Source organism: Desertivibrio insolitus (assembly GCF_017355965.1).
In the GTDB taxonomy this organism is placed as follows: Bacteria; Actinomycetota; Actinomycetes; order Actinomycetales; family Microbacteriaceae; genus JAFIQW01.
Map to the genome: position 1 here is coordinate 169,551 of NZ_JAFIQW010000001.1, position 448,330 is coordinate 617,880.

418 protein-coding genes, 7 tRNA genes, 3 pseudogenes and 3 riboswitches (2 of these 431 only partly in view) are annotated in these 448,330 nt (G+C 71.0%); of the genes and pseudogenes, 195 read left to right on the forward strand and 233 right to left on the reverse strand.

The window, feature by feature from the left end; all coding sequences use genetic code 11:
* Both JUB10_RS00835 and JUB10_RS00840 read right to left on the reverse strand, forming a co-directional pair.
* A protein-coding gene (locus tag JUB10_RS00835; RefSeq protein WP_207453373.1) for a glycosyltransferase family 2 protein crosses the window boundary here: on the reverse strand, nucleotides 1-491 show its beginning. Its footprint begins 547 nt before the window's first position; only the first 491 of its 1,038 coding nucleotides appear in the window; its start codon is at nucleotides 489-491; its stop codon lies off the left edge, out of view.
* 286 nt (nucleotides 492-777) lie between these two features.
* Nucleotides 778-2,415, reverse strand: coding sequence for a S1C family serine protease (locus JUB10_RS00840; protein WP_207453374.1), 1,638 nt, complete (start codon nucleotides 2,413-2,415; stop codon nucleotides 778-780).
* 123 nt (nucleotides 2,416-2,538) lie between these two features.
* On the opposite strand from JUB10_RS00840, the gene JUB10_RS00845 reads away from it, so the two are divergent.
* Nucleotides 2,539-3,735: an aminotransferase class I/II-fold pyridoxal phosphate-dependent enzyme gene (locus tag JUB10_RS00845; protein WP_207453377.1), complete on the forward strand. Its 1,197-nt coding sequence runs from the start codon at nucleotides 2,539-2,541 to the stop codon at nucleotides 3,733-3,735.
* A 92-nt stretch (nucleotides 3,736-3,827) separates the two neighbouring features.
* Complete coding sequence (locus JUB10_RS00850) at nucleotides 3,828-4,064, forward strand: hypothetical protein (protein ID WP_207453379.1); 237 nt, start codon at nucleotides 3,828-3,830, stop codon at nucleotides 4,062-4,064.
* Nucleotides 4,065-4,067: 3 nt separating this feature from the next.
* Here JUB10_RS00850 and JUB10_RS00855 read toward each other — a convergent pair whose 3' ends face one another.
* Both JUB10_RS00855 and JUB10_RS00860 read right to left on the reverse strand, forming a co-directional pair.
* Nucleotides 4,068-4,865 carry a carbon-nitrogen hydrolase family protein gene (locus JUB10_RS00855; RefSeq protein ID WP_207453381.1) on the reverse strand — a complete coding sequence of 266 codons (798 nt, stop codon included), beginning with the start codon at nucleotides 4,863-4,865 and terminating at the stop codon, nucleotides 4,068-4,070.
* A gap of 151 nt (nucleotides 4,866-5,016) precedes the next feature.
* Nucleotides 5,017-6,336 carry a glycosyltransferase gene (locus tag JUB10_RS00860; RefSeq protein WP_207453383.1) on the reverse strand — a complete coding sequence of 440 codons (1,320 nt, stop codon included), beginning with the start codon at nucleotides 6,334-6,336 and terminating at the stop codon, nucleotides 5,017-5,019.
* A 165-nt stretch (nucleotides 6,337-6,501) separates the two neighbouring features.
* Between JUB10_RS00860 and JUB10_RS14460 the strand changes: the two genes are divergently transcribed.
* The 5 genes from JUB10_RS14460 to JUB10_RS00880 all read left to right on the forward strand — a co-directional run bounded on the left by JUB10_RS14460 (nucleotide 6,502) and on the right by JUB10_RS00880 (nucleotide 13,637).
* Nucleotides 6,502-8,640: a sensor histidine kinase gene (locus tag JUB10_RS14460; protein ID WP_242682003.1), complete on the forward strand. Its 2,139-nt coding sequence runs from the start codon at nucleotides 6,502-6,504 to the stop codon at nucleotides 8,638-8,640.
* Nucleotides 8,633-9,292, forward strand: coding sequence for a response regulator transcription factor (locus JUB10_RS14965; protein WP_307859031.1), 660 nt, complete (start codon nucleotides 8,633-8,635; stop codon nucleotides 9,290-9,292). The genes JUB10_RS14460 and JUB10_RS14965 overlap by 8 nt, the downstream gene beginning before the upstream one ends.
* Before the next feature lie 271 nt (nucleotides 9,293-9,563).
* Nucleotides 9,564-10,247 (forward strand): hypothetical protein, encoded by a 684-nt coding sequence (locus JUB10_RS00870; protein ID WP_207453386.1) that lies wholly within the window; start codon nucleotides 9,564-9,566, stop codon nucleotides 10,245-10,247.
* Nucleotides 10,248-10,389: 142 nt separating this feature from the next.
* Entirely contained in the window at nucleotides 10,390-11,145 is a 756-nt protein-coding gene (locus tag JUB10_RS00875; RefSeq protein ID WP_207453387.1) for an HAD family hydrolase, read from the forward strand.
* Nucleotides 11,145-13,637, forward strand: a complete 2,493-nt coding sequence (locus JUB10_RS00880; RefSeq protein WP_207454355.1) for a glycoside hydrolase family 65 protein — start codon at nucleotides 11,145-11,147, stop codon at nucleotides 13,635-13,637. Before JUB10_RS00875 ends, JUB10_RS00880 begins: the two co-directional genes overlap by 1 nt.
* A gap of 19 nt (nucleotides 13,638-13,656) precedes the next feature.
* On the opposite strand, the gene JUB10_RS00885 is transcribed toward JUB10_RS00880, so the two are convergent.
* Complete coding sequence (locus JUB10_RS00885; protein WP_207453388.1) at nucleotides 13,657-15,084, reverse strand: sensor histidine kinase; 1,428 nt, start codon at nucleotides 15,082-15,084, stop codon at nucleotides 13,657-13,659.
* On the reverse strand, nucleotides 15,081-15,758 hold the full coding sequence (locus JUB10_RS14970) for a response regulator transcription factor (RefSeq protein WP_207453389.1): 678 nt from the start codon (nucleotides 15,756-15,758) through the stop codon (nucleotides 15,081-15,083). The genes JUB10_RS00885 and JUB10_RS14970 overlap by 4 nt, the downstream gene beginning before the upstream one ends.
* Before the next feature lie 84 nt (nucleotides 15,759-15,842).
* On the opposite strand from JUB10_RS14970, the gene JUB10_RS00895 reads away from it, so the two are divergent.
* On the forward strand, nucleotides 15,843-16,361 hold the full coding sequence (locus JUB10_RS00895; RefSeq protein WP_207453390.1) for a hypothetical protein: 519 nt from the start codon (nucleotides 15,843-15,845) through the stop codon (nucleotides 16,359-16,361).
* 96 nt (nucleotides 16,362-16,457) lie between these two features.
* Here JUB10_RS00895 and JUB10_RS00900 read toward each other — a convergent pair whose 3' ends face one another.
* From JUB10_RS00900 to JUB10_RS00930, 7 genes are all read right to left on the reverse strand, one after another.
* Complete coding sequence (locus JUB10_RS00900) at nucleotides 16,458-17,885, reverse strand: LLM class flavin-dependent oxidoreductase (protein WP_207453391.1); 1,428 nt, start codon at nucleotides 17,883-17,885, stop codon at nucleotides 16,458-16,460.
* A gap of 14 nt (nucleotides 17,886-17,899) precedes the next feature.
* Nucleotides 17,900-19,078 carry an acyl-CoA dehydrogenase family protein gene (locus tag JUB10_RS14975; protein WP_207453393.1) on the reverse strand — a complete coding sequence of 393 codons (1,179 nt, stop codon included), beginning with the start codon at nucleotides 19,076-19,078 and terminating at the stop codon, nucleotides 17,900-17,902.
* Nucleotides 19,075-20,106 (reverse strand): aldo/keto reductase, encoded by a 1,032-nt coding sequence (locus tag JUB10_RS00910; RefSeq protein ID WP_207453395.1) that lies wholly within the window; start codon nucleotides 20,104-20,106, stop codon nucleotides 19,075-19,077. The genes JUB10_RS14975 and JUB10_RS00910 overlap by 4 nt, the downstream gene beginning before the upstream one ends.
* Nucleotides 20,103-21,332: an acyl-CoA dehydrogenase family protein gene (locus JUB10_RS00915; RefSeq protein ID WP_207453397.1), complete on the reverse strand. Its 1,230-nt coding sequence runs from the start codon at nucleotides 21,330-21,332 to the stop codon at nucleotides 20,103-20,105. Before JUB10_RS00915 ends, JUB10_RS00910 begins: the two co-directional genes overlap by 4 nt.
* The gene (locus JUB10_RS00920) at nucleotides 21,329-21,997 is read right to left on the reverse strand and encodes a methionine ABC transporter permease (protein ID WP_207453399.1); all 669 of its coding nucleotides are present in this window, start codon (nucleotides 21,995-21,997) and stop codon (nucleotides 21,329-21,331) included. Before JUB10_RS00920 ends, JUB10_RS00915 begins: the two co-directional genes overlap by 4 nt.
* The gene (locus tag JUB10_RS00925; RefSeq protein ID WP_207453406.1) at nucleotides 21,990-23,018 is read right to left on the reverse strand and encodes a methionine ABC transporter ATP-binding protein; all 1,029 of its coding nucleotides are present in this window, start codon (nucleotides 23,016-23,018) and stop codon (nucleotides 21,990-21,992) included. The genes JUB10_RS00920 and JUB10_RS00925 overlap by 8 nt, the downstream gene beginning before the upstream one ends.
* Before the next feature lie 69 nt (nucleotides 23,019-23,087).
* Entirely contained in the window at nucleotides 23,088-24,074 is a 987-nt protein-coding gene (locus JUB10_RS00930; RefSeq protein ID WP_207453407.1) for a MetQ/NlpA family ABC transporter substrate-binding protein, read from the reverse strand.
* 238 nt (nucleotides 24,075-24,312) lie between these two features.
* Here JUB10_RS00930 and JUB10_RS00935 point away from each other — a divergent pair, with 238 nt between their 5' ends.
* Entirely contained in the window at nucleotides 24,313-24,978 is a 666-nt protein-coding gene (locus JUB10_RS00935; protein WP_207453408.1) for a winged helix-turn-helix domain-containing protein, read from the forward strand.
* Between the two features lie 10 nt (nucleotides 24,979-24,988).
* Here JUB10_RS00935 and JUB10_RS14805 read toward each other — a convergent pair whose 3' ends face one another.
* A complete protein-coding gene (locus tag JUB10_RS14805) occupies nucleotides 24,989-25,396 on the reverse strand; it encodes a substrate-binding domain-containing protein (RefSeq protein ID WP_207453409.1) in 408 nt (135 codons plus the stop codon).
* On the opposite strand from JUB10_RS14805, the gene JUB10_RS00945 reads away from it, so the two are divergent.
* Nucleotides 25,375-27,552 carry a fibronectin type III domain-containing protein gene (locus tag JUB10_RS00945; RefSeq protein ID WP_207454415.1) on the forward strand — a complete coding sequence of 726 codons (2,178 nt, stop codon included), beginning with the start codon at nucleotides 25,375-25,377 and terminating at the stop codon, nucleotides 27,550-27,552. The genes JUB10_RS14805 and JUB10_RS00945 overlap by 22 nt on opposite strands.
* An 814-nt stretch (nucleotides 27,553-28,366) precedes the next feature.
* Here JUB10_RS00945 and lepB read toward each other — a convergent pair.
* From lepB to JUB10_RS00995, 10 genes are all read right to left on the reverse strand, one after another.
* On the reverse strand, nucleotides 28,367-28,882 hold the full coding sequence (gene lepB / locus JUB10_RS00950) for a signal peptidase I (protein WP_242682005.1): 516 nt from the start codon (nucleotides 28,880-28,882) through the stop codon (nucleotides 28,367-28,369).
* Nucleotides 28,869-30,500, reverse strand: coding sequence for a multicopper oxidase family protein (locus JUB10_RS00955; protein ID WP_207453410.1), 1,632 nt, complete (start codon nucleotides 30,498-30,500; stop codon nucleotides 28,869-28,871). Before JUB10_RS00955 ends, lepB begins: the two co-directional genes overlap by 14 nt.
* 81 nt (nucleotides 30,501-30,581) lie before the next feature.
* Nucleotides 30,582-31,958 (reverse strand): sensor histidine kinase, encoded by a 1,377-nt coding sequence (locus JUB10_RS00960; protein WP_207453411.1) that lies wholly within the window; start codon nucleotides 31,956-31,958, stop codon nucleotides 30,582-30,584.
* The gene (locus JUB10_RS00965; protein ID WP_207453412.1) at nucleotides 31,955-32,629 is read right to left on the reverse strand and encodes a response regulator; all 675 of its coding nucleotides are present in this window, start codon (nucleotides 32,627-32,629) and stop codon (nucleotides 31,955-31,957) included. The genes JUB10_RS00960 and JUB10_RS00965 overlap by 4 nt, the downstream gene beginning before the upstream one ends.
* 92 nt (nucleotides 32,630-32,721) lie before the next feature.
* A complete protein-coding gene (locus tag JUB10_RS00970) occupies nucleotides 32,722-33,687 on the reverse strand; it encodes an AfsR/SARP family transcriptional regulator (protein ID WP_207453414.1) in 966 nt (321 codons plus the stop codon).
* A gap of 126 nt (nucleotides 33,688-33,813) precedes the next feature.
* A complete protein-coding gene (locus tag JUB10_RS00975; RefSeq protein WP_207453416.1) occupies nucleotides 33,814-34,413 on the reverse strand; it encodes a hypothetical protein in 600 nt (199 codons plus the stop codon).
* 43 nt (nucleotides 34,414-34,456) lie between these two features.
* A complete protein-coding gene (locus JUB10_RS00980; protein WP_207453418.1) occupies nucleotides 34,457-36,838 on the reverse strand; it encodes a glycoside hydrolase family 31 protein in 2,382 nt (793 codons plus the stop codon).
* Nucleotides 36,839-36,935: 97 nt separating this feature from the next.
* Nucleotides 36,936-37,009: transfer RNA gene (locus JUB10_RS00985), tRNA-Met, on the reverse strand.
* 196 nt (nucleotides 37,010-37,205) lie between these two features.
* Entirely contained in the window at nucleotides 37,206-40,118 is a 2,913-nt protein-coding gene (locus tag JUB10_RS00990; protein ID WP_242682006.1) for a UPF0182 family membrane protein, read from the reverse strand.
* Nucleotides 40,119-40,211: 93 nt separating this feature from the next.
* Nucleotides 40,212-41,375, reverse strand: a complete 1,164-nt coding sequence (locus JUB10_RS00995) for a YlbL family protein (RefSeq protein WP_307859032.1) — start codon at nucleotides 41,373-41,375, stop codon at nucleotides 40,212-40,214.
* Between the two features lie 37 nt (nucleotides 41,376-41,412).
* Here JUB10_RS00995 and JUB10_RS01000 point away from each other — a divergent pair, with 37 nt between their 5' ends.
* Together JUB10_RS01000 and JUB10_RS14470 are read left to right on the forward strand one after the other, a co-directional pair.
* The gene (locus tag JUB10_RS01000) at nucleotides 41,413-42,744 is read left to right on the forward strand and encodes a zinc-dependent metalloprotease (protein ID WP_207453422.1); all 1,332 of its coding nucleotides are present in this window, start codon (nucleotides 41,413-41,415) and stop codon (nucleotides 42,742-42,744) included.
* A gap of 349 nt (nucleotides 42,745-43,093) precedes the next feature.
* Nucleotides 43,094-43,717: pseudogene (locus JUB10_RS14470) on the forward strand (TOMM precursor leader peptide-binding protein); the annotation flags it as partial.
* Here the strand turns inward: JUB10_RS14470 and JUB10_RS01005 are convergent.
* Nucleotides 43,704-45,455 carry an ATP-dependent helicase gene (locus tag JUB10_RS01005; protein ID WP_207453424.1) on the reverse strand — a complete coding sequence of 584 codons (1,752 nt, stop codon included), beginning with the start codon at nucleotides 45,453-45,455 and terminating at the stop codon, nucleotides 43,704-43,706. The pseudogene JUB10_RS14470 and the gene JUB10_RS01005 sit on opposite strands and share 14 nt — an antisense overlap.
* A complete protein-coding gene (gene nudC / locus JUB10_RS01010; protein WP_242682007.1) occupies nucleotides 45,452-46,474 on the reverse strand; it encodes an NAD(+) diphosphatase in 1,023 nt (340 codons plus the stop codon). The genes JUB10_RS01005 and nudC overlap by 4 nt, the downstream gene beginning before the upstream one ends.
* A 96-nt stretch (nucleotides 46,475-46,570) precedes the next feature.
* Here nudC and JUB10_RS01015 point away from each other — a divergent pair, with 96 nt between their 5' ends.
* Nucleotides 46,571-47,566: a phosphotransferase gene (locus tag JUB10_RS01015; RefSeq protein ID WP_207453428.1), complete on the forward strand. Its 996-nt coding sequence runs from the start codon at nucleotides 46,571-46,573 to the stop codon at nucleotides 47,564-47,566.
* A gap of 358 nt (nucleotides 47,567-47,924) precedes the next feature.
* Here the strand turns inward: JUB10_RS01015 and JUB10_RS01020 are convergent, their stop codons facing one another.
* Both JUB10_RS01020 and JUB10_RS01025 read right to left on the reverse strand, forming a co-directional pair.
* Nucleotides 47,925-51,104 (reverse strand): ATP-dependent helicase, encoded by a 3,180-nt coding sequence (locus JUB10_RS01020; protein WP_207453430.1) that lies wholly within the window; start codon nucleotides 51,102-51,104, stop codon nucleotides 47,925-47,927.
* The gene (locus JUB10_RS01025) at nucleotides 51,101-54,184 is read right to left on the reverse strand and encodes an ATP-dependent helicase (RefSeq protein WP_207453436.1); all 3,084 of its coding nucleotides are present in this window, start codon (nucleotides 54,182-54,184) and stop codon (nucleotides 51,101-51,103) included. Before JUB10_RS01025 ends, JUB10_RS01020 begins: the two co-directional genes overlap by 4 nt.
* A 125-nt stretch (nucleotides 54,185-54,309) precedes the next feature.
* Here JUB10_RS01025 and JUB10_RS01030 point away from each other — a divergent pair, with 125 nt between their 5' ends.
* Genes JUB10_RS01030 through JUB10_RS01040 form a run of 3 tightly spaced genes read left to right on the forward strand, consistent with a single transcriptional unit; the run spans nucleotide 54,310 to nucleotide 55,086 of the window.
* Nucleotides 54,310-54,534 carry a DUF3107 domain-containing protein gene (locus JUB10_RS01030; protein WP_207453437.1) on the forward strand — a complete coding sequence of 75 codons (225 nt, stop codon included), beginning with the start codon at nucleotides 54,310-54,312 and terminating at the stop codon, nucleotides 54,532-54,534.
* Between the two features lie 7 nt (nucleotides 54,535-54,541).
* The gene (locus JUB10_RS01035; protein ID WP_242682008.1) at nucleotides 54,542-54,826 is read left to right on the forward strand and encodes a hypothetical protein; all 285 of its coding nucleotides are present in this window, start codon (nucleotides 54,542-54,544) and stop codon (nucleotides 54,824-54,826) included.
* 59 nt (nucleotides 54,827-54,885) lie between these two features.
* The gene (locus JUB10_RS01040; protein WP_207453439.1) at nucleotides 54,886-55,086 is read left to right on the forward strand and encodes a hypothetical protein; all 201 of its coding nucleotides are present in this window, start codon (nucleotides 54,886-54,888) and stop codon (nucleotides 55,084-55,086) included.
* Between the two features lie 11 nt (nucleotides 55,087-55,097).
* On the opposite strand, the gene JUB10_RS01045 is transcribed toward JUB10_RS01040, so the two are convergent.
* Complete coding sequence (locus tag JUB10_RS01045; protein WP_242682064.1) at nucleotides 55,098-55,712, reverse strand: ferritin-like fold-containing protein; 615 nt, start codon at nucleotides 55,710-55,712, stop codon at nucleotides 55,098-55,100.
* Nucleotides 55,713-55,922: 210 nt separating this feature from the next.
* Here JUB10_RS01045 and JUB10_RS01050 point away from each other — a divergent pair, with 210 nt between their 5' ends.
* On the forward strand, nucleotides 55,923-57,383 hold the full coding sequence (locus tag JUB10_RS01050) for a DEAD/DEAH box helicase (protein ID WP_207453442.1): 1,461 nt from the start codon (nucleotides 55,923-55,925) through the stop codon (nucleotides 57,381-57,383).
* Nucleotides 57,384-57,464: 81 nt separating this feature from the next.
* On the opposite strand, the gene JUB10_RS01055 is transcribed toward JUB10_RS01050, so the two are convergent.
* Nucleotides 57,465-58,334: a PHP domain-containing protein gene (locus tag JUB10_RS01055; RefSeq protein WP_207453444.1), complete on the reverse strand. Its 870-nt coding sequence runs from the start codon at nucleotides 58,332-58,334 to the stop codon at nucleotides 57,465-57,467.
* Nucleotides 58,335-58,374: 40 nt separating this feature from the next.
* A complete protein-coding gene (locus tag JUB10_RS01060) occupies nucleotides 58,375-59,145 on the reverse strand; it encodes a cutinase family protein (RefSeq protein WP_207453446.1) in 771 nt (256 codons plus the stop codon).
* A gap of 283 nt (nucleotides 59,146-59,428) precedes the next feature.
* On the opposite strand from JUB10_RS01060, the gene JUB10_RS01065 reads away from it, so the two are divergent.
* Nucleotides 59,429-60,898 (forward strand): aminopeptidase P family protein, encoded by a 1,470-nt coding sequence (locus JUB10_RS01065; protein WP_207453448.1) that lies wholly within the window; start codon nucleotides 59,429-59,431, stop codon nucleotides 60,896-60,898.
* Between the two features lie 69 nt (nucleotides 60,899-60,967).
* On the opposite strand, the gene JUB10_RS01070 is transcribed toward JUB10_RS01065, so the two are convergent.
* Nucleotides 60,968-61,483, reverse strand: a complete 516-nt coding sequence (locus tag JUB10_RS01070; protein WP_207453450.1) for a general stress protein — start codon at nucleotides 61,481-61,483, stop codon at nucleotides 60,968-60,970.
* A gap of 36 nt (nucleotides 61,484-61,519) precedes the next feature.
* Here JUB10_RS01070 and JUB10_RS01075 point away from each other — a divergent pair, with 36 nt between their 5' ends.
* From JUB10_RS01075 to JUB10_RS01090, 4 genes are all read left to right on the forward strand, one after another.
* Nucleotides 61,520-62,833 (forward strand): magnesium transporter MgtE N-terminal domain-containing protein, encoded by a 1,314-nt coding sequence (locus JUB10_RS01075; RefSeq protein WP_207453451.1) that lies wholly within the window; start codon nucleotides 61,520-61,522, stop codon nucleotides 62,831-62,833.
* Entirely contained in the window at nucleotides 62,817-63,359 is a 543-nt protein-coding gene (locus tag JUB10_RS01080) for a DUF1003 domain-containing protein (RefSeq protein WP_207453453.1), read from the forward strand. The genes JUB10_RS01075 and JUB10_RS01080 overlap by 17 nt, the downstream gene beginning before the upstream one ends.
* Complete coding sequence (locus tag JUB10_RS01085; protein ID WP_207453455.1) at nucleotides 63,356-64,462, forward strand: Mrp/NBP35 family ATP-binding protein; 1,107 nt, start codon at nucleotides 63,356-63,358, stop codon at nucleotides 64,460-64,462. The genes JUB10_RS01080 and JUB10_RS01085 overlap by 4 nt, the downstream gene beginning before the upstream one ends.
* Before the next feature lie 310 nt (nucleotides 64,463-64,772).
* Nucleotides 64,773-65,684 carry a LysR family transcriptional regulator gene (locus tag JUB10_RS01090; protein ID WP_207453457.1) on the forward strand — a complete coding sequence of 304 codons (912 nt, stop codon included), beginning with the start codon at nucleotides 64,773-64,775 and terminating at the stop codon, nucleotides 65,682-65,684.
* A gap of 4 nt (nucleotides 65,685-65,688) precedes the next feature.
* Here the strand turns inward: JUB10_RS01090 and JUB10_RS01095 are convergent, their stop codons facing one another.
* The gene (locus tag JUB10_RS01095; RefSeq protein ID WP_207454358.1) at nucleotides 65,689-66,060 is read right to left on the reverse strand and encodes a sec-independent translocase; all 372 of its coding nucleotides are present in this window, start codon (nucleotides 66,058-66,060) and stop codon (nucleotides 65,689-65,691) included.
* A 70-nt stretch (nucleotides 66,061-66,130) separates the two neighbouring features.
* On the opposite strand from JUB10_RS01095, the gene JUB10_RS01100 reads away from it, so the two are divergent.
* A complete protein-coding gene (locus JUB10_RS01100) occupies nucleotides 66,131-66,763 on the forward strand; it encodes an O-methyltransferase (RefSeq protein WP_207453459.1) in 633 nt (210 codons plus the stop codon).
* A 299-nt stretch (nucleotides 66,764-67,062) separates the two neighbouring features.
* Here the strand turns inward: JUB10_RS01100 and JUB10_RS01105 are convergent, their stop codons facing one another.
* The 3 genes from JUB10_RS01105 to dapE all read right to left on the reverse strand — a co-directional run bounded on the left by JUB10_RS01105 (nucleotide 67,063) and on the right by dapE (nucleotide 69,626).
* Complete coding sequence (locus JUB10_RS01105) at nucleotides 67,063-67,233, reverse strand: DUF3117 domain-containing protein (RefSeq protein ID WP_207453461.1); 171 nt, start codon at nucleotides 67,231-67,233, stop codon at nucleotides 67,063-67,065.
* A gap of 66 nt (nucleotides 67,234-67,299) precedes the next feature.
* Nucleotides 67,300-68,517, reverse strand: a complete 1,218-nt coding sequence (locus JUB10_RS01110; protein ID WP_242682009.1) for a hypothetical protein — start codon at nucleotides 68,515-68,517, stop codon at nucleotides 67,300-67,302.
* A gap of 20 nt (nucleotides 68,518-68,537) precedes the next feature.
* Nucleotides 68,538-69,626, reverse strand: coding sequence for a succinyl-diaminopimelate desuccinylase (gene dapE, locus JUB10_RS01115; protein WP_207454360.1), 1,089 nt, complete (start codon nucleotides 69,624-69,626; stop codon nucleotides 68,538-68,540).
* A gap of 104 nt (nucleotides 69,627-69,730) precedes the next feature.
* Between dapE and dapD the strand changes: the two genes are divergently transcribed.
* The 3 genes from dapD (at nucleotide 69,731) to JUB10_RS01130 (ending at nucleotide 72,519) form a co-directional block, all read left to right on the forward strand.
* The gene (gene dapD / locus JUB10_RS01120; RefSeq protein ID WP_207453463.1) at nucleotides 69,731-70,672 is read left to right on the forward strand and encodes a 2,3,4,5-tetrahydropyridine-2,6-dicarboxylate N-succinyltransferase; all 942 of its coding nucleotides are present in this window, start codon (nucleotides 69,731-69,733) and stop codon (nucleotides 70,670-70,672) included.
* 8 nt (nucleotides 70,673-70,680) lie between these two features.
* Nucleotides 70,681-71,472, forward strand: coding sequence for a mismatch-specific DNA-glycosylase (locus tag JUB10_RS14980; RefSeq protein WP_307859033.1), 792 nt, complete (start codon nucleotides 70,681-70,683; stop codon nucleotides 71,470-71,472).
* 552 nt (nucleotides 71,473-72,024) lie between these two features.
* On the forward strand, nucleotides 72,025-72,519 hold the full coding sequence (locus tag JUB10_RS01130; RefSeq protein ID WP_207453465.1) for an endonuclease domain-containing protein: 495 nt from the start codon (nucleotides 72,025-72,027) through the stop codon (nucleotides 72,517-72,519).
* Between the two features lie 175 nt (nucleotides 72,520-72,694).
* Here the strand turns inward: JUB10_RS01130 and JUB10_RS01135 are convergent, their stop codons facing one another.
* The 7 genes from JUB10_RS01135 to JUB10_RS01165 form a co-directional block, all read right to left on the reverse strand.
* Nucleotides 72,695-73,981 (reverse strand): citrate synthase, encoded by a 1,287-nt coding sequence (locus JUB10_RS01135; protein WP_207453475.1) that lies wholly within the window; start codon nucleotides 73,979-73,981, stop codon nucleotides 72,695-72,697.
* A gap of 361 nt (nucleotides 73,982-74,342) precedes the next feature.
* Nucleotides 74,343-75,431 (reverse strand): succinyldiaminopimelate transaminase, encoded by a 1,089-nt coding sequence (gene dapC, locus JUB10_RS01140; protein ID WP_207453477.1) that lies wholly within the window; start codon nucleotides 75,429-75,431, stop codon nucleotides 74,343-74,345.
* A complete protein-coding gene (gene fdxA / locus JUB10_RS01145; RefSeq protein WP_207453479.1) occupies nucleotides 75,432-75,758 on the reverse strand; it encodes a ferredoxin in 327 nt (108 codons plus the stop codon).
* A 59-nt stretch (nucleotides 75,759-75,817) separates the two neighbouring features.
* Nucleotides 75,818-77,074 carry a PIG-L family deacetylase gene (locus JUB10_RS01150; protein ID WP_207453481.1) on the reverse strand — a complete coding sequence of 419 codons (1,257 nt, stop codon included), beginning with the start codon at nucleotides 77,072-77,074 and terminating at the stop codon, nucleotides 75,818-75,820.
* Nucleotides 77,074-77,565: a hypothetical protein gene (locus JUB10_RS01155; protein ID WP_207453483.1), complete on the reverse strand. Its 492-nt coding sequence runs from the start codon at nucleotides 77,563-77,565 to the stop codon at nucleotides 77,074-77,076. Before JUB10_RS01155 ends, JUB10_RS01150 begins: the two co-directional genes overlap by 1 nt.
* A gap of 99 nt (nucleotides 77,566-77,664) precedes the next feature.
* Nucleotides 77,665-79,572: a translational GTPase TypA gene (typA, locus tag JUB10_RS01160; RefSeq protein ID WP_207453491.1), complete on the reverse strand. Its 1,908-nt coding sequence runs from the start codon at nucleotides 79,570-79,572 to the stop codon at nucleotides 77,665-77,667.
* 233 nt (nucleotides 79,573-79,805) lie between these two features.
* Entirely contained in the window at nucleotides 79,806-81,485 is a 1,680-nt protein-coding gene (locus tag JUB10_RS01165; RefSeq protein ID WP_207453493.1) for an ABC transporter ATP-binding protein, read from the reverse strand.
* A 38-nt stretch (nucleotides 81,486-81,523) separates the two neighbouring features.
* On the opposite strand from JUB10_RS01165, the gene JUB10_RS01170 reads away from it, so the two are divergent.
* Nucleotides 81,524-82,138, forward strand: a complete 615-nt coding sequence (locus tag JUB10_RS01170) for a PH domain-containing protein (protein WP_207453495.1) — start codon at nucleotides 81,524-81,526, stop codon at nucleotides 82,136-82,138.
* Between the two features lie 5 nt (nucleotides 82,139-82,143).
* Here the strand turns inward: JUB10_RS01170 and JUB10_RS01175 are convergent, their stop codons facing one another.
* The 7 genes from JUB10_RS01175 to JUB10_RS01205 all read right to left on the reverse strand — a co-directional run bounded on the left by JUB10_RS01175 (nucleotide 82,144) and on the right by JUB10_RS01205 (nucleotide 92,271).
* Nucleotides 82,144-83,232: an ABC transporter permease gene (locus tag JUB10_RS01175; protein ID WP_207453497.1), complete on the reverse strand. Its 1,089-nt coding sequence runs from the start codon at nucleotides 83,230-83,232 to the stop codon at nucleotides 82,144-82,146.
* Nucleotides 83,232-84,761, reverse strand: a complete 1,530-nt coding sequence (locus tag JUB10_RS01180; protein WP_207453499.1) for an ABC transporter permease — start codon at nucleotides 84,759-84,761, stop codon at nucleotides 83,232-83,234. The genes JUB10_RS01175 and JUB10_RS01180 overlap by 1 nt, the downstream gene beginning before the upstream one ends.
* 94 nt (nucleotides 84,762-84,855) lie before the next feature.
* Nucleotides 84,856-86,664, reverse strand: a complete 1,809-nt coding sequence (locus JUB10_RS01185) for an ABC transporter family substrate-binding protein (RefSeq protein WP_242682010.1) — start codon at nucleotides 86,662-86,664, stop codon at nucleotides 84,856-84,858.
* 248 nt (nucleotides 86,665-86,912) lie between these two features.
* Complete coding sequence (locus JUB10_RS01190) at nucleotides 86,913-88,637, reverse strand: dipeptide ABC transporter ATP-binding protein (protein ID WP_207453501.1); 1,725 nt, start codon at nucleotides 88,635-88,637, stop codon at nucleotides 86,913-86,915.
* Nucleotides 88,634-89,596 carry an ABC transporter permease gene (locus tag JUB10_RS01195; RefSeq protein WP_207453503.1) on the reverse strand — a complete coding sequence of 321 codons (963 nt, stop codon included), beginning with the start codon at nucleotides 89,594-89,596 and terminating at the stop codon, nucleotides 88,634-88,636. Before JUB10_RS01195 ends, JUB10_RS01190 begins: the two co-directional genes overlap by 4 nt.
* Nucleotides 89,586-90,515, reverse strand: a complete 930-nt coding sequence (locus tag JUB10_RS01200) for an ABC transporter permease (protein ID WP_207453505.1) — start codon at nucleotides 90,513-90,515, stop codon at nucleotides 89,586-89,588. Before JUB10_RS01200 ends, JUB10_RS01195 begins: the two co-directional genes overlap by 11 nt.
* A gap of 115 nt (nucleotides 90,516-90,630) precedes the next feature.
* Entirely contained in the window at nucleotides 90,631-92,271 is a 1,641-nt protein-coding gene (locus JUB10_RS01205) for a peptide ABC transporter substrate-binding protein (RefSeq protein WP_307859034.1), read from the reverse strand.
* Nucleotides 92,272-92,478: 207 nt separating this feature from the next.
* Here JUB10_RS01205 and JUB10_RS14475 point away from each other — a divergent pair, with 207 nt between their 5' ends.
* Entirely contained in the window at nucleotides 92,479-93,018 is a 540-nt protein-coding gene (locus JUB10_RS14475; protein ID WP_207453507.1) for a PH domain-containing protein, read from the forward strand.
* Nucleotides 93,015-93,791, forward strand: coding sequence for a CPBP family intramembrane glutamic endopeptidase (locus tag JUB10_RS01215; RefSeq protein ID WP_307859035.1), 777 nt, complete (start codon nucleotides 93,015-93,017; stop codon nucleotides 93,789-93,791). The genes JUB10_RS14475 and JUB10_RS01215 overlap by 4 nt, the downstream gene beginning before the upstream one ends.
* 166 nt (nucleotides 93,792-93,957) lie before the next feature.
* On the opposite strand, the gene gcvP is transcribed toward JUB10_RS01215, so the two are convergent.
* From gcvP to JUB10_RS01235, 4 genes are all read right to left on the reverse strand, one after another.
* Nucleotides 93,958-96,753 (reverse strand): aminomethyl-transferring glycine dehydrogenase, encoded by a 2,796-nt coding sequence (gene gcvP / locus JUB10_RS01220; protein WP_242682074.1) that lies wholly within the window; start codon nucleotides 96,751-96,753, stop codon nucleotides 93,958-93,960.
* Between the two features lie 47 nt (nucleotides 96,754-96,800).
* Nucleotides 96,801-97,160, reverse strand: coding sequence for a glycine cleavage system protein GcvH (gene gcvH, locus JUB10_RS01225; protein WP_207453511.1), 360 nt, complete (start codon nucleotides 97,158-97,160; stop codon nucleotides 96,801-96,803).
* Nucleotides 97,161-97,163: 3 nt separating this feature from the next.
* Nucleotides 97,164-98,255 (reverse strand): glycine cleavage system aminomethyltransferase GcvT, encoded by a 1,092-nt coding sequence (gene gcvT, locus JUB10_RS01230; protein ID WP_207453514.1) that lies wholly within the window; start codon nucleotides 98,253-98,255, stop codon nucleotides 97,164-97,166.
* Between the two features lie 29 nt (nucleotides 98,256-98,284).
* Nucleotides 98,285-98,381, reverse strand: a riboswitch (glycine riboswitch).
* Nucleotides 98,382-98,475, reverse strand: a riboswitch (glycine riboswitch).
* A gap of 95 nt (nucleotides 98,476-98,570) precedes the next feature.
* Entirely contained in the window at nucleotides 98,571-99,233 is a 663-nt protein-coding gene (locus JUB10_RS01235; protein ID WP_207453515.1) for a copper resistance protein CopC, read from the reverse strand.
* 125 nt (nucleotides 99,234-99,358) lie between these two features.
* Between JUB10_RS01235 and JUB10_RS01240 the strand changes: the two genes are divergently transcribed.
* On the forward strand, nucleotides 99,359-99,988 hold the full coding sequence (locus tag JUB10_RS01240) for a hypothetical protein (RefSeq protein ID WP_207453517.1): 630 nt from the start codon (nucleotides 99,359-99,361) through the stop codon (nucleotides 99,986-99,988).
* On the opposite strand, the gene JUB10_RS01245 is transcribed toward JUB10_RS01240, so the two are convergent.
* Nucleotides 99,964-101,196, reverse strand: a complete 1,233-nt coding sequence (locus JUB10_RS01245) for an ROK family protein (protein ID WP_207453519.1) — start codon at nucleotides 101,194-101,196, stop codon at nucleotides 99,964-99,966. The two genes, JUB10_RS01240 and JUB10_RS01245, sit on opposite strands and share 25 nt — an antisense overlap.
* A gap of 136 nt (nucleotides 101,197-101,332) precedes the next feature.
* Between JUB10_RS01245 and JUB10_RS01250 the strand changes: the two genes are divergently transcribed.
* From JUB10_RS01250 to JUB10_RS01270, 5 genes are all read left to right on the forward strand, one after another.
* Complete coding sequence (locus tag JUB10_RS01250; RefSeq protein WP_207453527.1) at nucleotides 101,333-102,565, forward strand: ABC transporter substrate-binding protein; 1,233 nt, start codon at nucleotides 101,333-101,335, stop codon at nucleotides 102,563-102,565.
* A 26-nt stretch (nucleotides 102,566-102,591) separates the two neighbouring features.
* Nucleotides 102,592-103,545 (forward strand): carbohydrate ABC transporter permease, encoded by a 954-nt coding sequence (locus JUB10_RS01255; protein WP_207453528.1) that lies wholly within the window; start codon nucleotides 102,592-102,594, stop codon nucleotides 103,543-103,545.
* Complete coding sequence (locus JUB10_RS01260) at nucleotides 103,542-104,447, forward strand: carbohydrate ABC transporter permease (protein ID WP_207453529.1); 906 nt, start codon at nucleotides 103,542-103,544, stop codon at nucleotides 104,445-104,447. The genes JUB10_RS01255 and JUB10_RS01260 overlap by 4 nt, the downstream gene beginning before the upstream one ends.
* A gap of 46 nt (nucleotides 104,448-104,493) precedes the next feature.
* Nucleotides 104,494-106,164: a glycoside hydrolase family 13 protein gene (locus JUB10_RS01265; RefSeq protein WP_207453530.1), complete on the forward strand. Its 1,671-nt coding sequence runs from the start codon at nucleotides 104,494-104,496 to the stop codon at nucleotides 106,162-106,164.
* A gap of 203 nt (nucleotides 106,165-106,367) precedes the next feature.
* Nucleotides 106,368-107,822 carry a PP2C family protein-serine/threonine phosphatase gene (locus JUB10_RS01270; RefSeq protein ID WP_207453531.1) on the forward strand — a complete coding sequence of 485 codons (1,455 nt, stop codon included), beginning with the start codon at nucleotides 106,368-106,370 and terminating at the stop codon, nucleotides 107,820-107,822.
* 12 nt (nucleotides 107,823-107,834) lie between these two features.
* On the opposite strand, the gene JUB10_RS01275 is transcribed toward JUB10_RS01270, so the two are convergent.
* Genes JUB10_RS01275 through JUB10_RS01305 form a run of 7 tightly spaced genes read right to left on the reverse strand, consistent with a single transcriptional unit; the run spans nucleotide 107,835 to nucleotide 115,472 of the window.
* Nucleotides 107,835-108,986, reverse strand: coding sequence for a molybdopterin molybdotransferase MoeA (locus JUB10_RS01275; protein ID WP_207453532.1), 1,152 nt, complete (start codon nucleotides 108,984-108,986; stop codon nucleotides 107,835-107,837).
* Nucleotides 108,983-109,237, reverse strand: a complete 255-nt coding sequence (locus JUB10_RS01280; RefSeq protein ID WP_207453534.1) for a DUF6457 domain-containing protein — start codon at nucleotides 109,235-109,237, stop codon at nucleotides 108,983-108,985. Before JUB10_RS01280 ends, JUB10_RS01275 begins: the two co-directional genes overlap by 4 nt.
* The gene (gene mobA / locus JUB10_RS01285) at nucleotides 109,234-109,842 is read right to left on the reverse strand and encodes a molybdenum cofactor guanylyltransferase (protein WP_242682077.1); all 609 of its coding nucleotides are present in this window, start codon (nucleotides 109,840-109,842) and stop codon (nucleotides 109,234-109,236) included. Before mobA ends, JUB10_RS01280 begins: the two co-directional genes overlap by 4 nt.
* On the reverse strand, nucleotides 109,842-110,381 hold the full coding sequence (locus tag JUB10_RS01290; RefSeq protein ID WP_207453538.1) for an HPP family protein: 540 nt from the start codon (nucleotides 110,379-110,381) through the stop codon (nucleotides 109,842-109,844). The genes mobA and JUB10_RS01290 overlap by 1 nt, the downstream gene beginning before the upstream one ends.
* A complete protein-coding gene (locus tag JUB10_RS01295; protein WP_207453540.1) occupies nucleotides 110,378-110,836 on the reverse strand; it encodes a hypothetical protein in 459 nt (152 codons plus the stop codon). The genes JUB10_RS01290 and JUB10_RS01295 overlap by 4 nt, the downstream gene beginning before the upstream one ends.
* Complete coding sequence (locus JUB10_RS01300) at nucleotides 110,833-113,310, reverse strand: molybdopterin oxidoreductase family protein (RefSeq protein WP_207453542.1); 2,478 nt, start codon at nucleotides 113,308-113,310, stop codon at nucleotides 110,833-110,835. The genes JUB10_RS01295 and JUB10_RS01300 overlap by 4 nt, the downstream gene beginning before the upstream one ends.
* Nucleotides 113,311-113,366: 56 nt before the next feature.
* Nucleotides 113,367-115,472 (reverse strand): S9 family peptidase, encoded by a 2,106-nt coding sequence (locus tag JUB10_RS01305; protein ID WP_207453544.1) that lies wholly within the window; start codon nucleotides 115,470-115,472, stop codon nucleotides 113,367-113,369.
* 177 nt (nucleotides 115,473-115,649) lie between these two features.
* Between JUB10_RS01305 and JUB10_RS01310 the strand changes: the two genes are divergently transcribed.
* From JUB10_RS01310 to JUB10_RS01320, 3 genes are all read left to right on the forward strand, one after another.
* A complete protein-coding gene (locus tag JUB10_RS01310) occupies nucleotides 115,650-117,071 on the forward strand; it encodes a PP2C family protein-serine/threonine phosphatase (protein ID WP_207453546.1) in 1,422 nt (473 codons plus the stop codon).
* Nucleotides 117,072-117,095: 24 nt separating this feature from the next.
* The gene (locus tag JUB10_RS01315; RefSeq protein WP_207454365.1) at nucleotides 117,096-117,644 is read left to right on the forward strand and encodes a GNAT family N-acetyltransferase; all 549 of its coding nucleotides are present in this window, start codon (nucleotides 117,096-117,098) and stop codon (nucleotides 117,642-117,644) included.
* 81 nt (nucleotides 117,645-117,725) lie between these two features.
* Nucleotides 117,726-118,553 carry an SDR family oxidoreductase gene (locus JUB10_RS01320; RefSeq protein ID WP_207453548.1) on the forward strand — a complete coding sequence of 276 codons (828 nt, stop codon included), beginning with the start codon at nucleotides 117,726-117,728 and terminating at the stop codon, nucleotides 118,551-118,553.
* Nucleotides 118,554-118,560: 7 nt separating this feature from the next.
* Here the strand turns inward: JUB10_RS01320 and JUB10_RS01325 are convergent, their stop codons facing one another.
* Nucleotides 118,561-118,803, reverse strand: a complete 243-nt coding sequence (locus JUB10_RS01325; RefSeq protein WP_207453550.1) for a helix-turn-helix domain-containing protein — start codon at nucleotides 118,801-118,803, stop codon at nucleotides 118,561-118,563.
* A 207-nt stretch (nucleotides 118,804-119,010) separates the two neighbouring features.
* Here JUB10_RS01325 and JUB10_RS01330 point away from each other — a divergent pair, with 207 nt between their 5' ends.
* The 4 genes from JUB10_RS01330 to JUB10_RS01345 all read left to right on the forward strand — a co-directional run bounded on the left by JUB10_RS01330 (nucleotide 119,011) and on the right by JUB10_RS01345 (nucleotide 122,257).
* A complete protein-coding gene (locus tag JUB10_RS01330; RefSeq protein ID WP_207453552.1) occupies nucleotides 119,011-119,313 on the forward strand; it encodes a hypothetical protein in 303 nt (100 codons plus the stop codon).
* 2 nt (nucleotides 119,314-119,315) lie between these two features.
* Complete coding sequence (locus tag JUB10_RS01335; protein WP_207453554.1) at nucleotides 119,316-119,645, forward strand: DUF7882 family protein; 330 nt, start codon at nucleotides 119,316-119,318, stop codon at nucleotides 119,643-119,645.
* Between the two features lie 120 nt (nucleotides 119,646-119,765).
* Complete coding sequence (locus JUB10_RS01340; RefSeq protein ID WP_207453556.1) at nucleotides 119,766-121,817, forward strand: bifunctional metallophosphatase/5'-nucleotidase; 2,052 nt, start codon at nucleotides 119,766-119,768, stop codon at nucleotides 121,815-121,817.
* A gap of 140 nt (nucleotides 121,818-121,957) precedes the next feature.
* Entirely contained in the window at nucleotides 121,958-122,257 is a 300-nt protein-coding gene (locus JUB10_RS01345) for a hypothetical protein (protein WP_207453558.1), read from the forward strand.
* Between the two features lie 14 nt (nucleotides 122,258-122,271).
* Here the strand turns inward: JUB10_RS01345 and JUB10_RS01350 are convergent, their stop codons facing one another.
* From JUB10_RS01350 to JUB10_RS01385, 8 genes are all read right to left on the reverse strand, one after another.
* Nucleotides 122,272-123,096 (reverse strand): alpha/beta fold hydrolase, encoded by an 825-nt coding sequence (locus JUB10_RS01350; protein WP_207453560.1) that lies wholly within the window; start codon nucleotides 123,094-123,096, stop codon nucleotides 122,272-122,274.
* 126 nt (nucleotides 123,097-123,222) lie between these two features.
* Entirely contained in the window at nucleotides 123,223-124,425 is a 1,203-nt protein-coding gene (locus tag JUB10_RS01355) for a pyridoxal phosphate-dependent aminotransferase (RefSeq protein WP_207453562.1), read from the reverse strand.
* A 32-nt stretch (nucleotides 124,426-124,457) separates the two neighbouring features.
* A complete protein-coding gene (locus JUB10_RS01360; RefSeq protein ID WP_207453564.1) occupies nucleotides 124,458-124,616 on the reverse strand; it encodes a hypothetical protein in 159 nt (52 codons plus the stop codon).
* Nucleotides 124,617-124,724: 108 nt separating this feature from the next.
* Nucleotides 124,725-125,216, reverse strand: coding sequence for a glutathione peroxidase (locus JUB10_RS01365; RefSeq protein WP_207453566.1), 492 nt, complete (start codon nucleotides 125,214-125,216; stop codon nucleotides 124,725-124,727).
* Between the two features lie 62 nt (nucleotides 125,217-125,278).
* Complete coding sequence (locus tag JUB10_RS01370; protein ID WP_207453568.1) at nucleotides 125,279-126,637, reverse strand: D-alanyl-D-alanine carboxypeptidase family protein; 1,359 nt, start codon at nucleotides 126,635-126,637, stop codon at nucleotides 125,279-125,281.
* Nucleotides 126,638-126,775: 138 nt separating this feature from the next.
* Entirely contained in the window at nucleotides 126,776-127,450 is a 675-nt protein-coding gene (locus JUB10_RS01375; RefSeq protein WP_207453569.1) for an SDR family NAD(P)-dependent oxidoreductase, read from the reverse strand.
* A 52-nt stretch (nucleotides 127,451-127,502) separates the two neighbouring features.
* Nucleotides 127,503-128,576 (reverse strand): redox-regulated ATPase YchF, encoded by a 1,074-nt coding sequence (gene ychF, locus JUB10_RS01380; RefSeq protein WP_207453571.1) that lies wholly within the window; start codon nucleotides 128,574-128,576, stop codon nucleotides 127,503-127,505.
* A gap of 63 nt (nucleotides 128,577-128,639) precedes the next feature.
* The gene (locus JUB10_RS01385) at nucleotides 128,640-129,911 is read right to left on the reverse strand and encodes a CPBP family intramembrane glutamic endopeptidase (RefSeq protein ID WP_207453573.1); all 1,272 of its coding nucleotides are present in this window, start codon (nucleotides 129,909-129,911) and stop codon (nucleotides 128,640-128,642) included.
* Nucleotides 129,912-130,081: 170 nt separating this feature from the next.
* Between JUB10_RS01385 and JUB10_RS01390 the strand changes: the two genes are divergently transcribed.
* The gene (locus tag JUB10_RS01390) at nucleotides 130,082-130,693 is read left to right on the forward strand and encodes an exonuclease domain-containing protein (RefSeq protein ID WP_207453575.1); all 612 of its coding nucleotides are present in this window, start codon (nucleotides 130,082-130,084) and stop codon (nucleotides 130,691-130,693) included.
* Nucleotides 130,694-130,739: 46 nt separating this feature from the next.
* Nucleotides 130,740-132,077 carry a DNA recombination protein RmuC gene (gene rmuC, locus JUB10_RS01395; protein ID WP_207453577.1) on the forward strand — a complete coding sequence of 446 codons (1,338 nt, stop codon included), beginning with the start codon at nucleotides 130,740-130,742 and terminating at the stop codon, nucleotides 132,075-132,077.
* A 58-nt stretch (nucleotides 132,078-132,135) separates the two neighbouring features.
* Here the strand turns inward: rmuC and glpX are convergent, their stop codons facing one another.
* Nucleotides 132,136-133,083, reverse strand: coding sequence for a class II fructose-bisphosphatase (glpX, locus tag JUB10_RS01400; RefSeq protein ID WP_207454366.1), 948 nt, complete (start codon nucleotides 133,081-133,083; stop codon nucleotides 132,136-132,138).
* A gap of 213 nt (nucleotides 133,084-133,296) precedes the next feature.
* On the opposite strand from glpX, the gene fbaA reads away from it, so the two are divergent.
* Nucleotides 133,297-134,319 (forward strand): class II fructose-bisphosphate aldolase, encoded by a 1,023-nt coding sequence (fbaA, locus tag JUB10_RS01405; protein ID WP_207453579.1) that lies wholly within the window; start codon nucleotides 133,297-133,299, stop codon nucleotides 134,317-134,319.
* A gap of 227 nt (nucleotides 134,320-134,546) precedes the next feature.
* Here fbaA and JUB10_RS01410 read toward each other — a convergent pair whose 3' ends face one another.
* Together JUB10_RS01410 and JUB10_RS01415 are read right to left on the reverse strand one after the other, a co-directional pair.
* A complete protein-coding gene (locus JUB10_RS01410) occupies nucleotides 134,547-135,110 on the reverse strand; it encodes a DUF6264 family protein (protein ID WP_207453581.1) in 564 nt (187 codons plus the stop codon).
* Nucleotides 135,107-136,183, reverse strand: a complete 1,077-nt coding sequence (locus tag JUB10_RS01415) for a 4-hydroxy-3-methylbut-2-enyl diphosphate reductase (RefSeq protein ID WP_207453583.1) — start codon at nucleotides 136,181-136,183, stop codon at nucleotides 135,107-135,109. The genes JUB10_RS01410 and JUB10_RS01415 overlap by 4 nt, the downstream gene beginning before the upstream one ends.
* Before the next feature lie 63 nt (nucleotides 136,184-136,246).
* Here JUB10_RS01415 and xseA point away from each other — a divergent pair, with 63 nt between their 5' ends.
* The 5 genes from xseA (at nucleotide 136,247) to JUB10_RS01440 (ending at nucleotide 140,426) form a co-directional block, all read left to right on the forward strand.
* Complete coding sequence (gene xseA / locus JUB10_RS01420) at nucleotides 136,247-137,491, forward strand: exodeoxyribonuclease VII large subunit (RefSeq protein WP_207453585.1); 1,245 nt, start codon at nucleotides 136,247-136,249, stop codon at nucleotides 137,489-137,491.
* Nucleotide 137,492: 1 nt separating this feature from the next.
* The gene (locus tag JUB10_RS01425; RefSeq protein ID WP_207454367.1) at nucleotides 137,493-137,717 is read left to right on the forward strand and encodes an exodeoxyribonuclease VII small subunit; all 225 of its coding nucleotides are present in this window, start codon (nucleotides 137,493-137,495) and stop codon (nucleotides 137,715-137,717) included.
* A 3-nt stretch (nucleotides 137,718-137,720) separates the two neighbouring features.
* Nucleotides 137,721-138,353 carry a DUF4245 domain-containing protein gene (locus JUB10_RS01430; protein ID WP_207453586.1) on the forward strand — a complete coding sequence of 211 codons (633 nt, stop codon included), beginning with the start codon at nucleotides 137,721-137,723 and terminating at the stop codon, nucleotides 138,351-138,353.
* The gene (locus JUB10_RS01435; protein ID WP_207453588.1) at nucleotides 138,350-138,970 is read left to right on the forward strand and encodes a carbonic anhydrase; all 621 of its coding nucleotides are present in this window, start codon (nucleotides 138,350-138,352) and stop codon (nucleotides 138,968-138,970) included. Before JUB10_RS01430 ends, JUB10_RS01435 begins: the two co-directional genes overlap by 4 nt.
* Before the next feature lie 61 nt (nucleotides 138,971-139,031).
* Nucleotides 139,032-140,426: a class II fumarate hydratase gene (locus JUB10_RS01440; protein WP_207454368.1), complete on the forward strand. Its 1,395-nt coding sequence runs from the start codon at nucleotides 139,032-139,034 to the stop codon at nucleotides 140,424-140,426.
* An 86-nt stretch (nucleotides 140,427-140,512) separates the two neighbouring features.
* Here JUB10_RS01440 and JUB10_RS01445 read toward each other — a convergent pair whose 3' ends face one another.
* The gene (locus tag JUB10_RS01445) at nucleotides 140,513-141,070 is read right to left on the reverse strand and encodes a prepilin peptidase (protein WP_207453590.1); all 558 of its coding nucleotides are present in this window, start codon (nucleotides 141,068-141,070) and stop codon (nucleotides 140,513-140,515) included.
* Nucleotides 141,071-141,121: 51 nt separating this feature from the next.
* Entirely contained in the window at nucleotides 141,122-141,505 is a 384-nt protein-coding gene (locus JUB10_RS01450) for a VOC family protein (RefSeq protein ID WP_207453591.1), read from the reverse strand.
* 184 nt (nucleotides 141,506-141,689) lie between these two features.
* On the opposite strand from JUB10_RS01450, the gene JUB10_RS01455 reads away from it, so the two are divergent.
* Complete coding sequence (locus tag JUB10_RS01455) at nucleotides 141,690-142,796, forward strand: hypothetical protein (protein ID WP_207453593.1); 1,107 nt, start codon at nucleotides 141,690-141,692, stop codon at nucleotides 142,794-142,796.
* Between the two features lie 40 nt (nucleotides 142,797-142,836).
* On the opposite strand, the gene JUB10_RS01460 is transcribed toward JUB10_RS01455, so the two are convergent.
* On the reverse strand, nucleotides 142,837-144,180 hold the full coding sequence (locus tag JUB10_RS01460; RefSeq protein ID WP_307859036.1) for a PhoH family protein: 1,344 nt from the start codon (nucleotides 144,178-144,180) through the stop codon (nucleotides 142,837-142,839).
* Nucleotides 144,181-144,440: 260 nt separating this feature from the next.
* Here JUB10_RS01460 and JUB10_RS01465 point away from each other — a divergent pair, with 260 nt between their 5' ends.
* Entirely contained in the window at nucleotides 144,441-146,324 is a 1,884-nt protein-coding gene (locus JUB10_RS01465; RefSeq protein WP_207453595.1) for an alpha-amylase family glycosyl hydrolase, read from the forward strand.
* On the opposite strand, the gene JUB10_RS01470 is transcribed toward JUB10_RS01465, so the two are convergent.
* Both JUB10_RS01470 and JUB10_RS01475 read right to left on the reverse strand, forming a co-directional pair.
* A complete protein-coding gene (locus tag JUB10_RS01470) occupies nucleotides 146,321-147,451 on the reverse strand; it encodes an aminotransferase class V-fold PLP-dependent enzyme (RefSeq protein ID WP_307859037.1) in 1,131 nt (376 codons plus the stop codon). The two genes, JUB10_RS01465 and JUB10_RS01470, sit on opposite strands and share 4 nt — an antisense overlap.
* Nucleotides 147,452-148,231: an isoprenyl transferase gene (locus JUB10_RS01475; protein ID WP_207453597.1), complete on the reverse strand. Its 780-nt coding sequence runs from the start codon at nucleotides 148,229-148,231 to the stop codon at nucleotides 147,452-147,454.
* 164 nt (nucleotides 148,232-148,395) lie between these two features.
* On the opposite strand from JUB10_RS01475, the gene trhA reads away from it, so the two are divergent.
* Complete coding sequence (gene trhA, locus JUB10_RS01480; protein ID WP_374191673.1) at nucleotides 148,396-149,133, forward strand: PAQR family membrane homeostasis protein TrhA; 738 nt, start codon at nucleotides 148,396-148,398, stop codon at nucleotides 149,131-149,133.
* A gap of 10 nt (nucleotides 149,134-149,143) precedes the next feature.
* Here the strand turns inward: trhA and JUB10_RS01485 are convergent, their stop codons facing one another.
* Nucleotides 149,144-149,431 carry a hypothetical protein gene (locus JUB10_RS01485; protein ID WP_207453599.1) on the reverse strand — a complete coding sequence of 96 codons (288 nt, stop codon included), beginning with the start codon at nucleotides 149,429-149,431 and terminating at the stop codon, nucleotides 149,144-149,146.
* The gene (gene mca / locus JUB10_RS01490) at nucleotides 149,428-150,297 is read right to left on the reverse strand and encodes a mycothiol conjugate amidase Mca (protein ID WP_307859038.1); all 870 of its coding nucleotides are present in this window, start codon (nucleotides 150,295-150,297) and stop codon (nucleotides 149,428-149,430) included. The genes JUB10_RS01485 and mca overlap by 4 nt, the downstream gene beginning before the upstream one ends.
* Nucleotides 150,298-150,389: 92 nt before the next feature.
* On the opposite strand from mca, the gene JUB10_RS01495 reads away from it, so the two are divergent.
* Nucleotides 150,390-150,794: a DUF4307 domain-containing protein gene (locus JUB10_RS01495; RefSeq protein ID WP_242682012.1), complete on the forward strand. Its 405-nt coding sequence runs from the start codon at nucleotides 150,390-150,392 to the stop codon at nucleotides 150,792-150,794.
* 69 nt (nucleotides 150,795-150,863) lie between these two features.
* Nucleotides 150,864-151,352 (forward strand): transcription elongation factor GreA, encoded by a 489-nt coding sequence (gene greA / locus JUB10_RS01500; RefSeq protein ID WP_207453604.1) that lies wholly within the window; start codon nucleotides 150,864-150,866, stop codon nucleotides 151,350-151,352.
* Between the two features lie 79 nt (nucleotides 151,353-151,431).
* Here the strand turns inward: greA and ilvA are convergent, their stop codons facing one another.
* The 6 genes from ilvA to JUB10_RS01530 are packed head-to-tail and all read right to left on the reverse strand — an operon-like array spanning nucleotide 151,432 to nucleotide 157,737.
* On the reverse strand, nucleotides 151,432-152,676 hold the full coding sequence (gene ilvA / locus JUB10_RS01505; RefSeq protein ID WP_207453607.1) for a threonine ammonia-lyase: 1,245 nt from the start codon (nucleotides 152,674-152,676) through the stop codon (nucleotides 151,432-151,434).
* Nucleotides 152,669-153,808 carry an AI-2E family transporter gene (locus tag JUB10_RS01510; RefSeq protein WP_207453609.1) on the reverse strand — a complete coding sequence of 380 codons (1,140 nt, stop codon included), beginning with the start codon at nucleotides 153,806-153,808 and terminating at the stop codon, nucleotides 152,669-152,671. The genes ilvA and JUB10_RS01510 overlap by 8 nt, the downstream gene beginning before the upstream one ends.
* 50 nt (nucleotides 153,809-153,858) lie before the next feature.
* Nucleotides 153,859-154,890, reverse strand: coding sequence for an ABC transporter ATP-binding protein (locus JUB10_RS01515; protein WP_207453611.1), 1,032 nt, complete (start codon nucleotides 154,888-154,890; stop codon nucleotides 153,859-153,861).
* Nucleotides 154,887-155,693, reverse strand: a complete 807-nt coding sequence (locus JUB10_RS01520) for an ABC transporter permease (RefSeq protein ID WP_207453613.1) — start codon at nucleotides 155,691-155,693, stop codon at nucleotides 154,887-154,889. Before JUB10_RS01520 ends, JUB10_RS01515 begins: the two co-directional genes overlap by 4 nt.
* Complete coding sequence (locus JUB10_RS01525; RefSeq protein ID WP_207453615.1) at nucleotides 155,690-156,601, reverse strand: ABC transporter permease; 912 nt, start codon at nucleotides 156,599-156,601, stop codon at nucleotides 155,690-155,692. The genes JUB10_RS01520 and JUB10_RS01525 overlap by 4 nt, the downstream gene beginning before the upstream one ends.
* 5 nt (nucleotides 156,602-156,606) lie before the next feature.
* Nucleotides 156,607-157,737: an ABC transporter substrate-binding protein gene (locus JUB10_RS01530; protein WP_307859039.1), complete on the reverse strand. Its 1,131-nt coding sequence runs from the start codon at nucleotides 157,735-157,737 to the stop codon at nucleotides 156,607-156,609.
* Between the two features lie 195 nt (nucleotides 157,738-157,932).
* On the opposite strand from JUB10_RS01530, the gene JUB10_RS01535 reads away from it, so the two are divergent.
* Nucleotides 157,933-159,144, forward strand: coding sequence for a winged helix-turn-helix domain-containing protein (locus JUB10_RS01535; RefSeq protein WP_207453618.1), 1,212 nt, complete (start codon nucleotides 157,933-157,935; stop codon nucleotides 159,142-159,144).
* A gap of 48 nt (nucleotides 159,145-159,192) precedes the next feature.
* On the opposite strand, the gene JUB10_RS01540 is transcribed toward JUB10_RS01535, so the two are convergent.
* Both JUB10_RS01540 and JUB10_RS01545 read right to left on the reverse strand, forming a co-directional pair.
* On the reverse strand, nucleotides 159,193-160,065 hold the full coding sequence (locus JUB10_RS01540; RefSeq protein WP_207453620.1) for a M48 family metalloprotease: 873 nt from the start codon (nucleotides 160,063-160,065) through the stop codon (nucleotides 159,193-159,195).
* Between the two features lie 63 nt (nucleotides 160,066-160,128).
* Nucleotides 160,129-160,695, reverse strand: a complete 567-nt coding sequence (locus JUB10_RS01545) for a LemA family protein (RefSeq protein WP_207453622.1) — start codon at nucleotides 160,693-160,695, stop codon at nucleotides 160,129-160,131.
* A gap of 175 nt (nucleotides 160,696-160,870) precedes the next feature.
* A riboswitch (guanidine-III (ykkC-III) riboswitch) is annotated at nucleotides 160,871-160,935 on the forward strand.
* 10 nt (nucleotides 160,936-160,945) lie between these two features.
* On the opposite strand from JUB10_RS01545, the gene JUB10_RS01550 reads away from it, so the two are divergent.
* The 3 genes from JUB10_RS01550 to JUB10_RS01560 all read left to right on the forward strand — a co-directional run bounded on the left by JUB10_RS01550 (nucleotide 160,946) and on the right by JUB10_RS01560 (nucleotide 165,122).
* The gene (locus tag JUB10_RS01550; protein WP_207453624.1) at nucleotides 160,946-161,260 is read left to right on the forward strand and encodes a DMT family transporter; all 315 of its coding nucleotides are present in this window, start codon (nucleotides 160,946-160,948) and stop codon (nucleotides 161,258-161,260) included.
* 128 nt (nucleotides 161,261-161,388) lie between these two features.
* On the forward strand, nucleotides 161,389-162,198 hold the full coding sequence (locus JUB10_RS01555; protein WP_307859081.1) for an FAD binding domain-containing protein: 810 nt from the start codon (nucleotides 161,389-161,391) through the stop codon (nucleotides 162,196-162,198).
* Nucleotides 162,195-165,122, forward strand: a complete 2,928-nt coding sequence (locus tag JUB10_RS01560; protein ID WP_207453628.1) for a molybdopterin-dependent oxidoreductase — start codon at nucleotides 162,195-162,197, stop codon at nucleotides 165,120-165,122. Before JUB10_RS01555 ends, JUB10_RS01560 begins: the two co-directional genes overlap by 4 nt.
* A gap of 111 nt (nucleotides 165,123-165,233) precedes the next feature.
* Here JUB10_RS01560 and JUB10_RS01565 read toward each other — a convergent pair whose 3' ends face one another.
* Nucleotides 165,234-165,509, reverse strand: a complete 276-nt coding sequence (locus JUB10_RS01565; RefSeq protein ID WP_207453630.1) for a hypothetical protein — start codon at nucleotides 165,507-165,509, stop codon at nucleotides 165,234-165,236.
* Nucleotides 165,510-165,621: 112 nt separating this feature from the next.
* Here JUB10_RS01565 and JUB10_RS14810 point away from each other — a divergent pair, with 112 nt between their 5' ends.
* The gene (locus tag JUB10_RS14810; RefSeq protein WP_278250282.1) at nucleotides 165,622-165,744 is read left to right on the forward strand and encodes a hypothetical protein; all 123 of its coding nucleotides are present in this window, start codon (nucleotides 165,622-165,624) and stop codon (nucleotides 165,742-165,744) included.
* Nucleotides 165,745-165,748: 4 nt separating this feature from the next.
* On the opposite strand, the gene JUB10_RS01570 is transcribed toward JUB10_RS14810, so the two are convergent.
* Nucleotides 165,749-166,198 carry a hypothetical protein gene (locus JUB10_RS01570; protein WP_207453631.1) on the reverse strand — a complete coding sequence of 150 codons (450 nt, stop codon included), beginning with the start codon at nucleotides 166,196-166,198 and terminating at the stop codon, nucleotides 165,749-165,751.
* A gap of 162 nt (nucleotides 166,199-166,360) precedes the next feature.
* Nucleotides 166,361-167,380 (reverse strand): XdhC family protein, encoded by a 1,020-nt coding sequence (locus JUB10_RS01575; protein ID WP_207453632.1) that lies wholly within the window; start codon nucleotides 167,378-167,380, stop codon nucleotides 166,361-166,363.
* Nucleotides 167,381-167,461: 81 nt separating this feature from the next.
* Between JUB10_RS01575 and JUB10_RS01580 the strand changes: the two genes are divergently transcribed.
* Nucleotides 167,462-168,751 (forward strand): amidohydrolase family protein, encoded by a 1,290-nt coding sequence (locus tag JUB10_RS01580; RefSeq protein ID WP_207453635.1) that lies wholly within the window; start codon nucleotides 167,462-167,464, stop codon nucleotides 168,749-168,751.
* Nucleotides 168,752-168,810: 59 nt separating this feature from the next.
* Here the strand turns inward: JUB10_RS01580 and JUB10_RS01585 are convergent, their stop codons facing one another.
* Nucleotides 168,811-169,488, reverse strand: a complete 678-nt coding sequence (locus tag JUB10_RS01585) for a hypothetical protein (protein WP_207453637.1) — start codon at nucleotides 169,486-169,488, stop codon at nucleotides 168,811-168,813.
* Nucleotides 169,489-169,755: 267 nt separating this feature from the next.
* On the opposite strand from JUB10_RS01585, the gene JUB10_RS01590 reads away from it, so the two are divergent.
* Nucleotides 169,756-170,859, forward strand: coding sequence for a hypothetical protein (locus tag JUB10_RS01590; protein ID WP_207453639.1), 1,104 nt, complete (start codon nucleotides 169,756-169,758; stop codon nucleotides 170,857-170,859).
* Here JUB10_RS01590 and JUB10_RS01595 read toward each other — a convergent pair.
* The gene (locus tag JUB10_RS01595) at nucleotides 170,856-171,812 is read right to left on the reverse strand and encodes a PDR/VanB family oxidoreductase (protein WP_207453641.1); all 957 of its coding nucleotides are present in this window, start codon (nucleotides 171,810-171,812) and stop codon (nucleotides 170,856-170,858) included. The two genes, JUB10_RS01590 and JUB10_RS01595, sit on opposite strands and share 4 nt — an antisense overlap.
* On the reverse strand, nucleotides 171,812-172,483 hold the full coding sequence (locus JUB10_RS01600) for a helix-turn-helix domain-containing protein (protein ID WP_307859040.1): 672 nt from the start codon (nucleotides 172,481-172,483) through the stop codon (nucleotides 171,812-171,814). Before JUB10_RS01600 ends, JUB10_RS01595 begins: the two co-directional genes overlap by 1 nt.
* A 160-nt stretch (nucleotides 172,484-172,643) precedes the next feature.
* Here JUB10_RS01600 and JUB10_RS01605 point away from each other — a divergent pair, with 160 nt between their 5' ends.
* The 11 genes from JUB10_RS01605 to JUB10_RS01655 all read left to right on the forward strand — a co-directional run bounded on the left by JUB10_RS01605 (nucleotide 172,644) and on the right by JUB10_RS01655 (nucleotide 182,973).
* Nucleotides 172,644-173,885 carry an amidohydrolase family protein gene (locus JUB10_RS01605; RefSeq protein WP_307859041.1) on the forward strand — a complete coding sequence of 414 codons (1,242 nt, stop codon included), beginning with the start codon at nucleotides 172,644-172,646 and terminating at the stop codon, nucleotides 173,883-173,885.
* Nucleotides 173,886-173,890: 5 nt separating this feature from the next.
* Nucleotides 173,891-174,643 (forward strand): ABC transporter ATP-binding protein, encoded by a 753-nt coding sequence (locus JUB10_RS01610; protein WP_307859042.1) that lies wholly within the window; start codon nucleotides 173,891-173,893, stop codon nucleotides 174,641-174,643.
* Nucleotides 174,643-175,503, forward strand: a complete 861-nt coding sequence (locus JUB10_RS01615) for an ABC transporter permease (RefSeq protein WP_207453654.1) — start codon at nucleotides 174,643-174,645, stop codon at nucleotides 175,501-175,503. The genes JUB10_RS01610 and JUB10_RS01615 overlap by 1 nt, the downstream gene beginning before the upstream one ends.
* Before the next feature lie 67 nt (nucleotides 175,504-175,570).
* Nucleotides 175,571-176,740 carry an ABC transporter substrate-binding protein gene (locus tag JUB10_RS01620; RefSeq protein WP_207453656.1) on the forward strand — a complete coding sequence of 390 codons (1,170 nt, stop codon included), beginning with the start codon at nucleotides 175,571-175,573 and terminating at the stop codon, nucleotides 176,738-176,740.
* A gap of 121 nt (nucleotides 176,741-176,861) precedes the next feature.
* The gene (locus JUB10_RS01625) at nucleotides 176,862-178,208 is read left to right on the forward strand and encodes an FAD-binding oxidoreductase (protein ID WP_207453657.1); all 1,347 of its coding nucleotides are present in this window, start codon (nucleotides 176,862-176,864) and stop codon (nucleotides 178,206-178,208) included.
* Nucleotides 178,205-178,999, forward strand: coding sequence for a creatininase family protein (locus JUB10_RS01630; protein WP_207453658.1), 795 nt, complete (start codon nucleotides 178,205-178,207; stop codon nucleotides 178,997-178,999). The genes JUB10_RS01625 and JUB10_RS01630 overlap by 4 nt, the downstream gene beginning before the upstream one ends.
* A gap of 36 nt (nucleotides 179,000-179,035) precedes the next feature.
* A complete protein-coding gene (locus JUB10_RS01635; RefSeq protein WP_207453659.1) occupies nucleotides 179,036-179,611 on the forward strand; it encodes a pyridoxine/pyridoxamine 5'-phosphate oxidase in 576 nt (191 codons plus the stop codon).
* 21 nt (nucleotides 179,612-179,632) lie between these two features.
* Complete coding sequence (locus JUB10_RS01640) at nucleotides 179,633-180,091, forward strand: DUF1648 domain-containing protein (protein ID WP_207453660.1); 459 nt, start codon at nucleotides 179,633-179,635, stop codon at nucleotides 180,089-180,091.
* Between the two features lie 87 nt (nucleotides 180,092-180,178).
* Nucleotides 180,179-181,519, forward strand: a complete 1,341-nt coding sequence (gene allB / locus JUB10_RS01645) for an allantoinase AllB (RefSeq protein WP_207453661.1) — start codon at nucleotides 180,179-180,181, stop codon at nucleotides 181,517-181,519.
* 57 nt (nucleotides 181,520-181,576) lie between these two features.
* Entirely contained in the window at nucleotides 181,577-182,470 is an 894-nt protein-coding gene (gene pucL / locus JUB10_RS01650) for a factor-independent urate hydroxylase (protein WP_207453662.1), read from the forward strand.
* The gene (locus JUB10_RS01655) at nucleotides 182,467-182,973 is read left to right on the forward strand and encodes a nucleoside deaminase (RefSeq protein ID WP_207453664.1); all 507 of its coding nucleotides are present in this window, start codon (nucleotides 182,467-182,469) and stop codon (nucleotides 182,971-182,973) included. Before pucL ends, JUB10_RS01655 begins: the two co-directional genes overlap by 4 nt.
* Nucleotides 182,974-183,154: 181 nt before the next feature.
* Here JUB10_RS01655 and uraH read toward each other — a convergent pair whose 3' ends face one another.
* Both uraH and uraD read right to left on the reverse strand, forming a co-directional pair.
* Nucleotides 183,155-183,487 (reverse strand): hydroxyisourate hydrolase, encoded by a 333-nt coding sequence (gene uraH / locus JUB10_RS01660; protein WP_207453671.1) that lies wholly within the window; start codon nucleotides 183,485-183,487, stop codon nucleotides 183,155-183,157.
* The gene (gene uraD / locus JUB10_RS01665) at nucleotides 183,484-183,978 is read right to left on the reverse strand and encodes a 2-oxo-4-hydroxy-4-carboxy-5-ureidoimidazoline decarboxylase (protein WP_207453673.1); all 495 of its coding nucleotides are present in this window, start codon (nucleotides 183,976-183,978) and stop codon (nucleotides 183,484-183,486) included. Before uraD ends, uraH begins: the two co-directional genes overlap by 4 nt.
* Nucleotides 183,979-184,020: 42 nt before the next feature.
* Here uraD and JUB10_RS01670 point away from each other — a divergent pair, with 42 nt between their 5' ends.
* Nucleotides 184,021-184,560 (forward strand): nucleotidyltransferase family protein, encoded by a 540-nt coding sequence (locus JUB10_RS01670; RefSeq protein ID WP_207453675.1) that lies wholly within the window; start codon nucleotides 184,021-184,023, stop codon nucleotides 184,558-184,560.
* Here the strand turns inward: JUB10_RS01670 and sufU are convergent.
* The 5 genes from sufU to JUB10_RS01695 are packed head-to-tail and all read right to left on the reverse strand — an operon-like array spanning nucleotide 184,557 to nucleotide 189,222.
* On the reverse strand, nucleotides 184,557-184,997 hold the full coding sequence (gene sufU / locus JUB10_RS01675) for a Fe-S cluster assembly sulfur transfer protein SufU (protein ID WP_207453677.1): 441 nt from the start codon (nucleotides 184,995-184,997) through the stop codon (nucleotides 184,557-184,559). The two genes, JUB10_RS01670 and sufU, sit on opposite strands and share 4 nt — an antisense overlap.
* Nucleotides 184,990-186,222, reverse strand: coding sequence for an allantoate amidohydrolase (locus JUB10_RS01680; RefSeq protein WP_207453679.1), 1,233 nt, complete (start codon nucleotides 186,220-186,222; stop codon nucleotides 184,990-184,992). Before JUB10_RS01680 ends, sufU begins: the two co-directional genes overlap by 8 nt.
* Nucleotides 186,219-187,430 carry a pyridoxal-phosphate-dependent aminotransferase family protein gene (locus tag JUB10_RS01685; RefSeq protein ID WP_207453681.1) on the reverse strand — a complete coding sequence of 404 codons (1,212 nt, stop codon included), beginning with the start codon at nucleotides 187,428-187,430 and terminating at the stop codon, nucleotides 186,219-186,221. The genes JUB10_RS01680 and JUB10_RS01685 overlap by 4 nt, the downstream gene beginning before the upstream one ends.
* The gene (locus JUB10_RS01690) at nucleotides 187,427-188,977 is read right to left on the reverse strand and encodes an AtzH-like domain-containing protein (RefSeq protein ID WP_207453683.1); all 1,551 of its coding nucleotides are present in this window, start codon (nucleotides 188,975-188,977) and stop codon (nucleotides 187,427-187,429) included. The genes JUB10_RS01685 and JUB10_RS01690 overlap by 4 nt, the downstream gene beginning before the upstream one ends.
* Nucleotides 188,974-189,222 (reverse strand): hypothetical protein, encoded by a 249-nt coding sequence (locus JUB10_RS01695; protein WP_207453685.1) that lies wholly within the window; start codon nucleotides 189,220-189,222, stop codon nucleotides 188,974-188,976. The genes JUB10_RS01690 and JUB10_RS01695 overlap by 4 nt, the downstream gene beginning before the upstream one ends.
* Nucleotides 189,223-189,337: 115 nt before the next feature.
* On the opposite strand from JUB10_RS01695, the gene JUB10_RS01700 reads away from it, so the two are divergent.
* Nucleotides 189,338-191,422 (forward strand): Ig-like domain-containing protein, encoded by a 2,085-nt coding sequence (locus tag JUB10_RS01700; RefSeq protein WP_207453687.1) that lies wholly within the window; start codon nucleotides 189,338-189,340, stop codon nucleotides 191,420-191,422.
* A gap of 6 nt (nucleotides 191,423-191,428) precedes the next feature.
* Here the strand turns inward: JUB10_RS01700 and JUB10_RS01705 are convergent, their stop codons facing one another.
* From JUB10_RS01705 to JUB10_RS01720, 4 genes are all read right to left on the reverse strand, one after another.
* Nucleotides 191,429-191,794 (reverse strand): DUF1622 domain-containing protein, encoded by a 366-nt coding sequence (locus JUB10_RS01705; RefSeq protein ID WP_207453689.1) that lies wholly within the window; start codon nucleotides 191,792-191,794, stop codon nucleotides 191,429-191,431.
* Between the two features lie 98 nt (nucleotides 191,795-191,892).
* On the reverse strand, nucleotides 191,893-193,407 hold the full coding sequence (gene glpK, locus JUB10_RS01710) for a glycerol kinase GlpK (protein ID WP_207453691.1): 1,515 nt from the start codon (nucleotides 193,405-193,407) through the stop codon (nucleotides 191,893-191,895).
* A 113-nt stretch (nucleotides 193,408-193,520) separates the two neighbouring features.
* Nucleotides 193,521-194,204 carry an MIP/aquaporin family protein gene (locus JUB10_RS01715; protein ID WP_242682091.1) on the reverse strand — a complete coding sequence of 228 codons (684 nt, stop codon included), beginning with the start codon at nucleotides 194,202-194,204 and terminating at the stop codon, nucleotides 193,521-193,523.
* A 316-nt stretch (nucleotides 194,205-194,520) separates the two neighbouring features.
* On the reverse strand, nucleotides 194,521-195,420 hold the full coding sequence (locus JUB10_RS01720; RefSeq protein ID WP_207453695.1) for a sugar-binding transcriptional regulator: 900 nt from the start codon (nucleotides 195,418-195,420) through the stop codon (nucleotides 194,521-194,523).
* 204 nt (nucleotides 195,421-195,624) lie between these two features.
* Between JUB10_RS01720 and JUB10_RS01725 the strand changes: the two genes are divergently transcribed.
* From JUB10_RS01725 to JUB10_RS01735, 3 genes are all read left to right on the forward strand, one after another.
* Nucleotides 195,625-197,328: a glycerol-3-phosphate dehydrogenase/oxidase gene (locus JUB10_RS01725; RefSeq protein WP_207453697.1), complete on the forward strand. Its 1,704-nt coding sequence runs from the start codon at nucleotides 195,625-195,627 to the stop codon at nucleotides 197,326-197,328.
* Between the two features lie 170 nt (nucleotides 197,329-197,498).
* Nucleotides 197,499-198,395, forward strand: a complete 897-nt coding sequence (locus JUB10_RS01730; RefSeq protein WP_207453699.1) for a lipase family alpha/beta hydrolase — start codon at nucleotides 197,499-197,501, stop codon at nucleotides 198,393-198,395.
* 155 nt (nucleotides 198,396-198,550) lie between these two features.
* Nucleotides 198,551-198,928: a 4-fold beta flower protein gene (locus JUB10_RS01735; protein ID WP_207453702.1), complete on the forward strand. Its 378-nt coding sequence runs from the start codon at nucleotides 198,551-198,553 to the stop codon at nucleotides 198,926-198,928.
* Nucleotides 198,929-198,978: 50 nt separating this feature from the next.
* Here the strand turns inward: JUB10_RS01735 and JUB10_RS15150 are convergent.
* Both JUB10_RS15150 and JUB10_RS15155 read right to left on the reverse strand, forming a co-directional pair.
* Nucleotides 198,979-199,524, reverse strand: a pseudogene (locus JUB10_RS15150) (S-layer homology domain-containing protein); the annotation flags it as partial.
* 96 nt (nucleotides 199,525-199,620) lie between these two features.
* Nucleotides 199,621-199,992: pseudogene (locus tag JUB10_RS15155) on the reverse strand (M23 family metallopeptidase); the annotation flags it as partial.
* A gap of 322 nt (nucleotides 199,993-200,314) precedes the next feature.
* Between JUB10_RS15155 and JUB10_RS01745 the strand changes: the two are divergent.
* Both JUB10_RS01745 and JUB10_RS01750 read left to right on the forward strand, forming a co-directional pair.
* Nucleotides 200,315-200,533 (forward strand): hypothetical protein, encoded by a 219-nt coding sequence (locus JUB10_RS01745; protein WP_207453705.1) that lies wholly within the window; start codon nucleotides 200,315-200,317, stop codon nucleotides 200,531-200,533.
* 288 nt (nucleotides 200,534-200,821) lie between these two features.
* Nucleotides 200,822-201,295: a hypothetical protein gene (locus JUB10_RS01750; RefSeq protein ID WP_207453707.1), complete on the forward strand. Its 474-nt coding sequence runs from the start codon at nucleotides 200,822-200,824 to the stop codon at nucleotides 201,293-201,295.
* Nucleotides 201,296-201,314: 19 nt separating this feature from the next.
* Here the strand turns inward: JUB10_RS01750 and JUB10_RS01755 are convergent.
* The 8 genes from JUB10_RS01755 to hisS form a co-directional block, all read right to left on the reverse strand.
* Nucleotides 201,315-201,387 (reverse strand) — tRNA-Leu (locus tag JUB10_RS01755).
* 333 nt (nucleotides 201,388-201,720) lie between these two features.
* Complete coding sequence (locus JUB10_RS01760; RefSeq protein ID WP_207453709.1) at nucleotides 201,721-203,124, reverse strand: NAD(P)/FAD-dependent oxidoreductase; 1,404 nt, start codon at nucleotides 203,122-203,124, stop codon at nucleotides 201,721-201,723.
* A 39-nt stretch (nucleotides 203,125-203,163) separates the two neighbouring features.
* On the reverse strand, nucleotides 203,164-204,441 hold the full coding sequence (locus JUB10_RS01765) for a S8 family peptidase (protein ID WP_307859044.1): 1,278 nt from the start codon (nucleotides 204,439-204,441) through the stop codon (nucleotides 203,164-203,166).
* A complete protein-coding gene (locus tag JUB10_RS01770) occupies nucleotides 204,438-204,947 on the reverse strand; it encodes a DUF501 domain-containing protein (RefSeq protein ID WP_207453713.1) in 510 nt (169 codons plus the stop codon). Before JUB10_RS01770 ends, JUB10_RS01765 begins: the two co-directional genes overlap by 4 nt.
* Nucleotides 204,944-205,456 carry an FtsB family cell division protein gene (locus JUB10_RS14485; protein WP_307859045.1) on the reverse strand — a complete coding sequence of 171 codons (513 nt, stop codon included), beginning with the start codon at nucleotides 205,454-205,456 and terminating at the stop codon, nucleotides 204,944-204,946. The genes JUB10_RS01770 and JUB10_RS14485 overlap by 4 nt, the downstream gene beginning before the upstream one ends.
* Before the next feature lie 747 nt (nucleotides 205,457-206,203).
* A complete protein-coding gene (gene eno / locus JUB10_RS01780; protein ID WP_207453717.1) occupies nucleotides 206,204-207,484 on the reverse strand; it encodes a phosphopyruvate hydratase in 1,281 nt (426 codons plus the stop codon).
* Between the two features lie 40 nt (nucleotides 207,485-207,524).
* A complete protein-coding gene (locus tag JUB10_RS01785; RefSeq protein WP_207453719.1) occupies nucleotides 207,525-207,974 on the reverse strand; it encodes a protein-tyrosine phosphatase family protein in 450 nt (149 codons plus the stop codon).
* A gap of 53 nt (nucleotides 207,975-208,027) precedes the next feature.
* Nucleotides 208,028-209,260 carry a histidine--tRNA ligase gene (hisS, locus tag JUB10_RS01790; RefSeq protein WP_207453721.1) on the reverse strand — a complete coding sequence of 411 codons (1,233 nt, stop codon included), beginning with the start codon at nucleotides 209,258-209,260 and terminating at the stop codon, nucleotides 208,028-208,030.
* A gap of 56 nt (nucleotides 209,261-209,316) precedes the next feature.
* Here hisS and JUB10_RS01795 point away from each other — a divergent pair, with 56 nt between their 5' ends.
* From JUB10_RS01795 to JUB10_RS01805, 3 genes are all read left to right on the forward strand, one after another.
* Nucleotides 209,317-209,814, forward strand: a complete 498-nt coding sequence (locus JUB10_RS01795; RefSeq protein WP_207453723.1) for a hypothetical protein — start codon at nucleotides 209,317-209,319, stop codon at nucleotides 209,812-209,814.
* Nucleotides 209,815-209,888: 74 nt separating this feature from the next.
* Complete coding sequence (locus tag JUB10_RS01800; protein WP_307859046.1) at nucleotides 209,889-210,872, forward strand: ABC transporter ATP-binding protein; 984 nt, start codon at nucleotides 209,889-209,891, stop codon at nucleotides 210,870-210,872.
* A complete protein-coding gene (locus JUB10_RS01805; RefSeq protein WP_207453725.1) occupies nucleotides 210,869-211,921 on the forward strand; it encodes an ABC transporter permease in 1,053 nt (350 codons plus the stop codon). Before JUB10_RS01800 ends, JUB10_RS01805 begins: the two co-directional genes overlap by 4 nt.
* Nucleotide 211,922: 1 nt before the next feature.
* Here the strand turns inward: JUB10_RS01805 and JUB10_RS01810 are convergent, their stop codons facing one another.
* Nucleotides 211,923-212,573: a MazG family protein gene (locus JUB10_RS01810; RefSeq protein WP_207453727.1), complete on the reverse strand. Its 651-nt coding sequence runs from the start codon at nucleotides 212,571-212,573 to the stop codon at nucleotides 211,923-211,925.
* A 124-nt stretch (nucleotides 212,574-212,697) separates the two neighbouring features.
* Here JUB10_RS01810 and JUB10_RS01815 point away from each other — a divergent pair, with 124 nt between their 5' ends.
* Nucleotides 212,698-214,053 carry a PP2C family protein-serine/threonine phosphatase gene (locus JUB10_RS01815; protein WP_207453728.1) on the forward strand — a complete coding sequence of 452 codons (1,356 nt, stop codon included), beginning with the start codon at nucleotides 212,698-212,700 and terminating at the stop codon, nucleotides 214,051-214,053.
* 6 nt (nucleotides 214,054-214,059) lie between these two features.
* Here the strand turns inward: JUB10_RS01815 and JUB10_RS01820 are convergent, their stop codons facing one another.
* The 5 genes from JUB10_RS01820 to JUB10_RS01840 form a co-directional block, all read right to left on the reverse strand.
* Entirely contained in the window at nucleotides 214,060-215,391 is a 1,332-nt protein-coding gene (locus JUB10_RS01820) for a hypothetical protein (protein ID WP_207453736.1), read from the reverse strand.
* Nucleotides 215,392-215,481: 90 nt separating this feature from the next.
* Nucleotides 215,482-219,027, reverse strand: a complete 3,546-nt coding sequence (mfd, locus tag JUB10_RS01825; protein WP_307859047.1) for a transcription-repair coupling factor — start codon at nucleotides 219,025-219,027, stop codon at nucleotides 215,482-215,484.
* Nucleotides 219,028-219,175: 148 nt separating this feature from the next.
* Nucleotides 219,176-219,949, reverse strand: coding sequence for a DarT ssDNA thymidine ADP-ribosyltransferase family protein (locus JUB10_RS01830; protein ID WP_207453740.1), 774 nt, complete (start codon nucleotides 219,947-219,949; stop codon nucleotides 219,176-219,178).
* A gap of 56 nt (nucleotides 219,950-220,005) precedes the next feature.
* A complete protein-coding gene (pth, locus tag JUB10_RS01835) occupies nucleotides 220,006-220,581 on the reverse strand; it encodes an aminoacyl-tRNA hydrolase (RefSeq protein ID WP_207453742.1) in 576 nt (191 codons plus the stop codon).
* A 32-nt stretch (nucleotides 220,582-220,613) separates the two neighbouring features.
* Nucleotides 220,614-221,237 (reverse strand): 50S ribosomal protein L25/general stress protein Ctc, encoded by a 624-nt coding sequence (locus JUB10_RS01840; protein WP_207453744.1) that lies wholly within the window; start codon nucleotides 221,235-221,237, stop codon nucleotides 220,614-220,616.
* Between the two features lie 207 nt (nucleotides 221,238-221,444).
* On the opposite strand from JUB10_RS01840, the gene JUB10_RS01845 reads away from it, so the two are divergent.
* Nucleotides 221,445-222,149, forward strand: coding sequence for a FadR/GntR family transcriptional regulator (locus tag JUB10_RS01845; protein WP_207453746.1), 705 nt, complete (start codon nucleotides 221,445-221,447; stop codon nucleotides 222,147-222,149).
* Between the two features lie 261 nt (nucleotides 222,150-222,410).
* On the opposite strand, the gene JUB10_RS01850 is transcribed toward JUB10_RS01845, so the two are convergent.
* Genes JUB10_RS01850 through JUB10_RS01865 form a run of 4 tightly spaced genes read right to left on the reverse strand, consistent with a single transcriptional unit; the run spans nucleotide 222,411 to nucleotide 226,236 of the window.
* Nucleotides 222,411-223,433 carry an L-idonate 5-dehydrogenase gene (locus JUB10_RS01850; protein ID WP_207454375.1) on the reverse strand — a complete coding sequence of 341 codons (1,023 nt, stop codon included), beginning with the start codon at nucleotides 223,431-223,433 and terminating at the stop codon, nucleotides 222,411-222,413.
* Nucleotides 223,433-224,206 carry an SDR family oxidoreductase gene (locus JUB10_RS01855; protein ID WP_207453754.1) on the reverse strand — a complete coding sequence of 258 codons (774 nt, stop codon included), beginning with the start codon at nucleotides 224,204-224,206 and terminating at the stop codon, nucleotides 223,433-223,435. The genes JUB10_RS01850 and JUB10_RS01855 overlap by 1 nt, the downstream gene beginning before the upstream one ends.
* A gap of 55 nt (nucleotides 224,207-224,261) precedes the next feature.
* On the reverse strand, nucleotides 224,262-225,674 hold the full coding sequence (locus JUB10_RS01860; protein WP_207453756.1) for a GntP family permease: 1,413 nt from the start codon (nucleotides 225,672-225,674) through the stop codon (nucleotides 224,262-224,264).
* Nucleotides 225,675-225,714: 40 nt separating this feature from the next.
* Complete coding sequence (locus JUB10_RS01865; RefSeq protein ID WP_207453758.1) at nucleotides 225,715-226,236, reverse strand: gluconokinase; 522 nt, start codon at nucleotides 226,234-226,236, stop codon at nucleotides 225,715-225,717.
* 256 nt (nucleotides 226,237-226,492) lie between these two features.
* On the opposite strand from JUB10_RS01865, the gene gndA reads away from it, so the two are divergent.
* The gene (gene gndA / locus JUB10_RS01870) at nucleotides 226,493-227,947 is read left to right on the forward strand and encodes an NADP-dependent phosphogluconate dehydrogenase (RefSeq protein ID WP_207453759.1); all 1,455 of its coding nucleotides are present in this window, start codon (nucleotides 226,493-226,495) and stop codon (nucleotides 227,945-227,947) included.
* 315 nt (nucleotides 227,948-228,262) lie between these two features.
* On the opposite strand, the gene JUB10_RS01875 is transcribed toward gndA, so the two are convergent.
* Nucleotides 228,263-229,474 (reverse strand): APC family permease, encoded by a 1,212-nt coding sequence (locus tag JUB10_RS01875; RefSeq protein WP_207453760.1) that lies wholly within the window; start codon nucleotides 229,472-229,474, stop codon nucleotides 228,263-228,265.
* A 49-nt stretch (nucleotides 229,475-229,523) separates the two neighbouring features.
* Between JUB10_RS01875 and JUB10_RS01880 the strand changes: the two genes are divergently transcribed.
* Nucleotides 229,524-229,886 carry a hypothetical protein gene (locus JUB10_RS01880; RefSeq protein ID WP_207453761.1) on the forward strand — a complete coding sequence of 121 codons (363 nt, stop codon included), beginning with the start codon at nucleotides 229,524-229,526 and terminating at the stop codon, nucleotides 229,884-229,886.
* Nucleotides 229,887-230,340: 454 nt separating this feature from the next.
* Here the strand turns inward: JUB10_RS01880 and JUB10_RS01885 are convergent, their stop codons facing one another.
* Both JUB10_RS01885 and glmU read right to left on the reverse strand, forming a co-directional pair.
* The gene (locus tag JUB10_RS01885; RefSeq protein ID WP_207453762.1) at nucleotides 230,341-231,318 is read right to left on the reverse strand and encodes a ribose-phosphate diphosphokinase; all 978 of its coding nucleotides are present in this window, start codon (nucleotides 231,316-231,318) and stop codon (nucleotides 230,341-230,343) included.
* A 1-nt stretch (nucleotide 231,319) separates the two neighbouring features.
* Complete coding sequence (gene glmU / locus JUB10_RS01890) at nucleotides 231,320-232,741, reverse strand: bifunctional UDP-N-acetylglucosamine diphosphorylase/glucosamine-1-phosphate N-acetyltransferase GlmU (RefSeq protein ID WP_207453763.1); 1,422 nt, start codon at nucleotides 232,739-232,741, stop codon at nucleotides 231,320-231,322.
* Nucleotides 232,742-232,884: 143 nt separating this feature from the next.
* On the opposite strand from glmU, the gene JUB10_RS01895 reads away from it, so the two are divergent.
* Together JUB10_RS01895 and JUB10_RS01900 are read left to right on the forward strand one after the other, a co-directional pair.
* On the forward strand, nucleotides 232,885-233,355 hold the full coding sequence (locus tag JUB10_RS01895) for a type II toxin-antitoxin system VapC family toxin (protein WP_207453764.1): 471 nt from the start codon (nucleotides 232,885-232,887) through the stop codon (nucleotides 233,353-233,355).
* A 373-nt stretch (nucleotides 233,356-233,728) separates the two neighbouring features.
* Nucleotides 233,729-234,163: a hypothetical protein gene (locus JUB10_RS01900; protein ID WP_207453766.1), complete on the forward strand. Its 435-nt coding sequence runs from the start codon at nucleotides 233,729-233,731 to the stop codon at nucleotides 234,161-234,163.
* Between the two features lie 3 nt (nucleotides 234,164-234,166).
* On the opposite strand, the gene JUB10_RS01905 is transcribed toward JUB10_RS01900, so the two are convergent.
* Nucleotides 234,167-234,238: transfer RNA gene (locus tag JUB10_RS01905), tRNA-Gln, on the reverse strand.
* Between the two features lie 270 nt (nucleotides 234,239-234,508).
* Between JUB10_RS01905 and JUB10_RS01910 the strand changes: the two genes are divergently transcribed.
* Nucleotides 234,509-235,000, forward strand: a complete 492-nt coding sequence (locus JUB10_RS01910) for a MarR family winged helix-turn-helix transcriptional regulator (RefSeq protein ID WP_207453769.1) — start codon at nucleotides 234,509-234,511, stop codon at nucleotides 234,998-235,000.
* Nucleotides 235,001-235,028: 28 nt separating this feature from the next.
* Here the strand turns inward: JUB10_RS01910 and JUB10_RS01915 are convergent, their stop codons facing one another.
* Together JUB10_RS01915 and JUB10_RS01920 are read right to left on the reverse strand one after the other, a co-directional pair.
* Nucleotides 235,029-236,339: an FAD-dependent oxidoreductase gene (locus JUB10_RS01915; RefSeq protein ID WP_207453778.1), complete on the reverse strand. Its 1,311-nt coding sequence runs from the start codon at nucleotides 236,337-236,339 to the stop codon at nucleotides 235,029-235,031.
* Between the two features lie 2 nt (nucleotides 236,340-236,341).
* Nucleotides 236,342-236,746 carry an arsenate reductase ArsC gene (locus tag JUB10_RS01920; protein WP_207453780.1) on the reverse strand — a complete coding sequence of 135 codons (405 nt, stop codon included), beginning with the start codon at nucleotides 236,744-236,746 and terminating at the stop codon, nucleotides 236,342-236,344.
* A gap of 82 nt (nucleotides 236,747-236,828) precedes the next feature.
* Here JUB10_RS01920 and JUB10_RS01925 point away from each other — a divergent pair, with 82 nt between their 5' ends.
* A complete protein-coding gene (locus JUB10_RS01925; RefSeq protein WP_207453782.1) occupies nucleotides 236,829-237,176 on the forward strand; it encodes an ArsR/SmtB family transcription factor in 348 nt (115 codons plus the stop codon).
* 195 nt (nucleotides 237,177-237,371) lie between these two features.
* Here the strand turns inward: JUB10_RS01925 and JUB10_RS01930 are convergent, their stop codons facing one another.
* Complete coding sequence (locus JUB10_RS01930; RefSeq protein ID WP_207453784.1) at nucleotides 237,372-238,631, reverse strand: MFS transporter; 1,260 nt, start codon at nucleotides 238,629-238,631, stop codon at nucleotides 237,372-237,374.
* 60 nt (nucleotides 238,632-238,691) lie between these two features.
* Between JUB10_RS01930 and JUB10_RS01935 the strand changes: the two genes are divergently transcribed.
* The gene (locus JUB10_RS01935; protein WP_307859048.1) at nucleotides 238,692-239,222 is read left to right on the forward strand and encodes a helix-turn-helix domain-containing protein; all 531 of its coding nucleotides are present in this window, start codon (nucleotides 238,692-238,694) and stop codon (nucleotides 239,220-239,222) included.
* 88 nt (nucleotides 239,223-239,310) lie between these two features.
* On the opposite strand, the gene JUB10_RS01940 is transcribed toward JUB10_RS01935, so the two are convergent.
* The gene (locus tag JUB10_RS01940) at nucleotides 239,311-241,065 is read right to left on the reverse strand and encodes an S-layer homology domain-containing protein (RefSeq protein WP_242682013.1); all 1,755 of its coding nucleotides are present in this window, start codon (nucleotides 241,063-241,065) and stop codon (nucleotides 239,311-239,313) included.
* A 142-nt stretch (nucleotides 241,066-241,207) separates the two neighbouring features.
* On the reverse strand, nucleotides 241,208-242,986 hold the full coding sequence (locus JUB10_RS01945; RefSeq protein WP_207453786.1) for an ABC-F family ATP-binding cassette domain-containing protein: 1,779 nt from the start codon (nucleotides 242,984-242,986) through the stop codon (nucleotides 241,208-241,210).
* 234 nt (nucleotides 242,987-243,220) lie between these two features.
* Here JUB10_RS01945 and JUB10_RS01950 point away from each other — a divergent pair, with 234 nt between their 5' ends.
* From JUB10_RS01950 to JUB10_RS14490, 3 genes are all read left to right on the forward strand, one after another.
* Nucleotides 243,221-244,444, forward strand: coding sequence for a lipopolysaccharide biosynthesis protein (locus tag JUB10_RS01950; RefSeq protein ID WP_207453788.1), 1,224 nt, complete (start codon nucleotides 243,221-243,223; stop codon nucleotides 244,442-244,444).
* A gap of 367 nt (nucleotides 244,445-244,811) precedes the next feature.
* Nucleotides 244,812-245,579, forward strand: a complete 768-nt coding sequence (locus tag JUB10_RS01955; RefSeq protein ID WP_207453790.1) for a glycosyltransferase family 4 protein — start codon at nucleotides 244,812-244,814, stop codon at nucleotides 245,577-245,579.
* Nucleotides 245,566-246,153 carry a serine O-acetyltransferase gene (locus JUB10_RS14490; protein WP_242682014.1) on the forward strand — a complete coding sequence of 196 codons (588 nt, stop codon included), beginning with the start codon at nucleotides 245,566-245,568 and terminating at the stop codon, nucleotides 246,151-246,153. The genes JUB10_RS01955 and JUB10_RS14490 overlap by 14 nt, the downstream gene beginning before the upstream one ends.
* A gap of 25 nt (nucleotides 246,154-246,178) precedes the next feature.
* On the opposite strand, the gene JUB10_RS15130 is transcribed toward JUB10_RS14490, so the two are convergent.
* From JUB10_RS15130 to JUB10_RS01985, 5 genes are all read right to left on the reverse strand, one after another.
* Nucleotides 246,179-246,754 (reverse strand): serine acetyltransferase, encoded by a 576-nt coding sequence (locus JUB10_RS15130; RefSeq protein WP_374191677.1) that lies wholly within the window; start codon nucleotides 246,752-246,754, stop codon nucleotides 246,179-246,181.
* Nucleotides 246,747-247,433, reverse strand: a complete 687-nt coding sequence (locus JUB10_RS01970; RefSeq protein ID WP_207453794.1) for a glycosyltransferase family 4 protein — start codon at nucleotides 247,431-247,433, stop codon at nucleotides 246,747-246,749. The genes JUB10_RS15130 and JUB10_RS01970 overlap by 8 nt, the downstream gene beginning before the upstream one ends.
* A gap of 344 nt (nucleotides 247,434-247,777) precedes the next feature.
* Nucleotides 247,778-248,455: a glycosyltransferase gene (locus JUB10_RS01975; protein WP_207453796.1), complete on the reverse strand. Its 678-nt coding sequence runs from the start codon at nucleotides 248,453-248,455 to the stop codon at nucleotides 247,778-247,780.
* 271 nt (nucleotides 248,456-248,726) lie between these two features.
* On the reverse strand, nucleotides 248,727-250,085 hold the full coding sequence (locus JUB10_RS01980; RefSeq protein WP_207453798.1) for a hypothetical protein: 1,359 nt from the start codon (nucleotides 250,083-250,085) through the stop codon (nucleotides 248,727-248,729).
* The gene (locus JUB10_RS01985; protein ID WP_207453800.1) at nucleotides 250,082-251,050 is read right to left on the reverse strand and encodes a glycosyltransferase; all 969 of its coding nucleotides are present in this window, start codon (nucleotides 251,048-251,050) and stop codon (nucleotides 250,082-250,084) included. Before JUB10_RS01985 ends, JUB10_RS01980 begins: the two co-directional genes overlap by 4 nt.
* A gap of 491 nt (nucleotides 251,051-251,541) precedes the next feature.
* Here JUB10_RS01985 and JUB10_RS01990 point away from each other — a divergent pair, with 491 nt between their 5' ends.
* The 6 genes from JUB10_RS01990 to JUB10_RS02015 all read left to right on the forward strand — a co-directional run bounded on the left by JUB10_RS01990 (nucleotide 251,542) and on the right by JUB10_RS02015 (nucleotide 255,700).
* On the forward strand, nucleotides 251,542-252,339 hold the full coding sequence (locus tag JUB10_RS01990) for an MTAP family purine nucleoside phosphorylase (protein ID WP_207453802.1): 798 nt from the start codon (nucleotides 251,542-251,544) through the stop codon (nucleotides 252,337-252,339).
* Nucleotides 252,336-253,406, forward strand: a complete 1,071-nt coding sequence (locus tag JUB10_RS01995) for an NAD-dependent epimerase/dehydratase family protein (protein ID WP_207453803.1) — start codon at nucleotides 252,336-252,338, stop codon at nucleotides 253,404-253,406. Before JUB10_RS01990 ends, JUB10_RS01995 begins: the two co-directional genes overlap by 4 nt.
* Nucleotides 253,407-253,447: 41 nt before the next feature.
* Entirely contained in the window at nucleotides 253,448-253,660 is a 213-nt protein-coding gene (locus JUB10_RS02000) for a hypothetical protein (RefSeq protein WP_207453805.1), read from the forward strand.
* A 74-nt stretch (nucleotides 253,661-253,734) separates the two neighbouring features.
* A complete protein-coding gene (locus tag JUB10_RS02005) occupies nucleotides 253,735-254,397 on the forward strand; it encodes a glycosyltransferase family 2 protein (protein WP_207453807.1) in 663 nt (220 codons plus the stop codon).
* Nucleotides 254,394-255,029 carry a TIGR04282 family arsenosugar biosynthesis glycosyltransferase gene (locus JUB10_RS02010; protein ID WP_207453809.1) on the forward strand — a complete coding sequence of 212 codons (636 nt, stop codon included), beginning with the start codon at nucleotides 254,394-254,396 and terminating at the stop codon, nucleotides 255,027-255,029. Before JUB10_RS02005 ends, JUB10_RS02010 begins: the two co-directional genes overlap by 4 nt.
* Complete coding sequence (locus JUB10_RS02015) at nucleotides 255,026-255,700, forward strand: class I SAM-dependent methyltransferase (protein WP_242682015.1); 675 nt, start codon at nucleotides 255,026-255,028, stop codon at nucleotides 255,698-255,700. The genes JUB10_RS02010 and JUB10_RS02015 overlap by 4 nt, the downstream gene beginning before the upstream one ends.
* 61 nt (nucleotides 255,701-255,761) lie before the next feature.
* Here the strand turns inward: JUB10_RS02015 and JUB10_RS02020 are convergent, their stop codons facing one another.
* Entirely contained in the window at nucleotides 255,762-256,205 is a 444-nt protein-coding gene (locus JUB10_RS02020) for a hypothetical protein (RefSeq protein WP_207453811.1), read from the reverse strand.
* Nucleotides 256,202-257,440, reverse strand: a complete 1,239-nt coding sequence (locus tag JUB10_RS02025) for a molybdopterin-dependent oxidoreductase (RefSeq protein WP_307859049.1) — start codon at nucleotides 257,438-257,440, stop codon at nucleotides 256,202-256,204. Before JUB10_RS02025 ends, JUB10_RS02020 begins: the two co-directional genes overlap by 4 nt.
* Nucleotides 257,441-257,484: 44 nt before the next feature.
* Here JUB10_RS02025 and JUB10_RS02030 point away from each other — a divergent pair, with 44 nt between their 5' ends.
* On the forward strand, nucleotides 257,485-258,870 hold the full coding sequence (locus JUB10_RS02030; RefSeq protein WP_207453812.1) for a glycosyltransferase family 87 protein: 1,386 nt from the start codon (nucleotides 257,485-257,487) through the stop codon (nucleotides 258,868-258,870).
* 106 nt (nucleotides 258,871-258,976) lie between these two features.
* On the forward strand, nucleotides 258,977-259,675 hold the full coding sequence (locus JUB10_RS02035) for a hypothetical protein (RefSeq protein ID WP_207453819.1): 699 nt from the start codon (nucleotides 258,977-258,979) through the stop codon (nucleotides 259,673-259,675).
* 340 nt (nucleotides 259,676-260,015) lie between these two features.
* Here JUB10_RS02035 and JUB10_RS02040 read toward each other — a convergent pair whose 3' ends face one another.
* Entirely contained in the window at nucleotides 260,016-261,236 is a 1,221-nt protein-coding gene (locus tag JUB10_RS02040) for an acyltransferase family protein (protein WP_207453820.1), read from the reverse strand.
* A 49-nt stretch (nucleotides 261,237-261,285) separates the two neighbouring features.
* Here JUB10_RS02040 and JUB10_RS02045 point away from each other — a divergent pair, with 49 nt between their 5' ends.
* On the forward strand, nucleotides 261,286-262,797 hold the full coding sequence (locus tag JUB10_RS02045; protein ID WP_207453821.1) for a glycosyltransferase family 39 protein: 1,512 nt from the start codon (nucleotides 261,286-261,288) through the stop codon (nucleotides 262,795-262,797).
* A 215-nt stretch (nucleotides 262,798-263,012) separates the two neighbouring features.
* On the opposite strand, the gene JUB10_RS02050 is transcribed toward JUB10_RS02045, so the two are convergent.
* From JUB10_RS02050 to JUB10_RS02080, 7 genes are all read right to left on the reverse strand, one after another.
* A complete protein-coding gene (locus tag JUB10_RS02050) occupies nucleotides 263,013-263,945 on the reverse strand; it encodes a 4-(cytidine 5'-diphospho)-2-C-methyl-D-erythritol kinase (RefSeq protein ID WP_207453822.1) in 933 nt (310 codons plus the stop codon).
* A gap of 42 nt (nucleotides 263,946-263,987) precedes the next feature.
* Nucleotides 263,988-264,812, reverse strand: coding sequence for a 16S rRNA (adenine(1518)-N(6)/adenine(1519)-N(6))-dimethyltransferase RsmA (gene rsmA, locus JUB10_RS02055; protein ID WP_207453823.1), 825 nt, complete (start codon nucleotides 264,810-264,812; stop codon nucleotides 263,988-263,990).
* Nucleotides 264,813-265,661 (reverse strand): TatD family hydrolase, encoded by an 849-nt coding sequence (locus tag JUB10_RS02060; RefSeq protein ID WP_207454381.1) that lies wholly within the window; start codon nucleotides 265,659-265,661, stop codon nucleotides 264,813-264,815.
* A 47-nt stretch (nucleotides 265,662-265,708) separates the two neighbouring features.
* On the reverse strand, nucleotides 265,709-267,289 hold the full coding sequence (metG, locus tag JUB10_RS02065; RefSeq protein WP_207453824.1) for a methionine--tRNA ligase: 1,581 nt from the start codon (nucleotides 267,287-267,289) through the stop codon (nucleotides 265,709-265,711).
* Between the two features lie 138 nt (nucleotides 267,290-267,427).
* Entirely contained in the window at nucleotides 267,428-268,354 is a 927-nt protein-coding gene (locus JUB10_RS02070; RefSeq protein ID WP_207453826.1) for an NADP-dependent oxidoreductase, read from the reverse strand.
* Nucleotides 268,355-268,404: 50 nt separating this feature from the next.
* Complete coding sequence (rsmI, locus tag JUB10_RS02075; protein ID WP_207453828.1) at nucleotides 268,405-269,220, reverse strand: 16S rRNA (cytidine(1402)-2'-O)-methyltransferase; 816 nt, start codon at nucleotides 269,218-269,220, stop codon at nucleotides 268,405-268,407.
* Nucleotides 269,221-269,293: 73 nt separating this feature from the next.
* Complete coding sequence (locus JUB10_RS02080; protein WP_207453830.1) at nucleotides 269,294-269,713, reverse strand: GNAT family acetyltransferase; 420 nt, start codon at nucleotides 269,711-269,713, stop codon at nucleotides 269,294-269,296.
* A gap of 396 nt (nucleotides 269,714-270,109) precedes the next feature.
* Here JUB10_RS02080 and JUB10_RS02085 point away from each other — a divergent pair, with 396 nt between their 5' ends.
* The 4 genes from JUB10_RS02085 to JUB10_RS02100 all read left to right on the forward strand — a co-directional run bounded on the left by JUB10_RS02085 (nucleotide 270,110) and on the right by JUB10_RS02100 (nucleotide 274,834).
* Complete coding sequence (locus tag JUB10_RS02085; protein WP_207453832.1) at nucleotides 270,110-271,471, forward strand: HNH endonuclease signature motif containing protein; 1,362 nt, start codon at nucleotides 270,110-270,112, stop codon at nucleotides 271,469-271,471.
* Between the two features lie 377 nt (nucleotides 271,472-271,848).
* Complete coding sequence (locus tag JUB10_RS02090; protein WP_207453841.1) at nucleotides 271,849-273,435, forward strand: dolichyl-phosphate-mannose--protein mannosyltransferase; 1,587 nt, start codon at nucleotides 271,849-271,851, stop codon at nucleotides 273,433-273,435.
* A 55-nt stretch (nucleotides 273,436-273,490) separates the two neighbouring features.
* Nucleotides 273,491-273,991, forward strand: coding sequence for a CoA-binding protein (locus JUB10_RS02095; RefSeq protein WP_207453843.1), 501 nt, complete (start codon nucleotides 273,491-273,493; stop codon nucleotides 273,989-273,991).
* 87 nt (nucleotides 273,992-274,078) lie between these two features.
* Nucleotides 274,079-274,834, forward strand: coding sequence for a hypothetical protein (locus tag JUB10_RS02100; RefSeq protein WP_207453845.1), 756 nt, complete (start codon nucleotides 274,079-274,081; stop codon nucleotides 274,832-274,834).
* 1 nt (nucleotide 274,835) lies between these two features.
* On the opposite strand, the gene JUB10_RS02105 is transcribed toward JUB10_RS02100, so the two are convergent.
* Nucleotides 274,836-275,966, reverse strand: a complete 1,131-nt coding sequence (locus JUB10_RS02105; protein ID WP_207453847.1) for an NAD(P)/FAD-dependent oxidoreductase — start codon at nucleotides 275,964-275,966, stop codon at nucleotides 274,836-274,838.
* A gap of 84 nt (nucleotides 275,967-276,050) precedes the next feature.
* On the opposite strand from JUB10_RS02105, the gene JUB10_RS02110 reads away from it, so the two are divergent.
* The gene (locus JUB10_RS02110) at nucleotides 276,051-276,626 is read left to right on the forward strand and encodes a phosphoribosyltransferase family protein (RefSeq protein ID WP_207453849.1); all 576 of its coding nucleotides are present in this window, start codon (nucleotides 276,051-276,053) and stop codon (nucleotides 276,624-276,626) included.
* Between the two features lie 3 nt (nucleotides 276,627-276,629).
* Here JUB10_RS02110 and JUB10_RS02115 read toward each other — a convergent pair whose 3' ends face one another.
* The 6 genes from JUB10_RS02115 to JUB10_RS02140 form a co-directional block, all read right to left on the reverse strand.
* Complete coding sequence (locus JUB10_RS02115; protein WP_207453861.1) at nucleotides 276,630-277,055, reverse strand: hypothetical protein; 426 nt, start codon at nucleotides 277,053-277,055, stop codon at nucleotides 276,630-276,632.
* 144 nt (nucleotides 277,056-277,199) lie between these two features.
* Nucleotides 277,200-279,065, reverse strand: a complete 1,866-nt coding sequence (locus tag JUB10_RS02120; protein WP_207453863.1) for a thioredoxin domain-containing protein — start codon at nucleotides 279,063-279,065, stop codon at nucleotides 277,200-277,202.
* 156 nt (nucleotides 279,066-279,221) lie between these two features.
* Nucleotides 279,222-280,688 (reverse strand): NCS2 family permease, encoded by a 1,467-nt coding sequence (locus JUB10_RS02125; RefSeq protein ID WP_207454382.1) that lies wholly within the window; start codon nucleotides 280,686-280,688, stop codon nucleotides 279,222-279,224.
* A gap of 85 nt (nucleotides 280,689-280,773) precedes the next feature.
* Nucleotides 280,774-281,892 carry a bifunctional 2-methylcitrate synthase/citrate synthase gene (locus JUB10_RS02130; protein ID WP_207453865.1) on the reverse strand — a complete coding sequence of 373 codons (1,119 nt, stop codon included), beginning with the start codon at nucleotides 281,890-281,892 and terminating at the stop codon, nucleotides 280,774-280,776.
* Nucleotides 281,893-281,940: 48 nt separating this feature from the next.
* Nucleotides 281,941-282,834 (reverse strand): methylisocitrate lyase, encoded by an 894-nt coding sequence (gene prpB / locus JUB10_RS02135; RefSeq protein WP_207453866.1) that lies wholly within the window; start codon nucleotides 282,832-282,834, stop codon nucleotides 281,941-281,943.
* Nucleotides 282,835-284,331 (reverse strand): MmgE/PrpD family protein, encoded by a 1,497-nt coding sequence (locus JUB10_RS02140; RefSeq protein WP_374191679.1) that lies wholly within the window; start codon nucleotides 284,329-284,331, stop codon nucleotides 282,835-282,837.
* 148 nt (nucleotides 284,332-284,479) lie between these two features.
* Between JUB10_RS02140 and JUB10_RS02145 the strand changes: the two genes are divergently transcribed.
* The 9 genes from JUB10_RS02145 to arfA all read left to right on the forward strand — a co-directional run bounded on the left by JUB10_RS02145 (nucleotide 284,480) and on the right by arfA (nucleotide 297,477).
* Complete coding sequence (locus JUB10_RS02145; RefSeq protein ID WP_207453868.1) at nucleotides 284,480-285,391, forward strand: ABC transporter ATP-binding protein; 912 nt, start codon at nucleotides 284,480-284,482, stop codon at nucleotides 285,389-285,391.
* Entirely contained in the window at nucleotides 285,388-287,001 is a 1,614-nt protein-coding gene (locus JUB10_RS02150) for an ABC transporter permease (protein ID WP_207453870.1), read from the forward strand. Before JUB10_RS02145 ends, JUB10_RS02150 begins: the two co-directional genes overlap by 4 nt.
* A gap of 68 nt (nucleotides 287,002-287,069) precedes the next feature.
* Entirely contained in the window at nucleotides 287,070-290,894 is a 3,825-nt protein-coding gene (gene hrpA / locus JUB10_RS02155) for an ATP-dependent RNA helicase HrpA (protein WP_207453874.1), read from the forward strand.
* 74 nt (nucleotides 290,895-290,968) lie between these two features.
* Nucleotides 290,969-291,427, forward strand: a complete 459-nt coding sequence (locus JUB10_RS02160; protein ID WP_207453875.1) for a GNAT family N-acetyltransferase — start codon at nucleotides 290,969-290,971, stop codon at nucleotides 291,425-291,427.
* Between the two features lie 33 nt (nucleotides 291,428-291,460).
* Nucleotides 291,461-292,483: a LacI family DNA-binding transcriptional regulator gene (locus tag JUB10_RS02165; RefSeq protein ID WP_207453876.1), complete on the forward strand. Its 1,023-nt coding sequence runs from the start codon at nucleotides 291,461-291,463 to the stop codon at nucleotides 292,481-292,483.
* Nucleotides 292,484-292,653: 170 nt separating this feature from the next.
* Nucleotides 292,654-294,006, forward strand: a complete 1,353-nt coding sequence (locus JUB10_RS02170; protein WP_207453878.1) for an extracellular solute-binding protein — start codon at nucleotides 292,654-292,656, stop codon at nucleotides 294,004-294,006.
* 39 nt (nucleotides 294,007-294,045) lie between these two features.
* Nucleotides 294,046-294,999 (forward strand): carbohydrate ABC transporter permease, encoded by a 954-nt coding sequence (locus JUB10_RS02175; protein ID WP_207453880.1) that lies wholly within the window; start codon nucleotides 294,046-294,048, stop codon nucleotides 294,997-294,999.
* A 1-nt stretch (nucleotide 295,000) separates the two neighbouring features.
* A complete protein-coding gene (locus JUB10_RS02180) occupies nucleotides 295,001-295,894 on the forward strand; it encodes a carbohydrate ABC transporter permease (RefSeq protein ID WP_207453882.1) in 894 nt (297 codons plus the stop codon).
* 44 nt (nucleotides 295,895-295,938) lie between these two features.
* Nucleotides 295,939-297,477 carry an arabinosylfuranosidase ArfA gene (arfA, locus tag JUB10_RS02185; protein ID WP_207453884.1) on the forward strand — a complete coding sequence of 513 codons (1,539 nt, stop codon included), beginning with the start codon at nucleotides 295,939-295,941 and terminating at the stop codon, nucleotides 297,475-297,477.
* Nucleotides 297,478-297,569: 92 nt separating this feature from the next.
* On the opposite strand, the gene JUB10_RS14495 is transcribed toward arfA, so the two are convergent.
* Complete coding sequence (locus JUB10_RS14495; RefSeq protein ID WP_207453886.1) at nucleotides 297,570-298,355, reverse strand: DeoR/GlpR family DNA-binding transcription regulator; 786 nt, start codon at nucleotides 298,353-298,355, stop codon at nucleotides 297,570-297,572.
* A 607-nt stretch (nucleotides 298,356-298,962) separates the two neighbouring features.
* Here JUB10_RS14495 and nrdH point away from each other — a divergent pair.
* The 7 genes from nrdH (at nucleotide 298,963) to JUB10_RS02225 (ending at nucleotide 305,481) form a co-directional block, all read left to right on the forward strand.
* Nucleotides 298,963-299,196 carry a glutaredoxin-like protein NrdH gene (nrdH, locus tag JUB10_RS02195; RefSeq protein WP_207453888.1) on the forward strand — a complete coding sequence of 78 codons (234 nt, stop codon included), beginning with the start codon at nucleotides 298,963-298,965 and terminating at the stop codon, nucleotides 299,194-299,196.
* 5 nt (nucleotides 299,197-299,201) lie between these two features.
* Nucleotides 299,202-299,591, forward strand: coding sequence for a class Ib ribonucleoside-diphosphate reductase assembly flavoprotein NrdI (gene nrdI, locus JUB10_RS02200; protein WP_207453890.1), 390 nt, complete (start codon nucleotides 299,202-299,204; stop codon nucleotides 299,589-299,591).
* A complete protein-coding gene (gene nrdE / locus JUB10_RS02205; protein WP_307859050.1) occupies nucleotides 299,588-301,738 on the forward strand; it encodes a class 1b ribonucleoside-diphosphate reductase subunit alpha in 2,151 nt (716 codons plus the stop codon). Before nrdI ends, nrdE begins: the two co-directional genes overlap by 4 nt.
* 19 nt (nucleotides 301,739-301,757) lie before the next feature.
* Nucleotides 301,758-302,732 (forward strand): class 1b ribonucleoside-diphosphate reductase subunit beta, encoded by a 975-nt coding sequence (gene nrdF, locus JUB10_RS02210; RefSeq protein ID WP_207453892.1) that lies wholly within the window; start codon nucleotides 301,758-301,760, stop codon nucleotides 302,730-302,732.
* A 215-nt stretch (nucleotides 302,733-302,947) separates the two neighbouring features.
* Nucleotides 302,948-303,382 (forward strand): NUDIX hydrolase, encoded by a 435-nt coding sequence (locus tag JUB10_RS02215; RefSeq protein ID WP_307859051.1) that lies wholly within the window; start codon nucleotides 302,948-302,950, stop codon nucleotides 303,380-303,382.
* Between the two features lie 40 nt (nucleotides 303,383-303,422).
* Nucleotides 303,423-304,628, forward strand: coding sequence for an MFS transporter (locus JUB10_RS02220; protein ID WP_207453894.1), 1,206 nt, complete (start codon nucleotides 303,423-303,425; stop codon nucleotides 304,626-304,628).
* Nucleotides 304,629-304,659: 31 nt separating this feature from the next.
* Complete coding sequence (locus JUB10_RS02225; protein WP_207453897.1) at nucleotides 304,660-305,481, forward strand: aldo/keto reductase; 822 nt, start codon at nucleotides 304,660-304,662, stop codon at nucleotides 305,479-305,481.
* A gap of 222 nt (nucleotides 305,482-305,703) precedes the next feature.
* Here the strand turns inward: JUB10_RS02225 and JUB10_RS02230 are convergent, their stop codons facing one another.
* Both JUB10_RS02230 and JUB10_RS02235 read right to left on the reverse strand, forming a co-directional pair.
* On the reverse strand, nucleotides 305,704-306,690 hold the full coding sequence (locus JUB10_RS02230) for an aldo/keto reductase (protein WP_207453898.1): 987 nt from the start codon (nucleotides 306,688-306,690) through the stop codon (nucleotides 305,704-305,706).
* 45 nt (nucleotides 306,691-306,735) lie between these two features.
* The gene (locus tag JUB10_RS02235) at nucleotides 306,736-307,281 is read right to left on the reverse strand and encodes a VanZ family protein (RefSeq protein ID WP_207453899.1); all 546 of its coding nucleotides are present in this window, start codon (nucleotides 307,279-307,281) and stop codon (nucleotides 306,736-306,738) included.
* A gap of 286 nt (nucleotides 307,282-307,567) precedes the next feature.
* Here JUB10_RS02235 and JUB10_RS02240 point away from each other — a divergent pair, with 286 nt between their 5' ends.
* The gene (locus tag JUB10_RS02240) at nucleotides 307,568-308,632 is read left to right on the forward strand and encodes a baeRF11 domain-containing protein (RefSeq protein WP_207453901.1); all 1,065 of its coding nucleotides are present in this window, start codon (nucleotides 307,568-307,570) and stop codon (nucleotides 308,630-308,632) included.
* Nucleotides 308,633-308,715: 83 nt separating this feature from the next.
* Here JUB10_RS02240 and JUB10_RS02245 read toward each other — a convergent pair whose 3' ends face one another.
* The 3 genes from JUB10_RS02245 to JUB10_RS02255 are packed head-to-tail and all read right to left on the reverse strand — an operon-like array spanning nucleotide 308,716 to nucleotide 311,657.
* On the reverse strand, nucleotides 308,716-308,982 hold the full coding sequence (locus tag JUB10_RS02245) for a hypothetical protein (protein ID WP_207453903.1): 267 nt from the start codon (nucleotides 308,980-308,982) through the stop codon (nucleotides 308,716-308,718).
* Between the two features lie 52 nt (nucleotides 308,983-309,034).
* Complete coding sequence (locus JUB10_RS02250) at nucleotides 309,035-310,570, reverse strand: DUF7059 domain-containing protein (protein WP_207453905.1); 1,536 nt, start codon at nucleotides 310,568-310,570, stop codon at nucleotides 309,035-309,037.
* 10 nt (nucleotides 310,571-310,580) lie between these two features.
* Nucleotides 310,581-311,657 (reverse strand): FUSC family protein, encoded by a 1,077-nt coding sequence (locus tag JUB10_RS02255; RefSeq protein WP_207453907.1) that lies wholly within the window; start codon nucleotides 311,655-311,657, stop codon nucleotides 310,581-310,583.
* A 110-nt stretch (nucleotides 311,658-311,767) separates the two neighbouring features.
* Between JUB10_RS02255 and JUB10_RS02260 the strand changes: the two genes are divergently transcribed.
* Nucleotides 311,768-311,843 (forward strand) — tRNA-Ala (locus tag JUB10_RS02260).
* A 66-nt stretch (nucleotides 311,844-311,909) separates the two neighbouring features.
* Here JUB10_RS02260 and JUB10_RS02265 read toward each other — a convergent pair.
* Nucleotides 311,910-312,383 carry an SAM-dependent methyltransferase gene (locus JUB10_RS02265; RefSeq protein WP_207453909.1) on the reverse strand — a complete coding sequence of 158 codons (474 nt, stop codon included), beginning with the start codon at nucleotides 312,381-312,383 and terminating at the stop codon, nucleotides 311,910-311,912.
* Between the two features lie 172 nt (nucleotides 312,384-312,555).
* On the opposite strand from JUB10_RS02265, the gene JUB10_RS02270 reads away from it, so the two are divergent.
* Complete coding sequence (locus tag JUB10_RS02270) at nucleotides 312,556-313,146, forward strand: TetR/AcrR family transcriptional regulator (RefSeq protein WP_207453911.1); 591 nt, start codon at nucleotides 312,556-312,558, stop codon at nucleotides 313,144-313,146.
* A gap of 3 nt (nucleotides 313,147-313,149) precedes the next feature.
* Here JUB10_RS02270 and JUB10_RS02275 read toward each other — a convergent pair whose 3' ends face one another.
* Complete coding sequence (locus JUB10_RS02275; protein WP_207453912.1) at nucleotides 313,150-313,464, reverse strand: DUF7882 family protein; 315 nt, start codon at nucleotides 313,462-313,464, stop codon at nucleotides 313,150-313,152.
* 219 nt (nucleotides 313,465-313,683) lie between these two features.
* Here JUB10_RS02275 and JUB10_RS02280 point away from each other — a divergent pair, with 219 nt between their 5' ends.
* The gene (locus JUB10_RS02280; protein WP_207453914.1) at nucleotides 313,684-313,956 is read left to right on the forward strand and encodes a hypothetical protein; all 273 of its coding nucleotides are present in this window, start codon (nucleotides 313,684-313,686) and stop codon (nucleotides 313,954-313,956) included.
* A 36-nt stretch (nucleotides 313,957-313,992) separates the two neighbouring features.
* Here JUB10_RS02280 and JUB10_RS02285 read toward each other — a convergent pair whose 3' ends face one another.
* From JUB10_RS02285 to galU, 3 genes are all read right to left on the reverse strand, one after another.
* Entirely contained in the window at nucleotides 313,993-314,796 is an 804-nt protein-coding gene (locus JUB10_RS02285; RefSeq protein ID WP_207453916.1) for a hypothetical protein, read from the reverse strand.
* A gap of 116 nt (nucleotides 314,797-314,912) precedes the next feature.
* Nucleotides 314,913-315,551 carry a GNAT family N-acetyltransferase gene (locus JUB10_RS02290; protein ID WP_374191688.1) on the reverse strand — a complete coding sequence of 213 codons (639 nt, stop codon included), beginning with the start codon at nucleotides 315,549-315,551 and terminating at the stop codon, nucleotides 314,913-314,915.
* A 24-nt stretch (nucleotides 315,552-315,575) separates the two neighbouring features.
* Nucleotides 315,576-316,469 carry a UTP--glucose-1-phosphate uridylyltransferase GalU gene (gene galU, locus JUB10_RS02295; RefSeq protein WP_207453920.1) on the reverse strand — a complete coding sequence of 298 codons (894 nt, stop codon included), beginning with the start codon at nucleotides 316,467-316,469 and terminating at the stop codon, nucleotides 315,576-315,578.
* Nucleotides 316,470-316,640: 171 nt separating this feature from the next.
* Here galU and JUB10_RS02300 point away from each other — a divergent pair, with 171 nt between their 5' ends.
* The 4 genes from JUB10_RS02300 (at nucleotide 316,641) to JUB10_RS02315 (ending at nucleotide 318,615) form a co-directional block, all read left to right on the forward strand.
* Nucleotides 316,641-317,219 (forward strand): 5-formyltetrahydrofolate cyclo-ligase, encoded by a 579-nt coding sequence (locus JUB10_RS02300; RefSeq protein WP_207453922.1) that lies wholly within the window; start codon nucleotides 316,641-316,643, stop codon nucleotides 317,217-317,219.
* Between the two features lie 8 nt (nucleotides 317,220-317,227).
* Nucleotides 317,228-317,506 carry an FmdB family zinc ribbon protein gene (locus JUB10_RS02305; protein ID WP_207453924.1) on the forward strand — a complete coding sequence of 93 codons (279 nt, stop codon included), beginning with the start codon at nucleotides 317,228-317,230 and terminating at the stop codon, nucleotides 317,504-317,506.
* A gap of 189 nt (nucleotides 317,507-317,695) precedes the next feature.
* Nucleotides 317,696-318,178: a large conductance mechanosensitive channel protein MscL gene (mscL, locus tag JUB10_RS02310; RefSeq protein WP_207453926.1), complete on the forward strand. Its 483-nt coding sequence runs from the start codon at nucleotides 317,696-317,698 to the stop codon at nucleotides 318,176-318,178.
* A 2-nt stretch (nucleotides 318,179-318,180) separates the two neighbouring features.
* Nucleotides 318,181-318,615: a class I SAM-dependent methyltransferase gene (locus tag JUB10_RS02315; RefSeq protein WP_207453928.1), complete on the forward strand. Its 435-nt coding sequence runs from the start codon at nucleotides 318,181-318,183 to the stop codon at nucleotides 318,613-318,615.
* On the opposite strand, the gene JUB10_RS02320 is transcribed toward JUB10_RS02315, so the two are convergent.
* The 3 genes from JUB10_RS02320 to JUB10_RS02330 form a co-directional block, all read right to left on the reverse strand.
* On the reverse strand, nucleotides 318,609-318,797 hold the full coding sequence (locus tag JUB10_RS02320; protein WP_207454416.1) for a hypothetical protein: 189 nt from the start codon (nucleotides 318,795-318,797) through the stop codon (nucleotides 318,609-318,611). The two genes, JUB10_RS02315 and JUB10_RS02320, sit on opposite strands and share 7 nt — an antisense overlap.
* A gap of 2 nt (nucleotides 318,798-318,799) precedes the next feature.
* The gene (locus JUB10_RS02325) at nucleotides 318,800-322,492 is read right to left on the reverse strand and encodes an AAA family ATPase (protein ID WP_307859082.1); all 3,693 of its coding nucleotides are present in this window, start codon (nucleotides 322,490-322,492) and stop codon (nucleotides 318,800-318,802) included.
* A 149-nt stretch (nucleotides 322,493-322,641) separates the two neighbouring features.
* Nucleotides 322,642-322,827, reverse strand: coding sequence for a hypothetical protein (locus JUB10_RS02330; RefSeq protein ID WP_207453931.1), 186 nt, complete (start codon nucleotides 322,825-322,827; stop codon nucleotides 322,642-322,644).
* 134 nt (nucleotides 322,828-322,961) lie between these two features.
* Between JUB10_RS02330 and JUB10_RS02335 the strand changes: the two genes are divergently transcribed.
* From JUB10_RS02335 to JUB10_RS02360, 6 genes are all read left to right on the forward strand, one after another.
* Complete coding sequence (locus tag JUB10_RS02335) at nucleotides 322,962-324,281, forward strand: APC family permease (RefSeq protein ID WP_207453933.1); 1,320 nt, start codon at nucleotides 322,962-322,964, stop codon at nucleotides 324,279-324,281.
* Between the two features lie 121 nt (nucleotides 324,282-324,402).
* On the forward strand, nucleotides 324,403-325,233 hold the full coding sequence (locus tag JUB10_RS02340) for a DUF4397 domain-containing protein (RefSeq protein WP_207453935.1): 831 nt from the start codon (nucleotides 324,403-324,405) through the stop codon (nucleotides 325,231-325,233).
* A 37-nt stretch (nucleotides 325,234-325,270) separates the two neighbouring features.
* Nucleotides 325,271-325,879 (forward strand): class F sortase, encoded by a 609-nt coding sequence (locus JUB10_RS02345; RefSeq protein WP_207453937.1) that lies wholly within the window; start codon nucleotides 325,271-325,273, stop codon nucleotides 325,877-325,879.
* 32 nt (nucleotides 325,880-325,911) lie between these two features.
* On the forward strand, nucleotides 325,912-326,448 hold the full coding sequence (locus JUB10_RS02350; protein WP_207453939.1) for an RNA polymerase sigma factor: 537 nt from the start codon (nucleotides 325,912-325,914) through the stop codon (nucleotides 326,446-326,448).
* Nucleotides 326,435-327,157 (forward strand): anti-sigma factor, encoded by a 723-nt coding sequence (locus tag JUB10_RS02355; protein ID WP_207453942.1) that lies wholly within the window; start codon nucleotides 326,435-326,437, stop codon nucleotides 327,155-327,157. The genes JUB10_RS02350 and JUB10_RS02355 overlap by 14 nt, the downstream gene beginning before the upstream one ends.
* Nucleotides 327,158-327,274: 117 nt before the next feature.
* Nucleotides 327,275-327,565: an iron-sulfur cluster biosynthesis family protein gene (locus JUB10_RS02360; protein ID WP_307859052.1), complete on the forward strand. Its 291-nt coding sequence runs from the start codon at nucleotides 327,275-327,277 to the stop codon at nucleotides 327,563-327,565.
* Nucleotides 327,566-327,632: 67 nt separating this feature from the next.
* Here JUB10_RS02360 and JUB10_RS02365 read toward each other — a convergent pair whose 3' ends face one another.
* Nucleotides 327,633-327,860: a hypothetical protein gene (locus tag JUB10_RS02365; protein ID WP_207453944.1), complete on the reverse strand. Its 228-nt coding sequence runs from the start codon at nucleotides 327,858-327,860 to the stop codon at nucleotides 327,633-327,635.
* 74 nt (nucleotides 327,861-327,934) lie between these two features.
* On the opposite strand from JUB10_RS02365, the gene JUB10_RS02370 reads away from it, so the two are divergent.
* Together JUB10_RS02370 and JUB10_RS02375 are read left to right on the forward strand one after the other, a co-directional pair.
* Nucleotides 327,935-328,240 (forward strand): Dabb family protein, encoded by a 306-nt coding sequence (locus JUB10_RS02370; protein WP_207453946.1) that lies wholly within the window; start codon nucleotides 327,935-327,937, stop codon nucleotides 328,238-328,240.
* Nucleotides 328,241-328,351: 111 nt separating this feature from the next.
* Nucleotides 328,352-328,855 (forward strand): hypothetical protein, encoded by a 504-nt coding sequence (locus JUB10_RS02375; RefSeq protein WP_207453948.1) that lies wholly within the window; start codon nucleotides 328,352-328,354, stop codon nucleotides 328,853-328,855.
* A gap of 22 nt (nucleotides 328,856-328,877) precedes the next feature.
* Here the strand turns inward: JUB10_RS02375 and JUB10_RS02380 are convergent, their stop codons facing one another.
* The 7 genes from JUB10_RS02380 to JUB10_RS02410 form a co-directional block, all read right to left on the reverse strand.
* A complete protein-coding gene (locus JUB10_RS02380) occupies nucleotides 328,878-329,378 on the reverse strand; it encodes a hypothetical protein (protein WP_207453950.1) in 501 nt (166 codons plus the stop codon).
* Between the two features lie 101 nt (nucleotides 329,379-329,479).
* On the reverse strand, nucleotides 329,480-330,499 hold the full coding sequence (locus JUB10_RS02385) for a LacI family DNA-binding transcriptional regulator (protein ID WP_242682019.1): 1,020 nt from the start codon (nucleotides 330,497-330,499) through the stop codon (nucleotides 329,480-329,482).
* Between the two features lie 136 nt (nucleotides 330,500-330,635).
* Nucleotides 330,636-333,821, reverse strand: a complete 3,186-nt coding sequence (locus JUB10_RS02390; RefSeq protein WP_207453952.1) for an Ig-like domain-containing protein — start codon at nucleotides 333,819-333,821, stop codon at nucleotides 330,636-330,638.
* A gap of 152 nt (nucleotides 333,822-333,973) precedes the next feature.
* On the reverse strand, nucleotides 333,974-336,079 hold the full coding sequence (locus JUB10_RS02395; protein ID WP_207453954.1) for a beta-galactosidase: 2,106 nt from the start codon (nucleotides 336,077-336,079) through the stop codon (nucleotides 333,974-333,976).
* A 75-nt stretch (nucleotides 336,080-336,154) separates the two neighbouring features.
* A complete protein-coding gene (locus JUB10_RS02400) occupies nucleotides 336,155-337,456 on the reverse strand; it encodes an ABC transporter substrate-binding protein (RefSeq protein WP_207453956.1) in 1,302 nt (433 codons plus the stop codon).
* Nucleotides 337,457-337,524: 68 nt separating this feature from the next.
* Nucleotides 337,525-338,454, reverse strand: coding sequence for a carbohydrate ABC transporter permease (locus JUB10_RS02405; RefSeq protein WP_207453958.1), 930 nt, complete (start codon nucleotides 338,452-338,454; stop codon nucleotides 337,525-337,527).
* A 1-nt stretch (nucleotide 338,455) separates the two neighbouring features.
* Nucleotides 338,456-339,391: a carbohydrate ABC transporter permease gene (locus tag JUB10_RS02410; protein WP_374191685.1), complete on the reverse strand. Its 936-nt coding sequence runs from the start codon at nucleotides 339,389-339,391 to the stop codon at nucleotides 338,456-338,458.
* Between the two features lie 92 nt (nucleotides 339,392-339,483).
* On the opposite strand from JUB10_RS02410, the gene JUB10_RS02415 reads away from it, so the two are divergent.
* Together JUB10_RS02415 and JUB10_RS14990 are read left to right on the forward strand one after the other, a co-directional pair.
* Entirely contained in the window at nucleotides 339,484-340,554 is a 1,071-nt protein-coding gene (locus JUB10_RS02415) for a LacI family DNA-binding transcriptional regulator (protein WP_307859053.1), read from the forward strand.
* 41 nt (nucleotides 340,555-340,595) lie between these two features.
* On the forward strand, nucleotides 340,596-341,150 hold the full coding sequence (locus tag JUB10_RS14990) for a TetR/AcrR family transcriptional regulator (RefSeq protein WP_207453962.1): 555 nt from the start codon (nucleotides 340,596-340,598) through the stop codon (nucleotides 341,148-341,150).
* A gap of 1 nt (nucleotide 341,151) precedes the next feature.
* Here the strand turns inward: JUB10_RS14990 and JUB10_RS02425 are convergent, their stop codons facing one another.
* A complete protein-coding gene (locus JUB10_RS02425) occupies nucleotides 341,152-342,192 on the reverse strand; it encodes an SDR family NAD(P)-dependent oxidoreductase (protein ID WP_207453969.1) in 1,041 nt (346 codons plus the stop codon).
* Nucleotides 342,193-342,301: 109 nt separating this feature from the next.
* Between JUB10_RS02425 and JUB10_RS02430 the strand changes: the two genes are divergently transcribed.
* On the forward strand, nucleotides 342,302-343,093 hold the full coding sequence (locus JUB10_RS02430) for a putative protein N(5)-glutamine methyltransferase (RefSeq protein ID WP_207453970.1): 792 nt from the start codon (nucleotides 342,302-342,304) through the stop codon (nucleotides 343,091-343,093).
* On the opposite strand, the gene JUB10_RS02435 is transcribed toward JUB10_RS02430, so the two are convergent.
* The 3 genes from JUB10_RS02435 to JUB10_RS02445 form a co-directional block, all read right to left on the reverse strand.
* Nucleotides 343,083-343,940 (reverse strand): aldo/keto reductase, encoded by an 858-nt coding sequence (locus JUB10_RS02435; RefSeq protein ID WP_207453971.1) that lies wholly within the window; start codon nucleotides 343,938-343,940, stop codon nucleotides 343,083-343,085. The two genes, JUB10_RS02430 and JUB10_RS02435, sit on opposite strands and share 11 nt — an antisense overlap.
* A gap of 118 nt (nucleotides 343,941-344,058) precedes the next feature.
* Nucleotides 344,059-344,808, reverse strand: a complete 750-nt coding sequence (locus JUB10_RS02440; RefSeq protein ID WP_207453972.1) for an SDR family oxidoreductase — start codon at nucleotides 344,806-344,808, stop codon at nucleotides 344,059-344,061.
* Nucleotides 344,805-345,299 (reverse strand): tetratricopeptide repeat protein, encoded by a 495-nt coding sequence (locus JUB10_RS02445; protein WP_307859054.1) that lies wholly within the window; start codon nucleotides 345,297-345,299, stop codon nucleotides 344,805-344,807. Before JUB10_RS02445 ends, JUB10_RS02440 begins: the two co-directional genes overlap by 4 nt.
* Before the next feature lie 267 nt (nucleotides 345,300-345,566).
* Between JUB10_RS02445 and JUB10_RS02450 the strand changes: the two genes are divergently transcribed.
* Nucleotides 345,567-346,232: a DUF998 domain-containing protein gene (locus JUB10_RS02450; RefSeq protein WP_207453973.1), complete on the forward strand. Its 666-nt coding sequence runs from the start codon at nucleotides 345,567-345,569 to the stop codon at nucleotides 346,230-346,232.
* Nucleotides 346,233-346,283: 51 nt separating this feature from the next.
* Here JUB10_RS02450 and JUB10_RS02455 read toward each other — a convergent pair whose 3' ends face one another.
* Complete coding sequence (locus JUB10_RS02455; protein ID WP_242682020.1) at nucleotides 346,284-346,799, reverse strand: DUF2231 domain-containing protein; 516 nt, start codon at nucleotides 346,797-346,799, stop codon at nucleotides 346,284-346,286.
* A gap of 53 nt (nucleotides 346,800-346,852) precedes the next feature.
* Here JUB10_RS02455 and JUB10_RS02460 point away from each other — a divergent pair, with 53 nt between their 5' ends.
* From JUB10_RS02460 to JUB10_RS02485, 6 genes are all read left to right on the forward strand, one after another.
* Nucleotides 346,853-347,368 carry a sigma-70 family RNA polymerase sigma factor gene (locus JUB10_RS02460; RefSeq protein ID WP_207453974.1) on the forward strand — a complete coding sequence of 172 codons (516 nt, stop codon included), beginning with the start codon at nucleotides 346,853-346,855 and terminating at the stop codon, nucleotides 347,366-347,368.
* Nucleotides 347,365-348,063, forward strand: coding sequence for an anti-sigma factor family protein (locus JUB10_RS02465; RefSeq protein WP_207453975.1), 699 nt, complete (start codon nucleotides 347,365-347,367; stop codon nucleotides 348,061-348,063). Before JUB10_RS02460 ends, JUB10_RS02465 begins: the two co-directional genes overlap by 4 nt.
* 78 nt (nucleotides 348,064-348,141) lie before the next feature.
* The gene (locus tag JUB10_RS02470) at nucleotides 348,142-348,681 is read left to right on the forward strand and encodes a COG4315 family predicted lipoprotein (protein WP_207453976.1); all 540 of its coding nucleotides are present in this window, start codon (nucleotides 348,142-348,144) and stop codon (nucleotides 348,679-348,681) included.
* 146 nt (nucleotides 348,682-348,827) lie between these two features.
* The gene (locus JUB10_RS02475; RefSeq protein ID WP_207453977.1) at nucleotides 348,828-350,819 is read left to right on the forward strand and encodes a glycoside hydrolase family 127 protein; all 1,992 of its coding nucleotides are present in this window, start codon (nucleotides 348,828-348,830) and stop codon (nucleotides 350,817-350,819) included.
* A 5-nt stretch (nucleotides 350,820-350,824) separates the two neighbouring features.
* Nucleotides 350,825-352,135, forward strand: a complete 1,311-nt coding sequence (locus JUB10_RS02480) for a RuBisCO large subunit C-terminal-like domain-containing protein (RefSeq protein WP_207453978.1) — start codon at nucleotides 350,825-350,827, stop codon at nucleotides 352,133-352,135.
* Nucleotides 352,128-353,414: a four-carbon acid sugar kinase family protein gene (locus JUB10_RS02485; RefSeq protein ID WP_207453979.1), complete on the forward strand. Its 1,287-nt coding sequence runs from the start codon at nucleotides 352,128-352,130 to the stop codon at nucleotides 353,412-353,414. The genes JUB10_RS02480 and JUB10_RS02485 overlap by 8 nt, the downstream gene beginning before the upstream one ends.
* A gap of 18 nt (nucleotides 353,415-353,432) precedes the next feature.
* On the opposite strand, the gene JUB10_RS02490 is transcribed toward JUB10_RS02485, so the two are convergent.
* Entirely contained in the window at nucleotides 353,433-356,363 is a 2,931-nt protein-coding gene (locus tag JUB10_RS02490; protein ID WP_207453980.1) for a glycoside hydrolase family 2 TIM barrel-domain containing protein, read from the reverse strand.
* Between the two features lie 280 nt (nucleotides 356,364-356,643).
* Here JUB10_RS02490 and JUB10_RS02495 point away from each other — a divergent pair, with 280 nt between their 5' ends.
* From JUB10_RS02495 to JUB10_RS02510, 4 genes are all read left to right on the forward strand, one after another.
* Entirely contained in the window at nucleotides 356,644-357,981 is a 1,338-nt protein-coding gene (locus tag JUB10_RS02495) for an ABC transporter substrate-binding protein (RefSeq protein ID WP_207453981.1), read from the forward strand.
* 65 nt (nucleotides 357,982-358,046) lie between these two features.
* Nucleotides 358,047-358,928 carry a carbohydrate ABC transporter permease gene (locus JUB10_RS02500; RefSeq protein WP_207453982.1) on the forward strand — a complete coding sequence of 294 codons (882 nt, stop codon included), beginning with the start codon at nucleotides 358,047-358,049 and terminating at the stop codon, nucleotides 358,926-358,928.
* 1 nt (nucleotide 358,929) lies between these two features.
* Complete coding sequence (locus tag JUB10_RS02505; protein ID WP_207453984.1) at nucleotides 358,930-359,853, forward strand: carbohydrate ABC transporter permease; 924 nt, start codon at nucleotides 358,930-358,932, stop codon at nucleotides 359,851-359,853.
* 24 nt (nucleotides 359,854-359,877) lie between these two features.
* The gene (locus tag JUB10_RS02510; protein WP_207453986.1) at nucleotides 359,878-360,549 is read left to right on the forward strand and encodes an aspartate/glutamate racemase family protein; all 672 of its coding nucleotides are present in this window, start codon (nucleotides 359,878-359,880) and stop codon (nucleotides 360,547-360,549) included.
* Here JUB10_RS02510 and JUB10_RS02515 read toward each other — a convergent pair.
* Nucleotides 360,512-361,537: a sugar-binding transcriptional regulator gene (locus JUB10_RS02515; RefSeq protein ID WP_307859055.1), complete on the reverse strand. Its 1,026-nt coding sequence runs from the start codon at nucleotides 361,535-361,537 to the stop codon at nucleotides 360,512-360,514. The genes JUB10_RS02510 and JUB10_RS02515 overlap by 38 nt on opposite strands.
* Nucleotides 361,538-361,668: 131 nt before the next feature.
* Between JUB10_RS02515 and JUB10_RS02520 the strand changes: the two genes are divergently transcribed.
* Together JUB10_RS02520 and JUB10_RS02525 are read left to right on the forward strand one after the other, a co-directional pair.
* Nucleotides 361,669-364,608: an FAD-binding and (Fe-S)-binding domain-containing protein gene (locus JUB10_RS02520; protein WP_307859056.1), complete on the forward strand. Its 2,940-nt coding sequence runs from the start codon at nucleotides 361,669-361,671 to the stop codon at nucleotides 364,606-364,608.
* Nucleotides 364,605-365,483 carry an NAD-dependent epimerase/dehydratase family protein gene (locus JUB10_RS02525; RefSeq protein WP_207453988.1) on the forward strand — a complete coding sequence of 293 codons (879 nt, stop codon included), beginning with the start codon at nucleotides 364,605-364,607 and terminating at the stop codon, nucleotides 365,481-365,483. The genes JUB10_RS02520 and JUB10_RS02525 overlap by 4 nt, the downstream gene beginning before the upstream one ends.
* Before the next feature lie 45 nt (nucleotides 365,484-365,528).
* On the opposite strand, the gene JUB10_RS02530 is transcribed toward JUB10_RS02525, so the two are convergent.
* Nucleotides 365,529-368,150 carry a glycoside hydrolase family 78 protein gene (locus JUB10_RS02530; RefSeq protein ID WP_307859057.1) on the reverse strand — a complete coding sequence of 874 codons (2,622 nt, stop codon included), beginning with the start codon at nucleotides 368,148-368,150 and terminating at the stop codon, nucleotides 365,529-365,531.
* Between the two features lie 166 nt (nucleotides 368,151-368,316).
* Between JUB10_RS02530 and JUB10_RS02535 the strand changes: the two genes are divergently transcribed.
* Entirely contained in the window at nucleotides 368,317-369,834 is a 1,518-nt protein-coding gene (locus tag JUB10_RS02535) for an apiosidase-like domain-containing protein (protein ID WP_207453991.1), read from the forward strand.
* A gap of 66 nt (nucleotides 369,835-369,900) precedes the next feature.
* On the opposite strand, the gene JUB10_RS02540 is transcribed toward JUB10_RS02535, so the two are convergent.
* The 3 genes from JUB10_RS02540 to JUB10_RS02550 are packed head-to-tail and all read right to left on the reverse strand — an operon-like array spanning nucleotide 369,901 to nucleotide 372,145.
* Nucleotides 369,901-370,665, reverse strand: a complete 765-nt coding sequence (locus JUB10_RS02540) for an amino acid ABC transporter ATP-binding protein (RefSeq protein ID WP_278250285.1) — start codon at nucleotides 370,663-370,665, stop codon at nucleotides 369,901-369,903.
* The gene (locus JUB10_RS02545; RefSeq protein WP_207453993.1) at nucleotides 370,652-371,320 is read right to left on the reverse strand and encodes an amino acid ABC transporter permease; all 669 of its coding nucleotides are present in this window, start codon (nucleotides 371,318-371,320) and stop codon (nucleotides 370,652-370,654) included. The genes JUB10_RS02540 and JUB10_RS02545 overlap by 14 nt, the downstream gene beginning before the upstream one ends.
* A gap of 18 nt (nucleotides 371,321-371,338) precedes the next feature.
* Nucleotides 371,339-372,145, reverse strand: a complete 807-nt coding sequence (locus tag JUB10_RS02550) for an amino acid ABC transporter substrate-binding protein (RefSeq protein WP_307859058.1) — start codon at nucleotides 372,143-372,145, stop codon at nucleotides 371,339-371,341.
* A 785-nt stretch (nucleotides 372,146-372,930) separates the two neighbouring features.
* Here JUB10_RS02550 and JUB10_RS02555 point away from each other — a divergent pair.
* Both JUB10_RS02555 and JUB10_RS02560 read left to right on the forward strand, forming a co-directional pair.
* Nucleotides 372,931-373,638, forward strand: a complete 708-nt coding sequence (locus JUB10_RS02555) for an AAA family ATPase (RefSeq protein ID WP_207453997.1) — start codon at nucleotides 372,931-372,933, stop codon at nucleotides 373,636-373,638.
* A 186-nt stretch (nucleotides 373,639-373,824) separates the two neighbouring features.
* Nucleotides 373,825-374,259, forward strand: a complete 435-nt coding sequence (locus JUB10_RS02560) for a hypothetical protein (RefSeq protein WP_207453998.1) — start codon at nucleotides 373,825-373,827, stop codon at nucleotides 374,257-374,259.
* 48 nt (nucleotides 374,260-374,307) lie between these two features.
* Here JUB10_RS02560 and JUB10_RS02565 read toward each other — a convergent pair whose 3' ends face one another.
* Genes JUB10_RS02565 through JUB10_RS02580 form a run of 4 tightly spaced genes read right to left on the reverse strand, consistent with a single transcriptional unit; the run spans nucleotide 374,308 to nucleotide 379,162 of the window.
* Entirely contained in the window at nucleotides 374,308-375,747 is a 1,440-nt protein-coding gene (locus tag JUB10_RS02565) for an aldehyde dehydrogenase (NADP(+)) (RefSeq protein WP_207453999.1), read from the reverse strand.
* The gene (locus tag JUB10_RS02570) at nucleotides 375,744-376,862 is read right to left on the reverse strand and encodes a mandelate racemase/muconate lactonizing enzyme family protein (protein ID WP_207454000.1); all 1,119 of its coding nucleotides are present in this window, start codon (nucleotides 376,860-376,862) and stop codon (nucleotides 375,744-375,746) included. The genes JUB10_RS02565 and JUB10_RS02570 overlap by 4 nt, the downstream gene beginning before the upstream one ends.
* Complete coding sequence (locus tag JUB10_RS02575; RefSeq protein WP_207454001.1) at nucleotides 376,859-377,773, reverse strand: 5-dehydro-4-deoxyglucarate dehydratase; 915 nt, start codon at nucleotides 377,771-377,773, stop codon at nucleotides 376,859-376,861. The genes JUB10_RS02570 and JUB10_RS02575 overlap by 4 nt, the downstream gene beginning before the upstream one ends.
* Before the next feature lie 33 nt (nucleotides 377,774-377,806).
* Nucleotides 377,807-379,162, reverse strand: coding sequence for a Gfo/Idh/MocA family protein (locus tag JUB10_RS02580; RefSeq protein WP_307859059.1), 1,356 nt, complete (start codon nucleotides 379,160-379,162; stop codon nucleotides 377,807-377,809).
* Between the two features lie 149 nt (nucleotides 379,163-379,311).
* Here JUB10_RS02580 and JUB10_RS02585 point away from each other — a divergent pair, with 149 nt between their 5' ends.
* Nucleotides 379,312-380,322, forward strand: coding sequence for a LacI family DNA-binding transcriptional regulator (locus JUB10_RS02585; protein ID WP_207454002.1), 1,011 nt, complete (start codon nucleotides 379,312-379,314; stop codon nucleotides 380,320-380,322).
* 9 nt (nucleotides 380,323-380,331) lie between these two features.
* Here JUB10_RS02585 and JUB10_RS02590 read toward each other — a convergent pair whose 3' ends face one another.
* The 4 genes from JUB10_RS02590 to JUB10_RS02605 form a co-directional block, all read right to left on the reverse strand.
* Nucleotides 380,332-381,294 carry a M24 family metallopeptidase gene (locus JUB10_RS02590; protein WP_242682022.1) on the reverse strand — a complete coding sequence of 321 codons (963 nt, stop codon included), beginning with the start codon at nucleotides 381,292-381,294 and terminating at the stop codon, nucleotides 380,332-380,334.
* A gap of 225 nt (nucleotides 381,295-381,519) precedes the next feature.
* Nucleotides 381,520-382,362, reverse strand: coding sequence for an ABC transporter permease (locus JUB10_RS02595; protein ID WP_207454004.1), 843 nt, complete (start codon nucleotides 382,360-382,362; stop codon nucleotides 381,520-381,522).
* Nucleotides 382,349-383,281, reverse strand: a complete 933-nt coding sequence (locus JUB10_RS02600; RefSeq protein WP_207454008.1) for an ABC transporter ATP-binding protein — start codon at nucleotides 383,279-383,281, stop codon at nucleotides 382,349-382,351. The genes JUB10_RS02595 and JUB10_RS02600 overlap by 14 nt, the downstream gene beginning before the upstream one ends.
* 34 nt (nucleotides 383,282-383,315) lie before the next feature.
* Nucleotides 383,316-384,368 (reverse strand): LolA family protein, encoded by a 1,053-nt coding sequence (locus JUB10_RS02605; RefSeq protein WP_207454010.1) that lies wholly within the window; start codon nucleotides 384,366-384,368, stop codon nucleotides 383,316-383,318.
* A 151-nt stretch (nucleotides 384,369-384,519) separates the two neighbouring features.
* Here JUB10_RS02605 and JUB10_RS02610 point away from each other — a divergent pair, with 151 nt between their 5' ends.
* The 5 genes from JUB10_RS02610 (at nucleotide 384,520) to JUB10_RS02630 (ending at nucleotide 390,433) form a co-directional block, all read left to right on the forward strand.
* Complete coding sequence (locus JUB10_RS02610; protein ID WP_207454012.1) at nucleotides 384,520-385,635, forward strand: spore photoproduct lyase family protein; 1,116 nt, start codon at nucleotides 384,520-384,522, stop codon at nucleotides 385,633-385,635.
* 262 nt (nucleotides 385,636-385,897) lie between these two features.
* Entirely contained in the window at nucleotides 385,898-388,435 is a 2,538-nt protein-coding gene (locus JUB10_RS14995; RefSeq protein WP_207454014.1) for a LuxR C-terminal-related transcriptional regulator, read from the forward strand.
* Between the two features lie 62 nt (nucleotides 388,436-388,497).
* Nucleotides 388,498-388,734: a hypothetical protein gene (locus tag JUB10_RS02620; protein ID WP_207454015.1), complete on the forward strand. Its 237-nt coding sequence runs from the start codon at nucleotides 388,498-388,500 to the stop codon at nucleotides 388,732-388,734.
* A complete protein-coding gene (locus JUB10_RS02625) occupies nucleotides 388,731-389,465 on the forward strand; it encodes a DUF4386 domain-containing protein (protein ID WP_207454017.1) in 735 nt (244 codons plus the stop codon). The genes JUB10_RS02620 and JUB10_RS02625 overlap by 4 nt, the downstream gene beginning before the upstream one ends.
* Nucleotides 389,462-390,433, forward strand: coding sequence for an NAD(P)-dependent alcohol dehydrogenase (locus JUB10_RS02630; RefSeq protein WP_207454019.1), 972 nt, complete (start codon nucleotides 389,462-389,464; stop codon nucleotides 390,431-390,433). Before JUB10_RS02625 ends, JUB10_RS02630 begins: the two co-directional genes overlap by 4 nt.
* Before the next feature lie 9 nt (nucleotides 390,434-390,442).
* On the opposite strand, the gene JUB10_RS02635 is transcribed toward JUB10_RS02630, so the two are convergent.
* Both JUB10_RS02635 and JUB10_RS02640 read right to left on the reverse strand, forming a co-directional pair.
* Nucleotides 390,443-391,567, reverse strand: a complete 1,125-nt coding sequence (locus JUB10_RS02635) for a class I SAM-dependent methyltransferase (RefSeq protein ID WP_207454021.1) — start codon at nucleotides 391,565-391,567, stop codon at nucleotides 390,443-390,445.
* Between the two features lie 81 nt (nucleotides 391,568-391,648).
* A complete protein-coding gene (locus JUB10_RS02640; RefSeq protein ID WP_207454023.1) occupies nucleotides 391,649-392,044 on the reverse strand; it encodes a MerR family transcriptional regulator in 396 nt (131 codons plus the stop codon).
* Nucleotides 392,045-392,109: 65 nt separating this feature from the next.
* Between JUB10_RS02640 and JUB10_RS02645 the strand changes: the two genes are divergently transcribed.
* Nucleotides 392,110-392,799, forward strand: coding sequence for an SDR family oxidoreductase (locus JUB10_RS02645; protein ID WP_207454025.1), 690 nt, complete (start codon nucleotides 392,110-392,112; stop codon nucleotides 392,797-392,799).
* 46 nt (nucleotides 392,800-392,845) lie between these two features.
* Here the strand turns inward: JUB10_RS02645 and JUB10_RS02650 are convergent.
* The 6 genes from JUB10_RS02650 to aztB form a co-directional block, all read right to left on the reverse strand.
* A tRNA-Arg gene (locus JUB10_RS02650) sits at nucleotides 392,846-392,920 on the reverse strand.
* A gap of 180 nt (nucleotides 392,921-393,100) precedes the next feature.
* Nucleotides 393,101-393,463 carry a nuclear transport factor 2 family protein gene (locus JUB10_RS02655; protein ID WP_207454026.1) on the reverse strand — a complete coding sequence of 121 codons (363 nt, stop codon included), beginning with the start codon at nucleotides 393,461-393,463 and terminating at the stop codon, nucleotides 393,101-393,103.
* Between the two features lie 133 nt (nucleotides 393,464-393,596).
* Complete coding sequence (gene aztD / locus JUB10_RS02660) at nucleotides 393,597-394,826, reverse strand: zinc metallochaperone AztD (protein WP_207454027.1); 1,230 nt, start codon at nucleotides 394,824-394,826, stop codon at nucleotides 393,597-393,599.
* Nucleotides 394,827-394,870: 44 nt separating this feature from the next.
* On the reverse strand, nucleotides 394,871-395,776 hold the full coding sequence (aztC, locus tag JUB10_RS02665; RefSeq protein ID WP_207454028.1) for a zinc ABC transporter substrate-binding protein AztC: 906 nt from the start codon (nucleotides 395,774-395,776) through the stop codon (nucleotides 394,871-394,873).
* A gap of 2 nt (nucleotides 395,777-395,778) precedes the next feature.
* The gene (locus JUB10_RS02670) at nucleotides 395,779-397,011 is read right to left on the reverse strand and encodes an ABC transporter (protein WP_207454029.1); all 1,233 of its coding nucleotides are present in this window, start codon (nucleotides 397,009-397,011) and stop codon (nucleotides 395,779-395,781) included.
* Complete coding sequence (gene aztB, locus JUB10_RS02675; protein WP_207454030.1) at nucleotides 396,998-397,876, reverse strand: zinc ABC transporter permease AztB; 879 nt, start codon at nucleotides 397,874-397,876, stop codon at nucleotides 396,998-397,000. Before aztB ends, JUB10_RS02670 begins: the two co-directional genes overlap by 14 nt.
* 54 nt (nucleotides 397,877-397,930) lie before the next feature.
* Here aztB and aztA point away from each other — a divergent pair, with 54 nt between their 5' ends.
* Complete coding sequence (gene aztA / locus JUB10_RS02680; RefSeq protein WP_207454035.1) at nucleotides 397,931-398,590, forward strand: zinc ABC transporter ATP-binding protein AztA; 660 nt, start codon at nucleotides 397,931-397,933, stop codon at nucleotides 398,588-398,590.
* Here aztA and JUB10_RS02685 read toward each other — a convergent pair.
* The 4 genes from JUB10_RS02685 to JUB10_RS02700 all read right to left on the reverse strand — a co-directional run bounded on the left by JUB10_RS02685 (nucleotide 398,587) and on the right by JUB10_RS02700 (nucleotide 402,629).
* The gene (locus tag JUB10_RS02685; protein ID WP_207454036.1) at nucleotides 398,587-399,084 is read right to left on the reverse strand and encodes an HNH endonuclease; all 498 of its coding nucleotides are present in this window, start codon (nucleotides 399,082-399,084) and stop codon (nucleotides 398,587-398,589) included. The genes aztA and JUB10_RS02685 overlap by 4 nt on opposite strands.
* A 317-nt stretch (nucleotides 399,085-399,401) precedes the next feature.
* Nucleotides 399,402-400,319, reverse strand: a complete 918-nt coding sequence (locus JUB10_RS02690) for a C40 family peptidase (protein ID WP_207454037.1) — start codon at nucleotides 400,317-400,319, stop codon at nucleotides 399,402-399,404.
* A 458-nt stretch (nucleotides 400,320-400,777) separates the two neighbouring features.
* Complete coding sequence (locus JUB10_RS02695; protein ID WP_207454038.1) at nucleotides 400,778-401,719, reverse strand: M23 family metallopeptidase; 942 nt, start codon at nucleotides 401,717-401,719, stop codon at nucleotides 400,778-400,780.
* A gap of 220 nt (nucleotides 401,720-401,939) precedes the next feature.
* A complete protein-coding gene (locus JUB10_RS02700) occupies nucleotides 401,940-402,629 on the reverse strand; it encodes a metal-dependent transcriptional regulator (protein WP_207454039.1) in 690 nt (229 codons plus the stop codon).
* A 103-nt stretch (nucleotides 402,630-402,732) separates the two neighbouring features.
* Here JUB10_RS02700 and serC point away from each other — a divergent pair, with 103 nt between their 5' ends.
* Together serC and JUB10_RS02710 are read left to right on the forward strand one after the other, a co-directional pair.
* Nucleotides 402,733-403,845 (forward strand): phosphoserine transaminase, encoded by a 1,113-nt coding sequence (gene serC, locus JUB10_RS02705; RefSeq protein ID WP_207454040.1) that lies wholly within the window; start codon nucleotides 402,733-402,735, stop codon nucleotides 403,843-403,845.
* 3 nt (nucleotides 403,846-403,848) lie between these two features.
* Nucleotides 403,849-404,094, forward strand: a complete 246-nt coding sequence (locus tag JUB10_RS02710; protein WP_207454046.1) for a DUF2530 domain-containing protein — start codon at nucleotides 403,849-403,851, stop codon at nucleotides 404,092-404,094.
* On the opposite strand, the gene JUB10_RS02715 is transcribed toward JUB10_RS02710, so the two are convergent.
* Complete coding sequence (locus tag JUB10_RS02715) at nucleotides 404,091-404,714, reverse strand: DUF3027 domain-containing protein (RefSeq protein WP_207454048.1); 624 nt, start codon at nucleotides 404,712-404,714, stop codon at nucleotides 404,091-404,093. The genes JUB10_RS02710 and JUB10_RS02715 overlap by 4 nt on opposite strands.
* Nucleotides 404,707-405,087 (reverse strand): cold-shock protein, encoded by a 381-nt coding sequence (locus JUB10_RS02720; RefSeq protein ID WP_207454050.1) that lies wholly within the window; start codon nucleotides 405,085-405,087, stop codon nucleotides 404,707-404,709. The genes JUB10_RS02715 and JUB10_RS02720 overlap by 8 nt, the downstream gene beginning before the upstream one ends.
* Before the next feature lie 127 nt (nucleotides 405,088-405,214).
* Here JUB10_RS02720 and JUB10_RS02725 point away from each other — a divergent pair, with 127 nt between their 5' ends.
* Both JUB10_RS02725 and JUB10_RS02730 read left to right on the forward strand, forming a co-directional pair.
* On the forward strand, nucleotides 405,215-405,415 hold the full coding sequence (locus JUB10_RS02725) for a hypothetical protein (RefSeq protein WP_207454052.1): 201 nt from the start codon (nucleotides 405,215-405,217) through the stop codon (nucleotides 405,413-405,415).
* A 10-nt stretch (nucleotides 405,416-405,425) separates the two neighbouring features.
* A complete protein-coding gene (locus JUB10_RS02730) occupies nucleotides 405,426-407,174 on the forward strand; it encodes a helicase-associated domain-containing protein (RefSeq protein ID WP_207454054.1) in 1,749 nt (582 codons plus the stop codon).
* Nucleotides 407,175-407,237: 63 nt separating this feature from the next.
* Here the strand turns inward: JUB10_RS02730 and JUB10_RS02735 are convergent, their stop codons facing one another.
* Entirely contained in the window at nucleotides 407,238-408,104 is an 867-nt protein-coding gene (locus JUB10_RS02735) for a M23 family metallopeptidase (protein WP_207454055.1), read from the reverse strand.
* A gap of 130 nt (nucleotides 408,105-408,234) precedes the next feature.
* Between JUB10_RS02735 and JUB10_RS02740 the strand changes: the two genes are divergently transcribed.
* The 4 genes from JUB10_RS02740 (at nucleotide 408,235) to JUB10_RS02755 (ending at nucleotide 412,752) form a co-directional block, all read left to right on the forward strand.
* Nucleotides 408,235-409,881, forward strand: a complete 1,647-nt coding sequence (locus tag JUB10_RS02740) for a DNA repair helicase XPB (RefSeq protein WP_207454056.1) — start codon at nucleotides 408,235-408,237, stop codon at nucleotides 409,879-409,881.
* A gap of 150 nt (nucleotides 409,882-410,031) precedes the next feature.
* A complete protein-coding gene (locus JUB10_RS02745; RefSeq protein ID WP_207454057.1) occupies nucleotides 410,032-410,724 on the forward strand; it encodes a response regulator transcription factor in 693 nt (230 codons plus the stop codon).
* On the forward strand, nucleotides 410,721-412,418 hold the full coding sequence (locus tag JUB10_RS02750; protein ID WP_307859060.1) for a sensor histidine kinase: 1,698 nt from the start codon (nucleotides 410,721-410,723) through the stop codon (nucleotides 412,416-412,418). Before JUB10_RS02745 ends, JUB10_RS02750 begins: the two co-directional genes overlap by 4 nt.
* Nucleotides 412,419-412,464: 46 nt before the next feature.
* Complete coding sequence (locus JUB10_RS02755; protein WP_207454058.1) at nucleotides 412,465-412,752, forward strand: WXG100 family type VII secretion target; 288 nt, start codon at nucleotides 412,465-412,467, stop codon at nucleotides 412,750-412,752.
* Nucleotides 412,753-412,838: 86 nt separating this feature from the next.
* Here JUB10_RS02755 and groL read toward each other — a convergent pair whose 3' ends face one another.
* From groL to JUB10_RS02775, 4 genes are all read right to left on the reverse strand, one after another.
* The gene (groL, locus tag JUB10_RS02760; RefSeq protein WP_207454059.1) at nucleotides 412,839-414,458 is read right to left on the reverse strand and encodes a chaperonin GroEL; all 1,620 of its coding nucleotides are present in this window, start codon (nucleotides 414,456-414,458) and stop codon (nucleotides 412,839-412,841) included.
* 175 nt (nucleotides 414,459-414,633) lie between these two features.
* Entirely contained in the window at nucleotides 414,634-414,837 is a 204-nt protein-coding gene (locus tag JUB10_RS02765; protein WP_207454060.1) for a cold-shock protein, read from the reverse strand.
* 198 nt (nucleotides 414,838-415,035) lie between these two features.
* Entirely contained in the window at nucleotides 415,036-415,638 is a 603-nt protein-coding gene (locus JUB10_RS02770) for a LytR C-terminal domain-containing protein (protein WP_207454061.1), read from the reverse strand.
* A gap of 8 nt (nucleotides 415,639-415,646) precedes the next feature.
* Entirely contained in the window at nucleotides 415,647-415,940 is a 294-nt protein-coding gene (locus tag JUB10_RS02775) for a DUF3263 domain-containing protein (RefSeq protein WP_307859061.1), read from the reverse strand.
* A gap of 170 nt (nucleotides 415,941-416,110) precedes the next feature.
* Here JUB10_RS02775 and msrB point away from each other — a divergent pair, with 170 nt between their 5' ends.
* Entirely contained in the window at nucleotides 416,111-416,509 is a 399-nt protein-coding gene (gene msrB, locus JUB10_RS02780) for a peptide-methionine (R)-S-oxide reductase MsrB (RefSeq protein WP_207454062.1), read from the forward strand.
* Between the two features lie 60 nt (nucleotides 416,510-416,569).
* A tRNA-Thr gene (locus tag JUB10_RS02785) sits at nucleotides 416,570-416,642 on the forward strand.
* Between the two features lie 11 nt (nucleotides 416,643-416,653).
* On the opposite strand, the gene JUB10_RS02790 is transcribed toward JUB10_RS02785, so the two are convergent.
* Complete coding sequence (locus tag JUB10_RS02790) at nucleotides 416,654-417,238, reverse strand: TetR/AcrR family transcriptional regulator (RefSeq protein ID WP_207454064.1); 585 nt, start codon at nucleotides 417,236-417,238, stop codon at nucleotides 416,654-416,656.
* Nucleotides 417,239-417,706: 468 nt separating this feature from the next.
* Nucleotides 417,707-418,618, reverse strand: a complete 912-nt coding sequence (locus tag JUB10_RS02795; protein WP_207454066.1) for a DsbA family protein — start codon at nucleotides 418,616-418,618, stop codon at nucleotides 417,707-417,709.
* A gap of 270 nt (nucleotides 418,619-418,888) precedes the next feature.
* Here JUB10_RS02795 and JUB10_RS02800 point away from each other — a divergent pair, with 270 nt between their 5' ends.
* Nucleotides 418,889-419,989, forward strand: coding sequence for an ABC transporter ATP-binding protein (locus tag JUB10_RS02800; RefSeq protein WP_207454068.1), 1,101 nt, complete (start codon nucleotides 418,889-418,891; stop codon nucleotides 419,987-419,989).
* Nucleotides 419,990-420,058: 69 nt separating this feature from the next.
* A complete protein-coding gene (locus JUB10_RS02805) occupies nucleotides 420,059-421,336 on the forward strand; it encodes a DUF4032 domain-containing protein (protein WP_207454070.1) in 1,278 nt (425 codons plus the stop codon).
* Nucleotides 421,337-421,399: 63 nt separating this feature from the next.
* Here JUB10_RS02805 and rlmB read toward each other — a convergent pair whose 3' ends face one another.
* The 4 genes from rlmB to JUB10_RS02825 form a co-directional block, all read right to left on the reverse strand.
* Entirely contained in the window at nucleotides 421,400-422,383 is a 984-nt protein-coding gene (gene rlmB, locus JUB10_RS02810) for a 23S rRNA (guanosine(2251)-2'-O)-methyltransferase RlmB (RefSeq protein ID WP_207454072.1), read from the reverse strand.
* Nucleotides 422,376-423,794 carry a cysteine--tRNA ligase gene (gene cysS, locus JUB10_RS02815; protein WP_207454073.1) on the reverse strand — a complete coding sequence of 473 codons (1,419 nt, stop codon included), beginning with the start codon at nucleotides 423,792-423,794 and terminating at the stop codon, nucleotides 422,376-422,378. The genes rlmB and cysS overlap by 8 nt, the downstream gene beginning before the upstream one ends.
* Nucleotides 423,795-423,867: 73 nt before the next feature.
* Entirely contained in the window at nucleotides 423,868-425,034 is a 1,167-nt protein-coding gene (ispD, locus tag JUB10_RS02820) for a 2-C-methyl-D-erythritol 4-phosphate cytidylyltransferase (protein WP_207454074.1), read from the reverse strand.
* Nucleotides 425,024-425,506, reverse strand: a complete 483-nt coding sequence (locus tag JUB10_RS02825; RefSeq protein ID WP_207454075.1) for a CarD family transcriptional regulator — start codon at nucleotides 425,504-425,506, stop codon at nucleotides 425,024-425,026. Before JUB10_RS02825 ends, ispD begins: the two co-directional genes overlap by 11 nt.
* A 153-nt stretch (nucleotides 425,507-425,659) precedes the next feature.
* On the opposite strand from JUB10_RS02825, the gene JUB10_RS02830 reads away from it, so the two are divergent.
* Nucleotides 425,660-426,172: a hypothetical protein gene (locus JUB10_RS02830; RefSeq protein ID WP_207454076.1), complete on the forward strand. Its 513-nt coding sequence runs from the start codon at nucleotides 425,660-425,662 to the stop codon at nucleotides 426,170-426,172.
* Nucleotides 426,173-426,556: 384 nt separating this feature from the next.
* On the opposite strand, the gene JUB10_RS02835 is transcribed toward JUB10_RS02830, so the two are convergent.
* Together JUB10_RS02835 and JUB10_RS02840 are read right to left on the reverse strand one after the other, a co-directional pair.
* The gene (locus JUB10_RS02835) at nucleotides 426,557-427,237 is read right to left on the reverse strand and encodes a response regulator transcription factor (RefSeq protein ID WP_207454077.1); all 681 of its coding nucleotides are present in this window, start codon (nucleotides 427,235-427,237) and stop codon (nucleotides 426,557-426,559) included.
* The gene (locus JUB10_RS02840) at nucleotides 427,234-428,406 is read right to left on the reverse strand and encodes a sensor histidine kinase (RefSeq protein WP_207454078.1); all 1,173 of its coding nucleotides are present in this window, start codon (nucleotides 428,404-428,406) and stop codon (nucleotides 427,234-427,236) included. Before JUB10_RS02840 ends, JUB10_RS02835 begins: the two co-directional genes overlap by 4 nt.
* A gap of 162 nt (nucleotides 428,407-428,568) precedes the next feature.
* Between JUB10_RS02840 and phoU the strand changes: the two genes are divergently transcribed.
* Complete coding sequence (phoU, locus tag JUB10_RS02845; protein ID WP_207454080.1) at nucleotides 428,569-429,225, forward strand: phosphate signaling complex protein PhoU; 657 nt, start codon at nucleotides 428,569-428,571, stop codon at nucleotides 429,223-429,225.
* A 77-nt stretch (nucleotides 429,226-429,302) separates the two neighbouring features.
* Here the strand turns inward: phoU and JUB10_RS02850 are convergent, their stop codons facing one another.
* Nucleotides 429,303-430,046: a phosphoglyceromutase gene (locus JUB10_RS02850; RefSeq protein WP_207454082.1), complete on the reverse strand. Its 744-nt coding sequence runs from the start codon at nucleotides 430,044-430,046 to the stop codon at nucleotides 429,303-429,305.
* A 236-nt stretch (nucleotides 430,047-430,282) separates the two neighbouring features.
* Here JUB10_RS02850 and JUB10_RS02855 point away from each other — a divergent pair, with 236 nt between their 5' ends.
* The gene (locus JUB10_RS02855; RefSeq protein ID WP_207454083.1) at nucleotides 430,283-431,062 is read left to right on the forward strand and encodes a class I SAM-dependent methyltransferase; all 780 of its coding nucleotides are present in this window, start codon (nucleotides 430,283-430,285) and stop codon (nucleotides 431,060-431,062) included.
* Nucleotides 431,063-431,148: 86 nt separating this feature from the next.
* Here JUB10_RS02855 and ygfZ read toward each other — a convergent pair whose 3' ends face one another.
* The 3 genes from ygfZ to JUB10_RS02870 all read right to left on the reverse strand — a co-directional run bounded on the left by ygfZ (nucleotide 431,149) and on the right by JUB10_RS02870 (nucleotide 433,364).
* Nucleotides 431,149-432,234, reverse strand: coding sequence for a CAF17-like 4Fe-4S cluster assembly/insertion protein YgfZ (ygfZ, locus tag JUB10_RS02860; protein ID WP_207454085.1), 1,086 nt, complete (start codon nucleotides 432,232-432,234; stop codon nucleotides 431,149-431,151).
* Nucleotides 432,224-432,820: an FABP family protein gene (locus tag JUB10_RS02865; protein WP_207454087.1), complete on the reverse strand. Its 597-nt coding sequence runs from the start codon at nucleotides 432,818-432,820 to the stop codon at nucleotides 432,224-432,226. Before JUB10_RS02865 ends, ygfZ begins: the two co-directional genes overlap by 11 nt.
* 283 nt (nucleotides 432,821-433,103) lie before the next feature.
* Nucleotides 433,104-433,364, reverse strand: a complete 261-nt coding sequence (locus JUB10_RS02870) for a hypothetical protein (RefSeq protein ID WP_207454089.1) — start codon at nucleotides 433,362-433,364, stop codon at nucleotides 433,104-433,106.
* A 101-nt stretch (nucleotides 433,365-433,465) separates the two neighbouring features.
* Here JUB10_RS02870 and JUB10_RS02875 point away from each other — a divergent pair, with 101 nt between their 5' ends.
* From JUB10_RS02875 to pstB, 8 genes are all read left to right on the forward strand, one after another.
* Nucleotides 433,466-434,158, forward strand: a complete 693-nt coding sequence (locus JUB10_RS02875) for a winged helix-turn-helix domain-containing protein (RefSeq protein WP_207454091.1) — start codon at nucleotides 433,466-433,468, stop codon at nucleotides 434,156-434,158.
* Complete coding sequence (gene mshD, locus JUB10_RS02880; protein ID WP_207454093.1) at nucleotides 434,136-434,960, forward strand: mycothiol synthase; 825 nt, start codon at nucleotides 434,136-434,138, stop codon at nucleotides 434,958-434,960. The genes JUB10_RS02875 and mshD overlap by 23 nt, the downstream gene beginning before the upstream one ends.
* 52 nt (nucleotides 434,961-435,012) lie before the next feature.
* Nucleotides 435,013-437,190 carry an RNA degradosome polyphosphate kinase gene (locus JUB10_RS02885; RefSeq protein ID WP_207454095.1) on the forward strand — a complete coding sequence of 726 codons (2,178 nt, stop codon included), beginning with the start codon at nucleotides 435,013-435,015 and terminating at the stop codon, nucleotides 437,188-437,190.
* Entirely contained in the window at nucleotides 437,187-438,131 is a 945-nt protein-coding gene (locus JUB10_RS02890) for an NUDIX hydrolase (protein WP_207454097.1), read from the forward strand. Before JUB10_RS02885 ends, JUB10_RS02890 begins: the two co-directional genes overlap by 4 nt.
* Nucleotides 438,132-438,259: 128 nt before the next feature.
* Nucleotides 438,260-439,363, forward strand: a complete 1,104-nt coding sequence (gene pstS, locus JUB10_RS02895; protein WP_374191689.1) for a phosphate ABC transporter substrate-binding protein PstS — start codon at nucleotides 438,260-438,262, stop codon at nucleotides 439,361-439,363.
* Between the two features lie 143 nt (nucleotides 439,364-439,506).
* Nucleotides 439,507-440,454, forward strand: coding sequence for a phosphate ABC transporter permease subunit PstC (pstC, locus tag JUB10_RS02900; protein ID WP_207454101.1), 948 nt, complete (start codon nucleotides 439,507-439,509; stop codon nucleotides 440,452-440,454).
* Nucleotides 440,454-441,527, forward strand: coding sequence for a phosphate ABC transporter permease PstA (gene pstA, locus JUB10_RS02905; protein WP_207454103.1), 1,074 nt, complete (start codon nucleotides 440,454-440,456; stop codon nucleotides 441,525-441,527). Before pstC ends, pstA begins: the two co-directional genes overlap by 1 nt.
* 14 nt (nucleotides 441,528-441,541) lie before the next feature.
* Entirely contained in the window at nucleotides 441,542-442,321 is a 780-nt protein-coding gene (gene pstB, locus JUB10_RS02910; protein ID WP_207454104.1) for a phosphate ABC transporter ATP-binding protein PstB, read from the forward strand.
* Between the two features lie 50 nt (nucleotides 442,322-442,371).
* Here the strand turns inward: pstB and JUB10_RS02915 are convergent, their stop codons facing one another.
* Nucleotides 442,372-443,019, reverse strand: coding sequence for a TetR/AcrR family transcriptional regulator C-terminal domain-containing protein (locus tag JUB10_RS02915; protein ID WP_307859062.1), 648 nt, complete (start codon nucleotides 443,017-443,019; stop codon nucleotides 442,372-442,374).
* An 82-nt stretch (nucleotides 443,020-443,101) separates the two neighbouring features.
* On the opposite strand from JUB10_RS02915, the gene JUB10_RS02920 reads away from it, so the two are divergent.
* Nucleotides 443,102-444,124: an NAD(P)-dependent alcohol dehydrogenase gene (locus tag JUB10_RS02920; protein ID WP_207454106.1), complete on the forward strand. Its 1,023-nt coding sequence runs from the start codon at nucleotides 443,102-443,104 to the stop codon at nucleotides 444,122-444,124.
* Nucleotides 444,125-444,183: 59 nt separating this feature from the next.
* Here JUB10_RS02920 and JUB10_RS02925 read toward each other — a convergent pair whose 3' ends face one another.
* From JUB10_RS02925 to JUB10_RS02935, 3 genes are all read right to left on the reverse strand, one after another.
* Complete coding sequence (locus tag JUB10_RS02925) at nucleotides 444,184-445,002, reverse strand: anti-sigma factor (RefSeq protein ID WP_207454108.1); 819 nt, start codon at nucleotides 445,000-445,002, stop codon at nucleotides 444,184-444,186.
* Nucleotides 444,999-445,592 carry a sigma-70 family RNA polymerase sigma factor gene (locus JUB10_RS02930; RefSeq protein WP_207454110.1) on the reverse strand — a complete coding sequence of 198 codons (594 nt, stop codon included), beginning with the start codon at nucleotides 445,590-445,592 and terminating at the stop codon, nucleotides 444,999-445,001. The genes JUB10_RS02925 and JUB10_RS02930 overlap by 4 nt, the downstream gene beginning before the upstream one ends.
* 366 nt (nucleotides 445,593-445,958) lie before the next feature.
* A complete protein-coding gene (locus tag JUB10_RS02935; protein ID WP_207454111.1) occupies nucleotides 445,959-446,591 on the reverse strand; it encodes a DNA-directed RNA polymerase subunit beta in 633 nt (210 codons plus the stop codon).
* 43 nt (nucleotides 446,592-446,634) lie between these two features.
* Between JUB10_RS02935 and JUB10_RS02940 the strand changes: the two genes are divergently transcribed.
* From JUB10_RS02940 to JUB10_RS02950, 3 genes are all read left to right on the forward strand, one after another.
* Nucleotides 446,635-447,489, forward strand: coding sequence for an alpha/beta hydrolase (locus JUB10_RS02940; protein ID WP_207454112.1), 855 nt, complete (start codon nucleotides 446,635-446,637; stop codon nucleotides 447,487-447,489).
* A gap of 200 nt (nucleotides 447,490-447,689) precedes the next feature.
* Nucleotides 447,690-447,762, forward strand: a tRNA-Lys gene (locus tag JUB10_RS02945).
* Between the two features lie 134 nt (nucleotides 447,763-447,896).
* Nucleotides 447,897-448,330, forward strand: partial view of a hypothetical protein gene (locus tag JUB10_RS02950; RefSeq protein ID WP_207454113.1) — the 5' end (the start) only. 571 nt of this gene lie beyond the right edge of the window; only the first 434 of its 1,005 coding nucleotides appear in the window; the start codon lies at nucleotides 447,897-447,899; the stop codon falls past the right edge of the window.

The window sequence follows — 448,330 nt, forward strand, 5'->3', positions numbered from 1 at the left end:
AGGTACGCCGACTCCGCCGGGCCCTCTTCGCCACCGCCGTGGTAGGCCCCTCCGCCGAGGCCGAAGCGGGAGTTGTAGGCGCGGGCGACCGCCCGCTGGAACGGCGCCTTGCCGCGGGCCATCTGGATGCCGCCGACGTTGCCGGCGCCCGTGCGCTCGAGCGCCGCGACCGCGCGGCGGGTGTAGTCGGGGGCCGGCTCGGAGTGCGCGTCGATGCGCACGATGACGGGGTGCTTCGCGACCTTGAGTGCGCGGTTCATGCCGACCGGGATCGCGGCGGCCGGATTGTCGACCGTCGTGATGCGCGGGTCGGTCGCGGCGATCGCGTCGACGAGCTCCGTGGAGCCGTCCGTCGAGGGACCGAGCGCGAGCACGACCTCCTTCTCGCCCTCGTAGTCCTGCGCGAGCACGGTGCGGATGGCGTCCTCCACGTACTGGGCCTCGTTGAAGACGGGGATCACGTACGAGACGCCGGGGAGGGACGAGGCCACAGGTTTCCGCTCACGAGTTGGGGACGGGGCGCGAAGCCCTGGCCAGCGTATCAGCGGCCCTCCCCCGGTCCGGGCAGGGCCGGGCGGGCGCGGCACCACCACTGCCGCCTACGCTCCCCCGCCAGCTCTCGGGTCGCGCCGCCTCTTCGGCGTCGCGCACCGGGATTCCGCTGCGCGATGCAGATCCCGCGGCCCGACCGTGCCGGCGGTCGTCGCCGCGAGCGCGGAAACGCGGATGCCGCGAGGCCGAGGCCCCGCGGCATCCGCGTCCCGATGGTCGGAACGGCTACTCGAGCGTGCCGAGCGTGACGTCGACCTCGAACTCCTGACCGTCGCGCACGTAGGTGAGCGTCGCGTCGGCACCGCCCGCGAGCTCGCGGACGTAGGCGGTGAGGTCGCTCGGCTCGCCGACCGGCTTGCCGTTGAACGAGGTGACGATGTCGCCCTCCTCGAGCCCGGCCGCCTCAGCCGCGCCACCGCGGACCACCTCGGCGATGTAGACGCCCGCGTAGTCGGACTCGACGTCGTCGGGGATCGTGCTGACGCTCGCGCCCAGCAGACCGTGGGTGGCCGCGCCGCTCTCGATCAGCTCGGTCGCGACGCGCTGGGCGACGTTCGACGGGATCGCGAAGCCCACGCCGATGCTGCCCTCGCTCTCTCCGCTCGAGGCGATCGCCACGTTGATGCCGATCACCTGGCCCTCGCCGTCGAGCAGCGCGCCGCCGGAGTTGCCGGGGTTGATGGCCGCGTCGGTCTGCAGCACCGAGAGCGAGATCGTCTCGGTCGCCGTCGTGTTGGGCGCGCCGGGGATGTCGAAGTTGAACGGGCTGTCATCGTCGTTCTCGGTGTCGTCGCCGCCGTCCGGAGCCGCCGAGGAGGCGACCTGGATGCTGCGGTTGACCGCGCTCACGATGCCGTCGGTGACGGTGTTGTTGAGCCCGAGGGGCGAGCCGATCGCGACGGCGAAGTCGCCGACGTTGAGCTCGTCGGAGTCGGCGAACTCGGCCGGAGTGAGGTTCGCCCCCTCCTCGACCTGGATGACCGCGAGGTCGTTGAGCGGGTCGGTGCCGACGATCGTCGCGTCGAAGACGCGGCCGTCGGACGAGGTCACCTTGATCTGCGGGTCGGCGGTCGCGCCGTCGAGCGTCACGACGTGCGCGTTGGTGATGATGTGCCCCTCGTCGTCGAACACGACGCCGGAGCCGGTGCCCGCGCCCTCGTTCGCGGCGACCGCGATCGTCACGACCGACGGAGAGGCCTTCGCGGCGACCGCGGTCGTCGCGGTCGCGTTCTCGGGGTCGTTGATCTCGATGGTCGAGCCCTGCGACTCCTGCACGACGCTCGCCTGCTCGTTGGTGTTCGAGGCGAGGTACGCGGCGGTCGCGCCGGTGCCGGCGCCGAAGATCACGCCCGCGGCGATACCCGCGATGACCGGCAGGGCGACACCGCGGCCCTGGCGGCGCTCCTTCGGCTGCCCGGCGGGCTGCGAACCGCCGACCGGCGGCCAGTGCGAGCCGCCGTCGCCCGAGCCTGCGGGCGGGGTGTGGCCTGCGTGCGGCTGCTGCCCGTAGGGCGGCGGCGGCACGGATGCCGCGGGCTGGCCGAGCGGCACCGTGGGCTGAGTCTGGTCGGCGGCGTAGCCGGGGGCGTACTCGCCGTAGCGGGGGGCCGGCGTGCCGGACTGTCCGTGGCCGGGGACCGGAGCCGAGGCCGCAGCGGGGGTCGGCGCGCCGTAGCCGGGGAAGGCGGGCGCGCTCGGCGCGGCCGGGGCGCCGGGCTGCTGCGGGGCGTCGGGCTGCTGCGGAGCGCTCGGCGCCTGGTCGCGGGAGCCCTCCGGGTTCTGGGGACGAGCCGAGCCGCCGGTGCCCGCCCACTCGGGGGCGTTCTGCTGCCGGTCGTCGCGGTCGGGAGTGTTGTCAGTCATGGTTTCCTTCCGAGCGGATGCCAGCATGGGCGGCTTCTCTAGGCATTCTCTATGAACGGGCTGCGACCGACCCAAGGACTGCTGAACGCCGCGGGCGGCGGTCGGCACTACCGTTGGAGCACCATGACGATCGCCGGCCCCTGGGAGCGGGCGGCGCGAGGGGCGATGCTCCTCGGCGCCGACGCGACGCTCCGCCCCACCGTCTTCGCCGAGATGAGCGCGCTCGCGACCGCGACCGGCTCGATCAACCTCGGTCAGGGCTTCCCCGACGAGGACGGCCCCGCGGAAGTGCTCGAAGCCGCGCGGGCCGCGATCTCGTCGGGGCTCAACCAGTACCCGCCCGGCCCCGGCATGCCCGTGCTCCGCGAGGCGATCGCCGAGCACCACGAGCGCTTCCACGGCGTGGCCGTCGACGCCGCGACCGAGGTGCTCGTCACCGCCGGCGCGACCGAGGGCATCGCGGCGAGCCTGCTCGCGCTCGTCTCCCCCGGCGACGAGGTGCTCACCGTCGAGCCGTTCTACGACTCCTACGGCGCGATCATCGCGCTCGCCGGTGGCGTGCACCGCACCGTGCCCGTCGCGCCGCCGTCGTTCCTGCCCACGCCAGAGGCGCTGCGCGCCGCCGTGACCGAGCGCACGCGCGTCATCCTGCTCAACAACCCGCACAACCCGACCGGGGCGATGCTGCCGCGGGAGACCCTCGAGCTGATCGCCGAGCTCGCCGCGTCGGTCGGCGCGACGATCGTCGCCGACGAGGTCTACGAGCACCTCACGTTCGGCGACGAGCACGTGACGCTCGCGTCGATCCCCGCCACACGCGAGAACTCGATCACGATCGGCTCCGGCGGCAAGACGTTCAACACGACCGGCTGGAAGATCGGCTGGATCATCGCGCGCCCCGAGCTCGTGCAGGCGGTGCTCGCCGTGAAGCAGTTCCTGACCTTCGTCAACGGCGCGCCGTTTCAACCCGCGATCGCCGCGGGCCTGCGGCTGCCCGACTCGTTCTTCCACCAGACCGCCGCGACGCTGAGGGCGAAGCGCGACCTGCTCGCGTCCGGGCTCGAAGCCGCTGGCTTCCGGGTGCACCTGCCGCAGGCGGGCTACTTCATCGTCGCGGATGCCTCGGCGCTCGGCGTCACCGACGGCGCGGCGTTCGCGCGGGAGCTGCCGCACCGCGCCGGTGTCGTCGGCATCCCCGTGACGGCGCTCGTGTCGGAGGGGAACCGGCCGCAGTACTCGAGCCTGCTGCGCTTCGCGTTCTGCAAGCGCGTCGACGTGCTCGAGCAGGCGGCGGAGCGCCTCGCCGGGCTGAAGCTCTAGCTAGCGTCACGCCCTCCCGGCGTGCCACTCCGTCGGTCGAGTAGCGGCACGGAGTGCCGCGAATCAAGACTCTCACCCACTACCGTGACGACATGAAGCGTGAGGCCGCCCCGCCGTGGGCCTTCGCCCTCGTCGCGGGGCTCTTCGCGACGATCCTCCTCGCGCCGGTCAGGATCGAGGGCTTCTGCGCGGACTCGTCGATTCCCGAGCTCAGTTACTGCACGCAGACGCTGTTATCGACGGTCGGCATCCCGTCCACTTGGCTGCTCTGGGCGATCGCGACTCCGATCGCGGCGGCCGCGACCTGGTGGCTGACCCGCCGGCGCTGAGCCTCAGCCCTTCGGCACGACCGCGAAGCGGCGCAGCGCGAGCGCGGGGTTGACCTGCCGCACGGCGGCGATCCGCTCCGGGGTGAGCCAGGCGAGCGCGACATCCGTCTGCTCGCCGATCGTCGCGAGCTCGACGCCCATGGGGTCGACGATCATGCTGTTGCCGGCGCCGACCGGGGCGGGGTGGTCGGCCGCCGCGACGTAGACGGTGTTCTCGAGGGCGCGCGCGGTGACGAGGGTGCGCCAGTGCGCCTCCTTGAGCGGCCCGCGCACCCACTCGCTCGGCACGAGCACGAGGTCGGCGCCGGCGTCGACGAGGCGCCGGGTCACCTCCGGGAAACGCAGGTCGTAGCAGGTCTGCAGCCCGACGGTGAAGCCGTCGAACGCGAAGGTCCGCGGCTCGTCGAGGTCGCCGGCCTTGACCCAGTCGCTCTCGCGCTGCCCGAACGCGTCGTAGAGGTGCAGCTTGCGGTAGGTCGCGACGAGCTCGCCCGAGGCGTCGAGCGCGACGACGGTGTTCGAGAACCGCCGCTCCTCGGCGCGCTCGAGCATGCCGGCGACGACGACGAGGCCGAGCTCGCGGGCGATGTCGGCGAGCGCGGCGACGAACGGGCCGTCCACGGGCTGCGCGGCGGCGACGGATGCCTCGCCCATCTGCGGCTCGAAGTACGACGAGTATTCGGGGAACACCACGAGCCCCGCACCGCGCTCCGCGGCCACCTGCGACAGCCGGCGGATCTCGGCGAGGTTCGCGGCGGTGTCGGCGATCGGGGCGAACTGGGCGACGGCGACGGCAGGCATGGCACGAGCGTAGCCGCGGGACGCCGCCGCGACCGAGGCATCCGTTGCGGCAGCGGAACCGCCGCCCGCGCCCGCGGCTCCGAATACACGGGAGAGCCCCGCACTCGACCCGAAGGGGTGCGGGGCACTCGTGCGTGCGGAGGGAGCCGGGTCAGCCGAGCGGGGTGACGGCGCCGACGGTTTCGCGTGTGCCCACGGCGACCGAGGCGAGCACGGCCTCGACTCCCGACGCCCCCGGCGCGGCGGCGATCTCGGCGCCGAGCGCGGCGGCGCGCCTGGCGAACGAGTCCTCGGCGAGCAGCCGCCGCACCGCGCGGCGCAGGGCGCGCGCACTCGGGCGGGCGGTGCGCATGCCGATACCGGCGCCCGACCACTTCACCCGTGCGACGACCTCGGGCTTGTCCTCGCTCACGCCGACGGCGACGAGCGGGATGCCCCGGCCGAGCGCCTCGTGCACTCCTCCGTAGCCGCCGTTCGTCACCATGACGTCGACGTAGGGCAGCAGCGCGTCGTGCGGGATGAACCGGGCGACCCGGGCGTTCGCCGGCACGGGTCCGAGCTCCTCGACTGGGCGGCCGCCGGTCGACACGACGACGAGCACGTCCTCCGCGGCGAGCGCCTGAAGCGTCGGGCGCACGAGCTCGTCGAAGTCGGTGTTCGCGACAGTGCCCTGCGTCACGTGCACGACCCGGCGCGCGGTCGCGAGGTCGCCCCACCACTCCGGCAGCTCGGCGGCGAGCGGCTGCGTGCGGCGGAGCGGTCCGACGAAGTGCACCGTCTCGGGCAGGTCGCGGCGCGGGTACTCGAACCCGGGCACCGTGAGCTGCACGATCGCGTCGACGAGCCCCGCCGCCTCGAACGCGTTCGCCGGCAGCGGTCGCCCCTCGAGGTCGCCCATCACCTCGCGGGCGCGGCGCTCGAGGTGCGCGAAGACGACTCGGTCGGCCGCCCAGGCGAGGGTGCGGTCGCGCAGGCGCCCGACGGGTCCCGCCATGGGCGCGAAGCCGAGGCCGAACGGCGCGGTGTCGACGCTCGGCAGCGGTAGCGGGGTGACGCCGAGGTTGACGACGGCGGGCCGCTCGGCCCGGGGTCGCAGGGCGAGTGCGGCCGCGGCGACGAACATCGTCTCGGCGAGCACGGCGTCGGTGTGCTCCGCGGCGAGCGCGGCGTCGACCGCCGCGAGCTGCGCCCGCACCGGGGCGAGGAAGATCGCCTCGGCGTCGAAGCGCATGCGGTCGATGCCGGAGAGCCGGGCGCGGCCGGGGAACGCCGCGTCCAGGTCGCGGTCGTCGTAGTCGGCCTCCGCCGGCAGCCGGAGGAACTCCGCCCCGGTCGAGGCGACGGCGTCGCGGTAGCGGATGCCGGTCAGCAGGCGCACCCGGTGGCCCTCGCTCACGAGGTGGCGGGCGACGCTGAGGACGGGCGTCACGTGTCCGTGCACGGGGGTGCTGGCGAGGAGGTAGGAGCCCATCGGAGGCCTTTCTCGTGAGGTGGAGCGGAACACCTCCGAATCTCCCGATGCGCCGTCCCGGGCGGGCAGGGCGGCGAGTCATCCGCTGCATCCCGTCCGCCGCCCCGTCGCGGGCGGGACGCCTGTCCCGTGACTCCGGGACACCTTCCCTGCCACGATGTGCGCATGACACAGCCGGATGCCGCGCCCGGGAGCGACTTCGCCTCCCGCTCGTCGCGCGTGGCGACGATCGCGTTCCTCGTGATCACGGTCGTCTCGAGCGCCGGCGCGATCTGGCTCGACGCGCTCGTGCTGCCGGGGCGCGCGTGGGACGCGACCCCGCTGTCGACCGGCTGGGCGGGGGCCCTGCCGGGCATCGCGATGGCGGTGCCCGGGCTCCTGCTCCTCTGGCGGCTGCCGTGGCATCCGATCGCCGTCGTGCTGAGCGTCTTCGGCGTGCTGTGGTGCGTCGACGGGCTCGCCGCCGCCTGGGTCAACTGGGCCTGGTACTTCGACCGCTCGGCCCCGCTCGTCGAGCTCGCCTTCTGGTACTACGCCCGGCTCGGCTCGATCCTCATCATGCCGATCGTGCTGCTGCTCCTGCTCTTCCCCGACGGGCGGTTCCGCCGCGGCCGGCTCGGCGCGATCCTGTCGTGGATCTCGGTCGGGCTCGCGTCGCTCATGAGCATCGCGTTCGTGCTCTCGCCCCGCGAGGCGATGCTCGTGCGCATCGCACCGACCGACAAGATCGACGCGGCCACTCAGCTGACGCTCCTCTACGACCACCCGCCGGTCGTGCTGCCGCTGCCCCTCGAGGCGTGGCTGGTGCTGTTCGACGTCGCGTTCCCCGCGATGGCCGTCGGCGGCGTGATCGCGCTCGGGCTGTGCATCAGCCGCCGCGTCGGCGCGAGCGTCGAGGAGCGGTCGCAGCTGCGCTGGCTCGTCTGGTCGGGCACGATCTTCCTCGTCTCGCTCGTCGGCATGCGCCTGCTGCCGGTCGTGATCAGCGACGTCGTGCTCACGGCGATCATCGCGCTCGTCTGCGGCTCGGTCGTGATCGCGGTCACCCGGCACCGGCTGTACGACATCGACCGGCTGCTCAGCTGGACGCTCGTGTACGCCGCGCTCGTGGCATCCGTCGTGCTCGTCGACGTCGTGCTCGTCGTCGCGATCGGCTCGTTCATCGACGACCGCACCGTCATGGTGATCGCGGTCGTGCTCGTGACCCTCGTCTACGCGCCGCTGCGCGACCGGCTGTTCACGTTCGCGAGCCGGCTCGTCAATGGCCGCCGCTACGACCCGTACGGCGTCGTCTCCGAACTCGCGACGCGGCTCGAGGAGAGCGTCGACACGACCCAGCAGCTCACGGATGTCGCCGACGCGATCGCCCGCGCCTTCGCCTCCGGCTACGTGCGCATCGAGCTCGACCGCCCGGACGGCGGACGTCTCGCCGCCGAGCACGGCACCGCCCGGCGCGACACCGTCACGATGCCGCTGGAGTACCGCGGGCAGGCGATCGGGCGCATCCTCATGGAGCCCGGACGTCGGCCCGTGCTCTCGCCGCGCGACCAGAAGCTGCTCGGTGACCTCGTGCGACTCGCCGCCGCCGCGATGCTCAACGCGGAGCTCAGCGCCGAGCTGCAGCGCATCCGCGAGAACCTCGTCGTCGCCCGCGAGGAGGAGCGCTCCCGGCTCCGCCGCGAGCTGCACGACGGCCTCGGACCCCTGCTCGGCGGGGTGAAGCTGCGCCTCGAGACCGCCCGCAACCTCGCCGAGCGCTCGCCGTCGGCATCCCTCGACCTGCTCGACGCCGCGATCGACGACTCCGCCGAGGTCATCGTCGAGATCCGTCGGCTCGTGCACGACCTGCGGCCGCCCGCCCTCGACGACCTCGGGCTCGCGCGCGCCGTCGAGCAGCAGGCCGAGCGGTTGAACGGCGGGCCGCTGTCGATCGAGGTGCACGCCGATGTGCCGCGCGAGCTGCCCGCCGCGGCCGAGGTCGCGGCGTACCGGATCGCCTCCGAGGCGCTGACCAACGTGGTGCGGCACGCCGAGGCGAAGCGCGCGGTCGTGCGGCTCGCGCTCGACGCCGCACCGCGCTCGCTCGTCGTGGAGGTCGAGGACGACGGGCACGGGATGCCGGATGCCCCGGTGCCGGGCGTCGGGCTGCACTCGCTGCGCGACCGGGCGAGCGAGCTCGGCGGCAGCCTCGAACTGCTGCCCCGCGAAGGCGGCGGCACGCTCGTGCGCGCCCGGCTGCCGCTCGCCGACCCCGTCGTCTCCCCCGCCCCCGCCGCCGTGCAGAAGGAGCCCGCCCGTGTCTGACGAGCCCATCCGCGTCGTCCTCGTCGACGACCACCCCGTCTACCGCGAGGGCCTGTCGGCGCTGCTGTCGTCGATCGACGGGGTCGAGGTCGTCGGCACGGCCGCCGACGGCCAGGACGCGATCGACGTCGTGGCGCACCACGAGCCCGACGTCGTCGTCATGGACGTGCAGATGCCGCGGCTCGACGGCATCGCGGCCACCCGCGAGATCGTCGGCCGCAGCCCGCACATCGGGGTGCTCGTGCTCACGATGAGCGAGGACGACGAGACGGTCTTCTCCGCGATGCGCGCGGGCGCCCGCGGCTACCTGCTGAAGGGCGCGGGGCAGGACGAGATCCTCCGGTCCATCCGCTCGGTCGCGGGAGGCGAGGCTGTCTTCGGTCGCGCGCTCGCCCGGCGGGTGGCGGAGTTCTTCAGCGCCGGCCCGTCGTCGCGCCCCGTCGCCGACGTGTTCCCGCAGCTCACCGCGCGCGAGCGGGAGATCCTCGACCTGCTGGCCGCCGGCCGCTCCAACCCGCAGATCGCCCAGGCACTGTTCCTGTCGCCGAAGACCGTGCGCAACAACGTGTCGAACATCTTCGCCAAGCTGCACGTCGCCGACCGTGCCGAGGCGATCATCCGCGCCCGGGACGCGGGGCTCGGGCACCTCTGAGCCGCCGCGGATACGAGCACTGGGCCGGGCCGAGGCATCCGGCGTCGGTCGGGGATCGACAACGGAGGCGTTCCTCCGCTCCCGCGTCGGGTGTCGACGTGACGGGGACGGATCGCCTCCCGAATCGATGCTGAGGCCGCGGCCGGCGGTCCCGTCCCGACCCGGGACTCCGGATGGGGACAGCAGCGTGGCCGCGGTCCCTGGGGGCCCGGGTCGGCGCGGCGGGAGCGTGAAGGGGTCGAACGAACGACCCACACGAAAGGCCCCCGTCATGAACCTCTTCGCCCCCGCCACCGCCGCCGCCGCGTCCGCCGAAGCCCCCGCCCCGACCGGCGAGCGCATCCCGGTGCTCCCCCGCCTCGGGGGCGCCGCCCTCGTCGTCGCGCCGCTGCTGATGCTCGGCGGCATGCTGACGAGCCCGCTGCAGACCGAGCCCGGCACGGCCGGCTACATCCAGTCGCTCGCCGCGGACCCCGCGCTGAGCCTCGCCTCCGCGAACTTCCTGCACTACGCCTGGGTCGCGATGGCAGCCGGCGCACTGGCCACGATCGCGCTGCTGCGCGGGCGGCGCGGGCGCGTCTGGCTGAGCATCTCGGCCGTGCTCGTGTTCTTCGGCGCGATCCAGATGTCGGGCCTCCTGCTGTCGGACTGGTTCCTCATCTCCGCCGGCAACCTGCTGCCGATCGAGGAGGCCGTCGCGATGGACACGGCCGCGAAGGAGACGAGCGCCCTCGTCTGGCTGCTCTCGGCGCAGCTCTCCGCGATCCTCGGCATCGCCTCGCTGAGCCTCGCGCTCGCCCGGGCGAAGGTCGTCTCGTGGTGGGTCGCACCCCTCGGCATCGTGCCGTTCGTGGTGATGGCGCTGAACCTCGGCTGGGTCGGCGCCGTGGTCGGCACGATCGCCTTCGCACCGCTCGTGATCGCCGGCGTCAAGCTCCTCCGCGGCCGCCGCTGACCCCTTCTCGCCGAAGCCCGTCCGGTCCTCCCCAGGACCGGGCGGGCTTCTGTCGTCCTGTCCTGGACGCCTCCTGGGAGAACGTCGAATCGGCGCTGCTATCGTCGCGAGAGCCCACTCCTCGAGTGCCAGGAGGTCGCCCATGAGCATCCGTTCCACCGACATCGGCACCTCGCTCGCCGCAGCCGAGGCCTATCTGTTCGACCTCGACGGGGTCATCACGCCGACGGCGATGGTGCACCGGCGCGCCTGGTCGAGGCTCTTCAACGACTACTTCGACGCGCACGGCATCCAGCCGCCGTACACCGAGGACGACTACTTCGCCCACGTCGACGGCCGGCCCCGCTACGACGGGGTGCGCGACGTGCTCGCCACCAGGGGCGTCGTGCTGCCCGGCGGATCCATCGACGACCCGAGCGACGCCGAAACGGTGGCCGGTCTCGGCAACCGCAAGAACGAGCTCTTCACCGCCGAGCTGACCGAGAACGGCATCGAGGCCTATCCGGGCTCGCTGGCGTTCCTCGACGTCGCGGGCGGGCACCGCATCGCCCTCGTCTCGAGCTCCCGCAACGCCGTGCCGGTGCTCGAGAGCGCCGGCATCCTCGACCGCTTCGAGGTCATCGTCGACGGCACCGCCGTCACCGAGCACGCGCTCGCCGGCAAGCCGGCGCCCGACACCTTCCTCTTCGCGGCGCACGCGCTCGGCGTGCCGCCCGAGCGCTGCGTCGTCTTCGAGGACGCCCCGTCCGGCGTCGAGGCGGGCCACGCCGGCGGCTTCGGTCTGGTCATCGGCGTCGACCGCGGCGCCGGCGTCGACACTCTCACCGCCGCCGGCGCCCACCACGTCGTCGCCGACCTCGCCGACCTCGTCCCCCTGATGCCGGAGTCCCGAGCATGATGAACCCGATCACCTCCGAGCCCCTCGACCGCGGACTCTTCCCGCTCGACGACTGGGGCCTCGTCGAGTCCCGCTTCGAGCCCGAGCTGCAGGGCCGCATGGAGTCGCTCTTCACGGTCGGCAACGGCTACCTCGGCATGCGCGGCAACCTCGACGAGGGCCGCGACGGCGTCACCTACGGCACCTTCATCAACGGTTTCCACGAGACGTGGCCGATCCGCCATCCGGAGGAGGCGTTCGGCTTCGCCCGCGTCGGGCAGACGATCGTCAACGTCGTGGATGCCAAGGTCATCCGGCTCTACGTCGACGATCAGCCCTTCGTGCTGAGCGAGGTCGAGGTGCTCCACCACACCCGCCGCCTCGACTTCCGCGACGGCGTACTGATCCGCGAGGCCGTGTGGCGCACCCCCACCGGCAAGGTGATCACGGTGCGCACCAGGCGCATGATCCCGCTGACCGAGCGCCACCTCGCGGTCGTCGAGTACGAGGTCGAGTCGGATGCCGACGCGTCGCTGCTGATCTCGAGCCAGCTCGTCAACCGGCAGGACGGCGTCGACGAGGAGGGCACCGCCCGCAGCCTCGACGACGAGAGCTTCGACCCGCGCAAGGCCGAGACGCTGGAGAACCGCGTGCTCCAGCCGAAGCTCAAGGTGCGCGACGGCGGCCGGATCCTGCTCGGCTACCGCACGACCAACTCCGAGCTCGGGCTCGTCTGCGGCGTCGACCACCGCATCGAGACCGAGAACGACTGGGACGAGGCGCACCAGCTCGAGGACGACATCGCCAAGCAGATCTACCGGGTGCGCGCGAAGGCCGGTCAGCCGGTGCGGATCGTCAAGACCGTCGCGTACCACACGTCCGACGACGTCTCGATCCGCGAGCTGCGCGACCGCTGCAACCGCACGCTCGACCGCATCGGCCGGCTCAGGCTCGACGAGCTCTACGAGGCCCAGCACGCGTGGCTCGAGGAGTTCTGGCGCTGCTCCGACGTCGAGATCGAGGGCCAGCCCGGCATCCAGCAGGCCGTGCGCTGGAACCTGTTCCAGGTCGCCCAGGCCACGGCCCGCACCGACGGCGAGGGCATCGCCGCCAAGGGCGTATCCGGCGACGGCTACGGCGGCCACTACTTCTGGGACGCCGAGATCTACGTGCTCCCGTTCCTCACCTACACGCTCCCCCAGGTCGCGCGGAACGCCCTGCGCTTCCGGCAGAAGATGCTGGAGCCCGCCCGGCACCGCGCCGCCGAGCTCAACCAGCGCGGGGCACTGTTCCCCTGGCGCACGATCAACGGCCTCGAGTCATCCGCCTACTACGCGGCGGGCACCGCGCAGTACCACATCGACGCCGACATCACGTATGCGCTCATGCAGTACGTGCGCGCGACGGGCGACCTCGACTTCCTCGCGCGCGGCGCGATCGACATCCTCGTCGAGACCGCGCGACTCTGGGCCGACCTCGGATTCTGGCGCAGCAACGGCAGCCCCCGCTTCCACATCCACGGCGTGACCGGGCCCGACGAGTACACGACCGTCGTCAACGACAACCTGTACACGAACGTCATGGCCCGGGCGAACCTCCGCGCCGCCGCGCAGGCGGTGAGCGCCCTCGAGGACCGCGACCCCGAGGCGTACGACCGGATGCGGCAGCGCCTCGACCTCGACCCGGACGAGCTCGTCGACTGGGTCGCCGCCGCCGACGCGATGCACATCCCCTACGACGAGCGGCTCGGCATCCACCCGCAGGACGCGCAGTTCCTCGACAAGGAGCTGTGGGACCTCGAGAACACGCCGGACCTCAAGCGGCCGCTGCTCATGCACTACCACCCGCTGGTGATCTACCGGTTCCAGGTGCTCAAGCAGGCGGACGTCGTGCTCGCGTCGTTCCTGCACGGGCAGGACTTCACGCAGCAGCAGAAGCGCAACAACTTCGAGTACTACGACGCCCTCACGACGGGCGACTCGAGCCTCTCCGCGGTCGTGCAGTCGATCATCGCGGCCGAGGTCGGCTACCAGACCCTCGCGTCGCACTACTTCCTGTCGGCGCTCTACGTGGATCTCGCTGACCTGCACGGCAACACCGCCGACGGCATCCACGTCGCCTCGACCGGCGGGGTCTGGAGCGCGCTCGCGATGGGGTTCGGCGGCATGCGCGACCACGGCGGGGACATCACGTTCGACCCGCGGCTGCCCGCCGACTGGCGCTCGCTGACCTTCCGCGTCACGCTGCACGGCACCCGCGTGCGGGTGCGCCTCACCGCCGACACGATCCGCTTCGAGGTCGAGCACGGCGACAAGGCCGAGCTCGCGGTGCGCGGCGAGTACGTAGAGGTCACCGCCGGCAATCCGGTCAGCGTCGCGCTCGACGACCAGGGCCCGGTGCTGCACGGCACGCCCTCGACGCGCGACCTGCTGGGCGGCCGGCGCGCCGACGGCTCGGTCATCACCGCGTCGATCCCCACGATCTCCAACGGCGACCGGAACGAGGCCGACTAGCTCGGGCGGCGTCCTCCGGTCATTGAACGAGTTGCGCTTCGGCGACCGGATGCCGCGGCGCCGACACCGCGACGAAACGCACGACGGCATCGAGTCCGCCCCCGCGGCGCGGCAGCAATTCCACCGTGGCGCCGCTCGCGCGGGCCAGTTGCTCGACGATCGCGAGGCCGAGTCCGCTACCCGGCCGCGACCCGTCTGCCCGCCAGAAGCGCTCGAAGGCGCGAGCGCGTTGCTCCGTCGACATCCCGGGTCCCTCGTCCTCGACGTGCAGGGCGAACCGGTCCCCCTCGTGCTCCACGCGCACCGTCACGGTGCCACCGACGGGGCTCGCTCCGAGGGCGTTGTCCACGAGGTTGTCGACGATCTGCTCGACGGCGCCGGGAGCGGCGAGCACACGGAACTCCCACGGCGCGTCCACCACGACCGACAGCCCGCGCTCCTCGGCGAGCGCCGACCACTGCTCCGCGCGCTGCCGCACGGCGGCGCGGAGTTCGATCACCTGCTGGGTCGACGGCGTGCCCTCGGCCCTGCTCAGCATCAGCAGACCTTCGACCAGGTCGGAGAGCCGGTCGAGTTCGTCCTGGGCGGCTTCGAGCCTCGCCACGGCGCCGGCCGGGTCGGTCGCGGCGAGCTGCCCGGCCCGCTCGAGCCGCAGCCGCAGCGCCGTCAGCGGGGTGCGCAACTGGTGGGAGGCGTCGCCCGCGAAGGCCCGCTGCTCCTCGATGAGGGCCTCCAACCGCTCCGCCATCCCGTTGAAGGAGCGCGCGAGACTGCGGATCTCCGGCGGTCCCGCGGTCTCCTCGGCCCGGGCGGTCCGGTCGCCACCGGCCAGCCGTTCGGTCGCCTCCCGTAGCAGCCGGAGCCGCGCGGTGATCGACCTCGCCAGAAGCAGCGCGATCACGGCCGCGGAGAGCACGGTGGTGGCGCCGACGATCCCGATGACCGAGAGCTTGCGGTCGACCGCCGCGTCGACCACCGCGGCCGGGTAGGTGAGTCTGACGACGCCGAGGATGTCACTTCCGCTCAGCACCGGCACCGCGACGTACAGGAGGTCCTCCCGCAGCGAGTCGGAGTGCCGGGTGCCGACGGCGACCTCGCCGGCGAGCGCGGCGGCGATCTCCGGACGGGAGAGGTAGGAGTCCCCGACGGTCGCCGCGTCGTCGTCGCTCGTCACGATCGCCGTGCCGTCGCGGTCCACCACGACGACCCGGGCGCCGCCCGCGTTCCGGTACAGGCGCGCGACCTCGGTCACGGCGCCGTCCGCGTCCGGGTCCGTCTCGTGCAGGGCCTCTTCGCTCCGGCCGGCGAGCACGAAGGCGTCGCGCTCCAGCGAGGTCAGCAGCCGCTCGCGCTCGACCTGCCGGAGGTACCCCGCGAGCGGGATGTCCTGGACGAGGATCGCGAGCAGTGCGACGGCGACGAGGGCCGCCATGAACCGCCAGCTCATCGCTGCGGCTCGAACCGGAACCCGACGCCGCGCACCGACTCGATCCAGCCGGGGTCGCCGAGCTTCCGGCGCAGGGCGGCGATGTGCGCATCCAGGGTCTTCGTCGCGCCGTACCACTCGGTGTGCCACACGTCGCGGAGGATGTCGCTGCGCCGTTGCACCGCGCCGGGGTCGGACGAGAGGTGGGCGAGCAGCTCGAACTCGGTGGGAGTGAGGTGCAGCGCCAGTCCGTCGAGATTGACGCGCCTCGCGCGCAGGTCGATGGCGAGGGCGCCGAAGCGTCGCGTCGGCGGCTGCTCGGCGGCGTTGCCGGCACCGGAGGCGCGCCGGGCCACCGCTCGCAGCCGCGCCAGCAGCTCTCTCATCCCGAAGGGTTTGACGAGATAGTCGTCGGCGCCGAGTTCGAGCGCGAGCACCCGGTCCATCTCCTCGCCGCGCGCGCTCACCACGATGATGGGGACACCGCTGCGGCTGCGCAGGGCCCGGCAGACATCCGTGCCGTCCATGTCGGGCAGCCCGAGGTCGAGCACCACGGCGTCGGGTACGTGGAGCTCGGCCAGATCGAGCGCCGACCTGCCGTCGACGGCGCGGATGGCACCGACCGCCGCGGAGCCCAGACCGTCGGCGATGCCGTCGGCGACCGCTCCGTCGTCCTCGACGATGAGTACCTTCACACGGCCAGTGCACTCGGGGGTTCTTGGACGAATCTTGGACGAGCGTCCGCCCGGCCTTCGGATGCCCCTCCCTACCGTTGGACCATGCGAAGCAAGCTCGTCGTCACCGGCACGATCCTCGGCGTCGCCGCACTCGTCTCCACGGGTGTGGCCGTGAACGCCGCGACCCTCGCGGCCGTGCCCGTCACCGCCGTCGGAGTACCCGCCGACGCACTCGTCCCCGCACCGGCAGGGCAGGCGGCTCCCGATGTGGTCGAGACGACGGGCTCCTCGGCCGGCCGTGTCGCCGCTGCGGCCCCAGCTCCGTCGGCCTCGCCGACGAGCGAGCCGGGCGACGACGGCGGCCCGAAGTACTTCCACGACGACGACGGCGCCCGCTCGGACGACGGCGGGTCGCGGCACAACGGGCTCGATGACGGACCGGGCCACGACGTCGGGGACGACGACCAGCCCCGACACTCCGGACTCGACGACGGCCCCGAGCACGACGCGGGCGACGACCACCCGGACGAGTCCCACTCGGACTCGGACGACGCGGGTGACGACTCGGAGGACGACTCCGACGATTCAGGGGAGGGTTCGGGGCACGGTTCGGACGACTGAGCGCATCGGGTTGCTCTCGGCCGGGGCCGTGTTCCGCCCCTGGGCGCATGCCCTCCGGATGGGCGGTCCGGAGGGCATGACCGCGTCAGGAACGCCTCAGGCGGCGTCCTCCTCCGCGGCATCCCGCTCGTCGAACAGCGCCGGCACCGGCTCGTCGAAGTGCGCGCCGCCGCGGTACCGCGTCGCGATGTGGTTCGCGGGCAGGCGGTCGCCGCGACCGAACAGCCGCTGCCGCAGCGTCGTCGGCTCCCCGCCGTCCTCCGGCAGGCGGCCGCGGCGGCGCAGTTCCGGCACGACGAGCTCTGCGAAGTCCTGCGCGGTGCCGAACGAGTGGTACTGGCGCAGGTTGATGCCGTCGACCCCGTCCTCGTCGAGCCAGCGCTCGATCTCGTCCGCGACGACCTGCGGCGTGCCGGCCACGAAGAAGCGGCCCTCGCGGCCGCCGCGCAGCCCCTCGAGCGCCTCGCCGACGGTCTTGCCGAACGGCAGGAACGGCACCGACGCGGGGTCGACGCCGGCCAGGTCCACCGCCTCGGCGACGGTGATGTCCCGCGGGAACGCCGTCAGGTCGACCGGGAGACTCGAGTGGGCGAGGATGCCGTCGAGGCTCGTGTTCGCCTGGTAGGTGCGCCACTTGTCGGCGGCCTCCTCCTCGGTGCGGCCCACGACGACGCCCGCCTGCACGATGAACTTGATGTCCTCGGCGGTGCGTCCGTGCCGGAGCGCCGCGGCGCGCATCGTCGCGACGTTGCGGTGGAAGTCCGCCGATGTGCGGCCGCCCGTGAAGACGAGTTCCGCGTGCCGCCCCGCGAACTCGGTGCCCGCGGGCGACCCGGTGGCCTGGTACAGCACGGGCGTGCGCTGCGGCGAGGGCTGCGCGAGGTGCGGTCCGGCCACTTTGAAGTTCTCGCCGACGTGGTCGATGTAGCGCACCTTCGAGGCATCCGTGTAGATGCGGTTCTCGCGGTCGACGACGACCGCGTCGTCGTCCCACGAGCCCTCCCACAGCTTGTAGAGCACGTGCAGGTACTCGTCGGCGATCGCGTAGCGGCGGTCGTGCGGGATCTCCCCGTCGAGCCCGAAGTTGCGGGCGGCGTTCGGCAGGTAGGAGGTGACGATGTTCCAGCCGACGCGCCCCTTCGTGAGGTGGTCGAGCGTCGACATCCGACGGGCGAACGAGAACGGCGGCTCGTACGTCGTGGAGAAGGTCACCCCGAAGCCGAGCCGCTTCGTCACGGCGGCCATCGCGGGGATGAGCAGCAGCGGGTCGTTCGACGGGATCTGCAGACCCTCGCGGAGGGCCGTCTCCGGGCCGCCGCGGAAGACGTCGTAGGCGCCGACGACGTCGGCGAGGAAGATGCCGTCGAAGCCGCCGTTCTCGAGGATGCCGGCGAGCTCGAGCCAGTAGTCGAGGTCGTTGAACCGGTGCCGATTGTTGCCCTCGAGCGGCCAGAGGCCGTGGCTGATGTGGCTCACCGTGTTCATCTCGAACAGGTTGAGCAGGAGTCTCTTCTTCTCGGTCATGTCGTTCTTCCTGGTCAGGCCTCCCCCGTGCTCCACCAGGAGACGACGGGGGTTCCGTTGATGAGGTGGTCGCCAAGCGCCCGCGCCTTGTAGCGGGCGGGGTTGTGCGAGGCGAGGGTGCGGGCGTTGCGCCAGTGCCGGTCGAGCCCCCGGTGCGCGTCGAGGGCGCTCGCGCCGCCGACCTCGAACAGCGTCGTCGCCGCGTCGAGCACGGCGGGCAGGATGACGAGCTGCGCGCGCGCCACGGCGACCTCGGCGTCGGCGACGCGGGCGCGCTGTTCGGGCTCCGGCTCGCCGCCGAGCAGCGCCGCGCTCGAGCGCGCGAGGGCCCCGGATGCCGCGGCGAGCGCCGAGTCCGCGGCGAAGGACTTCGCCGAGAGCTCGCCGACGACCTGCTGCACGACGGGGTCGTCCTGCACCCGCGCGGCGCTGCCGTGGCTGTAGACGCGGGTGCGGGCGCGCACGAAGGCCGCGGCGTCGTCGACGACGGCGCGGGCGATGCCGACGGCGGCGGCCAGGAGGACGAGCTGCACGAAGGCTCCGCCGTGCGACACGGCATCCGCGCCGCGCAACGTCACGTCGTGCTCGGGCACGGGCACGTCGTCGAACACCGTCGTGCCGCTGCCGGTGAGCCGCTGCCCGAAGCCGGTCCAGTCGTCGAGCCGGTCGACGCCGGGCGCCGCCGCGTCGACGAGCACGCCCACGTGGCTGCCGTCGTGCTCGGCGCCGACGACGATGAGGTCGGCGTAGAGCGCCCCGGTCGAGTAGTACTTCCGGCCGTTCAGCCGGTAGCCCCCGCCGTCGCGGGTGAGCGTCGTCTGCAGGCTGCCGACGGTGGCGGGACCGCGCTCGTGACTCGCGTTGCCGACGATGCGGCCTGCCGCGACGAGGTCGAGTCGGCGGCGACGCTCGGCGGAGCCGGGCGCGTGCACGGTGCGGTCGACGAACGAGAAGTGCGACCGCAGCAGCTGGGCGAGGTTCGGGTCGCGCCGCGCGAGCTCGGCGAGCAGCTCGAAGAGCTCGGCGTGACCGGCCCCGTCGCCGCCGTGCTCGACGGGCACGGTGACGCGGGTGAAGCCGGCCTCCCGCAGTGCCGCGACCTCGGCGAAGGGCAGGCGGCGCTCGCGCTCCCGCTCGACGGCGTCGTGACCGACCTCGTCGAAGACCGGCGCGAACCTCTCAGCGAGTGTCACCGCTCCCCCTGCTCACGGCGCTCGCGCCCCTGCGAGATGCTGAGCGCGTCGCGGGCCCGGTCGCCGTCGACGAGGGCGCCGAGCACGTCGAGGGCGGCGAGCGTCCCCTCGTCGAGCCGCACGGCGAGCGCGCCGAGGTTCTCGTCGATGCGGGCGGCACGACGGGTGCTCGGGATGGGCACGACGGGCACGCCGAGCGCGCGGCCCCGGGCCGAAACCCAGGCGAGCGAGAGCTGCGCGGGGGTGATCCCGAGCCGCGCGGCGTGCCCGGCCACCGTCTCGGCGATGACCGCGTTCCGGTCGCGGCGCTCGTCGTCGAACCGGGGGAAGTTGCGGCGGGCGTCGCCCTCGGGCAGCGCCGATCCCGCGGCGGCGCCGCCGACGAGGAAGCCGCGACCGAGCGGCGAGTACGCGACGATCCCGACGCCGAGCCGCCGCGCGGTCGGCACGACGTGATCCTCGATGTCGCGGCTCCAGATCGACCACTCGCTTTGCACCGCGGCGATCGGATGCACGGCGGACGCGCGCTCGAGCTCGCCGGCCGTGGCCTCGCTGAGCCCGATGTGACGCACGAGGCCCTCGCGCACGAGCTCCGCGAGCGCCCCGACGGTCTCCTCGATCGGCACCCGGGGATCGACGCGGTGGTAGTAGTACAGGTCGACGTGGTCGGTGCCGAGCCGGGTGAGACTCGCCTCGAGCGAGGAGCGCACGTGGGCGGCGTCGCCCCTGGCGCGGTAGCCCTCGGCATCCGACTCGGGCAGGATGCCGAACTTCGTCGCGAGCAGCACCTCGTCGCGCCGCCGCTCGCGCAGCAGGCGGCCGACGAGCCGCTCGTTGCCGCCCCGCCCGTAGACGTCGGCGGTGTCGAGATGACGGATGCCGCGGTCGAGCGCGTGCCGAAGGGTGCGCAGCGACTCCTCCTCGTCCGCGGCCCCGTAGACGCCGGAGAGCGTCATTCCGCCGAAGCCGTGCGGGGAGCTCCGAAGGCCGTCGCCGAGCAGCACGTCCGAGTCGGTGGTCGTCGTCATGAGGTGGTCTCCGGGTCTCGGGCGGGCGCGCCGGGTGCGCTCCAGGCGGGGAGGGTGCCGAGCAGCTCGAACTGCCCGAGCGCGCGGGCGCGCTGCGCGGCGGGGTTGTGCGACGCGATCGTGCGGACGTTGCGCCAGTGCCGGTCGAGCGCGGTCGTGCGGCTGACGGCCGACGCGCCGCCGACCTCGAACAGCTCCGTCGTCGCGTCGAGCACGAGCGGCGGCACGACCTGCTGGATGCGGTACACGTCGAGCAGCACCGGTTGCAGGTCGTCGGGGCCGAGCCGCCCGGCCCGGAGGCCCTCGAGCGCGGCATCCGCGCGGCGGGCCACGCCGAGCACGAGCTCGCGCGCACTGAGCGCGACGCTGCTCAGCCGCCCGACGACCTGCTGCACGAGCGGGTCCTCCCTGGGCGGGGTCTCCCCCGCGAAGCCGAACGTGCGGCGGCGGGGCCGCACGTAGGCGACGGCGTCGTCGAGCGCCGTGCGCGCGATGCCGGCGATCGCGGCGAGCAGCACCAGTTGGAAGACCACCCCGAGGTGGTTCCAGGCACCGGGGGTGCCCGCGCTGCGCTCGACGTCCTCGGGATCGACGAGCGCGCCGTCGAAGGTCGTCGTGCCGCTGCCGGTGAGCAGCTGCCCGAATCCGTCCCAGTCGTCGATTGAGCGGACGCCCGGCTGCCGCGCGTCGACCGTGACCGCGACGCGCTCGTCGCCGTCGAGCGCCGCGAGGTGGATCCAGTCGGCGTAGATGCTGCCGGTCGTGTAGTACTTCGTACCGGTGAGCCGGAGCACGCCGCCGTCGGTGTCGAGCCGGGTCGACAGCACCGCGGTCTCCTGCCGCTCCGATTGGGCGTTGCCGACGAACTCGCCCCGGTTCAGGCGCGCGACCCACCGTCGCTCCCGCTCGGTGAGCGGTCGGGTGCCGAGCCCGTCGGCGAGCAGCTGCTCGACGAACGCGACGTGCCCGCGCACGAGGTGACCGAGGCTCGCGTCGGCGGCGGCGAGGTCGATGACGCGGGCGATGAGCTCCTCGAAGCCGAGGCCCGCGCCTCCGAGCTCGGGCGGCAGGCGCCAGCTCGCGAAGCCGAGGGCGCGCAGCTCCTCGATCTCGGCGTGCAGCAGGGTGCGGTTCGCCTCGCGGTCGCACGCGCCCGCCCGCAGCCTGTCGAGGAACGCGTCGAACGCCGCGCGGTCGGTGGCGGGATCGTGGATCGTGGTCGTCATCGTGCGTGCATGACCTTCCGTGCGACGAGGTTGCCGAGCAGCTGCAGCACCTGCACGAGCACGATCAGCAGCACGATCACGGTCGCCATCACGAAGAAGTCGAACCGCTGCCAGCCGTAGGTGAGTGCGAGGTTGCCGAGCCCCCCGCCGCCGACGACGCCGGCGACAGCGGTCGCGTCGACGAGCGCGACGAGGATGTAGGTGAGCCCCAGCACGAGCGGCCCGAGGGACTCGGGGATGACGATCGTCAGCAGCACCCGCAGCGGACGCGCGCCCATCGCGGCGCCGGCCTCGATCGTGCCCGGATCCACGGCGACGAGGTTCGTCTCGGCGATGCGGGCGATCGAGATCGCCGCGACGATCGTGAGCGGGAAGATCGCCGCCTCGGTGCCGATGCTCGTGCCGACGACGACCCTCGTCAGCGGCGAGATCGCGACGATGAGGATGATGAACGGGATCGGCCGCACGACGTTGATGACGGCGTTCAGCACCCCGAAGACGACGCGGTTCTCGAGGATGTTCCCCTTGCGCGTCGCGTAGAGCACGATGCCGAGCAGCACACCGAGCACGGCGGCGAGCAGGAACGAGACCGTCACCATCTGCAGGGTCTGGGCGAGGCCGGCCCAGATCTTGGGCAGCAGGGCCTCGAGGTCGAGGTCACGCATGGGTCAGCTCCGATACTCCCGTGGCCTCGCGGATGTCGCGGATCGCGGCCTCGACGTCGAGGTCGTCGCCCAGCAGCTCGACCGTGAGCGTGCCGAACAGCCGCGACTGCAGCTCGCTCACGCCGCCGTAGACGACGTTGAAGTCGACGTCGTGGCGCCGCGCGATGCGGGAGAGGAACGGGTCGTTCGACTCGCGGTTCTCGACGTGGATCTGCACGAGGCGCCCGTGGTGCACGCGCTTGATGCGCTCGAGCGCGTCGGCGCCGGGCACGTGATGCAGCACCGACGAGACGAAGCGCTGCGTCGTCGCGGCGAGCGGTGCGGAGAAGACGTCGTACACGCTGCCGGTCTCGACGACCTGACCGTCCTGCATCACGGCGACGCGGTCGGCGATCTCGCGGATGACGTCCATCTCGTGCGTGACCAGCAGGATCGTCACGCCGTACTCGGCGTTGGCCCGGCGCAACAGGTCGAGCACCTCGCCGGTCGTCTGCGGATCGAGGGCGCTCGTCGCCTCGTCGGAGAGCAGGATGTCGGGGCGCGTCGCGAGTGCGCGGGCGATGCCGACGCGCTGCTTCTGCCCGCCGGAGAGCTGCGCCGGATACGAGAGGGCCTTATCGGTGAGCCCGACGAACTCGAGCAGCTCCTCGACGCGGTCGACGATCTCCGCCTTGGGCACTCCCGCGAGCGCGAGGGGGTAGGCGACGTTCCGGTAGACGTTGCGCGACTGCAGCAGGTTGAACTGCTGGAAGATCATGCCGATGCGCTGCCGCGCGCGGCTGAGCGCGGCGCCCTGCAGCTCGGACACGACGGCCCCGTCGACGACGACGCGCCCCGCGGTGGGCCGCTCGAGTGCGTTCACCGTGCGCAGCAGGGTCGACTTGCCTGCGCCCGAGTAGCCGACGAGCCCGAAGACCGTGCCCCGCTCGACCTCGAGCTGCACGTCACGCAGGGCGTCGACGCGGCGGCCCTTCACCTCGAAGGTCTTCGAGACGCCCTCGAAGCTGATGGCGGTGCTCATGTTTCCCCGTTCCTGATCGTGTGCGGACGGATGGGCCCCCGCCGTTCCCGGCGAGGGCCCACGCCGGTGCTACTGGAGCTCGCGGGCGAGTTCCTCGAGTTCGGCGAGCTTGTCCTGCAGGGTCTCGGCGGGCACGTCGACGAGCACGGAGTTGCCGAAGGAGTCCTCCTCGAGCGCCTCGGCGACGCGGGGGTCGTCGTAGACGTCGGCGAGGATGTCCCAGGCCGGGTTGTCGACGTTGTCGGCCCGCGTCGTGATGGTGTTCACGTAGGGCAGCGACGACTCGGCGAGCGAGTCGTCGAGGAAGAGCGCGTCCTCCTTGTCGATGCCCTGCGACGGGTCGAAGTACGACGTGCCCACGACGACCGCCGAGAGCGACGGGTCGTCGAACTGGGTCGCGATCGTCGTCGCCGCGATCGGCAGGAGTTCGAGGTTCCGCGGGTTCTCCACCACGTCGTCGGTCGTCGGGTACGTGCCGGCGTCGTCGGCGATCTCGAGCAGCCCGGCCGCCTCGAGGATGTACAGCGCGCGGCCGCCGTTCGACGCGTCATCCGGGATCGCGATGCGCGCGCCGTCGCCGATCTCGTCGAGCGAGCCGACCGACGCAGAGAAGATGCCCCACTGGGTGATGACGGTCGAGAGCACGGGCGTCAGGTCGGCGTCGTTCTCGGTGTTGAACGCGCTGAGGAACGCGACGTGCTGGAACGCGTTGGCGTCCACCTCGCCGTCGACGAGCGCGGTGTTGGGCAGCACCCAGTCGTCGGTGAAGTTGACCCACTCGATCTCGAGTCCCTCCTCGGCGGCGACCTCCCTGATCGCGTCCTGCAGGGCGCTCTCGCCGCTGCCTGCGATCGTGATCGAGAGCTCGTCCTCGGCGCCCGCCGCGCTCGCGCCGGCCGGCGCGCTGAAGGCGCCGCCGACCGCCGCGCCGCCCGCGACGAGGGCGCCGGCGGCGAGCAGCCCGCCGCCGGCGAGCAGCCACCGCTTGTTGCGCCGGCTGTTCTTCTCGAGGGTCTCCCGCAGCTCGCTGCGCTGTGTGCCGTCGTTCTCGCTCATGCTGTTCCTCCTGGTGTCAGGCCCTGGGGCCGGAAGTCGTGTGGAGGCATTCCGCCACGGGCTCCCGGCGGCTGTCGAGCCGACCTCGTCATGTGCGGGAGCCCGGCGTAACCGAGTGCGACAGGACGGGCGGAATGTGACGAACCGAGACGCTCTGTTGCGCTCCTCCGCCCTCTGTTACGAGCCGCGGTTGCCGCTGCCGCCGGCACCGCGACACCCTCGGGTGCGAGGAGGACCGATGACCGACGGCGACGCCCGCACGACCCCGCGACCGGCCGCGTACGACGAAGGGGCGCCCGGCGCCCCCCGCCGGGAGCACCGCGGCTTCGCCCTGCTGATCGGCTTCGACGACGACGCGGCGGCCGCCGCCGGCACCGACGTGCGCACCGTCGCCGAGACGCTGCACGCCCTCGTCGCCCGGGTCGCGCCGGGGGCCGAGCGCGAGCTCACCCTCGTCACGGCGCCCGCCGGCATCGACGCACCCAACCTCGAACTCGTGCGGCGCCGCCTCCGCGAGGCCGAGCCGACGACGGCGACAACCACCCCCGCTGCTCCCCTCCCGGCACTGCGTCGCCCGCCGGCCGTCGTGATCGACGTCTCACGTCACCGGGTGAGCGTCGACGGGAGGGCCCTGTCGATGACCTTCGGCGAGTTCGAGCTGCTGCGGCGGCTCGTGTCGAACGAGGGGGTGGCGCTGCGTCGCGAGGACCTGCTCGGCGACGGGCAGCAGCCCGACGCGCGCGCCGCCCGCGCGGTCGACGACCTCGTACGCCGGGTGCGACAGAAGCTCGAGCCGTTCGGCGACGTCATCCGCACCGTTCGCGGCATCGGCTACCGGTTCGACCGGCACGACGACGTGCTCGTGCGGGCGGATGCCGAGGGTGACGCGTCGGACACTCGCTGACCGTCTCCGGTCAGGCGCTCTCCCGCACGACGAGCTCGGTGGGCAGCGTCACCGACTCACGCGTGCCGCCCGCGATGACGTCGAGCAGCATCGCGACCATCTCGGCGGCGATCCTGCCGAAAGGCTGCCGCATCGTCGTGAGCTGCGGTTGATGCGTGACCGTAAGCCCGCCTCCGGCCCCGACTTCTGGCCGAATGACCGGCTGATCGGCATGTTTTTTCCAAGTCCTCCGGACGAGCGTGCTCCTTGCGTGGAACCCGTCACGCAAGCAACGCCACGGAGGTGGAAATCGTGGAAACTCGTTCAGCGCCCGAAGCGGTCCCTCAGAGTAGAAGGACCCCCGCGAAGGGCGCCATCGCCATATCGACTGCACTCGCGACCCTCGTCGCGCCCTTCGTGGTCGGCATCCCAGGGGCATCCGCCGCGGTGCCCTCGTTCCCCGACAACCTCGTCGTGTTCCCCGAGCGCGACTTCATCACCGTCGAGGGATACCAGCAGCACGTCGGCAAGACAGCGCTCATCGAGGTCAACCGTCCCGGCGTCGGTGTAGTCGGCTCGGCCGAGTCCGTCGTAGCGGCCGGCGACCCCGCGTTCGAGATCAACCACCCCGGCGGCGTCTGCTGGGGAGCCGGCACCGGTTTGAACGTGACCCCCGACATCCAGACCGGCGACGTCGTCACGATCAAGTTCGGCGGCGAGAACGCCGGCGACACTCGGGTGCAGGACGCGCGAGTGAACGCGACGCCCACCCAGAACGGCACGACCGTGGTCGTCACCGGCCACATCGGCGACGGGGTCAACCCCGAGCAGGTGGAGCAGCGCATCGTCGAGCCGGCGTTCAAGGACACCGGCGTCGGACGGCGCGACGTGCGCGCGGTGCCCGGTCCCCTGACCCCGGACGAGGGCTACAGCTCCTCGCTCGAGATCAACGAGGCCGACAACACCTTCAAGGCGACCTACGTCTTCGACGAGCAGGCAGCCGCCGACATCGCCGCGAACGCCGGCAGCGGCGTGCGCATGATGTCGTGGGAGGTGCAGGACGCGGATGCCAACCGCCAGGGCCTCACGATCCGCGAGTACGGCGAGGTCGGCGGCCCCGGCATGGGCGGCTGCCCGGCCGGACCGCATGACAGTGGTCCCGTCGGTCCCACCGGCGCCGTGGCGACCAAGGTCGGCAACGACCTGAAGCTGGCGTGGACGCCCGCGAAGGCGATTCCCGGCACTCCCGCCATCGAGGGCTACCGCGTGCACGCCGTCGAGGCGCCGAGCGCCAACGGCGAGCGCGTCGAGGTCGGCAAGCGCATCGACAACCCGGCCGCGACCGGCACCACGATCTCGGGTCTGGACTTCTCCAAGCAGTACACCGTGCAGATCGTCTCGGTGAGCGACTCTGGCGAGACGTTCCCGGCGGTCAACGTGCCTCTCGAAGCCGCAGACACGACGAAACCCACGGTCAGTGCGAACACCACGGAGACCACGTTCAAGACGCCCACCGAGATCACGCTCACCGCGAGCGAGCCGGGCGCCGACATCTACTACACGACGGACGGGACGCCGGTGTTCAGTTCCGCCGATGTCATGACCGAGAACGTCATCCACTACACGGGTCCGATCACGATCGACAAGAGCATGACGCTCACGTTCGCTGCGATCGACCTGGCCGGGAACCGTTCAGCACAGACGGTCGTCGAGTACATCGTCACGAACGACCCGGTGCCCGCGGCGCCGACGTTCACCGGCACCCCCGAGGTCGCGACCGGCAGCGTCAAGCTCGCCTGGAACGCGCCCGACGCGGGCGGCGCGGGCCTGACGGTCGACGAGTACTCGGTGCAGGCGTTCAAGGACGGCGTCGCGACGGGCTCCCCCGTCACGAGCACCACGACGAGCGCGACCGTGACGGGCCTGCAGGGTGACACCTCGTACCAGTTCACCGTCAAGGCGCGGAACGTCAACGGCTACGGGGCCGAGTCGGCGAAGACCGACCCGATCTTCGTGCCGGGCGACATCGTGGCCAAGGCCGGACCCGACCAGACCGTCAACCGGGCGACCACCGCGACCACGGTGACGCTCGACGGTACTGGCTCGACCACGGCGAACGCGACCTACAAGTGGGAGCAGGTGCTGAAGAACACGACCGACCCCGACAAGGTGACGCTGAACGGCGCGGACACGCTCAAGCCGACGTTCTCGCTCCCGCTCTACAAGTACCCGATGACGAACGACCCGCTGACGTTCCGGCTGACCGTCACCGTCGGTGACGTCGTCCGCACCGACGAGGTCAAGGTGACGCCGGTCCCCGACCGCATCACCGTCGTCCGGGCGCAGTGGAAGGCACGCGACTTCCGCATCGAGGGCACCAGCACGACCGTCGGCGGCACCGTCACGATCCACGCCGGCGGCCCGACCGGTCCCGTCATCGGCACCGCGACCGTCACGGCGGCCGCGGCCCCCGAGACCGGCGGCGTGTGGAACGTCCGGCTCCGCAACAACGCGGCCGGCAACAACCCCGGGACGATCTGGGTGGAGTCGACGGTCGGCGGGACCGTCGGTCCGTTCACCGTCACGAACGGGTAGCTGACGGCAACCCGGGGAGAAGGCCCCGCAGCGTGAGCTGCGGGGCCTTTTCCTGTGCCCGGATGATTCGGGGCGAGCGTTCTCCCCGCCTGCTTCGGCCACAACTGGGACTGCCCGCCTCGAGCCCGTGGTCGTTGCAGGCATCGGCGGTGGCGGCGCGGCGATCAAGGACCGGCCGGCACCGCAGCGCCGGCAGGGCTCGCTGAGCGGTTACCGACCGGAGCGCTGGAGCGGCGGCAGGATTCGCCGCTCCAGCCGCCGTCAAGCTCGGGTCGCTCCGAGGCGGACCCGGCATCGGGCTTCCTCCGGCCCCGCGGTACTCATGAATCACGTGTCCGACGCGCCGTGGGGAGACGGCGTGTCGTCGCGGTTCTCCTGATCTGCGCTGCTTCACCCGCGCGTTCGCACCAGCAGGCGCTCGGGCGCCTAGGAAGCCGTCGCGTCAGGACTGACCCGGGACTGCGGCACGAGCTCGTCGTCGCCTGCTCTATCGTCCCGCGCACCGCTCGTGTGACCTCGGTCAGAGAACTCGAAGCGGGAGCGCGGGGCCGACGTCATCCACCCGCTCGAGGTGTGTGCCGCGAGGCTGTGGGAGCCGAGCGCAACGACTGGTCAGCGACGGACGCAGAGGCACGGCAGGGCGAGCGCTAACCGCAGACAAGTGCTCGCGCTGATCGGGAGCCGACGTGACGCGGCCCGGGGCGGCCCTTAGGGGGTGGTGAACGAGAGCCCTGCGCGAAGGCCGGCCACGGGTTCGCGGGCGCACGACGAAGCGCCGGCGGGGAGGCCACCCTCTCCCCGCCGGCGCTTCCGCTCAGCCGACCCAGGGGACCGTGCCGGTGAGCTCCTCGAGCGCGACGAAGCCGAAGTCGCGCGAGTCAATCGATGCCGCGCGGTTGTCGCCCAGCACGAAGACGTGCCCCTCGGGCACGGTGACCTGATGGAAGAACGTCCCGTCGACGTGAGCGGGATCCACGTAGGGCTCGTCCACGGGCTGCTCGTCGACGAAGAGCACTCCATCCCGGATGATCAGGGTCTGCCCACCCTCGGCGGCGACGCGTTTGATGGTGACGCCCTCGTCATCCGGATCGCGGAACGCGACGACGTCGCCGACGAGCGAGTCCTCGGGGACGATGTGGGTGAGCATGACAACGTCGCCGACCTCGATCGTCGGCGACATGCTGTCGGACATCACGGTCACGGGCTCGAACACCCACAGGCGCAGCGCGAGGACGCCGACGGCGCCCGCCAGCACCACCGCGGTGGTACCGACGGGCGCCGTCCGCGCCGCACGCGTGCGGCCTGCGGGCCGGGCCTCAGTCCTCGTCATCCCACTCGGCCGGGTGGGCCGTCATCGGGTCGTTGGGGTCGTAGGTCCCGGGAACCAGGCCGACGCCGAACTGCACCATCATGTCGTGGTCCTCGTGGGGCAGGTTGTGGCAGTGGATCATGTACTTGCCCTTGTGCGGGCCGAAGCGCATGAGCAGCCGCACGGTCTCGCCCTCGCCGACGTAAACGACGTCCTTGGGGCCGAGTTCGTGGGCCGACGGGGCACGGCCGTTACGGGCGAGGATCTGGAAGTCCACGAGGTGGATGTGCAGCGGGTGGAACCAGCCGCCCGAGCTGTTCTCGAACTCCCAGATCTCCACGGCGTCGAGGGCGGGGTCGGCGTGCACCTTCTGGAAGTTGCTCGCGATCACGTCCTGCCAGGAGCTGTCGTCGATGGAGAACAGGTTGGTGATGTCGCTCTTCTTCAGGCGGAAGCGCCGGGTCTTCGTCGCCTGCGACGACTTGAGCGCCATCGGGTCGTACGGCGAGGAGCCGAGCGGGGCGAGCGCGGTCGGGATCGTGTTCCAGGTCGGGTCGGTCGTGTCGACCGGGTCGCCGGTGACCTCGAACTGCATGACCTTGCCGGTGTAGTCGTAGTCGACGTTGTTCTTGTTCGACAGGTTGCGCAGCTCGATCTTCGTGCCCGGGGCGTAGTTGCGGAAGTCGATGAGCACCTCGTAGCGCTCGGCGCCGGAGTGCCGGAAGCTGGTCACCTGCTTGGCGACCGGCATGAGGCCGCCGTCGGTCGCCACGACCGTGAACGGGGCTCCCGTGCTGAGCGCCCACCGGTAGGAGCGGGAGATGCTCGCGTTGAGGATGCGGAAGCGGTAGACGCGCTTCTTGACCTTCATCGTCGGCCAGGGCCGGCCGTTGACGAGGATGACGTCGCCCCAGAGGCCGGAGTGGTCGTTGTCGTCGTAGCCGAGCGCCCCGTTCGAAGCGAACATCACGTCGTTGACCGTCAGCGGCACGTCGAACTCGCCCTGCGGCAGCAGCTTGCGCTCGAGAGGGTCGTGCAGGTGGTACTGCGCGGCGAGGCCCGAGTAGGCGTTGAGAGCCGTGTAGTGCACCTGGTGGTCGTGGTACCAGAGCGTGCGGGCCGGCTGGAAGTTCGGGTAGTGGTAGTCCTTGTAGAACCCGGGCAGCGTGACGTCGCTCGCGTATCCGTCGTACTGCGGCAGCGAGGCCGAGCCGTGCAGGTGCGTCGAGGTCGCGAGCTGGTGACCGCCGATCGCGTGGTGCGAGGGCAGCTGGTTGCGCACCCGCAGCACCGCCTTCGTGTGCTGGTCGAGCTTGATGGTCGGGCCGGGGAACAGACCGTCGAAACCGAGGATCGGGGTCGTCAGGCCGACTCGCGGCAGGATCTGCGCGTTCGCGGCCTTCTCGGTGACGACGTAGTGGTTCACCTTCTTGCCGTCGGTCGCATCGACGGTCGTGTACTTCGGCTGCAGCACCGGCGGAATGGTCAGCGGCGTGCGGAAGGGGCGCGGCATGTCGCTGTCTCTCAGGGCGCTCGCCGACTTGGCCTCGACGGTGCCGAAGGGCAGCGACAGCGTGGCCGCGGCGCCGGCGGCGCCCAGTCCTCCGATCAGCAGCACCTGACGGCGTGACACGGTCATGAGTTCTCTCCTAGGGATTCGGGTTATCCCCCGTTCGGGTTGACCCGAGACTCCTCGGAACTCCTTGTAAAAACCGTGCGGTTACGTCGCCCGCTCCGGAGTCGCCATGCGTGCCTCGATCACGGTGCCCTGTCCGGGGCGGGAGACCACCTCGAGCGAGCCGCCGGCGTCCTTGATCGTGTCCTTCATGAGCTGCAGGCCCAGGTGCCCGTCAGGCGGTCCGGCCTCGAGATCGAAGCCCCGCCCGTCGTCGCGGATGACGAGCACCGTGTTCTCGTCGTCGCTGTCGAGGGTGAGCTCAACGGTGTCGGCGCGGGCGTGCTTGAGGATGTTGACGAGCGCCTCCCGCGCGACGCGGTAGAACATCGCGGAGGTGTCGCGCGGCAGCGTGCCGACGTCCGTGCCGCTCACGGTGACCTGGATGCCCGCCTCGCGCAGCGGGTCGGCTAGGCGGTTGAGCGCGGCGGGCAGACCCAGCTGCTCGAGGTTCGTCGGGTAGAGCTCCCGCGTCATGGCACGGAGGGTGCGCACGTTGTCCTGCAGGATCGAGTGCGCCTGGGTGAAGAGGGGCCGCTGCTCGGGCGTAGCGCGCATCTGCTCCGCCTCCATCGCGTACGACAGCCCGGCGAGGTCCTGGATGACCTCGTCGTGCAGGTCGCGGGCGATGCGCCGGCGCTCCAGATCGGATGCCTCGATGGAGCGCTGCATCAGGGTGCGCCGCGTCTCCTCGTGGTGCTGGATCCGTTTGGCGAGTGCGACGGCCGGCACGAGTTGCGCGATCTGCAGCACGACGAGCGCGACGAGCACCGCGGGCAGGGTCTCCCACAGCACCGCGGACTGCTCGGCGCGCACGTCGTCGTCGTCGTAGTAGGCCTCGAAGATCAGGGGCTCCCCGGTCGCGGCGGTCGAGAGCACGTAGACCTCGACGAGTTCCCCGGCGTTCTCCTCGAACTCGTTCTCGATGTCCTCCTGGGGCTCGATGGTCGCCTGCCCCTCACCGCCGTCGAGCAGCTCGTTCGCCCAGCCGGGCAGCGCGAACTGTTCCCCGATCAGCTGGTCGACGTCCGAGTAGACGATGCGGCCGTTCTCGTCCCACACCTTGATCCGCAGCACCGGCCCACGATTGAGCCAGGCGTCCAGGCGCCTGTCGATGCCCTCGATCGCCTCGGCGTCGCCGGCGAAGAGCTCGTCGGTGACGAGCGGACCGACCGCGAAGTCGGCGAGGCGCTGAGTACTCGTGCGCGCGTTGTCCAGCGCGTGCCGTTCGGCGTGGAACAGGATCCACAGCGCGACCGGGATGCTCACGAAGAGGAGTGTCGCGAGACCGATCAGGAGGAAGCGCTTGACCGCCTCGCGCACCTCGGACCGGTCCTCGGTCCTGCGGTCCGGGCGCTCCGGCACGAGGGTCTGTCGCTGAGCTCGGCGTCGCCTCGTCGCGCGCCGCTCCTCCCCGATCATGTTCCATTGCCTCCGATCAGGCCGCGACGGTTGGCGAGCGCCACCGCCTCGAGCTGCGAGTGAGCGCCGAGCTTGGCGAGAATCGATTTGACGTAGCCGCGGCAGGTGCTCTCGGAGATGCCGAGGATGCGCGCGTTGGTGCGGACGTCGTTGCCGGCCGCCATCAGGTTGAGCACGCTCAGTTCTCGCGAGGTGAGCGGGACCGTGGCGCGGGAGGAGTTCGACCCGACGCTGCGCTTGGTCACGAGCTGGGCGAGCAGGGTGGGGTCGACGACCATGCTCCCCGCGCGAGCGTGGCGCAGGGAGTCCAGCACCGTCGCGAGGGATCCGTCCTTGGGGAGGAAGGCGCACACCCCGAGCTCGGCTGCGCGCTCCAGCGCCTGCTGGGTGGGATCGCCGGTGAGCATGACGACGCGGGACCGGGGATTGCGGGAGAGGATCTGCTCCGCGGCGTCGAGCCCGTCGCCGCCGGCGAGGTGGTAGTCGAGCAGCACGACATCCGGCTCGAGCTCCCGGAACTGCGCGACGGCCTCGTCCACGGTGCGGGCCGTGCCGACGCACTGGAGGTCGGCCTCGCGGTCGAGCGCGCCGGTCAGGAGTTCCGCGAAGGTCGTGTGGTCGTCGACCACGAGCACACGGATCAGTCGAGTGTCACCTGGAGCAGCGTCCATGCAAAAACCCCAAACCGTCGCCCCCGCGAGTGGAACTTATGGCCGAATGTAGCGCATTCGGACCACTGCGGGGGCGGACGGATCGGGGTTCGTCAGGCGGCTGTCAGGACACGGCGGACGAAGGCGGTGAGCACCTGGCCCGCGGCCTGCACGGCCGCGGAATCCGCCACACCGTCGGCGAGCCGGGTCGGCCCGCTCGGGCGCGACGCCGTCAGCTGCTGGCTGAGCAGGAGCAGCGCGGACACGGCCTCGGAGAGGTCGTCGTCGTCGTTCGCGGTCGCGAGCAGCAGCCGGGTGTGAGCGTCGCGCAAGGCCTGGCTGGGCTCGCAGCCGAGCTCCCGGTCGAGCACCGTGCGGCACTCGGCGTACGCCCGCAGGCCCTCCGCGTGCCGGCCGGACTCCTCGAGCCCGAGGATGCGGACGGTCCAGGCGCGCTCGTTGAGCGGATCCTCGGCGAGTGCCTCGTCGGCGTGGCGGACGGCCTTGTCCGCGCGGCCGATCGCGAGCGCCGCCTCCGCGGCCAGCACCCGGGCGTGGGTCACGGCGACCGAGTGGCGGTGCCGCTCCTCCTCCGCCCAGGCCGGCCGCAGCTCGTCGCCGAGCAGCGGACCGACGGCCAGCGAGAGGGCCTCGACGAGCAGGGCGTGGGCCTCGTGCGGGCCGACCTGCTGCGCGTCACGGACGAGCGTCTCGAACTCGGTGAGGTCGAGTTCCACGGCATCGGCGTCGATGACGTAGCCGCCCGTCGTGGTGCGCAGGGGGCCGGAGCGACCGGCACCCGGCTGCAGGTTGCGGCGAAGGACGCTCACGTAGCTCTCGAGCGAGGTGAGGGCCTCCCGGGGAGGGTTGCCTCCCCAGAGGAGGTCGATGAGCCGGTGCTTCGACACCGGCACACCGACGTGCAGGAGCAGGATCTCGAGGATCTGCCGGGGCTTGGGTCCCCCGAGCTGGCGGGCGTCCAGCAGGCGGGTTCCTCGGCGGATCATCAGCGGTCCGATGATGTTGACGTGCAGCGTCTGCTGCGGGTCTTTTTCCGTTTGGGCGGGCGGAATCTTCATTGTTGGCGGTCCCTCGGGCGGGGCGGGGATCTCGGGTGATCTCCGGTGTGTATTCATCGTCATGGAGTCCGACTCCACCGAACAGCCCCGTGTTGGGTAGCAGTACCCCCCAAAATTGGGTGGCGCTCACCTTTCGGAGTGGTGTCCGGTTCCGAGCGCGAGGCGCGCGTCGTCCGGGCCCTCGAGGGTGAGGGCGACCGCCTTGTCGGGGATCTGGAAGACGAGCATCGCGGTGAGCGCGTCGCCCTGCGCAAGCGCGAGGCTCTCGGTGCCTGCCCACAGCACATCGATGCTGTCGGCCCCGATGCCGCTGATGGCGTAGTCGTCCGCATCGAACGCGACGCCGGATGCCTCGGTGGCGGTGACCTCGAGGATGATCCGCACCCGGTGCATGCCGTCGGGCACGGCGCCCTCGAGTTCGGCGACGGGGGTCGGCGGCAGCCAGCCGTCGGTCTCGAGCGGGATGACGCCGTTGATCCTCGCGAGGCCTCCGGAGAGCTCGGCCGAGGCGCCGAGAGGGGTGCCGGGCGCCTGGGGCTTGGGCAGCGCGAGCACCGCCGCGCCGGCGGCGAGCAGCACGAGCACGAGCACCGCCAGCGCGATGAGGGGGCGGCGCGAGCGCGCCGGGGGCACGAGCGCGACACCGTCGGCGAAGACGACCCTGTCGGTCGCGCCGGCGTGCTGGAAAGCGGACTTGGGAGCGGACTCCGTGGGCAGAAGCATCATGAGCGCACGATGCGCGAGCGCTCTTGGGAAAAGCCTGCCCTGGTCAGCCGCGCGGCGTCGGGCGAGTCAGCCCGGGGCGCGCGAGCACGAGTTCGAGCAGGGCGTGCTCGAGCGCCGGGCCGAGCTCGAGTCCGGTCAGTCTCGCGGCCGCATCCGCGACGCCCGAGGCGCCCGCGACGGCCGCGTGCGTCTCGACCTTGCGCTCGTACGCCACCTGGGCCCGCCCGAGCAGCGCCTCCACCTGCGACTCGAGGTGCTCCCAGCCGCGCTCCACGAGCCGCCCGACCGTCACCGTGAGCACGTGGTCGACCGCGGCATCCGGCAGCTCGAACGACATGCCGGTGGCGACGACCCTTCCCGGCAGCGGGGCGCCGTCGACGGAGAGCTCGGTGCGCTCGCCGGCGCCCAGCAGCGTGACGGTCCAGCGGCGGCGCCGGGGCAGCATCGACAGGTCGCCGGATGCCGCGATGCGCAGCTCCTCGCGGGTCCACTCGATCGCGGTGGTCGCCCAGCGGGAGCGGTCCCGGCCGTCGCCCTCCCCCGGCTCCTCGACCAGCTCGAAGCGACCCGGAGTTCCCGGCGCGATCAGCAGTTCGAGCGACTGCGGATGCCCGAGCGCGTCGTCGTGGTCGGTCGCTAGGGGCAGGATGCCGCCGTCGCGCAGCAGCGCCGGCACGCCGTCGAGCGTGCGGTGCAGTCGCACCTCGCGCCCGCCCTCGTAGGCGGTGCCGGTGAAGACGTCCGTCCAACGGCCGGGCGGCAGCCAGGCTCGGGCGCTGCCGAGCAGCAGCTCGGCGTCCTGCGGCGTCGTGATCGGCGCGACGAGCAGCTCGGAACCGAACAGGTAGGTGTTGCGGAAGCGGTACGCCGCCCGCTCGTCGGGGTGGCTCCAGTACACGGGCTGCACGAGCGGCTCGCCCTCGAACGCGGCGCGGGCGTTCATCGTGTGCAGGTACGGAATGAGCCGGTGCCGGAAGCGCAGCGCCTGCGTCATGGCCCTCTCGGCCTCGCCGCCGAACGACCAGGGCTCCTTGCGCAGGTAGGGGTTGTTGGCGGAGTGGAGCCGGTTGATCGGTGAGAAGACGCCGAACTGCACCCAGCGGGTCGCGAGCACGTCGTCCTTCACGCCGAACACGTGGCCGCCGATGTCGTGGCTCCACCACCCGTAGCCGATGTTCGAGGCGGTCGCGGTGAAGTAGGGCTGGAAGTCGAGCGACGCCCACGACACGACGGCGTCGCCGGAGAAGCCGACCGGGTAACGGTGGCTGCCGGGTCCGGCGTAGCGCGAGAACGTGAGGGGGCGGCGCCCCTCGCGTCCACTGTCGAGGAAGTGGAAGTGGTTGAGCAGCCACAGCGGGTCGGCGCCCGGCAGCCGGGAGTGCGCACCCTGCTGCCAGTCGAGCCACCAGAAGTCGACGCCCTCCTTCTCGAGCGGATGGTGCACGAGGTCGAAGTAGGCATCGAGGAAGGCACGGTCGGTCGGCTCGAAGGGGATGGGCTCGCCGTCCTCCACCCCGAGCGCCTCGGCGACGGCCGGATAGGAGTCCTCGAACGACCGGATGCCGTCGGCGGGATGCACGTTGAGGGTGGCCCGGAGGCCGCGCTCGTGCAGCGCGGCGAGGAACGACGCCGGGTCGGGGAACAGCTCCCGGTTCCACGAGTACCCCGTCCAGCCGCTGCCGTGCACGGGGTCGACCTCGGTGTGGTGCCAGTCCATGTCGATCACCGCGACCGAGAACGGCAGCCCCGCCTCGTCGAAGCGGTCGAGCAGGTCACGGTAGGTGTCGGCCGTGTACGCGTGGTAGCGGCTCCACCAGTTGCCGAGCGCCCAGCGCGGCAGCAGCGGGGTCGGGCCGGAGACGGCGTACAGGTCGCGGATCGCGGCGCGGTAGTCGCGGCCGTGCACGAAGACGTAGAGGTCCTGCGTGCCGGGGCGCCGGCTCGCCGGCATCCCGTCGTCACCGAAGAGGAACGAGTCGGAGTCGTCGACGACCGCGAGGCCGTTCCGCGAGACGACGCCCGGTCCGAGCGGCACGGCGCCGTCGGCGTAGTCGAGGGTGCGTGCGGTGCCGCCCTCCCCCGGCACCGTCTCGCCGAAGCGCCAGACGCTGTGGTAGTTCGTGACGCCGCCGAGCGCCTGCACGACCAGGCCGGCCGGGGTGAATGGGCCCTGGTCGTAGGAGACCTGCATCCGGGCGGTGGTGACCTCGACGCGCCCCGCGCGCTCGCGCACACTGAACTCGGGCACGGGCAGCGCGCGGTTGATCGCGAACGTGCTCGCGCGGTCTTCGAAGACGCCGTCCTCCGACCACTCGAGCCGCACGACCCCGTCGGTCAGCACGGTCAGCCGGTACCGCTCGCCGGCGACCACGGCGGCGGGGTCGGCGAGGGGCGTGAACTGCGGTCGGTAGCGGTCGGTCGCCATGCTTCGACGCTACCCGCACCCCTGCTGAGCGGACCCCGAGGCATCCGCCGGGGAAAGCAGAAGGCCCGGAATCTCAGCGATTCCGGGCCTTCATCTGTTGCGGGGACAGGATTTGAACCTGCGACCTCTGGGTTATGAGCCCAGCGAGCTACCGAGCTGCTCCACCCCGCGGCACAAGAGGAAACACTAGCACGGATGCCGCGGGCCGTCGAATCGGGGCGGAGCGCGGAGCCCCTCGGGACGTGTCCATCACGCGGTGAGAGGTCTCGGCACCCGGGTTCCGCCCGGCACGCCCGACGGGTCACCCGGAACGCGGAACGCCCGCCGGCCCCCGAGGACCGACGGGCGTTCCGTCGTGGTGCTGCGCCTACTGCTGGGCCGCGATCGCCGCCTCGAGCGCCGCCTGGAGGCGCTCGTCGGCCTCGGCCGCCGCGACGAGGTCGTTCGCCGAGTACGCCGCCTCGCGGTCGGCGAGGGCGTCGGCCGCGTCGGCGAGGGCCTGCGCGAGCTCGGGGTTGTCCGCCTCGGCGCCCGGGTCGGAGCCCGCGTCCTCGGTGGGAGCCGTGGGCGCCTCCTCGCCGTCGACCGGGTCCTCGGCCTCGACGCCGGTGTCACCGGCATCCGCCCCCGAGTCGCCGCCGAACAGCGTGTCGAGCGCCTCGTCGAGCGTCGGCTCGAACGCGATCTGATCGCCGAACGCGACCAGCACGCGCTGGAGCACGGGGTAGGACGTCTCACCCGTCGAGCGGACGTACACCGGCTGCACGTAGAGCAGACCGCCGCCGACCGGGAGCGTCAGCAGGTTTCCGCTGATGACCTGGGTCTCGCCCTGGCGCAGGATGTTCAGCTGCTGCGACACGGTCGAGTCGGCGTTGAAGTTGTTCTGCGCCTGACCGGGGCCGGGCACCGTCGTCTGCCTGGGCAGCGTGAGCAGTGTCAGCTTGCCGTAGTCCTCGGAGATCTCCCCCTCGGTCGACCCCGCGTCCGCGTTCACCGCGAGATAGCCGGTGAGCACGTTGCGGGAGTCACCGCCGGCATCCGCGGGGATGAACGTCGAGTACAGGGAGAACGTCGGCTCCTCCTGCTCCGGCAGCTGCAGCGTCAGGTAGTACGGCGGCTGCAGCGGCGGGTTGGTCGACCCGGCCGTCGGCTCCGCGGGCGTGCGCCACGCGTCGTCACCGGAGTAGAAGCTGCCCGCCTGCGTCACGTGGTACTGGCCGAGCACGTACCGCTGCGCCTTGAACAGGTCGGCCGGATAGCGCACGTGGCTCAGCAGCTCGGCGCTCATCTCCGACATCGGCTCGAGCGTCGACGGGAAGATCTTCTGCCACGACTCGAGGATCGGGTCCTGGTCGTCCCACGCGTAGAGCGTCACGCTGCCGTCGTAGGCGTTCACCGTCGCCTTGACCGAGTTGCGGATGTAGTTCACGTCGTTGATCGCGAGCGCCGGCTCCGGCTGGTACGTGTCGGCGACCATCGTCTCGAGCTGGTTGGTGTCCGAGTACGGGTAGCGGTCGGTCGTCGTGTAGCCGTCGACGATCCACACCAGCTGCTCGTCGACCACGGCCGGGTAGATGTCGTTGTCGAGCGTCAGATACGGCGCGACCTTCTGCACGCGCTCGCGCGGGTTGCGGTCGTAGAGGATCTGCGACTCCTCGTTCACGCCGTCGGAGAGGAAGATCTGCTCCGACTGGAACTTGAGCGAGTAGATGAGGCGCTTGAACGCGTTGTCGAGCTTCGGGCCGCCGTCGCCCTGGAAGGTGTACTCGGCGTTCGCCGCGTTCTCGCCCTCGCCCGCCGGGTAGTCCAGCTCGACGGGCTCGGTGCCCTCGGGGGCGCCGACGATCGAGTACGCCGGCGAGTTCTCGCCGAAGTACACGCGCGGCTCGAACTCGCCGAGCGCGCCCTGGCTCGGGATGCCGGACTGGAGGAACACCGGCTGTCCGTCGGCGGAGCGCTGGTTGCCGTAGGCCGCGACGACGCCGTAGCCGTGGGTGTAGACGAGCGTGTTGTTGAACCAGCTCGGCGAGGAGATGCCGTCCTGGTTGAGCTCGCGCACGGCGAGCACGGTGTCCTGCAGCTGCCCGTCGATCTCGTAGCGGTCGACGTCGAGGTACTCCGGGAACGCGTAGTACTGACGGAACTGCTCGAGCTGACCGAACGCGTCGGTGATGAGGGCGGGGTCGATGATGCGGATGCTCGCCGTGGTCTGCGCGTCGCTCTGGAGCGCGCCGGGCTCGGCATCCGTCACCGCGGTGTAGCCCTGCTCCTCGACGTCGGAGACGCCGTACGCGGCGCGCGTCGCGTCGATGTTGCGCTGCAGGTACTCGGCCTCGAGCGACTGCTCGCTCGGCTGCACCTGGAAGCGCTGCACGACCCACGGGTAGATCGAGCCGACCACGAGCCCGCTGACGAGCAGCAGGGCCGTGCCGATGATGGGCAGGCGCCAGCGGCCGATGACCGCGCTCACGAGGAACAGCACCGCGACGAGGGCGGCGACGATCGCGAGGATCTGCCGGCCGGGGATCACGGCGTTGACGTCGGTGTAGCTGGCACCGGTGAGGAGTCCCACGTCGCTCGTGAGGCGCGCGTACTGGTCGAGCCAGAGGCTCGCGCTCTGGATCAGCAGGTACAGCGCGGCCGTCGTGGCGAGCTGGATGCGCGCGGTCTTCGAGATCCGCACCTCGCGGCCGTTGAAGCGCAGCGCGCCGTAGAGGTAGCTCGTCGCGATCGCGGCGACGCCCGAGATGAGCACGACCGCCGACGCGAAGCCGACGACCGCCTGGTAGAACGGCAGCTCGAAGACGTAGAAGCCGATGTCGAGGCCGAACTGCGGGTCGGTCTCGCCAAAGCTCGAGCGATTCAGCCAGAGCAGGGTCGTCTGCCAGCCGTTGGCCGAGGCGATGCCGGCGAAGAGGCCGAAGACGGTGGGGATGCCGTACATCGCGACGCGACGCAGCGGCTCGATGACCTGCTGGTAGCGGTCGAGCTGCGAGTTGAGCTTGGCGTAGACCGGCCGGAAGCGGAACGCCACCTCGATGCTCAGCCACACCGGCACCGCCATGGCGACGAAGCCGATCAGGAACATGACGAGGTTCGCGACCCACTGGGTCGTGAGCACGTTGAGGAACCCGAGCTGGTCGTACCAGAGCACGTCCGTGTACAGGCTCGTGAAGATGAAGAACGCCACGACGAGGGCGGCGATGATGGCCGCCGTGATCGCGAGGGTCCTCCGCGAACGGCTGATGGCCGGATTCGCGGTCGGGGAAGAGGAAGTCAAGAGGTCACTCCTGGCTGGATGCTGTGTCGACCCCTGGCAGGAGTCGCGCACATCCTACGGGCGACCGCTCCTAAACTTCCGGGCGCTGCGGGCCTAGCCGGCCTCGCAGCGGGCCAGCTCCGACACGTCGCCGTCCTCGGCGATCGTCTGCGTCACCTCGAGCGCCTCGTCGAGGGTGCCGACCGGGAACACCTCGAGCCCGTCGGGCACGTGGCCGACGACCTCGGCGCAGTTGCCCTCGGGAGCGAGGAACCACTCGACGCCCTCGCGCTCGGCCGCGAACAGCTTCTGCCGGATGCCGCCGATCCGCCCGACGGTGCCGTCGGCCGAGATCGTGCCGGTGCCGGCGATGTCCTCGCCGCCGGTGAGCGGGCCCTCGGTGAGCTTGTCGATGATCGCGAGGGTGAACATCATCCCGGCGCTCGGTCCCCCGACGCCGTCGAGGGTGATGTCGACCTGAAGAGGGAAGGTGTACTGCACGGCGGGGGCGATGCCGATGACGGTGCGCCCACCGGCATCCGCCGCGGTGACGAGCTGGTCGCTCGTCGCCCCGTCGCGCACGACGGTCAGGGAGATGTCGTCGCCGGGGGCGCGCGCCTCGATCGCGGCGCGGAGCTCGGACTCGGTGGCGACCGCCTGGCCGTCGACCGCCGTGACCTCGTCGCCCTCCTGCAGCACGCCGTCGGCGGGAGCGCCTTCGGAGACCGCCCCGACGAGCACGCGGCTCTCGAAGTCGTAGCCGAGCTCGGTCAGCGCGACGGCGACCGCGGTCTGCTGGCTGTTGCTCATCTCGACGAGGTTCTGCTCGTCGATCTCGTCGGTCGTCGTCCCGCTCGGGTAGATGCTCTCGACGGGCACGATCGCCCGCTGCGGGTCGACCCAGGCGCCGGCGACCTCGATCCAGTTCGGCCGGTCGTCGCGGTTGCCGTAGACGCTGACCGTGAGCATGTCGAGGCTGCCCTCGGTCTCGTAGGTCGTCGCGCCGCGGATCTCGACGAGGTCCTCCCCCTCGGCGCCGGGGCCGAGGGTGTCGTAGACGGGACCGGGCTGCTGGACGACGTACGGCGAGGGCAGCAGCGTCAGCGCGAGCGCGGCGAGGAGCGAGGTGAGCAGTGCGAGCCATCCGGCACGGCGGCGTCGCGGAGAGGAGGGCGGACTCGAGAGTCGGGGCGAGTCGTCTACGAACAGGGCCAGGGAAAACTCCTTGCGTGTTCGCCGTGGGCGCAGCGTCCAGGCGGGGCCAGAGGCGCGGATCACAGGTTCCGCCGAGAGGCCAGGGGCTAGCGTAGTCGCCATGCCTGACAGCCCGCGGGAGGATCCCGAAGAGGAACTCCGGGAGATGCTGCGCCGCTTCCTCTCCGGGGAAGCCGGAATGGACCCCAACCAGCTCGCGGGCGCCGCGGGACTGCCGAACGACCCGGCGATGCTCGCCCAGCTCATGGCCCAGCTGCAGGGCGCGCTGCGCACCCCCGGCGACGGCCTCAACTGGAACCTCGCCGCCGACCAGGCGAAGCAGCTCGCGCGGTCCACCTCGGTGTCGATGACGCCGCTCGATCGCTCCTCTCTCGAGCAGGCTCTCCAGCTCGCCGCGCTGTGGCTCGACGAGGTCACCTTCGTCGCCCAGCTCACCCTGCCGCCGAAGCTCATGAGCCGTGAGCAGTGGATCGACGCGACGATGCCGGTGTGGAGCCAGCTCGCCGAGCCGGTCGCCACCAGCATCGCGAACGCCCTCACCGACGTGCTCACCGAGAACGCCCCCGAGGAGATGAGCGGCATGATTGCCGGCGCGAGCCAGCTCATGCGCAACGTCGGCGGCACGCTCTTCGCGATGCAGCTCGGTCACGTCGTCGGTCAGCTCTCGAGCGAGGTCGTCTCCGGCGGCGACGTCGGCATCCCGCTGCTCGACGAGCAGCAGGCGGCCCTGCTCCCCCAGAACGTCCGCGCCTTCGGCGAGGGTCTCGACATCCCGCAGACGGAGATCGACCTCTATCTCGCGGTGCGCGAGCTCGCGCACGCCCGGCTGTTCCGCCACGCCAAGTGGCTGCGCCTGCACCTCATCACCTCGATCACGGAGTTCGCCCGGGGCATCCGCGTCGACACCGACCGCCTCGAGGAGCTTGCGGCCGACTTCGACCCGTCGAACCCCGAGGAGCTGCGCGAGGCGATGCGCTCCGGCACCCTCATCCCGCCGAAGTCCGAGGAGCAGCTCGCCGCGCTCGCCCGCCTCGAGACGATGCTCGCCCTCATCGAGGGCTGGGTCGACGTCGTGACGACGGATGCCACGCAGCGGCTTCCCCGCTCGGCCGCCGTCGCCGAGACGGTGCGCCGTCGCCGCGCGGCCGGCGGCCCCGCCGAGTCCGCGTTCGCGACCCTCGTCGGGCTCGAGCTCCGGCCGCGGCGCCTGCGCGAGGCGTCGGCGATGTGGCGCGCGGTGACGGATGCCGTCGGCGCCCGCCGCCGCGACGAGCTGTGGGCGCACCCCGACGTGCTGCCCACCGCGTTCGACCTCGACGACCCGCAGGCGCTGGTCGCGCGGCTGACGAGCACCGAGCCGGTGCGCGACGACCTCGACCGCGAGCTCGAGGACCTCCTCGGCGGCGGCAGCGGGGACGACCCGCAGCAGTAGCCGACCTGGCAGTTCCCCGGCGGTCGACACACTCGCAGGGCATGTGGTCTAGATACGCGCCCGCGGCGCTACTCGACCGAAGAGTGGTACCGGGCGTAAGTCACGAACAGTCGGCATGACACGCCGCTGTGACCGGCGCGCCGGCCGCGCCACTCATGCGTTGCGCCGATGCCCGACCTCGGGCTGTGGACAGCCCGCCCCGCGTCATCCGCACCGGGCGCATCCTGCTCTCATGGTGCTGCGACTCGACCCCGCGCTCCCCCTCGTGTGGCGCACACCCGACAGCCTCCAGCTCGGCGTCGACGCGCCGGTCGTCGTGCTCGAGCAGGTGACCGCCGCCGACGAACGGATGCTCACCGCGCTGCAGGCGGGCATCGCCGACGCCGCGCTGCCCGCGGTGGGCGAGCTCTGCGGGCTGCGTCCGCCCGAGACGACGGCGCTGGTCGCGGCTCTCTCCCCCGCGCTCGCCCGCCCGTCACCGCCCACCCCGCCGCTCGCGCTGCTCGGGGTAGGACCGACCGCGGCGGCCCTCGCCTCGGCGGCGGGCGCGGCGGGCGCGACCGTCGTCCGGCCGCAGCGGTTGGCGGACCTCGACGCGGACGTCGGCCTCGTGGTCGTCGTCGCCGGGTACGTCGTCGACGCGTTCGTGCGCGCCGCGCTCGTGCGCCGCGACATCCGGGTGCTGCCGGTGGTGCTCGGCGACAGCACGGCGCGGGTCGGCCCGCTGCTGACCGCCGGCCGCGGGCCCTGCCTCTACTGCATCGAGTTGCATCGCCGCGACGAGGATCCGGCGTGGCCGGCGATCGCGGGGCAGCTGCAGGGGCGCCCACCGAGCGCGGAGACGCCCGTCGTCGCGCTCGAGGTCGCCGGGCTCGCGGCCAGGCTCGCTCTCGACGCGGTGCGCGACCCGCGCTTCACGCTGCCGGCGGCCGTCGTGCTCGACGTCGCGACCGGCGCGCTCAGCTCCCGCGACTGGCCCCCGCACCCGGAGTGCGCCTGCCGGGCCCTGCCTCTCGAGCCAGCTCGTCCAGGAACCGGCTCGGCTCCCGCTGCTGGTGCTGGGCGAGACGCGACCACGACAGGTGCAGTCGTCTCCGTGCTCGGGTGATCGCGACGTAGAGCAGCCGCCGCTCCTCGTCGATCGCGTCGAAGCCCTTCGCGTAGAAGATCGGCACGAGCCCCTCGCTCACGCCGACGACGAACACGTGGTCCCACTCCAGGCCCTTCGCCGAGTGGATCGACGCCAGCGTCACCGCCGACATCGTCGGCTCGTGCTGCGCCTGCTGCCGGTCGATCAGCTCGCCGACGAAGTCCTTGAGCGTCGTGCCGGGTCCCGTCGCCTCGGCCATCGTCATGAGCGCGTTGAGCGACTCCCAGCGCTCGAGCGTCGCGCCGCGCGCCTCGGGCGGCTCCTGCGTCCAGCCGAGCGAGCGCAGCACGTCGCTGACGGTCTTGAACAGCGGCTCCCCGACGATCGAGATCGAGGCGCCCTTGAGCATGAGCACGGCCTGCTTGACCTCGCGCTGGTCGAAGAACCGCCCGGCGCCGTGGATGCGGTAGCTGATGCCGGCGTCCTCGAGCGCGTTCTCGAGCGCGGCCGCCTGCGCGTTCATCCGGTACAGCACCGCGATGCTCTCAGGCCGCGCGCCGCCCGAGATGAGCGCACCGATCGACGACGCGACGCCGCGGGCCTCCCCGGCCTCGGTGTCGTACTCGCTGATCGTGGGCGGCACGGGCCGCGAGGCATCCGACTTCGCCTGCGCCGGCGTGAGCCGGAGGGCACCGGGCCGCCCGCGCATGAGCCGGTTCGCGGTGTCGATGATCGCCGAGGTCGAGCGGTAGTTCTGCTCGAGCCGGATGACGCGGGCACCCGGATACCGCGAACCGAAGCCGAGCAGGTACTGCGAGCTCGCGCCCGCGAAGCTGTAGATGGTCTGGCTCGCGTCGCCGACGACGCAGAGGTCGTTGCGGTCGCCGAGCCAGAGGTCGAGCAGGTCCTGCTGCAGCGGGGAGACGTCCTGGTACTCGTCGACGACGAAGAAGCGGTACTGCTCCCGCACCTGCGTGGCGACGCGCGGCTCGGCCTCGATCATGCCGGCGGTCGCGAGCAGCACGTCCTCGAAGTCGATCTGCCGGCGCTCGTCCTTGAGGTCCTCGTACGCCTGCTGCAGGTCGGCCATCTGCTCGACGCTGAGCGACCCCGGCAGCGGACGGGTGTACGCCGCGCGGGCGTAGTCCTCCATCGTCATGCGCGACACCTTGCGCCACTCGATCTCACCGGCCGCGTCGCGGAGCGCCGGGGTGTCGAGCTTGAGGCGGATGCTCTCGGCGGCGTGCGCGATGATCCGCGCCTTGCCCTCGAGCAGCTTCGGCACGTCGCCGCCGATGACCTGCGGCCAGAAGAAGTTGAGCTGGGCGAGCGCCGCCGCGTGGAAGGTGCGGGCGGCGACCCCGCCGGCGCCGAGCGCCCGCAGCCGGGCGCGCAGTTCGCCCGCCGCACGCGAGGTGAACGTCAGCGGCATGACTCGCGACGGCGAGTACACGCCGGTCGCGACGCCGTAGGCGATGCGGTGCGTGATCGCGCGCGTCTTGCCGGTGCCGGCGCCCGCGAGCAGGCACACGGGACCGAGCAGGGCCTCGGCGGCCTGGCGCTGCTCCTGGTCGAGCGCCTCGAGCAGGCTGTCGGAGGAGACGGATGCGGGCGAGCTCATGCCGCCTCGATCGGACCGCCGTACCAGTGCTCGATGATCGCCCGCGCGATCGAGGTGACCCCGGGCAGGCGCAGCCGCTCGGCCGCGACCTCGTCGCGGATCTCGTCACGGGTGAACCAGCGCACGTCGAGGATTTCCTCGCCGTCCGGGGTGAGCCGGCCAGGGGCATCCGGGTCGACCGTCGCGGTGAAGCCGAGCATGAGGCTCGCGGGGAACGGCCAGGGCTGCGAGCCGAGATAGACGGGGTCGACGACGCGGATGCCGGACTCCTCGAAGACCTCGCGCACGACCGCGGCCTCGAGGGACTCGCCCGGCTCGACGAAGCCCGCGAGCAGCGAGTAGCGGTCGGCTGGCCACATGGCGTTCGAGCCGAGGAGCAGCCGGTCCTCGGGATCCGTGATCCCGACGATGATGGCGGGGTCGGTGCGCGGGAAGAGCTCGCCGGCGCTGTCGCTGCGCACCCAGCCGGCGCGGCCGGGCGTCGAGGGTTCGCCGGTGCGGGGCGAGAAGCCGTTGGCCTCGTGCCAGTTGATCATCGCGAGAGCCTCGGTGAAGAGGCCGGCGTCGCGGTCGGAGAGCGTCGCGCCGAGCTCGCGCAGGTTGCCCCAGCGCGCGTCGGCGGGCACGAGGGCGGCCGCCTCCTCGTCGGAGAGGGCGAGCGCGACGACGGGGACGTCGCCGTCGAGCAGGCGCCCGAGGTAGAGCGCGAGCGACGTGTCGGTGGGGCCGAGCAGCGGGTCGACCTGGTGAGCCTCGGCATCGCGCTCGGCGAGGTACTGCCGCCCGGCGACCGTGGGCGCGTCGGACGGGTCGGCGGTCTCGTCCGCGGCGGCCTCGGCGACCGCCGCGGCGCCGCCGAGCTCCGCGACCGGCACGAGCGCGAGGGCGTCGCCCTCGCCGAGCAGCGCCTGGCCGCGCCAGAGCACGACGAGGCGGGTGGCCGGGTCGGCCCAGAGGGTCGTGAAGAGGTCCTCGTGGGTGCGGGCCTGGTAGTCGCGATCGATGGCCGAGCGGGACAACGGCAGACGGGAGGTGAAGGAGGGCATGAGGTCCGATCGAGGCGTCAGCGCGTGGCGGGCCCGTCGAGAGCGGGCCTCCGACCTACCCTGAGGGGCATGGCTGGAACGCATCTCACTCTAGCCGCGCTGGCTACGGCGGCCGTGCCCGGACTGGACGTCGTGAGCGCGAGCACCTACAGCGACGGCGGCGAGGGGTCCTACGACTCCTCGCTCCTCGCCCTGCGCGACGGCAAGCACCTGCTGGTGCGGGTCCCGCGCTCCGACGAGGCGTTCTCCGACCAGTCGGCCGACCTCGTCGGCCTTCGGGCGCTGAGCACCGGCATCCGGGCCCGGCTGCCGTTCAACGTGCCGACCTACGTCGGTCAGGCGCCGTCGGCGTCGCGTCGCGCAGTCGTCTACGAGTACGTGTTCGGGCAGAAGCTGTCGCTGCACGACCTCGCGCCCGGCGCGCAGATCACGTCGTCGGTCGGCAAGGCCATCGCCGCGATCCACCAGCTGCCGACGAGCTTCATCGCCGACGCCGGGCTGCCCGTGCAGTCGGCCGTCGAGACGCTGCGCGAGAGCATCCAGATCATCGACCGCGCCGCCTCGACGGGGCTCGTGCCCGTCGCACTCGTCGACCGCTGGCGCGCCGCCACCGAGGACCCGCAGCTCTGGCAGTTCAACCCCACCGTCACCAACGGGGCGCTGACGGCAGACTCGTTCCTCGTCGACGACGGCGTCGTCACCGGCGTGATCGGCTGGCAGGAGCTCAAGGTGTCCGACCCCGCGCGCGACCTGTTCTGGGTCGTCGGCGCCGGACGCGACTCCGCGGATGCCGCGATCGACGCGTACCTCAACACCCGCGGCGCCGCGGACCGGCAGATCCGCCAGCGCGCGATCCTCTACTCCGAGCTCGAGCTCGCCCGCTGGCTGCTGCACGGCACCGACACCCGCGACGCGGAGATCGTCGACGACGCGGTCGGCATGCTGCACGGCCTGGTCGACGAGGTGGGCACGGATGTCACGAGCCAGCTCGGCGCACAGCACATGCCGGTGCTCGCGGTGGACGAGGTCGAGGAGCTGCTCGAGCGCACCGAGCGCCGGCGGTAGGGGTAGCGCGGCTGCGGCTGATCCGGTCGCCTCCGGTGATCCAGCCGCTGAACTGTGATCTCGGCCGCTGAAGCGTGATCTCAGCCGCTGAAGCATGGTCTCGGCCGTTGAAGCGCACCTAAGGGAGGAGATTCCGCCCCTTCCGGTCGATTTCCGACCGGGAACGCCGATTTCTCCTCCGTTAGCGCCCGCTCAGCACGGTCCGACGCGGGTGAAGCCCCGCGTGCGACGAGCACGAGCCCGCCGCGGGGACTTCTCCTCCGTTAGCGCCCGCTCAGCACGGTCCGACGTGCGTGAAGCACCGCGTGCGACGAGCACGAGCCCGCCGACGTGGGCCGGCCGTCGCTGCTTGAGCCGCTCAGCCGCCGACGGCAGCGCGCCACAGTTCGACGAGCTCGTCCTCGTCGAAGACCCGCTCCGGCCGGATGACCCGGTCGTCCGCGACGTAGTAGAACACCGCGTCGATGAGGTCGGGGTCGATGCCGTGGCGGCGGGCGTAGGCGAGCCGGTAGAGCGCGAGCTGCAGCTGCCGCTCCTCGAGCTCCTCCGCGCTGCGCGGCGCCTTGCCCGTCTTCCAGTCGACGATCTGGTACCGCCCGTCGCGCAGGTACACCGCGTCGATCTTGCAGACGACCACCTGGCCGTCGAGCACGAGCTGGATCTCCTGCTCGACGTCGACCGGGGCGAGGTCGGCCCACTCGGAGCGCTCGAAGATCGCCTTGAGAGCGTCGAGCCCCGCGTCATCCGTCGCCAGGTCGACGTCGAGTTCGGCGGGCGCGGCGTCGAGCAGGTCGCCGGAGCCGGCGACGCCGGAGCGCGCCTCGACCCAGGAGTGGAAGAGGGTGCCGAGCCGCGTCGCGCGGTAGGGGCGCTCCGGCATCGGACGGCGGAGCTCGCGGGCGACCCGGGCCGGGTCCGCGACGTAGTCCTTGAAGCGCGAGGCGGGCACGCGGCTCGGCAGGGTGACGCCCTCGCTGCCCTCGAGCCGGCGGCGGCGCTCGGCCAGCAGGAGGTCGAGCGACCGCTGCCAGGCGCCGGCGTGACCGGGCTCCGCGCGGCGCACGAGTTCGGCGGCCGCCTCGACCGCCGGTCGGCGCGTGCCGAGCGGGTCGCGCGGCCAGAGGAACGTCAGCGTCTCCCCCGCGAGCGGGTTCTCCTCGTGCTCGCTCGCCTCGGGCAGCGGTGCGACGACGCCGGCGTCCGCGAGCTCGACGAGGAAGCGGCTCGCGCAGCGGGCGCGGGTCTGGGTGGCCCAGAAGCTGCCCGTGACGAGCAGCCGGTGGCGGGCGCGGGTGACGGCGACGTAGGCCAGCCGGCGCTCCTCGAGCACGCTGCGCTCGGCGACGGCGGCCTTGAACCGCTTGATCGCGTCGACGACGTCCTTGCGCGTCTCGGCGGTCTCCCACGCGAGCGCCGGCAGGTCGGCGGCGTCTCCGCGGAACGCGTACGGCAAAGCGCCGAAGGAGAGCCAGCCGACGAAGCCCTCGCGGGGCTTGCCGGGGAGCTCGTCCTCGACCAGGCGCGGCACGGCGACGAAGTCCCACTCGAGGCCCTTCGACCCGTGGATCGTCAGCAGCTGCACGGTGCCCGCCTCGGGCTCCTCGGCGCGCGGGGCGATGTCGTCGCGCTTCGCCGCCTCGTCGAGCCAGGAGAGGAACCCGCCGAGCGTCGCGACGTCGGCGACGGAGAGGTAGCTCTCGAGGGCGTCGAAGAGCGCCTCGGCCGGCGCCGGGCCCTGCACGCGCGCGTCGTTCGCAAGCACCTCGACGTCGAGCAGCAGCGCCTGCTGCACCGCGGTGACGAGGTCGACGAGGTCGAGCGAGGGCAGCGCCCGGAGCGACGCGAACAGCCGTCCGGCCTCGCGCACGCGCTCGACCCCGGCCGGGCTCAGGTTCTCGAGCTGGCCGTGGTCGGCGGGGGCGGTCGCCACGAAGTCGACGGCGTCGACGATCGAGGAGTCCTCCGCGTCGTCGAAGGAGCCGCGCAGGGCGTCCTTCACGCCGTCCTCGAGGGGACGGTAGGCGTAGTCGCGCTCGCGCAGCCAGTGCGCGATCCGCTTGAGCCCGTCGAGGTCGCGCACGCCGAGCCGCCAGCGCGACCCGCCGAGCAGCCGCACGAGCTGCGAGCCCGCGGTCGGATCGTCGAGCACGGTCAGCGCGCAGACGAGGTCGGCGACCTCGGGCTCCTCGAGCAGCGCGCCGAGCCCGAGCACGTGGAAGGGCACGTCGTGCCGCCGCAGCGCGTCGATGAAGAACCGCATGGTCTTGCGGGTGCGGAAGAGGATGGCGGCGGAGGGCTGCTCGGCGGCGCCGCGATGCGGGTCGAGCCCTGCCTTGAGCCAGCGCGCGGTGGCATCCGCCTCGTCCTCGACCGTCTCGGGGAACAGCGAGTCGACCGGCAGGTCGGTCGCGACCGGCGACGGGTGCAGCTGCTCGACGGGCACGCTCGTCGTCGCGGTGAGCGGTGCGACGAGCACGTTCGCGGCCTCGAGGATGCGGTGCCCGTTGCGCCACGAGGTGCTGAGCGCGAAGGTGCGCTCGGCGCCGAACGTGCGGGCGAAGTCGTCGAGGTTCGACGCGCTCGCGCCGCGCCACCCGTAGATGGACTGGTGCGGGTCGCCGACGGCCATGACGGGCGTACCCGCGAAGAGGCGCGACAGCAGGCGGGTCTGCACGACGGAGGTGTCCTGGTACTCGTCGAGGAGCACGACGCGGTAGCGGTCGCGCAGCTCCTCCGCGACGCGCGGCGAGGCCTCGGCCACCTCGAGCGCGAGCGCCACCTGGTCGGAGTACTCGACGAAGCTTCGTTCCTGCTTCGCCTGGGCGAAGCGCTCGGCGAGATCGAGCAGCACGGGCAGTGCCGCGACGCGCGCCACCGTGTCGTCGACGTCGGCGTAGGCGCCCTTGCCGCCGTTCGGCCGCTCGGCGACGCGGGCGAAGTCCTCGGCGAAGGAGCGCACGGCCGCGGCATCCGCGACGTGCTCGCTGAGCGACGACGAGAGCGAGAGCACCGCCGCGGTCACCTGGTCGATGGACTTGCCGAGCCCGGGCAGACGCGGATCGTCGGAGCGCAGCACGATCGAGCGCGCGAGCTGCCAGGCGGATGCCTCCGACAGCACGACCCCGTCGCTCTCCCGGCCGAGCAGCACGGCGTGCTCGCCGTAGACCGAGTTCGCGAACGAGTTGTACGTCGCGACGGTCGGCACCTCGAACGGGTCGGGCTCGCCCGGCATCAGGCCCGCCTGCTCGAGCTGGAGCATGCGCTTGCGGATGCGGGTGGAGAGCTCGCTCGCGGCCTTGCGGGTGAACGTGAGCCCGAGGATCTGGCTCGGCCGTACGAGTCCGTTCGCGAGCAACCACAGCACCCGGGCTGCCATGGTCTCGGTCTTGCCGCTGCCGGCGCCGGCCACGACGAGCGCGGGCGCGAGTTCCGACTCGATCACCGCGCGCTGCTGCTCGGTGGGCGGCGGCTGCCCGAGCTTCTCGGCGATCTCGCGGGCACCGATCGTCGCCGTGGGCGGAAGAAGGAGGTCGGTCATTCGGTCACCGCCCTCACCGTGTGCAGTCGGATGCTCGAGTTCTTGAAGTCCCACACGTCCACCTCGCTCAGGCAGTCGAAGCCCGCGGCCGCCATGCTCCGCGCGGCGGTGCGGAGCCGCTCGCGGAAGCGTTCGAGCTGCTCCTCGTCGAGCGGCGCCTGCTCGCCCTTGCGGTAGCGCCTGCCGTCCTTGCCCTTCTTCACGTAGAGCAGCGCCGCCCCGCCCGGGCGGTGCTCGCCCTCGAGCCCCCCGATGAGGCCCTCCGCGTAGGCGAGCTGGTAGGCGCTCAGCTGGGCGTGCTCGTCGATCTCGGCCTGCTTCGTGATCGGCGAGCCGGTCTTGAGGTCGACGATCGTGACGGCGCCGTCGGCGGACTGTTCGACGCGGTCGATCTTGCCGCGCACCCGCACCCGGCCGACCTCGAGCTCGAACGCGCCCTCAGCCGCGACGAGGCGGGCGCCGCTCCGCTCGAAGTCGCGCAGGTACTCCCCGACCGCGCCGAGCAGCACTCGCGCGGCGTCGCGCTCGCGTTCGGCGAGCCACGGCGACTCGAAGACGAGCTCGGACCAGCGAGACTCGAGGGCTGCCTCGAGCGCGGCGTCGCTCGGGTCGGTCGCGGTCTCCATCACCCAGTGCACGATGGTGCCGAGGCTCATCGACGTCGACGACGGGGCGCCGGCGACGCGGTCGAGGAACCACGCGAACGGCGACTGCTCGAACTGCTCGAGCTTCGAGGGCGAGATCGAGACCCGCACCTCGGGGTCGTCGAGGTCGAACAGCGGCGCCTCGGTCGACACCGGCAGCAGGCCGTGCCACTCCGCCGGGTCGGCCCCTGGCACCTGCTCGGCGGCGAGCTGGGCGAGACCGGAGGCGGCCTCGGCCGCGGAGGCGGGGCCGGCGGTCGCGGCGATGCGGCGCAGGCGACCGGTCAGCCCGCGCAGGGTCAGCGGGAACTCCGAGAGCGGCTCGCGCGGGGCATCCGGGGCGAAGGAGAGGAACACGCTCGGCGCCTCGTCGTCGTTGGCGACGGACGCCAGCACGAGCTTCGAGGACGCCCGCGACACCGCGAGCGCGAACATGCGCAGCTCGTCGGAGAGCACCTGTCGCCGCTTGTCGACGACGGCCGTGTCACCGGATGCCGCGCGCACGAGCTCCTGCGGCGCGAGCAGCGAGCCGCGCAGCCGGAGGTTCGGCCACACGCCCTCCTGCAGCCCCGCGACGACGACGGTGTCGAACTCGAGGCCGATCGCCCCGGCCGGGGTGGTCAGGTAGACCGCGTCGCCGGCGGCGCGTGGCGACAGCGTGTCCTCGGGCACGTCGGCGGAGAGGACGTCGTCGAGGAAGAGGCCCGGCCCGTCGCCGGGGCGGCGCTCGGCGAAGCGGCGTGCCGCGGTGAAGAGGGCGACGACGCCGTCGAGGTTGCGGTTCGCGTCCTCGGCGGCGACGCCGGCGGAGAGCGCCTGATCGCCCCAGCTGCGGGCGAGGCCGCTGCGCTCCCATGCGTGCCAGAGCAGCTCCTCGATCGTCGCGCCGCTGTCGGCCATGCCGCGCAGGGCGTGGAGCGTCTCGGCCAGCCGCGCGGCGCGGCGCCCGATGCGGTGGTCGATCGTCGCGAACCGGCTCGGCGCGGAGAGCGCCTCGACCAGCAGGGCGCCGCTCGCGCGGCCTCCGCCGCCCGCGAGCTCCTCGGCCCGCAGCGCGAGCCGCAGTCGGCGGAGCGCGAGGCGGTCGAAGCCGCCGTAGGGAGAGGTGAGCAGCTCGACGGCGACCTCGTCGGTCAGCGGGGTGCGCCCGATGCCGACGTCGACCACGCGCAGCAGGCCGCGCACGGCGGCGTCGTCGCGCAACGGAGCGCCGGCGAGCGTGGTGCGCGTCGGCACCTCGGCGTGCGAGAGCGCGCGGGCGATCGCGGGCAGCAGGGCGCCCGACCGGGCGATGACCGCCATGCGTCCCCACGGCACGTCCTGCTCGACGTGCCGCTCGCGCAGCAGCCGCGCGATGGTCGTGTACTGCCGCCCGGCGGTCGGCGCCTCGATGACGCTCACCGACCCCGGGCGGTCGACGGCAGTCGCGGACCGCTGCAGACCGGCGGCGGCGGTGCCGATCCTGGCGGTCACGGCGGAGATGAGGGCGCGCAGCTCGGGGCCGTGCCGGTGCACGGTGGCGAGCCGCAGCGACGTCATGCGGATGCCGAGCAGGGCGGGCATCCGGCCGAGGGCGTCGCTCTCGGCCCCGCGGAACGAGTTCGCGGCGACGTCGGGGTCGCCCGCGGCGACGACGGTGACGCCCCGCGCCGCGAGCGCACGGACGAGCCCGAGGATCGACTCGGTGGCCTCCTGCGCGTCGTCGAGCACGAGCAGCCGGAACGGCGGGTCGTAGCGGCCCTCGGCGACCTCGGTCGTCGCGAAGGCGAGCAGCTCGGCGGGATCGAGGGCGGACTCGCGCACCTGGTCGACGAGCGCCGTGTACTCGGCGAGGAAGTCCGCGGCGGCGGCCCACTCGGGCCGGTCGTGGACGCGGGCGAGTCGGCGCATCTCGGGCAGCGAGACGCCGTACTCCGTGGCGCGCATCGCGAGCTCGCGGAGCTCCGTGCGGAAGGTGCGCAGCGCGCGTACGTCGGGCCCGAGGTGCTCCGGCCAGGCCGGCCCGGTGCCGTCCTCGACGTGGCCCGCGAGCAGCTCGCGCACGATCGCGTCCTGCTCGCCGCCGGTCAGGAGCTTCGGCGGCTCCACGTGCTCGGCGACGGCCGCGCGGCGGAGCACCTGGAACGCGAGCGACGAGGGGGTGCGGGCGAACGGGCCGCTCGTGGCGACACCCACGCGCAGCGCAAGCACGTCGCGCAGCCGGGTCGCCGCGGCGCGGGTCGGGGAGAGCACGAGCACCTCGTCAGGCGAGAAGCCGCGCTCGTTGACGCGGTCGGCGACGAGTTCGACGAGCGTCGTCGTCTTGCCCGTGCCGGGAGCTCCCAGCACGACCGCGCTCTCGTCGTCGGCGAGGGCGAGCACCGCCCGCTGGCTGTCGTCGAGCGCGACCGGATGCACCGCGGCATCCGCCCCCCGCTTCAGTCCCAGAACCGCCACGCGAGCACGGTAGTCGACCCCGGCGACATCGCCCGTCGGGCCCTCCGGCACGCGCCGGACGCGCCCTGTCTGCCCCTGGCGAACGACCGCCGGCGGGTGCTACCCGGTGGCCTATTCTTGCGAACGTGGACATTCGCATCGGCATCACCAACAGCCCCCGTGAGATCAGCTTCGAGTCGTCGCAGACCGCGGCCGAGGTCGAGAGCATCGTGACGGCGGCGCTCGATGCCGACAGCAAGTTCATCAAGCTGACCGACAACAAGGGCAAGCTCTACATCGTGCCCGCCACGTCGTTCGCCTACATCGAGGTCGGGTCGGAGAGCACGCGCCGCGTCGGCTTCGTCGCCTGACATGGAGATGCTCTTCGCGGTCCTCGGCGGGACCGCACTCGGGCTCCTGGTGCGCTACCTCGTACCGGGGCGTGAGACCCACGGCGTGCTCGTGCTCCCCGGCGTCGGCGCGATCGTGGCCGCCGTCGTCTGGGCCGCGCTGACCTGGCTCGGGCTGCCGTTCGACGGCGGCTGGATCTGGGTCGCGACGCTCGCCGCCGCCGGCGCCGCCGCCGTCGTGGTGGCGCTGCTGCTCCCCCGCTCCCGCCGGGTCAAGGACGAGGAGCTCTTCGAGCGCCTGCAGAAGGCCTGAGGACGGTTCCGACCCGTCACGCGCAGCTTCTCAGCAGGACCCCGCGTCACCATGAGGGTATGCAGGCCGAGCCGCGCGTGAGGATGATCGTCGTCTTCGGCGTCATCCTGTGCGTCGTCGGCGTCGTGCAGCTGGGCCTCGAGGTGCTGCGGCTGGTCGGGGTCTTCGACTCCGAGTTCCAGCTCGTGGGGGTCTTCGCCGGCCTCGCGCTCGTCATCATCGGCCTGCTCGTGCTGCTCGCGGCCGACCGCCGGCCCTGACGGGGCGGCGACTACGCGGTGAGGCCGAGGGCGTCCATGCGCCGGGTGTGGCCGGCGATGAGCTCCGTGAACACGGGCTCCAGCCGCTCCTCGCTCGGCGCGGCATCCGTCGACGTCAGCGCGGCGCGGGCGAGCAGCAGGGTGTCGCCGACCAGGCGGCGCCCCCACAGGGCGAGCCGCGACCCCAGCAGGGGGTTCTGCTCGATCGCCCGGCGGAGCTCGTCGACCACGAGCTCGAGCCCGGAGTCGAGATCCAGGATGTCGCGCACTCGCTCCAGCTCGTCACGGCCGAGCCCGACGGCGAGCTGCTCGAAGAACTCCTCCAGCAGTCCGACCGTGACGTAGTGCGTGACGAGCACCTCGTACCAGTCGTTGCCCCGGGTCTCGTAGCGGAACAGGTCCACGCCCGCGGCGAAGGGCTGCATGAGCGCGGGAGCGTCGTCGCCGCGGCGCTCGATCTCCTCGACGAAGCGGCGGTGCTTCTCGAGCGCGAGGCCCGCGACCCGCGACATCCGCTCCTTCGCATCGAGCGTCGGGGCGAAGGAAAGGGCCTGCGAGACGGATTCGAAGAACGAGAGATGCAGATATGCGGCGTGACCCAGGTACGCTGGCGGCGCCGGCGTCATCTCCGACAGGTCGACCTTGTTCAGAGGAACCAGGGGGTCGCGCCGGGGCCGCAGCCTCAAGGAGTGAGCGGGCCTGCGCCTCCACGGGAACCAGCTCACCACGGCGCCAAGTCTAGGGCGCTCTTTCCGCCGCGATTCACCTTCCGGAGCCCGCCGACGGGCCCGCCGGTAGAATGTGGGCGGCTTTCTACTACACAGACAGGCATTTCATTGACTTTCTCCGACCTCGGGATCGACCAGGACATGGTCGACGCTCTGGCGGCCAAGGGCATCATCGAGCCCTTCCCCATCCAGAGCCAGACGATCCCGCTCGCCCTCAGCGGCCAGGACATCATCGGCCAGGCCAAGACCGGCACCGGTAAGACCTTCGGCTTCGGCCTCCCCCTCGTGCAGCGTCTCGGCGCCGACCCCGAGCCCGGGGTGCAGGCGCTCGTCGTGGTCCCCACCCGCGAGCTCGCGGTGCAGGTGACCGAGGACCTCGAGCTGGCCACCCGCAACCGGCCCACCAAGATCGTCTCCATCTACGGCGGCAAGGCGTACGAGGGGCAGGTCGAGCAGCTCAAGGCCGGCGCCCAGATCGTCGTCGGCACCCCCGGTCGTCTCCTCGACCTCGCCGGGCAGCGCCTGCTCTCGCTCGCGAACGTGCGCATCATGGTGCTCGACGAGGCCGACAAGATGCTCGACCTCGGCTTCCTGCCCGACGTCGAGAAGCTGTTCGCGCAGACGCCGGCGACCCGGCACACGATGCTCTTCTCCGCGACGATGCCCGGCCCGGTCATCGCGCTGGCCCGCCGGTTCATGAACCGCCCGGTGCACATCCGCGCGAGCGACCCCGACGAGGGGCTCACGCAGGCCAACATCAAGCACCTCATCTACCGGGCGCACGCGCTCGACAAGGACGAGGTCGTCGCCCGCATCCTGCAGGCGGAGGGCCGCGGCCGCACCGTCATCTTCACGCGCACCAAGCGCGCGGCCTCGAAGCTGACCGAGGAGCTGCAGGACCGCGGCTTCAACGCCGGCGCCGTCCACGGCGACATGAGCCAGGAGGCCCGCGAGAAGTCGATGGCCCGGTTCAAGGCCGGCAAGATCGACGTGCTCGTGGCGACGGATGTCGCCGCGCGCGGCATCGACGTCACCGACGTCACCCACGTGATCAACCACACGATCCCCGAGGACGAGAAGACCTACCTGCACCGCGCCGGCCGCACCGGCCGCGCGGGCAAGACCGGCATCTCGGTGACCTTCGTCGACTGGGACGACCTGCACAAGTGGTCGCTGATCAACCGCGCGCTCGACTTCGGCCAGCCCGAGCCGACCGAGACCTACTCCTCGTCGCCGCACCTCTACGCCGACCTCGGCATCCCCGAGGGCGCGAAGGGCCGCCTCAAGGCCACGACGCGTTCGGAGCAGTCCGCGACCTCGCGCCCGCCCCGCTCGGAGAGCTCGCGTCCGCCGCGCGCCGAGAGCGAGGGCTCGTCGGACGGGCGCCGTCGTCGTCGCACCCGCTCCGGCAACGGTTCCTCGGGCGCCGACACCGAGGCGCAGACGACGGATGCCTCGCCCGAGTCGGCTCCCGTCGAGGGTGGTGGCGAGGGCGGTCAGCCGCGTCGCCGCAACCGCTCGCGTCGCCGCCGCTCCGGCTCGGCCGCGCCGGCGACGCCGTCGGAGTAACCACCAGCTGCACGAAGCGGGGCTCGTCCAAGGACGGGCCCCGCTTTTCGCGTTCCTGGGCGACGTGATCCGCCGGAGTGGCTACTCCGTCGCCGCGCGCGGCTCCGAGCGGAAGGGCGCCGTGCCCGTCGCGCGGTCGACGATGCGCTCGAGCATCTCCTGGGTTGTCGAGTTCTCGCCGAGCCGGTTCGGCTTCCCCGTGCCGTGGTAGTCGCTCGAGCCCGTCGTGATGAGCCCGTAGCGGTCGGCGAGTCGCTGCAGCCGCTCGCGCTGCTCCGGCGGGTTGTCGCGGTGGTGCAGCTCGAAGCCCGCGAGCCCGGCGTCGACGAGCTGCGACACGACGTCATCCGTCAGCACGCGTGCTGCCCCCGCCGCGCCCGGGTGCGCGATGACGGCGACTCCCCCGGCCTCGGTGATGAGCCGCACGCCGGTCAGCGGCGTCGGGGCGTAGTGCGGCCGGTAGTAGCCGCCGCGCCAGTGCAGGATCGTCGCGAACGCCGCGCTGCGGTCGGTCACGATGCCCCGTGCCACGAGCGCGTCGGCGATGTGCGGACGACCGACGGTGGTGCCGCGCGCCTGCTCGAGCACGTCGTCCCAGGCCAGGTCGTAGTCGGCCGAGATGCGGCGCACCATGCTCTCGGCGCGGGTGAGCCGCTCCTTGCGGACGCGCGCGGTCTCCTCCATGAGGGCGGCGTTCGTCGGGTCGAAGAGGTAGGCGAGCACGTGCACACTCGCGTAGTCGAGCTGGGTCGACATCTCCATGCCGGGCACGAGCGTGAGCCCGGTGCCGGATGCCGCGGTGATCGCCTCGTCCCAGCCGGCCGTGGAGTCGTGGTCGGTGATCGCGACGGCCGACAGCCCCGCGGCATCCGCGGCGGCGATCAGCTCGGCGGGCGTCTCGGTGCCGTCCGACACGCTGGAGTGCGCGTGGAGATCGATCGGACCGGGCATCGCCCCAGTCTAGGTTCGCGGGCCGCGTGCGGCCGGGACCTCAGTCCTCGTCGTCGACCGCCCAGGAGCGCAGGAAGTTCCAGACCTCGCTCGAGACCACGGTGGCGTAGGAGCCGTGGATGGCGTCGGCGTCGAAGCCCGTGCCGCTCGAGCAGAACCGGTCGCCCGTGAGGCACCAGGAGCGCACGATCGAGGCCTGGCCGCCGACGGAGCCGTTCCGCGTCCAGGAGTCGAACGCTCCGGCGGCCCTGACGAACCAGCCGCTGCGCGCCGTCGTGTCGCCGGAGGCGTTCCACGGCTCGCCCGTGCGGTACGACGGGTCGGCGAGGAGCGCGACGCCGATGATGCGCTCCCGCACGCCGTCGGGCAGCGGCTCGACGTTCGTGCCGGCCAGCAGGTCGCCGATCGCCTGAGCCCCCTGGGAGTAGCCGGCGAGCGCGATCTCCGAGAGCGGGCACTCCTCGATCGTGTCGAGGATGGTCTCGCGCAGGTTGTCGGTGCCCGTGCGGAGGCTCGTGAAGTAGGTGCCGCCGAGCGAGTAGGCGATCGCCGGGTAGTCGACGGTGCGGGTCCAGACCGAGAGCTGACGGTCGGCGCGGGCGACCGCCTGCAGGCCCGCCATGGTGGTGCCCGTCGGGGCGTTGTCCTCCGCGGTTCCGCGGAGCGTGATGAGCACGACGTCGGCGTCGCACATCGAGAACGAGCGGTACGCGTTGGCGGGCTGCACGCCCACGAGCAGCGAAAAGAGCACGCCGAGGATCGCGCTCAGTGCGCTCATCGTCGTCAGGCGCCGCGACATAGGCGTGGCCATCCTGGTCACGCTCCATCGCTCGCGCCCGAGTGCGGGTAGGCGTGACAGGATCTGCCCCTTGCTCTCGTCTGCTGGTGATGACCTTGGCAGAACCGGTGACCCCCTAACTAGTGCCATTCGGCGTGTCGCATCCGGTGTTTGGGGAAGTGAGCGTTGCTCAGAATCGCCCTCGTTCGGGGGCCGGGGAACACTCGGCCCGTGATCAGGATTTTCACGTTCCGTTGGTCCTTATTGCACTCGGTGCACGCAAGACAGGCGCCTTCGGAGCGGGCAGACTAGAGACATGGCAGAGCAGAACGCGACCGCTCCCCGGGCGACCTCGAACCGGTCCACGACCCCCGGCTCGGACCGTTTCAAGGAGTACATCTCCACTGGTTGGGCCGAGCGGCAGCAGACCGTGCCCTCACGCCGCCCGGCCGCCGACCGCGCCGCCGGCCGCCGCGCGGCGATCGCGGCACTGCACCCCGGAGCCCGCCTCATCGTGCCCGCCGGCACCGCGAAGGTGCGCTCGAACGACACGGACTACCCGTTCCGGGCGCACTCCGCGTTCTCGCACCTCACCGGCTGGGGCTCCGACGCCGTGCCCGGCAGCGTGCTCGTCATCGAGGCCGACGGCGCCTCGACCCTCTACTTCCGCGAGGCCGCCGGACGCGACTCCGACGAGTTCTACGCGAACCCCGAGATCGGCGAGTTCTGGACCGGCCCGCGCCCCTCGCTCGCGCACGTCGCGGCCGACCTCGGCCTCGACACCGCTGGCCTCGCGGCCTTCGCCGAGGTGCTCGACCGCGTCGACGCGTCGACCCTCGTCGTCCGCGACGCCGACCGCGACATCACCGACCGCATCGACGGCCGCCGCCTCGCCGCCGCCGAAGGGGTCGCGGATGTCTCGCGCGACGGCGACGCCGCCCTCGCCCGCGACCTCAGCGAGCTGCGGCTCGTGAAGGACGACTACGAGATCGGCGAGATGCGCGCCGCCGTGGATGCCACGAAGCAGGGCTTCGACGACGTGATCGCCGACCTCCCGGCGATCACCGCTCACCGCCGCGGCGAGCGCCTCGTCGAGGGCACGTTCAACCGGCGCGCCCGCGCCGAGGGCAACACCGTCGGCTACGACACGATCGCGGCATCCGGCCCGCACGCCTGCATCCTGCACTGGACCCGCAACGACGGCCCCGTCGCCGACGGCGACCTCATCCTCATCGACGCAGGCATCGAGCTCGAGAGCCTCTACACCGCCGACATCACCCGCACTCTGCCCGTGAGCGGCACCTTCACCGAGGTGCAGCGCCGCGTGTACGAGGCCGTGCTCGAGGCCGCGGATGCCGCGTTCGCCATCGTGCGTCCTGGCATCCGCTTCCGCGAGATCCACCAGACCGCGATGCGGGTCATCGCCGAGCGGACGGCCGAGTGGGGCCTGCTGCCCGTGACCGCCGAGGAGTCGCTCGACCCCGACCACCAGTACCACCGGCGGTACATGGTGCACGGCACGAGCCACCACCTCGGCCTCGACGTGCACGACTGCGCCCAGGCGCGCCGCGAGCTCTACCTCGACGGCGTGCTCGAGCCCGGCATGGTCTTCACGATCGAGCCCGGTCTGTACTTCCAGCCCGACGACCTGACCGTGCCCGAGGAGTACCGGGGCATCGGCGTGCGCATCGAGGACGACATCCTCGTGACCGCCGACGGCGCTGAGAACCTCTCGGTCGGCATCCCGCGCACGGCGGACGACGTGGAGGCGTGGCTGCGCCGCTGACGCGACGTCCGGCGCAGGTCACGACGCGTGCGGCCGTGTGTGAGCCGCCGCGGCCCTACGCGCGTCGAGTCAGGCGCGCGGCGACTGCTCCTCCGCCCCGCTCCCACCGCCGTTCAGCGCGTTCTGCGCGCGGGCGGTGAGCTGCGGGTTCACGATCACCTGGTAGTTCGACGACACGACCTGGGTCAACGACGTGAAGTCGTGCCGGCGCCGGTTCACGGCGTACGTGGCGAGCCCGAACAGCATCCCGAAGCCCGCACCGATGAGCGCGGCAGCGCCGATCAGCAGCAGGTTCGCCGTCGGCGAGAACAGCACGAGCAGGAACCCGAAGAAGAGGCCGAACCACGCGCCGCTCGCGGCGCCCGCTGCGGCCGACCGGCCGTAGGTCATCCGGCCGGTCACCCGCTCGACGGTCTTGAGGTCGTTGCCCACGATGGCGACCTGGTCCACGGGGAACTCGGCCTTGGCGAGCCGGTTCACGACCTCCTGCGCCTCCGGGTAGCTCTCGTACGTGCCGAGCACGTCTCCCCGGGGAACGACGGGCGTCTGACGGGGCCGGCGGCCGAACGGGGAGGGGCTGGTCATAAGGGGATTCTGACAGCGCGGCGGTAGGTTAGTCCTGTGAGCGCCTCCCGAGTCTTCGTAGCCAGACTGGCCGGCGTCTCGGTCTTTGACCCCGCCGGCGACCGCGTCGGACGCGTGCGCGACGTGCTCGTCGTGTACCGCAAGCGGCAGTCCCCGCAGGTCGTCGGGCTCGTCGTCGAGGTGCCCGGCAAGCGCCGCGTCTTCGTGTCGATCGGGCGCGTCACCTCCATCGGCGGCGGCCAGATCATCACGACCGGGCTCATCAACCTTCGCCGCTTCGAGCAGCGCGGCGGCGAGGTGCGCCTCATCGCCGAGATGCTCGGCCGCACCGTGACGCTCAAGGACAACCGGCAGGGCGTCATCGAGGACGTCTCCATCGCCGACACCGGCCAGGGCGAGTGGGAGGTCTCGCAGCTGTTCGTGCGGCTGCCGAAGACGAGCCCCTCCCCCTTCGCCAAGGCGCCGACCGTGCTCGTCAACTGGGGCGACGTCAAGGAGGGCGACACCGAGGAGGCGCAGTCCGCCGAGCAGGTCATCGCCGCCTACTCCGACCTCCTCCCCGCCGACCTCGCCAACACGCTCCGCGAGCTGCCGCAGGAGCGGATGATCGAGGTGCTCGGCGAGCTGCCCGACGATCGCCTCGCGGACGTGCTCGAGGAAATGCCGGAGTCCGAGAGCGTCGGCATCCTCAGCGCCCTCGACGACCACCGCGCCGCCGAGGTGCTCGACCAGATGCAGCCCGACGACGCCGCCGACCTCATCGGTCAGCTGCCCGCCGAGCGCACCGAGGCGCTGCTGCAGCTCATGCAGCCCGACGAGGCCGAGGACGTCCGCTTCCTCCTCGACTTCGCCCCCGACACCGCCGGTGGTCTCATGACGACCGAGCCGATCATCGTGTCCGCGGATGCCACGGTGGCCGAGGGTCTCGCCCTGATCCGCCGTCACGAGCTGGCGCCCGCGCTCGGGGCATCCGTCTGCGTCACGCTGCCGCCCTACGAGGCGCCGACCGGACGGTTCCTCGGGGTCGTGCACTTCCAGCGGATGCTGCGCTATCCGCCGAGCGAGCGGCTCGGCACCCTGCTCGATCAGACGCTCGAGCCGGTGCTCGTCACCGAGAGCGCCGCCGAGGTGTCCCGTCGCCTCGCGAGCTACAACCTCGTCTCGCTCCCCGTCATCGACGAGAGCCATCGTCTGGTCGGGGTGGTGACCATCGACGACGTCCTCGACTATCTGCTGCCCGACGACTGGCGAAGTAGCGACGACCACGACCAACCCGCGAGACCGCGCGCGACCGCGCGCAGACAGGCCGTGATCACAGGAAGGAGGGGCGTCAGTGGCTCGCGAACCTAAGAACGTCACATCGCTCGACGCTCCCAAGGGCATCCGCCGTCGGCGGGTGCTCCCTCTTCGTGGCAGCGACGGCGACCGCTTCGGCCGCTTCACCGAGTGGGTCGCCCGCGCGATGGGCACGCCGTGGTTCCTGCTCGGCCTCACCCTGTTCTGCATCGCGTGGATCGTCTACAACACGACCGCGCCGCTCAGCTGGCGCTTCGACTCCTCCGACAACGGCTTCACCGCGCTGACGCTCATCCTGTCGCTCCAGGCGTCGTACGCCGCCCCGCTGATCCTGCTCGCGCAGAACCGCCAGGACGACCGAGACCGCGTGCAGATCGAGCAGGACCGCCAGCGCGCCGAGCGCAACCTCGCCGACACCGAGTACCTCGCCCGCGAGGTCGTCGCCCTGCGCCTCGCGCTCACCGACGTCGCGAGCAAGGACTTCATCCGCGCCGAGCTGCGCTCGCTGCTCGAGGACCTCGATCGCGACCGGTCCGGCGACGACACCGAGAGCCGCACCGCGCCGGTCCGCCGCTCGTGAGCACCGCCGACCGCGTCCGCGGCGCGCTCAGCCGCGTGCTCGACCCGGAGATCCGCAAGCCGGTCACCGAGCTCGACATGATCGGCGACGTCGAGGTGACGGATGCCGGCGAGGCGCGCGTGCCGCTGAAGCTCACGATCGTGGGCTGCCCGGCCGCGGACGCAATCGAGCGCGGGGTGCGCGAGGCCGCGGCATCCGTGCCGGGCATCACGGCGGTCGACGTCGCGGTGTCGGTCATGACCCCGCAGGAGCGGAAGGCGCTGACCGAGAAGCTGCGGGGATCCGCGGCGAAGCGCGGCGTGCAGTTCACGGCCGACTCGCTGACCCGCGTCGTCGCCGTCACGAGCGGCAAGGGCGGCGTCGGCAAGTCCACCGTCACGGCGAATCTCGCGGTCGCGCTCGCCCGGCGCGGGCTGCGGGTCGGCCTCGTCGACGCGGACGTGCACGGGTTCTCGATCCCCGGCCTGCTCGGCATCGAGGGGGCGAAGCCGACCCAGGTCGGCGACATGATCCTGCCGCCGGTCGCGCACGACGTGAAGGTCATCTCGATCGGGATGTTCGTGGACGCCTCTTCGACGGCCGTCTCCTGGCGCGGGCCGATGCTGCACCGCACGATCGCCCAGTTCCTCACCGACGTGTACTTCGGCGACCTCGACGTGCTGCTGCTCGACCTGCCGCCCGGTACCGGCGACGTCGCCATCTCGGTCGGGCAGCTGCTCCCCCACGCCGAGGTGCTCGTCGTCACGACGCCGCAGTCGGCCGCCGCGGATGTCGCCGAGCGCAGCGCCGTCGTGGCGCGGCAGACCGGGCAGACGGTCGTCGGCGTGGTCGAGAACATGGCGGGGCTCGTGCAGCCGGACGGCTCCGTGCTCGAACTGTTCGGCTCGGGCGGCGGCGCGGAGCTCGCCCGACGGCTCAAGGTGCCGCTGCTCGCGTCGGTGCCGCTGAGCGTCGCGCTGCGCGTCGGCGGCGACGCGGGAGCCCCGGTGGTGCTCGCCGATCCCGCGGACCCGGCCGCCGTAGCGATCGACGCCGTGGCCGAGCGGCTCGTCGCGCGCGGGCGCGGGCTCGCGGGGCGGAAGCTGACGCTCTCGCCGGGCTGATCGGAGGCCGACGCGAGGGCCGCTGAGCGGCGAGCGACGGATCCACCGCACGCGGGCAAAGAAAAAGCGCCGGCCCTTCCGGGACCGGCGCGTTCCTCTGGTGCTGCTTACGCGCGGCGCGTCGGCACGGGGCCGTAGCCGTCGCGGACGGTCTCGACGACCGTCGCGCCGACACCGACGAGAGCGAGGCCGGCGATCGCGGCCAGGACGATGAACTCCATGACTCCTCCTTCAGATGCGATGCAATCTCACTATTCGTAACGCTTTAGCACAAGCGAATGTTCCTTGAGCGGGGCTGTAGAATCGCTTCATGGATGTGCGCCGCCTCGAACTGCTCCGCGAACTCGCCGAACGGGGCAGCATCACCGACGTCGCCCGCGCCACCAACCGCACGGCGTCGGCCGTGTCGCAGCAGCTGAAGGTGCTCGAGCGCGAGGCCGGGGTGCCGCTCACGGAGCGGCACGGCCGCGGCATCCGCCTCACCGGTGCTGGCAGGGCGCTCGCGACGACCGCGACCGAGGTCGCCGTCGCGATCGAGAAGGCGCAGTCCACCTGGAAGGAGTTCACCGAGCAGCCGCAGGGCACGGTGACGCTCACGGTGTTCCAGACCGCGGGCGAGATGCTGCTGCCGGGGCTGCTGTCCGAGCTCGCGGACGCCCCGGGCCTCTCCGTGCGCGTCTCGAGCGTCGACCCGGTGCTGCCGGACTTCGCCGACCTCACCCGCGACTACGACGTCGTGGTCGCGGATGCCCCCGGCATCCTGCCCTCATGGAACGAGCGCGGTCTCGTCACCGTGCCGCTCATGAAGGAGCCCCTCGACATCGCCCTGCCGGAGAATCACCGGCTCGCGGGCAAGCGCACCCTCTCCCCCTCCGACCTCGCCGACGAGACGTGGATCGGCGTGCCGATCGACTTCCCCTACGACCGCCTGCTGCGCCAGATCGAGATCGCCGGAGGCTTCAGCGCCAACATCTCCCAGCGCATCGGCGACAACGGCATCGTCGAGTCGCTCGTGTCCGCCGGGCACGGCATCGCGATCCTGCCGCGCTTCACCACGCGCGACCGGGAGAACGGTCTCGTGACCCGGCCGATCTCCGGCGTCAAGACGGAGCGTCAGCTCACCGCTCTGGTGCGGCCCGACCGCGCGGTGCGGCCGTCGGTGCGGCTCGTCGTCGACGCGCTGCAGCGGGAGTCGCAGCGGTTCGCCGCCGCTCACCGCTGAGCGGTCAGGTCGCCTCCGAGTCGAACGGCGTCGGAGCGTTCTCCTTCATCATCCGCTGCCGCTTGGCGTAGGCCGACTCCATCGGCTTGCGCACGACCCGCGGCGCGGGCTCGGCCTCCGGCTCGTCCTCGAGCAGGGCCTCGCGGATGATCCGGCGCGGGTCGTACTGGCGAGGGTCGAGCTTCTTCCAGTCGACGTCCTCGAACTCGGGGCCCATCTCCTCGCGCATGCGTGCCTTCGCGCCGTTCGCCATGTCGCGCAGCGACTTCACGAGCCGTGCGAGCTGCTGCGCGTAGTACGGCAGACGGTCCGGTCCCAGGAGGAAGACGGCGATCAGCCCGATGATGAGGAGCTTCTCGAACGTCAATCCGAACAGGGACACGGGAACAGGGTAACCCTCAGTCCTCAGGCGTACGGCCTACCCTTGGGGAGCAATGAGAGCACGTTTGTCAGACATCGACGCCAGCTGGTCCTACTCCGAGCAATTCGTGGGCGAGGACGAGCACATCGAGCAGGCCCGTCAGGCCAGCCAGGAGCTGGGCGTCGAGCCCGTCTCGAACGCCGTCGGCTCGCAGCTGTCCGTGCTCGCGGCGGCCTCCCGCGCCCGCTCGATCATCGAGATCGGCACCGGTGTCGGCGTGAGCGGCCTCTGGATGCTCAAGGGCGCTCCGGATGCCACGCTCACCTCGATCGACAACGAGCTCGAGCACCAGCAGCACGCGCGCCGCATGTTCACCGACGCCGGCATCGCGGTCACTCGCGTGCGGCTCATCACGGGCGACGCGAAGGCCGTGCTCCCCCGCATGAACGAGTCGAGCTACGACATCGTCTTCATCGACGCCGACCCCGGCTGCGCGATCGAGTACGTGGAGCACGGCCTGCGCCTCGCGCGCTCCGGTGGGCTCGTGCTCGTGGCGCACGCGATGTGGCGCGGCCGCGTCGCGAATCCCGCCGCGCGCGACGAGGAGACGGCGACCTACCGCAGCCTCCTGTCGGAGCTCGCGGGATCGCCCGCCGTGCTCACCGCCCTGTCGCCCGCCGGCGACGGACTGCTGCAGATCGTCAAGCTCGGGGTCTAGACCCGCGGTCGGGGTCGCGGCTGCGGCTGCGGCTGCCCGGGAGCGCCTCTCAGACGACACGTCCGTCCACGCGAGCGCTAGACGTCGGCACGTCATCACGCTGGCGCGTCAGGCGGGAACGACTGTCGCGCTCCACACAGGCACCTGCGAACCCAGCGAGCCGACCGCGGCGGCGCGCACGGCGTCGAACTCGCCACCGACGCGGCTGACGCGACCCCGCGTCATCCGGATTCCGGGTAGGGCGACAGGACGGAGGCCGGGTCTCTCGACCCGGCCGCCGCCACTGTCAGAAGGATCGGCTACGCGCCGACGACGGCTCCGAGCGCCTCGTGGAGCTCCTTGGCCTCGGCGTCGTTCACGGAGACCACCAGGCGTCCGCCACCCTCGAGCGGAACGCGCACGATGATGAGTCTGCCTTCCTTCACGGCCTCCATCGGTCCGTCGCCGGTCCTCGGCTTCATCGCTGCCATGGTGCCCCTTTCATGGAGATGCCCTCCTATTATCGGGCATACGGCCGCTACGCCGAAAACGGCGGGTCAGGGCGGGGTCCAGTCGACCCCGTCGATCCACCAGCAGAGGTGAAGCCAGACCGCCTGACCGGCGACTCCGGCCACCAGCAGCGCTCCCCGGTAGAGCGGATGCCGCGGCACCGCGAGCGCCCCCGCGAGCGGGAACAGGGGCATGAGCAACCGCCACAGACTCGACTGCGGGAAGAACACCGCGAGCAGATACAACCCGTAGCTGCCGACCCAGAGGCGCAGGTCGGGGCCGAGCCGGCGGGTCCAGGGCAGGAGCAGCACGACCACGCCGAGCGCCAGGAGAGCGACCAGCAGCGGCACCCCAACGGGACCGAACCACCACAGCATCCCGAGCACGAACCCCTCGAACGGCACGAGGTCGACGCGGCCGATGTAGTCGCTGCGCCAGGCGAGCTCCGTGTCGGGGTAGGCCCACAGCTCACCGGTCGCGAGGCCGGCGACGGCCATCCAGGCGAAGCCGGAGAGCACCGCGACCGCGGTCGCGACGAGGGCGTGCCGCCGCTCCCGCGCAGGGAAGCCCTCCCGCTCGCGCCACCAGCGCCAGCCGACGTGCAGCCCGAGCGCGAGGGCGAGCGCGAGCCCGGTCGGCCGCGTGAGGGCGAGCACCGGCACGACCGCCGCGAGCAGCAGATACCGCCGCGTGAGCAGCAGGTACAGGGCCACCGCGAGCAGGAACAACTGCATCGACTCCGCGTAGCCGACCTGCAGCACGGGCGACGTCGGCGCCGCGAGCACGACCGCCACGGCGAAGAGGGCCGACCCCTCGGGTAGCCGCAGCGCGAACAGGCGGTAGGCGGCCAGGGCGAAGCCCAGCCCGAACAGCACGGATGTCGCGACCGCGAGCGTCGCGAACGGCAGCCCCGTCACGGCGACGAGCCCCCGCACGAGCAGCGGGTAGGCCGGCATGAACGCCCAGGCGTTCTCCTCGACGTGGCCGTCCGTCGTGCGCGGCAGCTCGCTCGGGTACAGCCCGAACGCGATGACACTGTACCAGCGGGCGTCCCAGTAGTTGGCGAACGTGACGTAGTCCGGGCTCGCCCCGCTGTACTGGTTCGCCGGCTGCTGCGCCGCGAAGGCGAGCATGAGCGCGGTCGTCACGACGCGGCTCGCGGCGTACACGGCGGCGACCCTCACCCACCACGGCCAGCGCCGCCCAGCACGCTCCACGCCGGGGTCGGCGGCGACGGATGCCGCGGAGGCGCTCTGCTCCGACATCCGTGGCCCTCGTCGTGCCGCTAGCCGGCGAGCCAGGCGCGGAGGCCGCGCTCGACGTCGGTGATCTGAGTGAGGGGCACGCGCTCGTCGTCGGCGTGCGCGAGGGAGGGGTCGCCGGGGCCGTAGTTCACGGCGGGGACGCCGAGGGAGCTGAAGCGGGCGACGTCGGTCCAGCCGTACTTCGGGGCGGGGGTGCCGCCGACCGCGGCGATGAACTCCTGGGCGACGGGGGCGTCGAGGCCCGGGCGGGCGCCCTCCGCGAGGTCGACGATCGTGATCTCGGCGTCGGGGAACAGCTCGCGGATGTGTGCGACGGCCTCCTCGCCCGACCGGCTCGGGGCGAAGCGGTAGTTGACGTGCACCATGGCCTCGTCGGGGATGACGTTGCCGGCGATGCCGCCGGTGACGCCGACGGCGTTGAGGCCTTCGCGGTAGACGAGGCCGTCGACCTCGACTTCGCGCGCCTCGTATGCGGCGAGCGTCGTGAGGATCGGCGCGATGTCATGGATCGCGTTGTGGCCGACCCACGAGCGGGCGCTGTGCGAGCGCTTGCCGAACATCCGCAGCTCCGCGCGGAGGTTGCCGTTGCAGCCGCCCTCGATCTGCGCGCGGCTCGGCTCGCCGAGGATCGCGAAGTCGCCGTGCAGCAGCTCCGGGCGGGTGCGGGCGAGGCGGCCGAGGCCGTTGAGGTCGTCCGAGACCTCTTCGTGGTCGTACCAGACCCACGTGATGTCGACCTTGGGCTGCGTCAGCTCGGCCGCGAGCTTGAGGTGCACCGCGGCGCCGGCCTTCATGTCGACGGTGCCACGGCCCCAGAGGTACTCGACGCCACCGTCGGTCTCGAAGCGCGTGGGCAGGTTGCCGTTGAGCGGCACCGTGTCGATGTGCCCCGCGATCACGACGCGCTGGTCGCGGCCGAGGTTCGTGCGGGCGACGATCGCGTCGCCGTCGCGGATGACCTCGAGGTGGCCGTACGGCTCGAGCGCGGCCTCGATCGCGTCGGCGAGCGCGCGCTCGTTGCCCGACACCGACTCGATGTCGCAGAACTGGCGGGTCAGCTCGATCGAGCTGGCGGCGACGTCGAGCACGGGGAGGGTGGCATCGGGGATCGGCACCGGCCGAGTCTACCGAGGGCGTCCGACGGGGTGACCGGCGCCGCCGCGCGTCATCCGTCGCCCTCGGGCCCCTCCCCCGGCTCGATACCCTTGCAGGCATGACGCAGAACCTCGCGTGGGGCTACGGCCTCGCCACCGTCGCCGACCGCGGAGAGATCCTCGACACCTGGTTCCCGGAGCCGAAGCTCGGGCCCGTGCCGGAGGGACGCGAGCGCGTCATCGCCCCCGCGGAGCTCGAGCGCCACCTCGTCGCCGACGCGCGCCGCCGGGTGCGCACCGACTTCGTGACCGTCGAGATCGACCTCGACGCCGCGCCCGCCTCGACGCCCGACGCGTACCTGCGCCTGCACCTGCTCAGCCACCTGCTCGTGCAGCCGAACGCGCTGAACCTCGACGGGATCTTCGGCCACCTGCCGATCGTCGCGTGGACGACGGCGGGCCCGATGCATCCGTCGGACTACGCCGAACTCGTGCCGGCGCTCCGCCGCGACGGCATCTCGGTGCTCGGCGTCGACAAGTTCCCGCGGCTGCTCGACTACGTCGTGCCCGAGCGCGTGCGGATCGCGGATGCCTCGCGCGTGCGCCTCGGCGCACACCTCGCCCCCGGTACCACCGTCATGCACGAGGGCTTCGTCAACTTCAACGCGGGCACGCTCGGCACGTCGATGGTCGAGGGCCGCATCTCGCAGGGCGTCGTCGTCGGCGACGGCTCGGACATCGGCGGCGGCGCGTCCATCATGGGGACGCTCTCCGGCGGCGGCACCGAGCGCGTCACGATCGGCGAGCGCGCGCTGCTCGGCGCGAACTCGGGCATCGGCATCTCGATCGGCGACGACTCCGTGGTCGAGGCCGGCCTCTACGTGACCGCCGGCACCAAGGTGACCGTGCTCGGCACCGAGGGCGGACCGCGCACCGTCAAGGCCGTAGAGCTGAGCGGGGTGCCGGGGCTGCTGTTCCGCCGCAACTCCGTCTCCGGCGCGGTCGAGGTGCTCGCCCGCAGCGGCGCTGGGGTCGCGCTGAACGAGGCGCTGCACGCGTAGGGGTCCCCGTGGGGTCTGACGAGGGCGGTGTCGAGTCGGCGGATGACGCGGGCTCGGCGGCGTCCGTAGTGCCGCCCGTCGATCGTGCCGCGGGCTCAGCCGCACACGGCGTGCCGCCCGTCGACGCGGCTGCCGCCGCAGGCTCACCCGCACCCGCCGTGCCTCCCGCCGACGCGGTTGCCGCCACTCCCGGCGCGGCGACCGGCGCTGCCTCGTCCGCGGTCCCGGCCGCTCGGCGTTACACCCGCGCGGAGCTCGAGCAGTACCGCGACCTCGCCGTGCCCGACCTGGTGGGGCCGCAGACGCGGCTGCTCTTCGTGGGCATCAACCCGAGCCTCTGGACCGCAGCGACGGGCACGCACTTCTCGCATCCGGGCAACCGCTTCTACCCGGCGCTGGTGGCGGCGGGCATCATCCCGCGGCTGCCCGCCTTCGCCGGGCCGCTGCCCGACGAGGACATCCGGATGCTGCTCGACGCCGGCATCGGCAACACGAACCTCGTCAACCGGGCGACCGTGCGCGCGGACGAGCTCGCGGTGTCGGAGCTCGTCGCCGGGGCGGAGCGGCTGCGCGAGACCGTGCGCCGGGTGCGGCCCGCCGTGGTCGCCGTCGCCGGGGTGACGGCCTATCGCCAGTCGTTCGAGCGCCCGAAGGCGCGCGCGGGGCGGCAGCCGGAACTCCTCGAGGGCGCCGAACTCTGGGTGGTGCCGAATCCGAGCGGGCTGAACGCCCACGAGACGATCGCGTCCCTGGGCGAGGCGTACGCGGCGCCCGCCCGCGCCGCGGGGCTGCTCCCCTAGCCGCCCGCGCGGCGGCTACCCGCCCGCCGCTCCCCTGGCTCCTCGCGTTCCTTCAGCAGGACAAGTGCGACGACACGCCGTACAGCAGTTCGACACCGCCGCGTGTCCGCGGGAAATGTCCTGCTGAAGGACCAAGCCCGGTCCTCAACAACCGAGATCTCGCTGACGAATCCCACCGCGAGCCCGCCTCACCGCGCCCCTGCCGCCCCACTCGCACACCATCGACCCGTGCGGGCGCCACTGATGTTCACGACGGCCGAACTCATCCGGGGCGGAATGACGAAGCGGGAGCTGACGGCAGCGGTTCGGTCGGGAGAACTGCGTCGGGTGCTCCGCGGTTGGTACGTCCGCCCCGGATGCGACCAGCGTCTGGTTACCGCCATCAGGAGCGGCGCTTCGATCGGTTGTGTGACGGCTGCAGAGCTGCACGGGTTGTGGGTGATGCCTACGGACGAACTGCATCTCGCTGTCCCGCGCACCGGAAGTGGCAGGACTATGCCCCCGGCACCCGCATGCGTTCTGCACTGGCACCGCGCCACGATCGATCGCCCGGTGGTCGACACGATCACGGCGTTACGGCAGATGGCCAAATGCCGACCCGCCGATCAGACCGTCGCCGCGCTCGACAGCGCCCTCCGCGAGGGATTGCTCGATCGGAGCCGGTTGCGGGAATTGCGCGATTCGTTGCCCGCGCGACTGCACCACATCGTGGATCGCGCTGACGCGCGATCCGAGTCCATTGTCGAGTCCCTGCTGCGCTACCGGCTGCAGGAGCTCGAGCTTCACTTCGAGCTGCAGGTCACGCTGCCGGGTGTCGGCCGGGTCGACTTCCTTGTCGAGAGTCGCCTGGTCATCGAGGTGGACGGCTGGGCGTACCACGGCGACCGAGACGCCTTTGAGGAGGACCGCCGCCGGGACGCCGTCCTCGCAGCGCTCGATCGCAGGGTCCTGAGATTCACCTACCGGCAGGTGACGCAGGGGTGGATGCAGGTGCGGCGAGCCATCCTTGCCGCGCTCGATGTTCCTTCAGCAGGACGTCTGCCGTGACACGCCGCTGCATGTGCGAGCGCAGCGGCGCGTCGTTCGCGTTTGTCCTGTCGCAGGAACACGAGGCCGCCCGGTCAGCGACACAAGGGGCGCCCATGCGCGCACGTCGGACGCCTCGACGGACACAAAGGGGGACGGATGCCCCGTGGCATCCGCCCCCTCGACGTGCGTGTCCCTAGCGCTGCGGCCAGTCGCGGGCCGGCTCGCCCACGTAGAGCTGCTGCGGGCGGCCGATCTTCGTGGACGGGTCCGCGTTCATCTCGCGCCAGTGCGCGATCCAGCCCGGAAGGCGTCCGATGGCGAAGAGCACCGTGAACATCCGCACCGGGAAGCCCATCGCCTTGTAGATGACGCCCGTGTAGAAGTCGACGTTCGGGTACAGCTTGCGCTCGATGAAGTAGTCGTCGGCGAGTGCGACGGCCTCGAGCTCCTTGGCGATGTCGAGCAGGTCGTCCTGCACGCCGAGCGCGGCGAGCACCTCGTCAGCGCTCTCCTTCACGAGGCGGGCGCGCGGGTCGAAGTTCTTGTACACGCGGTGCCCGAAGCCCATGAGACGGATGCCGTCTTCCTTGTTTTTCACCCGCTGCACGAAGCGCTCGACGCTCTCGCCGGACTCCTTGATCTGCTGCAGCATCTTCAGCACGGCCTCGTTGGCGCCGCCGTGCAGCGGACCGTAGAGGGCGTTGATGCCGGCCGAGATCGACGCGAACATGTTCGCCTCGGTGGAACCGACGAGGCGCACGGTCGAGGTCGACGCGTTCTGCTCGTGGTCCTCGTGCAGGATCAGCAGGCGGTCGAGCGCCTTGGTGAGCACCGGGTTGACCTCGTACGGCTCCGCGTGCGTGCCGAAGTTGAGGCGCAGGAAGTTGTCGATGAACCCGAGCGAGTTGTCCGGGTACATGAATGCGTGGCCGAGGCTCTTCTTGTGCGCGTACGCGGCGAGCACCGGCAGCTTCGCGAGCAGCCGCACGGTCGTCAGCTCGACGGCCTCGGGGTCCTTCGGGTTGAGGGTGTCCTCGTAGTACGTCGACAGCGCCGACACGGCCGACGACAGCACCGACATCGGGTGCGCCGTGTGCGGCAGGGCGTCGAAGAAGCGGCGCAGGTCCTCGTGGATGAGGGTGTGCCGGCGGATCTTCGCGTCGAACTCCTCGAGCTGCGACGGCGTCGGCAGCTCGCCGTAGATGAGCAGCCAGGCGACCTCGAGGTAGGTCGAGTTCGCGGCGACCTGCTCGATCGGGTAGCCGCGGTAGCGCAGCACGCCCTGGTCGCCGTCGATGTAGGTGATCCGGCTCCTCGTCGCGGCGGTGTTCATGAACCCGCCGTCGAGCACCGAGTAGCCGGTCTTCTTCATGAGACCGGTGATGTCGATGCTCGACGCACCGGCGACCGAGGGGATGATCGGGAACTCCGCCGACCCACCAGGGAAGGACAGAGTGGCCTTGAGGGCGTCGTCACTCACCCCGACAGCCTACCGGCGGACGGCTGGACCCCTGTACGGGAGGACAGAACGGGGAAAACGGATACCCGAAGGAGCGGAGGGCAACGGATGCCTCGAGCGCGAGCCCGATCGGCAACCGATTCCGCACCTCGCAGCGCTGCCCTCGGGACGCGGCGCGAGCCCGATCGGCCACCGGTTCCGCACCTTGCAGCACTGCCCGGAGGACGCTGCGGGGGCGCCCGGGAACCTGGCAGCGCTGCCCCCGGGAGGCGGCGCGAGCCCAAATCGGCCACCGGTTCCGCACCTCGCAGCGCTGCCCTGGGGACGCGCCGGGAGCGCAAATGGCCAACCTCGCAGCGCTGCCTAGGGAACGGCGGAAGCGCTACGTCCCGAGCCGCTCCACCGCGGTGCCGATCGCGTCATCGGTCGCCGTGAGCGCGAAGCGCACGTGCTCGGGCGACGCGTCCCCGTAGAAGAACCCCGGACCGGCGAGGATGCCGCGCTCCGCGAGCCACTGCAGCGAGTCGCGCGCGTGCTCGCCGCGCGTGGCCCACAGGTAGAGCCCGCCCTCGCTGTGGTCGAGGCGGAAGCCGGCCCCCTCGACGGCGGGCAGCAGCCGCGCGCGCCGGTCGGCGTAGAGCGCGCGCTGCGCGGCGACGTGCTCGTGGTCGTTTAGCGCGGCGACCATGGCGGCCTGCACGGGGGCGGGCGGCATCGTGCCGGCGTGCTTGCGCACGGTCAGCAGCCCCGAGAGGAGGTCGACGTCGCCGGCGACGAAGCCGGCGCGGTACCCCGCGAGATTCGACTGCTTGCTCAGCGAGTAGACGCTGAGCACGCCGCGGAAGTCGCCGCCCGTGACATCCGGATCCAGGATGCCGGGGGCGGGCGCCTCCCCGTTCCAGACGAGCTCCGCGTAGCACTCGTCGGAGGCGAGCACCGCCCCGAGCTCACGCGCTCGCGCGACGGCGTCGCGCAGGAACGAGGCGGGCAGGATGCGCCCGTCCGGGTTGCCGGGGCTGTTCAGCCAGACGAGCTTCGTCGTGTCGGGCCAGTCGGCGGGGTCGTCGGCGGCGACGGGGGTCGCCCGCGCGATTTTCGCGCCGATCGCGTAGGTCGGGTAGGCGATCCGCGGGTGCACCACGGTGTCGCCCTCGCCGAGGCCGAGCCAGAGCGGCAGCCCCGCGATGAACTCCTTCGACCCGATGGTCGGCAGCACGTGCGCCCGGGTCAGCCCCTCGGTGCCGCGCCGCCGGGCGTACCAGTCGACGATCGCCTGCTGCAGCTCGATCGTGCCGGCGGTCGACGGGTAGCCGTGCGCGTCGGTCGCCGAGGCGAGCCCGTCCCGGACGACGGCGGGCGTCGGGTCGACCGGGGATCCGACGGACAGGTCGACGACCCCCTCGGGGTGCGAGCGCGCGAGCCGCACGAGCGGCGCGAGCGTGTCCCAGGGGTAGTCGGGAAGCGCGAGCACTTAGCTGTTCTCGCCCTGCGGAGGCAGCGCGCTGACGACCGGGTGGTCCTTGTGGATGACGCCGACCTTGGCGGCGCCACCGGGCGAGCCGATGTCCTCGAAGAACTCGACGTTGGCCTTGTAGTAGTCCGACCACTGGTCGGGCACGTCGTCCTCGTAGAAGATGGCCTCGACGGGGCAGACGGGCTCGCACGCACCGCAGTCGACGCACTCGTCGGGGTGGATGTAGAGCATCCGGTCGCCCTCGTAGATGCAGTCGACCGGGCACTCGTCGATGCAGGCGCGGTCCTTGACGTCCACGCAGGGCAGGGCGATGACGTAGGTCACAGGCGGTGCTCCCCTTCTAGATCTCCACCGATTCTAGTCAGCGGAGGCTGAGCGCCCGTTCAGCGGGCGCTGTCGGCGGATGACTCGGGGCCGGATGGCTCGGCGCCGCTCGTGCCGACGGCGGATCCGGCAGCCGATGACTCGGGCGCGTCGGCGGGGGCGGCAGCAGGGTCGACAGCGGATGCGGACGCGTCGCTCCGCCTCCTCCCCCACAGCACGACGGCCGCGGTGAGCACGATCGGCGCGATCGACCAGAGGATGCCCGCGGCGTCGAGCGGCACGAGCGCCGTCTCACCGCCGACCGACGACAGCACGACGACGGCGACGACCGCCGCGGCGCCCGCGATGAGGGGGAACAGCCGCGAGTCGAACAGCAGCCGCAGGGCGACGAGCAGGCCGCCGACGGCGAGGATCGAGAGCACCAGCCCGAGGGGCACGTCGACGCCCGCGATCGTCGTGACGATCCGATGGCTGAAAGTGCCGAGCGTGCCGAACACGATGCCGAGGAGCCCCGCGAGGAGGCCCGTGGTCACCTTGCCCGCCGGCGTCTGCTCCTCGTCCTCCTCGTCGTGGGGCCGCACGAGGCGGAAGCGCTCGACGGTCTCGAGCGGCATCTGCTGGCCGCCCGACATCGTGATGGTGTCGCCGACGAGCGTGAGCTGCGTGCGGTGCGCCTCGAGAGCCACGCGCTTGCGGTGCAGCACGGGCATGACGTCGACGGTGACGAGCTCCTCGTCCTCGCGGGCGGTGCCGGGCTCGACGATCTCGAAGAACGGCACCTCGAGCACCTCGGCGGCGTGCGCGGCGGCCTCGCGGGTCGCGATGTGGTCGGGGTGTCCGTAGCCGCCGCGGAAGTCGTAGCTGACGACGGCGGTCGCGCCGACGTCGGCGATGACGGTCGCGACATCCGCGGCCACCTCGCCGAGCTCGGCGAGGCTCAGCGAGTCGGGCTGCACGTCCTCGGCGGGCATCGCGAAGCCGTCGGGGCCCCAGCGCATGCCCGAGTCGGTGTACCGGCGCGGCGCGGCACCCGGTCGGCGCGCGTCGGCCGACCCGAGGAAGCGCTGGTCGGTCACGCCGAGCGCGGCCATCGCGCCGGCGAGTTCGCGTTCGCGTTCCGCCGCGAGGGCCGGCCCGTCGCCCTCGAGGTGCTTGAGCTCCCCCGCGACGACCTCGCCGCGCTCGCCGCGCGTGCAGGTGACGACCGTGACCTCGCTGCCCGCGTCGAGCAGCGTCGCGATCGTGCCGCCGGTGACGATCGTCTCGTCGTCGGGGTGGGCGTGGACGAAGACCACGCGTTCGTGCGCGCCGAGCATCAGGCGGGCGTCACGACGTAGGTCGCCACGACGGCGTCGCCGTCCTGCGCGACGGTGAGCACGACGCGGTAGTCCGTCGACGTGAAGATGCCGAAGCCCGCGTCGGCGTCGGCGCTGACCCCGGATGCCGTGTAGCCGGCGCCCTCGAGCAGCGACTGGGCGTCGGCGAACGCCGAAGCATCCGCGACCCGAACCTGCGCCGCCCAGCCGGCGCCGTTCGCCGCCGTCCCGCCGCGGACGACGTCGTCGGAGACGAGCGGCACGTCGGCGGGGAACCCGTCGGGCAGGGCGCCGTCGGTGGTGAAGTCGACGCCTCCGAGGGCGTCGCGCAGCTGGTCCTGAACGCCCTCGCTGAACTGGTCGATCTGGTCGCCGACGATGCCCTCGACGACGTTGTCGACGAGACCCTCCCCGCCGCTGCAGGCCGCGAGCGGCAGCACGAGGCTGGCGGAGAGCAGGGCAGCGGATGTCACGCGCAACAGGGTTCGCATGGCCGACATTCTCCCAGGACGCCGGCCCGGGCACCTGAACGCGCACAGCACGACGCCCGGCGGCCCTTGGAGAGGGCGGCCGGGCGTCGAGGGAAGGGGTTACGCGTCCTGGCGCTTGAGGCGCGAGGCGTTGCGCGCGCGGGCGTTCGCGTCGAGCTCGACCTTGCGGATGCGCACCATCTCGGGGGTGACCTCGACGCACTCGTCCTCGCGGGCGAACTCGAGGCACTCCTCGAGGGAGAGCTGACGCGACGGGGTCATCGACTCGAACGTGTCGGCCGTCGACGACCGCATGTTCGTGAGCTTCTTCTCCTTGGTGATGTTCACGTCCATGTCGTCGGCGCGGGAGTTCTCGCCGATGACCATGCCCTCGTAGACCTCCTCCGTCGGGTTGACGAAGAACGTCATGCGCTCCTGGAGGTTGATGATCGCGAACGGGGTGACGACTCCGGCGCGGTCGGCGACGATCGAGCCGTTGTTGCGGGTCGTGATCGTGCCGGCCCACTCGTCGTAGCCGTGCGAGATCGCGTTGGCGATGCCGGTGCCGCGGGTGATCGTGAGGAACTCGGTGCGGAAGCCGATGAGGCCGCGCGAGGGCACAATGAACTCCATGCGCACCCAGCCGGTGCCGTGGTTCGCCATGTTCTCCATGCGGCCCTTGCGGGCGGCCATGAGTTGCGTGATCGCGCCGAGGTACTCCTCGGGGGCGTCGATCGTGAGGTGCTCGTACGGCTCGTGCAGCTTGCCGTCGACGGTCTTGGTGACCACCTGCGGCTTGCCGACGGTGAGCTCGAAGCCCTCGCGGCGCATGTTCTCGACGAGGATCGCGAGGGCGAGCTCGCCGCGGCCCTGCACCTCCCAGGCATCCGGGCGTCCGATGTCGACGACCTTGATCGAGACGTTACCGATGAGCTCGCGGTCGAGGCGCTCCTTCACGAGGCGCGCGGTGAGCTTGTGCCCCTTGACCTTGCCGACGAGCGGCGAGGTGTTGGTGCCGATCGTCATCGAGATGGCGGGGTCGTCGACCGTGATGGCGGGCAGCGGGCGGATGTCCTCGGGGTCGGCGATGGTGTCGCCGATAGTGATGTCCTCGATGCCGGCGATCGCGACGATGTCGCCGGGGCCGCCCTTCTCGGCGGGGTAGCGCTCGAGCGCCTTGGTCATGAGCAACTCGGTGATGCGCACGTTCTGCGTCGAGCCGTCGTTCTTGACCCACGCGACGGTCTGGCCCTTGCGCAGCTCGCCGTGGAAGATGCGCAGCAGCGCGATGCGGCCGAGGAACGGCGAGGAGTCGAGGTTCGTGACGTGAGCCTGCAGCGGGTGCTCGTCGTCGTAGGTGGGAGCCGGGATGTGCTCGAGGATCGCGGCGAACAGCGGCTCGAGGTCGGCGTTGTCGGGCAGCGAGCCGTTCTCGGGCTTGTTGGTGCTCGCGGCACCGGCGCGGCCGGAGGCGTAGACGACGGGCACGTCGAGGATCGCGTCGAGGTCGAGGTCGGGCACGTCCTCGTGCAGGTCGCTCGCGAGACCGAGCAGGAGGTCCTGGCTCTCGGCGACGACCTCGTCGATGCGGGCGTCGGGGCGGTCGGTCTTGTTGACCAGCAGGATGACGGGGAGCTTGCCCTCGAGCGCCTTGCGGAGCACGAAGCGGGTCTGCGGCAGCGGGCCCTCGCTCGCGTCGACGAGCAGCACGACGCCGTCGACCATGCTGAGGCCGCGCTCGACCTCGCCGCCGAAGTCGGCGTGGCCGGGGGTGTCGATCACGTTGATCGTGATCGGGCCGTCGGTGGCGTGAGCACCCTTGTACGAGATCGCCGTGTTCTTGGCGAGGATCGTGATGCCCTTCTCACGCTCGAGGTCGTTCGAGTCCATCGCCCGGTCCTCGACGTGGGCGTGCTCGCCGAACGAGCCGGTCTGACGGAGCATGGCATCGACGAGAGTCGTCTTGCCGTGGTCGACGTGGGCGACGATCGCGACGTTGCGCAGATCGCTGCGGGTGGCGGTGGCCATGACTGTTCCTTGCTGAAGTGGGGGTCGACGCGCGGGAACCCGTGGGACACGGGCGGCGGCGGGGCTGCCGGACGCGGGCAGCACGAGAGGCGGCGACATCGACCGCCCGACGATGGTATCAACAGGCGCGGCTGAGGCCGAGGGCAGGGCCGTGCGCCCTGAGCGGACAGCACATGAAGAGAGGGCGACGGATGCCGCGGGGCGTCGCGCCCGCGGCATCCGTCGCCCTGCGATCAGGCGCGGGCGAGCCGGCGGCGGCGCTGCTCCATGGGGTCGGGCACGGGCACGGCGGCGATGAGGCGCTGCGTGTACGCCTCCTTCGGGCGGCGCAGGATCTCGTCGCGGGTGCCCTGCTCGACGATGCGGCCGCGGTGCATCACGGCGATGCGGTGCGCGAGCATGTCGACGACCGCGAGGTCGTGGCTGACGAACAGGGTCGCGAACTGCAGCTCGGCCTGCAGCTCCTGCAGCAGGTCGAGGAAGCGCGCCTGCACCGAGACGTCGAGCGCGCTCGTCGGCTCGTCGGCCACGAGCAGCTCGGGCGTCAGGGCGAGCGCACGGGCGATGCCGACGCGCTGCCGCTGACCGCCGGAGAGCTCGTGCGGGTAGCGGTTGCGGTAGCTGCGCGGCAGGGCGACCTGGTCGAGCAGTTCCTCGACGCGGGCGTTGATCTTCGCCTGGTCGTAGTCGCCGGTCAGCAGCAGCGGCTCGCCGATGCTCTGGCCGATCGGCATCCGCGGGTTGAGCGACGAGCCGGGGTCCTGGAACACGATGCCCGCCTTGCGGCGCAGCGGGCGCAGGTCCTTCTGCGTCGCGGTGGAGATGTCGATGCCGGCGACCTCGAGCCGCCCCTCCGCGATCGGCAGCAGGCCGACGGCGGCGCGGCCGAGCGTCGTCTTGCCCGAGCCGGACTCGCCGACGAGGCCGACGATCTCGCCGGGCAGCACCTGCAGGTCGATGCCCTCCACCGCACGGAACGCGGGCACACGCCCGCGCTTGGGGTACTCGATCGCCACGTTCTCGAACGAGAGGATCGGCTTCGCCTGCTCGCGCTCCGCGGCGCGGGCCCGGTCGGTCAGCTCCGTCGTCTCCGTGCCGAGGTGCGGCACCGCGGCGAGCAGCTGCTTCGTGTACGGATGCTGCGGGGCGGAGAAGATCTGCTCGATCGGCCCCTGCTCGACGATGACGCCATTCCGCATGACGGCGACGCGGTCGGCCATGTCTGCGACGACGCCCATGTCGTGCGTGATGATCAGGATCGCGCTGTCGAGCCGTTCGCGCAGGTTGCGCATGAGGTCGAGGATCTCGGCCTGCACGGTCACGTCGAGCGCCGTGGTCGGCTCGTCGGCGATGAGCAGCACGGGGTCACAGGAGATCGACTGGGCGATCATCGCGCGCTGGCGCTGGCCGCCGGAGAGCTGGTGCGGGTACTTGTTGAATGCCGCGGGCGGGTCGGGCATCTCGACGGCGGCGAGCAGCTCGATCGCGCGCTCCTTCGCCTCCTTCGGGCCCATGTCGTGGAACTGCGACCGCAGCGCCTCGACGATCTGGAAACCGATCGTGTAGACGGGGTTCAGCGCCGTCATCGGCTCCTGGAAGATCGCGGCGATCTGCCCGCCGCGCACCTTGCGGAGCTCCTCCGGCGGGAGCGAGGAGATGTCGCGGCCGAGCAGCGAGTAGCGGCCCGAGACGCGGGCGTTCGGCGGCAGCAGACCGAGCAGCGCCATCGAGCTCGTGCTCTTGCCGGAGCCGGACTCGCCGACGATCGCGAGGGTCTCGCCGCGCTTCACGTCGTACTTCAGCCCAATCGCGGCGGGGTAGAACTCGCCGTCGACCCAGAAGTCGACGTTGAGGCCCTCGACCTCGAGGACCGTCTCGGCGGTCGTCGCCTGAGGGGTGATGGTGTCGCTCATCGGGCACCCTTTCCTGCTTCTGCTGAGAAGCTTGCGTCATGAAGTTCCAGCCCGCCCGCTTCCGGCCGGCGTTCGGCCGAGTGCTGACGGTGGTGGTCGCGGCTCTCGCCGCGCTGACGGTCGCGCTGATCGTCGTCGAGGGGTCCCTCGCGGCGCTGGCGATCCAGATCTGGCCCGCTCTCCTCGTGGTGGCGATCGTGTGGGCGCTGTTCTGGCGCCCCGAGCTCGCGGTCGAGGAGCACGCGATCACGATGCGGAACGTGTTCCGCACGCATCACCTGCCCTGGGCGGCGATCCAGCGCATCGACACGAAGTGGGCTCTCGTGCTGTTCACCGAGCAGGGCGCCTACACGGCGTGGGCCGCGCCCGCCCCGTCGCGCTTCGCCGTGGGCAACGTCGATCCCAACGACCTGCGCGTGATCAGCGGCTCGGCGCTGCCTCGCGGTGAGGCCGTGCGCCCGGGCGACGTGCCCTCCACGGCATCCGGCGCCGCCGCGTTCGTCGTGCGTCGGCACCTCGTCGACCTGCAGGAGGACGACGCGTTCGCGGGTCTCTCCCCCGAGGCGCGACGCGTGCGCAGCACCTGGAACGTGCTGCCGATCGCGGTGCTCGCCGCGCTGACGCTCGCGAGCGTCGTCGCGCTCGCGCTGTAGCGGGGTCATCGGGTCCCCTGGCCGCCGTCGCGCTCGCTGAGGTCGGACGCGATCGGCGCGTTCGCCGCCGCGACGTCGCCCGTCACCGCGTTCGCACCCTTGCCCTTGGCGAGGGCGCGGGCGCTCGGCATCCGCTTCTGGCGCGGGTCGAACGCGTCGCGCAGCCCGTCGCCGATGAAGTTGATGCACAGGGCGATCGCGATGATGAACAGACCCGGCCACCAGAACAGCCACGGCCGCGTCGCGAACGCCGCCTGGTTGTCGCTGATGATCTTGCCGAGCGACGTGTCGGGGCTCTGCACGCCGAAGCCGAGGAAGCTCAGCGCCGTCTCGAGCAGGATCGCCGCCGCCATGAGCAGGGTCGAGTTGACGATGATGACGCCGACCGTGTTCGGCAGGATGTGGCGGAAGATGATGCGCCGGTCGCGGGCGCCGGCCACGCGGGCGGCGTCGACGAACTCGCGCTCGCGCAGCGACAGGAACTCGGCGCGCACGAGGCGGGCGAGGCTCGTCCACGAGAACAGGCCGATGACCACGCCGAGCACGCTCGCCCCGAGGGAGCCGAACGCGACGCCGAGCACGGCCCCGATGACGATGATCGGGATCGTGATGATCACGTCGGTGAAGCGCATGAGCACGCTGTCGATCGCCTTGCGGTAGTAGCCGCTCAGCGCGCCGATGACGACGCCGATCACGGTCGCGATGATGCCCGCGATGAACATGACCGACAGCGACTGCTGCGTGCCGCGCATGACGAGCGCGAAGATGTCGCGGCCGACCTCGTCCTGACCGAACGGGTGGGCGAGGCTCGGGCGGGTGCGGTTCTCGACCGGGGTCAGCGCGTCCCAGGTGAACGGCCACCAGCCGGGCGTGCGCCACGGGCCGATCGTCACGCCGACCGAGGTCGTGGAGAGCAGGATGATCGCGGCGAGCACGATCATCGCGATCACGGCGCCCTTGTGCCGGAAGAACCGGCGGCGCACGATCTGCCCCTGGCTGAGGCCCTCGACCTCCTTGAGCTCGAGGTTGGATGCCTCGTCGGTGACGCCCGGCTCGTTGTGGCCGGGCTCCTGCACCGGGATGTTCGTAGTCATCAGCTGATCCTGATCCGGGGGTCGAGCGCGGCGTACACGAGGTCCGCGATGAGGTTGAAGATGATCGCGAGCGTGCCCGTCACGAGGAAGAACGCCATAACGGGGTTCGGGTCGGTGCGCTCCAAACCGTTCTGGAACAGCGCGCCCATACCCGTCCAGGCGAAGACCCGCTCGGTGATGACGGCGCCGCCGACGATCGCCCCGATGTCGAAAGCGATGATCGTCGCGACCGGGATCATCGCGTTGCGGAACGCGTGCCGCACGAGCACGGTGCGCTCGGTGAGACCCTTCGCGCGGGCGGTGCGGATGTAGTCCTGGTTGAGCACCTCGAGCATGCTCGACCGGGTGTACCGGGTGTAGCTCGCGATCGAGATCAGGATGAGCGCGATCGTGGGCAGCAGCAGGTGGGTGAACGAGTCGACGCCCTGCACCCAGAAGTTGCCGCCGAGGTTCGGCGTCTCCGCGCCGATCGTCGCGATCGGACGGCCGCGGACGCGGCTCGAGTTGCTGTAGGCGTTCCAGTACGACATGAACTCGTCGAGCGCGATGACACCGGCGGTGAGGAAGCCGACGATCGCGGCGGTGCGCGCGGACTGCCAGCGGTCGTGCCCGCCCCAGAAGTAGCCGATGGCACCCGAGAGCAAGATCGTGCCGATCGCGAGCCCGAGGAACAGCGGCAGCGTCATGGAGACGAAGAGGAACTGCAGCGGGTAGTAGAGGACGATCGCGAGCACGGCGACGGTCAGCGACGCGTAGAGCGCGCGCCGGTTGCGCAGGCCCGCGGAGATCGCGGTCACCGCGAAGGCGAGACCGATCGCGGTGAGCGCGACGACGACGATGCCGAGCGACGGCGTGAGGAACCACTCGGTCGCGCTCATGTAGGCGAGCGCCGCGCCCGTGACGACGGCCGCGGTGCCGCCGGCGATCAGTCGCCGCTTGAGGTCCCCGCCCGCGATGCCCGCCGCGATCAGCCCGAGCGCGAGCGCGATCACCACGATCGCGAGGGGCGGGATCGTGGGCTGCCGCAGGAAGTCGTTGAAGCCGATGGCGATGTACTGCTTCAGCAGCACGGCGACCCAGAAGATCGGCAGCGAGAAGAAGAGGAACGTCACGAAGGTGACGGAGTAGTCGTAGGTGCTGTACTGCCGCAGCGCGGTCGTGATGCCGATGATCACGCCGATGACGACGGCCACGATCGCGGCGAAGGTCACGAGCTGCAGCGTCTGCCCGAGCGCCTGCCCGAGGATCTCGAGCACGGGCTGGCCCTGCACGTTGAAGCCGAGGTTGCACTGGCCGATGAAGCATCCGCCGACTCCGCCGAGCCAGATGAAGTAGCGGAGGTAGGGCGGCACGTCCAGGTTGAGCAGGTCGATGCGACGCTCGATCAGCTGGGCGGCGTTGGGGGCGGTGCTGGCTCGCAGGTCCTCGAGGGGGTCACCCGACAGCGCCGTCAGGATGTACATGAGGTACGTGGCTGCGAGGAAGACGAAGAAGGAGGCGACGAGCCTCCGGATCACGAAGGTGGCCAAGAGGGGTTCTTCCGGGTCGTGGGCGGGAATCCGGGGGCCGAGCCTGACGGCTCGACCCCCGGGACTGCTCTACAGAGCGATCAGGATCTCGGGATTACTCCGCGAGCTCCCACTCCCACGCGTTCCAGAAGATGGTCGGCGCGATGATCGACGGGTCGACGTTCTCGATCCGCTCGCTCACGCCGGTGACCGCCGGGAACTGGAAGATGGTGACGCCGTAGGCGTCCTCCCAGAGCAGGCGGTCGACCTCCTGCTGGAGCTCGATCTGACGGTCAGCCTCGAAGGTGCCGTTGAGCTCGTCGAGCGCAGCGGTGACCTCGGGGTTGTCGTAGTAGTTGAGGTTGTTCAGACCGCCCGGGACGTAGTTGGCACGAGCCTCGGTGACACCGAGACCGGTCGACTGCCATCCGAAGAGCGAGGCGTCGTACGCACCCGGGGTGCCGAGGAGGCCACCCCACTCCGCGCTGCCGCAGTCGGTGACGTTGAAGCCGGCCTGGTTGGCCGAAGCCTGGATCAGGGCGAACTCGTTGACACGACGCGGGTTGTTGTTCGCGTAGAGGATGCAGACCTCGGGGTTGGTGACCCCGGCCTCGGCGAGGAGCGCCTTGGCACCCTCGATGTCGACCTCGGCGTACTCGGAGGAGCCGTTGTTCTCGACCGACTCGTCGTAGCCCTCGGCACCCGGCACGAAGATCTGCGAGTTACGCACGATGGCGTCCTCGCCGATGATCGGCTTGATCAGGGTGTCGACGATCTCCTGACGCGGGATCGTCTTGAGGAACGCCTGGCGCACGCGGATGTCCTCGAAGACGCCCGGGTTGCGGCTGTTCTGGAACTGCAGGTCGACGTGCTCGTACGTGCCCTCGAGACCGGTGATGATCTCGATGCCGTCGATGCCCTCGAGACCCTCGACGACGTCGGTGGTCGCCTGGGGCGAGATGATGTCGACCTCGCCGTTCTCGAGCGCGGTGACCGCGGCGAGCGGGTCGGCGATGAAGCGGATCGTGATCTCGTCGATCGACGGCTGCTTGTCACCCTCGTAGTTCTCGTTGGCCGAGAGCGTCACGTACTGGTCGGCGACCAGATCGGTGATCACGTAGGGGCCGGTCGAGAGCACGAGCGCCGGGTCCTCCGGCATCTCGTTGAAGTTGAAGATGGTGTTCCACGCGTTCGAGATCGCCGCGAGGGCCTCGGTGTCGTTGTTCAGGATGGCGTCCTCAACAGCGGCCTTGCCCTCCTCGGGGTCCTCGATGCCGAGCGCGTAGGACGCGACGACGTGGGCCGGCAGGATCTGGCCTGCGCTACCGAAGACGAGCTCCCAGTCGACGAAGGGCGAGTCGTAGGTGAGCGTGATGCTCTTGCCGTCGTCGCTGACCTCGGGGGTCTGGGTGACGAGGTCGAGACCGGTGCCGCCACCGTCGAAGTAGACCTGACCCTCGGGGAAGTCCTCGGTGATCTCACCGGACTCGGGGTCCTGGAACGCCGACGGGTCGAAGTTCGGGTCGTTGAACGCGTTCGACTGCGACGCCCAGTTGAGCAGCAGGTCGGCGGTGTCGACCGGCTGACCGTCGGACCACGTCGCGGTGTCGGCGAGCGTGTACTCGACGACCTGCGGGTCCTCGCTGACGAGCTCGTAGGTGCCGAAGGACTCGTCCTTCACCCACTCGGGCGTGTTGTTGTAGTAGCCGAAGGCCGAGTTGGTCAGGCTAATGATGTTCTGGTTCGCGGTGGCGTTACCGAACGAGGTGTTGCCGTTGTACGCGTAGAACGCCTGGTTCCATGCGACGTTGACGCTCGATCCCTCGTCGAGGCCGCTGTCTGCCTCCGGCGCCGAGCAACCCGACAGCACCAGGGCGGTGGCCCCGAGCACTGCGGTCGCGGCCGCGAGCTTTCCGATCCTCAATGTTCCTCCTGTGCAAGTGGAAACGCGGTGGTGCATCGCAGCACCGCGCCGTACTAAATGCACCATAAGGACCACTGGAAGAGGTTCCAAAACTGAAGGCCGAAACTTTACAAACTGGTTACTCTCGCGCCTCGTCCTTGCACTAGACGCACGAATCGTGCGTGGACAGCGCTTGCATTGGAAGCATGCGCTGTGTATTAGCGCCTCGCCGAGGGGCCGGGGACCGGTACGGCCCCTCGGTCGAGGCGTCAGCTCGCCAGCAGCGAGGCCCCGGGGATCGCCTCGAGGAGGTCCCGGGTGTACTGCTCGCGGGGGTTGTCGAACACCTCGTCGGTCGCGGCCTGCTCGACGATGCGGCCCTTCTGCATGACGCACACGTTGTCGGCGATCACGCGCACCACCGCGAGGTCGTGCGTGATGAAGAGGTAGGTGAGCCCCAGCTCCTCCTGCAGCTCGGCCAGCAGCGAGAGGATCTGCGCCTGCACGAGCACGTCGAGCGCCGACACGGCCTCGTCGAGCACGACGATCTCCGGCTTGAGCGCGAGGGCGCGCGCGATCGCGATGCGCTGGCGCTGACCGCCCGAGAGCTCGTTCGGGTAGCGGCCCGCGAGCACGCGCGGCAGGGCCACCTGGTCGAGCAGCTCGAGGACGCGCTGGCGCCGCGAGGCGCGGTCGCCGACGCCGTGCACCGTGAGGGGTTCGGCGATGATGCTGCCGATGCTCATCAGCGGGTCGAGCGAACCGTACGGGTCCTGGAACACCGGCTGCATCCGGCGGCGGAGCTCGAAGCGGGCACGGCCGGTGAGGGCGTCGGTGCGGCGTCCGTCGATCGTGATCGCGCCCGACGTCGGCGTCTCGAGTCCGAGCAGCAGCTTCGCGACCGTGCTCTTGCCCGAGCCCGACTCGCCGACGAGCGCCGTGGTGGTGCCCTTGGGGATCGAGAACGAGACCTTGTCGACGGCGGTGAACTCGGTGGAGCGGAAGCCGCCCTGCCGGATCTTGAACACCTTCGTCAGCTCGTCGACGACGATCGCGTCGCCGGCCTCGCGGCGCGCGTCCTCGTGCTGAAGCCGGTGCTCGGCCGCCGACGCGAGGTCGAGCTGCTCGACCTCGAGGGCCGCCTGCTGCTCGCCGCTCGCGACGGGCGCGACCTCGCCGGCGCCGGACGCCTGGATGCGGCGGGAGGCGAGGCTCGGCGCTGCGGCGATGAGGCGCTGGGTGTAAGGATGACGCGGGTTGCGCAGGATCTCGAGCGACGGCCCTGCCTCGACGATGCGGCCCTTGTACATCACGATGAGCTTCGACGCACGCTCGGCGGCGAGGCCGAGATCGTGCGTGATGAACATTAGCGCGGTGCCCGAGTTCTCGGTGAGCGAGTCGAGGTGGTCGAGGATGCGCCGCTGCACGGTCACGTCGAGCGCGGACGTCGGCTCGTCGGCGATGAGCAGCGACGGGTTGGCCGCGAGCCCCATGCCGATGAGGACGCGCTGGCGCATACCGCCCGAGAACTGGTGCGGGTACTGGTGGAAACGCTGCTCGGCACCCGGGAGCCCGGCCTGCTGCAGCACCTCGATCGACTTGGCCTTCGCCCCGGCACGGTCGGTCGCGAGGCCGTTGGCGCGCACGGTCTCGCGCACCTGGAAGCCGACGCTCCAAACCGGGTCGAGGTTCGACATCGGATCCTGGGGCACGAAGCCGATGCGCTTGCCGCGCACCTCCTCGAGCTCGGCCGTCGACGCCTTCGCGAGGTCCTTGCCCTCGAACAGCACCTTGCCGCCGAGGATCTCGCCGCCGCCGGGGAGCAGATTGATGATCGCCGCGGCCGTGGTCGACTTGCCGGAGCCGGACTCCCCCACGATCGCGACGGACTCGCCGCGGTCGATGGTGAAGGAGACGCCGTTCAGCGCCTTGACGACGCCGTTGCCGGTGCGGAAGCCGACCTCCAGGTCGACGACTTCGAGGAGCCTGGTCATCGGCGCGCCCTCGCTCTCGGGTCGAGGGCGTTGCGGAGAGCCTCGCCCATGAGGATGAAGGACAGGACCGTGACGATCAGCGCGAGCGACGGCCAGATGAGCGGCATCGGCTCGGTGCGCAGGGTCGCCTGGGCCTGGCTGATGTCGTTGCCCCACGACATGATCGAGTTGGGCAGGCCGACCCCGAGGAACGACAGGGTCGCCTCGGCCGTGATCGCGGCCGCGAGGGAGATCGTCGAGATCACGATGACCGGCGCGATGGCGTTCGGCAGCACGTGGCGGAGCAGGATGCGGAACCGGCTGAGACCGAGCGCGATCGACGCCATCACGAAGTCGGCGTTCTTCACCCGCATCACCTCCGCGCGCATGACGCGGGCGGTGGACGGCCAGGCGAAGAGGCCGATGGCGAGCGAGATCACGAAGATGTTCCGGTGCGCCGAGAGCACCGACATGATGACGACGGCCGCGAGGATGTAGGGGATCGAGAAGAAGATGTCGCCGGCGCGCGAAAGCACCGCGTCGACCACTCCCCCGTAGTACCCGGCGAGCGAGCCGAACAGGATCCCGAGCACGCTCGTCAGGAGCACGACGATCAGGCCGACCGACAGCGACGTGCCCGTGCCGGTGACGATGCGCGCGTAGACGTCGCAGCCCTGGCGGGTGTAGCCGAGCACGTGACCGGCCTCGGGACCGGCGTTGCTCTTGGCGATGTCGCAGAAGCGGGGGTCGACCGAGGTGAACAGCCCCGGGAACAGCGCGACGACGGTGATGAACAGGATCAGCACGCCGGAGACCCAGAAGACCGGACGGCGGCGCAGGTCGCGCCAGGCGTCGATCCAGAGGTTGCTCCGCCGCTCGTCGAGCTTGACGGAGTCGATCTGCACGACGGCCTCGTCTGCGAAGTCGGAGACGTAGTGCGGGGCGTCGCTCGCCCGGCCGGTGCTCAGGTCACTTCGCATAGCGGATCCTCGGGTCGAGCGCGGCGTACAGAAGGTCGATCACGATGTTCACGATCAGGTAGATGAGCACCATCACGGTCACGAACGAGACGACGGTCGGTCGCTCTCCGCGGATGATGGCCTGGTAGAGGGTGTTGCCGACGCCGGGCACGTTGAAGATGCCCTCGGTGACGGTGGCGCCGACGATCAGCAGACCGAAGTCGGAGCCGAACTGCGTCGTCACGGGGATCAGCGAGTTGCGCAGGATGTGCACGGGCACGACACGACGGCGCGAGAGGCCCTTGCTGTAGGCGGTGCGCACGAAGTCGGAGCGCGAGGTCTCCATGACCGACGTGCGGGCCAGGCGGATCGGGGTGGCGATCACGAAGAGCGCGAGCACGATGCCGGGCAGCAGCATGTTGCCGATCGAGGTGTTCGCCCCGACGGTGGGGCTGAACCAGCCGAGCTGCACCGCGAAGAAGAACTGGGCGATGAAGCAGAGCACGAAGATCGGCATCGAGATCAGCAGCAGGCTGAAGCCGAGGCTGAAGTAGTCGACGATCCCGCCGGGACGCAGTCCGCTGATGAGGCCCAGCGCGAGGGCGACGACGATCTCGATGACGATCGCGATCGCGGCCAGCTGCAGCGTGACCGGGAAGGTGCGGGCGAGGATCTCGTTGACCGACTGACCGGAGAACGACAGGCCGAAGTTCCCCTGCAGCACGTTGCCCAGGTAGTTGAGGTACTGGACGATGAACGGCTGGTTGAACTGGTACTGCTCCTCGAGACGCTCGAGGAGCGCCGGGTTCGGCGCGCGGTCCCCGAAGAGGCCGAGGATCGGATTCCCCGGCATGGCGAAGACCATGAAGTAGATGAGGAAGGTCGTGCCGATCAGGACCGGGATGGCCTGGAGGATCCGGCGGACCAGGTAGTAGAGCACAGGTGGTCAGGGCTTTCCGGGGGCGGGGCGTCGTGGGCCCGTGTCCCCGTCGGAACGGATGGAACTCACGGGAAGCGGGGGCGGCGTGGTGCGCCGCCCCCGCCCCGTGGCGAGATCAGGACTTGGTGATCTCGTAGTAGAGCGGCACCGAGTGCCAGTCGAACTCGACGTTGTCGACACCCTCGCCGTAGCCGCCGGTGACGTTGGCGTACCAGAGCGGGATCGCGGGGAGGTCCTCGAGGAGGATCTCCTGCGCCTGCTGGTAGAGCTCGTTCGCCGCGTCGGCGTCGGTGGTGACGGCGCCCTCGTTGATCAGCGCGTCGAACTCGGGGTTCGAGTAGCCGCCGTCGTTCGAGGAGGCGTTGGTCGCGTAGAGCGGTCCGAGGAAGTTGAACAGACCCGGGTAGTCGGCCTGCCAACCGGTGCGGAAGCCGGCGGTGGTCAGCGTCTTGTCGACGATGGCCGAGCGCGACTCGGCGAACGTCGGCAGCGGGTTGCCGGAGGCGTCGATGCCGAGCGTGTTCTTGATGCTGTTCGCGACGGCGTCGACCCAGGCCTGGTGGCCTCCGTCGGCGTTGTACGTGATCTGGAAGGTGCCCGACCACGGGGAGATCGCGTCGGCCTCGGCCCACAGGCGCTTGGCCTCGTCGGCGTCGAACTGCAGCACCTCGGCGCCCTCGAGGCTGTCGGTCCAGCCGTCGATGGTGGGCGACGTGAAGTCGGATGCCGGGGTGCGCGTGCCCTCGAAGATCACGTCGGTGATCTGCTCGCGGTCGATGGCCATCGACAGCGCCTGGCGGCGGAGCTTGCCCTCCTCGCCGAGGAAGTGCTCGAAGGCGCTCGGGTCGGCCCAGCCCTCGGCGACCGAGGGAATGGTGAACGACTGGAACACGGCGGCGGGCTGGTTCACGGCCCGGTCACCGAGGTCCGACTCGAAGGTGCCGAAGTTGGCATCCGGGATCGCGTCGAGCACGTCGAGGTTGCCGGCCAGCAGGTCGGCGTAGGCCGCGTCCTGCGTGGCGTAGAAGACGATCGAGAGACCGTCGTTCTGCGGCTCGCGGCCACCTGTGTAGTCAGGGTTGGTCGCGAGGTCGATCTTGACGTCGTGCTGCCACGCGCCCTCGCCCGAGAGCATGTACGGGCCGTTGCCGATGGGGTTCTCACCGAAGGCGGTCATGTCCTCGAAGGCCACGTCCGGCAGCGGGTAGAACGCCGAGTAGCCGAGGCGCAGCGGGAAGTCCGAGCGCGGGGCGTTGAGCGTGACGGTGAAGGTGTAGTCGTCGACCTTCGCGAGACCGGTCAGCGGGCTGTCGGTCTCGTAGCTGAAGCCCTGGATGTCCTCGAAGAAGTACGAGTTCAGCTGGCCGTTGCTGAGCAGAGCGCCGTACTGCCAGGCGTTGATGAACGAGTCGGCGTCGACGGGCTCACCGTTGGTGAACTCGTGACCCTCGGCGATCGTGATCGTGAACGTCTGGTTGTCCTCGGTCTCGATCGACTCGGCCATGTCGTTGACGGGCGAGCCGTCGGCCTCGTAGTAGACGAGACCGGCGAAGATCGCGTCGAGGATCTTGCCACCCCCGACCTCGTTGGTGTTGGTCGGGATCAGCGGGTTCTGGGGCTCAGAACCGTTCGCGGTGATGACCCCGGAACCGCCGGAGCTCCCCTGCTCGCCGCCGCCCGCGGTGCAGCCGGTGAGCACGAGTGCCCCGGCCGTGGCGAGCGCAGCGAGGCCGAGCCCGATGCGTCCATTTCGCACGAATTTCTCCTCTGTGATGACAGAACGTGGCGCGCGGGATGTGTGATCCCGACGAACGCCGCGGACAACCATAAGAGAACGCATCAGATTCTGCAGAATCGGCAAACACGCGCGCGGTGCATAACAGGAGATGTAGCCAGGAGCAAATCGAGCGCCCCGGCCGGGCGCGTCTCGGCGCTCCCCGGCGAGCTCCGGCATACTTTCCCGGTGCATCAGGCGAGGTCGTTCCGCGCGGGCAGCGCTCGAACTCAGGCCCTCGTCGTCGCGATCGGCGCAGCGATAGTACTCGTGCTGCTCGCCCTGAGTGGCGATGCGTACCTGCTGCTGCACGCCGGCCCGCCGGTGCTGCTCGTCGCCGCGGGCATCTGGGCCGCGTTCTGGCTGCCGTCGCTCGAGGCCGACGAAGACGGGGTCGTCGTCCGCAACCCGCTGCGCACGCACCGGATGCCGTGGAGTGCCGTGACCGGCGTAGTCGTCGACTGGCAGCTCGCCGTTCTCGCGGGCTCGCGCAAGGTCACGGTGTGGGCCCTTCCCCGCGAGGCCCGGCCGGTCCGCTCCTACATGCGGGCGGGCGAGGACGTCACCGCGACCTCCGCGACCGCCGTCGCCGCTCGGCTGATCACCGAGGAGCTCGAGTCCCGGCGCGGAGAGCCGACGTCGGGTGAGGTGCGGACTCGGTGGAACGTGGTGGTCGTGCTCGTGCTCGCGGCGCTCGCCGTGGCATCCGTCGTGAGCCTGTTCACGTGAGCGCCGTGGAGACGCAGTCGCGGCAGCGCCTCGCATGGGAGGTCGGCATCGTGCTCGCGCTCTCGTTCGGGCTGAGCGCGCTGTACTCGATCGTCTCGATCATCGACCGGCTGACCCGCGAGGTGCGGCTGTCGCAGCAGACATCCGCCCTGAACCAGCCGCTGTCCGACCGGCAGTGGCTCGACCTGACCTACCAGCTGCTCAGCGTCTTCGCCGATCTCGCGCCGGTCGCGCTCGTGTGCTGGCTCGCTTGGTCGAGTACCCGCCCGCACCTCGGCGCACTCGGCGTGGACTTCTCCCGGGCCGGACGGGACTCGCTGCGCGGCGTCGCGCTCGTCGCGATCATCGGCATTCCGGGGCTCGGGCTGTACTTCGCCGGGCGCGCGCTCGACCTCACGACGACCGTCGTGCCGGCACCGCTCGACCAGTACTGGTGGACCGTCCCCGTGCTCCTGCTTTCCGCCGCCCGGGCGGGCATCAGCGAGGAGCTCATCGTCGTCGGCTACCTCTTCGACCGGCTGCGCCGCCTCGGCTGGTCGACCTGGACGATCATCGTCTCCACGTCGCTGCTGCGCGGCGGGTACCACCTGTACCAGGGCATCGGCGCCTTCGTCGGCAACGTCGCGATGGGCCTGCTGTTCGGTTGGCTCTACTCGCGCTGGGGCCGGGTCGTCCCGTTCCTGGTCGCGCACATCCTGATCGACGCGCTCGTGTTCGTGGGATACCCGGTGGTGGCGGGGGCGTTCCCGGCGCTGTTCGGGCTGCCGGAGTAGGCGGGCCCGTCGAATCGTCGGCGTAGATCATGAACGGCGCGGGCGACACGCTGCGTGGTGCGGCATGGCGCCCGCGCTCGTCATGTTCTGCGCCGGTCGGAGCGCGAGTGCGCAGTAACTGCTGGCCCCCACCGCGGCGGTCAGCAGTTACTGCGCACTCGGCGTCTTACGCGAAGGCCTCCAGCGGGGGGCACGCGCACATGAGGTTGCGGTCGCCGTACGCCTGGTCGATGCGGCGCACCGGGGGCCAGTACTTCGAGCGCACCAGCGAGCGCACCGGATAGACGGCGACCTCGCGCGGGTAGGCGTGCGCCCACTCCCCCGCGATGACCGACTCCGCGGTGTGCGGGGCGTTCACGAGCGGGTTGTCGTCGGCCGGCCACTCGCCGCGCGCCACGGCGTCCGCCTCCTGCCGGATCGCGATCATCGCGTCGATGAAGCGGTCGATCTCGGCGAGGTCCTCGCTCTCGGTCGGCTCGACCATGAGGGTGCCCGCGACCGGGAACGACATCGTCGGGGCGTGGAAGCCGTAGTCGATGAGCCGCTTCGCGACGTCGTCGACCGTTATGCCGGTCTCGGCCTTCAGCGGGCGCAGGTCGAGGATGCACTCGTGCGCGACGAGCCCGTTGTCGCCCGCGTAGAGCACCGGGTAGTGCTCGCGCAGCCGGGCGGCGACGTAGTTCGCGGCGAGCACGGCGGCGCCGGTCGCCTGCTTGAGACCCTCGCTGCCCATCATCCGCACGTACGCCCAGCTGATCGGCAGGATGCTCGGGCTGCCGTACGGCGCCGCCGACACCACGTTCGCGTGCGCGGGCAGCTCCTCGGCGGAGCGGCCGACGACCACGTCGCGCTGCTGCAGCGGGTGCCCCGGCAGCCACGGCGCGAGGTGCGCCTTCGCCGCGACGGGTCCGACGCCGGGGCCGCCTCCGCCGTGTGGGATGCAGAAGGTCTTGTGCAGGTTGAGGTGGCTGACGTCACCGCCGAAGTCGCCGAACCGCGCGTAGCCGAGGAGCGCGTTGAGGTTCGCGCCGTCGACGTAGACCTGCCCGCCCGCGGCGTGCACCGCGTCGCAGATCGTGCGCACCTCGTGCTCGTACACGCCGTGCGTCGACGGGTACGTGATCATGAGCGCCGCGAGCGTGTCGCCGTGCTCCGCGATCTTCGCGTGCAGGTCGTCTAGGTCGACGTTGCCGTTCTCGTCGGTCGCCACGACGACGACCCTCATGCCCGCGAGCACCGCGCTCGCGGCGTTCGTGCCGTGCGCCGACTGCGGGATCAGGCAGACCACGCGCTGCTCGTCGCCGCGCGAGCGGTGGTACCCGCGGATCGCGAGCAGCCCCGCGAGCTCCCCCTGGCTGCCGGCGTTGGGCTGCAGCGAGACGCTGTCGTACCCGGTCACCTCCGCCAGCCAGGCCGACAGCTGCTCGATGAGCTCGAGGTAGCCCTCGGTGTCGGAGGCCGGCGCAAACGGATGCAGCGACGCGAACTCGGGCCACGTCACGGCCTCCATCTCGGTGGCCGCGTTGAGCTTCATGGTGCAGCTGCCGAGCGGGATCATGCCCCGGTCGAGCGCGTAGTCCTTGTCGGCGAGGTACTTCAGGTAGCGCATCATGCTCGTCTCCGAGCGGTGCGTGTTGAAGACCGGGTGAGTGAGGTAGTCGCTCGTGCGGCGCAGGTCCTCGGGCAGCGCCGACTCGCCGCGCGGCGCCTCGCCAGGCTCCGCGCTGAACGCCTGTGCGACGGTGCGCACGTCGTCCGCGGTCGTGGTCTCGTCGAGCGCGACCGACACGGTGTCGTCGTCGACCTGCCACACCAGCACGTCGTGCTCGAGCGCGGCGGAGACCACGGCGGAAGCCCGCCCCGGCACGCGCACGGTGAGCGTGTCGAAGAACGCGGGTGACGCGAGTTCGAGCTCCGCCGACTGCAGGCCGGCGGCGAGCGCGCGGGCGTGCCCGTGCACCTGCTGCGCGATCCGCTTCAGCCCGCCGGGTCCGTGGTACACCGCGTACATCGAGGCCATCACGGCGAGCAGCACCTGCGCGGTGCAGATGTTCGACGTGGCCTTCTCGCGGCGGATGTGCTGCTCCCGCGCCTGCAGCGACAAACGGTAGGCGGGCTGCCCCGAGGCATCCTGCGACACCCCGACGAGCCGGCCGGGCAGCTGCCGCTCGAGACCCTTGCGCACGGCCATGTACCCGGCGTGCGGTCCGCCGAAGCCCATGGGCACGCCGAAGCGCTGGGTCGTGCCGACCGCGACGTCGGCGCCGAGCTCGCCCGGCGAGGCGAGCAGCGTCAGCGCGAGCAGGTCGGCCGCGACGACCGCGAGGCCGCCCGCGGCCTTGACCGCGGCGATCGCCTCGGCCGGGTTCCAGACGCGGCCGGATGCCCCGGGGTACTGCACGAACGCGCCGAACGCCTCGGGCAGGTCGCCGTCGAACGCGGTCTCGACGAGCTGGATGCCCACGGCTTCGGCGCGGTTAACGAGCAGCGCCTTGGTCTGCGGCAGCGCGTCGGCGTCGACGAGGAACACGTTCGTCTTCGCGCCTGAGGCGCGGCGCGCGAGCAGCATGCCCTCGACGACGGCGGTGCCCTCGTCGAGCATCGACGCGTTGGCGGTGGCGAGGCCGGTGAGGTCGGCGACCATCGTCTGAAAGTTGATGAGCGCTTCTAGCCGGCCCTGCGAGATCTCCGGCTGGTACGGCGTGTACGCGGTGTACCAGCTCGGGTTCTCGAGCACGTTCCGCTTGATGACGGCGGGGGTGAACGTGTCGTAGTAGCCGAGCCCGATCATCGAGCGGCGCACGTGGTTCTTCGCCGCGAGCGCGCGGAGCTCCGCGAGGGCCTCCCGCTCGCCGATCGCGGCGGGGATGGTCGACTGCTCGATCACGCCCTGCGCGATCGAGCGCGGAACCGCCGCCTCGACGAGGGCCTCGACCGAGTCGTAGCCCACTGCGTCGAGCATCGCGAGCTGCGCGACCCCGTCGGTGCCGATGTGTCGTTCGACGAAGCTCACGCGATCAGCTCCTTGTACTGCTCCTCGGTGAGCAGCTCGGGCAGCTCGGTGAACTCGACCTTGATGAGCCAGCCCTCGCCCTGCGGGTCGGAGTTCACGAGCTCGGGCGTCGACACGACGGCGTCGTTCGACTCGACGACCGTGCCGTCGACCGGCGCGAACAGCTCGCCGACCGATTTGGTCGACTCGACCTCGCCGACGACGGTGCCGGATGCCACGGCCGAGCCGGCCGCCGGCAGATCGACGTAGACGATGTCGCCGAGCTGGTCGGCGGCGAACTGGGTGATGCCGACGGTCGCGACCTGGCCGTCGATCGAGACCCACTCGTGGTCCTTGGTGTAGTGGAGCTCCGCCATGGCTCAGGCCTTTCGCTTGTAGAAGGGGAGGTCGGTGACGACGGCGGGGATGCGGGACCCGCGCACGTCGAGGAACAGGGGGGTGCCGAGCGCGGCGACCTCGGGGTCGACGAAGGCCATCGCGATCGGGTGTCCGAGCGTCGGCGACAGGGCGCCGCTCGTGATCTCGCCGACGACGGTGTCACCGGACAGTACGGGGTAGCCGACGCGGCCCGCGCGGCGGCCCTCGGCGACGAGGCCCACGAGCACGCGGGAACCGGCGGGCGGCCCGGCCTCGACGGCGGCACGACCGACGAAGTCGGCCTCCTTGCCCTTCGGCGGCGCGACGCGGGCGAGCCCGGCCTGCGCGGGCAGCACGTCGAGCGAGAGCTCGTGCCCGTAGAGCGGCATGCCCGCCTCGAGGCGCAGGGTGTCGCGCGCGGCGAGCCCGGCGGGCACGAGACCGTGCGGCTGCCCCGCGGCGACGAGCGCCGACCAGAGCGCGGATGCCTCAGCCGGTGGCACGTACAGCTCGAAGCCGTCCTCGCCGGTGTAGCCGGTCCGGGCGACGAGGGCGCCGTTCACGGCCCGGACGGAGTAGTAGCGGAGGGCCGCCGCGTCGCCGAAGCCGGCGTCGCCGAGGATCGCCTGCGCGGCGGGACCCTGCACCGCGACGATCGCGGTCCCCTCGGTCTCGTCGGTCAGCGTGGCGTCCGCGTCGCCGAGCCGCTCCTGCAGGGCGGCCACGACGGCGAAGCGGTTGCCGGCGTTGGCGACGACGTGGAAGAGGGTCTCGTCGAGGCGGTAGACGATGAGGTCGTCGATGATCCCGCCGGTCTCGGTGAGGATCAGCGCGTAGCGGGCCGCCCCGGGCAGCATCGCCGAGGCGTTGACGGTGAGCGCGGCGTCGAGGAACGCGGCGGCGCCCGCTCCCTCGACCCGGAGGTTCGCCATGTGCGAGATGTCGAAGATGCCGGCCTCGGTGCGCACGGCGTGGTGCTCGGCGAGGTCGGAGGTGTAGCGCACGGGCATCCGCCAGCCGGCGAAGTCGGTGAAGGACGCGCCCGCCGCGACATGGGTGTCGTGGAGCGGGGAGGTGCGGTCGAGATCGGTCACGAGTTCTCCGGAGCGTGAAGCGTCGGTGGAACTCCCCCTCTGTCACGAGCCTGAGAGCTTCGCCGCGCGATCGCACGGCTTTCTCCTTCGGCGGACCGCCATGGGGCGATCACTTTCCAGAGCGGCCTGGTCGACGCGGTACGCGTACCTGAGAGATTGGCGGGGAGGCTTGCTCCTTCGGTGCCCCACCTGGATCGTGGAGCTCTCCCGCGTGACGTGGGGCCCGATGTTCGTTTGTGCGGTCAGCCTAGCGGAGCCGGTGCCGCTCGGACATCCGGCCGCGGACATCAGGCCCGGGACATCAGGCCCGGGACGTCACTCCGTGCGGCGTCGACGCGTGAGGTAGAGCACGACCGCGACGGCGATGGCGAGGAGCACGAGCCCGCCGATCACGACCGGCAGCACCGGGAACTCGGATGCCTCGGTCGTCGGCAGCGCCTCGCCCGCCTCCTCGGTCGGGGTGGCGCTCGCCTCGGACCCCGCCTCGGGGCTGGGGCTCGGGCTCGCGGTCACCTGCCCAGCGCCGGCCTCGACGCGGTACTCGTCGCCGCAGGCGCGAGCGGTGTCGGAGCCGGCGTACTGGGTGGCGCCCTCCGCGGGCGCGTAGGTGAAGGGGACGGTTCCGGAGATGGGGTGGCCGTCGCTCGAGACGACCTGCCAGCGGATCTCGTACGCGCCGCCCGCGCCGAGCGCGGTCTCGACGGTCGCGGTCGCGCCCTCGACGACGGTGCAGCCGGAGTCGTAGAACAGCCCGTCGGGACCGACGACCTGCACGAGGTTCGCCCCGCCGCCGAGCAGCTCCGCGCTGTAGTCGAGCGTGACCGAGGGGAGGTCCGCGACGCTCGCGCCCGCCTCCGGAGTGCTGCCGGTCAGCTCGTCGTGCGCCTGCGCGGGAGCGGCCGTGCCGAGCACGAGGGCGGCGGGCACGAGGGCGGCGAGCACGAGGGCGGACAGGCGGGCATGTCGAGCGGATGTCACGGGCGCAGTCTGCCACGCCGACCTTGATGACGCTCCGCCCGGTCGAGGGCGCCTGGTCGGCGGCGGCCTGGTCAGCGGCGGCGCGGAGGGCTAGCGTTCCAAGCAGAACTCACGAGGGAGTCGCCATGATCGCCCGAATCATGCCCGTCGCCGTGATCGCGGTCGCGGCGCTGACCCTGACGGGGTGCTCGCTCCCCCGTGTCGACGTCGAGGCGTGGGAGGCAGCCCAGGCGCCGGTCGACCAGGAGGCCCCGCCCGAGTCGGAGGCCCCGCTCGAGCAGCCGCCGGTCGAGGAGGAGCTCGTCGAGAACGTGCCGATCGAGCTCGGCGCTCCCGCCGAGTTCTACGGCTCGGGCGGCGCGCTGCTCGCCCGCTTCTCGCTGACCGAGATCGTCGTCGATCCGGTCTGCACCGCCGCCGACGCGGGGCTCCCGGCGAACGGCCACTTCGTCGCCCTGCGCGTCGACGTCGAGACGTTCCCGGAGCTCGGCAGCGACGACGTGCCGCTGATCAGCTTCGACCCCTTCTTCTGGCAGGCGTACGACGACGCCGGCGAGCCCGCGCTCGAGGTGATCGGGCACGGGGCGCTCTGCATGGACGAGTCAGAGCTGCTGCCGCTCGCGATCGGGCCGTCCGAGCGCCTCACCGGGCTCGTCGTGCTCGACGTCGCGGCCGAGAGCGGGTCGGTCGTCTACAACCCGTTCTCCTCCGGCGGCGGCTGGGAGTGGCTCTACGGGGCCTCGGCCCCCGCCTGAACCGGTTCGGCCGGTGAGAACGACAGTGGATCCTCACGCACGAGGTCGAGCGCGCGGGTGACCGCGCCGAGACCGACGACGCTGTCGCCGAGCGTCGACGCGACGAGGTCGGGCGCCGACGGACGGGAGAAGCGCTCGAGGTAGGGCCGCGCCCGCTCGAGCAGGAGTCCCACCGACGGGGCGACGGCGCCCGCGACGATCATCCGGTCGACGTCGAGGATGCCCGCGAGGATCGCCGCGATGCGGGCGAGCCGCTCCGCGAGGCGCTCGACGATCGCGAGGGCGGCCGCGTCACCGGCATCCGCCGCGGCGAAGACCGCGGGTGCCTGCAGCTCGTCGAGGGGCAGTCGGGCGAGCACGGAGCCTGCCGGCAGCTCCCCCGCCTCCCGCGCCTCGCGCACCCACTTGCGGGCGAGCAGCCCGAGACCGTCGGCGCTGCCGACGTCGCTCACCAGCTCGAGCACGTGCATCTCGCCCGTGGCGCCGCGCGATCCCCGCACGAGCCTGTCGTTCACGACGAAGCCTGCGCCGAAACGCTCGCCGCTCAGCAGTGTCGCGAAGGAGGGCACGTTCCGCCCCTCCCCGAGCGCCCGCTCGGCGAGCGCGGCGAGGTTCGCGTCGTTCTCGACGACCACCTGCCAGCCGCGCGCGGCGAACTCCTGCGCGTACCCGGGGTTCATCGACGCCCACCAGCCGCCCCGCCCGTACGGCGACGCGCCCTCGGCATCCGTCGGCGCGGGCACCGCCACGACGCAGCTGAGCACGTCGGCGTCGACAGCGCCGGCCGCGTCGAGGGCGTCGTCGACGACGGATGCCACGAACGCGCGCCGCTCGTCGGGCGTCACCGCGTCGGGGTCGAGCCGACGCGTCACGCGCTCGACGACCGCGCCCCGCAGGTCGGCCACGATCGTCGTCACGTGGTGCGGGGCGGCGTCGACGCCGACCAGCAGGCCCGCGCGGTCGCGGAGGGTGTAGCGGCGGGCGGGGCGGCCGAGGCGGTAGTCGTCGCCGCGGGTGTCGGCGAGCTCCTCGAGCCAGCCTCGCTCGACGAGCTCGTCGCAGAGGCCGATGACGGTCGCGCGGCTGAGGCCCGTGCTGGCCATCGCGTCGCTCGCGGTGAAGACGTCCGACCCGAGGGCGTGCCGGAGCAGGGCGCTCGCGTTGAGCCGCCGCAGCGACGGCGGCGTCGATCCGATCGGCTTGCTCATCCCGAGCCCTCCTCGACTTGCTTCAGGGTCTAAATATAGGTTAGGAATGAACTCGCCAGCCCCGCTTCAACGACGAAACGACGGAGACGCCGTGCCCACACCACCTGTCCTCGGTCGGCCTTTCAGCCGACGCGCCATGCTCGGCGGCCTCGGTGCCGCCGGGGCGACGGCCCTCCTCGCCGGCTGCAGTTCGCCGGGCGCGGGCCGCACCGACATCACGTTCTACATGACGAAGACCGAGGTGCTCGAACACTTCGGCGAGCTGATCGCCGAGTTCAACTCCTCCCAGTCGAACGTGCGGGTCATCCTCGACTCGACCTCGAACATCGCGGCGAACTTCGTGCGCGGCAATCCGCCGGACATCGCCTGCTTCACCTACAACCTCGAGATGGCCCGGTTCATGGAGCGCGGCGCCCTGAGCGACCTCTCCGACGTGCGCATCGCGTCAGAGATCCGGCCGGAGGTGCAGGAGCTCGTCGACCAGTACGCCACCTACCCCGGGCGCACGAGCGTGATCCCGTGGTCGGTCACCGCGGCATCCGTCATCTACAACCAGCAGATCTTCGAGGAGCAGGGCCTCGCGGTCCCGCAGACGTGGAGCGAGTTCACCGAGGTGTGCGAGGCGCTGACCGCGGCCGGCATCACCCCGATCTACGGCACGTACCGCGACCCCTGGACCCTCGCGCAGGGGCACTTCGACTACACGACCGGCGGCAGCCTCGACGTCGCCGCGTTCTTCGACGCGATGCACGAGGAGGGCACGCAGGTCGGCATCGACTCGTCGGTGTCGTTCCAGCAGGACTTCCGCGAGCCGATGGAGCGCATGGTCCAGCTGAACGAGTGGTCGAACCAGAACGCGGCGAGCCGCGGCTACGGCGAGGGCAACTTCGCGATGGGCGAGGGCGAGGCCGCGATGTACATGCAGGGCCCGTGGGCGCTGACGGAGATCGAGAAGACGGCTCCGGATGCCCCGCTCGGCAACTTCCCGCTGCCGATGACCGAAGACCCGAACGACACCAGGGTGCGCGTGAACCTCGACCTCGCGCTGTGGATCCCCGAGGCCTCCCCCAACAAGGAGGCGGCGCGGGAGTTCCTGGACTTCCTCACGCAGCCGGAGGTGCAGGACACCTACAACCAGCAGTTTCTCGCCTTCGGCACCCGCCGCGACGCCCCGCCGCAGCAGGACGACCGCATCGCCGAACTGCAGACGTACTACGACGAGGGCCGCTTCTACCAGGGCGCCTCGAAGGCGATCCCGCTGACCATCCCCGCCGAGGGCTACATCCAGGCGATGATGACCGGCTCCAGCGTGGAGGGCACCCTCCGCACGATGGACAACGACTGGCGCCGGCTGGCGCTGCGCAGCTGACCCGAGGATTCGAAGGAGAAACCCCGATGGCTTCCACCGCCCCCGCGCCGAGCGTCGCACGCCCGGTGCCCAAGGCCGGCGCGACCGCCGCCCGGCAGGGCACGAAGACCCGCCGCAGACGGCGCCGCGTCGACCCCGTCTTCTACGCGTTCCTGCTGCCGGCGCTCGCGCTCTTCACCGTCGCGATCACGGTGCCCGCGATCACCGGGATCTTCTACAGCTTCACGAACTCGATCGGGTTCGGGGAGTTCGAGTTCATCGGCTTCCTGAACTACGTCGTGCTGTTCTCCGACCCCGCGGTGCTCAGCTCCTACGGGTTCACGATGGGCTTCGCGCTCGTCACCGTCGTGCTGGTCAACCTGATCGCGTTCTTCCTCGCCCTGGGGCTGACCTCGCGCATCCGGTTCCGGAACACGCTGCGAGCGGCGTTCGTGATCCCGATGGTCATCTCGGGCATCATCATCGCCTACGTCTTCCAATACCTGTTCTCGAACTCGCTCCCCGCGCTCGGGCAGTCGATCGGCAACCCGCTGCTGTCGCAGAGCATCCTCGCGAACGCCGATCTCGCCTGGCTCGGCATCGTCATCGTCACCACCTGGCAGGCGGTGCCGAGCGCGCTGCTGATCTACATCGCAGGCCTGCTGTCGATCCCCGGCGAGGTCTACGAGGCCGGCCAGATCGACGGCGCGACGGGCTGGCAGCGGCTGCGCTCGATCACCCTGCCGCTCGTGGCCGGGTACGTCGTGATCAACATGATCATCGGGTTCAAGAACTTCATCAACTCGTACGACATCATCGTGGGCCTCACGAACGGCGGTCCCGGCACCGCCACCCGAAGCGTCGCGATGACGATCTTCACGGGCTTCACGGGCGGCGACTACGCCTACCAGATGGCCAACGCGGCCATCTTCTTCCTCATCGCGATCGCCATCGCGGTGCTCCAGCTGCGCGTCACCCGCGGAAAGGCGGCGATCCGATGAGCACTCCCACGATCGAAACGATCGCCGAGCCGACCGTCCAGCAGCGCCGGGTGCCCCGGCAGCGCGGCCGCGGCAGGGTCGGCCAGGAGCGCACGAACGTTCCGGCGACCGTGCTGCTGATCCTCGCCGCCGTCACCGTCGTCGTGCCGCTCTACGTGACGGTCATGATGTCGCTGAAGACGGATGCCCAGGCCGTCGACGGCAACGCCTTCAGCCTGCCCCTGCCGATCGACTTCTCGACCTTCGCCCGCGCGTGGCAGCTCACCGACTTCCCGCGCGCGTTCGGGGTGAGCGTTTTCGTCAGCGCCGTCACGGTGGCCGGCACGATCATCCTGAGCGCCCTCGCCTCCTACGCGATCGTGCGCAACTGGGACCGCCGGCTCTTCCGCTGGTCGTTCTTCTACCTGCTCGCCGCGATGTTCCTGCCGTTCCCGGTGGTCGCGCTCGCGCAGATCAAGATGACCGGCCTCGTCGGCCTCGACAACCCGGTGGGCGTCGCGTTCCTGCACATCATGTTCCAGATGTCGTTCAGCATCCTGCTGTTCACCGCGTTCCTCCGCTCCATCCCGGAGGAGCTCGAGGAGAGCGCCCGCATCGACGGCGCGACGACGACGCAGGTCTTCTGGCGGCTGATCTTCCCGCTGCTCGCCCCGATGAGCGCGACGGTCGGCATCTTCGCCTTCCTCGCCTCGTGGAACGACTTCATGATGCCGTCGCTCATCACCGCGGACCCCGCCCTGCAGACCCTCCCGGTCGTGCAGAGCCTCTTCCAGGACCAGTTCACCGCCAACTACAACGTCGCGTTCGCGTCGTACCTCATGGCGATGGCCCCGGCGATCCTCGTCTACCTCTTCACCCAGCGCTGGGTGCTCTCCGGGGTGACGCAGGGCGCCATCAAGTGACCACCGACCCCTGCACGACCCACGACAGAAGGACGACCCTGCCCGCATGACCGACCTGCTCGAGTCCCCCACCCACGCCCTGCTGGCCGCCGACCCCGACTGGTGGCGCCAGGCCGCCGTGTACCAGATCTATCCGCGCAGCTTCGCCGACAGCGACGGCGACGGCATCGGCGACCTCCGCGGCATCACCGAGAAGGTGCCCTACCTCTCCTCGCTCGGCATCGACGCGGTCTGGCTGAGCCCGTTCTACCCGTCCGCGCTCGCGGACGGCGGCTACGACGTCGACGACTACCGCGACGTCGACCCCAAGCTCGGCACGCTCGCCGACTTCGACGAGATGGTCGAGGCACTGCACGGCGCCGGCATCCGCCTCATCGTCGACATCGTGCCGAACCACACGTCCGACCGGCACGAGTGGTTCCGCGAGGCGCTCGCCTCGCCCAAGGGGTCGCCCGCCCGCGCCCGCTACATCTTCCGCGACGGCAAGGGCGAGAACGGCGAGCTTCCGCCGTCGGACTGGGTGTCGACGTTCGGCGGCCCGGCCTGGGAGCCGGTCGGCGACGGTCAGTGGTACATGCACTACTTCGCCAAGGAGCAGCCCGACCTCGACTGGACGAACCAGGAGGTGCGCGACGACTTCCTGAAGACGCTGCGCTTCTGGTCCGACCGCGGTGCTGACGGGTTCCGCGTCGACGTCGCCCACGGCTGCGCCAAGGACCTGCCGGAGGAGCTGCCGAGCCAGGCCGAGCTCGACGCCCTCGAGCGCACGAGCGGCACGCACCCGCTGTGGGACCGCGACGAGGTGCACGAGATCTACGCCGAGTGGCGGAATGTGTTCAACGAGTACGACCCGCCGCGCGTCGGCGTCGCCGAGGCGTGGGTCGACCCGGAGCGGCGCTCCCGCTACGCGAGCGCCGAGGGCCTCGGTCAGGCGTTCAACTTCGACCTGCTCGAGGCCGACTTCGAGCCGCAGCAGTTCCGCGAGATCATCGCGTTCAACCTCGCCGAGGCCGCGGGCGCCGGGTCGTCGACGACGTGGGTGTTCAGCAACCACGACGTCGTGCGGCACGCGACGCGGTACGCGCTGCCGCCCCGCGGCGAGGACACGAAGAAGGCCGGAAACGCGTGGCTGCTCTCGGGCGGCACCGACCCGGTCGCCGACGTCGAGGGCGGCCTCCGCCGCGCGCGGGCCGCGACCCTGGTGATGCTCGCGCTGCCCGGATCGGCGTACGTCTACCAGGGCGAGGAGCTCGGTCTGCCCGAGGTCGCCGACATCCCCGACGAGGCCCGTCAGGATCCGACCTTCTTCCGCAGCCCCGGCGTCGACAAGGGACGCGACGGATGCCGGGTGCCGATGCCCTGGACGACGAGCGGCGACTCCTACGGCTTCGGCCCGGCGGGCGCGCACCTCCCCCAGCCCGCCGTCTACGGAGAGCTGTCGGTCGAGGCGCAGGAGGGCGTCGCGGGGTCGACGCTCGAGTTCTACCGCACCGCCCTGCGGCTGCGGCACGAGCTGCAGACCGACGAGACGCTCGACTGGATCGAGTCCGACCCGCACGTGCTGCACTTCCGCCGTCCCGGCGGCTGGCACGTCGTGACGAACTTCGGCACGGAGCCGGTCGCCCTGCCCGCGGGCGAGCTGCTGCACTCCTCCGGTCCGGTCGAGGGCGGCGCGCTGCCCGGCGAGACGACGGTCTGGTTGCGCTCGGCTGAGTGAGGGACACGGCAGGCGGCGGATGCTCCGGGGCATCCGCCGCCTCGTCGTTTTCACCCCCGCTTTGGGGCCAAGAGGCCTCGTGACCCGTCCGATGGTAGGTCGATACCGTGGATTTCGCGGCCGCCACCCACGGCCGTACCCGCGCGGGGGCTCGACCCGGCCCACGCCGCGACCCGACCCGAAAGAGGCGTCGCTTGCTGGACATGACGACGCTGCACTGGATGTGCAGCCTGGCCGCTCTGTGCCTGCTGATTCCGATCTACCTCACCTCCTACCGCCGCACCCGCTACCCGTACACGCTCTGGTGGAGCGGAACGCTGCTGCTGACCTTCCTCGCCCACTCCTTCTTCCTGCTCGACGGCCCCGTCACCGGGATGTGGGCGGTGCCGCTCGCGAACGCGTTCGTCGTCATGACCCTCGCCGCCGCCCGCTGCTCGGTGCGCGCGCTGCGCACGGGTCACTCGCGCAAGCGGCTCGTGGTCGTCACGGGCGCGCTGACGCTGATCGCCTCGGCGACGCACACCCCCGACCACCCGCTGTGGTCGGGCGAAGCGGTCGGCCTCGCCGCCCTCACCGTGGTGCTCGCGCTGACCGCTGTCGAGCTCTGGCAGCTCGAGCTGCGCCTCGGCGGGACCAAGCTCTTCGTGCTCGCGAGCGTCGGGTTCTCCCTCTTCTTCGCGGCCCGGTTCGCCGGGGTGCTGGTCGACGCGACCGACGGCGGGACCTTCACCCCTCGGCTCGACGACCCCGTCAGCACGTTCCTCGAGTTCGTGCTGCTGATCCTCGCGACGACGCACATGTTCACGGTCAGTCACGACCAGCACGCCGAGGTCGCGCAGCGCAAGCTGCTGCGGTCGGATGCCACCGAGGCCGAGGCCATCCAGCGCAAGGCCGAGCGCACCCGCGCCCAGCTCGACGAGGCCGCACGCGTGCAGACCCGGCTCATGCCGCACAAGGCGCCCGACCTGCCGGGCTACGAGGTCGCGGGCGCGTGCATCCCGAGCGGCCAGGGCAGCGGCGACTTCTTCGACTGGCAGCGCACCGGCTGCGGGCTCACCGTCACGATCGGTGACGTCATGGGCAAGGGCATGGGCGCCGCGATGATCGCCGCGACCATGCGCGCGGCCCTGCGTGCGGGCGTCGCGCAGTCGTCGACGACCTCGCTCATCCGCAGCATCGACACCGTGATCGAACCCGATCTCGCGGTCAACGACTCCTTCGTCACGCTGTTCCACGCGCAGCTCTCGCCCGAGGACGGCCGCCTCGACATCATCGACGCGGGACACGGCCTCGGCCTCGTCGTCCGCGCCGACGGCACCCGCACGCGCATCCTCGGCGGCAACCTGCCCCTCGGGGTGCTGCCCGAGCAGGACTGGATGTCGCGCGAGCAGCACCTCGACGTCGGCGACGTGCTCCTCGTCTTCAGCGACGGCTTGCTCGACCTCTTCGACGGCCGCGACGACCAGTTCGAACGCGCAGTGCACGCGGCGCTCACCGAGGGCCGCTCCCCCAACGACATCGTGAAGGCGGTGCGCCGCCTCGCCCGCGGTCGTCAGCTGACGGACGACGTGACCGTCGTCGCGGTGCGCCGCACCGCCCCGGTGCCGGCCCGTCGCGCGACGACGACGCCGGACGCGGAGCTCACCGCCGCGTCCTAGCCGAGATCCGGCTCACCAGGGCAAGGGCAGGAGGTCCACGCGGTCGCCGACTGCGGCACCGCCCGGCGGCACGACCGCGACGCCCTGCGCCATCGCGAGACCCCGCAGCATCGCGGACCCCGTCCAGGGCACAGGACGCACCTCGGGCTCGGTGTGGACGGGCAGCAGGCGCGCGGTCGGACGGTCGTTCTCGAGTCGCCCGCGCACGTCGGCCGAGCCGAGCACGGGGATCGGCTGCCCGTGCGCTCCCGCGAGCAGCGGGGGGCCGAGCACGACGAGGGCGAGCAGCGCGGCGAGCGGGTTGCCCGGCAGGGCGAGGTGCAGCCCGCCGTCCGGCCGCTCGGCGAGGAGCACGGGCCGTCCCGGATGAGCGGCGATCCCGTCGACGAGCAGCCGCCCCGCGGCCCGGATCCCCCGGCCGACCGCGTCGCCGGATCCTCTCGAGGTTCCCCCGGTCGTCACGAGCAGCGGCGCCGGGGACGTGCCGAGTGCGCCGGGATCGTCCGCGGCCAGTCGGCGGGTCACGACGCGCGCGCCCCAGGACTCGAGCACGGACGGCAGCGAGGTCGAGAACGCGTCGCGCACCTTGCCAGGGCCCGGAACCCCCGAGTCGACGACCTCGTCGCCGGTCACGACGAGCTCGACGGGAAGCGGGCGACGCACCGTCACCTCGTCGAGCCCCGCCGCGGCGAGCAGCGCGACGACCGGCGGCGTCGCCGTCGCCCCGGCCGCACAGACGACGTCGCCGCGGCCGGTCTCCTCCCCGCGGCGGCGGATGTGACGCCCCTCGGGCAACGGCTCGCCGCCGAGCTGATGCAGGGTCCGCCCGCGCTCCTCCCCGTCCTCCCGCCGCAGCACGGCGGTTGTTCCTGGGGGAACCGGCGCGCCCGTGGAGATCGCCCGCGCCTCCCCCTCCCTCAGCACCGAGCCGCTCGTGCCCGCTCCGGTCGGGATGCGCGCACCGAGTCGCCACGGGCCGGCTCCCCCGACGACCCACCCGTCCATCGCGGCGTTGTCGAACGGCGGCAGCTCGACGAGCGCCCTGACCTCCGTGGCGAGCGCCCGCCCCGGCGCCTCGGACAACGGCACGCTCTCGGTACCGACCGGGCGGGCGCGCCCGGCCTCGAAGGCCGCTCGCCGCGCCGCGGACAGCTCGGGAATCACGCTTCCCGCCGCCGCGCTACGGCGGACAGCGCCTCCTCGGTCGCCTTCTGCACGGCCGCCTCACCGCCGCCCCTCCGTCCCGCGGCGTAACCGACGAGGAAGGTCGTGAGCGGGGCCGCCGGGCGCGCGACACCGTGCGCGGCGTGCTTCGCGAGCTCGAGCACCAGCCCGACATCCACCTCGAGGTCCTCGATACCGAGCGTCGTCAACAGCTCGTCGCGCCACGCGTCCAGTTCGGCGGGGTCGGTCATCGTCGCTCCTTCGACTCGTGCAGCATCTGCAGCCCGAGGCGCTCGAGATCCTCCGGGGTGTCGACGTCCTGCGTCAGGGACGCCGGAAGGGGCACGCTCGCGAGCGCCAGCGGTGCGAGCAGGTGCTTCATCCCGGCGCCGTCGGGATCGCCCAGCGTCCGGAAGGCAGCGACGAGCGCCCGCCTTCGGTAGACGGCGAGGAGCGGCTGCCGCCGCCCCGACTCGTCGCAGGCGAGCCATCCGTCCGCACCGTCGCTCGGCTCGATCGCGGCCAGCAGAGCGGGCACGGCGGCGCGGGTCTCCGCGAGATCCGTGGCCAACAGAAGCACGTACGCGGCGGGTGAGTCGACGAGCAGCGCGAGCGCCGCGCCGAGCGCAGCCGCAGGTCCGCCCCACCGCGGGTACTCGCTCACCGCGACCAGCGTGGGCGTCGGCACCACGGCGGGTGAGCCGACGATCACGACCGTCCGCGCGTCCGCCACGGCGGCGTGGGCGTGCTCGAGCAGGGTGCCGTCTCCGTCCGTCAGCCCCCATTTGCGCATGCCGCCCAGGCGACTGCCCCGTTCACCGGCGAGCAGAACGGCGTCGAGCTCCGTCGGCAGCATCACGGGCGCTCCCGTCGGCCCAGCAGGAGTCGGTTCAGCGCCCAGCCGGCGACCACGACGAGTGCGACGGCGGCAGCCATGACGAGCACCTCCTGCGGCGCGCTGAGGATGCCGAGGCTCACGATGAGGGTGGAGGCGCCGGCAGGCGGGTGCGGCAGCTTGACGAGCGTGAGCACGAGGGTGGTGAGCGCCACCGAGAGCGCGCCGGCGGCGACGTACGCGGGCGTCAGCCCGCCGACGGGGGCGGGCGGCTGCTGCATGAGACCGAACGCGAGCACGAGGAGGAAGCCGATCGCGATGCCCACGAGATGCCCGACGAGCGCGTTCAGGGGGCGGGACGACGGCTGGCGAGGGGATTCGAAGAAGAGCATCACGGTCGGCCCGAGGCTGGGGAACAGCCATGGCTGCTTCGCCACCAGCCCGATCACACCCGCCAAAGCGAGCACCACCAGACAGCACAGCGCGGAGTAGGCGGCGAGATTCAGCGGCTTCTCCGGAGCGCCGGGCAGCACCCCGCCGTCGAAGCGGTCGAGACTCATCGGGCCACGAGCAGCGCCTGCGGTGCCGCCTGCTTGATGCGCGTCATGATCCACTCGCCCTGCAGGTTCGTCTGACGTTCGCACTCGTCGACGATCACCAACAGCTCCTCGTCGCGCAGCCCCAAGGCGGCCTGCTTCACGACCACCCACGTGGCATCGACCATCTTGGTGAGCACGTACAGGTCCTGCAGGTCGCGCAGCAGCCCCACCGCGCCCGATCGGGTCTCGGTGATCTCCTCGGCGTGGAGCCTGTCGGGAGCGTCGTCCTCGCCGCGTCCGTAGCGCTCGATCACCGAGACGAAGCGCTCGCGGTGCGCATCGCACTGCTTGGCGAGGGTGTGGCAGATGTGGAAGACGTCCGGCTCGTCGCCGTGGCCCTCCGCGATCCGGCGGAACGACGCGGCGAGCGCCGCCTCCGCACCGTCGAGCAGGCCGAGGTAGACCGGCAGCATCATCCGTGCTCCTCCTTCGTCGCGACGCGGGGAGGCTCCGCCGCCCCGACGAGCTCGAGCACCTCGGCGTCGACCCCGCGCGTCGGTGCCACGGCGTCCGCGTCCGCGGGCCGGGACGCGGTCGTCGTCGGCGCCGGAGCCGGACCGTTCCCGTCCCGGACTCTCTGCACCCGCACGGCGGCGATCTTGAACACGGGTTGCTTGGACACCGGGTCCCACTCCGTGAGGGTCAACTCGTTGGCCGCGGTCGGCTCCTCGCCGGGACCGACGGCGTCGCGTTCCCAGTAGCCGTAGTGGAACGGCGCGAACACCGTGCCCTCGATCACGTTCCCCACGCGCGCGGGCACCACGATCTCGCCGCGGGGCGAGCGCACGCTCACGACGTCGCCTTCCCGGATGCCGAGCCGCTCGGCATCCGCCGTCGACATCTCGAGCCACGCCGAAGGCGCCGCGGCGTTCAACTGCCGCGCCCGGCCCGTCTTCGTGCGGGTGTGGAAGTGGTAGGCGGTGCGCCCCGTTGTGTACCGCAGGGGGTAGTCGTCGCTCGGCTCCTCGTGCGGGGGAACGTGTTCCGCCGCTTTGAGGAACGCCCGCCCGTCGGGGCGCATCGCCCTGTACTCCTGCGGCGGCACGGAAGCCCCGGTGAGCAGGTCGTGGCCGTAGCTCTCGCAGTAGTCCGGCTCGGTCGGGAACTGCCCGTCGCGGTACAGCCGCACCGTGCCGTCCGGATGCTCGTCGTTGCACGGCCAGGGGATGCCGCTGCCGCCGCGCAGCCGCTCGTAGCTGAGCCCCGTGTAGTCGCAGGGCCGCCCGCGGCTGCATTCCTGCCAGGCCCGGAAGCCGTCCTCGGGGCCGGACCAGTCGATCAGCGGCTGGCCCTCGTCGTTGCGGAAGTCCATCCGTCGCGCGTAGTCGAGGAAGATATCGAGGTCGCTCCTGGCCTCCCCCGGCGGCTCGATCGCCTTGTCCGACAGATGCACCGTGCGGTTCACGTTGGTGTAGGTGCCTTGCTTCTCCCCCCAGCCGGCTGCGGGCAGCACGACGTCGGCGAGGCGGGCGGTCTCGGTGAGGTAGAGGTCCTGCACGACGACGAACAGCTCCTCCTTCGCGAGGATCCGCCGGATGCGCGGCGACTGCGGCATCGAGACGGCCGGGTTGGTCGCGGAGATCCAGAGCAGCTCGATGCTCCCCTGCTCCGCGTAGCGGAAGATCTGCATCGCGTGCGTCGGCGGCGCCCAGTGCGGGATCTGGTCGACGTGCACCTTCCACAGCCTCGCGAGCTCGGCGACGTGGTCCTGGTTCTCCCAGTTGCGGAAGCCGGGCAGGTCGCCGTCCGCTCCGCACTCCCGCGTGTTCTGGGCCGTCGGCTGCCCGTTCATCTGCAGGATGCCGGCGCCGCGACGGCCGAGCTTGCCCGTCAGCAGGTGCAGGTTGTTGACCTGGCACGCGGAGGCCGTCGCCTGGTGCGACTGGTAGAAGCCCTGCAGCACGGTCGAGAGCACCCGCTCCGAGGTGCCGAAGATCCGCGCCGCGCGCCGCACGTCGTTCGGGTCGATCCCGCACACCTCCGCCACGGCCTCCGGGGTCCACTGCTCCACGGTCGCCTTCAGCTCGTCCACTCCGAGCGTGTGCTCGCGCACGTACTCCTCGTCGATCCAGCCGTGCTCGAAGAGCTCGCGGACGAGCCCGTTCATCAGAGCGAGGTTCGTGCCGGGTCGCACGGCGAGATGGACGTCCGCATGCCGCGCGACCTCCGTCTCGCGCGGATCGACGCACACGACGAGAGGCCTGTCGGGCCCGGCGATCCGGTCGAGCACGCGCATCCAGAGCACCGTCTGCGTCTCGGCCATGTTGTGCCCGAACAGGAAGATGGCATCGCACTCGTCGATGTCGACGTAGCTGCCCGGCTGTCCGTCGGAGCCGAAGCTCTCCTTCATCGCCGCGGCCGCCGTCGCCGTGCACAGCCTGGTGTTGCCGTCCATGTGCGGCGTTCCGACGCCGGCTTTGCCGACGATGCCGAGGGCGTAGTACTCCTCGAGGAACAACTGACCCGACGTGTAGAACCCGTGGGTGAGCGGCCCTCGCTCGTCGAGCAGGGCTCGGCTCCGCTCGACTATCCGGGTCATCGCCGTGTCCCAGTCGGTCTCCACGAGCTCGCCGTCGACCCGGATCAGCGGCCGCGTCAGCCGGTCGCGGTTGTCGACGCCCTGCCAGCTGGCGAAGAGACCCTTCGGGCCGAGTCTGCCGTGATTGACGATGTCAGCCGCTCGGCCCCGCACCCCGACCATCCGGCCGTCCTTGACGGCGATGTCGCAGCCGCAGCCGTTGCTGCAGAGCACGCAGGCCGACTGCACCCAGCGGTCGACGTCGGCATCCGTCAGGCCGTCGGCGAGCTTCTGATCGACGCGGACGGGCCAGAGCCCCTCGCGCTCGAACGGCGTGCGGTTCCCCCAGATGTTCGCGATGCGATCGACCATGACCTCCGCCTCCCTCTCGGGACGCTACCCCCGGGGGCCGACTCCCACACCTGCGTCTAGCCGAGCAGCGACGGCCTCGTCCACTCCGCGCCGTGCACGTGCTGGTCGAGGAAGGCGAACACGGTCTCGTACCAGACGACGGCGTGCTGCGGCTTCAGCACCCAGTGGTTCTCGTCGGGGAAGTAGAGGAAGCGGTGCTTCGTCGTGCCGTCCGGCTGGGCGTGGTGCTCGGCGAGCTCCGACCAGAGGCGCAGGCTCTCGCCGATCGGCACCCGGTAGTCGCGGTCGCCGTGGATGACGAGCAGCGGCGTGACGATGTCGCGCACGAAGCGGTGCGGGGAGTTCTCGAGCATCGCCTCTGGCGTGAAGATGCTCTGCCAGTACTCGGAATTGTCGGTGGTGCCGCCGAACTGGTCCATCGCCCACAGGCTCGCGTGGGTGACGATCGCGCGGAAGCGGTCGGTGTGCCCGGCGACCCAGTTCGCCATGTAGCCGCCGAAGGAGCCGCCCATCGCGGCGGTGCGGGTCGCGTCGATGTCGTCTCGCGCCTCGGCGGCATCCGTGATCGCCATCAGATCGGTGAAGGGCTTCGCACCCCAGCTGTTCCAGCCGCGCGCGATGAAGTCGAGGCCGTATCCGGTCGACAGGGCGGGATCGGGCAGCAGCACGGCGTAGCCGCGGGCCACCGCGAGCAGCGGCGCCCACCGCCAGCTCCAGGCGTTCCAGCTGTTGAGGGGCCCGCCGTGGATCCACAGCAGCAGCGGCGCGGGCCGGTCGGCCGACGCACCCTCGGGCAGCAGCAGCCAGCCGCGCACCCGGGCGCCGTCCTCCGCGGTGGTCTCGACCTCGGTGATCGTGCCGGGCGCCGCGGGCGCGGGCGCCGGGGTCGCGAGCGGAGTGACGGATCCGTCGAGGCCGATCCGCACGGGATGGGGCGGCACGGTCCACGACGAGCGGAGCGCGACGAGGTTGCCGCTCCCCCGGTCGACGCGCACGTCGGAGTACGCGAAGTCGTCGGACGTCAGCGTCTCGACCGCGCCGCCGTCGAGCGGCACCCGGAGGATCCGGCCGCGTCCGTCGTCGTCGGCGGTCACGACGAGCGACGCGTCGTCGGCCGCGAACGCGAGGCTCGTGGGCCAGCGGTCCCAGCCGACGGCGAGCCGACGGGGGTCGGAGCCGTCGACGCCCGCGACCCAGAGCTCCTGATCCGCGGGCCCCTCGGGCGTGCTGTAGGGGGCGCGGACGTAGGCGAGGCGCGTGCCGTCGTGGCTGATCGCCGGCGCCTCAAGGTGAACGCGCTCTTCGTCGAGAAGGGTCGTGTGCTTCCCCGTCTCGACGTCGATCGCGACGAGCACGAAGCGGCCGGAGCGCTGCTCGGGCAGGCGGAGGGCCGCGACGAGGGTGCGGCCGTCGGGCGTGAGGGCGGCGCCCGCGGCATCCGCGGTCCGGCCAGGGCTCGGGGTGAGGTCGCGCGGGCGGGGCAGTTCCGCCGGGTAGCCCTTCGCGGTCTCCTCGGCGAGCGCCTGCTCCCCCTCGCCCTGGTCGGGCGCCCGGTCGAGGGCGACGGATGACACCGAGTCCTCGAGCTCGGCGAGCCCGAGCGCCAGCAGGTGCGGCTCGGCGGGGCCGAGGTCGTGGTCCCAGTACCGCACCGGGTAGCGGTCGTGCAGGATCGCGGCGACCTTCTTCTCCTTGCGCGAGGCGCGGAGGGCCGCCTCCTCCTCGAGCGTCGTCGCGGAGGGCAGCAGCTCGGCGGCGAGCACCACGGTGTCGCTCCCGGTCGCGGTCGCGGTCACGCCGGCGACGCCGCCCGCGAGGCGGGTGACGGCGCGGGCCTCGCCGCCGGCGGCGGGCAGCAGCCACAGCTGGGCGACGTCGTCCTCGGCGTCGCCCGCGGCATCCGGACGGGTGGAGACGAACAGCAGGTCGCCCGAGGCGGTGAACGCGGCCCCGCTCTCGCCCTTGGCCGAGCGGGTCAACCGGCGCGGGGTGCCGGAGCCATCCGCGGGCACCTCCCACAGCGCCCGCTCGTAGCCCGTGCCGTCGCGCTTCAGGGTCGCGACCGTGAGCACGGCACGGTTTCCGTCGGGGGACAGCGCGATCCCCTCGACGCGGGGCAGGGCGATGTACGACTCGAGCGAGGAGAACGGGGTCGGCGGCATACCACGACGCTACCCGGCGCCTCAGCCCCCGGACTGGGGGCCGCGGGCGAGCGGGCATTCCAATAGGTTCCCGGTACATTTGGGGGTCACCGGGGGACGTCCTCCCCCGGACCGGGCATCGGCCGCCCACCCCGCCCCGCCGATGGCCGACGCAGCTGAGCCCGAGAGGGAGGTCGCATGCTGGACGCGACGTCGCTCCGTTTGGCGTTCAGCATCGCCGCCTTCAGCCTGATGCTGCTGTTCTACTTCGTCACGTACAAGCGCACGAGGTCGAGCTACAGCCTGTGGTGGTGCGCGTCGCTGCTGCTGTTCCTGCTCGGCTCGTCGCTGTACCTCTTCGACGGCACGCCCTCGCAGGTGTGGGCGAACCCGCTCGGCAACGGCATCACGGTGACCGGCGCCGCGGCGGTGCTCGGCGGCTCCCGCTCGCTGAACGAGAAGCGCACGCCGGTGTGGCTCTTCGTCGCCCCCGGCTTCCTCGCCTGGGTGATCGCGATCTTCGACGATCCGCAGGTGAACGAGTGGTCGGGCGGCGCGGTCTTCCTCGCCCTGATGTCGCTCATGCTCATCCTGTCGTCGGTCGAGCTGCGCAAGCTCGAGGTCGCCTACGCCTGGTCGAAGTGGCCGATCTTCCTGTCGTGCTCGGGCCTCGGCATCTACTACGCGGCCCGCTTCGTCGCCTTCGTGCTCGACGGCCAGGACGGCGCCGTCTTCACGGCCTACTTCGGCACGGCCGTCACGACGCTCGTGACCCTCGTGCTGCTGATCGTCGCGGCGTTCACCGTGGCCGCGGTGAGCCTCGACCAGCAGGCGCAGGCGATCAAGCTCAACGCGGAGAAGACCGGCGCGCAGCTCGACGAGGCGGCGCGAGTGCAGGGGCGCCTGCTGCCGCGCGAGGCTCCCCGCATCCCCGGCTACGAGATCGCCGGCATCTGCATCCCCTCGGGCCGCGGAAGCGGCGACTTCTTCGACTGGCAGGCGACCGACCGCGGCTTCACCATCACGGTCGGCGACGTCATGGGCAAGGGCATGGGCGCCGCGATGATCGCGGCGACCGTGCGCGGGGCGCTGCGATCGGCGGTCGGGCGGGTGACCTCGTCGGAGGTGCTCGCCTCGGTGGGCACCGTCGTCGAACCCGACCTCGCCGCGAACGACTCGTTCGTCACGCTCTTCCACGCCCACCTCTCCCCCGACAAGGGGCTGCTCGACATCATCGACGCCGGTCACGGACTCGGCGTCGTCGTGCGGGCGGATGGCACGCGCAGCCGCATCTCCGCGCGCAACCTGCCGCTCGGGGTGCTGCCCGACCAGGAGTGGGCGAGCCGCGAGCAGTGGCTCGACACGGGCGACCTCCTGCTCGTGTTCAGCGACGGGATCCTCGAGCTGTTCGACGGCCGCGACGACGCGTTCGAGCGGGCCGTCTACGCCGCTCGGGCGAAGGGCCACTCGGCCGAGGACATCATCAAGGCGGTGCGCCGCCTCGCGGGCGCTCGCGACCTCGTCGACGACGTGACCGTCGTGGCCATCCGCCGCACCGCCCCCGTGCCGGCGTCCGTGCTCGACGAGGAGATCACCTCCCCGAGCACGGCGCTCCGCTGACCCCGCCCTAGGCTGACGCGCGTGATGCCCTCCCCCTTCGCCGAGAAGACCACGCTCCGCACCGAGCGGCTGACCCTCGAACCGCTCGGGCCGCAGCACGCCGAGGGCACGTGGCTGATGCTGCAGGACGAGGAGGCGATGCGCCTCACCGGCACCACGGCGGCCTTCACCCGTGACAGCGTCGACCGCTGGCTCGAGAAGCTCGCCGCGGCCGGCGACCGCGCCGACTGGGCGATCGTGCGCTCCGCAGACGGGGAGCACCTCGGCGAGATCGTGCTCAACGAGTACGACGAACTCGCCTCGTCGGTGAACTTCAGGATCGGCATGCGCACGGATGTCGCGGGCCGGGGTTACGGCACGGAGGCGACCCGCGCGGTCGTGGCGCACGCGTTCGACGTGCTGGGACTGCACCGCATCTCCCTCGACGTGTTCTCGTTCAACCCGCGGGCGCAGCGGGTCTACGAGAAGTGCGGCTTCGTGGTCGAGGGGCGCCAGCGCGAGACGTTCCGCCTGCCCGACGGCACGTGGGGCGACTCGGTGCTGATGGGGATCCTCGCGACCGACCCGCGCTGAGTCATCCGGATTCCCCGGCTCCTACCAGGGCGCCTTCCTAGCGTGCCGATGAGGAGTGCGCATCGAACAAGGAGGTCTGGCATGAGTTCATCCGCGACGGAGACGCCCCTCGGCTTCGAACCGCGACGCGTCGTCATCACCGGCGGCGACTCGGGCATCGGCAAGGCCACGGCGGTGCGCCTCGCCGCCCCCGGCCGACAGATCGCGATCACGTGGCACGAGGACGAGGACGGCGCGCAGCGCACGGCCGAGGAGGTGCGCTCGAAGGGCGCCGAGGTGCACGTGCGCCGCCTCGACCTCGGCGAGCCGCAGAACGGGTCGGCCGTCGTCGACGAGCTCGCGACGGCGATGGGCGGGATCGACGCGCTCGTGCTCGTCTCGGGCACCGGCACCTCCGAACTGCTGCTCGACATGGAGTACGAGCGGTGGCGGCACACCCTCGCGGTCGACCTCGACGGAGCGTTCTGCTGCCTCCAGGCCGGCGCCCGGCACATGGTGAAAGGCGGCACCGGCGGCCGGATCGTGGCCATCACGAGCGTGCACGAGCACCAGCCGCGCGTGGGCGCCGCGCCGTACTGTGCGTCGAAGGGCGGGCTCGGTTTGCTCGTCAAGGTGGCGGCCCTCGAGCTCGCCGAGCACGGCATCACCGTCAACGCGGTCGCGCCGGGCGAGATCGCGACGCCGATGACGGGCCAGGAGGACGAGAGCGTCATGCAGGGCAAGGAGCGCCCCGGCATCCCGGTCGCACGACCCGGCGACGCCCGGGAGATAGCGGCGACCGTCGAGTTCCTCGTCGGCCCGGATGCCGCGTACGTCAACGGCGCGTCCTGGGCGGTCGACGGAGGGATGCTGCAGATGGGCCCTCAGGCGGGATCGCACCTGCAGAGCGACGACTGGCGGCGCCCCTGACGGAGAACTAGAGGTAGTACGGCTCGATCCGCTCGGACAGCTCGTGCGGGAGCACCTGCAGCGCCTCGGCGAGCGCGATGAGATCGCCGACGAGCAGGTCGCGCTGGTGACCGCTCTCCAGCGCGACGATCGTGTCGACCGACACCCGCCAGTGGGTCGCCGCCGAGAGCTCGAGCACGGTGTACGGGATCGACTCGCGAGCGAGGCCGAGCCGGCGACCGAGGGTGGGAGGAGTGTCCACGTCGTGCATGCGCTGCCCCTCTCGCGGGTAGGTCTGCGTGTGGTCACTGTAGGGCCGTCGAGTTCCCGTTTTCGTGGTCTTGACGAATCGTCATTTCGGCCCTACTCAAAGCGATTTCTCGGCTTTCTCCTCTTGCCGTACTAGCGATCCCCCGGTAGCGCTACCCCCTCGACGCACAGCCGCCCGCCCTATGGTCCGGAGATGAAACATGTGACCATGGCCGAGAAGTCTCTGCTGATCGGGGACGCCGCCGCCGACACGCTCGTGCGCTACGCGGCCCTCCTGGCCAAGCTCGGCAGCGGCGACGCCGTCGAGTTGAGTGCCGTCGGCGTCGACGGCGAACAGGTCGAGGTGACGTTCCTTCTCAACAGCGGCACCGTGATGATCGCCGAGACGACGAACTCGACCCTCCCCGAGCCCGACAACAGCGAGCAGGTCGAGTACATGCTCGGCCGCATCGCCGCCTACGAGTCGACCGGAGCCGGATTCCACGCGCCCGCTCTCGCGGACGAGCAGTAGTCATGGGCAGCATCACCTACGACGGCACGATCGTCCGCTTCGACGACCGGGTGCTCGCGCACCTGCAGGTCGTCATCATGCAGCAGTTCCGCCGCAACGAGTCGTTCGCGATGTCGTGGCTCGACGATCTCGCGGTCGGCGACGGCCGTAGCTCCATCTGGCTGCATCCCGCCTGCTTCCTCTACTTCAAGTTCTCCGGCTCGCGCGCGCCCGCGCTGAGTGAGGAGTGGCTCAAGGCCCTGACCGCGAGCGCGCGCAGCTCACGCGGACTCATCGTCGCCGGCGAGGACGGCAAGCCCTGCCGCTCGCTGGGGGCGAACTCCACGATCTAGTTCCCGATCGGATGTGCCGGACCGGCGGTCCGGCCCTTTTGGCGTGCCCGGAAACCCCCCGTTAACGTCACACGCATAGCGTCGAGACACCTCTCGTCCACCACATCCACGAAGGAACTCATGCACGTCTCACGTACCCTCGGCGTCGCAGCGCTGGCCGCACTCGGCCTGACGCTCGCCGCGCCGACGGCCGCGACCGCCGCTCCCGGCGACTCGGTCGAACTCACCCTGATGGCGACGACCGACACGCACGGTCACGTCTACGACTGGGACTACTTCCAGAACGCGCCCTACCCCGCCGCGAGCGCCCTCGGTCTGAGCCGGGTCGGGGCGGTCGTCGACGCTGTCCGCGCCGAAAAGGGCGAGGAAGCGGTGATCACGGTCGACAACGGCGACGCGATCCAGGGCACCCCTCTCACCTACTACTACGGCTTCGGTGATGGCCGGCAGAGCGTGCTCGACGGCACCGTCGAGCATCCGATGGCCCAGGCGTTCGACGCGATCGGGTACGACGCGCAGGTCGTCGGCAACCACGAGTACAACTACGGCCTCGACATGCTCGAGGCGTACGCCGGCGACCTCGAGGCGCCGCTGCTCGGCGCCAACGTCATCGACGTGGCGACCGGGAAGCCGTACCACGAGCCCTACGAGATCCTCGAGCGCGTCATCGACGGCAAGACGGTTCAGGTCGGCGTGCTCGGGCTCGTCACCCCCGGCGTCCGCATCTGGGACAAGCAGTACGTCGAGGGCAAGCTCGAGTTCCAGGACATGGTCGAGGCCGCCGAGCGCTGGGTGCCGGAGGTGGCTACGCGGGCCGACGTCGTCGTCGTGCTGGCTCACACCGGTCAAGGCACGGTGCCGGACACCGAGTACGACCCGACCGACCTCAACGAGGACGTCGCGAACAACATCGCGACGAAGGTGCCCGGCATCGACGTGCTCGTCGCCGGACACAGCCACCAGGACAAGCCCTCGACCGTGCTCACCAACGCGGCGGGCGAGAAGGTGCTCATCACGCAGCCGAACTACTGGGCACGCAGCGTGAGCGAAGTCACGATGACTCTCGTCGAGGACGCGGCAGGCGACTTCGACGTCGACTGGACGAACGCCCCACCCGCGGTGAAGCCGCACTACGGCACCGAGAGCGCCGCCCAGAGCCAGAAGGTGCTCGACGCGCTCGCCGACGAGCACCGCACGACGGTCGACTACGTCAACACCCCGGTCGCCGACAGCGTGCAGGAGCTGCCCGCCACCGCGTCGCGCTACGAGGACACGGCGATCATCGACTTCATCAACCACGTGCAGGCCGAGACGGTGGAGCAGGGACTCGAGGGGACCGAGTACGCGGACCTGCCGGTCGTGTCGCAGGCATCGCCGTTCTCCCGCACCGCTGTCTTCCCCGAGGGCGAGGTGACCATCCGCGACATCGCCGGCCTCTACATCTACGAGAACACGCTGCGCGGCGTCGTCATGACGGGTGCGCAGTTGAAGGAGTACCTCGAGTTCTCGGCGCGGTACTTCGCCCAGGTCGAGGAGGGTGCGGCGTTCGATCCCGCGACCGGCACGAACGCGGTGTACCCGGACCGTCCGCAGGGAGTGCCGGACTACAACTACGACGCGCTGTCGGGCCTCGACTACACGATCGACATCTCGCAGCCGGTCGGCTCACGCATCGTCGGCCTCTCGCACCCGGAAGGCACCCCCGTCGAGGACGGCGAGGAGTTCGTGCTCGCGGTGAACAACTACCGGCAGAGCGGTGGAGGCGGTTTCCCCTCCGTCGCGCAGGCGCCGCTCGTGTACGACGAGCTGCAGGAGATCCGGCAGCTGCTGATCGACTGGGCGAGCGCCCGCGGCGTCATAGACCCCGCGGACTTCTTCGAGCCGAACTGGTCGCTCGTGACCGGCGGCGAGGAGGACCCCGTCCCGACGCCCGGCGAGGGGAACGGTGCGCCCGCGGAGCCCGGCGCCGAGCCGAGCGCGCCCGAGGGCACGCCGATCGCCACCCCGATCGACACCGGTGACGTCGCCACGGAGACGGCGGCCGAGCGCGAACGCCGACTCGCGAACACCGGCGCCGACGTCAGCGCGGTGCCGATCGTCGTGGCCGCGGTGCTGATGCTGCTCGGCCTGGTCGGCGTCGTCGTCGCGCGGCGGCGCCGCACCTCGCACTGACGCCGTAGGAGGGGCGGATGCGACGGCATACGCCCCTCCGTGCGTCATCCGCTTTCCGCAAACGCGTCCGTTCGTCCGGGGAACGGAGGAACGTTTGCGACACTCGGAAGATGAGCGACCTTCCGCACGAGACTCGGCGAGTGGCACGACTGCTCCTCGACACCGTCGCGGCGGTCGATTTCGACGGGGCGCACGAGGGCAACGAGCGCGCGGTCGCCACCTCGCTCGGTGAACTCCACGCCTCGACCGGTGAGTTCGGCGAGCAGGACCGTGCGCTCGTCGTCGGCGCCGTGTCGGCGGTGCACGCCGCGCTCGAGCTGCTCGCCCGGGCGGAGGGCACCGATCTGCACGGGGCGGCCGCTCTGGTGCGCGAGGCGCTGGGCGGCAGCGCAGACGACCTCGACGACGCCGCTCTCCGAGCGCCGGAGCGGATGCTCTGACGCCCTGATCCGGCTCAGACCAGGGTCGGCAGGAAGCCCGCGATCGCGGCGATGATCTCGCCCGGGGACGACAGGTTGGTGGCGTGGCCGGTGCCCGCGACCTCGACGAGGCGGCTGTTCCGAATGCGTGCGTGCAGGTACTGCGCCACCTCCGGCGGCACGACGAGGTCGTCCGCCGCCTGCACGATCAGGGTGGGCGTGCCGATGGCGGCGAGCTCCGCCCGGTAGTCCCCGAGGAAGATGGCGCGCGCGACGTGACCGGCGACGGTCCGATCGAGTGCGGCGAAGCCGGCGATCATCTCCTCGGCGATCCACCCCTGGTCCGGGTTGCCCACGATGTGCGGCGCCATGGTCCGCGCCCACCCCGAGGCATCCGTCGTGATGGCGTCGACGAGGCCCCGCACCTCGTCGAGACCGAATCCGCCGCGGTAGTCGATGTCGTCGACGTAGCGCGGCGAGGGTGACAGCAGCACGAGCCCGTCGAAGGCCGCCGGACGCCGCGCGGCGGCGAGCGCCCCGATCATCGCGCTGACCGAGTGGCCGACGTACACGACCTCCTCGAGGCCGAGCGAGTCGATCAGCTCGACGAGGTCGTCTGCGTAGCCGTGCAGCGTCGAGTAGCGGTCGACGTCGTACCTTTCGGAGTCGGTGCCGGCCGCCCCGATGTGATCGAAGAGCACCACCGTGTGCTGCGCCATGAAAGAGGGGGCGACGAGACGCCACATCTCCTGCGACCAGCCGAAACCGTGCCCGAACACGATCGTGCGTCCGCCGGGATTGCCCCAGATCCGCACGCGCTGGCTTCGCAGGAGGTCGAGCGACCGCGCTACGCCGTGCATCTCGCCGCCCTCCCTTGGTACTCGGAGACCCGAACTCCGGCAGGAACAGTCAAAGCGACAGCCCTACGGGAAAGGCAGTCCCAAAAATGGGTGACGCTCAGTTTTGTCGCGCATCACCGAATTGCGTCACGGCAGGCTCGCGAGGAATCCGCCGAGACGGCGCAGCCCCTCCCCGAGTTCCTCTCTGGAAGCCGCGTAGGAGAGGCGGACGTGGGTGTCGGCGCTGTGCTCGCCGAAGTCCTTGCCGGGAGTTAGTGCGACGTGCGCCTCCGCGAGGGCACGCTGGCAGAACTCCCACGACGACAGCCCGGTGCCGCTCACGTCGAAGTAGACGTAGAACGCACCGTCCGGCGGGACGGGCACGGGGAGGCCGAGCTCGCGCAGCCCCTCGAGCACGAGAGCGCGCCGCCCGAGGAACTCCTCGCGGCGCTCCTCGCAGACGGCCAGCGACTCCGGGGTGAAGCAGGCGAGCGCGGCGTGCTGCGCCGGCGTCGAGGCGCAGAGGAAGTAGTTCTGGGCGAGCCGCTCGAGGGCCGGCACGAGCTCCTCGGGCACGATGCACCAGCCGAGGCGCCAGCCGGTCATGCCGAAGTACTTCGAGAAGCTGTTGATGACGATGGCATCGGGATCGAAGGCGAGCACGGTCGAGGCGGGGCGCCCCTGCTCGTCGTGGTCGGCGAGGTCGAGGTAGATCTCGTCGACGATCCGCCAGCCACCCCGCTCGCGCGCCGTCGCGCAGATGCGCTCGAGCTCGTGCTTGTCGACCGAGGTGCCGGTGGGGTTCGACGGCGTCGCGATCATGACGCCGCGCGTGGCATCCGTCCAGGCCTCGGCGACGGATGCCGCGTCGAGCTGGAAGCGCGTCTCGGCGGCAGCCTTCACGAGCGACACCTGCGCGCCGAAGCTCTCCATGATCTGCCGGTTGCAGGGGTAGGACGGGTCCCCGATGAGCACCTCGTCGCCGGGATCGACGAGCGCGGCGGCGAGGAGCACGAGGGCGGCGGATGCCCCGGCGGTGACGACCACGCGGGCGGGGTCGACGGTCACACCGTGCTGGTCGCGGTAGAAGTGCGCGATCGCCTGACGCAGCGCCGGGAGCCCCAGTGCGGCGGTGTAGGCGAGCGGCCGCCCGTCGGTCGCGTCGCGAAGCGCCTGCAGCACCGCGGGCGGAGCGCCGAAGTCGGGCTCCCCCAGGCTGAGCTTCACGACGTGGTTGCCCTCGGCCTCCAGGGCGGCGGCGTTCTTGCCGAACTCCATCGCGTAGAAGGGCGCGATGCGCTGGGCGCGGTCGGAGAGCTTCATGCCGCGCCGCTCGGTTCCCGTGGTCATGCCTCCATCGTCGCAGCGCCGCGCCGCAGCGTTCAGCTGTGGTCTTCGGTGTCGGGCTTCGCCCGCAGAACGTCGGCGACCTCCTCCTCAGGACGCGGGGGCAGGGTTTCGTCGTCCTCGAGTTCCGGAATGGTCGACTCGTCCGGGCCCGGCACGTGGTCCCGCGAGGGGTGATCGTGGTGAGAGGGCACGAAGAATCCTTCCGTCGGCGGCGTTCTCAGCGTAGGCGAGTCGCTGCCGGAGATCGGAGCGCTGCGACGCTGGCTCCCGTGGTCACGCCTCCATCGTCGCAGGCAGCGCTAGCGCGGCTGCGCCGCCAGCAGGGATTCGATCGCGGCGACGATCGCCGGGTCATCCGGCTCGACCGTCGGCCGGAAGCGCTGCACGGTGCCGTCGGGCGCGACGAGGAACTTCTCGAAGTTCCAGCTGACGCGCCCCGCCTTGCCCGACCCGTCGGGCGTGCGGGTCAGCTCCTGGTAGAGCGGGTGCGCTCCCCTGCCGTTCACCTTGATCTTGTCGAACATCGGGAACGTGACGCCCCAGGTGATCGAGCAGTACTCCTGGATCTTCACCGTGTCGCCGAGCTCCTGCAGGAACTGGTTGCTCGGGAAGCCCAGCACCGTGAAGCCCTGCTCCGCGTACCGCTTCTGCAGCGCCTCGAGCTTGGCGTACTGCGGAGTCAGACCGCAGCGCGAGGCGACGTTCACGATCAGCCGCACGGGCGCGTAGTCGGCGAGCGTCGCGGGGCGACCATCGATCGTGGTCAGCGGGATCGAGTCGAGAGCGGGCATCGCGTGAACTGTAGGACAGGGATTCGAATGCCCGCCTACCGCTCCCGCGAGCCGGACCCGGGCTACTCGCCCCCGAGTTCGCCCGGATGGGTCAGCCGCCACCACTCGGTCGGCGCCGTGATGCTGCCCTCGATCACGACGGGAGCGGTCACGGTGTTCGGTCCGGCGCTCCAGGTGATCGTCCCGACGACCTCGCCGGCCTCGTAAGCCGTGGGGGTCTTGGTCTCCATCGTGACCGTGATCGGGGTGTCCGACCAGGTGAGGAGCGAGGCGTCCTCGCCGACGACGATGCGTGCCGACGAGCCCCAGGGAGTGGAGTACCCGCCGATCTCCTCGCCCCGGGTGGCGACGGGCACCTCGTGGAAGCCCGCGCGGATGCTGTCGAGCAGCGCGACCGCGCTCCTGTTGACCGACTCCCGCGATCCGCCGCCGAGCATGATGCCGGTCACGCTGAGCGGCTCGGCGATGCCGACGTCGACGCTCGCGGTGTAGAGCAGGCTGAAGGTGCCAGGGCCGAGGTTGCCGGTCTTCAGCCCGGTGATGCCGCCGCTGCCGAGCAGGCTGTTCGTGTTCACCATCCGCCCGGGCCCGGGCACCGACAGCGACGGGGTCGCCGCGATCTCGGCGATGGTCGGGTCAGCCGCCGCCAGCTTGCCCAGCGCGACGAGGTCCGTCGGGGTGCTCGTGTTGCGCGCGCTGAGCCCGGTGGGCTCGACGATCGTGGTGCTCGAGAGTCCGTTGTCGGCGAGCCAGCGCCTCGTCGCGCTGACGAACGCCCCCTGCGACCCGAAGGCCCACGTCGAGACGGCCTCGGCGTAGTTGCTCGCCGACGGGATGAGCATCGCCGACAGAGCGTCACGCAGCGACATCGAGCTGCCAGCCGGCATCGCGGCGATCGTCGCCCCGCGCACGTAGTACGCGTCGTAGAGGTCGTGATCGGCCTCGGAGAACGTGATGGTCGGCCCCTCGTCGTCGGCACCGTCGAGCGGCTTCTCGTCGAGCACCACCAGCGCGGTGACGAGCTTGGTGATGCTCGCGATGGAGCGCGGCTCGTCGGTTCCGCTCGTCAGCCACACACCGCTCGCGCCGGCACCCAGGTACTCGTCGGCGCCCGACACGCTCACCGCGGCGGCCCCGTCGAGCGGGAGGGCGAGGTCGGCGGCGGAGCCGACCGGCGCATCGGGCTGCTGCACGTCAGCTGTGGGGGCGCTCACCGGGGCGGTCAACGCCCACCAGGTGTATCCGCCGGCGCTGCCGAACATCAGGAGAACGACGACAACCGCCACGAGCCACCCGCGGCGCCGCCGAGCTCGGCGCATCCGCGGGTCGGCCGGCGGACGTCCGGGCGAAGGGTTTTGATCGTCGGAGAACCAGTCGGCGAACGCCGAGATCTCCGTGGCCGAGCGGCCCTGCGTCGTCATCCTGCCCCCAAGCGGTACGCGTCTCCGCGCACAGTGTGGCGGGGACGTGGCGCCGGGACAAGTACTTCGTTGAAGCCGCGCCTAAATGGTTAGGCGGACGAGCGGAGGTGCATCCCCTTCGTCACCGACGACCTGCCGCTACTCCCTGCCCTCTTCGAGCGGGATGAGCATGGTTCGGAACGGCCCGTCAGTCGTGTGCAGTTCCCAGATCCGGTCGGCCACGTCATCGATGCCGTTGGGCAGCTGGAGCCGGGGAATCGCTCCTGGAATCACGAGCTGCTTGACCCGCACCCCCTCGTTCTCGAGGGCGTCGTGAAGCATCTCCCCGTACGCGCTCTCCGCCGGGAAGGCGACGGAGGTTCCCGCGAAGCCGGCGCGTGCCTTCACCGAGGTCCCGCCGTTGATCAGGATGATGCTGCCGTCTCCCGACTCCTGCATCGCGGGCAGCACCGCGCGGGCGGAGTGGATGAGGCCGAGCAGGGAGAACTGCACGGCCTCCAGTGCGAGTTCAGGGGTCAGCTCGAGGACGGGCTTCAGGTAGTCGCGAGACGGAAGCGGGCTGTACTGCAGGACCGAGATCTCGCCGAGGTCTGCTGCGGCACGGCCGAGCGCGTCTTCGAGTTCAGCGGGCCTACGCACGTCTGCCGAGTAGCCCTTGGCCGTCACCCCCGCCGAGCCCAGCTCCGCCACCATGGCGTCGAGCTTCGATCGGTCGCGCGAGATCAGGGCTACCGAGAAGCCCTCGCGGCCGAAGCGACGCGCGACGGCCGCTCCGAGTCCCGGTCCGGCTCCGATGATGGCGATGACGGGCATGGCGAACTCCTTCGGGCTGTGACGTTGCGGCGACTCCGAGTAGTGACCAGGGTCACACGTTGAAGCGGAACTCCACCACGTCGCCGTCCTGCATCACGTAGTCCTTGCCCTCGATGCGGGCCTTGCCGCGCGAGCGCGCCTCGGCGATCGAGCCGGCGGCGACGAGGTCCTCGAACGAGATGACCTCGGCCTTGATGAAGCCCTTCTCGAAGTCGGTGTGGATGACGCCGGCGGCCTGCGGGGCCTTCCAGCCCTTGCCGATCGTCCAGGCGCGCGACTCCTTCGGGCCCGCCGTGAGGTAGGTCTGCAGTCCGAGGGTGTCGAAGCCGACGCGGGCGAGCTGGTCGAGGCCGCTCTCGTCCTGGCCGGTCGAGGCGAGCAGCTCCGCCGCCTCCTCGGGGTCGAGGTCGATGAGCTCCGACTCGATCTTCGCGTCGAGGAAGACGGCCTTCGCCGGGGCGACGAGCGCGGCGAGCTGCTCGCGGCGCGAGTCATCCGTCAGCACCTCCTCGTCGACGTTGAAGACGTAGATGAAGGGCTTGGCGGTGAGAAGCCCGAGCTCGCGCAGCGGGGCGATGTCGACCTTCGCGCTCGACAGCGGTGTGCCGGCGTTCAGCGCCTCGATCGCGGCCTTGGCAGCGTCGAGCACGGCGGGCTCGAGTTTCTTGCCGCGCACCTCCTTCTCGAAGCGCGGCAGCGCCTTCTCGAGGGTCTGCAGGTCGGCGAGGATCAGCTCGGTGTTGATCGTCTCCATGTCGCTCGCCGGGTTCACGGCGCCGTCGACGTGCACGACGTCGGGGTCGCTGAAGCCGCGGACGACCTGCGCGATCGCATCCGCCTCGCGGATGTTGGCGAGGAACTGGTTGCCGAGCCCCTCGCCCTCGCTTGCGCCGCGCACGATGCCGGCGATGTCGACGAAGCTGACCGTCGCCGGCACGATCCGCTCGCTGCTGAACAACTCGGCGAGCTTCGTGAGGCGCGCGTCGGGAAGGTTCACGACGCCGACGTTGGGCTCGATCGTCGCGAACGGGTAGTTGGCCGCGAGAACCGTGTTCTTCGTCAGCGCGTTGAACAGGGTCGACTTGCCGACGTTGGGGAGACCGACGATTCCGATGGTGAGAGCCACGGGCGTCAATCGTATCCGCCGGGTGGCGCCGAGCGCGCCGGGTGCGGATGCCGCAGCGCCGCGCTACCCCGCCGAGCGCTCCCCCTCGTCGCCGCGGTGGTCCTCCGGCGCGGCTGGCGGCTGCACGGGCGTCTGCCCGAACGGCGGGGCCGGCGGCTGCACCGCGTCAGGCGCGGCCGGGGCGTGCGGCACCGCGGCGGGCGGCGGCGGAACCGGGTGTGCGCCTGCGGCGGCATCCGCGACCGGCATGGTGGACCGTGCGTCCGGCTGCTGCACCGCGGCGGCCGTCCCCTGCTGCTGCGCCGTCGCGCCCGAGGTCGGCTGCGCCACCCCGGCGTACTGCGGCTGCCCCTGCGAGGCCCAGTAGTGCTGGGCTGCGAGGTCGTAGGCCTGCTGGCGGGCGCGCTCCTCGGCGACGGTGAGCGGCTGCGGCGCGACGCGCTCGACGCCCTGGCGACGAGCGAGCCAGGTCGTCACGACGGCGGCGAGCAGCACCATGAAGATGGGCACGAGCACGATCGGGCCGCCGGTTCCCGCGCTGCGGTCGATGCCCTGCTCGAGGGCGCCCGTGAAGGCGGCGCCGAGGAAGATCAGCACGTTGTTCGTCGCGTGGATCAGCACCGCCGCCTCGATGCCGCCCGAGCCCCACACCGCGATCGACATCGCCGCGCCGAAGAGCACGTAGTAGGCGATCAGCCACGGGTCGCCCGCGAAGTGCGCGAGCCCGAACAGCACGGCCGACCCCGCCGTCGACACGGCGAGCGCGAGCCGCGGCGAGGGGATCCAGCTGCTGATCGAGCGCTGGGCGATGCCGCGCATCGCGTACTCCTCCCCCGCGGCCTGCAGCGGGGTGGTGAGCAGCACGACGAACACGAGCGCGATGGCGGTGCCGTCGACGCGGAAGCTGCCCTCGGGTGCGAGCAGGAACGTCGCCCCGACGTAGAGCACCCAGAGCGGCACGATCACGGCGGCGAGTCGACCGAACCACTGCCACCGGAAGCGGCCGGTGACCGAGTGCAGGAAGCGGACGGGCACCCCGAAGAGCAGCCGCTGCAGCCCCATCGCGACGGGGATCATGAGCGCGAGCGCGACGTTGGTCGCGAGCAGCTGCACGGGCGTGATCGGGATGACGCCCGACTCGAAGTCCTCGAGGCTGATCGCGCCGGTGACGAACACGTCGAACACGATCGCGAGCCCGCCGATGACGAGCGAGAACAGGAAGAAGGCCACCACCACGACGACGAGCGCGACGGCGCCTCGCCACCAGCCGGGCACGCGGCGCAGCGCGTGGTCGTAGTGGGTGCGGTACAGCACGGGGACAGGCGACGTCGACATGTTCGGGCTCCGGGACATCGGCTTGCTCTAGGGACACCACACGCTATCGACCACGGGCGTCAACTCCCCGTAGCGACGCCCCCCGTTCGGGGGATCCGTTCAGGGAGCGTTTGCCGACCCGCCCGGGCGGCAGCGCGGCGGTGTCCGGGGCCGGTGCGACACTCGCTCCCGTGCCACTGGACTTCACCGCCATCGACTTCGAGACCGCCAACTCCTCCAGCGCCTCGGCGTGCTCGGTGGGTCTCGTGAAGGTGCGGGCGGGCAGGGTCGTCGACCGCGCGTCGTGGTTCATCCAGCCGCCGCTCGGCTTCGACACGTTCAACGAGTGGAACGTGCGCATCCACGGCATCCGGGCGACGGATGTCATCGGCGCGGCCACCTGGTCGGAGCAGCTGCCCGACCTGCTCGCGTTCGCCGACGGAGACCACATGGTCGCCCACAACGCGGGCTTCGACATGGGCGTCATCAGCGCCGCGTGCACGGCGACGATGCTCGACGTGCCCTCGCTCCGCTACCTCTGCAGCCTCCAGCTCGCCCGAAAGACCTACAACCTCGACTCCTACCGCCTGCCGGTCGCCGCGATGGCCGCCGGGTTCGAGGACTTCGACCACCACGACGCCGCGGCGGATGCCGAGGCGTGCGCGGCGATCGTCGTGCACGCGGCCAAGCGGCACGAGGCCGCCTCGATCGAGCACCTCGCCGAGATCGCCGGCTGCCGCATCCGGGCGATCGGCGCCGTCGCCGAGGAGGACCGCCCGATGGCGCTCAGCGCCACCGCCTGAGCGCGTCGCGCCGACGGATGTCGGTGGCGCGACCCACACTGACGCCATGGATCCCGTCCTCGCCGTCCTCCTCGGACTCCTCGTCGGCGCCGGCCTCGGCTGGGTCGCCGGCGTCGCCGCCACCCGCTCCCGCCGCACGGCCGCGGACTGCGGACACGACGACCCGCAGCTGGTCGAGGCGCGGCACGCCGCTCAGCTCTCGGCCGTGCGCGCGGAGGAGCAGCGGGCGCACGCCGAGTTGCGGGCGGAGCTCTCGGGGCTGGAGGCGACGGCGCAGGGGCTGCGTCAGCAGGTGGCGACCGCTCAGTTGCAGTACCGCGAGCTGTACGAACGGGTGCACGCCGACGAGCGGGCCCGTGCCGAGCGCGAGCGGGTGGAGAGCCGCGTGCTGCAGGCCCTCTCCCCCGTGCAGGAGACGCTGCGCACGATGCAGAAGAAGGTCAGCGAGCTCGAGTCGCAGCGCGAACGTCAGCACGGCGAGCTCGCCGAGCAGCTGAAGTCGGCGGCCGAGTCGGACGAGCGGCTGCGGGCGACCGCCGAGTCGCTCGCGAGCGCGCTCCGCAACAACTCCACCCGCGGCGTGTGGGGCGAGACGCAGCTGCGCAACGTCGTCGAAGCGGCCGGCCTGACGAACCGCGTGGACTTCGTGCTGCAGTCGAGCATCACGACGGATGCCGGTGCCGGACGCCCCGACATGATCGTGCGACTGCCCGGCGGCAAGGCGATCGCCGTCGACAGCAAGGTGCCCTACAACTCCTATCTCGAGGCGAGCCGCATCCCCGCCACCGCGACCGGCGAGGACGAGGCGCGCCGCCGCTCGCTGCTCGCGCAGCACGCCAAGCAGGTGAAGAGCCACATCGACGCCCTCGCCGGCAAGCGCTACTGGGAGGGTCTCGACGCGAGCCCGGAGTTCACCGTCGCGTTCATCCCGAGCGAGTCGCTGCTCGCGGCGGCACTCGAGGAGGACCCGCTGCTGCTGGAGTACGCGTTCTCGCGCCGCATCGCGCTCGCCTCTCCCGTCAACCTCTGGGCGGTGCTCAAGACCGTCGCGCTCACATGGCAGCAGGACGTGCTCACCGAGGACGCCAAGCGGCTGTTCGACCTGAGCAAGGAGCTCTACTCCCGGCTGGCGACGCTCGGCGAGCACGCCGACAAACTCCGCCGGTCGATCGACTCGACAGTGACGCACTGGAACCGCTTCGCGAGCTCGCTGGAGACGCGGGTGCTCGTCACGGCACGCAAGCTCGACGAGCTCGACCCGTCGAAGGTGCTCGGCGAGCAGCGGGCCCTCGACTCCCGCCCCACCCCGTTGTCAGCGGGCGAGCTCGACTACGCCGACGACAGCGACCTGCCCGAACTCGAGGCGACGCCCACCGCGCCCTGACTTCGCGAGGAGCCGCACGCGCGCCAGAGCGTCGTGCCGAAGCGGGAGCAGTTCGGGACTAGTCCGCGTCCTCCCCGAGCCACTTCTCGGCGAGGTGCTCGGCAACCACGCGGCGCACGGTGCCGGAGTGAGAGCGGAGCACGATGCTCTCGGTGCGGATGATCGGGCCCTTGCGGCGCACGCCCTCGACGAGACCGCCATCGGTCACACCGGTCGCGACGAAGAAGGTGTTGTCGCCGCGCACGAGCTCGTCCGCCTCGTAGACGTGGTCGAACTTGAGCCCGGCGTCGAGGCCGCGCTGGCGCTCCTCGTCGGTCTTCGGCCGCAGCACACCCTGGATGAGGCCGCCGAGGGCCTTGATCGCACAGGCGGTCGCGACGCCCTCCGGGCTGCCGCCCGTGCCGACGCACATGTCGATGCGGGTGCCGTAGCGAGCCGCGTTGATGCCGCCGGCGACGTCGCCGTCGAGCAGCAGGCGGGTGCCCGCGCCGGCGGCGCGGATGTCGGCGATGAGCTGTTCGTGCCGCGGTCGGTCGAGCACCGCGATGGACATCTCCTCGACCGGCTTGCCCTTCGCGGCGGCGAGAGCGCGGATGTTCTCGCCGATCGGCTTGCGGATGTCGACGACGCCGATGCCCTCGGGGCCGGTGACGAGCTTGTCCATGTAGAACACGCTCGAGGCGTCCAGCATCGTGCCGCGGTCGGAGACCGCGATCATCGACAGGGCGTTCTGCCGCCCCGCGGCGGTCAGCGAGGTGCCGTCGATCGGGTCGACGGCGATGTCGCACTCCGGACCGTTGCCGTTGCCGACCACCTCGCCGTTGAACAGCATCGGCGCCTGGTCCTTCTCGCCCTCGCCGATGACGACGACGCCGGCGAAGTTCACGGTGCCGAGGAACTTGCGCATCGCGTCGACGGCGGCCTTGTCGGCCCCGTTCTTGTCACCGCGGCCGATCCACGGAACCGCGCGGATGGCGGCCGCCTCCGTGGCCCGCACCAGCTCCATGGCGAGGTTGCGGTCGGGCGAGGTGTACAGGGTGCCGGGATGGGTCGTCGTCGAGCTCACGTGCCGATCCTATTGATCGACCGCGGCGCACAGAAGGAGAAAGTGAAACGTTTCAGAAACGTGCAGGGATTGCAGGATGACGGCGGGCGCCGCGCTGTGCCCGGCCCGAGTCATCCGGTCGCCGCACACCGGTCGCGTCGGTAGGGTGACCTCATGCCTATCGCTACCCCGGAGCAGTACGCCGAGATGCTCGACAAGGCGAAGAATAACGCCTTCGCCTACCCCGCCATCAACGTCTCGTCATCGCAGACGATCAACGCCGTTCTCCAGGGCCTCTCCGAGGCCGAGTCCGACGGGATCATCCAGGTGACGACCGGAGGCGCCGACTACTTCGCCGGTCACACGGTCAAGAACCGCGCCTCGGGTGCCCTCGCCTTCGCGGCGTTCGCCACCGAGGTCGCGAAGAACTACCCCGTCACGGTGGCCCTGCACACCGACCACTGCCCGAAGGACGCGCTGGACGGCTTCGTGCTGCCGCTGATCGCCGCTTCCGAGGCGGAGGTGCGCGCCGGCCGCAACCCGATCTTCCAGTCGCACATGTGGGACGGCTCCGCGGTGCCGCTCGACGAGAACCTCAAGATCGCCGAGGAGATCATCGCCCGCACGAAGGCGATCAACGCGATCCTCGAGGTCGAGATCGGCGTCGTCGGCGGCGAGGAGGACGGTGTCAGCCACGACATCAACGAGCACCTCTACACGACCCTCGACGACGCGATCGCAACCGTCGAGGCCCTCGGGCTCGGCGAGAAGGGCCGCTACATGGCGGCCCTGACCTTCGGCAACGTGCACGGCGTCTACAAGCCGGGCAACGTCAAGCTCCGCCCCGAGCTCCTCAAGGAGATCCAGGACGGCCTCGCCGAGAAGTACGGCAAGGAGAAGCCGCTCGACCTCGTCTTCCACGGCGGCTCCGGCTCCACCGACGAGGAGATCGCCGAGGCGGTGCGCAACGGCGTCGTGAAGATGAACATCGACACCGACACGCAGTACGCGTTCACCCGTTCGATCGCCGACACGATGTTCACCAACTACGCCGGCGTGCTGAAGGTCGACGGCGAGGTCGGCAACAAGAAGATCTACGACCCCCGCGCCTGGGGCAAGAAGGCGGAGTCGGCGATGGCCGCCCGCGTCGCCGAGGCGACGAAGCAGCTCGGCTCGGCCGGCTGGTCGAACAAGTAGGCGGATGCCTCGAGGGTGCCCGGCGCTTCGGCGCCGGGCACTTCCGCGTTCACGGCTCCCGCGCGTCATCCGCTGCTTCCGCGTGTCCGTCTGGACGCCGGCGTCGTCCGCGGTTCTCGAGCGCGAGTCACCCGCGGATCACGAGCGCGTCGGGCGCGGTTTCCGAACGCGCGTCATCCGCGGCTCGGACCGACGAACGTTCTTCGCGGCCCGGGACAGGACCCGCGTCAGTTCGGCGGGTTCGAGGCATACTGCAGGAACGCGGGGTCGCTGACGATCACGGCGCCCATCAGCACGGTGAGCACGATCGTCGCGAGCACACCGGCCGCGAGCGGGTAGATGAAGGCGAGCCGCCCGCGGGCGAGCGACCACAGGGCGAGGGCGATCGCGAGGATCAGCAGCCCGATCTGCACGAGGTTCGCGACGAGCCCGACGGTCGCGGCGAGCTCGAACGAGGTGAACTCCCCCGCGCCGAGCTGGTCGAACACCGCGGTGAGCACCGTGCCGAGGTTCGCGTACTGGGCGACGGAACCCGCGACCGACCAGGTGCCGAGCAGCAGCAGCCCGACGGTGAGCGCGATGTCCCACGTGCGGCGCTTGGCCTTCGCCTGCTCGGGGGCGACGGCGGGCCAGCCGGAACCCTCGCCGCCGGACGCCTGGGGCGCGGGGGCCTGGGCGGGAACCGGCACGGGTTCGGCCGGGTCGACGTGCTGCGCGGGCGACACCCAGCCGGGCGGGGCGTACTCGCCGTACATCGGGGCGGGGCGGCCTTCGGGGCGTTCGTCGGTCACGAGTTCCGCCCGCGTCCGCCGAGAGCCCGCGAGTCCTGGTTGCCGCTGATGTCCTTGCGCAGCTCCTTCGGCAGGCTGAACATGAGGTCCTCCTCCGCCGTGACGACCTCCTCGACCGTGCCGTAGCCGGCCTCGGCGAGGTCCTCGAGGAGCTCCTGCACGAGCACCTCGGGCACGGAGGCGCCGCTCGTGACGCCGACGGTGGCGACATCCGTCAGCCACTCCTGCTTGACCTCGTGCGCGTAGTCGACGCGGTACGCCGCCTTGGCGCCGTACTCGAGGGCGACCTCGACGAGGCGGACGCTGTTGGAGCTGTTCGCGGAGCCGACGACGATCACGAGATCGGCGTCCTTCGCGACCTTCTTGATGGCGACCTGGCGGTTCTGCGTGGCGTAGCAGATGTCGTCGCTCGGCGGGTCCTGCAGGTTCGGGAAGCGTTCGCGCAGGCGGCGCACGGTCTCCATCGTCTCGTCGACGGAGAGCGTGGTCTGCGAGAGCCAGACGAGGTTGTCGGGGTCCTTGACGACGACGGAGTCCACGTCCTCCGGCCCGTTGATCAGCGTGGTGCGCTCGGGGGCCTGGCCCATCGTGCCCTCGACCTCCTCGTGACCGGCGTGGCCGATCAGGAGGATCTCGCGGTCGTCGCGGGCGAAGCGGAGGGCCTCGCGGTGCACCTTCGTGACGAGGGGGCAGGTCGCGTCGATCGCCTGCAGGTTGCGGTCGGCCGCGCCCTTGACGACGGCCGGCGAGACGCCGTGCGCGCTGAAGACGACGTGCGAGCCCTGGGGTACCTCGTCGACGTCGTCGACGAAGATCGCGCCGCGCTTCTCGAGCGTCGAGACGACGTGCACGTTGTGCACGATCTGCTTGCGCACGTAGACGGGCGAGCCGTAGTGCTCGAGCGCCTTCTCGACCGCGACCACGGCGCGGTCCACTCCTGCACAGTAGCCACGGGGCGCGGCCAGCAGCACCTTCTTCGAACCGGCGACAGGGGTATCGATTAGCCTGTTCCGCACCGCGGGAACCCGCGGGGTCTCGAGGCTCACGGCGTTGCCGTTGGTGATCTGGCTCATCAGGCAGAAATCCTACCGAGGCACTGCTGACCGTCGCTTGAGGAGGCCACGCTGTCCGTCACGATGACGCCGGTCGTCGACGCCAAGCCCACTGCCGAGCAGCCGTGGCCGGTGTCGGTGCTGTCGACCAAGATCCGCGACTACATCGAGCGGCTCGGCTCGGTGTGGGTCGAGGGCGAGCTCACGCAGTGGAGCGTCTCGGGCGGCAACGTGTACGGAAAGCTCAAGGACCTCGAGGCCGACATGACGGTCTCGTTCTCGGTGTGGTCGAGCGTCAAGGCGCGTATTCCTCAGGACCTGAAGCAGGGTGACCACGTCGCCGCGCTCGTCAAGCCGAACTGGTGGGTCAAGGGCGGCACGCTCACGATGCAGGTCGTCGACATGCGTCACGTCGGCCTGGGCGACCTGCTCGAGCGGCTCGAGCGGCTGCGCCAGCAGCTGCGCGCCGAGGGGCTGTTCGACGCCTCGCGCAAGAAGGCGCTCCCGTTCCTGCCCGGCTGCATCGGCCTCATCACCGGCAAGGACTCCGACGCCGAGAAGGACGTCAAACGCAACGCCCAGCTGCGCTGGCCGGCCGTGCACTTCCGCACCGAGTACGCCTCCGTGCAGGGCGACCGCGTCGTGCCCGAGGTGCTCGCGGCGCTGCGCCGGCTCGAGGCGGATCCCGACGTGCAGGTCATCGTCATCGCCCGCGGCGGCGGCGACTTCCAGAACCTCCTCGGCTTCAGCGACGAGAAGCTCGTGCGCGCCGTCGCCGCCTGCACCACCCCCGTCGTCAGCGCCATCGGGCACGAGGCCGACCGGCCGCTGCTCGACGACGTCGCCGACCTGCGCGCGTCGACGCCCACCGACGCCGCGAAGCGTGTCGTTCCGGATGTCGCCGACGAGCTCGCCCGCGTGCGCGAGTGCCGCGCCCGGATCGCCTCCCGCGTCACCCACCACGTGACCCGGGAGATGGAGCGGGTCGAGCACCTGCGCACCCGCCCCGCCCTCGCGACGACCACGTGGATCGTCGACACCCGCGCAGAGGAGCTGGCCCGCTACGTCGCCCGCAGCACCGAGCTCGTCGAGCGGATGGTCGAGAAGTGCCACTCGAAGGTCGGCGAGCTGCGCGGTCACCTCCGCGCCCTCTCGCCGCAGCGCACCCTCGACCGCGGCTACGCGATCGCCCAGCTGCCCGACGGGCGCGCCCTGCGCGACGCGGCGGACGCCCCGGCCGGCACTTCTCTCCTCCTCACCGTCGCCGACGGCCGGGTGAAGGCCACCTCGAACGGCGCCGGCCCGGCTCTGTCCGACCCCTCCCGGTAGGATTTCGGCCGTGGATACGACGAAGACGGATGTCGCGGAGCTGAGCTACGAGCAGGCGCGCGACGAGCTCGTCCGTGTCGTGAACGAGCTCGAGCAGGGCTCGTCGAGCCTCGAGGAGTCGCTCGCCCTGTGGGAGCGCGGCGAGGCCCTTGCCAAGCGGTGCGAGGAGTGGCTGCTCGGCGCGAAGGCGCGCCTCGACGCCGCCCGCGGCGCGACGCAGGAGTAGACCGTGGCCCGCCAGAAGACGCCGCGCGTCGTGGCAGAGCTCGGTCGCCCCGAGACGCCGCAGGAGATCGCGGACCGCCGCGCCGCGGCATCCGCCAAGCGCCGCCGCAACCAGACCGCGATCAATCTCGTGTTCTCGCTCGTCGCGTCGCTCGTGGTCGTGCTCGTCGCCGTGCTGATCGTGGTGCGCCCCGACGACCGGGGCGCCGTCGACGCCGTCGACTACCGCGAGATCGCCCAGCGGTCGCAGGCGCAGGCGGGAGCGCCGCTCGCGGCTCCCGAACTGCCCGAGGGCTGGGTCGCCAACCTCGCCGAGCTGCGGGACGTCGACGACGTGAGCACCTGGTACGTCGGGTTCGTGACGCCCGAGCAGCAGTTCATCGCGCTCGAGCAGGGCATCGACGCGGATGCCGACTGGCTCGAGCAGGCGACCGACGGCCGCGCCGCCACGGGCGCCGAGCTCATCGGCGACACCGAGTGGGCCTCGTACGACTACCGCGGCGACGAGGAGGCGGGCAACCACGCCTTCGGCCTCTCCGCCGCGGAGGCCGAATCCACCTATGTGCTGCACGGCACCGCCGAACTCGCCGAGTTCGTCGAGCTCGCCGAAGCACTCGACCTGCAGGAGGCAGAGTGACCCTGGCCGGAGACGTCTGGAACGAACTCGTCGAAGGGAACCGTCGCTTCGTCGACGGCTCGCCGGAACACCCCCGACAGGACTCCGACACGCGCGCGAGCCTTGCGGGCGGGCAGTCCCCGCGGGTCGCGCTGCTCGGGTGCGCGGACTCCCGCCTAGCCGCCGAGATCATCTTCGACACCGGGCTCGGCGACCTCTTCGTCGTGCGGAACGCCGGTCAGGTCGCCGGTGAGACCACCCTCGCCTCCCTCGAGTTCGCCGTCAGCGCGTTCGAGGTGCCGCTCATCGTCGTGCTCGCGCATGACTCGTGCGGCGCGGTGAAGGCCGCTGTCGACACCGTCACGGCGGGTGCGAACACCCCGCCGCGGCTCGTGCGCGAGATCGTCGAGCGCATCGAGCCGGCCGTGCGGGCGGCTCAGCGCACCACCGAGGAGGGCTCCCCCGTCGACCCGGCGGCTGTCGGGCTGCTGCACCTCGAGTCATCCGTCGCGTCGCTCGTGGGCAACTCCGAGGTCATCGCCGAGGCCGTGGCGACGGGTAGATTGGCCATCGTCGGCGCGAACTACGATCTCGCGCGCGGAGTCGTCGCGACCCACACCGTCGTCGGCGAACTCTGACTCTTCCCCGCCGCCCTACAGGCGCGCCTCGAAAGGACAGCACAACGCCGTGACCAGCTCCCTGAACGACACCGAGTACCGCATCGAGCACGACACGATGGGCGAGGTGCGCGTGCCGAAGAGCGCGCTGTACCGCGCCCAGACGCAGCGTGCCGTGGAGAACTTCCCGATCTCCGGGACCGGTCTCGATCCGGCGCAGATCGTCGCGCTCGCCCGCATCAAGCGCGCCGCCGCGATCGTCAACAAGGAGCTCGGCATCCTCGACGGCGAGATCGCCGACGCGATCGTCGCGGCCGCGGACGAGATCGTCGCGGGGCAGCACCACGAGCACTTCCCGGTCGACACGTACCAGACGGGGTCGGGCACCTCGTCGAACATGAACATGAACGAGGTGCTCGCGACCCGCGCGAGCGACATCCTCGGCTCCGCGGTGCACCCCAACGACCACGTCAACGCGTCGCAGTCGTCGAACGACGTGTTCCCCACCTCGGTGCACGTCGCCGCGACCGGCGCGCTGCTGAACGACGTCATCCCCGCGCTCGACCACCTCGCGCTCGCGCTCGAGGAGAAGGCGGAGCTGTGGAAGGACGTCGTCAAGTCCGGCCGCACCCACCTGATGGACGCGACACCCGTCACCCTCGGGCAGGAGTTCGGCGGCTACGCGGCGCAGATCCGGCTCGGGCTCGAGCGCGTCAACGACACGATCAAGCGCGTGGCCGAGGTCCCCCTCGGCGGCACCGCCGTCGGCACGGGCATCAACACCCCGGCCGGCTTCCCGCAGAAGGTCATCTCGATCCTCGCCCAGTCGTCCGACCTGCCCATCACCGAGGCGCGCAACCACTTCGAGGCGCAGGGCGCGCGTGACGCGCTCGTCGAGGCATCCGGAGCCCTCCGCACCGTCGCCGTGAGCCTCACCAAGATCTGCAACGACCTGCGCTGGATGGGCTCGGGCCCCAACACGGGCCTCGCCGAGCTGCACATCCCCGATCTGCAGCCGGGCTCGTCGATCATGCCCGGCAAGGTGAACCCCGTTATCCCCGAGGCCGTGCTCATGGTCGGCGCCCGGGTCGTCGGCAACGACGCGACCATCGCGTGGGCCGGGGCCTCCGGCTCGTTCGAGCTCAACGTCGCGATCCCCGTCATGGGCACCGCGCTGCTGGAGTCGGCGCGTCTGCTGTCGAACTCGATGCGCCTGCTCGCCGACAAGACGGTGAAGGGCCTCGAGGCGAACGTCGAGCGCGCCCGTGCCCTCGCCGAGTCGTCGCCTTCGATCGTCACTCCGCTCAACCGGCTCATCGGCTACGAGGCCGCGGCGAAGATCGCCAAGCACTCCGTCGCCGAGGGCATCACGGTGCGCGAGGCGGTCGTCGCCCTCGGCTTCGTCGAGCGCGGCGAGGTCACCGAGGAGCAGCTCGGCAAGGCGCTCGACGTCCTGTCGATGACGCACCCGGGCTGATCCGGGGCCACTCGCCGAAAGGGCGGGGCGGATGTCAGAGGGCTTCGGCCCGCGGCATCCGTTCCGCCCTTCGTCGTGCTGCGGGCTCAGGCGACTGCGACCGCGAGCCAGAACCCGAGGAGGAGGAACGGGCCGAACGGCAGCGCGTCCTTCCCGCCCGCGCGGCGGGTCGCGAGCAGCAGGGCGCTGGCGAGGCCGCCCGTGAGGGACGCGGTGAGGACCGCCGCGACCGCGACGGGAAGCCCGAGCAGTCCGGCGGCCGCCCCGAGCACCGCGCCGAGCTTGACGTCGCCCATGCCCATGCCGCCGAGCAGGTTGAGCGCGAGCAGCAACGCGCCGTAGCCGAGCCCGCCGAGTGCTGCTCCGGCCGCGAGCGCGGGTGCTTCGACTGCGGCGAGGGCGACGGCGCCGAGAACGGGCACCGCGGCGGCGAGCACGATGCCGTTCGGCAGCCGATGCTCGGCGAGGTCGACGCGCACGAGCGACGGGGTCGCCGCGGCGACCGCGAGCAGGGCGGTGACCGCGGCGAGGTCGGCGGGCCCCCTCAGCACCGGCACCGCGGCGGCGGTGAGCAGGGCGAGGACGGCGAGCATGGCGGCGTCCTCGGTGCCGCCCGTACGGCGGGACGCGGTCGTCGCGCTCATGCCCGGGACGGTAACGCGTCCGGCGGCGCCACGGCGGACGCTGTCAACAGGTCAATTGCCGCCCTGGATGACGAGCAGCATCGTGCCCGCCGGGTCCTGCACGTAAGCGACGCGCTCGCCCCACGGCATGTCGCTCGGCTCGACCGGCACACCGACGGACTCCTCGCGCGCGGCGGTCACGACCCCGTCGAGGTCGGCCACATAGAGGCAGACGTCGACCGCGTGGCCGGTCGCCGGCAGTGGCGTCTCCCCGTATAGTGCAGGGCTCGTGCCCAGCCCGAGAGCGAGGTGCGAGTCGCCGATCGCGACCGTGACGTACACCGGGTCGCCGCCCTCCGGGAACCGGTAGATCTCGGTGGCGCCGAACACGCGCTCGTAGAAGCCGCGGAGTTGGAGCACATCGCGGCAGTTGATGATCGGGAACACGTCCGGCATGGGGCGACGGTGGCACGGGTCGCTGGAGGCGCGGAAGGGTCTTGCGTGCTCCGTCTTGCGCGGTCCCGATCGATAACGGAGGCACTTCGGTCCGCTGACGTCGACGGTCGACCTGCGAGAGCGGAATCGCCTCCGCTATCGATAAAACCCACGCGGTGGCGTCGAGCGGCCGTAGAGTCGGCCCGTGCCCCTCGACGCCGACGCCCTCCTCTCGGGACCCCGTGGGCGACGCCTGTGCCTCGAGGCGGCCACCGGTGACGGCAACGTGGCGCCGACGGCCGGCGAACTGCGCACGCTCGTGCGCCAGGCGGCGCACGAGTTCGAGCCGGACTCCGGGCAGTCCGCGCGCTACCTGACCTCGAGCAGCCGCTGGTCGTTGCACTGGGGCTCCCCGACCCTCGAACCGGCCTGGACCTTCGAGCACCTCCACGACCGCCTCGCGGCAACCCGACTGCGACTCGATCCCGCCGCGATGCTGGAGTCGCTGAGCCAGACCGTCGACCGCGCCATGTACTGGCAGCCGCCGGACGGCGAGGACGTGCTCGCGGCCTCGCCCGAGCTCGCGGATGCCCTCCGCGGCATCGCCCGGCAGGTGCTCGACCACCCCGCGGCGAGCTGGTGGGCGGATCCACTCGACAGCGACTCGCAGAGGGTGGTCCATCACACGGCGCATCAGGGGGGAGCGGCGGCTCGACCGGCGGCCGAGGCACTGAGCGTGTGGCGGGAGGAGACGCTGGCGACCGAACGGCGCGCCCAGCGGGACACGCCCCGGGACCCGGCCGCATCGTTCAGCGGCGACTGGTGGTCCGCCCCGGTGTCGGTCGTGACCTCCAGCACGCGGGATCTCGGCGAGGCCGGTCCGGTCGGGCTGCACCTCGTCGAGGACCGCTTCGGCTGGGAGCGCGCGCTCGTGCTGCCCCTCGAGGTGACGCCGACCAGCACGTACGAGCTGGACGGACCCGACGCGTGGGCCGAACTGTGCCACCGGTTCCCGCTCGAGGTCACGGCTTCACGCCGGCACGACTGGTACCGCGTCACGGGCTGGGACAGCGAGTGGGTCATCCCGGACTGGTCCGCGGTCGCGCGCGAGTACGACGCCGTGCACCTCAGCCTCGCCGGCTATCTCACGACCGCCGGACGCGGCATCCCATTGACCGAGACCCACTCCACCGTGCTCGCCGGCTGGGATCCCGACCAGACGTACTGGCTGCGAGACGTCGACCCCGACGCCTCCCGTGCGGAGCGGTGGCATCGGACTGACGAGAACGACGCCTGGCGGCGGATGCCGTGAGGAGAGGGAGCGCCGCCTTGGGGCGGCGCTCCCCCGGGCATCAGGCCAGTTCGTTGCCCTCCAGCATCTCGGTGACGAGCGCGGCGATCGCGCTGCGCTCCGACCGGGTGAGGGTGACGTGCGCGAACAGCGGGTGCCCCTTGAGCGTCTCGATCACCGAGGCGACGCCGTCGTGCCGGCCGACGCGGAGGTTGTCGCGCTGCGCGACGTCGTGGGTGAGCACGACGCGCGAGTTCTGACCGATGCGGCTGAGCACCGTGAGCAGCACGTTGCGCTCGAGTGACTGCGCCTCGTCGACGATCACGAACGCGTCGTGCAGCGAGCGTCCGCGGATGTGGGTGAGCGGCAGCACCTCGAGGATGCCCCGGTCGGTGATCTCGTCGAGCACGTTCTGCGAGACGAGCGCGCCGAGCGTGTCGTAGACCGCCTGCCCCCAGGGGTTCATCTTCTCGCCCTGGTCGCCGGGCAGGAAGCCGAGCTCCTGACCACCGACGGCGTAGAGCGGGCGGAACACCATGATCTTGCGGTGCTGCTGCTTCTCGAGCACGGCCTCGAGACCCGCGCAGAGGGCGAGGGCGCTCTTGCCGGTGCCGGCGCGGCCGCCGAGTGAGACGATGCCGACCTCGGGGTCGAGCAACAGGTCGATCGCGAGCCGCTGCTCGGCGGAGCGGCCGTGCAGGCCGAACACGTCGCGGTCGCCGCGCACGAGGCGAGCGCGCCCCCGCGCCGTGACACGGCCGAGGGCCGAGCCGCGGTCGCTGTGCAGCACGAGCCCGGTGTTGACGGGCAGGTCCTGGATGTCGCGCGACTCGATCGTCTCGGTGTCGTACAGCGACGCCATCTGCTCGCTGGAGATCGTGACGTCGGCGAGGCCCGTCCAGCCGGAGTCGACCGCGAGCTCCGCGCGGTACTCCTCGGCGGTGATGCCGAGCGACGAGGCCTTGACGCGCAGGGGCAGGTCCTTCGACACGACCGTGACGTCCAGCCCGTCGTTCGCGAGGTTCGCCGCGACGGCGAGGATCCGCGAGTCGTTGTCACCGAGCTGCATGCCGGAGGGCAGCACCGACTGGTTGGAGTGGTTCAGCTCCACCCGCAGGCTGCCGCCGTCGCCGACGGGGACGGGGAAGTCGAGACGCTCGTGCTGCACGCGCAGCTCGTCGAGGTTGCGGAGTGCCTGCCGCGCGAAGTACCCGATCTCGGGGTCGTGACGCTTCGCCTCCAGTTCGGAGATGACCACCACGGGAAGCACGACGGCGTGCTCGGCGAAGCGGAAGATCGCCTTGGGATCGCTCAGCAGCACCGACGTGTCGAGCACGTACGTGCGCTCGCGCGTCGCTGAGACATCCGCCTGGCTGGTCTTCTGCTTGGGAGAAAGCGCGGCCACAACCACTCCATCCCCGGGCGGCTGAGCGCCCGGATCCTGTATGCGAAGCGGCCACAGGCGGTTACGAAACGAACTTATGTGGCCGTCTCGACCAGGTGCCTTACCTGATGTTCCGAACGTAAGCCCCAGCACCGACATCGCGCACGCATGACACGGAGGGGACGCGTTACGGAGAGATTAACGATCCGCGTCTCGCCGTCATCGGGCGGGGGCAGGAAATCCCCGCCCGGGCCGTCGGAGAAGGGGAGCAGAATGACGACATGTCGGACCGGATTCCGCACGCCCTCACCGGTGAGGTCGGCGACCCCACGTTCCTCGCTCGCGTCGCCGCCGAAGGGCCGCGCCTGGAGCGCCTCTTCCACGAGATCTACGGCGACGACGCGAGAGCGCGAAGCGAACTCGAGGGCGTCCTCGCAGACGCGGCGGAGTCCTGGGCGTCGCGACCGGCCGCGCTCAAGCGGCGGGACGCGGAGCGACTGGCCGACCCGGACTGGTACCAGTCGAACCGGATGCTGGGCGGCGTCTGCTACGTCGACCGCTACGCCGGAGACCTCCCGGGCCTCGCCCGGCACATCCCCTACTTCCGCGAGCTCGGGCTCAGCTACCTCCACCTGATGCCCCTGTTCCTCGCGCCCGAAGGCAACTCGGACGGCGGGTACGCGGTGTCGAGCTACCGGCAGGTGGACCCCGCGCTCGGCACGATCCAGGACCTCGCCGCGGTCGCGGCCGACCTCCACGACGCGGGGATCTCGCTCGTCGTCGACTTCATCTTCAACCACACCTCGAACGAGCACGAGTGGGCGAAGCGGGCGCTCGCCGGCGAGCAGGAGTTCGAGGACTACTACTGGTTCTTCCCCGACCGCGAGATGCCCGAGCGCTACGAGCGGACCGTGCGGGAGATCTTCCCCGACGACCACCCGGGCTCATTCGTGCAACTGCCGGACGGGCGGTGGGTCTGGGCGACGTTCCACTCCTTCCAGTGGGACCTGAACTACCGCAACCCCGCCGTTTTCAGGGCGATGGCGAGGGAGATGCTCTTCCTCGCCAATCAGGGGGTCGACATCCTGCGGATGGACGCGGTGGCCTTCATCTGGAAGGAGCTCGGCACGGCCTGCGAGAGCCTCCCGCAGGCACATCTCCTGCTCCAGGCGTTCAACGCAGTGTGCCGCATCGCGGCGCCGTCGATGCTGTTCAAGTCCGAGGCGATCGTGCACCCCGACGAGGTGATCCAGTACATCTCCCCCGGCGAGTGCCAGCTGAGCTACAACCCGCTGCAGATGGCACTGCTCTGGAGCACCCTCGCGACGCGAGACGTGGGACTGCTGCAGCAGGCGCTGGACCGGCGACATGCTCTCCCGCCCGGCACCGCGTGGGTGAACTACGTACGCAGCCACGACGACATCGGCTGGACCTTCGCCGACGAGGATGCCACGGAGCTCGGCATCGACGGGTTCGACCACCGCCGCTTCCTCAACGCGTTCTACGTCGGCCGCTTCCCCGGCAGCTTCGCCGACGGCGTCCCCTTCCAGGAGAACCCACGGACCGGTGACGCCCGCGTCGCCGGGACCACGGCGTCCCTCCTCGGGCTCGAACGCGGCGATCCCGGCGCCGTGCCCCGCATCCTGCTCGCCCACTCGGTGGTGCTCAGCACCGGCGGCATCCCTCTCCTCTACCTGGGCGACGAGGTCGGACAGACCAACGACCACGCGTACGCGGAGGAGCCGGGGCACGGCGAGGACAGCCGCTGGGTCGGTCGCCCGCGGTACCCCGTCGACGCCTACGCGCAGCGGAACGACGAGAGCACCGACGCCGGACGCATCTTCGCGGGGCTCCGGCACCTCATCGCCGTCCGGCAGCGGACGCCGGAACTCGCGGGAAACACGCTCGTCCCCTTCCACACGCGCAACCCGCACGTGCTCGGATACCAGCGGCCGGGCGACTCCGGCACGGTCGTCGTGCTGGCGAACTTCGCCGACGAGGAGCAGACGGTAGACGCCGAGGTGCTCTCCGGCCTACCGGACGTCGCGCTCGACCTGGCGAGCGACGCGAGCGTTGCACTCCGCGACGGCCTCCGGCTCGCGCCGCACGGCTTCGTCTGGCTCCACGTCGACGGCGACTCCGCTCGGCGGTCGGAGCAGGCCTAGTACGTCGCCGCCGAGGCGTAGCTGACGAGGGCCGCCTTCAGCATGTCGAGGCTCTCCCTGGTCGTCGTGACGTGCGGGGAGATGCGCACGGCCCCCGACCGCACCGTCGCGGTGACCCCCTGATTGTGCAGCGACGCGACGAAGAGGTTGAGCTGGTCGACCGGCGGCTCGAGCACGACGATGCCGGCGCGCTCGGCGACGTCGCGCGTCGAGATCAGCGGCATGCCGAACTCGTCGGCCAGCCCGATGACCTGCTCGACGACGTCGGCGAGGGCGGTCTGGATCTCGGCCACCCCGACCTCGGCGATCTCCTCGAGCGCCGCGGCGAAGCGCGCCATCGCGATCGGGTCGGGGTTGCTGACGCTGTACGCGTCGACCCCGCGGGCCGGGTCCGGCACCTCGTCGAGCGGCAGCTCGTCCTGGTCCGTGCCGGTGAAGCCGCTGAAGACGGGGATGAGCTGCTCGGCGGCGCGATCGCTCATCGCCATGAAGCCCGTGCCCCAGCCCGAGCGGATCCACTTCTGCCCACCCGAGACGACGACGTCGGCGACGGTGAACGGCGCGTCGACGACCCCGAACCCCTGGATCGCGTCGACGATCAGCAGCCGGTTGCCGATGACCTGGCGGATGCCGTCGATGTCGGCGGCGTGTCCGGTGCGGAAGTCGACGAGGCTCACGGCGACCGCCGTGACCGAGTCGTCGAGCTGGTCGCGCACCACCGCGGGCGTGACGCGACCGTGGTCGGTCTCGAGCCAGCGCGGCTGGATGACCTTGAGCGCCTGCTCGGCGCGCACGGCGGCGAACGGCAGCGACGGGAACTCCCCGGCCGAGAGCAGCACCTCTCCCCCGGTCACTCCGAAGAGCGCGTGCATGAGCCCGATCGAGGTGTTCGGCTGGAACACGATCTGGTCGCGCCGGAACCCGGTGACGGATGCCACGGCGTCCCGCACCCGGTCGCGCTGGTCGCGCACCCCGTCGAGGCTGCCGAAGCGGGCGCGCGACAGCAGCGTGTTCTGCGCGAGGGCCTCGGAGAGCACGGTGTCGCCGGGCGGACCGACGGAGGCGAAGTCGAAGTAGCCGGGTTCTTCGTCGAACCGCGACCGGAAGTCGTCGAGCGGAAGGGGCACTTACGTACCGTAGCGACGATGCCGCGTCGAGTAGTCGCGGATGGCTCGGAGGAAGTCGACCTCACGGAGGTCGGGCCCCAAAGCCTCGACGAAGTAGAACTCGCTGTGCGCGCTCTGCCACAGCATGAAGTCGCTCAGCCGCTGCTCGCCGGAGGTGCGGATGACGAGGTCGGGGTCGGGCTGCCCCTGGGTATAGAGGTGCTCGCCGATGAGCTCCGGCGTGAGGTCGGCCGCGAGGGTCTCGAAGTCGCTGCCGAGCTTCTCGTGATGGGCGATGATGCTGCGCATCGCGTCGGCGATCTCGCGGCGGCCGCCGTAGCCGACGGCGAGGTTGACGTGCAGCCCGGTGTTCTCGGCGGTGCGCAGTTCGGCGGCGGCGAGCGAGGCGACGAGCGGCTCCGGCAGCCCCTCAGAGCTGCCGACGTGCTGCACCCGCCAGCCCGGCACCTGGCTGAGGTCCTCGGCCAGGTCGGCGATGATCTGGAAGAGCTGGTCGAGCTCCTCGCTGTGCCGCCCGACGAGGTTGTCGGTCGACAGCAGGTACAGCGTGACGACGCGGATGCCGAGCTCGTCGGCCCAGCCGAGGAACTCCTGCATCTTGGCGGCTCCGGCACGGTGGCCGTGGGCCGCGGTCTCGAGCGCCCGCTGACGCGCCCAGCGGCGGTTTCCGTCAAGGATCATCGCGATGTGCTTGGGCAGGCCCTCGCCGTGCAGCCCCCGGCGCAGACGCGCCTGATAGAGGCGGTACAGGATGCCGCGTCCCAGGGGCAGTCGAGGCATCCGCACTGTTCTACGGTAGTCGCTCCTCTCCCCCGAACGGGGAATGAGGCTTTGTCGGAATCCGATCCGCGCAACGGGAAGTCGCGGCTGCACGTTCGTGCGTTCCCACAGGGCTGCGAGAACGCTCGGAGTCGAGGCGGAAGGCATTCAATACGATCTCGTCCGTGGCATCAGCCGAAGACCCTCAGACCCGTCGCGTCGACAGCGAGCCCGCCAGCGATCTGCCCGGGCTGCCGCTCGTCGAGGACGCGATCGAGCACGAGCAGCCCGCCGCGGAGGTGAAGCCCACCTGGCGCGGCTGGATCCATGCCGGCACGTTCCCGCTCGCGTTCGTCGCGGGCGTCGTGCTCATCGTGTTCGCCGAGGGTGCGGCCGCGAAGTGGAGCTCGGCGGTGTTCATGACGACGTCGCTGCTGCTCTTCGGCATCTCGGCGACCTACCACCGCTTCAACTGGGGCCCGAGTGCCAAGCGCCTGCTGAAGCGGCTCGACCACGCGAACATCTTCCTGCTGATCGCCGGCACCTACACGCCGATGAGCGTGATCGCGCTGCCCGAGGAGAAGGCCGTGTTGCTGCTGAGCCTTGTCTGGGGTGGCGCGCTGCTCGGCATCGGGTTCCGCGTGTTCTGGATCACGGCGCCGCGCTGGCTCTACGTGCCCCTCTACGTGATCCTCGGCTGGGCGGCCGTCATGTATCTCGGCGATCTGCTGCAGGTGAGCGTCGCCATGATGCTGCTGATCCTCATCGGCGGGCTCATGTACACGGCCGGCGCGGTCATCTACGGCCTCAAGAAGCCGAATCCCGTGCCCGGGGTCTTCGGCTTCCACGAGATCTTCCACACCCTGACGGTGCTGGCGTTCCTCTGCCACTGGACCGCGATCTTCATCGTCGCGGTCGACTGACCCGGGCGGTTTACTCCCGCGGGCCCCGCTCGCCGGGGCCACGGTCTCCGGAGACCTCGTCGCCCGGGAACTGCTCTCCGGGCCCCCGGCCTTCGGCCCGCTCGCGCTCGAACTGCTCGCGCACCTCCGCCCGGTAGCGGGTGCGGCGCACGCGCCGCGTCATGTCGATGACGAGCAGCAGCGTCGCGAGGGCCACGAGGAACGTGATGACGAAGCCGATGACGCCCGGCGTCACGGTGTTCGGGTCGAACTCCTCCTCGGCCAGCACGGCCGTGGCGAGGGCGGTCAGGGTGATCATCGGGAAGCCTCCGCGGGGATGCCGGCGAACAGGTCGTCCTCCGGGAACGTCGTCTCGACGGCCGACTCGACGAGCTGGAAGTCCTCGAACGGCCAGGCCTGGCGCTGCACGTCGTTGGGCAGGAAGAAGAAGGTGCTGTCGGGGGCCACCTGGCTCGCGTGCGAGCGCAGCGCCTCGTCGCGCACGTCGAAGAACTCCGAGCACGGCACGTGCGTGGTCGCGAGGTCGGGCCGGTCGGCCCACCACTCGAGGATCTGCGCGACCTCCGACGCGAGCGCCGAGTGCTCCTCCGAGGTCAGCAGCTCGTAGATCTTGCGCATGCGGGTGAGGTTGAAGATGCGGTCGTAGTAGAGCTTCAGCACGCTCCACGGCTCCCCCGCGTCGGGGTACCGCGAGGCATCCGCCGCCGCGCGCATCGCGTACACGGCGACCTGGTGGGCGCGGATGTGATCGGGGTGCGGGTACCCGCCGTTCTCGTCGTACGCGACGAGGACGTGCGGTTTGAAGCGACGGATGACGCGCACGAGCGGCTCGGCGGAGTGCTCGAGCGGGATCGTGGCGAAGCTCAGCGGCGGCACGGTCTCGCCCTCGTCGGGCAGCCCGGAGTCCTGGTAGCCGAGCCAGACGTGCTGAATGCCCATCGCGGCCTGCGCCCGCTGCATCTCGAGGTGCCGCAGCCCCGCCATGTCGCGCTCGGCGTGCGCGCGTGCCTCGAGCCCCTCGTTGAGCACCGAGCCGCGCTCGCCCCCGGTGCAGCTGACCACGAGCACCTCGGCGCCCCGCGAGCGGTAGTAGGCGTAGGTCGCCGCACCCTTGCTCGACTCGTCGTCGGGATGCGCGTGCACGGCGAGCAGACGCTGCGTCACGGCACACCTCCGGCTCCAACGATTAACCTGGTCAAGACTAGCCGCGACGGGCCGAGGATCGGATGCCGCACGCCCGCGCCCGGAAGGACCGCATGACCCAGTCAGGGCTCGACCTCGACGCACGCTACGGGCGCACCGGTGCCTCGTCGCGCCGCGGTCTGTGGGTCGGCGTCGCGGTGGCATCCGTCGCCCTCGTGCTCGGCCTGCTGTGGCTCGTCTTCGTCGCGTTCAGCGGCGACAACACTCAACTGCAGTCGACCGACATCGGGCACGAGATCGTCGACGAGAACACGGTCACGGTCGACTGGGGCGTCACCGCCCCGGCGAACGCCGAGGTGTCCTGCGCGCTGCAGGCCCTCAACGCCGACCACGGCGTCGTGGGCTGGAAGATCGTCGAGCTGCCGGCCTCAAGCGACCGGGTGCGGCAGTTCAGCGAGACGCTCACGACCACCGAGCCCGCCGTGAACGGGTTGATCTACCGCTGCTGGCTCTCGTAACGTAGGGACTTCACCCGCGGGACCGGCCACTTTCGACTGGCCGGTCTCTCGTTTGTGTGAGGAGAACACATGACCGACACCAACGTCACCTGGCTGACCCAGGAGGCCTACGACCGCCTCAAGGGCGAGCTCGACCACCTGAGCGGTGAGGGCCGCGCCGACATCGCGCGGCGCATCGAGGCCGCGCGGGAAGAGGGCGACCTCAAGGAGAACGGCGGCTACCACGCCGCGAAGGACGAGCAGGGCAAGATCGAGGCGCGCATCCGTCAGCTCACCGAGCTGCTGAAGAACGCGACCGTCGGCGACGCCCCCGAGAGCCACGGCGTGGTCGAGCCCGGCACCGTCGTCACCGCGAAGATCGCCGGCGACGAGAGCCGCTTCCTGCTCGGCAGCCGCGAGATCGCGGGCGGCAGCGACCTGTCCGTCTACAGCGAGCAGAGCCCGCTCGGCGAGGCGATCGTCGGCGCCAAGATCGGCGACACGATCACCTACACCGCTCCGAACGGACGTGACATCAAGGTCGAGATCCTCGGGGTCGAGACCTTCACCGGGGCCTGATCGCCCGCGTGATCCTTCGGCCCGGAACGGGCTGACGAGGCGGGGGCCGGGAACGGCCTCCGCCTCGACTTCGAGTCCCTCAGAAGTCCACGCGCGGTTCGTAGCCCGCGTCGCGCAGCGTGCGGAGCACCAGTTCGGCGTGCTCCGGGCCACGCGTCTCGATGTGCAGCTCGAGCTCGACCTGGCTGATCTGCAGCCCGTTGCCGTGCCGGGTGTGCAGCACCTCGACGACGTTCGCGTTCGCCGACGCGACGAGCGCCGACGTCCGCGCGAGCTCGCCCGGGCGGTCGGGCAGCGGGATGCGCATCTTGAGGTAGCGCTCGGAGGCGGCGAGGCCGTGGCTGATCACGCGCTCCATGACGAGCGGGTCGATGTTGCCGCCGGAGAGGATCGCGACCGTGCGACCGAGGCCGGTGAGCTGACGACTGAGCAGCGCCGCGACGGCGACCCCGCCCGCCGGCTCGACGACGAGCTTCGCCCGCTCGAGCAGCACGAGCAGCGCCTTCGCGGTCTCGTCGTCGTCGACCGTCACGACCTCGTCGACGACCTCGCGGATGATCTCGAAGTTCAGGTCACCAGGTCGGTTGACGGCGATGCCGTCGGCGATCGTCGGCAGGATGTCGATCGTCGTCGCCACCCCGTGCTCGAGCGAGATCGGGTACGGCGCCGCGTTGGCGGCCTGCACGCCGATCACGCGGATGTCCCGGCCGGCGCGGGCCGCGTACTGCTTGACCGCGCTGCCGACGCCGGAGATGAGCCCGCCGCCCCCGATGGGCACGACGACGGTCTCGAGGTCGGGCACCTGGTCGAGCATCTCGAGCCCGAGCGTGCCCTGGCCGGCGATGACGTCGTGGTGGTCGAACGGGTGGATGAAGACGGCGCCGGTCGCGGCGGCGAAGTCCGACGCGGCGGCGAGACTCTCCGACACGGCGTGGCCGTGCAGCACGACGTTCGCGCCGTACGCCCGCGTCGCCTGCAGCTTCGGCAGCGCGACGCCGACGGGCATGTAGATGGTGGCCTGGATGCCGAGCTCGCGGGCGGCGAACGCGACGCCCTGCGCGTGGTTGCCCGCGGAAGCGGCGACGACGCCGGCGGCCTTCTGCTCGTCGGTCAGCTTCGAGAGCCGGTTGTAGGCGCCACGGATCTTGTACGACCCGGTGCGCTGCAGGTTCTCGCACTTGAGGTGCACGGGCGAGCGGACGATCTCGCTCAGCGAGCGGGACGTCTCCATCGGCGTGATCTCCGCGACGCGGGAGACGACGCCGCGCGCCCGCTCGAACTCCTCGAGGGTCGGGCCGGGGATCGTCGCGAGCGGCTCACTCATCCGAGGTGACGTCCTCGACGGTGGGCTCGGGCACGGTGCGCCACGCGCCGCTCGCGATGTAGCTGATCATGACGTTGAGGGTAGCGACTGTCGGCACGGCGAAGAGCGCGCCGGGGATGCCGGCGAGGAAGCCGCCCGCCGCGACGGCGAGCACGACGGCGAGCGGATGCACCTTGACGACCGCACCCGTGATCAGCGGGAGCAGCACGTGGCCCTCCAGCTGCTGCACGAGGAGCACCGCGCCGAGCATGATGAGCGCGACGACCGGCCCGTTGTAGACGAGCGCGACGAAGACGGCGAGCGTGCCGGTCAGCACGGCGCCGACGACGGGGATGAACGAGCCGAGGAACACCGCGACCGCGATCGGGAAGGCCAGCGGCAGTCCGAGCAGCGCGGCCGCGACGCCGATGCCGACCGCGTCGATGAACGCGACGAAGATCTGCACCCGCACGAAGTTCGACAGGGTCAGCCAGCCGGCACGGCCCGCGCCGTCGACGGCGTCACGGGCGCGGCGCGGAAACACGCGCACAACCCACGACCAGATGTTGCGGCCGTCGATGAGGAAGAACAGGGTCGCGAAGAGCACGAGCAGCGTGCCGGCGAAGACGTGCCAGGCCGTCTCCCCCACCGAGAGCGCCCCGCTCACCACGGCGGACTGCTGCGTGCTGAAAAACCCGGTGAACTCGTTCAGATAGCGGTCGAACTCGCGCTGGTCGAGCGAGAACGGCGGCGCCTCGAGCGCGCGGCGCAGCTCGTCGAACGCGGCGACGGTGCGCTGCTGAATGCTGGGGAAGCCGAGCCGGATCTGCCACACGACCAGCGAGAGCAGGCCGGCGACGGCGGCGAGCAGGCCGAGCTCCGCGGTCGTGACCGCGAGCCACTTCGGCCAGCGGTGCCGCTGCAGGAACTGCGAGAACGGCACCAGGAGCGCCGCGAGCAGGAGCGCGATGAACAGCGGCACGACGATGAGCTCGAGCCGCATGACGAGGAAGACGACGACCGCGACGACGCCGCCGATCGCGAGCAGCCGCCACGACCAGGCTCCCGCGAGCTGCACGCCGTACGGGATCGCGTCGAGCACGGGCGTCGACGGCGGCGGTGGGGGTGGGGCCTTCTTCCGGAACTCCGGCATGCGCTTAGTGTAGGAGCCGGTTCCGGCGCGTTCGCTGGCCGGCCCGCGCGTCAGAGCGCCGCCACCGCGACCGGGGCGCCGGCGAAGCGGACGTGCACGCGCTCCCCCGCGCCCGGGCGGTCGTCGACGGAGTGCTGCACCGTCATCCGCTCGCCCGACTCGAGCTCGACGACGGTGCGCCGCAGCGAGCCGAGGAAGCTCGTCGAGACGACGGTCGCCGGGATGCCGTCGGCGGCGAGCACGACGTCCTCGGGGCGCACGAACGCCTCGACGTGCCCGGATGCCGCGGCCTGATCGAGCAGCGGCAGCTCGCTGCCGAGCACGGAGACGCGGTCGCCCGCGACGACGCCGGGCAGCCGGTTGCTGAGCCCCACGAAGTCCGCGACGAACGCAGACGCGGGCCGCCCGTAGAGCTCCTCCGGCGTGCCGATCTGCTCGATCCGCCCGGCGCGCATGACGGCGACGCGGTCGGCGACGGCGAGGGCCTCCTCCTGGTCGTGGGTCACGAAGAGCGTCGTGATGCCGAGCTCTGTCTGCAGCGCGCGGATCTCGTCCCGCAGCGCGACGCGCACCTTGGCGTCCAGCGCCGACAGCGGCTCGTCGAGCAGCAGCACGCGCGGACGGGTGACGAGCGCGCGCGCCAGGGCGACGCGCTGCTGCTGTCCTCCCGAGAGCTGGTGCGCGTAACGCGCGCCGAGGTGGGCGAGGCCGACCAGCTCGAGCGACGCGGCGGCGCGCTCCCGGCGCTCGGTCGCGGGGACCCGGCGCATCCGGAGCCCGAACTCGACGTTCTCCGCGGCGGTCATGTGCGGGAACAGCGAGTACGACTGGAACACCATGCCGATGTCGCGGCGGTTCACGGGCACGGTCGAGACGTCGTCGCCGTCGACCATGATGCGACCGGATGTCACGGTCTCGAGCCCCGCGAGACTGCGCAGCGCCGTCGTCTTGCCGCAGCCGGACGGGCCGAGCAGGGCGACGAACTCGCCGCCGGTGAGCTCGAGGTCGACGCCGTCGAGGCCGCGCGTTCCGCCCGGGTACTCCTTGACGACGTTCGAGAAGCGGACGGTGGCACCGGTCATGGGGTCCTCCTCGGACGGGCGGCGGTGATCCTGCCGATGACGAGCAGGAGCGTGAAGGCGAAGGCGAGGGCGAGCAGCGAGAAGATCACCGCGGTGTACGGGTCGCTGCGGCTGACCTGCACGAGCGCGGTCTGCAGGTTGACGCGGTTGAGCAGCGAGGCGATCGTGAACTCCCCCAGCACGACCGCGACGGTGATGAACGCGGCGGCGAGGATGCCCCGGCGCAGGTTCGGGAGCAGCACCCGGAAGAGCACCGACACCCACGGTGCCCCGAGCGAGCGGGCCGCCTCGGAGAGGGTGACGACGTCGACCGCGGACAGGTTGGACTGGATCGCCCGGTAGGCGTACGGCAGCACCGTCACGCCGTAGGCGAAGGCGAGGGTCCAGACGGAGCTGCCGGCGAGGCGGGTGACCACCGAGTAGACCGGCGCGAGCCCGACGACGAGCACGATCGCCGGGATCGTGATCGGCACGATGCAGACGAACTCGACGACGCGACGCAGCCGCGGGTAGCGGATCGCGACGAGCAGCATCGTCGGCACGAGCACGGCGAGCACGATCGCGACGGTGACGACGGCGAGCAGCAGCGAGTTGCCGACGCCCTGGAAGAGGTTGCGGTAGGCGCGCGCGTTCTCGGGGTCGAGGATGGCGGTCCACCGCTCGATGGTCAGCGCGCCGTCGGCGCCGCCCCGCAGCGTGAAGCCGAGCATCGAGACGATCGGCACCGCGAAGAGCAGCCCGACAACGCCGAGGATGACCCAGCGCGCGAGCGGCGAGGGCGCGACCGACGTGCCGGCGCTCATCGCTGCCACCGCTCGGTGCGCGACTGCAGCAGCGAGTACGCGGTCATCAGCACGACCATGACGAGCACCATGCCCAGGGCGAGGGCGCCCGCGAGGTTCTCCCGGCCGAGCACCGTCTCGCTGATGAGCGCACCGCGGATCTGCAGCGGCACGATCTGCGAGCCCTGACTGATGAGGGCCGCGGCGGTCGCGTAGGAGGAGAAGGCGTTGGCGAACAGCAGCAGCACGCTGCCGAGGAACGACGGCGCGAGGATCGGCATCGCGATGCGGGTCCAGAAGACGAAACGGTTGCCGCCGAGCGTCGCCGTCGCCTCCGCCCACTGCGGCTTCAGGCCCTCGAGCGACGGCATGAACGTGATGACCATGAGCGGCACCTGGAAGTAGAGGTAGGGCAGCAGGAGACCGGGCACCTGGTAGAGCCAGACGCCGTCGGCGAAGAGGTTGATGCCGAAGACATCCGCGAGGAGCACGGTGACGACGCCCTGCAGACCGATCGTCGCGATGAACGCGAACGCGAGCATGACCCCGCCGAACTGGGCGAGCACGCTCGCGGCCGAGTCGACCACGGAGCGGACCGCGCCGTCCGGGCGGAGGCCGAGCAGGGCGTAGCAGACGAGCGCGCCGAGCACCGCTCCGGCGACGGCCGTGACGGCAGAGACCCAGAACGAGTCGAGGAAGGTGCCGAGGATGACGGGATCGCCGAGCGCCGCGAGGTTCTCGAGCGTGAACGCGCCCTCGCCGTCGACGAAGCCGGTCGCGATCGCGAGCACGGTCGGGATCGCGAGGAACAGCAGCACGTACAGCGCGAACGGGGTGAGGCCGAGCCACGCGGGCAGGCGACGCCGGGACCTCGCGGTCCCGACGTCGCCCGCCACGTGCACGGCCGCGGCGGAGGCGGTCGCGGTCATCGTGGTTACTGGATCGCGGCGGCCCAGTTGGAGGCGATCAGCGCGCTCGCCGCCTCGGTCTGCTCGCTCGTGAGCTGCACGAGCTCCTCGGGCGCGGCGCCGACGGCCTCGAGGGCGGCCTCGTCGACCGTGCCGGCCTCGATCATCGCGTCGAGACGCACCGGGTACGCGCCAGCCTCGAGGTAGAGGTTCTGCACCTCGTCGCTGTAGATCCACTCCTGCCAGAGGCGGGCCGCCGCGGGGTGCGGGGCGTCCACGTTGATGGCCTGGTTGTAGTAGCTGCCGAGCGCGGCGCCGGGGAGCAGCGCGACCTTCCAGTCGCGGGTGCCCTCGTTCGCCTCGACCTCGGCGAGGTTGTTGTAGCTCCAGTCGAAGACGACCGGGGTCTCACCGGAGGCGATCGTCGCGGGGGTCGGGTCGAGCGGGAGGAAGTTGCCCCCGTCGTTCAGCTCGGCGAAGAAGTCGATGCCCGCCTGCACGTCGTCGGCCGAGCCGCCGTTCTGCAGGGCCGCGTACTGCACCGCCGCGGCGGCCGCGCCGGCCTGGGTCGGGTCGCCGTTGATCGCGACCTTGCCCTTGTAGTCCTCGCCGAGCAGGTCGTCGAGCGACTCGGGCTCGGGCACGACGTCGGCGTCGTAGCCGATCGACATGAGGCCGGTGTAGTCATAGACCCAGAGGCCGGTCTCCTCCTTGTGCTCGGCCGGGATGTCGTCCCAGGTCTGCACCTTGTAGGGCGCGAAGTACTCGAGGCTGTCGAGGGCGACCGCGCTGCCGAGGTCGAAGACGTCGGGGGCGGTGTCCTGGCCGCGCAGGTTCTCAGCCGCCGTGATCTCCTCGGCGCTTGAGACGTCGGGGTCGGCGGAGTTGACCGTGATGCCGTACTCCTCCTCGAAGCCCGCGATGATCTCGCCGTAGTTCGCCCAGGTGTCGGGCAGGGCGATGACGTTGAGCTGTCCCTCGGCCTGGGCCGCGGCGACGAGCTCCTCGAAGCCGCCGAAGTCCTCGGCGCTGGTCGCGGTGGCGGCGTCGACGTCCGACGCGCTCGACGCGGAGGCGTCCCCGCCGGCGCAGCCGGTGAGGGTGAGGGCCACGGCGGCGAGGGCGGCGCCGCCGATGAGCACACGCTTGGTGATCACAGTTCTCCTTCTGGGGCCCGCCGGACGTCGCCTCGGGAAGGGGCGATGCTGGGAGTCCGGCGAGAGCCATCCGAACCGTAGGGAGCACCGGTTGCGGCACGTCATCCGGCCGGTGAATGGGCCGTGAACGGGCGGCGACCGCCGTCGTTCGCCTCGGGACCGCGGATGTCACGGGCTGCCGCTAGCGTCGGAGACATGCCAGCCACGCTGTCCGCCGCCCAGGCGCGCCGCGTCGCGCTCGCGGCCCAGGGGTTCGGACGGCCGCAGCCAGGCACGGTCGGCACGCGTCAGCTCGGCATCCTGTTCGACCGGCTGAAGCTCCTGCAGCTCGACTCGGTGAACGTGTTCGAGCGCAGCCACTACCTGCCCGTGTTCGCGCGGCTCGGTCCGTACGATCGCGCCCTGCTCGACCGGATGCTGTTCTCGCGCCGCGGCGGCTTCACGGAGTACTGGGCCCACGAGGCCGCCGTGATCCGCAAGGAGGACTGGCCCCTCTTCCGGTTCCGCATGGACGACCTGCACGCGCGCGATGCGCGCAGCGGCTGGGCGCTGTCGCAGCGACCGCTGCTCGACGAGCTGCTCGACCAGCTCCGCGAGCGCGGGCCGCTGCGCGCACCCGAGATCGAGCACGAGGCCAACCGCGGGTCGGGCAGCTGGTGGGGCTGGTCCGACGTCAAGCGGGGCCTCGAGCACCTGTTCCGGGTCGGCGAGGTCGTCGCGGCCGGACGCACGCGCTTCGAGCGCACCTACGCCCTGCCCGAGCAGGTGCTGCCCGCCGAGGTGCTCGAGCGGAGCGTGCCGCGTGAGGACGCGATCCGCGAACTCGTCCGGCGGGCGGCCGAGGCATCCGGAGTCGGCACCGTCGGCGACCTGGCCGACTACCACCGGCTGCGCATCGACGCGACCAAGGCGGCGATCGCCGACCTCGTGGACGCGGGCGAGCTGCAACCCGTGACGGTCGAGGGCTGGAACGCGCCCGCGTACCTGCACCGCGACGCGCGCGTGCCGCGGCGCATCGAGACCGTCGCGCTGCTCTCCCCCTTCGACCCCGTCGTCTGGGAACGCGACCGTGCCCTGCGCATGTTCGGCTTCCACTACCGGATCGAGATCTACACGCCCGCGCCCAAGCGGGTGTACGGCTACTACACGCTGCCACTGCTCGTCGACGACCGGCTGATCGGCCGCATCGACCTCAAGAGCGACCGGCAGGCGGGCGTGCTGCGCGTGCAGTCGGCCTGGCTCGAGGAGGGCGCGCAGGCGGGCCCGGATGTCACCGAGCGGGTGCTCGCGCAGCTGCACCGCACCGCGGAGTGGCAGGGCCTCGGCGAGCTCGCGTTCGCGGGTCGCGGTGACTTCTCCCCGGTGCTCGCCGCGGCGGCGGGCCAGCGGGTGCAGTCGGCGTCGTAGAGGCTCCGCGCTTCGCACCCTTCTGCCACTCCAACGCCGGCGCGGGGCTCAGAACCGGTCGCGGCTGTCGAGCAGGCGGCGGATCCGGTCCGGGATCGGCGGGTGCGTCGAGAAGATGCGGTCGATCACGCCGGGCTTCAGCGGGTCCGCAATCCACAGGTGCGACATCGACGTGTTCTGCCGGCGCATGGGGGTGCGGTACGTGCCGAGCTTGTGCAGCGCGCTCGCGAGCGCCTCGGGGTGCCGGGTGGTCAGCGCGCCCGTGGCATCCGCGAGGTACTCCCGCTCGCGCGACACCGCGGCCTGCACCGCCGCGGCCGCGATCGGAGCGACGATCATCGCGACGAGGCCGAAGATCAGCACGACGGGGTTGGCGTTGCGGTCGCGCCCGCCGAAGAAGGCCATGCGCAGCAGCAGGTCGGCGATCATGCCGACGGCGACGACGAGCCCGAAGACGATGAGCGACACCCGGATGTCGTAGTTGCGCACGTGGCCCATCTCGTGGGCCATGACGCCCTCGAGCTCGGCGTCGTCCATGATCGCGAGCAGCCCGGTGGTCGCTGCGACGATCGCGTGCTCCGGGTCGCGGCCGGTCGCGAATGCGTTGGGCGCCGGATCGTCGATGACGTAGACCTTCGGCATCGGGGTGCCGGTCGTGATCGAGAGGTTCTCGACGGTGCGCCACAGCCGCGGGTCGTCCTGGAACGAGATCTGCCGCGCGCCGCTCAGCGCGACCGCCTGACCCGCGGCGAGGAAGTACTGGACCAGCGCGTACGCCGTCGCGACCACGAGCGTGATCACGACGATCGACCAGTTGCCGTAGATGTAGCTCGCGAGCAGCCCGAGGCCGCCGATGATCACGAGGAACAGCAGCACGATGAAGACGGTGTTGCGCTTGTTGCGCGCGATCGCGCTATACATCCGTGGGTCCGCTCGGCTGCGGCATCCGTCCTTCCCGGGCGGATGATCCGGGGCGCGTCACCCTCAAAACTGCACGCGCGGCGGTTCGGCGATCGCCGCGGGCGCCTCGACCTCGAAGAAGTCGCGCTGGGAGAAGCCGAGCCGCTTCGAGAACAGGCTGTTCGGGAAGACCTGCACCTTGGTGTTGAACTCGCGCACCCCGCCGTTGTAGAAGCGGCGGGCGGCCTGCACCTTGTCCTCGGTGTCGACGAGCTCGGACTGCAGGTGCAGGAAGTTCTGGCTGGCCTGGAGTTGCGGATAGTTCTCGGCGACGGCGAACACCGACCGGAGGGCCTGCTGCACGTGCGCCTCGGCGACCGAGGCGTCCCTCGGGCTCGACGCCGACAGCGACTCGGCGCGCGCCCGCGTGACCGAGTCGAACACCTGCCGCTCGTGCTGGGCGTAGCCCTTCACGGTCTCGATGAGGTTCGGGATGAGATCGGCACGACGCTTCAGCTGGACCGTGATGTCGCTCCATGCCTCGTCGACGCGCGCGTTGAGAGTCACAAGCGAGTTGTAGGTCGCCCAGAAGTAGATGCCGATGATCGCGGCGATCAGCACGACCACGCCGACGACGATGAGCCACTCCATGGTGGGAGATGTTATAGGCGCTCTTTCCGCCCTCACTGAGCATTGGTCGCGCTTTGCCTGGGCGTCCGGGCTCCACCGCGACCCAGTTCTGGGGACACCGCGGCGGGTGCCGCTCCCCCTGGCCCCGCGCCGGGCGCTGCCCTGCCACCGTCGTGGCGATGTGAGAACCTGGGGGCGAAAGCCCGACTGAGGCTTCCGGACGAGGGGTGCCGTACCCGGTGTGCGACAAGACGGCCCGCTGGAGGCAGTCATGTCGTGGTTCGTGCTCGTGCTCTCGGGGATGCTCGAGGCCGTCTGGGCCACCGCGCTCGGCAAGTCCGACGGGCTCACCCGGCTCGTGCCGTCGATCGTGTTCGTCGTCGGACTCGCCGGCAGCATGGCGGGGCTCGCGTTCGCGATGCGCACTCTGCCGATCGGCACCGCCTACGCAGTGTGGGTCGGCATCGGCGCCGTGCTGACCGTCGGCTACGCGATGGTCACGGGCGACGAACCCGTCACGGTGCTGCGCCTGCTGTTCGTCGCGATGATCGTCGGCGGTGTCGTCGGGTTGAAGGCCGTCCACTAGGGGCTCGGCCTTTCTCCGCCTCGGCGTATGCCCGGGCGGGGTGTCTCGGGGCTCCCGCACGCCTCGGCGACGCAGCCTTCCGGGCTCTATCCCCGCGTAACGCCGCCGTCACATGCGTGCTGTTGACTGTGCCGACCATGGACCTCAACGGCATCCGCGAGGTGCGCGTCGCGCGCACGAGGAACGATCTCGCGCTCGCGCCGGGAGAGGCCGTGCTCGCCGGCGGCACCTGGCTCTACTCGGAGCAGCAGCCCGGCCTCACCGGGCTCGTCGATCTGACCGGGCTCGGCTGGACCGCGCTCGAGGCGGACGCCGACGGGCTGACCGTCGCGGCGACGTGCACACTCGCGGAGCTCACCGCGTACGAGCCACCCGCCGAATGGCGGATCCAGCCCCTGCTCGCGCAGTGCTGCCAGGCTCTGCTCGCCTCGTTCAAGGTGCAGTCGACCGCGACCGTCGGCGGCAACATCTGCACCGCGCTCCCGGCCGGCGCGATGACCTCGCTGTTCAGCGCCCTCGACGCCGACGCGATCATCTGGACGGCCGACGGTGGGGAGCGACGGATGCCCGTGGCCGAGTTCGTCACCGGGGTGCGCACCACGGCGCTCCGGCCGGGCGAGGTGCTCCGCGCCCTCCACGTGCCCGCGCACTCGCTCGAGGCGCGCTCCGCGTTCCGCAAGATCGCGCTGAGTCCCCTGGGACGCAGCGGCGCCGTCGTCGTCGGCCGGGTGGATCCGGACGGCACCGCGGTGTTCACGGTCACCGCGGCCACCCCGCGTCCGTACCAGTTGCGGTTCGAGGAGCTGCCCTCCGCGGCGGCGCTCGCCCGCGGCATCCGTTCGATCGGCGACTGGTACGACGACCCGCACGGCGCCCCCGACTGGCGCGAGGCGATGAGCGTGCTGCTCGCGGAGGAGATCAGGCAGGAGCTGGCATGAGATTCGAGGTCAACGGCTCCCCGGTCGACGCGGCGCCCGCGCCCGGGCAGGTGCTGCGCACCCTGCTGCGCGAGCACGGACACTTCGAGGTGAAGAAGGGCTGCGACGCGGGCGACTGCGGAGCCTGCAGCGTGCTGGTCGACGGCTCGCCCGTGCACTCCTGCCTCTACCCGGCGCACCGGCTCGAGGGGCGCGCGGTCACGACCGTCGCGGGGCTCGGCGACCCCGAGCATCCGCACCCCGTGCAGCAGTCGTTCGCGGATGCCGGCGGCTTCCAGTGCGGCTTCTGCACCGCGGGCTTCGTCGTCACGGCCTCGGCGCTGCCGTCCGCCGCGCCCGCCGACCTCGACCGGCAGCTCAAGGGCAACCTCTGCCGCTGCACCGGCTACCGCTCGATCCGCGACGCGATCTGCGGCACGAGCAACACCGAGCAGGCGGATGTCACGGGCGACGCCGTCGGGCGCTCGGTCAAGCCGCCCGCGGCGATGCGCGTCGTCACGGGCCGTGAGCCCTACACCCTCGACACCGCCACGACGGGGCTGCTGCACGCCGTCGTGCTGGGCAGCCCGCATGCGTCCGCCCGGATCGTGTCGATCGACGCGTCGGCCGCGCTCGCGGTGCCCGGGGTGCATGCCGTGCTCACGCACGAGGACTCCCCTGCGACGCTGTTCTCCACCGGGCGGCACGAGTCGCGGCTCGACGACCCCGACGACACGCTCGTCTTCGACCGGGTGCTGCGCTTCCAGGGGCAGCGCGTCGCAGCGGTCGTCGCGGCGTCGGTGCGGATCGCGTCCGAGGCGCTCGCGCTGATCCGGGTCGAGTACGAGGTGCTGCCCGCCGTCTTCGATCCGGAGGTCGCGCGTGACGCCGGCGCCCACCGGGTGCACGGCGACAAGGACCCGGTCGTGTCGCGGCTGACCCACCCCTCGCGCAACGTGGTCGCCGCGCTGCACGGCGAGATGGGCGACGTCGACGCGGCGCTCGCGGCGTCATCCGTCACGGTGAGCGGCGAGTGGCGCACGCAGCGGGTCGCGCACGCGTCGCTGGAGACGCACGCGACCCGGGGCTGGCTCGACTCGTCGGGGCGGCTCGTGCTGCGCACGTCGTCGCAGGTGCCCTACCTCGTGCGGGACGAGATCGCGCGGATCTTCGCCCTGCCGGCCGACGAGGTGCGCGTATTCACCGCGCGGGTCGGCGGCGGGTTCGGCGGCAAGCAGGAGCTGCTGACCGAGGACCTCGTGACGCTCGCGGTGCTGAAGACCGGGCGGCCGGTGCAGTACGAGTTCACGCGCGAGGACGAGTTCACGATCGCGCCGATGCGGCACCCGATGCGGGTGCGCGTCACCCTCGGCGCGACCGCGTCGGGCGAGCTCACGGCGATCGCGATCGACCAGCTCTCCGACACCGGCGCCTACGGCAACCACGGGCCGGGCGTGCTCTTCCACTCCTCGCACGAGTCGCTCTCGGTGTACCGCTGCGCGAACAAGCGCGTCGACGCGGAGGCCGTCTACACGAACAACCCGCCCTCGGGAGCGTTCCGCGGCTACGGGCTCGGGCAGGTGATCTTCGCGCTCGAGTCGGCGCTCGACGAGCTCGCGCTCCGCCTCGACATGGACCCGTTCGAGTTGCGGCGGCGCAACGTCGTCGTGCCCGGCGACCCGATGGTCACGATCGACGCGGATGCCGAGACCGACCTGCTCTACGGCAGCTACGGCCTCGACCAGTGCCTCGACCTCACCGAGGCGGCGCTCGCCCGCTCCACGGTCGAGGCCCCGCCAGGCTGGGCGACCGGCACGGGGATGGCCCTGTCCATGATCGCGACGCTGCCGCCGCGGGGGCACTTCGCGACCGCGACCGTCGCGCTGCTCGCAGACGGCAGCGTCGAGGCATCCGTCGGCACCGCCGAGTTCGGCAACGGCACCACGACGGTGCACGCGCAGCTCGTCGCGACCGCGCTGCGGCTGCCCGTGTCGCGGGTGCGCGTGCGCCAGTCCGACACCGACGCGGTGCGCTACGACACGGGGGCGTTCGGCTCGGCCGGGGTCGTCGTCGCCGGGAAGGCGCTGTACGAGGCGGCGGTGTCGCTGCGATCGCAGCTCGAGGCGGCGGCGGTCGAGGTCGTGGGGGCGGCGGCCTCCCCCGCGGACGGTCTCGCGCATCACCCGGCGGGTGCGCCCGCGTGGCACGCGGCGCCCGACTCTGCGGAGGGGTCCGCGCGGCATTCCGCCGGCCCGGCTGCCTCCTCTGCGGGTGGTTCCGGTCGGCACGCCGCGGGCCGGGCAGCCGCGGCCCCCGTCGCCCCGCCGTGGTCCGCGCACAGTGGGCGGCACGCCGCCCAGGACGACCCCGAGTCATCCGTCGCCCCCGTGCTCACCGACGCGGGTGTGCTCGTCGGCGAGCGTCTCGTGCCCCTCGCGAAGCTCGCCGGGCTCGGCCTCGTCGGGCACGGGTCGAACGACGGCACGCCGCGCTCGGTCGCGTTCAACGTGCACGGGTTCAAGGTCGCGGTGAACGAGGCGACGGGGGAGGTGCGCATCCTGCAGTCGGTGCAGTCGGCGGATGCCGGTTACGTGCTCAACCCGGAACAGCTCCGCGGCCAGGTTGAGGGCGGCACAGCGCAGGCCATCGGCACGGCGATGCTCGAGGAGGTGCGCGTCGAGGACGGGCACGTGACCACGCGGGCGTTCCGCAACTACCGGGTGCCGCAGATGGCGGACATCCCCGTGACCGAGGTGTACTTCGCGGACACCGCCGACGAGCTCGGCCCCTTCGGCGCGAAATCGATGAGCGAGGCGCCCTACAACCCCGTGGCGCCTGCGCTCGCGAACGCGATCCGCCGCGCGATTGGGGTGCGACCGCGCGCGCTGCCGATGACGCGCGACCGGGTGTGGCGGCTGGTGCAGGGCCGCGATGGCGCGGCCTGACCGCGACCGTGCCCGAGGGCCCGTGGCCCCGGCGGCCGCCGACCCGTTCAACTCCTGACCGATTCTGCTGTTCCAAAGCGGATCTGCTCGGGAGTTGCCGCGAAGCTGCGATCACCGCAGCCACTCGGGCTCCCGGATGCCGCGGAGCGGTAGTCCCGCCTTCAGCAACTTGGTCCGCACGCGCGTCGGCTCGCGCAGATCGCGCCAGTCGACCCGGATGACCACGTAGCCGAGGGCGCGCAGGCGGTCCTCGCGCCGCTTCTCGGCGAGCACGAGGTCCGCGGTATTTCGTCCACGGGTGTACTCCTCCCGCACGTACTTCGCGACCCCGTCGAACTCGACGACGACGCCGTGCTCGGGCCAGAAGAAGTCCGTGTAACCGATCAAGCCGTCGGCATCGTAGTGAGCGGCCTGCAACACCGGGGCCGGGAAGCCCAATTCCGCCAGCGTTAGGCGGCACGAGCTCTCGCCAGGCGAACCGGACATTCCCGTCGCCGCTGTGATCGCGAGTCGAGCCTTCACCGCGGCGCGCGGACCGGCTGATTCCAACTCCGCGAGCAACATCTCGACGGACGTCCGCACCGACGCCGGTCATCCGCCCGTCGCGGCCGACAGCGACTGATCGATCATCGCGACCGCGACATGGCGATGCGCTTGTTTCGCGACGTCGACGAGCGTCCCTCGAGGGACGTCACGCGCACACCTTCGAGGTCGCGCACCGCGACATCGCCGATCCGTTCGTGCCGTCGGAACGAGGCGCTCGAGCCCGAGTTGCGCGCGCCCGACGCGAGGGCGTGCGCTCGCTCAGGGGCGGCACCGAGCAGCGGACGCTGCCAGAGAAGCGCGGCCGTGACAGAGCAGAACACGGTCGTCGGATGAAGCAGTTGCAGCGCGCAGGCGGTCAGCCGGTGGCGCGCCTCCGACGACAGATTCCGCCAGTCCTCGGCGGGAACCGACGCCCCGGGGGCGATGCGCACGTAGTGCCCGCGCAGCACGGCGCGGTGGAGGACGCTGCGCTCGCCGGCGGTAGGGAGATCCCGGGTGAGAACGATTCGATGCTTGAAGAGCTCTTCCATCCGCGGCAGCTTCTCGTCACTGACTCGTCCGACACGGGCCGGAGCCGGAGCCGTGGACTACTGCCGCCTGCCCGCTGTTGCGGAGGACCGGACGCGTACGGCGCACCCCGGGCAGAACTGCGCAGGAGTTGCCGCAACGGTCAGGAGTTGGGCAGCGAGGCGTCAGCGCGCGTGGATCGCCCCGTCGCGGTCGCGGAGCGACCGTCCCGCGGTGCCGGTGCGCACGGCCAGCACCTCCGCGAGGATCGACACCGCCGTCTCCTCGGGCGTGGACGCGCCCACGTCGAGCCCGATGGGCGAGTGCAGCCGCGACAGGTCGGTCACCCCGAGGGCGGCGAGCCCCGCCACGCGGCGGTCGTGGGTGCGGCGAGACCCCATGGCGCCGACGTACGCGACGGGGAGTTCGAGGGCGAGGCGCAGCAGATCCACGTCGAAGCGGTCGTCGTGGCTGAGCACGCAGACGACGCTGCGCTCGTCGAGGTCGGTGCGCCCGAGGTACTCGGTCGGCCACTCGACGACGACCTCGGCGCCGGGAAAGCGCTCCGGCGTGGCGAACAGGGGGCGCGGATCGCAGACGGTGACGGCATAGCCGAGCACGGATGCCGCCGCGGCGAGCGCCGCCGAGAACTCCATCGCCCCGACGATGACGAAGCGGGCGGGCGGCACGGCCACCTCGACGAAGGCGTCGAGCCGCTCGCCGTCGCACTCGAAGGACACCGTCCCGCTGCGCCCGAGCGCCAGCCGCGCCTGGACCTCGGCGGCGAGCCGGGCGGGCAGTCGCGGCGACGACGGTAACGGGGCGAGCAGGGTGGCGTGCGCCGCCGCGCGGCCGGCGGCGGCGTCACGGAGGCGCTGCGCTGCGTCATCCGTGGGTCGCAGGACGTCGACCGCGATGGTGATGCGGCCGCCGCAACTGAGCCCGACGGCGAAGGCCTGGTCGTCGCTGATGCCGAAGGTGGCGGTCTGCGGGGAGCCGGTGGCTAGCACCTGCTCGGCGAGTTCGACGACCGCACCCTCGACGCAGCCGCCGGCGATGCTGCCAAGCACGGCGCCGTCCTCGGTGAGGGCCATCGACGTGCCGACCGTTCTCGGCGCGCTGCCCGTGATCGCGACCGCGGTGGCCACGGCGAGGCGCTCCCCGCGGTCGAGCCGCTCCAGCAGGCGCGACGCGATCTCGAACATGGGGACGAGAGTACGCGCGCCATGTTTCAGGCGATCGACGCGCGAAACAGCGGCGACACATCGCCCTGCTATCCATGAGCCATGCTGCGAGTGACCGGCGCCGAGCGCTTCCTGATCGACCCCGAGACGGAGAGGGACGGCGAGCTGTTCGTCGTCGACGGGCTCGTCGCCGAGGGGGCGCCAGATGACGCGGAGGTGCTCGACGCGTCCGGATGTGTCGTCACGCCGGGCCTCGTCAACGCGCACCACCACCTGCTGCAGACGGCGTTCCGCACGCTGCCGGGCACGCGGGGTGTCGCCATGCGCGACTGGCTGCCGACGATGGCGGCGGCCTATGCGGCGGCGGGCGTCGACGCGGAGCTCGCCGGGATCGCCGCGTCGGTCGGCGTGGCCGAGGCGCTGCTCAGCGGCGTCACGACGGTCGCCGATCACCACCTCACGTGGCCGCCCGGCGCGGACTCCGTCGCGATCGCCCACGCCACTGCCGATGCGGCCCGGGCCCTCGGCGGGCGGCTCGTGTTCGTGCGCGGTTCCGCCCGCGACGATCCGCAGGAGGCCGCGGCGAGCGCCGAGGCCATCGTGCAGTCCTTCACAGCCGATGTCCCGGGCGGGCTCTCCCCCGACGGCATGCTGCAGCTCGCGGTGGGTCCGGCCGGGGTGCACAGTGACTCGCGTGAGACGTTCGAGCTGCTCGGAGAGGTCGCCGCCCGGCACGGGCTGCGCCGCCGGACCCAGGCCAACGAGCAGGTCGACGTGGAGATCGCCCGGGAGAAGTACGGGCGGCGTCCGATCGAGCTGCTCGACGAGTGGGGCTGGCTGGCGCCGGATGTGACGCTCGCGCACCTCTGCGCGGTGACGACCGACGAGATCGCACGCCTGGCCGAGGCAGCCGTGACCGCGACGCACGCACCGGGCTGCGACCTGCCCATGGGATGGGGCATCGCGCCGGTAGCGGCGCTGCGGGACGCGGGCATCGCGGTCGGGCTCGGCACGAGCGGCGGCGGCAGCAACGATGCGGGGCACCTGCTCGCGGACGCGCGCCTCGCGTTGCAGGTCGCGCCGCTCGTCGGGCGCCCGCTGGCGGCACGCGAGGTGCTCGGCATGGCGACCGAGGGCTCGGCCCTGGGGCTAGGGCGGAGCGAGCTCGGGCACCTGCGACCGGGCGGCGCGGGCGACCTCTGCGTCTGGGACGTGTCGGGTGCCGCGGACGCCGGCGTGGCCGACCCGGTCGCCGGGCTGCTGTGGGCGAACCCCGGTCGGCGGCCGAAGCACGTCGTCGTCGCGGGTCGGGTCGTGGTGCGCGACTACGAGTTGGTGTCGGCCGACGAGCGGGAGCTCGTGGGCGCGCTTCGGCGGCGCGTCGGGCGCTGAGCTGCCGGCCTCGTCAGCTCAGCGGAACCGGGCCGCGCCGCCAAGCGGCCGCTCACGACTCACCCCTCGCCAGCGGCCGCGAGCCAGTCGCTCCAGTACTGCTTCCACAGCTCCGCCTCCTCGGGCGACGCGATCTTCTCGTGCGTGAGCACGAGCCGCGTCCTGCCCGCGGGCGTCCGGTCGAAGGTGAACGTGAGGATGCCGACCGGCTCGCCGTCGCGGGCGAGCCCGAAGCGGGGCCACTTCGACGTCGGCTTCGAGCGCAGTGTCGTCCCGAACCCGGGCAGCAGGTCGGCGCGCGACGCGTCGTCGAGGAGCAGTGCCTTGAGGGCGTCCGAGTCGATCGACACGACCCGCGAGCGGCTGACGCTGAAGGTGCCGTCCGGCATCTGCCCCGGCAGCCGCAGCCCGGCGATGCGCTCGTAGCCCACCGTGACGGCCTGGCACCACCAGAGGTCGACGGCGTGCGCCTCATGCACCCACGCGGCGATCGCGGGGTGACCGGCCTCGCGTCCGGGGCCCGCCTCGATGAGGTCGGCCCACTCGTCCCAGCCGTGGCCGGTCGCCGCGCGAACCGACTCGTCGGGCACCTGCGGCTCGGCGACCCACACGCGTCGGCGCGGGGTCGAGGGTTCGATCCGCGGGGTGAGCAGGGCGCGGCGCGCGGCGCCGTACTTCTCGCCCGTCTTGGACATGCGCTCGCGGATGCGGCGCTTGAATGCTTCCTGGGTGGTCATCGGATCCTCCGTGTCCGTCGATGCGCGACCACGGCTCGCGCCCGCCGGTTGCGCATCGGTACACGTGTCTCGATGCCTGCGTCGAGCACTCGGGGTCCCCTTTGCCTCCCTGCCGTGCGGCTCCGGCAGCGCGAGTGCCGGGTGGAGGTCGGGCGGAACGCGCCGCCCTGAAGCACGAGAGTACCGCCGTACACCGGCCCACCGGAAGCGGTCACGGTTGCGCAACGAGTCGGCCGGGTGCCTGCCGAATCGCCCTAGCCTGCGGGCATGAGGAGCTGGCCGGGCGTGCTCGCGGTGGTGCTGCTGGTCACGGGGTGCGCGCAGCAGCCGCCCGCCGAGCAACGCCCGGACGCCGAGGTCGTGCCCGCCGTCGACTGCACGGTGTTGCCCCGTGTCACGCTGCCGTCCGGCGCTCCGCCGCGTGAGGCACCGAGGGCGGGGTCGATCCCCGACGGCTTCGCGCCGGTCGCGGCGGTGCTGTGCAGCGAGTCCTGGGATGCGGAGCCGATCGAGCACGAGGGTGGCTTGTACACGGCGCTGTCGCGGCAGACCTTCACCGGCGATCTCGATGGGCTGCTCCTCGCGCTGTCTCGACCCGACGACCCGGTCGGACTCGGCCCGTGCACGGCCGACATGGAGATCGTCCCCGACCTCTGGCTCGTCGACGACCAGGGCGCCGCGATGCGCGCCGAGTGGCCGCGCGACCGGTGCGGCAAGACGAAGCAGGAGACGCACGAGGCGCTCGCCGCGCTCACCCTCAGCGACACAGCGTCGGTGCCCGATCAACCGATCGACCGGGAGGCGTACGAGACGGGCTGCGCCGAGACGGCGCCGCTGCCGACGCAACCCTTCGAGGTCGGCCTCGCGACCGAGTCGATCGAAGCGCCCGGCGCGTTCCCGGGCTCGGTCGCGCCGACCGCCGAACCTCAGCAGCTCGACGGGAGCGAGCCGTTCGTCCCCGCCGTTCCGCGGCCGGCGGAGCTTCCCCGCGCCTGCCTCTACGCCGTCGTCCCTCCCACGCCGGATGAGCCGATCACGGTGCCGGGACTCGACGAGCCGCTCGAGGCGGTACGGATCGCGCTCGACGGGCTGTTCCTGCTGGCCGTCGATCTCGACCGGTCGCAGCAGGACGCAGTGCTCGCCGCTCTTGACGCCCCTGCCACCGGCGCCGAGTGCACGGAGACGCCGACGGCCTTCGCGACCTTCCCGCCGAAGCGGACGCAGGAGGGCTTCGCGATCGATCCCGCTCTGGTGGCGGAGCTCGACGGCTGCCGGCGACTGTTCGCCGCGTTCCAGACCGTCCACGACCTACCCGCGTCGGTCGCCGACGCCCTGGCAGTCCACGCGACCCAGGAGACCCAGGCGCCCTAGAGCTCGAGCACCAGCCGCGGGCACGCCGCCCGCGACACGCAGATGTACATCATCCGGTTCTCCTCCTGCTCGTCCGGCGTGAGAATCGAGTCGCGGTGGTCGGCCTCGCCCTCGAGGATCGGCGTCTCGCACGTGCCGCAGGTGCCCTCGCGGCACGACGAGAGCACGAGCGCCCCGGCCTCCTCCGCGACGTCGAGGATGCTGCGCGACGGCGGCACGGTGACCGTGACCCCCGTCATCGCGAGCTCGACCTCGAACGGCTCGTCGAGCACCGGCTCCGTGAGGGCGCGCGCCTCGAAACGCTCCATGTGGAGGTCGCGCAGCCGGTCGGCCATGAGGTTCTCGACCGCGTCGAGCAGGCGGGTCGGGCCGCAGCAGTAGACCTGGGTGTCCAGCGGCAGCTCCCCGAGCAGCAGCGCGAGGTCTACGCGCGCGCCCTCGTCCGACGGGTGGAGCCGCACGCGGTCGCCGTAGCTTTCGGCGAGCGCGGCCGCGAAGGCCATGCTCGAGCGCGAGCGGCCGGCGTACACGAGCCTGAAGTCGCAGCCCGCGGCATCCGCGGCCCGCAGCATCGGCAACAGCGGGGTGATGCCGATGCCGCCGGCGAGGAACAGGTACGACCGGCCCGCGGTCGGCGCGAAGGCGAAGTGGTTCTGCGGCCCGCGCACGCGCAGCCTGTCACCGACGGCGACCGTGTGCAGCAGTAGCGATCCGCCCCGTCCGGCGGGCTCGCGCAGCACGGCGATGCGCCACGACGAGCGGTCGTCGGGGTCGCCGCACAGGGAGTACTGCCGCTCCTCGCCGCCGGGCAGCAGCACGTCGAGGTGCGCGCCGGGCAGCCAGCCGGGCAGCGGGTTGCCCCGCGCGTCGGCGAGGTCGAGCATCGCGACCTCGTCGGCGACGAGGGTGCGGTCGGTGACGACCACGTCGTATTCGGGGTAGAGCGGAGGCATCAGATCACCGGGTTCTGCTTGACGACGAAGAGCTTGTAGGACTCGCCGGGCACGGCCGTGCGCCAGCGGTGCGGCGTTCCGCCGCCGTAGTAGAGGGAGTCGCCGACGGCGAGCGTGAACGATCCCTCGCCCCCGAGGTCGACGACGACCGAGCCGTCGAGCACGTGCACGAACTCGTCCTCGGGGTGCGTGTAGTACTCGCCGGCGTCGATGTTCGAGGCTTCGAAGTGCATCGGCTGGAACCGTCGCTCGCCCTCGACGAGCAGCTCGGCCTCGCCGAAGCCGTACTGGCCCCGCGGGCCCGCGCCGCGACGCACGAGACTCGCGCCCGGCAGGGACGGCCGCTGCTCCGACGCCGCCATGAGCTCGAGCGGGCTCGACCCGAGCGCGCGGGCGATGCGTTCGAGCGAGACCATGCTCGGTCGCGCATGCCCGCGCTCGAGCTGCGAGAGGAACGGATGCGACAGCTCGGCCTGTTCGGCGAGCTGCACGAGCGTCATGCCGCGCGAGTGCCGCAGGGCGCGGATCTGCGCGCCGATGCGTTCGGTCTGCTCGTCGACGACCTGGTTCTGCAGTGGAACGGCCTTCTCCTTCCGGTGCGATCGGTGCCAACTATCGCCGGTGGCACACGGGTCGGAAGCGCCGCCGGCGAGGAATTCACACAGCGACACGACCCCGTTACACGGCGGAAACGAGTGCTCCCTACTGTCGGCCGTGTTGATGCAGCCAACAGCAGATGTTGGTGACACCAACATTACGGGCACCGCGACGCGAGGCCCGACGGCCCCGAGGACGCGGCGAGAACACCCCCTGACCGACGACGGAGGACCCGTGACCCAGCTGCCCCGAGACATCCGGTTGCTGCGGAACGCGACGCTCGCGAGCGGCGAGCGCGTCGACGTGCAGCTCGACGGCGACACCGTTGCCCGGGTCGCGCCGGCCGGCACCCTGCCCGTCGACGGCGAGGTGCTCGAGCTCGACGGCTTCGTGCTGCTGACCGCCCCGGCCGAGCCGCACGCCCACCTCGACAAGGCCCTCTCGTTCGACCTCATCGCCCCGCCGATGGGCGACCTCGGGCTCGCGATCCGCTCCTGGCAGCAGTACTCGGCCGTGATGACGATCGAGCAGATCGCCGACCGGGCCCGAACCGCCGCGCTCGCCCTGCTGCGCAGCGGCACGACCGCGATCCGCTGCCACGTCGACATGCTGCTCGGCGACGAGCCGCTGCGCGGCGTGCACGCCCTCGTGCAGGTGCGCGAAGAGCTGCGCGACCTGATCGACATCGAGCTCGTCGCGCTCGCCGGCTGGCAGGCGACGGATGCCACGGTCGAGGCGGCCCTCGACGCCGGCGTCGACCTCGTGGGCGGCGCCCCGCACCTCGCGCCGGAACCGCTCGCCGACATTCGCCGCCTGCTCGCGATCGCGGAGCGCCGCGGGGTCGGCGTCGACCTGCACACGGACGAGGCGCTGACGGGCGAGCCCACGATCGTCGAGTTCGCCCGCACGGTGCGCGACTGGAAGCAGAACGCGACCGCGGGCCACTGCGTCCGGCTCGGCACCCTGCCCGCCGACGAGCTCGAGACCGTGATCGACGAGGTGCTCGCGGCCGACCTCGGCATCGTGACCCTCCCGATCACGAACCTCTACCTGCAGGGCTGGGAGCACCCGGTCTCGACGCCGCGCGGCCTCACCGCCGTGCGTCGCCTGATCGACCGCGGCGCGCGACTCGGCGCCGGCGCCGACAACGTGCGCGACCCCTTCAACCCGGTCGGGCGCAGCGACGCGCTCGAGACCGCGAGCCTGCTCGTCACCGCCGGCCACCTGACCCTCGACGAGGCCTACCGGCTCGTCGGCGACGGCGCCCGCGCCGTCATGGGACTCCCCCTCGCGGGACCGATCCCCGGCGCCCGCGCCGAGCTCCTCGCCGTGCGCGGCACCGGGCTCGGCGACGTCATCGCCACCGCTCCGGCCGACCGCTACGTGATCCACCGCGGCCGGCTCGTCGCCCAGACCGAGGTGCACTCCGCGGTCGCGACGCCCGCTCCCCTGCTCGGAACTCTCGGAACGAGGTGACCGTCGTGACCGCGACGTCGATCGACACCCAACTGCTTCGCTTCTCGGACGTCGCCATGACGTTCCCGAACGGCACGACCGCCCTCGAGGGCGTCGACCTGACCGTCGACCGTGGCGAGTTCGTCACCGTCGTCGGCCCCTCCGGCTGCGGCAAGTCCACGCTGCTGCGCATCGCCTCGGGCCTCGAGAGCGCGACCGAGGGCGGCGTCGAGCTCGACACCGACCGCATCGGCTACGTCTTCCAGGACGCGACGCTCCTGCCCTGGCGCAGCGTGCAGGCCAACGTCGAGCTGCTCGCCGAGCTGCACAAGGTGCCGAAGGCGCAGCGCACCGAGGCCGCGAAGGCCGCGATCGACCTGGTCGGCCTCACCGGCTTCGAGAAGAACCTGCCGCGGGAGCTCTCGGGCGGCATGCGCATGCGCACCTCGCTCGCCCGCTCGCTGACCCTCGACCCCGAGCTGTTCCTCTTCGACGAGCCCTTCGGCGCGCTCGACGAGATCACCCGCGAGCGCCTGCAGGACGAGCTGCTGCGCATCTTCGTCGAGAAGCGCTTCGCCGGCCTCTTCATCACGCACTCCGTGTCGGAGGCGGTCTACATCTCGACCAAGGTCGTCGTGATGTCGGGCCGCCCCGGGCACATCGTCGACACGTTCGACATCCCGTTCCCCATGCCGCGCGACCCGGAGGTGCGCTTCACCGCCGAGTTCGCCGAGCTCACCGGAAAGATCTCCCACGCTCTGCGAGAGGGGCACCGCTGATGGCCACCACGACTCCGACGACGACGGTCCGGGCGGATGTCTCCGCCGCCGGCACCCGCTCGATCTCGACTTTCCGGCTCGGCCGGGGCCTGAAGACGCTGTGGCCGCCGCTCGCGGTGCTCGCCGCGATCATCCTCGGCTGGTACGTGCTGAGCCTCGTCGTGCTCGCCGAGCGCAACTTCCTGCTGCCCCCGCCGCACGAGATCTTCACCGAGGCGCTGTTCAACCCCGGCACCGCGGCCGACATCTTCCTCGCCCTGTGGCGCACGGCGCTCGTGGCCGTCACCGGACTCGCCATCGCGATCGTGCTCGGCATCGTCTGGGCCGTCGCAATGTCGCAGGCGCGCTGGGTGGAGCGCTCGCTCTTCCCCTACGCGGTGATCCTGCAGTGCATCCCGATCCTCGCGCTCGTGCCGCTCATCGGCTTCTGGTTCGGATTCAACTTCGAGGCCCGCACGATCGTCTGCGTGCTGATCGCGCTGTTCCCGATGGTCTCCAACACGCTCTTCGGCCTGCAGTCGGTCGAGAAGTCGCAGCGGGAGCTCTTCCAGCTGCAGGGCGCCAGCCGGTGGACCGTGCTGACGAAGCTGCAGCTGCCCGCCGCGCTGCCGGCGATCTTCGCCGGGATGCGCATCTCGGCCGGTCTCGCGGTCGTCGGCGCGATCGTCGGCGACTTCTTCTTCCGCCGCGGCACCCCGGGCATCGGTTCGCTGCTCAGCGACTACACCTCGCGCATCCAGTCCGCCGAGCTGTTCGCCGCCATCATCGTCGCCTGCCTCTTCGGCGTCGCGGTCTTCGTGCTGTTCGGCTGGATCGGCCGCCGCGCCGTCGGCCGCTGGTACGAGTCCAACCGCGGCTGACCCCACCTACCCCTTCCCCGCACCACCGGCTCCACCTGCACACATCCCCCGCACACAAGGAGAACCCATGCACCTCCCCCGCCGCCGCGCCCTCACAGCAGGCGCCGTCGTGCTCGCGAGCGTCACCGCCCTCGCGGGCTGCGCCTCGACCTCGAGCACCGCCGGCCCCGACACGAGCGACCTCGAGATCGGCTCCATCGACCTCGCGGCCGCGGGCTGCCCCGACACGATCACGATCCAGACCGACTGGAACCCCGAGTCCGAGCACGGCCACCTCTACGAGATGGTCGGCGACGACCCCGAGATCGACGCCGAGAACGCCCGCGTCACCGGCCCGCTCATGGCGGGCGGCGAGTACACCGGCGTCAACATCCAGGTGCGCTCGGGCGGCCCCGCGATCGGCTTCCAGACCGTCACGAGCCAGCTCTACACCGACCCCGAGATCACGATGGGCTACTCCAGCACCGACGAGGCGATCCAGCTCTCGGCCGAGCTGCCCACGGTCGGCGTCTTCGCGCCGCTCGAGATCAACCCGCAGATGATCATGTGGGACCCGGAGACCTACCCCGAGGTCGAGACGATCGAGCAGCTCGCCGACGAGGGCGCCGTCATCCGCTACTTCGGCGGCGCGGCCTACATGGAGTACCTGATGGGCGCCGGCATCGTGCCCGCCGAGCAGGCGGACGGCAGCTACGACGGCACCCCGGCGACCTTCGTCGCCTCCGGCGGCGCCGACGGCCAGCAGGGCTTCGCGAGCGCCGAGCCCTACATCTACGAGAACGAGGTGAGCGAGTGGGGCAAGCCCGTCGCCTTCCAGCTCATCCACGACGCGGGCTTCCCCATCTACGCCGCCGCCGTCTCGGTGCGCGCCGATGACCTCGAGTCGATGAGCGGATGCCTCGAGGAGTTCGTCCCCGTGCTGCAGCAGGCCGAGGTCGACTACTTCGCCGACCCCTCGGAGACCAACGACCTCATCCAGACGCTCGTCGAGGAGTTCGACACCGGCTGGGTCTACTCGCCCGGCGTCGCCGAGTACTCCGTCGAGACGATGCAGGAGCTCGGACTCGTGGGCAACGGCTCGAACGACACGATCGGCGACTTCGACCTCGACCGCGTGCAGGAGGTCATCGACCTCGTGACGCCGATCTTCGCCGGGCTCGACACCCCGCCGGCCGACGGCATCACCCCCGACACCCTGTACACGAACGAGTTCATCGACGAGTCGATCGGCTTCTGATCGACCAGGTGCGGGGGCGCCGACTACCGGCGTCCCCGCACCGACCCCGCGCCTCCCGCTCCGCCGCTCCGCCGCTCCGCACGCTCCGCACGCTCCGCACGCTCCGCATGAAAGACCGGTCATGACCCTCGTCTCCTCCCCCGCCTCCGCGCTCGCCGCCCTCGAGGCCGAGCTCGTCGAGCTGCTCGGTGCCCGCTCGGTCTCGAGCGACCCCCGCATCCGCGAGCGCGCCTCGGTCGACGGCGCCCGGATGTCCCCGATCCTCACCGAGCGGCTGCCGCTCGGCCTGGCCGACCTCGTCGCCTACCCCGCCTCCGCCGAGGAGATCGCCGCCGCCGTCGCGGCCGCGGTGCGCCACGGCATCCCCGTCACCCCGCGCGGCAAGGGCACCGGCAACTACGGCCAGGCCATTCCGATGCGCGGCGGGCTCGTGCTCGACCTCTCGCGCGCCAAGGCCGTCGTCGCGATCGAGGAGGGCGTCATCACCGCCGAGGCCGGCGCGACGATGATGCAGCTCGAGCAGGCCGCCCGCGAGACGGGCCAGCAGATCTGGATGTATCCCTCGACCGTGCAGTCGTCGATCGGCGGCTTCCTCTCCGGCGGCTCCGGCGGCACGGGGTCGATCGCGCACGGCCGCAACCACGAGGGCTTCGTCGTCGCGCTCGACGTCGTGCACGCGACGGATGACGCACGGCTCGTGCACGTCGAGGGCGACGCGGCCCAGGAGTACGTGCACAACTACGGCACCGCGGGCATCATCGCCCGCGCGAGCGTGCGGCTCGAGCCGCTGCAGGAGTGGACCGGCTTGTACGCGAGCTTCGACACGTTCGAGCAGGCGCTCTCGGTCATCCGCGAATTCGGACAGCTCGAGCCGACGCCCCGGCTCGCCTCGGCCGACCCGGCCGAGATCGCCGACACCCTGCCCGCCGACCCCGCGATCCCGACCGGCCGCGCGAGCCTGCGCGCCATCGTCGCGGCCGAGGGCGTTCCCGCCGCGACCGCGCTCGTCGAGAGCGTCGGGGGCCGGGTGGAGGACGTGCGCCCCGGGCCGCAGCAGAGCGTCAAGCTGAGCATGCTCTCCTACAACCACCCCATCGAGTGGCTGCAGAAGAGCGCCCCCGGCAAGTACTTCCACCTCGAGGTGGGCGGCGACGCCCTCGTCGAGCGCATCGACGACGTCTGCGCCGTGTATCCGGGCGGCCTCCTGCACATCGAGGCGCAGGGCGGGCGGCCGATCGGCATGCTCGCCGGCGAGTACGAGTCGGCCGAGGCGGTGCTCGCGGGCTTCGACGTGCTCGCGGCGCTCGGCGTCGGCGTGCACAGCCCGCACCAGTGGTTCGTCGACTTCGAGGTCGAGCGCACCCGCCGGCTCGCCGCCGAGACCGACCCGCACGGTCTGCTCAACCCCGGCAAGCTCGCCGACCCCGACGACCCGCGCGCCGCGCGCAACCCGGGCAAGCTCGCGTGAACCGCGACCTCAGCACTCTCGCCGGGCCGACCCTCGCGAGCGCCCTCACCGAGAGCTCCGTCGTCGTGCTGCCGACCGGCGCGATCGAGCACCACGGTCCGCACCTGCCGCTCGCGACCGACTACGTCACCGCGACGACCGTGGCCGCCGCCGCCGTCGACCGCGCCGTCGGCCAGGGGGTCGACGCCTGGCTCCTCCCGGGCCTCGCCTACACGAAGAGCGACGAGCACCACTGGGCGCCGGGCACGGTCTGGCTCAGCTGGGACACGCTCATGCGCACCCTCGTCGACATCGGCCGCTCGGTCGCGATGACGCCCGCGCGCAAGCTGCTCTTCGTCAACGGCCACGGCGGCAACACGGCGCTGCTCTCCGTCGCCCTCCGCGAACTGCGGGTGCGCTTCGGGCTGCAGACGTTCCTCACCGGCACGTCGTCCCCCGCGGGCGACGGGGTGAACGGGCCCGACGAACTCGGCTTCGGCATCCACGGCGGGCACGCCGAGACGTCGATGATGCTGCACCTTCGCCCCGAACTCGTCGACATGACGCTCGCGGAGCGCAACGTGCCCGAGCAGCTCGCCGGGTTCACCCGGCTCGGCTTCCACGGGTCCGCGGTGTTCGGCTGGCAGAGCGACGACTTCACGGCGTCCGGCGTCATCGGCGACCCCACCGGCGCGACCGCCGAGTGGGGCGTCGAGCTCTTCGAGCGCTCCGTCGCGTCGGTCACCGAGGTGCTCGGCGAGGTCGCCCGGTTCGAGCGGCGCCCGGATGCCGCGCGCCCGCCGATCGGGTGATGCCGTGATCCAGCCACCCCGTGTCATCCTGAGCAGGTGACCGCCATCACCGGAATCCCGCTCAACCTGCTGCGCACCTGGCTGCCGGGGAACAACGAGCGGGAGCGCCCCCAGATCGTGCTCTCGACCGTGCACGACGGCCGCCCCGACGCCCGCACCGTGCTGCTGAGCGAGTGGGACGCCGAGGGCTTCTTCTTCCACACCGACTCCCGGTCGCGCAAGGTCGCCGACATCCGCGAGAACCCCAACGTCTCACTCGTCGTGCTGTGGCCGGGCTTCACCCGGCAGCTCACGGTGCAGGGCGTCGCGGAGATCGCCCCCGCCGACGAGCAGGTCGCCGCGTACGAGCGGCGCTCCCCGTATCTGAAGGCGCTCGCCTGGCTCAACGACGACGAGCTGGCGCAGCTGCCGCGTTCGGAGCGAGTCGCCCGCTGGGAGGCGTTCCTCGAGCAGACGGATGTCTCGGCGGTCGAGCCGCCCGCGACGTGGATCGGCTTCCGGGTGCGTCCGACCCGGCTCACGTTCTGGGAGAGCGACCCCGACACGGCGAGCCGCCGCACCGAGTTCACGCACACGGATCAGGGCTGGGAACAGCGCTTCCTCCCCGGCTGAACCGGTGCCATGCTGGGCGCCATGAAGCTGCTCACCGTCGCGCGCATCGCCTCCGTCGCCGCGCCCGTGCTCGCGGCGGTGATCGTCGCCGTGCGGTACCCGACCCTGCCGGAGACGGTGCCCATCCACTTCGACATCACGGGTGGGGCCGACCTCTTCGGCCCGCGCTGGTTGGTCTTCGTGCTCGTCGGCCTGTGGCTCGCGATCGCGGTGCTGCTCGTCGCGCTCTCGACTCGGCCGGAGAAGCTGAACTACCCCTCCGCGCCGCCCGCCGGCGCGGCCGAGCGGCTGTACCGCACGGGCACCTGGCTGCTCGTCGGCACCGCCCTCGCCGTCGCGGTGCTCTTCGCCGGGGCGCTCGCGCTCGTGGTCGGGCTGCCCGCGGCGCCGCTGCTCTGGCTCGGCGGGCTCGCCCTGGCGGCGATCCTCGTGGTCGGCTTCGTGCGGATGAGCCGCGTCACGAAGACCCGCTCCGCCTGAGCCCGGTTCCTGACCCGGGCCCTGCTGGGCCCCGTCGCGCCGGGCCGCGAAATCTCCCCGTCACAGCCCGTCGGTAGCATCCGGCGCATGAACGAGTACGGCGACGAGTACGACATCGTGTTCCGCGCGTCATCCGCCCTGCTCGACGGCGGCTTCCGCCCCGCGGAACTCGGCGTCGTCGACGGGCGCATCGCCCGGATCGCCGACGCGGGCGCGATGCTGAAGGGCCGCGAGGAGGTCGACGTCGCCGACGGCGTGCTGCTGCCGGGGCTCGTCGACACGCACGTGCACGTCAACGAGCCCGGGCGCACCGAGTGGGAGGGCTTCGCCTCGGCCACCGCCGCCGCGGCCGCGGGCGGGGTGACGACCCTCGTCGACATGCCCCTCAACAGCATCCCGCCGACGACGAGCGTCGAGGCGCTCGAGACGAAGCGGGCGGTCGCGGCCGCGAAGGCCCGCATCGACGTCGGCTTCTGGGGCGGCGCCGTGCCCGAGAACCTCGGCTCCCTGCGGCCCCTGCACGACGCCGGCGTCTTCGGCTTCAAGGCGTTCCTCGCCCCCTCCGGGGTCGACGAGTTCGGACACCTCGACACCGGGCAGCTGAACCGCGCGCTCGACGAGCTCGCGGGCTTCGGCGGTCTCCTGCTCGTCCACGCGGAGGACCCGAGTGTGCTCGAGGCCTCCGGCAACGACGGCGGCCGCGACTACGCGGCGTTCGTCGCGTCGCGGCCGGATGCCGCGGAGCAGACGGCCATCGAGCACGTCATCGACGGCGTGCGGCGCACCGGCGCGCGGGCGCACATCCTGCACCTCTCGAGCGCGGCCGCCCTGCCGGCGATCCGCGCGGCCAAGGCGGAGGGGCTGCCGCTCACCGTCGAGACGTGCCCGCACTACCTGACCCTCGCCGAGGAGCGGATCCCCGACGGTGCGACGCAGTTCAAGTGCTGCCCGCCGATCCGCGACGACGCGAACCGCGACGCGCTGTGGGACGCCCTCCTCGACGGCACGATCGACCTCGTCGTGACCGACCACTCCCCCTCGACCGCCGACCTGAAGTTCGCGGGCGACGGCGACTTCGGCGTCGCTTGGGGCGGCATCGCCGGGCTCCAGCTCGGCCTGCCCGCCGTGTGGACCGAGGCGCGCGCCCGCGGCATCCGGCTCGAGCGGGTGGTCGGGTGGATGAGCTCGGCGCCCGCCCGCTTCGCCGGGTTCGACGGCAAGGGCGGCATCCGCGTCGGCGGCGACGCCGACCTCGTGCACTTCGACCCCGAGGCCGTGTTCACGGTCGACGCGGCCTCCCTGCTGCACCGCAACCCGGTCAGCGCCTACGACGGGCGCGAGCTCGCCGGGGTCGTGCGGGCGACGTGGCTGCGGGGCAGCGCGGTGAGCGGCGACGGGGCGCCGCAGGGGCGGCTGCTGACGCGGTAACACCGCGCTCCCCCGACGGAAACACCCCGGTCACATGAGGGTGCGAGACTCCGGCGCATGGCAGTGATCCTCGGCGACGACACGTACGGCAAGGCGGAGAACCGCGTCGTGCGTATCGTGCGCGACACCCCGCGGCACGAGATCCGCGACCTCAACGTCTCGACCAACCTGCGCGGCGACTTCTCCGCCGCCTACCTCGAGGGCGACCAGGGCGCGGTGCTCCCCACCGACAGCCAGAAGAACACGGCGTTCGCCTATGCGAAAAGCGTCGGGGTCGACTGCATCGAGCAGTACGGCCTCGCGCTCGCGCGGCACTTCGTCGCGGACGTCGCGCCCGTGGCATCCGCCCGCGTCGAGGTCGAGGAGTACGCCTGGACCCGGGTCGAGGTCGACGGCGCCGAGCACGACCACACGTTCGTGCGCTCCGGGCAGGAGGTGCGCACCGCGGCGATCACCGTCGACGCCGAGGGCGAGTGGGTGGTCGGCGGGCTGAAGGACCTCACGATCCTCAAGTCGACCGGCAGCGAGTTCCGCGGCTTCCTCACCGACGAGTACACGACCCTCCCCGAGACCGACGACCGCATCATGGCGACCTCGCTCGTCGCCCGCTGGCGCTTCGGCACCACGGACGTCGCGTGGAACGACGTCTACGCCTCGGTCAGGCGGATCCTCGTCCGCGAGTTCGCCACGCTGCACTCGCTCGCGCTGCAGCAGACGCTGTGGCACATGGGCCGCGCCGTGATCGAGGCGCACCCCGAGATCGTCGAGGTGCGGCTCGCCGCGCCGAACAAGCACCACTTCCTCGTCGACCTCTCCCCGTTCGGGCTCGAGAACCCGGGCGAGGTGTTCATCGCCGCCGACCGGCCCTACGGGCTCATCCAGGCGACCGTGACGACGGATGACGCGCCGCCCGCCGGCTCCGCCTGGCTCGAGGGATCGGGGCGCGCATGACCGCGCCGATCTCCCGCAGCGGCGGCGTCGCGCACGACGGCGACGCACTCTGGCTCGAGCGCGCCGTCGAGCTCGCCACCGCGAACGTCGCCGACGGCGGCGGACCGTTCGGCGCCGTCATCGTGCGCGACGGCGGACTCGTCGCCGTCGGGCAGAACCGGGTCACCCGCGACCTGGACCCCACCGCCCACGCCGAGGTGCAGGCCATCCGCGCCGCGTGCCAGGCGCTCGGCACGTTCTCGCTCGAGGGCTGCACGCTCTACACGTCGTGCGAGCCGTGCCCGCTCTGCGTCTCCGCCTCGCTGTGGTCTCGGCTCGACCGGGTCGTGTTCGCCGCCGACCGCACGGATGCCGCGCGCGGCGGCTTCGACGACAGCGCGTTCTACGACCTGCTCGCCCAGGAGCGGTCGACGTGGCCGATGCCCGTCGAGGCGCTCCGCATCGACGGCTCGCCCGCCCCGTTCGACGCGTGGCTCGCCCGGGAGGGGCGGACGCACTACTGAGCACTCGGCGCCCCCGGCATCCGTGTAGCTAACGGAGGAGAAATCGGCGTTCCCGGTCGGAAAGCGACCGATTGGGCCGGAATCTCCTCCGTTAGCGACCGCGGACTCGCTGGAGCGGACGCGGGCCGGTCGCGAACCGCAGGCATCGGCCGCCCGGCCTACGTGGCGACCGACGGAGCTTTCAGCTCCCCCGGTACGTCGAGTACCCGAAGGGCGACAGCAGGAGCGGCACGTGGTGGTGCGATCCGTCGCTCACCTCGAAGACGACGTGCACCTCGGGAAAGAACGTGGGCTGCAGGCTCGACGTGAAGTACGCCGCCGTGTCGAAGGCGAGCCGGTAGCGGCCGTGGGTCACGTGCTCGGCGGTGAGGTCGGCGATGCGTCCGTCGCGGTCGGTGGTGCCGGTGGCGACGTCGACCCACGCGCCGTCCTCGAGCCGCGACAGCAGCACGGGCACGCCGGCGGCGGGGGCTCCCTGGGCCGTGTCGAGCACGTGGGTCGTGATCGCGCTCACGACGCGTACTCGGCGAAGGTCGACCGCAGGCGCATGAGTGCGATCTCGCGCAGCTGGTCGGCGACCGTGCGCAGCTCCGTGTCGTCGTCGAGTTCGAGGCGCCGCTCGAGCTCCTTGACGATCGCCTCACGGGTTCGTCCGGCGGCCGCGATGATGAAGACGCGGCCGAAGCGCTCCTCGTAGCGGCGGTTGCCCTCGGCGAGGCGGCGGTCGAGCTCGGGCGTTCCGGATGCCGCGACGGCCTGCTCGCGGCGCGAGAACTCGCTCGCGGCGTCGTCGCCCGTCGGGCGCTCACCGATGCGCGGGTGGGCCGCGACGGCCTCGTCGACCTCCTCGGGGCTGAGCGGCGTCGCCGCGTTGCTCGCGGCGATCAGGAGTTCGTCGAGGGTGTCGAAGGGCGCCTCTCGTTCGACGTCCTCGACCCAGCGCCGCACGTGCAGCGCCGTCTCGAGTGCCTCGTGGAGCCGTTCTGGATCGACGTCGCGCAACATCCGGCATCTCCGTTCCGCTGAGTGGTCGCTATAACAGTACCCATGGGCCTCAGCGGCATCCTCCTCGCCGCCGGCGCGGGCTCCCGCTACGGAACGCCGAAGGCGCTCGTGCCGGGTTGGCTCGAGCGCGGCGTGGCGGTCCTCACCGACGCCGGATGCGATCCGGTCGTGGTGGTGCTCGGCGCCGAGGCGGAGGTGGCGAGGAAACTGCTGCCCGACGATCCCCGCGTGCGGGTGGTCGTCGCGGCGGACTGGGCGGCGGGGCTCTCCGCGTCGCTGCGCGCGGGGCTCGCGGCGGCCACCGGCGACGCGGCCCTGGTCACCCTCGTGGATCTGCCGGAGATGCCCGCGACGGTCACGCGGCGCCTGGCCCGCGACGCCGACTCCTGGTCGCTGCGGCAGGCGGCGTACCGGGGCAGCCCGGGGCATCCGGTGCTGCTCGGCGCTCAGCACTGGAAGCCGCTGGCGTCGAACGTCGACGGCGACCGGGGCGCGCGACCGTACCTCGTGCGGCACGGGGCCGACGAGATCGAGTGCGGCGACCTCTGGCACGGGCGCGACGTCGACCGGCCCGAGGTCTAGGGCGCCGAGGCGGTCTGCAGCGCGTCGTCGAGCGCGAACCACGCGAGGCCCGCGCAGCGCGCCCGCAGCGGATAGCGGCCGACGCCCGCGAACGCGACGGCGTCGCCGAGCTCCGGGTCCTCCTGCGCGCTGCCGCCCGGCCGCACGAGGGCGGTGAAGCGGCCGACCAGGGCGCGGGCGGATGCCACGGGCAGCCCGGCCACGACGTCCGTGAGCACCGACGCCGACGCCATCGACACGGTGCAGCCGTGCCCCTCCCAGGACACGCCGGCGACCCGCTCGTCGTCGACGAGCACGCGCAGTGTGACCTCGTCGCCGCAGGTGGGGCTGCGCTGGAACGACTCCGCCGTGAACGGCTCGGCGAGCCCGAAGCCGTGCCGCGCATCGGCGTGCTCGGCGATGAGCGCCTGGCGCAGGGGTTCGGGCAGCTCAGCCACGGTGGGCGTCGGCGACGGCGAGCACCGCCATCTCGAGGGCGTCGATCGCGACCGCGACGTCCGCCTCGGTGACGGCCTCGTCGCGGTGGTGGCTGATGCCGTCCTCGCAGCGCACGAAGAGCATGGCGACGTCGGTGAGGGCGGCGACGGCCATCGCGTCGTGGCCCGCGACGCTGAAGAGCTCCATAGGGGCGCCGTCGGCGGTCGAGCGGATGCCCCGGCCGACGGCGTCGCGCAGCGCGGGCGCGCAGTGCACGGCGGGCGCGGCATGCGTCTCCCGCAGCTCGAGCGTGAGCCCGCGCGTCGCGCAGATCAGTTCGAGCTCGGAGCGGATCGCGTCGAGGGTCGCGTCGCGCGCCTCGTCGGTCGCGTCGCGCAGGTCGAGGCTGAACTCGGCGAAGCCCGGGACGACGTTGACGGCGTCGGGCTCGACCCGGATGCGCCCGACCGTCGCGAAGCTGCGCGCGGCCCGCGCGATCCTCTCGATCGCGGTGATCGCGGCGCTCGCGCCGAGCAGCGCGTCGCGGCGCCGGTCATAGGGCGTGGCGCAGTGCCGCGCCTCGCCCGTGATCGAGACGAAGAGCCGCCGGGCGCCCGCGATCGAGGTCACGACGCCGAGGGCGCGGTCCGCCTCTTCGAGCAGCGGTCCCTGCTCGATGTGGGCCTCCAGGTAGCCGACGAGCGAGCCGGGCGCGCGGGCGGCCTCGCCGACGCGGTCGACGTCGAGCCCGAAGTCGCTCATCGCCTCGCGGAGCGTCAGCCCCGAGGCATCCGTCAGCTCGGCCCACTCCGGCTGCCAGGTGCCCGCGAGCGCGCGGGAGCCGAGCAGCGTGGTGCCGAAGCGCGTGCCCTCCTCGTCGCCGAACGCGACGACCTCGAGCGCGAACGGCAGCTCGGTGTGCCGCAGCCGGCGGGCGACGACGATCGCGACGAGCACGCCGAGGATGCCGTCGTAGCGGCCGGCCCCGGGCACGGTGTCGAGGTGCGAGCCGAGCAGCAGGGCGGGCAGGTGCGGCTCACCGCGGCGGCCGCACTGGTTGGCGGCGGCGTCCTGCCAGGTGTCGAGGTCGGCCTCGGCCATCCACTCCGCGGCGAGGGCGTTCACGTGCCTGTGCTCGTGCGAGAGGTAGACGCGCTCGATCCCGTCGGGGCGGGAGGAGTGGGTGGCGAGTTCGTCGCAGCGGGCCATGACCCACGCGGCATCCGTCTGCTGCTCGATCGTCATGCGTACACCTCGTATGCGGCCGTGACCCCACCGCCCGGGGCGACCTTCGCGCCGGCCCGGTGCAGCACCGCCTCGAGCGCGGCGAGGGTCGTGAGAACGGTGTCCTTCCGAGCGTTGTAGCCCATGGTGCCGACACGCCAGATGCGGCCGTGAAGTGGTCCGAACGAGGTGCCGATCTCGATGGCGAAGTCCTCGAGCAGCGTGCGCCGCACCGCCTCCCCGTCGAGCCCCTCGGGGATGAACACGCCGACGACGTTGTTCATGCGGTGCTCCTGGTCGCCGAAGAGCGTGAGGCCGAGGCCCTGCAGTCCGGCGGCCAAGGCGCGGCCGTGCAGCTCGTGCCGGGCGACGGCGACGTCGAGCCCCTCCTCGACGAGGATGCGGGCGCACTCCCGGGCGCCGTAGAGCGCGCTCGTCGCCTCGGTGTGGTGGTTGAGCCGCGACGGCCCCCAGTAGTCGAGGATCATCCCGAGGTCGAAGTAGTTCGAGCGGATGCGGCGGGGCGAGCGCGGCGCGCCCTCCGCCGCGATGCCGGCCTCGATGCTCTTGCGCGACTCGACCACCTCGACGGCGGCGGGCGAGAGGCTGATCGGCGCGGTGCCGCTCGGGCCTGCGAGGCACTTCTGCAGGCCGGCGGTGACGACGTCGACGCCCCAGTCATCGGCCGCGAACTCGTTGCCGCCGAGCGACGCTGTCGCGTCGGTGTAGAGCAGCGCGCCGTGCTCGCGGCAGATCGCGCCGAGCTCGTCGAGCGGCTGCGCGAGCGTCGTCGAGGTGTCGCCGTGCACGACGGCGACGAGCTTCGGCTTGACCCGACGGATGGCGGCCTCGAGCTCGGAGACCGGGAAGACCGTGCCCCACTCCCGCTCGATCGAGTGCACCTCGGCGCCGCAGCGCTCGGCGACCTCCTGCAGCAGGTAGCCGAAGCGGCCGAAGATCGGCACGAGCACCCGGTCGCCGGGCTCGAGGAGCGACACGAGGGCCGCCTCGATGCCGGCGCGGCTCGTGCCGTCGACGAGCAGGGTGGCGTCGTTGCGGGTGCGGAACACCTGCCGGTACAGCTCCTGCGTCTCGGCCATGTACCCGGTCATCACGGGGTCGTACTGTCCGACGAGCGCGGCCGACATGGCGCGGAGCACGCGCGGGTCGGCGTTGATGGGCCCGGGGCCCATGAGGAGTCGGTTGGGCGGGTTGATCTGCCCCGTCATACGTCGACGGTCTCCGCGTACGACTCCGAGGGGATGCCCTCGATGTCGACGTCCTCGCCGGCGAGCGTCATGCCGCGCTCGATGAGGGCGAGGTCGCTGCCGCGGGGGCCGACGAGGGAGAGGCCGACTGGCGCGCCGTCCACGGTCATCAGCGGCACCGAGATCGCCGGGCGGCCGAGCAGCCCCGCGATGCAGGTGAGCCGCAGCGTGCCTGCGCGCACCTGCTCGATGCGGGCGTCGTCGGCGTCGACCGGCGGCGCGATGGTCGACGCGGAGGGCAGCAGCAGCACCCGGTCGCCGAGCACGCTCTCGAGCCGCAGCACGGCGAGGTCGCGGGTCAGTCGCGCGGCGGCCTCGACCTCGGCGGAGAGGCTCCGCGCGAACGCGAAGCGCGCGGCGACGTCGCCGCCGAGCGTGCCGGGGTGAGCCTCGATCCAGGCGCCGTGCGTGTGCCAGGCCTCGATGGCCTGGATGGTGCGGAACGTCTCGAAGAGGCCGTCGAGGTCGGGCAGGGTGACCTCGACCGGGTTCAGGGGGGCGACGGTCGCGAGGAACGCGTCGCGCACGCCGGGGTCGAGCAGGTCGAGCATCTGCGGCGCGATCGCGTACGAGGCGGGCAGGTCCTCGGGGGCCGAGAGGGAGACGGATGCCGCGGCGAGCAGCTCCCGCCCGGTGCGCGTCAGCCAGCCGATCGTGTCGAACGAGGGCGCGAGCGGGAGGAGCCCCGCGGTGTGCACGGCACCGTGCGTCGGCCGGAGGCCCCACAGCCCCTGGTACGAGGCGGGGACGCGGATCGAGCCGCCGGTGTCGGTGCCGAGGCCGATGTCCGCCTGGCCGAGCGCGACGGCGCTCGCGGGGCCGCTCGAGGAGCCGCCCGGGAGGGCGCCGCGCACGGCGGCGTTCGCGGGGGCGCCGTAGTGGCTGTTGCGCCCGGCGATCGAGTACGCGAACTCGTCCGTGGTCGCGATGCCCTGCACCGACGCGCCGGCCTGCAGCAGGGCGGTGACCGCGGGCGCGGTGCGGGTCGCGGGTTCCTGCTCGGCGAGGAAGGCGGGGACGCCGCCGCCGGTGGCGAAGCCCTCGACCGCGAACAGGTCCTTCACCGCGACGCGGTGACCCGCGAGCGGGCCGGAGTCGGTCGGCGCGGGCACGAGCGGGGCGCCGACGACCCGCCAGACGGACGGCGTGATCGCGGGCGCGGGGGCGCTGACGTGGGCGACCTCGATGACCCACCCGTCGTCGGTGCGCCGCCACAGCTGCGTCTGCAGCCCACGGCCGCCCGTCTCGGGCGCGGTCTCGGCGACGAGCACCGCGTAGCCGTCGCCGGCCTCGCGCACGTGGACGCCGAGGATGCGGCGCTTGGGGGCGCCGCCGCGGGTGCCGCGGAACCGGGAGATCGCCTCATGACCGACGAGCAGGCCGGCCGCGTCGCCGCGGAGGGTGCGGTCACCCGGCGCGAAGAATCGGTCGAGCGCGTCGAGGTCGTTCGCCATGAGGGCGTGCTCGTACTGCCAGAAGCTCGCGAGCACGTCGTCGTAGCTGCTCATGCCACTTCCTTTCGGTCGGTCGCGGCGGCGAGGTCGCCGGCGCGGGGGCGGGCGCGGACGCCCTTCACCAGGTCTACGGCCTGGGCGTCGTCGACGTCGGTCGCCGCGCTGAAGATGTCGCGCGCGGAACGCGGGAGAGCCCCGCCGCGAAGTCGTGAGTCCCAGGCATCCGGAGCGGAGAGCAGGGTGGAGAACGCCGACGGCAGTGCGACCGTCGACGGGGACTCGGCCAACTGCTCTCCCATCGCTGCGAGCCTAGCGGCGGGCCGATGTGACTGACCCCCTGTGTCATGAGCGTTTGACACAATGGCCGCGGTGGTGGGGACCAGGACTTCTACTCCTCCGCGTCGAATCGGGGGCGTGGGGGCCGTTCCGGCAGCCCTGATGATGCCGGTCGTCGTACTCACGGCCCTGCTTCTCGCTCCGCTTCCGGCCCTGTTCGTGGCGGCCCCCGCGGCCGCTGTCGTGGACTCCCCCGACCCTGGATCGCCGGACGCCCCGCCGGCGGATGACGGAGACGCGGCACGGGCGGCACAGCCGGCCCCCAGCGCGACCCCGAGCCCCTCGCCGAGCTCCTCCCCGGGCGAGCAGAATCCCAGCCCTGCCCCCGTCGCGGTGCGGATCGACAGCCCCTCGTCCGGCGACTTCGTCCGCTCGGGGTCGGTGGCCGTCCGCGGTACGGCGACGCCGGGCAGCACGGTCGACGTGCGCGTCGCGGGCGCGACCGTCTGCGGGGTGACGGTGCCGGCCGACGGCGGCTGGGCCTGCGACGCCCGCGTGCCGGATGGCACGGGCGTCCCCGTCTCGGTCACGGCGACTCTCGCCGGCGGCGAGGCCACGGCCGCCACGAGTGTCGAGGCGCTCGGCCCGCCGACGATCGACGACCCGGGCACCCGCCCGAGCACGGGCCTCGTCCGCGGCACCGCCTATCCGGGCGCGGCGATGCGCGTCTCGGTCGGCGGAGGCGAACCGCGCTTCTGCCCGCCCGCGGACCAGAGCGGCTTCTGGTCGTGCGCGATCACCGCGCCCGACGGCACCACGACGATCACCGCTACCCAGCAGGTGCCCTCGATCGCCGGCGGGCAGTCCTCCTCGCCGTCCGCGTCGCGCACCCTGCTCGTCGACCGCACCGCGCCCGCCTCCCCTACCGTCACGAGCCCCACCGACGGCGCCGAGCTCGAGGGCGGCCGGCTCGTCGTGTCCGGCCGCGGCGAGAGCGGCGGCCTCATCGACGTCTACTTCGACGGCGACCTCGTGTGCTCGAGCCGCGTGCTCGCCGACGGCACCTGGCGCTGCACGGCGAACGGGTTCGACTCGAGCGGGTGGCTCATCCAGGTGATCCAGCGCGACGAGGCCGGCAACTTCTCGGCCCCCAGCCCCGGCGTACGCGTCACGGTCCCGCAGCCTGAGGCGCCGTCACCCTCGCCGTCATCCGCCGCAACCTTCCCCACTCAGTCGCCGTCGCCGTCCGGTGTGCCGGATGCCTCGGGCCCGCCGGATCCCGGGGCCTCGCCCGTCCCAGGGGCCGCTCCGCCGTCCGGTGGCGCCGGCGGGGACGGGGCACGGCTCAGCGCCGTGCTGCCCGGGATCGCGCAGGTCGCCACGACCGGCACCTGGGCCTTCACGCTCGCCGTCGCCGCGGCGTTCGTCGCCCTGGTCGCCCTGCCGCTCGGCCTCCTGCTCGCCCAACGACGAGGCGTCGGCCGGTCGCCCGAGGAGGGACCGCTCCTCACCCCGCAGACGGGGCGCTGGGTCGGCATCGCAGGCGCCGTCGCGGTCGTCACGATCGCCGCCGGAAGTGTGACGGGACGCCCCGACACCGGGCTCCTGCTCTCCGTCGCGCTGGGAGTCGCCGCCCTCGCCGCGCTGCCGGCGCTCGCGGCCTGGACGGTCGCCCAGCTGCTCGACATCCGGATCTCCGTGCGGCTGCTGCCGACGGTGCTGCTCGCCGCGATGATCTGCGCCGTGCTCAGCCGCATCGCCGCCCTCGATCCGCCCCTGCTCATCGCGGCGGTGCTCGGCGCGGTCGTGCTCGGCGGCGAGCGGCGCGACGGCGGACTCGTCGCGCTCGCACAGCTCGCGACGCTCGGCATCGTCGGGCTGGTCGCCTGGCTGTTCCACCAGGTGACCGCGCCGCTGGCCGGCTCGCTCGCGTCGGTGGCGAACGACGCCCTGGCGGTCACCGCGATCGGTGGGCTCGTCGCCCTGCCGCTGCTCGCGCTGCCGGTGCCGGGTCTGCCCGGGCGCGCCCTCTTCGACTGGTCGCGCAGCGGCTGGCTCGCCCTCGCCCTCGCCGCCGTCTTCCTCGCGGGTGCGGTGCTGACGCGGCCCGTCGAGCAGGCGCCGCCGGTCGCGCTGCTCGTGGCCGCCGGAGTGGCTGCCGCCCTCGTCGCCTGCTCGGCGCTGCTGGTCCGGCGGATGCCGCGCGCGGCCGACCCTCGCTGAGCGGGACTACGCCTCCTCCTCCGCGGGCGCTCGGCCCTCGGCCTTCTGCCACGGCCAACGGCCCGTGATCTCGAGCTCGAGCGACCAGCTGAGGAAGGTGCGGATGAGCACGATCGCCGCGAGCACCGCGACGCTCTCGAACGTCGGGGTGACGGCGACCGTGCGGATGATGTCGCCCGCGACCAGCAGCTCCAGCCCGAGCAGGATCGAGCGGCCGAGGAAGCGGCGGAACCGCGAGTAGACATTGCTCTCGCGTCTGGCGAGCCGCGTGACCGCGAACCCGATCGCGAGCAGCGCCCCGACGACGACCGCCACGACTCCGGCCGCGTCGACTACCTGCCCCGCCAGCTCGATCCACCCCTGGAAGTCCATCGCGCCCCTCTCGTCCTCCCGCACCAGTGCCCCGAGGAGGAGCCGGGGAAACGGCGGAGGGGCCGCGAGCGATGCTCGCGGCCCCTCCGGAACGGGTCCTACTGGACGTCTTCGTCGACCCAGTCGAAGGTCTTGGTGACGGCCTTCTTCCAGAGTCGGAGTTGGCGTTCGCGTTCGGTGTCGTCCATCTGGGGTTCCCAGCGGCGGTCTTCCTGCCAGTTGGCGCGGAGTTCGTCGAGGTTGGACCAGAAGCCGGTGGCGAGGCCGGCGGCGTAGGCGGCGCCGAGGGCGGTGGTCTCGGCGACGACGGGGCGGACGACGGGGACGCCGAGGATGTCGGCCTGGAACTGCATGAGGGTGTTGTTGGCGATCATGCCGCCGTCGACCTTCAGCTCGGTGAGGGGGACGCCGGAGTCGGCGTTGACGGCGTCGAGGACCTCGCGGGTCTGGAACGCGGTGGCCTCCAGCACGGCGCGGGCGATGTGCCCCTTGTTGACGTACCGGGTGAGGCCGACGAGGGCGCCGCGGGCCTCGGCCCGCCAGTAGGGGGCGAACAGGCCGGAGAACGCGGGCACGAAGTACGCGCCACCGTTGTCCTCGACCGTGGCGGCGAGCTGCTCGATCTCCGGGGCGCTGTTGATGATGCCGAGGTTGTCGCGCAACCACTGCACCAGCGATCCCGTCACCGCGATCGATCCCTCCAGCGCGTAGTGCGCGGGAGCGTCGCCGAGCTTGTACCCGAGGGTGGTGAGCAGCCCGTTCTCGGAGCGGACGATCTCCTCGCCGGTGTTGAAGATGAGGAAGTTGCCGGTGCCGTACGTGTTCTTCGCCTCACCGGGATCGAAGGCGGCCTGGCCGAAGGTCGCCGCCTGCTGGTCGCCGAGGATGCCCGCGATCGGCACCTCGCGCAGCAGCGAGGACGACTCCACCGTGCCGTAGACCTCGGAGGAGGAACGGATCTCGGGCAGCATCGACGCCGGAACGTCGAACACCCGCAGGATCTCCTCGTCCCACTGCAGGGTCTCCAGGTCCATGAAGAGGGTGCGGCTCGCGTTCGTGACATCCGTCGCGTGCACACCGCCCTCGGTACCGCCGGTGAGGTTCCACAGCACCCAGGTGTCGGTGGTGCCGAAGAGCAGGTCGCCGGCCTCGGCCTTCTCGCGGGCGCCGTCGACGTTCTCGAGGATCCAGACGATCTTCGTGCCGGCGAAGTAGGTGCTGAGCGGCAGCCCCACCTTGGACTTGAAGCGCTCGACCCCACCGTCGGCGGCGAAGCGCTCGACGATCGCCTGGGTGCGGGTGTCCTGCCAGACGATCGCGTTGTAGACGGGCTCGCCGGTGTTCTTGTCCCACACCACCGTCGTCTCGCGCTGGTTGGTGATGCCGACCGCGGCGACGTCGTGGCGGGTGATGTCCGCGCGGGAGAGCGCCTGTCCGATCACCTCGCGGGTGTTGTCCCAGATCTCCTTCGGGTCGTGCTCGACCCACCCGGCCTTCGGGAAGATCTGCTCGTGCTCCTTCTGGCCCACGGACACGATCGAGCCGGCGTGGTCGAACACGATCGCGCGGGTCGAGGTGGTGCCCTGATCGATCGCCAGGATGTAGTCAGCCATGTGGTCTGTCTTTCTGTGCTGCGCGGGCGGCGACGACGTCGCCCGCTCGGGTGAGGGGTGAGGCGTGGCGGAGGCGAGGAGGGCCGGCGCGATGCATCCGGCCCTCCCCCGCGTCACATGGGGAGCAGCGGAACCGAGGCGAGGCCGCCGAGCAGTCCGCCGATGAGCGGGCCGACGACGGGCACCCAGGAGTAACCCCAGTCGCTCGAGCCCTTGCCGCGGATCGGCAGCACCGCGTGCGCGATGCGCGGACCGAGGTCACGGGCGGGGTTGATGGCGTAGCCCGTCGGGCCACCGAGCGAGGCGCCGATGCCGACCACCAGCAGCGCCACCGGCAGCGCACCCAGCGCCGCGAGGCCCGCGGGTTCGGCACGGCCGAAGCCGATCACGACGAAGACGAGCACGAACGTGCCGAAGATCTCGGTGACGAGGTTCCAGCCGTAGTTGCGGATGCCGGGGCCGGTCGAGAACACACCGAGCTTCGCCGCGGGCTCCGGCTCCTCGTCGAAGTGCTGCTTGTACGCCAGCCACGCGAGCGTCGCGCCGATGAACGCACCGAGCAGCTGCGCGACGACGTACACGAGCGCCGCGACGATGCCGCCGTCGATCTGCCCGGTGACGAGCAGGCCGAGGGTGACCGCGGGGTTGAGGTGCGCGCCGGAGGCGTACGACACCGTCACACCGGCGAAGACCGCGAGTCCCCAGCCGAAGTTGACGAGGAGGAAGCCGCCGCCGAAGCCCTTGCTCTGTGCGAGGGCAACGTTCGCCACGACGCCGCAACCCAGCAGGAGCAGCATCGCGGTGCCGACGACCTCGGAGAGGAAGATCGTGCCGAGCTCGTTCACCGCGCTCCCCCGATCGAGACGGAGGCCGACGAGGCGCAGTGGACCCGCGGTGCAGGCGGGAAGGACCATTCGAACTGCATGAACATCTCCTTTGATGGCCCCGCTACTTCGCTGGGGCGTCAGGTGATCCGAACGCTATCGATCCCTGAGCGAGTGCTGAGCGCAGTCCCGAAGAAGCTGAACGAACGTGCAACGCGAGTGGCCGGCGGAGGCGCCGAAGCCGCCTGAGACGGCCTGCGGAACCGCCCAAGTGAGAGAACGTGCAGCGTCAGCGCACGTTCACCAGGCGCTTGGCGAGGTCCTCGTCGACCACCAGATCCGTCATGACCTTCGCCGCGAGCGCGCCCCGCAGGCTCGCGAGCTTCTGGTTGCCGGATACGACGCAGACCCGCCGGGCGACCTTGCGCAGCCGGTGGAAGTCCGGCCCGGTCCCCCGGGCGTTGAGCTCGACGTCGTCGCTGCCGTCGAGGCGGTAGAACATGGTCGCGACGTCCCCCGCGACCCGGTCCTCGCTGAGGGAGCGGTAGTCCTCGGCATTGAGGTAGCCGCCGATGTACACGCGGCTCGGGACATCCGCGAAGGGGCTGCCGAGTCCGAAGAGGGCGATGTCCATGCGCGACTGGATGTCGAGGATGCGCCTGGTGCTCCGCTCGCGCCACATCGCCTCCTTCGTGCGCGGGTCGTCGAAGAACGCGGGCACCGGGAACTGATGCACCTGGGCGCCGTACGCCGCGCCGAAGCGGCGCAGGATCTCGCTCGCGTAGTCGATGCCCGAGTCCTCGTCGTTGACCGCGCCGTTGAGCTGCACGACGTGCGAGTTGTGCGCGGCCTTCGCGACGAGCTGTCGGCTGACCGCGCTCATCGTCGATCCCCACGCGACCCCGAGCGTCATGCCCGAGTCGAAGAACCGGTTGAGCAGGCGCGCGGCGGTCATGGCGACGCGGTCGAGCCGCTCGACGTTGCTGATGCCGGCGGGCACGGGCACGACGTGGGCGTTGATCTGGAACCGCTCGGCGAGCTGCGCCTCGAGGCCGCCGGAGCGCTCCAGCGGGGAGTGGATCTGGATCTCGACGAGGCCGCTCGCCCGCGCCTCTGAGAGCAGCCGGGAGACCGACGAACGGGAGGTCATGAGCTCGCGCGCGATGGCATCCATCGTCATGTCCTGCATGTAGTAGAGCTAGGCGGCTTTGAGCGCGGCGCTCAACTTCTGCTCGGTTCGATCGGCCACGGGCCCTCCCCACTGCACGTCTGTTCAGGTACTTTGCGCAGGTTTTCACGCAGGCGTCAAATAGAGGGGTCGGATGCCTCCGAGCGTCCGTCCCGACGAGGAAGTCCGGCGGAGCCCAGCCGCACCGCCGAGGAAGGCAAGGCCATGAGCAGCAACGGCGACAGCACTGGCACCACGCGCGCGGACGTGCGGGCACTGCAGGAGCGCCCGACCGCGGACGTCGTCATCATCGGCGGCGGCATCAACGGCATCTCGACGTTCCGCGAACTCGCGATGCAGGGACTCGACGTCGTGCTCGTCGAGCGCAACGACTTCGCCTCGGGCGCGAGCGCCGCTTCGAGCCACATGATCCACGGCGGGATCCGCTACCTCGAGAACGGCGAGTTCCGGCTCGTCAAGGAGGGCGTGCAGGAGCGCAACGCGCTGCTCCGCTCGGCGCCGCACTTCGTGAAGCCGCTCGAGACGACCATCCCGATCAACTCGACGTTCTCCGGCATCCTCGCCGCCCCGCTGCGTTTCCTCACGCACAAGCAGGGCAAGCCGAAGGAGCGCGGCGCGCTGCTGATCAAGGTCGGCCTCACGCTGTACGACACGTTCTCCCGCTCCGGCGGCGTCGTGCCGCGTCACCGCTTCCACGGGCGCCGCAAGTCGCTCGCGGCCCTGCCGAAGCTCGACCCGCACTTCCGCTACACCGCGACCTACTTCGACGCGTCGATGCACGACCCGGAGCGGCTCGCCCTCGACGTGCTGCGCGACGGGCTCGAGGCGAACCCGAAGGCCCGCGCCGTCAACTACGTCGAGGCCGTCGGGCTGGATGCCGAGGGCGTGCGCCTGCGCGACCGTGAGTCCGGCGTCGAGTTCACGGTGCGCGGTCGTGCCGTCGTGAACACCTCCGGCCCCTGGACCGACCTCACCAACACCGCGCTCGGCAACCCGACGAAGTACATGGGCGGCACCAAGGGCTCCCACATCGTGCTCGACAACCCCGAGCTGCTGCGCGCGACCGCCGGCCGCGAGATCTTCTTCGAGCACGACGACGGACGCATCGTGCTGATCTACCCGTTCAAGGGCCGCGTGCTCGTCGGCACGACCGACATCGACGCCGACCCGCGCGAGCCCGCCCGCTGCACGCCCGAGGAGGTGCAGTACTTCTTCGAGCTCATCGAGCACGTGTTCCCGACGGTGCCCGTGAGCGAGGACCAGATCGTGTTCCGCTTCTCCGGCATCCGCCCGCTGCCCACCCACGAGGACACCCAGCCCGGCTTCGTCTCCCGCGACTACCGCATCGAGCGCGCCGAGCTCGCCGGCACCCCCGTGTTCAGCCTCGTGGGCGGCAAGTGGACCACCTTCCGCGCGCTCGGCGAGCACCTCGCCGACAAGGTGCTCGCGCAGCTCGGCGTGCAGCGCACGGTGTCCACGCGTCGCGCGGCCATCGGCGGCGGCAAGGACTACCCCACGGATGCCAAGGCGTGGCAGGACCGCGAACTCGCGGCCGTCGCGCCCGAGCGGCGCGCCGTGCTGTTCGCGCGGTACGGCACGCGCGCGGCATCCGTCGCCCGCCGCCTCACCGACGAGACCCCGCTGCTCGGCGGTGCGATCTCCGAGGCGGAGCTGCGCTACATGGTCGACGAGGAGCACGTCACCCGCCTGACCGACGTGCTGCTGCGCCGCACGGACCTCGCCTTCACCGGACGCGTCGACCACGACGCGCTCGAGACCCTCGGCCGCGCGCTCGCGAACGCGGCCGGCTGGGACGAGTTCCGGCTCGACCGCGAGATCGAGGAGGCCGCGCAGGTGCTCGAGCTCGAGCACGGCGTGACCGGCCTGCGGATGCTCGCGTCGCACTAGCCGACGCGCTGACGCGCCCGTCCTGCACCTGGTGTGCGGGGCGGGCGCTTCGCGTTTCCGGGGGCTGCGCTGCACGTTCGTGCGGGTGGGTCCCCCTCGCCGAGCACCTCGCTTACCGTCGAAGGAGGAGCAACTGCTCCTCGTCCCAGCCAGTGTTGTTTGGAGTACGGATGCGACGCACCAGAACCATCGCCAGCCTCCTCGCCGCCGCGGCCTGTCTCGCCACGGGACTCGTCGCCTCTCCCGCCGCCGCCGACACGACCGACATCGCACCACCGGGTGCGAACGACTGGAACTGCTCCCCCACCGCGGAGCATCCGAATCCCATCGTGCTCGTGCCGGGCACCTTCGAGAGCATGCTCAAGAACTGGGCCGTGATGTCGCCGGCACTGAAGGATGCGGGCTACTGCGTTTTCTCGCTCAACTACGGGGTCACCAACGGCGTGCCCGCGACCGGACCCATCGAGGACTCCGCGGCGGAGCTCGCGTCGTTCGTCGACGCCGTGCTCGCGGCGACCGGCGCCAAGAAGGTCGACCTCGTCGGGCACAGCCAGGGCGGCATGATGCCGCGCTACTACCTGAAGTTCCTCGGCGGCACGAAGAAGGTCGACACCCTCATCGGCATCGCCCCCTCGAACCACGGCACCGACCTGAGCGACACCTCGTTCCTCGGTCTGTACGACCCGCTCGACCCGGGGCTGCCCGCCTCGTCATCCGGAACCGCGCCCTCGCCCGGCGCCGCGCTCGAGCTCTGCACCGCCTGCGATCAGCAGGCGGCGGGGTCGGCGTTCCTGCAGAACCTCAACGCCGGCGGCGACCTCGTGGGCAAAGTGAAGTACACCGTGATCATGACGCGCTACGACGAGATCGTGCGGCCGTACCAGACACAGGCGCTCGCCGGCCCGAGCGACCGCGTGACGAACGTCGTCGTGCAGGACCTGTGCCGGCTCGACGTGTTCGAGCACGACCAGCTGCCGAACGACCCCAACGTGCTGCAGCTCGTGCTCGCCGACCTCGCCGACGAGGGCCGCCCGCTCGACCCGGCGTACCGTCCGGCCTGTCTCTGACCCGGTCTAAACGGAGGGGCCGGAGCGGCGTGTGCTCCGGCCCCTCCGTGTCGGCCGGCACGCCGCTCCAGCCTCTCCCTATTGGCTCACCGAACCTGAAGCGCCCGATATCCAGCCCCTTCAGTTCGGGCTCGCGGCGGGGCTAAGGTGCGGAAATGGACGCGATCTACGGCCGCACGGGAGCGGTCGTCGGGTGGCTGTCCGAGTTCGACCGGGTCTACGGCCTCTCAGGCAACGTGACCGGCTGGATCGGCGGATCCCTCGACGACGAAGCCCGCCCCGTCTACGGCCTCCACGGCACCCACGTCGGCTGGCTCACCCACGGGCTCTTCTGGGACCACGAGGGACTCGCGGTGGCGTTCCTCGTCGGTTCCTCTGGCGGCCCGCCGCGACCCGTCCGCCAGGCGCACCCCGTGCAGCCCGTGCGGCACACCGCCCCACCCCGGCCCGAGCCGGAGCAGCCGCGTCCACCGGCGCCGCGACGGCCGGAGTGGTCGCAGAAGGGACTCGCGCAGCTGATGCTGCATGGATGACGCGACGCGCGCACGGTCGTCCGCTCGCCGTCGTCGGTTCGGGAGTCGGCTCAAACGCCTCCGTTCAGCAAGCGGTACATGAAGGCCGCCATCGCGTCTCGCGCCACGGGCTCTAGAGGGCGATAGGTCCTGGCCCCGTCGCTCTCGACCCAACCGGAGGAGATCCCCTCCTCCGCCAACCAACTGATTTCTTTGAAGTACTCGGTCTGTACGGCCACGTCGACGAACGGCGAGGACTGCGGTACCTCGTAGGGCGGTGCCTTACGGAACCGGTACATGAAAGCCGCCATGGCGTCGCGGTTGACGGGCTCCAGCGGTCGGAACGTACGAGTGCCGTCTCCCTCATCCCACCCCATCGACACGCCCGTCTGCGCCAGCCAGGCGATCTCCTTGTAGAACTGGTTGGTGACGGGAACGTCGACGAATGGCGACGTGTCCGGAGCGATGAAAGCAGGACTATTCGCGAGCCGGAAGAGGAAGGCAGCCATCGCGTCTCGATTGACCGGATCCAGTGGCCGGTACGTCCGAGTTCCGTCGGCTTCGAGCCAGCCGGTGGAAACACCTCGATCCGCGAGCCACGTGATTTCGCGATAAAAGGGGTTCCCAACTGTCACGTCCGTGAAACGGAGGCCGCCACTCGTCCTCGCGTCGATGTAGGGCCTGGGGTCGAAACTGTTCGCCTGGCTGCTGGTCGTACTCAACTCGAGATGCACATGCACGCCGGTGGCGTTCCCGCTCCTGCCCATCGGGCCGATGTACTCACCACGGGCGATGCGCTGACCGACCGACAGCTCGGAAGGCTCGTTCAGATGGGCATACCAGGCCCAGATCCCGTCGTCGTGCTGAATCTTCACGTAGTAGCCGAAGTCCGAGTCATCGACTCTGTCCACGACTCGAACCACCCCAGAGGCGCAGGCGACGACAGGGGTGTTGTAGGTACCGACCAGGTCGAGTCCGCGGTGACTGGGGCGGTCAGGGGCGGCGAAGGTGTGGCGCCGCGGATCGATACGGGGCAAGGGCTCGACGGGGAACTGCCACCGAATGGTGGCGGCTGACGCTGACATCGGCGCCGAGAGCCCGCCCCAGGCAGCACCCGCAGCTGTCGCCCCGAGAAGTGTCAGAAAACAGCGTCGGGAGAGCGGCGAAGCTCCCCCGCTTCCGTCTCCGCTTCCGACCACAGGTAGCACCTTATGCAGCGAGCTCCGCGTACCCGCTCCCCCAGTTGGTGGGGTTCATCAGCTCGAAGTACTGCCGAATCGCTCGCAGGGGCGGCTGGGACGGCAGATCTGGCGAACCGCGGAGGCTTCGTCCGAGCCGACCCGTGGAGCCGCTCGGCGAGCAGATTCTCCTTGCCCAACTCACAGATAGGCACGCGATAGTCGGGCTGTGCCCGAACACGAGAACGCCACCATCACTGGCTCGATCCCTATCCAGCGCCGCGCCGCCATCCTCGAGGACGCGCTTCCGGACTACGAGCGGCGAGGTTGGGAACTGATCGACAATGCCGGGAACTCCGCGGTGCTCACGAAGAGGAACCTCTTCGGCAAGCGCAAGCGACTGGTGATCGAGGTCACTCCTCGTGGGATCGTCCGCGAGCTCCGATAGTCGGGCGAGCGTAGTCGAGGCGGCAGCTCCGGAACTGCGCCGCTCGCCTTCCACGTCCCGTGCCCGACGGCCATCAGAGCGTTAGTAGCGCCTATCGGCACAGTCCCTGCCACACATCACCTGCTCGCTCGAGCCGGAGGAGGCACGTGGCCGCGACGGCCGGAGTGGTCGCAGGAGGGCCTCGCGCAGCTGATGCTGCACGGATGACGCGACGCGCGCACGGCCGCGGTCCCCGAAGGGTCGCGCCTGCCTAGGCTGAATGTCCGTCGATTCGTCCGGAGGGCGACCGTGATCACCAACTGGTACCGAACGATCCTCGGCATCTTCGCCGCGGTCGCCCTCCTGTCCGCCGCGGCGCTGTTCATCGCCGTCTACGCAGGGAACAACGCCTCCCTCCTGACCTCGGCCTTCGTCGTGCTGTGGCTGGGGCTCGGCGTCGGGAGCGTCTGGTACCTGATCGCCGCGATCACGCGCAGCACCGAGGCATCCGCCCGCGCCGTCATCCGCGCGATCCGGCAGGAGGGCGCGAAGACCCGCCGCGAGACCTACACGACCGGCGCGATCGACACGGCGACGGGGTCCACGGGCTCGATGACCGGGGTGACGAGCACTGCGACGGCACGCCCCGCAGGTGCCGCCGGCGCAACGGCTGCGCCGACGGGAATCACCGGTACGACGGATGCTGCGCAGACCGCCACGGGTGCCGGCGCGACCCCCGGGGCAGGGTCCGCGACCGGTTCGACCGGTACCTCGCGCCGCTGAGCCTTCGGCGCCCCTGCGGTACCCCCGGTGAGATTCGAACTCACGCTGAAGCGATTTTAAGTCGCCTGCCTCTGCCGCTGGGCTACGGGGGCGTGCTCCGAGACTAGTCGCCGCAGGCACGAGGCATCCTCGGAGATGCTCTAGGACACGGACGACGCGAGGGCGCGGAACAGCGGCGCCGCGTGAGGAGGCCCGTTTCTCGTGCGGCCTCCGGCGTGGATCATGAACTGCGCAGCAACACGCCGCGGTCGCCGGGCGCGTCGAGGCCGGGGCTCATGATCTACGCCGCACCGGCCGCTCGATGCGAGGGGTGGGCGAACCACCACGCCCGGGCACAGACGGCGCGGCGACCTCAACCGGCGAGGAACCCGCACCAATGGAAACGGCCCCCGCGTCGGAACGCGGGGGCCGTGACATCCGTTCGCCTACTGCTTGGGGTTGGCGTAGACGGGGGCCGGGTCCTGCTTGGGAGTCGGGTGCGACTCGGGGGCGGGAGCGGCGTCGGTCTTGGGCTTCGGACGCGAGGCGTAGGTCTCGAAGGACTCGCGCGGACGCTCCCGAGCCGGGATCGAGACGATGTCGCGGCCGAGCACCAGGTTGAACGCCCAGTTGCCGAAAACGCGGATCTTGCGCTCCCACATCGGGATCGCGAGGCCGTGGTAGCCGCGGTGCATGCCCCAGGCGATCAGACCCTTGAATACGATCTTGTTGCTCTGGAACACGCCGTCGTAGAGACCGAGGGTCGCGACGACGCCGAGGCTGTCGTGCTTGTAGTCGACGGGCAGCTCGCCGCGGAGCACCGCGACGATGTTCTTGCCCATGCGCTTGCCCTGACGCACCGCGTGCTGGGCGTTCGGCACGCAGAAGCCGCCGACACCCTTGCCCGTGAGGTCGGGCACGGCGCAGACGTCGCCGGCGCCCCAGGCGTTCGGCACGACCTCGCCGCTCTCGGTGACGACCTGCAGCGACGCGTTGACGCGGACGCGGCCGCGCTCCTCGACGGGGAGGTCGGTGTTCTTGACCATGGGCACGGCCATGACACCGGCGGTCCAGACGATGAGGTCGGACTCGAAGCTCTCGCCGTTCGACATCTCGACGACACCGTCGACCGCGCTCGAGAGCTGCGTCTCGAGGTGGATCTCGGCGCCGCGCTGGGCGAGGTCCTTGATGACCCACTTGCTCGTCTCGAGCGAGACCTCGGGCATGATGCGCGGGGCGGCCTCGATGAGGTGGAAGCGGGTGTCGTCGAAGGTCAGCTGCGGGAAGCGCTTGAGCAGCGCGCTCGCGAGCGAGCGCATCTCGCCGAAGACCTCGATGCCGGCGAAGCCGCCGCCGACGACGGTGAAGGTGAGCAGGCGGTCGCGCTCCGGCCCGGCGGGCAGGTTGGCGGCGCGCTCGAAGTTCTGGTGGATGCGGTCGCGGATCGCGGTCGCCTCCTCGATCGTCTTCAGACCGATCGCGTTGTCGGCGACGCCCGGGATCGGGAAGGTGCGCGAGACCGATCCGGCGGTGACGACGATGTCGTCGTACTCGAACTCCCACGGCTCACCGATCTCCGGCGTGATCGTCGCGGTGCGGGCGGCGTGGTTGATGCCGGTGACGCGAGCCGTGATGACCGTGGTCTTGTCGAGGTGACGGCGGTGCGCGACGAGCGCGTGACGCGGCTCGACCGCCCCGGCGACGACCTCGGGGAGGAAGGGCTGGTACGTCATGTACGGCAGCGGGTCGACCACGGTGACTTCCGCCTCGCCCCGGCGGAGCTGCCGCTGCAGGGTCAGAGCCGTGTAGAAGCCGGCGTAACCGCCACCGACGATGAGGATTTTGCGCACGAGTCAGGAACTCCTTGAGGGGGATGGGCCTAGGACAATCTACTCCCTTGCGCGGCGGCCCCTCGCACCGGTGGCCGTCGTGCGCGGCCGTAGTCCGGCCACGATGATCCACAGCGCCCCGCCGAGGAACGCCACGACGACGCCGAGCGGCAGCCCGAGCGTGCGCAGTTGCTCGACGCCCGGATACAGCACCCCGATCGGGTCCGCCGCTGCCTGCGGGTCTTCCGCGTCGGTTCGCTCCTCGGGCGGCAACGGCGCGGTGCTCGTCTCGGGAACCGAGGGCACGTTCGCCCGCCGGTACAGCCGCACCCACTCCGCGAGATCGCCCATCGGGTTCGCGTCGACCCGGGCCACGTCGGCGGTGACCGCCGCGGCCGCATCGACGATGCCGTAGCCGTAGATGGGCCCGGGCACGGGTTCGCCGACCGGATGCGCCGTGGCGAGCACCCGCTGGATGACGTTCGCCGCGTCGAGTTCCGGATGCGCCGCCCGCACGAGCGCGACGACCCCGGAGACCAGCGGCGCGGCGCCGCTCGTGCCCTCCCAGCGCGCGTACCCGCCGCCGGGCAGGGCGCCGACCAGCTCTTCGCTCGGCGCGGCGACGGAGATCGTGATGCCCTGGCTCGACGCGTCGAAGCTCGCCTGCTCGTCGCGGTCGACGCCCGCGACGGTCAGCACGCCCGGCATCGTCGCGGGCGCGCCGACCGTGGTGGTGCCGCTCCCGCGGTTGCCGGCGGCGGCGACCACGACGACGTCGTTCTCCATCGCGTAGAGGAAGGCGTCGTCCCAGCTCTCGGGCCAGTCGAGGGTGTTGCGAGTCAGCGACATGTTGATGACGTCGGCCCCGTTGTCGACCGACCAGCGCACGGCCTGGGCGATCTGGTCGTCGCTCGGCACGTCGCCGAGCCCGAACCCGACCGAGACCGACAGCAGCGAGGCGGCCGGCGCGACGCCGATCACCCCGTCCCCCGGCGCGTGGCCCCGGCCCGCCACGAGGCTCGCGACGAGGGTGCCGTGACTGTCCTCGCCGGGCTCGCCGATCGGCCTGAGCCCGTCGGGGCTGCCGAGCCCCGAGACATCCGTGCCCCCGACGACGGCACCCGCCAGGTCGGGGTGGCTCGCGTCGATCCCAGTGTCGATCACCGCGACCGTCACGCCCGCGCCGCGGGTCGTCTGCCAGGCCTCGGAGATGCCGTACTCGTCGAGCCAGTACTGCAGGTCACGCACGGGGTCGGCCGCGGCCGGCGCCGCGGGGACGAGCACCGAGATCGCGACGGATGCCGCTGCGCAGAGCGCCACGGCGCCCCGGCGTCTCACCAGGCGTCCTCGCCACAGGCGCACACGTCCGGCGACCAGCTCGCGGCCGCGAGTGCCCTGTCGCCGATGGGATTGACGCCCTCCCCCGCGGCCAGCGAGTGACCGACGAGCGCGTGCAGGCACTTGACGCGGGTCGGCATCCCGCCGGCGGAGATGCCGTCGATCTCGTCGACGTGCTCGATGCTTTCGCGGTCGGCCAGGTACGACTCGTGGGCGGCGCGGTACGCGGCGGCGAGGTCGGCGTCGGCCTCGAGCTCGGCGGCGTACTCGACCATGAGCCCGGTCGCCTCGAGCGTGGAGACCGTGGCGGTCGCGGCCGGGTGGCTCAGGTAGTACAGGGTCGGGAACGGCGTTCCGTCGGCGAGGCGCGGCTTCGTCGCGACGACCGTCGGGGCGCCGCACACGCAGCGCGCGGCGATGCCGAGCACGTTGCGCGCCGGGCGGCCGAGCTGCTTGGACACGGCAGCGACATCCGCCTCGGTCGGCGGATCGAACGGGGGTCTCACTGCTCGTCCTCCACGGGCGGTTCCACGAGGTCGGGGGCGGGGGCCGTCGTCAGGCCCGCCGTCACGAGCGACTGCAGGGAGGCGTGGAGCCAGTCCACCTGCGCCGTCTGGATCTGGTCGTCGAAGACGCTGAGGTCCTCGGCGACGGGGGTCTGGCCGTCGTCACGCACGAGGTAGTTGTACTCCCCCGGGTAGACGTAGTTCAGCCGGTTGCGGGCCTGCGCCTCGATGTAGGCGGGGTCGTCCCAGCGGGCGACCTCGTCGCTCAGTTCGTCGACCTGCGACTGCTGCTCCTGCACCGACTGCTGGAGTTGCGCGATCTCCTGCCGCTGCTCGATGAGCACCTTGAGGTTCGGCGCGAGCACGAGCACGAGCAGCACGACGAGGCCGAGCATCACGAGCGTGAACCCGGAGAAGCGGATGCCGCGGAGCCACGCCCGCAGCGCGGACTCCTCGGGAATCGCCGGCGCGACCCGCTCGGTGCGCCGCTCGGCGGTCGGTGCTCTCACGGGGACGAGCCTAAACCGGGGCGGGTGGATGCATCCGGAGGCGGGCCGGATGCTGCCGGGCGCCCGGTTCAGCGTCGAGCCCGCCCCGGCCGTGGCGTCTGTAGGAACGGGGCCCGCGACGCGCCGCTTCCGCGCGAACGTCGGCGGCGTGTCATCCGCGGGGCTCCTACAAACGCCACCAGGGCCCATCGAAGCGGTTAGGCGGCGGATGTCTCGGAGCCGCGTGCCGCCAGCAGGACGAACCGCGACGACGCGCCGCGCAGCGCGGCCACGGAGCCGCGCGGCGCACGCGTTAGTCCTGCTGAAGGGACGCAAGCAGGCGGACGCATGCTGGCGCCGCGTCCGGTCCGGCTGTGGAGCCTGTAGGAACGCAGCCGCGTCGCAGCCGGTCCGCCTGTGGCGTCTGTAGGAACGGGCGCCGCGACACGCCGCGTCCGCGGGAGCGCCCGGGGCGTGTCATCCGCGGGGCTCCTACAGACGCCACCAGGGCTCGAACTCCGTCGGAGTGGTGAGGCAGGCGGGTGCCTCGCCGCCGGATGCCGTCAGCAGCACGAACGCTGGGCGACCGGATGCCTCGACGCCGCGTGCCGCAAACAGGACAAACCGTGACGACACACCGCACGGAACAGCTGCAGGGCGGCGCGTCGCTCGCGCTTGTCCTGCTGAAGGAACGGAAACGACCCGGCCGCACAGACGCCGAAGGGCGGCGAGCGGAAGCCCGCCGCCCTCCGTGAACCGCGTGAGGGACTAGCCCTGGAAGCGCGGGAACGCGCTGCGGCCGGCGTAGACCGCGGCGTCGCCGAGCTCCTCCTCGATGCGGAGCAGCTGGTTGTACTTCGCGACGCGCTCGCTGCGGGCGGGCGCACCGGTCTTGATCTGGCCGGCGTTCGTGGCGACCGCGAGGTCGGCGATCGTCGTGTCCTCGGTCTCACCCGAGCGGTGCGACAGGATCGCGGTGTAGCCCGAGCGCTGCGCGAGCGAGACGGCGTCGAGGGTCTCGGTCAGGGTTCCGATCTGGTTGACCTTGACGAGGATCGAGTTGCCGACGCCGCGCTTGATGCCGTCCGCGAGGCGGGCCGGGTTGGTGACGAACAGGTCGTCGCCGACGAGCTGCACCTTCTGGCCGAGGTCGGCGGTGAGCTGGGCCCAGCCCTCCCAGTCGTCCTCGGCGAGCGGGTCCTCGATCGTGACGAGCGGGTAGTCGCGCACGATCTCGGCGTAGAACTCCGCGAGCTGCGCCGACGTGTGCGCCGAGCCCTCGAACGTGTAGGTGCCGTTCTCGAAGAACTCGGTGCTCGCGACGTCGAGGCCGAGGGCGATCTGCGAGCCCGGCGTGTAGCCGGCGGACTCGATCGCCTGGATCAGGAAGTCGAGCGCGGCGCGGCTCGAGGAGAGGTTCGGCGCGAAGCCGCCCTCGTCGCCGAGGCCGGTCGACAGGCCCGCCTTCTTCAGCTCGCTCTTGAGCGCGTGGTAGGTCTCAACGCCCCAGCGCAGACCCTCGCTGAAGGTCTCGGCGCCGATCGGCAGGATCATGAACTCCTGGATGTCGACGTTCGAGTCGGCGTGCGCGCCGCCGTTGATGACGTTGAGCATCGGCACCGGCAGGGTGTGTGCGTTCGGTCCGCCGAGGTAGCGGAACAGCGGCAGGTCGGCCGAGTCGGCAGCGGCGCGGGCGACGGCGAGCGAGACGCCGAGGATGGCGTTCGCGCCGAGGCGCTTCTTGTTGTCGGTGCCGTCGAGCGCGATGAGCGCCGCGTCGATCAGGCGCTGATCGGTGGCGTCGACGCCCTCGATCTCGGGGCCGATCTCGTCGACCACGGCGGAGATGGCCTGCTGCACACCCTTGCCGAGGTAGCGGCCCTTGTCGCCGTCACGGAGTTCGTACGCCTCGAAGGCACCGGTCGACGCACCGGACGGGACGGCGGCGCGGCTGACCGTGCCGTCTTCGAGCAGAACCTCGACCTCGACGGTCGGGTTGCCACGGGAGTCGAGGATTTCGCGAGCGCCGACGGCCTCGATAGCTGACACGGTGTCTCCTTGATCGTTCTTCGGATGTCCGCGAACAACCCTACTCACCGTGAGAGGCCGCCCGGGAGGCTCCCAGGCGACGCACGAACGAACGTTGCCACGGCGTCTCGACCGCGCGGCGGTCGTAGCGCTCGCGCACCCACCCCACCGCGTCGTCCGGCGGCACCCCGTCGAGCACCGCCAGGCACGCGAGCGCGGTGCCGGTGCGGCCCACTCCCCCGCCGCACGCGAGCTCGACCCGTTGGTGCGCCGCCCGCTCGAGCGCGTCGAGCAGCACGGATGTCAGGGCGTCCGCGTCCCGCGGCAGCCCGAAGTCGCGCCACGGCACCCACCGGTGCTCCCACGGCACGTCGACCGCCCGGCCGACGAGGTAGACCCCGAACTCGGGCGTCGAGCCCGGCGGCAGCGGATGCCTCAGGGCGCGACCTCGCACGACCGCGCCGCAGGGCAGGGCGACGAGCCGCCCCTCCCCCGCCTGCCACGTGCTCACGCACGGGAGGGTACGCCGCACCGCGGTCAGGGGGAACGCCCGCCCTCCAGCCCTCAGCTCAGCTCGCGGAACTCCAGCTGCGCGGCATCCGTCACCTCGTCGCCGACCTGGGCGAAGCGCGTGAAGCCCTCGCCGGCGAGCCGCTCGAGCAGCGGCTTGAGGTTCTTGGCGCGCTTCTCGAGCCGCACCCGCAGCCCCTGGCCGACGAGCTGCTCCTTGAGCCGGGCGAGCCGGGCGTGGTCGCGGCCCTGGTGCAGCAGCACGACGGCTTCGGCGACGTCCTCGTCGGGCAGCGACACCAGGTCGACGATGCGCTCGAAGCCGAGCGAGAAGCCGATGGCGGGCACGTCGGTGCCGAGGAAGCGGCCGATCATGCCGTCGTAGCGCCCGCCGCCGCCGAGGGAATAGCCGAGGTCGGGGTGCGCGATCTCGAAGATCGTGCCGGTGTAGTAGCCCATGCCGCGCACGAGCGTCGGGTCGAAGACGAGGTCGGCCTGCGGCAGCGCCCCGCGCAGCGCCTGCAGGTGCTCGTACGCCTCGGGGTCGAGCCAGTCGGCGGCATCCGCGTCCCAGCCGACGGCGGGCAGCAGCGCGAGCGTCTCGGCGATGCCGGGGTGCTCGATGCCGAGCGTCGCGAGCTCGTCGGCGACGCCCTCGACGCCGATCTTGTCGAGCTTGTCGATCGTGATGAGCGCCCGCTCCGCGGAGTCGCCGGTGACGCCCCACGAGGCGAGCAGCGAGGTGAGGATGCGGCGATCGTTGATCCGGATGCTGCAGCCCGCGAGCCCCAGCGCCTCGAGCACGTCCTGCGTGGCGGCGATCAGCTCGACCTCGGCGAGCGGGCCGGCCTCGCCCAGGATGTCGATGTCGCACTGCACGAACTGCCGGTAGCGGCCCTTCTGCGGGCGCTCGGCGCGCCACACCGGTGCGATCTGGATCGCCCGGAACACGCTCGGCAGCTCGGCCCGGTGCGAGGCGTAGAAACGCGCGAGCGGCACCGTCAGATCGAAGCGGAGCCCGAGGTCGACGAGCTCGAGCGGCTCGATCGCCGCGTGCAGGTCCTCGGTCGTGAGCCCGCGCTTGAGCACACCGAAGGCGAGCTTCTCGTTGTCGCCGCCGAGGCCCGCGTGCAGGCGGGAGGAGTCCTCCATGACCGGCGTCTCGATCTCGTCGAAGCCGTGGGCGCGGTAGACCTGCCGGATGACTCGGAGCACGCGCTCGCGGCGTGCCTTCTCCGCGGGCAGGAAGTCGCGCATGCCGCGGGGCGGATTCACGGGTGAGGGCATGGCCTCAATGTTCTCAGCATCTCGCGGGCCCGGAGCGCAGACCCTAGCCTGAGCCCATGAAGCGGCTCGCCCTGACGGCGCTCGTGCTGACCGCCCTCGTCTCCGGCTGCGCGGGCGCGGGCCCGGCCGCCGCACCGGAGACCCCGAGTCCGACCGCCGCGTGTCCCTTCGTCGAGGACGCGCCGCAGGACCCGGGATGCGCGTACTACGACCCCGATCAGGCGATGGCGCAGAACGACGCCTACCGCGAGGAGCTGCCGACGGAGCCGCAGGCGCTCGCGGATGCCGAGGGCCTGCTGCCCTCCGCCCGGGCAGCCCTCGAACCACTCGGACCCGACGCGAGCGAGGCAGAGGTCTCCGCGGTGCTGCAGGAGCTCGGGTTCTCTCCTGAGGACATTCAGATCTCCTCGCGGGACGGGCTCGGGGGCTACCCGTTCGGCGTCTTCACGGGCGGTGCCTGCATCACCGGCTGGTGGACCTCGACGCCAGAGCTGATGCTCGAGGCCGGCGGGCTCATCGCCGACGGCGGATGCCTGACGGCGCCCGGTCACTGAATACCCCGTCCGACCGACACACCTCCCTCTCCGGGATGACGCCGTAGCGCGAGTACAACCAATACGCTCGCGCCGTGACCGACGAGAGCCTGCCCATCCCCGACGGCGGCGTGGTGGTGACGGGTGTCGCGAGGTCGTTCGGCAGCGTGCACGCCGTCCGCGACGTCAGCCTGCACGCGCGGCCCGGCCGCGTGACCGCGCTCGTCGGTCCGAACGGGTCGGGCAAGACGACGCTGCTGCTGATGCTCGCGACCCTCCTGGCGCCCGATCGCGGCAGCATCCGCGTCGCCGGCGCCGATCCGGTGGCCGACCCCGTCGCCGTGCGCCGGGTGATGGGCTGGATGCCGGACGTGCTCGGCTCGTGGGGGTCGCTCTCGGTGCGCACCTCGCTCGAGCTCACCGGCCGGCTGTACCGCCTCGACCGCGACGAGGCCAAGGCCCGCGCCGAGGAGCTCATCGACCTCGTCGACCTGCGTCCGCTCGCCGGTCAGCCCAGCCGCGTGCTCTCCCGCGGGCAGAAGCAGCGGCTGAGCCTCGCCCGCGCCCTCGTGCACGATCCCCGCGTGCTGCTGCTCGACGAACCGGCCTCGGGCCTCGATCCCGCAGCCCGGCACTCGCTGCGGGTGCTCGTGCGCCGGCTCGCCGACGAGGGACGCACGGTCATCGTGTCGAGTCACGTGCTCGCGGAGCTGGAGGAGATGGCCGACGACGCCGTGTTCCTCGACGCCGGCGTCACCGTGAGCGCGGAGCGCATCGCCGCCACGCGCAGCGTCCGGCGCGAGTGGCGCATCCGGTCGCTCGCCCCCGACGCCCTGGGGGCGTGGCTGCGGCACGTGGGGGTAGAGCCCGGTGACATCCGCGCCGATGGCCCCGGCCTGCTGGTCGCCGTCGACGGCGACGAGGCCGCGCGCGACCTGCTCGCCCGCCTCGTCACGGCCGGCGTGCCCGTGATCTCGTTCGCGCCTGCCGTGGGCGACCTCGAGCACACGTTCCTCGACCTCAACGGTCGCGCCGCCGAGCCGCAGCCGCACATCTCGACCGAAGGGGGCACGGCATGACCGGATGGCTCGCCGGCATCGGCACCGTCGTCTCGCTCGAACTCCGCCAGCGCGTGCGCGGGGTCGCCTGGTACGTGCTGCTCGGTGTCTTCGTCGCGCTCGTCGCGATCGTCTCGCTCGTGCTCGCGGCGTCGCTCGGCTCGTGGACGGATGACGCGGGCGCCGCGATCTACTCCACGGTCGTGTACTTCGTGCTGCTGCTCGCCACGCTCGTGAGCCCGGCGCTCAGCGGCAACGCGATCAACGGCGACCGCGAGTCGGGCACGCTCGCGACGACGCAGGTCACGCTGATCTCGACTCCGCAGCTCGTGCTCGGGAAGTGCCTCGCCGCGTGGGTCTCGTCGCTCGCGTTCCTCGTGGCCGCGGTGCCGTTCCTGGTCTTCGCCGGGTTCTTCGGCGGGGTGCGGGCCGAGGTCGTGCTCGTCTCGATCGTCGTGCTGCTCGTCGAACTCGGCGTCGTCTCGGCCCTCGGCGTCGGCCTCAGCGGACTGCTCCGCCGCCCGCTCTTCTCGATCGTGGTGACCTACCTGACGGTCGCGATGCTGAGCGTCGGCACGCTCATCGCCTTCGGCATCGCGGGGCTCGCGATCCAGACGACCGCGACGCAGCGGTACGAGAGCTTCGGAGGGCCGACGTTCGAGGACTGGGACAACACGGAATCGTGCACGGTGCAGGAGCAGGAGATCACCCTGCCGCGCTTCGACACGGCGTGGTGGGTGCTCGCCTCGAACCCGTACGTCGTGCTCGCCGACGCGGTGCCGACGACGTTCGACCGCCACGGCTCGCCGACCGACCTGTTCGGCGTCGTAAAGACGGGCGTGCGCTCGGCGCAGCTGCCCGTCGGCGAGCAGGACCCGCGCGAGTACGACTGCGATCCCTCCACCTGGGGCTCCTACCCCACGCCGGAGCAGATCGTCGCGACGACGGTGCCGACCTGGTTCGTCGGCCTCGCGATCCACGTCGGGCTCGGCGTCGCCGCCCTCGCCGGCGCGGTCGCGACGACCCGCACCCCGTCCCGCCGGCTCGCCGCCGGCAGCCGGGTCGCCTAGCTCACTCCATCGCCCCCGCGGCGGCCGCCTCCGCCGCGCGGATGTCGTCCTCGAGCCGGCGCAGCCTCGCCCGCAGCGCCCGCTCGGGGTCGAGCCCCTTCTCGCGCGCGCCGGCGACCACCGAGAGCAGCACGTCGCCGAGGGCGTCCTCGTCGTCCGGGACATCCGCCCCTTCGACCTCGACGGAGGTCTTCGCGCCCTTGCCGAGCATCTTGTCGGCGAGCGCGAGGGCGGGCATCGCCTTCGGGACACCGTCGAGCACGCTCGTGCGCGCCGGCTTCTCGATGCTCTTGAGGTCCTCCCAGCGCGCGGCGACCGCGTCGGCGGTGTCGGCCGTCGCGTCGCCGAAGACGTGCGGATGCCGCCCGACCATCTTTTTCGCCATGTGGGCCGCGACGTCCTCGATGTCGAACTCCTCCCCCGGCGTGTGGGCCGCGATGTCGGAGTGGAAGAGCACCTGGTAGAGCACGTCGCCGAGCTCTTCGAGAAGCTCCTCCCGCGAGCCGCTCTCGATCGCGTCGACCAACTCGTATGTTTCCTCCACGAGGTAGCGCACGAGCGACTCATGGGTCTGCTCGCGGTCCCACGCACAGCCGCCGGGAGCCCGCAATCTCGCCAGCAACTGCACCAGGTTCTCGAGCTCGCTCGTCATGCGGCCAGTCTCGCATCGTCGGAGAGCCGGGACCTGTACCTCGTTTTTGTACCCCTACCCCCGTCCTGGGGCTGCCGATGGAGGACATTTCGGGGGACATTTGAGTCTCGGGAGGGGGAACCACATGACGCAGGAGAGCCTCGTCCGGCTGCAGCAGCCGGTGGCACCGACGGCTGACGCGCGCGAACCGGAGTCTCCCCGCCCCTCGCTCAAGACGTCGCGGGTGTCGGAGTGGCTGCTGCGCCGGGAGTTCGCCGGCCCCCTGCTCAAGCAGACGCCGGTCGCCGGGATGTTCGTCATCGCGATCGCGCTGACGGAACTCGTGCCGAGCATCTACATCACCGACGACCCGGTCTACCTGTGGTCGATCGCGTTGATGATCGTCGCCACCGTGCTCGCCGCGGTGCTCTCGAGCCGCGAACGGTTCTGGCGCTTCGAGCACGTCGTGCCGGCCATGGACTTCGCCGCGATCGGGCTGCTCCGGCTCGCGACCGGCGACAGCCTCTCGCTCTTCACGATCCTCGTCGTGTTCCCCGTGATCTGGTTCGCCTCGTCGCTCGGCCGCCGCAACATCCTGTACGCCTTCGGCGGGGCGCTCCTGGTCTTCCTCATTCCCGTCTTCCTCGAGCCCGAGCCGCTCGTGCTCGAGCGCCGCGTGCTGCGCGCCGTCTTCGCGTCGACCGTGCTCGGCGCGGCGGCCGTCGTCGTCAACGAGCTGTCGCTGCTCGCGCGCCGACTCGTCGACGCCGCTCGGGATAGCGAGCGGCAGGCCCAGGAGGAGCTCGAGCGCGCGGCCGAGGTGCAGCGCGCCCTGCAGCCCTCGAGCAACGAACTCGTCGGCGGCTGGCAGATCGCCGGGGCGTGCCTCACCTCCCGCGTCGTCAGCGGCGACTTCTACGACTGGTACCGGATCGAGGGCGGCTTCGCGGTGACGCTCGGCGACGTCATGGGCAAGGGCGCCGGCGCGGGGATGATCGCCGCGACCGCTCGCGCCGTCGTGCGCAGCAAGCACCGCGCCGACGACCCGGTCGAGGCGGTGAGCCGCGCCTCGCGGAGCCTCGCGACCGACCTCGAGGACACCACGACGTTCGCGACGATGTTCCACGCCCGCATCCGCACGAGCGACGGACGGATGCGCTGGGTCGACGCCGGTCACGGGCTCACGATCGTCGTGCACCCCGACGGCAGCTTCACCAGGCTCGCGTCCTTCGACCTCCCGCTCGGTCTCGCGACGAGCGACGAGGAGTGGACGTCGCGCGAGCTCCAGCTCGAGCCCGGCGAGCTGCTCGTCACCGTGAGCGACGGCATCCTCGACCTCTACTCCGGCGGCGTCGACTCGCTCGAGCGGGTCGCGGAACTCACCCGTACGGCGGAGACCGCGGAGGCGGCGGTCGAGCGCGTCCGCGACCTCGCGGAGGCGGGCAGCCTTGACGACGACATCACGGTCGTCGTCGTGCGCCGCGCGGCACTCGACGCGTAGCCGCCGCTACTGGTCCGACGGCGGAGCCGTCTCGGTGGGCTCAGTCCACTGCTGCAGCTGGCGCTTCAGCTCGTCCGCGATCGTGTCGTCGGCCGGCACCTCGACCTCCGGTACCGGCACGGCGGGCACGGTCGGGACGGGCAAGGCCGGCTCGGGGGTGGGCGTCGTCGGCGTCGAACTCGGCGCGGGAGCCGGCGACGGGGTGGAGGGCTGCGGGGCAGGGCTGCTCGGCTGCTGCGGCGCGACGGACGGCACGGGCGACTGGCCGCGCTGCTCCGCGCCGCTGTTGCCGCCCTCGCGGGTGCTCGTCGTGGGCTCGTCCTGCGCGGGCTCGGTGGCCTCGTCGCTCGGCGTCGGGCTCGACTGGGGCTCGCTCGGCAGCGGCGTCGGCTCGGCGGATGCCGGACCGGAGGGCGTCGGCGTCGTGCGCACGACCCCTTCGGTCACTCCCCCGCCGCCCTGCGGCCCGATGGGCACGGTGCTCTGCTCGTCCTCGATCGCCTCACGGCCGACGACGTAGTCGAAGGCGTCCTGCACAGGTGCCGGCAGGAAGCCTGCGGTGCCGACGGTGACGCCGACGACGGCGGCCGCGGCGACGCTCAGCCCTGCGCTGACGCCGAGCCGACGGAGCGCGCGCGGCGGACGAGGCACGGCGACGGATGACGGGAGCGCGAGCGCCGATGCCGGCTCCACGTCGGTGGCGGACTCATTCGCGACGGCGGCGACGGGCACCGTCGCGGCGGCCGCGGCCGCCACCGGCACCGGCGTCCAGCTCTCGCCGACCGCGTCACCCTCGCCGTCGAGCTCGTCGAGCACGTCGTCGGGCAGGTCCAGGCCGTCGCCCGGCAGATCGAGACCGTCGCCGACAAGCGCGAAGCCCTCGTGCTCGGCCTCGCCGTCGAGGAAGTCCTCGTCGTCGGAGAAGTCGTCGACCTCCGAGAAGTCGTCGTCCACGTGATCGTCGCCCGTGGAGCCGCCCCCGAGCCTGTCGTTGTCACCGTGAGAGTCGTCGAGGTCATCGCGGGAGTCGTCGACCAAGGCGTCGCTGAGCGCGTCCTCGCCAGCACCAGCCGCGGATGCGGCGTCCGGCGAGGAGACCTCCGACTCGGCAGCGGAGGCAGCAGTCGCCGCGGTCACCTCCGACCCGGGAGCGAACGCAGCGGTCGCCGCGGCATCCGGGATCACGGCGGTGGGGGCCGTGGGGGTACGGCGCACGATCGGGAGCGTGCCGGTGCGCACCGCCTCGACGACGTCGGCGAGGATCGGCAGGTCCTCGTCGCCCGCGGGCACGTGGCCGTGCAGCAGGGCGTCGATGTCGTCGTCGGTGTGCTTGCTCATGACCGCAACACCGTATCCCCCGGCCATGCGAACGGGGTACGGATTCGCTAGCGGCGAAGCCTGACCACGAGAAAGTCTCGAGTTCCGAGGCTAGGCGCTGACGGTCTCTGTCTGCGGAACGAACACGGCGTTCAGCAGCGAGGAGACCCAGGCGATGAGCTCGTCGTCGGGCAGCGACTCCCCGTGCTTCCTCGGCAGCGGCACGCTGACCGACTTCGTCTGGGCGAAGTAGCGCGCACCCGGGTACATCCGCTGCAGCCGCACCTGCATCGAATCCGGCAGGTCCGCCGGGGCGATGCGCAGGTTGGAGCCCATCGCCACGACCTCGCTCAGCGAGCCCTTCTGCGCGGCGCGGCGCAGTCGCGATACGGCGATGAGGGTGTGCACCGGCTGCGGCGGCTCCCCGTAGCGGTCGGTGAGCTCCTCGAGCACGCGGTCGATCGAGTCCTCCGACGACGTCGGCGCCGATGCCGTCGACAGCTTCTGATAGGCCTCCAGCCGCAGTCGCTCGGACTCGACGTACTCCTCGGGGATGTGCGCGTCGACGGGCAGCTCGAGCCGCAATTCGGTCTGGCCCTCGGCGACGTCGCCGCGGAACGCGTTGACGGCCTCGCCGATCATCCGCAGGTACAGGTCGAACCCGACGCCCGCGATGTGGCCGGACTGCTCGCCGCCGAGCAGGTTGCCCGCACCGCGGATCTCGAGGTCCTTGAGGGCGACCTGCATGCCGGAGCCGAGCTCGTTGTTCGCGGCGATCGTCGCGAGACGGTCGTTCGCGGTCTCGCTGAGCGGCTTGTTCTCGTCGTAGAGGAAGTACGCGTAGGCGCGCTCGCGGCCACGGCCGACGCGTCCACGCAGCTGGTGCAGCTGCGACAGGCCGTACTTGTCGGCCTGGTCGATGATCAGGGTGTTGGCGTTGGCGATGTCGAGACCGGTCTCGATGATCGTCGTCGACACGAGCACGTCGAACTTGCGCTCCCAGAAGTCGACGATGACCTGCTCGAGCACGTGTTCGGGCAGCTGACCGTGCGCGACGGCGACGCGGGCCTCGGGCACGAGCTCGGCGATCTGTGCGGCGACGCGGCCGATGCTCTTCACCCGGTTGTGCACGTAGAAGATCTGACCCTCGCGCAGCAGCTCGCGGCGGATCGCCGCGGCGACCTGCTTGTCGGAGCGCGGCCCGACGTAGGTGAGGATCGGGTGCCGGTCCTCGGGCGGGGTCGCGAGGGTCGACATCTCGCGGATGCCGGTGACGGCCATCTCCAGCGTGCGCGGGATCGGCGTCGCGGACATCGACAGCACGTCGACGTTCGTCTTGAGCTTCTTCAGCTGGTCCTTGTGCTCGACACCGAAGCGCTGCTCCTCGTCGACGATGACGAGACCCAGGTCCTTGAACTTGACGCTCTCGGAGAGGATGCGGTGCGTGCCGATGACGACGTCGACCGTGCCGTCGGCGAGGCCGGCGAGGGTCTCGCGCACCTCCTTGTCGGTCTGGAACCGGCTGAGCGAGCGCAGGTGCACGGGGAACCCGGCGAAGCGCTCGGCGAAGGTCTCGGTGTGCTGGCGCACGAGCAGCGTCGTGGGCACGAGCACGGCGACCTGCTTGCCGTCCTGCACGGCCTTGAACGCGGCGCGCACGGCGACCTCGGTCTTGCCGTAGCCGACGTCGCCGGAGAGCAGGCGGTCCATCGGGATCGGCCGTTCCATGTCGGCCTTGACCTCTTCGATCGTCGTGAGCTGGTCGGGCGTCTCGGCGAACGGGAACGCCTCCTCCAGCTCGCGCTGCCAGGGAGTGTCCGGGCCGAACGCGTGCCCCTTCGACGCCATGCGCGCGGAGTAGAGCTTGACGAGCTCGACCGCGATGTCGCGCACCGCGCGCCGGGCCTTGCTCTTGGCCTGCGCCCAGTCGCTGCCGCCCATCTTCGACAGGCTGGGCGCCTCTCCCCCGACGTAGCGAGTGAGCAGGTCGAGCTGATCGGTGGGCACGAAGAGCTTGTCGCCGGGGTAGCCGCGCTTGGAGGGCGCGTATTCGAGCACGAGGTACTCGCGGGTGGTCTTGACCGCGTTGCGGCCGCCAGAGGAGACCTCGCGCTGCACGAGCTCGACGAACTTGCCGATGCCGTGGGTCTCGTGCACGACGTAGTCGCCGGGCTTGAGCGCGAGCGGGTCGACGACGTTGCGCCGGCGGCTCGCGAGCTTCTTGACCTGCCGGTTGCCGTAGCTCGCGGCCCGGCCGTAGAACTCGGCCTCGCTGAACACGGCGAGCCTGGGGTCGGCCAGGGCGAAGCCGGCCTCGATCGTCGCGCAGACGACGTGCACGACGCCGGGCTCGAGCTCGGCGGGCAGCTCCTCGACGATGCGGGCGGCGACCTCGCGCTCGCCCAGCACGTCGCGCGCGCGCTCGACGAGGCCGTGGCCGGCGGCGGCGACCACGACGCTCCAGCCGTCGCGGGCGAGCGTCGCGACGTGATCGATCGCGCCGTCGGACTGCCCGGCGAAGCTCGGGATGGGGGCGGCGTCGACGCGGACGTAGTCGTCCTCGTCGTCGGCGCCGGAGTCGAAGGCGCTGAAGGTCCACCAGGTGCGGTCGCCGGCGGCGGCGTGCAGGTCGCCGAGGGTCATGAACTCGCCGGAGGCGAGGTCGATCGGGGCCTCGGCGCCGGCGGTGGCGGCGTTCCACGCCGCGGAGAGGAATTCGCGGTTGGTCTCGGCGAGGCTCGCGGCGCGCGTGGAGACGCGCTCGGGCGAGAACACCGCGACGGCGGCATCCGCGGGCAGGTAGTGCGTGAGCGGAACGAGGCGGTCGGCGAGGGCGGGAGCGAGCGACTCCATGCCGTCGACGGGGATGCCCTCGGAGATCTTGGCGAGCATCTGGGCGAGGCTCGGGAACTCGTGCTGCATCTCGCGGGCGCGCTGGCGCACGTTCTCCGACAGCAGCAGTTCACGGCTCGGCGCGAGCTCGATGCGGGTGACGGGCGCGTCGAGCGAGCGCTGGTCGGCGACGGAGAACAGCCGCACCTCGTCGACCTCGTCGCCGAAGAACTCGACGCGGGCCGGGTGCTCGGCGACGGGCGGGAAGACGTCGAGGATGCCGCCGCGCACGGCGAACTCGCCGCGCCGCGTGACCATGTCGACGCGCGTGTAGGCGAGGTCCACGAGGTCGGTGGCGATCCTGGCGAGGTCGTGCCCGCGTCCGCCGACCTCCAGCACGATCGGCTCGTGCGCGGTGAGGTTGTCGGCGACGGGCTGCAGCGCGGCGCGGACGCTCGCGACGAGCACGATCGGGGACTTGCCGTCCCACGCGGCGAGGCGGCGGAGCGCGTCGATGCGCTTGCCGACGGTCTCGGCGCTCGGGCTCAACCGCTCGTGCGGCAGGGTCTCCCAGGCCGGGAACTCGAGCACGGTGGCATCCGGGAGCCAGGAGGGCAGCGCGTCGCGAACGGCCTCGGACTCGCGCCCGGTCGCCGTGACGGCGAGCACCGCGCGGGGCTTGTCGGCGCGCTTCAGCAGCCCCGCAAGGAGCGGCACCCGCAGCCCGTCGATGACGGAGAAGTCGGCGTCACGAGCGGATGCCTCGAGCGCGCGCGCAACGGTGTCGGCACGGCCGAGAACGGAGAGGGAACCCGCGAGACTCACTCGGTCGATTCTACGGTCGGCACACGACATCCCGCCTTGGTTCCGCCACAGGCGGACGCGCCCCGCGAGTGCGGTGCCGACCGCCGAGAGCGCAGCGGGCACACTCCGCTGTCGGCGTCACGCGCCGCACTCGCGCCGCAGCGCCGGATCAGCCGTGCGCCTCCGGGCGGAACCACGGCGGGAAGACCGCGACCCGGGGCGCCGGGCGGTCGATCTCGCTGAGCATCTGGCGCACGCGCTCCTTGACGGGCTCGCTCGGCACGGCGATGAGGGCGAGCTGCTCCGTCGGGTACTCGCCGCGGGCGAGGATCTCGGGCTCGAGCAGGTCGGGGTCGCGCTCGGTGATCCGGCGCAGGGCGATCGACGCCGCGTCGCGGCCGATCGTGAAGTGGGTCAGCGCCTCGGAGGGGTCGGCGTCGGCGAGCACGACCTCGGGGCCGATGGACCCGACGGTGCCGACGAGGATCGCGAACTGAGTGGGCGACGCGGCGCGCACGGCGCCGGACCACCGGGCCTCCTTGGCGCCGCTGCGCACCTCCTGCCACCACGTGGCATCCGGCGACAACGAGAACGGCACGAACTCGGAGACGTGGGTGCCGGGCACGACCTCGACGGCGGCGCGGCGCTCGCGCACGGCAGGGGCCATGACGTCGACGGCCGGGTTCACGCCGGCACGGATGGCGCCGTCGATGAGGATGGACTCGAGGTTGCGCAGGTGCGTGGCGTGGTAGATCCGGCGCTCGGCGAGCGGCACGGTCTTGCGCTCTGGCTGCTTCGCCTCACCCGGCGCGCGCCGGCGGCTCGGGCGCGCGATGTCGCCGACGCGGCGGGTGGTGGCGGGCTTCGCGGTCGCCTCGGGAACGGGGCGCGGGTAGCACGTGTCGCACAGGCCCTCGTCGAATCCGTGGATGCATTCGGCCATCTGTGGCTACTCCGATCGTCTTGGTCTTCGGGTCGCGATCGTGCTGCGCGGCCGGTTCAGCGGCTGTGGTACTTCAGTTGCGCCGCGGGGAGGCCCTCGGCGACGACGAGTTCGACCGCGTCGGCGGCATCCGCCAGCAGCACGGGCAGTTGGGTCTTCTCGGCTCCGGCGAAGTCGCGGAGCACGTAGTCGGCGGGATCCTGCCGCCCGGGCGGGCGACCGATCCCGACGCGCACCCGCACGAAGTCGGGGGTGCCGAGCGCCTTGATGATGTCGCGCACGCCGTTCTGGCCGCCGTGCCCGCCACCCGTTTTGAGCTTGATCGAATCGAACGGGATGTCGAGGTCGTCGTGGACGACGATGACGCGCTCGACGGGCAGCGAGAAGTACTTGACGAGGTTCGCGACCGGCCCGCCGGAGGTGTTCATGTACGAGTTCGGCTTCGCGAGCACGAGCTTCGGCCCGCCGGGGAGGGGACGTCCCTCGGCGACCTGCGCGTTCGCCTTGTGCGACTTGAACGGAGCGCTCAGCCGCTGCGCGAGCTCGGTGACGACCATCGCGCCGACGTTGTGACGGTTGGCGGCGTAGCCGGGCCCGGGGTTACCGAGCCCGACCACGAGCCATGAGTCCATGTCGGCGGGAGGTCGACGGGAGAAGAGCCTGATTACTCGGCCGAGTCGGTGGTCTCGGGGACCACGTCGCCGTCGCCCTCGGCGGCACCCTCGGCCTCGCCGACGGGCTCGTCCGCGACCTGCTCGCCGACCACGCCGACCACGAGGGTCGTGGGCTCGGTGAGGAGGGTCGAGCCGGCGGGCAGCGTGACCTCGGCGGCGGTGATCTGCGCACCGGCCTCGAGGCCCTCGACGCTGACCGTGACGTTCTCCGGGATGTGCGTGGCCTCGGCCTCGACCGAGATCGTGTTCGCGTCCTGGTTGATGGTGGTGCCGGCGGCCGGCTCGCCCTCGACGATCACGGGGATGTCGACGGTGACCTTCTCGCCGCGCTTCACGATGACGAGGTCGACGTGCTCGATGATCTGCTTCACCGGGTCGCGCTGAACGTCCTTGACGAGCGCGAGCTCGGTCTCGCCGGCGATGTCGAGCTCGAGCACCTGGTTCGACTTGCGGACGAGCAGCATGAGCTCGTGGCCGGGGAGCGTCAGGTGGCGGGGGTCGGTGCCGTGGCCGTAAAGCACGGCGGGGATCTTGTTGACCGCACGGATCTTGCGCGCGGCGCCCTTACCGAAGTTGGTGCGCACCTCGGCGGAAAGCTTGTTGTCGTCAGCCATGGCTGTTACTCCTTCGCGGGCATCGCCCACTGTCGTCTGTGTCGTGTTTCAACTCGAACGCATCAAGCGTGAGGAAAGACCGTGAAGCCCGCTCACCGCGTCGATTACGGAACCAGAGGTTCCCTCGCCGAAGTCCGGGGATAGATCGTAGCGCACCCCGCGGGGAGAGCGGAAAGCGGGCACCTCCACCGCCCCTATCGTTGAGGGATGCCCAGCCTCCACGACCACGTCGTCGACTCGCTCGGCGAGCGGCTGGTGGGCGGCGGGCTGACCGCGGGTCAGGTGATCCTGTCGGAGTCGCTGGAGCGGGAGTTCGGGGTCAGCCGGTCGGTCGTGCGCGAGGCGGTGCGGGTGCTCCGCTCCCTCGGCATGGTGACGTCGATCAAGAGCGTCGGCATCCGGGTGCTGCCGCGGGCGCAGTGGGACATGCTCGATCCGCTCGTCATCCGCTGGCGCCTCGCCGGCGCCGATCGCGGCGCCCAGCTGCGGTCGCTCAGCGAACTCCGCATGGCGGTCGAGCCGCTCGCCGCGGAGCTCGCGGCCGTGCGCGCGGACGAGGACGCGGCGGCGAGGCTCGTCGGCATGACCGAGCGGATGACGGAGCTCGGCCGTGCCGGGGACGTCGACGGCTTCCTCTCGCTCGACGTCGCCTTCCACCGCTCGGTGCTCGTGGTGAGCGGCAACGAGCTCTTCTCGGGCATGGGCGACATCATCGAGGCGGTGCTGCGCGGCAGGACCGAGCACGGACTGCAACCCGTGCACCCGCACGAGGAGGCGCTCGGGTGGCACCGCGACGTCGCGCACGGCATCGCCGCGGGCGAGCGCGAGGCGGCCGGCGCGGCGATGCAGGCGATCATGCGGCGGACGATCGCCGAGGTGGAGCACCTTTGGCGGGGCGTCCCGCACCCTTAGGGCCACGCCGGTCACACATCCCGGCGGCACGGCGACCACTCCCGACCAGGCCTCCAAACCGCGATCCCGCAACCGAACGGCGACCCCGCCAACGGTCGATGGCGGGGTCGCCGACTCATGGCGGGGCCGCAGCGGCATCCGGACCGAAGGAGCGTCCCGGATGCCGAATCACGAAACCACGCACCCGATCGCGGAACCGGCACCCGATCGAGTGCAAGTTTCGCGATCGGGTGCCGGATGCGTCGGCGCGGACGGTGCTCGCTAGAAGCGGAGCAGCACCTTCCCGCTGGTCGACGCGTCGAGCGCCGTCTCGAACGCCTCGAGCGTGTCATCGACCGGGAACTCGTGCGTGACGACGGGCGCGACGTCGAGGGAGCCGTCGGCGAACGCCTCGAGCACCTCGTCGATCTCGTCGACGAAGCGGAAGGAGCCGACGAGCTCGAGCTCGCGGGTGATCGCGAGACTCATCAGCGCGGGCTGCTCGCCCGACGGCTGCAGCCCGACCATCACGACACGGGCCCCGCGGGCGGCGCCGCGGATGGCGGACATGAGGCCGCGGGGGCTGCCGGAGGACTCGATCACGACGTCGGCCTGCACGGCCGCGATCGCGTCGGCGTCCGTCGCCTTGATGGTCTCGGTCGCCCCGACGGCTCGCGCGATCTCGAGCGGCTTGTCGTGCATGTCGACCGCGACGATCTCGCTCGCACCGAAGCGCTTGAGCACCGCGACGACGAGCGCGCCGATCGGGCCGGTGCCGATGACGAGGGCGCGCTTGCCCGCGACATCCTTCGCCTGCTTGACGGCGTGCCAGGCGACGGCCGCCGGCTCGGCGAGCGCGGCGTCGCGCAGCGACAGTCCGTCGGGCAGCGGGCGGAGCATGCGCGTCGGCAGTGCGACGAGCTCCGCGAAGGCGCCCTCCGTGTGCGGACGGCGGGCGGCGCTGCCGAGGTAGGTCGTGCCGGGAGCCAGGTTCGGCCGGTCCTCGGGGTACCGCACCCCCTCGACGGGCTTCGGCGTGGCCGGATGCACGGCGACATCCGTTCCCTCGGCCGGACCGCTGCCGTCGGCGGCCGCGCGCTCCACCGTGCCGACGATCTCGTGACCGAGCACCATCGGGTCGACGAGCAGGGACTCCCCCGCCGCGCCGTGCGTCCAGTAGTGCAGGTCGGACCCGCAGACCCCGCCGTAGGCGATGCGCACGAGCGCCTCGTCGGCGGCGGGGGTGGGAGCCGGTCGCTCCTCGACCCGGAGGTCGCCCTTCGAATGAACCACCACTGCGCGCATCACACCACCACCGTCATCCCGCCGTCGATGAAGACGACCTGTCCGTTCACGAAGTCCGACGCGTCGGACGCGAGCCACACCGCCGGGCCCTTGAGGTCGGCCGTGCGGCCCCAGCGCCGGGCCGGCGTGCGGCCGACGATCCACGAGTTGAACTCCTCGTCGTCGACGAGGCGCTGCGTCATCTCCGTGTGGATGTAGCCGGGCGCGATCGCGTTGATCTGGATGTCGTGCTCGGCCCACTCGACCGTCATGGCGCGGGTGAGGTTGCGGATGCCGCCCTTCGCCGCCGTGTACGCACCGATCGATGCCCGGGCGAGGTCGGTCTGCACCGAGGCGATGTTGATGATCTTGCCGCGACCGCGCTCGATCATGCCGCGCGCGACCGCGCGGCCGACGAGGAAGGCGCTCGTGAGGTCGGTGTCGATCACGCGCTGCCAGTCGGCGAGCTCGAGGTCGAGCAGCGGCACGCGGTGCTGCACGCCCGCGTTGTTGACGAGGATCGCGATCGGTCCGGCGACGCGCTCGGCCTCGGCGACGCCGGCGGACACCTGGTCGGGATCGGTGACGTCGAAGGCGACGGCGCTGATGCGGTCCTCGCCGAAGTCCGCCGCGAACTGCGCGCGGGTCGCCTCGAGCCGGTCGCGGTCACGGCCGTGCAGCACGAGCGTCGCGCCGGCCTCGGCGAGCCCGGCCGCGATCTCGCGGCCGATGCCGCGGCTCGAGCCGGTGACGAGGGCGACCCGCCCGGTCAGATCGAACAGGGGGTGGGACATGAGGTGCTCCCTGGGTCGAGGGGGTGGTGGCGGTGACCCGCCACCACCCGGTGGATCAGAAGGCGCTGCCGACGAGGTAGATCGCGAAGGCGAACACGAAGCCGACGACGCCGACGAGCGCCTGCCCGACGGTCCACGTGCGGAGCGTCAGCGTGGTGCTCATGCCGAAGAAGCGGCTGATGAGCCAGAAGCCCGAGTCGTTGACGTGACCGGCGAACACCGAACCCGCGGCGAGGGCGAGCACGATCGCGGCGAGCTCGACCTGATTGAGCGAGGTGTCGGCCGCGACGACGGCGGCGACGAGCGCAGCGGCGGTCGTCAGCGCGACCGTGGCGGAGCCCTGGGCGACGCGCACGATGGCCGCGATGATGAAGCCCGCGATGATGACGGGCAGCCCGAGCTGGTTCAGCGAGTCGGCGATCGCGGTGCCGATGCCGCTCGTGCGCAGGATGTAGCCGAACATGCCGCCCGCACCGGTGATGAGGATGAGCGAGCAGACGGGGCCGAGCGCGCTGTCGGTGATCGTCTCGATGAGGTTGCCGCGCTTCTTCGGCTTCCAGCCGAGCAGCAGGATCGCCGCGATGACGGTGATCGTGAGCGCGATCGGGGTCTCGCCGAGCATCCGGAGCACCTGCACGGTGCCGTTCTCGAGGGAGACGATGCCGGCGCCGGCGAGGGCGTTGAGGCCGGTGTTCATGAGGATGAGCACGAGCGGCAGCGCGAGCAGGAACACGGTGGTGCCGAAGCCGGGGTTCGAGCGGAACTCGTCGGCGGCGTCGTCCTTCGCCTGGCCGCCGGAGAGGATCGCGGGGATCGGGACGTCGTAGCGCTTGCCAAGCCAGGTGCCGTAGAGGTAGCCCGTGATGTACCAGGTCGGGATCGCGATGATGAGACCGAAGAGCAGCACGAGGCCGAGGTCCGCGCCGATGATGCCGGTCGCGGTGACGGGGCCGGGGTGCGGCGGCACGTAGATGTGCATGACCGAGAAGGCGACGGCGGCGGGGAACGCGTAGCGCAGCAGGGAGCCGCCGATGCGGCGACCGACCGCGAAGATGATCGGCAGCATGACCACGAGGCCCGCGTCGAAGAAGATCGGGAAGCCCATGAGCAGCGACGCGACCGAGAGCGCGAGCGGAGCGCGCTTCTCACCGAACCGGGCCACGAGGCGGTCGGTCAGCACCTGAGCGCCGCCGCTCGTCTCGATGAGCCGACCGAGCATCGCGCCGAGACCGACGAGCAGGGCCACCGTCGCCAGGGTGTTGCCGAAGCCCGTGGTCATCTGCCCGACGATCTGTCCGGGCGAGATACCCGTGGCGACGGCCGTGAAGAAGCTGACGATGATCAGCGCCAGGAACGCGTGCAGCTTGAACTTGATGATGAGCAGGAGCAGCACGCCGATCGCGGCGACCGCCACGGTCAGCAGGCCCCACGTGGGCAGCTGCCACGAGAACACGATTTCGGGGGTCATGGAACTCTTTCGTCGTTGAAGTGGTGGACGGGAAAAAGGGTCAGGCGTCGAGCGCGCGGACGAGGGCGACCGCCTGGGTCACCATCTCCTCCGGCGTCTGGTTCAGGTCGACGAGCACACCGCGCTCGTCGGCCTGGATGGGTTCGAGGGTCTGGAACTGCGAGTCGAGCAGCGTCGTCGGCATGTACTCGTGGCTGCGCTTGGCGAGACGCGAGGCGATGAGCTCCCGCGACCCGTTCAGGTGCACGAACACCAGGGACGGCGCGTACGTCTTCAGCGCGTCGCGGTACTTGCGCTTGAGCGCCGAGCACGCGACGACGATGGGGTTGCCCTCGGCGAGCTCCGCGCCGATGCGGTCGGCGATGATCTCGAGCCAGGGCGCCCTGTCCTCGTCGTTCAGGGGCTCGCCGCGGCGCATCTTCTCCTTGTTCGCGCTGGGGTGCAGGTCGTCGGCGTCGACGAACTCCATCCCGAGGCGCTCGGCGAGCAGGGAGCCGATCGTCGATTTCCCGGAGCCGGAGACTCCCATGACGATCAGCGGCGGGGTCGAGGGCGCGGCCATGAATTCCTCCGTCGGTAGCGAACGCATCGTCACGTCCGACCTCCCGGCGGGCGGGTAAATCAGACTTAGTCGGCAACCGTAGCAGGTGCGGAAAGCGGTTGGCGACGGTCTGGACGAGGCGGCTGAGTGCCGGAAGGATGCTGTGCCGCGAGGCATCCGGAGCCGCTCTTCCGCTCACGCCGTCCGGCGTAACGAGCGTCCTCCGCGTCGGGCGGAAGGGCTAGCCTGACGACGACTCGACGAACGAAGGAGTGACGTGGCCGAAGCGCAGGCGAACATCGGCGTGGTGGGACTGGCTGTCATGGGCAGCAATCTCGCGCGCAATCTGGCGAGCCGGGAGGGGAACACCGTCGCGGTGTACAACCGCACCTGGGAGCGCACCGAAACGCTCATCACCGAGCACCCCGAGGCCGGCTTCATCGCCAGCGAGACGATCGAGGACTTCGTCGCGTCGCTGCAGAAGCCGCGCACCGCGATCATCATGGTGCAGGCCGGCCGCGGCACCGACGCCGTGATCGACCAGCTCGCGAACCTCATGGAGCCCGGCGACATCATCGTCGACGGCGGCAACGCGCTGTTCACCGACACCATCCGCCGCGAGGAGGCCATCCGCGCGAAGGGGCTGCACTTCGTCGGCACCGGCATCTCCGGTGGCGAGGAGGGCGCGCTCAACGGCCCGAGCATCATGCCCGGCGGCACGAAGGAGTCGTACGAGACCCTCGGCCCGATCCTCGCCTCGATCGCGGCGCGCGCCGACGACGGCGAGCCCTGCGTCACGCACATCGGCGAGAACGGCGCGGGCCACTTCGTCAAGATGATCCACAACGGCATCGAGTACGCCGACATGCAGCTCATCGCCGAGGCGTACGACCTGCTGCGCAACGCGGCCGGCTACGAGCCCGCCGAGATCGCCGACATCTTCGACGACTGGAACAAGGGCGACCTCGACTCCTACCTGATCGAGATCACCGCGCAGGTGCTCCGTCAGGTCGACGCGAAGACGGGCAAGCCCTTCGTCGACATCGTGCTCGACCAGGCGGGGTCGAAGGGCACCGGCGTCTGGACCGTGCAGAACGCCCTCGACCTCGGCATCCCCGTGTCGGGCATCGGCGAGGCGGTCTTCGCCCGCGCGCTGTCGTCGAAGCCGGCGCAGCGCGCCGCGGCATCCGACCTGCCCGGTCCCGAGTCGCCGCTCACGGTCGAGGACCGCGAGCAGTTCGTCGAGGACGTGCGCCGTGCGCTCTACGCCTCGAAGATCGTCGCCTACTCGCAGGGCTTCGACGCGATCGTCGCCGGCGCCGAGAAGTACGGCTGGGAGATCGACCTCGGCGCCGTCGCCAAGATCTGGCGCGCGGGCTGCATCATCCGCGCCCGCTTCCTCGGTCAGATCACCGAGGCGTACACGCAGACCCCCGACCTCGTCGCGCTCGTGACCGCGCCCTACTTCCGCGAGGCCGTCACCGGCGCGCAGCAGTCGTGGCGCCGGGTCGTCGCGGATGCCACGTGGGCCGGCGTCCCCGTACCGGGCTTCGCGTCGGCGCTGTCGTACTACGACGGCCTCCGCGCCGCCCGCCTGCCCGCGGCGCTGATCCAGGGTCAGCGCGACTTCTTCGGCGCGCACACCTACAAGCGCGTCGATGAGGAGGGCTCGTTCCACACCCTGTGGTCGGGCGACCGCAGCGAGGTGGCGCAGGAGGGCTCCTCGCACTGAGGCGTTCCGCTTGTCGGAGGGGTCGGGCCTGCGGGCTCGGCCCCTTCCGCGTTTCCGGGGTGTGCCGCGGCATCCGGCGTCGTCGATGCTCCCCTGTGGCGTCTGTAGGAACGGTGGCCGCGACGCGCCGCCATGAGTGCCGTCTCACCGGCGAGTCGCGGCCACCGTTCCTACACTCGCCACGGTCGTGAGCACCGGGGCGAGGCGGCCGAAGACTCATCCGTTCTTCCAGCAGGACATGCGCGACCGGCACGCCGGAGGGCGGCCGCCGAAGTCGGCGCGTCGCGGCGGATGTCCTGCTGGAGGAACCGCGACCTAGGCGCGCCGGTGCAGCAGCTCCCGCGCGCCGAGCGCGACCGCGAGCAGCAGCACCGCGCCGAGCACGGCCTGCCACGGCAGGGTCACAGCGAGCACGAGGCATCCGGTGAGCCCGACGACGTGCACCCAGCGCGGCAGCCAGCGGTGCTCCCCCGACTGCGCGAGCGCCGAGAAGTGCGCGATCGCGTAGTAGCCGAGCACCGCGCAGCTCGAGAACCCGATGAGCGCGCCCGCCGGCAGCACGAGCACCCCGATGATCGCGACGGCCGCCACGACGAGTTCGGCGACCACCGGCGTGCTCCGCCGCGAGATGTGGGCGAGCCCCCCGGGCAGGTCACGGTTGCGGGCCATCGCCAGCGAGGTGCGGCTGAGCCCCGCGAGGATGTTGAGCAGCGACCCCACGCACGCGATGCCGGCGAGCAGACGGATGACGGGATCCCAGCCTCCGCCGAGCAGGTCGGCCAGGGGCGACGCGCTCGCGGCGAGGCGGTCGGGCCCGAGCACGACGAGCAGCACGGTCGCGATCGTGGCGTAGAGCACGAGCGCGATGCCGAGCGCCGCGAGGATCGCCCGGGGCAGGGTGCGGCGCGGGTCGCGCACCTCCTCCCCCAGGGTGGCCAGGCGCGCGTATCCCGCGAAGCTGAAGAACATGAGGCCCGCCGCCTGCAGCACGCCGTAGACGCCCGCGCCGCCGAGCTGGAACGGTTCCGGCTCCGGCGCCGCCACCGCGACCGCGACGAGGGCGACGACGAGCCCCGCGAGCACGACCGTGACGATGGCCGCGCTGACGCCCGCGGTCGAGCGGATGCCGCTGGCGTTGACCGCCGCGAGCGCCACCACGACCACGACAGCGACGGCCCGCGCCTGGTCCGGCCACAGGTACTGCCCGGCCACGACGGCGATCGCCGCGGCCGACGCGGTCTTGCCGGCGAGGAAGAGCGTGCCGGCGGTGAATCCCGTGCGTTCACCGCGGAGGGCGCGCCCGTAGGCGTAGGAGCCGCCCGACACCGGCAGCTGCATCGCGAGCTGCGCGGTGCTGAGCGCGTTGAGGGTCGCGACGACCCCGGCGATCACGAGCCCGACGAGCAGCGCGCCGCCTGCGGCATCCGCCGCCGGGGCCCACACGAAGAACACGCCGGCGCCGATCATCGAGGCGAGCCCGATCACGACCGCCGACCCCGCGCCGAGGCGCCGCTCCAGTACTGCCATGAGCGAACCGTAGCGGTCGGCGGTGAACCGTCCGTGGCACCATGGCTGCGTGCACGATGACGACGAGCCGGAGCTCGCCGGGTACGACCCGGGCGACGGCCGCCCGCTCCACAGCAGACGCAAGCTCATGGTCATGCGCGTCGTGGTCGTGCTCGGCCTGATCGGGCTCGTGCTGCCCGGCATCGTCACGACCGTGTCGGTCGGCCGGGCCACCGCCCAGCGCGCGTGCGACTTCTGGGGCGTGCAGACCGCGCCGGGCGCCACCTCGTACTCGGCCCGCTTCGAGGTGTTCGGCCCGAGCGGCATCGGCTGGGAGTGCTACACGGTCGGCTCCTTCGGCGGCGAGCGGCACGTCGCGTCGCTCGGGCTCATCCCGGATGGGCGACGCGTGCCGGTGGGCGAGCCGTCGTGACGCTGCCCGCTTCCGCGTAGGAGGCGGACGAGCCGCCGCGTCACTGCGCCGCGAGCGCAACCCGGCACGTCAGCGCCGATCCGGCATGCGATGGCAGGCCGGATACGCGATCGGATGCCGGTTGGTGGCGGGTCGACCGGTCTCGATACACCCGCCGCGCGGACTACTCGACCGACCGGTAGGGGCGGCCAAGCCGCTGGGGTGACTGCGGCAGGAGCGCAACCGGGCACGTCAGCGCCGATCCGGCATGCGATAGCAGACCGGCTACGCGATGGGATGCCGGTTCGTGACGATTCGACGGGTCGCAATGCCCGCTGCACGGAGCCGAGCGTGCCGGTGGAAGCAGGTCTCGATGCGCCCGCTCCGCGGGCTACCCGAGCGACGCGTGCGGACAGGTCTCGATACGCCCGCTGCGCGGGCTACGCGACCGACGGGTGAGGCCGACGGGTGGGCGCTACGCGGCCCCGTCGAACATCGCCGTGACCGAGGCGTCGTCGAAGACGGCCTGGATCGCCTGGGCGATGAGCGGCGCGATCGGCAGGATCTCGAGCTTGTCGAAGCGCTTCTCGGGCGGCAGCGGGAGCGTGTCGGTGACGACGACCGAGTCGATGAACTCGTTCGAAAGCAGCTCGACGGCGGGGTCGGAGAACACCGCGTGCGTGGCCCCGACGACGACCTTCGTGGCGCCGTTCTTCTTCAGCGCCTCGGCGGCCTTCGCGATCGTGCGGCCGGTGTCGATCAGGTCGTCGACCAGCAGGCAGACGCGGCCCTCGACCTCTCCGACGATCTCGCGCACCTCGACCTGGTTCGCGACGCGGGGGTCGCGGCGCTTGTGGATGATCGCGAGCGGCACGCCGAGCTTGTCGCTCCAGATGTCGGCCACGCGCACGCGGCCCATGTCGGGCGAGACGACCGTGAGGGTCGCCGGGTCGAGCTTCGCGCGGAAGTGCTCCATGAGCACGGGCATCGCGAACAGGTGGTCGACGGGACCGTCGAAGAAGCCCTGGATCTGAGCGGCGTGCAGGTCGACGCTCATGATGCGGTTGGCGCCGGCGGCCTTGAACAGGTCCGCGACGAGGCGGGCCGAGATGGGCTCGCGGCCCCGGCCCTTCTTGTCCTGGCGGGCGTACGGGTAGAACGGCGCGACGACCGTGATGCGCTTGGCGGATGCCCGCTTGAGCGCGTCGACCATGATGAGCTGCTCCATGAGCCACTCGTTGATCGGGGCCGTGTGCGACTGGATGACGAAGACATCCGAGCCACGGACGCTCTCGTCGAAGCGGGCGTAGATCTCCCCGTTCGCGAAGGTGCGGGTCTCGCACGGGAGCAGCTCGCTGCCGAGCTCGGAGGCGATGGCCTCCGCGAGCTCCGGATGCGAACGGCCCGTGACGAGGACGAGTCGCTTCTCGCCGGAGCTCGTGATTCCCGTCAAGTCAGCTCCCGCTCTCCGCCGCCTCCGCGGCCTTGGTGCCCGGCCGGTTCTTGGAGACCCAGCCGTCCATGTTGCGTTGCGGAGCCACGTTGATCGCGAGTGCGCCTGCGGGAACGTCCTTGCGGACGACCGTGCCGGCGCCCGTATAGGCTCCGTCCCCGATTCTAACGGGGGCCACGAACACGTTGTGCGAGCCGGTGCGCACGTGGGAGCCGACGACGGTGCGGTGCTTGTTGACGCCGTCGTAGTTCGCGGTGATCGTTCCCGCCCCGACGTTCGCGCCGACACCGACCTCGGTGTCGCCGATGTAGCTGAGGTGCGGCACCTTGCTGCCCTCGCCGATCGTCGCGTTCTTCGTCTCGACGAAGGTGCCGATCTTGCCGTCGGCGGCGAGCTTCGTGTTCGGCCGCAGGTAGGCCCACGGCCCGACCGTCGCGCCCTCGCCGATCACCGAGAGCGTGGCATCCGTGCGCTTCACGACGGCATTCGCGCCGACCTCGGTGTCGACGAGCGTCGTGTCGGGGCCCACGACCGCACCAGACGCGATCGTCGTCGCACCCTTGAGCTGGGTGTTGGGCAGGATCTCGACGTCGGGCTCGAGCTTGACCTTCAGGTCGATCCAGGTCGACGCGGGATCGAGGATCGTGACGCCCGCGAGCTGCCAGCCGCGCACGATCATCGCGTTGAGGCGCCCGGCGGTGTCGGCGAGCTGAGCGCGGTCGTTGATGCCGTTGACGAGCCAGCTCTCGGCGACAGGCACCGCGTCGATCGGCACCTGCGCCTGCCGCAGCAAGCCCAGGACATCCGTGAGGTACTTCTCGGCCTGCGCGTTGTCGGTGCCGACCTTGGCGAGCTGCTCGCGCAGGTCGGGGGCGCGGAAGACGTAGGTGCCGGAGTTGATCTCGGTGATCGCACGCTCGTCATCCGTCGCGTCCTTGTGCTCGACGATGCGGTCGAGGGAGCCATCGGTGCCGCGGACGATGCGTCCGTAGCCGGTGGCGTCGTCGAGGATCGCGCTCAGCACAGTGGCGCCGGCGCCGCTCCCCCGGTGCGCGGCGATCAGTCCGGCGAGGGTCTGCGCGTCGAGCAGCGGCACGTCACCGGACACGACGACGACCTCGCCGTCGAAGCCCTCGGGCAGCGCGTGCAGCGCGACCTCGACGGCGCGTCCGGTGCCGGGGATCTCGTCCTGGTCGACGATCGTCGCCTCGGGCAGCAGGTCGGAGATGGCGGATGCCACGGCGTCGCGCTCGTGCCGCACGACGGTGAGCACGTGGGCGGGGTCGAGCTCCCGCGCCGTCGCGAGCACGTGCCCGAGGATCGGCAGGCCGGCGAGCTCGTGCAGCACCTTCGGCTTGGCGGACTTCATGCGCGTGCCGGCTCCGGCGGCGAGCACGACGACGGCGAGACGGGAATCGACCATGGCTCGATTCTGTCAGTGCCCGCCTGCGCGTCGGACGGGGCACGAATTGCGGGGTCCGCAACAGTGCGTGGCACGGGGCGCGCCTACCCCCACTCAGGTGGCGTCACCCCTAGCGTCTGCGGTGCCGGAAGGAGCCATCCCCCATGACCCGCTTCGTCGTCGACGCCACCGCCCTGCTTCACCTCGCGGCCGAGAATCTCGCCGTCGCCCCCGAGCACGAGCTGCTCGCCCCGACCCTGCTGCGCTCGCACACCCTCTCCGCCATGCACGAGGCGGTCTGGCACGGCGAGCTCGACGAGGCGACCGCGCTCGCCCGCCTCGAGCAGGCCAACCGCATCAAGGTGCGCCTGCTCGGCGACGCCGTGCTGCGTCGCACCGCCTGGAAGATGGCGACCGAGCTGAACTGGGCCGCGACCTACGGCACCGAGTACCTCGCGCTGACCCGCCTGCAGGCCGACGCCTTCGTGACCCTCGACGAGCAGCTGATCCGCACGAGCAACGGCATCGTGCCGATCGTCGGCATCGAGGCGCTCACGACGGGGCCCGAAGAGCCGGTGGCGCTGCCCGCCGTGCCGAAGGCGGCCCCGAAGCGCAAGCGCGCTGCCGCGTCCTGAGCTGCCACCGACCCTCGGTCGAGCAGCCGCGACAGCGGCGTAGCGAGACCGGGGCGCCAGGGTGCCGCCGCACGCGCTGCCGATCGAGCGCCACAACGCATGGCGGCCGGCGCATGGCCGCGACCGCGCGGTGCAGCACGACGATCAGCAGCGATAGTCACCTCCAGCCGCAATCGTTCGCGGCTGGTTGTGACAAGCGCGGCTAGTCCTCCAGGTTCCAGACAGGCGGGCAAGTGCGTGAGCGCCTGGCCGAGAGGCGAGGCGCGACGGGTCCATCAAGTGCTGCCACTCCCAACGAGCCGCAGGCAGCAGAAGAGCCGCCCCATCGGCGGATGCCTCTAGGCTCGCGTTCCTACGCGGGAAGGGGCAGCGCATGGCACGCCGGGCGGACAGCGACGAGCACTACGTGATTGACCTCTGCGACGCGATCCTCGGGCTCACCGCCAGCCGCCAGCACCGCTTCGACTGGCTGCGCGGCGACCCGTCCCCGTCGCGCCCGAGCGGCACCACGCTGCCGGTCGACGCGTTCTACGAGGAGCTCGGGCTCGTCGTCGAATACGCGGAGCGGCAGCATGACGAGGCCGTCGTGTTCTTCGACAAGCCCGACCGGATGACGGTGTCCGGCGTGCACCGCGGACTTCAGCGCGCCCTCTACGACCAGCGGCGCCGCGACCTCATCCCCGAGCACGGCCTGCGCCTGCTCACGATCGCCGCCGCCGACCTCGACCACGACACCCGCGGACGCCTGCGCCGGAACACCGAGGCCGACCGCTTCGTGATCGAGGCGATGCTCGCGAGCGGGAAGTAGGAGCTCCGCCCCCAGGATTCGAACCTGGTCCTAACAGCTCCAAAGGCTGTCGTGCTGCCGTTACACCAGGGCGGACCACGCCCCGCGGGACGCGCGGTCAAGTCTGCCAGAGGGCGGCCGCGGCATCCGTCGCCGTCGGCGTCCGCCTGGTGAGCACCAGCGGGCGAGATCACACCAGACCGACCAGATCGCCCCATTGCACGATGTGACTTCGTCGCTTCGGCGTGACCTCGTCCGGCAGCGCGGGCGGCGCACCCCCGAGCGTCCGCGGCAGGGCGGGGCAGCCCGAGGGCGCTGGCGCTGGCGGCTCAGCCCGAGTGTCCGCCGCCCCGCCATAATGAGCGGATGCACGCAGCCGACGAGGTCGACCGCATCGTCGACGCCTGGAGCCGCGAGCGGAGCGACCTCGACTTCGCCCCGCTGCAGGTACTGAGCCGGGTTGACCGGCTGTCGAAGCACCTCGACCGGCAGCGCAAGACCGCGTTTCAGGCGACCGAGCTCGAGTCGTGGGAGTTCGACGTGCTGAGCGCCCTGCGCCGCGCGGGGTCGCCGTATCAGCTGAGCCCGAAGTCGCTGCTGCACGAGACCCTCGTCTCGAGCGGCACGATGACCAACCGCATCGATCGGCTCGTGTCCCGCGGTCTCGTCGAGCGACGCACCGATCCGCGCGACGGACGCGGCGTGCTCGTGACGATGACGGATGCCGGGCGCGAGCGCGTCGACGCCGCGATCAGCCTCCTGCTCGCCGCCGAGCGCACGATGCTCGAGGGCCTCAGCCACGGCGACCAGGACAAGCTCGCCGCGCTGCTGCGCAAGCTCAGCCTCGACTTCGACTGAGGCCCCCGAGAAGGGCGTACGACCGGCGTCAGGCGCAGCAGCCCCCGGCCGTCGCAGCCGCCGGAACGTCGCAGCTCGCGCCGGCCCCAGACGAGCACACCCCGGTCTCCGGCAGCACGAGCTGCACGTCGCGCGCCGCGGCGCGGTCGCCCGCGAGCTCGGCCGCGATCGACCGCACCTGCTCGTAGCCGGTGAGCAGCAGGAAGGTGGGCGCGCGGCCGTAGCTCTTCATGCCGGCGACGTAGAAGTCGGGCTCCGGATGCGTCAGCTCGGCGACCCCGTGCGGGCGCACCGTTCCGCAGCTGTGCTCGTTCGGGTCGATGAGGGGCGCGAGCGCGCGCGGCGCCTCGACCACCTCGTCGAGCCCCAGCCGGATCTCGCGCAGCATCTCGAGGTCCGGCCGGAAGCCGGTCGCGTTCACCACGACGTCGGCGTCGAGGGTCGTGTCCTCTCCCCCGCGGCGCCCGACCACCCGGAACCCGGGCAGCACGTCGTCGATCTCGAACCGGTCGATCAACGCGATCGTGCCTGCGCGCACGCGGTCGTGCACGGCGGAACCGAGCCGTCCGCGGGCGGCGAGCTCGTCGGCATCCGACCCGAACACACGCACGGGCGAGGCGTTGCGGATCGCCCAGCTGATGGTCGTGCCGGGCACCTCGGATGCCAGCGCCGCGAGCTTCAGCAGCGTGTTCGCGGCCGAGTGACCCGCGCCGACCACGAGGGTGTGCCGGCCGGCGAACTGCTCGCGGTCGCGACCGAGCACGTCGGGCAGCGCGTGCACGATGCCGTCCGCGGTGACGGGCAGTCCTGCGGCGCCCAGCGGGTTCGGCGACGAGTAGGTGCCCGAGGCGTCGATGACGGCGCGGGCCAGCACCGACGAGCGACCGGCGGGCGTCTCCACCCGCAGCAGGAAGGGCGCGTCGGCGCGGCCGGCGGTGCGGGTGCGGTCCATGCCGCGGCGGGAGACGGCGGTCACCCGCGTCGAGTAACGGATCCGAGGCGACAGCGCCGCGGCGAGCGGTTCGACGTACTCGGCCACGAGCTCGTGCCCGTCGGGCAGGCGCGCGGCGTCGGGCGAGGTCCAGCCAGAGCGCTCGAGCAGGCGGGCGGATGCCGCGTCGACGAGCTCGGACCACGGCGAGAACAACCGGGTGTGGCCCCACTGCGACACGGAGGCGCCGGCGGAGGCGCCGGCTTCGAGCACGACGACGTCGAGGCCGCGTTCGAGCAGATGGGCGGCGGCGGCGAGGCCGATCGGGCCGGCGCCGATGACGGCCACAGGGAGGGCCGCCCGCTCGGTGGCATCCGTTCGGCTGGGGACGGTGAGTGTGAGCGTCATGGTCAGGCGGGGAGGATCTCGCCGAGGAGCGTCTGGATGCGGGCCTTGATGTCGTCGCGCACCTCGCGAACGGTCTCGATGCCCTTGCCGGCCGGGTCGGTGAGCGCCCAGTCCTCGTACCGCTTGCCGGGGAAGATGGGGCAGGCATCGCCGCAGCCCATCGTGATGACGACGTCGGAGGCCTTGACCGCGTCGACCGTCAACACCTTCGGGGTGTTGCCGGCGATGTCGATGCCCTCCTCCGCCATGGCCTCGATCGCCACGGGGTTGATCTGGTCCTTCGGCTCGCTGCCGGCGGAGAGCACCTCGACGCGGTCGCCCGCGAGGTGCTGCAGGTACCCTGCGGCGATCTGCGATCGGCCGGCGTTGTGCACGCAGACGAACAGGACGGTGGGCTTCTCGGCCATGGTGCTCCTTCATCGATGACGGTCGATGCCGCGAGTATGGCAGCACATATCGATGAGCGTCAATGTATGGCAGGATCCCTTCATGGCCATGATCGAGTTGTCGCTGACGGATGTCACCGCGTGCTGCGCTCCACTCACCCGGGAGCCCCTCGAGGCCGACAACGCCGACGCGCTCGCTCGCTCGCTCAAGGCCCTCGCCGACCCCGCCCGGCTGCGGCTCATCTCGATGGTCGCGGCGCACGAGGGCGCGGAGGCCTGCGTGTGCGACCTCACCGAGCCGCTCGGACTCTCGCAGCCGACGGTGTCGCACCACCTCAAGGTGCTCGTCGACGCCGGCATCCTCACCCGTGAGAAGCGCGGCACATGGGCGTACTACTCGCTCGTGCCGGGCGCGCTCGACTCGCTCGCGGGGCTCCTCCGCACGGTCTGACGCCGCCCGGCGGCTCGCTCCTGCAGGCATGAGTGCGCCGCGTAGCGCTGAGTGCACCGTCGACCGCCGAGTGCGCCGCCGGCACCGTGGGCAGTCGGCGCTTCGCGCCGCTCTCGCGGCTGGATCGTCCCCCCGGCGGTCGATACCCGCGAAGCGGACATCGAGACCGAGCACCGCCGTGCCGCCGGCCCGAGCTCACACCACGACCTGCTCCTTCGGCAGCTCCCGCATGCGCGACAGCGGCGAAAACACGACGAACCCGCAGCCGAGGAACGTGCCGACGACGCCGATCCAGAACACGGGCAGCACTCCGAGCGCCTCGCCGAGCACGCCGGAGAGCAGCGCGCCGATCGGCATGACGCCCCAGACGAGCACCCGGATCGACGCGTTCATGCGGCCGAGCAGTTTCGGCGGGCAGAGCCGCTGGCGCATCGTGACCTGGGTGACGTTGTAGACGACGATCGTGAACGAGGTGAGGAACTGCCCGGCGACGAGCAGCGCGATCGCGGCATCCGGCAGCAGGGCGGCGAGCGGGATCGGCACGAGGGCGATCGCGCCGAGCACGGCGGAGAGCGGGATGACGCGGGCCTCGCCGAAGAGCTTCGCGGCACGCGGGGTGAGCACCGCGCCGAGCAGCCCGCCGACGGATGCCACGGAGAACGTCAGCCCCAGCACCGCCGGCGACAGCCCGAGCTGCTCGAGCACGAGCAGCGGGTAGAGCGTGAACACGAGGGTGGCGAAGAAGTTGAAGGACGCCGTCGCTAACGCGACGCTGCGGATGAGCCGCTGCCCCAGCACGAAGCGCACGCCCTCGGCGATCTCGACGTGCAGCGGCCGGCGCTCGTCGGGGTCGCTCGGCTGCTCGCGGTCGCGGATGAACAGCACGATGAGCGCCGACAGCACGTAGGAGACGGCGTTGCCCAGCACGAGCAGCGGTGCCTGCAGCACCGTGAGCAGCGCGCCGCCGACGCCGGGGCCGCCGATGCGCGCGACCTCCGCGGTGGCCTGCAGCACCGAGTTGCCCTGCCTCAGCTGCGCCCCGCCGACGAGGATCGGGAGGTAGCTCTGGTAGGCGACGTCGAAGAACACCGTCGCGATACCGACGATCGCCGAGACCGCGACGAGGTGCCAGAACTCCAGCGCGCCCGCGAGCCAGAGCAGCGGAATGACCGCGAGTGCGAGCGCCCGCACGAGATCGCCCGCGATGAGCACGCGCCGCTTCAGCATCCGGTCGACCCAGGCTCCCGCCGGAAGTCCGACGAGGAGGAAGGCGGCGCTGCTCGCGGCCTCGAGAGCGCCGAGCTCGAGAGCGCCCGCCCCGAGCAGCTCGACGGCGATGACCGGGATCGCGATGCCGGCTAGCTGAGTGCCGAACTGGCTGATGCCATCGGCGCCCCAGAGCAGCCGGAAGTTGCGGTCCTTCAGGACGTGCGACTCGGTCGTCTCGATGCTCACGCAGGGAGTGTCCGCCGAGTGATTGGGACTTGTCAATCGCTTCAGGTCTAGCCTTGGGTCGTGTCGCAGGACGAGTTCGGCGCCCCTGAGCCGACGGACGAGGAACGGATGCAGCGCGCCCGCGCGCTCGCCTCCCCGCTGCGCATGCGGATCCTCCGCCTCTGCCTGCACGAACCGCGGACCAACAAGGAGCTCGCGGACCTGCTCGGCGTGAACCCGGGCAGCATGCTGCATCACGTGCGGGCGCTGACGGAGCACGGCTTCCTGGCCGCCGAGGAACCCCGCCGCGGCGCCCGCGGCGCCCGCGAGGTGCCTTATCGGGCGACGGGTCTGTCGTGGCACTCGGGCACCGCGGAGATGATGCCCGTGCTCGTCGAGACGTTCCTGCAGGAGATCGAGGGCGTGCCGCCCGAGGATCTCGCGCTGATCCGCATGGGACTGAAGCTGACGAAGCACCGCCAGGACGAGCTCTACCAGCGCATGCGAGAACTCATCGTCCAGTACTCGCTGACGCCGGATGCCGAGGGCGAGTTCACCTCGGTGTTCGTGGCGGCGCACCCGGATCGGCAGCAGCTCAAGGGCGACGCATGACGCCCGAAGACGACGTGCCCTGTCACCGAGAGGCGACAGGGCACGTCGTGTAAGGCTCGTCGGTCCGTTGTGCCGGACCGCGCGCCGGCTAGTTGATCAAGCGGTACATGAAGGCCGCCATGGCGTCGCGAGCGACCGGCTGCAGCGGGCGGTACGTGCGCGAGCCGTTCGCTTCGCCCCAGCCCGTCGAGATCTCCTCCGACGCGAGCCAGCTGATCTGCTTGTAGAACTGGTTGTCAGTCCGGACGTCGGAGAAGGGCGACACCGCCGGAGGCGTGTATGCGGGCTCGTCCTTGAAGCGATACATGAACGCGGCCATCGCATCCCGGTTGACCGGCTCCAGCGGGCGGAAGGTCTTGGTCCCGTTCGGGCCAGGCCAACCCGTGGAGATCTTTTCAGCGGCGAGCCAGGAGATCTCCTTGTAGAACTGGTTGCTCGTCGGCACGTCCGAGAAGGGCGACGTGGTCGGCGGCGAGTACGGCGGGCTGCCCGCCAGGCGGTAGAGGAACGCGGCCATCGCGTCCCGGGCGACGGGCTGGAGCGGACGGTACGTGCGCGTGCCGTTCGCCTCGACCCAGCCGGTGGAGATTCCCCTGGCAGCAACCCAGCCGATCTCGTTCGAGAACTGAGCCTCTCGAGGAACGTCGGTGAACGAGATCGGCGCCGGCACGGCCTTGCCCGCGCTGGTCGTGGTCGCGCTGAGGTAGCCCGCCTTCGAGCCCGTCACCTTGACGGTCAGGGTCGAGCCTGCGTCAGCGGCTGCCACCTTGTATGTCGAGGCGGTCGCACCGCTGATGGCAGTTCCGTTGCGGTGCCACTGGTACTTCAGCGAGACGGGCGCGGGGCTCCAGGTTCCGGCGTTCGCGGTCAGAGTGCTACCGACTGCACCCGAGCCGGTGATGGTGGGGGTCGCGGAACTGAGGACGCCGCTCACCGTGAGGTTGTAGGGCTGTCCGCTGGTGACCCTGCCCGCTCGGGAGTAGACACGGATGTACGCATTGCCGGCGGCCGCGGAGGCGGCGACAGCGCGCATCGTCGCGCCATCACAGTCGGCACCCTTCAGCACCGTCTCCGAGATCAACCCGCCCGACGTGTCGTAAATCGTCAGTCGATAGAGGTCCTCTGTCCCGAGGTTGCACGGGAAGCGGAAGTCCACGCTGAGTCTCGAAGCGGCGGGCAGTGAAACGCGGAAGAAATCGCAGTCATAGAAGTTGTTGTTGCAGTCGCCGTTGAAGGTCGAACCGGAGATCTTCTGGCCGAGGGCGATGACGTCTGCCGTGGCGGTCGTTGCATTGCGTTCGGTTTCAGACGGCATCGCCGCCACAGTCGCTTTCAGCGTGTAGGCCTGCCCCTTCCACACGGGCGCGCTGGAGAAAGTGCTGACTCTTGTTTTGAGCTGGACGTACGAGACACCGGAGTCGACGAACATGGCCAGACCGCGGAGGTTGCTGCCGTCGTAGTCGCTCGACGAGACCTCATGCCGGTACGTGACGGTCCCGGCCTTGTCCAGCACCGACAAGGTGAGTGCACTGTCGGTGCCGAGCGCGTCGGAAAAGCGGAGGTCGAGGGTCAGACGACCTTGGCTAGTGGCCGAGACTCGATAGGTGTCGCAGTCGTAGAAGTTGTTGTCGCAGTCGCCGCTGGTGCGGAAGCTTGCACGCATGGTGTCGCCGAGCGCGAGCGGCTGCGCCGTCGCGGTTGAGGAGTTGGGTTCGATCTCAACGACTTCTGCTGCGTACGCAGGAGTCGCGATGAGAAGCGCCGCGAGCACGAGCAGGGCCGTGACAGCAGCTGCGATCGAGCGGGTGGACTTTGGACGGGAAGGGTGGAGCAGGGACGACATGAGGCCGCCTCTCTCGGGTGGTGGACGGGATTCGGGCTCACCCTAGCTAGGAATAGCCTCCAAATCTATTGAATATTCCCTCGCCTTTCGAACGGCTCCACCAGGAACCGTCGCACGAAGCACTTCGTCCCCCAACGTCCGCCTACCCCAGCAACTCGCTGAGCTCCAACCACCGCTCCTCAAGCTCCCCCTCGCGCGCTTCGACGGCCGAGAGCTGGCCCTGCAGTTGCGACAGCCCCGAGAAGTCCGACTGGTCGTGCTCGGCGAACTTCGCGTGGAGCTTCAGCCGCTCCTCCTCCGCCTTCTGCAGCTGCCGCTCGATCGCCCGCAGCTCCTTCTGGGCGTCGCGTCGCTCGGCTCCCGCGAGCCCCGAAGAAGGGGCAGGGGCAGCCGCCGCAGACGTGGGAACAGCAGCCTGCTCGACGGCGCGCAGGCGGAGGTACTCCTCGACGCCACCCGGCAGATGCCGCAGGTGCGCGTTCAGCACCGCGTACTGCTGGTCGGTCACGCGCTCGAGCAGGTACCGGTCGTGCGACACGACGAGCAGCGTTCCCGGCCACGAGTCGAGCAGGTCCTCGATCGCGGCGAGCATGTCGGTGTCCATGTCGTTGGTCGGCTCGTCGAGGATCAGCACGTTCGGCTCACTGAGCAGGATGAGCAGCAGCTGCAGCCGCCGCTTCTGTCCTCCGGAAAGGTCGCGCACCGGCGTCGACAGCTGCGCGCTCGAGAAGCCGAGCCGCTCGAGCAGCTGCCCCGGCGTGAGCTCCTTGCCGCCGGCGACGTACGAGGTGCGCAGCCGTCCGATCACGATCCGCACCGGGTCGTCGAGCACCTCCTCGAGCTCGCCGAGCTGCTGGGACAGCGTCGCGATGCGCACCGTCTTGCCACGCTTCACGCGACCCGCGGTCGGCTCGACCGTGCCCGAGACGAGCCCGAGCAGGGTGGACTTGCCGGCACCGTTCACGCCCAAGATGCCGGTGCGCTCCCCCGGCGCGATGCACCAGGTGACATCCGCGAGCACCGTCTTGTCGCCGTAGCTCACGCCGGCGTCGAGGATGTCGACCACGTCCTTGCCGAGGCGCGACACCGCGAGCTGCGACAGCGCGACCTTGTCGCGCACGGGCGGTTCGTTCTCGATGAGCTCGTTGGCCGCGTCGATGCGGAACTTAGGCTTGCTCGTGCGGGCAGGGGCGCCGCGACGCAGCCAGGCGAGCTCCTTGCGCATCAGGTTCTGCCGCTTCGCCTCGGATGCCGCTGCCATCCGGTCTCGTTCGACGCGCTGCAGCACGTATGCCGCGTATCCGCCCTCGAAGGGCTCGACGATGCCGTCGTGCACCTCCCAGGTGTAGGTGGAGATCTCGTCGAGGAACCACCGGTCGTGCGTGACGACGAGCAGGCCGCCAGATGACGGCGACCATCGCTTCTTCAGGTGCTCCGCGAGCCAGGCGACCCCCTCGACATCGAGGTGATTCGTCGGCTCGTCAAGGAACAGCACGTCCCAGTCGTCGACGAGCAGCTTGGCGAGCGCGACCCGGCGACGCTGCCCGCCGGACAGCGAGCCGATCGTCGCCTCCCACGGCAGGTCGCGAACGAGCCCGCCGAGCACGTCGCGCACGCGCGCGTCGCCTGCCCACTCGTACTCCGGACGCTCACCGACAGTCGCGTGCGCGACCGTTTCGGTCTCGGGGATCACGTCGGCCTGCTCGAGGTACCCAATCGTCGTGCCGCCGCGCCGCGTCACCTTGCCGCGGTCCGGCTCGAGGCGCCCGGACAGGATCTTCAGCAGCGTCGACTTTCCGTCGCCGTTGCGTCCGACGATGCCGATCCGGTCGCCCTCGTTCACGCCGAGCGTGACGTCCTCGAACACGGTGCGGGTCGGGAACTCGAGTCCGATGCCTTCTGCGCCGAGGAGATGTGCCACCCCGAGAGCCTAGGCGGCGGCAGATCGATCCCGGGCAGGGCCAGCGAGACTGCCAGCCCCCGGACGCGCCACGCAGACTTCGACGTCAACGGTGACTCTTAGGCCGCGAACGAGACAGACGGCCAGGGGCAGGCGAACGAGACAGACGGCCAGGGGCGGGCTCGGCTCGTAGGATCCTCCGTGGCGCCTCACACCAAATTGAAGGCCCAGTAGTCCCCGGAACGAGGAGCTTGCTTGCACCGCATCATCACCCTCGCAGGATCCTACGGTTTCGGGATTCTCCTTTCGATGTCGGTGAACTTCCTGACCATACCAATCGTCATTCAAGCGACAGGAGCAGCCGCGTGGGCCGGGCTAGCAGTTGGTCAGGCCGTCGGTTCAATCGCCGGCGTCGTAATCGGACTGGGATGGCCTCTACTTGGACCAGCTAAGGTTGCGGCCTATAGCGATTGGGAAAGAGCCTCATATTTCCGGCAGTCGGTCCTGCCACGGCTGACCCTCCTTTTTATTTTCGCACCCCTCACTTATGTCGCTCTCACATTCAGTTCCCCAGCCAATTCTGAGACTGAAGCAAATTTCGTGGCAGCCCTCACGGCTCTCACGCTTGCGCTAGGCGCAAGTTGGTTCCTGATCGGGGAAGCGAGACCGCTCAGGCTCCTCAGCATTGACACCATCCCTCGCGCAGGTGGCACATTAGCCGGAGCTATCACCCTTCTCCTCGGTGGCTCGCTCTGGGCATTCGTTCTACTTCAGTTGCTAGGGGCAGCCACGGCGTGCGCGTTAACCAGCTTCGACGTCCTGCGTCGCTATCCGAAGCCCGCTCAGGCGGCACCGAAGACGGCCGATGGCTTGAGGTCGCAACTTGGCCCTGTGGGGATGAGCTTGACAGCAACCCTGTACGTTTCCGCCCCGCTTGTAATTCTCTCGCTGATCGCACCTGCCGCAGCTCCGGTTTATGCCATGGCCGACCGTCTGCAGCGCTTTGCTCTTCGAGCTTTGCAACCTGTATCTCAAGCTGCGCAGGGTTATGTACCCGCGGGTGGCGATGTTCCGGAGACGATTCGCCGCCTCCGACTGGCCCTCAAATACGTTGCGCCGCTCGCACTCATGTGCGGCGCGGCACTAGCGTTGGCACTGCCGGCTGCCGGGAGCCTGTTGTCCGGCGGAGAGGTGTTCGTTCCTTGGCAATTGGCCGCGCCACTCGGCGTAGCGACAAGCTGCGTGATTGTTACAGGGGTGATAGGCCTGTCGGGCTTGGCGCCACTTGGGCGCTTTCCCGCTGTTTTCCGAAGTACGATGCTTGGCGCGGTAGTCGGCTTGTCCGCAGCCGCAACACTGGGCATGACAAACGGCGCAGTCGGAGTTGGCCTGGCGGTGGCTCTCGCCGAGGTAACCGTGCTGCTATATCAACTTCTCGCGCTTCGCGCTGCGATACGGACATCAGGTAAGGATGATTGAAAGCATGAGTCAGGTATCGCGGAATGTATTGTTTGTCGCCGATCAAATCGCTCCGGGCGGCGGACCGGCGGGTTACCTGTACAATCTGCGTTCGGGCCTTCGTACCGTGCAGGCAGCCGGTATGACATTCTCGTATTGGGGCCGGGAAGCAGGGAAACGCAGCCGCTTCAGTCGGCAGGCCACTGGCCCGCTTCAGAAGATCACGAGCAAAGCTCGCGGGCTCCAGAAACGGCTAGAGAGAACAGTCCCGGGGGCCAACCGGTCGTTAGAGCGCGCCATAAAGGAGGCAGACGCCGTTGTATTTCATGGCTACCAGGCGCCCTCGCGTGTAGCGAGCGCACGGCGGAAGGGGAAACAGGTAATCTACATGCCACACAGCCCCTCGATCAAAGCCGACGAAGAAGCGATGGTAGCCGAGTTGATGGGCCGCGTGCTCGATACCGCAGGTTTCCGAAAAGCGGAGCAGCAGATCATTGACGAAGCCGACCTTGTGGTTTTTCCAACGCGAGACGCAGCAGCGGAATATTTCGCAGCGTTCGACGGCGACGGCCGCCTCACGAGCAAATCACGGTACATAGAGTCCGGAGTGCCCGCATCCAACTTCGAGCCGAGGCCACGAAGGGACGGAAGCATCGGTGTGATCTTCGTTGGACGTTTCGTTCCCCATAAGGGCTACGATCTCTTCGTCGATGCCGCTGAAACCCTCGCCCGCCGAGACTTCGCCGCTGAGTTCCGAACGTTAGGGACGGGGCTCCAGGCACGCGATTCAGCTCATGTCAAGAATTTGGGCTGGAGCGAGACGCCTTCCGAACACCTGCTTGATGCAGATGTAGTAGTCGTACCCAACCGCGTGGCATATTTTGATCTACTGCCGCTGGAGGCTGCTGCGCTTGGCCGTGGGTTGGTCATGACGACAGTCGGGGGCAACCGCGATCAGTTGAAAGCGCTACCGGACTCCGTCGGCTGCGCCCCTCAGGATCTCGCTGAGGGCATCGCGCAAGCGGTGCACCTGGCGAGAACAGATATAACATGGGGGACAGCCAATCGGCGGGTGTTCCTAGAGCGATTTACGGATAGCGCTATGGCGGCGCGCTGGGTGAAACTCCTTGAGGATTGCGCGAATGTCGCCTCGTGATCAGTTGAACTTCGCAATAGCCGCGGACTTCGCCGCAATCGGGGCGGGGCGCTGGCGCTGGCGCTATCGCTACACAAAGCCGGTACTTAGGTACCAGCGCGAACGCAGACGCGCTGAGCACTGGCTAGGCCAGAAGGGGACCCTGGGAAGGCTTTACGGCCGCTTCCTCCGCCTGCGCTGTTACCGCCTGGGCCTACATTTGGGCCTAGAGATCCCGCTTGGGGTGGCGGGACCCGGGTTCAACATCGCACATGCGCCGGGAATCGTGATCAATCCGGATGTGCGAATAGGGAAGAATTGTCGCATCCACCAGAACGTCACTATCGGGCAGGGCAGGAACGGCTCTCCCGTACTTGGAGACAACGTTTGGCTGGGGGCAGGGGCAGTCGTGGTCGGCGGCATACAGGTCGGCGACAACGTCGCGATAGGAGCAAATGCAGTAGTCACGAAAGACGTGCCTCCTCACACCACCGTTGCTGGGAACCCGGCGCGGGTAATCAGCCAGGAGGGCTCCGGGCCTTGGATACACGATGGCGTGGGCGTCGTTCTGGAGAGCAGGAGAAGATTGTCCTAACCCAGGAATGCGTGCCGCCTGAGAGCTATCTGGGCGACAGGCGTGGCCCCAATTCGCCTGCAGATGCCACCCAGGATGCCTTTCCTGGCAGCACACGAGACTGAGCCGGCACAACGACTCCCCCCGCTGGCACGTCGAAGTTCACGGACGCGTTCGCGCTCAGCACGGCTCCGTTTCCGATGCTAACGCCCCCGATGATAGACACGGATGGGCCAATGAACACGTCATCGCCAATGGTGGGCGCGCTACCGCGGTGCGCCCCGATCGTCACCCCAGGATGCAGTCGGCAGTTGCGGCCAACCCGCGCTGCCCCGTTCACCACGATCGTGCCGCGATGTGCGATGGACAGCCCCGGGCCAAACACACCCAAGGGGATATCGAAGCCTAGGCGGGTGGCTTCCCGTTCGTAGAGGAAGCGGAACGTGTAGTAGAGGAGCCGCCCCAATCCACTTCTATTCCTCCACGCTTCGGCCCGTCGAAGCGCTTTGACGAACCGTATTAGAGGATTCGTGTGCAATCTCAGACCGCGCGCATCGGACATCCCCATCGACCATATATCCGCAGCGAGTACGTGCCGCCAATCGTGTTCCGCTTTATCCATCCGTAAAGCCGAGCCTTCCGTAGAGTGTCACCCATTCTGCTGTGACGCGTTCGCTCGCCAGTCGGAGCTCGCCATATGCACGGGCTGCGAGTTGAGCTCGCCGCAGCGCTTCCGGCGCTTCGGCCAGATGCTTCAGAGTGTCGCGCAACTGCGAAGAACTCTCGCGGATTACGAATTGTTCAGCGCCAGCAAGCAGAGCGCCCAGGCCTCCGATGTCCGTTCCGACCACTGCGCATCCACGCACCAAACCCTCGCATACCGTCATCGGGAACGCTTCAGCCCTCGATGGCTGAATGACGATGGAGACCGAGGCCATAAGAGCCAGCAGATCATCGTGTGCGAGCGGTCCAAGGATGGTCACCGAGGGTTGCAGAGCAAGGCGCTCCGCGATCGCGGCTCCTGCGGGCGTTGGCTGACCGGCAACGAGCAGCTCCCAACCGGCGTCCGCAAGAGCGCGGTCCCAGGCGCCCTCAACGATGTCGATGCCTTTCCGAAGCCCAACTTCCCCAGCGAAGAGGACGGCTCTTCGACGCCGGTCGGCCCCGACAACCTTCGGCGGAAGCTCGACGTCGTTGGGTAACTGCTTCCATTTGCTAAGTGGGACGGAGTAGCGCGCCCGGTACCGCTCATCAAAGCCGTGGACAATCGAGGCCGATCGCAGAAGGAGTTTCAGGATCAACCGAGTTATCACTTCCGCCTCTGCTAAGGAGCTTCCGTGAAGTGTGACTACGGTCGGATGGCCCGCGAAGCGGAGCAGGAGAAGGAGCGAGCCCTCCCGAAGGAGGGAACCTCGCTGTGAAATGTGCACGTGCCCCACAAACCGCCGGCGAGAAGTCGCGAGCTTGGCGGCCCTCGTGAAGTAGGCGAGTCGGCTCTTGAGGTGGGTATCGCCAGGATCATGCGTTGTGCACGCCTGAACAATCACATTCTGCATCCCACGCGCGAGGTGGCGGCGAATCACGCTCGCGATGCCCCCACTAGCATTTGCAGCGTCACCGAAATGGATGACAGTCAGTGCGTCGCTCAAGTGAAACTCTGGACTACTCGGCTATCCGCTGCTTGAATCAGGTGCGCGCGTTCAAGCGACGCCGCGGGAGATACCGCCAGCCCGAGCGACGACAATCGTTGCAGCACTTGAAGTTGATGGTCATCGACGTGCTCGCCGTGTTCGCGCAGCCGCGCAACCGCCACCGGCAGCATCCCCTGATCGAGGAGATTTAAAAGCGTGCCAACACCGGCGTGCGTGACCACGACATCTGCATCACGCATCAGGCGCGCCATCTCGTCCGCAGGCACAAGCCCGTGAACAGCACCCGGCAAATCGCTTCGTTCCGTGACTCCCAGCTGCCATGTCACAGTGTCGTCCGGGTGCAGACAAGCCAGGACCGAATCCACTAAACGGTCGAACCGATATGGCGCGATCGTCCCAAGTGACACGAATATACTCAGCGGCCGAGACAGGTCGCCAGTTGGCGAGGCGACCACGCGATAAGACGCGAGGAGAGACCTCACACGCTTCCACTTGTCGCTCCGGTAACCGTCGTGCTGCGCGAAGCGGCTCACGAACGGCACCCACTCCATGAGCCGTCCCGTCAGACTCGGACCCTCAAAGCGAGAGACGCTTTCGATATAGAAGTAGGGCACCTTCAACATCCGGGCAATCGGCAGCCCCGCCAGCGCAACTCCTGCCCCCGTGCTCATGACGGCATCAAATTGGCCGCGGTGAACTTGGCCCGCGATACTCGAGGCTGCACGGACAATTGCGCCGAACCCCCTCGGACGGACGTAGGGAACGTACTGAACAGAGCGCCCTGCGAGCAGCGCCTCGCTCTGAGGCGACCGGAACGTGACAAACCGGCTATCGGGCGAGAATTCGAGGATGCGGGACCATTTCTCTGCCTGAGCCAAATGCCCCCCAGTTGAGGCGATGATCAGGACCCTTAGCCCCCTCAACGCCTGAATCGAATAGTTCTCAAGCAAGTTCCTGCGACCTCTCTTTCCTCTGCGGCTCACGACGCCGCCCGTGCTCGATCGCGGCTCCTATGCCGACCAAACCGAAGAGGAAGGCGAAGCCCGGCGGCGCTGTGAAAACCGCTGCGCCCAAGGATTGAAACAAAGTAAGGATGATCCAGCCGATTCCCGTCGTTCCCAGCAGTCGCGCAGCGGGCGAGTCAAGAGCTCTCCATCGCCAGGCCCGCCGTGCCATCGCGAGCAGCCCTAGCACGAAGAAGGCGGCACCAAATACTCCCGCCTCGCCAAGGATGGCAGGCCAAGACGTGTCGGTTAGAAAATTACCGGTACCTTCCGTGAAACCCAATCCGTGAACCGTGTGGAAACCTAAGCGCAGGTACTCGTTGCTGTAGTTCACTGCCGCCGTGCGTGACCCGTACCTTCCAAACCCCGCCCCAAACGGGAAATAATCACCGGCAACAGTGTAGGCACCTAGCGTTAGTACCGTTCGCGCTTCCCGACTGTCGACTGTGAAGTAAGCAGAGCTTAGCGCTTGCGCCTCCTCGAGCAACTCGTCCCATGCGAGGAGAATTACAATCGGGAGGGCCACGAAAGCGACTGTTAACCACTTCGCATTCCGACTGACAGCTGCAAGCACGCCGCTGCTCACTAGCAGGCCTAGAGAGTCCTTCCGGCGAAAAGACCCGATGGTCGCAAGCGCCGTGCCGACGAACAGGATCATGCTCAGCGCGCCTCGGCCTATGTGCATTCGGTACGCGAGAACAGCGATGCCGGCCATGGATGCGACGAAGGCGAGATCGAAGGGATGAACGAAAGGCCCCATAAGCGACGGTAGCCCGTAACGGTAGATGATCCCACCTTGCGGGGAGAACGTCGCAGCCCAGGCCTCGGGTGCAACTGCATTCGCGATGCAGCAACCCAGGATGACGGCAACGACTACCGCGCCGGTCCTGAAACTGCGAATTACGTCATACTCGGTCCAGTCCAGCTGCGCCACGGCCCAACCGAAGAGGATACCCTTCGTCGCAAGGAAGACGCCGGACGCGAGGACGGTTAGGTCTAACTCAGGGTGAAGGACGCCACTAAGAGCACCGGCGACGGCAAATGCACAGAAGAATCCGAAGCCGGGGTAATGCGCCGCCCTGCCTCGTCTGATTCTTACTATCAGTCCCGAGATTACGCACAGAACTACGAGAGCGTCATCCAGAACGTCGACTTGTTGCAGCCCTGTCAGGTGAGTCAGCGTGCGCACGAACAACACCGCGACTAGCGCAATGGCAACCAGCAACTTGGGGCGGGTCAGCAGGGATACGGCGACCGCGGCCGAAATAAGAAAAATGAGTATTATCGATGCATTCATTTCGCACCGCCACTCGCCTTCGGCACGAACAGCGCATGCAGAAACGTCGCTACGTTCCTAATCCTGCGGATCCGCACAGAATCAGCCGAAAGGGCGGCAAGGTACCCACGCGCCATATCAGTCGGGGAGTTGTTCACGACCGAGATAGGCAGTGCGGTTACTGACCTCGAAGTGAGCGTGTCGCGCCACGCTTCGGCTACAGCGTTGGCGTCGTCAGCGTCGACGATCTTCTTGGCAGCGCCAGGATCCACTCCTGCATCCGCAGAAACGACTTGTGGTACTCCAGCCGCCTCAGCCTCGAGCAGAACAAGTGGCTGCCCTTCGTACCGCGAAAGCAAGGTGAGCAGTCCGACGCGCGGCAGGAACCATTCGGGGGATTGATGCCCCAACCAAGAGATCCTGTCATCGATCCCCAGAGACGCGGCGAGCCTTTTCAACTTCTGTTCGTCCGGCCCGGAGCCTGCGATCGCGAAGCGGAATCTCTCAGCCTCGGGCGCTGCAGCGGCGGCCAGCAACCGATCGAGACCTTTATGCTCGGCCGCCAGTCGCCCAATATAACCCACGTCCCAATCAAGCGCTCGATCAGATTGTCGCCGGTACTTCGAGGTATCGATTGCGTTGCTGACGGTCATATCCGGACGTACTCCCCAGTAATGCTCGACTCCACGGGCATGCCCCGAGGTCAGCGCGATGAGCGAATCCGCGATTGTGCAGCTGAGCAGGACGAGCGGCGCGGGTAGGGGCGCCCCTGGTCCTACCGGATTGTGAATTGCGATGAGCCATCGAGATGTGCGACGCGCGAGGCGGGCCAGAAGACCAAACGCGACCTCGGTGTTAGTCGTTCCCGTCACGATCGCATCATGCGACCGGCGCGGCCCGCGCCAGAAGCGGACGACCTCGAGCCTCACCCCATGCGCGACCTCGTGCTCCAGCGGGCCCGTCGACTGTAGTAGGTAGAGCGTCACCTCGATCCCCTGACTTCGAAGTGCATTCGCTAGGAGTACTCTCTGCCGTTCCGCGCCACCTGCATCCAAGGTGTTGGTGGTTATTGCAATCGATCTGATTTGCTGTCTCTTCCCCATCAAGTTCCCCCATACGATGTGCGGTGCGTCCGCCTCGAATGAACGACATCGGGGGACCCGAGCCGTGAGGCCAGAAGGCGCAACGACCCAGGAGCAGCGCGCGCGAGTTGGCTAGGGCGGAGCCCCTCTGCATCGGCAGCCACACCTTATACGGCTTTCCGGCTGGGGCCGGCTGAACTTGCCTTGTCGGATCTCGCTTGTCAGGCGGCAACGGGTCGCGCTGCGGTGCACGTCAAGCATTCTCGTTGCAAGTTGCGCCGAAGAGTGTCCCCTCCTTCGACGCCGCCACGACGAATGCCTGCAAAGGGTGTAGGCCGCGAGCCTCCGCAACGAACCCACAATCGTCGTCGTACAACTATGAGAGTTAGAACAGAATGCAGCCGAGCAATCAGCGGGTCACTGTCGCCGTCATCGGCGGCTCCGGCGTCTACGACCTCTTCGACCCCGAGCGCTCTGAGCAGCGCCGCATCGAGACGCCCTACGGGCCCGCGGACGTGACGCTCGGCGCGCTCGCTGGCAAGGTCGTCGCGTTCCTCACCCGCCACGGCGTCGACCACTCTGTCGCGCCGCACCTGATCAACTTCCGCGCGAACATTTGGGCGCTCGCCAGCCTCGGGGTGAAGGCGATCGTGTCGTCCGCCGCCGTCGGCGGGGTCTCCCCGGACTACCCGCCGGGCACGCTCGCGCTGCTCGACCAGTACCTCGACCGCACGCACGGCCGCGCCGACACGTTCTACGACCGCGGCAGCGTGCAGCACCTGGCCTCCGCCGACCCGTTCGATCCCGCGCTACGGGCGATCGCCAAAGCCGCGCTCGGCGACGAGGTCGAGCCAGAGGGCACGGTCGTCGTCATCCAGGGCCCCCGGTTCTCGACACGCGCCGAGTCTTTGTGGTTCCGCTCTGCAGGCGCGCACGTCGTGAACATGACGCTCTATCCGGAGGTGCCGCTCGCCGCCGAGCTCAACATCGGCACGGTGACCCTCGCCTTCGTCACCGACAGCGACGCCAAAGCGGAGGACGAGGTGTCTGCCGAGCTCGTGTTCCGCCGGCTCGCCCAGGCGCAGCCGCGCATCATCCGCGCCATCGAGCGGATCGTCGCCGCGATCCCCGACGACTACGCCGGGCGGCAGCTCATCGCCCCCTCCGAGGTCGAGGCGGTGCTCGCGCGATGAGGCTGCTCGTCACGGGAGGCGCCGGCTTCATCGGCGGCGCCGTGGTACAGGCCGCGCTCAACGCGGGCCACGAGGTGCGCGTGCTCGACTCCCTGCGCGGCGACGTGCACGGCGGCGACGCCGAACTCGACCCGCGCGTCGAGTTCGTGCAGGGCGACGTGCGCGACCCCGACGTGGTCAACGCTGCGCTCGCCGGCATCGACGCCGTCAACCACCAGGCCGCGAAAGTCGGGCTCGGCGTCGACTTCTCCGACGCCCCCGACTACGTCGGTTCCAACAACCTCGGCACGGCTGTGCTGCTCGCAGGGATGGCCGCCCGCGGCGTCGGGCGGCTGGTGTTCGCGAGCTCGATGGTCGTCTACGGCGAGGGCGCCTACTCCGGCCCGACCGGCCCGATGCGGCCGCCCGCCCGCCGCGTCGAGGACCTGGATGCCGGGCGCTTCGACCCCCTCGACGAGCACGGCGACCCGCTGACTCCCGAGCTGATCGACGAGGACGCCCCGCTCGACCCCCGCAACGTCTACGCGGCGACGAAGCTCGCCCAGGAGCACCTCTCCACCGCGTGGGCGCGGAGCACCGGCGGCACCGCGATCGGGCTGCGCTACCACAACGTCTACGGCCCCGGCATGCCGCAGAACACCCCCTACGCTGGCGTCGCGTCGCTGTTCCGGTCGGCGATCGAGCGCGGCGAGGCACCCCGTGTGTTCGAGGACGGGCGCCAGCGCCGCGACTTCGTGCACGTGCGCGACGTCGCGACCGCCAATCTCGCCGCGCTCGAGGCCGACCGCGAGACTGGCAGCTTCCGCGCCTACAACGTCGCGAGCGGCGAGGTGCACACCATCGGCGACCTCGCGGCGGCGCTCGCCGTGAACGCCGGCGGCCCCACGCCAGTCACGAGCGGCCAGTACCGCCTCGGCGACGTGCGCCACATCACCGCCTCCTGCAAGCGGCTGCAGCGCGAGCTCGGCTGGCGGCCGACGGTGAGCTTCGACGACGGAATGCGAGAATTCGCGACGGCGCCACTGCGCGTCGCCGTCCCCCAAAGTGGGGCCAGGTCACCACGATGACCCAACTATTAGTTGTTCGACACGACGAATATCATGGGCAGATGGCCGACACCCGAGTCGCTACATCCCGCAGCTTGTCCACCGAATACCTCAGCGCCGCCCTCGCTCGCGTCCTAGCCGACTATCGACGCGCAGGGTGGACCGTCATCCAGGCGTCCGAAACCGAGGCGATGCTCGAACGGCGTCGCCCCTTCACCGCGCCCAAGCGGCTGACGGTCGCCATTAGCCGATCGGGCGTCGTCAGAACCTTCTGAGGCTGCACGGCCTCGAGCCGCGGGTCACGTCGGGCTGACCCAAACTCCGGCGCGGACGGTCACGAACCTTCCTCGTGACCCAACCTCTCGTCGACGTCGTGCTCCCCACCCTCGACGAGGAGCGCGCCCTGCCCTGGGTGCTCGGCCGTCTGCCCGAGGGGTACCGCGCGATCGTCGTCGACAACGGCTCGGCGGATGACTCGGCGCGCGTCGCCCGCGAGCACGGCGCCCTCGTCATCAGCGAGCCCCGCCGCGGGTTCGGCTCGGCCGCGCACGCCGGGCTGCTCGCGGCATCCGCCCCCTTCGTCGCGTTCTGCGATGCCGACGCGTCGATGGACCCCCAAGATCTGCCCGCCGTCGTCGACCCCGTCGTCGAGGGGCGCGCCGACCTCGTGCTCGGGCGCCGCCGGCCGACGACGCGGCGCTCCTGGCCGCTGCACGCTCGCGTCGCGAACCGCGCGCTCGCCCACCTGATGCGCCGCGCCACCGGCCTGCGTCTGCACGACCTTGGACCCATGCGCTGCGCCGCCCGCGCCGACCTCGTCGCCCTCGACCTGCAGGACCGCCGCAGCGGCTACCCGCTCGAGATGCTGCTGCGCGCGCACGCGGCCGGGTGGCGCGTGCTCGAGGTCGACGCGCCGTACGCGCCGCGCGTCGGCCGGTCGAAGGTCACGGGCACGGTCCGCGGCACGGTGACCGCCGTGCAGGACATGTCGCGACTGCTGGGGGCGCGATGACCACCCTGCTGCTGATCGCCAAGGAGCCGCTGCCCGGCAAAGCGAAGACGCGGCTGCATCCGCCGCTCACGCTCGACCAGTCGGCCGAGCTCGCCGCCGCGTGCATCGCCGACACCGTCGACGCCACCGCGACGCTCCCCGCGACCCGCCGCGTGCTGCTGTTCGCGGGCGAGCGCACCCCCGCCGGCACCGAGCAGTTCGAGGTCATGGGGCAGTCCGGCGGCGGGCTCGACGAGCGCCTCGCCGACGCCTTCGACGCGCTCGACGGGCCCACCCTGCTCATCGGCATGGACACCCCGCAGCTCACCGCAGCGATGCTCACCCCCGTGTTCGCGGAGTGGCCGGACGACGTCGACGCCTGGTTCGGCCCCGCGGACGACGGCGGGTTCTGGGCGCTCGGCCTGCGCGAGCCGCGCGGCGACCTCGTCCGCGGCGTCGAGATGTCGACGGATGCCACGGGCGCCGAGCAGCTCGCCCGGCTGCACGCCGCCGGGCTCACCGTCGCGATGCTGCCGCCGCTGCTCGACGTCGACACGATCGACGACGCCCGCGCCGTCGCGGCGAGCGCGCCGCACACCCGCTTCGCTCGTCTCCTCGCCGAGTTCGAGTGGGAAGGGCGGCTCATCGCATGAACGCCGGCCGCCCCTTCGGCACCGGTGGTGCGGAGCCGTACGAGTACGCGATGGCGACCGGCGAGGTGCAGGTGCTCTACCTCGAGGACCCGTCGACCCGTCGCACCGACGATCACCGCACGGTCTTCGACGTGTCGCGCTGGCACGCCGACGCGGATCCCGCGGACCTCAGCCTGCTCGACGCGGTCAGGGGTCCCCTGCTCGACGTCGGCTGCGGACCCGGCCGCATGGTCGTCGCCGCCCTCGCCCGCGGAATCGACGCGCTCGGCATCGACATCTCCCCCGCGGCCGTAGCGCGCGCCCGGGCATCCGGCGCCGCCGTACTCAAGCGGTCGGTGTTCGACGTGCTGCCGCGGGAGGGCCAGTGGCAGACCGCGCTGCTCGTCGACGGCAACATCGGCATCGGCGGCAACGTCGGTGCGCTGCTGCACCGCTGCTCGGAACTGCTCTCCCCCACCGGCGAGATCGTCGCCGAGCTGCACGCCGACGTGCGCCGCGACGAGCGTTTCGTCGCGCACCTCACCGACGACCGGGGCGCCGAGAGCGCGGCGTTCCCCTGGGCGGAGATCGGGCTGGGACCCATCCGTCGCCTCGCGCCGCGGCTCGGGCTGCGCTTGGTGCAGGACTGGCGGGTCGACGGGCGCGTGTTCTGCCGGCTCGCGAAGCGCTGACGTCGGCGGAACTCAAGACCGGACGCCAGGATACGCCGCGCTGGCTCGGCGTGTCCGGGGGTCAGTCCTCGCTTGCGCCGACGGCGGCTCGACGCCGCACCGCGAGGTACGCCGCGATCGCGACCCCGGTGGCCACAGCGAGCCCCACGTAGAACAGCGCCAGATTCACCCCGTAGTCGAGCGGCAGCACGGTCGGGTTCGCCGTGCCGATCCCCCGCTTGAAGACCTCCGGCATCACGAGCGCGGTCACGACCGCCGCCACGACGAGCGCGACCTGAACGATGACGAGCACGCCGCCCGGCATCCGTCGCCCCGCCCGGCGCAGAAGGGCGCCGACACCGAGCACGACCGGCGCGATCACCGCGTCGTGCACGACGAGGGCGCCGAGCAGCCACGCGCCGAGACCGAGGTAGCGGCGCGGCGAGACGTCACTCAGCAGTACGGCGACGCCGACGACGAGCACCAGCACTCCGACGGCGACGAGCACGATGCGGGCGGTCTTCACGTCTCGCTCACCTCCAGCGACGAGAGCCACTTGGTCTGCAGCACCCCGGGGCGCGCGGGCGCGATCACCCGCGCCGGGTAGCCGTGATCGAGGTCGAGCGTCTCGCCGTTCAGCTCGAGCGCGACGAGGCTCAGGTCGTCGCGGGCGAACTCGGGCCCCATCTCGGTGCGGGCGTAGCTCGAGCGCTGCTCGAGGCTCTGGAAGACGACGGATGACTCGGGTCCGCCGCCCACGAGCGCCGCGAGCTCGCGCACGCGCACCCCGCGCCAGGTCGCGGACTGGCTCCACCCCTCGACGCACGCAATGGGCAGCACGACCTCGGTCTGCGGCATCGCGGCGAGCTCGTCGCGCGAGAAGCTCCGAGTGCCGGCAGGCCCGGAGACGGTGAGCCGCCAGTCGGGCGCGAGGGCCGTCTGCTCCACGCGCGCCGCGGCGGCGGTGCGGTTCACCGGCAGCGACTGCGGGCCGACGCCCTGCTTCCGCGCCCCGAACAGATTGAGCCCGTCGAGCGCGCGGAACGACTGTCCCGCGGTGAACGCGACGAGTGCCGCGGTCGCCGCGCCGATCGCGGCGAGGAAGCCGCGTCTGCTGGCGCCCGGGGACACCGGACGCGGCGAGGCGTCGATCCAGCGGAGCACGCGCCCCGTGACGCCACCGACCGACACCGTCGATGGGGCGGGCGGCTCCGAAGAGTTGTCGGGCCGCGAGCCATCCGGAACGCGCGACCAGTGGCGGGCGATCACCGGCAGCTTGACGCCGATGTGGATGGCGAGCGATCCGATCACGACGAACGACAGCGCGAAGTGCGTCTGGCGGAAGGGGAACGGGAAGAGTTGGTACCACTGGTACGTGTTGAGCAGCCCGATCACGAGCTGCACGATCGACGACGCCACGAACACCGTGATCGACGCCCGCTCGAGGAAGTGCGGGAACGAGCGCACGGGCGGCGTCTCGAAGAGGCGCCCCTGCACGGCGTAGAGCTTGCCGAGCAGCAGCGGGAAGCACGCGATACCCGCCGTGATGTGCAGCCCCTGACTCACCTGGTACAGCTGGATCGGCCGCGTCGGGAACACCATCCACGGCTGCGGCTCCTGGATGGCGTGGCTGTAGAGGCCCGTGACCATGCACACGAGGAAGGCGGCGCCGAGCAGGCGACCGAGCACCACAGCCATCCGCGGCGAGCGCGCCGGCGAGGCGAACACGCGCGACAGCGACTGCAGCACCTCGTGGATCACGGGAGGGTATTCGTGGCGGATGCCGGAACCGACGGGAGGGCCGCATGAGGGTCGCACTCGTCGTCACCCTGCTCGCCGCGAGCGTCGCGCTGACCGTGTACTCGCTGACCGGGGTCGACTTCTACGTCTCGCGCGAGTGGCGCGAGCGCGACCTGCTCGCCGTGACGATCGCGCTGTGGGCGCTCTTCGCGCTCGCCGTGCTGGCGCTGCGCCGGGTGCCCGACCGCGCGGTCGTGCCGCTCGTGGTCGCGGGCGCGCTCGCGATCGGGCTCGGGGCGCTCGCCGGTCCGCCGAACACGTCGACCGACTCGGCGCGCTACGCCTGGGACGGCATCGTGCAGAAGGCGGGGGTCTCCCCCTATGACCACGTACCGGCGTCGTCCGCGCTCGAGGAGTTGCGGCCCGATTGGCTCTTCCCGGCCCCGGATGCCTCGGGCGACTGCTCCGGCGAGCGCATCATGACCGCCCGCGACGCCGACGGCGACACGGTGTGCACCGCCATCAACCGGGCGAACGTCCCCACGATCTACCCGCCGATGGCGGAGCTGTACTTCCTCGGGGTGCGGCTCCTCGTGCCGGCCGAGGCCGAGTACTGGCCGTTGCAGATCGGAGGGCTGCTCATCAGCCTCGGCGTCACCGCGCTGCTTCTCCGCGTGGTTCGACGCACCGGGCGGGACCCCCGCTGGGTCGCGCTCTGGGCGTGGAGCCCGTTCGTCGCGACGGAGGCGGTAACGAACTCCCACGTCGACGCACTCGGCGCCCTGCTGCTCGTCGCCGCGACGATGCTCGTCGCGTCGCGGCATCCGTGGCTCGGCGGCATCGCGTTCGGCGCGGGCGTCGCCGTGAAGCTCGTGCCGGCCGTCGCGGGCCCGTCGCTCGTGCGGCGCCGGTGGTGGGCGGTCGCGGTGGCATCCGTCGCCACGTTCGCCGTGCTGTACGTGCCCTACGTGCTGACCAGCGGGATCGAGGTGCTCGGCTACCTGCCGGGCTACCTCACCGAGGAGGGCTACGAGTCGGGCGAGCGATTCCTGCTCGCCTCGGCCGTGCTGCCCGGCGACGCCGCGACCGTGCTCGTGGCGCTCGTGGTGCTGGTGACCGCCGCGCTCGTTTTGTGGAAGACGAACCCGGATGACCCGTGGCTCGCCCAGCTCGTGATGATCGGCGTGACCCTGCTCGCCGTGTCGCCGCGGTACCCCTGGTACGCGCTGCTGCTGATCCCCGCGATCGTCGTGACCGGGCGGTGGGAGTGGTACGCCGTCGCGGCGGCGCTGACCCTGCGGCTGCTCGTGCCGATCAACGACGTGGCTCGGGTCAGCCTCGCTGTAGCGGCGATGTTCGTCGTGGTGATGGCGGTGCGGCGTCTCGGGCCGGAGGGCCGGGCGCGGCTGCGGCGGCCCGCTCTGCTGAGACGGTCTCTCCGCCGGCGCTAGCGGAACCGAGTCATCCTCAAGCTGACGAACCCCTGTGCGCCGCAAACCGCGGCTGGGGTGGTGGCGAACTCCTCGTGCACCACCCCTCAACCACGAAGGATCTGAAATGCGCAAGTACTACCGCTCCGCCGCCGCCCTCGCCGCCGCGGGTGCCCTCGTCGCCGGCCTCACCGCCTGCGCCCCCTCGAACGACACGAGCGCCGCCGACACCGGGTCGCAGCCGAGCGCCGAGGAGACCACCGAGGAGATGCCCGAGCCCGTGGCGTCGATCCCCGAGCTCGACGGTGTCGACACGCAGGTCACCCTCGACGCGGGCTTCGTCGAGGCGCTCACCTCGCTGGGCCTCACCCCGAATGTGCTCGGCAGCGCGACGCTGACCGACGGCGTCCTCGCCTTCCCGATCACCGGCGGCAACGTCGACTACTACGACCCGGAGGAGGACTACCGTCCGTACGTCCAGGGCCGCATCGACCACGAGGGCTCCGGCATCTCGCTGACCTCGGCCGACGGCGCCACTGTCGTCGAGCTCACCGACTTCGTCATCGACCCGGGCACCTCGGAGCTCACGGGCACCGTGACCGCCAACGGTGAGGTCGTCGGCGAGGACGTGTTCATCTTCAACCTCGACGGCACCACGCTGAACCCGCTGACCACCGACGCCAACGGCGACGCCGTGCTCGAGGGCACCACGGTGCTCATCAGCGAGGACGCCGCACCGCTGCTCAACGAGACCTTCGGCACGGATGCCGTGACCGACGAGCTCGTGGTCGGCATCGCCAAGATCACCGCGAGCGCCGCGGAGTAATACCCGGGCTCACCCGGTCAAGCACCCCTGCAGGGCCCGTCGCTCATCGAGCGGCGGGCCCTGTCCCTTTGTGTGGGGCCCAGCTGCCACCGCGGGCAGCCGCTCCTTCGAGATGTCAGTTCTGGTTGGCACGAGCGCCATCGAGCAACCACAACTGACATCTGGGGCAGCCAGGCTTCCCGAGGTGTCAGTTCTGCGGGTCATCCGGATGTCTTGAGAGACCCGGAACTGACATCTCGAGAGACCTCTTCGCTGCTCGCATCCGCCACGGCTCGCCAAGCCATGCCGGCGGCTCTCACCGCCTTCGCCGGGTGGCGCCGACGGCCTCACAGCAAAGGCGTCACCGAGCCCCGGATGCCGCGGTCGCCCGCCCGCTCAGCTTCTTCTTCAGCCGCAGCGCCGGCGCTTCGACGAGGTTGTAGCTGAGCGCGCTCAGCACGAAGGTCAGGGCCGCGATGAGCGCGATGTTGCCGAAGAGCCCGGCCACGTCGTCGCCGAACACGAGGCCGTGGCCGCGGAGGAACCGCAGCAGCGGCAGGTGCCACAGGTAGATGCTGAACGACACGAGACCGAGCCAGCGCACGGGCCCGGTCTCGAGGAAACGCGCGGCGGTGCCCCACTCGCCGCCCCGGCTGGGCGGCAGCACGACGAGGAGCAGCAGCAGGGCGCTCGACAGGGCGACGAGCGGTTCCACGAGGATGCCGATCCGCGGAAGCGTCGACACGACGAGCACGACCGCGGCGCCGACCCCGAGCATCCACCGTCGGCGCATCCACGACGCGGGCAGATCCCCGTTGCGCAGCGCCACGAAGATCACGGCCGCGAGCATGCCCCAGGCGAAGAGGTCGGCGTGCACGAGGATGCTGCGGCTGATCACCGTGGTCCAGTTGGCGCCCCACTCGAACGTGACCTGCTCCGACGAGGAGAGCCCCGCGTTGCCGAGCACGTACCAGGTCTTGCCCGCGATCCCCACGGCGAACATGAACCCGACCGGGATCAGCATGGCGGCCCATCGGTGCGCCGCCTTGGCCGCGAGCCCCGCGAGCAGCGGCAGCAGGAGGTAGAAGGTCAGCTCGACGGTGAGCGTCCACGCGACCTCGAGCCCCGTGCGCACCGTCGACGGGAAATAGCTCTGCAGCAGCGTGGCCTGCAGCAGGGTGTCCGGCAGGGAGAGCATCCCGAACCGGTCCGGCTCGCCGTCGGCCCGCGGCGGCAGCCACGCCGTGCGGAACAGCAGGCTCACCACGAGCAGCACCGCGATGTAGCCGGGGAAGATGCGAAGCAGCCGGTTGACGAGGTAGCGGCGCGTGCGCGGCATCCGCTCGCCTCCTACCCGCGCCGCGACGAAGGGCCGGAAGAGCAGGAACCCCGACAGCACGAAGAACAGGGTGACGCCGTGGCTGAGGAACGTGATCTCGCTCAGCACCGGCACGTCGCTGGTCGACGGGGAGAGCTGACGCTGCACGTGATAGAGCAGCACGGCGACGGCCGCCAGCCCCCGCAGCCCCTCGAGGCCGGGGAGGCGGTCGCCCCAGGTGGGCTGCTCCTCCGCGCGCGCCATGGTCTCCGTCTCGCTCTTCTCTCGGGTTGTACCCCGTAGCGTGGAGCCTATGAGCAGCACCTCTGCGGCCCCTGCGCGCCGCCGGTGGCTCCTCCCGCTGCTGCTCGGTCTCGCGACGCTCGCGGTCTCGCTGCCCGGCATCACGGGACCGTCGATCTGGTACGACGAGGCGGCGACGGTCGTCTCCGCGACCCGCCCGCTGCCCGCGCTGTGGGAGATGGTCGGCAACGTCGACGCGGTGCACGCCCTCTACTACGTCGTCATGCACGCGCTGTTCGAGGTGTTCGGATACTCCGAGTTGCTGCTGCGGCTGCCGAGCGCGATCGCCACCGGGGCGACGGCAGCTCTCGTCGTCGAGCTGGGACGGCGGCTCGTGTCGCTGCGCTTCGGTGTCCTCGCCGGCGTCGCGTTCGCGGTGCTCCCCCGGGTCACGTGGATGGCGATCGAGGGCCGCTCCTACGCCCTGAGCGCGCTGCTCGCGGTCGGGCTGACCCTCGTGCTCGTGCTCGCGATGCGCGGCCGGGCGTGGTGGTGGGCGCTCTACGGGGCGCTCGCGCTGCTCTCCGTGATCACGTTCATCTACCTCGCGCTGCTGGTGGTCGCGCACGCGGTCACGGTCGCGCTGTGGCTGCTCGTCGCGCGCCGCGAGGCGGTGCGGGGTGCGGTGCTGTGGCTCGTGGCATCCGGAACCGCGGCGCTCGCGAGCCTGCCGTTCGCGCTGGAGGTGGTGAGCCAGAACGGGCAGGTCGGCTGGATCCCGGAGCTCGGCGACCAGACGTGGCGGCAGGTGTTCCGCACGCAGTGGTTCCTCTACAACGACCTGTTCGCCTGGGTCGGATGGCTCGTGCTGGCCGTGGCCATCGTGCTGCTGCTTCGGGGGCGGCGTGCCCTGGTGCTGCCCGCTGCGGCGGGGGCCGCGCCCGCGCTGCCCGCCGCGGCCGTGCTGCTGCCCGCGCTCGTCGTGCCGACGCTCGGGCTGCTCGCGATGACCGAGTTCTACTCCCCCGTGTACTCGCCGCGGTACGTCACGATGTGCACGCCGTTCGTCGCGCTCGTGATGGCGGCGGCCATCGAGCGACTGCTCGGGCGGGTCGCGCTGTCGATCGCGCTCGCGGCCTCCCTGGTGCTCGCCGTGCCCGAGGTGATCGACCAACGCGACCCGCACTCGAAGCAGAACACCGCGTGGGACGAGATCTCCGCCTTCCTCGCCCGCGACATTGACGACCCCGTGACCACCGGCATCGTCTACGGCAACCTCAAGGCCCACTCGAAGGCGTCGACGCGCGTGATCGCCTACTCCTACCCCGAGGGGTTCGAGGGCACGACGGATGTCACGCTCGAGACCCCCGCCCCCGAGACCGGGCAGCTCTGGGAGACCCGCCGCACGCTGACGCAGTCCCTCGACCGGCTCGAGGGGCTCGAGACCGTGTACCTCGTGACGAGCATCAGCCGCGACCGCCGAGCGGCCACCACGGCGGCGCTCACCGACGAGGGCTACGAGCTCGCGGACGAGCGGCGATTCACGGACGTGCGGGTGCTGCGCTACGAGAAGGCGGACTGAGCGGCATCCGGATGCCGTCGCCGGTTCCGCAACCGCCGCGGAATCTGCATCACGCGCCGAAACTCCGCGTCCGATTGCAGAGTTCACGCGTCGAGCCCGCGCCCCGGCTCGCAGCGACCGCCGTTGGTTCATCCCGAACGGAAGCGGCAGCTCCCGAGAAATACTGCACGGGCGCTGCAGAATCGGCGTACGTCGCAGGCCGAAAACCAGCCCGCCTAGTCGTGCACGATCCGGGCGCCGTGCACGGGCCCGGTCACCTTGAGCGCGGTCATCCGCGCCGCGCTGAGCGCGACCTGGATCTCGAGCGCCCCGTCGAGGTCGGGCGCGAGGAACGCGATCGTGGGACCGGACCCGGAGACGATGCCCGCGAGCGCGCCGGCTTCCTCGCCCGCTTCGAGCACCTCGGCGAGCTCGGGACGCAGGTGCAGTGCGGGCGCCTGCAGGTCGTTGTGCAGCGCCTCTGCCAGCATCCTCGGGTCGCCGGCGCGCAGCGCCTGCAGCACGTTGGCGTCGACGTTGGGCTGCGGCTCGCTCGGGAAGATGTCCTGCTTGTGGCGCTCGCGGTGCTTGTCGAGCTCCGAGTACACCTCGGGCGTCGACATCCCGTAGTCGGCGAGGGCGAGCACCCACTGGAACTGCCCCTGCGCGAGCGCGGGCGACAGCTCGTCGCCGCGACCGAGTCCGACGGCGGTGCCGCCGGTCAGCGCGAACGGCACGTCGGCGCCGAGCTGCGCGGCGAGGGCGTGCAGCTTCTCTCGGTGCAGTTCCGTGCCCCAGAGCGCGTCGCACGCGACGAGCGTCGCCGCGGCATCCGCGGACCCGCCGCCCATGCCGCCCGCGACGGGCACGTGCTTGTTGATGGTGAGCTTGACGCCGCCGGTGTAGCCGGTGGCCTTCGCGAGGAGCTTCGCGGCCTTGATCGCGAGGTTCGAGTCATCCGTCGGCACGCCGCTCGTGTCGACCGTGCCCTGCACCGCGACGGAGAAGTCGTCGGCGTGCTCCGCCCGCACGTCCTCGTAGAGGGACACGGCCTGGTAGGCCGTCGCGACGTCGTGGTAGCCGTCCTCGAGCAGCGACCCCACCCGCATGAACACGTTGATCTTGCCGGGGGCCCGAACGTGCACCGATCGAGGCCTCGACGAACTCATGTGTCCAACCTACTTGAGTCGCTCCTGGCCGCCAGACCGGAACTAGGCGCGGGCGATCCGCAGGAAGTCGGGCATCGTCAGTTCCTCACCGCGGGCGGTCGGCGCGATCCCGGCGGCGTCGAGGCGGGCGGATGCGTCGGCGCTCGAGCCCAGCAGGGTCGACAGCGACTGGCGCAGCATCTTCCGGCGCTGCTGGAACGCCGCGTCGACCAGGGCGAACGTGGCCTCGCGCTCGGCGAGCGTGCCGGGCTCGGGCATCCGCTCGAAGGCGACAAGGGAGCTGTCGACGTTGGGAACCGGCCAGAACACCTGACGACTGACGGTGCCCGCGATCGACCAGCGGCCGTACCAGGCGGCCTTGATGCTGGGGGCTCCGTAGATCTTCGAGCCGGGCGGGGCGGCGAGCCGCTCCCCCACCTCGGACTGCACCATGACGAGGCCGCGCGCGATCGACGGGAACGTCGGCAGCAGGTGCAGCAGCACCGGCACGCTGACGTTGTAGGGCAGGTTCGCGACGAGGGAGACGGGCTCCGCCGGAAGCTCGGTCACCTTCATCGCGTCGGCGGTGACGACGGTGAGGTCGGCGTCGGGGTCGAGCTGCGAGACGGTGACCGGCAGCTGCTCGGCGAGACGGTTGTCGATCTCGACGGCGACGACGCGGGCGCCGGTCTCGAGCAGCCCGAGGGTCAGCGAACCGAGCCCGGGGCCGATCTCGAGCACCGTGTCATCCGGCTGCACCTTGGCCGTCTTCACGATGCGGCGCACCGTGTTGGCGTCGTGCACGAAGTTCTGGCCGAGCTTCTTCGTCGGGGTGACGCCGAGGAGCTCGGCGAGGTCGCGGATCTCCGCGGGTCCGAGGAGAGGCACCTAGACCGCCTGCACGGGCTCGTGCTCCCAGCTGCCGTAGACCAGCTCGGTGTTCGAGACGATCTGCGTCGCGAGCATCGAGGGGTCGGTCTCGAGCGTCTCCGCCATCGAGCGCAGCGTGTAGGGCATGAGGTACGAGGAGTTCGGCCGGCCGCGGTACGGGGTCGGCGTGAGGTAGGGCGCGTCGGTCTCGATGAGGAGCAGGTTGCGCGGCACCACCTCGAGGGCGGCGCGGAGCTTCTTCGCGTTCTTGAACGTGACAGTGCCCGCGAAGGACATGAACCAGCCGTTCGCCGAGCAGATGCGTGCCAGCTCCTCGTCGCCGGAGAAGCAGTGGAAGACCGTGCGCTCGGGGGCGCCGACGCGCAGCAGCGTCTCGACGACCTCGTCGTGGGCGTCGCGGTCGTGGATCTGCAGGGCGAGGCCGTGGCGCTTGGCGATCTCGATGTGCGCCTCGAACGCGCGCTGCTGGGCGTCGCGGCCGTCCTCGCCGGTGCGGAAGAAGTCGAGCCCGGTCTCGCCGATGGCGCGGACGCGTGGGCGAGCGGCGAGCTCGTCGATCACGGCGAGGGCGTCGTCGAGCTCGCCGCGGGCCTCGAGCTCCGGCGTCTCGTTGGGGTGGATCGCGACCGCGGCGAGCACGCGCGGCTCGCGGGACGCGATCTCGGCCGACCAGCGGCTCGTCTCGACATCGGTGCCGACCTGCACCACGGCGCGCACGCCGACCGCGCTCGCCCGGTCGAGCTGCTCGCGGTAGTCGAGCGGCTGGTCGCCGTCGGCGATCTCGAGGTGGGTGTGGTTGTCGTAGACCGCGATCGTCAGCGCCTCTGGCGGCGGCGGGTACGACATGTCGCGACCCTCCTCCGCGGCGCGCGAGCGCACGTGCGACTCGACCACTAGGCCGCGCCCTCGATGGTCTCGACCCGTGGGAAGAGCGCCTCGAGGGCGTTCACCCGGGTGCCCGGAGCGAGCTGTCCCCACTCGCCGGCGGTCGTGAGGTCCTGCTCGGCGACGCGGCCGTCCTGCCCGAGGGCGGTCCACAGCTTCGTCGTCGACTGCGGCATCACGGGCGAGAGCAGCACCGCGAGGGCGCGGAGGCCCTCCGCCGCGGTGTTGAGCACCGTTGCGAGACGCTCGCGCTTCGCGGCATCCTTCGCGAGCACCCACGGCTCCTGCTCGGTGATGTAGCCGTTGAGACGCTCGACGATGGTCCAGATCGCCGTGAGGGCGTCGTGCGGGGCGAAGCGGAGGATCGCGGCATCCGCGTCGACCGCTGCCTGCTTGACCGTCTCGACGATCACCGCGTCGGCGGGCTCAAGCGCACCCGCTGCGGGCAGCTCGCCGTCGAAGTAGCGGTTGATCATCGCGACGACGCGGGATGCCAGGTTGCCGAAGCCATTGGCGAGTTCGGCCTGGTAGCGGGCGGAGATGTCCTCCCAGCTGAACGAGCCGTCCTGGCCGAGTGCGACCGCGCGCATGAAGTAGTAGCGGAAGGCGTCGGACCCGAAGACATCCGTGATCTGCGTCGGCTGGATGCCGGTGAGCTTCGTCTTCGACATCTTCTCGCCGTTGACGAGCAGCCAGCCGTGACCGAACACCGTGCGCGGCACCTCGACGCCGGCGGCCATGAGCATGGCGGGCCAGATCACCGCGTGGAAGCGTGCGATGTCCTTGCCGATGAGGTGCACGGCGGGCCAGCGGCGGGCGAAGTTCGCGTCATCCGTGCCGTACCCGGTCGCGGAGATGTAGTTGAGCAGCGCGTCGAACCAGACGTAGACGACGTGGCTCTCGTCCCAGGGCAGCTTGATGCCCCAGTCGAAGCTCGAGCGGGAGATCGAGAGGTCCTCGAGGCCGCGGCTGACGAACGAGACGATCTCGTTGCGCACGCTCTGCGGTTGCACGAAGTCGGGCCGCTGCTCGTAGAGGTCGAGCAACTGCTGCTGGAACTGGCTCATGCGGAAGAAGTAGTTCTTCTCCTTGAGCACCTCGACCGGGCGACCGTGGATCTTGCAGACGAGCTGACCCTTGTACTCCCCATCGGTGGCGGTGAGCAGGTCGTCGTCCTGCTTGTACTCCTCGCAGCCGACGCAGTAGTACCCGGAGTACTCGCCCGCGTAGATGTAGCCGTCGTCGTAGAGCTTCTGCAGGAACGCCCGCACGGTCGCCTCGTGGCGCTCGTCGGTGGTGCGGATGAAGTCGTCGTTCGCGATGTCGATCGTCGACAGCAGCGGCTGCCACGACTCGGCGACGAGCTTGTCGACCCACTGCTTCGGGCTCGTGCCGTTCGCGACGGCGGTGCGCAGGATCTTCTCGCCGTGCTCGTCGGTGCCCGTGAGCAGCCAGGTGTCGTCGCCGCGCTGGCGATGCCAGCGGGCGAGCACGTCGGACGCCACCTCCGTGTACGCGTGGCCGATGTGGGGCACGTCGTTGACGTAGAAGATGGGCGTCGCGATGTAGAAGGAATCCGCGGCGGCCATGGGTTCAGTTTACGGACGTCGTGGTGCCGTTACGGTTCCGCGGCGTGCTCGGGGCTGGGGACCGTGCGCCCGCTCCTCGGCTGGGACCACGAGCACCGTGCTCGACACACGGCGAGCGCCGCGCGTGCCGGCCGCCACTCACGGGCGCCACTGCGCGACGCGCAGCACGATCTTGCCGCGGGTGTGACGCTGCTCGAGCTCCGCGTAGGCGTCGCGCACGCGCTCGAGCGGGTAGGGCGCGTGGATCGGCACGACGAGGTCTCCGGATGCCGCGAGCGCGACGAGCTCCGCGAGCGCGCCGGCCTTCTGGCCGGTGAGGTTCCCCTTCTTGCTGACGCCGTACTGCTCGGCGGCCGCGAAGTCGGCGATCGTGTTGATCCGGCCGGTGTCGACGCCGAGCTCGGCCGCGGTCGCGACGTAACCGCCGCCGAAGTTGTCGACGAGGGCGTCGATGCCCTGTGGCGCCACCTCGTGCAGTCGCTCGACGAAGCCGTCGCCGTGCGCGACGGGCACGACTCCGAGCTCGCGGAGGAAGTCGTGGTTGCGCTCGCTCGCGACGCCCACGACTGTCGCGCCCGTGCCCTTGGCGAGCTGCGCCGCGATGACGCCGACGCCGCCGGCGGCCGCGGTCACGAGAACGGTCTCCCCCGGCTGCGGCTGGACGGCGTTCACGCCCGCCCACGCCGTCGTGCCCGCGACGAAGAGCGCGCCCGCGACGTCCCAATCGAGCGACTCCGGCTTCGCCACGAGGTTCTGCTCGGGCACCACGACGAACTCGGCCTGCGAGGCGCGGGCGGTGTGCCCGACGACCGGGTGGCCCGGCTTCCATCCGCTCCCGGCGTCCGCCTCGCGCACGATTCCGGCGAAGTCGCTGCCCTGTCCCAATGGAAACTCGGCAGGCCATGTTTTCGCGAACGCGCCCTCACGGATGGCCGCTTCGCCCGGGTTCGTCCCCGCGGTCACGACTTCGACGAGCACCGTGCCCTCGGTCCGTTCGGGCACCGGCACCTCGTCGACCCGCAGCACGTCGAGGCCGCCGTACTCGTGTAGTCGTACCGCTCTCATGGTCGCCCTCTCCTAGATGTCGGTGGTTTCGTGTGACGTGCCGCCATGGCTCAGCGGCCGCGCTCCTTGAGCGCACCCTCGTACAGTTCGCGGCGCCCGAGGCCCGTGGCATCCGCGACCTCGGTGGCGGCCTCCTTGAGGCGGGCGCCGCCCTCCACGAGCGCGAGCACCTGCGCGATCGCGGTCGGCAGGTCGAGGGACGCGGCTGCGGCGCCGCCCACGACGACGACGATCTCGCCGCGCACGCCGCCGGTCGCCCACTCGGCGAGCTCGGCGAGCGGACCCCGACGGATCTCCTCGTGCAGCTTCGTGAGCTCCCGGCACACGGCAGCGGGTCGATCGCCTCCGAACGCCGTCGCCATGTCGTCGAGCGACTCCGCGATCCGGTGCGGCGACTCGAAGAACACCATGGTGCGCTCCTCGCGGGCGAGCTTCGACAGCGCAGGCACGCGGCTCTTGCGCGGCACGAAGCCCTCGAACGTGAAGCGGTCGGTCGGCAGCCCGCTGAGCGCGAGTGCCGTGAGTACTGCGCTCGGTCCGGGGATCGCGGTGACCGTGACATCCGCGGCCGCCGCCGCCTGGACGAGCGGGAAGCCGGGATCGCTGATCGCGGGCATGCCGGCATCCGTCAGCACGAGCACGTCCTGCTCCCGCGCGAGCTCGACGAGTTCGGCGGCGCGCTCGACCTCGTTGTGCTCGTGCAGCGCGATCATGCGCGGGCGGTTGTCGACCCCGAGCGCTCGGAGCAGGGACGACGCCGTGCGCGTGTCCTCGGCGGCGATCACCTCGGCATTGGCGAGGGCCTCGACGAGACGACGACTCGCGTCCCCGAGGTTGCCGATGGGGGTCGCGGCGAGGATGATCACGGGTCGATTCTGCCGGGTGGGGCTTGGGAGTGGATGCGTCGCGCTTCTCCCCCCCCTATTCGTCGGCTCGCCCCTACTCGTCGAGGATCAGGCGCTTGCCCATGCTCACGGACTCGTCGACCCCGTAGCCCAGGTGCTCGTAGAAGCGCATTGCCTCGGAGTTGTCCCGCCGCACCTGCAGGTTGACCTTCGGGCAGCCGCGGGCCAGCAGCAATCGCTCGAGCTCCTCGACGAGCGCTCGCCCTACGCCTGCACCCTGCTCGGCCGGATCGACGGCGAGGTAGTTGATCCAGCCGCGGTGACCCTCGTAGCCACCCATCGCCGTGCCGACGACGCCTCTGTCGCTCTCGGCCACGAGGAAGAGATCGGGTTGCACCTCGAGCTTCCGCCGGACGTCGCGGCGCGGATCGTTCCACGGGCGCGTCAGCCCGCAGGCCTGCCACAGCTCGACGACGCGTTCGGTGTCGGCCGGTTCGAAGGGACGGAGGTGCATGGGGAGATGGTGCCAGAGCGAGCGGGGCGGTTGAGCTGAGCGTTGTTAACGCCCGCGACGCGTGCCGACTAGCACGACGGTTGGGGGCTGTGAAGCGCACGGCGCTTTCCTGCCGGCCAGGCCGCGCCACCTGCGGCACGGCGCAGGACCGGACGAGCTGCACGGCGCGCCGCATCGCGCAACGGCACGCAACACCACCGCACGCAACGGCTCGGCGTGCCGCAGCACGAGATGGACACGGCACGGCACGACCCGCCACATCTGGTCGCGCAACACAACGCGTTGCTGTTTGCCTCGCGACCTCAGTCACATCAGGCCCCGTTGAACAACGCAGAACTCATCCCCAACCAGCAATTTCTCCTTCTGTTCGAACATGTGTTCGAGTAGAATCGGAACATGACCGGAGCCGTCAAACTCCTCGCGCAGCGCACCGTCGCGCTGACCGAGACGCTCGAGTCGCTGGCTCCGGCGGCACCCGACGTTCCGCCGCTCGATCAACTCCTGCAGTCCGCGGATGACGCGACGCTGATGCTCGTGCTGCGGCAAGTCGGGGACCTCCTGCGGAGCGCCGACGCGCTCCTCGCCCGGGCGGCGGGCGAAGTTGAGGGGCGGTCCGGGCGCGACCGGGAAGATCCGCTCGCTCGGCGCATGGGTGAGAAGTCCGCCGTGGCCCTAGTCGCCTCCGTGACCGGAATCGACGTGCGTCGCGCCGGCGATGCCTCCGGCGTCGGAGTCGCAGTGCGTCCGCGGCGAGCGCTGCTAGGCGACGCACTCGAAGCAGAGCGGTCGACGATCGGCGCCGCGCTGGACGACGGCGCGCTGTCGCTCGAGGCCGCCCGCCTCGTCGCCTCGACCCTCGACCACGTCGAACGGCACGAGAGCCTCGAGCGAGTCGACGAGTGCGAACGGATGCTTGTGAAGCATGCGACGGAGCTTCCTGTCTCCGATCTGAGCAAGGTGTGCCGGCACGTCCGCGACCACGTCGATCCCGACGGCGCCGAGCCGCGGGAGGAAGTCCTGCGAGCTCAGGTCCGGTTCAAGAAGACGCAGCAGCGCGACGGGATGACGCGGTGGCTCATCGAGGCGGATCCTGAGTCGGCGGGCTTCATCACCGCGGCGCTCGACGCACGCACGTCACCGAAGCGCCGGCTGCGCTTCGTCGACGAACTCGAGGAGCCGGTCGACCTCGACACCCGCACGATGGACCGCATCCTCCTCGACGGACTCGTCTCGATCGCACGCGACAGCCTCAAGGCCGACGAGGGCGACCTCTCCGGCACCGCGGTGACGATGCTCGTGACCGTGCCGCTCGACGCCCTCAAGTCGGGCATCGGCACGGCCGAGATCGCCGGTGTGCACGAGCCGATCTCCGCCCGCACGGCCCGCCGTCTGGCCTGCGAGGCGCACCTCATCCCCGTCGTTCTCGGCGGAGAGTCGCAGCCCCTCGACTTCGGCGCCGCCCGCCGCCTGTTCTCGACAGCGCAACGCCACGCGATGGCCGTGCGCGACGGCGGCTGCGTCTGGCCCGGATGCGACGCCCCGCCCGGCCGCTGCGAAGCGGCGCACGTCGTCCCCTGGTCGCTCGACCCGATGACCGACCTCTCGAACGGGCTGCTGCTCTGCCGCTTCCACCATCGTCGCTACGACAACGACGGCTGGGAGTTCCGGTTCCGCGACGGCGCCCCGTACCTGGTGCCACCACCCTGGGTCGACGCCTCGCAGACACCGCGGCGAGCGGGCCGAGCAGCGGTCGCCTGACGGAACAAGCGTGCACCCTTCGGGTGAAACGCCCCGCTTACGGCGGCCGGCTGAAGCACGCACTCCACCCACGGTGACCGGCGGAAGCACCGCCCCACCCACGGTGACCGGCTGAAGCACGCGCCCCACTCACGGCGACCGGCATAACCCGGCCCCACTCACGGTCGCCGGCGGGAGCGCGCGCCCGCTCACGGTCGCAGGCGGGATCGCACGCCCCGTTCACGGTGACCGGCGGAATCGCACGCCCCACTCACGGCGACCGGCGGACCCACACGCGCCGCTCACGGTCGCCGTCGGAAGCACACGCCACATCCGCTCACCTGCGAGGCCCACGACCGGGCCCATCACCCCACTCCGCTCCCCCTACGATTGCCCGCATGACGGCGTCCGACCTCGAAAGCGACACCGCCGCCGAGGTCGCCGAGCGCAGCAGGCTCGAGCACTGGTGGCATGCGCGCACCGAGCAGCAGCGGCGCCTGCTGAGCTGGAGCGGGCCGGTCGGCGTCACGCTGCTCGCGGCGTTCCTGCGGCTGTGGAACCTCGGTCATCCGCAGGCGCTCGTCTTCGACGAGACCTACTACGTCAAGGACGCCTGGACCCTCTGGAACCTCGGCTACGAAGGCTCCTGGCCGGAAGACCCCAACCCCGCGTTCGAGGCGGGGCAGACCGGCATCTTCAGCGCCGACCCGAGCTTCGTCGTGCATCCGCCGCTCGGCAAGTGGATCATCGGCCTCGGGATGGTCTTCGACGACGGCCAGTCCGCGTTCGGCTGGCGCATCACCACGGCCCTCGTCGGTATCGCCGCCGTCGTGCTGCTCATGCTCATCGCGAAGCGGCTCACGGGCTCGCTCGCACTGGGCACCCTCGCCGGCTTCCTCCTCGCGATCGACGGCAACGCCATCGTGATGTCGCGCGTCGCCATCCTCGACAACTCGGTGATGCTGTTCGCGCTGCTCGGATTCGGCGCGATCCTGCTCGACCGGCGCAGCATGGAGACCCAGCTCGCGCTCTGGGCCGCCCGCACGACCGACCGCGACTGGGGGCCCGCCCTGTGGCGCCGCCCCTGGCTGCTGGCGGCCGGCGTCACGTTCGGGCTCTGCGCCTCCGTCAAGTGGAACGGGCTGTACTTCCTCGCGATCCTCGCGGTCTACACGGTCGTCGTCGACGCACTCGCTCGCAGACGCCTGGGCGTTCCGTTCTGGCTGCCCTCGACGCTCCTCAAGCAGGCTCCCGTCAGCTTCCTGCTCACGGTGCCCGCCGCGCTCGCGGTCTACCTCCTGACCTGGACCGGCTGGTTCGCCACCGACGGCGGCTACTCCCGCACCTGGGCCGACGACCCGCGCAACGCGTGGACCGGCGCCTTCGCCTGGGTGCCACTGCCGATCCAGAGCTTCCTGCACTACGAGCAGCTCGTGTACGGCTATCACGTCACCGAGACCGACCCGCACAACTACCAGGCCAATCCGCTCACCTGGCTGCTGCTGATCCGCCCGACGAGCATGTACTACCTCGGCAGCGACCTCGGGCAGAACGGCTGCGAGGCGACGCGCTGCGGCGAATGGATCAGCGGCATCGCCAACCCGCTCATCTGGTGGGCCTCCGTCGCCGCCGCGGGCTACCTCGTCTACCGCCTGATCCGGCGCCGCGAGTGGCAGGTCGGGCTCGTGCTCGCGGCCCTCGCCGCCGGTTACCTGCCGTGGCTCATGTACCTGAACCGCACGGTTTTCCAGTTCTACACGATCGCCTTCGAGCCCTATCTGATCCTCGCGCTCACGATCGTGCTCGGCCTCGTCGCCGGACGCCCCACCGATCCGCTGTGGCGGCGGCAGGCGGGCCGCCGCGTGATCGCGGTGTTCCTGGTGGCATCCGTGCTGGTCTCCGCCTTCTTCTACCCGGTCTGGACCGGCATCCAGGTGCCGACCGAGTTCATCCGTCTGCACTACTGGCTGCCGACCTGGCTCTGACCCTTTCGGCTCGGTTTCAGCACGGTCGGATGCCTCGGGCGTAGCGTTTCCTCTCATGAGCGAGAGCGAACTGATGGGCGAGGCCTGCGGCATCCCGGCCGACACCCCCTTCGGTCGCGCGCTCCGGGCGAGCCGCACCTGGACGGGCCCGTCGGACACGCGCGTCCGCGAACTCCTGACGAACGCGAAGACCATCGCGATCGTCGGCGTCTCCGAGAGCCCCTACCGCCCGAGCCACGACATCGCGCGCTACCTGCAGCGGACGGGTCGGTACGAGCTGTACTTCGTCAACCCGAACGCGACCGAGGTGCTCGGTCAGCGCGTCTATCCCGACCTCGCCTCGCTGCCGGTCGTACCCGACATCGTCGACGTCTTCCGCCGCAGCGAGTACATCCGCGAGGTCGCCGAGGAGGCCGTGGCGATCGGCGCGCCCACCCTCTGGGTGCAGTCCGGCATCTGGGACGCCGACGCGGCCCGCTACGCCGAGGAGCACGGCGTGACCGTGGTGATGGACCGCTGCATCAAGGTCGACCACCACGTGCTCGTGCACCAGTAGTCCCGCAGGCTGACGCGCCGGTCATCCCGCAGGCTGACGCGCCGGTCATCCGCTCGCCCCTACCGTCGAGGCGACGAAGGGGGTCGGATGCCACGGGTCCGCGCGTTCACGGTGGTCCTCGCGACGCTGGTGATGGCAGGCCTCACCGCCTGCGCGCCCTCGCCGAAGACGACCTACACGGACGAGTCCGGGCGGGAGATCACGGTCGACTGGGCCGACTATCCCGGCGCTCCCGGGCTCGAGCCGGACGAGGTGCTCGGCTCCCGGCCGTACGAGGACGTCGCGCCCGCGAGTGAGGCGCTGCTCGCCGACGCGCGCGCGGCGCTCGGCGGCGACCTCGGCTGGACCGCCTCGGGCGAGGACTTCTGGTACGAGCACGACGGCAACGGCTACGGGGGCCGCTCCTGGTATCGCACCTTCAACTCGGTGACCTGGGTCGCCGACTCGGCTCCCGAGGACTGGAACGAGGCGGTCCGCCTAGTCAGCGAGGTGACGACCGCGCACGGTCTCGGACCCCTGCAGCTCGATCACGAGGTGATCGACGACCCCGACTACGCCGACGCGCTGCGGGAGGAGTACGGCACGGAGAACCCGGACGAGTACTGGTTCTGGGCAGCGTCGGCCAGTCGGAACGCGGAATGGTTCTTCCTGAGCTTCGTGGACGTCGACCGCGCGGCGACCGCCGAGCTCGAGCGGAAGGCCCTCGAGTCCAACTCATCACCGCGATCCGTGACGCTCGGCTACGGCGCGACCTCGGTGCCGCCCGACGAGTTGCGCGCCTTCACCGACGCCCTCGAGCCGTTCGAGGGCCTGGAGCGCCCCGCGCCGACGACTTCGGACTGATCTACCGCCGCACGAGGTGCCGCAGCAGCGTGCCGACGTCGCGCATCCGGAACGAGCTCTCCCCGAGACCCACGTCGAGCAACCGGTCGAACGTGCCGCGGTTCGTGCTGCACGCCCGGATGACCGCGTCGAGCACGGCCTTCGAGTCGACGAGCGGGTAGACGAGGCGCAGCTGACGGTGCTGGCGCCCGAACTTCTCGCGCAGCTCGCGCGAGTACCGCTCCCCCGCGCTCGCCGCGTCGGTCACGGCCGCGCGGCCGGCCATGATCCCGGATGCCACGGCGCTGTAGATCCCCTCGCCGGTCAGCGGGTTGATCAGGCTCGCCGCATCCCCCGTCAGCAGCACCCGGCCCACGGCGAACTGCGGCGTCGCGACCGAGAGCGGGAGATTGTGACCCGACAGCTCGACCCCGTCGAGGTCGTGGTCCGGCAGCAGCAGGCGCATTCGCTCCTCGAGCTCCGCGCGGCCGTTGGTCAGCGCCGCGGCCGACATGCCGTAGCCGACGTTCGAGGTGCCGTTCGCGGTCGGGAACGACCAGGCGTAGCAGAGCCCGCCCGCGCGGCGGGCGTCCCAGCGGATCTCGAGTTCGCGCGGCCGTCCCTTCGGCGTCGGCGCGTAGCCGCGCACCGCGACGGCGAGCGCTCGCTTGGCGTTGTGTCCCTGCCCGATCGCCCGGCGCACGACGGAGTTCGCACCGTCCGCGGCGATGAGCACCGGGGCACGGTCCTGTCCGTCGACGGTGACGCCCGAGTCATCCGGAACGACGGATGTCACGCGGCGCTCGACGAACACCGCGCCGCGCTCGATCGCGGCCCGTGCCAGCCGCTCGTCGAACGTCGCCCTCGGCACGACGTAGCCGGGGTCGCTCGTCACGGCGGAGCTCGAGGCCCCGCCGGGTGCCGACAGCTTGACCGTCTCGACCACCTCGTGCGGCTCGACGCTGCGCACCCCGAGCGCGTCGAGCGCCGCGACGGTGTGGGGGGCGATGCCGTCGCCGCACACCTTGTCGCGCCCGAGCGGCGCGCGGTCGAGCAGGAGCACGCGGGCATCCGGCTTCGACTCGAGGGCGGCGAGCGCCGCGGCGCTCCCCGCGGGGCCGGCTCCGACGACGATGACGTCCCAGTCGCTCACGTCCTGATCCTTGCCTGCCATCGCTGGGAGCGGAATGGGCGGCGCGAACCGGAGCGGCGGCGCCCGATGCGGAAGAATCGTCCGGTGACAGCCCGCACCCACGCCGCCCGCATCGGTTCGCAGACCCTCGACCTCCCCGTCGTGGACGTCGGCGGCGGCGTCGCGATCGCGCTCCTCATCACCGTCGACCAGGGCCTGCACTTCCTGCAGACCGCGGGCCGGGAGCTCGGCGAGGCCTCGCGCGACGCGCAGCCGGAGATCGTCGTCACTGCTGCGACCCTCGGCATCCCGGTCGCGATCGAGGTCACCCGCGCGCTCGGCATCGACGACTTCGTCGTGCTGCACAAGTCGCCGAAGATCCATCTCGCCGACGCCGTCTCCGCCGGGCTGACCTCGATCACGAGCCGCGGCGAGCAGCGCCTCATGCTCGACCGCGCCCGAGTCGACGCCGTCCGCGGCCGCCGGGTGCTCTTCGTCGACGACATCCTCTCGACCGGCGGCTCCGCCGGCGCCGCGCTCGACATCCTCGCCGAGGTCGGTGCCGAAGTGACCGGCGCCGCGTTCCTCGCGGTGGAGGGCGCGGAGGGGCTCGACGCGCTCACCGCGCGCGGCGTGCCGGTGTACTCGCTCGGGGAGCTCCCGCTGCTCGAGGCCGACTGACCCTCAGCTCAGCACCGTGAACGGCGCCGACACCATGGCGCACGACGCCCCGTCGTCGCACGTCGCCTCGTAGCCGTCGACCACGATGACCTGCGCCTCGCCCGAGGGCATGTCCGGCGGCAGCTGCAGCACGGCCTCGAAGGAGCCATCGTCGGCGACCGGCACCGCGAGATCGACGTAGTACTCGTCCGGCTCCCACGGCCGGCTCACCACGAGCCGGTACTCCTGGCCGTCGGTGAACCGCAGCTCGCAGTCAACGCCCTCCGCTCGCACGAGCACCCCGGTGCCGGGCGCGACGCTGTCGTCGTGGAGGCTGATCTCCCCGGGGTAGCAGGCCTCCGCGAAGCCCGGCGCGGTCGTGGCGCAGCCAGTGAGGGCGAGCGCGGATGCCACGAGCACGATCGGCACGATTCTCGTTGCAGAACGCACGGCGCCTCCTTCCCTCCGTTCGAGCATCCCAGCGGCCGGCGCGCCGCGTCGTCCCTCGCAGGATGTAGGAAGCATCCGCCGAAAGGCGGCTTCCGGAGCGGTCAGGGGTCGGTCGACCGGATGCCCGTCGAGCGGGCGCTCGGTTCAGCTGTCGTCCGCCGAGCGGGTGCCGGTCGGGCCGATGCCCGCCGAACGGATGCCAACTAGCAGCGGCTCGAGGCCCGCGGCATCCGTCACGGGCAGGCGGCACACGAACTGCTCGCACACGTATGCGGTCTCCCGGCCGCCCTGCGCGGTGCGCCCCTCGAACAGCTCGAAGCCGGCGGCGGTCCACGCCCCGGCTTGCTGCTCGGTGACGGTCGCCACGAGCACGCCCGGCCCGTCGAGGCCCCGCACCCGGTCGGCGAGCCCGCCGCCGGGACCGACGACGACGATCTGCCGCAGCGGCGCCGCGAGCTCGGACATGACGGCGAGCGCCCCGCCGAACGAGATCGCCTGCTCGAGCGCGAGCTGCGCGAGGCGGCCCATCGCGCGCTCGGCGGCGGCGCGGTACGGCTCGTGCGCCGTCAGCGCGAAGAGCCGGAGCGCGGCGCGCGAGCACAGTGACGCCCCGCTCGGCGTCGCGCCCTCGTTCGGGTCGGCGTCGAGTGCGAGCCCCGCCGCCGCGAGCACCGGGTCGCCCTCGCCGGGCACGCGGAAGTCGCCGTCCTGCAGCACGAGGTCGATCAGGTCACGGGCGGCCTCCGCCCAGCTCTGCTCGCCCGTGGCCAGCGCGACCGCGAGCAGCCCGCACGCGAGCCCGCCGTAGTCCTCGAGCGTGGCCGGAGCCTCCGACACCCGGTCGGCGACGGATGCCCGCAGCAGCGTGCCGTCCGGCAACCGGTGCCGCCTGAGCACGGCGGTCGCGGCGGCGACGGCGGCGTCGACCCACTCGGGGTGCCGGAGGCGCTGTCCCGCGTCGGCGAGGGCCTCGATCCCGAGCCCGTTGAGCCCCGTGAGCACCTTGTCGTCGAGGGGCGGCGGCGCGAGGCGGGCGCGCTCCGAGGCATCCGCCCGGTAGTAGCCGCCCTCGTTGCGCTGCCCGTCGATGATGCTCTCGCTGTCCTGGGCGCTCGCGAACGCGCCCGACTGCTGCCGCAGCACGCTGAGCAGGAAGTGCGCGATGCCGGATGCCGTGTCCTCGTCGCCCGCGCGGGCGTAGGCCCGGAGCAGGCCGGCGTTGTCGTAGAGCATCCGCTCGTAGTGCGGCTCGGTCCAGTCGCGGCGCACCGCGTAGCGGAAGAACCCGCCCTCGACCGGGTCGCGCAGCTCCGAGTCGCGCATCGCGTCGAGCATCCGGGTCGCCGTGCCGGTGGGGTCGCCGCGGTCGAGCAGGAAGTTCACGACCGGCGCGACGGGGAACTTCGGTGCCCCGCCGAACCCGCGGTGCTGCTGGTCCTCGTACTGCGCGAGTTCGCGCACGACCGCGTCGAGCTCGGCGTCGCCCGGCAGGGGGCTGCCCTCGCGACGGCCGGCCGCGGCGATCGCGTCGGCGATGCGCCCGGCGTCGTGCTCGAGCTGGGCACGGCGGTTGTCCCAGGCGTCGAGCACCGCGGTGAGCACGTCGCGGAACGAGGGCAACTGGCCCACCGCCTGCGGTGGGAAGTACGTTCCGGCGTAGAACGCGCGCCCGTTCGGCGTGAGGAACACCGTGAGCGGCCAGCCGAGGCTCGACGTGAACGCGCCCGCCGCCGTCATGTACGTCTGGTCGACCTCCGGGTGCTCCTCGCGGTCGACCTTGATCGACACGAAGCGCTCGTTGAGCCACGACGCGAGGTCGGGATCGCTGAAGCTCTCGCGCGCCATGACGTGGCACCAGTGGCAGGTCGCATAGCCGATCGACAGCAGCACGGGCACGTCCCGGCGCCGCGCCTCCTCGAACGGCTCGGGCCCCCAGGCGAACCAGTCGACCGGGTTGTCGGCGTGCGAGCGGAGGTACGGGCTGACGGCGGATGCCAGGCGATTGGCCATGGCACCACGCTAGGAGCCGGGGCTGAGCGCCACCGCTGAGCTTCGCTCAGCGACCACGGCACCCACTTTCGCGTCGAGATCACACCATCCCGACGAGGTCACACCGCAGTGGCGTGTGATCTCGGCGTGTCCGTGTGACTTCGCGGCGAACCCGGGTCAACCGATCAGCGCCTCGATCGGACCGCGCGCGAAGTACACCAGGAACCCGGCGGCGACGATCCAGAGCAGCGGCGAGATCTCGCGCGCCTTGCCCGACAGCGCCCGGATGACGACCCAGCTCAGGAACCCGATGCCGATGCCGTTCGCGATCGAGAAGGTGAACGGCATCACGACGATCGTGAGGAACACCGGCAGCGCGACGGAGAACTCGCTCCAGTCGATGTCGCGGATCTGCGCGACCATCAGCGCACCCACGACGACGAGCGCAGCGGCGGCCGCCTCGAGCGGCACGACCTGGGTCAGCGGGGTCAGGAACATCGAGGCGAGGAACAGCAGTCCCGTGACGACCGACGCGAGTCCCGTGCGGGCGCCCTCGCCGATGCCGGCGGCCGAGTCGATGAAGACCGTGTTCGACGACGTCGAGGTGGCGCCGCCGGCGACCGCGCCGACACCCTCGATGATGAGGCCCGACTTCAGGCGGGGGAAGTTGCCCTTGGCATCCGCGACCTCGGCAGCCTTCGCGAGCCCTGTCATCGTGCCCATCGCGTCGAAGAAGTTCGTGAAGAGCAGGGTGAAGACGAGCATGGATGCCGCGAGCGGGCCGATTCGCTCGAACGCCCCGAAGCTGAACTGGCCGACGAGGCCGAGGTCGGGCAGCGAGAACACCGAGGACGGCAGGGTCGGGGTGTTGAGGCTCCAGCCGCCGGGGTTCACCGCGGCGGGGCCGAGCTTGAAGATCGCCTCGACGATCAGGGCGAGGATCGTCGTCGCGACGATGCCGATGAGCAGGGCGCCCTTGACCCGGCGGGCCATGAGGATGCCCATGACGACGAGGCCGATGAGGAAGACGAGCGTCGGCAGGGTCGCCACCGAGCCGGCCTCGCCGAGTTCGACGGGCGGCGACTGGAAGCCGCTCGCTCGCACGAATCCGGAGTCGACGAGACCGATGAACGCGATGAAGAGGCCGATGCCGACCGTGATCGCCGTCTTCAGCTGGTGCGGCACGGCGTTGAAGATCATCGTGCGGAGGCCCGTCGAGGCGAGCAGCACGATGAGGAGCCCGTTGATGACGACGAGGCCCATCGCCTCTGCCCAGGTGACCTGGCCGACGACGCTGACCGCGAGGAACGAGTTGATGCCGAGACCCGCGGCGAGCGCGAACGGCAGCCGCGCGATCGCCCCGAAGAGGATCGTCATGACGCCCGCGGTGAGTCCGGTCGCGGCGGCGACCTGCGTGTTCTGCAGCCAGCCGCCCTCGACGTCGAGCGCCGCCTGGTCGGCGCTGAAGCCGCCGAGGATCAGCGGGTTCAGGATGACGATGTAGGCCATCGCCACGAAGCTGACGAGGCCGCCCCGCACCTCCCGGCCGATCGTCGAGCCGCGCTCGGAGATGGAGAAGTAACGGTCGAGGCGGGCGCGCGCGCCGCGCTCAGCGGCCGGGGCGTTCGTCGGAGTCGAGATGATGCAGCCCTCGGTGGTGTGGAGCAGGTGGGACCGTCCGAGGATACCGAGGCGGGGCGACCGGGGCGTGCCGGGGCCCGATACGCGGCTACTCGACCGGGGAGGAAGGCACGTGCCGCTCGTCCGGGCCCACGTACTCCGACAGCGGGCGGATGAGCGCGTTCGAGGCGCGCTGCTCGACGATGTGCGCGGTCCAGCCGAGCACCCGCGACGCGACGAAGAGCGGCGTGAACACCGCAGGGTCGAAGCCGAGCAGCGCGTACGCCGGTCCCGAGGGGTAGTCGAGGTTCGGGCGGATACCGGTGCGCTCGGTCATCCCGCGCTCGAGCGCGTCGTACAGCTCCGCGACGTCGGTCGCCCCGCGGTCGGCGACGAGAGTGTCGAGCGCCGCCTTCATCGTCGGCACCCGGGAGTCGCCGTTCTTGTAGACGCGGTGCCCGAAGCCCATGACCTTGCGCTTCTCCGCGCGCACCCGGTCGAGCCACTCCTCGACCCGCTCGGGGCTGCCGATCTCTTCGAAGACGCCCATGACGGCCTCGTTCGCGCCGCCGTGCAGCGGCCCCTTGAGGGCGCCGATCGCGCCGGTCACGGCCGAGTACAGGTCGGCGAGCGTCGACGTGATGACCCGCGCGGTGAAGGTCGACGCGTTGAAGGAGTGCTCGGCGTACAGCACCATCGACACCCGGAACGCGTCGGCGTCGACGTCGCTCGGCTCCTCCCCGAACGTCATCCAGAGGAAGTTGCGCGAGTAGTCGAGGTCGTCGCGCGGCTCGACGAGGTCGAGTCCGCGGCGCCGGCGCTGCGTGTAGGCGACCACGGCGGGCAGCAGGGCGAAGAGGGTCAGCGCGCGGTCGAGGTCGGCCTCGGCGGAGGCATTCGTCGACGGGTCCGCGGCTCCGATCGCGCTGACGGCGGTGCGCACGACGTCCATGGGGTGGGCGGATGCCGGGAGCAGCTCGACCACCCGGCGCACCGTCTCGGGCAGCGCGCGCCGCGACCGCTCCTCGCGCCGCAGCGCCTCGAGCTGCCGGGCATCCGGAAGCTCGCCGTGCCACAGCAGGTGGGCGACCTCCTCGACGGAGCAGTGCGCGGCGAGCTCCTGCACGGGGTAGCCGCGGTAGAGCAGCGAGTTCGTGTCGGGGTTGACCTTGCTGACGGCGGTCTCGTCGACGACGACGCCCGCGAGGCCCTTGCGGATCTCAGTCATGTCACTCCTTCGTGATGTCGTGTGGTGCCGGATGCCCCGGGGCGGGCGCTAGGGCCGGTAGGTGAACACCGACTCGTCGAACGCGTTGTAGCCCGCGTAGTCGATGAGCTCGTACAGGCGCGCCCGGTGCTGCATCTCGCCGAGCAGCGACTCCTGGGTGCCCTCGGCCTTGATCGTGTCGAGGCCGCGCTCGGCGGCGCCCATCGCGAGGCGCAGCAGTGTGACGGGGTAGATCACGATGTTCATGCCGAGCGACGCGAGCTGCTCGCGGGTGAGCAGCGTGCCCTTGCCGAACTCGGTCATGTTCGCGAGCAGCGGCACGTCGATCGCGGCGCGCATCGCCTCGAACTCCCGCTCGCCCTCGAGCGCCTCGGGGAAGATCGCGTCGGCGCCGGCGTCGACGAGCGCCTTGGCGCGGTCGATCGCGGCGTCGAGACCCTCGACCGCGCGGATGTCGGTGCGCGCCATGATCAGGAAGTTGGCGTCGCGTCGGGCGTCGACCGCCGCGCGCACGCGCTTCAGCGCCGTGTCGGCGTCGACGACCTGCTTGCCGTCGAGGTGCCCGCAGCGCTTGGGGTTGACCTGGTCCTCGATGTGCAGACCCGCGACGCCCGCGTCCTCGAGCTGCTGCACGCTGCGCGCGACGTTCATCGGCTCGCCGAAGCCCGTGTCGGCGTCGACCAGGGCGGGCAGGTCGGTCACTCGCGCGATCTGCTGCGAGCGCCCGGCGACCTCGGTGATCGTCGTGAGCCCGATGTCGGGCAGCCCGAGGTCGGCGCTCAGCACGGCGCCGGAGATGTAGATGCCGTCGAAGCCCCTGTCCTGGATCAGCTGCGCCGACAGCGGGTTGAACGCGCCGGGGAACTGCAGGAGCTCCCCCGACGCGAGGCGTTCGCGCAGCGCGGCGCGCTTGCTCGCGGCATCCGTCTTCGAGTGCAGCATCTAGAACAGTCCCTTCGGGGCGACGGGCACGGACGGGGCGACGACGGTGAGCCCGCCGAGCTCCTCGGCGGTGAGTTCGGGCAGCCGCTCGGCGAGCGAGAGGAAGCGCTCGGTCTCGCGCTCGTCGAGCACGTCCTCGGCGAGCGTGCGGAACTTCCGCACGTAGTCGGGCCGGCTGAACGGCCGGGCGCCGAGCGGGTGGGCGTCGGCGACGGCGATCTCGTCGACGATGCGGGTGCCGTCGGCGAGGTCGATCTCGACGCGGCCGCCGAAGGCCTTCTCGCTCGGGTCCTCCGAGTGGTAGCGGCGGGTCCACTCCGGGTCCTCCGTCGTCGTGACCTTGCGCCACAGCGCGACGGTGGAGGCGCGTCCCGCGCGCTCGGGCGTGTAGGAGTCGACGTGGTGCCACGCGCCGTCCTCGAGCGCGACCGTGAAGATGTACGGGATCGAGTGGTCGAGGGTCTCGCGGCTCGCGGTCGGGTCGTACTTCTGCGGGTCGTTCGCGCCCGACCCGATCACGTAGTGCGTGTGGTGCGACGTGTGCAGCACGATGCGGTCGACGGATGCCGCGTCGAGCCCGGGGTGCTCGTGGTGCAGCTTGCGGGCGAGGTCGATCCACGCCTGCGCCTGGTACTCGGCGCTGTGCTCCTTGGTGTAGCTGTCGAGGATGCCGCGCTTGGGCTCGCCGCGCTCGGGCAGCGGCACCCGGTAGTGCGCGTCGGGTCCGTCGAGCAGCCAGGCGATGACGCCGTCCTCGCCCTCGTAGATCGGCGACGGGCTCGTCTGGCCGCGCATCGCCCGGTCGATCGACTCGATCGCGACCTTGCCGGCGTAGGCCGGGGCGTACGCCTTCCAGGTCGAGATCTCGCCCTTGCGCGACTGCCGCGTCGCGGTCGTGGTGTGCAGCGCCTGGCCGACGGCGCGGTAGACGGTCTCGGCGTCGAGGCCGAGGAGCGTGCCGATGCCGGCGGCGGCGGAGGGGCCGAGGTGCGCGACGTGGTCGATCTTGTGCTTGTGCAGGCTGATCGCGCGTACGAGGTCGATCTGCACCTCGTAGCCGGTCGCGAGCCCGCGCACGAGCGCGGCCCCGTCGCATCCGGCGTGCTGCGCGACGGCGAGGATCGGCGGGATGTTGTCGCCCGGGTGCGAGTAGTCGGCCGCGAGGAACGTGTCGTGGTAGTCGAGCTCGCGCACCGCGACGCCGTTCGCCCAGGCCGCCCACTCGGGCTCGAAGCGGCCCTCGATGCCGAAGACGGTGCTGCCCCCGCGGCTCGCAATCCTGTCCTGGGCCTGCCCGCGGGCGGCGACGACGGGCGCGCGGCCGAGCGAGGCGACCGCCACGGCCGCGTTGTCGATCACGCGGTTCACGATCATCTCGGCGACGTCGTCCTCGACGCCGACGGGGTCGGTCGCGACCTCGGCGATCTTCCACGCGAGCTGCTCCTCGCGGGGCAGGTTCTCGTCGCTGCGGTGCACGCGCACGTCGTTGAGCTTCACGATCGCTCAGCCTAGAACGCACCGGTTCGCGCCGGGCCGCGGCGCGGCCTTGCCCCGCGAAGGCGCGTGGGCGTACGTTTCCGCTCGGAGAGCCGGGAAGTCTGGTCGGCCCGCGAGAGCGGAGACATCGACCCCGAAAGGATCGGCCATGGCAACCGCAGCCGTCATCACCGTCACCGCACTGCAGAAGCGGTTCGGACGGCATCCGGCCCTCGACGGCCTCGACCTCGAGGTGCGCGAGGGCGAGGTGCACGGCTTCCTCGGCCCGAACGGCGCGGGCAAGTCGACGACCCTCCGCATCCTGCTCGGCCTCATGCGGGCCGACGGCGGCACCGCGCGAGTGCTCGGCCGCGATCCGTGGACCGCCACCGTCGCGATCCACCGCGACATCTCCTACGTGCCGGGCGACGTCAGCCTCTGGCCGAACCTCACGGGCGGCGAGACGATCGACCTGCTCACCCGGCTGCGTGGCGGCGCCGACGAGCGGTTGCGCGACCGCCTGCTGCGCGACTTCGAGCTCGACCCCCGCAAGAAGGCGCGCAGCTACTCCAAGGGCAACCGGCAGAAGGTCGCCCTCGTCGCGGCGCTCGCGCGGCGCGCCGACCTGTACCTGCTCGACGAGCCGACGAGCGGGCTCGACCCGGTGATGGAGACGGTGTTCCGCCGGCACATCGACCGTGTGCGCGACGAGGGCGCGGCGGTGCTGCTGTCGAGCCACATCCTCAGCGAGGTCGAGCAGCTGTGCGACCGCGTGACGATCATCCTCGCCGGGCGCACCGTCGAGACGGGCACCCTCGGTGAGCTGCGGCACCTCACGCGCACCTCGTTCCGGGTGACGACGGGGGCGGATGCCGCCGTGTTCGCCGCCCTCGACGGCGTCGCCGACCTGCGTGCCGAGAACGGCACCGTCGAGTTCGACGTCGACTCCGAGCGGGTGCCCGCGGTGCTCGAGCTGCTCGCGACCCTGCGCCCCGAGGGGCTCGCGGTGACGCCGCCGTCGCTCGAGAGCCTGTTCCTTCGGCACTACGGCGAGGAGCCCGCCGAGGCGGCACGGCGATGATCGCCCGGCTCGTGCTCGCGCAGCTGCGCCGCGACCGCTGGCAGCTGCTGTTCTGGGCGGGCGGCGTCGCCCTGCTCGCGGGGTCGTCGGCCGCGGCCGTCGGGCAGGAGTTCGGCGACGAGCGTGAACGGGCCGCGATCGTCGCGGTCGCCGCCGCGAACCCGGCGTTCCTCTTCCTCCGTGGCACCCCCGACGGCACCGGGGTCGACGCGGTCGTGTTCTTCCAGGCCTTCGCGTTCCTCGCGGTGCTCGCGGGACTGATGAGCACGTTCCTCGTCGTGCGGCACACTCGCGGCGACGAGGACGCCGGGCGCGCGGAGCTGGTCGGCGCCACCCCGGCCGGGCGCCTCCCGCCGCTGGCCGCGGCGCTCATCACGGCCGCGATCGCCGATCTGCTGCTCGGCGCCCTCACCGCCGCGGCCCTCGTCGCCGGCGGGCTCGATCCCGAGGGCTCCGCGCTGACGGGCGCCGCGCTCGCGCTCATCGGGCTCGCCTTCGCCGGCGTCGCCGCGGTCGCCGCGCAGCTGATGCCGAACTCCCGCGGCGCGAACGGCGTCGCGGGCGCCGCCGTCGGGCTCGCATACCTCGTGCGCGGCGTGGGCGACGCGCTCGGCACCCCGAGCGACGACCTCCTGCGCGTCGAGCCGGCGACGGCCACCTGGTTCTCCCCCATCGGCTGGGGCGAGCTGGTGCGCCCCTACACCGATGCGGATGCCCGTCCGCTGCTGCTCGCGCTCGCGACGGCGCTCGTGCTGTGGCTCGCCGCGTTCGCGCTGCGCGCCCGGCGGGATCTCGGCGCGAGCCTCCTCCGCGAGCGACCGGGGCGTCCACGCGCGGGCGCGCTGCTCGGCTCCGCGCCCGGCCTCGCCTGGCGCCTGCAGCTGCCGACCCTCGTCGGCTGGTGCGTCGGCGCCGCGGTGCTCGGCAGCTTCGCCGGGCTGCTCGCACCGATCGTCGCGGATGCCGCGCGCGAGAACGCCTCGCTCGGCGAGCTCATCGCGCGGCTCGTGCCCGGCACCCGCGCCGACGCGGTCGGCGCGTTCACGGCGGGCATCCTCGGCATGACGTCAGTGCTCGCGGCCGCCGCGGGCGCCCAGGCGGTGATGCGATCGCGGGCGGAGGAGGCCGACGGGCGCGCGGAGCTGCTGCTGTCGGCTCCCCTCGGCATCCGCTCCTGGCTCACGGCGCAGGTCGGCGTCGCGTTCGCCTCGACCGCCGTCGTCGCGCTCGTCGCGGGACTCGCGGCCGGGGCGGGTTTCGTCGGGGTCGGCGAGGACGGGGAGTGGTTCGGCACCGGGCTCGCCGCGGCGCTCGCGCACGTGCCCGCCGCCCTCGTGGTCGTCGGCGTCGTCGTGCTCGTCTTCGCGGTGCTGCCGCGGCTCACCGTCGCGCTCGGCTGGGCCGTGCTCGTGCTGGCGCTCGTGCTCGGCCAGCTCGGCGACCTCCTCGGCATCCCCGACGCTCTGCAGGACGTGAGCCCGTTCCGGCACTCCTCCGCGCTGCCGGTCGAGGAGCTCGACCGGGCGGCGACCCTCGTGCTGCTCGCCGTCGCCGCGCTCGCCGCGGGTGCCGCGGTCGCGCTCGTGCGGCGCCGGGACCTCGCGTCCTGACATCCGTCCGTCCGTCGCCAGCGAACGGCGGCGGACGACACGGCCCGCGCGAATAGCATGGAGGGCTCATGTCTTCCGCCATCCCCGTGATCTCCTACCCGCCAGAGCTGCCCGTCAGCCAGAAGCGGGACGACATCGCGCAGGCGATTCGCGATCACCAGGTCGTGATCGTCGCGGGGGAAACCGGGTCGGGCAAGACCACGCAGCTGCCCAAGATCTGCCTCGAGCTCGGCCGCACCTCGATCGGCCACACCCAGCCGCGGCGCATCGCCGCCCGCACGATCGCGGAGCGTGTCGCCGAGGAGCTCGGCACCGACCTCGGCGGGCTCGTCGGCTACCAGGTGCGCTTCACCGACCGCGTGAGCGACGACACGCGCATCAAGTTGATGACCGACGGCATCCTGCTCGCCGAGATCCACCGCGACCGCGACCTCAAGCGCTACGACACGATCATCATCGACGAGGCCCACGAGCGCAGCCTCACGATCGACTTCCTGCTCGGCTACCTCAAGCAGCTGCTCCCCCGCCGCCCCGACCTCAAGGTCATCATCACGTCGGCGACGATCGACCCCGAGAGCTTCTCGCGTCACTTCGGCGACGCCCCGATCGTCGAGGTCTCGGGCCGCACGTACCCTGTCGAGATCCGCTACCGGCCGCTCGCGCCCGAGGACGCCGAGGAGACGGATGACGAGGGCGACGACGACTTCGACGACGAACCCCCGACCCGCCGCGGCGGCGACCGCTCGCGCGCCGACGACAAGCCGCGCGCCGAAGCCATGGATCTCATGGAGGGCATCAACCGCGCCCTCGACGAGCTCTCGCGCGAGGCGCCCGGCGACGTGCTCGTCTTCCTCAGCGGCGAGAACGAGATCCGCGACGCCGAGGACGCGATCAAGGGCCGCAACCTGCCGGGCACCGAGGTGCTCCCCCTCTACGGCCGCCTCAGCGCCGCGGAGCAGCATCGCGTCTTCGAACCGAGCAGGGTCGCGGGCCTCCGCCGCCGCGTCGTGCTCGCCACGAACGTCGCCGAGACCTCGCTCACCGTGCCGGGCATCAAGTACGTGATCGACGCGGGCACAGCCCGCATCAGCCGGTACTCGGCGCGCGCCAAGATTCAGCGCCTGCCGATCGAGGCCATCTCGCAGGCATCCGCCCGGCAGCGCTCGGGCCGCTCCGGCCGCACCTCGAACGGCATCGCGATCCGCCTCTACTCCGAGGCCGACTACGAGCGCCGCCCGGAGTACACCGAGCCCGAGATCCTCCGCACGAACCTCGCCGCCGTCATCCTGCAGATGATCTCCCTCGGCCTCGGCGACATCGCGCAGTTCCCCTTCCTCCAGCCGCCGGAGTCGCGCGGCATCAAGGACGGCATGGACCTGCTGCGCGAGCTCGGCGCGATCGAGACGGATGCCCGGCAGCCGCGCATCACCCGGGTCGGCCGCCAGCTCTCGCAACTGCCCATCGACCCCCGGCTCGGCCGCATGCTGCTCGAGTCGAAGCAGCACGGCACCACTCGCGAAGTGCTCGCGATCGTCGCGGGGCTCTCGATCCAGGACCCGCGGGAGCGCCCGCTCGAGAAGCGGCAGCAGGCCGACGAGAAGCACGCCCGGTTCCGCGATCAGACGAGCGACTTCCTCGGGCTGCTCAACCTGTGGAACCACCTCGAGGAGCAGCAGCGCGAGCTCTCCTCGAGCGCGTTCCGCCGCATGTGCCGCAACGAGTACCTCAACTACCTCCGCATCCGCGAGTGGCAGGACCTCTACCGCCAGCTCGTGCGCGCGGCGAAGCAGCTCGGGCTGCACGTCGGCGAACCCTCGGTCAATCCCGACGGGATCCACCGCTCCCTGCTCGCCGGGCTGCTCAGTCAGATCGGTCTGAAGGACAGCCAGAAGAAGGACTACGTCGGCGCCCGGCAGACCCGGTTCGTGATCTTCCCCGGCTCGGCGCTCGCGAAGAAGCAGCCCGCCGCGATCATGAGCGCGGAACTCGTCGAGACCTCGCGCCTGTTCGCCCGCACCAACGCGGCGATCGACCTCGCGTGGGCCGAGCCGATCGCGAAGGGGCTGCTCAAGCGCACCGTCGGCGAGCCGCACTGGGAGAAGAAGCAGGGCGCCGCCGTCGCGTACGAGCGCGTGACGCTGTACGGGGTGCCGATCGTCGAGCGACGCCGCATCCAGTACGCGCGCGTCGACCAGGCGCACGCCCGCGAGCTGTTCATCCGACACGCGCTCGTCGAGGGCGAGTGGGACTCGCCGCAGGCGTTCGACCGCGAGAACCGCAAGCTGCGGAAGCGCCTGCAGGAGGTCGAGGAGCGTCAGCGCCGACGCGACATCCTGTTCGACGACGAGGCGATCTTCGAGTTCTACGACAAGCGCATCCCCGACGACGTCGTCAGCACCCGCAGCTTCGAGGGCTGGTGGCGCAGGGCGCGGGCTCAGACCCCCGATCTGCTGACGATGACCGAGGCCGACCTCATCGGCGAGGACGACCGCATCGACGAGAACGCGTATCCGTCGCAGTGGCGGCAGGGCGACCAGCGGCTCACGGTCAAGTACCGCTTCGAGCCCGGCGCCGAGGACGACGGCGTCACCGTGCAGGTGCCGCTCGCGCTGCTCGCCCGGCTCTCCCCCACCGGGTTCGACTGGCAGGTGCCGGGCTTCCGCGAGGAGCTCGTCGCCGCGCTGATCAAGACGCTGCCTAAGGCGATCCGCCGCAACGTCGTGCCCGCGGCCGACTGGGCCCGCCGTCTGCTGGAGGCTCTGCCGCACGACCCGGAGGAGTCGGGCGTCTCAATCGCCGAGTACCTCGCCGACCAGATCCAGCGGAAGACCCACACCCCGGTGAGCCCCGACGACTTCGAGTGGGATCGGGTGCCCGGGCACCTGCGCGTGGGCTTCGCCGTGCTCGACGACAACGGCCGCCGGCTCGCCCGCTCGTACGACCTCGAGGGGCTGCAGCACAAGCTGAAGACCCGGTCGCGGCAGTCGGTCGCCGCCGTCACCGAGCGCACGCCGAACGCGATCGAGCGCAGCGGCATCACGACGTGGGACCTCGACGAGCTGCCCCGGCACGTCGACACCCGCCGCGCCGGCGCCGTCGTGCGCGGCTACCCGGCCCTCGTGGACGAGGGCGCGTCGGTCGCGATCCGCGTGCAGGCCACTCCCGCCGACCAGGCGCGGGAGCACGCCCGAGGCATCCGGCGCCTGCTGCTGCTGACCGTGCCCTCGCCGCTCGGCTACGTGCGCGAGCACCTGAGCCAGAACGAGAAGCTCGTGCTCGCGACGAGCCCGTACCAGAACGTGCAGGTGCTCTTCGACGACACGATGCTCGCGGTGATCGAGGCCGCCGTGCGCCGCCGCACCCCTGACGGGCTGCTGTGGACGCGCGACGAGTTCGAGGCGACGCGTCAGGCCGTCTCGGCCGAACTCGTCGACGAGCTCTACGCCGCCGTCACGCTCGTGACGCAGGTGCTCACCGCCGCCCGTGACGCCGAGCGCGCGCTCAAGGGCGCGACGAGCATGACGGTGCTGCCGGCGCTCGCCGACGCGCGCGAGCAACTCGGGGCGCTCGTCTTCCCGGGCTTCGTCTCGCGCACCGGGCTCGAGCAGCTGCGCCACGTGCCCCGCTACCTCCGCGGCATCGCGGCCCGCATGGAGAAGCTGCCGACGGACGTCGCGCGCGACCGCGTCTGGATGACCGAGGTGCAGAACGCGACGGCGCGGTACACGCAGGCGGGCGGCAGGCTGCCGCTGCAGCCGGATGCCCCGGCACACCTCCTGCGGGTGCGCTGGCTGCTCGAGGAGCTCCGCGTCTCGCTGTTCGCGCAGCACCTCGGCACCGCGGAGACGGTGTCGGTGCAGCGGATCACGAAGGCGCTGCAGGCGTCGTCCTGACGTCGGGGTGAGGTGCCCGGCCGGAGCCCCGAGGAGACCCTCCGGATGTCGCCCCCACCGCCTACCGTGCCCTCATGAGCGAATTCCGTCTCGAAGAGCTCTCGACCGAGAACCTGCCCGGTCTCGTCGAGCTCCAGCTGAGGCCCGGCCAGGAGCGCTTCGTGGCACCCGTGCTGCACTCCATCGCCGAGGCGTACGTCACGCCCACGGCGTGGCCCCGCGCCATCCTCGAGGGCGACGAGGTCGTCGGCTTCGTCATGGCGAACTTCGACCCCGACAACGAGCTCGAGGCGTTCCGATGCGGCATCTGGCGCATGAACGTCGCCGGCTCGGCGCAGGGGCGCGGGGTCGGCCGTTTCGCCGTCGAGGAGGTCGCGGCCGAGGCCCGGCGCCGCGGTCAGAGCCGCATGACGGTGCTCTGGGAGCAGGGCGAGGGTGGGCCGGAGGGGTTCTATCTGCGGTGCGGGTTCGAGCCGACCGGCGAGGTGCTGTTCGGCGAGATCGTGGGCGCCCGGAGCACCGAGCCCCGCTGATTCCGCCCTCGCGCGGCGGGTACCGTTCCTCCTATGGGCACCACGGGACTCCGGCGCGCGACGGTCAAGGACGTCGCCGCGCTCGCGGGCGTCTCGCCTAAGACCGTCTCGAACGTGATGACCGGTGCGGCCGTCGTGAGCGAGGGCATCCGCAGTCGCGTGCTCGCCGCGATCGAGGAGCTCGGCTACGTGCCGAACTACAGCGCGCGCGGGCTCCGCAACGGCCGCTCGGGCATCGTCGCCCTCGCCCTGCCCGACCTCGCCACCCCGTACTCCGCCGAGATGACGAACGCCTTCGTCGAGGTCGCCCACGAGCGCGGCTGGGCCGTCATCATCGAGCAGACCGCCCGCGACCCCGGACGCGAGTGGTCGCTGCTCTCCCGCGCCCGCGCCCAGCTGGTCGACGGCGTCGTGCTGAACCCCGTGACCCTCGAGGCGAGCGCCCTCGCCCGCGTCGAGGACCTCCCGCCCGTCGTGCTCATCGGCGAGGTGCAGCAGAACTCCGTCGACCACGTCGAGGTCGACAGCGTCGCCGCCGCCCGGGAGATGACCGCGCACCTGCTCTCGCTCGGCCGCCGCCGCATCGCCGCGCTCGGGGCCGTCGGGCCCGGTTTCGACACCGCGACAGCGCGGCTGCGCCTCGAGGGTTACCGGCAGGCCCTGACCGAGGCGGGCGTGCCCGTCGATCCGGCGCTGGAACTCAGCGTCGACGTGTGGGCGCCGGAGAACGCCGCCGAGTGCGTCGCCCGGGTGCTCGCCGAGGGCCTCGACTTCGACGCCCTGTTCTGCTTCACCGACTCCATGGCGATCGGCGCCCTGCACTCGCTCGCCTCGGCGGGCCTGCGGGTGCCGGCGGATGTCGCGGTCGCCGGCTTCGACGACATCGCCGACGGCCGCCTCGCGATCCCGCCGCTCACGACCGTCGCGTTCGACAAGCGCCTCTTCGCCGAGCGCACCCTCGACCTGCTGAACGCCCGCATCGGCGAGCGCGACCTCGAGGCGCGGCGCGAGGTCATCCCCTACCGCCTGGTGACCCGCGCGAGCACCCTCGGCTGAGCCCCACCGGGCAACGCGACCATCGGACGCTAACGAATCGGGGACGACCCTTCCCCGCTCTTCCGCCGCGACGCGCACCCCGACAGACTGATCTGGAACATCGTCCAGACGGGGTACTTGCAGCCCGTTTTACATCGATGTAAAGATGAGCCATCACGAAGGAGTGAACCATGGCTTCGAAGACGAACCCCACCACGACCAATGCGAGACCGACAGCGTTCAGCCGCCGTCAACTGCTGGTCGGCGGCGCGGCCGCCCTGGGCGGCGCGATGCTCGCCCCGGCCCTCACCGGCTGCTCGACCGGGGCCGCGGCCTCCGGCGAGGCGCAACTGTCGTTCTGGCATCCCCTCACCGGCGGCGACGGCATCACGATGTCCGACCTCGTGACCGAGGCGAACCAGGCGAACGAGACGTTCAACGCCGAGCAGACCGTGCTCACCTGGGGCCCGCCGTACTACACGAAGCTCGCGATGGCCTCGGTCGGCGGCCGCGCCCCCGACGTCGCCGTCATGCACGCGGCCCGCCTTCCCGGCTATGCGCCGGGCGGCCTGCTCGACCCCTGGGACACCGACCTGCTCGCGGAGTTCGGCGTGACCGAGGAGGACTTCGCCCCCCGCATCTGGGAGAAGGGCGTCTACGAAGGCGACGTCTACTCGATCGCGCTCGACGCGCACCCGTTCATCCTCATGTACAACACCGACATCGCCGAGGCCGCGGGAGTGCTCGGGTCGAACGGGCAGCTCGTCGAGACCACGAGCCCCGAGGACTTCCTCGAGGTCGCCAGGGCGATGACGGATGCCGCGCCGGCGCACGGCCTCTCCTACGGCTACCTCAACGACGGCGCCCAGATGTGGCGGCTCTGGTACACCTTCTACCGCCAGATGGGCGCGGAGTTCGAGCTCCCCGTCGGCGGCAAGGCGAAGTTCGACGAGGAGGCGGGCGTCGCCGCCTTCGACTACATCCGCCAGCTGCTCGACAACGAGATCGCGACCTCGACCAACGACTACGCGACCGCCGTCGCCGAGTTCTCGAGCGGCGACTCCGGCATGTTCCTCACCGGTCCGTGGGAGCTGCCGACGATGCAGAACGCCGAGCTGCCCGTCGACGCGATGCCGATCCCGACCCTCTTCGGCGAGCCGGCCGCCTACGCCGACTCGCACGCCTTCGTGCTGCCGCACCAGGCGTTCCCCGACGAGAACAAGCGCCGCGAGACCTACCGCCTCGTCGCGAACATCCTGCAGAACTCGATCAAGTGGGCGGGCGCCGGTCACATCCCCGCGTACGAGCCCGTGACCGAGGACCCCGCCTACGGGGAGCTCCTGCCGCAGGCGCACTACGTGCAGGCATCCGAGATCGTCAACTACGACCCGCCCGCCTGGTTCACCGGCTCCGGCTCGGACTTCCAGAACCTCTTCGGCCAGCACATGCAGCCCGTGCTGCTCGCCGGTGCCGACCCCGCCGCGGGCCTCCGCGACTTCAAGGCCGCGCTCGACGTGCTCCTGTCGAAGCCCAATCCCGTCTGATCGCTCGTCTCTATCGCCTCAAGGAACGAAGGAGTTCTGATGACCACAGCCGCCGTCGGCAACCGCGCCGTCGCCACCGCGGGTCCCGCGGCCGACGACGCGGAGGCCACCGCCACCCGCGAGCGACCGCGCAATCGCGAGAACGGCCCGGGTTGGGCGTTCGTCGCCCCGCTCGTGGTGTTCTTCGCCCTCTTCCTCGTCTGGCCCCTCATCCACGGGCTCTACCTCAGCTTCACCGACCAGTCGATGACCGGTGCCGGCGGAGCGTTCGTCGGCCTCGCCAACTACGCCGAGGCGTTCGCGGATGCCGAGATGTGGCGCGCCCTCTGGAACACCGTCTGGTTCACGCTGCTCTCGACCGTGCCGCTCGTGCTGATCGCCCTCGTCATGGCGCTGCTCGTCGAGGCCGGGCTGCCCGGCAAGTGGCTGTGGCGGCTGTCGTTCTTCATGCCGTTCCTGCTCGCCTCGACCGTCGTCTCGCTGATCTGGGTCTGGATCTTCAACCCGCAGCTCGGCCTCGTGAACTCGGTGCTGCAGAGTTTCGGCCTCGCCGCGGTGCCGTGGCTGCAGGACCCCACGGTGTCGATGATCTCGATCGTCATCGCCACGGTCTGGTGGACCGTCGGCTTCAACTTCCTGCTCTACCTGGCCGCGATTCAGAACATCCCGGAGCAGCAGTACGAGGCCGCATCGATCGACGGCGCCGGGCGCTGGCGCAAGCTCTGGTCGGTCACGCTGCCGCAGCTCGCGCCGACGACGATGCTCATCGTCATCCTGCAGATCCTGGCGTCCCTGAAGGTGTTCGACCAGATCTACCAGATGATGAACCAGCTGGTGACGCCCGCGACGCAGTCGGTCGTCGTCTACATCTTCGACACCGGCTTCACCGGCTACCGGTTCGGGTACGCCTCCGCGATCTCGTACATCTTCTTCGCGATCGTGCTGATCATCTCGCTCGTCCAGTTCCGCACCAATGCACGAAGGAGTGCTTGACATGACCGCCGTCGCCGCGCGACCCACCCGCCGCATGCCCTCCTCGTCCGGACTGAAGCCCGGCGAGAAGCGCTTCGGCGTCGCCCGGATCCTCGCGATCCTCGTGCTGCTCTTCCTCGCGGTCACCTGGCTGCTCCCCCTCGCCTGGGCCGTCGCCACGTCGCTGCAGACCGAGGCGGATGCCGGCAGCGCGCCCGTCTCCTGGTTCGGCGAGAGCGGCGTGACGTTCGACGCGTACACGAACGTGCTCGGCGCCGGCAACGTGCCCATCTGGGCGTGGAACAGCCTGTGGACCTCGGCCGTCATCACGTTCCTGACGGTCGCTACCTGCGCACTCGCGGCGTACGCGTTCTCGCGGCTCGACTTCGCGGGCCGCAAGCCGCTGTACTTCGCGATCATCGCCGCGATCGTGATCCCGCCGCAGGTGCTCGTGATCCCGCTCTTCTACCAGATGCTCGCGTTCGGCATGGTCGACACCTACCTCGGGCTGATCCTGCCCCAGGTGGTCGCGCCGGCCATGGTGTTCATTCTCAAGAAGTTCTTCGATCAGGTGCCGATCGAGCTCGAGGAGGCGGCCCGCGTCGACGGCGCCAGCCGGCTGCGCGTGTTCTGGTCGGTCGTGCTGCCGCTGTCCCGCCCGATCCTCGCGGCGGTGTCGATCTTCGTGTTCATCCAGGCCTGGAACAACTTCCTCTGGCCGTTCCTCATCATCAACGACACGAACCTCATGACGCTGCCCGTGGGCCTGCAGACCGTGAAGAGCGCGTTCGGCGTGCAGTACGCGCAGAACATGGCGATGGCGATCCTCGCCGCGCTGCCCCTGATCGTGCTGTTCCTCTTCTTCCAGCGCCAGATCATCCGCGGCATCGCGACGACCGGCTTCGGCGGCCAGTAGTCCCCCGCGGTCCCCTTCCCCTCCCCGACACCGACAGGAGTTCCATGTCAATCGCCCACATCGTCCTCGATCGCGACTTCGTGATCGGCGACGTGCCCCGCCGCCTCTTCGGCTCGTTCGTCGAGCACATGGGCCGCTGCGTGTACACCGGCATCTACGAGCCGGGGCACCCGGAGGCCGACGAGCGCGGGTTCCGTCAGGACGTGCTGAAGCTCGTGAAGGAGATGGGCCCCACCGTCATCCGCTACCCCGGCGGCAACTTCGTGTCGGGCTACGACTGGGAGGACGGCATCGGTCCGGTCGAGAAGCGGCCGCGGCGCCTCGACGGCGCGTGGCACACGATCGAGACGAACGAGTTCGGCCTGCACGAGTTCGTCGACTGGTCGCGCGAGGCGGGCACGGAGATCATGGAGGCGATCAACCTCGGCACCCGCGGCATCGACGAGGCGCGCGCGATCGTCGAGTACGCCAACTTCCCGGGCGGCTCGAAGTGGAGCGACCTGCGCATCGCGAACGGCGCGAAGGAGCCGTTCGACATCAAGCTGTGGTGCCTCGGCAACGAGCTCGACGGCCCGTGGCAGATGGGCAGCAAGACACCGCACGAGTACGGTCGTCTCGCCCAGGAGGCCGGCAAGGCGATGCGCCTGATCGATCCGTCGATCGAGCTCGTCGCCGTCGGCAGCTCGAGCTCGAACATGCCGACGTTCGCCGAGTGGGAGCACACCGTGCTCTCCCTCGCCTACGACGAGGTGGACTACATCTCCTGCCACGCCTACTACCAGGAGGAGAACGGCGACGCGGGCAGCTTCCTCGCGACCGCGATGGACACCGACCACTTCATCGAGTCGGTCGTCGCCACCGCGGACGCCGTGCGGGCGCGCGTCAAGGGCAAGAAGCGCATCAACATCTCCTTCGACGAGTGGAACGTCTGGTACCAGCGCGGCCTCGAGACCGAGGACCAGCCGCACGTGATCACCCGCCGGGGCGAGTGGCGCGAGCACCCGCGCATCATCGAGGACACGTACAACGTGACGGATGCCGTCGTGGTCGGCACGCTGCTGCACTCGCTGCTCCGGCACGGCGACCGCGTCACGATCGCCAACCAGGCGCAGCTGGTCAACGTCATCGCCCCGATCCGCAGCGAGGAGAACGGCCCCGCGTGGCGGCAGGCGAGCTTCTGGCCCTTCGCGCGCATGTCGGCGCTCGCGAAGGGCGGCATCCTCCGCCCCGTCGTGAAGAGCGACAAGTACGCCACGAAGGAGTTCGGCGACGCCGACCTCGTCGACGTCGCGGCGACCTGGGACGAGGCGACCGGCCAGGCCGCCGTGTTCCTCGCGAACCGCGGGCTCGAGGAGGCCGCGGACGTGACGATCGAGTTGCGCGGCTTCGGCGCCACCGGCATCGGCCGCGCGGAGGTGCTCACCGTTCCCGAGGGCGGCGACCGGTTCGCCGCCAACACCGAGCAGGACCAGGACCGCGTCGGCCTCAGGCCGCTCGACGCGGCGATCGACGAGGGCGTCGTGCGGGTGACCCTGCCCGCGCTGTCGTGGGCGGTCGTGCCGCTCGAGGTCTCGCGGGCGTAAGCCCTTGCCGGCGGCGGTCGCGGCGATTCGGGCGTCGCGACCGCCGCCACCCCCGCGCCTCGCCCCGCGGCGCCTCGCTCGGGACGGCGCGCTCAGACCACGTCGACCGCGACGCCGGCCCGGCGGATGGCGCGCAGTTCGGCACCCTCGCCCGAGGCATCCGTCACGAGGCGGTGCACCTCGTCGAGCGCGGCGATGCGGGCGAGCGCGGTCGCGCCGATCTTGCTGCCGTCGGCCGCGACGACCACCTCGCGGGCGCTGCGCATCATCGCGCGCTTCACCTCGGCCTCGGGCACGTTCGCGTTCGTCACGCCGTCGGCGACGGTGACACCGTTGCAGCCGAGGAACGCGATGTCCGCGTCGAGGCTCTCGAGCACGGCCGTCGCCATCGGGTTGACCAGGGAGTGCTGCAGCGGACGCAGCGTGCCGCCGGTCACGACGACCTCGACGTGTTCGACCGCCTCGAGGCTCCGCGCGATCGCGAGCCCGTTCGTGACGACGAGCAGCGCGTCGAGGCGGGGACGCGTCGCGATCGCCCGCGCGATGGCATCCGTGGTCGTGCCGACGTCGAGCGCGACCGTCATCCCCGGGGCGAGCAGCTCGACGCATGCGGCCGCGATCGCGTCCTTGGCCGCGGCGTTCTCGGTCGCCGTCTCCTCGAAGGGGCGCTCCCGGGCGTCGAGGCTGACGGCCCCGCCGTGCACGCGACTGAGCAGCCCCTCCTGCTCCATCTCCTGCAGGTCGGTGCGCACCGTGACCATCGACACCCCGAGCAGGGCCGCGAGCGCGCGATTGCGCACGAACCCGCTGCGCTCGAGCTCGGCGGCGATGCGCGCGCGGCGCACGGGCGCCGGCTGCGGCGGCTCGTCTGCGGACACGGCTCCTCCTCGTCGGTCGAGGCTATCGGGCGGGGGTGACGGGAGACGACGGAGGCACGCGACGCCTGCGGCGCGCGTGTCGGTGGCGGGTGTCGCGCGGGGGTCATCCGATCGCCCTGGCGGGTCGGGCGCGCGTCATCCGCCTCCGTCGGCGTAACTCATGAGTCGCGGCGCGGCACGCCGAGCCCACCCGGCGCGTCGCCCTTTCCACTCGTGATTCGCGCCGACCCGATCGGCTGGAAGGAGGCACGTGAGCCCGGTCCGCGGGGCGGTCTCGCGACACGCCGGGAGGCTGTCCCCCCAACGGGGGAAGCGCCCGATATCGGGGTCCGACGCGACACGCCGAGCCATCACATTCCACAGAAATCCACCCTGTGGACAGGTGTCTCCCCAGGAGCGGAAATACCCTGATCCGGGCCGTTGTTCTACTAACAGAGCCTGTGGACTACGAGAAAGTCGCGACACAGCATCTTGTGGTCCCAAGGAATGTCGGACCCCGTATGTAGTATCGCTTCGCGGCCAGGGGGTCGCTGCCGGATCCAGTGATCACGGCACGGGGTTGGGCCCGGCGAGAGCCGGAATCCAAGGGGAGAAAGGCATCACGAAAGTGACCATCACCGTCTACAGCAAGCCGTCCTGCGTGCAGTGCACCGCCACCTACCGCGCCCTCGACAAGAAGGGCATCGAGTACGAGGTCAAGGACGTCTCGGTCGACGAGCAGGCCCTCGCCACCGTCAAGGAGCTCGGCTACATGCAGGCCCCCGTCGTCGTCACCGACGACGCCCACTGGTCGGGCTTCCGCCCCGACCGCATCGAGGAACTGAGCGCCAAGCTCGCGTGACCCCCATGCACGAGGTCGTCTACTTCTCCAGCACATCGGGCAACACGCACCGGTTCGCCGAGAAGCTCGACCTGCCGGCGCGGCGCATCCCGCTGTATGCGCGGGATGAACCGCTGCTGGCCGATCGCCCCTACGTACTGATCGTTCCGACGTACGGAGGCGGCGACGGGAAGGGAGCGGTGCCCAAGCAGGTCATCCGCTTCCTCAACCACGAGGGCAACCGATCCCTCATCCGCGGCGTCATCGGCGCCGGGAACACGAACTTCGGTGCGGCCTACGGCCTCGCGGGCGACATCATCGCCGCGAAGTGCAAGGTGCCGCACCTGTACCGATTCGAACTCTTCGGAACAGCCGACGACGTGCGCGTCGTACGGCAGGGATTGGAGACCCTGTGAGCATCGCAACACCCCCCGCGGCGACAGTCGCACCCGTTCAGCTCGACTACCACACGCTCAACGCGATGCTGAACCTGTACGGACCGGACGGCAAGATCCAGTTCGACGCCGACCGTCAGGCCGCGCGGCAGTACTTCCTGCAGCACGTCAACCAGAACACGGTCTTCTTCCACTCCCTCAAGGAGCGCCTCGACTACCTCGTCGAGAACAACTACTACGAGGGCGACGTGCTCGCGCAGTACTCGTTCGAGTTCATCACCGCGCTGAACGACCGCGCCTACGCCGCGAAGTTCCGCTTCCCGACCTTCCTCGGCGCGTTCAAGTACTACACGAGCTACACGCTCAAGACCTTCGACGGCAGCCGCTACCTCGAGCGCTTCGAGGACCGCGTCGTCATGACCGCGCTCACCCTCGCCGCCGGCGACGAGTCGCTCGCGGCGGAGCTCGTCGACGAGATGATCTCCGGCCGCTTCCAGCCCGCGACCCCGACCTTCCTCAACGCGGGCAAGGCGCAGCGCGGCGAGCTCGTCTCCTGCTTCCTCCTCCGTCTCGAGGACGACATGGAGTCGATCGGCCGCGGCATCAACTCGGCCCTCCAGCTCTCGAAGCGCGGCGGCGGCGTCGCGCTGCTGCTCAGCAACATCCGCGAGCACGGCGCGCCCATCAAGCGCATCGAGAACCAGTCCTCCGGCGTCATCCCCGTGATGAAGCTGCTCGAAGACTCGTTCTCGTACGCCAACCAGCTCGGCGCGCGTCAGGGCGCCGGCGCGGTGTACCTCAGCGCGCACCACCCCGACATCATGCGGTTCCTCGACACCAAGCGCGAGAACGCCGACGAGAAGATCCGCATCAAGACGCTGAGCCTCGGCGTCGTGATCCCCGACATCACCTTCGAGCTCGCGAAGAACAACGAGGCGATGTACCTCTTCTCGCCGTACGACGTCGAGCGCATCTACGGCAAGCCGTTCGCCGATATCTCGATCACCGAGAAGTACCGCGAGATGGTCGACGACCCGCGCATCCGCAAGACCAAGATCAACGCCCGCGACTTCTTCCAGACGCTCGCGGAGCTGCAGTTCGAGTCGGGCTACCCCTACGTCGTGTTCGAGGACACGGTGAACAAGGAGAACCCGATCGAGGGTCGCATCAACATGTCGAACCTCTGCTCGGAGATCCTGCAGGTCAACACCCCGTCGAAGCTCGGCGAGGACCTCGGCTACGAGGTGATCGGCAAGGACATCTCCTGCAACCTCGGCTCGATGAACATCGCCCTCGCGATGGACGGCGGCGACCTCGGCAAGACCGTCGAGACCGCCGTGCGCGCGCTGACCGCCGTGTCGGTCGCGAGCGACATCCGCGCCGTCCCCTCGATCGCGTACGGCAACTCGCGCACGCACGCCATCGGCCTCGGCCAGATGAACCTCCACGGCTACCTCGCCCGCGAGCGGGTGCACTACGGCAGCGAGGAGGGCATCGACTTCACGAACATCTACTTCTACTCGGTGCTGTTCCACGCGCTCCGCGCCTCGAACAAGATCTCGATCGAGACGGGCGAGACGTTCGACAACTTCGAGAACTCGAAGTACGCCGACGGCACGTTCTTCGACAAGTACACCGAGCGCGCCTGGGTGCCCGAGACCGAGAAGGTCAAGGAGCTGTTCGCGAAGTCGGGCATCGCCATCCCGACGCAGGAGGACTGGCTCGAGCTCAAGAAGAGCGTCATGCAGCACGGCATCTTCAACCAGAACCTGCAGGCCGTTCCGCCGACGGGCTCGATCTCCTACATCAACAACTCGACCTCGTCGATCCACCCGATCGCCTCGAAGATCGAGATCCGCAAGGAGGGCAAGCTCGGCCGCGTCTACTACCCGGCGCCGTTCATGACGAACGACAACCTGGAGTACTACGAGGACGCGTACGAGATCGGCCCCGAGAAGATCATCGACACCTACGCCGCGGCGACGCAGCACGTCGACCAGGGCCTCTCGCTGACCCTGTTCTTCAAGGACACGGCGACGACCCGCGACGTCAACCGCGCGCAAATCTACGCGTGGCGCAAGGGCATTAAGACCATCTACTACGTGCGCATCCGCCAGCTCGCCCTCGAGGGAACCGAGGTCGAGGGCTGCGTCAGCTGCATGCTCTGATCCGACGAGGACACACATCATGACCGAGAAGCTCAAGCTCATCGATCGCGTCACCGCGATCAACTGGAACCGCCTTCACGACGACAAGGACCTCGAGGTCTGGAACCGGCTCACCAACAACTTCTGGCTGCCGGAGAAGGTCCCGATCTCGAACGACGTGCAGTCGTGGGCGCGCCTGACCCCCGCCGAGCGCCAGCTCACCATGCGGGTGTTCACGGGCCTCACCCTGCTCGACACGATCCAGGGCACGGTCGGCGCGGTGTCGCTGATCCCCGACGCGCTGACCCCGCACGAGGAGGCCGTCTACACGAACATCGCGTTCATGGAGTCGGTGCACGCCAAGAGCTACTCCTCGATCTTCTCGACGCTCGCGTCGAGCCGCGAGATCGACGAGGCGTTCCGCTGGTCGGAGGACAACGAGTTCCTCCAGAAGAAGGCCGCGATCGTGCTGGAGTACTACCACGGTGACGACCCGCTGAAGCGGAAGGTCGCCTCGACCCTGCTCGAGTCGTTCCTCTTCTACTCCGGCTTCTACCTGCCGATGTACTGGTCGAGCCGCGCTCAGCTGACGAACACCGCCGACATGATCCGCCTCATCATCCGCGACGAGGCCGTGCACGGGTACTACATCGGCTACAAGTTCCAGCGCGGACTCGAGCTGGTCGACCAGGCCAAGCGCGACGAGCTCAAGGACTACACGTTCTCGCTGCTGATGGAGCTCTACGACAACGAGGCCGACTACACCGAGAGCCTCTACGACGAGGTCGGCCTCAGCGAGGACGTCAAGAAGTTCCTCAACTACAACGCGAACAAGGCGCTGATGAACCTCGGCTACGAGTCGCTTTTCCCGAGCACCGTGACCGACGTGAACCCCGCCATCCTGTCCGCGCTGTCGCCGAACGCCGACGAGAACCACGACTTCTTCTCGGGGTCGGGGTCGAGCTACGTCATCGGCAAGGCCGTCGCGACGGAGGACGAGGACTGGGAGTTCTGACCAGGCTCTGACCAAGACTCGGAGGGGCGCCTCTAGCCGGCGCCCCTCCGATCTGCGGTGGGCGTGCGATTCGGGTCGCGCCTCACCGCCACGCGGCGGACACCTCCGATTCGGGTTCTGAGGTTTCCGCCCACACGCGAGGGGCGCATCCGATTCGGGTTCGGGTGCGCCCCTCGTCCCGTCCCCTCCCGCCCCTCCCCGCCTAGGCTCGGACCGTGCCCCTTCCCACCGACATCGCCGAGGACGCCGCGTACGTCGCGCGCGACGGCGACATCCGGGTGGCCGCGGCGATCGTCTCCGACGGCGCCGGGCGCACCCTCGTCGCCCGCTCCCGCGGCACGACGCCCTTCATGCAGCCCGGCGGCAAGCTCGACCCGGGCGAGACTCCGCGGCAGGCGATGGTGCGAGAACTCCGCGAGGAGATCGGCGTGGACGTCGACCCGGCGGATGCCACGTGGGTCGGCCGCTTCGAGGCGTCGGCCGCGAATCATCCGGGCCGCACGGTCGTCGGCGAGATCTTCCGGGTGACGGTCGATCCGGGCGCGGTCGGCGCCCGCGCGGAGGTCGAGGAGGTCGCCTGGATCGACCCGCAGGCGCCGACCGACCTCGAGCTCGCACCGCTGACGGTGCTCCTCCTCCCCCACGCCTAGCCCCTGTCCACGGGGCTCCCACAACTAGACTGGATGACTCGTGAGCAGCTACCTGGATCTTCTGAAGCGGCCCGGCGTCGCCCGGGTGATCGCGGCACAGCTCACCGCCCGGTTCCCCAACGGGATGCTCTCGCTGGCGTACCTGCTGCACATCGAACGCGTGCAGGACTCCTACGGCGCCGCGGGCCTCGTGCTCGCCGCGACGAGCATCGGCCAAGCCGTCGCCGGCCCGCTGACGAGCCGCTGGATGGGCCGCTGGGGCATGCGCCCCGTGCTGATCCTGACCCTCGTCGTCGCCGCGCTTTCCATCTTCACCGTGGCGCTCGTGCCGATGCCGCTCTGGGGCTACATGCTCGTCGCCCTCGTCGGCGGCCTGTCGACCCCGCCGATCCAGCCGGCGGTGCGCACGATCTACCCGAAAATGGTGACGTCGAAGCAGCTGACCCCGCTGTTCTCCCTGGACGCCTCGGCGCAGGAGATCATCTGGGTCGCCGGGCCCGTCGTGATCACGTTCGTCGCCACGCAGATCTCGACGGTGTTCGGGCTCGTGCTCTGCGGCGTCATCCTGATCCTCGGCGGCATCTGGTTCATCGCCTCGCCCGAGGTCGGCCGGGTGCGCATCCCCCGCTCGCGTCGCCGCCTCGGTGCCGTGCTGATCAAGCGCCCCGTGCTGCTCGCGACCCTCGTCGGCTTCCTGCTCATCGGCGCCTGCTCGGCCACGGAGGCCGCGGTCGTCGCCGCGTTCGACCACGGCGGCCCGGAGTCGGGCGCGATCCTCGCGATCTTCGCCCTCGGCTCGCTCGCCGGCGGCCTGGCGTTCGGACACATCCCGGTGGGCCCGTGGGCGCTCGCCCGGCGCATGCTCATCGTCACGATCGGCATGGGCCTCGCCGCCCTCGTGCTCGACTTCTGGTGGCTCGTCGGCGCCCTGCTCATCGCGGGTATCGGCATCGCCCCGGCCCTCGCGGTGATGTTCGCGATAACGTCGTCGAGCGTCCGCTTCAGCGAGACCGCCGAGGCGTATGGCTGGGTCGGCACCGGACAGCTGATCGGGGCGGCCATCGGCTCCGCGATCGCGGGCTTCCTCATCGACGCGAGCGGCGCGGCCGGCGGGTTCGTGACGGCGTTCGCGATCGCCGCGCTCGGCGTTCTCCTCGCGGTGGTCGCCAAGGCGTGGCATCCGGATCTGCGCGGCCGGGACGCGAGCCCGATCCCCGACACCGAACCGGTGCCCGTGCAGAGCTGAGCGTCAGCCGAACGCCAATAGTGTGAGGGGCATGACCAGCTCTCCCCTCCTCCCCCTCAACGACGGCCGCTCGATCCCGCAGCTCGGGCTCGGGGTCTACAAGGTGCCGGACGCGGATGCCGCTGAGCTCGTGCGTCTCGCCCTCGAGGCGGGCTACCGGCACGTCGACACCGCCACGCTGTACCACAACGAGCGCGGCGTGGGCGAGGGAGTGCGGGCCTCGGGACTTCCCCGCGAGGACGTCTTCGTCACCACGAAGGTGTGGAACGACGACCAGGGCTACGACGCGACGCTGCGCGCGTTCGACGAGAGCGCGAAGAAGCTCGACCTCGACTATGTCGACCTGTACCTCATCCACTGGCCCGTCCCGTCGAAGGACCGCTACGTCGACACGTGGAAGGCGCTCGAGCGCCTGCAGTCCGAGGGCCGGGTGCGGTCGATCGGCGTCTCGAACTTCAAGGAGCACCACCTCGAGCGCATCCTCGCGGAGGGCGAGGTCGTGCCGGCCGTGAACCAGGTCGAGCTGCACCCGTGGCTGCCGCAGCGCGCTGTGCGCGAGTTCGACGCGGCGCACGGCATCCTCACCGAGGCGTGGTCGCCGCTCGCGCGCGGGCGCGTGCTCGGCAACCCGACGCTCGACGCCCTCGCCGAGAAGCACGGCAAGACCCCGGCGCAGATCGTGCTGCGCTGGCACCTCGAGCTCGGCAACGTCGTGATCCCGAAGTCCGTGAAGCCGGAGCGCGTGCGGGAGAACTTCGACGTCTTCGACTTCGCGCTCGACACCGACGACCTCGCGGCGATCGCGCACCTCGAGAGCGGCGAGCGCACCGGCATGGACCCGGACGCGGGCTGACGCTACCGGCGGCGCGTCGGGCACCATCAGCCGCGCTTGTCACGAGTAGCCGCGAACAGTCGCGGCTGGAAGTGACTTCCGCGGCTGGTCGTCGCCGGCGAGCGCGGCGTGGCCCGAATCAGCGCGGGTACCGGCCCACCGCGACGTGGCGCCCGGAGCAGCCCGGAGCCACGCGACCGCGGCGTGGCGTCCGGGTCGGCCCGGGCGCCACACCGCAGCGCGCTACCAGCGCGGGTGGATGGCCGCGCGGAAGTAGCGGTCGTAGATCTCGGTGACGCGCTGCGTGAACTCGGGGCCGAGCTCCGGGGCATCCGCCGCCTGCGCGTTCGCGCGCGCCTGCTCGATCGAGCGCGCGCCGGGGATGACGGTCGTCACGCCGTCGAGCTGCACGAGCCACGCGAGCGCCGCCTGCGCCGGCTCGAGACCGTGCTCGCGGGCGAGGGCGCTGAACTCCTGCGCTGCCTTGACGCCGTCGGCGTAGTCGACGCCCGAGAACGTCTCGCCGACGTCGAACGCCGCGCCCTGGCGGTTGTAGTTGCGGTGGTCGTTCTCGGGGAACGTCGTCGACTCGTCGTAGCGGCCGGAGAGGAGCCCGGATGCCAGGGGCACGCGCGCGATGATGCCGACGCCGCCCTCGATGGCGGAGGGCAGCACGGCGTCGAGCGGCTTGAGCCGGAACGCGTTGAGGATGATCTGGATGCTCGCCACGTGCGGGCGGGCGATCGCGGCGAGCGCCTCGTCGGTGGTCTCGACGCTGATGCCGTATGCCTTGATCGCGCCCTCCTCGACGAGGGTGTCGAGCGCGTCGAACACGCGGTCGTCGGAGTACACCGGCGTCGGCGGGGTGTGCAGCTGCACGAGGTCGAGAGTCTCGGTGCGCAGGTTGCGGCGCGACCGGTCTGTCCAGGCGCGGAAGTTCACGAGCGTGTAGAGCGCCGGGTCGAGCTCGACGCGGCGGCCCATCTTGGTCGCGACGGTCACCTGCGCGTCGGGGTGGGCGGCGAGGTACTCGCCGATGATCGACTCGCTGCGGCCGTCGCCGTAGACGTCGGCGGTGTCGAAGAACGTGACGCCCGCGTCGACGGCGGCGTCGAGCACGGCCATGGCGTCCTCGGTGGAGACGTCGCCCCAGTCGGCGCCGAGTTGCCAGGTGCCGAGGCCGATGGGAGAGGCGGTCAGATCGGTGCGGGGAAAGCGACGCGGCTGCATCCCCTCAGCGTACCGATCCGAGGTGGGCGGCCCGCGCGAGCGGGCTCAGCCCGCGATCCGCCGCACCAGGCGGAGGAACCCGAACGCGATCGCGCCGACGAGCGCGCCCGTCGCGTTCGAGAGCAGGTCGCGCGGGTCGGAGACCCGTTCCGGCTGAAACAGCTGGAGGCTCTCGATCGTCACAGTGAAGCCGAGCGCCCAGACGAAGCCGGTGATCGCGCCGCTGCCGAAGATGACGCCGAATGCGGCGGCCGCCGGCAGGAACATGACGACGTTGGCGATGAACTCGCGGCTGTCCCACTCCCAGTCGAGTCCGCGCCACGCCTCGGGGTTGAGGATCCCCTCGGGGACGCCCTCGTAGGTGACCGTGTTCCACGGCACGGGCCCCAGCGTGATGAACGTGACGACGCCGAGGTAGATCACGGCGAGCAGGGCGTGCAGCACGTGCCGGCCGCGGTTCGGCGACGGGGCGGGGCGCTTCGCCGGCCTGCGCGGCTGCTCGCCGAACGGCGAGGTGCGCGAGCGCGGGGCGGTGCGGAGATCGGCCGCGCGGTAGGTGGAGCGCGACGGACGGTTGTCGGTGCGAGTCATCCGGCTCTCCCTCCTTCGTGCCGCTCGACGGTCGCCTGCCCGGATGTCCGGAGCCTCGAAAATAGCAAGGAAACCCCGGTATCCCAGGGTCTTCGGTCACAGGGCCCCGCGAGTCCTGCATTCTCGGAGGTTCTCCTCAACGCCCGCCGGGTAGGGCTGGGCATTGTCTGAAGACGGACTGACGGGGCGCAGGGCGCGAGTAATTTCGAGAGGAAGTCGATCCGCAAGGAGGGATTTCCGGATGCACCACATCGATGTTCCGACCACGGAGGATCTCAACGCTCTGATGGATGAGCGAGGGCCCGATCGGGTCACGATCTACCTCCATACGAGCCCGCTGCCGTCCGACGCCACGCAGTGTCGGCGCGACCTGAAGAACCGGGCGAAGGACGTCGAACACCGCCTCACCTCACCGCACTCGAAGGTGATCGTCGACAAGCTGCTGGGGCTCGTCGATGACGAGGAGTTCTGGCGCGAGCAGTGCCACTCGCTCGCGATCTTCGCCAGCGAGACCACGCTGCGCACGTTCCGCCTGCCGGCCCCGGTGCCGGAGCGCGTGACGGTCTCGGACCGTTTCGAGGTCGGCGCGCTGTGCACGGCCTCGACGTTCCCGCGCAGCGCGTTCGTGCTCGCCGTCTCGGAGTCGAAGTCCCGGCTCGTCGAGGTGTCGTCCAACGGCAGCGGCCGCACGCTCGACATCGCGGGCCTGCCCGTCGATCCGATCGTGATGCAGCGCAACGACTCCGACGACCGCGCCCCGATGCCCCGGCCGCAGGGCTCCAGCGGCGAGCGCGTCGAGATCCAGAAGTACCTGCGACTCGCGCAGGAGGCGATCATCCCGACGATCAGGCACAGCGGCCAGCCGCTGATCCTCGCGACGTCGAAGCAGCTCGCGCACCAGTACGAGGCGATCAACACCTACGAGCGGCTCGTCCCGCAGATCATCGAGGGCAACTTCGACGTGGCGAGCGACGCCGACCTCGCCGCGAAGGCGGAGCCGATCCTCGACGAGCTCGCCCGCGAGACGATCGACAAGTGGCGCGAGGAGTACGACCTGCGCGAGAGCCAGGGCCGCGGCGCACTCGACGTCACCGACATCGCCAGGGCCTCGATCATGGGCGCCGTCGAGTCGCTCATGATCGACATGTCGGCGAACGTGCGCGGCACCCTCAACGAGGACGACGCGACGGTGCACCTGTCGGAGGGCGAGCAGGACGGCGACTACAGCCTCCTCGACGAGCTCGCCGCCCGCGTGCTGCGGGGCGGCGGCAAGGTGATCCCCGTGCAGGGCGACGGCCTCGTGCCGCGCGGGTCGCAGGCCGCGGCGATCCTCCGCTACGGCCTGACCTGATCGGCGGGCCGTTTGACGGCCGGAACGACGGATGCCCCGGGGCTCGCGCCTCGGGGCATCCGTCGTTTCTGGCGGAGCGGGTGCTACTCGCCCTCGCCCGAGTCGAAGCCCGTGGCGAAGGTGCCGAACCAGTCGCGGATGTGCCCGGTGAGGTCGAACGAGCCGTCGGACTCGGCCTTCAGCAGCGCGTCGCGGCCCTCGGGGTTGTTGACGAGCAGCCACTCGAGTGCGGCCTCCTTGAGCTCGGCGACGGCCTGCTCCTGGGACTCGTCGCCCATCTCGTCGTAGATGGCCTCCGCGTTGGCGTCGAGGGCTTCGTCGATGGTGTCGAGCAGATCGGTGTCGTCCATGCCGTCCCTGTTCCCCTCGCGCGGCGCTCGGAAACGTGGTCGCGACGTGGATCTAGTCGTGCCGCAGGAACCCGTCGACGACGAGCTGCCGCACGACGGGCACGAGCTGTGCCGTGAGCGCCGCCTCGTCGACGCCGAGCAGCTGCGCGAGCGCGGCGACGATCGCGCCGACGGAGAGTTCGCCGTCGCTCGCGCCGACGAGCGCCGCCGTCGCGGTGTCGACGGGAACGCTGCGGCCGAAACCGGAGCCCTGGCGCAGCGTGATCACGGCGGGGTCCGGCTGGCCGGGCCAGTACGAGCGCTCCTCGGTGACATCCGGAGCGACGGTGAGCACGGATGCCAGCAGCGCGGCGTCGTCGCGTCCGCCCTGCCAGTCGTGGGCCGCGAGCGCGGCGTCCACGGCGGTGCCGAGCCCCGCCGCGTTCTCGCCGATCGCCCCGGGCAGCCGCTCGAACCTCCGGAGCGGCGCGGTGCCCTCGGCGGGCGCGCGCAGCGTCAGGTAGCCGAAGCCGACCGCGGAGACACCGCGCGCGGCGAAGTCGTCGAGCCACGCCGCGTAGAGCCGCTCGAACTCCGGCGTCCCCGGCCGGGTTCCGCCGTCGCGGATCCACGTCTCCGCGTAGCCGGCGGCGTCGGAGCCGTCGCGCTCGATGACCCAGGCGTCGAGCCCGGCGCCGTCGATCCAGCGCTCGACGCGGGAGAGACCGTCGCCGTCGGCGCGGTACTCCCAGTTGCCGAGCAGTTGCGCGATGCCGCCCGGGGTGAGGTGCTCGGCCGCGCCGCGCACGACGGCCTCGACGAGGGCGTCGCCGACCATGCCGCCGTCGCGGTACTCGTAGGCGGGCACGCCCTCCGTCCGCGGCGTGATGACGAACGGCGGGTTCGAGACGATGTGGTCGAACCGCTCGCCTGCTACGGGCTCGAACAGGCTGCCGTGGCGGAACTCGATGTTCGTGACGCCGTTCAGCGCGGCGTTCAGCCTGGCGAGCTGCAGCGCGCGCTCGGAGATGTCGGTGGCGACCACCCGCTCGGCGTGCCGGGCGACGTGCAGGGCCTGCACGCCGCTGCCGGTGCCGAGGTCGAGCGCGCTTCCGACGTCGCGCTGCACGAGCAGACCGCTCAGCGTCGTCGAGGCTCCCCCGATGCCGAGCACGTGGTGCTCGGGCAGCGCGCCGCCGGTCGCGAGCTCGCCGAGGTCTGAGGCGATGATCCAGCTGCCCACGCCGCGGGCGTCGACGAAGCTGTACGGCCGCACGTCGAGCAGCGGCCGCACGAGCTCGCCGGCTGCCTCGACGAGGCCGAGCCGCACCGCGCCGTCGACCCCGAGGGCGGGCAGCGCTTCGGCGAGACGGTCGGCCGGCACGGGGAGCCCGAGCACGAGGAGCGCGCCGAGCGTCGCGACGGGGTCGCGGTCGCGACGGGAGGCGAGAGCTCGCTCGGCGGGCAGCCGCTGACCGCGGAACAGGGCGGCGGCGGCATCCGGCCCCCACACGTCCGTGAGGCGGTCGACGGTGAAGCGCGCGGCCGCGAGGTCGTCGCGGAGCCGCGCGACGAGGTCGGCGTCGGGGGCGGGAGGGAGTGCAGCCATCCGCAGCAGCCTAGGAGCCCGCGGCGCGGCGGCGCCCGGGCAGCGCGAACAGCGCCGCGACGAGCAGCGCGAGCAGGCAGCCGAGCACGGTCTCGACGGCGCGGTCGCGGGCGAGCGCGAGCGGGTCGCTGTCGGTGGCGAGCTCGATCATGACGAGCGCGAGCGGGGTGATGAAGACCAGCGCGAGGCCGTAGTTGCGCAGCACGAGCAGCTCGGCGGTCACCTGGAGCGCGACGACGAGGAGGATCGCGACGAGTCCGGTCGGATGCAGCAGGAGCAGCGGCAGCGCGAGCGCGACGCCCACGAGGGTGCCGACGACGCGGTGGCTCGCGCGCAGCACCGCGTGGGAGAGGTCGGCGGCGACGAGCGGCACGACGGCGCTCAGCATCGCCCAGTACGGGTGGCCGATGCCGACGGCGGTCGCGAGGGCGCCGGCGAGGAACGCGGCGACCCCGAAGCGCACCGCCCGCACGACGAGTGCGCGGTCGCGCAGTGCCGCGCGGAGGGAGGCGCGCTCCCCCGGGGTGCGCTCGAGCAACCGACGGGGCCGCCCGGCGACGAGGGCACCGCCGACGCCGACGAGCACCGAGAAGACGGCCGAGGCGGTCGCGACGACGAACGCGGTCGGCACGGAGTCCGGCGTGGCCGGCGCGGACGCCACGGCGCCGAACGCGAAGACGAGGAACATCGGCCCGGGCGGCGCCCAGCGCCCGACATCCGACGCGACGCTCATGAGCACGGCCCAGACCGCGCCGAGGGTGACAACGAGCCACGCCCGCTCGGGCACGAGGGCGACGAGCACCCCGAGCAGCACGGAGGCGACGAGGAGGGCGCCGACCGTGAGCTGCATCCGGAGGCGTGGCACGTAGGACGCGTTGCGCCCGTATAACGACGTGAAGGCGCCGAAGGAGGCGTACAGCGACCACTCCAGCCGGCCGATCGCCAGCAGCACGAGCAGCGGCACGAGCACCGAGATGCCGGCGCGGATCGCCACGCGGTGCGCCCCGGCGTGCGGTCCGAGTACGACGAGGCCGCGCAGCCAGTCGCCAGAACCCGCCTGGTCCCGTCCCGCGTGCCCGCTCGTCATCCGCCCGTTCGGCCCTTGCCTGGGGGCCGCACCGAGTCTACCGAGCGGCCGCTGCGCACCCGGGCGCGCACGAGCGCCTCCGCGAGGGTGCTAAAGTAGTCGGGCAGTCAGGGCCTATGGCGCAGTTGGTAGCGCGTCTCGTTCGCAATGAGAAGGTCAGGGGTTCGAATCCCCTTAGGTCCACCAGCGGAAAGCCCCGGAGAAATCCGGGGCTTTCTTGTTTCTCCCGGCGGGGACCAGGGCAGGGCCCTGTCAGTCGCCCGACGCCCAGTACCCGCTCATCAGTTCCGTCGCCCACATCGGCTGGCGCATGTCGCCGCGGGGGCCGAACTCCCGCATGTACGGCTTGATGTCGAGCACGGGCGTGCCGTCGATCGCGTCGAGGCCCGCCACCTCCAGCGTGAGACCGTCCACGGCGACGACGCGGGCGATCGTGAGTCCCAGGCGGTTGGGGCGGTTCTTGCCCCGCTGCGCGAAGATGCCGGTCAGCGGCCAGTCGGGGTTGCCGCGGGGGCGACGAGCACCGTACTCGACCCCCTCCGGTGGCACCCTGTCGAAGAAGTAGACGATCTCGACGTGGCTGAACTCCTCGAGCCCGCGCAGCGCGTCGGCGGTGAACACCGCGGGGTCGAGCGTGATCGACGCCACCTCGCTGTCCCAGTCGTCGTCGCGGATCTCTGCGCGGGTGCTGGTGACGTGACCGATGGGCTCGAGCTCGATGCGCATGTCGCCATTGTCCCGGCAAGCTCGTCAAGGGCGTCCTCGCGGCCCCTGCTGTGGTTCGGTCCCGACCTGCACGGCCTGGACCCTGACAACCGGCGGGCAGCCCCACGTGGTCAAGCGCCGGAAACCATACGACGCTCGCTTTTGATGCACGAGCACCCAGTACCATCGCGTCATGGCGCAACGTGGCTCATACGCGAAGGGCGTGGCGAAGCGTGAGGAGATCCTCACCACGGCCCTCGACGTGATCGCCCGCAACGGCTGGAGCGGAGCGACCGTCAAGGAACTGTCCGAGGCGGTCGGGCTCAGCCAGGCGGGACTGCTGCACTACTTCGGCAGCAAGGAGGAGCTGTACCGCGAGGTGCTCCGCCGGCGCGACGAACTCGACCGGCAGACGTACGACGTCGAGAACGGGACGATGCCCGAGGGCCTCGTGCGGCTCGTGGGTCACAACGCGGAGGTGCCGGGCCTCGTGCAGCTCTTCGCGCGGTTCTCGGTGGAGGCAGCAGAGCCTGGGCACGCGGCGCACGAATTCTTCGAGGAGCGCTACCGCGTGGCGCGCGAAACGACCGCCGAGCGGATGCGACAGCTGCAGCAGTCGGGCGAACTCCCGGCGGACCTCGACCCGGAGAAGCTGGCCGTGATCCTGTTCGCCCTCATCGACGGGCTCCAGGTGCAGTGGATGTACGAGCCCGGCATCGACATGGCCGAGCACGTCGACTATCTGTGGCGGGTTCTGCGGACCGCAGGCGGAGCAGGCGCCTGAGGGTCACTTGACCGGCTGCACCATGTGACCCTCGGGGTCGCACACGATGAGGCCAGGCCCGCTGGACGCGGACTTGTGCAGCGCCTCGATCCACTTCCGGTCGATGGTGGGCACTCGTGAACCGGAAAACTTGAACCGGACGGGTGACGTGGGCGTGAGCCAGATCGCCGTGCGGCCGCTGCCCGAGGAGAGCGGGTTGACCCACGACATGAGGAAGCTCTCCCCCGCGCGGAACTTGGTCACGATCACGATCTGCAGGTGAGCGAGCACCCGGTCGTCGAACTCGACCGTGAGCCCGTCGTACAACAGTGCCCCCATGGCATGCCTCCCACCTGGCCGGCAGGAGCGGCGACGCCTTGAGGCGCCACCTCGGGTGGCCTGACGGCCGGTGATCCCAATGTAGAGCCACGGGGGCCGAATAGGTGAGCGACCGCCCACACGAATTCGATTGAAGGGACGAAAAGCCGATTGGCGGAGCACTCGTACCCCGATAGTCAAGCCCTGCTGTACCCAGGGAACCTGACGGATGCTGCTCCTATGACTTTTCCTCGACTTGTCGCCTGGGGCGCCGACGTCGAAGGTTCCGACCACCGGCTCGATGCAGAGCCGATACTTCCCGGCGCGTGGCGCGTCGTCGATCGGGCCTGCGACCACGACGACCCCTCCGGGATCCTGGCCTTCGCGGAACGTGAGGGCAACGAGATCGCGCTCACGCATCTCGGCGCCGTTCCCGTCACCTGCCACCTGCACGACGTCGCCGAGTGCGTCGAACACCTCGAGCGCGGCACGCCCTGCCGCAAGGTTGCCTGAGCCGCACGGCGATCGCCGTACGACCGACGGGAAGCGTCAGACCGCGCGGCGCTTGCGCAGCACGGCGTCGATGTCGGTCGTGCCGTGCGTCTGCGACGCGTCGACGATGCCCATGCTCGCGTAGCGCGACGGAGCCACGGATGCCGCGGGCTGCTGCTTGCGCTCGATCGGCACGACCTTCGTGGCCTCACGCAGCTTGAGTTCGGCCTCGGCGGCCGCGCGGCGCATGGCCGCGACGTGCTCCACGGAGCCGGCGACGGTCTGCGGGGCCGGGGCGTCGGCATAGAGGGGCTTCGGCACGGGGACCGGCGTCCACTCGCGCGGGGAGCGCACCGGCGCGCGGCGCTCGGCGACGGGCTCGGTGCGGACGACGCGCTCGCGCACGACGGGCACCTCGACCCGCACACGCTCGAGCTGACGCGTCTTCGCGAGGGTTCCGAGCAGCACGATCGCGGTGATGCCGGCGCCGACAGAGCCGGCGACGAGGGTCCAGGCGGCCGTCGCGTACGCGACGAAGCCGACGAGGGCGGCCGCGCCGAGCACGAGCGTCGCGACCTGACGGGCGCCCTTGACGTTGCCGGTGCGGATCTCGGGCGGCGGTGCGGCGGCGGCCTTGGCCTTCTCCTCGGCCAGACGCTCACGCGCGGCGCGCTCGCGCGCGACCGCGGGAGGCACCTCCGCCGCCTCGGCCATGATGCGGATCGTCTGCTGCATGCGCACCGCGTTGCGCTCGGTCGCGAGGTACTCGCGACGGCGCAGCCAGGTCGGCAACAGGTACACGAACCAGAGGGCAGCCGCCACGAGGAGCATGACGCCTCCGCCGAGTCCCTCGATCTGCATAGAGCAGACGCTAGCCCTAATCCCTAACGTTCAACCAGTGGTTTAAGTGGCGTGTCACACAAGTCACAGCAATCACAGCGCCCCCACTTCGAGGGGATCTGCCTCCATGCAATTGCTCAGAGCTTGTCGTGAGTGCCGGGAACCTTCGCGGCGTCGCGGTCGGCCTGCGGCACGACGCCGGCTCCCTCGGGCACACGGCCCTCCTGCCAGCGGCGCAGAACACCGCCGCGCACCTCCTCGGCGACGAGGGCGAAGCAGAAGTGGTCGCGCCAGTCACCATTGATGTGGATGTAGCGCCGGCGCAGACCCTCGTAGCGGAAGCCGAGCTTCTCGACGACGCGCAGGCTGGGGGCGTTCTCGGGCCGGATGCAGATCTCGAGCCGGTGGAGTCCCATCGTGAAGAACACCCAGTCGGTCGCGAGCGCGACCGAGACGGGCGTGACGTTCCTGCCCGCGAAGCGCTCCGCTACCCAGTAGCCGATCGTCGCCGAACTCAGCGAGCCGTGCGCGATCGACGACACGTTGAGCTGGCCGGCGAGCTGCCCGTCGTACTCCATGACGAAGGGCAGGCCCACGCCGGCGCGGGCGTTCGCCTGCAGACTGCGGATGCTTCCGCGGGTGTCGAACCCGATGGGACCGTTCGGGTTCGTCGCCTCCCACTCGCGCAGCCACGACCGGTTGGCGAGCAGCTCACGCTCGAGCGGCCGAGCGTCGCGCAACCGGATCGGCCGGATGCTTATGCGGCCCTCGCTCAGCGTGGGCACGAGTGGGGGCAAAGGTCAGTCCAGCTCTCCGACGAAGTCCTTGAGCCACGGACGCAGGCCGGGGCCTAGGTCCTCGCGGTCGACGGCGAGCTGCACGATCGCCTTGATGTAGTCGAGGCGGTCGCCCGTGTCGTACCGGCGGCCGCGGAACACGACGCCGTAGACGCCGCCGGCGATCGACTCGTCGCCCGCGAGCTCCTGCAGCGCGTCGGTCAGCTGGATCTCGCCGCCCTTGCCCGGCTCGGTGCGCTCGAGCACCTCGAAGACCTCGGGGCGGAGCACGTAGCGGCCGATGACCGCGAGGTTGGAGGGGGCCGTGCCCTTGGCGGGCTTCTCGACGAGGCCCGTGATCTTCACGACGTCGTCCTCATCGGTCGGCTCGACCGTCGCGACGCCGTACATGTGCGCGACCGACGGGTCGACCTCGAGCAGCGCGACGATCGTCGCGTTGCGGGTCTGCTGCTGCTCGAGCATCCGCTCGAGGAGCACGTCACGGTCGTCGATGATGTCGTCGCCCAGCAGCACGGCGAAGGGCTCGTCGCCGACGTGCATCTTGGCGCGGAGCACCGCGTGGCCGAGACCCTTGGGGTCGCCCTGGCGCACGTAGTGCAGGTCGGCGAGGTCGGTCGAGAAGTTGACCTTCTCGAGCTTCTCGTGATCGCCCTTCTTCTCGAGGGTGGCCTCGAGCTCGGCGACGCGGTCGAAGTGGTTCTCGAGGGCCGTCTTGTTGCGCCCCGTGATCATGAGCACGTCCTTCAGGCCGGCCTTGACGGCCTCCTCGACGACGTACTGGATGGCGGGCTTGTCGACGACCGGGAGCATCTCCTTGGGCATCGCCTTGGTCGCCGGCAGGAACCGGGTTCCGAGACCAGCGGCAGGGATGACGGCCTTGGTGAGATTCGAGGGCATGTCCACACAATACTGAAGGGCTCGCCAGGTTCTGCCTGACAACGGCGGCGGTGCGGGGAACCCCGGGCGATGTGCGGGGATGCGGATTTAACGTCCCGTTCACCTCGAGACTCCGGATGCCACCCGCTCCTGCCACCGGGACGCCGCCGTGCCCGCACCTATCATTGCCGCATGACGAGCGACGTCGGCGCCCGCAAGCGCGCACTCCGCGCCGAGATCAAGGCCCGCCGCCGGGCGACGCCGAACCACGAGCAGGAGCACGCGACCGCGGCGCTCACCGAGAACCTCATCAACCTCGCCCAGCAGCTCGGGGTGCGGTCGATCTCGGCCTACCTCTCCACCGCGTCCGAGCCCAACGTGCGGCCGTTCCTCAACTGGGCGGAGGAGCGCGGCATCCGTCTGCTCTTCCCCATCGTGCGCGAGGACGGCCTGCTCGACTGGGCCGTCGGCGACGGCAGGACGGAGAAGGAGGGACTCTTCGGCGTGCCGGAGCCCGTCGGCGAGGTGCTCAACCCGATGGCGATCGGCGAGGTCGACCTCATTCTCGTGCCGGCCGCCTGCATCGACCAGCGCGGCATGCGCATGGGATGGGGCCGCGGCTACTTCGACAAGACGCTCGGATCGATGCAGAAACGCCCGCCCGTTTATGCTGTTGTCTTCGACGCGGAGTTCGTCGACGAGGTGCCCACGGAAGTGCACGATCAGCCCGTCGACGGCGTCGTGACTCCTTCCGGCATCGTCACTTTCTAAGAGGTCCCATGCCCACCTATTCCTACCGCTGCACCGAGTGCGGCAACGCCTTCGACATCCAGCAGTCCTTCACGGATGCCTCGCTCACCGAGTGCCCCTCGTGCAGCGGCAAGCTGCGCAAGCTCTACGGCAGCGTCGGCGTCACCTTCAACGGCTCGGGCTTCTACCGCACCGACAGCCGCTCGGCGTCGTCGAGCTCCACGCCGGCGGCCTCGAGCAGCTCGTCGGACAGGGGCTCCTCGTCGAGCAGCTCCTCCTCGGCGTCCGCGCCGGCAGCCTCGGCCTGACGCACTCGCGCCAATTCGGAATGCGGCTCCTCCCCTCGGGGTGAGCCGCATCTCCGTCACGAGGGCCGGCGCTTCCGACCTCGGGACGCCCCGGAATCCGAGCGCGCGGATGCCGCAGCCGCATTTCTGACATCTCGATGAGCCGCGGTGCGGCACAGTAGGAGCGGACGCTCGACGAACGGAGGCTCGGTGCTCAAGGGATTCAAGGAGTTCCTGCTGCGCGGGAACGTGATCGACCTGGCGGTCGCGGTGGTCATCGGCGCTGCCTTCACCGCGATCGTGAACTCGATCGTCAAGGAGGTACTGAATCCCGCACTCGGCGCTCTGTTTCAGGCGAACAGTCTGAACAACGCGCTCAGCGTCACGATCCCCGGCACCGAGGCGACGATGCGTTTCGGCGCCGTCATCGCCGCGATCATCAACTTCGTCCTCATCGCGGCGGTCGTCTACTTCGCGCTGATCATGCCCATCAACTGGCTGAAGCGGAACGCGTTCCAGCGCAAGGCCGAGGGCCAGCCCGCGGTCAAGAAGGACACCCCGCCCACCGAGCTCGAGCTGCTCACCGACATCCGCGACCTCATCGCCGCCGGGTCGACCTCCGGGCAGCGGCACGGCACCGAGGGCAGGCACGCCGCCGCAGCCCCGGCGTCGCCCTCTCCCGAACGGAACTAGCGTTGCCCGGCCTGTCGCCGCGACTGCGGGAGGCCGTCGACGCTCTGCCGCTCACCCCGGCGTCGCGGGTGCTCGAGATCGGCTGCGGTCCCGGTGCCGCCGCCCGTGAGGTGTGGCGCCGCGTGCCCGCCGGATACGTGCACGCGATCGACCGCTCGCCGAGGGCGATCGCGCAGGCGCGGGCGGGGTCGACCGAGGAACTGGCGTCGGGGCGTCTCGCGCTGGAATGCGTCGCGATCGAGGACTTCACCTCCGAGGCGCGCTTCGACGTGGCCTTCGCGCTCCGCGTCGGCGGGCTCGACGGGCGTCATCCGGAGCTCGAACGGGCCGCGCTCGCCCGGATCCGGGCGGTGCTCGCGCCGGGCGGCCGCGTGTTCATCGACGGCGGCGACCCGCTGCGGGAGCTGACCTCCCGCGTGCTCGACGACCGTCAGTAGTGCGGAGGCACGTCCCCGCGCAGGCGCTCGTCGTTCTCGCCCTCGGAGTGCCGCTCGGGCTCCGGCTGCGGGCTCGGGTCGCTGCCCGGCACGGGGTCGGTCGTCACGCGGCGCCCGCGACGGCGGATGCGCAGGGGCGGCTCGCCCTCCACGGGCGGGCGGCCCGGGTCATCCGTCGTCACGGTCAGACCGTGACGGGCGAGGGCACGCGCACCGGCGCCGGCGCCGGCTGCTTCGCCCCGACGATCTCGAGCACGCGCTCCGCGACCGCGTCGGGGTCGCTGAACAGTTCGAAGGCGTGCACGCGGAGGTAGTGCCAGCCGAGGCGGCGCAGCACCGCCGGCCGCAGGCGCAGCGACTCGCGCAGCGACGTGCGGTGCAGCACCGTGTCGGTCTCGATCGCGAGGCAGATGCCGCCGTGCGCGACGACGAGGCCGAGCTTGCCGCGGTGGCCCAGCGCGACGCGGAGCCCGCGGGCCTCGAGGCGGCGCGCCAGGTCGACGAGCATGGGATCGCTGTCGTCGGGGATCGGCTCCGCGGCGACGCGCGCCTGCACGTCGGCGAGGATCTCGGCGAGGGCGAGGGTGCCGTGATTCATCCGGCCCTCCTCGATGTCCTCCGGCTGGAAGCACGTGACGATCGCCATCGAGCGACGGGCGCGGGTCATCGCGACGGCGAGCAGGCGCTCACCGCCGGGCTCGCCGAGCTTGCCGAAGTCGCTCAGCACGCGGCCGTGCGGCGTGCGGCCGAAGCCGATCGAGAAGATGACGCGGTCGCGGCTCTGCGCGACGGCCTGCTCGAGCGTGAACACCGCGAACGGCTCGGGCCGGTCGCTCAGCACGAACTCGTTGAGCTGCGGCGACTTCGAGATCGCCGCGAGCACCGCCTGCTGCACGCGCACCGCGTGCTTCGCGCTCGCGGTGACGACCATGAGCGACTCCTTCGGCCGCGCCGTGGCGTGGTCGACGACGAGCTGCACGACGCGGTCGACCTCGGCGTCGACGCTCTCGACGGCGCCGGAGTCGGGGTCGGGCACGGCCATGCCGCGCTTGACGTACTCGAGCGAGATGCTGCCGTGGCCGAGGAAGCTGCCGGCCCACGGGAGGGAGGCGATCTTGCCGGCGTAGAACCGGCGGTTGACGAGCTCGGCGAGGTCCTCTCCCCCGGCGCGGTAGCTGCGCGTGAGGCTGAGGGTCGGCAGCAGCGTCGCGAGCTTCGCGAGCGCGGACTTCGAGTGCAGGTCCTCGTGCGGCGCCTCGACGTCGTCGACGCCCTCGCGGATGCCGATCGAGAACGGCGCGGGCGTCTGCGTGATCGGGTCGCCGAACGCGACGACCTGCTTGGCGCGACGGATCGCACCGACGTTCTCGGCGATCGTCGTCGCACCGGCGTCGAGGATCAGCACGGCATCGAACGGCATCGTGGCGCTGACGAGGTCGATCTCGTACGGCGTCGTGAGCCAGACGGGCGCGATAGCGCGGGCGAGGTGCGGAGCGTGGCGCTGCAGCTCGGCCGAGGTCAGCGCGTCGCGGCGCAGCAGGCGCTTGAGCGCGGCGGCCTCGTCGGGCCAGTCGACCAGGCCGATCTTCCAGTTCTCCGCGAGCTGCCACGCGAGCAGCTGCGCGTTGCCGGCGGCGTGCGCCTCGTCGACGAGACGGAAGTCGGCCTCGAGTCGGTCGAGCACGCCGGTGTTCGCGCCGAGCAGGGCGCGGTCGGCGGCGAGCAGCGACTCGAGCGAGGACTGCCACCACGCGAGCTCGAGCTCGGCGGCGACCTGGTCCTCGGGCACGTGCCGGCTCGAGAGGTCCTGCAGCAGCGGGGCCAGCTCGAGGTCGCGGAGGGTCGCGAGCAGGGCGCTGCGCTCCTGGAGGTTCGCGAGCACGTCGCTGTCGGCGGCGAGGGCCTCGACCCGCGGCAGCAGCGTCGACAGGGGCATCCCGATCATCTGCGTCTCGCGGCTGAACTGACCGAGCGGCTCGTCGAGCGACGTGAGGTCGGCGGCGACCGATTCGTACAGGCGCTGCACGGCGTCGATGCCGACGGGCACCTCGGGCGTGATGCCCGCGGGCACGAAGCGCTGCCACAGCACGCGCTGCTGCTGGATGCGGCGGAGCGTCGAGTGCAGGTCGGCGACGTGCACGCCGGGGCGCACGTACTCCTTCGCGAGCTTCTTCAGCCGCCGGCGGTTCGCCGACGACATCTCCGGCGCCTCCTTGCGCGGCGCTGTCGCGGCGATGAGCTCCGAGAGCGAGCGGTCGAAGACGACCGGCAGGAACTTGTCGAGGGTCTCGCGGATGTCGGCGAGCAGGCGCAGGTACACCCCGAGTTCGGCGATCGTCTCGAACGGGCGCATGTGGGTGTGGCTGATCAGCGCGCGGGCGTTGTCGAGCAGCAGCGGGAGGTCCTCGCCGTGCAGACGCTTCGCGACCTGGTGCGCGGCGCTGGCCTCCTCGCCGGTGGCGAACGAGGCGCCGTACCAGGGCGAGTCGCCGGGGCCGTACTTGAACTCGCCGAGGCGGGCGGCCTTGACCATCGTCTCGGCAACCCGGGCGCGGTTCTCGCTCATCGCCTCGATCGAGCCGCGCGAGAGGCGCGCCGTCGTCGCGGGCGCGATCGGCAGCAGCGCGAGGCGGGAGAGCTCCGTGAGGCAGTCGAGCACGCTGATGCCGAGCACCGGGTCGGTGCGGCTGAGCGCACCGCGGTAGTCGAGCAGCACCGTGCGCAGCCGCACGAGGGCCTCGTCGACCTCGCCGGTGGCGGGCTGCTCGACCTTCTCGTTGCGGGAGATCGAGCGGATGACGTCGCGGCAGAGCGACCGGGGACGCACGGCGACGCCGGCGAGCCCGACGTCCTGCAGGCGCGACGCGATGCCCTGCAGGGTGGCCCGGCGGGGGCTCACGACGAGCACGCGCTTGTTCTGGCTGACGAGGGCGCCGATGGAGTTGACGATCGTCTGGGTCGCGCCGGTGCCGGGCAGCGTCTTGACGACGACGGAGTTGCCCGCCGCGATCTGCGCGATGACGTTCTCCTGCTCGGGGTCGGCGTCGAGCAGGAGGGTGTCGGTCTGCGGGTCGCGCTCGTCCTGCGGCGACGGCGCCACGGGCGAGTAGCTCTCCTCGACGGCCCACTTCGCGGTGGGGTTGCCCGCGAGGGCGTCGAGCAGCATGTGCTTGAGGTCGCCGGCGTCGGCGACGAGCGACGGCGCGACATCCGCGAACGACGACGCGACGAGCCGGGGCTGCACGTTGAACCACTCGAGGTGGCTCGTGAGCCCGCGGAGGCGGTCGATCACCGGGTTCGGCTTGAACGTGCCGTCGCGCTGGGTGAGGGCGACGAACGCGTCGGCGTCGAGGTTCACCGAGAACTGCTCGGCGAGCGCACGGGCGAGCCGCGGGTTGAGGAACGGCTTGCCCCGCAGGCGGAGCTCGAAGTCGCGTCCGTAGCGGCGGATGGAGAGCGGTCGCAGCAGTACGGGGGCGCGGAAGTCCTCGCCCTGGTACTCCCACTCGGCGATGCCGATGCCCAGGTGCACGGTGTCGATGCCGCGCGCCGTGGCGAGGTCGAGGGCCTTCGCGGCGAGCGCGTTGGCGGCCGTGCGCGCGGCGCGCAGGGCGATGTCGTCGCGGATGAGGCTCGACAGCAGCGTCGGCTTGCCCGTGATGAACTGCGCGAGGCCACCGGGGTGCGTGGCGCTCAGCTCGATGCGCGTCTTCGGCGAGTCGATGAAGTGGAGCAGCGTCGACTGACCGCCGACGCCGGCGAGCTCGCTGCGCCAGCCGGCCCAGACGGGCTCGGCGACGTTGACGACCTCGAGCCTGGGGTCCCCCGCGCTCACGGCGTGGGGAACGGTCGTGGTGCGCTCCGCGCGCGCCTGCACGAGGCCACCGACGACCTCGTCTCTGGGGATATCCGCATGCCGCACCTTGTCACTGTATGGCGGCCCTCCGCCTGGGCCGTGGAGGATACGCCGCGTTGCGTTCGATCCCTTCGCCCCCAATCACGGGGGTGGCCGACGCGGCGGGCGGCTCAGTCGACGAGGAGGACGACGCCGCAGTCGCGGCAGCGCTCGTAGGCGAGCGGACGCGACCCGGGGACGGCCGCGTAGAACTCCAGCGCCTCGCCGCACTCGGGGCAGTCGGGGTCGGTCTCGACCACCGCGAGGACGGTGCGGGGGGCGTCCACTTCGTACTCGAAGGCCACTGCGTTGCTCATGCCACGAACGGTACGTCGGCCCTCCGACATCGCCGGGACGCGCGCCGCGGGAGCCACGATTCCCAGGTTCCGCTCTGAGCGAGCGAGGCCCCGAGGTTTCGGGGGCGAGCGGCGGGGGCACTGTCCGCTTCAGCATGACTACGACGGACACGAACCAGACCTCCAAGCTGCGCCAGGCGATCACCGGCCCGCTGCTGTTCCTCTTCATCCTCGGCGACGTCCTCGGCGCCGGGATCTACGCCCTGGCCGGGGTGCTCGCGAACGAGGTCGGCGGTGCGATCTGGATCCCCCTCGTCGTCGCGCTCGGCCTCGCCCTGCTGACGGCCGGCTCCTACGCAGAACTCGTCACGAAGTACCCCAAGGCGGGCGGCGCCGCCGTGTTCGCCGAGCGCGCCTACCGCAACCCGCTCGTCGCGTTCCTCGTCGGGTTCAGCATGCTCGCCGCCGGCGTCACGAGCGCCGCGGGCCTCTCGCTCGCCTTCGCCGGCGACTACTTCGCGACCTTCATCGACGTGCCGCCGGTGCCCGTCGCCCTCGCGTTCCTCGCGCTCGTCGCGGCGCTGAACGCCCGCGGCATCCGCGAGTCGCTCGGCAGCAACGTGGTCATGACGATGATCGAGGTGTCGGGCCTGCTCATCGTGATCGCGACCGTCGCGATCCTGCTCGGCAGCGGCGGCGGCGACGTGTCACGGGTCGGCGTCTTTCCCGACGGCGTCAGCCCGATCAACGGCGTCTTCGCCGCCGTCATCATCGCGTTCTACTCCTTCGTCGGCTTCGAGGTCTCGGCTAACGTCGCCGAGGAGGTCAAGGACCCCGCTCGCGTCTACCCCCGGGCACTCTTCGGCGCGCTCCTCACCGCCGGCGTCGTCTACCTGCTGCTCGGGCTCGCCGCGCCGATCGCGCTCGACCCCGACCGTCTCGCCGGCTCCACCGGCCCGCTGCTCGAGGTCGTCCAGGCGACCGGGGTGGGCGTGCCGGCCTGGCTGTTCAGCCTCATCGCCCTCGTCGCCGTCGCGAACGGCGCCCTGCTCACGATGATCATGGCGAGCCGCGTGACGTTCGGCATGGCCGAGCAGGGCCTCCTCCCCTCGGTGCTCGGCCGCACGCTGCCGAACCGGAAGACCCCGTGGGTCGCGATCGTCGCCACAACCCTCGTCGCGATGATCCTCACCGCGACCGGCGACGTCGGCGTGCTCGCCGAGACCGTCGTGCTGCTGCTCCTGTTCGTGTTCATCTCCACGAACGTCGCCGTGCTCGTGCTGCGCCGCGACGAGGTCGGGCACAAGCACTTCCGCGTCTGGACCGCCGTGCCGGTGCTCGGCGTCATCAGCTGCATCGTGCTGCTCACCCAGCAGAGCGGCGAGGTGTGGCTGCGCGGGCTCCTGCTGATCGCCGTCGGCGTCGTGCTGTACTTCCTCACCCGCCTCGGGCGCCGCCGCACCGCGCGCGGCTGATCCTCCGCGGCATCCGTCTTCTCTCGGCGTTCTGCCAGCTTCCGGCGCATCCGACCGCCCGCCTCGCGCGGAAGTGGTTGGTGAAGGCCGATCTGGACGGCCCGTATCGAAGGAGATCAGGATGCGCACGAAGCTCATCACCGGTGCCGCCCTCGGCACCCTCGCGGCCTTCGCGGTCGCGACGCCCGCCTACGCGGACAACCACGAGTCGGCCCGGCTCTCGGTGCTGCACGGTGTTCCGGACACACCGGTCGACGTCTACGTCGACGGTGCCCTCACGATCGACGACTTCCAGCCCGGCGACCTCGCGGGGCCGCTCGAGCTGCCCGCCGGCTCGTACGAGGTGGCGATCACGGCTCCGGATGCCGCCGACGCGAGCTCCCCGGTGATCGGCCCGGTCACCATCGAGCTCGCCGCGGCGGGCAACTACACCGCGGTCGCGCACCTGGGCGAGGGCGCGCAGCCGACGGCCACGTTGTTCACGAACGACGTCAGCCCGACGGCCGCCGGCGAGGGCCGCCTGACCGTGCGGCACACCGCGGCCGCCCCCGCGGTCGACATCCTCGCCGGCGGTCAGGCCGTCGTCTCCGGGCTGACGAACCCGAACGAGGCCTCGCTGAACCTGCCCGCGTCGACCGTCTCGGCGGCGGTCGCACTGGCCGGCACGACGCAGCCGGTCATCGGACCGGCCGACGTGTCGATCGAGGACGGCGTGCACACCCTCGTCTACGCCTGGGGCAGCGCGGAGGCCGGCAACCTTCAGCTCGCTGTGCAGACCATCGACGGCCTGCACTCCAACCCCGGCGGCGTGAACACGGGTGAGGCCGGTCTCGTCGCCCCCGTCGACGACAGCGTGGTGCCGGCCGCCGCCGCCGCGCTGCTCGCCCTTCTCGGATCCGTGGCCGCCGCCGTCGTCCTGCACCGACGCGCGGCCGCCACGACGGAGCGCTGACACAGCAGTGCGCTCCGTCGCCCGCAGCGGGATGCCGGTGGCCGTTCTGGCCGCCGGTGTCCTGCTGCTCTCCGGCTGCGGCGCGGGTGGGCCGGCTCCCGAGCCCTCGCCCGCACCGTCGGACGGTCCCGTCGCGGTACGGACTCCTCCCCCGGACGTCCCCATCGCCTCCGGGGACCTGGTGCCCCCGGTGGAGGAGGACCAGCCGGCCGCACTGCGGATCGCGGAACTCGGAATCGACATGCCGGTCGACCCCGTCGGGGTGCAGACGGACGGCTGGATGGAGATCCCCGAGGACCCGGCCGTGGGCGGCTGGTACCGCTTCGGGCCGGCGCCGGGCGACGATCGCGGCACCGCGGTGATCGTCGCCCACGTCGATTCCCTCGTCTATGGGCTCGGCCCGTTCGCGAGGCTGCCGGAGCTCGCGCCGGGGGCGGAGGTCGCCGTGACCTCCGCCTCCGGTGCCGAGCACCGCTACCGGGTGTCGTCCGTCGAGCAGCTGCCGAAGCTCGACCTCGGCGCGACGGATGTCTGGAGCCGCGACGGCGATCCCGCGCTCGTGCTCATCACCTGCGGCGGAGAGTTCGACCGCGAGGCCCGCTCGTACGAGGACAACGTCGTCGTGACCGCGGAGCGAGTACCGTGATGCGCACATCTCGCCGAGGAGGTGGAACGCCCATGACGGATGCCCCGCTCGCCGAGCGCTTCCGCGCCGGCGACGAGTCCGCGCTGCGCGAGGCCTACGAGAACTGGTCGAGCCTCGTCTACACACTCGCGCTCCGCTCGCTCGGCGACGTGACCGACGCCGAGGACGTCACGCAGCGCGTCTTCGTCTCGGCGTGGACGGGCCGCGGCTCGTACGACCCCTCGTCCGCGCTGCCCGCCTGGCTCGTGGGCATCACCCGGCACCGCATCGCCGACATGCACGAGGCGCGGGCCAAGGTCCGCCGCCTGCAGGAGGAGCTCGCCGCGCTGGCCCCGCCGGCCGAGGAGAGCTCCGACCCTGATCCGGCCGACCGGCTGCTCATCGCGGGAGAGATCGCGAAGCTCGAGCCGGAGGCGCAACGGGTCATCCGGCTGGCCTTCTACGACGACCTGACGCATGCTCAGATCGCGGAGCGGCTCGAGTTACCGCTCGGCACCGTCAAGAGCCACATCCGCCGTTCCCTCGCCCGTCTCAAGTCCAGCCTGGAGGTGACCTATGTCCCACGTTGACCCCGAGCTGCTCGCGCTGCTCGCCCTCGGCGAGGAGGTCGCCTCCGACGAGGAGCGCGACCACATCGCGTCGTGCCCGGAGTGCCGCGCGGAGATCGCCGAGCTCAGCTCGACCGTGCTCGTCGCCAAGTCGGCGCTCGACGTGCCCGCGCTCGAGTCGCCGTCGCCCCGCGTGTGGGAGGGCATCAGCGCGACGCTCGGCCTGCAGGAGCAGCCTCCCGCGGCATCCGTTTCCCCGGGCCCGGCCGCCGCCCCCGTCGTCGACCTGGCCCCGCGCCGACGTCGGCGCCTCGCGACGATCGTCTCGCTCGCAGCGGCCGCCGCCGTCGCGGTCGCGGGCGTCTCGGTGTGGCTCACGCGCCCCGCCCCCGTGCAGGTGCTCGCGTCGGCTGAGCTCGACGCGTTCCCCGCCTGGCCGGATGCCTCGGGCAGCGCGACCGTCGAGGAGTCGGCCGACGGGCGGTCGCTGACCGTCGACCTCGCGGGCGACGCCTCGGGCGACGGTTACCGCGAGGTGTGGCTGATCGCCGCCGACGGCTCCGGGCTCGTGAGCCTCGGCGTGCTCGAGGGCGATCACGGCACGTTCGCCGTGCCGCAGGGCGTCGACCTCGCCGACTACCCCGTCGTCGACGTGTCGGAGGAGCCGTACGACGGCGACCCGGAGCACTCCGGCGACTCGATCGTGCGGGGAACGCTCGAGGACGCCTAGCGCGCCGCGTAGCTGGGCGGCACGTGGGCAGATGCTCCGCGGGTCGTCAGAGTGGTTGCCGGCGACGGTGGAACCGGCGAAGGCTGAAGGTTCCGCCCGAACGACGAAAGGAACCACGTGACCCTCACGATGACCGACACCGCCAGCACCGTCGTCAAGACGATCGCCGCCCAGTCCGCGGGCAGCGAGCACGGCGGCATCCGCATCGCCGGCGCCGACCCGGGCACCGGCTCCGACTTCAGCCTCTCGATCGCGCCGGAGGCGGCCCCGCAGGACGTCGTCGTCGAGAACGACGGCGCGCGGGTGTTCCTCGACGAGAGCGCCGCGCAGGCCCTCGACGACACCGTGCTCGACGCGCAGATCAACGAGGACGGCTCCGTGCGCTTCGCGATCGGCGCGCGGCACTAGCAGGCGCCCCGGAACGACGAAGGGGGCGGATGCCACGCGGCATCCGCCCCCTTCGTGCGTCCGGTCTCTAGAAGCCTCGGCCGTGGCCCGCGGCTCCGCCGGTTCCGTTGCCGTTGCCGCCGCCGAGGTAGCGGTGGGCCGCCTGCCTGGCCTTCTCGATCGAGGAGCGGTGCTTGCCCTTGGTGGCGCGGTCCCCGGCCTTCGCGAGGCCGTCGACCACCTTGCGGCCGCTCGAGCGGCCCTGTTCGGTCTGGAGCGCCCGCTTCGCGGCGCGGAAGATGTCTCGTGCTGCCATGACGTGAGTTATAGCGGCGATTCCTCGGGAATCGGTGAACGCTCCTGCGGTGCGGGATGAGGAAGCATGGCCTCATGACCGAACGCATCGTCCACGTCGTGCTCGTCCGCTGGAAGGACGAGGTGCCGGATGCCGCGCTCGCGGAGCTCGACTCGCTCGTCGGCGGTCTCGCGGTGGCGGTGCCCGGCGTGGTCGACGTGGCGTGGGGGCGGAGCGTCAGCCCGGAGGGTCTCGAGGCGGGCTTCGAGTGGGGGCTCGTGCTGACGTTCGCCGACGCCGCCGCGCGCGACGGCTACCTGCCGCACCCCGCTCACCGCCCCGTCGCGGACATCATCGGGCGGTGGAACGCGGCGCTCGCGGTCTTCGACGTCGCCGCCTAGAGCGCTCTCGAATCAGCCCGTTCGCTGGCCACCTGTCCGCCTTCTCCTCTGCACCCCTGCACGGGGTGCTCGCCGACGGTGAGCAAGGCTCGGAACCTTTACGATTCGATGGTGATCGACTGGATGAGCTTCCTGAGCGGCCTCGCCGGCACCCTCGTCGGCGCCGGGCTGGCGTTCGGGCTCTTCAGTCTCTGGCGGCACCGCCGGCACCTACGCAAGCGGCACGAGGCGGTGCAGCTGATCGAGGCCGAGCTACAGGCGCTCATCCAGAGCCTCCTCGCCGACGAGGTCGCGCGTGAGGACGAGATGACGCCGGGCACCCGGCTGCAACTCGCCCGGGCGGTCAACTGCATCAGCTCGCTCCGGGGCTTCGACCGCGGCAACGCCAAGTTCGTCGCGGGCTGGGCGTCGCAGGCGCTCGGCGCGTTGCTGACCAGCCCGAACCCGGCCGAGCGCCCGAAGCTCGCGAACCAGATCGTCGAGGCGCTCACCGCGTGGGACGGCCGCGGACGCTCGTGGAAGTGGTTCCGCGACGACCCCGCCCAGTTCGACTGGTACGACGAGACTCCCGACGTGCTCTCCGACGACCTCGAGCGTCGTCTGCGCGGGCTCTAGCCCCGCGTCATCCGCAGCTCGTTCAGGCGACCGCGTCGCTCTGGACCGGCACCGCGCCCGTCGGCAGCTGGATCGCGCCGGTCGGCAGCTGGATCGCGCCCGTGCGCACGTCGACGACCTCGGCGAGCTCCTCCGCGAGCTCGGTCGCGGCGGGGGCACCCGGCAGCGAGTCGAGCAGGTCGAGCGTCTCGCACTCCACGAGGCCGCACACGCAGGCCCCCGTCGCCGAGCGGCGGGGACGGCGGTGCAGTCCGCGGAGTCTGTCGACGCCCGCCGCGAGCACGAGCAGCTCGGTCAGAGTGAAGTCGACGTCGGGGGTCGGCGCGATGTACGAAACCGGGGCGACGTCGGCCCAGATGCGCCAGCCGTCCTGCAGGTAGAACCAGCGATGGTCGACCCGAACACCCGCCCAGACGCCCGCCGTGCTCACCGCCGTCACCGTGCCGGAGACGCCGGGGCCGGTGCGGCGCATGACGGTGACCGCGACGCCGAGAAGGGCGTCGGTCACAGACACTTCGGCCATCCGGCCTACGCTCCGCTCCGTGTGCATGGCGCATATCTTGAGGGTCGCTCGAGGCGGCGCGCACAGCGAAACGCGGACTCTCCCCCGAAGTGGGGACAGCGTCAGGAGCGGGGCGGGAGCTCCCCCGAGCCGCGCTCGATCAGGCGCACGGGCACGACCCGCCGCTCGTAGGCGCTCTCGTCGCCCGCCATCCGGGCGAAGACGAGCCGGGCGGCGACGTCGCCCATGCGGTACGGGTCTTGCCCGACGACGGTGATCCCCGGCTCGAGCAGGTCGCCCATCGCGACGTGGTCGAAGCCGACGAGGGCGACCTCCCGGTGCAGGCCGAGCTCTCGGAGCGCCCGGATCGCGCCGATCGTCACGAGGTTCTGGCTGGTGAACAGGGCGGTGGGCGGGTCGGGCTGCGACAGCACCTCGAGGATCGCGCGCTTCGCGGTGTCCTCGTCACGCAGCGACTCCACGACCGGCACCTCGGCGGTCGGGATACCGGCGCGCCCGAGCTCCTCCACGAACCCGCGCCGGCGCTCCCGGGCGGTCCAGATGAGCGGGTCGTCGCCGAAGTAGGCGATGCGACGGTGCCCGTGCCGCACGAGATGGGCGGCGGCCGCCGCCGCGCCAGCCTCGTTGTCCGAGACGACGGCGTCGGCGTCGACGCCCGAGGGACTGCGGTCGACGAACACGAGCTGCGTGCCGCGGCCCCGCTCCGCCGCGACGTACTCCTGGCTCTCCGCGACGGCCGTGAGCACGAGCCCGTCGACGTGCCGCCGCACGAACTCGGCGACGAGCGGCTGCTCGCGACCCGGATCCTCGTCGACGCTCGCGATGAGCACGGCGGTGCCGTGCTCGGCCGAGACGTCCTCCACCGCGCGCGCGATCGCTCCCCAGAACGGGTTCGCGACGCTGCCGACGAGCAGGCCGAGGGAGTGCGTGCGGCGCCCGGGCCTGCGGAGCCGCGACGCATAGAAGTCGGGGCGGAAGTCGAGCTCGGCCGCGGCCTGCTGCACCCGCGCGATCATCGCGGGCGAGACGTTCGGCTCGCCGTTGATGACGCGGGAGACGGTCTTCAACCCGACGCCGGCCCGGGCCGCCACGTCCCGCATCGTCGGCACGCGGGCGCTCATGGGACGACGCTCCCCCGGGCCTCGACGCTGAGCCGCATGGCTTCATCGTAGAACCGCAGGTTCCGGCGGGGGCGGGGGGGGCACGGGACGAAGAGAGGGGGAGGACGGATGCCGCCCTCCCCCTCTCGTGCCGGGATCAGCGCGTGAACTCGACCGTGTAGGTGCTCGTCGCGCTGCCGTCCTCGCTGGTGACCGTGACGGTCGCCGTGCGGGCGTTCGGCGTCGCCTGCTCGATCGCGACCGTCGCGTACGGGTCGCTGGGGAGCACGGCGACCTGGGGCGGCGTGCCCTTCGCGCTGACGCTGTACTCCGTGTCATCCGGAGCGAATCCCTCGAGCGCACGCCCGTCGAGGCTGATGCCCGCGAGCGTGGCGTCGCTCGAGACGCCCGGAGCCCCGAGCCCGATGACCTCGAGTTCCGCGACCGTCATGTGGGTGTTGGCCCGGGCGTCGAGCACGGCGCGCACGGCGTCGGTCTGCACGGCGGCGAACGTCACCGGTACGGACGGGCCGCCGGTCGCGTCGGCGGGCACAGAGGTCGAGGCGACCCGCGTCCAGCTGCCGTCGGCGTTCCGCGCCTCGACGGTCACGTTCTCCGCGAAGCTCAGGTGGCTGCCGTCGCGGTAGAAGTGCACCGTCATGCCCGTGACCTGCTGCCGCTCGGGCAGGGTCACGGTGAGCGTGTCGAAGGCGTTCTTGGAGCTCGAGCGCCAGTTCGACCACGCCTTGTCGCGGAGGTCGCCGTTGTTCAGCCCCGCCGTGCCGTAACCCGGCTCGGTGAAGGTCGCCGAGATGCGCACCCCGGCCTCGCGGGCGACGTTCGTCTCGGTGGCCTCGGTCACCTGCACGCGGGCGGTCGCCGGCAGCGTGCTGCCGTCGCCGGCCTCGGCGGTGCCGGGGACCTCGACGGTGCCGACGGCGTCAAACACGACGCCCGTGGTGTCCCACGTGACGGGGCGTTCGGTCACGGCCCCCTCGCTGCCGACCGCGGTGACGGTCGTGGGAAGCTGCGCCTCTCCCCCGACGACGGCCTTCGCCGCCGCGGGCAGAGTCGAGACGAGCCTGTCGACCTCGACGACCGCCTCGACGCGGTGCACGCCGCCCTGCGGGTCCGTCGCCTCGCCCTTGACGGTCACCGTCGCGGGCTTCTTCCAGCGTGCGTCGGGCGGGAGCTTCCACGTGACGGGGATCGCCTCACGGCTGCCGTCGCGGTAGAGGGCCTCGACGGTCGCGGGCAGGGTGGGCCGCTCGCCCGGCAGCGTGAACGCCGTGGCGCCGTCGACGCCGACGATGGTTCGGTCCTTCAGCCGCCAGCGCTGGTTGTCGCCGGAGTTGGCGAGCCAGGTCGCCGCCGCTGCGCCGTTCGCGGTCGACTGGCCGCCGACCTCGAGGAGGCGCTTGCTGGCGACGTTGACGAACGTGTACGTGCCGTCACCGGTCGTCGAGAGGATCCAGCGGGCGGATGCCCCGGGCGACTCCGCCGCGGGCACGAACCCGACCGAGCCGTCCGCTGCGACCGCGAGGTGGCGCCCCGCGTCATCCGTCACCGCGTACTGCGCGCGGTTGCTGTCGTCGCCCTCGAGCTTGGTGAGCGTGAACAGCTGGGAACCGTTCGCCGAATCGGCGTCGGTGATCGTCGCACCGGTCTCGCCTGCGGTCAGCACGCGGCCGCTCTGCACGCCCTCGAGCTGGTAGCGGTGGCCGTCCTGGACGAGGCCCACGCCGGCCGCGACCCCGTCGACGCCGTCCACGAGGAACGTGGTCACCGACTGCGCCGGGACCCGGAGCACGGCGGTGCCGTCCTCGACCGCGACGGGGGCGCCCTCGACGAGCGCGCCAGAGGCATCCGTCACGACCGGCGTCACGGTCGCGCCGGCCGAGACCGTCGCGAAGCCGGAGAGGTCGAGCGCGACCGAGCGAGCCTCGGCGGTGTCGTTGATGTGCACGACGGTCGCCCCGCCCTCACCGTCGATCGCCGCGACGCTCGCGGTGTCGTTCACACCCACGAGGCGGTCGCCCGGCTCGATGAAGTGGGTGAAGTTGCGCACGGTGTCGAACTTCGTGTTCGTGTAGATCGGGCAGGTCTCGAGCGTGTCGGTGCTCGTGCAGTCGAAGGGCAGCTGGATGCTCCCCCAGTTCGCGCCGAGCGCGCTCTCGCCGCCGGGCTTCATGTTGTCGTAGTCCTCGACGGGCTGCCAGAACACCCATGCCGTGGGCTCGAGCTCGCGGAGGTCGTCGACGATCCGGTCGGCCATGCCGAGGCCGGGCACCATGCTCTCGAAGTCCTGGCGGTCGCCCCACGAGCCCTCGACCTCGCTCATCCACAGCGGCTTGTCCTCGCCCTTGGCGATGTCACGGGCGGTCGTGCGCTGACCCGTGCCGTACGTGTGCACGTTGAGCTGGTCGACGAGGTCGCGGACCTCCTCGGGATAGCTGTTCCAGTTGGTCGCGAAGATGCCGGGGTTCGTCTCGTCCATGGCGGAGATGACCGCCTCGGTCGACGCGCCCTCGAGCGCGGCGGCGACCGCGGGCAGCACCTGCTGCTGGAGCTGAGGGCTCATGTGGGCGCCCTCCTGGCGCCCGCCCGTGGGGTTGCCGTCGGCGCCGAGGCGGGTGGACCAGTAGTTGGTGTTCGGCTCGTTGAAGGGGTCGAGAGTGTCCACGGTGATGCCGTGCGCGGTCTCGAGCTCCTCGGTGACGCGTACGAGGTAGGTCGCGAAGTCCTCGATGCTCTCGGGACGCAGCTGGTCGGCCGTGGCGTTGAACCCGCCGGAGACGTACCCGCTCACGGTCTGGAAGTAGGGCGGCGAGTTGCTGAAGGTCTCCCAGTGGGTGATGTCCTGCTTGATGTGGTCGACCCACCAGCGCTGTGTCGCGTCGGCCTCGAGGTTCCAGTGCTCCGGGTTCTCCGGGTCCCACCAGTCCTTGTCCTCGCGCGTCGTGCCCTCCGGCGCGGCCCACCAGCCCTCGACGGCGCCGCCGGCACGGAGGTAGTCGGGCACGTCGGGGGCGTTGCCGCCGCCGATGTTGTAGCGCGCGATGTTGAGGTTGAGCCCGTCCTCGCCGAAGACGAGGTCGGCCAGCTCCTCCTTGATCTCGTCGGGGTAGTCGCCGGTCGCGTTCGCGAACCAGACGAGGCTCGTGCCCCAGCCCTCGAACGGGGCGCCCTGGTAGGACGGGTCGGGCCGCACGGTCACCTGCGGCGCCGCCGGGGTCGCGGCCGTGGCGGCGAGCGCCGGGGTCGAGGCGAGCACCCCTCCCGCGACCGTCGCAACCAGCACCGCGGACGCGACGCGAGTGCGCCGCCGTCTCGGATTCGTCATTGAAGTCCTTTCGTTCGTCCGGCAGCTCCTCTGCTGCACGGAAGTGCTTCGCTGCGTCCCCCGCAGCACTGTCGCCCTCGGGCGCGCTCGCTCCTCCTCGTCTCTCCCCTGGCTCCCGGCCGCCGAGCGGCGGCGGTGTCCTCGGGTCTGCGCTAGTGGGCGCCGACCCTCAGTTCGTGCTGTTCCGGGCTGCCGCCGAGCGGCGGCGCGTCGACCGGACGCCGCAGTACGACGACGCCGCGGGCGGACAGCGTCGCGGTCTGTCCCGGCGCGGATGACTCGTGGCCCAGCACGACGTCGCCGTCGAGTGCCCCGAGGTCGACCGGTTCCGCAGTGCGGTTGACGAGGAACCAGTAGTCCTCGCTGCCCTGGGTGCGGCGGGTGACCTCGACGACGCCACGGAGAGCGGCGGGCAGCTCGGACTCGACGCCCGCCCGGGCGAGCAGGGCGTCGACGACGCCGGCGAGCCCGGCCGGCCGGAGCCGGGTGGAGACGTAGGTCGCCGTGCCGTCGCCGGTGTCGCGGCGCGTGACGGCGGGAAGACCGGCGAACTCGCCCGAGGCGTAGCGGGCGAGCACCGAGACATCCGCCCCCGTCACCTCGATGCGGTCGGTCCAGAGGGTGCCGGTCACGCCGGTGTCGAGCAGCGCCTGTTCGGTGTCGAGCAGCGGGGCGAACTCCTCGATACGGATGCCGAGCAGGTCGCGGAGGGCGCCGGGGTAGCCGCCGAGGAACACGTGGTCGTTCTCGTCGACGATGCCGGAGAAGTAGGTCGTGACGAGATGCCCGCCGAGCTCGACGTAGGCGGACAGCGACGCGGCGAGGGCGTCGGGCACGACGTGCAGGATCGGCGCGATGACGACGCGGTAGCGCTCGAGCGGGGTGCCCGTCGGCACCACGTCGGCCCGGATGCCCGCGTTCAGCAGCGCGGTGTACCAGTCGAGTGCCTCGGCGCGGTAGCGGAGCCGGTCGGTCGGGTGGGAGTCCTGTTCGCTCGCCCACCACGACTCCCAGTCGAAGAGGATCGCGACGGGGGCGGTGCTGCGCGTCGCGCCGGCGAGCGGGGCGAGGGTGCGCAGCGTCTCGCCGAGGCGGACGACCTCGCGGAACACCGCGGAGTCCGCGCCGGCGTGCGGCACCATGCCCGAGTGGTACTTCTCCGCGCCGGCGGCGGACTGCCGCCACTGGAAGAAGCAGACCGCGTCGGCGCCGTGCGCGACGTGCGTCAGCGAGTCGCGCAGCAGCTCACCCTCGCGCTTGGCGAGGTTGACGCTCTGCCAGTTGACCGCGCTCGTCGAGTGCTCCATGAGGAACCACGGGCGGCCGCCCGCGATGTTGCCGGTGAGGTTGGCCGAGAACGAGAGCTCGTCACGGTCCTGCTCGCTCGGCATGACGTAGTGGTCGTTCGAGACGAAGTCGACCTCGGCGGCCCAGTCGGGGTAGTTCATGCCGCGGGTCTCGTGCATGACCATGAAGTTCGTGGTCACCGGCACATCCGGCGTGTGCCGGCGCAACACCTCGCGCTCGGCGACGAGGTATTCCTTGAGCGCGTCGGAGGAGAAGCGCTTGAAATCGAGCTGCTGCGTGGGGTTCGGATGACTCGCGGCGAGGCGCGGCGGCAGGATCTGCTCGAAGGAGCCGTAGCGCTGCGACCAGAACGCGGTGCCCCAGACGTGGTTCAGCTGCTCGATCGTGCCGTAGCGGCGCTCGAGCCAGAGCCGGAACGCGCGCGCGGCGTCATCCGAGAAGTCGTAGATGTTGTGGCACCCGAGCTCGTTCGACACGTGCCAGGCGACGAGCGCCGGGTGATCGCCGTACCGCTCCGCCATCGCGTCGACGAGGCGCAGCGCGTGGTCGCGAAAGACGGGCGAGGTGGGCCGCCAGTGCTGCCGCGCGCCGGGCCACACCGTGTCGCCGTTGACGGTGACGGGCAGGATCTCGGGGTGCAGCGTCGTGAGCCACGGCGGCGGTGAGGCGGTGGCCGTCGCGAGGTCGACCTGGATGCCGCCGGCGTGCAGCAGGTCCATGATCTCGTCGAGCCAGGCGAAGTCCCACTCGTCCTTCGCGGGCTGGATCCTCGCCCAGGAGAAGATCGCGAGCGACACGATCGTGACGCCGGCCTCGCGCATGAGCGCGATGTCCTCGTCCCACACCTCGCGCGGCCACTGGTCGGGGTTGTAGTCGGCTCCGAACGAGAGGTGGGGCGCTCGGCCGGGCTGCTGCTTCAGCCACGACAGCGGGCGGGAAGACGAGGACATGCTGCTCCTGAAGTGAGGGGGTCGGGGCCCGGCGGATGACTAGCGCCGGGCCCCTGAGGGCCGGACCGGCCCCGGTCAGTTGACGGTGAAGCCCTGCTCGGCGCCGTACTTGGCCGACGCGTCCTGCCAGGCGGAGAGGCCGTCGGTCAGGGTCGTGCCGCCGACGTAGGCCTGGCCGGCGGTGTCGTTGAAGATGCTGTTCGCGTAGACCTGGAAGGGCAGGTAGCTCCAGCCCTCGACGACGTTCTCAGCGGACGCGGAGAGCACCTCGTTGACCTTCTGGCCGCCGAAGTACTCGAACTCGGCACCGAGGAACTCGTCGGAGGTGAGCTCCGCGGTCGTCGCCGGGAAGGCGCCGCCGTCGACGCGGGTCTGCACGCCGTCGCCGGCGTTTGCGTACTCGATGAACTCGTAGGCGAGCTCCTTGTTGTCGGCGTCAGCCGGGATCGCGAGCGAGCTGCCGCCGTTCTCGGCGGTCGCGTTCGCGCCCGCCTCCCACTGCGGCATGGGGGCGACGCGCCACTTGCCGGCGCCGTCCGGCACACCGGACTCGAGGTTGGCGGGCATCCACGCGCCGATCGTCAGCGAGGCGATGGAGCCGTCGCCGAGGCCCTGGTACCACTCGTCGCTCCACGAGCTGATCGGGGCGACGAGGTCCTCCTCGATGAGCTGCTGCCAGAGCTCGGCGAAGCGGGTCGTGCCCTCGTCCGAGAAGTCGATCGTGACGTCGGTGCCGTCGACCTGGTACGGCTGACCGCCGGCCTGCCAGATCATGCTCGTCGTGAAGCCGGCGTCGCCGGTGTCGTTCGCGATGTAGAGGTTGGGGTCGGCGGCGTGCAGGGCGCGGGCCGCCTCGAGGTACTCGTCCCAGGTCGTCGGCACCGCGACGTTGTGGGCGGCGAAGACCTCCTCGTTGTAGAACAGGGCCATGGGACCGGAGTCCATCGGCAGCCCGAAGACGCCGTCCTGCAGAGCGACCGAGCCCCAGGGGCCGGGAGTGAAGGTGTCCTCCAGGTCGCTCGCACCGAACTCGTTCAGGTCGGCGAGCGAGCCGGCGAGGGCGAACTGCGGCACCGCGTAGTACTCGATCTGCGCGACATCCGGGAGTCCGGAGCCCGCCGCGATGGCATTCTGCAGCGCGGTGTACTGATCGTTGCCGGTGCCGGCGTTGACGAGCTCGACGGTGACGCCCTCGTTCTCGGCTTCGAAGTCGGCGGCGACCTGCTCGAGGGTGGGCTCCCACGCCCATACCGTGATGGTCTGGTCTCCGCTCGCGCTCTCGCCCGCCCCGGATCCGGCGCAGCCGGACAGGGTGAGCGCCGCGACGGCGGTGAGGGCGGCGCCGGTGACGATGCCGCGTCGGGTGGGTCGTTGCATGGGTGTTCTCGCTTCGTTGTCGAGGGGTGGGTGGTGGGTGTGAGAGGACGACCGCGGTGCGGCCGGGGTTACTCCTTGACGCTTCCGGCGGCCAGACCCGACTGCCAGTAGCGCTGGAGGAGGAGGAAGGCCGCGATGAGCGGCAGGATCGTGAGGAACGACCCGGTGATCACGAGGTTGAAGATCGCCTCGCCGCCGGCGGTCGCCGCCTGAGCGTTCCACTGGTTGAGCCCGAGGGTGAGCGGGTACCAGTCGGGGTTCTTGAGCATGATCAGCGGCAGGAAGTAGTTGTTCCAGGTGGCGACCATCGTGAAGAGCAGCACGGTCACGATCCCCGGGGCGAGGAGCGGCAGGCTGATCTGCCAGAACGTGCGGAACTCGCTCGCGCCGTCCATCCGCGCGGCCTCGAGCAGTTCGGTCGGCACGGCCTCGGTGGAGTAGGTCCACATCAGGTAGAGGCCGAACGGCGAGATGAGCGTCGGGATGATGACCGACCAGGGTGTGTTGGTCAGCCCCATCTCGCTGAACATGAGGAAGGTCGGCACCGCGAGCGCGGTTCCGGGCACGGCGACCGCGCCGATGATGACCGCGAAGACGGCCTTCTTGCCCGGGAAGTCGAACTTCGCGAGGGCGTACCCGCCGAGCACGGCGAGCAGCGTCGCGCCGCCGGCGCCGACGACGACGTAGAGGACTGTGTTGACGAGCCAGCGCACGAAGATGCCGCCGTCGTAGGTGAGGGTGTCGAGCACGTTCGTGAAGAATGCGAAGTCCCCGGCGAACCACAGACCGAAGCTCGACAGCAGGTCGTTCTGCGTCTTCGTCGAGTTGATGGCGAGCCACACGAGCGGCACGAGCGAGTAGACGAGCACGATGCCGGTGAGCACGGTGAGCAGCACGCTCTTGCGCGGCTTCTCGACGGAGCCGCGGCGCCGGGTGCGGAGCCCAACGGGGGCGGATGCCTTGGGCGCGCGCGCCGGCGCGAGGGTCGAGGCGGTCATGTCAGCCGTCCTTCCGCATGCCGCGCAGCTGTACGACGTAGGCGATCAGCATCGTGATCAGGCCCATGACGATGGCGACGGCGGCCGAGTAGTTGTACTGCTGACCCGAGAAGGACAGCGAGTAGGCGTAGAGGTTCGGGGTGAACGAGGTCGAGATCGCGTTCGGCGCGAGGCTCTGCAGGATGCTCGGCTCGTTGAAGAGCTGGAAGCTGCCGATGATGGAGAAGATCGTCGCGATGACGAGCGCGCCGCGGATCGCGGGAAGCTTGATCGCGCGGATGACGCGGAACTGGCCGGCCCCGTCGATCTCGGCGGCCTCGTAGAGCGAGGTGGGGATGACCCGGAGCGCCGAGTAGAAGATCAGCATGTTGTAGCCGATGAACTCCCAGGTCACGATGTTGCCGATCGACGCGAGCACGAGGTCCGGGGAGAGCGGATTCGGCAGCTGGATGCCGAGAGCCTCGTTGATGTTGCCGACGAGCCCGAAGCGGGTGCCGTAGATGAAGCCCCACATGAGCGTCGCGACGACGGCGGGCACGGCATAGGGCAGGAAGATCGCGATGCGGAAGAAGCTCCTGCCGTAGAGCCGGCCGCTGTCGATCGCGAGCGCGACGAGGAGCGCGAGGAAGAGCATCACCGGCACCTGCACGGCGAGGAACAGAGTCACGCGGAAGAGCGAGCCCCAGAACTGCGGGTCGGAGAAGGCGCGCACGTAGTTGTCGAGACCGACGAAGGCGTTGCCCCCGACCAGCTGGTTGCGGAAGAGGCTGAGCCACAGCGAGTAGACGATCGGCGCGAGGAAGACGAGCGCGAACACGATCATGAACGGAGCGAGGAAGCCCCAGCCCGTCCAGCTGTTGCGGAAGCGCGGCTTGCGCTTGACCTTCGGCGCGTCCGCGGCAACGCGGGCCACGGCGGGCGGAGACGACACTGTCACGCGGGGTCTTTCCTTTGCTTTCGATGTTTGCGTGAACATAAGACCACCACGAGGGATGTTTACGCAACCACCAATCGAGTAGCGTGCATCTCATGACCACCGGAGCCGACTCGACCGCCGCCGCCCTGCCGCGGAGCACGGCGCTCGACGACGCCGCGGCGCGGCGCCGCGTGTCGATGGCCGACGTCGCCAAGCGCGCGGGCGTCTCGGCGCAGACGGTCTCCCGCGTCTCCAACGGCTTCCCCGGTGTCGTGGAGGAGACGCGTCAGGCGGTGCTCCAGGCGATGTCCGAGCTCGGCTACCGGCCGAACAGTGCCGCTAGGGCGCTCAAGCGCGGCGAGTTCCGCTCGATCGGCGTCATCCTGTTCACGCTCTCGACCACCGGCAACATGCGCACGCTCGAGGGCATCGCCGCCTCGGCGAGCGAGGCCGGCTACGCGATCACCCTGATTCCCGTCTCGGCCCCGACGCAGATCGGGGTGCGCAGCGCGTTCACACGCCTCGACGAGCTCGCGGTCGACGCCGTCATCGTGATCATGGAGGTGCACCTCCTCGACTCGTCGATGTTCGCGCTGCCGCCCGGCGTGCACGTCGTGGTCGTCGACTCCGACGCCGGCGACCGGTACGCGGTCGTCGACACCGACCAGGCCGACGGCGCCCGGCAGGCGGTCGAGCACCTGCTCGGGCTCGGGCACCGGACCGTGCACCACCTCGCCGGCCCTGAGGGCTCGTTCGCCGCCGAGCGGCGGGCGAAGGCGTGGCGGGAGACGCTCGAGGCATCCGGTCGCGAAGTGCCCGAGCCGCTGCGGGGCGACTGGAGCGGCGAGTCCGGCTACCGAGCGGGCCTCGAACTCGCCGACGACCCCTCGTGCACGGCGGTGTTCTGCGCCAACGACCAGATGGCGCTCGGCGTGTACCGGGCGCTGCGGGAGCGCGGGCGCCGCGTGCCGGAGGACGTGAGCATCGTCGGCTTCGACGACATCCCGGATGCCACCGCGTTCGACCCGCCGCTGACGACCGTGCACCAGGACTTCGCCGAAGTGGGCCGCCGCTGCGTCGAGCAGGCCCTCGAGCAGGTGCGAGGAGGAGCCTCCCGCCCGGGCAGTACTCTCGTGCCCACGCATCTGGTGGAGCGGGCGAGCACGGCCGCGCCGCCCCGCTGAGCCGGTCGGGCGACGTCCGGGGATCGCGGTAGCCTGCCCCCGTGAGCACGGGGAGCCGCAGGAAGAACTCGCGCGACGTCATCGCGTCGGCCGCGCGGCGGCTGTTCACCGAACGCGGTTACGCGGGCACGACAGTGCGCGACATCGCCGGCGAGGCATCCGTCGACCCGTCGCTCGTGATCCGGCACTTCGTGTCGAAGGAGCAGCTGTTCCTCGACGTGCTCGGGCTCACCGCCGACCACGCGCTGCCGACGGACGGGCCGCTCGAGACCCTCGGGCCCCGGCTCATCCGGCACATGCTCGACCCCGAGGAGGACGTGCGGGGCGCGTTCCTCGCGCTCGTCCGGGCGAGCGACGCGGCGGGCGTGGGCTCGCGCCTGCGGCAGGCGCACGACGAGCTGTTCGTCGCCCCACTCGCCGACCGGCTCGAGGGCGAGGATGCCGCCCTGCGCGCCCGGCTCGCCGCGGCGCTCGTCGGCGGATTGCTCTACAGCCTCTGGATAGTCGGCGACGAGGACCTCCGGAGCACCGAGCCGGAGGTCCTCGTCGACCGCTACGGGGCGCTGCTGCAGGAGCTGCTGACGCCCACCCGCTGACTCAGAGCGCGGACCAGCCGGCGTCGGAGGGCAGGATCGCGCCGGAGACGTTGGTGCCGTCGTCGCTCAGCAGGAACGTGATCGACGCGGCGAGCTGCACCGCCTCGGCGACCGGCGGGATCAGCTGCAGGGCGGCGCCGATGCGCTCCTGGCCGAGCTCCGAGGCGAAGGTCGCCTGGATGTTCGTCGCGACCGGACCCGGCGCGACGGCGTTCACCCGGATGCCGCGCGGCGTGTACATGAACGCCGAGCTCTTCGTCATCCCGACGACGGCGTGCTTGGACGCCGTGTACGCGAGTCCCGCCGCCGAACCCCGGAGGCCCGCCTCGGAGGCGACGTTGACGATCGAGCCGGCACCCGCGGCGAGCATCGCGGGGATGACCGCGCGGCTCAGCCGGAAGAGCCCGTCGACGTTGACCGCGAACACACGCTCCCAGACGGCGTCGGAGACCTCGTGCAGCGGGGTCATGTCGTCCATGATCCCGGCGATGTTAGCGAGGCCGTCGATCCGGTCGCCCGCTCGCTCGACGACGGCGGCGACGTCCTCCGGCTTGGTGATGTCCCCGGTCACCGTGACGACGTCGCTGCCCCGGTGCTCGGCGGCGAACTCCTCGAGCCGCTCGGCCGAGATGTCGACGGCGATGACGCGTCCGCCCTCACGGGCGATGCGCGACGCGGTGGCACGGCCGATGCCGGAACCCGCTCCGGTGACGATGACGGTCTTGCCGTCGAAGCGGCCGGGCGTGATGCGCTCCGTCCAGGAGGGCGTGTCGGCCGGCACGTCGGCACCCTCCGGAGCCTCCTCGACGGGCAGCTCGCCGCCGTTGGCACGGCGCACGAGGTCGTCGACGAGTTCCTGCGGCATCTGGCCGCGGCTCAACGCGACGAGTCGCTGCAGCGAGAACAGGCGGACGGGCTTGAGGGCGCTCTCGTCCTGGCCGGCCTGCGCGAGCATGTCGCGGATCAGCGGTCCGCCGATGGGATGGTCGAGCCAGGTCGCGATCGAGGATCGGGCGGTGAGCGGGGCGTCTTTCTTGGCCATGCGGCTGGTCCTTTCGGTGCGACGGCGTCGTCGGTCGGGCTCAGTCTGTCGGCGGTCGTTCGGGTAAGTCAACTTTGTTGAATGAGCGCGGTCCTATGCTGACCGCACCGTGCCGACGCCCCTCTCCCCCTCCCACCTCGACGCCCTCGTCGCCCGGCTGCGCGCGGCCGGATGCGTCTTCGCCGAGGAGGAGGCCGACGTGCTCGCGGCGTCCGCTCGGGATGCCGACGAGCTCGAGGCGCTGGCCGCCCGCCGCGTCTCGGGCGAGCCGCTCGAGCACGTCGTCGGCTGGGCGGAGTTCTGCGGGCTGCGGCTCGAGGTCGATCCCGGGGTCTTCGTGCCGCGACGGCGCACGGAGCAGCTCGCACGCGCCGCCGCCCTGATGACGCGGCCCGGAGCGATCGTCGTGGACCTGTGCTGCGGCAGCGGCGCCGTCGGTGCGGCGATGCGCTCGCTCGTCCCCGGACTCGTGCTGCACGCCGCGGATGTCGATGCCGCCGCCGTGGCCTGCGCCCGGCGCAACCTACCCGGGGCGGAGGTGCACGAGGGCGATCTGTTCGACGCCCTGCCGGCGACGCTCACCCGGCGCGTCGACACCCTCGTCGCGAACGTGCCCTACGTGCCGAGCGACGCGATCGCGACGCTCCCGCCCGAGGCGCGCGAGCACGAGCCGCACGCGACGCTCGACGGGGGGCCGGACGGGCTCGACCTGCTGCGCAGGGTCGCGACGGGTGCGCCCCGCTGGCTCGCCGACGGGGGCAGCGTGCTGATGGAGGTGAGCGAGCACCAGGCGGACGACGCCGTGGCGGCCGTTGTCGCCGCAGGGCTCGACGCCCGGGCCATCCGTTCGGCGGACGAGGACGACGACACCGTCGTCGTCCTCGCCACGTTCACGCGCTGAGCTCGGCGATCTCCTCGGGCGTCAGCTCGAGGTCGGCCGCCTTGACGCTGTCGCGGATGGACTCGGGGCGCGAGGCGCCGGGGATCGGGATGACCACGGGTGCGAGCGCGAGCTCCCACGCGAGCGTCACCTGGAACGGGCTCACCCCGCGCTGCTCCGCGATGCGGGCGAAGGCGGCGTGGTCGGTGCCGAGTTCGGAAGCCCGGGCGATCCCGCCGAGCGGGCTCCACGGCAGGAACGCGATGCCCAGCTCGGCGCAGTGCTCGAGCTCGCCCTGGCTCGACCGGAACCGCGGCGAGAACTGGTTCTGCACGCTGACGAGGGCGTCGCCGAGGATGTCCCGCGCGAGGTCGATCTGCTCGATGTTCGCGTTCGAGATGCCGGCGAGCTGGATCACGCCCTCGTCGTGCAACTGCTTGATCGCACCGATCGAGTCGGCGTAGGGCACCTCGGGGTCGGGGCGGTGGAACTGGTACAGGCCGATCGCGTCGACGCCGAGGCGCTTCGCGGACGCCTTCGCCGCCTCGAGCAGGTATTCGGGACGACCGTTGAGGGTCCACGACCCGTCGCCCGGTCGCAGGTGTCCGCCCTTGGTCGCGACGAGCACCTCGGAGGTGTCACCGCCGTACGACCGCAGCGCCTCGGCGATGAGATCCTCGTTGTGGCCGACCTCGTCGCCGCCGAGCGAGTAGGCGTCGGCGGTGTCGATGAGGGTCACCCCCTCCTCGAGCGCCGCGTGAACCGTCGCGATCGACCGCTCGCGATCCGGCCGCCCCTCGATCGACATCGGCATGCCGCCGAGTCCGATCGCGCCGACCTGACGGGTGCCGAGAGTGCGCTGCTGCATTCCTTCTCCAATGCTCGAGACAACCCGGGCAGGCTATGGAGCGAGTCTCCGAGCGCGGTGAGTGGCGGATGGGAGACGGATGCCGTTCGGCGACGCCTCCCGAGTGGCCGCTCACGCCCTACAGGCGACCGAACTTCTCCAGCAGCCACTGGTCGAACGTCTGCGTGCCGACGAACGCCGACGGCCCGGGCAGCAGTTCGCCGGACGCCATCGCCGACCCCACCGCGCCCGGCAGCGGCACGCCGAGGACCTTGCGGCTCTCGCCCCGGGCGTGCACGATCCGCCGGGCGAGGTCGGGGAGGTCGCGCTCCTCCGGGCCGCCGAGCTCGAGCACCTTGCCCCGCGGCTCCTCCGCGATCAGCGCGACGAGCTTCGCGGCCACCTCGCGCGCGGCCACGGGCTTGATGCGCTGGCGAGGCACGATCGCGAGGGGCCCGGGCACCTGACTCAGCACGAGCTCCGCGAACTCGTGGAACTGCGTCGAGCGGAGCACCGTCCACGGCACGCGCCCCTCGTGGATCAGGCGTTCCTGCTCGCGCTTGCCCTCGTAGTAGCCGTAGTCGACGCGCTCGATGCCGACGATCGACAGCGCGAGGTGGTGCCGGACGCCGGCGAGCTCCCCCGCCCACAGCAGGTTGCGCGTCGCCCGGCCGAAGAACTCGACCGACACCGCGCGGCGCACCGTGGTGACGTTCGACACGTCGATGAGGGCGTCGGCCCCGGCGAGTGCGGCGTCGAGCCCCGTGCCGGTCGTGATGTCGATGCCCCGCGACCGCGCGAGCACCACGGGCTCGTGGCCCCGGGCTTCGGCCTCCGCGACCACCATGCGTCCGACCAGCCCGGTTCCCCCGGCGACGGCGATCCTCATGACTCCTCCGTGCTCTCCTGCGACCCGGTCGGCCGCGACGTCAACTCCTCGGCGTAGGCCCGCACGGCCCGCCCGTACTCCGGCAGTGTGCCGGCGAGCGCGGTCAGTGCGACCCGCAGCGCCTCCGCGTGCCGGCCGAGGTCGTGCAGCGCGAGCGCTCGGAACGCCGCGGCGGCCTCGCCCTCGGCATCCTGCAGCACCTCGACGGAACCGGCCGCGTCGCCGACGTTGCGCAGCGAGCTCGCCAACTGCACGACCGCCTGCGAGTGGCGGACCTCGTCGAGACCCGCGGCGAGCGCCTGACGGTACAGCGGGATCGCTCGCGCCTCCTCGCCGAGGTAGTCGTGGGCGGATGCCTCTTCGAACAGCGCCGCGGCGTCGCCCGCCAGCCGCTGCGCCGCGAGCTCGCGGATGCCCTCGAGCAGCGCGTCGCCGTCGAGCTCGTCGGCCTCGGCCCAGAAGCGGGCGATGTCGTCGTCCCAGGTGGTCACGGGCACACGCTATCGGTGCCGAGGGGGTGCCTAAGCGAGGAGGAATCGGGCTGCCGGCTCGGAAAGGGACCGGGAACGGCGGATTCTCCTCCGTCAGGCACGGACGAGGGTCTCAGTACGCTCCCCGCGCGAGCTACTCGACAGCCGCCTGACGTGCGGTGTCGTGTCCGCCCCTCTGCATCCGTGCCCATGCCCTCCCGCGCGGCACAGCGTGGCCCAAGCCCGGGTCGGGCATGCTCCTCCTCGGAGACGAGGGAAGGACACCGGATGCGCACCGACGAGGCTCCCCTGCGGGTCGCCGGACTCCTCTTCGTCGCGGCGGGCCTGTGGTACCTCTTCACCGAGAGCGTCGCCGCGGCGGGCTTCCCCGGCTACGACTACGCGACGAACTACATCAGCGACCTCGGCGTGCCCGAGCCCGGAGTGGTCGACGGCCGACGGCTCGACTCGCATCTCTCCGCCGCGATGAACGCCGGGTTCCTGGTCAAGGGGCTCCTGATCTTCCTCGGCATCGCCGCCGCCTACCCCGCCCTCGGCCGGGGCTGGCAGCGCGTGCTCGTCGTCCTTCTCGCGATCGGCCACTGGTTCGGACTGTCGCTCGTCGCCCTCGTGCCCGCGAGCGAACGCAACGCCGAGCTCGGGCTGACCGGCCTGCACGTGCTCGGCGCCGGCCTCGCCATCGTCGCGGGCAACCTGCTCTTCGCCTTCGCCGCGCTGACGGTGCTGCGCGCCGGGCTCGGCCGGCTCGCACCGCTGTTCCCCGTGCTCGCCGCCGTCGGACTCGTCTGCCTGCTGCTCCTGACGATCGGCAACGAGACCGGCGCGGATCTGCTGCTGCCCGACGGTGTGCTCGAGCGCGGTGCGGTCTACACGATCACGGCGTCGGAGCTGCTGGCCGGGGCGCTGCTTCTCGCCCGCCGCGACGAGCGGTGAAGGATGCCGCGGGGCGGGCGCCGCTTCCCTCGTCCGCCCGCCCCGGGCCGCTCACTGCGGCACGATGCCACCCCACACCGCTCGCGCCCCCGAGTCGCCGATGAGCACGACCGTGTAGACCGAGCCGACCGCGACGATCAGCGCGGCCGCGACCAGCACCCATCGCACGACGCGCTGCTGCGAAGGCGGGAGGTCCCGCCCGACCTCCCGCCCGAACCACAGCCACTCGGCGAGCCCCACCACGAGGAGCCCGACGACCCACGGCAGCAGCGTGCGACCGAGCGCTTCGTGCCGCTCCACGGCCGGGGTGCTGCCGACCAGCCCCTCGAGCCATTCGCCCGAGAACACCGCCAGCGGCACCATCACCACGAGGGCGAGTCCGGCGAGCGGGGTGACGATCCCGAGTCGTCGTCCCGCCGCCGGCCAGGTCGCGTGCAGCACGACGGCGAGCGCTGTCAGCGGCACGATGACCACGACCGCGTGGATCACCAGGATGTGCAGCGGAAGCCCTGCGACCTCGTACTCGATCACGTCTTGAAACACGAGCCCGGCCGCGAGAACGTTCAATCGGATCGGGAAGTGAACGATTCCGCCCCGCGACTCGTGGAGAAGGCGAGGAGGTGGACGCGACGGACGGCGAAGCGCAGCTCCTCCGAGCCCTGCACGACCAGCATGCCCAGGCGGTGTGGCGATACGTCGTGCATCTCACCGGCGACCGGGCGCTCGCGGAGGACATCGTGCAGGAGACGCTGTTGCGCGCATGGCGGCGCCCCTCAGTGCTCGACCAGAGCGAGTCGAGCGCACGCGCGTGGCTGCTGACCGTCGCGCGCAATCTCGTGATCGACGGCACCCGCACCGCCCGGGCCAACCACGAGTTCACGACCGACGAGCTGCCCGAGCCGCGCACCACGACGGATGCCTCCGACGCGATCCTCGAGTCCTGGATCGTGACGGACGCCCTGTCGCACCTGTCCTTCGATCACCGCGCCGTGCTCGTGCACGCCTACTTCGCGGGCCGCACGGTGGCCGAGATCGCGGAACTGCTCGAGATCCCGGAGGGCACGGTCAAGTCGAGGCTGCACTACGGGCTGCGCGCGCTGCGGCTCGCGCTTCAGGAGAGAGGGATCACGCGATGAGCGGGCCGGAGCGTCCGGGGGCGGGCCACGAGCGGGTCGCTGAGTGGGATGCCGCGTACGTGCTGGGCGCGTTGTCGGCGGCGGACCGGCACGAATTCGAGGAGCACCTCGAGCGTTGCGTCGTCTGCCGGGCGAACGTCGCGGAGCTCGCCGGCGTGCCGGGGCTGCTCGCGCGAGTGCCCGAGGCCGAGCGCGACGCGCTGCTCGAGGATCCCGCGCAGGAGCCCGCCCCCACGTCGCTGCTGCCGTGCCTCGAGTCGGCCGTGCGTGCCCGCCGCCGGCGTCGACTCCTCGCCGTCGGGGCGGTCGCCGCGGCCGCGGCGGCGGTGCTCGCCGGGGTCACCGTGCCGGCCGTGATCGCGCAGTTCGACGAGCGGCCCGTCACCGTGGCGCTCGAACCCGTCGTGGACGTGCCGCTCGAGGCATCCGTCGACCTCAGCGGCGTCGCCGGAGGCACGAGGGTCGACATGACCTGCACGTACGAGTACGTCGGCGGCGAGGGCGGCGATCGCAGCTACGACCTCGTGCTGCGGCAGCGCGACGGCGACGAGGAGACCGTGTCGATGTGGACGACCGACGAGGGGTCGGTCGTCGAGATCAGCGCGACGGTCGGCACCGACCGCGACGACATCGCGTCGCTCGAGGTGCGCGAGACCGGGTCGGGCACCGTGCTGCTCGCCGGCGAAGTCGATTGAACCGATCGCGGCCGCACCTCGTGTCCTAGGGAGCCGGGTCGCACAGGAGCGGCCCGCCCACGGGGAAGCGACAGGACCATGAAGACACGCAACTCACTGCTCGCGGTCGCGGCGATCGCGATGCTGACGCTCGCCGGCTGCGCGCCGAGCGACGACACGTCGTCCGCCGAGCCGGGCACGGGCTCCGACTCGTCGGCGAGCGAGAGCGCGAGCCCTTCGGGCGAGGCGAGCCCGTCCGGGGACGCGAGCAGCACGGCGTCGGGCGAGGCCGTGCTCTCGGTCGCGTCGACCGACCTCGGCGACATCGTCGTCGACGCCGACGGCATGACCGTCTACATGTTCGACAACGACACCCAGGGTTCCGACACGAGTTCCTGCACCGGCCAGTGCCTCGTGCAGTGGCCGCCCGTGATCGTCGACAGCGAGCAGCCGACGGCGATGGATGTCACGGGCGAGCTCGGCACGATCGAGACCCCCGAGGGCGAGCTGCAGCTCACGCTCGACGGCTGGCCGCTCTACCTCTGGCAGGGCGACTCCGCGGCGGGCGACACGACGGGCCAGGGCGTCGGCGGCGTCTGGTGGGTGCTGGACCCGGCGGGCGTGCCGATCAAGGAGTGACCTCTCCTCCAGCGGCGACGTGCGTGCACGGTCCCTCTCCGGCTCGGCGATTGTGAATATCAATGCACCCGTGCGAGAATACTCAAGCCCCATGACAGCGTCGGATGGATCCGGTCCTCGTGGTGGCCGGAAGGAGAAGCCGGAGCATGACCGTCACGACATCCGGGGGCCCGCACACAGCACTCACCTCGCTCGGCGCATCGAACGTGCGTTGGAGGGGTGGCTTCTGGGGCGCACTGCTCGAGCGCACACGGCAGGTGACGGTGCCCTCGATCTGGGCCTCCCTGAGCACCCCGGACGTGAGCCCCGGCTGGCGCAACTTCCTCATAGCCGCCGGCCGCGCGGACGGCGAGCACGAAGGCCCGCCGTTCCTCGACGGCGACCTCTACAAGTGGCTCGAGGCGGCGGTCCTCCTCCTCGAGACCGCTCCGGACGCCGAACTCTCCCACCTCGTCGACGAGATCGTGACGCTGCTCGCCGAGGTGCAGCGTGAGGACGGCTACATCCACACGCCGACGATCATCGCGGCACGCAACAATCAGCAGGCCGTGGCCCTCGCGGACAGATTCAACTTCGAGACCTACAACCTCGGCCACCTGATCACGGCGGCGGTGCGTCACCACCGTGTCACCGGCTCCACCGCGTTGCTCGACGTCGCGTCGAAGGCGGCGGGATTTCTCGAGGGCCTCGCGGAGAAATACCCGCTTCAGCTCGCCGAGAGCGCGATCTGCCCGTCCCACTACATGGCCGTGGTCGACCTGTACCGCGCGACCGGCGACGAACGACACCTGAAGCTCGCGGAGGCGTTCGTGCAGGTGCGGGACGACTTCCACGGCGGGGACGACAACCAGGACCGCATCCCCGTGCGCGAGCAGACCACGGTCGCCGGGCACGCCGTCCGCGCGAACTACCTCTACGCCGGGCTCGCCGACATCGTCGCGGAGACCGGGGACGGCGAGCTCCGCGACGTTCTCGACACGCTCTGGCGCGACGTCGTCGACACCAAGCTCTACATCACGGGCGGCTGCGGCGCGCTCTACGACGGCGCCTCACCCGACGGCTACCCCTGGCAGCGGGAGATCAGCCGGGTGCACCAGGCCTACGGCCGCGCGTACCAGCTGCCGCACACCACGGCGCACAACGAGTCCTGCGCCAACATCGGCATGATCCTGTGGAGCGAGCGGATGCTGGCACTCACCGGCTCCTCGGAGTACGCCGACGTCATCGAGCAGGTGGCCGTGAACAGCCTGCTGTCGAGCATCAGCCTCGACGGCACCAGGTACTTCTACACCAACCCCCTCCGCCAGGTGCGCGACCTCCCCTTTCCCCTGCGCATGCCGGGCGAGACGGCGGAGCACCCCACTCCGGAGCCGCCGCCCTCGGACGAGCGGCTCCGCGCCGAGTACCTCAGCGTGTTCTGCTGCCCGCCGAACATCGCCCGGACCCTGGCGAGGACCCACGAGTTCGCGATGTCCACCTCGGCAGATGCACTGTGGGTGCATCTCTACGGGAACGCCGAGGCGGATGCCACGCTCGACGACGGTCGGAGCGCGACGGTGCGGGTCGAGAGCGAGCAGCCCTGGGGCGAGCGCACGACCCTCACCGTGACGGCCGCGACGGACGGAGGAGTTCCACTCCGGCTCCGGATCCCCGCCTGGGCGGAGAGCGCGACGCTGGCGGTGAATGGCGGGCCTGCCGAGCCGGTCGAGCCCGGCTCTTACGCGTCGGTCGACCGTGACTGGCGGATCGGCGACACGATAGAGCTGACCTTCCCGCTCCGCGTGCGCATCCGGCGCGGCCACCGGCTCGCCGAGGAACTGGCGAACCAGGTCGCAGTCACCCGGGGCGCGGTCGTCTATGCGCTCGAGAGCCACGAACTGCCGGCCGGCGTGCGCCTGGAGCAGGTGGCACTCCGTCGCGGCGCGGACTTCACGCCTGTCGACGTCGAGATCGGAGGACAGCGGCTCGTGGCCCTCGACGGCGAAGCCGTCGTGCTGCCGACCGAGGAGGACGAGGCGCTCTATTCCGACGTGGAGGACGGGGCACTGCGCTCCATCCCGGTGCGCCTCATCCCCTACTTCGCATGGGGCAACCGCGGACCGAGCGAGATGTCCGTCTGGCTTCCGCTGGTCTGGTGACGACGATGACCGACACCACCACGGCGCAGCCAACCCCTGCCCACGCGGAACTCCTGACCTCGCCGACCGAGCACGTGATCGCCACCTACGAGATCGAGACCTCCCTCGAGCTCGAGCGCGCCGCCGAGGTACTGGCCGGCGAACAGTCGACCGGCACGTTCGTGCGGGTGGCCCGTGAATCCGACGACGTCCGAGCCCGGTTCGCCGCGCAGGTCGAGTCGCTCGAGGAACTCCCGCTGCCCGGTGCCTCGGCCCTGCCCGGCTCGGTCGGTGACCCCGCTCGACGCCGCCGCGCACGGCTTCAGCTGCGCTTCCCGCTCTCGAACTTCGGTCCCTCTCTTCCCAACCTGCAGGCCGCTGTGGCCGGCAACCTGTTCGAGATCAAGGAGCTCGCGGCGATCAAGCTCGTCGACCTCGATCTACCGGCCCCCTTCGGCGAGCGCTACCCGGGCCCGGCCTTCGGCGTCGAGGGCACGCGGCGGCTGGTCTCGCGGCCTTCCGGTGCCATGATCGGCACCATCGTGAAACCGAGCATCGGGCTCTCCCCCGACGAGCTGGCCGAGGTCGTCGGCGAACTCGCGGCCGCGGGGATCGACTTCATCAAGGACGACGAACTGCAGGGCAACGCGCCCGCCGCGCCGCTCGAGGCTCGGGTGAAGGCTGTCATGCCCGTGCTCGAGCGCCACGCGGACCGCACCGGCGCGAAGCCGATGTACGCCTTCAACATCACCGACGACCTCGACCGGCTCGAGCGCAATCACGACCTCGTGGTCGAGGCCGGTGGAACGTGTGTCATGGCGTGCATCAACCTCATCGGGCTGGCGGGCGTCGAATTCCTCCGCCGGAGGTCCGTCGTTCCCATCCATGGTCACCGCGCGATGTTCGGAGCGATCAGCCGCTCCGAACAGCTTGGTTTCTCCTTCCGCGCCTGGCAGAAACTGGCGCGACTGGCGGGCGTCGATCACCTGCACACCAACGGCATCAGCAACAAGTTCTATGAGAGCGACGCGCAGGTGCTGGATTCGATCGGCGCGGTGCGCGAGCCGCTGCTCGGCCAGGTGCCGACGGTGCCCGTGCTGTCGTCCGGTCAGTGGGCGGGCCTCGCTCACGCGACCCACGCCGCGACGGGCACGACCGACCTGCTGGTGCTCGCAGGGGGCGGCATCCACGGTCATCCGGACGGAGCGGCGGCCGGAGTCTCCGCGATGCGCGAGGCTTGGGCCTCCGCCGAGCGAGGGGAATCCGTCATGGACGCTCTCGCGACATCGCCCGCCTTCCGTCGGGCGGTCGAGGTGTTCGGACCGCCGCGTGCCTGAGCTGCCGCTTGCCTTCTACGGCGACGACTTCACCGGGAGCGTCGACGTGCTGCTGCAGCTGCGCCGGGCGGGCTGGCGGAGCCGCCTTCTGCTCGGCCTACCCGACAGCGCACGCCTGGCCGCGGCCGCCGAGGGCGTGGACGCCCTCGGCATCGCCGGGATCGCCCGCTCACTGCCCACCGAGCACATCGACGCCGAGGTGCGACCGGCGCTCGAGGCGCTCCGCGGCCTCGGTGCGCGGGTCGTGCAGTACAAGGCCTGCTCGACCGCGGACTCGTCCCCAGGAGTCGGGAGCCTCGGCCGGGTCATCGAGATCGCGCGCGAGGTGTTCGGCGCCGCGCCGGTGCCCGCCCTCTTCGCCCAGCCCGACTTCGGTCGCTTCACGGCCTTCGGGCACCACTTCGCGGCGGAGGACGGCGTCGTCCATCGCCTCGACCGTCAGCCGACGATGTCATCCCACCCCGTGACCCCGATGCACGAGTCCGATCTCGCCGTGCACCTGTCACGCCAGACCGCGCTACCCATCGGGCACATCCCGTTCACGCACTATGCCTCGCCACAGGCGGTCGCGCTCAGGCTCGCCGAGGCGGAGGAGGCCGCGCTCGTTCTCGACGCACTCAGCGACGACGACGTCGCCCTGGTCGCGGAGGCCATCGCGTCGATCGCCGACCCTGCGCGTCCCCAGTTCGTCCTCGGGTCCGGCGGGCTCAGTTCCGGTCTCGGACGGGCACTCGCGGTGACCGGCGAGGCGCGGGCCGTCGAGGAGCAGCCGCTCAATCCCGTCGGAGCCGTCCTCGCGGTTTCGGGCAGCCGCTCGCCGCAGACGGCGCGTCAGGTGCGCGCCGCCGAGCTGGCGGGCTGGGCGTCGATCCCACTGCCGCTCGAGGCGGACGACCCGGTGGCCGCGGTGCGCGAGCGGGTGCTCGCGGAGCTGCGCGCCGGTCGGAGCGTCGTCGTCACGACCGGTGAGACCGAGGTGACCGACGACGGCAGCGACCTCGTCGGCAGGATCACCGGGCAACTGGCAGCCCTCCTCGCGACCGCGCTGCAGGCCGAGGTGACCCGCCGTGTCATCGTCTGCGGCGGCGACACCTCGAGCCGGGTGGTGCGACTGCTCGGCGCGGACTCCCTCTCGATCGCGGCCAACCCGGTCGGCAACGTCGTGCTCTGCTCCGTCTCGTCCACGCTCGACTGGCTCGACGGAGTCGAGATGCTCCTCAAGGGGGGCCAGGTGGGCCCGGTCGATCTCTTCGACCAGGTGCGTCTGCTGGTCCGCTGAGCAGAGCTTCGGCGCCGATCACCGAACGGCGAAGCGCACCCGCAAGCTGACGGCCTCGCGCGGGATGCGGTAGCGCTCCGGCAGGGCCGGCCCGACCGACGCCGAGCCGAGTCCGAGCTGAGCGTGGTCGACGTTCAGCCACACCCGCCCGGAATCGACCAGGTCGTGAGGATGCCGCGCCCGTTCGAGGTCCTCACTGGTCCACCGGCGCGCGGTGAAGTCGAACATCGGGGCGCCCTCCACGCGCAGCACCGGGAGCCCTTCGCCCCGCAGCTCGAGCCATCGGGTGTCGACGTGGTTGCCGTTCTCCTGCGGCACCGGGTACGGCACCTGCAGGTCGTCGATCGCGGCGCCGTGTCGACCGACGACCGCGGCATCCTTCGAGTCCGCATACGACTCGCTCGGCCCGCGCCCGAACCAGTCCGCGAAGCGGTACGCCCCGGGCAGCCCGAGACGCAGACCGAGCCGCGGCAGCACCACGTTCCGGTGCCGGTGAGGAGTGTCGGCCCAGGGGCCGGTGAACTCCACCGCGGCCTCGAGGGACACACCGTCGTCGTCGCCGGACCAGGTGAATCGGTAGACGAGGGCGTGCGGGTGCGCCGCCGCGGCGAGCCGTCCGGCCACCACGATCCGCTCGTCGAACCGCTCGACGCTGTCGACCCGGTCGAGCATGCGGTCGATGCCGACCGCTCGCCACACCGCTGCCAGGTCGTTGGCATTGCCACCCTGTCCGCGATCGTTCTCGGTCGGCGCACGTACGACGTCGAGCCGGGGTCCGTCGAGCTCCAGGCCGCCCAGCGTGAGCAGCCGGCCCGAGACCTCGTCGAACGCCGCGGGTCCCAGGTGGATGACGCCCCGCGATGCGTTCGTGGAGGCCGACCGGCGAGCCGGCGAGGCGCGGTGCTCGGCGAGCCGGCCCTGCGCCCAGGCGACGACGTGCCCGGTGCTCGCCCAGGCCGCGTCTTCGGCGAGCACGGCTTCGACGGTGAGCCACCACTCCCCTGGCTCGTCCACGGCGGTGGTGGGACTCGGAAGGGTCACGCTCTCGCCCGGAGCGAGGAACGGCACGGCGAGGTCACCCTTTGCCCGCGGCTCTCCGTCGAGCTCGAGCCTCCAGCGGAACGTCAGATGGTCGAGGGAGACGTGGTCGTAGTCGTTGCGGATCTGGATCGTGTCGGCGACGACGATCTCGACCGGCTGCACCGCCCTCTTCAGCTCGGCGAGCGCCGGCGACGGGGTGCGATCCGCGAACACGAGTCCGTCGAGGCAGTACCGGCCGCCGTTCGGACGGTACGCGACGTCGCCGCCGTGCATCGTGAACTCTCTGCCCTCGGCATCACAGGAGGTGAAGCCGTGATCGATCCACTCCCAGACGAAGCCGCCGCAGAAGCGCTCGTGCGAGCGCAGGATCCGGTGGTAGTCGCCGAGGGATCCGGGACCGTTGCCCATGGCGTGCGCGTACTCGCAGAGGAGGAACGGCAGGCTCCGCCGGCGCGCGTCCTCCTCGTCGCTGATGCCCGCCGGGCGGGGGTCACTCCGTGTGCCGATCTGCTCGAGCAGTTCTTGCGAGGGATACATCAGCGAGGCGAAGTCGGAGTTGCGGTAGCTCGGGTCGCGCTCGTAGTGGATCGGGCGGGATGAGTCACGGCCCCGGATCCACTCCTCGAGCGCGTCGAAGTTCTCGCCGACCCAGCTCTCGTTCGCGATCGACCAGATGACGACGCTCGGCCTGTTCTTGTCCCGCTCAACCATCCGGCGGGTGCGGTCGAGCAGAGCGTCTCGCCACCGGGGGTCGGCGGGAGGGTTCCCCTCCCAGCCGGAGTAGATGAACCCGTGGGTCTCGAGGTCCCCCTCCTCCACGACCCAGAGGCCGAGCTCGTCGCAGAGCCGCAGGAACTCGGGGTGCGGCGGGTAGTGGCTGGTGCGCACGGCGTTGATGTTGTGCTGTTTCATCAGGAGGATGTCGCGCCGCATCGTCTCGCGGTCGAGAGTGCGCCCGGTCTCCGGGTGGTGCTCGTGCCGGTTGACCCCGCGGAAGAACACCTTCCGGCCGTTCACGCGCAGGGTCCCGTCGACGATCTCCACGCTGCGGAAGCCGATCGCCAGTTCGTGGGTCTCGCTGCCGTCCTCGGACGTGAGGGTCCCCCGGTACAGCCGCGGCGACTCCGCGCTCCAGGGATCGACGGGAACCACGGTCGTCTCCCCCGCGCGCACATGGATGCCCAACTCCGGCACGTCGACGATCCCCGGCGCGCTCGCGTCCACCCGCAGGGTGCCCAGTCGTGTGACGTGATCGAAGTCGGCGTGCACGAAGTGGTCGTCGATGCCGCCGCGACGCTCGAGGAGCTCGACCTCCCGGAAGATGCCCGGGAGCCACCACATGTCCTGGTCCTCCAGATAGGTGCCGCCCGACCAGCGGTGCACGCGCACCGCCAGGACGTTCTCGCCGGCGACGACCGGCGCATCGAACTCGAATGGAAGGCGACTGCCGGTCGACCACCCGAGCTCCCGCCCGTTGAGCCACACCTTCGCGCAGGAGTCCACGCCCTGGAAACGGAGAACGGCGCCGCGCCAGTCCCCGGGCACGTCGAAGACGAGCCGGTAGTCGCCGGTCGGGTTCTCGCTGGGCACCCGAGGCGGGTCGAGGGGGATGGGCAAGGCGGTGTTCGTGTACAGCGGGCCCTCGTCCGTGCCACGGAGCGATCGGGCCGGGCCGCCCGAGAGCGGCGTGACCGCTTCGAGCACCCAGTGCGACGGAACGCGGATGTCATCCCACCCGGAGTCGTCGAAGCCCGGCTCGATGAAGGCCCTGCCGGTGCCCGCTGCGGTCGGACTGAGGCGGAAGCGCCAGGTACCGCTGAGATCGAGCGTCCGGGCGTTGGTGACGGAGTCGGCACGTGGTTCGCGGCGGCCTGCGCCGGGGGCGAAGTCCTCCCAGTAGTCCGGCATCCGGCTCCTCCTCATCGAGTGCGTCAACGAACGGAGCCGGGCTCGGTGGCGAGGAACACGTGATTCCGAGCACCGGAGGTCGCTCGGACCCGACGCGCGATCCTCCTCGTCCTGAGCGGATGCTCTGGCCCCGTGAGTATTCTCGCATTGCTGCATCGATATTCACAACGGGCTCGGTGTGTGCTAACCTCGCGGCGAGCCGGTCGTTGCATAATCACTCAGCGGTGAATCGTTGCGTCGGCACCGACTACACCACCTAAGTCGTCAAGGAGGACGTCCAATGAGAACATCCCTGTGTCGCCGCGCTTTGCCCGCCACGGCCCTCGCGCTCGCCGCGATCACCTCCCTCGCTGCCTGCAGCGGCGGCAGCGCCGAAGGGAGCGGTAGCGGATCCGGCGGAGCCGGCGGAACCGACCCCGAGGCGTTCACCGTGATGACCGCGAACGAGAACGCCGCACTCGAGCAGCTCCTCACCACGCTGTCCGAGGACCAGTGCAAGGCCGAGAACGAGGCACTGCCCCTCGAACACCAGAAGGTGGCTCAGGCCGACGTGGTGCAGAAGATCACGCTGCTCGCGAGCCAGGACGCAATGCCCGCGCACACCATCGCGGGCACGGCCCTCATCCGGCCCGACGGCGACCTCGGCGCCGGTGGACTGGTGCAGGATCTGCAGGCGGCCCTGAAGGACGCGGGTGCGGAGGACAACGTCCTGCCCGCGGCCATCTCCACCGAGGAGAACGTCTACGGCGGCTTCGTCTCGATGCCGTACCAGTACAACATCGAGGGCTTCTGGTACAACAAGCAGATCTTCGAGGAGCAGGGCATCGAGATCCCCACCACGTGGGAAGACCTCACCGCCGCCGCCGCCCAGCTCGAGCAGGCGGGTGTCCAGCCGCTGACCACCGCCGGCGCGCAGGGCTTCCCCCTCACGCGTCTGATGGGCATGTACATCTACCGCAACCTCGGTCCTGACGCGATGGAGGCGATCCGCGACGGCGACGCCGAGCTCACCGACGAGGGCTACGTCGCGGGCGCCCAGGCGCTGGCCGATCTCGCGGCGAGCGGTTACTTCGGCGAGGGCTTCACGAGCCGCGACAGCGACACCTCGATCAACCAGTTCCTCACCGGCACCGCCGCGATGACCTACGACGGCAGCTGGATCCTCGGCGCGGTCAACGACCCGGAGCGCAACCAGATCGGCGGCGAGAACGTCGGCTTCTTCCCCTTCCCCGAGGTCGAGGGCGGCGAGGGATCGATCGACCAGTACCCGGCCAACGCGGGTGCCCCGATGATCATCTCGGCCAAGACGTTCGGCCCGAAGGTCGCCGACTGGGTGACCTGCATCTCCGAGAACTACGGCTCGCTCGCGCTTCAGGAGCAGGGCATCATCTCCGGCTTCACCGTGAACGAGGAGGTCACCGACATCTCCCCGAACACCGCGGAGATCCAGGAGCTCATCAGCGGCATCGACGAGGAGACGGTGCTCTGGTTCGAGGCGCTGTTCGACCCGAAGAGCAACTCGCTCGCCTCGAGCAACGCCGCACTGCTCACCACCGGCCAGATGACCGCGGAGGACTACATGACGGCCCTCCAGGAGAGCATCGACGCCAACAAGTGATCGTGAGCGACCGACTCCCCGCGGCATGAGCCCGGGGAGTCGGCCGCTTCGGAAGGAGTGAGACGATGCAGTCGATCTTCGGGGACCGCAAGACGGTCCTCATCCTGCTGGGGCCGGCACTGCTGCTGTACACCTTGCTCAAGGTTGTTCCCGTGCTCTGGTCGTTCGGTCTCTCGTTCTTCGAGGGCAACACCCTGCGGGGCTTCACCTGGGTCGGCGTCGACAACTTCGTGACCTTCCTGGGAGACGACGCCGCCCTGCAGTCGGTGTGGGTGAGCGTGATCTTCTCGATCGCGGCCACCGTCGGGCAGGTGACGCTCGGTTACCTGCTCGCCCTGCTCTACGTCTTCGTCCTCCGGCGGGGATCGGCCGTCGTGCGCACCGTCGTCTTCTTCCCCGCGATCCTGCCCACGGTCGCGGTGGCGCTGCTGTTCAAGAGCTTCGTCGCGGTCGGCGACAATCAGGGCCCGGTCAACGACCTCATCAACTTCTTCGGCGGCGAGAGCGTGGAAGTGCTCGCGACGACGTACGGCACGATGCTCACCGCGATCGTGATGACGCTCTGGAGCTCGATGGGCTTCTACGCCGTGCTCCTGTACGCCGGGCTGCTCGACATTCCCGAGGATGTCGTCGAGTCCGCACGGATCGACGGCGCGACCGGGTTCCGGCTCGTGCGGCACATCATCGTGCCCCTGTCCCTGCCGATCCTGCTCTCCTCGATCATCTTCAGCTTCAACTCGACTCTGAAGGTGTTCGACAGCCTCCTCGCACTGAACGGCGGCGGCCCCGGAACCTCGACCGCCCCACTCACCCTGTACATGTACCGCACGTCCTTCGAGTACGCGGAGTACGGCTACGGCTCGACCATCGCGCTCGTGCTGACGTTGCTGTGCCTCGTTTTCACCCTCGCGGTGTTCCGATCGACCCGACGCAAGGCGGAGGACTGACATGGCCCTCGACATCTCGACACCACCCGCGGCGGTGGCGCCGTCCGCGCCGACCGCTCAACCCCCGCGCACCTCGAGCGCGCGCAGTCGCGGCGCCAAGCGCCTGCTGCGGCGCATCCCGGTGTGGATCATCGTCGCGGCCCTGATGGTCGTCGTGCTGTACCCGCAGGTCTGGATGGTGCTGGGGTCGTTCAAGACGCAGTCGGAGTTCCTCTCCAACCCGGCCCTCTCGCTGCCCGAGACCTGGCGTTTCGACAACTACGTCACGGCCTTGACGAACGGCAACGTCGGGCGCAACTACCTCAACAGCGTGCTGGTGACGATCCCCTCGGTGATCCTCATCGTCTTCCTCGGCGTGGCCGCGGGTTACGCACTCGAGGTCATGATCTGGAAGGGGCAGCGCGGGACTCTGCTCTACATCCTCGCCGGCATCATGGTGCCGGGCCAGATGATCCTCGTTCCGCTGTTCATCCTGTACTTCCGCGCGGGCATCACGAACTCGCTGCTGCCGCTGATCATCACCTACACGGTGATGGGCCTTCCGCTCACCACCTTCCTCATGGCCAGCTACTTCCGCGCGGTGCCCCGGGAGATCTTCGAGGCCGCCACGATGGACGGCTCCAGCCCACTGCGCAACTTCTTCGCGATCGGTGTGCCCATGATGCGCAACGCCATTCTCACGATCGGTCTCGTGCAGTTCTTCAGCGTGTGGAACGACCTGCTCATCGCGCTGACCTTCACCACCCGGCCCGATCTCGCGACGATCCAGGTCGGACTGCTCAGTCTCAGCGACGAGTACGGTTCCACGCAGTACGGCCCCCTCTTCGCGGCCGTCAGCATCAACATCGTGGTGCTGCTGATCGTCTTCCTCGCGCTCAACAAGAAGATCATGGCCGGCATGGCCGGCGGTGCCGTCAAGGGCTGAGGCCCGAACAAGGAGGAGGAACGGATGTCACAGCGCACGCGCGTCGCACTGCTGCACACCGGCGCGGTCGTGATCCCGATGGCCGGCGAGTTCGTCAAACGGGAACTGCCGGATGTCACGCCGATCAACTACCTCGACGACAAGATCGTCGCCGATCTGGGCGACCCGGCCCTGGCGCCCTCCGTGGCCGAGCGCGTCACGAAGCTCGCGCAGGCCGCCGCGGACGCCGGTGCGGAGGCGATCCTCCTGACGTGTTCCTCGATCTCGGAGCTCGCGGCGGGTGCCGCCGAGGAGGTCGGGCTGCCGATCCTGCGTATCGACGAGGCGATGGCCGACGAGGCGGTGGCCACGGGCGACCGCATCTCGGTACTGGCCACCCTCGCCACCACGAGTGGACCGACCACGCGCCTCATCGAGGAGCGCGCCGCGCTCGCCGGTCGAACCCCCACCGTCACGAGCGTGGTCGTCGACGGCGCGTTCGACGCCGTGGTGTCGGGCGATCGGCCGACCCACGACCGGCTCGTCGCCGCCGCGATCGAGCGCGCCGCGGCCGATGCGGACGTCGTGGTGCTCGCCCAGGCTTCGATGGCGAGCGCGGCGGACGCCGCTCAGGTCGACGTGCCGGTGCTCACGAGCCTCGAGTCGGGCGTCAAGCGCTTCAGGTCGCTGTTGGAGTCGTCGCCTGCTCGCGACTGACCGCCGGACGATCGGCGCCGACCAGAGCCTCCGCGGTCAGCAGATCGGTGACCAGCACGTTGACCCACCCTCCCGCCAGGGCGCCGAGGATGGGCTCGTGCTTGCGCTGCCCACCGGCGATGCCGACGCGCCGCGCGATCGCCCGGTAGTCGTCGACCGGGATCGCGATCGTGCGCTCGGCGATGTCGCCGGTCACGTCGGTGCCGTCCACCGTGAAGACGTGGTGGCAGATGTCACCGACCGCGCCGCGCTCGAGCAGTTGCCGGCGGTCGTCGGCGAGGAACGCGTTGCCCGAGACGGCGAGAAGATCGCTCGGCTCGATGCTGCCGATGCCGACGATCGCCATCGTCAGCTCCCGCCACCGGCGCGTGACCTCGTCGAGCGCCGCGTCGTGGAGGAGACCGTCGCGGATCGTGCGGTCGGCGACGACGCCCGGCGCCTGCACGTAGACCGCCTCGGCGCCGAGCACCCGGGCGAGATCCCCCGCGAGGCGCTGAGCCTGGAACTGCACGTCGGGCACGCCGATGCCGCCGAGCAGCTGCACGACCTCGGTCGCACCGCGAGTCGCGAGCGGCCGCATCCGGTCGACGGTGGCGAGCAGGGTCTGACTCCACGACGAGACGCCGATCCTGTCGGTCCCGGAGAGGGTCGCCTCCAGATAGCTCGCGGCAGCGGCGCCGATGGCCGAGACCACGGCCGTCTCGTCGTCGTCCTGGCTGACGTCGACCACCACGGCGTCGAGCAGCCCGAACCGCACCTGCAGCTCGTCCTCGAGCGCAGTGTGCACGCCGGGCGCGACCATGACGGTGGTGCGCACGATGCCGACCTCCTGCGCCCTCTTGAGCAGCCGAGAGACCTTGGCCTGCGAGATGTTGAGGGCGGTTGCGATGTCAGCCTGACGGATGCCGCGCTCGTGATACATGCGCGCCACCTTGGTCAGGAGCCGCATCTGCCCGTCGACGGGAATGTTCCGGCTGGAGGACTGCACGGCCGTGCTCCGCTCGACTCGGTGGTTGGGCTGAGGAACGCTACCGCAACCGTCGCGAATCGCAGCGGTGCGAGGAGCGTTCTCAGCAGGGTATCATCATTCGCGCACGCAAGATTATGCAAAGGAGCATCGTGGCGCTCGCCGGTAGCACCTCTTCAGAACCGGGCATCGCGCTCCGGTCGATGGTCGACCCCGGCGACCCACGCCTCGCGGCCGAGCTGACCGCCGCTGTCGGCGCCGCCGCCCGGGACGTCTCCGTCGCGCGCTTCGACCGCATCGTCGCAGGCGTGGACGCGAGTCACTTCCTCCTCACGCCCCAGGCCGTCATCACCGCCCGCTCGGCGGACCAGGTGGCCGCGGTGTTCCGGTACGCGCGGGAGCACGGCCGCGCCGTGACGCTCCGCTCGGGCGGCACGAGCCTGTCCGGTCAAGGATCGGGTGAGGACGTCCTCCTCGACACGCGGGCGGCGTTCCGCGGCATCCGCGTCGAGGCAGGCGGCACTCGCGTGCGTGTCGAGCCGGGTGCGACGGTCCGACAGGTCAACGCTCGACTCCTGCGGCATGGCCGCAAGTTCGGGCCGGACCCGGCGAGCGAGATCGCGGCGACGATCGGCGGGGTCGTCGCCAACAACTCCAGCGGCATGGCCTGCGGCACCGAGCACAACTCGTATCGCACGCTCCGCACGCTGCGGTTCGTGCTGCCGAGCGGCACCCTCGTCGACACCGCCGCCGACGACGCGGACGACAGGCTGCAGACCGCCGAGCCCGAGTTGCACGCAGGCCTTCTCCGGCTGCGCGCCGAACTGCTCGCCGATCCCGACCTCGTCGAGGAGGTGCGGCGGCAGTACCGCGGTAAGAACACCATGGGCTACGGCCTGAACTCCTTGCTCGACTTCGCGACGCCGGTCGAGATCCTCGCCCACCTCATGGTCGGCAGCGAGGGCTCGCTCGGCTGGGTCGCGGAGGCGGAGTTCGAGACCGTCGCCATCGCACCGGCAGTGGCGACGGCGCTGGTGTTCTTCGACGACCTCGACGCGGCGAGCCGTGTGCTGCCGGTGCTCGTGCAGACCGGTGCGGCGACCATCGAACTGATGGATGCTGCCTCGCTGCGGGTGGTGCAGGCCGATCCCGCGTCGGCCGATCTCGTCGGGGATCGCGTGCTCACGGAGCAGGCGGCGCTGCTGATCGAGTACCAGGCGACCGACGACGACGCCCTCCGGCACGCGCTCGCCCGGGCGCAGGAGGCTCTCGCCGCGGCCGGCGCCCCCGCGCTCGAGCCGACCACGGACCCGGCCGAGCGCGCTCACCTCTGGCACGTGAGGAAGGGGCTGTACGCCGCCATCGCCGGCGCGAGGCCGGCCGGCACGACGGCGCTCCTGGAAGACATCGCCGTGCCCGTCGCCGAACTCGGCGCGGCGTGCCGCTCGCTGCAGCAGCTCTTCACCGCACACGGCTACGCCGACGCGGTGATCTTCGGCCACGCGAAGGACGGCAACATCCACTTCCTCATCACCGAGGACTTCACCTCCGAGGGCGCCATCGGGCGGCAGCGGGCCTTCACCGAGGACCTGGTCGCGCTCGTGCTCGGCGTCGGCGGAACCCTCAAGGCGGAACACGGCACCGGACGGATCATGGCTCCGTTCGTCGAGCGTCAGTTCGGGCCCCGGTTGTACCGGATGATGCGGGAGGTCAAGCGGCTGTGCGATCCCCTGGGCATCCTCAATCCGGGAGTGCTCGTCTCGGACGACCCCGAAGCCCACCTCCGGCATCTGAAGCTCCCCTCTCCCGTCGAGGCGGAGGTCGACCGATGCGTGGAGTGCGGCTACTGCGAGCCGGTGTGCCCCAGCCGTGACCTCACGCTCACGCCGCGGCAACGCATCGCCGTGCGCCGGGCGCGGGCCTCGGCGCTCGAACGGGGCGACGCCGCACTCGACCAGGAGCTGGCAAGAGCCGAGGAGTACGACTCGGTGCAGACATGCGCCGTCGACGGCATGTGCGAGACCGCGTGTCCGGTCTCGATCAACACCGGCGATCTCGTCCGTCGCCTCCGCGGCCGCGAAGCGAACGGTGCGGTGAAAGCCGGCGGCCGAGCCGTCGCCGCCGCCTGGGGACCGGTGACCAGGGCGGGTTCGCTCGCGCTGTCCACCGCCCGTGCGCTGCCCGCGCCCCTGGTGACCGGCGCGACGGATGCCGCCCGGGCCGTGCTCGGGACCGATCTCGTTCCTCGCTGGAGCCCCGACCTGCCGGGTGGCGGCCGGAAGCGCACGCCACCGCGGAGCGGAACCTCCGCGGACGGTGCGACCGCCAGAAGCGCCGAGCCTTCGATCGTCTTCTTCGCCGCGTGCGTCGGCTCGATGTTCGGGGCCGACGCAGGCGGTGTCGGGGCGGCGGAGGCCTTCCGTCGCCTGTGCGCCCGAGCAGGCGTCGCGTTCGAGACGCCGCAGGGAGCCGACGATCTGTGCTGCGGAACCCCGTGGAAATCGAAGGGCTTGTCGGACGGGTACGCAGCGATGGTGCAGCGGACGGTGCGGCGCCTCGTCACCGCCTCGGATGGTGGGCGGCTGCCGATCGTGAGCGACAACTCCTCCTGCACGGAGGGGCTGCTGCATGCGGTGCAGCAGGTGCGCGAGCTCGACGGCCGACCGGTGACGCTGACCGTCGTGGATTCTGTGGACTACGCCGCTGCAGAACTGCTTCCGAAGCTGCCGGTGACCGAGCCGATCGGCTCCCTCGCGCTCCACCCGACCTGCTCGAGCACGCGACTCGGGTCCAACGCGAGCTTCGCCGCGCTCGCGGCCGCGCTGTCGACCCGGCCCGTCGTGCCGGACGCATGGGGCTGCTGCGGCTTCGCCGGAGATCGCGGGATGCTGCATCCGGAGCTCACGGCATCGGCGACGGCCGCGGAGGCCGCGGAGGTCGCGGCAGGCGACTTCGACGAGCACGTCTCGTGCAACCGCACCTGCGAGATCGGCATGAGCCGCGCGACCGGTGCCGAGTATCGGCACATCCTCGAGCTTCTCGAAGAACGCACCCGACCGGCGCCGGTCGGTGAGAACGGAGACCCCGCATGAGCACGTCCGCCGCCCTTCGCATCGCCGTCACCGGCAGCTCGGGCAAGCTCGGTCGCGCCACGGTCGCCCGCCTGCGGGCCGACGGGCACGATGTGATCGGCTTCGACCTCGACGGCACGCCGGGGATGGGGTTCACCCGGGTCCAGCTCGCCGACTACGGCCAGACGCTCGACGCCCTCCTCGGCGTCACCGCGCGGCATGAGGGGCTCGACGCGGTCGTGCATCTCGCCGCGATCCCGGTCAACGGTCTGGTGCCGGATGCCGCGACGTTCTCCAACAACGTGCTGGTCAGCTTCAACGTGGTCCACGCAGCGATGCGCGCCGGCATCCGCACCATTGTCACCGCCTCGAGCATCACCGCGATGGGGTTTCCGTTCGCGAGCGCCCCGGCCTCGCTGCCCGTCGACGAGAGCACGGTCGAGGCGAACAACACCTACGGCCTCGGCAAGGTCGCCGAGGAGGCGATGTGGGCGCAGCTCGTCCGCTGGGCACCGGGGTTGTCGATCACGTCGCTGCGCTTCACCAACGTGGTGGGCACCGGCGAGTACGGCACCTTCGCCCGCGCGACCGACCCTGGCTACCGTCGTGACCTGCTGTTCAGCTACATCGACGCCCGTGACGGAGCCGCCGCGGTGGCCGCGGCCCTCGCCCACGCGGAGCCCGGCTTCGAGGTGTACGACATCGCGGCTCCCGAGACGGGCAGCGCCATCCCGACTGCCGAGCTCCTCGCGCACCATTTCCCGGAGACTCCGCTGCGAAAGGATCTCGGGGAGTTCGAGAGCCTGGTGTCGGTCGACAAGGCACGCGAGCGCCTCGGATTCGTCGCCGCGCACCACTGGCGCGACGAATACGCAGCGCATACCGCCGCGCAGTGAGCCGCGGCGCCCGTCCGAGCCGCTGTTCCCCTGCGCGGCGCGGCGTCAGGGGCGCGCCATCGGAACGGGGCGCCCCTCCCCCGCCCACGCTGCTTCGAAGGTGTGCGTTCCGCTGCCGACGATGACCGGTTCGGACCCGGGCAGCTCCACCATCCCGCCGGAGCCGGTGGGTACGGTCACCTCCACGGAGAGTGTTCCGTCCTCGAGGCGCCATGCGACGGCAGCGCGGCCGTACGGTGTCTCGTGCTCCGCAGACGCGTGTGTCAGCCCGCCGCCCGGCCTCGGCGCGAAGCGGATGCTGCGGTAGCCGGGCGAGGCCGGCGCGAGACCGGCGACCACCCGATGCAGCCAATCGGCCACCGCGCCCAGCGCGTAGTGGTTGAACGAGGTCATCTTCCCCGGGTTTACCGTGCCGTCGGGCAGCAGACTGTCCCAACGCTCCCAGATGGTCGTGCCGCCCTGCCGCACGGCGTAGAGCCAGGAGGGGGCGTCCTCCTGCAGCAGCAGCGAGTACGCGGCATCCGGATGCCCCGTCGCGGTGAGCGCGTCGCACACGAGGGGGGTTCCGACGAAGCCGGTCGCGATCCGGTGGCCGGCCTCCTCCACGAGTTCGGCCAGTCGCACCCCCGCCGCCTCGCGGAGGTCGTCGCCGACGAGGTCGAACGCGATGGCGAGCGAGTACGCCGTCTGCGCATCGCTCGTCATCCGACCGTCCTCACCGACGTAGGCGTCGAGGAAGGCTCTGCGCACCTCCGCGGCCAACCGCCCGAAGCGGGCGGCGTCCTCGTGCCGGCCGAGCACCTCCGCCATGCGCGCGAGGCGCTCGCTGGATCGGGCGAAGTAGGCGGTCGCCACGAGGTACCGGTCGGCCCGCGCGTCCGCGGGGTCGTCCGGAGGCGCCGAGGGATCGAGCCAGTCGCCGAGCTGGAAGCCCTCGTTCCAGAGCCTGTCGGGGCCGGCGAGTCTCTCGACGAGTTCGACCCATTTCCGGGCGCTCTCGTACTGGGTCTCGAGGATCCGCGGGTCGCCGAATCGCTCGTACAGGTCCCAGGGGGTGAGGGTCGCGGCGTCACCCCAGGCGGCGCCCGGACGGATCGGGGTCCACATCCGGTGAGCGGGAATGACCGGCACGTACCAGGGCACGGTCCCGTCGGGCAACTGTTCGATCGCGAGGTCCTTCAGCCACGACGAGAGCATGCCGGAGACGTCGTAGAGGAAGGACGCGGTCGAGGCGAACACCTGGATGTCGCCGGTCCAGCCCACGCGCTCGTCGCGCTGGGGGCAGTCGGTGGGAATGTCGAGGAAGTTGCCGCGCATGCTCCACACCACGTTCTCGTGGAGGCGCTCGACGAGCGGGTCCGAGCAGGAGAACCAGCCGGTCCGCTCCATGTCCGTGTGGTAGACCCGGGCCACGAGATCGCCGCTCGCAGCGGCCGCGTCGAGGTCGCCCGGCCACCCCGTCACCTCCACGTAGCGGAAGCCGTGGAACGTGAACCGCGGCTCCCACTCCTCGAGCCCACCGCCGGCGAGCAGGTACTCGTCCGTCGACTTGGCGGTGCGAAGGGGGCGTGTGTAGATCTCGCCGTCCTGCAGCACCTCGGCGGTGCGGAGGACGACGTGATCTCCCGCACTGCCCGACACCCGGATCCGCACGCGCCCGACCAGGTTCTGACCGAAGTCGAGCACGCGCGCTCCGCTCGGGGTCGTGAGCACGGCCACCGGCGCGACCTCCTGTGTGCATCGGACCGGCGGACCCTCGGGAGCGACGAGGGTGGCGGGATCACGGTGAGCCGCGACGACGCGATGCCAGTCGGAGTCGTCGAAGCCGGGGCGCGACCAGCCGTTCAGTGCCGCGGCGATGCGGGCGTCGTACACCTCGCCGTCGTAGTTCCCGCTGCGCACGATGGGACTGGGCGCGGCGCGCCAAGAGTCATCCGTGGCGACGACGTCGACGGTGCCGTCGGCGTAACGGATCTCGAGCTGCGCCAGCAGCGAGAGGTCGTGGCCGTAGAGGTTGCGGAAGCCCCGGTACCACCCGAGGCGGCCGCGGTACCAGCCGTCGCCCAGCCACGCACCGATCGCGTTGCTGCCGTCGGCGATCTGCTCGGTCACGTCGTACGTGCGGTACCGGAGTCGGCTGCGGTAGGGCGTCCACCCAGGAGACATGGCGTCGTCACCGACGCGCCGGCCGTTGAGCTCGATCTCATAGAGGCCGTGCGCCGTGACGTACAACCTCGCGGCAGCGACCTCGCCCCTGGCCTCGAACTCCCGCCGCAGGATCGAGGGGTGCCGCTCGTCGGAGGCCGGGTCCTCCTCCCACGACGCGCCCACGGCGAGCGCGGCCCAGTCCGAGGGCTCGAGCAGGCCCGCTTCGACGACGGCCGGCTCGCTCCAGTCGGATGCGGCACCGTCGGCACCGGTGACGCGCACCTGCACGGCGGCCCGGCCTCGAGAAGGAAGCGGGTCGTCCGGCCACGGCACCAGCACGGATTCGCTCGACGTGACGGGGTCGAAACCGCGCGGCGCCTCCTCGGCTCCGCGGATGATGCGGAGCTCGTACGAGGCCTGGGTCCAGCCATCGGGCGCGGCGGTCTTCCACGAGATCCGAGGAGCGGCGACACCGATGCCGAGCGCCTCGCGGACGTGTTCGAAAGTGGGGGCGGTCACCGAGATGGGCAAGGGAAGCTCCCGATCAGGTAGGAGGAGGGCGGTGACGCGATAAGAAAGCTCCCACAGCTTGACGTCACTGTCTGCATACTCATTCACTGTAGCGAATACATTCACCGGCGGCGCGCGCTCGTCGGTTCGGACCCCTGAAAGGCATCCCGGTCTCATGCGCTCAGCGCTTTTCTCCCCCGTCGAGCTGAGCTTCACCGCCCCCGGGGGGCCGGTTCCCGCGGATCGCACGCCGCTGACGGCCACGTTCACCCACGAGAACGGACGACACGTCGAAGTGCCTGGCTTCTGGGACGGCGACGACCGCTACCTGGTGCGGTTCGCCCCTGAACTCGAAGGCCGGTGGGACTGGACGACCGACAGCGATCAGCACGACGCGCTCGACGGTCAGAGGGGCGATCTTCGGATCGCGCCCGCCGTGGCGGCGGAGCACGGCCCGGTGCGCGTGGCAGGCACGTTCCATTTCGCGCACGCCGACGGCACCCCGTTCCGGCCCATCGGCGGGACCGTCTACAACTGGCTCCACCAGGAGGACCGGCTGTTCGACGAGACCGTGGAAGCCACGGTCGAGGCGGGATTCACGAAGCTCCGGTTCATGGTCTTCCCGCAGGCGGGCGGCTACGTCGAACACTTCCCCGACCTGCTCCCCTTCGAGCGGACGCCGGACGGCCGATGGGACGTCAGCAAGCCGGTGATCCCCTTCTTCCGCCGGCTCGACGACGCCGTGCGCCTGCTTCACGAGCGGAACATCCAGGCGGACGTCCTCATCTTCAACGCCTACGACAACGGGCGGTTCGGCCTCGACACCCTCACAGAGGACGAGGACGCCGCCTACCTCCGCTACCTCGTCGCTCGGCTGTCGGCGTATCCGAACGTGTGGTGGTCGCTCTGCAACGAGTACGACATCCTCGACCGACCCGATGAGCGATGGACCCGGGCGGGCGAACTGCTCGCGGCGACCGACCCGCACGACCATCTCCGCTCCATCCACAACATGCTGAGGCTCTACGACCACAACCAGCCATGGGTCACCCACGCGTCGATCCAGTTGGGGCAGGCGACGGAGGATTTCGGCCGGGCCTCCCTGTTCCGCGACGCGTACCGGAAGCCCGTCGTGCTCGACGAGATCAAGTACGAGGGCGATGTGCCCCTGCGCTGGGGGCAGCTCGACGCGCCGCAACTGGTGCACCAGTTCTGGATCGCGACCGTCTCCGGCTGCTACGCGTCGCACGGCGAGAGCTTCGTGCTCCCGAGCGGCAGCTTGCACATGGTCGAGGGCGGCAGGCTTCGCGGCGAGAGCCCTGAGCGGCTGGCGTTCCTCCGCCGGCTGCTCGACGAGATCGACCGTCCCGGCCTCGACCCGATCGACAACTGGTGGGACCCCGGGTTCGTCGCCGGGGTGCCCGGCCGGGTCTACGTCCAGTACCTCGGGCGGTCGGCGCCGGGCGAGTGGACCTTCCGACTTCCCCAGGGCCATTGGGGCGAACGCCTCGAGGTCGGGCAACGGTTCGAGGTCGACCTGATCGACACCTGGAACTTGACCTTGTCGACCGTGCCGCGCGTCTTCGAGCTGAGCGAAGTGCGGCGCAACGAGGCGTTCGCCCTGGACTCGGCCCCGGTTCCGCTCCCCGCGGGCGAAGCCCTCGCCCTGCGGATACGCCGGGTCACGGAATGACCTACGAGGCGCCCCCACCTCTGGTCCGGTAGCCCGCGTCAGCGGGCGTATCGAGACCTCTCCGCCCTACAGCGGGTGCGTCAGCCGCTGCACGAAACGACGTGTGCGCTCCTCGCGCGGTGACCCGAGCACCTGCGCGGGGGCGCCACGTTCGACGATGACGCCGCCGTCCATGAACACGACCTCGTTCGCGACCTCGCGGGCGAACTGCAGTTCGTGCGTCGCGACGACCATCGTCCAGCCCTCGCCCGCGAGCTGTTTCATGAGCGAGAGCACCTCGCCCACGAGCTCGGGGTCGAGTGCCGAGGTCGGCTCGTCGAAGAGCAGGAGCTTCGGCTTCAGGGCGAGGGCGCGCACGATTCCGACGCGCTGCTGCTGCCCGCCCGAGAGCGAGAAGGGGTAGTCGTCGCGCTTGGCGGCGAGGCCGACGCGGTCGAGCAGCGCCGTGGCATCCGTCACTGCCTCCTCGCGGGGTCGCTTCTGCACGACGACGGGTCCCTCGATCACGTTCTCGAGCACCGTCTTGTGCGGGAACAAGTTGTAGTGCTGGAACACCATCGCCGAGCGGTCGCGCAACTGGCCGAGGGTGCGCCGGTCGACCGTGCCGCCGAAGTCGATGCTCGGGCCGCCGTCGACGGCGACCGTGCCGGCATCCGGGGTCTCGAGTCCATTGAGGCAGCGCAGCAGGGTCGTCTTGCCCGAGCCGGAGGGGCCGATGAGCGTCGTCACCGTGCCGGCCGGCACGTCGAGGTCGACGGAGCGCAGCACCTGGTTCGAGCCGAAGCTCTTCGCGAGCGAGCGGACGGTCAGCAGCGGGTCAATGCGCGACATAGCGGTCCAATCGCTTCTCCAGGCGGTTCTGCCCGGCGGAGAGCGCGAGGCAGATGATCCAGTAGATCAGGGCGGCCTCGAGGTAGAGGATCATGAACTCGCCGCTGAACGCCGCGATCTCCTGGGTCTGCCGGAACAGCTCCGTGACGAGGATCGTCGACGCGAGCGAGGTGTCCTTGACCAGGCTGATGAACGTGTTCGACAGCGGCGGAACCGAGACGCGGGCGGCCTGGGGCAGGATGATCCGCCGCAGCGCGACGCCGCGGGACATCCCGATCACGTGCGCGGCCTCCCACTGCCCCTTCGGCACGGACAGGATCGCGGCGCGGATGATCTCGGCGGCGTACCCGCCGACGTTGATGGAGAACGCGGCGATCGCGCTCGGCCACGGGTCGACCGTCAGCCCGATGGACGGCAGGCCGTAGAAGATCACGAACAGCTGCACGAGCAGCGGGGTGCCGCGGACGAGCGAGATGTAGAACCGCGCGATGCCCGAGACGATCGTGATCTTCGACAGGCGCATGAGCGCGATCACGACGGCGATCACGAGCCCGATCACGAACGAGACGATCGCGAGCGGAATCGTGCCGAGGATCGCGCCCTGCGTGATCGGCCAGAACGATTCGATGACGAGGGAGAGGTCCTTCCCCGTCATCGAGTCGCCTCCTGCGGACTACTGGGTGACATCGTCCCCGAAGTACTTCTGGCTGATCTCGGCGAGCGTGCCGTCCTCACGGAGCTCGGCGAGCGCCTCGTCGACAGCGTCGACCAGGGTCTCGCTGCCCTGCGCGAACGCGAACGCCTGCTGCGAGCTGTCCTCGGTGAAGGCGGCGGCCTTCAGGTCCTCGCCCGCGCCGGTCGTGCGGTAGTCGAGCCAGGTCAGCTCGTCGTTGATGGTCGCGTCGACGCGCTGCTGCTCGACGAGCGCGACGGCCTGCGCCCAGCCCTCGACGGCCTCGATCGTCGCGCCGTTCTCCTCGGCGAGCTCGCGCCAGTTGCTGGTGAGCGACTGCGCGGCGGTCTTGCCCTCGAGATCCTCGAACGAGGCGATGTCGGCGTTGCTGGCGAGCGTCACGATGACGCCCTGAGACACGGTGTAGGGCTCGGAGAAGAGGTAGTCCTGCTCACGCTCGGGCGTGATCGAGACCTGGTTGGCGATCGCGTCGAAGCGACCGGCGTCGAGGCCCGCGAAGATCGCGTCCCACTGGGTCTCCTCGAACTTCGCCTCGACGCCGAGCTTGTCGGCGACGGCCTGCGCGATCTCGACGTCGTAGCCGACGAGGTCGCCGGAGCCGTCCTCGTGGAAGCTGAACGGGCGGTAGGTGCCCTCGGTGCCGAAGACGATCTCGCCGGCCTCCTGGATCTGGGCGAGGGCGTCACCCTCGGTCTCTTCGCTGGAGCCGCCACCCGAGGTCGAGCAGCCCGTCAGGGCGACGGTGCCGGCGGCGAGGAGGGTGATGGCGGACAGGCGGTACTTCACGGAAGGTGCTCCCAAGGGATGTGCTGCTGTGCGGGCCACGGAAGTGGGGCCCGACAGTGTTCGAACGTAACAAGCACCGCCTGCATTCCGGCGGGGTGTTACGTCGTGCGACCCGGGTCAGGCTACGGCGACCTGCAGCGCCGTCGACTGACCGGGGCATCCCCACCGGTTTCTTCTCGCGGAGACGCTAGCGTGGTGGGTCAGCATGGGAGGTGGTCTTGTACCGGCTTCACGGGATAGCACATTCAGAATTCCGCTTTTAACTCGTTCCGGAAGGCGAGACCGTCAGCGTCGGCAATCGCTTCACGACCCTGATAGGGCCAAACGGCACGGGCAAAAGTCAACTGTTACGGCACCTTGCGGAAGTGGGTCGTAAAGAAGCACGGACAGACGCCGAGCGTGCTCGACGCAGCGAAATCGGGGACCCGGCGGCGGTCATCGCTGTATCGAACCTTGTGGCGGACGTCTTTCCGTTTCAACGACGACAGTCCGGTCGCTACCACTACCTCGGTATCCGGCAGGCAACCAATTCTGCTACGACTGGCGCCGTGCGAGACCTGACTGATCAAGCAGCCGCCTTATGCCTCCTGGCTCCCTGGCGCCACGCCGCCCTGATGGCTTCTGCCGAGGTTTTAGGGCATAGCGGTGTCCGAGTTGTTGCTAGCCCAGGCAAGCTCCCGAGATACCAAGTGCGCACCCGGGACGTGCTGCTACGTGAGCTGTCACCTCACTTCTCAAGAGGGGAGCGCGATTACTCTCCCGCTCTACAATCTGTCGTTACTCGAATGCAGGAGCAAGTACAAAACAGTCTGATCGCCTCAGATGGGCACCTCGAACCGGAGATTGCGCTCGGCCACCTCGGCGCAGCCGCCGCCGAGCTAGGTCTCTCGTTCGCCGTTCTGGTCCGAGCCGCACACAGGTCGAATCTGATCCGATTCAGAACGGAATTTCGCAACGAGCGGAGCTGGCGAGACGTGGAAAGCATGAGCGCAGGGCAGCTCCTGCTCTTCTCAATGATCGCTCGGCTGGCTGCTCACATCGTTCCTGATTCGCTGATTTTGATCGACGAGCCAGAGGTCGGCCTCCATCCGAACTGGCAGTCAGAGTTTATCCCACTCCTACGTCGCAGCTTCCCGGATATTCTCTCCTCGCACTTCTTCATAGCGACCCACTCCCCTCACCTGGTTGCCGACGCTTCCGACGTGCTTATCCCGTCCAGCGACTGGGGCACCTTCGAGGACTACCCAGAACCTTTCTTCGGGCGGTCGGTCGAGAATATCCTTTACCGCGTGTTTGGCGCACGCATCAGCGGCAATGCTCAAGTCGAGCGCGATTTGACTCTCCTGCTGAAATATCGCTCGGGCACAGGTGAATTTATACGAACGGAAGAAGTGCAATTCGCGATCCAGCGGCTTAGGGCACTCTCCGGGCCTGATACCCCGGTACTCAACGATATTCTGCTTCGGACAGGCACGGGGCCCTTCCTGCCATGATGTCCTACCCTGAGCCACCTGTAGAGACATCTGGGAGAGCCCCACCGGAGGCAGAGCGACGGGAGTTGGCGCTCCTGGGACTCAGGCGCGGTCGAATGTCGCTTGTTCCGCCGGGCGTTCAGCCTCTGGGCCTTCCGTAACCAGCGGGGCCGATGCGCATACTGTCGGCTGCCCATTGGGCGAGGAGTGAGACGCGAGACCTCGGTCGATCACTTTGTATCGAAGAGCCACTGCGCACAGTGGACCTACGAGGCATTCAATCTCTTCCTCGCTTGCCACTCCTGTAATAGTGGCCTGAAAAAAGCGGCACTCACAATCACTCCGCCGCCGCTCGCAAATTACTCATCCTGCAATTTCACCGTTTTCCACCCGTACTTGCACCAGGACGCGAGCCGCCACATCACAGGTGGGTTCACGAACGGCGATCAACCACCACGGCCTGTACACGCCGAATCGGACGCGGGTGCCGAATTCATCCGGCTGTTCGAACTCGATCAGGCAGATATATACGCAGCCTGGAGCAACGATCACACCGCTTGGTTGGTGGAACAATGGAGGCAGGGCTTGGTGCCGTCAGACCAGAGCCTTCTCGAACAATTGCGTCTCGAGGTCTATAGCTGAGCCTTCGCCCTCGGAAGCGGCGGGTAGCACGGCAATTTGCAGAATGGGTTACGGCTGCAGCACCCCGTCCACCCGCCGCGGGATGCCGAGCGGGTTCTCCTCGCGCAGCGCCGCGGGCAGCACCGACGCGGGCGCGTCCTGGTAGGCGATCGGCCGCAGGAAGCGGCGCACGGCGGTCGCGCCGACCGAGGTGTGCTGCGACGTCGTCGCCGGGTACGGCCCGCCGTGGTGCTGCGACCACGTCACGGCGACGCCGGTCGGCCAGCCCTGGAAGAGCACGCGCCCCGAGATGCGCTCGAGCGCCGCGACGAGGTCGCCGACGTCGTCGCCGTCCTCCGCGTGCAGGGTGCCGGTGAGGCTGCCGCCGAGGTTCGAGAGGGCGGATGTCACCTGCTGCTCGTCGTCGTAGTCGATCAGCACCGTGAGCGGGCCGAACACCTCGTCGAACAGGGTGTCGGCGTGCTCGGCGAGCGTCGCGGCGTCCGCCCGCACGACGACCGGCGCGGCCGAGTCATCCGGAGCCTCGGCGCCCGCCACGACCGTGACACCGGGCACCTGGCTGAGGTGCTCGAGCCCGCGATGGAAGCCGGCCGCGATCGATTCGGTGAGCATGCGGTGCGGCGCCTGACCGACGAGCGAGGGCAGCTTCTCGGCCACCGTCGAGTCGCGCGGCACGAAAACGACGCCGGGCTTGGTGCAGAACTGACCCGCGCCGAGCTGGAACGAGCCGGCGAGGCCCTGCGCGAGCACGTCGCCGCGGCTCTCGTCGGCGCTGCGGGTGATGACGACGGGGTTGATGCTGCCGAGCTCGCCGAAGAACGGGATGGGCGTGGGGCGCGCGGCGGCGCGGTCGTGCAGCGCGCGGCCGCCCGCGACCGAGCCGGTGAACGACACGGCGGCGATCGCGGGGTGATCGACGAGGGCGAGGCCCGCGTCGTAGCCCTCGACGAGCGCGAAGGTCCCCTCGGGCGCGCCCGCGTTTTGCAGCGCGCCGGCGACGAGGTCGGCCGTGCGGCGCGAGGTGAGCGGATGACCCGGGTGCGCCTTCACGATCACCGGGCAGCCGACCGCGAGGGCGGATGCGGTGTCGCCCCCGGCGACCGAGAACGCGAACGGGAAGTTCGAGGCGGCGAACACGGCGACGGGACCGACGGGACGCAGGATGCGTCGCAGGTCGGGGCGCGGCGGAGTCGCGGCGGGGTCGGCGTGGTCGATGACGGCCTCGAGGTACGAACCCTCCTCGGCGACGCCGCCGAACAGGCGCAGCTGTCCCGTGGTGCGGGCGACCTCGCCGCGCAGGCGGGTCTCGCCGAGCGCGGTCTCCTGGTCTGCCAGCTGCACGAGCTCGTCGACGGCGGCGTCGAGGCTGTCGGCCACGGCGCGCAGCCAGCCAGCGCGCTCCGCGCCGTCGGTCGCGAGCAGCGCCTCATGGGCACGGGCGGCGGCGCGGGCGAGCGCGTCGATCTGCTCCGGGGTGGTGTCGCTCATGCGTGCTCCTTGATCGGGATGCCGATGACGGCGGAGGTGCCGCTCGTAGTGGACGGGGCGAAGCGGATGCCGAGGCCGAGCGCGGGTCCGCCGCTCACCCAGCCGTCGGAGAACTCGAGCCCCGTCGGCTCGGCGAGGGCGCCGAGTTGACCGAAGCCGGCGTCCTCGACGTCCTCGACCCACGTCGTCTCGGGGAGGGTGAACGCGACCTGTGCCGAGAGCTCCGGCAGCAGGTGCGGCGCGAGCGTCGCGCCGCGTTCCCGGGCTAGCTCGGCGATGGCGAGGAACGGGGTCAGCCCGCCCACACGCACGATGTTGGGTTGCACGACGTCGACGGCGCCGGCGTCGAGCCAGTCGCGGAACCGGTGGACCGTGTGCAGGTTCTCCCCCGCCGCGATCGGCACGTCGATGCGCTTCCGCAGTTCGCGGTGGCTCGCGAGGTCGTCGGCGCGCAGGGGCTCCTCGAGCCAGCTCACCCCGAGTTCGCCGAGGGCTTGCCCGGCTGTCGTCGCGTGATCGAGGCCCCAGCGCTGGTTCGCGTCGACCATGACCTCGCGGTCGGGGCCGAGCACCTCCTTGACCGCGCGCACGCGGTCGAGGTCCTCGGCGAGGTCGGGCTTGCCGACCTTCATCTTGACCGCCCGGTGGCCGGCCGCGACCCAGCGCTCCGCCTGGGCGACGAGCTCCTCGAGCGAGTAGTGCAGATTCACCCCGCTGCCGTAGACGGGCTGCCGCTCGTGCCGGCGTCCGAGCAGGTCGATCACGGAGCGACCCTCGCGCCGGGCGGCGAGGTCCCAGAGCGCCAGGTCGAGCCCGGCGAGCGCGATCGTCGTGACGCCGCCGCCGCCGGCCTCGTGGATCCGTTCCCAGACCGACTGCCAGATCTCCGGCGTCGCGGGCTTGCCGAGCGCGAAGGGCACGATGTCATCCTCGAGCAGCGCGTGCACGGCCCGGCCGCCGATCGTGGGCGTCCAACTGAAGCCGTGGCCCTCGACGCCCGCGTCATCCGTCACCTGCACGGCGACGACGCTGAGCTCGCGCACGTCCGCGCCCCACGGGCGGGTGAGGGCGATGCGGGTCGGTCGCAGTTCGACCGACGCGATGACGGATGTCACGGCAGCAGCGCCCGCCCCTGCTCGAGCAGGTCGCCGAGGCGCGCGAGCTGACGCTCGTCGGGGTCGACGAGCGGCGCGCGCACGGCGCCGACCTCGAGCCCGGAGAGCCGGATGCCCGCCTTGATGAGGGAGACGGCGAACCCCGGCGTCTCGTCGCGCTGGCGCACGAGCGGGGCGTAGAAGCCGTCGAGCAGGCGGCGCTGCGCCGAAACGTCGCCCGCGCGGTAGGCGCGGTAGAACGCGGTCGCGATGTCGGGCGCCATCGCGAAGACGGCCGACGAATAGAGAGGGACCCCGATCGCGGCGTAGGCGGCCTGACTGAGCTCGGCGGTGAGCAGCCCGTTGAAGAACAGGATGTCTCCGCGCCCGCTGCGCTCGGCGGCGAGCACGAACTCCTGGGCGAGGGCGACGTCGCCCACGCCGTCCTTGATGCCGACGACCCGCTCGCGCTCGAGCAGCCGCACGACGGAGTCGGTGGTGAACTTCGCGGTGCCCCGGTGGTAGACAATGACGGGCAGGTCACTCGCGGCGATGATGGCGTCGACGTAGGCGACGAGCCCCGCCTGCGGGCCCTGCACGAGGTAGGGCGGCATGACCAGCAGCGCCTCGGCACCGGCATCCGCGGCGAGCCGTGCGCAGGAGCGGGCGTGGCCGAGCGGTCCGCCGACGCCGGCGACGACCGGCACGCGCCCGGCGGTGGCGGTGACGGCCGTTCGGACGGCGAGCTCGTACTCCTCGAGCGCGAGCGCGTGGTACTCGCCCGTGCCGCACGCGGCGAACACCGCGCCCGGCCCGGCGTCCACCCCTCGGGCGATGTGCTGCTCGAGCACCTCGAGGTCGATGCGGTCGTCGGCGTCGAACGCGGTGACGGGGAAGAACAGCACCCCGTCGGCGAATCGGAGGTCAGGCACTGGTCATCTCCCGGGGAGTCGTGGTGGGCATCCTCATCGGGCGCCCTCGAGCAGCACCTCGGCGGCCGGTCCGAGCCCGAGCTCGTCGGTGCGGATCGGCCGCCCCTCCTCGAGGGAGCGGTTGCCGGCGAGGCCGACCGAGATCGAGCGGACGCCGTCGGTCCAGGACGCCGCGCGCGCGAGCTCGTCCTCGCCGCCGCCGACGAACACGTCGCGCAGGAGCTGGGCGTCGCCACCGCCGTGGCCACCGGTGCCGGCCGGGATCTCCACCTCGCGGGCCGGCTCGAAGTGCCGCTGCACGACGAGCTTCTCGCTGACGGGTCGGCCGCTCTCGTCGACGACACCCTCGGGGCGCGCGCTCGGGTCGACGATCGTCTTGCCGTCGGAGTCGAGCAGCACGGCGCCCCGCTCGATGACGGTCAGCTCGGCGCGACCCGCGGTGCCGTTGACGGCGACCGTGTAGCCCTCCCAGGGTGAGTGCGCGTTGAGCGAGTAGGTCATTGTGGCGCCCGAGAGGTAGTCGACGATGAGAGCGAGGTTGTCCTCGATCGTGATGCCCGGATCGAACACGTCGCGGTCGCGCAGATACCCGTCGTGGCGCTCCTGCTCGTAGTAGAGGCCGCGCAGCTGCTCGTCCGCGCGCAGGTCGAGGCTGAAGGCATCGCGCAGCGGCGAGTCGCTCGACCCGCGCTCCGGTCGCTCGCCGAGGCCGCGCTTCTCCGCGTTTTCGGCGCCGTAGAAGCGCAGCCCGCCGCTCGCGTACACCCGCGTCGGGGCGTCGCGCAGCCACCAGTTGACGAGGTCGAAGTGGTGCGAGGACTTGTGAATCAGCAGCCCGCCGGAGTTCGCCTTGTCGCGGTGCCAGCGGCGGAAGTAGTCGGCGCCGTGGGCGGTGTCGAGCACCCACTCGAAGTGCACCGAGGTCACTTCGCCGATCTCGCCCGACTGCAGCACCCGTCGCAGCGCGGAGTTGCGCGGCGAGTAGCGGTAGTTGAAGGTCACCGTCACCGAGCGGCCGCTCGCCTGGGCCGCCTCGGAGATGCGGCGGATGCCCTCCTCGGTGGTGGTGAGCGGCTTCTCGACGATCGCGTCGGCCCCGGCCTCGAGCGCGGCGACGGCGAGGTCGGCGTGCGTGAAGTCGGGCGTCGTGACGATCACGCGGTCGATGCGGTGCTCGCGCACGATCTCACGGAGCGCATCGGACTCGAAGCGCACCGGGGTGCCGAGCGCGGTGCCGCGGAAGCGCTCCTCGTACCAGTCGAGCCGGCCCGGGTTGGTGTCGCTCCAGGCGACGAGCTCGGCGACATCCGAGTGCTCGTCCGCCATCGCGCCGAGGTACATCTGGGCGCGGGAGCCGGTGCCGACCAGGGCGTAGCGGGTGCGGGACACGAAAGCTCCTTCGCTTGAGACGGGCGTCGAACGAGAGCGATAGGAAAGCGCTTTCTCGTACTCGCACGATTATTGCCCGGCGGCAGGAAGGCGTCAAACCTCGCGTGAGGCGGGGCCGATAGGGTGACTGCCGGCAGGAGGGACCGCAGGTGGCACGACGATCCGGCGCCGCCACCATCGCAGAGGTGGCGAAGGCCGCGGGGGTCTCCCCCGCCACGGTCTCGCGCGTCATGAACGATCGCTTCGTCGGCGATCCCGCGGTCGCCGAGCGGGTGCGCGCCGTCGCCGCCGATCTCAGCTACTCGCCCAGCCACTTCGCGCGCAGCCTCGCCCTCGGGCAGACGAAGGCGATCGCGTTCATCGTTCCCGATCTCGCCAACCCGGCTTTCCAGGCCGTGCTGTCGGGCCTCAGCAAAGCAGCAGGCCGCGACGGCTACCGCGTCCTGGTCGCTGATTCGAGCGAGAACCCGGACGAGGAACCTCTGCTCGCTCGAGAGGTGCGACGCCGCTGCGATGCGATCGTGCTCTGCGCTCCTCGGATGTCAGACGAGGAACTCTCGGAGATCGCAGGCTCCCTCGAGCCGCTCGTGCTGATCAACCGCACGGGCTCGGGCGATGCCGTGCCCTCGCTCGCGATCGATTACCGCGCCGGCATCCGGAGTCTCGCCGAGCACCTGCACTCCCTCGGACACCGGCACCTCGTCTACGTCGAGGGGCCGGAGCGCAGTGTGTCGAACCGGTACCGGCGAGACGGACTCGAGGAGTTCGAGCGCGACACCCCCGGCGCGCGCGTCACCCGCGTCGCCGGCGGGGCGACGACGGACGACGGAATCGCGGCCGCCCCGCGCGTGCGAGAGACGGGTGCGACCGCGGCCCTGGCCTTCAACGATCTCGTCGCCATCGGCTTGCTGAACGGTCTCGTCGACCTCGGCGTGGAGGTGCCGGCCGAGATCTCGGTCACCGGCTTCGACGACATCCCCTTCGCCCGCTTCACGACTCCCCCGCTGACCACCGCATCCGTGCCTCACCCCGAACTCGGTACACAGGCCTGGCAGCGGCTGCTCGCCGTCATTCGCGGCGAGGACCCGGAGCCCGACCTCGTACTCCAGCCTCACGTGGAGATCCGTTCGTCGACCGCCCGACCCGAGCACTCGGCTTGACGGCCCGCCTCATCCGGCGGAACGGTCGAGGGCGACGGGCCGCGCGCGCCCTCTGTGCTGCACGGTCGGCCAGCGCGGGTCGACGGTGAGCACCTCCACGTCGTCGCCCGTGACGAGCACTGTGTCCTCCACCTTCGTGCCGGGCGCCGAGGGGTTCCACGCGAAGGCCTGGCGCTCGACGATGAGTTCCCTGGCCGCCGGCGTCGCTCTCGGATCGCGACCGAAGTAGCCGGCCGGGCCGCCCTGGTGGTGGCGCTCCCACTCGTCCTCCGCGAAGCCGAAACGGGGATAAGCGGCCCGCAAGGCGTCGAACGGCACGTCGAGCCTCAGCCCCGGACGGGTCGCATCGAACGCCGCCGCCTCGACGTTGAGAATCGCGCGCTCAGCCGTGAGCTCGTTCTGCGAGGGGCGTTCGAACGTGACCCAACGCGTGATGTTGGCGATCATCCCGTGCCTCCGCGCGCACACGACGACCATCGCTCGCCGACCGAGCGGCGCCGAGGTCGGCAACGGATGACGGTACCCCAGTCGGTCGGCGCCGGAGACGAGCACCACGAGCGGATCCGCACCCGCGGCGACCACGCGCCCGGCCAGCACCGACGCGAGCGCCCGCTCCGTCTGCGCCGGCGACGCCTCCAGCAGGACGTCGGTCACGAGCGCGGCGACCTCGCGGCAGAGCGTGCGGTAGCGCGCGAGCTCGAGCGGCAGCAGCGAGGCGCGCGCACCCCGGAGTTCCTGCACGACGTCGGCCTCCGCGAGATCACCCGACCGCCCAGCCGCATCGGAAAGCGGCACGTGCCACGGCACCCGCTGCACGTCGAGCCCGTCGGGCAGCTCCTCCGCGAGCATCCGGTCGGCCTCGTTCTCGTAGCAGTAGACCGTCTCCTCCTCCGGTGAGACGGCCACCGCCAGCACGGGCGCACCGTTCAGCGACACGGAGACGCGGGCGCCATCGAGAAACCAGGCGAGCATCTCGGCCGAGGACAGCACCAGCCGCTTTCGATCGGAGCGTGCCGCCAGCACGGCGCGTAGGCGCTCGAGCTTCCGGGGCCGATCGGTCGGCAAGGACGTTCGCTCGCCCGATGACATGGCGGCACTCCTGTTCCGCGGTGATGAGAAACCGCTTTCTGCTGCAGCGTAGCGGCCGCCTTCGCAGGGTCAGCGCTCACATCGGGATAGTCGTGGCCGCTGGTCAAATCAGCTGAGCACGTCCTTGGTCGTGAACCGGCCCACGGCGAGCGCGCCGAACACGACCACCCAGCCGAGCTGCAGCAGTGCGTTGTCCTGGAACCCCGACCAGTCGATCGGTTGCCGGAGCAGGTCGCCGAAGCCGAACCAGTGGTGGCTGAACATGAACGGGTGCAGCGCCTCGAGCTGAGGCAGCGCGTCGACGATCTGCGCGGCGCCGGCGGCGACGACCGTCGCGGCCATCGCGCCGATCGGCACGGTGGTCAGCGTCGAGATGAACAGGCCGACGGCGCCGAGCCCGAGCAGCGACAACGTCGAGTACAGCACCAGCAGCAGGGCGCGGCCGAGGTACTCGCCGGTGCCGATCGTGTCGCCGGAGAGCAGCGTCACCGGACCCACGGGGAACAGCGCGGCCCCGATCGCAGCGCCCGCGACGACGATGACGAGCGACGCCGCGAACAGGAAGACGACGATCGAGGCGAACTTCACCGCGAGCAGCCGTAGCCGGCCGACGGGCGCCGCGAGCAGGTAGCGCAGCGTGCCGAGGTTCGCCTCGCCCGCGATGGAGTCACCCGCGACCACGCCCACGGTCAGGGGCAGGAACAGCGGGATCGATACGACGAGCGCGGTGAACGAGACGAACAGCCCGTTCTCGGTGATCGACGCGAGGAACGCCGGACCGCGGCCGCTCGGCGGCCCGCCGGTCACCCGCACCGCGACGGCGATGAGGATCGGGATGAGGGCGAGCGCGGCGAGCATCGCCCACGTGCGGCGGCGGCGGAAGACTAGGGCGAGCTCCGACCCCAGCAGCGCGAACGGGCGGGCGGGGCGCTGCGTCTCAACCGCGGACATCGAAGCCCTCCCCCGTCAGCGCGACGAACAGGTCCTCGAGCGTCTGGCCGCTGGCCGACAGCCCCCGCAAGCGCACACCGTCGCCCACGAGCGCCGCGGCGACGTCCTCGACCTGGAGGCCGTCACGCAGCTCCCCCTCGAGGTGGTCGCCGCGGTCGACGGGGTCGAGGCCGAGCCGCGCGAAGACGGCGGCCGCCTCGGAGGCATCCGGTGTCTGCACGGTGATGCGGCGGGTGCCGAGCTGCCGCAACTGGTCGAGGGTGCCCTGGGCGACGAGCCTGCCCGCGCTCATGATGCCCGCGTGCGTGCAGACCTGCTCGATCTCCGAGAGCAGGTGGCTCGACACGAAGACCGTCGTGCCGTCGGCGGCGAGGGCGCGGATGAGGTTGCGCACCTCACGCGTGCCCTGCGGGTCGAGGCCGTTCGTCGGCTCGTCGAGGATGAGGAGGTCCCGCGGACGCACGAGTGCCGCGGCGAGGCCGAGGCGCTGCTTCATGCCGAGGGAGTAGGCGCCCGAGCGCTTCTTCGCAGCGGCCTGCAGCCCGACCCGCTCGAGCGCGCGGTCGACGCGCTGCCGGCGGGTCTTCGGGTCGCTGCGCGGGTCGGCGGCGTCGAGCCGGTGCAGGCTGTTGCGCCCGCTGAGGAACGGGTACGCGGCCGGACCCTCCACCAGGGCACCGACCCGCGGCAGCACGGCACCGATTCGGCCGGGCATGGTCTCGCCGAGCAGCCGGATCTCGCCGGCCGACGGTGAGGCGAGGCCGAGGAGCATCCGGATCGTCGTCGTCTTGCCCGAGCCGTTGGGGCCGAGGAAGCCGAAGACGGCACCGCGCGGCACGTCGAGCGCGAGGTCGTCGACGGCGCGCTGCTGCCCGAAGGTCTTGACGAGCCCGACCGTCTCGATCGCCCTGTCTGTCACCGCTCGGCTGTCACCGCTCGACGGATCGGTGCGTTCATGAGGCGGCGGCCGCGACGAGGGCGTCGAGCGGCACGGCGCCGGTGAGCATGCGACCGTCGTCGGTGAGCAGCACGCTGAAGAGCGTGGTCTGCACGCCACGACCGCCCTCGACCGGGGTCGTGAGCTGATCGAGCAGTTCGGCGGACTCTCCTGTCGCACCCGAGAGCGCGCCGGCGGGAGCGACCGACTCGACGATGATGGTCCAGTCCTCGCCGGTGACGGTCGGTCGCGGGTAGTCGCCGCGCTCGCGGTCCTCGCCCTCGCTCGGGGTCTTCGTCACGACCTCCGCGCCCGCGGGCGGCGTGAACTCGAACAGCGAGTCATCCGGAGCGGAGTAGTCGATGGAGGTGAACTCGACCTCGACGGCCGTGACACCGGATGCCTCGACGCTGACCCGCAGCGGCACGCCGGTCTCGGCGTCGACCGCGATCGCGACCGAGTCGACGAGGGTGTCGTCGGTCTGCGGGTCGAGCACGAGCAGGTCCGCGTTCCGGCCGGCGACCCGCGTGCCGGAGTCGAGGGTCACGTCGGTCGAGGGAGTGACGTTGTCGAGGAAGCGCTGGGCGAGCTCCGCGGGGGTCAGCCGTGTGACATCCGTCGGCGGCGTTCCCTCGTGCTCGGGAACCGTGACCTGCACGGCGGTGTTCTCGCGCGAGTCCCACGCCCACACCTCGTCGCCGTTGCGGATGACGTCGCGCTCGGCGAGGTCGTCGAGCACCTGCACGCGCTGCTGCTGCGGTCCGCCGACGAAGACACGGAGCTCGTGGGGCGCCGTGAGCTCGGCGATCGCCTCGGAGGGGTCGTCGATCGCGCCGCGGTACATGCCGTTCGCGGTGTCGGGGAGCTCTGGCAGGCCGAGGTCGGAACTCTGGGTGACCTCACCGGAGTACTGCGCGTCGGCGCTCGACTCGACGAGCGAGATCAGCTCCTCGACCGACTCGGCGGTCGGCTGGCTGCTCCCGGCGGCGATCGCGGGCCCGCCGAAGGCGACGGCGGCGACCGCGACGGGCGCCACGATCGCGGGGGTCCACTTGGCGAGCTTCTTCATCGTGCGACACCTCGACGTGATCGGCGGAGCTTCGGGTTGGGAAGAGGGTACGTCGGGGTGCGGACATGCGGCAGGGCGGGCGCCTGCGAAAGGAGTGGGAGTCAGTCAGAAAGGGGGAAGCGCGGGACCCTTCTCGACGTTGTAATCCCTGATGCCAGCGCAACTTCTCAACCGTCTCGAGCGCCCGGTCAGCGCGCCCGCACCCCGCCTCTGGGTCCCAAAGCACGTCGTCGTCACCCGGTCGGCCGCGGAGCTCCCCCACACCGCCGAGATCCTCCGCCGCGTCGAGGTCGCCGGTGTCACCGACATCGACTTCCTGCGTGCGGACCGCCTCACCTCGCCCAAGGGCGAGACCGAGCGCGAGGCCTACGCGCGCGCCAAGGCGACGCTCGCCGTCGTCGTCGCTCCCCCGTCGCAGCTCAAGCCGCAGCCCATCCCGCCGTCGGCCGACTGGCGCCTCGACCTCGCTCGCGGCTGCCCCGCGCACTGCCAGTACTGCTACCTCGCAGGCTCGCTCTCCGGGGCGCCGATCACTCGCGTCTACGCGAACCTCGATGACATCCTCGCCCCGATCTCCACACTGACCGGCCACGGCACCGTCACCACCGGCGACGCGGCCCGGGGCATCGAGGGCACGACGTTCGAGCTCTCCTGCTACACCGACCCGCTGGGCATCGAGCACCTGACCGGCTCGCTCGCCACGGCGATCAGCCGGGTCGGGAGCGGTTTCTACGGCGACGGCGCCTCCCTGCGCTTCACCACCAAGTTCGACGCGGTCGAGCCCCTGCTCGAACTGCCGCACGGCGGCCGCACGCGCATCCGCTTCTCCCTCAACGCGGCCGAGGTCGAGCGCTTCGAGGGCGGCACGGCACGGATGCCGCAGCGCATCGACGCCCTTCGCCGCGTCGCCCAGGCGGGCTACCCGGTCGGACTCACGATCGCGCCGGTGATGCCCATCCCGGGCTGGCAGGACTCGTACGGCACCCTGCTCTCCGACGTGGCCGCCGCGCTCGACGGCATCCCGGACCTCGACCTCACGGCTGAGGTGATCACGCACCGCTTCACGCCGTCGAGCAAGGACGTGCTGCTGAACTGGTACCCGCGCACCAAGCTCGAGATGGACGAGGCCTCACGCACGGCCAAGCGTTCCAAGTTCGGCGGGGTCAAGTACGTGTACCCGCGCGAGACCATGACCGACCTCAAGGGGTGGTTCGGCGAGCAGCTCGGTGAGCGGCTGCCCGGGGCGCGTTTGCTGTACTGGACGTGAGCGCTACCGGGAAGGGCGCCTCATTGTTGCCACTTCCCGTATACCCCGCCACACTGGCCCGGTGGATGACGCGGCGCCGAGCGGACCGGCGACCGGAGCCGTGAATCCGGCGGAAACCCGTCGACGCGACCGGGGCGGAACGGCCGAGTCATCCGACACGCCTCTCTTGACGACCAAGATGCATGCCGCGAGACCGCGGTCGGGCGCCGTCGCGCGTCCACGCCTGATCGCGCGGCTGGCCGCGGGGCGGGCACGAGGGCTCGTGTCGATCACAGCTCCCCCCGGCTTCGGGAAGACGTCGATCCTCGCCGAATGGCTCGCGGACCCCGCCTCGCCCGCGTGTGTGGCGTGGGTGTCGCTCGACGACCGCGACAACTCCGCTCGCACCTTCTGGCGGTACGCCCTCACCGCGTTGGCCGGTGCGACCCGCAGCGCCGAGCAGGCGCTGGCCGTGCTCGAAGCAGCGGAAGCGCCGATCGATGCGGCCCTGACCGCACTCGTCAACGAACTCGACCTGAGTGCCGATGAGGTCGTGCTCGTGCTCGACGACTTCCACGCCATCGAGGACCGCGACATCCTCCACGGGGTCGAGTTCCTCGTCGAGAACGCTCCCCCGAATCTGCGGATCGTCCTCGCCGGTCGCGCGGACCCGGCGCTGCCCCTCGGGCGGTTGCGCGCCTCGGGTCGACTCGTCGAGCTGCGCGCGGCCGACCTCCGGTTCACGGAGCACGAGGTCGCCGACTACCTGCGCGCCACCGTCGGCGATGTGCTCGCGCCCGCGGAGAGCGCCGCGCTCGCACAACGCACGGAGGGATGGATCGCGGCGATCCAGCTCGCGGCGATCTCGCTCGAGGGCCGCACGGACGCCTCCGACTTCGTCCAGAACTTCGCGGGCGACGACCGACACGTGGTCGATTACCTGATGGAGGAGGTGCTGCGCCGGCAGCCTGCTGCCCTTCGCACGTTCCTGCTCGACACCTCCGTCCTCGGCCGGTTCACGAGCGACCTCGTCGAAGCGGTGACGGGAGCGCCGGCGGGCGCCGCCGCCCTCGAGAGTCTCGAGCGGGCCAACCTCTTCCTGGTTCCGCTCGACGACAGGCGCGGCTGGTACCGCTACCACCACCTGTTCGCGCAGATGCTGCGCGCCCGCCTGCTCGTCGAGACCCCGCAGCGCGTCGGGATGTTGCACGAGCGGGCGAGCGAATGGTTCGAGAAGTCGGGCCTGGCCGAGGACGCGATCCTCCATGCCGTCGCGGCGGGCCGCTTCGACAGGGCGGCCGCGCTGATCTCCGCGGAGGCACCGACACTCAGGCGGCGGCGCGACGAGTCGACGCTGGTGCGGTGGCTCGAGCTTCTGCCCCGGCCCACCGTCCGGGCGAGCGCCACCCTCAGCCTCGGGCTCGCGGGCGCACTGCTGTCCGTCGGTCGCGTCGACGAGGTCGACGAACTCCTCGAGTCGGCGGCAACCGGAGCCCCCACCGACGAGCTCCGAGCGGTGGAAGGCGGAGTGGCCCTGTACCGCGCGGCGTGCGCGCTGGCCGGCGGCGACGTGAAGGGCGCGGCAGAGCAGGCGCAACTCGCAGCGGACCTCGCCGCCGACGGCGACCATCTGGCACGCGGATCGGCGCTCGGGTTGATCGGGCTGACCCGATGGAGCCGCGGGAACCTATCCGACGCGGAGACGTCCTGGTCGGTCGCCGTCGAGCAGCTCCGACTCGCGGACCACGTCTCCGACTCTCTCGGCGGCACCATCGCCCTCACCGACATCGCCATGGCACAGGGGCGGCTCGGCCACGCCGCCGCGCTGGCCCGCGATGCGCTGAGCATCGCTCAGGCCTCCGATCCGCCGTTGAAGGGCGCCTCGGACATGCTGGTCGCCCTCGCCACCGTGCTGCTCGAGCGCGACGACCTCGAGGGTGCTCGCCGGTGCCTCGCCGAGGCGGACGACCTCGGCGACGACAACGGCCTGCCGCAGAATCGCCATCGTCTGCTGACCCTCACCGCGCGACTGCACCTATCCGAGGGCGACGCGGATGCCGCGATCGCCGCGTTCGACGCGGCGGAGCGCGCCTACACGCCCGACTTCTTCCCCGACCACAGGCCGATCGCCGCTCAGAGAGCCCGCGCCTATCTGGCCGCCGAGCGCCACCAGGACGCCCGTGACTGGCTGCGTCGGCGTGGGCTCGCGATCGACGACGAACTGACCTATCTGACGGAGTACGAGCACCTCACGCTCGCCCGCATCCTGCTCGCCGACGGTGCCGAGCCGACAACCGCCGCTCGCGTCACCGAGCTGCTCGAACGGATGCTGGACTCGGCGGAGCAAGGCGGCAGGAGGGGCAGCGCGATCGAGGTGCGCGCCCTACTCTCCCTCTCTCACGCGCGACAAGGTCGGCTGAACCAGGCGCTCGAGACGCTGCAGAGCGCCGTCCGGTCGGCGGAGCCCGAGGGTCACGTGCGGCCGTTCGCCGACGAAGGCGAGCGGATGGCGCGGATGCTCACCCTGCTCGCCCGGAGCACTCCGCGCGATCTGCATCTGCGACGGCTCATCGACGCCACCAACACGACGCCGGCACCTGACCGGAGCGCGCGGAGCGTACCGCTCGGCCCGCCGCTCAGTGAGCGCGAGTTCGACGTGCTCCGCCTGCTGCGCTCCGACCTCGGTGGCGCAGCCATCGCCCGCGAGCTCTCGGTCTCGCTGAACACCCTGCGCACGCACACCAAGAGCATCTACACGAAGCTCGGTGTCACCTCCCGGCGCGAGGCGGTCACGCGCGCCACGCAACTCCAACTGCTCTAGCGACGCGAAAATCACCAGATGTGGTGATGCCGTCTCACCTCCCCGGTTCCTACCGTTCAGGTGTGACATCGACCGACACTCCTCCCACCTGCTACGCCATCCGCGTCGCGGGGCACCTCGACGCCGGCTGGGCTGTGTGGTTCGACGGCATGCACATCACCACCGAGAGCGGGGGCACCACGCTGCTGCGCGGCGACCTCGCCGATCAGGCCGCCCTCCACGGCATCCTGAACCGGCTCCGCGACAGCGGGCTCCCCCTCCTCTCGGTGAACATCGACCACTCAAGGAGCACGTCATGACCCTCTCGACCCATCCCCGCCCGGACACCATCCCCGGCACCACCCCGCGACGGATCGCCGCGACCGCCGGCGCGCTCTACCTCGTCACGTTCCTCAGCTCGATCCCCGCCTACCTGTTGATCACCCCGATCCTCACCGACCCCGGCTATATCGTGAGCGCCGGGGCCGACACTCAGGTCCTCCTCGGCAGCATCCTGGATCTCGTGAACGCGGTCGCCTGCATCGGCACCGCGGTCGCGCTGTTCCCGCTGGTCCGTCGCGTGCACGAGTCCGCGGCCCTCGGCTTCGTCGCCGCACGCGTCATGGAGGCGGCGATCATCGTCGTCGGCGTCATGGCCCTCTTCACGGTCATCAGCCTGCGCCAGCCGGATGCCACGGGCGCCGAAGCCGACACGCTCACCCTTATCGGCACCGCCCTCGTCACGCTGCGCGACTGGACGTTCGGCTTCGGGCCCGGCTTCGTGCCCGCCGTCAACGCGCTGCTGCTCGGGTACGTGCTGTACCGCTCCCGGCTCGTGCCGCGCATCATCCCGCTAGTCGGCCTGATCGGCGCCCCGCTGCTCGCATCGTCGACTCTCGGCATCATGCTCGGGGTCAACCACGAAGGCTCCGTCTGGCAGGCGGTGGCCACCGTTCCGATCTTCCTCTGGGAGCTGTCGGTCGGCCTGTGGATGCTCGTCAAGGGCTTCGACAGCGACGCGGTCGCCGCTGTCACCGAGGAGGCACGATGAGAGCGGCGGTCTATCGGCGCTTCGGTGGTCCCGACGTCGTCGGCGTCGAGGAGGTCCCCACTCCTCGTCCCCGCCCCGACGAGATCCTGATCCGCGTGCACGCGAGCACGGTGAGCGCCGCCGACCACCGGTCGCGCTCGAAGGACGTGCCCCGCGGTCTCGCCCTTCCCAGCTCGCTCGTGCTCGGTCTGTTCCGTCCGCGCCGGCGCGTGCTCGGCATGGACGTCGCCGGGGTGGTCGAGGCGGTCGGCGCCGAGGCCCTCGGCTTCGCTCCGGGAGACGAGGTCATCGCGATGCTCGGCAGCCGCTTCGGCGGGCACGCGGAGTACGCCTTGATCAAGGCGACCGATGCCGTCGCGCCGAAGCCGTCACGCCTCCGCTTCGACGAGGCTGCGGCGATCGTGTTCGGCGGCATCACGGCTCGGGCCTTCCTCCGCCAGGCGGACGTGTCGGCCGGAGCGCGTGTGCTGGTCAACGGTGCATCCGGTTCGGTCGGCACGGCCGTCGTGCAACTGGCTCACGCCTCGGGCGCTCACGTGACGGCGGTCACGAGCGACGCCAACGGTGACCTCGTCATGGGTCTCGGCGCGGACGAGGTCGTCGATTACGGCAAGACCGACTTCGCTGCGGACGGCAGGATGTACGACGTTCTCGTGGACTGCGTCGGCAACGCGCCGCTGTCGCGGGTGAAAGGCAGCATCGCCTCCGGAGGCGCGGTCCTGCTCGTCGCGACCGACCTGCCCTCGCTCCTCACGGCCAAGCGCGACGCCCGCCGCCTCGGCATCAGCGTCGTGACCGGCCCCGGCCCGTATCGCGCCGACGACCTGCGGTACCTGACACAGCTCGCCGAGGAAGGGCGACTCGTTCCAGTCATCGACCGCACCTACCGCCTCGACGAGATCGCCGACGCGCATCGCTACGTCGACACCGGCCGCAAGCGCGGGAGCGTCGTCCTCGCGGTCAGCTGAACGCGCGGCTCACTCCTTGCGGCGGCGCGAGACCGTCACGGTGAACTTCGGCGTGCGCCGCACCTCGCGGGTCTCCCCCACGATCCGGCCGAGCGGGCCGCGGTAGGCGAGGTGGGAGTTGTAGACCGTCCAGAGCTCACCGCCGGGCGCGAGCACTCGCGCCGCGTCGCGGAAGAGGCGGAGCGCCACCCCGGTGTGCACGGTCGAGCCTGTGTGGAACGGCGGATTCAGCAGCACGAGGTCGGCCGAGGCATCGAGCTGCTGCGAGAGCCCGTCATCACGGCGCACGCTGAGGTCGGCCTCATTCGCGGCAGCCGTGGCGCGGGCTGACGCGACCGCGGCAGCCGACGTGTCGGTCGCCAGTACCGTGAGGCCCGGGCGCCGACGCGCGAGGGACGTGGCGAGGATGCCGGTGCCGCAGCCCAAATCGATCGCGGTGGTGGCATCCGGGTACATCTCGTCGAGGTGCCGGAGCAGTTCGCGCGTGCCGAGGTCGAGCTTCGGCCCGGCGAAGGCCGCCCCGTGAGCGACGACCCACAGCCCGAGCTCGTCGACGAACGCGCGCCGCGGCCATGAGACCTCCGGGCTCGGTCGGGGCTCGCGCGTCTGGATCACGCGCGACTTCTGCCGGGCGAGCGAGGCCCGCACGTCGCCGAAGTGCCGGCCGAGCAGGTCATTCATCGCCACGGACATGTGCTTCACACGCCCTCCCGCGAAGACGGTCACCGACGGATCCGCGAACCGGGCGATCGCCTCGGCGATCTCGTCGAGGGCATCGAGCGATTTCGGCAGCTGCAGCAGCACGACCCGGGCTCCCGCCAGCAGTTCCTCCCCGAGCTCGAGGGAACGGAAGCCGCTCACTCCGGTGATCGCCGCGTTGTTCTGCAGGGCCAGCTCGCCGGTGTACGAGTCCTGGTGTGTGCGGAGGCCGCTCGCGCCGTGAAGGGCGACGGCTGCAAGCGTCAGGGCGCCGTAACGGTCGCCGATGACGACCACCTCACCGTCGGCGGCCGCCCGAACGGCGTCGCCCGCCTCGTCGAGGATCAGCCGATCGGAGGCGTCGAACGCGAACAGGTTCTCGGCTTCGACATCCGGATGCCGGCGCAGAACGGCGAAGTCGAAGTCGAGAGGCATGGGTCCACGGTAGAGGGGCGCGCTAAGACTCGGCTTCGTCGCTGAGCGCGGCCTTTGCCCGCCGTCACCCGTTTGACTGCGTCACGTAACGTGACCGGCTTCTGGCACGGATCCGCGCGACGCCGTCGCGCCGGAGCGGTGCGCCTGCCCCGAGCGGATGACGAGATCGAGCTTGTCCCGCGTCGCGATAAGTTCCTCGAGCTGCGCCTGCACCCGCGCGCGCTCGGCGAGCAGCCTCTCGTGCATCTCCTGGGTGAGGATGCCGTGCTCCATGCACGGGAGGATCTGCAGGACAGCCTTGCTGCCGAGGCCGGCGGCGTAGAGGTTCTGGATGAAGCGGACGCGCTCGACCGCCTCCGGCGCATAGTGGCGTTGCCCGCCGGGGCTCCGGTACGCGGCGAGCAGACCCTGCTCTTCGTAGTACCGCAGCGCCCGCACGCTGACGCCCGCCCGCTCGGCTACCTCTCCGATCCGCATCGCACCCCCGTCTGCTGCTTCTCCGACTTGACGCTCACGTCAACGTCAGGTTCTACGGTACCGGCATGACTACTGCATTCGTCACCGGAGCCAATCGCGGCCTGGGCCGTCATTTCGCCACCGAACTGCTTGCCAGAGGAGCGAAGGTCTACGCGGCCGCACGTCGCGCCGACGACATCGACCTTCCCGGCGCCCACCCCATCGCCCTCGACATCACCGACCCCTCCGCCGTCGCCGCAGCGGCCGCGACGGCCCACGACGTCGACCTGCTGATCAACAACGCCGGGATCTCGACCGGCGCGCCCTTGCTCGGCGACCTGGAGGGCGTGCGCGCCGAGATGGACGTCAACTTCTGGGGCACCTTGTCGATGGTCCGAGCCTTCGCGCCCGTCCTCGCAGCCAACGGGGGCGGGGCCGTCGTCAACGTCGCCTCGGCGCTGTCCTGGTTCGCCGCTCCGGGGGCCGGCGCCTACGCCGTCTCCAAGGCTGCCAACTGGAACATGAGCAACGCGCTGCGCCTCGAGTTGGCCGGTCAAGGCACTCAGGTGACGTCGGTGCACCTCGGCCTGGCGGACACGGATATGGCGAAGGCCATCGACGGACCCAAGACCGATCCCGCCGTGGTCGCCGCCCGGACGCTCGAGGCCGTGGAGGCGGGAGACCTCGAAGTGGTCGTCGACGAGTGGAGCGCCATGGTCAAGGCCTCGCTCGCCGGGGACCCTCGCAGGTTCTACGACCGCTTGCTCGGCGCCTGACCCTCACCGTGAGCCGAGGCTTCGGGCGTCACGGCGACCGCCGATGTGGTGCCCCTGGAGGGACTCGAACCCCCAACCGTTTCCTTAGGACGGAACTGCTCTTCCATTGAGCTACAGAGGCGGGACAACCGTGGGCCAGTCTAGGACAGGCGGGCGGCAGAGCCGGGCGCGGAGCTAGCCGCGATTGTCACATGTAGCCGCGGATGTTCGCGGCTCGTTGTCACAAGCGCGGCTAGTGCGTGCGGAAAGGGCGCTGCGGTTCCGATACGCGGGCTGCGCCCGATACTCGACCGCCGAGGGCTCAGTTGAGCGGAGTCCCCTGGTGGAACTCGATCCGCCAGCCGTCCTCGTAGCGGCGCCACCACGACGAGCGGCGGATCTTCTGGTCGCCCGCCTGCGAGACGTACGTGATGAGCACGAAGCCCGGCATGATCATGCGGCCGGTCATCTCCGACACGAGCGCACCCTCGTCCATCGACGAGGAGAACCCGGCGATGCCGTCGAGCATCTCCTTGCGCGTCCAGAGCTTGCCCGACCGCCCCACCTCGGTGAACCGCGGCGCGAGCATGCGGTTGACGGCGGCGCGATCTCGGCGCACCTCGGGCTGCAGCAGCGTCAGTTCGGCTTCGACGGCCGCATCGACGTCGGGGTTCCGCTCGACCATGGGTTGAAGGTACCGCTTTCGGGGGTCAGCGCCGCGAAGCATCCGGGGCACAAATAAAAGGAACGGATGCCGTCAGGCATCCGTCCCCCTGAGGAGGAGCGGATGCCTGGGCATCCGCCCCTCCTGCCCCGGCTCAGCCCGCGGCGACCGCGATCTCGTTCGGGGTGCCGTCGAGCTCGGCCGAGGCGAGCACCCCACCCGTCTCGATGTCGACGGCGTGCACCCCGTTCGACGCCGGCTCGGTCACGTAGGCGATGTGCCCGTTGACGGTGAGCGCGGGGTGCGGGTCCTGCCACTCGGCCGGGCCCTCCCACGCCTCGATCACCGGGTACGACTGCTCGATGGCGCCGGTGGTCTCGTCGAGGATGTGCAGCTGCCCGTCGGTGCCGAGCAGCACGATCTCGTCGTGCGGGCCGCGCGCGACGTCGCGGAAGGTGTAGCCGATCCCCTCGGGCAGGTCGACGATCTGCATCGTCTTCGCCTCGGTGTCGATGAGGGTGAGCTTGGTGAGCACATAGCCCTCGGCATCCGGGTCGGTCTTGTAGTCGCCGACCGCGATCGTGCTGTTCTCCGTGACATACGCGTTGCCCATGCGGCCGAACTCGTCGGGCGCCGTGATCTTGGTGATCTCGCCGTCGTCGTAGACGAGCGCGCCGTTGCTGCACCCGAACACGACGACCTCGTTCGCGGCCGTTCCCTCGCCGTGCACCGAGGGGCACTCGTCGCTCGTGGCGACCTCCTCACGGTCCTCGTTCAGCACGCGGATGCCGGAGCGGCTCTCCGAGTTGCCGACCGTGGTGAGCAGGGTGCCGTCCTCGAGCTCGATCGACACCCCGTGGTGCGCCTCGGGCGCCGGGACGACCTCGGTCTCGGGCAGTTCGCCGTCGGTCTCGAGGAGGTCGTCGGTCTCGAAGATCGTGGTCTCGCTCGTGCCGTCGGCGTAGAGGATCGTCTTGCCGGCGTGCCGCACGACGTGACCGGCGGTGTCGGCCTCGAAGACGAGGTCGGTGAGCTCGGGCTCGGCGACGTAGGAGCTGCCGTCCTCGGTCCAGGTGCCGGCGTCGAGCACCTGGAAGCCCTCGGCGGTAGTGACGAGCACGTGGCGCCCGTCGCCCGCGGCGTTCACGCGGGTGAAGCCGTCGATCGGCAGGTCGCCCTCGAGCTCGAGGGTCTCGCCGTCGAGCACGAAGATGCCGCCGTCGTAGGTCAGGGTGATGCGCGGCGTCGGCTGGTCGACCTGCGTCGCGGATGCCTCGGCGTCGGTGTTCACCGCCGGGGTGCTCGTCGCGCAGCCGGTGGCGAGCAGTGCGGTGGTGAGGAGCGCGGCGGTCATGCCGGCCCGTCGGTGGAGCTGAGTCTCCATGGTTTCCTTCTCGGTCGTGGTCCGGCCCAGGTCGTGGTTTCGGCCTAGGCGAGACCGGTGGCGATGCGCTCCGTGTTGACGCGCATCATGGTCAGGTAGGTGTCGGCGCCCGCGCCCTCGGGGGTGAGCGACTCCGTGTAGAGCTCGACGACGTCCACGTCGCGGTCGGCTTCGTCGGCGAGCACCTGCACGAGCCGGTCGGGCTGCGACGACTCGGCGAAGATGGTCGAGACTCGCGCCTCGTCGATCGCGGCGACGAGGTCGCGCAGGTCCGAGGCGCTCGGGGCGGCCAGGGTCGTGCCGCCGGGGATCACCGCGCCGATCACCCGGAACCCGAAGCGCTGCGCGAGGTAGCCGAAGACGTGATGGTTGGTCACGAGCGCGCGGCGTTCGGCGGGGATCGCGGCGAAGGCATCCGTCATCTCGGCGTCGAGCTGCTCGAGTTCCGCGCGGTACTCGTCGGCGGAGGCGGCGATCGCCTCCGCGTCGACGCCGTCGAGCGCCTCGAGCTCGGCGCCGAGCGCGTCGACGACGTCGAGCATGCGCGCGGGATCGGTCCAGAAGTGGGAGTCGGGCATCCCGACGGCGTCCCCCTCGGCGTACTCGAGCACCTCGATGTGGTCGCCCGCGACGAAGGTGGGCACGTCGTTCTCGGCGGCGGTGTCGAGGTGCTGCTGCAGTCCCTCCTCCAGGCCGAGCCCGTTCGACACCAGCAGCGCTGCATCCTGCATCCGCCCCGCCTGCTGCGCCGAGATCTCGAACGAGTGCGGATCGGCGTCGGGCTTCATGAGCGTCATGACCTCGGCCTCGGCGCCGACGAGGTTCTCCACGACGTCGCCGAGGATGTTGGTCGTCACGACGACCAGCGGGCGATCGCTGCCCGCGGCGGAGCAGCCCGTGAGGCCCGCGGCGAGGGCGAGCAGAGCGGTGAGGGCGGCGGTGCGGCTCATGGTCAGCGTCCCGTCTCGGCGACGAACGCCGGCATGTGGTCGGTGTCGAAGGTGCGGGCGACGCGGCCCGCGTCGGCGAAGTCGAGCTCGAAGAGGCGCTGCTCGGCGGGGCCGTTGAGGTAGGCGCGCTGCTGGTCGGCGACGAGCGTCACGCCGGCGGCGAGCGCGGGATCGGCGAGCGACGCGGCGACGAGCGGCTCGGTCGTCGCGAGCGTCGCGCCGGTCTCCGACAGCACCGTGACGCGCCCGTCGGTGGTGAGCCCGAGCACGTGCCCGTCGTTGTCGTCGACGGCGGTCACCTGCTGCAACGGGGCTTCCGCCGTGACGAGCGACCACGACCGCTGCCGGGTGTCGAGCAGCCAGACGCCCCGCTCCCCCGCGAGCCCGGCGACGGTCGGCCGGTTCTCGCGGGCCGAGAACGTCGTCGCCGCGGGAGCTGTCGCGTCGGCGGGGTAGGGCACCGATTCGAACCGGATGCCGCCGTCGCCGTCGGTCACGAGCAGCGCGCCCTCGGCGCACGGGAACGCCACCCCGACCACCGTCGTGATCGCGGATGCCGCGCCGGTGCATGCCTCGACGTCGCCGGTCGGCTCCCCCGCGGCGTCGTACGCCTGCACCTCCGCGGTGACGCCCGCGGCATCCGGCCGGGTGACGAGGGCTCCGTCGCCGAACGGCACGATCGTGCCCTCGTGCGGCTCGGTCTCGAGGCGGAACACCTCGCGGATGTCGCCGTCGGCTAGCGCCTTACCGTCGAGCAGCACGGCCTCGCCGGACTCGGGGAAGAAGACGCCGACATTCGAGGCGCTCGTGGCGATCGTGGCCTCGCCGGCGCCCTCGACGACGCCGACCTCGCGCGGGGTGGCGCGGTAGTAGTGGAAGTGGTCCTCGTGGTCCCAGGTCCAGGCGCCGCTGTCGATCACCGAGACCGTGCCGCTCGCGGCGGCGGAGGCGAAGAGGTAGCGACCGTCGGTCGTCGTGGCGGTCACGCCGTCGATCGAGCCGAGCTCGGCGGTCTCCTCCGTCAGCAGGTCGAGGGCCTCGACGGCCCCCTCGTCGGAGACGGTCATCAGCTGCAGCTGGGGCTCGGTGACCTCCTCGGCGCCGGCGATCGCCCCGTGACCGTCGCCGACCGTGGAGGTCGGGGTGGGTTGCGCGGCGGGGTCGGCGGGCGCGCAGCCGGCGAGGGCGACGGCCGAGGCGAGGGCGAGCGGTGGAAGCGTGTTACGGAAGCGCACGGACTGCTTTCTCGGTGGGGACGGGGTCGGCCTGCGCCACCGGCGCGCCCGTGGGACGTACGACGGCGCGAAGGAGGGACGAGACCGCGGCGAACGCGATCGACGTGGCGGCGATGGAGGCACCCGCGGCGGTGCCGCTGTGCCAGGAGACGACGAGCCCCGTGCCGACGGCGAGCGCGCCGACGAGCGCGCCGAGCAGCATCCGCGACTCGATCGAGGTGGTCCACGGCGCCGCGGCCACGGCCGGGGCGAGCAGCAGCCCGACCACCAGCAGCGACCCGACGGCCTGGTACGAGGCGACGACGGCGACGGTGACGAGACCGACGAGCACCCCCTGGGCGAGGGCGGGGCGCAGCCCCATCACCTTCGCGACGCGCTCGTCGAAGGCCAGCGCGACGAAGGAGCGGTGAAACGCTGCGGCGGTGACGAGGACGATGAGGAGCGCGAGGGCGAGCACGACCAGATCCGGCACGCGGATGGCGAGCACGTCACCGAACAGGATCGCGGTGGTATCCGAGGCGAAGCTGCCCGAGTGCGAGATGACGATGACGCCGAGCGCGAGCATCGCGACGAAGAGCAGGCCGATGCTCGTGTCGTGCGAGAGGCGGCCCCGTCGGCGGACGAGCCCGACGCCGATGGTCATCACCGTCGCACTCAGCGCCGCGCCCAGCAGCACGGGCGCCCCGACGAGGGTCGCGACGGCGACGCCTGGCAGCATCCCGTGACCCATCGCCTCACCGAGGAAGGCCATCCCGCGCAGCACGACCCAGGTGCCGACGACTGCGCAGATGGCGGCGACGAGTACGCCGCCGACGAGGGCGCGCAGCATGAAGTCGGCGGTGAAGGGTTCGAGGAGCCAGGACACGGTGGGCGACGATAGCGTTAACCGAGAACGATTATCAATTGCTAGGGTCGCGTCATGCTCCCCCTGGCAGAACTGACCGGCGTCCGTGTCGAGTACGACGGTCGTGCCGCCTTGCAGGGTCTCGACTTCGTGGTCTCGCCCGGGGAGGCGGTCGCGGTCGTCGGCGCGAACGGCTCCGGCAAGTCCACGCTGCTGTCGGTGCTCGCGGGCGTCCGGATGCCGGATGCCGGGCGCGCCCGGTTCCACCCGGCGCTCCGGCGGGCGTTCGTGCCTCAGCGCTCCGCGGTTCCCGACTCGCTGCCGCTCAGCGCCGCCGACGTCGTGTCGATGGGGCGCTGGAGCGCCGCACGAGGGCGTCCGCTCGTCCGCGAGGACCGGGCGATCGTCGCGGAGGCGCTCGACGCGATGAGCCTCGGCGCCCTGGCATCCGCGCCACTGTCGACAATGTCAGGAGGTCAGCGACAGCGCACCTTCGTCGCCCAGGGACTCGCACAGCGGGCCGACCTGCTGCTGCTCGACGAGCCGACGGCGGGCCTTGACGCGGAGTCGCGCGACCTGGTCGCGGCGGCGATCCGATCGGAGGCGCGACGCGGGGCCGCCGTGGTCTACGTCACACACGACGAGGACGCCCTCGCCGGGGCCGACCGCGTGCTCCACATGCACGCGGGGCCGATGCATCCGCTCGCCCCCGCCCCTGAGTGCGCGACCGCCTAGGCCGCCGGCGCCAGGTACTCCTGCCACTGCGGCTCGCTCCGCTCGACGCCGCGCACCAGCCAGGCGGTGCCGTGTGGCGGACGCGGGGTGACGCGCAGGTGCCAGCCCATCTCGGCCGGGGTGCGGTCGCCCTTGATGTTGTTGCACTTGAGACAGCAGGCGACGAGGTTCTCCCAGCTGTCCGCTCCCCCGCGCGACCGGGGCAGGATGTGGTCGATCGTGCCAGCGGATGCCCCGCAGTAGCCGCACCGCTGCCCGTCGCGCCGCAGCACGCCGCGCCGCGACACCGGCACGCTGCGCGTGTGCGGAATGCGCACGTAGCGACGCAGGATGATGACCGACGGCCGGTCCCAGGACGACGAGGCGCCCCAGACCGGGTGATCGTCGTCCTGCTCGAGGATCGAGGCCTTCCCGTTCATCACGAGCACGATGGCTCGCTTGAAACTCACCACCGCGAGCGGCTCGTAGCCCGCGTTGAGGACCAGTGTGCGCATCATCCGCCTCTCGAAGGGCCTGGACGGCTTCCAGGCTTTCCGACTCCTCAGCCGTTACGGGCCGATGGAGGGCAGAGACGAAAAAAGGCGCCGTCGATGACTCGACAGCGCCTAGCTTCTGCGGACGTGACAGTGCACGACCGGCTCACTGCTGTGCCGTATGTGGAACAGCGCACGGGCATCCACGGATTGGATGCTGAGCACTGCCGCCACGTCGGCTCTCCTCGGGTTCCTCACGGACTGAGGGCTTCAGAGTAACGCAGAACGGGCGAGCCGCCTCAGTGGCGACTCGCCCGTTCATCTGGCGTTTACAGACCTCAGCCGGTGATGCGGACGTAGTAGACCGCGTCGGTCCAGAGCGGACGCTGCTGCACGTTCTTGCCGCGGCGCGGTGCGTCGAGGATCTGACCGTTGCCGGCGTAGATGCCGTTGTGGCTGTGGTCGTTGAAGATCACGAGGTCGCCGGGCTGAGCCTCGGCCTTCGAGATGCGGACGCCCGAGTTGGCCTGACCGCGCACGCCGTGCGGGAGCGAGATGCCGTACTGGGCGTAGACGAACATCACGAGACCCGAGCAGTCGAAGCCGGAGGGGTCGGCGCCGCCGAAGACGTAGGGCGTCCCGATGTACTGACGCGCCGTGTTGTAGATGCCGCTGAGGCTGAACGACGTCGAGGGCGCCGCAGCGCTCGCCCCGGCGGAGGCGTTCGAGGTGGCACTCGCGGCGTACTCCTGGGCAGAGGGCCCGGTGTAGGACGCGGCCTGGGCCGCGTTGGCCGCGCGCTGGGCCTCGGCAGCGGCGCGCGCCTCCGCTTCGGCCACGGCGGCGCGGGCCGCCTGAAGCTCCTCCATCGTCGTCGCGGTGAAGTTGTCGCGGCTCGCGGTGGTCGCGGCGGCGTTCTCCGAGACGGTGACGTTCTGCTCGCCGGTCTCCATGAGCTGGGCGAGAGCGGCGTCGCCGGCCTCGCCGTTGGTGGCGTTGGGGTTGAACGCGTACGCCGGGATGGCCATGGTCGCGACGAGTCCCGCGGCGAGCGTCATGACGGCGAGGTTCAGCACGCCGCCCTTCTTCTCGCGGGGAGCACGCTCGGGCCGCACGGCGCGGGCCACGGCCCGGTTCTCCTTGGCGCGAGCAGCCGCCGCCATCAGTGCCGACGTCTTCTTCTCGGGCCGCGTGAAGGCCGACTCCTTCGGCTCGTTCACGGCAAGCCCACGGGAGTTCTCGGGTGTGGTGGTCAAGAGTGGAAACCTCCGCGTCTCGTCAGCACTAGGGAGCTGTCCCGTCCGTTTCGTCATTTCTGCGAAGTACTCAGATCAAGAGACGGGCGTCGGAGACGTCTTGACCAGGGCCCTTTTGGCCGCCGGACCGGCCGATGAGGACCCTGCCACGGTACCCGAAGGTAACGAATAAGTCACGCTCGGGTCACCCTTCCGTCATCCGGCGGCAATCCCACCCCGGCATCGCGATGCATTCACGCCGATCAGAGCGCGGATTCACCGGATGACGAGGACGATCTGCTGCACGTCCGCGAGCGGGCGCCGAGGCGACCGCCCCACCGGCTCCGTCGCCGGCGTCACGCAACTGTTGCAGCGGGCCGCGACACTTTCGGCGCGGCACGCCGAGCGGTTCGATTCCGACGGATGGAACGAGAAAGGGGCGGGGCCCGAAGGCGCCCGCCCCTTGTTCGACTCTCGCGTCAGCCCGCGTTGCGGCGGAGCCACGGCAGCGGGTCGACCTGCTGACCGCCGAGGCGGATCTCGAAGTGCAGGTGCGGGCCGGTCGAGGCGCCGGTGTTGCCGACGGCGGCGATGCGCTGCCCCGCCGACACCTTCTGACCGGGCGACACCGAGATGGAGCCGCTCTGCAGGTGGGCGTAGCCGGACTGCACGGTCTGCCCGCCGACCGTGTGCTCGATGAGCACCCAGTAGCCGTAGCTGCCCTCGTAACGAGCGACCTTGACGACGCCGTCGGCGACGGCGACGACCGGCGTTCCCGCGCCCGGCGTGAAGTCCACGCCCTTGTGCATGGAGGAGCAGCCGCTGCACGGCGACGCGCGCGGGCCGAAGTAGGAGCTGACCTTCGGGTTGCTCACCGGCCAGACGACACTGCCGGAGGCAGCCGCCGGCGCGGCGCTGCTGCTCGAGCTCTTCTGCGTCGTCCCCTTCTTGGCGGCGGCCTTCTCGGCAGCGGCCTTCTCCGCGGCGGCCTTCTCGGCAGCGGCGGCCTCGGCCGCCTTGCGCTCGGCCTCGAGCCGCGCCTGCTCGGCGGCGCGGGCCGCCTCGAGCTCTTCGCGGGTCGTGGCGGAGATCCCGCCGCGCGAGACGACGGAGGCCACGGCGTCGGACGACACCTCGAGCGTCTGCGCCTCGGGCGCCGCGGGCGCCACCTGAGCGGCGGCGGCCGTGACGTCCGGCTCGAACGCGTAGGCGGGGAGCGCCATCGTCGCGACGAGGCCCGCCGCCAGGGTCATGACTGTGAGGTTCAGCGTGGTGCCCTTGGCCGACCGGCGACGGCGGTGGCCGTTCTGGATCGGGATGGGCGCGGTGAGAGTGGTGGAATCCAGCTCGCGCGCGGGCTCCAGCTCGCCTTTTGAGGCGATGAGGGCAGGCGCGACGGAGATCTCGGGCGTGGTGGTCAAGAGTGGTGCCTCCGCGTTCCACCGGCACGAAGGTGCCGCCCGTCCGTCAGTTGCTCTGAAGGAGCTCGCATCAAGAGACGGGCAAAGGGAACGTCTTGATCGAGGTCCTCGTGGCCGCCGGGTCGGACCGATGAGGACTCGCCAAAGGTACCCGAAAAATAACGATTAAGTCACGGCCGTCGTGTCATGGGTCGAAAACTCGACTTGACGGCGGTCGGGATCAGCCCTCGACGTAGATGTGCACGGCCACCTCGTTGGGCAGCTCGAGCCCTTCGCCGAAGCCGTCGACCTGCACCAGAACATACGAGCCGGCGGCCGAGATCTGCGCCGTCGCACCTGGCACGACGCCGGCGTTCCGCAGCTGCTGCAGCAGTTCGGGCTCGAACTGCACGGGCTCGCCGAGGCGCCGGATGACGCCCGTCGTCGTTCCACCTCTGGCCGCGACCTGCACGATGTTGACCACACCCTGCATGAACGGCACGGCGGGCTCGTCACCGAGTTCCTCGAGGCCCGGGATCGGGTTGCCGTAGGGCGACTCGGTCGGGTGGTCGAGCATCTCGAGCAGGCGACGCTCCACCTGCTCGCTCATGACGTGCTCCCAGCGGCAGGCCTCGTCGTGCACGTAGGCCCAGTCGAGGCCGATCACGTCGGCGAGCAGACGCTCCGCGAGACGGTGCTTGCGCATGACGTGCACGGCACGGCTGCGTCCCTGCGGGGTGAGCTCCAGGTGGCGGTCGCCGGAGACGACGACGAGTCCGTCGCGCTCCATGCGGGCGATCGTCTGCGAGACGGTCGGGCCGGAGTGCCCGAGGCGCTCGGAGATGCGCGCCCGCAGCGGCACGATGTTCTCCTCCTCGAGGTCGAGGATCGTGCGCAGATACATCTCGGTCGTATCCACGAGATCGGTCATCGACTCATCCTCCGGAGACAGCTGTCAATCGCCGCTCAAGACTACTTGTTCTGGACGGATGACCCGGGCGGGTGCCACCACAGCGCGCCCTAGGATCGAAGGCATGGCCGCTCCGCGCATCCCCGCCGATCTGCTCCCCGTCGACGGCCGGTTCGGCTGCGGACCCTCGAAGGTCCGCGGCGACCAGCTCCTCTTCCTCGCCTCCGAGGGCGCGACGCTCATGGGCACCTCCCACCGACAGAAGCCCGTCAAGGATCTGGTCGGGCGCGTGCGCACCGGCCTCGCCGAGCTCTTCCGCATTCCGGAGGGCTACGAGGTGATCCTCGGCAACGGCGGCTCGACCGCGTTCTGGGACGCCGCCGCGTTCGGCCTCATCGAGCGCCGCAGCGAGCACCTGAGCTTCGGCGAGTTCGGCTCCAAATTCGCCAAGGCCGCCGGGGCGCCGTGGCTTGAGAAGCCCCTCGTGCTCAGCGCCGAGGGCGGGTCGCGCAGCGAGATCGAGATCACCGAGGGCGTCGACGTCTACGCCTGGCCGCACAACGAGACCTCGACCGGCGTCATGGCGCCCGTCAAGCGCGTCGCGGGCGACGCGGGCGCGCTGACCGTGATCGACGCCACGAGCGCGGCCGGCGGCATCGACTTCGACGCGGCCGAGGCGGATGTCTACTACTTCGCCCCTCAGAAGAACTTCGCCTCCGACGGCGGCCTCTGGTTCGCGCTGGTCTCCCCCGCGGCGATCGAGCGCATCGAGCGCATCGCCGCGTCGGGCCGCTACATCCCCGAGTTCCTCAGCCTGAAGAACGCGCTCGACAACTCGCGCCTCAACCAGACGCTGAACACCCCCGCCATCGCGACGCTCCTGCTCATGCAGAACCAGGTCGACTGGATGCTGCAGGGCGGCGGGCTGGCGGCGATGGCCGCACGCACCGCCGAGTCATCCGGCGCCCTGTACGAGTGGGCGGAGCAGAGCCGGTACGCTGCCCCGTTCGTGACCGATCCGGCCCACCGCTCGCAGGTCGTGGTGACGATCGACTTCGCCGACGAGGTGGACGCCGCCGCCGTCGCGAAGGCGCTGCGCGAGAACGGCATCGTCGACACCGACCCCTACCGCAAGCTCGGGCGCAACCAACTGCGCGTGGCGACGTTCGCGGGCATCGAGCCGGACGACGTGCGTCAGCTCATCCGCTCGATCGAGTTCGTGGTCGACGCGCTCTGACCCGTGCGCCTCTGGCTGAAGGACTCCGAGCGGCGGCCCGACCCGCCGGTCGTGCACACCGATGACCGCAAGCCGATGGTCGTCGGGATCATCGCCTGGGTCGTCGCGCTCGTCGTGCTGGTGGTCTTCCAGCAGGCCGTGCTCGACCGCGGCTGGGGCTGGTGGTTCGCCACCTGCGCCATCGGGATCGTGTTCGGGCTGATCGGCCTCGTCTACGTGCAGCGCCGCGGGCGGCAGATCAGGCGCTAGCGCCTGTCGTCGTCCTCGTCGTCGGAGTCGTCGTCCTCGTCCGAGTCGTCGTCGGAGTCGTCGTCCTCGTCGTCGGAGTCGTCCTCCTCATCGGAGTCGTCGTCCTCGTCGGAGTCTTCGTCGTCCTCGTCGTCCGAGTCCTCGTCGTCCTCGTCGTCCGAGTCCGCATCGTCCGAGTCCTCGAGCTGGTCGACGTCCACGCCGTCGAGCTCCTCGTCGTCCTCGTCGTCGAGGTCCTCCTCGTCGAGCTCGTCGTCCACTTCGGCCGACTCGTCGTCGTCGGACTCGCCTGCCTCGTGCTCCGCGGCCTCCTGGGCGGCGCGGTACTCGGCCAGGCGGTCGGCCCACGGCACCCACTCGGGCGCGAGGAGCGCCGTGTCACCGGGGGTGAGCTCCGTCTCGAGTACGGTCGGCTCGGCATCCGGGAGTTGCGCCACGCTCACGGTCCAGCGCCACCCTGAGTAGCCGGGCATGATCGCGTCGAAATGGATCGAGACGACGTGGTCGCCCTCGTCCTCGACGGCGAGGCGGGCGCCGACCGTGTGCGGCTTCGTGATCTCGGCGAGCGCGCGGCGGGCGAGCTGCTCGACCGCCTCAGAGACCGAGACGGCGTCAGACATCCAGGTCGTCCGCGACACGGCGGAGCACGGCGGCGATCTTGCGGGAGTGCGAGTCGTCGGGGTAGCGGCCGCGGCGGAGGTTCGCGCCCAGGCCGTCGAGCAGCTTGACGAGGTCCTCCACGATGATCGCCATGTCGTCGGCGTTCTTGCGGGCGAGCTTCGCGCGGCTGACGGGCGCCTCGAGCACGCGCACGGAGAGCGCCTGGGTGCCGCGCTTGCCGGCGACCACGCCGTACTCCAGCCGTGCGCCGGCCTTCACCGAGGCGCCGGCAGGCAGGGCCGACGCGTGCAGGAAGACCTCCTGGCCGTCATCACCCGTGATGAAGCCGAAGCCCTTGTCCTCGTCGTAGAACTTGACCTTGCCGGTAGGCATGCTGAAACTCCTCGTTGCTGATCGTTCTCCAGCCTAGGCTCACCACGCGGCGCGGGGGCGGACGCGCCTCTATCCTTGACGCGTGGCGGCGAGAACGATCAATCGTAGCGAGCGGATCCTGGTGTACATGGCCGCAGCGGTGATCGCCGTCTCGATCCTCGACATCGTGGGCCTGCTCGTGGCCGCGGGGCTCGGCGTGGCCGTCACCTCCCCGGTGCTCGTGCTGCTGCCCGCCGCCGGCCTGCCCATCGGCATGCTCCTGCTCGTCGCGGTCACGGTACTGATGGCGGTGCGCCGCCGTCGCGAGACGCGGGAGTCGGCCGGCTGAGCCGGCGGCCATGACCGACGTCCTCACGCTGGCCGCACGGCTGCGGGAACTCGACGACGACCGCCTCCGCCGGGTGATCGAGGCCCGGGGCATCCGCTCGTCCGGCATCGACGACGTGTTCGACCTCGCCGAGGCGCTCTCGACCCCGAGCGCGGTGCAGCAGGCACTCACGCGGGTCGACCGTCCGACGCTCGCCGCCGTGCAGCATCCGGATGCCGCCGACGAGGGCACCCTCGCCGCGGCGGAAGCCGCCCTGCTGGTGACCCCGCCGCCCGCGAAGCCGTACGACGCCGTCGCGGAGCGGCTCGCCGCGTGGCCCGCCGAGGGGCTGCCCGCCTCGTTCGACGGCGAGCCCCCGGCATTTCTGGAGCGCGAGGGCGAGCCCGCCGACCGCCTAGCTGCGGAGCGCGCGTTCACCGCGACCGCCGCGGTGGCCGACCTCGCCTTCGAGCTGGAGCGCGAACCGGCACGGGAGCTCGCCAAGGGCGGCCTCGCACAGCCCGAACTGAAGCGCCTCGCGACGCTCGTCGGCGCCGAGCCGGAGCACGTCGCCCGGTACGCCGCGCTCGCGGCCGCGGCGGGCCTCGTCGCCTCGGGCGAGGGACTGCTGGCCGCGACGGATGCCGCCGAGTCCTTCCTCTCCGCCACCCCGCGCGCCCGCTGGCGCACGCTCGCGACCGCGTGGCTCGCGCAGCTGCCGAGCGGCATCCTGCCCCTGCTCGCGGCACATCCGGGCGGCGAGTGGGCCGCCGGACTGCCGGATGCCGCGGCGTGGCTCTTCCCCGCCGCGGGCGAGCGCCTCGCCCGCGAGGTCGCCGACGTGCTCGCCCTCGCGGAACTCCTCGGCGTCACCGCGGAGGGCTCCCCCTCCACGGCCGGCGCTCGGCTCGTGACGGGCGAGACCGACGACGCGGCTGACGCGCTCGACTTCCCCGCCAGCGGCGACAGCGTCTACCTCCTGCCCGACCTCACGGTGGTCTCGCCGGGCCCGCTCGAGGCGGGCCTCGACGCGCGACTCCGGCTGCTCGCAGACGTTGAGGCGCGCGGCCTCGCGCCGACCTTCCGCATCTCCGGCCCGAGCCTCATCCGCGCACTCGCGTCGGGTGAGAGCGTCGACGAACTGCAGGGCTTCCTCGAACGGATCTCGCTCACCGGACTCCCCCAGCCGCTCGAGTACCTGCTGCGCGAGACCGCCGAGCGCTACGGCAGCGTGCGCGTCGCCCCCGACCCCTCCGGCGAGGCCGACCGGCGCTCGCGGATCGAGGCCGACTCCCCCGCCGTGCTCGAGCAGCTCGCCGTCGACCAGGCGCTCGGCGCGCTCCGGCTGCGCCGAGACGGCTCCGGGCTCGTCACCCGCCTCGACCCCGACGTCGTGTTCTGGTCGCTCGCCGACGCCAAGTACCCCGTGGCGGCCGTCGACGCCGAGGGCCGCCCCGTGCACCTGCGGCGGGAGCCGCCGCGGCGCCCCGCGGCATCCGTGCCGGTCGATCACGCCGCGGTCATCCTCGAGAAGCTGCACACCGCCCCGGCCGAACCGGAACAGGGCGACTCCGCCTGGGTCGCCCGTCAGCTCGACGCCGCGGTGCGCGCGAAGTCGGTCGTCACGGTCGCGGTGGAACTACCCGGCGGCAAGCTCGTCGAACTCACCCTGGAACCGGCGAGCGTCGCCGGCGGGCGGCTGCGCGGCCGCGACCGGGGGGCCGACGTCGAGCGCACCTTGCCGCTGTCGAGCATCCGCTCGGTCGTCCCCGCCGGCTGACCGGGGCAAGCGAAAGGCCCGCCCGGCGAGCTGCCGGACGGGCCTTCTACGGATGACGGGGCGTCAGCCGTTCGCGTGGGCCTCGAGCCAGGGCTGCGGGTCGACCTGGGTCTCGTCGACGCGGAGCTCGAAGTGCAGGTGCGCGCCGGTCGAGACGCCGGTGTTGCCCACGGCGCCGATCTGCTGGCCGGCCGAGACGAAGTCGCCGACCGACACCGTGATCGAGCCGAACTGCATGTGCGCGTAGCCGGACTGCACGACCTGGCCGTCGACGACGTGATCGATGAGCACCCAGTTGCCGTAGCCGCTGTCGCTGACCTGCACCTCCGAGACGACGCCGTCGGCGATCGCGCTGATGGGGTAGCCGGAGCCGGGGGTGAAGTCGATGCCCTTGTGGTTCGACGAGCACGCGGCGCAGGGGGCGTCGCGGAGGCCGAAGCCGGCGCTGATCGGCGAGGCGCCGACCGGCCAGACGACGAGGTCGCTCGTCGCGGCGGCGTCGAAGCCCTCGGCGTTGGCGATGAACTCCTCCACCTCGTCGACCGTGTAGTTACTGCGCTCGGCGGTGAGGCCGCCGGTGCCGGCGACGGTGGTGAGCTCCTGGGCGGCGATCTCCTGGTAGGCGACCTCGCTCTCGCCCGACGTCGTCGTGATGAACGCGTTGGCGGGGATCGTCGTGGCGACGAGGAGACCGGCGGCGAACGTCATCGCGATGGGCGCGATGGCCTTCGACAGGAAGCTCGTGCGCGGCTCGCGGCGAGCGGCCGGCTCGGGGACGGGGTGCGGGTTCGGGCGGTACGTGGAACGGCGGCGGCGGGTGCGCTCCGTGGCAATCGCTTCTTTGCGGGTGACGGCCGGAACGTTGTGGAACTCGTTCAGGGTGTTTCTCCGTGGATAAGCGGACAGGCGCTGGTGCGCCCGAACGGACACTCAACCGTATGGGAAAGATCACGATTTTGCATCGTTTGGCATGTCCTGAGTGAACCCTGGATGGTTTTGTAGGGCTGTGGAGGGGGTATACCCGGCCGTACCAGGGGCTTCCGACCTAGACTGGCCCGCTATGACTTCCGCCCTCGGCCCCCTCATCGTGCAGAGCGACCGCACCGTCCTGCTCGAGGTAGCGAACCCGCAGGCCGAGGACGCGCGGCACGATCTCGCCGTTTTCGCCGAGCTCGAGCGCGCACCCGAGCACATCCACACCTACCGCATCACGCGACTCGGGCTGTGGAACGCGCGTGCGGCCGGCCACGAGGCCGAGGACATGATCGCGACGCTCGAGAAGTACTCGAAGTTCCCCATTCCGCAGTCGGTCGCCGTCGACATCCGCGAGACAGTCGGGCGCTACGGCCGCCTCGTGATCGAGCGCGACGACGAGGGCGAGCTGACGCTGTCGTCGACGGACCCCGCGGTGCTGAGCGAGGTCACCCGCAACAAGCGCATCGGACCGCTGCTCGGCGTCCGGCGCACCTCCACGCTGTGGTCGCTGCAGCCGTGGGCGCGCGGGCAGATCAAGCAGGAGCTGGTGAAGATCGGCTGGCCCGCCGAGGACCTCGCCGGCTACACCCCTGGCACGCCGCACGACATCGATCTGCTCGAGAACGGCTGGTCGCTGCGGGAGTACCAGCAGAAGGCCGTCGACAACTTCTTCGAGGGCGGCTCTGGCGTCGTCGTGCTGCCCTGCGGCGCCGGGAAGACCCTCGTCGGCGCCGGGGCCATGGCCACCGCGAAGACGAACACGCTGATCCTCGTCACCAACACGGTCTCGGCACGCCAGTGGCGCAACGAGCTGCTCAAGCGCACGAGCCTCACCGAGGAGGAGATCGGCGAGTACTCCGGGCAGGTGAAGGAGGTCAAGCCGGTCACGATCGCGACCTACCAGATCCTCACCGCCAAGCGCGGCGGCAAGTACGCCCACCTCGAGCTGCTCGACGCGCTCGACTGGGGACTCGTGGTCTACGACGAGGTGCACCTGCTCCCCGCCCCGGTGTTCAAGCTCACCGCAGAGCTGCAGGCGCGCCGCCGGCTCGGGCTCACGGCGACGCTCGTGCGCGAGGACGGCCGCGAGGGCGACGTGTTCAGCCTCATCGGCCCGAAGCGCTTCGACGCGCCCTGGAAGGAGATCGAAGCCCAGGGCTACATCTCCCCCGCCAGCTGCTACGAGGTGCGCATCGACCTGCCCCAGGACGAGCGGCTCGAGTACGCCGCGTCGGCCGACGACGAGCGCTACCGTCTCGCCGCCACCGCGCCCGCGAAGCTCGGGGTCGTGCGCGACCTCGTGAAGAAGCACGAGGGCGAGCAGATCCTCGTGATCGGGCAGTACCTCGAGCAGATCGACGCGCTGGCCGAGGCGCTCGACGCCCCGCAGCTCACCGGGTCGACGCCAGTCGACGAGCGCGAGCGGCTGTTCCAGGCGTTCCGCGAGGGCAGCGTGAAGGTGCTCGTCGTGTCGAAGGTCGCGAACTTCTCGGTCGACCTTCCCGAGGCGACCGTCGCGATCCAGGTCTCCGGGTCCTTCGGTTCGCGCCAGGAGGAGGCCCAGCGCCTCGGTCGCCTGCTGCGCCCCAAGGAGTCCGGCCTGCCCGCGAACTTCTACACGCTCGTCGCGCGGGACACCGTCGACCAGGAGTTCGCGCAGAACCGGCAGCGCTTCCTCGCCGAGCAGGGCTACAGCTACGAGATCCTCGACGGCGACGCGATCGCGGCGTAGCAAGAAGGAACGCGGATTTCGCCGAGCGGCGGCACAGGTGAGGCATCCGGCGCTCGTCGGGGTCGCTCTGCGGAGACATCCGCCGGTCTCGATCACGCCTCGCGTGCAGCTCCCAGATTACATCCAGGGAACGCGCAGATACTACTTTCCATGACCGACGGGCCCCGCATCCTCATCGTTGACGACGAACCCAACATCCGCGATCTCCTCACCACGAGTCTGCGATTCGCGGGATTCGCCGTGCGCGCTGTCGGAAACGGTGCCCAGGCGATCTCGGCGGTGCTCGAGGAGGAGCCGGACCTCATCATCCTCGACGTCATGCTGCCCGACATGAACGGCTTCGGCGTGACCAAGCGCCTGCGCTCGTCGGGCTACACCTCGCCGATCCTGTTCCTCACCGCCAAGGACGACACCGAGGACAAGATCACCGGCCTCACCGTCGGTGGTGACGACTACGTCACCAAGCCGTTCAGCCTCGACGAGATCGTCGCGCGCATCAAGGCGATCCTGCGCCGCACGATGCACGACGAGGAGGACGCGATCATCCGCGCCGGCGAGCTGACGATGGACCAGGACACCCACGAGGTGACCATCGGCGACACGCAGATCGAGCTCTCCCCCACCGAGTTCAAACTGCTGCGCTACCTCATGCTCAACCCCAACCGCGTGCTGTCGAAGGCGCAGATCCTCGACCACGTGTGGGAGTACGACTTCAACGGTGACGCGGGCATCGTCGAGTCGTACATCTCGTACCTGCGCCGCAAGCTCGACCAGTTCTCGTCGGAGCCGATCATCCAGACCAAGCGCGGGTTCGGGTACATGCTCAAGGCAGCAAGGGTGTGAGTCTCAGCTCCTCCACGCACGCGTCACTGTCGCGCTGGTGGAACGGGGTCTCCCTCACCACCAAGATCACGGGCGTCACCGTGTTCGTCGCGGCCATCAGCCTGCTCGTCGCCGGCATCGGCACGATGACGGTGCTGCGCACCTACCTGATCAACCAGGTCGACAGCCAGGTCGTCGTCGCGGGGCGCGACCTGCAGGGGCAGACGATCTCCCTCGAGGAGGATCAGGAGAGCTGCGCCTCCCCGTCGTCGCTGAACAACTACTACGTCGCCGTGCTCGACGGTGACGGCACCCTCGTCTGCGACAACATCGAGTCGCCGAACTCGGCGGCGCATCCGGATGTCTCGGACATCACCCTCGACACGCTGCCGACGGCCGACTCGCCGATCAGCGTCAGCAACGACCGCGGCTCCACGCAGTGGCGCGTGCTCGCGGTGCCGGCGACCATCTCGAACGGCGACCTCGGAATCATCCTCGTCGGGATGAACCTCGATCCGACGAACCGCACGATCGCGCAGTACTCGATCATCTTCTTCACGTTCGGGCTCGCCGTCGTGATCCTCGGCGCTGCCGCGACGCGGCTGCTCGTGACCTCGACGTTCGCGCCGCTGCGCAAGGTGGAGGAGACCGCCGCTCGATTCGCGGACGGCGACTTCAGCCAGCGCCTCTCGGGCGCGACTCCGAACACCGAGGTCGGCCGGCTGAACCGGTCGCTCAACCTCATGCTCAACAGGATCGACCGGGCCTTCGCCGACCGCGCGAAGACCATCGATCAGATGCGCCGCTTCGTCGGCGACGCGAGCCACGAACTCCGCACCCCCCTCGTCTCTGTGCGCGGCTACGCCGAGCTGTACCGCATGGGCGCGATCCAGAAGCCGGAGGACGTCGCCCAGGCGATGGACCGAATCGAGAAGGAAGCGATCCGGATGGGCGAGCTCGTGCGCGACCTGCTCGAGCTCGCGCGCCTCGACGAGGGCAAGGGCAAGCTGCAGCTCGCTCCCGTCGACCTCGTGCCGCTGGCGCAGGATGCCGCGCGTGACGCGATGGCCGCCTTCCCCGACCGCACCGTGAGCGTCGTCGAGCTCGAACCGCCGGAGTTCGAGCCCGACCTGCCCGACGAGCCCGAGGAGGGCCTCCGCGGCGACCAGGTGACCGGGCGCATCCGCGTGAGCTCGACCCTCGCTCGGCTCCGCGCCCGTCGCGGCCGGGGGCCGAAGGTGCTCGCCGAGCCGCCCGTGGAGCCGACACCGCCGCCGGCGACCGGTCGCGCGATCGTGCTCGCGGAGGAGAACAAGCTGCGTCAGGTCATCACGAACCTGATGGGCAACGCGATGCGCTTCACCCAGCCGGGCTCCCCCATCGAGATCGGCGTCCGTGCCGACCCGGCGCGGGGGCTCGCCCTGCTCGACGTCATCGACCACGGCGAGGGCATCCCGCCGCAGATCCGCGACAAGATCTTCCAGCGCTTCTGGCGGGCCGACTCGTCGCGCAACCGCGACACGGGCGGCAGCGGCCTCGGCCTCGCGATCGTCGCGAGCATCGTGGCGTCGCACGGCGGCGCGGTCGACGTGTTCGAGACGCCGGGTGGCGGGGCGACGTTCCAAGTGTCGCTGCCCCTCCTCCCCAGCGAGTCGCGGCCGGAGCAGTCCACCGAGCACGAGGAGCCGGGCACTCCCGCTGCTGTCGAGGCCTAGCGTTCCCTCGAGTCGCCCGGGCGGTCCGGGCGGGAACGGGTGGACCATGAGCAGCTATCAGGTGGACAGCGACGCCGTGCTCGCGACGACGTCGTCCGTGACGGCGACGACCGGGCGTATCGCCGCGGAGGTCGCGGCGCTCTACGCACAGCTCGTCGACCTTCAGTCGACCTGGTCCGGAGCGGCCTCGAGCGCGTTCCAGGCCGTCGCGGCCGACTGGAAGGCGACGCAGGCGCGGGTCGAGGCGAACCTCGAGGCGATCAACACCGCCCTCGCGACGGCGGGGCGGCAGTACGCCGAGATCGAGCAGTCGAACACGCGGCTGTTCCTGTAGCGCGGAGCTGCGAGCTTCGGGTGCCCTGGAAACGCCGAAGGGCGGCTCCCTTTCGGGAACCGCCCTCCGTGCGTTGTGCGTCGGACTTAGAAGTCCATGCCACCCGTGGGGTCGCCGGCCGGGGCCGGGTTCTTCTCGGGCTTGTCGGCGACGACGGCCTCGGTGGTGAGGAAGAGGCCCGCGATCGACGCGGCGTTGAGCAGCGCGGAGCGGGTGACCTTCACCGGGTCGTTGATGCCGGCGGCGAGCATGTCGACGTACTCACCGGTCGCGGCGTTGAGGCCCTGACCGACGGGGAGGTTGCGCACCTTCTCGACGACGACACCGGGCTCGAGACCGGCGTTCAGCGCGATCTGCTTGAGCGGCGCCTCGATGGCGACCTTGACGATGTTCGCACCGGTCGCCTCGTCGCCCTGCACGTCGAGGGTCTCGAAGGCGGTCTTGCCGGCCTGGATGAGGGCCACACCACCACCGGCGACGATGCCCTCCTCGACGGCGGCCTTCGCGTTGCGGACGGCGTCCTCGATGCGGTGCTTGCGCTCCTTGAGCTCGACCTCGGTCGCGGCACCCGCCTTGATGACGGCGACGCCACCGGCGAGCTTCGCGAGGCGCTCCTGGAGCTTCTCGCGGTCGTAGTCGCTGTCGGTCGCCTCGATCTCGGCGCGGATCTGCTTGACGCGGCCCGCGATCTGGTCGGCGTCGCCGGCACCCTCGACGATCGTGGTCTCGTCCTTGGTGATGACGACCTTGCGGGCACGGCCGAGCAGGTCGAGGGTCGCGTTCTCGAGCTTGAGACCGACCTCCTCGCTGATGACCTGGCCACCGGTGAGGATGGCGATGTCCTGCAGCTGGGCCTTGCGGCGGTCACCGAAGCCGGGGGCCTTGACGGCGACCGACTTGAAGATGCCGCGGATCTTGTTCACGACGAGAGTCGCGAGCGCCTCGCCGTCGACGTCCTCGGCGATGATGAGCAGCTGCTTGCCGCTCTGGATCACCTTGTCGACGATGGGGAGCAGGTCCTTGATGTTCGAGATCTTGGAGTTCGCGATGAGGATGTAGGGGTCCTCGAACACGGCCTCCTGGCGCTCCGGGTCGGTCACGAAGTACGCCGACAGGTAGCCCTTGTCGAAGCGCATGCCCTCGGTGAGCTCGAGCTCGGTGCCGAAGGTGTTCGACTCCTCGACGGTGACGACACCCTCCTTGCCGACCTTGTCGATCGCCTCGGCGATGAGCTCGCCGATGGTGGTGTCAGCGGCCGAGATCGACGCGGTCGCGGCGATCTCCTCCTTGGTCTCGATCTCCTTGGCGCCGGCGAGCAGCTGCTCCGAGACGGCCTGCGTGGCCTTCTCGATACCGCGCTTCAGGGCGATGGGGTCGGCACCGGCGGCCACGTTGCGGAGGCCCTCGCGGACGAGCGCCTGGGCGAGCACGACCGAGGTCGTGGTGCCGTCACCGGCGACGTCGTCGGTCTTCTTGGCGACCTCCTTGACCAGCTCGGCGCCGATCTTCTCGTACGGGTCGTCGAGCTCGATCTCCTTGGCGATGGAGACACCGTCGTTCGTGATCGTGGGCGCGCCCCACTTCTTCTCGAGAACGACGTTGCGACCGCGGGGGCCGAGGGTGACCCGCACCGCGTCGGCCAGGGTGTTCAGGCCGCGCTCGAGGCCGCGACGGGCCTCCTCCTCAAAAGCAATGATCTTCGCCATTGTGTTTCTCGTCCCTCCCGGACGTCAGATGGTGGGAGTGTCTCTGGCACTCAACTGAAGGGAGTGCCAATCGATTCTGGCACTCACGGGATTCGAGTGCAAGCGAGGCACCGGGAGGCGGCTTAACGAGCGACGCCGCCCACGACACGTGGACGGCGTCACCGGAAGATCGGTGTCAGACGACGCGGACGGACTCCGCCTGCGGCCCCTTGGACCCACTTCCCACCTCGAAGGCGACGGCCTGTCCCTCTTCGAGCACCTTGTAGCCGGACATATCGATGGCCGAGTAGTGGACGAACACGTCGCCGCCCCCACCGTCCATGGTGATGAATCCGTAGCCCTTCTCAGCGTTGAACCACTTCACGGTCCCCTGCGCCATGTGTTACTCCTCGTTCCGGTCTGAGCCGGATGCCGCGACCAGAGCCAGATGCTATCGGTTCACTGTTGCCAGACAAGGTCCAAATGGGCTTCGGCGTCGCTCTCTTACGCCGAGTTGACACGGCGGAAACACAGCCGAAACAACCGACCGTCGGAAGCCCTGGTGGGAGCGGGTTTCCGGCCCTGTGGCATCCGAGGGTCAGGACGGCAGTTCGAAGTCCGCCCCGAGTACGACGGTGACGGATGCCCCGGGGAACGCCGCGCTCTGCTGCACCGCCGCGACGCCGAGCTGCTCGGCGACGCCGCGGGCGATGCCGGCGTTGACCTCGTCGTAGTAGTAGACGGCCGAGGTAGGGACGTCGTTCTCGGAGGCGTTCGTGCGGGTCTCGACGACCCAGCCCTGCTCCTCGAGGTAGTCGCCCGCCTCGGCGGCGAGCCCGGCCGTGGTCGTGCCGTTGAGCATCGTGATGCTGATTTCGTCGAAATCGATCGTGCTCGGGTCAGTGACGACCTCGTCCGGCTCGTCCGTCGGCAGGGGCGTCGCGGACTCGGCCGGCGCGGCCGACGCGGACGCGGACGGCGACGCCGACTCTCCCGCGAGGTCGGGCAGTTCGAAGTTGACCTGCGAGTTCAGCTGCGCGAGCACGAGCAGGCCGATGACGACGAGGATGCCGCTCGCGAGCGCGGCCCACGCGAAGCCGATCCATCCACGGCCGGGCGGCGGCGGGGCGCGGTGCGCACCGGTCCTGGCGAGATCCTCGGGGATCTCGTCGAACCGGTCCTTGGGGTAACGCTCCGCCATCCGTGGTCCTAGTTCTCTGCTCGGCCGGGGCGGCGCAGCGAGCGGGAGGCCCTGGCCGCCGTCCGGGCGGCGCGCATGCGCTGGAGGCGCCCGACGAGCATGGGGTCGTGGATCACCGCGGCCGGGGTGTCGATCACGGCGTTGAGCAACTGATAGTAGCGGGCGGTCGAGAGGCCGAACTCGGCGCGGATGGCCTCCTCCTTCGCCCCGGCACTCCGCCAGGAGCGCCGCTCGAAGTCGAGGATCAGCCGGTCGCGCTCGGGGAGCTCGGGCCGCGGGGCTCGCTCGTGCGCAGCGCTCACCGCCCTCCCTTCCACGTTCCGGATGCTAACGGCGGGTGTCCCCCGCTCCGCGGACCCGCCCCGGCCAGTCGGCGGCCCGGCCGGGTCCGAATCCCAGGAGACGCACCGGCGGCATCCGGAACAGGTGTCACGGCACGGGTGTTGGACCCGGTGAGACGCAAGGAGGACTCATGGATTACAAGGTCACCAAGAGCGAGACGGAGTGGCGCGAGCTGCTCGGGCCGCAGAAGTACTCGATCCTGCGCCAGGCCGGCACCGAGCGCCCTTTCACCGGCGCCCTGCTCGACGAGAAGCGGCCCGGCACCTACGCCTGTGGCGCGTGCGGCGCTCCTCTGTTCAAGAGCGACACCAAGTTCGAGTCGGGCAGTGGCTGGCCGAGCTTCTGGGCGGCGATCGATCCCGACGCGGTGCAGCTCGTCACCGATCGCACCTTCGGGATGGTGCGCACCGAGATCCGCTGCGCCGCGTGCGGCAGCCACCTGGGGCACCTGTTCGACGACGCATACCAGACGCCCACGGGCGACCGGTACTGCATGAACTCGGCGAGCTTGAGCTTCCAGCCTGAGTGACGGGGCCCGTCGGGTGCGGCGGATGCCTCGCATCCGCTGCACCTAGACTGGTGCCGCCTCGCCGGCTTGGCGCAATTGGTAGCGCATCCGACTTGTAATCGGAAGGTTACGGGTTCAAGTCCCGTAGCCGGCTCTCATCCAGCCTCACACCGAGGCGAGCCACAGCACCCGCTCCTCGAGCCAGGTGCGGAACCGGTCGAGCGACCAGCCCGTGCGCGTCACGAGGTGCAGGAACGTCGCCGCCGAGAGCAGCAGGTGGATCTCCGCGACGGTGTCGTCGTCCATGCCGAGCCCCTCGAGCACCGCGTCGAGCGGGCGGTTGCGCAGCTCGATTGCCTCGCGGATCGTGCGCCGCACGTTCGGGTCGGCGTGAGCCGCTGCCTCGAGAGCGTGCCACAGCGTGGCGGTGCGCTCGTTCGCCTCGACGCTCACCCGCACTCCCAGCAGGAGCTGCTGACGCGGCGGCAGCGAGGTGGTTCCCTTCGGCAGCTTCACCCCGTCCAGGCGGCGGGCGAAGGCGGCGAGCAGGATCGCGGACTTCGGGCCGGCGTTGTGGGCCGTCTGAATGGACACCTCGGCTCTCTCCGCGATGTCCTTCATCGTCGTGATGGCGTAGCCCTGCTCGGCGAAGAGCTCGGCCGCGGCGTCGAGGATGCGGCCGCGCGTCGCCGCGGCCTCCGCTGACCGCACCGGCGAGTAGTAGGCGCGCGTGCTCGTCGAGGTGCTCATCTCCACTCCCATCTGCTCGGTGCCGTGACGCTAACCAGCGCGTCGGGGGTGCCGATAGAAGACACGCGACTTCCGCTTCGCCTTCGACGTTCCGCGGATGCCGAAGCCGGATCGCGCAAGACGCACGCCCGCAGGACGGTCGCCGCGCCCGGCGAGCTGAGCGCGACGCGCGCACCGAATCGGGCCGGCCTATGGGAGCCGGCTGTTCGCGCCGCTAGCCGCGGCATCGCCGAATCACGGGAAACAGAAGGGCTCCCGACCGACCCGAATCGGCGGGAGCCCTCTCGGCAGCCGGACGCTGGGCATCGACGGCACCGATGATCTCCGTACCTGCTAACCCGAATAGCAGGTGCGAGGAAACATGAGTAAAGCACGACTCGAGGCGCCGTGACAGTCCTCCGTCGGCAAATCCCGGTGACATGGCAAGGCCCCGCTCCTGTCCAGGAGCGGGGCCTTTCGGGGTCGGATTCAGCCCTCGGGCGAGGGCGACGGCGAGGGCGAGCTCTCCGACTCGGTGAACGCCTGGCCATTGGCGGCGAGCACGAACTGGGCGAAGGCCTCCGCGTCATCCGGGGCGCCGTTGTACTTGCTGCCGTTCACGATGACCGTCGGGGTGCCGGTGAGGCCGTCCTCCACGTCCGAGTCGGGGATGTCGTCGAGCGCGCGCTGCGTCGCGGCGAGCACCCACGACCGGTACGTCTGGTCGGTGATGCACTCCTCGATGTCCGACGCGCTCTCGACTCCGGCCTCCTGAGTGATGCCGACGAGCTGCTCGTCGGTCAGACCCGTCGTGCCCTCCTCGGGCTGGTTCTCGAACATCAGCTGGTTGAAGTCGAAGAACGAGTTCGGCGAGTAGTTCGCGACGCACGCGGCGGCGTTCGCGGCGCGGGTCGAGTACTGCGAGCCCATCGAGTTGTTGTTGAGGATCGCGATGGGGTGGATTTCGAGCGTCGCGGCGCCCGAGCGCAGGAACGTCTCGAGCTGCTGGTTGTTGGCCTCTTCGAACTGCGCGCAGAACGGGCAGAGGTAGTCGAGGTACACCCGGATGTCGATGGTGTTCGCGTCGGCGGAGGCCTGGGTCGGCGCGGGCTCCTCGCCCGGCTCGAGACCCGGCGTCTGCACCGCCTCGAGGTTCTCGCCCTGGATCAGGATGCCGTCGCTCGCCATGTTCGCGGGGCCGGGACCGGCCGGGCGGATCGCGTTGACGATGATGAGCGAGACGCCGGCGATGATCGCCACGGCGACGAGGATCAGGCTGCCCTGCAGGATGAGCCGGCCGCGCTTCTCCTTCTTACGCTGCTGCTCACGGAGCTGCTTCGCCTTCTCCCGTGCTGCCTCGCGACGCTGGTTCTTGGTGAGGTTGTCGTCGCTGTTGGTCATGGGGTGAGCTGCGCCTTCGTGTGGGCGGCGTCCTTCCGGTCGAGTCGAATCCGGGTCATCCGGTCAATAAGCCGTCGGCATGTTAGGAGCGCTGTCTGGGAAAGTCCACGAAGCGCGCGGAGCAGATGACGACTTCTCGTGTTGCCGTAACGCTGTCCGACAGTAATACTGGCGGATGGATCAGGTGATGACGCCTGGTCTCGCGAACAACCATTCGCATCCATTCACAACGGATCGTCCGGCACGTACCTGCCGGTGAAGGAGAAAGAAATGGCATCCGTAACGTACGACAAGGCGACGCGTCTGTACCCGGGCTCGACGGTTCCGGCCGTCGACGCGATCGACCTCGAGGTCGCCGACGGCGAGTTCCTCGTGCTGGTCGGACCCTCGGGTTCCGGTAAGTCGACCGCCCTCCGCATGCTCGCGGGCCTCGAAGAGGTCAACGAGGGCAACATCTTCATCGGCGACCGCAACGTGACGGATGTCCCGCCGAAGGACCGTGACATCGCCATGGTCTTCCAGAACTACGCGCTCTACCCCCACATGACCGTGGCGGAGAACATGGGCTTCGCCCTGAAGATCGCGGGCGTCGGCAAGGAGGAGCGCGCCAATCGCGTCCTCGAGGCCGCGAAGCTGCTCGACCTCGAGCCGTACCTCGGCCGCAAGCCGAAGGCCCTCTCGGGTGGTCAGCGTCAGCGCGTCGCCATGGGCCGCGCGATCGTGCGTCAGCCCCAGGTCTTCCTCATGGACGAGCCGCTGTCGAACCTCGACGCCAAGCTCCGCGTGCAGACCCGCACGCAGATCGCGTCGCTGCAGCGTCGTCTCGGCGTCACCACCGTCTACGTCACGCACGACCAGACCGAGGCGCTCACCATGGGTGACCGCATCGCGGTGCTGAAGGACGGCATCCTGCAGCAGGTCGGCACCCCGCGCGACCTCTACGAGGCCCCGCAGAACGTGTTCGTCGCCGGCTTCATCGGTTCGCCCGCGATGAACCTGTTCCAGGCCGACGTCACCGACGGTGGCATCCGCTTCGGCTCGCACATCGCCCAGGTCGAGCGCGACGTCGTCGCCAGCACCGCCGCGACCAAGGTCACGGTCGGCGTGCGTCCCGAGGACGTCGTCGTCTCGACCTCGGGTGAGGGCCTGCCGGTGGACGTCGACGTGATCGAGGAGCTCGGCGCCGACGGCTACCTCTACGGCCACGCCGACATCGAGGGCAACCGCGTCGACATCGTCGCGCGCGTCGACGGACGCTCGCACCCGATGGCCGGTGACCGCGTCTTCATCACGCCGCAGCCCCGGCACGTGCACGTCTTCGACGTCGAGTCGGGCGCGCGCCTCGGCCGCAACGCGGTCGTCGCGGGCTGACACCCAGCACCAGGTAGGGCCCGCCGGGATGTCCCGGCGGGCCCTTTCCGTGCGTAACCTTCTATCACCATGCGTTCATCGCTCAACATCACCTCCGCGACGGTCGACCCGGCGCTCCTCGACCTGCCCTGGGAGCTGCCGCTCGAACTGTGGCCCGAGGACCAGATCGCGGTGCTGCCCAAGGGCATCTCCCGCCACCTCGTCCGCTTCGCCAACCTCTCCGGCTACGTCATCGCGATCAAGGAGACGAGCGCCGAGCTTGCCCGCCGCGAGTACGAGATGCTCCGCACGCTGCAGCGTCACGACATCCCGTGCGTCGACCCGGTCGCCGTCATCACGAACCGCACCGACGAGGACGGCAACGCGCTCGACCCGGTGCTCGTCACCCGGCACCTGAAGTTCTCGCTCCCCTACCGGGCGCTGTACTCGCAGACGCTGCGGCCCGACACCGCGACCAGGCTCGTCGACGCCCTCGCCGTGCTGCTCGTGCGCCTGCACATCATCGGCTTCTTCTGGGGCGACGTCTCGCTGTCGAACACTCTCTTCCGGCGCGACGCCGGCGCGTTCGCCGCCTACCTCGTCGACGCCGAGACCGGCCAGCTGTACGAGGGCGGTCTGTCGAACGGCCAGCGCGAGAACGACCTCGAGATCGCCCGCGTCAACATCGCCGGCGAGCTGCTCGACCTCGACGCCGGCGGCCGCCTCGACGAGAACCTCGACCCGGTCGAGGTCAGCAACGGCATCGTGTCGAAGTACCGCCAGCTCTGGAAGGAGCTGACGGGCGCGGAGTCGTTCGACCAGTCGGAGCGCTGGCGCATCAATGAGCGCGTGCAGCGGCTCAACGACCTCGGCTTTGACATCGAGGAGCTCGCGATTCGCACGGATGACTCGGGCACCAAGGTCCGCATCCAGCCGAAGGTCGTCGACGCGGGCCACCACTCCCGCCGCCTCCTCCGGCTCACCGGCCTCGATGCGCAGGAGAACCAGGCCCGCCGTCTGCTGAACGACCTCGACTCGTACGCGGCGACCTTCGAGAAGGACGCGCTCGACGAGGAGATGGTCGCGCACGAGTGGCTCGCGCAGGTGTTCGAACCCGTCATCCGCGCCATCCCGCGCGACCTCAAGGGCAAGCTCGAGCCGGCGGAGATGTTCCACCAGCTGCTCGACCACCGCTGGTACATGTCGCAGAACGAGTCGCGTCAGGTGCCGCTGGCCGAGGCGGTCAGTTCGTACGTGCAGAACGTGCTGAAGAACCGCCGCGACGAGGCGACCGTGATCGCCCCGCCCACCGACGTCATCGCCGTGCCGGCGAACGGCGCGGAGGAGGACTGGCGCTCGAAGGTCTGACGTCCGAGCGAACGCCAGAGGCCCTCGTTCCCGGTTGGGAGCGAGGGCCTCTGCGTGTACTGGCTAGGCGCGGGCCGCGCGAAGCTTCGAGATCTCGTACAGCGCGACGCTCGTCGCGATGCCCGCGTTGAGCGACTCCGCGGCATCCGTGATCGGGATGGAGACGATCGCGTCGCAGGTCTCGGTCACCAGGCGCGAGAGGCCTTTGCCCTCGCTGCCGACCACGACGACGAGCGGCGAGGTCGCGAGCTCGAGGTCGGGCAGCGGAGTGTCTCCCCCGCCGTCCAGCCCGAGCACGAAGAGACCGCGCTCCTTGTAGGCCTTGAGCGTCTGCGTGAGGTTGGTCGCCATCGCGACGGGCACGCGGGACGCGGCGCCGGCCGCGGTCTTCCACGCCGACGCGGTGACGCCGACCGAGCGGCGCTGCGGCACGACGACCGCCTGACCGCCGAACGCGGCCACGGAGCGGATGATCGCGCCGAGGTTGCGCGGGTCGGTGATGCCGTCGAGCGCGACGATGAGCGGGGTCTCCCCCGACTCCTCCACGCGGTCGAGCAGGTCGACGGGGTGCGCGTACTCGTACGGCGGCACCTTGAGCGCGAGCCCCTGATGCACGGAGCCCTCGCCGGCGAGGCGGTCGAGCTCGGGGCGCATGACCTCGAGCACGGGAATGCCGCGGTGGGTCGCGAGCGCGAGGGTCTCGCGCACGCGGTCGTCGACCTCGATGCGCGCGGCGACGTAGAGCGCCGTCGCCGGCACCTTCGCCCGCAGCGCCTCGAGCACCGAGTTGCGGCCCGTCACGATCTCGCTGTCGTCCGACTGCTTGGGGCGCCGCTGCCGCGGGGCCTCCGAGCGCTGCTGCCCGCCGCCCTGCTTCGCGGCGAGGCGCTCCTGGGCGGCCTTGCGCTTGCCGGCCGGGTGGTACGTGCGGTCCTCGGCCTTCGGGGTCGGTCCGCGGCCCTCCAGGGCCTGACGGCCCTGACCGCCGGACCCGACGGAGGGGCCCTTCTTGTTCTTGCGCGCGCCTGGGCGCCCTGGCTTAGCCATTCACACTCCACTGGGGGCCGGTCGGGGTGTCCTCGATGGTGACACCTGCTTCGGCCAAGTCGTCTCTGATGCGGTCGGCGCGGGCGAAATCGCGCTCCTCGCGTGCGCTCTGCCGATCGGCGAGCATCCGGTCAACGAGGATACCCAGCGCGACGGATGCCGCGCCGTCCTCGTGCGTGGTCCAGGCCTCGTCCGTCGGGTCGACGCCGAGCACCCGCACCATGGCGGCGACGGCCGCCCGGTGCTTCGCGGCGGCGCCGAGGTCCTCGGCGTCGAGCGCGGCGTTGCCGGCGCGCACGTGCTCGTGCAGCACGGCGAGGGCCTGGGGAACGGAGAGGTCGTCGTCCATCGCGTCCGCGAACTCCCGGGGCACCTCGACGAGGGCGCCCGCGGCGAAGCGGGTGTCCTCGAGTCGGCGGGCGGCGCGCTCGAGGAAGCCGTGGATGCGGTCGAGCGCCGCCTCCGCCTCCTGCAGTGCACCGTCGTGGTAATCGATCGTCGAGCGGTAGTGGGCGCTTGCGAGGTAGTAGCGCACCACGAGGGGCGGCGCGAGGGCGAGGAACTCGGCGGCGTAGATCGAGTTGCCGAGCGACTTCGACATCTTCTGACCGTTGACGTTGACGAGCCCGTTGTGCACCCAGTACTTCGCGAACCCGTCGCCCGCCGCGGTCGACTGGGCGAGCTCGTTCTCGTGGTGGGGGAAGCGCAGATCGAGCCCGCCGCCGTGGATGTCGAAGACCGGGCCGAGGTAGCGGCGCGACATCGCGGAGCACTCGATGTGCCAGCCGGGGCGCCCCTCACCCCACGGGCTCGGGAAGTTCGCGGACGCCGGCTCGGTCGGCTTGGCGCCCTTCCACAGGGCGAAGTCGCGCGGGTCGCGCTTGCCGCGGGGGTCGGCGTCGGCGGCATCCACCATGTCCTCGACGCTCTGCCGGGTGAGCTCGCCGTAGGTGGGCCACGAGCGGGTGTCGAAGTACACGTCGCCGGAGCCGTCGGGCGCCGGGTAGGCGTGCCCGCGCTCGATGAGGCGCGCGATGATCTCGTGCATCTGCGGGATGCTCGCGGTGGCGCGCGGCTCGTAGGTGGGCGGCAGCACGCCGAGGGCGTTGTAGCCGGCGGTGAATTCGAGCTCGTAGCGGTAGGCGAGCGCCCACCACTCCTCCTCGGAGCCCGCCGCGTTGACGAGGATCTTGTCGTCGATGTCGGTGACGTTTCGCACGAGGGTCACCTTGTAGCCCTGGTGGGTCAGCCAGCGGCGCCACAGGTCGTAGACGAGGGCGCTGCGCAGGTGCCCGATGTGCGGCGACGACTGCACGGTGGGACCGCAGACGTACATGCCGACGTGCCCGTCGACGACGGGCACGAGGTCGCGGATCTGCTGGGACCGGGAATCGTAAAGGCGGACGGGCACCCGTTCATCCTCCCAGACGCGCGGGAGTGTGCGAGCGGGCTAGCGGGACTGCCGGATCAGCGGGACTGCCGGTTCAGCGGGACTGGTACACGAGGGCGGTCGCGATGACCGCCACGCCCTCGCCGCGGCCGGTGAAGCCGAGTCCGTCCGACGTGGTCGCGGCGACGCTCACGGGGGCGCCCACGAGTTCGGTCAGCTTGCGCTCCATCTCGACGCGGCGCGACGCGATCTTCGGCCGGTTCGCGGTGACCTGCACCGCGACGTTGCCGATCTCGTAGCCGGCTCCGCGGACGATGGCGCAGGTCTCGGTGATGAACACGTCACCGTGCGCGTCGATGAAGCGGGCGTCGAAGGTGCCGAAGCGGCCGCCGATGTCGCCCAGGCCGGATGCCGAGAGCAGCGCGTCGCACACGGCGTGGCAGAGCGCGTCGCCGTCGCTGTGCCCGGCGAGGCCGGGCTCCGCCGGCCAGTAGACGCCCCCGAGCCACAGCGGGCGCGACTCGTCGAACGCGTGGATGTCCATCCCGACGCCGGTGCGCACGGGCACCGTGGCGCCCGCGACGGCTTCGGCACCCCGGAGGTCCCACGGCGTCGTGATCTTGAACGCGAGCGGGTCGCCCTCGACGACCGAGACGGTGCCGCCGGCCGCGGCGAACAGCGCCGCGTCATCCGTGTGCTCCTCGGTCGCAGCCCGGTAGGCGTCGACGAGCTCCGCGAAGGGGAAACCCTGCGGGGTCTGCACGGCGGCGAGGCTCGAGCGGTCGAGGGTGCCGGTGACCGTGCCGGCATCCGTCGTCTTGATGGTGTCGGCCACGGCCAGAGCGGGCACGACGCCCGCGCGGGTGCGGCGCACGCCGCGCACGACGCGCTCGAACACCGCCGACGGCGTGAACGCCCGGGCGGCGTCGTGCACGAGCACCACGTCGACGCCCTCGGGCAGCGCGGCGAGGCCGGCGGCGACGGATGCCTGGCGGCTGTCGCCCCCGGTCACGACCGAGACGTAGCGCGCGGCCGGACCGGCCGCGGACTTCACGAGCTGCTGCGCCTCGCGGAGCTTCGCCGCGGGCGCGACGACGACGATCGACGCGGACTCACGGAGCCCGAACAGTCCGTCGAGGCTGCGCTCGAGGATGGTGCGCCCCGCGACCGGGACGAAAGCCTTCGGCTCGGATGAGCCCAGACGGGTGCCACTGCCGGCGGCGACGAGGACGACGCCGAGCGGCGGGACGTCAGGACGCAAGGACCTCGTCGAGGACGGTCGAAGCCTTCTCCTCGTCGGTCTTCTCGGCGAGAGCGAGCTCGCTGATCAGGATCTGGCGGGCCTTGGCGAGCATGCGCTTCTCGCCGGCCGAGAGGCCGCGGTCCTGGTCGCGGCGCCAGAGGTCGCGGACGACCTCGGAGACCTTGATGACGTCGCCGGAGGCGAGCTTCTCGAGGTTCGCCTTGTAGCGGCGCGACCAGTTGGTCGGCTCCTCGGTGAACGGCGCGCGGAGCACCTCGAACACACGGTCGAGGCCTTCCTTGCCGATGACGTCGCGGACGCCGACGAGGTCGACGTTCTCAGCGGGGACCTCGATGGTCAGGTCGCCCTGGGTCACGTTGAGCTTGAGGTAAGTCTTTTCCTCGCCCTTGATAACGCGAGTCTTGACTTCGATGATGGTGGCCGCGCCATGGTGCGGGTATACGACGGTTTCGCCGACCTCGAAAAGCATGCTTCAGGCTCCGTTTCGTGAATGCCCAGTTTACCACAGGGGGTTAACAGAGAGCCTTGGCCTAGTCGGGGGTAGCCTGCCCGCTCGCTAAGCTAGCGTTGTCGTGTGCGTGCCCGCAGCGGGCGCCGCAACCGCAGCACCACTGGAGGGTTCGTGAGAAGTCGTGTCCTGGCGTCAGCCGTCGTCGCCTCGGGGCTCCTGCTTGGGCTGACCGGATGCAACTTCCTCACCGAGCAGGCGACTGCGACGCAGTTTCCCGCCGACACGATCGTCAGCGACGGCATCAGCGGTGAGATCGGCGAGAACGAGGAGAGCGTCGCGGTGCTCGTCCGCAACGCGCTGCTGATCTCCGAGGACGGCACCGACGCGAACCTCGTCACCACCTTCGTCAACCGCGGCGAGGACGACGTCACGATCGAGATCAGCTGGGAGGGCGCGACCGAGCCCCAGCGTGTTCCGGTCGCGGCCGGCGAAACGGTCGACGTCGGCCACGGCGGCGACGAGCAGACCATCACGCTCACCGGCATCGACGCCGAGCTCGGCTCGCTCTTCGAGGTCTTCATGACCCACCAGGGGGTCACGGGCGAGGAGTTCCTCGTTCCCGTGCTCGACGGCGGACTGCCCGAGTACGAGGGCCTCGCGCCCGCCACCACCGCGGGCGAGTAGCACCGGGCCGCTTCTGCGGCTTCCGATCGCTCGGGAGCTCTGTCTTCGCCGACTCCGGATGCCGCGGCAGTTCTCGCACCAGTAGCCGCTGCCGCTGCTTGAGCTCCTCTCCGGAGATCGAATAGGCGCGCTCGCGCGCCCTATCGAGACCGTCGCACCCGCGTAGGCGATCGCCCGCGGACCCGGTCTTGAGCCGCTGGCTGCCGAGCACCCTAGGAGCGCCGCCCCACGGCATCCGACACCGGGCCTCGATGCGCCGCTGCGCGGCTGCTCGACCGCCGACCAGTGGACTCCCCCGGCGCCCGCAGGGAGCACGCCCGCGGCATCCGGAGCAGGAGCCGGATGCGCCGCTGCGGCTACTCGACCGCCGAGGGTGACGCGCCCCTACGCCTCGAACCGGTAGCCGAGGCCGCGCACCGTGAGCAGCATCGTGGGCTCCGAGGGCACGGCCTCGATCTTCGAGCGGATGCGCTTGATGTGCACGTCGAGGGTCTTGGTGTCACCGAAGTAGTCGGCGCCCCACACGCGGTCGATGAGCTGCCCGCGGGTGAGCACGCGGCCGGTGTTGCGGAGCAGCATCTCGAGCAGCTCGAACTCCTTGAGCGGCATCGCCGTCTCGACCCCGTTGACCGTGACGATGTGACGCTCGACGTCCATCCGCACCGGGCCGGCCTCGAGCACGCCGTCGTCGACGACCGTCTCCTCGACGCGGCGCCGGAGCACTGCGCGGATGCGGGCGAGCAGCTCCCGGGTCGAGTACGGCTTGGTGACGTAGTCGTCGGCGCCGAGCTCCAGCCCGACGACGATGTCGACCTCCTCGTCCTTGGCTGTGAGCATGATGATCGGCACCGTCGAGCGGGCGCGCAGCTCCTTGCAGACCTCCGTGCCGGGCAGGCCGGGCAGCATCAGGTCGAGCAGCACGAGGTCGGCGCCGTTCGCGTCGAACTCGGCGACCGCCTCGTTCCCGTCGGCCGCGATCGCGGTGTCGTAGCCCTCGCGGGAGAGGAGGAAGGCGAGGGGCTCGCTGAGGGAGCTCTCGTCCTCGACGATCAGGATGCGGGTCACGCGGTCACTTCCTTCGGGGTGGTGCGGGGCTCGGCCGCCTCGGGAGCGCTGGTCGCCTCGGGCAGTCGGATGGTGAACGTCGAGCCCTTGCCGGGCTGAGACCAGACGCGCACGTCGCCGCCGTGGTTCTGCACGACGTGCTTGACGATGCTGAGGCCGAGGCCGGTTCCGCCGGTGTTGCGGGAGCGGGCGGGGTCGACGCGGAAGAAGCGCTCGAACACGCGGCCGAGGTCCTCCTCGGGGATCCCGACGCCCTGGTCGGTGATCGCGATCTCGACGACACCGTCGTGGCGGCTGGCACCGATGCCGACGCGGGAACCCTCCGGCGAGTACTGGATCGCGTTCGCGATGAGGTTGTGCACCGCGATGACGAGCAGCGGCTCCTCGCCCCACACGGTCGACCCGCGCTCGCCACCGGACGCGAGGGTGATGCGCCGGGCATCCGCCTCGACCCGGTTCTGGTCGACGGCCTGGTCGATGACGCGGTCGATGCGCACGATGGCCGGCTTGCGGAGCGCAGTCTCGGACTGCAGCCGCGAGAGCTCGATGATCTCCTGGGTGAGCTGGCCGAGCCGCTTCGACTCCTTGCGCAGCCGCTTGGCGAAGCGCTTGACCTGGTCGGGCTCGTCGGAGACAGACTCGATCGCCTCGGCGAGCAGCCCCACGGCGCCGATGGGGGTCTTCAGCTCGTGGCTGATGTTCGCGACGAAGTCGCGGCGCACGGCCTCGAGCCGGCGAGTCTCGGTGCGGTCCTCGGCGAGGAGCAGCACGTAGCGGGTGCCAAGCCGGGCGACGCGCACGAAGAGATGCACGACGACGTCGCTGAACGGCCCCCGAGGCAGGTCGATCTCCTCCGAGATCGACTCTCCCGTGCGGCGCACCTCGGCCACCCGGTCGAGCAGCGCGTCGTGCACGAGCGCACCGTTGAACACGAGCCCGAGAGTGTGCGCGCCCGGGCTCGCCTTGAGCACGTTGTTGGAGGGGTCGATCACGACGCCCGCCGACTCGAGGGCGTCGAGCACGGCGTCCACTCCGTCGGGAACGGTCGGCGTCATGACGGTCGCCGCGCGGTGTCCGCGCTTCGCCGACAGCTGGAGGGCGATGGCGACCCCTGCCCCGAGCACCAGGCCTACGGCGAGGGCGACCGGGACCAAGAAGCTGGGGTCCATGTGAGTAGATTAGTGAGGGCAGGACCCACCTCCTGTGCCGGTGCGCAGCCCCTGCCGTCTGATGTTCATCTTCGCGGCACCGACTGTTCACCTGAACGGAAGACGATGGCCCGTGGCCGTGCGCGCGCATGCGGACGCTGCCACAACGGAAGGGGAAGCCGCATGCGGCAGGTATTCCAGCAGGAGCTGGCCGAGGTCCAGGAGCGCCTGGTCCACATCGCCGAGGCGGTGTACCAGTCCATCCAAGACGCCACCCGCGCGTTCAACGAGTCGAACGTCGCGCTGGCGGAGTCGGTGATCGCCAACGACGAGGAGATCGACTCGGCCACCGGCCGTCTCGACGAGCTCGCGATCGACATCCTCGCCCGTCAGGCGCCCGTGGCGCGTGACCTGCGCATCGTCGTGACCGCGCTGCGCATCAGCGCGTCGCTCGAGCGCATGGGCGACATCGCCGTGCACATCGCACAGCTGTCGCGCTACCGCTTCCCGGACAAGGTCGCCCCGCAGTCGCTCGTCTCGACCTTCCAGCGCATGGGCGCGCTCGACGTCGAGATCTCCCGGATGCTGGTCGAGCTCATCAAGACGCAGGACCCGAAGATCGCCGAGCAGATCCGCAACGAGGACGACAAGGTCGACGAGCTGCACCTCGGCGTCTTCGAGACCGTGCTCGGCGAGACCTGGAACGGCGCCGCGGTCGACACCGTCGACTCGACGCTCGCCAGCCGCTACCACGAGCGCTTCGCCGACCACGCCGTGTCGGTCGCGAAGAAGATGCAGTACCTCGTCACCGGCGACTGGGTGGGCGCGGGCCAGGCCTGAGCCTCAGCCGCTGAACGCGAAAGCGCCGCGGCATCCGTTCCTCGTGAACCGGATGCCGCGGCGCTCGTCGTTAACGGCTACTTCTTCCCCTGCGCGGCGACCGCGGCGGCACCGGCGGCGGCGGCCTCGGGGTCGAGGTACTCGGCCGGCTTGACCGGCTTGAAGTCGTCGTCGAGCTCGTAGACGAGCGGGATGCCCGTGGGGATGTTCAGCTGCGCGATGTCGTCGTCGCTGATGCCGTCGAGGTGCTTCACGAGCGCGCGAAGCGAGTTGCCGTGCGCGGTGACGAGCACCGTCTTGCCGGCGGCGAGGTCCTTCGTGATGTCGGACTCCCAGTACGGCAGCATCCGGTCAATCACGTTCTTCAGCGCCTCGGTGCGGGGCAGCTCGCCGTCGATGTCCTTGTAGCGGGGGTCGCCGGCCTGCGAGTACTCGGCGCCGTCCTCGATCGGGGGCGGCGGCACGTCGAAGGAGCGGCGCCAGGTTGTGAACTGCTCCTCGCCGAACTCGGCGAGGGTCTGGGCCTTGTCCTTGCCCTGCAGCGCGCCGTAGTGGCGCTCGTTGAGACGCCAGCTGCGCTTGACGGGGATCCAGAGCAGGTCGGCCTCCTCGAGCGCGAGGTTCGCCGTCTGGATCGCACGCGTCAACAGGCTCGTGTAGAGCACGTCGGGCGCGAGGCCCGACTCGCGCAGCAGCTCACCGGCGCGCTTGGCCTCGCCGACGCCCTGCTCACTGAGACGCACGTCGACCCACCCCGTGAAGAGGTTCTTCTGATTCCAGTCGCTGTTGCCGTGGCGCAGCAGGATGAGCGTGTTGGTCATGGTGTCAGCCTATCGACGCGGGGATGCGGCTCTGCGAGGGGTGGGGTGGGGGGCGGATGGCTCGGGGCGGGCGACCGTTGAGGGCAGCGCTGCCGGGATGCGCAGCTCCTACCGAAGGGCGCAGCAACTAGTGCGCACCCCGGCAAGTACTGCGCACTTCGCGTCGGTCCCGCCGATTGCGGCCTCCCCCCGCCGCCCCTACGCCCGCCTCGGTGCGGCGCTGGGATACTGGGCGGGTGGCGGAGGGTCGGATCACGCGCGGCACGACCGGCACCAACCGGCTCCGCCGCATCGACCGCTGGATCGCGACGCTGCCGGCACTGACCCGCGCCGAGGATCCCCTCGTCGTGGACCTCGGCTACGGCGCGAGCGCGACCACACCCCTCGAGCTGCACGCCCGCCTGTCGAAGGTGCGTCCCGACGTCGAGGTCGTCGGCATCGAGATCGACGCCGAGCGCGTGGAGCTCGCATCGCGGTCGGCGAAGCCGGGGGTGAGCTTCCTGCGCGGCGGGTTCGAGGTTCCGACAGCGCGGCGGCCCTGCGTCATCCGGGCCCTCAACGTGCTGCGCCAGTACGACGAGCCCGAGGTGCTCGGTGCATGGCGGCGCATGGTCGGACGCCTGCAGCCCGGCGGCGCGCTCGTCGAGGGCACGTGCAACGAGGTCGGCCGGGTCGCGTCCTGGGTGCACGTCACGGAGGCCGGGCCGCAGTCGCTCACCGTCTCGCTGCGTCTGCGCGATCTCGACGCCCCCTCGGTGGTCGCGGAGCGGCTGCCGAAGGTACTGATCCACCGCAACGTGCCCGGCGAGCGGGTGCACGACTTCCTCGGCGCGCTCGACCGCGCGTGGCGGGTGCATGCGCCGCTCGGCACGTACGGTCCGTCCCAGCGCTGGATCGCCGTGGCCCGCACCCTGCGGGACGACGGCTGGCCCGTGCTCGGCGGGCCGGCACGGTGGCGGCTCGGCGAGCTCGGCGTCGCGTGGGACGCGGTCGCGCCCGCCGACTTCGAGTGGTGAGTGGGCAACGCCTCGCTGAGTGGAGCATCCATCGACGCGCCACTCAGCGATGCACCGACCAGTCGCGCGCAGCGGTCGCCGACGGCCTAGGCGCTGGGCCGGGTCACCGCTCCGAGTCGGGGCAGGCGGGGCACGGATGCCGCGGCGCCCGCTGTCGGCGGCACGATCACCTGCTGCGACGCGGCGAGCAGCACGTCGTCGTGGCGCACGAGCAGCGGCGCCGAGACATCCGTCGACCGTTTGATCACGGCGAGCGCGACCGGCCCGAGTTCATGGTGCACGGCGGCGCTCGTCACGTGCCCGACGACGGTGTCGCCCGAGAGCACCTCGTCGCCGTGCTCGGCGTGCACGCCCTCGCTGCCGTCGATGTCGAGCTGCACGAGCCGGCGCGGCGGGTGCCCGAGGTTGTGCACCTTCGCGACGGTCTCCTGTCCGCGGTAGCAGCCCTTCGCGAGATGCACGGCGCTGCGCAGCCAGTCGAGCTCGTGCGGGATCGTGCGCTCGTCGCGCTCGGTCACGAGGCGCGGTCGCCACGCTTCGATGCGGAGCGCCTCGAGGGCGAGCGCGCCGGCGACGGGCCGGTCGGTCAGCGTGGCGAGCTGGTCCCGCGGCACGAGCACCTCGGCGTAGGTCCAGGCGGCCGACGGATGCTGCGGGGCGGGCGCGTACTGCACGCCGCCCTCCGCGACGCCGGCGCCCCAGGGGTCGCGCCACAAGAGGGGCACCCCGTTCGGCGCGGCGGCCGGGAGCGACGCGGGGTCGCCGAGCGTGCCGATCGTGGCGTACTGCTCTGTGGCATCCGTCACGGTCACGCGGAGCATGAACCGCATACGGTCGAGCCACGCGGCGAGCGCGGAAGCCTCGTCGACGAGCAGCCACGCGGTGACGCCGTCGTCGACGACACGCATCGCGTGCTCGATGCGGCCGGAAGGGTCGAGCAGGAGGGTCTCGGCGCTCTCCCCCGGCGCGAGCGTCGTGAGGCGCTGCGAGGTGAGCGAGTCGAGCCAGCTCAGCCGGTCGGGCCCCTCGAGCGCGATGACGCCGCGGTCGCTGAGGTCGACGATGGCGCCGCCGCTCGCGAGTCGGCGCTGCTCGCCGATGGGGTTGCCGTAGTGCTGCGGCACCGTCTCGCCGACGGCGCCGGCGAGCGCGAGGAACGGGCTAGGAGACACGGGCGAGCCGACCGGACGCGTGGGTGCGCAGTTCCTGGCCGAGGGCGGCGATGTCCCACGCCCACAGCAGGTGCTGCTCGACGAGGCCGTAGATCCGCGTCGAGGCCGAGTGCTCCTTCGCGTTGGAGGAGCGCATGACGACATCCGTCGCGAGGTCGATGCGGGGGCCCTTGACCCGGCCGAGATAGAGCTCGCTCACGCCGGTGGGGTGCTGGATGCCGACCTCGAGGTCGAAGCCATCGTCGTTGTTGCGCAGCGTCTCGACCGACCGCGTCGTCGTGAAGGGCTGCACGCCCTCACCGGGGAGCATTGCGGGGCCGCGGTCGCCTGGCTCGGCCGGGCGAGCGAGGCGCCAGTAGCCCGTCTCACCGGTGAGCGGTGTGTGCTTCTCGTCGAGCAGCCAGGTGAACGACGAGTAGTTGAGGTAGGGCAGCCCGTCGTGGCTGAAGCTCAGCCGCTGGCCGAACTCGTACTCCCTGTTCTCCTCGCCGACCTTGTAGCTGATGAGGCCCGTGCCCTCCCAGACCCCGATCAACCAGGACAGGGGGACGAGCTCGGCCGGCAGGTTGGCGTCGAGATCGATCACGTCAGCGCTGACCCCGGAACAGGTTCCACAGCACGGTCACGGAGACGAAACCGATCCCCAGCGTCGCCAGCCCGAGCAGACCGACGTAGAAGATCTCGAGCGCGAGAAGCATGTGCCGAGTCTAACCGGCGAGCGCGGGTCGGGCTGGGCGACGGATGCTCGGAGCGAGGGTCGCGGTGCGGCGGGTGCGCAGCTCTTGTCGGGTTGCGCAGCTACTACTGCGCAACCCGTCAACAGGTGCGCACGCAGCCTGTCGGATGACTCGGGCTGAGCCACCGGCCCCCTACGCCCCGACGAGCGTGAACACCCCGGTCGCGAGCGCGAGGATCACGAGCGCTCCCCCGAGTGCGGTCGACATCCGGCTGACCGCGCCGCGGGTCTGGCTCAGGGCGAGCTCGATCCCGAACGTGAGCAGCACGCAGGCGGCGAGCGCGAGCGGCATCCAGTGCAGATACCGGTCGGCCTCGAACGCCGCGACGAGCACGACGCCGACGATCGCGAGGGCCCACACCGGGAGCGCGGAGCGCAGCAGGGAGGCGGGCATGGCTCAAATCTGCCACACGGCGCCGGTGCTTCCGCCCGTGGCGGGCCGGCTTCCCGCGCGCCCTAGACTGTGCGGCAGGCGAATCTGGAGGAACCTGCCCCGTGGCTCAGCTGTTGATCCTGACCTCTTCGGTCAACACTGAGGTGCTGCCGGCGCTCGGGCTTCTCAGCCACAAGGTGCGGCAGATCCCCGCGGAACCCGCGCAGCTGGTCAACGCCCCCACCTCCGACGCGATCTTCGTCGACGCCCGCACCGATCTCGCGAGCTCGAAGTCGCTGTGCAAGATCCTCCGCACGACCGGCGTCAATGTTCCGCTCATCCTGGTGCTCACCGAGGGCGGCCTCACGGCCGTCAGCGCCGACTGGGGCGTCGACGACGTGCTGCTCGAGACCGCGGGGCCGGCCGAGGTCGACGCCCGCATCCGTCTTGTCATCGGGCGGCTCGCGCAGGAGCAGTCGGCGTCGAAGATCCAGGCCTCCGGCGTCGTCATCGACGAGGCCAGCTACTCGGCCAAGGTGCACGGCCGCCCGCTCGACCTCACGTTCAAGGAGTTCGAGCTCCTCCGCTTCTTCGCCACGCACCCCTCCCGCGTGTTCACCCGCGAGCAGCTGCTGAGCGAGGTGTGGGGCTACGACTACTTCGGCGGCACCCGCACCGTCGACGTGCACGTGCGGCGCCTGCGCGCGAAGCTCGGCGACCTCGAGTCGCTCATCGGCACGGTGCGCAACGTCGGCTACCGGTTCAACGTCTACGACGACGACGCGGATCGCCTTGCCAGCACGGTCTCGTCCTGAGTTCCTCGACGCGCTGATCCGGCGGGCGCTCGACGAGGACGGCCAGCCGCCGTTCAACGACCAGGCCCTCGTCGAGTTCGACCGCGGCGAGCGCGAGCTCGTGCACCTCGGCACGGATGCCGCCGCGATCGCCGGCCCCACGGAGTTCGAGCTCGTCGTCGATCCCGCCGCCCGCGGCCGCGGCCTCGGCACCCGTCTGCTCGCCGAGGTGCTCTCCCGCTACGAGGGCGAGGTGCTCGCCTGGGCGCACGGCGACCATCCCGCGAGCCGAGCGCTCGCGGCCCGCACGGGCTTCGAGGCCGTGCGCACCCTGCTGCAACTGAGGGCACCGGTGCCCAACGACGGCCCCGAGCCCGCGGGCCTCCGTGCCTTCGACCCGGCGACGGATGCCTCGACGCTGCTCACCCTCAACGCCCTCGCCTTCGCGCACCACCCGGAGCAGGGCGCGATGACCCGCGACGACCTCGACGCCCGCATGGCCGAGCCGTGGTTCGACCGCGACGACCTGCTGCTGCTCGAGCGCGAGGGCTCGGTCGCCGGGTTCTGCTGGCTCAAGGTCGAGGACGGGATCGGCGAGTTCCACGTCGTCGGCGTGGACCCCGACCACCAGGGCCAGGGCCTCGGCCGCGTGCTCGTCGACGCCGGGTTCGCCCGGCTGCGCGCCCGCGGCATCCGGGTCTCCTCGCTCTACGTCGAGGCCGACAACGAGCCCGCGCTGCGGCTCTACCGCTCACGCGGCTTCACCGACCACACCATCGACGTGCAGTACCGGCGTTCACTTCCCGTTCAACGGGGAACATGATCCTCGGGCGGGCCCTTGCCGCACGGGCAGCCCGAAGTGGAAGGATGAGCCGATGGAAAGCGACATCTCCCTCGAAGAGTCGACGGTCGCCCCGGATTTCTTCGACGACGACTTCGACTCGAACGACAGCGTCGAAGAGGGCACCCTGCCCGGCGGGCGGTACCTCGACCGCGAACTGAGCTGGCTCGCCTTCAACACCCGCGTGCTCGAGCTCGCGGAGGACCCGCGCCTGCCGTTGCTCGAGCAGGTGAACTTCCTCGCGATCTTCGCCTCGAACCTCGACGAGTTCTTCATGGTGCGCGTCGCCGGCCTGAAGCGCCGCATCGCGACCGGCCTCGCCGTGCCGACGAACATCGGTCGCGGCCCCGCCGAGGTGCTCGAGGACATCAGCCGCAAGGCCCACGAACTGCAGGCCCGGCACGCCCGCGCCTTCCACGACCAGGTCAAGCCCGCCCTCGACGACGCCGGCATCCACGTCGAGACGTGGAGCGACCTCAACGAGGAGGATCGGCAGCGCATGGACGAGGTCTTCTCGCAGAAGATCTTCCCGGTGCTCATGCCCCTCGCGGTCGACCCGGCGCACCCCTTCCCGTACATCTCGGGGCTCTCGCTCAACCTCTCGGTGCGCGTGCGCAGCTCGAAGACGGGCCGCGTCGAGTTCGCACGCCTCAAGGTGCCGCAGGTCATTCCGCGCTTCGTGCCGCTGCCGGATGACGGGAGCGGCCGCACCCGCTTCATCCCGCTCGAGGACCTGATCTCCAACCACCTCGAGGAGCTCTTCCCCGGCATGGAGATCCTCGAGCACCACGAGTTCCGCGTCACCCGCAACGAGGACGTGGAGATCGAGGAGGACGAGACCGAGAACCTCATCCAGGCGCTCGAGAAGGAGCTCCTGCGCCGCCGGTTCGGGCCGCCCATCCGGCTCGAGATCACCGACGACATGGACGACGTGACGCTGAGCCTGCTGATGCAGGAGCTCGACATCACCGAGCAGGAGGTCTACCGGCTGCCGGCCCCGCTCGACCTCGGCGGACTGTTCCAGCTGACCAAGCTCGACCGGCCGAACCTGAAGTACAACAAGCACGTGCCGGTCACCTCGGCGGCGCTGCTGCCGTCGGACCCGACCGAGAAGGCGGACGTCTTCGCGTCGATCCGCAAGGGCGACATCCTCGTCCACCACCCCTACGAGTCCTTCGCCACGAGCGTGCAGGCCTTCCTCGAGCAGGCGGCCGCCGACCCCGACGTGCTCGCGATCAAGCAGACGCTGTACCGCACGTCCGGCGACAGCCCCATCGTCGAGGCGCTGATCGACGCTGCGGAGTCGGGCAAGCAGGTGCTCGCCCTCGTCGAGATCAAGGCGCGCTTCGACGAGAGCAACAACATCGTCTGGGCGCGCAAGCTCGAACAGGCGGGCGTGCACGTCGTCTACGGCCTCGTCGGGCTCAAGACCCACTGCAAGCTCGCGAGCGTCATCCGCCAGGAGAAGGGCGAGCTGCGCCACTACACGCACATCGGCACGGGCAACTACAACCCCAAGACCAGCCGCCTCTACGAGGACTTCGGCCTGTTCACCGCCGACGACGAGGTAGGGCGCGACGTCACCCGGCTGTTCAACGAGCTCTCCGGCTACGCCATCGAGAAGAAGTTCAAGCGTCTGCTCGTCGCCCCGCTGCACCTGCGCAAGGGGCTGCTCAAGCACATCCAGCACGAGACGGAGAACGCCCGGAAGGGGCTGCCCTCCGGCATCCGGATCAAGGTCAACTCGATGGTCGACGAGGCGATCATCGACGGCCTCTACCGTGCGAGCCAGGCCGGCGTGCCGGTCGACATCTGGGTGCGCGGTATCTGCGCGCTGAAGCCGGGCGAGCCGGGCCTCAGCGAGACCATCCGCGTGCGCTCGATCCTCGGCCGCTACCTCGAGCACTCGCGCATCTTCTCGTTCCACAACAACGGCGAGACCCGCACCTACATCGGCAGCGCCGACATGATGCACCGCAACCTCGACCGCCGGGTCGAGGCCCTCGTGCGCCTGAGCGACCGCAACCACATCGCCGAGCTCGGGCGGCTCTTCGACCTGGCCATGGCCGACACGACCTCGTCGTGGCACCTCCGCGCCGACGGCACGTGGACCCGCCACTCGCTCAGCGAGAAGGAGGTGCCGCTCAACGACCTGCAGAACGTCGTGATGCGCCGCGTCTCGCAGCGCAGGAGGGGCGGATCGCTCCGGTGAGCTCCCTCCCGCCCGTCCAGGCGGCCGGAGCCCTCTGCTGGAGGGTCGTCGACGGTCGCGTGCGCGTGCTCGTCGTGCACCGGGCGACCCACGGTGACGTGTCGCTGCCCAAGGGCAAGCTCGACCGCGGGGAGATGCTGCCGACGGCCGCCGCCCGAGAGGTGCGCGAGGAGACGGGCATCGCGGCGGCGCTGGGCGCCCCGCTCGGCACCGTGCGGTACACGCTGCCCGGCGGGCGCGGCAAGGTGGTGCACTACTGGTCGGCGGAGGTCACCGACGAGCAGGTCGCGAAGGCGAAGTTCAAGCCGAACCACGAGATCGAGGCACTCGAGTGGCTGTCGGTGCGCGCCGCCGTGAAGAAGGTGACGTACACGCACGACGCCGAGCTGCTCGAACTCTTCGCCTCCCGGCTCGAGGCGGGCATCGCCCGCACGTTCCCCCTCGTGCTGCTCCGGCACGGCAAGGCCACCCCCCGCGGCGACTGGCGCGGCACGGATGCCTCGCGGCCCCTCCTCCCCCGCGGCCGCGAGCAGGCGCGCGCCGTCGCGCCCGCGATCGCGGCGTGGGCCCCCCGCAAGCTCGTCTCGAGTCCGGCGGCGCGCTGCGTCGAGACCGTCGCCCCGCTCGCGAAACTGCTGCGCCGTGGCATCAGCGAGGTGCCCGACATCAGCCAGGACGCGTGGGAGGACGGCACCGCCGACGTCGCGGCAGTGATCGACCGTCGGCTGGCGAAGGGGAAGGGCGCCGTGCTGTGCAGCCACGGCCCCGTGCTGCCGGAGCTCGTGCGCGAACTCGCGCAGCGGACGGGCGAACCGTTGACGGCGGAGCTGCGACGCGCTGCCGCGCTCGCGCCCGGGGAGTTCACGGTCGTGCACGTGCCCAAAGAACGAGCATCGTCCGGAATCGTCGCGACCGAAACCCATACTCCGGCCGTCGTCTGAGCTGTTCGCGGCCTGTTCACCTTCCGTTCACCGGGAGCGACCAATCTCGACGTCTGCCGGTCGTACGGTCGCCTGCGGGTCGAGCACCAGACCCGAACCTCTGTAATCAAGATCCCGAAGGGATGACTGTGAACTTCAAGCGTTACGGCGCCGTTGCGGCCATGGCCGTTGCCGGCACGATGCTTCTGACCTCCTGCGCCGCGAACGAGGGCACCTCCGCCGCCGGTTCGAGCGACGCCCCCGCGAGCGACCTCGCCGGCGACATCAGCGCCTCGGGCGCCTCGTCGCAGCAGGCCGCTCAGGAGGCCTGGGTCGCCGAGTTCCAGGGTGCGAACCCGGACGTCACCATCAACTACGACCCGACCGGTTCCGGCACGGGTCGCGAGAACTTCATCGCCGGCTCCAGCGCCTTCATCGGCTCGGACCGCGCGTACAAGACGGACGAGATCGCCGAGGCGACCTTCGGCGCCTGCGCTCCCGACTCGGGCATCGTCGAGCTCCCGCTCTACATCTCCCCGATCGCCGTGATCTTCAACCTCGAGGGCATCGACACCCTGAACCTCGACGCCGCCACGATCGCGAACATCTTCAACGGCACGATCACCAACTGGAACGACCCGGCGATCGCCGCCTCGAACGAGGGCGTCGAGCTCCCCGACCTCGCGATCTCGCCGGTCCACCGCCAGGACGACTCGGGCACCACCGAGAACTTCACCGCGTACCTCAACGAGGCCGCGCCCGAGGCGTGGACCAACGAGCCCGACGGCGTCTGGCCGCTCGAGGGCGGCGAGGCCGCTCAGGGCACCTCCGGTGTCGTCGACGCCGTCAAGGGCGGCCAGGGCACCATCGGCTACGCCGACGCGTCGCGCGCCGGTGACCTCGGCACCGTCGCGGTGCAGGTCGCCGACGGCTCGTTCGTCGAGTTCTCGCCGGAGGCCGCGGCCGCCGTCGTCGACGCGTCGGGCTACGAGGAGGGCCGCACCGAGGGTGACCTCGCGATCGCCCTCGACCGTGCCGGCGCCGAGGCGGGCACCTACCCCGTCGTGCTCGTCTCCTACCTGATCGCCTGCGAGCAGTACGAGGACGCGAACACCGCCGAGGTCGTCAAGGCGTACCTCAGCTACATCGCCAGCGAGGAGGGCCAGCAGGCCGCCGCGGACAACGCCGGGTCGGCCCCGATCTCCGACACGCTCCGCACCGACGTCGAGGCCGCTCTCGAGCTGATCTCCTAAGCACCACCTCCGACTGTCCCGGTCCGGGAACGACGACTAGATTCGTACCCGGACCGGGGCAGGCTGAGCAGGGATTCGGACGTCCGTCCGCGCCTCCGCTGAGCCTCGTCCCAGCAACACCTCTGAGGGAGCGACCCGACCGAATGACCGCGACCACCGGCACCCAGCGAATGCGCGCGAAGCAGCGCCCAGGCGACCGCATCTTCTCGAGCACGGCCGTCGGCGCCGGCGTCATCATCCTGCTGACCCTCGCCGCGGTGACGATCTTCCTCATCGTGGAGTCGATCCCCGCCTTCACGACGAACCCCGAGGAGAACCCGATCCTCGAGGGGCAGAGCTTCCTCTCCTACGTCGCGCCGCTGATCTTCGGCACGCTGTACTCGTCGCTGATCGCGCTCGTGCTCGCGACGCCGCTCGCGATCGGCATCGCGCTGTTCATCTCCCACTACGCGCCGCGCAAGCTCGCGCAGGGCCTCGGCTACATCATCGATCTGCTCGCCGCCGTGCCCTCGGTCGTCTTCGGCCTCTGGGGCGGCCTCGTGCTCGCCCCGCTCGTGCAACCCCTCTACGTCTGGCTGAACGAGAACCTCGGCTGGATCCCCCTCTTCGCCGGTCAGGTCTCCGCGACCGGCCGCACGCTCGCGACGGCGTCGATCGTGCTCGCCGTCATGGTGCTGCCGATCATGACCGCGATCTGCCGCGAGGTCTTCCTCCAGGCGCCGCGCCTGCACGAGGAGGCGGCTCTCGCCCTCGGCGCCACGCGCTGGGAGATGATCAAGATGGCCGTGCTCCCCTACGCCCGCGGCGGCATCGTGTCGGGCATGATGCTCGGTCTCGGTCGCGCGCTCGGCGAGACCATGGCCGTCACCATGGTGCTCTCCGCCTCCGGCGGCGTCGGCTTCGCGATCCTCACCGCGAGCAACCCCTCGACCATCCCGGCGAACATCGCCCTCTCGTTCCCCGAGGCCTACGGCGAGGGCATCTCCGTGCTCATCGCGACCGGTCTCGTGCTGTTCGTGGTCACCTTCGCGGTGAACGCGTTCGCCCGCTACATCGTCAGCCGCCGCAAGGACTTCTCGGGAGCCAACTGATGTCCGTCGCCGCCACTCCCGTCGAGAACGCCCTCACCTCGGGCCGTCTCCCCAAGCTCGCCCCCTGGGGCATCCTCGTCGCCTCCTGGGTCGCCGCGGCGGTCGTCTTCGGGCTGCTCGCCGCCGCCGGGTCGACCGACTTCTCCCTCGTCGCCGCGATCTTCTGGGGCACGCTGCTCTACGTCGCCGCGATCTTCGTCGTCTCGCTCCTCATCGAGGGCGACCGCAAGGCCCGCGACCGCTTCGTCACCGCCCTCGTGGTGCTCGCGTTCGTCGTCGCGCTGCTCCCGCTGATCTCCCTCGTGTCGACCGTGCTCGCCAATGGGCTCGCGCGCTTCGACCTGCAGTACTTCACCTACTCCATGCGCAACGTGGTCGGCGCGGGCGGTGGCGCGAGCCACGCCATCACGGGCACGCTGCTCATGACGATCGCCGCGACGGTCATCTCGGTGCCGATCGGCCTCATGACCTCGATCTACCTCGTCGAGTACGGCCGGGGTCACCTCGCCCGGGCGATCACATTCCTCGTCGACGTCATGACGGGTATCCCCTCGATCGTCGCCGGCCTCTTCGCCTACGCCGTCTTCGAGCTGGTCTTCGGACCGGGCATCCGCCTCGGCATCGGCGGCGCGATCGCGCTCTCCGTGCTCATGATCCCGGTCGTGGTCCGCTCCAGCGAGGAGCTGCTGCGCCTGGTGCCGAACGAGCTCCGCGAGGCCTCGTACGCGCTCGGCGTGCCGAAGTGGGCGACGATCGTGAAGGTCGTGCTGCCGACATCCGTCGCCGGCCTCACCACCGGTGTGATGCTCGCCATCGCCCGCGTCATCGGTGAGACCGCCCCGCTGCTGATCATCGCCGGATTCACGCAGAGCCTGAACACGAACCTGTTCGACGGAAGAATGCAGTCGCTTCCGGTGTTCGTATATCAGAGCTACGCGAACCCGGGCACCGACGCTCAGGCCTACATCGACCGGGCCTGGGCCGGAGCTCTCACCCTGATCCTGATCGTGATGATCCTCAACCTCGTGGCCCGGCTCGTCGCGCGGTTCTTCGCCCCCAAGCTCGGCCGCTAAGGAGAAAGAGCACCTTGTCCAAGCGCATCGAAGTCAACGACCTCAACGTCTACTACGGCAAGTTCAAGGCCGTCGAGGGCGTCTCGCTCACCATCGAGCCCCGCACCGTCACCGCCTTCATCGGCCCCTCGGGTTGCGGCAAGTCGACGTTCCTCCGCACCCTCAACCGCATGCACGAGGTCATCCCCGGCGCGACGGTCGAGGGCGAGGTGCTGATCGACGGCAACAACCTCTACGGCCAGGGTGTCGACCCGGTGCTCGTGCGCCGTCAGGTCGGCATGGTGTTCCAGCGCCCCAACCCGTTCCCCACGATGTCGATCCGCGACAACGTGCTCGCCGGCGTCAAGCTCAACAACCGGCGGATGTCGAAGAGCGACCAGGACGAGCTCGTCGAGAAGTCCCTCAAGGGCGCGAACCTCTGGAACGAGGTGAAGGACCGCCTGAACCTGCCCGGCTCCGGCCTCTCGGGTGGTCAGCAGCAGCGTCTGTGCATCGCGCGCGCGATCGCGGTCTCGCCCGACGTCATCCTGATGGACGAGCCCTGCTCCGCCCTCGACCCGATCTCGACCCTCGCGATCGAGGACCTCATCGAGGAGATGAAGCAGGACTACACGATCGTCATCGTCACCCACAACATGCAGCAGGCGAGCCGCGTCAGCGACCGTACGGCGTTCTTCAACATCGCCGGCACCGGCAAGCCGGGCAAGCTCATCGAGTACGACGACACCCACACGATCTTCTCGAACCCGTCCGTGCAGGCGACCGAGGACTACGTCTCGGGCCGCTTCGGATAATCGGATGCCACGAAGGGGGCTGGACCGCACGGTCCGGCCCCCTTCGTCGTTCAGCCCGCGTCGCGGCGCGCACGCTCCAGCCCGTCGAGGATGAGGTCGAGCCCCCAGCCGAACTCGTCGCCGTAGTCGTAGCCCGGCTGCATGACGTGCTCCGACGCCATCGCGGCGAGGTTCGGGAAGCGGTCGACGGGGAACTGCGCGAGCATCGCCTGCGCGACCTCGGCCACGTCGTCGCCGTCGAACGGCAACGCCTTCTCGGTCAGCACGAAGCCGTAGACGTACCCGTCGAGCACGGAGTACGCGTGCGCCGCCTGCGTGAGCGAAAAGCCGTTCGCCCGCAGGCAGGCGAGCAGGGCCTCGTGATGCGCGAGGTTCGCCGCGCCGGGCATCGCGCGCGACTCCATGAGCGGGATCGCCCAGCGGTGCCGCAGCAGCACCTCCCGCGTCGCGAGGTAGCGGGGCCGCAACTCGTCGCGCCAACCGCCGGCCGGGTCCGGCAGCGGGATCTCGGCGTAGACGGCGTCGACCATCGCGTCGAGGAGGTCCTCCTTGTTGCGCACGTGGTTGTAGAGCGACATCGCCTCCACGCCGAGCGACTCCCCCAGCTTGCGCATGCTGAGAGCCTCGGCTCCCGTCGCGTCCGCGAGCCCGATGGCCGCCTCCACCACGCGCTGCCGTGTCAGTGCCGCTCGAGCCACCGCGCCTCCTATCGCCGATTGACAACCTTACGGCGTAAGTACAGACTTACGGCGTAAGCAATAGCCCGAGAAGGAGCCGACCATGACCTCGTCCAGCACCTCACCCGCTGTCGCTCCCGCGCCGGGCGCGACGATGTCCGCCATCGTCCAGCGCGAGTACGGCACGGACGCGGCCGCCGTCCTGCGCCCGTCCACCGCCCCGGTGCCCTCCCCTGAGGCGAACCAGGTGCTCGTGCGGATCCACGCGACGAGCGTCGACCAGGGGACGTGGCACCTGATGGCCGGGCTCCCCTATCCCGTGCGCGCCGCCTTCCCCGGCATCCGGCGGCCTCGACGGCTGAATCCGGGCCTCCCGCTCGCCGGCACCGTCGTCGCGGTCGGCGAGGGGGTTCGCAACCTGCGGCCCGGCGACCGGGTCTTCGGCGAGGGCAGCTCGACCCTCGCGCAGTACGCCGTCGCCGATCGTCGCGCGATCGGCCTCATGCCCGCCGGGCTGTCGTTCCCGGATGCCGCCGCGGCCGCCGTGTCAGGCGTCACCGCGCTGCAGGCCGTGCGCGACCACGCGGGCGTCGCGGAGGGCGAGCGGGTGCTCGTGCTTGGCGCGGGCGGCGGCGTCGGATCGTACGCCGTGCAACTGGCCAAGGCCGCCGGTGCCTCCGTCACGGCCGTGTGCAGCACGGGCAAGGTCGAGGCCGTGCACACCCTCGGCCCGGACGAGGTGATCGACTACCGGCGGTCGGAGCCGACCGGCCGCTACGACGTGATCCTCGACACCGGCGGCATGCGTCCGCTGCCGGTGCTGCGGCGACTGCTCACCGAGCGTGGGCGGCTCGTCATCGTCGGCGGCGAGAACGGCGGCCGCTGGCTGGGCGGCAGTCAGCGGCAGGTGCTCGCCTCCCTGCTCTCGCCCTTCGTGCGCCAGTCGCTCGGCACGTTCATGACGAAGAAGAGCGAGACCGACCTGGTGGAGCTCGGCGGGTTGCTCGAGCGCGGCGTTCTCCGGTCGCTCGTCGAGTCGAGTCATCCGCTCGCCGATGCGGCCGAGGCGATGAGGCGTCTGACCGACGGCGCCGCCGCGGGCAAGGTGGTCGTGACCGTCGACTGATGGAGACGAGGAAGGGGCTGGACCGTCGCGGTCCAGCCCCTTCCGTCGTGATGCGGGTTCTAGGCGGGGATTGCGACGACCGGGTCGGTGGTCGGGGTCTCCGAGCCGCCGGCGGGCTCGACCGTCACGCCGACCGTGTCGCCCTCGGACAGCTCGCCGTCGAGCACGTACCAGCCATCGCCCGTGCCGGGCAGCTCGACGAGCCCTGCGGGCCGCGGGTCCCCGTCGGCGTCGATGTACCAGAGCTCGTACACCTTGTCGTTCGGCAGCTCGGTGAGGCCGTCGAAGACGACCGCACTGCGGTCGAGGTCGTGCGAGAACACGAGCGTGGCGCTGCCGCCGCCCGCGACATCCGCTGTTACGCGCTGCGCGTCGGGCGCGGCGTACAGCTCGGCGAGGCGGTCGGACGCCTGGTCCAACCCGTTGTCGTCGCTCACGAGCGCCGCACCCACGAAGCCGCCGCTCACGGCGAGCACGACGGCGGCGGCCGCGGCCCCGAGCAGCGCGACGGGGCGCTGGAACCAGCGCAGCCGCGCGGTCGCCGCGGCGGGTCCGGCCGGGGCGAGAAGCCGCTCCTGCTGCTCGGACGTGAGCGCCGCGGATGACTCGGGGGCCGGCGCCTCGACGGGGTCCTGTGCGGGCAGCTGCGGCAGCGACGCGATCTTCGCGAGCACCGAGGCGCGCAGCTCGTCGGACGGCGTCACGGGCTCGACGGCCATCGCGAGGATCGCGGCGGTCTCGCTGAGCTCGGCGACCTCGGCGCGGCTCGCGTCGTCGGCACCGGCGAGGTAGGCCTCGAAGGCCTTGCGCTCGTCGTCGTTGAGCGCGGACACCGAGTAGGCGCCGCTCGAGTTCATCTGGTCTTCCCGGCCGTTCATGAGGCCACTCCGAGTTCGTCGCGCAGACGGATCATGCCGTCGCGCAGTCGTGTCTTCACCGTGCCCACGGGCACGTTCAGCATGGCGGCGACTTCGCTGTGACTGAAGCCGCCGTAGTAGGCCAGCTGCACCGCCTGCCGCTGCAGTTCGGTGAGCCGGCCGAGTGCGCGCTGCACCCGCTCGTGCTCGATGCGGATCTCGACGCTCTCCGAGACCGAGTCGTACTCGGGCCGGAAGTCGCGGATGCCGACCTTGGTGTCGCGGTCGCGCCCGGCCTGGGCCGAGCGCACGCGATCGACGGCCCGGCGGTGCGCCATCGTGAGGATCCACGTCGAGGCGCCGCCCTTCGAGCGGTCGTAGCGCGTGGCGTTCTGCCAGATCTCGAGGAAGATCTCCTGCGTGACCTCTTCCGACTGAGCGTGATCGCGCAGCAGCCGCACGACGAGGCCCAGCACCCGGGGCGCGAGCCGGTCGTACAGTTCGGCGAACGCCTCGCGGTCACCGTTGGCGACCTGGGCAAGAAGCTCCTCGGCCGTCACGGGAGCGTCGGCGTCGTAGAGCTCGCTCTCTCGTGACACGAGCTTAAGCATAGGTGCCCCCGTCGCTGGGGCCCGTGACCCGGGGAAGGTCTGCCGGGCGGATGACCGTGCGTCTCTGCGGGGGGAGCATCTGGGACGGTCGGAGACCTGCGTCCCGCAGAGGAATCAGTGATCCGCCCGGCAGACGCCGTTCACCCCTGCGGGTGGTTCGGAGAGCCGGGGGCTGAAGCATGATCATGATTCGGAGCAGGTGGCCAGCAGGTTTGCCCGCCGGCCACCGCGCCCGAAGTCAGCACCGGACCGCAGAACGCCTCTCGGCGCGAGGCCGCTCGTAGCGGCTGATTTTGGAGCCCGGGGTTACTGCGGCCCGGCGTTCTCCAGTCTAACGAGACCCCGGAGCCGAACCTCCGAGCGGGCTCATTCCAGGCTGCCCGTTCGCCACAGGCGAGCGCAGCTTGCGAGGTCGGCGCCGAACTGCTCCAACCGCAGCGCGCGCCGGGTCAGCGTGCTCGAGCGCTCGCTCTCGGTCGGCTCGAGGTCGTCCGCGACCGAGGTGCAGCCGGCGGATGTCACGCGGCAGAAGGCCGACGCGCGTTCGAGCGCGACCGCGAAGTCGCCACGGAAGACGCCGTGCAGGATGTCGTTCGCGAGGCCGATGATCTCGTCGGGCCCGGTCGGCATCGAGGCGCCGGCGACGAGGGGGTCGATGGTGCGCAGCACCTCGGAGCCGCGCTGGAAGTAGAAGGCGGTGCCCGAGGCATCCGTCGTGATGAAGCTGCGGAGCAGATAGATGCGCCAGAGCGCGCCGGGCAGGCTCGTCGCCGGCGAGCGCGCCCAGAGTTCGGCGACCGCGTCGATGCCGTGCTCGTCGGTGTAAGCCACGACGCGCTGCAGCACCTCGGGGTCGTCGGTGGCGCGCACCCGCATCAGCAGGGCGCTCGCGGTGTCGTGCGCGGCGCGGCTGATCGTGGCCGGATCCTCACCGCCCTCGTACTTGTTCTCGAAGATCTCGCCGGGCAGCCGCACGGGGCGGTGGAACTCGTCGGTCACCCGCTCAACGGTACGCCTCTCCCCCGATAACATCGCGAGCACGATGACGTACACCGAGCCCTCCGAGCAGCCCGTTCCCACGTCGCACGGCGAGGTGCGCGTCCGCCTCTACCCGGCGCAGTCCCCGACGGGCGTCGCGCTCGTCTGGGCCCACGGCGGGGGCTTCGCCTACGGCGACCTCGACATGCCCGAGGCCGACTGGGTCGCCCGCAGCCTCGCCGAGCGCGGCATCGCGGTGGCATCCGTCGACTACGCGCTCTCCCCAGAGATCGACCGCTTCGACCCGCAGCCGACGTCGGATAAGTCGGCGATCCGCTTCCCCGTGGCGTCGGAGCAGCTCTCGGACGTCTTCGAGTGGTTCGCGACGCACCCCGACGTGCTCGGCGCCTCGTCGCTGTCGCTCGGCGGCGCGAGCGCGGGCGGCAACCTCGCGACCGGCGCCGCGCTGCGGCTCGTCGACCAGGGCCGGCCCGCGCCCGCGACGCTCCTGCTCGCCTACCCGGTCGAGCACGCGGTACTGCCCGAGCCGTCGTCGCACCTCGCGGCGCTCGCGGTCGACCTGCCGCCGGAGGCGCGGTTCCTGCCCGACCAGGTGCGCGTGATGAACCTCAACTACGTGGGCGACGAAGCCCTGCTCGGCGAGCGCTACGCCTTCCCGGCCGGACACGACGTCGCGGGGCTGCCGCCCACCTTCATCCTGAACTCGGATGCCGACGACCTGCGCTCCTCCTCGGAGGCGTTCGCCGCCGACCTGACCCGTGCAGCCGTCGACGTGCTCGTGGTGCGCGAGCCCGGCACCATCCACGGGCACCTGAACACGCCGGAGCACCCGGGCGCCGTGCGGAGCATCGAGCGGATGGCGGCGTGGCTGCGGGCGGAGGCGCTGCTCGGGTTGTGAGGGCGCGGGTCTGCTGCGGCACCTACGGCGCCGCGGGGCCACTCGGCGGCCGGGCCCCCGCTCCTCCGCGGCGCGTCAGCGCAACTCATGAACGAGCGGGCGACACGCCGTCCCCGCACGGCGCGCCATCCCCGTTCCTCATGACTTCGGCAGGCGCCGATCGCCAGGCAGGTCGGCGTCGGCGCGGTACCGTTGAGGGCGGGCCTCTAGCTCAGTCGGTAGAGCAGCGGACTTTTAATCCGTAGGTCGTGGGTTCGAGCCCCACGGGGCCCACCGTCACCTCCACCCCCACCCCTCGTTCTGCGGGCATCGTGGACGCGCGTCCATGGTGAGCCCGTCGGTGGATTCCACTAGCGTGCCGCTACCGCCATCCTGGCGGGCCACCCTAGAGGAAGAAACACACCCGAATGAAGCAGAAACTGGGCGTCGCCGCAGCCGCCATCGCCGTCGGCCTGGCACTCGCGCCCGCGGCGCCGGCCGTCGCCGCCACCACCGCCACCATCGAGGTGCCGACCGACTTCGTGCCGGACCGGTCGGACACCCGCGCGACCGGGCACTACGAGGTCGTGGGCACGGGCCTGCGCCTGTGGACAGAAGGCTCCGCCAGCTCCGACAAGGTCGCCGAGTACGTCGCAACCAACACTGCACTCACCGCCGTCGGCGAGCCGACCCTCGAGTACAGCAACACCTCGGGCGGAGTTCCGGGCTTCCAGCTCGTCGTCGACTTCGACGCAGACGGCAACGACGACGGCATCCTTATCGGCGAGCCCGGTGTCTACGGCAACGACTGGTGGCTGAACAACGCCGCCGAGGAGTTCGTGAAGGACGGCGCCCCTTCGCA

What these genes read in the sequence shown, in the direction of transcription:
- JUB10_RS00840 (WP_207453374.1), bottom strand. Translation starts at nt 2,415, where the DNA reads ATGACTGACAACACTCCCGACCGCGACGACCGGCAGCAGAACGCCCCC.
- JUB10_RS00845 (WP_207453377.1), top strand. Translation starts at nt 2,539, where the DNA reads ATGACGATCGCCGGCCCCTGGGAGCGGGCGGCGCGAGGGGCGATGCTC.
- JUB10_RS00850 (WP_207453379.1), top strand. Translation starts at nt 3,828, where the DNA reads ATGAAGCGTGAGGCCGCCCCGCCGTGGGCCTTCGCCCTCGTCGCGGGG.
- JUB10_RS00855 (WP_207453381.1), bottom strand. Translation starts at nt 4,865, where the DNA reads ATGCCTGCCGTCGCCGTCGCCCAGTTCGCCCCGATCGCCGACACCGCC.
- JUB10_RS00860 (WP_207453383.1), bottom strand. Translation starts at nt 6,336, where the DNA reads ATGGGCTCCTACCTCCTCGCCAGCACCCCCGTGCACGGACACGTGACG.
- JUB10_RS14460 (WP_242682003.1), top strand. Translation starts at nt 6,502, where the DNA reads ATGACACAGCCGGATGCCGCGCCCGGGAGCGACTTCGCCTCCCGCTCG.
- JUB10_RS00870 (WP_207453386.1), top strand. Translation starts at nt 9,564, where the DNA reads ATGAACCTCTTCGCCCCCGCCACCGCCGCCGCCGCGTCCGCCGAAGCC.
- JUB10_RS00875 (WP_207453387.1), top strand. Translation starts at nt 10,390, where the DNA reads ATGAGCATCCGTTCCACCGACATCGGCACCTCGCTCGCCGCAGCCGAG.
- JUB10_RS00880 (WP_207454355.1), top strand. Translation starts at nt 11,145, where the DNA reads ATGAACCCGATCACCTCCGAGCCCCTCGACCGCGGACTCTTCCCGCTC.
- JUB10_RS00885 (WP_207453388.1), bottom strand. Translation starts at nt 15,084, where the DNA reads ATGAGCTGGCGGTTCATGGCGGCCCTCGTCGCCGTCGCACTGCTCGCG.
- JUB10_RS00895 (WP_207453390.1), top strand. Translation starts at nt 15,843, where the DNA reads ATGCGAAGCAAGCTCGTCGTCACCGGCACGATCCTCGGCGTCGCCGCA.
- JUB10_RS00900 (WP_207453391.1), bottom strand. Translation starts at nt 17,885, where the DNA reads ATGACCGAGAAGAAGAGACTCCTGCTCAACCTGTTCGAGATGAACACG.
- JUB10_RS00910 (WP_207453395.1), bottom strand. Translation starts at nt 20,106, where the DNA reads ATGACGACGACCACCGACTCGGACGTGCTGCTCGGCGACGGCCTTCGG.
- JUB10_RS00915 (WP_207453397.1), bottom strand. Translation starts at nt 21,332, where the DNA reads ATGACGACCACGATCCACGATCCCGCCACCGACCGCGCGGCGTTCGAC.
- JUB10_RS00920 (WP_207453399.1), bottom strand. Translation starts at nt 21,997, where the DNA reads ATGCGTGACCTCGACCTCGAGGCCCTGCTGCCCAAGATCTGGGCCGGC.
- JUB10_RS00925 (WP_207453406.1), bottom strand. Translation starts at nt 23,018, where the DNA reads ATGAGCACCGCCATCAGCTTCGAGGGCGTCTCGAAGACCTTCGAGGTG.
- JUB10_RS00930 (WP_207453407.1), bottom strand. Translation starts at nt 24,074, where the DNA reads ATGAGCGAGAACGACGGCACACAGCGCAGCGAGCTGCGGGAGACCCTC.
- JUB10_RS00935 (WP_207453408.1), top strand. Translation starts at nt 24,313, where the DNA reads ATGACCGACGGCGACGCCCGCACGACCCCGCGACCGGCCGCGTACGAC.
- JUB10_RS14805 (WP_207453409.1), bottom strand. Translation starts at nt 25,396, where the DNA reads ATGCCCCTGGGATGCCGACCACGAAGGGCGCGACGAGGGTCGCGAGTG.
- lepB (WP_242682005.1), bottom strand. Translation starts at nt 28,882, where the DNA reads ATGACGAGGACTGAGGCCCGGCCCGCAGGCCGCACGCGTGCGGCGCGG.
- JUB10_RS00955 (WP_207453410.1), bottom strand. Translation starts at nt 30,500, where the DNA reads ATGACCGTGTCACGCCGTCAGGTGCTGCTGATCGGAGGACTGGGCGCC.
- JUB10_RS00960 (WP_207453411.1), bottom strand. Translation starts at nt 31,958, where the DNA reads ATGATCGGGGAGGAGCGGCGCGCGACGAGGCGACGCCGAGCTCAGCGA.
- JUB10_RS00965 (WP_207453412.1), bottom strand. Translation starts at nt 32,629, where the DNA reads ATGGACGCTGCTCCAGGTGACACTCGACTGATCCGTGTGCTCGTGGTC.
- JUB10_RS00970 (WP_207453414.1), bottom strand. Translation starts at nt 33,687, where the DNA reads ATGAAGATTCCGCCCGCCCAAACGGAAAAAGACCCGCAGCAGACGCTG.
- JUB10_RS00975 (WP_207453416.1), bottom strand. Translation starts at nt 34,413, where the DNA reads ATGATGCTTCTGCCCACGGAGTCCGCTCCCAAGTCCGCTTTCCAGCAC.
- JUB10_RS00980 (WP_207453418.1), bottom strand. Translation starts at nt 36,838, where the DNA reads ATGGCGACCGACCGCTACCGACCGCAGTTCACGCCCCTCGCCGACCCC.
- JUB10_RS01000 (WP_207453422.1), top strand. Translation starts at nt 41,413, where the DNA reads ATGCCTGACAGCCCGCGGGAGGATCCCGAAGAGGAACTCCGGGAGATG.
- JUB10_RS01005 (WP_207453424.1), bottom strand. Translation starts at nt 45,455, where the DNA reads ATGAGCTCGCCCGCATCCGTCTCCTCCGACAGCCTGCTCGAGGCGCTC.
- JUB10_RS01015 (WP_207453428.1), top strand. Translation starts at nt 46,571, where the DNA reads ATGGCTGGAACGCATCTCACTCTAGCCGCGCTGGCTACGGCGGCCGTG.
- JUB10_RS01020 (WP_207453430.1), bottom strand. Translation starts at nt 51,104, where the DNA reads ATGACCGACCTCCTTCTTCCGCCCACGGCGACGATCGGTGCCCGCGAG.
- JUB10_RS01035 (WP_242682008.1), top strand. Translation starts at nt 54,542, where the DNA reads ATGCTCTTCGCGGTCCTCGGCGGGACCGCACTCGGGCTCCTGGTGCGC.
- JUB10_RS01040 (WP_207453439.1), top strand. Translation starts at nt 54,886, where the DNA reads ATGCAGGCCGAGCCGCGCGTGAGGATGATCGTCGTCTTCGGCGTCATC.
- JUB10_RS01045 (WP_242682064.1), bottom strand. Translation starts at nt 55,712, where the DNA reads ATGACGCCGGCGCCGCCAGCGTACCTGGGTCACGCCGCATATCTGCAT.
- JUB10_RS01055 (WP_207453444.1), bottom strand. Translation starts at nt 58,334, where the DNA reads ATGCCCGGTCCGATCGATCTCCACGCGCACTCCAGCGTGTCGGACGGC.
- JUB10_RS01060 (WP_207453446.1), bottom strand. Translation starts at nt 59,145, where the DNA reads ATGGCCACGCCTATGTCGCGGCGCCTGACGACGATGAGCGCACTGAGC.
- JUB10_RS01065 (WP_207453448.1), top strand. Translation starts at nt 59,429, where the DNA reads ATGGCAGAGCAGAACGCGACCGCTCCCCGGGCGACCTCGAACCGGTCC.
- JUB10_RS01070 (WP_207453450.1), bottom strand. Translation starts at nt 61,483, where the DNA reads ATGACCAGCCCCTCCCCGTTCGGCCGCCGGCCCCGTCAGACGCCCGTC.
- JUB10_RS01090 (WP_207453457.1), top strand. Translation starts at nt 64,773, where the DNA reads ATGGATGTGCGCCGCCTCGAACTGCTCCGCGAACTCGCCGAACGGGGC.
- JUB10_RS01105 (WP_207453461.1), bottom strand. Translation starts at nt 67,233, where the DNA reads ATGGCAGCGATGAAGCCGAGGACCGGCGACGGACCGATGGAGGCCGTG.
- JUB10_RS01110 (WP_242682009.1), bottom strand. Translation starts at nt 68,517, where the DNA reads ATGTCGGAGCAGAGCGCCTCCGCGGCATCCGTCGCCGCCGACCCCGGC.
- dapD (WP_207453463.1), top strand. Translation starts at nt 69,731, where the DNA reads ATGACGCAGAACCTCGCGTGGGGCTACGGCCTCGCCACCGTCGCCGAC.
- JUB10_RS01150 (WP_207453481.1), bottom strand. Translation starts at nt 77,074, where the DNA reads ATGCTCGGCGCGCACGAACGCGTGGTCTTCGTCCACGCCCACCCCGAC.
- JUB10_RS01155 (WP_207453483.1), bottom strand. Translation starts at nt 77,565, where the DNA reads ATGCGAACCCTGTTGCGCGTGACATCCGCTGCCCTGCTCTCCGCCAGC.
- typA (WP_207453491.1), bottom strand. Translation starts at nt 79,572, where the DNA reads ATGGCCACCGCCACCCGCAGCGATCTGCGCAACGTCGCGATCGTCGCC.
- JUB10_RS01165 (WP_207453493.1), bottom strand. Translation starts at nt 81,485, where the DNA reads ATGAGCGACACCATCACCCCTCAGGCGACGACCGCCGAGACGGTCCTC.
- JUB10_RS01170 (WP_207453495.1), top strand. Translation starts at nt 81,524, where the DNA reads ATGAAGTTCCAGCCCGCCCGCTTCCGGCCGGCGTTCGGCCGAGTGCTG.
- JUB10_RS01175 (WP_207453497.1), bottom strand. Translation starts at nt 83,232, where the DNA reads ATGACTACGAACATCCCGGTGCAGGAGCCCGGCCACAACGAGCCGGGC.
- JUB10_RS01190 (WP_207453501.1), bottom strand. Translation starts at nt 88,637, where the DNA reads ATGACCAGGCTCCTCGAAGTCGTCGACCTGGAGGTCGGCTTCCGCACC.
- JUB10_RS01195 (WP_207453503.1), bottom strand. Translation starts at nt 89,596, where the DNA reads ATGCGAAGTGACCTGAGCACCGGCCGGGCGAGCGACGCCCCGCACTAC.
- gcvP (WP_242682074.1), bottom strand. Translation starts at nt 96,753, where the DNA reads ATGCTCGACGCAGTGGGCTACGACTCGGTCGAGGCCCTCGTCGAGGCG.
- gcvH (WP_207453511.1), bottom strand. Translation starts at nt 97,160, where the DNA reads ATGGCGGAGCTCCACTACACCAAGGACCACGAGTGGGTCTCGATCGAC.
- JUB10_RS01240 (WP_207453517.1), top strand. Translation starts at nt 99,359, where the DNA reads ATGATCGCCCGAATCATGCCCGTCGCCGTGATCGCGGTCGCGGCGCTG.
- JUB10_RS01245 (WP_207453519.1), bottom strand. Translation starts at nt 101,196, where the DNA reads ATGAGCAAGCCGATCGGATCGACGCCGCCGTCGCTGCGGCGGCTCAAC.
- JUB10_RS01250 (WP_207453527.1), top strand. Translation starts at nt 101,333, where the DNA reads ATGCTCGGCGGCCTCGGTGCCGCCGGGGCGACGGCCCTCCTCGCCGGC.
- JUB10_RS01255 (WP_207453528.1), top strand. Translation starts at nt 102,592, where the DNA reads ATGGCTTCCACCGCCCCCGCGCCGAGCGTCGCACGCCCGGTGCCCAAG.
- JUB10_RS01260 (WP_207453529.1), top strand. Translation starts at nt 103,542, where the DNA reads ATGAGCACTCCCACGATCGAAACGATCGCCGAGCCGACCGTCCAGCAG.
- JUB10_RS01265 (WP_207453530.1), top strand. Translation starts at nt 104,494, where the DNA reads ATGACCGACCTGCTCGAGTCCCCCACCCACGCCCTGCTGGCCGCCGAC.
- JUB10_RS01270 (WP_207453531.1), top strand. Translation starts at nt 106,368, where the DNA reads ATGACGACGCTGCACTGGATGTGCAGCCTGGCCGCTCTGTGCCTGCTG.
- JUB10_RS01280 (WP_207453534.1), bottom strand. Translation starts at nt 109,237, where the DNA reads ATGACCGACCCCGCCGAACTGGACGCGTGGCGCGACGAGCTGTTGACG.
- mobA (WP_242682077.1), bottom strand. Translation starts at nt 109,842, where the DNA reads ATGCTGCCGACGGAGCTCGACGCCGTTCTGCTCGCCGGTGAACGGGGC.
- JUB10_RS01290 (WP_207453538.1), bottom strand. Translation starts at nt 110,381, where the DNA reads ATGAGTCTCGACCGCTTCGACGGCGGGGTGCTGCCCGGCGCTCCGGAG.
- JUB10_RS01295 (WP_207453540.1), bottom strand. Translation starts at nt 110,836, where the DNA reads ATGATGCTGCCGGTCTACCTCGGCCTGCTCGACGGTGCGGAGGCGGCG.
- JUB10_RS01300 (WP_207453542.1), bottom strand. Translation starts at nt 113,310, where the DNA reads ATGGTCGATCGCATCGCGAACATCTGGGGGAACCGCACGCCGTTCGAG.
- JUB10_RS01305 (WP_207453544.1), bottom strand. Translation starts at nt 115,472, where the DNA reads ATGCCGCCGACCCCGTTCTCCTCGCTCGAGTCGTACATCGCCCTGCCC.
- JUB10_RS01310 (WP_207453546.1), top strand. Translation starts at nt 115,650, where the DNA reads ATGCTGGACGCGACGTCGCTCCGTTTGGCGTTCAGCATCGCCGCCTTC.
- JUB10_RS01315 (WP_207454365.1), top strand. Translation starts at nt 117,096, where the DNA reads ATGCCCTCCCCCTTCGCCGAGAAGACCACGCTCCGCACCGAGCGGCTG.
- JUB10_RS01320 (WP_207453548.1), top strand. Translation starts at nt 117,726, where the DNA reads ATGAGTTCATCCGCGACGGAGACGCCCCTCGGCTTCGAACCGCGACGC.
- JUB10_RS01325 (WP_207453550.1), bottom strand. Translation starts at nt 118,803, where the DNA reads ATGCACGACGTGGACACTCCTCCCACCCTCGGTCGCCGGCTCGGCCTC.
- JUB10_RS01330 (WP_207453552.1), top strand. Translation starts at nt 119,011, where the DNA reads ATGGCCGAGAAGTCTCTGCTGATCGGGGACGCCGCCGCCGACACGCTC.
- JUB10_RS01335 (WP_207453554.1), top strand. Translation starts at nt 119,316, where the DNA reads ATGGGCAGCATCACCTACGACGGCACGATCGTCCGCTTCGACGACCGG.
- JUB10_RS01340 (WP_207453556.1), top strand. Translation starts at nt 119,766, where the DNA reads ATGCACGTCTCACGTACCCTCGGCGTCGCAGCGCTGGCCGCACTCGGC.
- JUB10_RS01350 (WP_207453560.1), bottom strand. Translation starts at nt 123,096, where the DNA reads ATGCACGGCGTAGCGCGGTCGCTCGACCTCCTGCGAAGCCAGCGCGTG.
- JUB10_RS01355 (WP_207453562.1), bottom strand. Translation starts at nt 124,425, where the DNA reads ATGACCACGGGAACCGAGCGGCGCGGCATGAAGCTCTCCGACCGCGCC.
- JUB10_RS01365 (WP_207453566.1), bottom strand. Translation starts at nt 125,216, where the DNA reads ATGCCCGCTCTCGACTCGATCCCGCTGACCACGATCGATGGTCGCCCC.
- JUB10_RS01370 (WP_207453568.1), bottom strand. Translation starts at nt 126,637, where the DNA reads ATGACGACGCAGGGCCGCTCGGCCACGGAGATCTCGGCGTTCGCCGAC.
- JUB10_RS01375 (WP_207453569.1), bottom strand. Translation starts at nt 127,450, where the DNA reads ATGCCCGTCATCGCCATCATCGGAGCCGGACCGGGACTCGGAGCGGCC.
- JUB10_RS01385 (WP_207453573.1), bottom strand. Translation starts at nt 129,911, where the DNA reads ATGTCGACGTCGCCTGTCCCCGTGCTGTACCGCACCCACTACGACCAC.
- rmuC (WP_207453577.1), top strand. Translation starts at nt 130,740, where the DNA reads ATGGATCCCGTCCTCGCCGTCCTCCTCGGACTCCTCGTCGGCGCCGGC.
- glpX (WP_207454366.1), bottom strand. Translation starts at nt 133,083, where the DNA reads ATGGAGCTGGTGCGGGCCACGGAGGCGGCCGCCATCCGCGCGGTTCCG.
- fbaA (WP_207453579.1), top strand. Translation starts at nt 133,297, where the DNA reads ATGCCTATCGCTACCCCGGAGCAGTACGCCGAGATGCTCGACAAGGCG.
- JUB10_RS01415 (WP_207453583.1), bottom strand. Translation starts at nt 136,183, where the DNA reads ATGAGCCAGATCACCAACGGCAACGCCGTGAGCCTCGAGACCCCGCGG.
- xseA (WP_207453585.1), top strand. Translation starts at nt 136,247, where the DNA reads ATGACGCCGGTCGTCGACGCCAAGCCCACTGCCGAGCAGCCGTGGCCG.
- JUB10_RS01445 (WP_207453590.1), bottom strand. Translation starts at nt 141,070, where the DNA reads ATGAGCGCGACGACCGCGTCCCGCCGTACGGGCGGCACCGAGGACGCC.
- JUB10_RS01450 (WP_207453591.1), bottom strand. Translation starts at nt 141,505, where the DNA reads ATGCCGGACGTGTTCCCGATCATCAACTGCCGCGATGTGCTCCAACTC.
- JUB10_RS01465 (WP_207453595.1), top strand. Translation starts at nt 144,441, where the DNA reads ATGTCGGACCGGATTCCGCACGCCCTCACCGGTGAGGTCGGCGACCCC.
- JUB10_RS01475 (WP_207453597.1), bottom strand. Translation starts at nt 148,231, where the DNA reads ATGCCTCGACTGCCCCTGGGACGCGGCATCCTGTACCGCCTCTATCAG.
- JUB10_RS01485 (WP_207453599.1), bottom strand. Translation starts at nt 149,431, where the DNA reads ATGATCACCCTGACCGCCCTCGCCACGGCCGTGCTGGCCGAGGAGGAG.
- JUB10_RS01495 (WP_242682012.1), top strand. Translation starts at nt 150,390, where the DNA reads ATGACCCAGTCAGGGCTCGACCTCGACGCACGCTACGGGCGCACCGGT.
- greA (WP_207453604.1), top strand. Translation starts at nt 150,864, where the DNA reads ATGACCGACACCAACGTCACCTGGCTGACCCAGGAGGCCTACGACCGC.
- ilvA (WP_207453607.1), bottom strand. Translation starts at nt 152,676, where the DNA reads ATGAGTGAGCCGCTCGCGACGATCCCCGGCCCGACCCTCGAGGAGTTC.
- JUB10_RS01510 (WP_207453609.1), bottom strand. Translation starts at nt 153,808, where the DNA reads ATGCCGGAGTTCCGGAAGAAGGCCCCACCCCCACCGCCGCCGTCGACG.
- JUB10_RS01515 (WP_207453611.1), bottom strand. Translation starts at nt 154,890, where the DNA reads ATGACCGGTGCCACCGTCCGCTTCTCGAACGTCGTCAAGGAGTACCCG.
- JUB10_RS01520 (WP_207453613.1), bottom strand. Translation starts at nt 155,693, where the DNA reads ATGAGCGCCGGCACGTCGGTCGCGCCCTCGCCGCTCGCGCGCTGGGTC.
- JUB10_RS01525 (WP_207453615.1), bottom strand. Translation starts at nt 156,601, where the DNA reads ATGACCGCGACCGCCTCCGCCGCGGCCGTGCACGTGGCGGGCGACGTC.
- JUB10_RS01535 (WP_207453618.1), top strand. Translation starts at nt 157,933, where the DNA reads ATGCCAGCCACGCTGTCCGCCGCCCAGGCGCGCCGCGTCGCGCTCGCG.
- JUB10_RS01540 (WP_207453620.1), bottom strand. Translation starts at nt 160,065, where the DNA reads ATGTATAGCGCGATCGCGCGCAACAAGCGCAACACCGTCTTCATCGTG.
- JUB10_RS01545 (WP_207453622.1), bottom strand. Translation starts at nt 160,695, where the DNA reads ATGGAGTGGCTCATCGTCGTCGGCGTGGTCGTGCTGATCGCCGCGATC.
- JUB10_RS01550 (WP_207453624.1), top strand. Translation starts at nt 160,946, where the DNA reads ATGTCGTGGTTCGTGCTCGTGCTCTCGGGGATGCTCGAGGCCGTCTGG.
- JUB10_RS01560 (WP_207453628.1), top strand. Translation starts at nt 162,195, where the DNA reads ATGAGATTCGAGGTCAACGGCTCCCCGGTCGACGCGGCGCCCGCGCCC.
- JUB10_RS01570 (WP_207453631.1), bottom strand. Translation starts at nt 166,198, where the DNA reads ATGGAAGAGCTCTTCAAGCATCGAATCGTTCTCACCCGGGATCTCCCT.
- JUB10_RS01575 (WP_207453632.1), bottom strand. Translation starts at nt 167,380, where the DNA reads ATGTTCGAGATCGCGTCGCGCCTGCTGGAGCGGCTCGACCGCGGGGAG.
- JUB10_RS01580 (WP_207453635.1), top strand. Translation starts at nt 167,462, where the DNA reads ATGCTGCGAGTGACCGGCGCCGAGCGCTTCCTGATCGACCCCGAGACG.
- JUB10_RS01585 (WP_207453637.1), bottom strand. Translation starts at nt 169,488, where the DNA reads ATGACCACCCAGGAAGCATTCAAGCGCCGCATCCGCGAGCGCATGTCC.
- JUB10_RS01590 (WP_207453639.1), top strand. Translation starts at nt 169,756, where the DNA reads ATGAGGAGCTGGCCGGGCGTGCTCGCGGTGGTGCTGCTGGTCACGGGG.
- JUB10_RS01595 (WP_207453641.1), bottom strand. Translation starts at nt 171,812, where the DNA reads ATGCCTCCGCTCTACCCCGAATACGACGTGGTCGTCACCGACCGCACC.
- JUB10_RS01615 (WP_207453654.1), top strand. Translation starts at nt 174,643, where the DNA reads ATGGCCACCACGACTCCGACGACGACGGTCCGGGCGGATGTCTCCGCC.
- JUB10_RS01620 (WP_207453656.1), top strand. Translation starts at nt 175,571, where the DNA reads ATGCACCTCCCCCGCCGCCGCGCCCTCACAGCAGGCGCCGTCGTGCTC.
- JUB10_RS01625 (WP_207453657.1), top strand. Translation starts at nt 176,862, where the DNA reads ATGACCCTCGTCTCCTCCCCCGCCTCCGCGCTCGCCGCCCTCGAGGCC.
- JUB10_RS01640 (WP_207453660.1), top strand. Translation starts at nt 179,633, where the DNA reads ATGAAGCTGCTCACCGTCGCGCGCATCGCCTCCGTCGCCGCGCCCGTG.
- allB (WP_207453661.1), top strand. Translation starts at nt 180,179, where the DNA reads ATGAACGAGTACGGCGACGAGTACGACATCGTGTTCCGCGCGTCATCC.
- pucL (WP_207453662.1), top strand. Translation starts at nt 181,577, where the DNA reads ATGGCAGTGATCCTCGGCGACGACACGTACGGCAAGGCGGAGAACCGC.
- JUB10_RS01655 (WP_207453664.1), top strand. Translation starts at nt 182,467, where the DNA reads ATGACCGCGCCGATCTCCCGCAGCGGCGGCGTCGCGCACGACGGCGAC.
- uraD (WP_207453673.1), bottom strand. Translation starts at nt 183,978, where the DNA reads ATGTTGCGCGACGTCGATCCAGAACGGCTCCACGAGGCACTCGAGACG.
- JUB10_RS01670 (WP_207453675.1), top strand. Translation starts at nt 184,021, where the DNA reads ATGGGCCTCAGCGGCATCCTCCTCGCCGCCGGCGCGGGCTCCCGCTAC.
- JUB10_RS01680 (WP_207453679.1), bottom strand. Translation starts at nt 186,222, where the DNA reads ATGACGATCGAGCAGCAGACGGATGCCGCGTGGGTCATGGCCCGCTGC.
- JUB10_RS01685 (WP_207453681.1), bottom strand. Translation starts at nt 187,430, where the DNA reads ATGACGGGGCAGATCAACCCGCCCAACCGACTCCTCATGGGCCCCGGG.
- JUB10_RS01690 (WP_207453683.1), bottom strand. Translation starts at nt 188,977, where the DNA reads ATGAGCAGCTACGACGACGTGCTCGCGAGCTTCTGGCAGTACGAGCAC.
- JUB10_RS01695 (WP_207453685.1), bottom strand. Translation starts at nt 189,222, where the DNA reads ATGGGAGAGCAGTTGGCCGAGTCCCCGTCGACGGTCGCACTGCCGTCG.
- JUB10_RS01705 (WP_207453689.1), bottom strand. Translation starts at nt 191,794, where the DNA reads ATGGACTTCCAGGGGTGGATCGAGCTGGCGGGGCAGGTAGTCGACGCG.
- glpK (WP_207453691.1), bottom strand. Translation starts at nt 193,407, where the DNA reads ATGGCTGACTACATCCTGGCGATCGATCAGGGCACCACCTCGACCCGC.
- JUB10_RS01715 (WP_242682091.1), bottom strand. Translation starts at nt 194,204, where the DNA reads ATGCTGCTCCTGCTGGGTTGCGGCGTCGTGGCGAACGTTGCCCTCGCA.
- JUB10_RS01720 (WP_207453695.1), bottom strand. Translation starts at nt 195,420, where the DNA reads ATGCAGGACATGACGATGGATGCCATCGCGCGCGAGCTCATGACCTCC.
- JUB10_RS01725 (WP_207453697.1), top strand. Translation starts at nt 195,625, where the DNA reads ATGAGCAGCAACGGCGACAGCACTGGCACCACGCGCGCGGACGTGCGG.
- JUB10_RS01730 (WP_207453699.1), top strand. Translation starts at nt 197,499, where the DNA reads ATGCGACGCACCAGAACCATCGCCAGCCTCCTCGCCGCCGCGGCCTGT.
- JUB10_RS01735 (WP_207453702.1), top strand. Translation starts at nt 198,551, where the DNA reads ATGGACGCGATCTACGGCCGCACGGGAGCGGTCGTCGGGTGGCTGTCC.
- hisS (WP_207453721.1), bottom strand. Translation starts at nt 209,260, where the DNA reads ATGCCCTCACCCGTGAATCCGCCCCGCGGCATGCGCGACTTCCTGCCC.
- JUB10_RS01795 (WP_207453723.1), top strand. Translation starts at nt 209,317, where the DNA reads ATGAAGCGGCTCGCCCTGACGGCGCTCGTGCTGACCGCCCTCGTCTCC.
- JUB10_RS01805 (WP_207453725.1), top strand. Translation starts at nt 210,869, where the DNA reads ATGACCGGATGGCTCGCCGGCATCGGCACCGTCGTCTCGCTCGAACTC.
- JUB10_RS01810 (WP_207453727.1), bottom strand. Translation starts at nt 212,573, where the DNA reads ATGACGAGCGAGCTCGAGAACCTGGTGCAGTTGCTGGCGAGATTGCGG.
- JUB10_RS01815 (WP_207453728.1), top strand. Translation starts at nt 212,698, where the DNA reads ATGACGCAGGAGAGCCTCGTCCGGCTGCAGCAGCCGGTGGCACCGACG.
- JUB10_RS01820 (WP_207453736.1), bottom strand. Translation starts at nt 215,391, where the DNA reads ATGAGCAAGCACACCGACGACGACATCGACGCCCTGCTGCACGGCCAC.
- JUB10_RS01830 (WP_207453740.1), bottom strand. Translation starts at nt 219,949, where the DNA reads ATGGCCGAATGCATCCACGGATTCGACGAGGGCCTGTGCGACACGTGC.
- pth (WP_207453742.1), bottom strand. Translation starts at nt 220,581, where the DNA reads ATGGACTCATGGCTCGTGGTCGGGCTCGGTAACCCCGGGCCCGGCTAC.
- JUB10_RS01840 (WP_207453744.1), bottom strand. Translation starts at nt 221,237, where the DNA reads ATGGCTGACGACAACAAGCTTTCCGCCGAGGTGCGCACCAACTTCGGT.
- JUB10_RS01845 (WP_207453746.1), top strand. Translation starts at nt 221,445, where the DNA reads ATGCCCAGCCTCCACGACCACGTCGTCGACTCGCTCGGCGAGCGGCTG.
- JUB10_RS01850 (WP_207454375.1), bottom strand. Translation starts at nt 223,433, where the DNA reads ATGCGCGCAGTGGTGGTTCATTCGAAGGGCGACCTCCGGGTCGAGGAG.
- JUB10_RS01855 (WP_207453754.1), bottom strand. Translation starts at nt 224,206, where the DNA reads ATGTCCCACCCCCTGTTCGATCTGACCGGGCGGGTCGCCCTCGTCACC.
- JUB10_RS01860 (WP_207453756.1), bottom strand. Translation starts at nt 225,674, where the DNA reads ATGACCCCCGAAATCGTGTTCTCGTGGCAGCTGCCCACGTGGGGCCTG.
- JUB10_RS01865 (WP_207453758.1), bottom strand. Translation starts at nt 226,236, where the DNA reads ATGGCCGCGCCCTCGACCCCGCCGCTGATCGTCATGGGAGTCTCCGGC.
- JUB10_RS01875 (WP_207453760.1), bottom strand. Translation starts at nt 229,474, where the DNA reads ATGGCAGTACTGGAGCGGCGCCTCGGCGCGGGGTCGGCGGTCGTGATC.
- glmU (WP_207453763.1), bottom strand. Translation starts at nt 232,741, where the DNA reads ATGGTCGATTCCCGTCTCGCCGTCGTCGTGCTCGCCGCCGGAGCCGGC.
- JUB10_RS01895 (WP_207453764.1), top strand. Translation starts at nt 232,885, where the DNA reads ATGACCCGCTTCGTCGTCGACGCCACCGCCCTGCTTCACCTCGCGGCC.
- JUB10_RS01900 (WP_207453766.1), top strand. Translation starts at nt 233,729, where the DNA reads ATGGCACGCCGGGCGGACAGCGACGAGCACTACGTGATTGACCTCTGC.
- JUB10_RS01910 (WP_207453769.1), top strand. Translation starts at nt 234,509, where the DNA reads ATGCACGCAGCCGACGAGGTCGACCGCATCGTCGACGCCTGGAGCCGC.
- JUB10_RS01915 (WP_207453778.1), bottom strand. Translation starts at nt 236,339, where the DNA reads ATGACGCTCACACTCACCGTCCCCAGCCGAACGGATGCCACCGAGCGG.
- JUB10_RS01920 (WP_207453780.1), bottom strand. Translation starts at nt 236,746, where the DNA reads ATGGCCGAGAAGCCCACCGTCCTGTTCGTCTGCGTGCACAACGCCGGC.
- JUB10_RS01925 (WP_207453782.1), top strand. Translation starts at nt 236,829, where the DNA reads ATGGCCATGATCGAGTTGTCGCTGACGGATGTCACCGCGTGCTGCGCT.
- JUB10_RS01940 (WP_242682013.1), bottom strand. Translation starts at nt 241,065, where the DNA reads ATGTCGTCCCTGCTCCACCCTTCCCGTCCAAAGTCCACCCGCTCGATC.
- JUB10_RS01955 (WP_207453790.1), top strand. Translation starts at nt 244,812, where the DNA reads ATGCCACACAGCCCCTCGATCAAAGCCGACGAAGAAGCGATGGTAGCC.
- JUB10_RS14490 (WP_242682014.1), top strand. Translation starts at nt 245,566, where the DNA reads ATGTCGCCTCGTGATCAGTTGAACTTCGCAATAGCCGCGGACTTCGCC.
- JUB10_RS15130 (WP_374191677.1), bottom strand. Translation starts at nt 246,754, where the DNA reads ATGGATAAAGCGGAACACGATTGGCGGCACGTACTCGCTGCGGATATA.
- JUB10_RS01975 (WP_207453796.1), bottom strand. Translation starts at nt 248,455, where the DNA reads ATGAGCACGGGGGCAGGAGTTGCGCTGGCGGGGCTGCCGATTGCCCGG.
- JUB10_RS01980 (WP_207453798.1), bottom strand. Translation starts at nt 250,085, where the DNA reads ATGAATGCATCGATAATACTCATTTTTCTTATTTCGGCCGCGGTCGCC.
- JUB10_RS01990 (WP_207453802.1), top strand. Translation starts at nt 251,542, where the DNA reads ATGCAGCCGAGCAATCAGCGGGTCACTGTCGCCGTCATCGGCGGCTCC.
- JUB10_RS01995 (WP_207453803.1), top strand. Translation starts at nt 252,336, where the DNA reads ATGAGGCTGCTCGTCACGGGAGGCGCCGGCTTCATCGGCGGCGCCGTG.
- JUB10_RS02000 (WP_207453805.1), top strand. Translation starts at nt 253,448, where the DNA reads ATGGCCGACACCCGAGTCGCTACATCCCGCAGCTTGTCCACCGAATAC.
- JUB10_RS02010 (WP_207453809.1), top strand. Translation starts at nt 254,394, where the DNA reads ATGACCACCCTGCTGCTGATCGCCAAGGAGCCGCTGCCCGGCAAAGCG.
- JUB10_RS02015 (WP_242682015.1), top strand. Translation starts at nt 255,026, where the DNA reads ATGAACGCCGGCCGCCCCTTCGGCACCGGTGGTGCGGAGCCGTACGAG.
- JUB10_RS02030 (WP_207453812.1), top strand. Translation starts at nt 257,485, where the DNA reads ATGAGGGTCGCACTCGTCGTCACCCTGCTCGCCGCGAGCGTCGCGCTG.
- JUB10_RS02035 (WP_207453819.1), top strand. Translation starts at nt 258,977, where the DNA reads ATGCGCAAGTACTACCGCTCCGCCGCCGCCCTCGCCGCCGCGGGTGCC.
- JUB10_RS02040 (WP_207453820.1), bottom strand. Translation starts at nt 261,236, where the DNA reads ATGGCGCGCGCGGAGGAGCAGCCCACCTGGGGCGACCGCCTCCCCGGC.
- JUB10_RS02045 (WP_207453821.1), top strand. Translation starts at nt 261,286, where the DNA reads ATGAGCAGCACCTCTGCGGCCCCTGCGCGCCGCCGGTGGCTCCTCCCG.
- JUB10_RS02050 (WP_207453822.1), bottom strand. Translation starts at nt 263,945, where the DNA reads ATGAGTTCGTCGAGGCCTCGATCGGTGCACGTTCGGGCCCCCGGCAAG.
- JUB10_RS02060 (WP_207454381.1), bottom strand. Translation starts at nt 265,661, where the DNA reads ATGTCGTACCCGCCGCCGCCAGAGGCGCTGACGATCGCGGTCTACGAC.
- metG (WP_207453824.1), bottom strand. Translation starts at nt 267,289, where the DNA reads ATGGCCGCCGCGGATTCCTTCTACATCGCGACGCCCATCTTCTACGTC.
- JUB10_RS02070 (WP_207453826.1), bottom strand. Translation starts at nt 268,354, where the DNA reads ATGAGAGCGGTACGACTACACGAGTACGGCGGCCTCGACGTGCTGCGG.
- JUB10_RS02080 (WP_207453830.1), bottom strand. Translation starts at nt 269,713, where the DNA reads ATGCACCTCCGTCCCTTCGAACCGGCCGACACCGAACGCGTCGTCGAG.
- JUB10_RS02085 (WP_207453832.1), top strand. Translation starts at nt 270,110, where the DNA reads ATGACCGGAGCCGTCAAACTCCTCGCGCAGCGCACCGTCGCGCTGACC.
- JUB10_RS02090 (WP_207453841.1), top strand. Translation starts at nt 271,849, where the DNA reads ATGACGGCGTCCGACCTCGAAAGCGACACCGCCGCCGAGGTCGCCGAG.
- JUB10_RS02095 (WP_207453843.1), top strand. Translation starts at nt 273,491, where the DNA reads ATGAGCGAGAGCGAACTGATGGGCGAGGCCTGCGGCATCCCGGCCGAC.
- JUB10_RS02100 (WP_207453845.1), top strand. Translation starts at nt 274,079, where the DNA reads ATGCCACGGGTCCGCGCGTTCACGGTGGTCCTCGCGACGCTGGTGATG.
- JUB10_RS02120 (WP_207453863.1), bottom strand. Translation starts at nt 279,065, where the DNA reads ATGGCCAATCGCCTGGCATCCGCCGTCAGCCCGTACCTCCGCTCGCAC.
- JUB10_RS02130 (WP_207453865.1), bottom strand. Translation starts at nt 281,892, where the DNA reads ATGACTGAGATCCGCAAGGGCCTCGCGGGCGTCGTCGTCGACGAGACC.
- prpB (WP_207453866.1), bottom strand. Translation starts at nt 282,834, where the DNA reads ATGCTGCACTCGAAGACGGATGCCGCGAGCAAGCGCGCCGCGCTGCGC.
- JUB10_RS02145 (WP_207453868.1), top strand. Translation starts at nt 284,480, where the DNA reads ATGGCAACCGCAGCCGTCATCACCGTCACCGCACTGCAGAAGCGGTTC.
- JUB10_RS02150 (WP_207453870.1), top strand. Translation starts at nt 285,388, where the DNA reads ATGATCGCCCGGCTCGTGCTCGCGCAGCTGCGCCGCGACCGCTGGCAG.
- hrpA (WP_207453874.1), top strand. Translation starts at nt 287,070, where the DNA reads ATGTCTTCCGCCATCCCCGTGATCTCCTACCCGCCAGAGCTGCCCGTC.
- JUB10_RS02160 (WP_207453875.1), top strand. Translation starts at nt 290,969, where the DNA reads ATGAGCGAATTCCGTCTCGAAGAGCTCTCGACCGAGAACCTGCCCGGT.
- JUB10_RS02165 (WP_207453876.1), top strand. Translation starts at nt 291,461, where the DNA reads ATGGGCACCACGGGACTCCGGCGCGCGACGGTCAAGGACGTCGCCGCG.
- JUB10_RS02170 (WP_207453878.1), top strand. Translation starts at nt 292,654, where the DNA reads ATGGCTTCGAAGACGAACCCCACCACGACCAATGCGAGACCGACAGCG.
- JUB10_RS02175 (WP_207453880.1), top strand. Translation starts at nt 294,046, where the DNA reads ATGACCACAGCCGCCGTCGGCAACCGCGCCGTCGCCACCGCGGGTCCC.
- JUB10_RS02180 (WP_207453882.1), top strand. Translation starts at nt 295,001, where the DNA reads ATGACCGCCGTCGCCGCGCGACCCACCCGCCGCATGCCCTCCTCGTCC.
- arfA (WP_207453884.1), top strand. Translation starts at nt 295,939, where the DNA reads ATGTCAATCGCCCACATCGTCCTCGATCGCGACTTCGTGATCGGCGAC.
- nrdI (WP_207453890.1), top strand. Translation starts at nt 299,202, where the DNA reads ATGCACGAGGTCGTCTACTTCTCCAGCACATCGGGCAACACGCACCGG.
- nrdF (WP_207453892.1), top strand. Translation starts at nt 301,758, where the DNA reads ATGACCGAGAAGCTCAAGCTCATCGATCGCGTCACCGCGATCAACTGG.
- JUB10_RS02225 (WP_207453897.1), top strand. Translation starts at nt 304,660, where the DNA reads ATGACCAGCTCTCCCCTCCTCCCCCTCAACGACGGCCGCTCGATCCCG.
- JUB10_RS02230 (WP_207453898.1), bottom strand. Translation starts at nt 306,690, where the DNA reads ATGCAGCCGCGTCGCTTTCCCCGCACCGATCTGACCGCCTCTCCCATC.
- JUB10_RS02235 (WP_207453899.1), bottom strand. Translation starts at nt 307,281, where the DNA reads ATGACTCGCACCGACAACCGTCCGTCGCGCTCCACCTACCGCGCGGCC.
- JUB10_RS02240 (WP_207453901.1), top strand. Translation starts at nt 307,568, where the DNA reads ATGGATGAGCGAGGGCCCGATCGGGTCACGATCTACCTCCATACGAGC.
- JUB10_RS02245 (WP_207453903.1), bottom strand. Translation starts at nt 308,982, where the DNA reads ATGGACGACACCGATCTGCTCGACACCATCGACGAAGCCCTCGACGCC.
- JUB10_RS02250 (WP_207453905.1), bottom strand. Translation starts at nt 310,570, where the DNA reads ATGGCTGCACTCCCTCCCGCCCCCGACGCCGACCTCGTCGCGCGGCTC.
- JUB10_RS02255 (WP_207453907.1), bottom strand. Translation starts at nt 311,657, where the DNA reads ATGACGAGCGGGCACGCGGGACGGGACCAGGCGGGTTCTGGCGACTGG.
- JUB10_RS02265 (WP_207453909.1), bottom strand. Translation starts at nt 312,383, where the DNA reads ATGCGCATCGAGCTCGAGCCCATCGGTCACGTCACCAGCACCCGCGCA.
- JUB10_RS02270 (WP_207453911.1), top strand. Translation starts at nt 312,556, where the DNA reads ATGGCGCAACGTGGCTCATACGCGAAGGGCGTGGCGAAGCGTGAGGAG.
- JUB10_RS02275 (WP_207453912.1), bottom strand. Translation starts at nt 313,464, where the DNA reads ATGGGGGCACTGTTGTACGACGGGCTCACGGTCGAGTTCGACGACCGG.
- JUB10_RS02280 (WP_207453914.1), top strand. Translation starts at nt 313,684, where the DNA reads ATGACTTTTCCTCGACTTGTCGCCTGGGGCGCCGACGTCGAAGGTTCC.
- JUB10_RS02285 (WP_207453916.1), bottom strand. Translation starts at nt 314,796, where the DNA reads ATGCAGATCGAGGGACTCGGCGGAGGCGTCATGCTCCTCGTGGCGGCT.
- galU (WP_207453920.1), bottom strand. Translation starts at nt 316,469, where the DNA reads ATGCCCTCGAATCTCACCAAGGCCGTCATCCCTGCCGCTGGTCTCGGA.
- JUB10_RS02300 (WP_207453922.1), top strand. Translation starts at nt 316,641, where the DNA reads ATGACGAGCGACGTCGGCGCCCGCAAGCGCGCACTCCGCGCCGAGATC.
- JUB10_RS02305 (WP_207453924.1), top strand. Translation starts at nt 317,228, where the DNA reads ATGCCCACCTATTCCTACCGCTGCACCGAGTGCGGCAACGCCTTCGAC.
- JUB10_RS02330 (WP_207453931.1), bottom strand. Translation starts at nt 322,827, where the DNA reads ATGAGCAACGCAGTGGCCTTCGAGTACGAAGTGGACGCCCCCCGCACC.
- JUB10_RS02335 (WP_207453933.1), top strand. Translation starts at nt 322,962, where the DNA reads ATGACTACGACGGACACGAACCAGACCTCCAAGCTGCGCCAGGCGATC.
- JUB10_RS02340 (WP_207453935.1), top strand. Translation starts at nt 324,403, where the DNA reads ATGCGCACGAAGCTCATCACCGGTGCCGCCCTCGGCACCCTCGCGGCC.
- JUB10_RS02350 (WP_207453939.1), top strand. Translation starts at nt 325,912, where the DNA reads ATGACGGATGCCCCGCTCGCCGAGCGCTTCCGCGCCGGCGACGAGTCC.
- JUB10_RS02355 (WP_207453942.1), top strand. Translation starts at nt 326,435, where the DNA reads ATGTCCCACGTTGACCCCGAGCTGCTCGCGCTGCTCGCCCTCGGCGAG.
- JUB10_RS02365 (WP_207453944.1), bottom strand. Translation starts at nt 327,860, where the DNA reads ATGGCAGCACGAGACATCTTCCGCGCCGCGAAGCGGGCGCTCCAGACC.
- JUB10_RS02370 (WP_207453946.1), top strand. Translation starts at nt 327,935, where the DNA reads ATGACCGAACGCATCGTCCACGTCGTGCTCGTCCGCTGGAAGGACGAG.
- JUB10_RS02380 (WP_207453950.1), bottom strand. Translation starts at nt 329,378, where the DNA reads ATGGCCGAAGTGTCTGTGACCGACGCCCTTCTCGGCGTCGCGGTCACC.
- JUB10_RS02385 (WP_242682019.1), bottom strand. Translation starts at nt 330,499, where the DNA reads ATGAGCGCCCGCGTGCCGACGATGCGGGACGTGGCGGCCCGGGCCGGC.
- JUB10_RS02390 (WP_207453952.1), bottom strand. Translation starts at nt 333,821, where the DNA reads ATGACGAATCCGAGACGGCGGCGCACTCGCGTCGCGTCCGCGGTGCTG.
- JUB10_RS02395 (WP_207453954.1), bottom strand. Translation starts at nt 336,079, where the DNA reads ATGTCCTCGTCTTCCCGCCCGCTGTCGTGGCTGAAGCAGCAGCCCGGC.
- JUB10_RS02400 (WP_207453956.1), bottom strand. Translation starts at nt 337,456, where the DNA reads ATGCAACGACCCACCCGACGCGGCATCGTCACCGGCGCCGCCCTCACC.
- JUB10_RS02405 (WP_207453958.1), bottom strand. Translation starts at nt 338,454, where the DNA reads ATGACCGCCTCGACCCTCGCGCCGGCGCGCGCGCCCAAGGCATCCGCC.
- JUB10_RS02415 (WP_307859053.1), top strand. Translation starts at nt 339,484, where the DNA reads ATGACCACCGGAGCCGACTCGACCGCCGCCGCCCTGCCGCGGAGCACG.
- JUB10_RS02425 (WP_207453969.1), bottom strand. Translation starts at nt 342,192, where the DNA reads ATGGCCAAGAAAGACGCCCCGCTCACCGCCCGATCCTCGATCGCGACC.
- JUB10_RS02435 (WP_207453971.1), bottom strand. Translation starts at nt 343,940, where the DNA reads ATGCAGCAGCGCACTCTCGGCACCCGTCAGGTCGGCGCGATCGGACTC.
- JUB10_RS02440 (WP_207453972.1), bottom strand. Translation starts at nt 344,808, where the DNA reads ATGAGGATCGCCGTCGCCGGGGGAACCGGGCTGGTCGGACGCATGGTG.
- JUB10_RS02450 (WP_207453973.1), top strand. Translation starts at nt 345,567, where the DNA reads ATGCGCACCGACGAGGCTCCCCTGCGGGTCGCCGGACTCCTCTTCGTC.
- JUB10_RS02465 (WP_207453975.1), top strand. Translation starts at nt 347,365, where the DNA reads ATGAGCGGGCCGGAGCGTCCGGGGGCGGGCCACGAGCGGGTCGCTGAG.
- JUB10_RS02470 (WP_207453976.1), top strand. Translation starts at nt 348,142, where the DNA reads ATGAAGACACGCAACTCACTGCTCGCGGTCGCGGCGATCGCGATGCTG.
- JUB10_RS02475 (WP_207453977.1), top strand. Translation starts at nt 348,828, where the DNA reads ATGACCGTCACGACATCCGGGGGCCCGCACACAGCACTCACCTCGCTC.
- JUB10_RS02480 (WP_207453978.1), top strand. Translation starts at nt 350,825, where the DNA reads ATGACCGACACCACCACGGCGCAGCCAACCCCTGCCCACGCGGAACTC.
- JUB10_RS02490 (WP_207453980.1), bottom strand. Translation starts at nt 356,363, where the DNA reads ATGCCGGACTACTGGGAGGACTTCGCCCCCGGCGCAGGCCGCCGCGAA.
- JUB10_RS02495 (WP_207453981.1), top strand. Translation starts at nt 356,644, where the DNA reads ATGAGAACATCCCTGTGTCGCCGCGCTTTGCCCGCCACGGCCCTCGCG.
- JUB10_RS02500 (WP_207453982.1), top strand. Translation starts at nt 358,047, where the DNA reads ATGCAGTCGATCTTCGGGGACCGCAAGACGGTCCTCATCCTGCTGGGG.
- JUB10_RS02505 (WP_207453984.1), top strand. Translation starts at nt 358,930, where the DNA reads ATGGCCCTCGACATCTCGACACCACCCGCGGCGGTGGCGCCGTCCGCG.
- JUB10_RS02510 (WP_207453986.1), top strand. Translation starts at nt 359,878, where the DNA reads ATGTCACAGCGCACGCGCGTCGCACTGCTGCACACCGGCGCGGTCGTG.
- JUB10_RS02525 (WP_207453988.1), top strand. Translation starts at nt 364,605, where the DNA reads ATGAGCACGTCCGCCGCCCTTCGCATCGCCGTCACCGGCAGCTCGGGC.
- JUB10_RS02535 (WP_207453991.1), top strand. Translation starts at nt 368,317, where the DNA reads ATGCGCTCAGCGCTTTTCTCCCCCGTCGAGCTGAGCTTCACCGCCCCC.
- JUB10_RS02540 (WP_278250285.1), bottom strand. Translation starts at nt 370,665, where the DNA reads ATGTCGCGCATTGACCCGCTGCTGACCGTCCGCTCGCTCGCGAAGAGC.
- JUB10_RS02545 (WP_207453993.1), bottom strand. Translation starts at nt 371,320, where the DNA reads ATGACGGGGAAGGACCTCTCCCTCGTCATCGAATCGTTCTGGCCGATC.
- JUB10_RS02555 (WP_207453997.1), top strand. Translation starts at nt 372,931, where the DNA reads ATGCAGGAGCAAGTACAAAACAGTCTGATCGCCTCAGATGGGCACCTC.
- JUB10_RS02565 (WP_207453999.1), bottom strand. Translation starts at nt 375,747, where the DNA reads ATGAGCGACACCACCCCGGAGCAGATCGACGCGCTCGCCCGCGCCGCC.
- JUB10_RS02590 (WP_242682022.1), bottom strand. Translation starts at nt 381,294, where the DNA reads ATGCTCGCCTGGTTTCTCGATGGCGCCCGCGTCTCCGTGTCGCTGAAC.
- JUB10_RS02595 (WP_207454004.1), bottom strand. Translation starts at nt 382,362, where the DNA reads ATGTCCGCGGTTGAGACGCAGCGCCCCGCCCGCCCGTTCGCGCTGCTG.
- JUB10_RS02605 (WP_207454010.1), bottom strand. Translation starts at nt 384,368, where the DNA reads ATGAAGAAGCTCGCCAAGTGGACCCCCGCGATCGTGGCGCCCGTCGCG.
- JUB10_RS02610 (WP_207454012.1), top strand. Translation starts at nt 384,520, where the DNA reads ATGCCAGCGCAACTTCTCAACCGTCTCGAGCGCCCGGTCAGCGCGCCC.
- JUB10_RS02625 (WP_207454017.1), top strand. Translation starts at nt 388,731, where the DNA reads ATGACCCTCTCGACCCATCCCCGCCCGGACACCATCCCCGGCACCACC.
- JUB10_RS02630 (WP_207454019.1), top strand. Translation starts at nt 389,462, where the DNA reads ATGAGAGCGGCGGTCTATCGGCGCTTCGGTGGTCCCGACGTCGTCGGC.
- JUB10_RS02635 (WP_207454021.1), bottom strand. Translation starts at nt 391,567, where the DNA reads ATGCCTCTCGACTTCGACTTCGCCGTTCTGCGCCGGCATCCGGATGTC.
- JUB10_RS02640 (WP_207454023.1), bottom strand. Translation starts at nt 392,044, where the DNA reads ATGCGGATCGGAGAGGTAGCCGAGCGGGCGGGCGTCAGCGTGCGGGCG.
- JUB10_RS02645 (WP_207454025.1), top strand. Translation starts at nt 392,110, where the DNA reads ATGACTACTGCATTCGTCACCGGAGCCAATCGCGGCCTGGGCCGTCAT.
- JUB10_RS02655 (WP_207454026.1), bottom strand. Translation starts at nt 393,463, where the DNA reads ATGGTCGAGCGGAACCCCGACGTCGATGCGGCCGTCGAAGCCGAACTG.
- aztD (WP_207454027.1), bottom strand. Translation starts at nt 394,826, where the DNA reads ATGGAGACTCAGCTCCACCGACGGGCCGGCATGACCGCCGCGCTCCTC.
- aztC (WP_207454028.1), bottom strand. Translation starts at nt 395,776, where the DNA reads ATGAGCCGCACCGCCGCCCTCACCGCTCTGCTCGCCCTCGCCGCGGGC.
- aztA (WP_207454035.1), top strand. Translation starts at nt 397,931, where the DNA reads ATGCTCCCCCTGGCAGAACTGACCGGCGTCCGTGTCGAGTACGACGGT.
- JUB10_RS02685 (WP_207454036.1), bottom strand. Translation starts at nt 399,084, where the DNA reads ATGCGCACACTGGTCCTCAACGCGGGCTACGAGCCGCTCGCGGTGGTG.
- JUB10_RS02700 (WP_207454039.1), bottom strand. Translation starts at nt 402,629, where the DNA reads ATGACCGATCTCGTGGATACGACCGAGATGTATCTGCGCACGATCCTC.
- serC (WP_207454040.1), top strand. Translation starts at nt 402,733, where the DNA reads ATGGCCGCTCCGCGCATCCCCGCCGATCTGCTCCCCGTCGACGGCCGG.
- JUB10_RS02715 (WP_207454048.1), bottom strand. Translation starts at nt 404,714, where the DNA reads ATGTCTGACGCCGTCTCGGTCTCTGAGGCGGTCGAGCAGCTCGCCCGC.
- JUB10_RS02720 (WP_207454050.1), bottom strand. Translation starts at nt 405,087, where the DNA reads ATGCCTACCGGCAAGGTCAAGTTCTACGACGAGGACAAGGGCTTCGGC.
- JUB10_RS02725 (WP_207454052.1), top strand. Translation starts at nt 405,215, where the DNA reads ATGGCCGCAGCGGTGATCGCCGTCTCGATCCTCGACATCGTGGGCCTG.
- JUB10_RS02730 (WP_207454054.1), top strand. Translation starts at nt 405,426, where the DNA reads ATGACCGACGTCCTCACGCTGGCCGCACGGCTGCGGGAACTCGACGAC.
- JUB10_RS02740 (WP_207454056.1), top strand. Translation starts at nt 408,235, where the DNA reads ATGACTTCCGCCCTCGGCCCCCTCATCGTGCAGAGCGACCGCACCGTC.
- JUB10_RS02745 (WP_207454057.1), top strand. Translation starts at nt 410,032, where the DNA reads ATGACCGACGGGCCCCGCATCCTCATCGTTGACGACGAACCCAACATC.
- JUB10_RS02755 (WP_207454058.1), top strand. Translation starts at nt 412,465, where the DNA reads ATGAGCAGCTATCAGGTGGACAGCGACGCCGTGCTCGCGACGACGTCG.
- groL (WP_207454059.1), bottom strand. Translation starts at nt 414,458, where the DNA reads ATGGCGAAGATCATTGCTTTTGAGGAGGAGGCCCGTCGCGGCCTCGAG.
- JUB10_RS02765 (WP_207454060.1), bottom strand. Translation starts at nt 414,837, where the DNA reads ATGGCGCAGGGGACCGTGAAGTGGTTCAACGCTGAGAAGGGCTACGGA.
- JUB10_RS02770 (WP_207454061.1), bottom strand. Translation starts at nt 415,638, where the DNA reads ATGGCGGAGCGTTACCCCAAGGACCGGTTCGACGAGATCCCCGAGGAT.
- msrB (WP_207454062.1), top strand. Translation starts at nt 416,111, where the DNA reads ATGGATTACAAGGTCACCAAGAGCGAGACGGAGTGGCGCGAGCTGCTC.
- JUB10_RS02790 (WP_207454064.1), bottom strand. Translation starts at nt 417,238, where the DNA reads ATGAGCACCTCGACGAGCACGCGCGCCTACTACTCGCCGGTGCGGTCA.
- JUB10_RS02795 (WP_207454066.1), bottom strand. Translation starts at nt 418,618, where the DNA reads ATGACCAACAGCGACGACAACCTCACCAAGAACCAGCGTCGCGAGGCA.
- JUB10_RS02800 (WP_207454068.1), top strand. Translation starts at nt 418,889, where the DNA reads ATGGCATCCGTAACGTACGACAAGGCGACGCGTCTGTACCCGGGCTCG.
- JUB10_RS02805 (WP_207454070.1), top strand. Translation starts at nt 420,059, where the DNA reads ATGCGTTCATCGCTCAACATCACCTCCGCGACGGTCGACCCGGCGCTC.
- rlmB (WP_207454072.1), bottom strand. Translation starts at nt 422,383, where the DNA reads ATGGCTAAGCCAGGGCGCCCAGGCGCGCGCAAGAACAAGAAGGGCCCC.
- JUB10_RS02825 (WP_207454075.1), bottom strand. Translation starts at nt 425,506, where the DNA reads ATGCTTTTCGAGGTCGGCGAAACCGTCGTATACCCGCACCATGGCGCG.
- JUB10_RS02840 (WP_207454078.1), bottom strand. Translation starts at nt 428,406, where the DNA reads ATGGACCCCAGCTTCTTGGTCCCGGTCGCCCTCGCCGTAGGCCTGGTG.
- phoU (WP_207454080.1), top strand. Translation starts at nt 428,569, where the DNA reads ATGCGGCAGGTATTCCAGCAGGAGCTGGCCGAGGTCCAGGAGCGCCTG.
- JUB10_RS02850 (WP_207454082.1), bottom strand. Translation starts at nt 430,046, where the DNA reads ATGACCAACACGCTCATCCTGCTGCGCCACGGCAACAGCGACTGGAAT.
- JUB10_RS02870 (WP_207454089.1), bottom strand. Translation starts at nt 433,364, where the DNA reads ATGCCCGCCTCCCTGCTGCGCTCCGCGCTCCCGGTGTGGGCCCTCGCG.
- JUB10_RS02885 (WP_207454095.1), top strand. Translation starts at nt 435,013, where the DNA reads ATGGAAAGCGACATCTCCCTCGAAGAGTCGACGGTCGCCCCGGATTTC.
- pstC (WP_207454101.1), top strand. Translation starts at nt 439,507, where the DNA reads ATGACCGCGACCACCGGCACCCAGCGAATGCGCGCGAAGCAGCGCCCA.
- pstA (WP_207454103.1), top strand. Translation starts at nt 440,454, where the DNA reads ATGTCCGTCGCCGCCACTCCCGTCGAGAACGCCCTCACCTCGGGCCGT.
- JUB10_RS02920 (WP_207454106.1), top strand. Translation starts at nt 443,102, where the DNA reads ATGACCTCGTCCAGCACCTCACCCGCTGTCGCTCCCGCGCCGGGCGCG.
- JUB10_RS02925 (WP_207454108.1), bottom strand. Translation starts at nt 445,002, where the DNA reads ATGAACGGCCGGGAAGACCAGATGAACTCGAGCGGCGCCTACTCGGTG.
- JUB10_RS02930 (WP_207454110.1), bottom strand. Translation starts at nt 445,592, where the DNA reads ATGCTTAAGCTCGTGTCACGAGAGAGCGAGCTCTACGACGCCGACGCT.
- JUB10_RS02940 (WP_207454112.1), top strand. Translation starts at nt 446,635, where the DNA reads ATGACGTACACCGAGCCCTCCGAGCAGCCCGTTCCCACGTCGCACGGC.